The sequence below is a fragment of the Stutzerimonas sp. KH-1 genome (assembly GCF_054483855.1).
Genome location: NZ_CM137011.1, coordinates 612,988 through 1,062,076 on the forward strand (window position 1 = coordinate 612,988; position 449,089 = coordinate 1,062,076).

General features: G+C 62.6%; 423 protein-coding genes, 9 tRNA genes, 3 rRNA genes, 1 other RNA gene and 1 pseudogene (2 of these 437 running past the window's edge). 284 read left to right on the plus strand and 153 right to left on the minus strand.

Annotated elements, in window-relative coordinates:
- Positions 1–390, plus strand: the final stretch of a protein-coding gene (locus ACX1DW_RS03030) for a lipoprotein-releasing ABC transporter permease subunit (RefSeq protein ID WP_458993439.1). It extends 855 nt beyond the left edge of the window; the window shows 390 of its 1,245 coding nt (coding positions 856–1,245); its start codon lies off the left edge, out of view; the stop codon is at positions 388–390.
- Between the two features lie 12 nt (positions 391–402).
- Here ACX1DW_RS03030 and ACX1DW_RS03035 read toward each other — a convergent pair whose 3' ends face one another.
- Complete coding sequence (locus ACX1DW_RS03035) at positions 403–918, minus strand: DUF2062 domain-containing protein (protein ID WP_011913748.1); 516 nt, start codon at positions 916–918, stop codon at positions 403–405.
- A gap of 144 nt (positions 919–1,062) precedes the next feature.
- Between ACX1DW_RS03035 and ACX1DW_RS03040 the strand changes: the two genes are divergently transcribed.
- The 8 genes from ACX1DW_RS03040 to murB all read left to right on the plus strand — a co-directional run bounded on the left by ACX1DW_RS03040 (position 1,063) and on the right by murB (position 7,898).
- Complete coding sequence (locus ACX1DW_RS03040) at positions 1,063–3,288, plus strand: DNA internalization-related competence protein ComEC/Rec2 (RefSeq protein WP_458992754.1); 2,226 nt, start codon at positions 1,063–1,065, stop codon at positions 3,286–3,288.
- Between the two features lie 71 nt (positions 3,289–3,359).
- Positions 3,360–3,992: a MotA/TolQ/ExbB proton channel family protein gene (locus ACX1DW_RS03045; protein ID WP_285531598.1), complete on the plus strand. Its 633-nt coding sequence runs from the start codon at positions 3,360–3,362 to the stop codon at positions 3,990–3,992.
- Positions 3,989–4,417: an ExbD/TolR family protein gene (locus ACX1DW_RS03050; protein ID WP_310586284.1), complete on the plus strand. Its 429-nt coding sequence runs from the start codon at positions 3,989–3,991 to the stop codon at positions 4,415–4,417. The genes ACX1DW_RS03045 and ACX1DW_RS03050 overlap by 4 nt, the downstream gene beginning before the upstream one ends.
- Entirely contained in the window at positions 4,417–5,421 is a 1,005-nt protein-coding gene (lpxK, locus tag ACX1DW_RS03055) for a tetraacyldisaccharide 4'-kinase (protein WP_458992755.1), read from the plus strand. The genes ACX1DW_RS03050 and lpxK overlap by 1 nt, the downstream gene beginning before the upstream one ends.
- Positions 5,422–5,466: 45 nt before the next feature.
- A complete protein-coding gene (locus ACX1DW_RS03060) occupies positions 5,467–5,652 on the plus strand; it encodes a Trm112 family protein (protein ID WP_011913743.1) in 186 nt (61 codons plus the stop codon).
- The gene (kdsB, locus tag ACX1DW_RS03065; RefSeq protein ID WP_458992756.1) at positions 5,649–6,413 is read left to right on the plus strand and encodes a 3-deoxy-manno-octulosonate cytidylyltransferase; all 765 of its coding nucleotides are present in this window, start codon (positions 5,649–5,651) and stop codon (positions 6,411–6,413) included. Before ACX1DW_RS03060 ends, kdsB begins: the two co-directional genes overlap by 4 nt.
- Before the next feature lies 1 nt (position 6,414).
- On the plus strand, positions 6,415–6,882 hold the full coding sequence (locus ACX1DW_RS03070) for a low molecular weight protein-tyrosine-phosphatase (RefSeq protein ID WP_458992757.1): 468 nt from the start codon (positions 6,415–6,417) through the stop codon (positions 6,880–6,882).
- Complete coding sequence (gene murB, locus ACX1DW_RS03075; RefSeq protein ID WP_458992758.1) at positions 6,879–7,898, plus strand: UDP-N-acetylmuramate dehydrogenase; 1,020 nt, start codon at positions 6,879–6,881, stop codon at positions 7,896–7,898. Before ACX1DW_RS03070 ends, murB begins: the two co-directional genes overlap by 4 nt.
- Before the next feature lie 205 nt (positions 7,899–8,103).
- Here murB and rne read toward each other — a convergent pair whose 3' ends face one another.
- Positions 8,104–11,238, minus strand: a complete 3,135-nt coding sequence (gene rne, locus ACX1DW_RS03080) for a ribonuclease E (protein ID WP_458992759.1) — start codon at positions 11,236–11,238, stop codon at positions 8,104–8,106.
- 556 nt (positions 11,239–11,794) lie between these two features.
- Between rne and rluC the strand changes: the two genes are divergently transcribed.
- From rluC to sppA, 3 genes are read left to right on the plus strand one after another with little or no spacing between them, the layout of a single operon-like run.
- Entirely contained in the window at positions 11,795–12,748 is a 954-nt protein-coding gene (rluC, locus tag ACX1DW_RS03085) for a 23S rRNA pseudouridine(955/2504/2580) synthase RluC (RefSeq protein ID WP_458992760.1), read from the plus strand.
- A complete protein-coding gene (locus ACX1DW_RS03090) occupies positions 12,741–13,427 on the plus strand; it encodes an HAD-IA family hydrolase (RefSeq protein ID WP_458992761.1) in 687 nt (228 codons plus the stop codon). Before rluC ends, ACX1DW_RS03090 begins: the two co-directional genes overlap by 8 nt.
- Positions 13,417–14,400: a signal peptide peptidase SppA gene (gene sppA, locus ACX1DW_RS03095; protein WP_458992762.1), complete on the plus strand. Its 984-nt coding sequence runs from the start codon at positions 13,417–13,419 to the stop codon at positions 14,398–14,400. Before ACX1DW_RS03090 ends, sppA begins: the two co-directional genes overlap by 11 nt.
- A gap of 2 nt (positions 14,401–14,402) precedes the next feature.
- Here the strand turns inward: sppA and ACX1DW_RS03100 are convergent, their stop codons facing one another.
- Positions 14,403–14,981: a Maf family protein gene (locus ACX1DW_RS03100; protein WP_458992763.1), complete on the minus strand. Its 579-nt coding sequence runs from the start codon at positions 14,979–14,981 to the stop codon at positions 14,403–14,405.
- Positions 14,982–15,084: 103 nt separating this feature from the next.
- Between ACX1DW_RS03100 and ACX1DW_RS03105 the strand changes: the two genes are divergently transcribed.
- The 14 genes from ACX1DW_RS03105 to ACX1DW_RS03170 all read left to right on the plus strand — a co-directional run bounded on the left by ACX1DW_RS03105 (position 15,085) and on the right by ACX1DW_RS03170 (position 26,740).
- Positions 15,085–15,612 carry a YceD family protein gene (locus tag ACX1DW_RS03105; protein WP_063539888.1) on the plus strand — a complete coding sequence of 176 codons (528 nt, stop codon included), beginning with the start codon at positions 15,085–15,087 and terminating at the stop codon, positions 15,610–15,612.
- A gap of 12 nt (positions 15,613–15,624) precedes the next feature.
- Complete coding sequence (gene rpmF / locus ACX1DW_RS03110; protein ID WP_003293518.1) at positions 15,625–15,807, plus strand: 50S ribosomal protein L32; 183 nt, start codon at positions 15,625–15,627, stop codon at positions 15,805–15,807.
- Positions 15,808–15,810: 3 nt separating this feature from the next.
- Positions 15,811–16,881: a phosphate acyltransferase PlsX gene (plsX, locus tag ACX1DW_RS03115; protein ID WP_161611622.1), complete on the plus strand. Its 1,071-nt coding sequence runs from the start codon at positions 15,811–15,813 to the stop codon at positions 16,879–16,881.
- Positions 16,882–16,944: 63 nt separating this feature from the next.
- Complete coding sequence (gene fabD / locus ACX1DW_RS03120) at positions 16,945–17,883, plus strand: ACP S-malonyltransferase (protein ID WP_458992764.1); 939 nt, start codon at positions 16,945–16,947, stop codon at positions 17,881–17,883.
- A gap of 14 nt (positions 17,884–17,897) precedes the next feature.
- Entirely contained in the window at positions 17,898–18,641 is a 744-nt protein-coding gene (gene fabG / locus ACX1DW_RS03125; protein WP_063539885.1) for a 3-oxoacyl-ACP reductase FabG, read from the plus strand.
- 194 nt (positions 18,642–18,835) lie between these two features.
- Positions 18,836–19,072: an acyl carrier protein gene (gene acpP / locus ACX1DW_RS03130; protein WP_003283670.1), complete on the plus strand. Its 237-nt coding sequence runs from the start codon at positions 18,836–18,838 to the stop codon at positions 19,070–19,072.
- Between the two features lie 164 nt (positions 19,073–19,236).
- Positions 19,237–20,481: a beta-ketoacyl-ACP synthase II gene (gene fabF / locus ACX1DW_RS03135; RefSeq protein ID WP_102840170.1), complete on the plus strand. Its 1,245-nt coding sequence runs from the start codon at positions 19,237–19,239 to the stop codon at positions 20,479–20,481.
- A gap of 2 nt (positions 20,482–20,483) precedes the next feature.
- Entirely contained in the window at positions 20,484–21,299 is an 816-nt protein-coding gene (gene pabC, locus ACX1DW_RS03140) for an aminodeoxychorismate lyase (RefSeq protein WP_133456850.1), read from the plus strand.
- Positions 21,296–22,366 (plus strand): endolytic transglycosylase MltG, encoded by a 1,071-nt coding sequence (gene mltG / locus ACX1DW_RS03145; protein ID WP_133456668.1) that lies wholly within the window; start codon positions 21,296–21,298, stop codon positions 22,364–22,366. Before pabC ends, mltG begins: the two co-directional genes overlap by 4 nt.
- Complete coding sequence (gene tmk / locus ACX1DW_RS03150; RefSeq protein WP_079328951.1) at positions 22,363–22,995, plus strand: dTMP kinase; 633 nt, start codon at positions 22,363–22,365, stop codon at positions 22,993–22,995. The genes mltG and tmk overlap by 4 nt, the downstream gene beginning before the upstream one ends.
- A complete protein-coding gene (locus ACX1DW_RS03155) occupies positions 22,988–23,974 on the plus strand; it encodes a DNA polymerase III subunit delta' (RefSeq protein ID WP_253750506.1) in 987 nt (328 codons plus the stop codon). Before tmk ends, ACX1DW_RS03155 begins: the two co-directional genes overlap by 8 nt.
- A 30-nt stretch (positions 23,975–24,004) precedes the next feature.
- Complete coding sequence (locus ACX1DW_RS03160) at positions 24,005–24,361, plus strand: PilZ domain-containing protein (RefSeq protein WP_037043113.1); 357 nt, start codon at positions 24,005–24,007, stop codon at positions 24,359–24,361.
- Between the two features lie 113 nt (positions 24,362–24,474).
- Positions 24,475–25,260, plus strand: coding sequence for a TatD family hydrolase (locus ACX1DW_RS03165; protein WP_458992765.1), 786 nt, complete (start codon positions 24,475–24,477; stop codon positions 25,258–25,260).
- A gap of 85 nt (positions 25,261–25,345) precedes the next feature.
- Complete coding sequence (locus tag ACX1DW_RS03170) at positions 25,346–26,740, plus strand: amino acid permease (protein WP_458992766.1); 1,395 nt, start codon at positions 25,346–25,348, stop codon at positions 26,738–26,740.
- A gap of 220 nt (positions 26,741–26,960) precedes the next feature.
- On the opposite strand, the gene ACX1DW_RS03175 is transcribed toward ACX1DW_RS03170, so the two are convergent.
- Positions 26,961–28,094 carry an aminotransferase class V-fold PLP-dependent enzyme gene (locus ACX1DW_RS03175; RefSeq protein ID WP_458992767.1) on the minus strand — a complete coding sequence of 378 codons (1,134 nt, stop codon included), beginning with the start codon at positions 28,092–28,094 and terminating at the stop codon, positions 26,961–26,963.
- Between the two features lie 76 nt (positions 28,095–28,170).
- Here ACX1DW_RS03175 and ACX1DW_RS03180 point away from each other — a divergent pair, with 76 nt between their 5' ends.
- The 4 genes from ACX1DW_RS03180 to ACX1DW_RS03195 all read left to right on the plus strand — a co-directional run bounded on the left by ACX1DW_RS03180 (position 28,171) and on the right by ACX1DW_RS03195 (position 31,050).
- A complete protein-coding gene (locus ACX1DW_RS03180) occupies positions 28,171–28,791 on the plus strand; it encodes a TetR/AcrR family transcriptional regulator (protein ID WP_003299617.1) in 621 nt (206 codons plus the stop codon).
- A 21-nt stretch (positions 28,792–28,812) separates the two neighbouring features.
- On the plus strand, positions 28,813–29,709 hold the full coding sequence (locus ACX1DW_RS03185; protein ID WP_458992768.1) for a radical SAM protein: 897 nt from the start codon (positions 28,813–28,815) through the stop codon (positions 29,707–29,709).
- A gap of 112 nt (positions 29,710–29,821) precedes the next feature.
- On the plus strand, positions 29,822–30,433 hold the full coding sequence (locus tag ACX1DW_RS03190; protein ID WP_458993440.1) for a DUF4823 domain-containing protein: 612 nt from the start codon (positions 29,822–29,824) through the stop codon (positions 30,431–30,433).
- A 50-nt stretch (positions 30,434–30,483) separates the two neighbouring features.
- Positions 30,484–31,050 (plus strand): DUF1285 domain-containing protein, encoded by a 567-nt coding sequence (locus ACX1DW_RS03195; protein WP_458992769.1) that lies wholly within the window; start codon positions 30,484–30,486, stop codon positions 31,048–31,050.
- A 64-nt stretch (positions 31,051–31,114) separates the two neighbouring features.
- On the opposite strand, the gene ACX1DW_RS03200 is transcribed toward ACX1DW_RS03195, so the two are convergent.
- Positions 31,115–32,770, minus strand: coding sequence for an electron transfer flavoprotein-ubiquinone oxidoreductase (locus ACX1DW_RS03200; RefSeq protein ID WP_125867928.1), 1,656 nt, complete (start codon positions 32,768–32,770; stop codon positions 31,115–31,117).
- Between the two features lie 330 nt (positions 32,771–33,100).
- On the opposite strand from ACX1DW_RS03200, the gene ACX1DW_RS03205 reads away from it, so the two are divergent.
- From ACX1DW_RS03205 to ACX1DW_RS03235, 7 genes are all read left to right on the plus strand, one after another.
- Positions 33,101–33,850: an electron transfer flavoprotein subunit beta/FixA family protein gene (locus ACX1DW_RS03205; protein ID WP_003299612.1), complete on the plus strand. Its 750-nt coding sequence runs from the start codon at positions 33,101–33,103 to the stop codon at positions 33,848–33,850.
- The gene (locus ACX1DW_RS03210; protein WP_102840181.1) at positions 33,851–34,780 is read left to right on the plus strand and encodes an electron transfer flavoprotein subunit alpha/FixB family protein; all 930 of its coding nucleotides are present in this window, start codon (positions 33,851–33,853) and stop codon (positions 34,778–34,780) included.
- Positions 34,781–34,903: 123 nt separating this feature from the next.
- Positions 34,904–35,728, plus strand: coding sequence for a substrate-binding periplasmic protein (locus ACX1DW_RS03215; protein WP_458992770.1), 825 nt, complete (start codon positions 34,904–34,906; stop codon positions 35,726–35,728).
- 8 nt (positions 35,729–35,736) lie between these two features.
- Positions 35,737–36,093, plus strand: coding sequence for a DUF4398 domain-containing protein (locus ACX1DW_RS03220; RefSeq protein ID WP_458992771.1), 357 nt, complete (start codon positions 35,737–35,739; stop codon positions 36,091–36,093).
- A 14-nt stretch (positions 36,094–36,107) separates the two neighbouring features.
- Positions 36,108–36,887, plus strand: a complete 780-nt coding sequence (locus ACX1DW_RS03225) for an OmpA family protein (RefSeq protein ID WP_411912485.1) — start codon at positions 36,108–36,110, stop codon at positions 36,885–36,887.
- 110 nt (positions 36,888–36,997) lie between these two features.
- Complete coding sequence (locus ACX1DW_RS03230; protein ID WP_458992772.1) at positions 36,998–38,428, plus strand: aminotransferase-like domain-containing protein; 1,431 nt, start codon at positions 36,998–37,000, stop codon at positions 38,426–38,428.
- A 36-nt stretch (positions 38,429–38,464) separates the two neighbouring features.
- Complete coding sequence (locus ACX1DW_RS03235; RefSeq protein ID WP_200595436.1) at positions 38,465–38,971, plus strand: hypothetical protein; 507 nt, start codon at positions 38,465–38,467, stop codon at positions 38,969–38,971.
- A 19-nt stretch (positions 38,972–38,990) separates the two neighbouring features.
- On the opposite strand, the gene ACX1DW_RS03240 is transcribed toward ACX1DW_RS03235, so the two are convergent.
- Together ACX1DW_RS03240 and ACX1DW_RS03245 are read right to left on the minus strand one after the other, a co-directional pair.
- Complete coding sequence (locus ACX1DW_RS03240; protein WP_458992773.1) at positions 38,991–41,558, minus strand: bifunctional diguanylate cyclase/phosphodiesterase; 2,568 nt, start codon at positions 41,556–41,558, stop codon at positions 38,991–38,993.
- 118 nt (positions 41,559–41,676) lie between these two features.
- Positions 41,677–41,844: a DUF2897 family protein gene (locus ACX1DW_RS03245; RefSeq protein ID WP_011913707.1), complete on the minus strand. Its 168-nt coding sequence runs from the start codon at positions 41,842–41,844 to the stop codon at positions 41,677–41,679.
- A 167-nt stretch (positions 41,845–42,011) separates the two neighbouring features.
- On the opposite strand from ACX1DW_RS03245, the gene pyrF reads away from it, so the two are divergent.
- Entirely contained in the window at positions 42,012–42,707 is a 696-nt protein-coding gene (gene pyrF, locus ACX1DW_RS03250; protein WP_458992774.1) for an orotidine-5'-phosphate decarboxylase, read from the plus strand.
- A gap of 63 nt (positions 42,708–42,770) precedes the next feature.
- On the opposite strand, the gene ACX1DW_RS03255 is transcribed toward pyrF, so the two are convergent.
- The gene (locus ACX1DW_RS03255) at positions 42,771–43,775 is read right to left on the minus strand and encodes an NADP-dependent oxidoreductase (protein WP_458992775.1); all 1,005 of its coding nucleotides are present in this window, start codon (positions 43,773–43,775) and stop codon (positions 42,771–42,773) included.
- A 219-nt stretch (positions 43,776–43,994) separates the two neighbouring features.
- On the opposite strand from ACX1DW_RS03255, the gene ACX1DW_RS03260 reads away from it, so the two are divergent.
- Complete coding sequence (locus ACX1DW_RS03260) at positions 43,995–44,756, plus strand: SDR family oxidoreductase (protein WP_084904154.1); 762 nt, start codon at positions 43,995–43,997, stop codon at positions 44,754–44,756.
- Between the two features lie 45 nt (positions 44,757–44,801).
- Here the strand turns inward: ACX1DW_RS03260 and ACX1DW_RS03265 are convergent, their stop codons facing one another.
- Positions 44,802–45,989 (minus strand): benzoate/H(+) symporter BenE family transporter, encoded by a 1,188-nt coding sequence (locus tag ACX1DW_RS03265; protein ID WP_458992776.1) that lies wholly within the window; start codon positions 45,987–45,989, stop codon positions 44,802–44,804.
- A gap of 242 nt (positions 45,990–46,231) precedes the next feature.
- Between ACX1DW_RS03265 and fliE the strand changes: the two genes are divergently transcribed.
- The 18 genes from fliE to flhB all read left to right on the plus strand — a co-directional run bounded on the left by fliE (position 46,232) and on the right by flhB (position 61,672).
- A complete protein-coding gene (gene fliE, locus ACX1DW_RS03270; protein WP_063539861.1) occupies positions 46,232–46,561 on the plus strand; it encodes a flagellar hook-basal body complex protein FliE in 330 nt (109 codons plus the stop codon).
- A gap of 13 nt (positions 46,562–46,574) precedes the next feature.
- Entirely contained in the window at positions 46,575–48,359 is a 1,785-nt protein-coding gene (gene fliF, locus ACX1DW_RS03275; RefSeq protein ID WP_125867920.1) for a flagellar basal-body MS-ring/collar protein FliF, read from the plus strand.
- Entirely contained in the window at positions 48,352–49,368 is a 1,017-nt protein-coding gene (fliG, locus tag ACX1DW_RS03280) for a flagellar motor switch protein FliG (protein WP_063539859.1), read from the plus strand. Before fliF ends, fliG begins: the two co-directional genes overlap by 8 nt.
- An 18-nt stretch (positions 49,369–49,386) precedes the next feature.
- Positions 49,387–50,160, plus strand: a complete 774-nt coding sequence (gene fliH / locus ACX1DW_RS03285) for a flagellar assembly protein FliH (RefSeq protein WP_133456682.1) — start codon at positions 49,387–49,389, stop codon at positions 50,158–50,160.
- A complete protein-coding gene (gene fliI / locus ACX1DW_RS03290; protein WP_133456683.1) occupies positions 50,150–51,508 on the plus strand; it encodes a flagellar protein export ATPase FliI in 1,359 nt (452 codons plus the stop codon). Before fliH ends, fliI begins: the two co-directional genes overlap by 11 nt.
- 3 nt (positions 51,509–51,511) lie before the next feature.
- Entirely contained in the window at positions 51,512–51,964 is a 453-nt protein-coding gene (fliJ, locus tag ACX1DW_RS03295; protein WP_063539856.1) for a flagellar export protein FliJ, read from the plus strand.
- 214 nt (positions 51,965–52,178) lie between these two features.
- The gene (locus ACX1DW_RS03300; protein WP_110776515.1) at positions 52,179–52,484 is read left to right on the plus strand and encodes an STAS domain-containing protein; all 306 of its coding nucleotides are present in this window, start codon (positions 52,179–52,181) and stop codon (positions 52,482–52,484) included.
- A gap of 1 nt (position 52,485) precedes the next feature.
- Positions 52,486–54,177 (plus strand): ATP-binding SpoIIE family protein phosphatase, encoded by a 1,692-nt coding sequence (locus ACX1DW_RS03305; protein ID WP_205893252.1) that lies wholly within the window; start codon positions 52,486–52,488, stop codon positions 54,175–54,177.
- Positions 54,178–54,205: 28 nt separating this feature from the next.
- Positions 54,206–54,556, plus strand: coding sequence for an Hpt domain-containing protein (locus ACX1DW_RS03310; RefSeq protein ID WP_063539854.1), 351 nt, complete (start codon positions 54,206–54,208; stop codon positions 54,554–54,556).
- Positions 54,557–54,729: 173 nt separating this feature from the next.
- Entirely contained in the window at positions 54,730–55,965 is a 1,236-nt protein-coding gene (locus ACX1DW_RS03315; RefSeq protein WP_458992777.1) for a flagellar hook-length control protein FliK, read from the plus strand.
- A 233-nt stretch (positions 55,966–56,198) separates the two neighbouring features.
- Positions 56,199–56,732, plus strand: a complete 534-nt coding sequence (fliL, locus tag ACX1DW_RS03320) for a flagellar basal body-associated protein FliL (RefSeq protein ID WP_063539852.1) — start codon at positions 56,199–56,201, stop codon at positions 56,730–56,732.
- 13 nt (positions 56,733–56,745) lie between these two features.
- Positions 56,746–57,717: a flagellar motor switch protein FliM gene (fliM, locus tag ACX1DW_RS03325; RefSeq protein WP_013983226.1), complete on the plus strand. Its 972-nt coding sequence runs from the start codon at positions 56,746–56,748 to the stop codon at positions 57,715–57,717.
- A 40-nt stretch (positions 57,718–57,757) separates the two neighbouring features.
- The gene (gene fliN, locus ACX1DW_RS03330; protein ID WP_063539851.1) at positions 57,758–58,243 is read left to right on the plus strand and encodes a flagellar motor switch protein FliN; all 486 of its coding nucleotides are present in this window, start codon (positions 57,758–57,760) and stop codon (positions 58,241–58,243) included.
- A gap of 1 nt (position 58,244) precedes the next feature.
- Positions 58,245–58,664, plus strand: a complete 420-nt coding sequence (gene fliO / locus ACX1DW_RS03335) for a flagellar biosynthetic protein FliO (protein ID WP_063539850.1) — start codon at positions 58,245–58,247, stop codon at positions 58,662–58,664.
- Positions 58,664–59,440 (plus strand): flagellar type III secretion system pore protein FliP, encoded by a 777-nt coding sequence (gene fliP / locus ACX1DW_RS03340; protein WP_063539849.1) that lies wholly within the window; start codon positions 58,664–58,666, stop codon positions 59,438–59,440. The genes fliO and fliP overlap by 1 nt, the downstream gene beginning before the upstream one ends.
- 11 nt (positions 59,441–59,451) lie before the next feature.
- Positions 59,452–59,721, plus strand: coding sequence for a flagellar biosynthesis protein FliQ (fliQ, locus tag ACX1DW_RS03345; protein ID WP_003296594.1), 270 nt, complete (start codon positions 59,452–59,454; stop codon positions 59,719–59,721).
- A 4-nt stretch (positions 59,722–59,725) separates the two neighbouring features.
- On the plus strand, positions 59,726–60,502 hold the full coding sequence (gene fliR, locus ACX1DW_RS03350) for a flagellar biosynthetic protein FliR (protein ID WP_133456688.1): 777 nt from the start codon (positions 59,726–59,728) through the stop codon (positions 60,500–60,502).
- Between the two features lie 33 nt (positions 60,503–60,535).
- Positions 60,536–61,672 carry a flagellar biosynthesis protein FlhB gene (gene flhB / locus ACX1DW_RS03355; protein ID WP_063539847.1) on the plus strand — a complete coding sequence of 379 codons (1,137 nt, stop codon included), beginning with the start codon at positions 60,536–60,538 and terminating at the stop codon, positions 61,670–61,672.
- A 39-nt stretch (positions 61,673–61,711) separates the two neighbouring features.
- On the opposite strand, the gene sodC is transcribed toward flhB, so the two are convergent.
- Positions 61,712–62,233: a superoxide dismutase family protein gene (gene sodC, locus ACX1DW_RS03360; protein ID WP_063539846.1), complete on the minus strand. Its 522-nt coding sequence runs from the start codon at positions 62,231–62,233 to the stop codon at positions 61,712–61,714.
- Between the two features lie 199 nt (positions 62,234–62,432).
- Between sodC and flhA the strand changes: the two genes are divergently transcribed.
- The 15 genes from flhA (at position 62,433) to ACX1DW_RS03435 (ending at position 77,080) form a co-directional block, all read left to right on the plus strand.
- Positions 62,433–64,553, plus strand: a complete 2,121-nt coding sequence (flhA, locus tag ACX1DW_RS03365) for a flagellar biosynthesis protein FlhA (RefSeq protein WP_063539845.1) — start codon at positions 62,433–62,435, stop codon at positions 64,551–64,553.
- Between the two features lie 15 nt (positions 64,554–64,568).
- Positions 64,569–65,861 carry a flagellar biosynthesis protein FlhF gene (gene flhF, locus ACX1DW_RS03370; protein WP_458992778.1) on the plus strand — a complete coding sequence of 431 codons (1,293 nt, stop codon included), beginning with the start codon at positions 64,569–64,571 and terminating at the stop codon, positions 65,859–65,861.
- A gap of 91 nt (positions 65,862–65,952) precedes the next feature.
- Positions 65,953–66,780: a flagellar synthesis regulator FleN gene (gene fleN, locus ACX1DW_RS03375; protein ID WP_063539843.1), complete on the plus strand. Its 828-nt coding sequence runs from the start codon at positions 65,953–65,955 to the stop codon at positions 66,778–66,780.
- 17 nt (positions 66,781–66,797) lie between these two features.
- Positions 66,798–67,523: an RNA polymerase sigma factor FliA gene (fliA, locus tag ACX1DW_RS03380; RefSeq protein WP_102840202.1), complete on the plus strand. Its 726-nt coding sequence runs from the start codon at positions 66,798–66,800 to the stop codon at positions 67,521–67,523.
- Between the two features lie 74 nt (positions 67,524–67,597).
- On the plus strand, positions 67,598–67,972 hold the full coding sequence (locus tag ACX1DW_RS03385) for a chemotaxis response regulator CheY (protein ID WP_011913679.1): 375 nt from the start codon (positions 67,598–67,600) through the stop codon (positions 67,970–67,972).
- A 23-nt stretch (positions 67,973–67,995) separates the two neighbouring features.
- Positions 67,996–68,790, plus strand: a complete 795-nt coding sequence (locus tag ACX1DW_RS03390; protein WP_063539841.1) for a protein phosphatase CheZ — start codon at positions 67,996–67,998, stop codon at positions 68,788–68,790.
- Positions 68,791–68,801: 11 nt separating this feature from the next.
- On the plus strand, positions 68,802–71,030 hold the full coding sequence (locus tag ACX1DW_RS03395) for a chemotaxis protein CheA (RefSeq protein ID WP_458992779.1): 2,229 nt from the start codon (positions 68,802–68,804) through the stop codon (positions 71,028–71,030).
- A gap of 53 nt (positions 71,031–71,083) precedes the next feature.
- Positions 71,084–72,190 carry a protein-glutamate methylesterase/protein-glutamine glutaminase gene (locus ACX1DW_RS03400; RefSeq protein ID WP_102840205.1) on the plus strand — a complete coding sequence of 369 codons (1,107 nt, stop codon included), beginning with the start codon at positions 71,084–71,086 and terminating at the stop codon, positions 72,188–72,190.
- Between the two features lie 16 nt (positions 72,191–72,206).
- A complete protein-coding gene (locus ACX1DW_RS03405; RefSeq protein ID WP_063539838.1) occupies positions 72,207–72,947 on the plus strand; it encodes a flagellar motor protein in 741 nt (246 codons plus the stop codon).
- A 5-nt stretch (positions 72,948–72,952) separates the two neighbouring features.
- Positions 72,953–73,792: a flagellar motor protein MotD gene (gene motD, locus ACX1DW_RS03410; RefSeq protein WP_133456693.1), complete on the plus strand. Its 840-nt coding sequence runs from the start codon at positions 72,953–72,955 to the stop codon at positions 73,790–73,792.
- A gap of 84 nt (positions 73,793–73,876) precedes the next feature.
- Positions 73,877–74,665 carry a ParA family protein gene (locus ACX1DW_RS03415; RefSeq protein ID WP_063539836.1) on the plus strand — a complete coding sequence of 263 codons (789 nt, stop codon included), beginning with the start codon at positions 73,877–73,879 and terminating at the stop codon, positions 74,663–74,665.
- Positions 74,666–74,754: 89 nt separating this feature from the next.
- On the plus strand, positions 74,755–75,528 hold the full coding sequence (locus tag ACX1DW_RS03420) for a CheW domain-containing protein (protein ID WP_458992780.1): 774 nt from the start codon (positions 74,755–74,757) through the stop codon (positions 75,526–75,528).
- An 81-nt stretch (positions 75,529–75,609) separates the two neighbouring features.
- The gene (locus ACX1DW_RS03425; protein WP_063539834.1) at positions 75,610–76,089 is read left to right on the plus strand and encodes a chemotaxis protein CheW; all 480 of its coding nucleotides are present in this window, start codon (positions 75,610–75,612) and stop codon (positions 76,087–76,089) included.
- 3 nt (positions 76,090–76,092) lie between these two features.
- Positions 76,093–76,506, plus strand: coding sequence for a DUF2802 domain-containing protein (locus ACX1DW_RS03430; protein WP_063539833.1), 414 nt, complete (start codon positions 76,093–76,095; stop codon positions 76,504–76,506).
- A 130-nt stretch (positions 76,507–76,636) separates the two neighbouring features.
- Positions 76,637–77,080 (plus strand): rhodanese-like domain-containing protein, encoded by a 444-nt coding sequence (locus ACX1DW_RS03435; protein WP_110776525.1) that lies wholly within the window; start codon positions 76,637–76,639, stop codon positions 77,078–77,080.
- On the opposite strand, the gene ACX1DW_RS03440 is transcribed toward ACX1DW_RS03435, so the two are convergent.
- Together ACX1DW_RS03440 and fliK are read right to left on the minus strand one after the other, a co-directional pair.
- Positions 77,061–77,393: an EscU/YscU/HrcU family type III secretion system export apparatus switch protein gene (locus ACX1DW_RS03440; protein ID WP_200629760.1), complete on the minus strand. Its 333-nt coding sequence runs from the start codon at positions 77,391–77,393 to the stop codon at positions 77,061–77,063. The two genes, ACX1DW_RS03435 and ACX1DW_RS03440, sit on opposite strands and share 20 nt — an antisense overlap.
- Entirely contained in the window at positions 77,390–78,919 is a 1,530-nt protein-coding gene (fliK, locus tag ACX1DW_RS03445; protein ID WP_458992781.1) for a flagellar hook-length control protein FliK, read from the minus strand. Before fliK ends, ACX1DW_RS03440 begins: the two co-directional genes overlap by 4 nt.
- 135 nt (positions 78,920–79,054) lie before the next feature.
- Between fliK and ccmA the strand changes: the two genes are divergently transcribed.
- The 15 genes from ccmA (at position 79,055) to ACX1DW_RS03520 (ending at position 92,198) form a co-directional block, all read left to right on the plus strand.
- Positions 79,055–79,690, plus strand: coding sequence for a cytochrome c biogenesis heme-transporting ATPase CcmA (ccmA, locus tag ACX1DW_RS03450; RefSeq protein ID WP_063539829.1), 636 nt, complete (start codon positions 79,055–79,057; stop codon positions 79,688–79,690).
- Positions 79,687–80,358, plus strand: coding sequence for a heme exporter protein CcmB (gene ccmB, locus ACX1DW_RS03455; RefSeq protein WP_063539828.1), 672 nt, complete (start codon positions 79,687–79,689; stop codon positions 80,356–80,358). Before ccmA ends, ccmB begins: the two co-directional genes overlap by 4 nt.
- Positions 80,359–80,448: 90 nt before the next feature.
- Positions 80,449–81,204: a heme ABC transporter permease gene (locus tag ACX1DW_RS03460; RefSeq protein ID WP_063539827.1), complete on the plus strand. Its 756-nt coding sequence runs from the start codon at positions 80,449–80,451 to the stop codon at positions 81,202–81,204.
- Entirely contained in the window at positions 81,201–81,377 is a 177-nt protein-coding gene (gene ccmD, locus ACX1DW_RS03465; RefSeq protein WP_063539826.1) for a heme exporter protein CcmD, read from the plus strand. Before ACX1DW_RS03460 ends, ccmD begins: the two co-directional genes overlap by 4 nt.
- On the plus strand, positions 81,374–81,841 hold the full coding sequence (gene ccmE, locus ACX1DW_RS03470) for a cytochrome c maturation protein CcmE (protein ID WP_458992782.1): 468 nt from the start codon (positions 81,374–81,376) through the stop codon (positions 81,839–81,841). Before ccmD ends, ccmE begins: the two co-directional genes overlap by 4 nt.
- Positions 81,838–83,811, plus strand: a complete 1,974-nt coding sequence (locus ACX1DW_RS03475; protein ID WP_133456701.1) for a heme lyase CcmF/NrfE family subunit — start codon at positions 81,838–81,840, stop codon at positions 83,809–83,811. The genes ccmE and ACX1DW_RS03475 overlap by 4 nt, the downstream gene beginning before the upstream one ends.
- Position 83,812: 1 nt before the next feature.
- The gene (locus ACX1DW_RS03480) at positions 83,813–84,343 is read left to right on the plus strand and encodes a DsbE family thiol:disulfide interchange protein (protein ID WP_063539823.1); all 531 of its coding nucleotides are present in this window, start codon (positions 83,813–83,815) and stop codon (positions 84,341–84,343) included.
- Positions 84,340–84,813, plus strand: a complete 474-nt coding sequence (locus ACX1DW_RS03485) for a cytochrome c-type biogenesis protein (RefSeq protein WP_063539822.1) — start codon at positions 84,340–84,342, stop codon at positions 84,811–84,813. Before ACX1DW_RS03480 ends, ACX1DW_RS03485 begins: the two co-directional genes overlap by 4 nt.
- Complete coding sequence (gene ccmI, locus ACX1DW_RS03490; protein WP_458992783.1) at positions 84,810–86,012, plus strand: c-type cytochrome biogenesis protein CcmI; 1,203 nt, start codon at positions 84,810–84,812, stop codon at positions 86,010–86,012. The genes ACX1DW_RS03485 and ccmI overlap by 4 nt, the downstream gene beginning before the upstream one ends.
- Positions 86,013–86,028: 16 nt before the next feature.
- Positions 86,029–86,469 carry a hypothetical protein gene (locus ACX1DW_RS03495; protein ID WP_073865888.1) on the plus strand — a complete coding sequence of 147 codons (441 nt, stop codon included), beginning with the start codon at positions 86,029–86,031 and terminating at the stop codon, positions 86,467–86,469.
- A gap of 152 nt (positions 86,470–86,621) precedes the next feature.
- Positions 86,622–86,918 (plus strand): flagellar protein FliT, encoded by a 297-nt coding sequence (gene fliT / locus ACX1DW_RS03500; RefSeq protein WP_110776534.1) that lies wholly within the window; start codon positions 86,622–86,624, stop codon positions 86,916–86,918.
- A 385-nt stretch (positions 86,919–87,303) separates the two neighbouring features.
- A complete protein-coding gene (locus ACX1DW_RS03505; RefSeq protein WP_133456703.1) occupies positions 87,304–88,770 on the plus strand; it encodes a sigma-54 dependent transcriptional regulator in 1,467 nt (488 codons plus the stop codon).
- A 193-nt stretch (positions 88,771–88,963) separates the two neighbouring features.
- Entirely contained in the window at positions 88,964–90,091 is a 1,128-nt protein-coding gene (locus tag ACX1DW_RS03510; protein ID WP_458993441.1) for a sensor histidine kinase, read from the plus strand.
- A 2-nt stretch (positions 90,092–90,093) separates the two neighbouring features.
- Positions 90,094–91,488 (plus strand): sigma-54-dependent transcriptional regulator, encoded by a 1,395-nt coding sequence (locus tag ACX1DW_RS03515; protein WP_458992784.1) that lies wholly within the window; start codon positions 90,094–90,096, stop codon positions 91,486–91,488.
- Between the two features lie 53 nt (positions 91,489–91,541).
- Complete coding sequence (locus ACX1DW_RS03520) at positions 91,542–92,198, plus strand: thiopurine S-methyltransferase (RefSeq protein WP_458992785.1); 657 nt, start codon at positions 91,542–91,544, stop codon at positions 92,196–92,198.
- Between the two features lie 18 nt (positions 92,199–92,216).
- Here the strand turns inward: ACX1DW_RS03520 and ACX1DW_RS03525 are convergent, their stop codons facing one another.
- From ACX1DW_RS03525 to ACX1DW_RS03540, 4 genes are all read right to left on the minus strand, one after another.
- Entirely contained in the window at positions 92,217–92,861 is a 645-nt protein-coding gene (locus ACX1DW_RS03525) for a DUF2959 domain-containing protein (protein WP_458992786.1), read from the minus strand.
- 84 nt (positions 92,862–92,945) lie between these two features.
- A complete protein-coding gene (gene htpX / locus ACX1DW_RS03530; protein ID WP_063539814.1) occupies positions 92,946–93,818 on the minus strand; it encodes a protease HtpX in 873 nt (290 codons plus the stop codon).
- 97 nt (positions 93,819–93,915) lie between these two features.
- Complete coding sequence (locus tag ACX1DW_RS03535; RefSeq protein ID WP_253750603.1) at positions 93,916–94,377, minus strand: hypothetical protein; 462 nt, start codon at positions 94,375–94,377, stop codon at positions 93,916–93,918.
- Positions 94,378–94,380: 3 nt separating this feature from the next.
- Positions 94,381–95,592 (minus strand): pyridoxal phosphate-dependent aminotransferase, encoded by a 1,212-nt coding sequence (locus ACX1DW_RS03540; RefSeq protein WP_063539812.1) that lies wholly within the window; start codon positions 95,590–95,592, stop codon positions 94,381–94,383.
- Positions 95,593–95,862: 270 nt separating this feature from the next.
- On the opposite strand from ACX1DW_RS03540, the gene msrB reads away from it, so the two are divergent.
- The 3 genes from msrB to ACX1DW_RS03555 all read left to right on the plus strand — a co-directional run bounded on the left by msrB (position 95,863) and on the right by ACX1DW_RS03555 (position 97,737).
- Positions 95,863–96,261 (plus strand): peptide-methionine (R)-S-oxide reductase MsrB, encoded by a 399-nt coding sequence (gene msrB / locus ACX1DW_RS03545; RefSeq protein ID WP_458992787.1) that lies wholly within the window; start codon positions 95,863–95,865, stop codon positions 96,259–96,261.
- A gap of 16 nt (positions 96,262–96,277) precedes the next feature.
- A complete protein-coding gene (locus ACX1DW_RS03550; protein WP_011913647.1) occupies positions 96,278–96,760 on the plus strand; it encodes a glutathione peroxidase in 483 nt (160 codons plus the stop codon).
- 86 nt (positions 96,761–96,846) lie between these two features.
- Positions 96,847–97,737: an ATP-binding protein gene (locus ACX1DW_RS03555; RefSeq protein ID WP_458992788.1), complete on the plus strand. Its 891-nt coding sequence runs from the start codon at positions 96,847–96,849 to the stop codon at positions 97,735–97,737.
- Positions 97,738–97,807: 70 nt separating this feature from the next.
- Here the strand turns inward: ACX1DW_RS03555 and ACX1DW_RS03560 are convergent, their stop codons facing one another.
- Together ACX1DW_RS03560 and ACX1DW_RS03565 are read right to left on the minus strand one after the other, a co-directional pair.
- A complete protein-coding gene (locus ACX1DW_RS03560; protein WP_133456712.1) occupies positions 97,808–98,488 on the minus strand; it encodes a glutathione S-transferase family protein in 681 nt (226 codons plus the stop codon).
- Positions 98,489–98,548: 60 nt separating this feature from the next.
- Complete coding sequence (locus ACX1DW_RS03565; RefSeq protein WP_458992789.1) at positions 98,549–99,316, minus strand: hypothetical protein; 768 nt, start codon at positions 99,314–99,316, stop codon at positions 98,549–98,551.
- Between the two features lie 218 nt (positions 99,317–99,534).
- Between ACX1DW_RS03565 and ACX1DW_RS03570 the strand changes: the two genes are divergently transcribed.
- Positions 99,535–99,610, plus strand: a tRNA-Glu gene (locus ACX1DW_RS03570).
- Between the two features lie 17 nt (positions 99,611–99,627).
- Positions 99,628–99,703, plus strand: a tRNA-Gly gene (locus tag ACX1DW_RS03575).
- 175 nt (positions 99,704–99,878) lie between these two features.
- On the opposite strand, the gene ACX1DW_RS03580 is transcribed toward ACX1DW_RS03575, so the two are convergent.
- Positions 99,879–100,169 (minus strand): metal-sensing transcriptional repressor, encoded by a 291-nt coding sequence (locus ACX1DW_RS03580; protein WP_063539807.1) that lies wholly within the window; start codon positions 100,167–100,169, stop codon positions 99,879–99,881.
- Positions 100,170–100,355: 186 nt separating this feature from the next.
- Between ACX1DW_RS03580 and ACX1DW_RS03585 the strand changes: the two genes are divergently transcribed.
- The 4 genes from ACX1DW_RS03585 to ACX1DW_RS03600 are packed head-to-tail and all read left to right on the plus strand — an operon-like array spanning position 100,356 to position 101,737.
- Positions 100,356–100,673 (plus strand): ArsR/SmtB family transcription factor, encoded by a 318-nt coding sequence (locus tag ACX1DW_RS03585; protein WP_063539806.1) that lies wholly within the window; start codon positions 100,356–100,358, stop codon positions 100,671–100,673.
- Entirely contained in the window at positions 100,670–101,104 is a 435-nt protein-coding gene (locus ACX1DW_RS03590) for a YeeE/YedE family protein (protein ID WP_133456713.1), read from the plus strand. The genes ACX1DW_RS03585 and ACX1DW_RS03590 overlap by 4 nt, the downstream gene beginning before the upstream one ends.
- Positions 101,105–101,106: 2 nt before the next feature.
- The gene (locus ACX1DW_RS03595) at positions 101,107–101,526 is read left to right on the plus strand and encodes a YeeE/YedE family protein (RefSeq protein WP_161611644.1); all 420 of its coding nucleotides are present in this window, start codon (positions 101,107–101,109) and stop codon (positions 101,524–101,526) included.
- 13 nt (positions 101,527–101,539) lie between these two features.
- Positions 101,540–101,737, plus strand: coding sequence for a YgaP family membrane protein (locus ACX1DW_RS03600; RefSeq protein ID WP_063539803.1), 198 nt, complete (start codon positions 101,540–101,542; stop codon positions 101,735–101,737).
- A 73-nt stretch (positions 101,738–101,810) separates the two neighbouring features.
- Here the strand turns inward: ACX1DW_RS03600 and ACX1DW_RS03605 are convergent, their stop codons facing one another.
- The 7 genes from ACX1DW_RS03605 to ACX1DW_RS03635 form a co-directional block, all read right to left on the minus strand.
- The gene (locus ACX1DW_RS03605; RefSeq protein WP_063539802.1) at positions 101,811–102,191 is read right to left on the minus strand and encodes a rhodanese-like domain-containing protein; all 381 of its coding nucleotides are present in this window, start codon (positions 102,189–102,191) and stop codon (positions 101,811–101,813) included.
- The gene (locus ACX1DW_RS03610) at positions 102,188–103,963 is read right to left on the minus strand and encodes a SulP family inorganic anion transporter (protein WP_458992790.1); all 1,776 of its coding nucleotides are present in this window, start codon (positions 103,961–103,963) and stop codon (positions 102,188–102,190) included. The genes ACX1DW_RS03605 and ACX1DW_RS03610 overlap by 4 nt, the downstream gene beginning before the upstream one ends.
- Entirely contained in the window at positions 103,960–105,708 is a 1,749-nt protein-coding gene (locus ACX1DW_RS03615) for a bifunctional protein tyrosine phosphatase family protein/NAD(P)/FAD-dependent oxidoreductase (protein WP_458992791.1), read from the minus strand. Before ACX1DW_RS03615 ends, ACX1DW_RS03610 begins: the two co-directional genes overlap by 4 nt.
- Positions 105,709–105,729: 21 nt before the next feature.
- On the minus strand, positions 105,730–106,593 hold the full coding sequence (locus ACX1DW_RS03620; protein ID WP_458992792.1) for an MBL fold metallo-hydrolase: 864 nt from the start codon (positions 106,591–106,593) through the stop codon (positions 105,730–105,732).
- Positions 106,594–106,754: 161 nt separating this feature from the next.
- Positions 106,755–107,486 (minus strand): ABC transporter ATP-binding protein, encoded by a 732-nt coding sequence (locus ACX1DW_RS03625; protein WP_458992793.1) that lies wholly within the window; start codon positions 107,484–107,486, stop codon positions 106,755–106,757.
- On the minus strand, positions 107,479–108,699 hold the full coding sequence (locus ACX1DW_RS03630) for an ABC transporter permease (RefSeq protein ID WP_110776549.1): 1,221 nt from the start codon (positions 108,697–108,699) through the stop codon (positions 107,479–107,481). Before ACX1DW_RS03630 ends, ACX1DW_RS03625 begins: the two co-directional genes overlap by 8 nt.
- Before the next feature lie 5 nt (positions 108,700–108,704).
- A complete protein-coding gene (locus ACX1DW_RS03635) occupies positions 108,705–109,889 on the minus strand; it encodes an efflux RND transporter periplasmic adaptor subunit (protein WP_458992794.1) in 1,185 nt (394 codons plus the stop codon).
- Between the two features lie 212 nt (positions 109,890–110,101).
- Here ACX1DW_RS03635 and ACX1DW_RS03640 point away from each other — a divergent pair, with 212 nt between their 5' ends.
- Complete coding sequence (locus ACX1DW_RS03640; protein ID WP_458992795.1) at positions 110,102–111,034, plus strand: ZIP family metal transporter; 933 nt, start codon at positions 110,102–110,104, stop codon at positions 111,032–111,034.
- A gap of 4 nt (positions 111,035–111,038) precedes the next feature.
- Here ACX1DW_RS03640 and ACX1DW_RS03645 read toward each other — a convergent pair whose 3' ends face one another.
- From ACX1DW_RS03645 to ACX1DW_RS03655, 3 genes are all read right to left on the minus strand, one after another.
- Positions 111,039–111,782, minus strand: a complete 744-nt coding sequence (locus tag ACX1DW_RS03645) for an OmpA/MotB family protein (protein WP_110778971.1) — start codon at positions 111,780–111,782, stop codon at positions 111,039–111,041.
- A gap of 2 nt (positions 111,783–111,784) precedes the next feature.
- Positions 111,785–112,594 carry a motility protein A gene (locus tag ACX1DW_RS03650; RefSeq protein WP_063539795.1) on the minus strand — a complete coding sequence of 270 codons (810 nt, stop codon included), beginning with the start codon at positions 112,592–112,594 and terminating at the stop codon, positions 111,785–111,787.
- Positions 112,595–112,704: 110 nt separating this feature from the next.
- Entirely contained in the window at positions 112,705–113,691 is a 987-nt protein-coding gene (locus tag ACX1DW_RS03655; RefSeq protein WP_063539794.1) for an NAD(P)/FAD-dependent oxidoreductase, read from the minus strand.
- 297 nt (positions 113,692–113,988) lie between these two features.
- On the opposite strand from ACX1DW_RS03655, the gene ffs reads away from it, so the two are divergent.
- From ffs to efp, 3 genes are all read left to right on the plus strand, one after another.
- An RNA gene (gene ffs, locus ACX1DW_RS03660) (signal recognition particle sRNA small type) lies at positions 113,989–114,085 on the plus strand.
- A 200-nt stretch (positions 114,086–114,285) separates the two neighbouring features.
- On the plus strand, positions 114,286–115,440 hold the full coding sequence (earP, locus tag ACX1DW_RS03665; protein ID WP_458992796.1) for an elongation factor P maturation arginine rhamnosyltransferase EarP: 1,155 nt from the start codon (positions 114,286–114,288) through the stop codon (positions 115,438–115,440).
- A gap of 97 nt (positions 115,441–115,537) precedes the next feature.
- On the plus strand, positions 115,538–116,104 hold the full coding sequence (gene efp, locus ACX1DW_RS03670; RefSeq protein ID WP_011913626.1) for an elongation factor P: 567 nt from the start codon (positions 115,538–115,540) through the stop codon (positions 116,102–116,104).
- Positions 116,105–116,171: 67 nt separating this feature from the next.
- Here the strand turns inward: efp and ACX1DW_RS03675 are convergent, their stop codons facing one another.
- Together ACX1DW_RS03675 and ACX1DW_RS03680 are read right to left on the minus strand one after the other, a co-directional pair.
- Positions 116,172–117,620: an SLC13 family permease gene (locus ACX1DW_RS03675; RefSeq protein ID WP_156243838.1), complete on the minus strand. Its 1,449-nt coding sequence runs from the start codon at positions 117,618–117,620 to the stop codon at positions 116,172–116,174.
- A gap of 274 nt (positions 117,621–117,894) precedes the next feature.
- Positions 117,895–119,244 carry a class II 3-deoxy-7-phosphoheptulonate synthase gene (locus tag ACX1DW_RS03680; RefSeq protein WP_152481427.1) on the minus strand — a complete coding sequence of 450 codons (1,350 nt, stop codon included), beginning with the start codon at positions 119,242–119,244 and terminating at the stop codon, positions 117,895–117,897.
- 134 nt (positions 119,245–119,378) lie between these two features.
- Here ACX1DW_RS03680 and ACX1DW_RS03685 point away from each other — a divergent pair, with 134 nt between their 5' ends.
- From ACX1DW_RS03685 to ACX1DW_RS03790, 22 genes are all read left to right on the plus strand, one after another.
- On the plus strand, positions 119,379–120,128 hold the full coding sequence (locus tag ACX1DW_RS03685; protein WP_125867883.1) for a spermidine synthase: 750 nt from the start codon (positions 119,379–119,381) through the stop codon (positions 120,126–120,128).
- A gap of 344 nt (positions 120,129–120,472) precedes the next feature.
- Positions 120,473–122,635 (plus strand): methyl-accepting chemotaxis protein, encoded by a 2,163-nt coding sequence (locus ACX1DW_RS03690; protein WP_458992797.1) that lies wholly within the window; start codon positions 120,473–120,475, stop codon positions 122,633–122,635.
- A 331-nt stretch (positions 122,636–122,966) separates the two neighbouring features.
- Entirely contained in the window at positions 122,967–124,628 is a 1,662-nt protein-coding gene (locus tag ACX1DW_RS03695; protein WP_200595370.1) for a DEAD/DEAH box helicase, read from the plus strand.
- A gap of 258 nt (positions 124,629–124,886) precedes the next feature.
- Positions 124,887–125,171, plus strand: coding sequence for an integration host factor subunit beta (ihfB, locus tag ACX1DW_RS03700; RefSeq protein ID WP_192476310.1), 285 nt, complete (start codon positions 124,887–124,889; stop codon positions 125,169–125,171).
- Between the two features lie 95 nt (positions 125,172–125,266).
- Positions 125,267–126,559: a Wzz/FepE/Etk N-terminal domain-containing protein gene (locus ACX1DW_RS03705; RefSeq protein ID WP_458992798.1), complete on the plus strand. Its 1,293-nt coding sequence runs from the start codon at positions 125,267–125,269 to the stop codon at positions 126,557–126,559.
- Between the two features lie 83 nt (positions 126,560–126,642).
- Positions 126,643–127,362, plus strand: a complete 720-nt coding sequence (locus ACX1DW_RS03710) for a Wzz/FepE/Etk N-terminal domain-containing protein (protein WP_458992799.1) — start codon at positions 126,643–126,645, stop codon at positions 127,360–127,362.
- Positions 127,363–127,560: 198 nt separating this feature from the next.
- On the plus strand, positions 127,561–129,024 hold the full coding sequence (locus tag ACX1DW_RS03715; RefSeq protein ID WP_458992800.1) for an MBL fold metallo-hydrolase: 1,464 nt from the start codon (positions 127,561–127,563) through the stop codon (positions 129,022–129,024).
- A gap of 94 nt (positions 129,025–129,118) precedes the next feature.
- Positions 129,119–130,396: a lipopolysaccharide biosynthesis protein gene (locus tag ACX1DW_RS03720; protein WP_458992801.1), complete on the plus strand. Its 1,278-nt coding sequence runs from the start codon at positions 129,119–129,121 to the stop codon at positions 130,394–130,396.
- A 17-nt stretch (positions 130,397–130,413) separates the two neighbouring features.
- A complete protein-coding gene (gene pseB / locus ACX1DW_RS03725) occupies positions 130,414–131,412 on the plus strand; it encodes a UDP-N-acetylglucosamine 4,6-dehydratase (inverting) (protein ID WP_458992802.1) in 999 nt (332 codons plus the stop codon).
- Between the two features lie 2 nt (positions 131,413–131,414).
- Positions 131,415–132,575 carry a UDP-4-amino-4,6-dideoxy-N-acetyl-beta-L-altrosamine transaminase gene (gene pseC, locus ACX1DW_RS03730; RefSeq protein WP_458992803.1) on the plus strand — a complete coding sequence of 387 codons (1,161 nt, stop codon included), beginning with the start codon at positions 131,415–131,417 and terminating at the stop codon, positions 132,573–132,575.
- Positions 132,572–133,264, plus strand: coding sequence for a pseudaminic acid cytidylyltransferase (gene pseF / locus ACX1DW_RS03735; protein ID WP_458992804.1), 693 nt, complete (start codon positions 132,572–132,574; stop codon positions 133,262–133,264). Before pseC ends, pseF begins: the two co-directional genes overlap by 4 nt.
- A 7-nt stretch (positions 133,265–133,271) precedes the next feature.
- Positions 133,272–134,393, plus strand: a complete 1,122-nt coding sequence (gene pseG / locus ACX1DW_RS03740; protein ID WP_458992805.1) for a UDP-2,4-diacetamido-2,4,6-trideoxy-beta-L-altropyranose hydrolase — start codon at positions 133,272–133,274, stop codon at positions 134,391–134,393.
- A gap of 29 nt (positions 134,394–134,422) precedes the next feature.
- Positions 134,423–134,905 carry a UDP-4-amino-4,6-dideoxy-N-acetyl-beta-L-altrosamine N-acetyltransferase gene (gene pseH / locus ACX1DW_RS03745; RefSeq protein ID WP_458992806.1) on the plus strand — a complete coding sequence of 161 codons (483 nt, stop codon included), beginning with the start codon at positions 134,423–134,425 and terminating at the stop codon, positions 134,903–134,905.
- A gap of 11 nt (positions 134,906–134,916) precedes the next feature.
- Positions 134,917–135,981, plus strand: a complete 1,065-nt coding sequence (pseI, locus tag ACX1DW_RS03750) for a pseudaminic acid synthase (RefSeq protein WP_458992807.1) — start codon at positions 134,917–134,919, stop codon at positions 135,979–135,981.
- 5 nt (positions 135,982–135,986) lie between these two features.
- Entirely contained in the window at positions 135,987–137,279 is a 1,293-nt protein-coding gene (locus ACX1DW_RS03755; protein WP_458992808.1) for a hypothetical protein, read from the plus strand.
- Complete coding sequence (locus tag ACX1DW_RS03760) at positions 137,276–138,832, plus strand: capsule biosynthesis protein (RefSeq protein WP_458992809.1); 1,557 nt, start codon at positions 137,276–137,278, stop codon at positions 138,830–138,832. Before ACX1DW_RS03755 ends, ACX1DW_RS03760 begins: the two co-directional genes overlap by 4 nt.
- Positions 138,829–139,623: a glycosyltransferase family 2 protein gene (locus ACX1DW_RS03765; RefSeq protein WP_172974171.1), complete on the plus strand. Its 795-nt coding sequence runs from the start codon at positions 138,829–138,831 to the stop codon at positions 139,621–139,623. Before ACX1DW_RS03760 ends, ACX1DW_RS03765 begins: the two co-directional genes overlap by 4 nt.
- Positions 139,620–140,570, plus strand: a complete 951-nt coding sequence (locus ACX1DW_RS03770; RefSeq protein ID WP_458992810.1) for a UDP-glucuronic acid decarboxylase family protein — start codon at positions 139,620–139,622, stop codon at positions 140,568–140,570. Before ACX1DW_RS03765 ends, ACX1DW_RS03770 begins: the two co-directional genes overlap by 4 nt.
- Before the next feature lie 8 nt (positions 140,571–140,578).
- Entirely contained in the window at positions 140,579–141,910 is a 1,332-nt protein-coding gene (locus tag ACX1DW_RS03775) for a UDP-glucose dehydrogenase family protein (RefSeq protein ID WP_458993379.1), read from the plus strand.
- On the plus strand, positions 141,910–142,842 hold the full coding sequence (locus ACX1DW_RS03780) for a UDP-glucose 4-epimerase family protein (protein ID WP_458992811.1): 933 nt from the start codon (positions 141,910–141,912) through the stop codon (positions 142,840–142,842). The genes ACX1DW_RS03775 and ACX1DW_RS03780 overlap by 1 nt, the downstream gene beginning before the upstream one ends.
- Before the next feature lie 18 nt (positions 142,843–142,860).
- A complete protein-coding gene (locus tag ACX1DW_RS03785) occupies positions 142,861–143,412 on the plus strand; it encodes a sugar transferase (RefSeq protein ID WP_152481413.1) in 552 nt (183 codons plus the stop codon).
- Positions 143,413–143,603: 191 nt separating this feature from the next.
- The gene (locus tag ACX1DW_RS03790; protein WP_458992812.1) at positions 143,604–145,583 is read left to right on the plus strand and encodes a polysaccharide biosynthesis protein; all 1,980 of its coding nucleotides are present in this window, start codon (positions 143,604–143,606) and stop codon (positions 145,581–145,583) included.
- Between the two features lie 197 nt (positions 145,584–145,780).
- Here ACX1DW_RS03790 and ACX1DW_RS03795 read toward each other — a convergent pair whose 3' ends face one another.
- Together ACX1DW_RS03795 and ACX1DW_RS03800 are read right to left on the minus strand one after the other, a co-directional pair.
- A complete protein-coding gene (locus tag ACX1DW_RS03795; RefSeq protein ID WP_049325802.1) occupies positions 145,781–146,188 on the minus strand; it encodes a PA2817 family protein in 408 nt (135 codons plus the stop codon).
- Between the two features lie 163 nt (positions 146,189–146,351).
- Positions 146,352–147,080 carry a 4'-phosphopantetheinyl transferase family protein gene (locus ACX1DW_RS03800; protein ID WP_458992813.1) on the minus strand — a complete coding sequence of 243 codons (729 nt, stop codon included), beginning with the start codon at positions 147,078–147,080 and terminating at the stop codon, positions 146,352–146,354.
- A 165-nt stretch (positions 147,081–147,245) separates the two neighbouring features.
- On the opposite strand from ACX1DW_RS03800, the gene pap reads away from it, so the two are divergent.
- On the plus strand, positions 147,246–148,745 hold the full coding sequence (pap, locus tag ACX1DW_RS03805) for a polyphosphate:AMP phosphotransferase (RefSeq protein ID WP_125867867.1): 1,500 nt from the start codon (positions 147,246–147,248) through the stop codon (positions 148,743–148,745).
- 414 nt (positions 148,746–149,159) lie between these two features.
- A complete protein-coding gene (locus ACX1DW_RS03810; protein WP_063540500.1) occupies positions 149,160–150,344 on the plus strand; it encodes a thiolase family protein in 1,185 nt (394 codons plus the stop codon).
- Positions 150,345–150,627: 283 nt separating this feature from the next.
- Here ACX1DW_RS03810 and ACX1DW_RS03815 read toward each other — a convergent pair whose 3' ends face one another.
- Together ACX1DW_RS03815 and ACX1DW_RS03820 are read right to left on the minus strand one after the other, a co-directional pair.
- On the minus strand, positions 150,628–151,728 hold the full coding sequence (locus ACX1DW_RS03815; RefSeq protein ID WP_133456739.1) for a polysaccharide biosynthesis/export family protein: 1,101 nt from the start codon (positions 151,726–151,728) through the stop codon (positions 150,628–150,630).
- Between the two features lie 449 nt (positions 151,729–152,177).
- Positions 152,178–152,915 carry a WecB/TagA/CpsF family glycosyltransferase gene (locus tag ACX1DW_RS03820; protein WP_458992814.1) on the minus strand — a complete coding sequence of 246 codons (738 nt, stop codon included), beginning with the start codon at positions 152,913–152,915 and terminating at the stop codon, positions 152,178–152,180.
- A gap of 92 nt (positions 152,916–153,007) precedes the next feature.
- On the opposite strand from ACX1DW_RS03820, the gene ACX1DW_RS03825 reads away from it, so the two are divergent.
- Positions 153,008–153,988, plus strand: a complete 981-nt coding sequence (locus ACX1DW_RS03825) for an IS5-like element ISAch1 family transposase (protein WP_014819624.1) — start codon at positions 153,008–153,010, stop codon at positions 153,986–153,988.
- A gap of 145 nt (positions 153,989–154,133) precedes the next feature.
- Here ACX1DW_RS03825 and ACX1DW_RS03830 read toward each other — a convergent pair whose 3' ends face one another.
- From ACX1DW_RS03830 to ACX1DW_RS03870, 9 genes are all read right to left on the minus strand, one after another.
- Positions 154,134–155,009 (minus strand): glycosyltransferase family 2 protein, encoded by an 876-nt coding sequence (locus ACX1DW_RS03830; RefSeq protein ID WP_458992815.1) that lies wholly within the window; start codon positions 155,007–155,009, stop codon positions 154,134–154,136.
- A complete protein-coding gene (locus tag ACX1DW_RS03835) occupies positions 154,969–156,222 on the minus strand; it encodes a hypothetical protein (protein WP_312965107.1) in 1,254 nt (417 codons plus the stop codon). Before ACX1DW_RS03835 ends, ACX1DW_RS03830 begins: the two co-directional genes overlap by 41 nt.
- Positions 156,223–156,266: 44 nt before the next feature.
- On the minus strand, positions 156,267–157,517 hold the full coding sequence (locus ACX1DW_RS03840; protein ID WP_458992816.1) for a Coenzyme F420 hydrogenase/dehydrogenase, beta subunit C-terminal domain: 1,251 nt from the start codon (positions 157,515–157,517) through the stop codon (positions 156,267–156,269).
- Positions 157,518–157,581: 64 nt separating this feature from the next.
- Positions 157,582–158,814, minus strand: a complete 1,233-nt coding sequence (locus ACX1DW_RS03845) for an oligosaccharide flippase family protein (protein ID WP_458992817.1) — start codon at positions 158,812–158,814, stop codon at positions 157,582–157,584.
- Between the two features lie 2 nt (positions 158,815–158,816).
- Entirely contained in the window at positions 158,817–160,004 is a 1,188-nt protein-coding gene (locus ACX1DW_RS03850; protein WP_458992818.1) for a polysaccharide pyruvyl transferase family protein, read from the minus strand.
- Positions 160,005–160,022: 18 nt separating this feature from the next.
- Entirely contained in the window at positions 160,023–161,102 is a 1,080-nt protein-coding gene (locus ACX1DW_RS03855; protein WP_458992819.1) for a glycoside hydrolase family 5 protein, read from the minus strand.
- 130 nt (positions 161,103–161,232) lie between these two features.
- A complete protein-coding gene (locus ACX1DW_RS03860; RefSeq protein ID WP_458992820.1) occupies positions 161,233–163,446 on the minus strand; it encodes a polysaccharide biosynthesis tyrosine autokinase in 2,214 nt (737 codons plus the stop codon).
- A gap of 13 nt (positions 163,447–163,459) precedes the next feature.
- Positions 163,460–163,897, minus strand: coding sequence for a low molecular weight protein-tyrosine-phosphatase (locus tag ACX1DW_RS03865; RefSeq protein WP_458992821.1), 438 nt, complete (start codon positions 163,895–163,897; stop codon positions 163,460–163,462).
- Between the two features lie 157 nt (positions 163,898–164,054).
- A complete protein-coding gene (locus tag ACX1DW_RS03870; protein WP_458992822.1) occupies positions 164,055–165,482 on the minus strand; it encodes an undecaprenyl-phosphate glucose phosphotransferase in 1,428 nt (475 codons plus the stop codon).
- Between the two features lie 376 nt (positions 165,483–165,858).
- Here ACX1DW_RS03870 and yegS point away from each other — a divergent pair, with 376 nt between their 5' ends.
- From yegS to ACX1DW_RS03885, 3 genes are all read left to right on the plus strand, one after another.
- A complete protein-coding gene (gene yegS, locus ACX1DW_RS03875; protein WP_458992823.1) occupies positions 165,859–166,773 on the plus strand; it encodes a lipid kinase YegS in 915 nt (304 codons plus the stop codon).
- Positions 166,774–166,872: 99 nt separating this feature from the next.
- Positions 166,873–167,805: a chemotaxis protein CheV gene (locus ACX1DW_RS03880; protein ID WP_102840270.1), complete on the plus strand. Its 933-nt coding sequence runs from the start codon at positions 166,873–166,875 to the stop codon at positions 167,803–167,805.
- 78 nt (positions 167,806–167,883) lie between these two features.
- The gene (locus ACX1DW_RS03885) at positions 167,884–168,684 is read left to right on the plus strand and encodes an MOSC domain-containing protein (protein WP_267930646.1); all 801 of its coding nucleotides are present in this window, start codon (positions 167,884–167,886) and stop codon (positions 168,682–168,684) included.
- A 36-nt stretch (positions 168,685–168,720) separates the two neighbouring features.
- On the opposite strand, the gene ACX1DW_RS03890 is transcribed toward ACX1DW_RS03885, so the two are convergent.
- On the minus strand, positions 168,721–170,643 hold the full coding sequence (locus ACX1DW_RS03890; protein ID WP_458992824.1) for a transglycosylase SLT domain-containing protein: 1,923 nt from the start codon (positions 170,641–170,643) through the stop codon (positions 168,721–168,723).
- 291 nt (positions 170,644–170,934) lie between these two features.
- On the opposite strand from ACX1DW_RS03890, the gene ACX1DW_RS03895 reads away from it, so the two are divergent.
- The gene (locus ACX1DW_RS03895; RefSeq protein WP_063540484.1) at positions 170,935–172,845 is read left to right on the plus strand and encodes an ATP-binding cassette domain-containing protein; all 1,911 of its coding nucleotides are present in this window, start codon (positions 170,935–170,937) and stop codon (positions 172,843–172,845) included.
- A 132-nt stretch (positions 172,846–172,977) separates the two neighbouring features.
- Positions 172,978–173,670, plus strand: a complete 693-nt coding sequence (locus ACX1DW_RS03900; RefSeq protein WP_102840274.1) for a DUF6901 family protein — start codon at positions 172,978–172,980, stop codon at positions 173,668–173,670.
- Positions 173,671–173,715: 45 nt separating this feature from the next.
- On the opposite strand, the gene ACX1DW_RS03905 is transcribed toward ACX1DW_RS03900, so the two are convergent.
- Positions 173,716–174,156 carry a universal stress protein gene (locus tag ACX1DW_RS03905; RefSeq protein ID WP_063540482.1) on the minus strand — a complete coding sequence of 147 codons (441 nt, stop codon included), beginning with the start codon at positions 174,154–174,156 and terminating at the stop codon, positions 173,716–173,718.
- 272 nt (positions 174,157–174,428) lie between these two features.
- Here ACX1DW_RS03905 and ACX1DW_RS03910 point away from each other — a divergent pair, with 272 nt between their 5' ends.
- The 3 genes from ACX1DW_RS03910 to ACX1DW_RS03920 are packed head-to-tail and all read left to right on the plus strand — an operon-like array spanning position 174,429 to position 176,235.
- Complete coding sequence (locus tag ACX1DW_RS03910) at positions 174,429–174,905, plus strand: MFS transporter (protein ID WP_110776584.1); 477 nt, start codon at positions 174,429–174,431, stop codon at positions 174,903–174,905.
- A gap of 38 nt (positions 174,906–174,943) precedes the next feature.
- Entirely contained in the window at positions 174,944–175,720 is a 777-nt protein-coding gene (locus ACX1DW_RS03915; protein ID WP_161611997.1) for a class II glutamine amidotransferase, read from the plus strand.
- Positions 175,720–176,235: a DUF2937 family protein gene (locus ACX1DW_RS03920; protein ID WP_200595309.1), complete on the plus strand. Its 516-nt coding sequence runs from the start codon at positions 175,720–175,722 to the stop codon at positions 176,233–176,235. The genes ACX1DW_RS03915 and ACX1DW_RS03920 overlap by 1 nt, the downstream gene beginning before the upstream one ends.
- A gap of 60 nt (positions 176,236–176,295) precedes the next feature.
- Here ACX1DW_RS03920 and ACX1DW_RS03925 read toward each other — a convergent pair whose 3' ends face one another.
- From ACX1DW_RS03925 to ACX1DW_RS03940, 4 genes are all read right to left on the minus strand, one after another.
- Positions 176,296–177,474 carry a vWA domain-containing protein gene (locus ACX1DW_RS03925; protein WP_011913593.1) on the minus strand — a complete coding sequence of 393 codons (1,179 nt, stop codon included), beginning with the start codon at positions 177,472–177,474 and terminating at the stop codon, positions 176,296–176,298.
- Between the two features lie 42 nt (positions 177,475–177,516).
- Positions 177,517–177,921: a GFA family protein gene (locus ACX1DW_RS03930; protein WP_063540478.1), complete on the minus strand. Its 405-nt coding sequence runs from the start codon at positions 177,919–177,921 to the stop codon at positions 177,517–177,519.
- A gap of 53 nt (positions 177,922–177,974) precedes the next feature.
- On the minus strand, positions 177,975–178,823 hold the full coding sequence (locus ACX1DW_RS03935) for an AAA family ATPase (protein ID WP_063540477.1): 849 nt from the start codon (positions 178,821–178,823) through the stop codon (positions 177,975–177,977).
- A gap of 144 nt (positions 178,824–178,967) precedes the next feature.
- Positions 178,968–180,038 carry a DUF748 domain-containing protein gene (locus ACX1DW_RS03940; protein WP_458992825.1) on the minus strand — a complete coding sequence of 357 codons (1,071 nt, stop codon included), beginning with the start codon at positions 180,036–180,038 and terminating at the stop codon, positions 178,968–178,970.
- A gap of 124 nt (positions 180,039–180,162) precedes the next feature.
- On the opposite strand from ACX1DW_RS03940, the gene cysK reads away from it, so the two are divergent.
- Positions 180,163–181,137: a cysteine synthase A gene (cysK, locus tag ACX1DW_RS03945; RefSeq protein ID WP_110776587.1), complete on the plus strand. Its 975-nt coding sequence runs from the start codon at positions 180,163–180,165 to the stop codon at positions 181,135–181,137.
- 24 nt (positions 181,138–181,161) lie between these two features.
- Here the strand turns inward: cysK and ACX1DW_RS03950 are convergent, their stop codons facing one another.
- Positions 181,162–182,079: a DMT family transporter gene (locus ACX1DW_RS03950; RefSeq protein WP_267934618.1), complete on the minus strand. Its 918-nt coding sequence runs from the start codon at positions 182,077–182,079 to the stop codon at positions 181,162–181,164.
- Positions 182,080–182,203: 124 nt separating this feature from the next.
- Here ACX1DW_RS03950 and aceK point away from each other — a divergent pair, with 124 nt between their 5' ends.
- The gene (gene aceK / locus ACX1DW_RS03955) at positions 182,204–183,925 is read left to right on the plus strand and encodes a bifunctional isocitrate dehydrogenase kinase/phosphatase (RefSeq protein ID WP_063540473.1); all 1,722 of its coding nucleotides are present in this window, start codon (positions 182,204–182,206) and stop codon (positions 183,923–183,925) included.
- Positions 183,926–184,133: 208 nt separating this feature from the next.
- Entirely contained in the window at positions 184,134–184,259 is a 126-nt protein-coding gene (locus ACX1DW_RS03960; protein WP_256070032.1) for a PA1414 family protein, read from the plus strand.
- A gap of 9 nt (positions 184,260–184,268) precedes the next feature.
- Here the strand turns inward: ACX1DW_RS03960 and ACX1DW_RS03965 are convergent, their stop codons facing one another.
- Positions 184,269–184,937 carry a glutathione S-transferase gene (locus tag ACX1DW_RS03965; RefSeq protein WP_458992826.1) on the minus strand — a complete coding sequence of 223 codons (669 nt, stop codon included), beginning with the start codon at positions 184,935–184,937 and terminating at the stop codon, positions 184,269–184,271.
- 86 nt (positions 184,938–185,023) lie between these two features.
- Here ACX1DW_RS03965 and ACX1DW_RS03970 point away from each other — a divergent pair, with 86 nt between their 5' ends.
- On the plus strand, positions 185,024–185,608 hold the full coding sequence (locus ACX1DW_RS03970; RefSeq protein WP_200595300.1) for a tRNA-uridine aminocarboxypropyltransferase: 585 nt from the start codon (positions 185,024–185,026) through the stop codon (positions 185,606–185,608).
- A 38-nt stretch (positions 185,609–185,646) separates the two neighbouring features.
- Here the strand turns inward: ACX1DW_RS03970 and ACX1DW_RS03975 are convergent, their stop codons facing one another.
- Entirely contained in the window at positions 185,647–186,066 is a 420-nt protein-coding gene (locus tag ACX1DW_RS03975) for a YbaN family protein (protein ID WP_133456756.1), read from the minus strand.
- 215 nt (positions 186,067–186,281) lie between these two features.
- Entirely contained in the window at positions 186,282–186,869 is a 588-nt protein-coding gene (locus tag ACX1DW_RS03980; protein WP_063540469.1) for a UPF0149 family protein, read from the minus strand.
- Between the two features lie 174 nt (positions 186,870–187,043).
- Between ACX1DW_RS03980 and recQ the strand changes: the two genes are divergently transcribed.
- Together recQ and ACX1DW_RS03990 are read left to right on the plus strand one after the other, a co-directional pair.
- Positions 187,044–189,167 carry a DNA helicase RecQ gene (recQ, locus tag ACX1DW_RS03985; protein WP_458992827.1) on the plus strand — a complete coding sequence of 708 codons (2,124 nt, stop codon included), beginning with the start codon at positions 187,044–187,046 and terminating at the stop codon, positions 189,165–189,167.
- Between the two features lie 181 nt (positions 189,168–189,348).
- Positions 189,349–189,780 (plus strand): MarR family transcriptional regulator, encoded by a 432-nt coding sequence (locus ACX1DW_RS03990; RefSeq protein WP_013983076.1) that lies wholly within the window; start codon positions 189,349–189,351, stop codon positions 189,778–189,780.
- On the opposite strand, the gene ACX1DW_RS03995 is transcribed toward ACX1DW_RS03990, so the two are convergent.
- On the minus strand, positions 189,777–191,963 hold the full coding sequence (locus ACX1DW_RS03995; RefSeq protein WP_125867846.1) for a patatin-like phospholipase family protein: 2,187 nt from the start codon (positions 191,961–191,963) through the stop codon (positions 189,777–189,779). The two genes, ACX1DW_RS03990 and ACX1DW_RS03995, sit on opposite strands and share 4 nt — an antisense overlap.
- Before the next feature lie 70 nt (positions 191,964–192,033).
- Between ACX1DW_RS03995 and ACX1DW_RS04000 the strand changes: the two genes are divergently transcribed.
- The gene (locus tag ACX1DW_RS04000) at positions 192,034–192,315 is read left to right on the plus strand and encodes an Rdx family protein (protein ID WP_063540466.1); all 282 of its coding nucleotides are present in this window, start codon (positions 192,034–192,036) and stop codon (positions 192,313–192,315) included.
- A gap of 2 nt (positions 192,316–192,317) precedes the next feature.
- Here ACX1DW_RS04000 and ACX1DW_RS04005 read toward each other — a convergent pair whose 3' ends face one another.
- The 4 genes from ACX1DW_RS04005 to ACX1DW_RS04020 form a co-directional block, all read right to left on the minus strand.
- Positions 192,318–193,196 carry a DMT family transporter gene (locus ACX1DW_RS04005; protein WP_458992828.1) on the minus strand — a complete coding sequence of 293 codons (879 nt, stop codon included), beginning with the start codon at positions 193,194–193,196 and terminating at the stop codon, positions 192,318–192,320.
- Positions 193,197–193,338: 142 nt separating this feature from the next.
- A complete protein-coding gene (locus ACX1DW_RS04010) occupies positions 193,339–194,094 on the minus strand; it encodes a helix-turn-helix domain-containing protein (RefSeq protein ID WP_458992829.1) in 756 nt (251 codons plus the stop codon).
- A 76-nt stretch (positions 194,095–194,170) separates the two neighbouring features.
- Positions 194,171–195,559 carry an adenylate/guanylate cyclase domain-containing protein gene (locus ACX1DW_RS04015; RefSeq protein WP_133456760.1) on the minus strand — a complete coding sequence of 463 codons (1,389 nt, stop codon included), beginning with the start codon at positions 195,557–195,559 and terminating at the stop codon, positions 194,171–194,173.
- Positions 195,560–195,811: 252 nt separating this feature from the next.
- Positions 195,812–196,129 carry an Mpo1-like protein gene (locus ACX1DW_RS04020; protein ID WP_102840290.1) on the minus strand — a complete coding sequence of 106 codons (318 nt, stop codon included), beginning with the start codon at positions 196,127–196,129 and terminating at the stop codon, positions 195,812–195,814.
- A 125-nt stretch (positions 196,130–196,254) separates the two neighbouring features.
- Here ACX1DW_RS04020 and ACX1DW_RS04025 point away from each other — a divergent pair, with 125 nt between their 5' ends.
- Positions 196,255–197,268, plus strand: a complete 1,014-nt coding sequence (locus ACX1DW_RS04025) for an AraC family transcriptional regulator (protein WP_110776598.1) — start codon at positions 196,255–196,257, stop codon at positions 197,266–197,268.
- 80 nt (positions 197,269–197,348) lie between these two features.
- Positions 197,349–198,272, plus strand: a complete 924-nt coding sequence (locus tag ACX1DW_RS04030) for a DUF808 domain-containing protein (RefSeq protein WP_458992830.1) — start codon at positions 197,349–197,351, stop codon at positions 198,270–198,272.
- Here the strand turns inward: ACX1DW_RS04030 and ACX1DW_RS04035 are convergent, their stop codons facing one another.
- Complete coding sequence (locus ACX1DW_RS04035; RefSeq protein ID WP_063540460.1) at positions 198,273–199,724, minus strand: TrkH family potassium uptake protein; 1,452 nt, start codon at positions 199,722–199,724, stop codon at positions 198,273–198,275.
- Between the two features lie 188 nt (positions 199,725–199,912).
- Here ACX1DW_RS04035 and ACX1DW_RS04040 point away from each other — a divergent pair, with 188 nt between their 5' ends.
- Together ACX1DW_RS04040 and ACX1DW_RS04045 are read left to right on the plus strand one after the other, a co-directional pair.
- Positions 199,913–200,284 (plus strand): YkgJ family cysteine cluster protein, encoded by a 372-nt coding sequence (locus ACX1DW_RS04040; RefSeq protein WP_063540459.1) that lies wholly within the window; start codon positions 199,913–199,915, stop codon positions 200,282–200,284.
- 91 nt (positions 200,285–200,375) lie between these two features.
- Positions 200,376–200,939: an NAD(P)H nitroreductase gene (locus tag ACX1DW_RS04045; RefSeq protein ID WP_110776600.1), complete on the plus strand. Its 564-nt coding sequence runs from the start codon at positions 200,376–200,378 to the stop codon at positions 200,937–200,939.
- Here the strand turns inward: ACX1DW_RS04045 and ACX1DW_RS04050 are convergent.
- From ACX1DW_RS04050 to ACX1DW_RS04070, 5 genes are all read right to left on the minus strand, one after another.
- Positions 200,933–202,291 carry a sensor histidine kinase gene (locus ACX1DW_RS04050; protein ID WP_133456763.1) on the minus strand — a complete coding sequence of 453 codons (1,359 nt, stop codon included), beginning with the start codon at positions 202,289–202,291 and terminating at the stop codon, positions 200,933–200,935. The two genes, ACX1DW_RS04045 and ACX1DW_RS04050, sit on opposite strands and share 7 nt — an antisense overlap.
- 93 nt (positions 202,292–202,384) lie before the next feature.
- Complete coding sequence (locus ACX1DW_RS04055; RefSeq protein ID WP_133456764.1) at positions 202,385–202,798, minus strand: Spy/CpxP family protein refolding chaperone; 414 nt, start codon at positions 202,796–202,798, stop codon at positions 202,385–202,387.
- Between the two features lie 154 nt (positions 202,799–202,952).
- The gene (locus ACX1DW_RS04060) at positions 202,953–203,630 is read right to left on the minus strand and encodes a response regulator transcription factor (protein WP_133456765.1); all 678 of its coding nucleotides are present in this window, start codon (positions 203,628–203,630) and stop codon (positions 202,953–202,955) included.
- A gap of 12 nt (positions 203,631–203,642) precedes the next feature.
- Positions 203,643–204,029, minus strand: coding sequence for a hypothetical protein (locus ACX1DW_RS04065; RefSeq protein ID WP_063540454.1), 387 nt, complete (start codon positions 204,027–204,029; stop codon positions 203,643–203,645).
- 73 nt (positions 204,030–204,102) lie between these two features.
- Positions 204,103–204,402, minus strand: a complete 300-nt coding sequence (locus ACX1DW_RS04070; protein ID WP_133456766.1) for a YciI family protein — start codon at positions 204,400–204,402, stop codon at positions 204,103–204,105.
- Between the two features lie 342 nt (positions 204,403–204,744).
- On the opposite strand from ACX1DW_RS04070, the gene ACX1DW_RS04075 reads away from it, so the two are divergent.
- From ACX1DW_RS04075 to ACX1DW_RS04140, 14 genes are all read left to right on the plus strand, one after another.
- On the plus strand, positions 204,745–205,611 hold the full coding sequence (locus tag ACX1DW_RS04075) for a PHP domain-containing protein (protein ID WP_063540453.1): 867 nt from the start codon (positions 204,745–204,747) through the stop codon (positions 205,609–205,611).
- Between the two features lie 13 nt (positions 205,612–205,624).
- A complete protein-coding gene (locus ACX1DW_RS04080; protein WP_063540513.1) occupies positions 205,625–206,248 on the plus strand; it encodes an L-threonylcarbamoyladenylate synthase in 624 nt (207 codons plus the stop codon).
- 162 nt (positions 206,249–206,410) lie between these two features.
- The gene (locus ACX1DW_RS04085) at positions 206,411–207,586 is read left to right on the plus strand and encodes a tryptophan--tRNA ligase (protein WP_232244554.1); all 1,176 of its coding nucleotides are present in this window, start codon (positions 206,411–206,413) and stop codon (positions 207,584–207,586) included.
- A gap of 27 nt (positions 207,587–207,613) precedes the next feature.
- Complete coding sequence (locus ACX1DW_RS04090; RefSeq protein WP_020307887.1) at positions 207,614–208,432, plus strand: segregation and condensation protein A; 819 nt, start codon at positions 207,614–207,616, stop codon at positions 208,430–208,432.
- Positions 208,410–209,222 (plus strand): SMC-Scp complex subunit ScpB, encoded by an 813-nt coding sequence (gene scpB, locus ACX1DW_RS04095; RefSeq protein WP_458992831.1) that lies wholly within the window; start codon positions 208,410–208,412, stop codon positions 209,220–209,222. The genes ACX1DW_RS04090 and scpB overlap by 23 nt, the downstream gene beginning before the upstream one ends.
- A gap of 172 nt (positions 209,223–209,394) precedes the next feature.
- Positions 209,395–211,224, plus strand: a complete 1,830-nt coding sequence (edd, locus tag ACX1DW_RS04100; protein ID WP_458992832.1) for a phosphogluconate dehydratase — start codon at positions 209,395–209,397, stop codon at positions 211,222–211,224.
- Positions 211,221–212,183: a glucokinase gene (locus ACX1DW_RS04105; RefSeq protein WP_458992833.1), complete on the plus strand. Its 963-nt coding sequence runs from the start codon at positions 211,221–211,223 to the stop codon at positions 212,181–212,183. Before edd ends, ACX1DW_RS04105 begins: the two co-directional genes overlap by 4 nt.
- 57 nt (positions 212,184–212,240) lie before the next feature.
- On the plus strand, positions 212,241–212,975 hold the full coding sequence (locus ACX1DW_RS04110; RefSeq protein ID WP_063540451.1) for a response regulator: 735 nt from the start codon (positions 212,241–212,243) through the stop codon (positions 212,973–212,975).
- Entirely contained in the window at positions 212,959–214,410 is a 1,452-nt protein-coding gene (locus ACX1DW_RS04115; protein ID WP_011913556.1) for an ATP-binding protein, read from the plus strand. Before ACX1DW_RS04110 ends, ACX1DW_RS04115 begins: the two co-directional genes overlap by 17 nt.
- Before the next feature lie 158 nt (positions 214,411–214,568).
- Positions 214,569–215,816, plus strand: a complete 1,248-nt coding sequence (locus ACX1DW_RS04120; protein WP_458992834.1) for an ABC transporter substrate-binding protein — start codon at positions 214,569–214,571, stop codon at positions 215,814–215,816.
- Between the two features lie 109 nt (positions 215,817–215,925).
- Positions 215,926–216,843, plus strand: a complete 918-nt coding sequence (locus tag ACX1DW_RS04125) for a carbohydrate ABC transporter permease (protein ID WP_458992835.1) — start codon at positions 215,926–215,928, stop codon at positions 216,841–216,843.
- On the plus strand, positions 216,836–217,678 hold the full coding sequence (locus ACX1DW_RS04130; protein WP_013983051.1) for a carbohydrate ABC transporter permease: 843 nt from the start codon (positions 216,836–216,838) through the stop codon (positions 217,676–217,678). Before ACX1DW_RS04125 ends, ACX1DW_RS04130 begins: the two co-directional genes overlap by 8 nt.
- An 11-nt stretch (positions 217,679–217,689) precedes the next feature.
- Positions 217,690–218,862, plus strand: a complete 1,173-nt coding sequence (locus ACX1DW_RS04135) for an ABC transporter ATP-binding protein (protein WP_458992836.1) — start codon at positions 217,690–217,692, stop codon at positions 218,860–218,862.
- A gap of 110 nt (positions 218,863–218,972) precedes the next feature.
- Positions 218,973–220,196 (plus strand): carbohydrate porin, encoded by a 1,224-nt coding sequence (locus ACX1DW_RS04140; RefSeq protein WP_458992837.1) that lies wholly within the window; start codon positions 218,973–218,975, stop codon positions 220,194–220,196.
- Between the two features lie 4 nt (positions 220,197–220,200).
- Here the strand turns inward: ACX1DW_RS04140 and ACX1DW_RS04145 are convergent, their stop codons facing one another.
- Both ACX1DW_RS04145 and ACX1DW_RS04150 read right to left on the minus strand, forming a co-directional pair.
- Positions 220,201–220,980 carry a hypothetical protein gene (locus tag ACX1DW_RS04145; protein WP_156243930.1) on the minus strand — a complete coding sequence of 260 codons (780 nt, stop codon included), beginning with the start codon at positions 220,978–220,980 and terminating at the stop codon, positions 220,201–220,203.
- An 81-nt stretch (positions 220,981–221,061) separates the two neighbouring features.
- Complete coding sequence (locus ACX1DW_RS04150; RefSeq protein WP_458992838.1) at positions 221,062–222,024, minus strand: alpha/beta hydrolase; 963 nt, start codon at positions 222,022–222,024, stop codon at positions 221,062–221,064.
- A 145-nt stretch (positions 222,025–222,169) separates the two neighbouring features.
- On the opposite strand from ACX1DW_RS04150, the gene aroC reads away from it, so the two are divergent.
- The 6 genes from aroC (at position 222,170) to ACX1DW_RS04180 (ending at position 226,268) form a co-directional block, all read left to right on the plus strand.
- Positions 222,170–223,261 carry a chorismate synthase gene (gene aroC / locus ACX1DW_RS04155; RefSeq protein ID WP_208216205.1) on the plus strand — a complete coding sequence of 364 codons (1,092 nt, stop codon included), beginning with the start codon at positions 222,170–222,172 and terminating at the stop codon, positions 223,259–223,261.
- A 65-nt stretch (positions 223,262–223,326) separates the two neighbouring features.
- Positions 223,327–224,478, plus strand: a complete 1,152-nt coding sequence (locus tag ACX1DW_RS04160) for an MFS transporter (protein ID WP_458992839.1) — start codon at positions 223,327–223,329, stop codon at positions 224,476–224,478.
- Positions 224,479–224,587: 109 nt separating this feature from the next.
- Positions 224,588–225,133, plus strand: a complete 546-nt coding sequence (locus tag ACX1DW_RS04165; protein WP_458992840.1) for a 1,2-dihydroxy-3-keto-5-methylthiopentene dioxygenase — start codon at positions 224,588–224,590, stop codon at positions 225,131–225,133.
- 163 nt (positions 225,134–225,296) lie between these two features.
- The gene (locus ACX1DW_RS04170) at positions 225,297–225,506 is read left to right on the plus strand and encodes a PLD nuclease N-terminal domain-containing protein (protein WP_063540440.1); all 210 of its coding nucleotides are present in this window, start codon (positions 225,297–225,299) and stop codon (positions 225,504–225,506) included.
- A 6-nt stretch (positions 225,507–225,512) separates the two neighbouring features.
- Positions 225,513–225,704 (plus strand): PLD nuclease N-terminal domain-containing protein, encoded by a 192-nt coding sequence (locus tag ACX1DW_RS04175; protein ID WP_063540439.1) that lies wholly within the window; start codon positions 225,513–225,515, stop codon positions 225,702–225,704.
- Between the two features lie 3 nt (positions 225,705–225,707).
- Positions 225,708–226,268, plus strand: coding sequence for a histidine phosphatase family protein (locus tag ACX1DW_RS04180; protein ID WP_458992841.1), 561 nt, complete (start codon positions 225,708–225,710; stop codon positions 226,266–226,268).
- Between the two features lie 8 nt (positions 226,269–226,276).
- Here the strand turns inward: ACX1DW_RS04180 and ACX1DW_RS04185 are convergent, their stop codons facing one another.
- Positions 226,277–227,152, minus strand: coding sequence for a DNA-3-methyladenine glycosylase family protein (locus tag ACX1DW_RS04185; protein WP_458992842.1), 876 nt, complete (start codon positions 227,150–227,152; stop codon positions 226,277–226,279).
- A 183-nt stretch (positions 227,153–227,335) separates the two neighbouring features.
- Between ACX1DW_RS04185 and speE the strand changes: the two genes are divergently transcribed.
- Both speE and ACX1DW_RS04195 read left to right on the plus strand, forming a co-directional pair.
- Positions 227,336–228,196, plus strand: a complete 861-nt coding sequence (gene speE, locus ACX1DW_RS04190) for a polyamine aminopropyltransferase (protein ID WP_458992843.1) — start codon at positions 227,336–227,338, stop codon at positions 228,194–228,196.
- 312 nt (positions 228,197–228,508) lie between these two features.
- The gene (locus ACX1DW_RS04195) at positions 228,509–228,850 is read left to right on the plus strand and encodes a ribonuclease E inhibitor RraB (protein ID WP_063540435.1); all 342 of its coding nucleotides are present in this window, start codon (positions 228,509–228,511) and stop codon (positions 228,848–228,850) included.
- A 3-nt stretch (positions 228,851–228,853) separates the two neighbouring features.
- Here ACX1DW_RS04195 and ACX1DW_RS04200 read toward each other — a convergent pair whose 3' ends face one another.
- A complete protein-coding gene (locus tag ACX1DW_RS04200; RefSeq protein ID WP_063540434.1) occupies positions 228,854–229,810 on the minus strand; it encodes a LysR family transcriptional regulator in 957 nt (318 codons plus the stop codon).
- Between the two features lie 110 nt (positions 229,811–229,920).
- Between ACX1DW_RS04200 and ACX1DW_RS04205 the strand changes: the two genes are divergently transcribed.
- Positions 229,921–230,673: a sulfite exporter TauE/SafE family protein gene (locus tag ACX1DW_RS04205; protein ID WP_133456783.1), complete on the plus strand. Its 753-nt coding sequence runs from the start codon at positions 229,921–229,923 to the stop codon at positions 230,671–230,673.
- Between the two features lie 6 nt (positions 230,674–230,679).
- On the opposite strand, the gene chrA is transcribed toward ACX1DW_RS04205, so the two are convergent.
- Both chrA and ACX1DW_RS04215 read right to left on the minus strand, forming a co-directional pair.
- Positions 230,680–231,897 (minus strand): chromate efflux transporter, encoded by a 1,218-nt coding sequence (gene chrA, locus ACX1DW_RS04210; protein WP_458992844.1) that lies wholly within the window; start codon positions 231,895–231,897, stop codon positions 230,680–230,682.
- Positions 231,898–231,956: 59 nt separating this feature from the next.
- Positions 231,957–232,919: a DUF1853 family protein gene (locus ACX1DW_RS04215; RefSeq protein ID WP_458992845.1), complete on the minus strand. Its 963-nt coding sequence runs from the start codon at positions 232,917–232,919 to the stop codon at positions 231,957–231,959.
- Between the two features lie 225 nt (positions 232,920–233,144).
- Between ACX1DW_RS04215 and ACX1DW_RS04220 the strand changes: the two genes are divergently transcribed.
- From ACX1DW_RS04220 to ACX1DW_RS04255, 8 genes are all read left to right on the plus strand, one after another.
- A complete protein-coding gene (locus ACX1DW_RS04220) occupies positions 233,145–234,032 on the plus strand; it encodes an NAD(+) kinase (RefSeq protein ID WP_063541006.1) in 888 nt (295 codons plus the stop codon).
- The gene (locus ACX1DW_RS04225) at positions 234,032–235,003 is read left to right on the plus strand and encodes a metallophosphoesterase (protein ID WP_253751260.1); all 972 of its coding nucleotides are present in this window, start codon (positions 234,032–234,034) and stop codon (positions 235,001–235,003) included. The genes ACX1DW_RS04220 and ACX1DW_RS04225 overlap by 1 nt, the downstream gene beginning before the upstream one ends.
- A complete protein-coding gene (locus tag ACX1DW_RS04230; RefSeq protein ID WP_125867817.1) occupies positions 235,000–235,860 on the plus strand; it encodes a rhomboid family intramembrane serine protease in 861 nt (286 codons plus the stop codon). The genes ACX1DW_RS04225 and ACX1DW_RS04230 overlap by 4 nt, the downstream gene beginning before the upstream one ends.
- A 71-nt stretch (positions 235,861–235,931) precedes the next feature.
- Positions 235,932–236,210 carry a YeaC family protein gene (locus ACX1DW_RS04235; RefSeq protein WP_102840323.1) on the plus strand — a complete coding sequence of 93 codons (279 nt, stop codon included), beginning with the start codon at positions 235,932–235,934 and terminating at the stop codon, positions 236,208–236,210.
- Positions 236,210–237,049 (plus strand): DUF2797 domain-containing protein, encoded by an 840-nt coding sequence (locus ACX1DW_RS04240; RefSeq protein WP_458992846.1) that lies wholly within the window; start codon positions 236,210–236,212, stop codon positions 237,047–237,049. Before ACX1DW_RS04235 ends, ACX1DW_RS04240 begins: the two co-directional genes overlap by 1 nt.
- Positions 237,050–237,323: 274 nt before the next feature.
- Complete coding sequence (gene pepN / locus ACX1DW_RS04245) at positions 237,324–239,984, plus strand: aminopeptidase N (RefSeq protein WP_458992847.1); 2,661 nt, start codon at positions 237,324–237,326, stop codon at positions 239,982–239,984.
- A gap of 409 nt (positions 239,985–240,393) precedes the next feature.
- Positions 240,394–241,392: a WD40/YVTN/BNR-like repeat-containing protein gene (locus ACX1DW_RS04250; RefSeq protein WP_125867815.1), complete on the plus strand. Its 999-nt coding sequence runs from the start codon at positions 240,394–240,396 to the stop codon at positions 241,390–241,392.
- A gap of 16 nt (positions 241,393–241,408) precedes the next feature.
- A complete protein-coding gene (locus tag ACX1DW_RS04255) occupies positions 241,409–243,763 on the plus strand; it encodes an efflux RND transporter permease subunit (RefSeq protein ID WP_458992848.1) in 2,355 nt (784 codons plus the stop codon).
- A 75-nt stretch (positions 243,764–243,838) separates the two neighbouring features.
- Here ACX1DW_RS04255 and cobA read toward each other — a convergent pair whose 3' ends face one another.
- Genes cobA through nirB form a run of 4 tightly spaced genes read right to left on the minus strand, consistent with a single transcriptional unit; the run spans position 243,839 to position 250,298 of the window.
- Entirely contained in the window at positions 243,839–244,576 is a 738-nt protein-coding gene (gene cobA / locus ACX1DW_RS04260) for a uroporphyrinogen-III C-methyltransferase (RefSeq protein ID WP_458992849.1), read from the minus strand.
- Between the two features lie 25 nt (positions 244,577–244,601).
- Positions 244,602–247,451: a nitrate reductase gene (locus tag ACX1DW_RS04265; RefSeq protein WP_458992850.1), complete on the minus strand. Its 2,850-nt coding sequence runs from the start codon at positions 247,449–247,451 to the stop codon at positions 244,602–244,604.
- A gap of 43 nt (positions 247,452–247,494) precedes the next feature.
- Entirely contained in the window at positions 247,495–247,824 is a 330-nt protein-coding gene (gene nirD, locus ACX1DW_RS04270) for a nitrite reductase small subunit NirD (RefSeq protein WP_011913525.1), read from the minus strand.
- Positions 247,825–247,847: 23 nt separating this feature from the next.
- A complete protein-coding gene (gene nirB / locus ACX1DW_RS04275) occupies positions 247,848–250,298 on the minus strand; it encodes a nitrite reductase large subunit NirB (protein ID WP_458992851.1) in 2,451 nt (816 codons plus the stop codon).
- A 489-nt stretch (positions 250,299–250,787) separates the two neighbouring features.
- Here nirB and ACX1DW_RS04280 point away from each other — a divergent pair, with 489 nt between their 5' ends.
- Positions 250,788–251,096: a hypothetical protein gene (locus tag ACX1DW_RS04280; protein ID WP_013983028.1), complete on the plus strand. Its 309-nt coding sequence runs from the start codon at positions 250,788–250,790 to the stop codon at positions 251,094–251,096.
- A 1-nt stretch (position 251,097) separates the two neighbouring features.
- Here ACX1DW_RS04280 and ACX1DW_RS04285 read toward each other — a convergent pair whose 3' ends face one another.
- Both ACX1DW_RS04285 and ACX1DW_RS04290 read right to left on the minus strand, forming a co-directional pair.
- Positions 251,098–252,771 (minus strand): protein kinase domain-containing protein, encoded by a 1,674-nt coding sequence (locus tag ACX1DW_RS04285; RefSeq protein ID WP_458992852.1) that lies wholly within the window; start codon positions 252,769–252,771, stop codon positions 251,098–251,100.
- A 61-nt stretch (positions 252,772–252,832) separates the two neighbouring features.
- Complete coding sequence (locus ACX1DW_RS04290) at positions 252,833–254,044, minus strand: nitrate/nitrite transporter (RefSeq protein WP_458992853.1); 1,212 nt, start codon at positions 254,042–254,044, stop codon at positions 252,833–252,835.
- A gap of 349 nt (positions 254,045–254,393) precedes the next feature.
- Between ACX1DW_RS04290 and ACX1DW_RS04295 the strand changes: the two genes are divergently transcribed.
- A complete protein-coding gene (locus ACX1DW_RS04295; protein ID WP_270066586.1) occupies positions 254,394–255,329 on the plus strand; it encodes a 1-phosphofructokinase family hexose kinase in 936 nt (311 codons plus the stop codon).
- Here the strand turns inward: ACX1DW_RS04295 and ACX1DW_RS04300 are convergent.
- From ACX1DW_RS04300 to ACX1DW_RS04345, 10 genes are all read right to left on the minus strand, one after another.
- Entirely contained in the window at positions 255,326–255,769 is a 444-nt protein-coding gene (locus tag ACX1DW_RS04300) for a thioesterase family protein (RefSeq protein ID WP_011913518.1), read from the minus strand. The genes ACX1DW_RS04295 and ACX1DW_RS04300 overlap by 4 nt on opposite strands.
- 195 nt (positions 255,770–255,964) lie before the next feature.
- Entirely contained in the window at positions 255,965–256,663 is a 699-nt protein-coding gene (locus tag ACX1DW_RS04305) for a hypothetical protein (protein WP_458992854.1), read from the minus strand.
- A 290-nt stretch (positions 256,664–256,953) separates the two neighbouring features.
- Positions 256,954–257,532, minus strand: coding sequence for an ANTAR domain-containing response regulator (locus ACX1DW_RS04310; protein WP_125841501.1), 579 nt, complete (start codon positions 257,530–257,532; stop codon positions 256,954–256,956).
- Between the two features lie 13 nt (positions 257,533–257,545).
- Positions 257,546–258,763, minus strand: coding sequence for a CmpA/NrtA family ABC transporter substrate-binding protein (locus ACX1DW_RS04315; RefSeq protein WP_458992855.1), 1,218 nt, complete (start codon positions 258,761–258,763; stop codon positions 257,546–257,548).
- 138 nt (positions 258,764–258,901) lie between these two features.
- Entirely contained in the window at positions 258,902–260,530 is a 1,629-nt protein-coding gene (locus tag ACX1DW_RS04320) for a BatD family protein (RefSeq protein ID WP_458993380.1), read from the minus strand.
- Positions 260,530–262,236: a VWA domain-containing protein gene (locus ACX1DW_RS04325; RefSeq protein WP_458992856.1), complete on the minus strand. Its 1,707-nt coding sequence runs from the start codon at positions 262,234–262,236 to the stop codon at positions 260,530–260,532. The genes ACX1DW_RS04320 and ACX1DW_RS04325 overlap by 1 nt, the downstream gene beginning before the upstream one ends.
- The gene (locus ACX1DW_RS04330; RefSeq protein WP_014596948.1) at positions 262,233–263,252 is read right to left on the minus strand and encodes a vWA domain-containing protein; all 1,020 of its coding nucleotides are present in this window, start codon (positions 263,250–263,252) and stop codon (positions 262,233–262,235) included. Before ACX1DW_RS04330 ends, ACX1DW_RS04325 begins: the two co-directional genes overlap by 4 nt.
- On the minus strand, positions 263,245–263,739 hold the full coding sequence (locus ACX1DW_RS04335; protein WP_394374604.1) for a DUF4381 domain-containing protein: 495 nt from the start codon (positions 263,737–263,739) through the stop codon (positions 263,245–263,247). Before ACX1DW_RS04335 ends, ACX1DW_RS04330 begins: the two co-directional genes overlap by 8 nt.
- Positions 263,736–264,698 (minus strand): DUF58 domain-containing protein, encoded by a 963-nt coding sequence (locus ACX1DW_RS04340; protein ID WP_458992857.1) that lies wholly within the window; start codon positions 264,696–264,698, stop codon positions 263,736–263,738. Before ACX1DW_RS04340 ends, ACX1DW_RS04335 begins: the two co-directional genes overlap by 4 nt.
- A complete protein-coding gene (locus ACX1DW_RS04345; RefSeq protein ID WP_063541027.1) occupies positions 264,698–265,657 on the minus strand; it encodes an AAA family ATPase in 960 nt (319 codons plus the stop codon). Before ACX1DW_RS04345 ends, ACX1DW_RS04340 begins: the two co-directional genes overlap by 1 nt.
- 196 nt (positions 265,658–265,853) lie before the next feature.
- On the opposite strand from ACX1DW_RS04345, the gene ACX1DW_RS04350 reads away from it, so the two are divergent.
- Positions 265,854–270,704: an NAD-glutamate dehydrogenase gene (locus ACX1DW_RS04350; protein ID WP_458992858.1), complete on the plus strand. Its 4,851-nt coding sequence runs from the start codon at positions 265,854–265,856 to the stop codon at positions 270,702–270,704.
- 139 nt (positions 270,705–270,843) lie between these two features.
- Here ACX1DW_RS04350 and ACX1DW_RS04355 read toward each other — a convergent pair whose 3' ends face one another.
- Positions 270,844–271,758, minus strand: coding sequence for a DUF6685 family protein (locus ACX1DW_RS04355; RefSeq protein WP_110776638.1), 915 nt, complete (start codon positions 271,756–271,758; stop codon positions 270,844–270,846).
- 158 nt (positions 271,759–271,916) lie between these two features.
- Here ACX1DW_RS04355 and ACX1DW_RS04360 point away from each other — a divergent pair, with 158 nt between their 5' ends.
- Positions 271,917–272,138 carry a DUF2835 domain-containing protein gene (locus ACX1DW_RS04360; protein WP_063541030.1) on the plus strand — a complete coding sequence of 74 codons (222 nt, stop codon included), beginning with the start codon at positions 271,917–271,919 and terminating at the stop codon, positions 272,136–272,138.
- Positions 272,139–272,247: 109 nt separating this feature from the next.
- On the plus strand, positions 272,248–273,279 hold the full coding sequence (locus ACX1DW_RS04365; protein WP_063541031.1) for a quinone-dependent dihydroorotate dehydrogenase: 1,032 nt from the start codon (positions 272,248–272,250) through the stop codon (positions 273,277–273,279).
- Between the two features lie 91 nt (positions 273,280–273,370).
- On the opposite strand, the gene rmf is transcribed toward ACX1DW_RS04365, so the two are convergent.
- Positions 273,371–273,586 (minus strand): ribosome modulation factor, encoded by a 216-nt coding sequence (rmf, locus tag ACX1DW_RS04370; RefSeq protein WP_011913504.1) that lies wholly within the window; start codon positions 273,584–273,586, stop codon positions 273,371–273,373.
- 357 nt (positions 273,587–273,943) lie between these two features.
- Between rmf and rlmKL the strand changes: the two genes are divergently transcribed.
- A complete protein-coding gene (gene rlmKL / locus ACX1DW_RS04375; protein ID WP_458992859.1) occupies positions 273,944–276,121 on the plus strand; it encodes a bifunctional 23S rRNA (guanine(2069)-N(7))-methyltransferase RlmK/23S rRNA (guanine(2445)-N(2))-methyltransferase RlmL in 2,178 nt (725 codons plus the stop codon).
- Between the two features lie 22 nt (positions 276,122–276,143).
- Here the strand turns inward: rlmKL and dacB are convergent, their stop codons facing one another.
- Positions 276,144–277,601 carry a D-alanyl-D-alanine carboxypeptidase/D-alanyl-D-alanine endopeptidase gene (gene dacB, locus ACX1DW_RS04380; protein WP_161612029.1) on the minus strand — a complete coding sequence of 486 codons (1,458 nt, stop codon included), beginning with the start codon at positions 277,599–277,601 and terminating at the stop codon, positions 276,144–276,146.
- A 265-nt stretch (positions 277,602–277,866) separates the two neighbouring features.
- On the opposite strand from dacB, the gene ACX1DW_RS04385 reads away from it, so the two are divergent.
- Positions 277,867–278,211, plus strand: a complete 345-nt coding sequence (locus ACX1DW_RS04385; protein ID WP_063541034.1) for a YggL 50S ribosome-binding family protein — start codon at positions 277,867–277,869, stop codon at positions 278,209–278,211.
- Here the strand turns inward: ACX1DW_RS04385 and ACX1DW_RS04390 are convergent.
- From ACX1DW_RS04390 to ACX1DW_RS04415, 6 genes are all read right to left on the minus strand, one after another.
- Positions 278,195–279,184: an FUSC family protein gene (locus ACX1DW_RS04390; protein WP_394798122.1), complete on the minus strand. Its 990-nt coding sequence runs from the start codon at positions 279,182–279,184 to the stop codon at positions 278,195–278,197. The two genes, ACX1DW_RS04385 and ACX1DW_RS04390, sit on opposite strands and share 17 nt — an antisense overlap.
- A gap of 110 nt (positions 279,185–279,294) precedes the next feature.
- Positions 279,295–280,626 carry a deoxyguanosinetriphosphate triphosphohydrolase gene (locus ACX1DW_RS04395; RefSeq protein WP_458992860.1) on the minus strand — a complete coding sequence of 444 codons (1,332 nt, stop codon included), beginning with the start codon at positions 280,624–280,626 and terminating at the stop codon, positions 279,295–279,297.
- Between the two features lie 170 nt (positions 280,627–280,796).
- Positions 280,797–281,117, minus strand: coding sequence for a hypothetical protein (locus ACX1DW_RS04400; RefSeq protein WP_125867796.1), 321 nt, complete (start codon positions 281,115–281,117; stop codon positions 280,797–280,799).
- Entirely contained in the window at positions 281,114–281,494 is a 381-nt protein-coding gene (locus ACX1DW_RS04405; RefSeq protein WP_102840349.1) for a phage holin family protein, read from the minus strand. The genes ACX1DW_RS04400 and ACX1DW_RS04405 overlap by 4 nt, the downstream gene beginning before the upstream one ends.
- A 14-nt stretch (positions 281,495–281,508) precedes the next feature.
- The gene (locus ACX1DW_RS04410; RefSeq protein ID WP_102840350.1) at positions 281,509–281,910 is read right to left on the minus strand and encodes an ElaB/YgaM/YqjD family protein; all 402 of its coding nucleotides are present in this window, start codon (positions 281,908–281,910) and stop codon (positions 281,509–281,511) included.
- A gap of 205 nt (positions 281,911–282,115) precedes the next feature.
- A complete protein-coding gene (locus ACX1DW_RS04415) occupies positions 282,116–283,387 on the minus strand; it encodes an OprD family porin (RefSeq protein WP_133456811.1) in 1,272 nt (423 codons plus the stop codon).
- 421 nt (positions 283,388–283,808) lie between these two features.
- On the opposite strand from ACX1DW_RS04415, the gene ACX1DW_RS04420 reads away from it, so the two are divergent.
- Positions 283,809–284,060 carry a glutaredoxin family protein gene (locus ACX1DW_RS04420; protein ID WP_102840352.1) on the plus strand — a complete coding sequence of 84 codons (252 nt, stop codon included), beginning with the start codon at positions 283,809–283,811 and terminating at the stop codon, positions 284,058–284,060.
- A gap of 71 nt (positions 284,061–284,131) precedes the next feature.
- On the opposite strand, the gene ACX1DW_RS04425 is transcribed toward ACX1DW_RS04420, so the two are convergent.
- From ACX1DW_RS04425 to mobA, 3 genes are all read right to left on the minus strand, one after another.
- A tRNA-Pro gene (locus ACX1DW_RS04425) sits at positions 284,132–284,208 on the minus strand.
- Positions 284,209–284,343: 135 nt separating this feature from the next.
- Positions 284,344–284,565, minus strand: a complete 222-nt coding sequence (locus tag ACX1DW_RS04430) for a YgdI/YgdR family lipoprotein (protein ID WP_458992861.1) — start codon at positions 284,563–284,565, stop codon at positions 284,344–284,346.
- 4 nt (positions 284,566–284,569) lie between these two features.
- Positions 284,570–285,220 carry a molybdenum cofactor guanylyltransferase MobA gene (gene mobA, locus ACX1DW_RS04435; protein WP_200593511.1) on the minus strand — a complete coding sequence of 217 codons (651 nt, stop codon included), beginning with the start codon at positions 285,218–285,220 and terminating at the stop codon, positions 284,570–284,572.
- 228 nt (positions 285,221–285,448) lie between these two features.
- Between mobA and ACX1DW_RS04440 the strand changes: the two genes are divergently transcribed.
- Positions 285,449–286,477: an acyltransferase family protein gene (locus ACX1DW_RS04440; protein ID WP_125868181.1), complete on the plus strand. Its 1,029-nt coding sequence runs from the start codon at positions 285,449–285,451 to the stop codon at positions 286,475–286,477.
- A gap of 57 nt (positions 286,478–286,534) precedes the next feature.
- Here ACX1DW_RS04440 and ACX1DW_RS04445 read toward each other — a convergent pair whose 3' ends face one another.
- Positions 286,535–286,849 (minus strand): I78 family peptidase inhibitor, encoded by a 315-nt coding sequence (locus tag ACX1DW_RS04445; protein ID WP_458992862.1) that lies wholly within the window; start codon positions 286,847–286,849, stop codon positions 286,535–286,537.
- Between the two features lie 186 nt (positions 286,850–287,035).
- On the opposite strand from ACX1DW_RS04445, the gene ACX1DW_RS04450 reads away from it, so the two are divergent.
- A complete protein-coding gene (locus ACX1DW_RS04450; protein WP_458992863.1) occupies positions 287,036–287,437 on the plus strand; it encodes a PA2779 family protein in 402 nt (133 codons plus the stop codon).
- The gene (locus ACX1DW_RS04455) at positions 287,434–288,384 is read left to right on the plus strand and encodes a PA2778 family cysteine peptidase (RefSeq protein WP_133456854.1); all 951 of its coding nucleotides are present in this window, start codon (positions 287,434–287,436) and stop codon (positions 288,382–288,384) included. The genes ACX1DW_RS04450 and ACX1DW_RS04455 overlap by 4 nt, the downstream gene beginning before the upstream one ends.
- A 6-nt stretch (positions 288,385–288,390) precedes the next feature.
- Here ACX1DW_RS04455 and ACX1DW_RS04460 read toward each other — a convergent pair whose 3' ends face one another.
- Positions 288,391–289,674: an NAD(P)/FAD-dependent oxidoreductase gene (locus ACX1DW_RS04460; protein ID WP_458992864.1), complete on the minus strand. Its 1,284-nt coding sequence runs from the start codon at positions 289,672–289,674 to the stop codon at positions 288,391–288,393.
- A gap of 168 nt (positions 289,675–289,842) precedes the next feature.
- On the opposite strand from ACX1DW_RS04460, the gene ACX1DW_RS04465 reads away from it, so the two are divergent.
- The 10 genes from ACX1DW_RS04465 to ACX1DW_RS04510 all read left to right on the plus strand — a co-directional run bounded on the left by ACX1DW_RS04465 (position 289,843) and on the right by ACX1DW_RS04510 (position 297,670).
- Positions 289,843–289,919 (plus strand) — tRNA-Val (locus ACX1DW_RS04465).
- A 228-nt stretch (positions 289,920–290,147) separates the two neighbouring features.
- Positions 290,148–292,070 (plus strand): threonine--tRNA ligase, encoded by a 1,923-nt coding sequence (gene thrS / locus ACX1DW_RS04470; protein ID WP_458992865.1) that lies wholly within the window; start codon positions 290,148–290,150, stop codon positions 292,068–292,070.
- Entirely contained in the window at positions 292,070–292,621 is a 552-nt protein-coding gene (gene infC, locus ACX1DW_RS04475; RefSeq protein WP_172974169.1) for a translation initiation factor IF-3, read from the plus strand. The genes thrS and infC overlap by 1 nt, the downstream gene beginning before the upstream one ends.
- A gap of 62 nt (positions 292,622–292,683) precedes the next feature.
- Entirely contained in the window at positions 292,684–292,878 is a 195-nt protein-coding gene (gene rpmI / locus ACX1DW_RS04480; RefSeq protein WP_003298367.1) for a 50S ribosomal protein L35, read from the plus strand.
- 27 nt (positions 292,879–292,905) lie between these two features.
- Complete coding sequence (gene rplT / locus ACX1DW_RS04485) at positions 292,906–293,262, plus strand: 50S ribosomal protein L20 (protein WP_003282569.1); 357 nt, start codon at positions 292,906–292,908, stop codon at positions 293,260–293,262.
- 173 nt (positions 293,263–293,435) lie between these two features.
- Positions 293,436–294,452, plus strand: coding sequence for a phenylalanine--tRNA ligase subunit alpha (gene pheS / locus ACX1DW_RS04490; protein ID WP_063541073.1), 1,017 nt, complete (start codon positions 293,436–293,438; stop codon positions 294,450–294,452).
- Between the two features lie 36 nt (positions 294,453–294,488).
- Entirely contained in the window at positions 294,489–296,867 is a 2,379-nt protein-coding gene (pheT, locus tag ACX1DW_RS04495) for a phenylalanine--tRNA ligase subunit beta (RefSeq protein ID WP_458992866.1), read from the plus strand.
- Positions 296,868–296,870: 3 nt separating this feature from the next.
- The gene (ihfA, locus tag ACX1DW_RS04500) at positions 296,871–297,173 is read left to right on the plus strand and encodes an integration host factor subunit alpha (RefSeq protein ID WP_003282572.1); all 303 of its coding nucleotides are present in this window, start codon (positions 296,871–296,873) and stop codon (positions 297,171–297,173) included.
- Positions 297,154–297,510 carry a MerR family transcriptional regulator gene (locus ACX1DW_RS04505; RefSeq protein ID WP_063541047.1) on the plus strand — a complete coding sequence of 119 codons (357 nt, stop codon included), beginning with the start codon at positions 297,154–297,156 and terminating at the stop codon, positions 297,508–297,510. The genes ihfA and ACX1DW_RS04505 overlap by 20 nt, the downstream gene beginning before the upstream one ends.
- 83 nt (positions 297,511–297,593) lie before the next feature.
- A tRNA-Pro gene (locus ACX1DW_RS04510) sits at positions 297,594–297,670 on the plus strand.
- Positions 297,671–297,741: 71 nt separating this feature from the next.
- On the opposite strand, the pseudogene ACX1DW_RS04515 reads toward ACX1DW_RS04510, so the two are convergent.
- The 4 genes and pseudogenes from ACX1DW_RS04515 to imuA form a co-directional block, all read right to left on the minus strand.
- Positions 297,742–298,077: pseudogene (locus ACX1DW_RS04515) on the minus strand (tyrosine-type recombinase/integrase); the annotation flags it as partial.
- Between the two features lie 111 nt (positions 298,078–298,188).
- A complete protein-coding gene (locus ACX1DW_RS04520; protein ID WP_458992867.1) occupies positions 298,189–301,269 on the minus strand; it encodes an error-prone DNA polymerase in 3,081 nt (1,026 codons plus the stop codon).
- A complete protein-coding gene (locus ACX1DW_RS04525; protein WP_458992868.1) occupies positions 301,266–302,678 on the minus strand; it encodes a Y-family DNA polymerase in 1,413 nt (470 codons plus the stop codon). Before ACX1DW_RS04525 ends, ACX1DW_RS04520 begins: the two co-directional genes overlap by 4 nt.
- Before the next feature lie 8 nt (positions 302,679–302,686).
- Positions 302,687–303,304 carry a translesion DNA synthesis-associated protein ImuA gene (imuA, locus tag ACX1DW_RS04530; RefSeq protein ID WP_458992869.1) on the minus strand — a complete coding sequence of 206 codons (618 nt, stop codon included), beginning with the start codon at positions 303,302–303,304 and terminating at the stop codon, positions 302,687–302,689.
- Between the two features lie 327 nt (positions 303,305–303,631).
- Here imuA and mtnA point away from each other — a divergent pair, with 327 nt between their 5' ends.
- The 8 genes from mtnA to rpsA all read left to right on the plus strand — a co-directional run bounded on the left by mtnA (position 303,632) and on the right by rpsA (position 315,947).
- Positions 303,632–304,708, plus strand: coding sequence for an S-methyl-5-thioribose-1-phosphate isomerase (gene mtnA / locus ACX1DW_RS04535; protein ID WP_458992870.1), 1,077 nt, complete (start codon positions 303,632–303,634; stop codon positions 304,706–304,708).
- Between the two features lie 136 nt (positions 304,709–304,844).
- Complete coding sequence (gyrA, locus tag ACX1DW_RS04540) at positions 304,845–307,652, plus strand: DNA gyrase subunit A (RefSeq protein ID WP_125870444.1); 2,808 nt, start codon at positions 304,845–304,847, stop codon at positions 307,650–307,652.
- Between the two features lie 119 nt (positions 307,653–307,771).
- A complete protein-coding gene (gene serC, locus ACX1DW_RS04545) occupies positions 307,772–308,857 on the plus strand; it encodes a 3-phosphoserine/phosphohydroxythreonine transaminase (RefSeq protein WP_084903527.1) in 1,086 nt (361 codons plus the stop codon).
- Positions 308,857–309,954, plus strand: a complete 1,098-nt coding sequence (gene pheA, locus ACX1DW_RS04550) for a prephenate dehydratase (RefSeq protein WP_011913461.1) — start codon at positions 308,857–308,859, stop codon at positions 309,952–309,954. The genes serC and pheA overlap by 1 nt, the downstream gene beginning before the upstream one ends.
- 81 nt (positions 309,955–310,035) lie before the next feature.
- On the plus strand, positions 310,036–311,145 hold the full coding sequence (gene hisC / locus ACX1DW_RS04555) for a histidinol-phosphate transaminase (protein WP_458992871.1): 1,110 nt from the start codon (positions 310,036–310,038) through the stop codon (positions 311,143–311,145).
- 11 nt (positions 311,146–311,156) lie between these two features.
- Positions 311,157–313,385, plus strand: a complete 2,229-nt coding sequence (locus ACX1DW_RS04560; protein ID WP_458993381.1) for a bifunctional prephenate dehydrogenase/3-phosphoshikimate 1-carboxyvinyltransferase — start codon at positions 311,157–311,159, stop codon at positions 313,383–313,385.
- Positions 313,382–314,071, plus strand: a complete 690-nt coding sequence (gene cmk, locus ACX1DW_RS04565) for a (d)CMP kinase (protein ID WP_458992872.1) — start codon at positions 313,382–313,384, stop codon at positions 314,069–314,071. Before ACX1DW_RS04560 ends, cmk begins: the two co-directional genes overlap by 4 nt.
- A 193-nt stretch (positions 314,072–314,264) precedes the next feature.
- Complete coding sequence (rpsA, locus tag ACX1DW_RS04570) at positions 314,265–315,947, plus strand: 30S ribosomal protein S1 (RefSeq protein WP_063541056.1); 1,683 nt, start codon at positions 314,265–314,267, stop codon at positions 315,945–315,947.
- A 92-nt stretch (positions 315,948–316,039) separates the two neighbouring features.
- Here the strand turns inward: rpsA and ACX1DW_RS04575 are convergent, their stop codons facing one another.
- Positions 316,040–316,483, minus strand: a complete 444-nt coding sequence (locus tag ACX1DW_RS04575) for a MarR family winged helix-turn-helix transcriptional regulator (RefSeq protein ID WP_063541057.1) — start codon at positions 316,481–316,483, stop codon at positions 316,040–316,042.
- A gap of 80 nt (positions 316,484–316,563) precedes the next feature.
- Between ACX1DW_RS04575 and ACX1DW_RS04580 the strand changes: the two genes are divergently transcribed.
- Both ACX1DW_RS04580 and ACX1DW_RS04585 read left to right on the plus strand, forming a co-directional pair.
- Positions 316,564–317,730: an aminotransferase-like domain-containing protein gene (locus tag ACX1DW_RS04580; protein WP_458992873.1), complete on the plus strand. Its 1,167-nt coding sequence runs from the start codon at positions 316,564–316,566 to the stop codon at positions 317,728–317,730.
- 46 nt (positions 317,731–317,776) lie between these two features.
- Positions 317,777–318,379, plus strand: coding sequence for a glutathione S-transferase family protein (locus ACX1DW_RS04585; protein WP_063541058.1), 603 nt, complete (start codon positions 317,777–317,779; stop codon positions 318,377–318,379).
- A 44-nt stretch (positions 318,380–318,423) separates the two neighbouring features.
- Here ACX1DW_RS04585 and folE read toward each other — a convergent pair whose 3' ends face one another.
- The 3 genes from folE to ACX1DW_RS04600 all read right to left on the minus strand — a co-directional run bounded on the left by folE (position 318,424) and on the right by ACX1DW_RS04600 (position 320,246).
- On the minus strand, positions 318,424–318,969 hold the full coding sequence (folE, locus tag ACX1DW_RS04590) for a GTP cyclohydrolase I FolE (protein WP_063541059.1): 546 nt from the start codon (positions 318,967–318,969) through the stop codon (positions 318,424–318,426).
- A gap of 96 nt (positions 318,970–319,065) precedes the next feature.
- The gene (locus tag ACX1DW_RS04595) at positions 319,066–319,623 is read right to left on the minus strand and encodes a Smr/MutS family protein (protein WP_458992874.1); all 558 of its coding nucleotides are present in this window, start codon (positions 319,621–319,623) and stop codon (positions 319,066–319,068) included.
- Positions 319,624–319,649: 26 nt separating this feature from the next.
- Positions 319,650–320,246 (minus strand): cysteine hydrolase family protein, encoded by a 597-nt coding sequence (locus ACX1DW_RS04600; RefSeq protein ID WP_063541061.1) that lies wholly within the window; start codon positions 320,244–320,246, stop codon positions 319,650–319,652.
- Between the two features lie 303 nt (positions 320,247–320,549).
- On the opposite strand from ACX1DW_RS04600, the gene prmB reads away from it, so the two are divergent.
- From prmB to rluB, 5 genes are all read left to right on the plus strand, one after another.
- Positions 320,550–321,473 (plus strand): 50S ribosomal protein L3 N(5)-glutamine methyltransferase, encoded by a 924-nt coding sequence (prmB, locus tag ACX1DW_RS04605; RefSeq protein ID WP_063541062.1) that lies wholly within the window; start codon positions 320,550–320,552, stop codon positions 321,471–321,473.
- 203 nt (positions 321,474–321,676) lie between these two features.
- Positions 321,677–323,146, plus strand: coding sequence for a glucose-6-phosphate dehydrogenase (gene zwf / locus ACX1DW_RS04610; protein ID WP_102840372.1), 1,470 nt, complete (start codon positions 321,677–321,679; stop codon positions 323,144–323,146).
- Positions 323,133–323,846: a 6-phosphogluconolactonase gene (gene pgl / locus ACX1DW_RS04615; RefSeq protein WP_458992875.1), complete on the plus strand. Its 714-nt coding sequence runs from the start codon at positions 323,133–323,135 to the stop codon at positions 323,844–323,846. Before zwf ends, pgl begins: the two co-directional genes overlap by 14 nt.
- A gap of 17 nt (positions 323,847–323,863) precedes the next feature.
- Positions 323,864–324,508 (plus strand): bifunctional 4-hydroxy-2-oxoglutarate aldolase/2-dehydro-3-deoxy-phosphogluconate aldolase, encoded by a 645-nt coding sequence (locus tag ACX1DW_RS04620; RefSeq protein WP_458992876.1) that lies wholly within the window; start codon positions 323,864–323,866, stop codon positions 324,506–324,508.
- A gap of 104 nt (positions 324,509–324,612) precedes the next feature.
- The gene (gene rluB, locus ACX1DW_RS04625; protein WP_102840375.1) at positions 324,613–325,740 is read left to right on the plus strand and encodes a 23S rRNA pseudouridine(2605) synthase RluB; all 1,128 of its coding nucleotides are present in this window, start codon (positions 324,613–324,615) and stop codon (positions 325,738–325,740) included.
- Between the two features lie 46 nt (positions 325,741–325,786).
- Here rluB and ACX1DW_RS04630 read toward each other — a convergent pair whose 3' ends face one another.
- From ACX1DW_RS04630 to ACX1DW_RS04650, 5 genes are all read right to left on the minus strand, one after another.
- Positions 325,787–326,527: a YciK family oxidoreductase gene (locus ACX1DW_RS04630; protein WP_102840376.1), complete on the minus strand. Its 741-nt coding sequence runs from the start codon at positions 326,525–326,527 to the stop codon at positions 325,787–325,789.
- Positions 326,528–326,610: 83 nt separating this feature from the next.
- Complete coding sequence (gene mupP, locus ACX1DW_RS04635) at positions 326,611–327,282, minus strand: N-acetylmuramic acid 6-phosphate phosphatase MupP (protein ID WP_102840377.1); 672 nt, start codon at positions 327,280–327,282, stop codon at positions 326,611–326,613.
- Positions 327,282–327,980 (minus strand): bifunctional 2-polyprenyl-6-hydroxyphenol methylase/3-demethylubiquinol 3-O-methyltransferase UbiG, encoded by a 699-nt coding sequence (gene ubiG / locus ACX1DW_RS04640; protein ID WP_102840378.1) that lies wholly within the window; start codon positions 327,978–327,980, stop codon positions 327,282–327,284. The genes mupP and ubiG overlap by 1 nt, the downstream gene beginning before the upstream one ends.
- A gap of 145 nt (positions 327,981–328,125) precedes the next feature.
- Positions 328,126–329,463, minus strand: coding sequence for a TRZ/ATZ family hydrolase (locus tag ACX1DW_RS04645; protein WP_102840379.1), 1,338 nt, complete (start codon positions 329,461–329,463; stop codon positions 328,126–328,128).
- Positions 329,464–329,695: 232 nt separating this feature from the next.
- Positions 329,696–330,010 carry a hypothetical protein gene (locus tag ACX1DW_RS04650; protein ID WP_458992877.1) on the minus strand — a complete coding sequence of 105 codons (315 nt, stop codon included), beginning with the start codon at positions 330,008–330,010 and terminating at the stop codon, positions 329,696–329,698.
- Positions 330,011–330,165: 155 nt separating this feature from the next.
- On the opposite strand from ACX1DW_RS04650, the gene ACX1DW_RS04655 reads away from it, so the two are divergent.
- From ACX1DW_RS04655 to rrf, 5 genes are all read left to right on the plus strand, one after another.
- A 16S ribosomal RNA gene (locus tag ACX1DW_RS04655) occupies positions 330,166–331,702 on the plus strand.
- Between the two features lie 91 nt (positions 331,703–331,793).
- Positions 331,794–331,870: transfer RNA gene (locus ACX1DW_RS04660), tRNA-Ile, on the plus strand.
- 6 nt (positions 331,871–331,876) lie between these two features.
- Positions 331,877–331,952: transfer RNA gene (locus tag ACX1DW_RS04665), tRNA-Ala, on the plus strand.
- A 256-nt stretch (positions 331,953–332,208) separates the two neighbouring features.
- Positions 332,209–335,099, plus strand: a 23S ribosomal RNA gene (locus ACX1DW_RS04670).
- A gap of 135 nt (positions 335,100–335,234) precedes the next feature.
- A 5S ribosomal RNA gene (gene rrf / locus ACX1DW_RS04675) occupies positions 335,235–335,350 on the plus strand.
- Together the 16S, 23S and 5S rRNA genes with 2 tRNA genes alongside form the textbook arrangement of a ribosomal RNA operon.
- Positions 335,351–335,727: 377 nt before the next feature.
- Here rrf and ACX1DW_RS04680 read toward each other — a convergent pair.
- Positions 335,728–337,122, minus strand: a complete 1,395-nt coding sequence (locus ACX1DW_RS04680; protein ID WP_267937611.1) for a class II fumarate hydratase — start codon at positions 337,120–337,122, stop codon at positions 335,728–335,730.
- 147 nt (positions 337,123–337,269) lie between these two features.
- Here ACX1DW_RS04680 and ACX1DW_RS04685 point away from each other — a divergent pair, with 147 nt between their 5' ends.
- The 6 genes from ACX1DW_RS04685 (at position 337,270) to ACX1DW_RS04710 (ending at position 343,785) form a co-directional block, all read left to right on the plus strand.
- Positions 337,270–337,776: a DUF2059 domain-containing protein gene (locus ACX1DW_RS04685; protein ID WP_019406656.1), complete on the plus strand. Its 507-nt coding sequence runs from the start codon at positions 337,270–337,272 to the stop codon at positions 337,774–337,776.
- Positions 337,777–337,787: 11 nt separating this feature from the next.
- Entirely contained in the window at positions 337,788–338,084 is a 297-nt protein-coding gene (locus ACX1DW_RS04690) for a BolA family protein (RefSeq protein ID WP_013982451.1), read from the plus strand.
- Positions 338,085–338,210: 126 nt separating this feature from the next.
- A complete protein-coding gene (gene trhO, locus ACX1DW_RS04695) occupies positions 338,211–339,146 on the plus strand; it encodes an oxygen-dependent tRNA uridine(34) hydroxylase TrhO (protein WP_458992878.1) in 936 nt (311 codons plus the stop codon).
- Positions 339,147–339,224: 78 nt separating this feature from the next.
- Positions 339,225–339,824 carry a DsbA family protein gene (locus ACX1DW_RS04700; RefSeq protein WP_125865810.1) on the plus strand — a complete coding sequence of 200 codons (600 nt, stop codon included), beginning with the start codon at positions 339,225–339,227 and terminating at the stop codon, positions 339,822–339,824.
- On the plus strand, positions 339,817–341,595 hold the full coding sequence (locus ACX1DW_RS04705; protein ID WP_133456859.1) for an ABC transporter ATP-binding protein: 1,779 nt from the start codon (positions 339,817–339,819) through the stop codon (positions 341,593–341,595). The genes ACX1DW_RS04700 and ACX1DW_RS04705 overlap by 8 nt, the downstream gene beginning before the upstream one ends.
- 237 nt (positions 341,596–341,832) lie before the next feature.
- Complete coding sequence (locus tag ACX1DW_RS04710) at positions 341,833–343,785, plus strand: methyl-accepting chemotaxis protein (protein WP_458992879.1); 1,953 nt, start codon at positions 341,833–341,835, stop codon at positions 343,783–343,785.
- Positions 343,786–343,821: 36 nt separating this feature from the next.
- Here the strand turns inward: ACX1DW_RS04710 and ACX1DW_RS04715 are convergent, their stop codons facing one another.
- A complete protein-coding gene (locus ACX1DW_RS04715; protein ID WP_458992880.1) occupies positions 343,822–344,871 on the minus strand; it encodes a metal-dependent hydrolase in 1,050 nt (349 codons plus the stop codon).
- Between the two features lie 134 nt (positions 344,872–345,005).
- Here ACX1DW_RS04715 and arfB point away from each other — a divergent pair, with 134 nt between their 5' ends.
- Positions 345,006–345,419, plus strand: a complete 414-nt coding sequence (arfB, locus tag ACX1DW_RS04720) for an alternative ribosome rescue aminoacyl-tRNA hydrolase ArfB (protein ID WP_063541835.1) — start codon at positions 345,006–345,008, stop codon at positions 345,417–345,419.
- A gap of 4 nt (positions 345,420–345,423) precedes the next feature.
- Here the strand turns inward: arfB and ACX1DW_RS04725 are convergent, their stop codons facing one another.
- The 3 genes from ACX1DW_RS04725 to ACX1DW_RS04735 all read right to left on the minus strand — a co-directional run bounded on the left by ACX1DW_RS04725 (position 345,424) and on the right by ACX1DW_RS04735 (position 349,153).
- Entirely contained in the window at positions 345,424–346,731 is a 1,308-nt protein-coding gene (locus tag ACX1DW_RS04725) for an MFS transporter (protein ID WP_458992881.1), read from the minus strand.
- A 128-nt stretch (positions 346,732–346,859) separates the two neighbouring features.
- The gene (locus ACX1DW_RS04730) at positions 346,860–348,191 is read right to left on the minus strand and encodes a DUF2254 domain-containing protein (protein WP_133456863.1); all 1,332 of its coding nucleotides are present in this window, start codon (positions 348,189–348,191) and stop codon (positions 346,860–346,862) included.
- Positions 348,192–348,262: 71 nt separating this feature from the next.
- Positions 348,263–349,153, minus strand: a complete 891-nt coding sequence (locus ACX1DW_RS04735) for a LysR family transcriptional regulator (protein ID WP_133456864.1) — start codon at positions 349,151–349,153, stop codon at positions 348,263–348,265.
- Between the two features lie 123 nt (positions 349,154–349,276).
- Here ACX1DW_RS04735 and ACX1DW_RS04740 point away from each other — a divergent pair, with 123 nt between their 5' ends.
- The 11 genes from ACX1DW_RS04740 to ACX1DW_RS04790 all read left to right on the plus strand — a co-directional run bounded on the left by ACX1DW_RS04740 (position 349,277) and on the right by ACX1DW_RS04790 (position 359,264).
- A complete protein-coding gene (locus tag ACX1DW_RS04740; protein WP_017245632.1) occupies positions 349,277–350,098 on the plus strand; it encodes an HTD2 family dehydratase in 822 nt (273 codons plus the stop codon).
- Between the two features lie 70 nt (positions 350,099–350,168).
- Complete coding sequence (locus tag ACX1DW_RS04745) at positions 350,169–351,332, plus strand: acyl-CoA dehydrogenase family protein (protein ID WP_458992882.1); 1,164 nt, start codon at positions 350,169–350,171, stop codon at positions 351,330–351,332.
- A 115-nt stretch (positions 351,333–351,447) separates the two neighbouring features.
- A complete protein-coding gene (locus ACX1DW_RS04750) occupies positions 351,448–351,852 on the plus strand; it encodes a VOC family protein (RefSeq protein WP_458992883.1) in 405 nt (134 codons plus the stop codon).
- On the plus strand, positions 351,849–353,201 hold the full coding sequence (locus ACX1DW_RS04755) for an MmgE/PrpD family protein (protein WP_458992884.1): 1,353 nt from the start codon (positions 351,849–351,851) through the stop codon (positions 353,199–353,201). Before ACX1DW_RS04750 ends, ACX1DW_RS04755 begins: the two co-directional genes overlap by 4 nt.
- A 130-nt stretch (positions 353,202–353,331) precedes the next feature.
- Positions 353,332–354,537, plus strand: coding sequence for a CaiB/BaiF CoA transferase family protein (locus ACX1DW_RS04760; RefSeq protein ID WP_458992885.1), 1,206 nt, complete (start codon positions 353,332–353,334; stop codon positions 354,535–354,537).
- Between the two features lie 20 nt (positions 354,538–354,557).
- Positions 354,558–355,385: an HpcH/HpaI aldolase/citrate lyase family protein gene (locus tag ACX1DW_RS04765; RefSeq protein ID WP_045632134.1), complete on the plus strand. Its 828-nt coding sequence runs from the start codon at positions 354,558–354,560 to the stop codon at positions 355,383–355,385.
- A 54-nt stretch (positions 355,386–355,439) separates the two neighbouring features.
- A complete protein-coding gene (locus ACX1DW_RS04770; RefSeq protein ID WP_133456869.1) occupies positions 355,440–356,429 on the plus strand; it encodes a TRAP transporter substrate-binding protein in 990 nt (329 codons plus the stop codon).
- A gap of 119 nt (positions 356,430–356,548) precedes the next feature.
- Positions 356,549–357,439: an alpha/beta fold hydrolase gene (locus tag ACX1DW_RS04775; RefSeq protein ID WP_458992886.1), complete on the plus strand. Its 891-nt coding sequence runs from the start codon at positions 356,549–356,551 to the stop codon at positions 357,437–357,439.
- A 598-nt stretch (positions 357,440–358,037) separates the two neighbouring features.
- Positions 358,038–358,382 carry a hypothetical protein gene (locus ACX1DW_RS04780; RefSeq protein ID WP_458992887.1) on the plus strand — a complete coding sequence of 115 codons (345 nt, stop codon included), beginning with the start codon at positions 358,038–358,040 and terminating at the stop codon, positions 358,380–358,382.
- A 93-nt stretch (positions 358,383–358,475) separates the two neighbouring features.
- Entirely contained in the window at positions 358,476–358,742 is a 267-nt protein-coding gene (locus ACX1DW_RS04785) for a hypothetical protein (protein WP_458992888.1), read from the plus strand.
- 81 nt (positions 358,743–358,823) lie between these two features.
- Entirely contained in the window at positions 358,824–359,264 is a 441-nt protein-coding gene (locus tag ACX1DW_RS04790) for a hypothetical protein (RefSeq protein ID WP_458992889.1), read from the plus strand.
- Between the two features lie 339 nt (positions 359,265–359,603).
- On the opposite strand, the gene ACX1DW_RS04795 is transcribed toward ACX1DW_RS04790, so the two are convergent.
- Positions 359,604–360,539, minus strand: coding sequence for a hydroxymethylglutaryl-CoA lyase (locus tag ACX1DW_RS04795; protein ID WP_458992890.1), 936 nt, complete (start codon positions 360,537–360,539; stop codon positions 359,604–359,606).
- Positions 360,540–360,639: 100 nt separating this feature from the next.
- Positions 360,640–361,842 carry a CaiB/BaiF CoA transferase family protein gene (locus tag ACX1DW_RS04800; protein ID WP_003285587.1) on the minus strand — a complete coding sequence of 401 codons (1,203 nt, stop codon included), beginning with the start codon at positions 361,840–361,842 and terminating at the stop codon, positions 360,640–360,642.
- Between the two features lie 176 nt (positions 361,843–362,018).
- Between ACX1DW_RS04800 and ACX1DW_RS04805 the strand changes: the two genes are divergently transcribed.
- The gene (locus ACX1DW_RS04805) at positions 362,019–362,918 is read left to right on the plus strand and encodes a LysR family transcriptional regulator (RefSeq protein ID WP_267932600.1); all 900 of its coding nucleotides are present in this window, start codon (positions 362,019–362,021) and stop codon (positions 362,916–362,918) included.
- 145 nt (positions 362,919–363,063) lie between these two features.
- Positions 363,064–364,062 (plus strand): TRAP transporter substrate-binding protein, encoded by a 999-nt coding sequence (locus tag ACX1DW_RS04810; protein ID WP_458992891.1) that lies wholly within the window; start codon positions 363,064–363,066, stop codon positions 364,060–364,062.
- A gap of 152 nt (positions 364,063–364,214) precedes the next feature.
- On the opposite strand, the gene ACX1DW_RS04815 is transcribed toward ACX1DW_RS04810, so the two are convergent.
- Complete coding sequence (locus tag ACX1DW_RS04815) at positions 364,215–365,540, minus strand: DUF2254 domain-containing protein (RefSeq protein ID WP_458992892.1); 1,326 nt, start codon at positions 365,538–365,540, stop codon at positions 364,215–364,217.
- Between the two features lie 250 nt (positions 365,541–365,790).
- Between ACX1DW_RS04815 and acs the strand changes: the two genes are divergently transcribed.
- Positions 365,791–367,746 (plus strand): acetate--CoA ligase, encoded by a 1,956-nt coding sequence (acs, locus tag ACX1DW_RS04820; RefSeq protein WP_458992893.1) that lies wholly within the window; start codon positions 365,791–365,793, stop codon positions 367,744–367,746.
- Positions 367,747–367,823: 77 nt separating this feature from the next.
- Here the strand turns inward: acs and ACX1DW_RS04825 are convergent, their stop codons facing one another.
- Together ACX1DW_RS04825 and ACX1DW_RS04830 are read right to left on the minus strand one after the other, a co-directional pair.
- On the minus strand, positions 367,824–368,183 hold the full coding sequence (locus tag ACX1DW_RS04825) for a YgaP-like transmembrane domain (protein ID WP_013982476.1): 360 nt from the start codon (positions 368,181–368,183) through the stop codon (positions 367,824–367,826).
- 268 nt (positions 368,184–368,451) lie between these two features.
- Positions 368,452–370,485 (minus strand): S9 family peptidase, encoded by a 2,034-nt coding sequence (locus ACX1DW_RS04830; protein ID WP_458992894.1) that lies wholly within the window; start codon positions 370,483–370,485, stop codon positions 368,452–368,454.
- 435 nt (positions 370,486–370,920) lie between these two features.
- On the opposite strand from ACX1DW_RS04830, the gene fadB reads away from it, so the two are divergent.
- The 5 genes from fadB to ACX1DW_RS04855 all read left to right on the plus strand — a co-directional run bounded on the left by fadB (position 370,921) and on the right by ACX1DW_RS04855 (position 378,174).
- On the plus strand, positions 370,921–373,068 hold the full coding sequence (gene fadB, locus ACX1DW_RS04835) for a fatty acid oxidation complex subunit alpha FadB (protein WP_152481130.1): 2,148 nt from the start codon (positions 370,921–370,923) through the stop codon (positions 373,066–373,068).
- Between the two features lie 18 nt (positions 373,069–373,086).
- Positions 373,087–374,262 carry an acetyl-CoA C-acyltransferase FadA gene (fadA, locus tag ACX1DW_RS04840; RefSeq protein WP_102841408.1) on the plus strand — a complete coding sequence of 392 codons (1,176 nt, stop codon included), beginning with the start codon at positions 373,087–373,089 and terminating at the stop codon, positions 374,260–374,262.
- Positions 374,263–374,394: 132 nt separating this feature from the next.
- Positions 374,395–374,628, plus strand: a complete 234-nt coding sequence (locus ACX1DW_RS04845) for a DUF1653 domain-containing protein (protein WP_152481131.1) — start codon at positions 374,395–374,397, stop codon at positions 374,626–374,628.
- 288 nt (positions 374,629–374,916) lie between these two features.
- The gene (gene topA / locus ACX1DW_RS04850) at positions 374,917–377,520 is read left to right on the plus strand and encodes a type I DNA topoisomerase (protein WP_458992895.1); all 2,604 of its coding nucleotides are present in this window, start codon (positions 374,917–374,919) and stop codon (positions 377,518–377,520) included.
- Between the two features lie 135 nt (positions 377,521–377,655).
- Positions 377,656–378,174, plus strand: coding sequence for a DUF6586 family protein (locus ACX1DW_RS04855; protein WP_152481133.1), 519 nt, complete (start codon positions 377,656–377,658; stop codon positions 378,172–378,174).
- A gap of 15 nt (positions 378,175–378,189) precedes the next feature.
- On the opposite strand, the gene ACX1DW_RS04860 is transcribed toward ACX1DW_RS04855, so the two are convergent.
- Positions 378,190–379,029: a DMT family transporter gene (locus ACX1DW_RS04860; RefSeq protein ID WP_458992896.1), complete on the minus strand. Its 840-nt coding sequence runs from the start codon at positions 379,027–379,029 to the stop codon at positions 378,190–378,192.
- A gap of 207 nt (positions 379,030–379,236) precedes the next feature.
- Here ACX1DW_RS04860 and ACX1DW_RS04865 point away from each other — a divergent pair, with 207 nt between their 5' ends.
- Entirely contained in the window at positions 379,237–379,473 is a 237-nt protein-coding gene (locus tag ACX1DW_RS04865; RefSeq protein WP_458992897.1) for a hypothetical protein, read from the plus strand.
- 69 nt (positions 379,474–379,542) lie between these two features.
- Here ACX1DW_RS04865 and sulA read toward each other — a convergent pair whose 3' ends face one another.
- Positions 379,543–380,022 carry an SOS-induced cell division inhibitor SulA gene (gene sulA / locus ACX1DW_RS04870; RefSeq protein WP_063543637.1) on the minus strand — a complete coding sequence of 160 codons (480 nt, stop codon included), beginning with the start codon at positions 380,020–380,022 and terminating at the stop codon, positions 379,543–379,545.
- Between the two features lie 10 nt (positions 380,023–380,032).
- Positions 380,033–380,641, minus strand: coding sequence for a transcriptional repressor LexA (gene lexA, locus ACX1DW_RS04875; protein ID WP_110777466.1), 609 nt, complete (start codon positions 380,639–380,641; stop codon positions 380,033–380,035).
- Between the two features lie 200 nt (positions 380,642–380,841).
- Between lexA and ACX1DW_RS04880 the strand changes: the two genes are divergently transcribed.
- The 8 genes from ACX1DW_RS04880 (at position 380,842) to ACX1DW_RS04915 (ending at position 387,806) form a co-directional block, all read left to right on the plus strand.
- On the plus strand, positions 380,842–381,549 hold the full coding sequence (locus ACX1DW_RS04880; protein WP_063543634.1) for a TetR/AcrR family transcriptional regulator: 708 nt from the start codon (positions 380,842–380,844) through the stop codon (positions 381,547–381,549).
- 39 nt (positions 381,550–381,588) lie between these two features.
- Positions 381,589–382,113, plus strand: coding sequence for a L,D-transpeptidase family protein (locus ACX1DW_RS04885; protein WP_458992898.1), 525 nt, complete (start codon positions 381,589–381,591; stop codon positions 382,111–382,113).
- A gap of 14 nt (positions 382,114–382,127) precedes the next feature.
- A complete protein-coding gene (gene nagZ, locus ACX1DW_RS04890; RefSeq protein WP_458992899.1) occupies positions 382,128–383,126 on the plus strand; it encodes a beta-N-acetylhexosaminidase in 999 nt (332 codons plus the stop codon).
- A gap of 24 nt (positions 383,127–383,150) precedes the next feature.
- Complete coding sequence (locus tag ACX1DW_RS04895; RefSeq protein ID WP_458992900.1) at positions 383,151–383,888, plus strand: S-methyl-5'-thioinosine phosphorylase; 738 nt, start codon at positions 383,151–383,153, stop codon at positions 383,886–383,888.
- Between the two features lie 147 nt (positions 383,889–384,035).
- A complete protein-coding gene (locus ACX1DW_RS04900) occupies positions 384,036–384,533 on the plus strand; it encodes an LEA type 2 family protein (protein ID WP_166082551.1) in 498 nt (165 codons plus the stop codon).
- A 7-nt stretch (positions 384,534–384,540) separates the two neighbouring features.
- A complete protein-coding gene (locus tag ACX1DW_RS04905; protein ID WP_458992901.1) occupies positions 384,541–384,723 on the plus strand; it encodes an SEC-C metal-binding domain-containing protein in 183 nt (60 codons plus the stop codon).
- 7 nt (positions 384,724–384,730) lie between these two features.
- Complete coding sequence (locus ACX1DW_RS04910) at positions 384,731–385,192, plus strand: DUF2489 domain-containing protein (RefSeq protein WP_063543623.1); 462 nt, start codon at positions 384,731–384,733, stop codon at positions 385,190–385,192.
- Between the two features lie 76 nt (positions 385,193–385,268).
- Positions 385,269–387,806, plus strand: coding sequence for a penicillin acylase family protein (locus tag ACX1DW_RS04915; protein ID WP_458992902.1), 2,538 nt, complete (start codon positions 385,269–385,271; stop codon positions 387,804–387,806).
- Between the two features lie 19 nt (positions 387,807–387,825).
- On the opposite strand, the gene tsaA is transcribed toward ACX1DW_RS04915, so the two are convergent.
- Together tsaA and trpB are read right to left on the minus strand one after the other, a co-directional pair.
- Complete coding sequence (gene tsaA, locus ACX1DW_RS04920; RefSeq protein ID WP_458992903.1) at positions 387,826–388,533, minus strand: tRNA (N6-threonylcarbamoyladenosine(37)-N6)-methyltransferase TrmO; 708 nt, start codon at positions 388,531–388,533, stop codon at positions 387,826–387,828.
- A gap of 109 nt (positions 388,534–388,642) precedes the next feature.
- Positions 388,643–389,851, minus strand: a complete 1,209-nt coding sequence (gene trpB, locus ACX1DW_RS04925) for a tryptophan synthase subunit beta (protein ID WP_046620556.1) — start codon at positions 389,849–389,851, stop codon at positions 388,643–388,645.
- 432 nt (positions 389,852–390,283) lie between these two features.
- Here trpB and ACX1DW_RS04930 point away from each other — a divergent pair, with 432 nt between their 5' ends.
- The 3 genes from ACX1DW_RS04930 (at position 390,284) to betA (ending at position 395,602) form a co-directional block, all read left to right on the plus strand.
- Positions 390,284–392,350 (plus strand): choline transporter, encoded by a 2,067-nt coding sequence (locus tag ACX1DW_RS04930; protein WP_458992904.1) that lies wholly within the window; start codon positions 390,284–390,286, stop codon positions 392,348–392,350.
- A 93-nt stretch (positions 392,351–392,443) separates the two neighbouring features.
- The gene (betB, locus tag ACX1DW_RS04935; RefSeq protein ID WP_458992905.1) at positions 392,444–393,916 is read left to right on the plus strand and encodes a betaine-aldehyde dehydrogenase; all 1,473 of its coding nucleotides are present in this window, start codon (positions 392,444–392,446) and stop codon (positions 393,914–393,916) included.
- Positions 393,917–393,928: 12 nt separating this feature from the next.
- On the plus strand, positions 393,929–395,602 hold the full coding sequence (gene betA / locus ACX1DW_RS04940) for a choline dehydrogenase (RefSeq protein WP_458992906.1): 1,674 nt from the start codon (positions 393,929–393,931) through the stop codon (positions 395,600–395,602).
- Between the two features lie 119 nt (positions 395,603–395,721).
- Here the strand turns inward: betA and rimO are convergent, their stop codons facing one another.
- Positions 395,722–397,044 carry a 30S ribosomal protein S12 methylthiotransferase RimO gene (gene rimO, locus ACX1DW_RS04945; protein ID WP_458992907.1) on the minus strand — a complete coding sequence of 441 codons (1,323 nt, stop codon included), beginning with the start codon at positions 397,042–397,044 and terminating at the stop codon, positions 395,722–395,724.
- A 148-nt stretch (positions 397,045–397,192) separates the two neighbouring features.
- Positions 397,193–398,068 carry a helix-turn-helix domain-containing protein gene (locus tag ACX1DW_RS04950; RefSeq protein WP_458992908.1) on the minus strand — a complete coding sequence of 292 codons (876 nt, stop codon included), beginning with the start codon at positions 398,066–398,068 and terminating at the stop codon, positions 397,193–397,195.
- Positions 398,069–398,406: 338 nt separating this feature from the next.
- On the opposite strand from ACX1DW_RS04950, the gene ACX1DW_RS04955 reads away from it, so the two are divergent.
- The 14 genes from ACX1DW_RS04955 to ACX1DW_RS05020 are packed head-to-tail and all read left to right on the plus strand — an operon-like array spanning position 398,407 to position 411,085.
- Positions 398,407–398,601 carry a Flp family type IVb pilin gene (locus ACX1DW_RS04955; RefSeq protein WP_110779002.1) on the plus strand — a complete coding sequence of 65 codons (195 nt, stop codon included), beginning with the start codon at positions 398,407–398,409 and terminating at the stop codon, positions 398,599–398,601.
- Positions 398,602–398,614: 13 nt separating this feature from the next.
- Positions 398,615–399,130 carry an A24 family peptidase gene (locus ACX1DW_RS04960; protein ID WP_458992909.1) on the plus strand — a complete coding sequence of 172 codons (516 nt, stop codon included), beginning with the start codon at positions 398,615–398,617 and terminating at the stop codon, positions 399,128–399,130.
- Between the two features lie 14 nt (positions 399,131–399,144).
- On the plus strand, positions 399,145–400,467 hold the full coding sequence (locus ACX1DW_RS04965) for a hypothetical protein (RefSeq protein ID WP_063543603.1): 1,323 nt from the start codon (positions 399,145–399,147) through the stop codon (positions 400,465–400,467).
- 12 nt (positions 400,468–400,479) lie between these two features.
- A complete protein-coding gene (cpaB, locus tag ACX1DW_RS04970) occupies positions 400,480–401,271 on the plus strand; it encodes a Flp pilus assembly protein CpaB (protein ID WP_458992910.1) in 792 nt (263 codons plus the stop codon).
- Positions 401,272–401,327: 56 nt separating this feature from the next.
- Positions 401,328–402,830, plus strand: coding sequence for a type II and III secretion system protein family protein (locus ACX1DW_RS04975; RefSeq protein ID WP_156246076.1), 1,503 nt, complete (start codon positions 401,328–401,330; stop codon positions 402,828–402,830).
- A gap of 14 nt (positions 402,831–402,844) precedes the next feature.
- A complete protein-coding gene (locus ACX1DW_RS04980; protein WP_458992911.1) occupies positions 402,845–403,114 on the plus strand; it encodes a hypothetical protein in 270 nt (89 codons plus the stop codon).
- Between the two features lie 10 nt (positions 403,115–403,124).
- Positions 403,125–404,453: a TadE/TadG family type IV pilus assembly protein gene (locus ACX1DW_RS04985; protein ID WP_458992912.1), complete on the plus strand. Its 1,329-nt coding sequence runs from the start codon at positions 403,125–403,127 to the stop codon at positions 404,451–404,453.
- 9 nt (positions 404,454–404,462) lie between these two features.
- Positions 404,463–404,933, plus strand: coding sequence for a TadE/TadG family type IV pilus assembly protein (locus tag ACX1DW_RS04990; RefSeq protein ID WP_394375743.1), 471 nt, complete (start codon positions 404,463–404,465; stop codon positions 404,931–404,933).
- On the plus strand, positions 404,933–405,433 hold the full coding sequence (locus tag ACX1DW_RS04995; RefSeq protein ID WP_458992913.1) for a TadE/TadG family type IV pilus assembly protein: 501 nt from the start codon (positions 404,933–404,935) through the stop codon (positions 405,431–405,433). Before ACX1DW_RS04990 ends, ACX1DW_RS04995 begins: the two co-directional genes overlap by 1 nt.
- A complete protein-coding gene (locus ACX1DW_RS05000) occupies positions 405,427–406,644 on the plus strand; it encodes an AAA family ATPase (protein ID WP_458992914.1) in 1,218 nt (405 codons plus the stop codon). The genes ACX1DW_RS04995 and ACX1DW_RS05000 overlap by 7 nt, the downstream gene beginning before the upstream one ends.
- A 2-nt stretch (positions 406,645–406,646) precedes the next feature.
- A complete protein-coding gene (locus ACX1DW_RS05005) occupies positions 406,647–408,080 on the plus strand; it encodes a CpaF family protein (RefSeq protein ID WP_133456901.1) in 1,434 nt (477 codons plus the stop codon).
- Positions 408,077–409,063, plus strand: coding sequence for a type II secretion system F family protein (locus tag ACX1DW_RS05010; protein WP_063543588.1), 987 nt, complete (start codon positions 408,077–408,079; stop codon positions 409,061–409,063). Before ACX1DW_RS05005 ends, ACX1DW_RS05010 begins: the two co-directional genes overlap by 4 nt.
- Positions 409,064–409,077: 14 nt before the next feature.
- The gene (locus tag ACX1DW_RS05015; RefSeq protein ID WP_063543586.1) at positions 409,078–410,049 is read left to right on the plus strand and encodes a type II secretion system F family protein; all 972 of its coding nucleotides are present in this window, start codon (positions 409,078–409,080) and stop codon (positions 410,047–410,049) included.
- 1 nt (position 410,050) lies between these two features.
- Entirely contained in the window at positions 410,051–411,085 is a 1,035-nt protein-coding gene (locus ACX1DW_RS05020) for a tetratricopeptide repeat protein (RefSeq protein WP_458992915.1), read from the plus strand.
- Here the strand turns inward: ACX1DW_RS05020 and ACX1DW_RS05025 are convergent.
- The 17 genes from ACX1DW_RS05025 to ACX1DW_RS05105 all read right to left on the minus strand — a co-directional run bounded on the left by ACX1DW_RS05025 (position 411,063) and on the right by ACX1DW_RS05105 (position 429,503).
- Entirely contained in the window at positions 411,063–412,160 is a 1,098-nt protein-coding gene (locus tag ACX1DW_RS05025) for an acyltransferase family protein (protein ID WP_458992916.1), read from the minus strand. The two genes, ACX1DW_RS05020 and ACX1DW_RS05025, sit on opposite strands and share 23 nt — an antisense overlap.
- Before the next feature lie 20 nt (positions 412,161–412,180).
- Positions 412,181–413,248, minus strand: a complete 1,068-nt coding sequence (locus tag ACX1DW_RS05030; protein ID WP_458992917.1) for a glycosyltransferase — start codon at positions 413,246–413,248, stop codon at positions 412,181–412,183.
- A gap of 12 nt (positions 413,249–413,260) precedes the next feature.
- Positions 413,261–413,470 (minus strand): hypothetical protein, encoded by a 210-nt coding sequence (locus tag ACX1DW_RS05035; protein WP_133456905.1) that lies wholly within the window; start codon positions 413,468–413,470, stop codon positions 413,261–413,263.
- Positions 413,471–413,507: 37 nt separating this feature from the next.
- Positions 413,508–413,849, minus strand: coding sequence for a hypothetical protein (locus tag ACX1DW_RS05040; protein ID WP_458992918.1), 342 nt, complete (start codon positions 413,847–413,849; stop codon positions 413,508–413,510).
- 37 nt (positions 413,850–413,886) lie between these two features.
- Entirely contained in the window at positions 413,887–415,092 is a 1,206-nt protein-coding gene (locus ACX1DW_RS05045; protein ID WP_230724869.1) for a glycosyltransferase family 4 protein, read from the minus strand.
- A 65-nt stretch (positions 415,093–415,157) separates the two neighbouring features.
- Positions 415,158–416,192 carry an acyltransferase gene (locus ACX1DW_RS05050; protein ID WP_458992919.1) on the minus strand — a complete coding sequence of 345 codons (1,035 nt, stop codon included), beginning with the start codon at positions 416,190–416,192 and terminating at the stop codon, positions 415,158–415,160.
- A 45-nt stretch (positions 416,193–416,237) separates the two neighbouring features.
- Complete coding sequence (locus ACX1DW_RS05055; RefSeq protein ID WP_285361894.1) at positions 416,238–417,350, minus strand: glycosyltransferase family 4 protein; 1,113 nt, start codon at positions 417,348–417,350, stop codon at positions 416,238–416,240.
- Between the two features lie 137 nt (positions 417,351–417,487).
- On the minus strand, positions 417,488–418,810 hold the full coding sequence (locus ACX1DW_RS05060; RefSeq protein WP_458992920.1) for a hypothetical protein: 1,323 nt from the start codon (positions 418,808–418,810) through the stop codon (positions 417,488–417,490).
- Between the two features lie 25 nt (positions 418,811–418,835).
- Entirely contained in the window at positions 418,836–420,134 is a 1,299-nt protein-coding gene (locus ACX1DW_RS05065) for a hypothetical protein (RefSeq protein WP_110777422.1), read from the minus strand.
- Positions 420,028–421,338, minus strand: coding sequence for a glycosyltransferase family 4 protein (locus tag ACX1DW_RS05070; RefSeq protein ID WP_458992921.1), 1,311 nt, complete (start codon positions 421,336–421,338; stop codon positions 420,028–420,030). Before ACX1DW_RS05070 ends, ACX1DW_RS05065 begins: the two co-directional genes overlap by 107 nt.
- Before the next feature lie 60 nt (positions 421,339–421,398).
- Positions 421,399–421,908, minus strand: a complete 510-nt coding sequence (gene rfaH, locus ACX1DW_RS05075) for a transcription/translation regulatory transformer protein RfaH (RefSeq protein WP_458992922.1) — start codon at positions 421,906–421,908, stop codon at positions 421,399–421,401.
- A 51-nt stretch (positions 421,909–421,959) separates the two neighbouring features.
- A complete protein-coding gene (locus ACX1DW_RS05080; RefSeq protein WP_458992923.1) occupies positions 421,960–422,706 on the minus strand; it encodes a WbqC family protein in 747 nt (248 codons plus the stop codon).
- Between the two features lie 21 nt (positions 422,707–422,727).
- Positions 422,728–424,941, minus strand: a complete 2,214-nt coding sequence (locus ACX1DW_RS05085; protein ID WP_152481155.1) for a polysaccharide biosynthesis tyrosine autokinase — start codon at positions 424,939–424,941, stop codon at positions 422,728–422,730.
- Between the two features lie 50 nt (positions 424,942–424,991).
- A complete protein-coding gene (locus ACX1DW_RS05090) occupies positions 424,992–425,924 on the minus strand; it encodes a glycosyltransferase family 2 protein (protein ID WP_230724877.1) in 933 nt (310 codons plus the stop codon).
- On the minus strand, positions 425,893–427,455 hold the full coding sequence (locus ACX1DW_RS05095) for a lipopolysaccharide biosynthesis protein (RefSeq protein WP_458992924.1): 1,563 nt from the start codon (positions 427,453–427,455) through the stop codon (positions 425,893–425,895). The genes ACX1DW_RS05090 and ACX1DW_RS05095 overlap by 32 nt, the downstream gene beginning before the upstream one ends.
- Positions 427,456–427,477: 22 nt before the next feature.
- The gene (locus ACX1DW_RS05100; RefSeq protein WP_458992925.1) at positions 427,478–428,656 is read right to left on the minus strand and encodes a DegT/DnrJ/EryC1/StrS family aminotransferase; all 1,179 of its coding nucleotides are present in this window, start codon (positions 428,654–428,656) and stop codon (positions 427,478–427,480) included.
- Between the two features lie 73 nt (positions 428,657–428,729).
- Entirely contained in the window at positions 428,730–429,503 is a 774-nt protein-coding gene (locus ACX1DW_RS05105) for a hypothetical protein (RefSeq protein ID WP_458992926.1), read from the minus strand.
- 429 nt (positions 429,504–429,932) lie between these two features.
- Here ACX1DW_RS05105 and ACX1DW_RS05110 point away from each other — a divergent pair, with 429 nt between their 5' ends.
- Positions 429,933–430,928, plus strand: coding sequence for an IS5-like element ISPsp6 family transposase (locus tag ACX1DW_RS05110; protein ID WP_003282265.1), 996 nt, complete (start codon positions 429,933–429,935; stop codon positions 430,926–430,928).
- A gap of 642 nt (positions 430,929–431,570) precedes the next feature.
- Here the strand turns inward: ACX1DW_RS05110 and ACX1DW_RS05115 are convergent.
- From ACX1DW_RS05115 to ACX1DW_RS05125, 3 genes are all read right to left on the minus strand, one after another.
- Positions 431,571–431,647 (minus strand) — tRNA-Met (locus ACX1DW_RS05115).
- A gap of 170 nt (positions 431,648–431,817) precedes the next feature.
- Positions 431,818–431,894 (minus strand) — tRNA-Met (locus ACX1DW_RS05120).
- A 65-nt stretch (positions 431,895–431,959) separates the two neighbouring features.
- Entirely contained in the window at positions 431,960–432,136 is a 177-nt protein-coding gene (locus tag ACX1DW_RS05125) for a hypothetical protein (RefSeq protein ID WP_156246059.1), read from the minus strand.
- Between the two features lie 145 nt (positions 432,137–432,281).
- On the opposite strand from ACX1DW_RS05125, the gene ACX1DW_RS05130 reads away from it, so the two are divergent.
- The 3 genes from ACX1DW_RS05130 (at position 432,282) to ACX1DW_RS05140 (ending at position 433,986) form a co-directional block, all read left to right on the plus strand.
- A complete protein-coding gene (locus tag ACX1DW_RS05130) occupies positions 432,282–432,602 on the plus strand; it encodes a hypothetical protein (RefSeq protein ID WP_458992927.1) in 321 nt (106 codons plus the stop codon).
- Between the two features lie 29 nt (positions 432,603–432,631).
- On the plus strand, positions 432,632–432,922 hold the full coding sequence (locus tag ACX1DW_RS05135) for a hypothetical protein (protein ID WP_458992928.1): 291 nt from the start codon (positions 432,632–432,634) through the stop codon (positions 432,920–432,922).
- Between the two features lie 89 nt (positions 432,923–433,011).
- On the plus strand, positions 433,012–433,986 hold the full coding sequence (locus ACX1DW_RS05140) for a tRNA dihydrouridine synthase (RefSeq protein ID WP_458992929.1): 975 nt from the start codon (positions 433,012–433,014) through the stop codon (positions 433,984–433,986).
- Positions 433,987–433,992: 6 nt separating this feature from the next.
- On the opposite strand, the gene ACX1DW_RS05145 is transcribed toward ACX1DW_RS05140, so the two are convergent.
- On the minus strand, positions 433,993–434,739 hold the full coding sequence (locus ACX1DW_RS05145) for an SDR family oxidoreductase (RefSeq protein WP_458992930.1): 747 nt from the start codon (positions 434,737–434,739) through the stop codon (positions 433,993–433,995).
- Between the two features lie 129 nt (positions 434,740–434,868).
- Here ACX1DW_RS05145 and ACX1DW_RS05150 point away from each other — a divergent pair, with 129 nt between their 5' ends.
- Positions 434,869–435,315, plus strand: a complete 447-nt coding sequence (locus ACX1DW_RS05150) for an Hsp20 family protein (protein WP_458992931.1) — start codon at positions 434,869–434,871, stop codon at positions 435,313–435,315.
- A 52-nt stretch (positions 435,316–435,367) separates the two neighbouring features.
- On the opposite strand, the gene ACX1DW_RS05155 is transcribed toward ACX1DW_RS05150, so the two are convergent.
- Positions 435,368–436,240 (minus strand): LysR family transcriptional regulator, encoded by an 873-nt coding sequence (locus ACX1DW_RS05155; RefSeq protein WP_110777405.1) that lies wholly within the window; start codon positions 436,238–436,240, stop codon positions 435,368–435,370.
- Positions 436,241–436,387: 147 nt separating this feature from the next.
- On the opposite strand from ACX1DW_RS05155, the gene leuC reads away from it, so the two are divergent.
- The 11 genes from leuC to ACX1DW_RS05210 all read left to right on the plus strand — a co-directional run.
- Complete coding sequence (gene leuC / locus ACX1DW_RS05160; protein WP_110777404.1) at positions 436,388–437,815, plus strand: 3-isopropylmalate dehydratase large subunit; 1,428 nt, start codon at positions 436,388–436,390, stop codon at positions 437,813–437,815.
- A gap of 11 nt (positions 437,816–437,826) precedes the next feature.
- On the plus strand, positions 437,827–438,474 hold the full coding sequence (leuD, locus tag ACX1DW_RS05165) for a 3-isopropylmalate dehydratase small subunit (protein ID WP_458992932.1): 648 nt from the start codon (positions 437,827–437,829) through the stop codon (positions 438,472–438,474).
- Positions 438,475–438,548: 74 nt separating this feature from the next.
- Positions 438,549–439,631, plus strand: coding sequence for a 3-isopropylmalate dehydrogenase (gene leuB, locus ACX1DW_RS05170; protein ID WP_044315763.1), 1,083 nt, complete (start codon positions 438,549–438,551; stop codon positions 439,629–439,631).
- Between the two features lie 54 nt (positions 439,632–439,685).
- Positions 439,686–440,798 (plus strand): aspartate-semialdehyde dehydrogenase, encoded by a 1,113-nt coding sequence (gene asd, locus ACX1DW_RS05175; RefSeq protein WP_044315764.1) that lies wholly within the window; start codon positions 439,686–439,688, stop codon positions 440,796–440,798.
- Positions 440,799–440,933: 135 nt separating this feature from the next.
- Positions 440,934–441,944, plus strand: a complete 1,011-nt coding sequence (locus ACX1DW_RS05180) for an aspartate-semialdehyde dehydrogenase (protein ID WP_110777402.1) — start codon at positions 440,934–440,936, stop codon at positions 441,942–441,944.
- A gap of 144 nt (positions 441,945–442,088) precedes the next feature.
- Positions 442,089–444,854, plus strand: a complete 2,766-nt coding sequence (locus tag ACX1DW_RS05185; RefSeq protein ID WP_458992933.1) for a FimV/HubP family polar landmark protein — start codon at positions 442,089–442,091, stop codon at positions 444,852–444,854.
- A 4-nt stretch (positions 444,855–444,858) separates the two neighbouring features.
- The gene (gene truA, locus ACX1DW_RS05190) at positions 444,859–445,719 is read left to right on the plus strand and encodes a tRNA pseudouridine(38-40) synthase TruA (protein ID WP_133457293.1); all 861 of its coding nucleotides are present in this window, start codon (positions 444,859–444,861) and stop codon (positions 445,717–445,719) included.
- 79 nt (positions 445,720–445,798) lie between these two features.
- Complete coding sequence (locus tag ACX1DW_RS05195; RefSeq protein ID WP_063543530.1) at positions 445,799–446,422, plus strand: phosphoribosylanthranilate isomerase; 624 nt, start codon at positions 445,799–445,801, stop codon at positions 446,420–446,422.
- Positions 446,423–446,637: 215 nt separating this feature from the next.
- The gene (gene accD / locus ACX1DW_RS05200) at positions 446,638–447,531 is read left to right on the plus strand and encodes an acetyl-CoA carboxylase, carboxyltransferase subunit beta (protein ID WP_063543687.1); all 894 of its coding nucleotides are present in this window, start codon (positions 446,638–446,640) and stop codon (positions 447,529–447,531) included.
- Entirely contained in the window at positions 447,528–448,832 is a 1,305-nt protein-coding gene (folC, locus tag ACX1DW_RS05205) for a bifunctional tetrahydrofolate synthase/dihydrofolate synthase (protein WP_458992934.1), read from the plus strand. The genes accD and folC overlap by 4 nt, the downstream gene beginning before the upstream one ends.
- A protein-coding gene (locus ACX1DW_RS05210) for an SPOR domain-containing protein (RefSeq protein WP_458993382.1) crosses the window boundary here: on the plus strand, positions 448,816–449,089 show its start. Its footprint extends 341 nt past the window's final position; only the first 274 of its 615 coding nucleotides appear in the window; its start codon is at positions 448,816–448,818; its stop codon lies off the right edge, out of view. The genes folC and ACX1DW_RS05210 overlap by 17 nt, the downstream gene beginning before the upstream one ends.

Here is a 449,089-nt window from a genome sequence, read left to right on the forward strand (position 1 = left end):
AATATCATCGCCACCCTGATCATGGTGGTCGCCGACAAGCGTGCCGACATCGCCATTCTGCGGACGCTGGGGGCGACGCCGCGGCAGATCATGGCGATCTTCATGGTCCAGGGCAGCATCATCGGCTTCAGCGGCACCGTGATTGGCGTGATCCTGGGTGTGCTCGGCGCGCTGAACGTCAGCGACCTGGTGACCTGGCTGGAACGGCTCTCCGGACAGCACATCTTCAGCTCCGACGTCTATTTCATCAGTACGCTGCCTTCGGAACTGCGTCTGGATGACGTGGTGCTGGTATCGCTGGCGGCGCTTACCCTGAGCTTTCTCGCCACGATCTACCCGGCCTGGCGCGCCGCGCAGACCCAGCCTGCCGAGGCCCTGCGCTACGAATGACCGGCTCGGCCGTCAACGACGGCCGTTCTGCCGCCGCCGCCAGCTGCGGCCAACCCACCAGCGCCAGTAGGCTTGGGTGAATACATAACCGAGCACCGCCAGCACCAGCCCGCTGACCAGGGAGCCCAGGTACAGCGGCTGCCAGTTGTGCTGCAGCATGTAGCGTACCCAGGCCAGGCTCAGTTCTGCCGGCATGCTGGAGGCCGGGGTGTCCAGCAGCCAGGTCCCGATCTTGTAGTTGCAATAGAAGACCGGCGGCATGGTCAGCGGGTTGGTCAGCCAGACCAGCCCCACCGCGATCGGCAGATTGGCTCTGGAGGGCAGGGCGCAGACGGCCGCTGCAAGCATCTGCATCGGCATCGGGATCATGGCCCAGAACAAGCCGATCGCCATCGCGCGGGATACCGAATGTCGATTGAGATGCCAGAGATTGGGATCGTGAATCAGCGCGCCGAGAAAACGCAGGGACTTGTTAGTCTTGATGCGATCGGGGTGCGGCATGTAGCGTTTGAAAAAACGACGCGGCATGAAGGTTCTCTGAAGGCAGCAGCCGGGCGATTATGCCTTGAATCGCGGTGCGACGCTGACAGTAGTTTTGTGACATTACGTCTACGCCTGCGACAGATTGCCCCGCTTCGATAACGGTCCGGAAAGGATTTCTGGAGACTGAAAATGCGCACATGGATGCTTGCGCTCGCCGCGGGTCTGGTCCTGCCACGCTTCCTTCCTGCCTTGCCCGCGCAGTGGTTCTGTGCGGCGCTGGCGGCTGTCGGACTGCTGCTCCTGCTGCGTCACCGCTGGGTGGCGCCGGGCTTGTTTCTGCTGGGCTTGAGCTGGGCCTGCTACCAGAGCCAGAGCGCCATCGACGACCGCTTACCGGCGTCCATGGACGGTCGTACGTTCTGGATCGAGGGACGGGTAGTGGGGTTGCCCAGCCGTATCGGCAATGTGGTGCGCTTCGAGCTCGACGACATCCAATCGCGCCATGCCGGGTTGCCATCGAAGGTGCGGCTGTCCTGGTATGACGGTCCGCTGCTGCAAGCCGGCGAGCGTTGGCGCCTGGCGGCGCGACTGAAGCGACCGCATGGCATGGTCAATCCCCACGCCTTCGATTACGAAGCCTGGTTGCTGGCGCGACGCATCGGCGCCACGGGCACGATAAAGGCAGGCGAGCGCCTGACGGCGTCGACGTCAAGCGACGGATGGCGCGATCAGCTTCGGGCGCGGCTCATGGCCATTCCGGCATCCGATCGGCAGGGCGCCATCGCGGCACTGGTGGTGGGTGACGATTCCGGTTTGAGCCGCGGCGACTGGCAGGTGTTGCAGGACACCGGCACCGTCCACCTGATGGTCATCTCCGGACAGCACATCGGCATGCTGGCGGGGCTGCTCTATGGTCTGGTCGCATTGCTGGCTCGCCTGGGTGCGTGGCCGCGGCGGTTGCCCTGGTTGCCCTGGGCGTGCGGGCTGGCGTTAAGCGGTGCGCTGGCCTATGGCTGGCTGGCCGGCTTCGAGGTGCCGGTGCGTCGTGCCTGCCTGATGGTGACGGTGGTGCTTGTCTGGCGATTGCGCTTTCGCCACCTGGGTGTCTGGTTGCCGCTGCTGCTGGCGCTCGATGGCGTCCTGCTGATCGATCCTCTGGTGACATTGCAGCCCGGCTTCTGGCTGTCATTTGGAGCGGTGGCGGTTCTGGCATTGGCGTTCTCGGGGCGGCTCGGCTCATGGCGCTGGTGGATGGCGCTGACCCGGGCGCAGTGGGCGGCCGCCCTTGGTCTGCTTCCGCTGTTGCTGGCCCTCGGACTGCCGGTAAGTGCGAGCGGGCCGCTGGCCAATCTGCTTGCCGCACCCTGGGTGAGTCTGACCGTGCCCTTTGCGTTGCTCGGTACGCTCCTGCTGCCCGTGGCCGGGGTTGGCGAAGCGCTGCTGTCGGTGGTGGGCTATTCGCTGGCATTGCTGTTCGACGTCCTGGCGGCGATAGCCAATTGGCAACCCGCCTGGATTGCAGTCGGCCTGCCCGTCTGGGCGCTGGCGTTAATCGGGCTGGGCGTCCTGTTGCTGTTGCTGCCCGCGGGTATTCCGCTGCGTTCGCTGGGTTTGCTGCTGCTATTGCCGCTGCTATTCCCGCCTCGTGTGGAGGTGCCAGACGGCCGGGCGCAGGTCTGGGTATTGGATGTAGGGCAGGGCCTGGCGGTGCTTGTACGCACTCGCGAGCATGCACTGCTCTACGATGCCGGGCCGAAGCAGGGCGACTTCGATACGGGCGAGCGGGTGGTCGTCCCTTCGCTCCGGACCCTTGGCGTGACTCGGTTGGACCTGCTGTTGCTGAGTCATGCCGATAATGATCATTCGGGCGGTGCGGACGCGGTTCAGCGGTTGCTGAGGGTTGATCGGGTGGTCAGTGGCGAGCCGTCGCGCCTTGCGCCTGATCTGGGCGCCGAACGTTGCGAAAGCGGCAGCACTTGGCAATGGAACGATGTGCGCTTCAGTCTGTGGCAATGGCAGGCGGCGCAGGACAGCAACCAGCGGTCCTGCGTGCTGCAGATCGAGGCCAACGGTGAGCGAATCCTGCTCACCGGTGACATCGACCAGCCCGCCGAGCAGGCTTGGCTGGCAAGTGAGCAGCAGATGTCATCGCACTGGCTGCTGCTGCCCCATCACGGCAGCCGCAGCTCCTCGTCGGAGCCGTTTCTGCATGGCGTGGCCGCGCAAGCCGCGCTGATCTCGCGAAGTCTGCACAATCCGTTCGGCCACCCGCACCCGAGCGTGACCGCGCGGCTCGAGGCGTTCGATATCAAGGCCTACGACACGGCGTTGCATGGCGCCATCCGGATCGATCTGGGCAGTTTTTCGCCGCCGGAGCTGCAACGCTCGCAGCGACGATTCTGGCGGGAAAAATGAGAACGGCGGCCGTCGGCGACCCAGCGACCCTATGCTAGAGTGGCGCCACTTTTTCGAGGGGGATTCATCTCGTGTGGGAGCTGGTCAAAGCAGGCGGCTGGATTATGCTGCCAATCATTCTATGTTCCATCGCGGCCGCCGGTATCGTTGCCGAGCGACTCTGGACGCTGCGTCCCAGCCGTGTCACGCCTCCGCATTTGCTGGGCCAGGTATGGAAGTGGATCAAGGAGAAGAAGCTCAGCAACCAGAAACTCAAGGAGCTGCGTGCCGACTCCCCGCTGGGTGAGATCCTCGCCGCCGGCCTGAGCAATTCTAAGCGTGGCCGCGAGATCATGAAGGAATGCATCGAGGAGGCCGCCGCCCGCGTCGTCCACGATCTGGAGCGCTATCTCAACGCCCTGGGCACCATCGCCGGCATTGCACCCTTGCTCGGTCTGCTCGGGACCGTGCTGGGCATGATCGAGATCTTCAGCGCCTTCATGGGCTCGGGCATGGCCAACGCACCGCTTCTCGCAGGAGGCATCGCCAAGGCGCTGATCACCACCGCTGCGGGCTTGATGGTCGGTATCCCCGCGCTGTTCTTCCATCGTTTCCTGCAGCGTCGCGTCGACGAACTCGTCGTCGGCATGGAGCAGGAGGCGATCAAGCTGGTGGAAGTGGTGCAGGGCGACCGCGATGTCGATCTCGGTGAGGAGAAGGCGTGAAATTCCGTCGCAAACCCCGGGAGAACGTGGAGATCGGACTCGCACCGCTGATCGACGTGGTGTTCATCCTGCTCCTGTTCTTCGTGGTCACCACCACCTTCACCCGTGAAACGCAGCTCAAGGTCGACCTGCCAGAAGCGGCCAGCGGCACACCACCGCAGGATGCTGAGGTCCGCCAGCTGGAAGTGCTGATCGATGTGGCTGGCAATTATTCGCTCAACGGCAAGGCGCTGCTCAAGAGCGATCTGAACTCGCTGATGGCGGCGCTGAGCAAGGAGTCCGGCGGCGACAACCGGTTACCGATAATCATCAGCGCCGACGGCAAGACGCCGCATCAGGCGGTCATCACCGCTATGGATGCCGCGGGCAAGCTTGGCTTCGCCCAGCTGCGGATAACCACGGTCGAGGCGCAGGCGTCGCCCTGATGTCCTTTGCCGAGCGCCTGCAACGTGCCTGGTATCAGGGGCATCCGGCATTGCGTCTGCTGGCGCCCCTGGAGCTGCTGTACCGGCGCGTGGTCGGAGCCAGGCGGCGGCGTTTCCTCGAAGATCCAAACACCGCCTATCGCGCTCCTGTTCCGGTTGTCGTCGTAGGCAACATCACCGTCGGCGGAACCGGCAAGACGCCGCTGATCCTCTGGTTGATCGAACACTGTCAACGTCGCGGGCTGCGTGTCGGGGTCGTCAGCCGTGGCTATGCTGCCGAGCCCCCGACGCTGCCGTGGCGGGTTCGCGCCGAGCACCCGGCACAGCACTGCGGCGATGAGCCTCTGCTGATCGTTCAGCGTACGGGGGTTCCGTTGATGATCGATCCTGATCGCGCGCGCGCCGTTCGTGCTCTGCTCGAGCAGGAGCCGCTCGATCTGATCGTCTCCGACGACGGCCTGCAGCACTACCGTCTGGCGCGTGATCTCGAACTGGTGCTGATCGATGCCGCGCGTGGGCTGGGTAACGGGCGCTGTCTACCGGCCGGCCCCCTGCGTGAGCCGCCTGTGCGGTTGAACGAGGTGGATGCCGTACTGTTCAACGGCGCTGCCGCCGATACCGTTGAAGGGTATGCGTTCAGCCTTCAGCCGGTTGGTCTGGTCGAGCTGAGTACCGGCCGACGGTGGCCGCTGGATCACTATGCGGCCGGCCAGCAGTTGCATGCTGTGGCCGGTATCGGCAACCCGCAGCGTTTCTTCGCCACGCTCGAGGCGCTACACTGGCGACCGATTCCGCACGCCTTCGCCGACCACGCCGCTTACAGTCCGGAGCAGCTGAAGTTCAGCCCCGAGCTGCCACTGGTGATGACCGAGAAGGACGCGGTGAAATGCCGGGCGTTCGCACCCCCGGGTTGGTCGTATCTGCAGGTGCAGGCCGTGCCCTCCACGGCGTTCGTAACCTGGTTCGACGATCAGCTGGCGCGATTGCTGCCCGATCTCTCTTAAGCCGCTCGACCTGCCGCCGCGGTCGATCGCTTCCAAGGACTGCGCATGGATACCAAACTGCTCGACATTCTGGCCTGCCCACTATGCAAGGGGCCGTTGAAGCTCGCCGAGGACAAGTCGGAACTGATCTGCAAGGCCGATGGCCTGGCCTTTCCCGTGCGTGACGGCATCCCGGTAATGCTCGAGAGCGAAGCGCGTACTCTGGATGTGGATGAGCGTCTGGACAAATGAGCACCGCCTATACCGTCGTCATTCCGGCCCGCTACGCATCGACCCGATTGCCCGGCAAGCCGCTGCAGGACATCGCCGGCAAGCCGATGATCCGACACGTCTGGGAGCAGGCGCGCAAGAGCGCGGCCCAGCGTGTAGTGATTGCCACCGATGATCAGCGCATCGTCGATGCCTGCACAGCGTTTGGCGCAGAGGTCGTGCTGACCCGCGCCGAGCATAACTCCGGCACCGATCGTTTGGCCGAGGTGGCCGAGCAGCTCGGGTTGCCTGGCGATGCCATCGTGGTCAACGTGCAGGGCGACGAGCCGATGATTCCGCCAGCGGTGATCGACCAGGTCGCCGCCAACCTTGCAGGGCATCCGGAGGCGGCCATCGCTACGCTGGCCGAACCGCTGGCAGATGCGCAGGCGCTGTTCAATCCCAACGTGGTCAAGGTGCTCTCCGATATCAACGGTCTGGCGCTAACCTTCAGTCGAGCGCCGCTGCCCTGGGCGCGTGACAGCTTTGCCGTGGACCGCAGCCAGCTACCGCCCGAAGTCCCTTACCGGCGGCACATCGGCATTTATGCCTACCGTGCTGGCTTCCTGGCCGACTTCGTGTCCTGGGGCCCGTGCTGGCTGGAGGATACGGAGTGTCTGGAGCAGCTGCGTGCGCTCTGGCATGGGCGGCGCATCCATGTCGCCGATGCCGTCGAAGCTCCCCCCGCCGGGGTCGACACCGCTGAGGACCTGGACCGGGTTCGCCGTTTGCTGGGTGACTGACATGAAGGTGCTGTTCGTCTGCATGGGCAATATCTGCCGTTCGCCCACGGCCGAGGGTGTGTTCCGCCAGCGGATCGAGCAGGCCGGCCTTGGCGCGCGAGTCGAGATCGATTCGGCCGGAACCGGCGACTGGCATGTCGGCAAGGCGCCAGACCAGCGTGCATGCGAGGCGGCAAGACGGCGTGGTTACACGCTCGACGCCTTGCGCGCCCGGCAGGTTTCCATTGCGGACTTCCAGCGCTTCGATCTCATCCTGGCAATGGATCACGACAATCTGGCACGGCTGCAGGCTCTGCGCCCGAAGCACGCAGCCAAGGCGGAAGTCGACCTGCTGCTGCGTCGCTACGGGCTTGGCTGCGATGTAGTGCCCGATCCTTACTACGGCGAAGCAGACGGCTTCGACACCGTGCTGGATCTCATCGAAGAAGCCAGTGATGCGCTGCTCGCCGAGATAAAGGGGCGACTGTGAGCCTCACCATAGAAGCAAACCGCTCCCTCAAGCCGTTCAACACCTTCGCCGTCGACCAGCGCGCCCGGTACTTCGCCGAGGCCCACAGTGATGCCGATGTGCATGAGGCGATTGCCCGTGCGCGCCAGTTCGAGGTGCCACTGCTGCCGCTCGGTGGTGGAAGCAACCTACTGCTGACGCGTGATGTGCCGGCCCTGGTGCTGCACATGGCCAGCCGAGGCAAGCGGATCATCGACGAGTCGACCGGTCAGGTGATCGTCGAGGTGGAGGCCGGGGAGCCCTGGCATCCCTTCGTGCTCTGGAGTCTGGAGCAGGGCCTGATCGGGCTGGAAAACCTGAGCCTGATTCCCGGGACCGTGGGTGCTTCGCCGATTCAGAACATCGGCGCCTATGGCGTCGAGATCAAGGATGTCTTCTCCGGTCTCACGGCACTGGATATCGAAACCGGGGCTCTTTGCGAATTCGCTCTGGACGATTGCGCATTCGCCTATCGCGACAGCGTTTTCAAACGGCGTCCGGGGCGCTATCTGATCCTGCGGGTGCGCTTCGCTCTGTGCCGCCAGGCCTCCTTGCATCTCGAGTACGGCCCGATCCGCCAGCGGCTGGCGGAGCAGGGGATCGTCGAGCCCACGGCAATGGATGTGAGTCGTGCGGTCTGCGCCATTCGCAGTGAAAAGCTGCCGGACCCACGAGAGCTGGGCAATGCCGGAAGCTTCTTCAAGAATCCGCTGGTGTCCGCCGAGACGGCGCAGGCACTTCGCGAGGCGTATCCCGATCTGGTGGCTTATCCACAGGATGACGGCCTGGTGAAGCTGGCGGCCGGCTGGCTGATCGAAAGGGCGGGCTGGAAGGGGTTTCGTGATGGCGACGCCGGTGTGCATCGGCTGCAGGCGCTGGTGCTGGTGAACTATGGACAGGCCACCGGCGAGCAGCTGCTGCAGCTGGCGCAACGAATTCAGGCCGACCTGCTCGAGCGCTTCGGTGTCCCCCTGGAGATCGAGCCGAACGTGCTCTGATGGTCGTTCGATGGCCTGGGCGGCAGCCTGGTTCCAATGACCTCCCCCGTACCTGACGCCCGATGCGATGCATTGGGCGTTTTCGTATGTGCTGTTCCGTTCGCCCGCTCCGCTGTGCTCGAGCGAGGTGTAGACCTTGTTTAGGACGGGACAACAGAAATAAAAAAGGGATGCCGAAGCATCCCCTTTCAACAGCAGTGTCGTTTTAGCCTTGCGGCTTCTCACGACTGTCCGGCTCGGTTCCTTGAGCAGGCTGCTCCGATTCATCGGTAGCAGGCTGAGGCGTCTCGCCCGTCAGCGATGCCAGCGGATCACGCTCGCTTGCATCGGCGGCTGGTGCCTGCTCGGAGGTCGGTTCGATCGGCTTCTCTTCAGCCGCAGGCTGTTCCTCGGCAAGCACCGGCTCTACTGTCTGCTCGGGCTGGACGTCGGCTACCTGCTGAGCGGCTGGCTGTTCCGGCTGGGCTTCGACGACAGGTTCACTGGCGACGATTTCCGGGCTAGCGAGCGGTTGTTCCGCAGCGGCCTTGGCTTCGGCTTCAGCCGCTTCCTTGGCCAGGCGCTCGGCTTCACGCTGACGGCGACGGACCTCACGCGGATCGTTGGGCGCGCGACCACTCGGCGTCAACGCCGGGGTGGCAACCGGTGCCGCTTCGGTCTTCTCGACCACCGGCTCGGGCGCAGGCTGCGGAGCCGCTGCCTGCTGAGCGGGCTGCGCTACCTCTTTCGGCGCTTCTTCAGCCGGTTGTACCGGAGCCTCGACCGCGGTCGGCTCCTCGAGAACCTTGCGCTCGTCCATTTCCTGGGTAACAGGGGGCTCGGTGGCCGGTACGTGCTCGACGATCGTCGCAACGCCTTCGCTGCTGGTCTGGATCACTGCGTCTTCGGCCAGCGTAGCCTGCGGCGCAGCCTCGGTATCGGCGGTGTTGGCGGCCAGAGCGGCAGCAGTTGCAGCGATGGCGATTTCTTCGGTTTTCACCGGGGCATTGCGCTCATCGACTTCCTCGATCTCATTGCCGTTGGCATCGCGCTGGCGCTCACGGCGGTTGCTGCGACGGCGCTGGCCACGGGAGCGACGACGTGGGCGCTCGCTCTCATTGCCTTCGGTGCCGTCATTGGCTTCCTGAGCGTCTTCGGTTTCGCCCGCTTCGACGGCCTGCTGCAGCAGCTCGTCCGCAGCGGCGGCCGGCTGTTCGGCACGCGGTTTGCGCTCTTCACGCGGGGGGCGGGGCTGGCGCTCGGCCTGCTCTTCCTGCGTCACTGCCGGTGCCTCGTCGATCGGTGCGCGCAGCTCACGCTTGCGCTCTTCACGGGGCTTGCGCTCTTCACGCGGGGCACGTTCGCGACGTGGCTGAGCTTCTCCGGCCTCTGCCTGCTCGCGGGGCTTGCGCTCCTCGCGAGGTGGGCGCGGCTGGCGCTCTTGCCGGTCTTCACGAGGCTGGCGTTCCTCGCGGGATTGGCGCTCTTCGCGCGGCTGGCGTTCTTCACGCGATTTGCGCTCGTCATCACGTCCGCCACGCGAGTCGCGCCGGCGGTTCTGCTGGCGACCGCTACGGCGCTCGTCGTTACGCTGCGGACGGGCGGATGCCGGCTTCTTCTCCACTTGCGCAGCGGCCTGTGGCTCCTCGGCCTTGCCTGCGAACAGGCCGACCAGCGATTTGATCAGGCCCTTGAACAGGCTCGGTTCTTGTGCAGGCGTGGCCACGGGTGCTTCGGCAGGGGCCTGAGCGGCATTGGCGGGTGCACTGCGCTGCGGTGCGGTCTTGACCGCGGCTTCCTGGCGAACCAGGGTGCGCGTCGAGCTGACCGGCTGGACTTCTTCGGCTTCGCTCTGGCTCATCTCGTAGCTGGCCTGACCGGCAACGATCTCGGGGCTGTCGTCACGCAGGCGCTGCACTTCGAAATGCGGCGTCTCCAGATGGTCGTCCGGCAGGATGAAAATACGTGCGCGGGTGCGCAGTTCGATCTTGGTGATCGCGTTGCGCTTTTCATTGAGCAGGAAGGCTGCGACCTGGAAGGGCACGAGGGCGCGAACCTCGGCGGTGCGGTCCTTGAGGGCTTCTTCTTCGATCAGGCGCAGGATTGCCAGCGACAGCGATTCGACGTCACGAATGATGCCCTGGCCGTTGCAGCGTGGGCAGACGATGCCGCTGGTTTCGCCCAGGGATGGGCGCAGGCGCTGGCGTGACATCTCCAGCAGGCCGAAACGCGAGATGCGGCCGACCTGGATGCGTGCGCGGTCGGCTTCCAGGGCTTCGCGCATCTTTTCTTCGACGGCGCGCTGGTTCTTGGCCGGCGTCATGTCGATGAAGTCGATCACGATCAGGCCGCCGATGTCGCGCAGGCGCAGCTGGCGTGCGATTTCCTCGGCCGCTTCCAGATTGGTCTGCAGCGCGGTTTCTTCGATGTCGCCACCCTTGGTGGCTCGCGCCGAGTTGATGTCGATGGACACCAAGGCTTCGGTCGGGTCGATAACGATGGAGCCGCCGGAAGGCAGCTTCACTTCACGCTGGAAGGCCGTTTCGATCTGGCTTTCGATCTGGAAACGGTTGAACAGTGGAACGGAGTCTTCGTAGAGCTTGATCTTGCTGGCGTACTGCGGCATCACCTGTTGGATGAAGCTCAGTGCTTCGTCCTGTGCCTCGACGCTGTCGATCAACACTTCGCCGATATCCTGGCGCAGATAGTCGCGGATGGCGCGAATGATGACGTTGGATTCCTGATAGATCAGGAACGGGGCAGCGCGGTCTTGGGACGCCTCCTTGACCGCGGTCCAGAGTTGCAGCAGGTAGTCCAGATCCGATTGCAGCTCTTCGCTGGAACGACCCAGGCCGGCGGTGCGTACGATGAGGCCCATATCGGCAGGGACATTGAGGCCATTCAGCGCTTCGCGCAGCTCGTTGCGCTCTTCGCCCTCGATGCGGCGCGAAATGCCGCCCGCACGGGGGTTGTTCGGCATCAGCACCAGGTAGCGGCCGGCAAGGCTGATGAAGGTGGTAAGGGCGGCGCCCTTGTTGCCGCGTTCCTCTTTCTCGACCTGAACAATGACCTCCTGGCCTTCGCGCAGGACGTCCTTGATGTTCACACGGCCTTCAGGTGCCTTGCTGAAGTACTCGCGGGAGATTTCTTTGAGAGGAAGAAAACCGTGGCGCTCTGCACCAAAGTCCACGAAAGCGGCTTCGAGGCTGGGCTCGACGCGGGTGATCTTGCCCTTGTAGATGTTGGCTTTTTTCTGTTCGCGGGCACCGGATTCGATGTCCAGATCGAACAGGCGTTGGCCGTCGACCAGTGCGACACGCAACTCTTCAGGTTGAGTTGCGTTAATTAGCATTCTTTTCATGTAGTACCGTCGGTTTCCGTGGCATCCGGAAACGGCGTTCGGCACACACGACTCTCGCGGTCGGTGTCAGGTGAGTCAGGAATGGTTGTAAGGCACTCCAGTGTCCAGCGATGTGCGGCCAAATGGGCCGGCGTCGCGACGACATCTCCTGCTTGCTGTCGGAACAGAAGCAATGGTTCGGGAGGAGGAATCAGGCATCGGTAGCGGACGGAATGAAACGTCTGTGAAAGCCTTTGCTACGCAATCCGATGCTGTGCATCTCCACCCAACACGCATACTTTGAAAATCGGGTGCCGCTCGCAGAATCCGGGGAGCGGGTTGTCGATTATCGCGATTCCCCTAAGGGGCACGCATCATGTCTTCAAGGCTTGTTTCGCAACTTCACCGCTACTTGAGGGAAGCTCCGTCGGACGGCCTCACGTCCTCGAACATTGTTTGCCGGTCAGGGATGGCGATATCGCTGGCATCCTGTGACCTGACCGCTTTTGGCGGCGTTCGCGACTATAACAGCAATGTTTAAGTGCTTCAATTCCATGAAAATTGGTATCATGCCGCGATGACCAATACCCCCTCCCAGACCTCCGGTGTGCAAATACTCGAGGTCGCGCCGGAACTTGCCGGCCAGCGCATCGACAACTTCCTTCGAACCCAGCTCAGAGGCGTCCCCAAAACGCTGATCTACCGCATTCTGCGTAAAGGCGAGGTGCGGGTGAATAAGGGGCGGATCAAGCCTGAGTACAAGCTCCAGGCGGGCGATCTCGTGCGCGTTCCGCCGTTGCGGCTGGCGGAGCGCGATGAGCCGGAGCCGCTCGCGCAGGGACTGCTGGAGCGGCTGGAAAACGCCATCGTCTATGAGGACAAGTCGCTTATCGTGCTGAACAAGCCCGCCGGTATCGCCGTGCATGGTGGCAGTGGGTTGAGCTATGGAGTGATCGAGGCCTTGCGTCAGCTCCGTCCTGACGCCAAGGAGCTCGAACTGGTCCATCGTCTGGATCGGGATACGTCCGGCCTGCTTATGGTGGCCAAGAAACGCAGCATGCTTCGCCATCTGCATCAGGCCCTGCGAGGGGATGGTGTCGACAAGCGCTACATGGCGCTGGTGCGCGGGCGTTGGGAGACATCGAAGAAGCAGGTCAGTGCGCCGCTGTTGAAGAACACCCTGCGCTCCGGCGAGCGGATGGTCGAAGTGACCGACGACGGCAAGGAGGCGCTGACGCTGTTTCGCGTACTTCGTCGCTTCGGCGAATTTGCCACTCTGGTCGAGGCCAAGCCGGTGACGGGGCGTACCCATCAGATACGAGTCCATGCGCGTCACGCAGGCCACAGCATTGCCGGTGACAGCAAGTACGGCGAGGAAGAGTTCACTCGTGAGATCCGCGATCTGGGCGGCAAACGGCTGTTTCTGCACGCCTATGCCTTGAAGGTGCCGCTCCCTGATGGTGGCGAGCTGTCGCTGGAGGCCCCGGTGGATGAAATGTGGGCGAGGACGCTGGAGCGACTTGGTGAGTAACTACCAGCTGCTGATATTCGACTGGGATGGCACGCTGGTCGACTCGATCGGGCGTATCGTCGAATCGATCCATGTTGCTGCTCGGATCTGTGGTCTGCCGCAGGTCGACGATGCGGCGGTCAAGGGCATCATTGGGCTGGCGCTCCCTGAAGCTATCGAGATGCTGTACCCGAATCAGGTCGATACGGCGCTGGTCGAGGCGTTTCGTCAGCACTACGCCGACCATTACTTGGGATTGGAAGCTCAGCCTTCGATGCCATACCCCGGTGTCACCGAGGCGCTTTCGGAGTTTCGCGAGGCTGGCTATTTGCTCGCGGTTGCGACCGGCAAGGGGCGCCGTGGGCTTGACCGTGTGCTGGCGGGGCAGGGGTGGGAGGATCTGTTCGACATCACGCGTTGCGCGGATGAAACGGCTAGCAAGCCTGATCCACTGATGATTCAAGAGATCCTCGCGCACTGCGGTGTTCGGCCGGAGCGGGCGCTGATGATCGGGGATTCGGTGTTCGATCTGCAGATGGCTAATCGCGCTGGGGTGGACAGTGTTGCGGTTGGCTACGGCGCGCAGCCGCTGCAGGTCCTGCAGCAGTTCGAGCCGCGCCTGGTGATCGATTGTTTTTCGGGGCTCGGCAGTTGGCTGCGCTCCATGGCTGGTTCCGAGGTGAATACGTATGTCGGATGAATGGAAAGCTCCGGTGGGTGAGTCCAAGGACGATCGCAACAGTTGGAAGTTGCTGGAGAAGACCCTGCTTGCGGGTGTGCAGGAGCAGCGGCGTGCACGGCGTTGGGGCATATTCTTCAAGCTGTTGACCTTCATCTATTTGTTCGGGGCGCTGGCGCTGTTTTCGCCTGCACTGCAGTTCGGAAAAGACAAGGCTGTGCGGGAGAGTCACACCGCGGTCATCAATGTGCGAGGCATGATTGCCGACGAGGAGTCGGCTAGTGCCGACAATGTCGTCGGGGCCTTGCAGGCAGCGTTTGAAGATGCGAATACAAAAGGCGTGATCCTGCGCATCAACAGCCCCGGCGGTAGTCCGGTGCAGTCGGGATACATCTATGACGAAATTCGCCGTTTGCGCGGCGAGTACCCGGCCATCAAGGTCTATGCCGTGATCACCGATCTGGGTGCCTCGGGTGCCTATTACATCGCCAGTGCGGCAGATGAGATCTATGCCGACAAGTCCAGTCTGGTGGGGTCGATCGGCGTTACGGCAGCCACTTTCGGCTTTGTCGATACCATGCAGAAGCTGGGTGTCGAGCGTCGGGTCTACACGGCAGGCGAGCACAAGGCATTCCTGGATCCGTTTCAGCCGGAAAATCCCGAGGAGACCGAGTTCTGGCGTGAGGTGCTGGCCACTACTCACCAGCAGTTCATTGATAGCGTCAAGCGCGGTCGGGGTGAGCGGCTTCAGGATGCCGAGCACCCCGAACTGTTCTCAGGGCTCATCTGGTCGGGCGAGCAGGCCCTCGAGCTGGGGCTTGTTGATGGCCTGGGAAGTACCGCTCACGTCGCGCGCGAAGTGATTGGTGAGCCGGAAATGGTCGACTATACGGTCAAGGAGTCGCCGCTCGATCGGTTTACCAAGAAGCTCGGGGCGGGCGTCGCCGAGCGTCTGGCAATGCTGGTCGGTGTGCAGGGGCCAATGCTGAGGTAGTGTCAGGGGATTTCGATCCCCTCGTTCAGCAGCATGTCCGTCAGGCGAATCAGTGGTAGTCCAATCAGGCTGGTCGCGTCTGCTCCTTCCGTTGCCCTAAACAGCCTGATGCCCAGCCCTTCTGCTTTGAAGCTGCCGGCGCAGTCGAAGGGTTGGTCAATGCTGATGTAGCGTTCGATCAGTGCCTCGTCCAGCGTTCGAAAGTGCACGGTGAATGGTACGCAGTCCACCTGGATTCGGCCGGTTGCGCTATCGAGCACGGCCAGGCCGGTCAGGAATCGAACGCTTTTGCCGCTGGCAGCCTGCAATTGCTCCTTTGCGCGCTCTGGCGAGCCGGGCTTGCCGAGAATCTGTTGATCCAGCACGGCCACTTGGTCGGATCCGATGATCAGGTGGTTCGGGTGGCTGGTTGCCAGGGCTCGGGCTTTATGTTCGGCCAGTCGGCGCACCAGTTGCTCCGCAGCTTCTCCTGGCATGGGGGTTTCGTCGATATCTGGAGAGCAGCTGTCGAATGGAACCTGCAGGCGCGAAAGCAATTGCTGACGGTAGCGGGAGCTGGAGGCAAGCAGCAGATGGCGCATGAGTCCTTCCTTTATATGCATGGGTCGGCAATTGTAAGTGGGCGGCGCGTATGGGCGGAATTCCTTTGACAGCCGAAAGGCTCCTCCCTAGAATGCCGCGCTTATGTTGAAAGGACCGATACCTCCGCACGTTGATCCGCGCAAGCTCGCTGACCGAGCGGCCACTCTTGAGGGTGAGCTGCAGCTGTCGCAGCTCAAGCGGCTCGCCGATCCTCTCGAAGATGATCAGGGTGTGGTGCGCGCCAGTTTTGCCTTTGGGCGCGACGAGCAGCGTACTGTGGTGATCCACAGTCAGCTCGACGTTGAGGTCAAGATGATCTGCCAGCGCTGTCTGGAGCCGGTTGTTCTGCCAATTCATAGCGAGTGCGATTATGCCGTTGTGAATGAAGGGGCGAGCAGTCAGCACCTGCCCAAGGGCTACGACGTGCTGGAAGTGGGAGAGGATCCTCTGGATCTGCTGGCGCTGGTCGAAGACGAGTTGTTGCTCGCTCTGCCCATTGTTCCACTCCATGACCCTGAAATTTGCCAGCCGCCGGTTGGGCCAGATGAGCCTGAGCCGAGTGAGGACGAGGTAACGCGGTCCAACCCGTTCAGCGTACTGGCGCAGTTAAAGCGTGACCCAAACGTTTAGGAGTTGATCCAAATGGCTGTTCAGCAGAACAAAAAATCCCGTTCCGCCCGTGACATGCGTCGTTCTCACGACGCGCTCGAGCCGAACGCTCTGTCCGTGGAAAAGAGCACCGGTGAAGTTCACCTGCGTCACCACGTTTCCCCGGACGGTTTCTACCGTGGTCGCAAGGTGATCGACAAGGGCGCTGACGAGTAATCCTTGTCCGCTCCGGTCATCGCGATCGATGCAATGGGTGGGGACTTCGGTCCCCACTGCATTGTTCCGGCCAGTCTTTCCTGTCTGGCTGAAAACTCCTCGCTGCATCTGGTCCTCGTCGGCCAATCCTCCCTTCTTGAACAGCTGGTTGCCAAGCAATCCGGCGTCGATCACTCGCGCCTGAAAATCGTCGATGCGCCTGAGATGGTCGCGATGGACGAGCGTCCCGCTCAAGCGTTACGCGGCAAGCCTCGTTCGTCGATGCGTTTGGCGCTCGAGCAGGTGCGTGACGGTAATGCGCAAGCCTGTGTGAGCGCCGGTAATACCGGTGCGCTGATGGCGCTGGCGCGTCAGGTGCTGAAAACCCTTCCCGGTATCGATCGGCCGGCTATGGTAACCGCGCTTCCGACGCAAGGCGCGCCTTGCCTGCTACTGGATCTCGGCGCCAACGTCGATTGCCCGGCCGCGCAGCTCTACCAGTTCGCGATAATGGGTGCTGTGGCCGCGGAGTCCCTCGGGACAAAGCAGCCGCGCGTTGCGCTGTTAAACGTCGGCACGGAAGAGATAAAGGGCAATCAGCAGGTCAAGCTGGCCGCTGCGCTGCTGCAGCAGGCTTCGGGTCTCAATTACCGTGGCTTCATCGAGGGTGATGGGTTATATCGCGGCGAAGCGGATGTCGTGGTGTGCGATGGCTTCGTAGGTAACGTGTTGCTCAAATCCAGTGAGGGACTGGCCGGGATGCTGGTCGCCAAGGTTGAGGCGCTGTTCCGCCGCTCGGTCGCGGCGCGCATCGTCGGCGCAGCTGCGCTGCCGCTGTTGCGTAGATTGCGTGCGGAACTCAACCCGGCGCAATACAACGGTGCTAGTTTTCTTGGGTTGCAGGGGATTGTGGTCAAGAGTCACGGTAGCGCCGGTGCGGATGGATTCAAAGCGGCCATTCGTCGTGCGACGCAGGATGTCGAGCATGATCTTCCGGAGCAGCTGCGCAGTCGTCTGGGGCAATTTCTCTCTGGCGACAGGCTATCCAGTGGGGCGGATGATGTGACCGCTGGAGATGGCTGGCCATCCAACTGAAATTCGGTACGCCTGCACGGGCGTGTTCTTCAGACGAACAGAACCTATAAGAGAGTCGTTTTCATGTCTGCATCACTCGCTTTCGTCTTTCCTGGCCAAGGATCGCAATCGCTCGGCATGCTGGCCGAGCTTGGTGCTCAGCAGAGCGTGATCATCGATACCTTTGCCGAGGCTTCCGCTGCGTTGGGTTACGACCTGTGGGCACTGACTCAGCAGGGCCCGGAAGAGCAATTGAATCAGACTGACAAGACCCAGCCGGCCATTCTCGCTGCTTCTGTTGCGCTCTGGCGCCTGTGGCAAGCGGAGGGTGGTGCGCGGCCTGCTTTCTTTGCCGGACATAGCCTCGGCGAGTATTCCGCACTCGTTGCCGCTGGTAGCCTGCCGTTCGCCGATGCAGTCAAGCTGGTCGAGCTGCGTGGTCAGCTGATGCAACAGGCGGTGCCGGCCGGCCAGGGTGGCATGGCGGCTATCCTCGGTCTCGAAGATGCCGATGTGTTGGCTGCCTGCGCCGAGGCCGCTCAGGGTGAGGTGGTCAGTGCGGTCAATTTCAATGCACCGGGTCAGGTAGTCATCGCCGGTGGTGCTGCGGCCGTGGAGCGCGCCATCGAGGCCTGCAAGGCCAAAGGCGCGAAGCGCGCGATGGCGCTGCCGGTCAGCGTACCATCGCACTGTGATCTGATGCGCCCCGCAGCCGAGCGCTTCGCCGCATCGGTCGAGGCGATCGCCTGGCAGGCGCCGCAGATCCCGCTGGTGCAGAACGTCAGTGCCGCGGTGGTGGCCGATCTGGGTACGCTCAAGCGCGATCTGCTGGCTCAGCTGTACAGCCCGGTGCGCTGGGTCGAATCCATGGTGGCCCTGGGTGATCGCGGCGTGACTTCGCTGGTCGAGTGCGGCCCCGGCAAGGTGCTGTCCGGTCTCAACAAGCGCTGCGTCAAGGGCGTCAGCACCTACAATCTCGACACCCCCGAAGCCTTTGCCGCGACCCGTGGTGCATTGGCATGAACAAGGAGAACGCTATGAATCTGCAAGGTAAGGTGGCACTGGTAACCGGTGCGAGCCGCGGCATCGGCCAGGCCATTGCCCTTGAGCTGGGCCGTCAGGGTGCCATCGTGATCGGGACGGCGACCACGTCTTCAGGCGCCGAGCGCATCGCCGAAACGCTGAAGGAAAACGGTATCGAAGGTGCAGGTCTGGTGCTCGATGTCGGTAATGACGAATCGGTCAGCAGCACGCTGGAGCACATTCAGCAGCACCTCGGGCAGCCGGCGATTCTGGTCAACAACGCCGGGATCACCCGCGATAACCTGATGCTGCGCATGAAGGATGACGAATGGTATGACGTCATCAATACCAATCTGAACAGTCTGTATCGCCTTTCCAAGGCCGTGCTGCGTGGCATGACCAAGGCGCGTTGGGGGCGGATCATCAATATCGGTTCGGTGGTTGGTGCCATGGGTAACGCCGGGCAGGTAAACTACGCCGCAGCCAAGGCCGGACTGGAGGGTTTCAGCCGTGCATTGGCGCGGGAAGTCGGTTCGCGTGGCATTACGGTGAACTCCGTGGCGCCTGGTTTCATCGACACCGACATGACTCGCGAGTTGCCGGAAGCCCAGCGTGATGCGCTCTTGGGGCAGATTCCCCTGGGGCGTCTCGGTCAGGCCGAAGAGATTGCCAAGGTCGTTGCTTTCCTTGCTTCTGACGGCGCTGCCTATGTTACCGGTGCCACGGTGCCGGTGAATGGCGGCATGTACATGAGCTGAGTGTGACGCCAAACGCAGGAGGACAGTCATAACGGCTGTCTTTAAATTAGCTATAAAACTGCAGCTGATTTATAGATAGATGGTTGAAGGCGGCGTCATGCTTGCCTGCTTCCAGCTTGAAATGCGGAAAACGCTTTCTATACACTACCGCGCAAACCAGCTGCCTGATTTTTCCATAGGAGTGAAAACAAGGTATGAGCACCATCGAAGAACGCGTCAAGAAAATCGTTGCCGAGCAACTTGGCGTTAAAGAAGAGGAAGTAACCAACAGCGCTTCCTTCGTCGAAGACCTGGGTGCCGACTCTCTTGACACCGTTGAGCTGGTGATGGCTCTGGAAGAGGAATTCGAGACCGAGATCCCGGACGAGCAGGCTGAGAAGATCACCACCGTTCAGGAAGCCATCGATTACATCAACGCGCACGCGCAGTAAGTTGTAATCCGCTCGGAATCAAGAAAGCCGCACTGCCTTGATCGGGTAGTGCGGCTTTTCTTTGAGAGGGGTTTTATCGAGGCTGCGGGCGCTTGCCTTGCGCTCGAACCGTTCCTGTCGCGGCAGGAGTGAGCCAAGTACGTTTAGGTATAGGAGTAATCGCTGTGTCGCGTAGACGCGTCGTAGTCACCGGGATGGGCATGCTTTCGCCTCTGGGTAACGATGTGCCAAGCAGCTGGCAGGGTATTCTTGCTGGTCGCAGTGGTATCGGCCTGATCGAGCACATGGATCTTTCGGCCTACTCCACTCGTTTTGGCGGGTCGATCAAAGGCTTCGATGTCGAGCAGTACCTGCCAGCGAAAGAAGCTCGCAAGCTCGACCTTTTCATTCAGTATGGCCTCGCTGCGAGTTTTCAGGCTGTGCGTGACTCGGGTCTGGAGATCACCGATGCCAATCGCGAGCGAATCGGCGTGGCAATGGGCTCGGGTATCGGTGGCCTGACCAACATCGAGAACAGCTGCAAGGCACTGATGGAGCAGGGGCCGCGGCGTATTTCGCCGTTCTTCGTGCCTGGCTCGATCATCAACATGGTGTCCGGTTTCCTGTCGATTCACCTTGGCCTGCAAGGCCCCAACTATGCGATCGCCACAGCGTGCACCACAGGCACCCATTGCATCGGCATGGCCGCGCGCAACATTGCCTACGGCGAAGCCGACGTGATGGTTGCCGGCGGTTCCGAGATGGCGGCCTGCGGGCTCGGCATTGGCGGCTTCGCCGCGGCGCGCGCGCTTTCCACGCGCAACGATGACCCGGCAGGGGCGAGCCGGCCGTGGGACAAGGGGCGCGATGGCTTCGTGCTCTCCGACGGAGCCGGGGCGCTGGTGCTCGAAGAGCTCGAACATGCGAAGGCACGCGGTGCGCATATCTATGCCGAACTGATCGGCTTCGGCATGAGCGCAGACGCCTTCCACATGACCTCCCCACCCGACGACGGAGCCGGTGCGGCGCGCTGCATCCGCAATGCGCTGAACGACGCCCAGCTGAACGTCGAGCAGGTGCAGTACATCAACGCTCACGGAACCTCGACGCCGGCTGGCGACAAGGCCGAGGCTGCGGCCATTCGCAGCGTATTCGGTGACCACGCCTACGAGCTGTCGGTGAGTTCGACCAAGTCCATGGTCGGTCACCTGCTCGGTGCGGCCGGTGCCGTGGAGGCGATCTTCAGCGTTCTGGCCATCCGGGATCAGGTGGCGCCGCCGACGATCAACCTGGAGGAGCCGGACGAGGGCTGTGACCTCGACTTTGTGCCGAATCAGGCCAAGCCGCGGCCGATCGACGTCGTCGTGTCCAACTCTTTCGGGTTCGGTGGAACCAACGGCTCGCTGGTGTTCCGCCGGTTCGCCGAGTGACGTTGAGCTGGTTGAACGGGCGGCCCGCAGAAGGGTTGCCCGTTCACGATCGCGGACTGGCCTATGGCGATGGGTTGTTCGAAACGATCCGCGTGACGGGCGGCCGGGCGCATCTGCTGGACCGGCATCTCCAGCGTCTGGGTGAAGGCACGCGACGCCTCGCCATTCCCGTCGACATCGATGAGTTGCGCAATGAGCTACTGCAGTTCTGCCAGGCGCTCGGCCAGGGTGTCGCCAAGCTGATCGTCACACGCGGCACCGGTCAGCGCGGCTATGCACTTCCACAGCCCTGTCAACCGCGGCGCCTGCTGCTGGGATCGCCGCTTCCCGCGTACCCAGCGCAGCATGCCGAAGACGGTGTTCGGCTCTTTCCTTGTGACACGCGCCTGGCGGAGCAGCCGAGGCTCGCGGGGATCAAGCATCTGAATCGACTCGAACAGGTGCTGGCGCGTGCCGAGTGGCAGGATCCGGCTTTTGCTGAAGGGCTGATGCGGGATCTGTCCGGCCGGGTGATCGAGGGCGTGTTCAGCAATCTCTTCCTGGTTGCCGATGGCCAGCTGCGGACACCTTCGCTTTCCCGGTGTGGCGTTGCCGGCGTGATGCGCGCTGAAATCATGGCTCGCGCCGCCGGACTGGCGCTGCCGCTCAGCGAGTGCGACGTCAGCTATGCCGAACTGATGCAGGCCGACGAGGTTTTTCTCTGCAACAGCCTCTACGGCATCTGGCCGGTCACAGGTTTGGCCGAGTGCGTCTGGCCGGTCGGTCCGCTGACCCGTAAACTGCAGACCGTTGTTGCCGACCTGTTGAGTGATTCGTGATCCGTAAACTTCTTGTCTTGCTGCTGACGCTGTTCGTGTTGGCAGCAATTGCGCTCGGGCTGTTCGCCTGGAAGCAACATGCTGCGCTGGAGCAGCCCTTGGCTGTGACTGACGAGCCTTTGCTGCTCGATGTGCGGCCAGGCGATACGCCCAGCGGCGTATTTCAACGGCTGGAGGCCGACGGCGTGCTGGAAGATGCGTTCTGGCTGCGTCTGTACTGGCGCCTGAACCTGTCCGGGCAGAGCCTTCACAGCGGTGAGTATCGCCTCGCGCCAGGCATGACTGCGCGGGACATGATCGGACTCTGGCAGCGGGGCGAGGTTGTGCAGTACAGCCTGACCCTGGTGGAGGGCTGGAATTTCCGTCAACTGCGTACTGCGTTGCAGAACCAGCCAAAGCTGGAGCAAACCCTGGATGGGCTATCCGATGCGGACATCATGGCGAAACTTGACGCGCCGGATCTGCACCCGGAAGGGCGTTTCTTCCCGGATACCTATCGTTTCACTCGCGGAACGTCCGACCTGGACCTGTTGCGCCGTGCCTTCACGCGCCTCGAACAGGTGCTTGAGGAGGAATGGCAGCAGCGTGCGCAGGGGTTGCCATACAAGGATGCCTATCAGGCATTGATCATGGCCTCGATCATTGAAAAGGAAACCGGTGTGCCGGAAGAGCGGGGCGAGATATCCGGCGTCTTCGTGCGCCGACTGGCGCGCGGCATGCTTCTGCAGACAGACCCGACGGTGATCTACGGCATGGGCGAAGCCTACCGGGGGCGCATCACTCGCAACGATCTGCGGACGCCGACGCCATACAACACCTACACCAACACTGGCCTGCCGCCGACGCCGATCGCCATGGTCGGACGTGAGGCGATCCGGGCCGCACTGCATCCGGTCGACGGCTCCAGTCTTTATTTCGTCGCCCGCGGCGATGGTAGCCACGTCTTCAGCGACACCCTTGAGCAGCACAACCGTGCGGTGCGTGAGTATCAGCTCAAGCGTCGCGCCGATTACCGTTCCAGTCCGCCGCCCCGGCAGGCGCCGGCCAATAGCGAGAACGCTCAATGAAAGGACTCTTCGTCACCCTCGAAGGCCCCGAAGGCGCGGGCAAGAGTACCAATCGAGAGTACCTGGCAGATCGCCTTCGAGCCCGGGGGCTGGATGTCGTATTGACCCGCGAGCCCGGTGGTACGCCACTGGCCGAGCGCATTCGTGACCTGCTGCTGACACCTGCGGACGAACCGATGGCGATCGATACCGAGCTGTTGCTGGTGTTCGCCGCGCGCGCGCAACACTTGGCGCAGGTTATCCGTCCTGCGCTGGCGCGAGGGGCGGTGGTGTTATGTGATCGCTTCACCGATGCCACCTACGCCTACCAGGGTGGCGGCCGTGGCCTGCCCCTTGAGCGGATCGCGCAGCTGGAGACCTTTGTGCAGGGCGATTTGCGCCCTGACCTGACGCTGATCTTCGATCTGCCAGTGGAAGTGGGGCTGGCACGAGCGGCCGCACGGGGACGCCTCGATCGTTTCGAGCAGGAGGGCATGCGCTTCTTCGAAGCGGTGCGCTGTGCCTATCTGCAGCGCGCGGAAGCAGCGCCTTCGCGCTATCGCGTCCTCGATGCTGGACAACCGCTCAGCGCGGTCCAACGTGATGTCGAGGCGCTGATTCCCGAGTTGCTGGTGCGCTTCGATGGCTGACGTGCTTCCCTGGCAGCTTGATCTTTGGCGGCAGCTGGCGGGGCGTGCTCAGCATGCGCACGCCTATCTGCTGCATGGCCCGGCAGGTATCGGCAAACGCCTGCTGGCCGAGCAGCTGATGGCGCTGTTGCTCTGCCAACGGCCGGTCGATGCCCGCGCATGTGGTGAATGCAAGTCCTGCCAGTTGCTTGCCGCGCAGACCCACCCGGATCATTACATCCTCGAGCCCGAGGAGGTCGACAAGGCTATCCGGGTCGATCAGGTCCGTGATCTGGTCGGCTTCGTCACCCAGACGGCGCAGCTGGGTGGGCGCAAGGTGATCCTGCTGGAACCCGCCGAGGCCATGAACCTGAATGCTGCCAATGCGCTGCTCAAGAGCCTCGAGGAGCCATCGGGCGATACGGTGCTACTGCTGATCAGCCATCAGCCCAGCCGCCTGTTGCCGACGATCAAGAGCCGCTGCGTGCAGCAGGCCTGCCCATTGCCGGGGCGACAGCAGTGCCTCGACTGGCTCGCCGCGCGGCTGCCTGAGCTTGCTTCCGAGCTTCGTGAGCAGTTGCTGACCCTTGCCGCTGGGTCGCCGCTGGCGGCACTCAAACTGCACGAGCAGAAGGTTCTGGAGCTGCGTGCGCAGGTGGTCGACGGTGTGAAGAAGCTGCTCAAGCAACAGCAATCGGCCAGCCAACTCGCCGAAGGTTGGAACGCGCTGCCACTGATCCTGCTTTTCGACTGGTTCTGCGAATGGGCGCATCTGATCCTGCGTTACCAGATGGCCGGCGATGAAGCGGAGCTCGGCGCGGCCGATATGCAGAAGGTGCTGCAGTATCTTGCACAGAAATCCTCGCAGCAAAAAGTGATCGCGCTGCAGGACTGGTTGCTCGAGCATCGACAAAAAGTGCTGGGCAAAGCCAACCTCAACCGTGTGTTGCTTCTCGAAGCGCTGCTGGTGCAGTGGGCAACGCTGCCAGGCGCGGGCTAGAATCGACCGACTTTTCGTTAGGAACACCGCATGAGCCTGCCAGCAAACCTTGGTCCGCGTAACGGCATCCTGTCTCTGACCATCAAGGACAAATCGGTGCTCTATGCCGCGTTCATGCCATTCATCAAGCATGGCGGGCTGTTCATCCCGACCAACAAGAGCTACAAACTCGGCGACGAAGTGTTCATGCTGCTGAACCTGATGGACGAGCCGGAGAAGATCCCGGTTGCCGGCAAGGTCGTCTGGATCACCCCCAAGGGCGCCCAGGGCAGCCGGGCTGCAGGCATCGGCGTGCAGTTCAACGAGGGCGACAACACCGCGCGCAACAAGATCGAAACCTATCTGGCCGGCGCGCTGAAATCCGATCGGCCGACCCATACCATGTGATCGGCGGCGTCCCGGTGCCGTACGTCAGGCGCCATTGTGCCGCCTGCCTTTTCTGCTTCCCCGCCATTTGCTCTACAATCGCCTCTTTTCCGCGATAGCAAGTTGCGCCCTCCATGCTGGTAGATTCCCACTGTCACCTTGACCGACTCGACCTGACCGCCCATGACGGCTCGCTCGATGCAGCGCTCGATGCAGCCCGCGCGCGCGGAGTCGGGCACTTCCTATGCATCGGGGTCAGCGCCGACAACGCGTCGGCGGTCAAAGCGCTGGCCGAGCGTTATGCCGATGTCGACTGTTCGATTGGCGTTCATCCGCTCGACCTGGAGCCGACCAGTCAGCCGGCATTGGACTGGCTGCTGAGTGAGCTGCAGCATCCGCATGCCGTTGCCATCGGCGAGACGGGGCTGGACTATCACTACGAGCCCGAAGCGGCCGAGCTACAACAACAGTCGTTCCGCCTGCATCTGGAAGCTGCTCGGGTCACTGGCAAGCCGGTCATCGTGCACACCCGCGAGGCACGCGCAGACACCTTGGCCCTGTTGCGTGAAGCCAGCTTGCCCCAGGCTGGTGTGCTGCATTGCTTCACCGAGGATTGGGAGATGGCCAAGGCCGCGCTGGACCTCGGTTTCTACATCTCGCTTTCGGGCATCGTCACCTTCCGTAATGCCGATGCCTTGCGCGAGGTCGCTCGGCAAGTCCCTGCCGATCGGCTGCTGGTGGAGACCGACGCCCCATATCTCGCGCCGATTCCGTACCGTGGCAAGCCCAACCTGCCCCAGTACGTGCGCGAGGTGGCGGAGTTCCTTGCGCAGTTGCGTGGTGTTTCCTTCGAACATCTCGCGGAGCAGACCACCGCCAACTTCAGATCCCTGTTTCCGCTGGCGCGGGTTCGCGGCTGACGACGACCGCTATTTCCGTGCTGTGCACCCTGCCTGATCTGCTGCGCGCACTGCGCACTCCGTACTTTATCCGCAAGGTGGCGTAATGACCGCTGAGACGCTGCACACCGGCCCGTTGCAACGTGGCCTGAAAAACCGCCATATCCAGCTGATTGCCCTGGGCGGGGCGATCGGCACCGGCTTGTTCCTGGGCTCCGCCGGGGTGCTGAAGAGCGCCGGTCCGTCCATGATCCTGGGCTACGCCATCGGCGGCTTCATCGCCTTTCTGATCATGCGTCAGCTCGGGGAAATGATCGTCGAAGAACCGGTAGCCGGTTCCTTCAGCCACTTCGCGCACAAGTACTGGGGAGGCTATGCGGGCTTTCTGTCCGGCTGGAACTACTGGGTGCTTTACGTGCTGGTGGGCATGGCAGAGCTGACCGCGGTGGGCAAGTACGTGCAGTTCTGGTGGCCGGAGGTGCCGACCTGGGCAACCGCTGCCGCCTTCTTCGTGCTGATCAATCTGATCAACCTGAGCAACGTGAAGGCCTTCGGCGAAACCGAGTTCTGGTTCGCCATCATCAAGGTCGCCGCCATCATCGGCATGATCCTGCTCGGATTGTTCCTGCTGGTGAGCGGGCAGGGCGGCGAGCAGGCGAGCATCAGCAATCTCTGGAGCCATGGCGGCTTCTTCCCCAATGGTTTCAGCGGCATGGTGCTGGCGCTGGCGATCATCATGTTCTCCTTCGGCGGCCTGGAGCTGGTCGGCATCACAGCGGCAGAGGCGTCCGATCCGAAGACGGTGATTCCCAGGGCGATCAATCAGGTCGTCTACCGCATCCTGATCTTCTATATCGGCGCACTGACCGTGCTGCTTGCGCTCTATCCGTGGGATGGGCTGCTGCAGACATTGGGGGCAGCGGGCGATCCCTACAGTGGTAGCCCCTTCGTGCAGATCTTCTCGCTGATCGGCAGTGAAACCGCAGCTCACCTGCTCAATTTCGTCGTGCTCACCGCCGCTCTGTCGGTCTACAACAGCGGTGTGTACTGCAACAGCCGCATGCTTTACGGCCTGGCCGAACAGGGGGATGCGCCGCGCAGCCTGATGAAGGTCAATGCTCGCGGTGTGCCGGTGCTCGCCATTGCGGTCTCGGCGCTGGTGACGCTGCTCTGTGTGCTGGTGAACTATCTGCTGCCACGGGGCGCACTGGAGCTGTTGATGTCACTGGTGGTGGCCGCGCTGGTGATCAACTGGGCGATGATTAGCCTGGCCCACCTGAAGTTCCGGCGGGCAATGCAGCGCCAGGGCGTGGTGCCGAGCTTCAAGGCGTTCTGGTTCCCATTTAGCAATTACCTGTGCCTGGCTTTTGTCAGCGGCATTCTGGTGATCATGTTGTGGATTCCCGGTATTCGCTTGTCTGTATTCGCCATCCCGTTCTGGATCGGCTTCCTCTGGCTGTGTTTCGGATTGCGAGCGCATATACGCGATGCGTCGGCGTGATGAGGTCTTTCAGGGGCGCAAAAAAAAAACCCGGATTCCTGAGAAGCCGGGCCAAGACCATTAGGAGTATGAAATCGCAATCCAGGCGATCTCATCTGGCCAGGCAGTGGGGGATTGCCTAGCCAGTGACTCAAGTATTAACGCTGCATTAGTTGTCTGCTGGCGGATTTCCGCGCTTTTTAAACGCTTTTGGAATACATGTCTCGCTGACTGATCGCCGTCAGTGCCTTGCCAGCTCCTGCAGGAGTGCCACGGTTTCATCGATGACGCGCTGCGGTGTGTAGAAGTGCGGCGAGAAGCGAATGCCGCCGCCGCGTAGGGCGCAGACGACCTGCTCTGCCTTCAGCCGCTCGAATAGCGCCGCGTTGTCCCAGCCTTGCAGGCGGAACGTGAGGATACCGGCCCGGCGGTCGCGCGTTGTCGGCGACAGGATGTCGACGCCGTCCAGATCGCCCAGCCCCTGACACAGCCACTCGATTCGCTCATCGAGCTCGGCTGCGACCCGCTCCATACCAACCTCCTCCAGCAAGGACAGGCTTGCCTCGAGGGCCATCGCGCCGAGCAGATTGGGGCTGCCGCATTCGAAGCGCCGCGCACTGCGCGCCGGCTCCCAGTCCGTGCGATCGTAATCGCCGGCATGCTCCAGCATGTGCCAACCGTACTCGTGCAGTTTCAGCTGGTCACGCAGATCGCTGCGGCAATAGAAGACACCCAGTCCTTCCGGGCCGAGCATCCATTTATGACCGTCGGCCATGGCGAAGGCGCAGCGATTGTGCTGAACGTCGAAGGGCAGGGCGCCGAGCTGCTGGATCGCATCGATGCACAGCAATACGTCACGTTGCTCGCAGCCTTCGCCCAAGCGCGCAAGATCCAGGCGCAGACCACTGGCGTACTGCACGGCGCTGATTGCCATGAGCCGCACCCGTGGTCCGCAGGCCGCCAACAGGTCGCCTTCCGGATCGTCGCCCTTCAGGCTGACCTGGACGACTTCCACACCGAGTGGGCGCAGCGCCTCCCAGACGACACGGTTGGACGGGAACTCCTCATCGCTGATGACGATGCGATCGCCGCGTTTCCAGTCCAGGCCGAAGGCGACGAACGACAGCGCTTCGGAAGTGTTCTTGACCAGTGCTACGTCGCCACTGCTCGGCGCGTTGAGCAGACGCTTCAGGCGCTGACGCAGGCTGCGCTCCACCGTAAGCCATTGCGGATAGTCCCGTGCACCGAGAGTGGCGTTCTGCTCGGCGAAGGCGCTGACGGCTCGGGCCGCTCGACGGGGCCACGGCGCGACGGCAGCATGGTTCAGATATCTCAAATCGACTATTTGTGGAAATTCGTCATTTATGTGAATCATCGCTGGAAGCCCCGTGCATTTGATGACCGGTTAGGCATAATGGCTGCCTCGTTTTTCACCTCAAAGCAGCCTTCCTATGCAGAATGAACCTCGTAAGGTCCGCGAATTTCGTCGCCGCGAACAGGAAATCCTCGATACCGCGTTGCAGCTTTTTCTCGATCAGGGAGAGGACAGCGTTACGGTCGAGATGATTGCCGATGCGGTCGGTATCGGCAAAGGCACGATCTACAAGCATTTCAAGTCCAAGGCCGAAATCTACCTGCGCCTGATGCTCGACTACGAGCGCGACCTGAACCAGATCCTCCACTCTCCTGACCTGGACCGCGACAAGGAAGCGCTGTCGCGCGCCTATTTCGAGTTCCGCATGCGCGACCCGCAGCGTTACCGTCTGTTCGACCGCCTCGAGGAGAAAGTGGTCAAGGGCAACCAGGTGCCAGAGATGGTCGAGCAGTTGCACAGCATCCGCGCGTCCAACTTCGAACACCTGACCCAGCTGATCAAGGGCCGCATCGCCGAGGGCAAGCTGGAAGACGTCCCGCCGTACTTCCACTATTGCGCCGCCTGGGCCTTGGTGCACGGAGCCGTGGCGCTGTATCACTCGCCGTTCTGGAGCAATGTGCTGGAAGATCAGGATGGCTTCTTCCAGTTCCTGATGGATATCGGTGTGCGCATGGGCAACAAGCGCAAGCGCGATTGATTGGGCGACGGGCAAGAACCGATGAGCATGCGCAATTTCCCCATCCGCTACATCGAGCCGGTTTTCCGGCCACCCAGCGAGGCGCACTCGCTGATCCTGCCGGTGACCAATGGCTGCTCCTGGAACGCCTGCACGTTCTGCGAGATGTACACCGCGCCGCAGAAGAAATTTCGCGCCCGCGATGAAGCCGAGGTGCTCGAGGAGATCCGCCGCTGCGGTGAGCAGCTGATCGTTCAGCGGGTGTTTCTGGCCGACGGCGATGCACTGGTGCTGCCGACCCGAAGGCTGCTGACGATCCTCGAGCAGATTCGTCAGTGCCTGCCGGAGGTGCAGCGGGTCTCCAGCTACTGCCTGCCGAGAAACCTGCGCAAAAAGTCGGTCGAGGAGTTGCGCGAGCTGGCGGACGCCGGGCTTGGCATGGCCTACGTCGGCGCCGAATCCGGCGACGACGAGGTGCTGGCGCGGGTCAACAAGGGCGAAACCTACGACTCGACCCTGAGTGCGCTGGACAAGCTCGGCCAGGCGGGAATTGCCCGTTCGGTGATGATTCTCAACGGTCTCGGTGGAAGGGCGCTGAGCCGGCAGCATGCACGGAATTCCGCACGTCTGATGAATGCGGCGCAGCCCGAATTCCTTTCTACCCTGGTGGTCAGCTTCCCGCAGGGCGATGTGCGTTTTCGCGAGGGATACGAAAACTTCGAGCCGCTGACGCTGACTGACCTGCTCGTCGAGCTGGAGTGGCTACTGGGCGATCTCGAATTGCGCGACACGGTTTTCCGCAGCGATCACGCGTCTAATTACCTGGTGCTCAAGGGCTCCCTGGGTGCCGACAAGCTGCGGCTGATGAGCCAGCTACGCGAGGCGATCGACGACCCCCGCAACGCGCCTTTGCGCCAGGAGTGGCAGCGCGGATTATGACCGCAGATGTGCATGGTCTGCCGTGAACTGCCGAAGAGGCAATATGGCGTGGATGCTGCATTGCCGGTGCGATTGCCGGTTTTCCGTCGCCGGCCTCCTGGAGGATGAGTCCATGCGTTTCCTGTTAGGCGTGCCAGGTTTGCTGGCGCTGCTTGTCCTGGCTGGCTGCATGAAGGTCAGTGATATGGCCGAGGGTACCCGCTATCACCTTCGTGACGCTGGCGTTCTTGACCACAGCGACACGCGTCGCTCCAGCTCATGGCGTCTGCAACCGGATTCCTTCATCTATATCGCGCAGGGCCATTTCGTCCCGTCGGGTGATGTCTATCCGCGGCCGAATGTGGTGGCGGAGGAAGCCTTCAACGGTTTCGTCGAATACTTTCCGCTGGTGCGTCGTGCTCGCGAGCCAGCCGGATTGGAGGAGGCCATGGCACAGGCTTCGGCGATCGGCGCTCATTACCTTCTGTATCTGCGCTATGCGGCCGCAGATGATCGTATCGGTAGCTTCGACGAACTGAATAAGCAGCGCGCGCTGGATCGACTCGGCGTGGACTCCGGCGTGGTGCAACTGATGCTGATCGAGACGGGGACCCGCTATTTGGTCGACACCGCGCGTATTCGCAGCCGCGGAGGACTGCTAGGGATCTATGACGCCCGGCCCGAGCATCTTCTGCGGCCGCCGCTTGAGGACTATGCTCGTCGGTTGCTGGGTCTGTCACGCTGAGCGATGTGGCAGTATCGAAGCGGACATAGCTGCGAAGCGAGGAGATCTGGATGAACAATACAGGCAAGGCGGGCGACTTGCTGGCTCAGCTCTCGGCCAACGAGAAGAAGGGGCTGCCGCCGGTGCATTTGTGGAATCCACCGTTCTGCGGCGATCTCGACATGCGTATCGCGCGTGACGGTACCTGGTTTTACCAGGGCACGCCGATCGGGCGGCCGGCGATGGTTCGTCTGTTCTCCACGGTTATTCGACGCGACGGCAACGATTACTTCTTGGTCACGCCGGTGGAAAAGGTCGGCATCCAGGTCGAGGATGCACCTTTCGTCGCGGTGCGGCTGGACGTGAGTGGGGAGGGCGAAGCGCAGCTGCTCCGTTTCGTCACCAACGTCGACGATGTGGTGGAGGCCGGCCAGGAGCACCCGCTGCGCGTCAGCCTCGATCCGCAAACCCAAGAGCCGTCGCCGTACATTCACGTGCGCGCCAATCTCGAGGCGCTGATTCATCGCAACGTCTTCTATCAGTTGGTGGACCTGGCTGTGCCCGGTGATGTGGAGGGCGAGAGCTGGCTCGGCGTATGGAGCGGCGGCGTGTTCTTTCCCATCGGCCGTGCCGAATAGTGATCGCTGCATTTCGGTGTCAGCACCGATAAAAAAAGGCTCCCGAGGGAGCCTTTTTCGTTGCTTACATGTTAGGGTAGTTCGGCCCGCCGGTACCTTCCGGCGCCACCCAGGTGATGTTCTGCGCCGGGTCCTTGATGTCGCAGGTCTTGCAGTGCACGCAGTTCTGCGCATTGATCTGGAAGCGCTTGCTGCCATCGTCGTTGCTGACCACTTCGTAGACGCCGGCCGGGCAGTAACGCTGTGCCGGCTCGTCGTACAGCGGCAGGTTCTTCTCGATCGGAATGCTCGGATCGGCCAGCTTCAGGTGAACCGGCTGCTCTTCCTCGTGGTTGGTATTGGAGAGGAATACCGAGGAGAGCTTGTCGAAGCTCAGCTTGCCGTCCGGCTTGGGATAGTCGATCTTCTTCGACTCTGCGGCCGTCTTGAGGCAGGCGTAGTCCGGCTTGGTGTCGTGCAAGGTGAAGGGGATCTTGCCACCGAAGATGTTCTGATCGATGAAGTTGAACGCGCCGCCCTTGATTGCGCCCCACTTGTGAATGGCCGCACCGAAGTTGCGGCTCTTGTACAGCTCGTCATACAGCCAGCTGGACTTGAAGCCTTCTTCATAAGCGCTCAGTTCGTCGCCGCCTTCACGGCCAGCCAGCAGCGCGTCCGCCGCAGCTTCGGCAGCCAGCATGCCGGACTTCATCGCCGTGTGGCTGCCCTTGATCTTCGCGAAATTCAGGGTGCCTGCGTCGCAACCGATCAGCGCGCCGCCGTTGAAGACCATCTTCGGTAGGCAATTCAGGCCGCCCTTGGCGATGGCGCGGGCGCCATAGGAAACGCGCTTGCCGCCATCCAGGTACTGCTTGATCACCGGATGGTGCTTGTAGCGCTGGAATTCGTCGAACGGCGACAGATACGGGTTGCTGTACGACAGATCGACGATCAGGCCGACGACCACCTGGTTGTTTTCCAGGTGATAAAGGAAGGAGCCGCCGGTGTTTTCGTCGTTCAGCGGCCAGCCCGCGGTGTGCACGACCAGACCCTGCTCATGCTTGGCGGGGTCGATGTCCCAGAGTTCCTTTATGCCGATGGCGTAGTGCTGCGGGTCGACGTTGGCGTTGAGCTGGAAGCGGTTGATCAGCTGCTTGCCGATATGTCCGCGGCAGCCTTCGGCGAACAGCGTGTACTTGGCGCGCAGTTCCATGCCGGGCGTGTACATGCCTTCCTTGGGATTGCCTTCGCGGTCGACGCCGAGGTCACCGGTGACGATACCGCGAACGATGCCGTTCTCGTCGATCAGCGCTTCCTGAGCGGCGAAGCCCGGGTAGATCTCGACACCCAGGTTCTCGGCCTGCTGGGCCAGCCAGCGGCACAGGTTGCCGAGGGAAATGATGTAGTTGCCTTCGTTGTGCATGGTCTTGGGGACCAGTGCATTGGGCAGCTTGCTGGCCGCTTCGGCGGTCTTCAGCAGGTAGATGTCGTCACGCTTGACCGGCGTGTTGAGCGGGGCGCCGAGTTCTTTCCAGTCGGGGAACAGTTCGTTCAATGCGCGCGGCTCGAAGACTGCGCCGGATAGAATGTGGGCGCCTACTTCGGAGCCTTTCTCGACGACGCATACACTGATTTCCTGACCAGCGTCGGCGGCTTTTTGCTTCAGGCGGCAGGCTGCGGATAGGCCTGCAGGGCCGGCGCCGACGATGACAACGTCGAATTCCATGTATTCGCGTTCCATTAGGCTTTCTCCTACTCAGGGCTTGGTTGTTATATAAGTGGTGGAGGGCTGTGATCGGCCCCTGACCGAGCCGGGCCGGCGCATTATATATAGACGCTCGAATCGGTCCAATACAAACGTTTGTTTGAATTTTCTGGAAGCCTGTTAGAATCGCCCGAACCGCGTCGTTATGACGGGTCATATGCGTTGTTGACCCCGTCCGCGGCCTGCGGTCAAGATACGGACGGTTTGCACTCGCCGAACAGGGCAGCGGCTATCAAAACCCAAGCCACGAGCAAGGCTCGGTTCGCCTCGGCGGAATTCTATTCACCGGAGAGTAACGAGGAATCCATGAAGGTTCTTGTAGCTGTCAAACGAGTGGTCGATTACAACGTCAAGGTTCGCGTCAAGGCGGACAATTCCGGCGTTGACCTGGCCAACGTCAAGATGTCGATGAACCCCTTCTGCGAAATTGCCGTGGAAGAGGCAGTACGCCTGAAAGAGAAAGGCGTGGCGAGCGAAATCGTTGTCGTCTCCATCGGTCCGACCGCTGCCCAGGAGCAGCTGCGCACCGCGCTGGCGCTGGGCGCCGACCGCGCCGTGCTGGTCGAGTCCAACGACGAACTGAACTCCCTGGCGGTTGCCAAGCTGCTCAAGGCCGTGGTCGACAAGGAGCAGCCGCAGCTGGTCATCCTCGGCAAGCAGGCGATCGACAGCGACAACAACCAGACCGGCCAGATGCTCGGCGCGCTGACCGGCTATGCCCAGGGCACTTTCGCCTCCAAGGTGGAAGTGGCTGGCGACAAGGTCAACGTCACCCGCGAGATCGACGGCGGCCTGCAGACCGTCGCGCTGAACCTGCCGGCGATCGTCACCACCGACCTGCGTCTGAACGAGCCGCGCTACGCGTCGCTGCCGAACATCATGAAGGCCAAGAAGAAGCCGCTGGAAACGCTGACCCCGGATGCACTGGGTGTCACCACCACTTCCACCGTGAAGACCCTGAAAGTCGAAGCGCCGGCAGCCCGCAGCGCCGGTATCAAGGTCAAGTCCGTGGCTGAACTGGTCGAGAAACTGAAGAACGAGGCGAAGGTAATCTAAATGACTATCCTGGTTATCGCTGAACACAATAATGCCGTCCTCGCGGCCGCTACCCTGAACACCGTTGCCGCCGCCAAGGCCATTGGTGGTGACATCCACGTACTGGTTGCCGGCAGCGGCTGCGGTGCAATCGGCGAAGCAGCCGCGCAGATCGAAGGCGTGGCCAAGGTCCTGGTCGCTGATGACGCAGCTTACGCCAATCAGCTGCCGGAAAACGTCGCGCCGCTGATCGCCGACCTGGCGAAGAACTACAGCCACGTGCTGGCTGCAGCGACCACCAACGGCAAGAACTTCCTGCCGCGCGTTGCCGCTCAACTGGATGTCGATCAGATCTCCGAGATCATCGCGGTTGAAAGCGCCGATACCTTCAAGCGTCCGATCTATGCCGGTAACGCCATCGCTACCGTGCAGTCCAGCGCTGCCATCAAGGTCATCACCGTACGTGCCACCGGCTTCGATGCGGTGAATGCCACCGGCGGCTCGGCTGCAGTCGAGCAAGTCTCCGGTACTGGCGATGCCGGCAAGTCCGCTTTCGTTGGTGAAGAGCTGGCCAAGTCGGATCGTCCCGAGCTGACCGCTGCCAAGATCGTCGTTTCCGGCGGTCGCGGCATGCAGAACGGCGAGAACTTCAAGCACCTGTACTCGCTGGCCGACAAGCTCGGCGCGGCAGTTGGTGCCTCGCGTGCCGCGGTCGACGCCGGCTTCGTGCCGAACGACATGCAGGTCGGCCAGACCGGCAAGATCGTTGCACCGCAGCTGTATATCGCCGTCGGTATCTCCGGTGCCATCCAGCACCTGGCCGGCATGAAGGACTCCAAGGTGATCGTCGCGATCAACAAGGACGAGGAAGCGCCGATCTTCCAGGTTGCCGACTACGGCCTGGTGGGCGATCTGTTCGAGATCGTGCCGGAGCTGGAAAAGCTGGTCTGAAGCTGATCGCTGTTGAAGAAACCCGCTCATGTAGCGGGTTTTTTCATGGGCGATCAGTGGGCTCGTCGGTGTACCATCGGCGCAACCGTTTCGCACCAGCTTTACCGCACTAAGAGGATATTCATGCGTTTCGCCTTTGCGTTGAAATCTGCGTTGATCGCGCTGGCCCTGGCGGCGCCGTTCACGGCAACGGCAGCGGGAAAATGTGATCGCCTGGTGGCAACCGGTGCGGCAGACAACCCGCCGTTTCTCTGGCGCGATCCGCAGAACCCCAAGCGCCTGGTGGGTGCCAACGCCGATCTGCTGGGGCAGATCGCCGAGTCACTCGGCTTGAAGCTGGAGCTGCTCTACACCGGCGATCGCGCCAAGGCGCTCGATGAGGTACGCAGTGGACGCGTGGATGTTCTTGCCGATGCGACGCTGACCATCCAGCGACTGGAAGAACTGGACTTCATACATCCGGCCATCGTCCAGCTGCAAACCGTCGCATGGGGGCGTAATGAACCCGGTTTCTTCTACTCCAGCCGCGAAGACTTGCGAGGTCATCCTGGCGTGGTTGTCGCTGGCAGCCGTTATGGCAGCGAGTTCGACGCCTTCGCCAAGGCAAATCTGCAATTGCAGCAGGCGCCCGGGCTCGAGCAGGGGCTGCGGCAGTTGATCGAGGGTGATCGCCAGTACCTGTTGCATGAGCGTTACGGCACGATTGCCGCGGCTGACGCGCTGGGATTGCTGGACAAGGTGCAACGCCTGGATCCTCCGGTTGTTGGCCGTGACATGCATTTGGCGATTTCCCATGATTCGGCGTGCAACGATCCCTGGTTGCGCGGACAACTGGCGCGGAAAATGACAGAATTGCGCGCCGCCGGCGTGCCAGAGCAGTTGCTGGTGCACAACCTGACGGTGTGGAAGAACCAGCAGACCGGCCGTGGCAGCGCTTCGAAAAAATAGGATTCACCGTGAGACGACTACTTCCCTGTGCCCTTTCGTTGCCGCTGCTGGTTCTGCTGGGGTGTGCAAGTGACCCTGCTCCCGTGGCGCAGTTGCGCCTGACGGAAGAGGCTGTTGCCCAGGCCCGCTCGATCGAAACCGCTCTGGTCTACGAGGAACTGGTGCAGGCCGAGGCCAAGTTGGCTGCTGCCCGCTCGGCGCTTGAGGTCGGCGAGAACCGTGAGGCGCGCCTGTTGGCCGAGCAGGCCGAACTGGACGCCCGGCTGGCGGAGCTGCGCGTGCTCAGTGATCAGCGTGAGGCGCAGGTCGGCGATCTCAATCGGCGCATTCAGCGTCTACGGCAGCAGTTAGGAGACGTACGGTGACAGGGCGATTCGCAATGCTGCTGGCCGGGCTGGCGCTGGTCGGCTGCGCAAGCCAGGAAACCGAGAGGGAGATCGGCGCGGCCTCTGCCGCATTGCAGCGGATTGAGACCGATCCTGCTGTCCATCGCAGTGCGCCAAAGGATTTGCAGCGCGCGGTTGAAACCCTGCAGCGATCCGAGCGCTTCAAAGAGTATTGGGGCGGTGCCGAGGATGCTCGCCATTACGCCTATCTCAGTCGACGCTACAGCGAGATCGCCGGGCTGCAGGGCAAGCTGCTGCAACAGCAGGAGCGGGTGGCGCGGTTGGAAATGGAGCGGGACCGACTGCGGCGGATGTTGCAGGACGCCAGGCTGATGACCGATGAACAGCAGGGGCGCTGGCTCGAAGACCAGCTGATGAGCCTGGCGGCGAGCGAGACCGACCGTGGCCAGGTCATGACGCTCGGTGACGTGCTTTTCAATCCGGACAGTGCGGAGCTGAGCCATACGGCGAACCGAACCCTGCTCAAGCTCGTCCAGTTCCTGCAGCGCAACCCGCAGCGCAAGGTACGTATCGAGGGTTATAGCGACAGCCGTGGCGACCCGCAGGCGAATCTGGAACTGTCGCGCGCGCGGGCGCAGATGGTGGCTGATCTGTTGGTGAGCCTGGGAATCAGCGCCGAGCGTATCGAAGTTCGCGGTTACGGTGAGCAGTTTCCGCTGGCGGAAAACGCTTCGGCACGTGGCCGTGCGCAGAATCGCCGGGTCGAGATCCTGTTTTCCGACGGGGAAGGTAATCTCGCGCCCGATCGCTGAAATCGTGGGCTAGAGGCTGGACTGTTTCGCCCACATGCTGCGCAACTGTATTGGTCTGCTGGTGTTTCGCTGAGCTACTGTTACGGTTCAGTTGGCGGGAGACCGGTGAGATGACCAATCTGTTGCTCTATCAGCGCATTGCCCAGCAGCTCGCCGAGGATATCCGGCGCGGGGTGTATCGACCCGGCGAACGTGTGCCTTCGGTACGCAAGATGAGCCGGCAGCTGAGCGTCAGCCATGCGACAGTGCTCCAGGCCTACGCCAATCTCGAAGATCAGGGCATGATCCGGGCGCGTCCGCAGTCCGGCTTCTATGTCCACCAGACGCCGGTCCTCACCGCGCCGACACCCGATATCGCTCGGGTCGAGCGACCCACGCTGGTCACGCGCAGCAGCATCATCAACCAGGTGCTCAGCGAGTCCCGTCGCGAAGGGCTGATTCCGCTGGGCGCCGCCGTGCCGCATGTGGATTATCTGCCGGTCAGGGCTTTGCACCAGCAACTTGCCAAGGTCACGCGCTTCCAGAGCCCACGGGCGTTCAGCTACATGTTCAGTCCCGGCTACGAGCCGTTGCGTCGTCAGGTGGCGATCCGCATGCGCGACGCCGGCGTGGTGGTTGATCCCGGCGAGATTGTCATTACCCATGGTTGCGTCGATGCACTGCAAATGTCGCTGCGGGTGTTGACCCGGCCCGGTGATCTGATCGCCGCCGAATCGCCAACCTATTACGGCCTGCTGCAACTGGCGGACCTGCTGGGACTCAAGGTCATCGAAATTCCCAGCGATCCGGATACCGGCATGAGCCTCGAGGCGCTGCAGCTGGCAGCCGGGCAATGGCCGATCAAGGCGCTGGTGCTCACGGCGCGGCTGAGCAATCCGCTGGGCGTGAGCATGCCCGACCATCGACAGAAACAGCTGCTGAGCCTGGCAGCACGGTTCGACATCCAGATCGTCGAGGACGATATCTACGGCGAGTTGATGTTCGAGCAGGACCAGTACAAGGCGCTCAAGTCCAATGACCGGGAGGGGCGGGTCATCTACTGCTCGAGCTTTTCCAAGACGCTGTCGCCGGGCGTGCGTATCGGTTGGGTCATCGCTGGTCGCCATCAACCGGAGATCGAGCGCCTGCAGACGTTCAGTACACACTCGGCCTGCAGCGTGACGCAGATGGCCGTGGCGGCGTACCTGGAGAATGGCGGCTATGACCGGCACCTGCGGGCGATCCGCCAGGAGTATCGCAAGAACCTCAGCGCCTTCCAGCTGGCGGTGCAGCGCTATTTCCCGGAAGGCACGCAGATGACGCGGCCCAAGGGCAACTTCATCCTCTGGGTCAGTCTGCCGGTGCGGGTCAATACCCAGGAGCTGCACGTGCGGGCGCTGGCGCAGGGCATCAGCATTGCGCCGGGGCTGATCTTCAGCAACACCGAGCAGTTCAATCACTGCATACGGCTCAACTGCGGTTTGCCCTGGAACCACGAGACCGAGCGCGCCTTGCGCACGCTCGGGCAACTGGCGTCGGAGCTGTGCCGGGACGCACAATAGGCGCTCCTGAGTCCGTCGCTGCGAGGAATGATGCCGATGTCGAGGCCGCTGTTTTTGTTGCTGTTGTTGGCCTTGAGTGGATGCGAGCGCGAGGAGCAAGCTCGGGAAGCCGAACGAGCAGCGCAAACGCCGCAGCAGCCGATATCGGAGCCCGTTGACGCGACAGAGGCGCCACCTGATCTGGAGATCGAGGTGGCGCCTGTGAATCAGGCGGCGGAAGCTGAGCCGCCGCCTGTACAGATCGACATTCCTGAGCCTGAAGCTCAGCCTGCCGCGCGATCGCGCCCTGCGCCGCCAAAGCAGCCGGAGAAGCCGGCCGAGGTCGAGCTTGTCGAGCCGGTGCTTGATCTGCGCTTGCCGGAAGAACTGGCCGAAGAGCTGAAACCGGCGCCTAGCAGCGAATCCATCCGCCTTCTGCCACCGCTTTTCGATACGGGGGAACCGTCGCGATCGATGCAGATCGGCGGCCGCCTGATATCGGGCGAAGCCGAAGACGAATCGCTGATCGAAGGTGCTGAAATCCAGTTCGAACTCAAGCGCTGAAGCTACCCGGGCGCCGCGACTAGCGCTGGCGCTCTGCTGTGTACAGCATCCTGTGCAGCTCTTCGGCGGGCAATGGATGGCTCATGTGGAAGCCTTGCACCTCCGTGCAGCCGTCGTCTGTCAGCAGGCGCAGCTGTTCTTCGGTTTCCACGCCCTCGGCTGTCACCCGCATCCGCAGGCCACGGCCCAGCTCGATCAGGGCGCGGACGATGGAATGATCTTCGATGGACTGGCCGATGCCGGCGACGAAGCTGTTGTCGATCTTGATCACGTCGAAGGGGTAGTGACGCAAGGTGGTCAGCGACGAATAGCCGGTGCCGAAGTCGTCCACCGCGAGGCGAACACCCAGCGTCTTGATGCGCTTGAGCAGCTCCAGGGTGTTCTGGGTTTCTCGCAGCAGTGCGCTTTCGGTCACTTCCAGTTCCAGTCGATCGCCGGCAAGGCCATTGTCAGCCAGAGCCTGGGTGATTTCCTCCAGCAGACGATCGTCGTGCAGCTGCAGCGGAGAGAGATTGACCGACACCACCGTGTTGCTCGGCCAGCGCGCCGCCTGCTGGCAGGCCTGGCGCAGCACCCAGCGCCCGAGTTGGATGATCAACCCGGTTTCCTCGGCCAGCGGGATGAACTGCTCGGGCAGCAGCATGCCGCGCTGTGGGTGTTCCCAGCGCACCAGTGCCTCAGCGCCGATGATGTGCAGATCGTGGCTCTGGTAGCGCGGCTGATAATGCACCTCAAGCTGCTGTTCGGCGATCGCTACGCGCAGTTCCTCTTCGCGGCGCAGCCGTTCATGCAGGCGCTGATCCATCTCCTGGCCGTAGGCGCGCCATGTGCCTCTGCCGGCGTCCTTGGCCTGGTAGAGAGCGATGTCGGCACAGCGCAACAGTTCGTTGGCCTGGCTGGCGTCGCTCGGTGCCAGAGCCACGCCAATGCTGGCGCCGATGCTGATTTGCTGATCCTCGTAGGTGAATGGAGCGCTCAGCGCATCGATGATGCGGTTGCACAGCCGATCGATATCGTCGTCCTCGCCCATGCGATGGAGCACGACGACGAACTCGTCGCCACCCAGGCGCGCCACCAGGTCGCCGTCGCGGGTGCGCTCGCGCAGACGTGACGCGACGCCGATCAGCACCTCGTCGCCCGCCGCATGGCCAAGGGTGTCGTTCACCGGTTTGAAGCGGTCGAGGTCGATATACAGCAGCGTCAGGGTCGAGCCGCTGCGCAGCGACGCGAGGTTCTGTTCGAGGTAATCGCGCAACCGGGCGCGGTTGGGCAGCCCGGTCAGCGCGTCATGCTGCGACAGGTATTGAACCCGCGCCTGTGCCCGGGTCTCCTCGGTGACGTCGCTGGCGGTCCCGCGGTAGCCGAGCAGCTTGCCATCGTGCCGGATGGTCCGTGCAGCCAGCCGGCAATAGCGCTCGCAGCCATCAGCGGCGCGATAGCTGCTGCGCAGCGGTGCGCTGTGGGGCGCCTCGAGCCAGCTCTGCAGCGCGGCGCTGTCGGTGATCAGCAGCTCCAGCAGGGGTCGGCCCAGCCACTGCTTCGGTTGGTAGCCGGTGATCTGCTGGAAGCGGTTTGAGAGAAAGGTCAGGCGGGCCTGTTCGTCGGTTTCCCAGATCCAGTCGGAGGCCGCTTCGGCCACATCGCGGAAGCGTTCCTCGCTCTCGGCCAGCGCACTGCGGCTGGAGGCGACCCGTGCATAGCTGACGTCGAGCAGGTGCACGACACGCAGCGCATGGCGTACCAGCAGCCAGGCGAGCAGCCCAAGACCGAGCGCCACGGCGGTGAGAACGGGCAGGGTGACCAGAAGCACCAGGCGCCCCGGCTTTGCCGCCGTCCAGGTGAGGTGAACGGGCGTTCCATCCTCCAGCGCCTGGCTGATAATCGGTCCAGCCTGGGCCGATGGGTCGGCAAGCAGCTGCAGTTTGTGCACGGCGTACTGCTCGCCGATTGCCTCCAGTCGTGCGGCGTCGAGCAGATCGACGAAGACCAGAGTGGAAGGCGGTCCTTCGTGTTCTTCGATATTCGTGCCGCCAGTGGTCAGCGTGGCAGCGGCAACTAGAGCAGGCTGCCCTTCAGCCCAGAGCAGGGTCGAGGCGCCTGCGTCGTCTTCGGCTGCCTCACGGGCCCGTGCCAGCAGTTCGGGCAAGCCGTGTTGCAGATACTGGAAAGCATCCACCGGCTGCAGCTTGCCCCGGATCACCGCATACGAGGTAGTGCCCGCCGGGGTGATCACCAGCACTGCGTCGTAGCCGAAGTCCTTGTACAGCGAGGGGCCGAGATTGGCCTGGGCATAAGCCCAATCAACATCGACCTGCTTGCTCAGGTGTACGTAGGCGTCGCCCCAGAAGGCGTAGTCGACGATGGAGCGAGTCATCCAGTCGTGCTGTGCCTGTAGCGCCTTGCCAGTCAGGAAACGACTCTGCTGCAGGGCATCCTGGTCGATATCGCGGGCGATATGGATAACGGCAAAGGCCGCCGCGACGATCGCTGCCACCAATAGCGCGACCATGCCGGGGAGAATGCGGCGGGCAAAGATCGCCTTGGCCTTCGGTTTGGTCGGGCCGTCAACGGAGAGGGGGGATTGCATGAGAGGAGTCCTGCCAGAACTGCATGATCGCGGCAAATGGGCATAGTGCCACTATTGAGGCCGGCGGGCATCTGCAAACGTCAGCCGGTAGCCAACCGGCAGCTGCGTTCAGCATCGGTCAGCGATCGCGCGACTCCTGCGCATCGGCTTCGGCATTGCGCTGAGCAATACGCTTCTTCTGCTCGTCGGTCAGCGGAATTTTCCGGGCAGTGGAACGCAGCATCAACAGGCTGCCGACGATCGAGCCTAGTGCGACGACCAGAATCAGCCAGAAATACCAGGGCATGAGTTCCCTCCAGGTGGTTGTTCGATAACTTGTAGGCAATTGGCCTGCACTTTACGTCGGAGCGCCGAGACCTGAAAAGCCGACATCTACTTGGACCGTAAGGCTTGGCTTTCGTCGCGCAATGCGTTTTCTGCCACAATGCGCGCCGACTTTTCCGAGGACGTGTCATGACCTGCCAGACTCCGATTATCGTAGCGCTCGATTTCCCATCCCGCGATGCCGCACTGGCATTGGCCAGGCAGCTCGATCCGCGGCTGTGTCGGGTGAAGGTCGGCAAGGAGCTGTTCACCCGTTGCGGGCCTGCGATCGTCGAGTCGTTGCAGACGATGGGTTTCGAAGTGTTCCTCGATCTCAAGTTTCACGACATCCCTAACACCACGGCCATGGCGGTAAAAGCTGCCGCCGAGCTCGGCGTGTGGATGGTCAACGTGCATTGTTCTGGTGGCCTGCGGATGATGGCAGCCTGTCGCGAAACCCTGGCTGGCACGGCCGGGCCCGCGCCGCTGCTGATCGGCGTCACGGTGCTGACCAGCATGGAACAGGCCGATCTCGCCGGCATCGGCCTGGATATCGCCCCGCAGGAGCAGGTGCTGCGTCTGGCCGGTCTGGCCTCGCAGGCAGGCCTGGATGGCTTGGTCTGTTCGGCGCAGGAGGCTGTGCCGCTGAAAGCGCAGTTCCCGGAGCTGCAACTGGTCACCCCGGGCATCCGGCCGGCCGGCAGTGCCCAGAACGATCAGCGCCGCATCCTGACTCCGGCTCAGGCCATGGCGGCGGGCTCCGATTATCTGGTGATCGGTCGCCCCATCAGCCAGGCCGCGGACCCGGCGAGCGCGCTGGCCAATGTGGTCGCCGAGCTGGGTTAAGCGCAAACGAAAAAAGGCTGAGCCCCATGCAGGCTCGGCCTTTTTAACCTCCGGGGTCTATGTTTAGCTGACCTTGAGTACAAGCTTGCCGAAGTTGCCGCCGGTGAACAGCTTCATCAGCGTTTCCGGGAAAGTCTGCAGACCCTCGATCACGTCTTCCTTGCTCTTCAGTTGGCCGCTGGCGAGCCACTCGGCCATATCGCGCATCGCTTCCGGGTAGCGCGACACATAATCGGTCACCACCATGCCTTCCATCCGTGCGCGATTGACCAGCAGCGACAGGTAGTTGGACGGGCCCTTGACCGCCTCCTTGTTGTTGTACTGGCTGATGGCGCCGCAGATCACCACCCGTGCGCCGACGCTGATGCGTTGCAGCACGGTGTCGAGGATGTCGCCGCCGACGTTGTCGAAATACACGTCCACGCCTTTCGGGCATTCGCGCTTCAAGCCCGCCGCCAGGTCTTCATTCTTGTAATCGATGGCGCCATCGAAGCCGAGCTTTTCCGTGAGGAAGCGGCACTTGTCCGCACCGCCGGCGATACCGACCACGCGGCAGCCTTTGATCTTCGCGACCTGCCCGGCAATGCTGCCGACCGCGCCCGCAGCCCCGGAGATCACCACGGTCTCGCCGGCTTTGGGCTGGCCGACCGAGAGCAGTGCGAAGTAGGCGGTCATGCCGGTCATGCCCAGCGCTGACAGATAGCGCGGCAGCGGTGCCTGCTGCGGGTCGACCTTGTAGAAGCCCTTCGGCTCGCCGAGGTAGTACGCCTGCACGCCTAGGGCGCCGTTGACGTAATCGCCCTCCTTGTAATCCGGGTGCTGCGAGGCGATCACCTTGCCGACGCCCAGCGCGCGCATGACTTCGCCGATGCCCACCGGCGGAATGTAGGACTTGGCGTCGTTCATCCAGCCACGCATGGCCGGGTCGATGGAGAGGTACTCGACCTGGACCAGAATCTGATTCGGCCCGGGTTCGCCCACCGGTTTCTCGACGAACTCGAAGGTATCCCGGGTCGGTGCGCCGACGGGTCGCTGAGCGAGCAGAAATTGCTGGTTGAGCAGGGTCATGAACGTTTGCCTCGTGTATGCGAAAGGTTTGGTGTAGCTCGCCCGGCGCACAGCTGCAAGGAACGTCGGAGCGCTGGAATGCACTGGCATCCAGTTCGGTGATATGACCGCGGCGGCGATGAAATACGCGGGCGCATGAGGGTATAAGTCTGACCGGGACGCCTTCAGTGGTCATTTCAAAGGCACGAGGCGAGTCGAAAATCTTCGGGAAGAACAATCATGAGCATGACATTCTCCGGCCAGGTCGCCCTGGTGACGGGCGCGGCGGCCGGCATCGGTCGCGCCACCGCGCTGGCTTTCGCCCAGCAGGGCCTCAAGGTGGTGCTGGCGGACATCGACGAAGCGGGTATCCGCGACGGTGCCGAAACCATCCGCGCCGCCGGTGGCGAGGCGATCGCCGTTCGTTGTGATGTGACCCGCGACGAGCAGGTCAAGGAGCTGATCGAGCAGACGCTGGCTCAGTTCGGCCGGCTCGATTACGCGTTCAACAACGCCGGCATCGAGATCGAGCAGGGCCGTCTGGCCGAAGGCAGCGAGGCGGAGTTCGACGCGATCATGGGCGTCAACGTCAAGGGCGTCTGGCTGTGCATGAAGCATCAGCTGCCGGTGATGCTGGCCCAGGGCGGCGGCGCGATCGTCAATACCGCATCGGTCGCCGGGCTCGGCGCTGCGCCGAAGATGAGCATCTACGCCGCGTCCAAGCATGCGGTGATCGGCCTGACCAAGTCGGCGGCGATCGAGTACGCCAAGAAGCAGATTCGCGTGAACGCCGTCTGCCCGGCCGTGATCGATACCGACATGTTCCGCCGCGCCTACGAGGCGGACCCGCGCAAGGCGGAGTTCGCGGCCGCCATGCACCCGGTCGGGCGCATCGGCAAGGAGGAGGAGATCGCCGCGGCTGTGCTCTATCTGTGCAGCGACGGCGCCGCGTTCACCACGGGCCACGCCCTGGCAGTGGATGGTGGGGCGACGGCGATCTGAGGGCGCGCCCGGTGTCTCGCCAAGGCACCCTTTATTCTGCGCCGCTCAGCTGCGGCGGCGTAGAATCAGCAGGGCGATTACCCCTGCAATCAACCCCCACAACGCAGCTCCGATGCCAAACAGCGTCAGTCCCGAAGCCGTGACCATAAAGGTGATCAGCGCCGCCTCCCGCTCGTCGGGCTGCTGCATCGCCTGGGTCAGCCCTGAGCCGATCGAGCCGAGCAGGGCAAGCGCCGCGATGGACAACACCAGCGCCGCCGGAAACGCCGCGAACAATGCCGCCAGCGTCGCGCCGAAGATGCCGGCAATGCCGTAGAACACGCCGCACCAGGCCGCGGCGGTGTAGCGTTTTTGTGGATCGGGATGTGCTTCGGGGCCGGCACAGATGGCCATGGTGATTGCTGCCAGGTGGATGCCATGGGAGCCGAACGGGGCCAGTAATACCGAGGCGATGCCGGTCGTGGAGATCAGCGGGGAGGCCGGCACCTGATAGCCTTCGGCGCGCAGCACGGCCAGCCCCGGCATGTTCTGCGAGGCCATGGCGATGACGAACAGCGGAATGCCGATGCTGAAGATGGCGGCGAAGGAAAACGCCGGCGTGGTCCACACCGGCACGGCTACCTGCAGGCTGAAGCGCTGGAAATCCAGCAGGCCAGAGACGCCGGCGATCAGGCAGCCGACTACCAGGGCGGCCAGTACGGCGAAGCGCGGCTGCATCCGCTTGGCCAGCAGGTAAGTGAAGAACATCCCGAGCACGAGCACCGGTTGAACGCCAACGGCGCGGAATATTTCGCTGCCGATATTGAACAGCACCCCAGCCAGCAGAGCGGCGGCCAGGGAAGCCGGCACTCGACGCATCAGGCGATCGAAGCTGCCAGTCAGGCCGCTCAATGCGATCAGCACCGAGGCGAAAATGAACGCGCCAATGGCTTCGGCATAGGGAACCCCAGGCAGGCTGGTAATCAGCAGCGCCGCGCCCGGCGTCGACCAGGCGACCACCACTGGCGTTCGATAGCGCAGCGACAGGCCGATGCTGCAGATGGCCATGCCGATCGACAGTGCCCAGATCCATGACGAGATCTGCGCCTCGCTCAGCCCGGCCGCCTGGCCTGCCTGGAACATCAGCACCAGCGAGCTGGTATAGCCGGTGAGCATGGCGACGAAGCCGGCAACGACGGTGGAGGGCGAGCTGTCGCTCAGAGGGCGCAGGGCGATGCGGCTGGTTTCATTCATTCTTGCTCTTCTATTTATCGAGATTGCGAAGGGGTGCTGCCATCCGGCTCGTCGCTAGCCTATTGGGCTGTGCTGGCGGGCGTCCCGATACAGCCACGGGCGCATTGGGCGTAACAGTCATCGCCCGTGTCCATGCAACCCATCGCCACGCGGAATGGCGCATGGGGTTCTGGCACCCTTGTTGCTATCTAGTCAGTGCTCGCCGCGATGCGTCAAAAAAACCGCGGCTGTTGGAGGATTAGATGAGTCAGGGTGTCCAATTCAATCGCTTGATGCTGGAAATGCGGGCCATGCAGACCGATGCCATGGCGCGCACCAAGCCGGAGGTGCAGACCCAGGAGGTCGGCGCGCCGAGCTTTTCCGACATGCTCGGCCAGGCGGTGAACAAGGTACACGAAACCCAGCAGGCTTCGAGCCAGCTCGCGTCAGCCTTCGAGATGGGGCAGGGCGGCGTTGACCTGACCGAAGTGATGATCGCCTCGCAAAAGGCCAGCGTTTCCTTTCAGGCCATGACCCAGGTACGTAACAAACTGGTTCAGGCCTACCAAGACATCATGCAGATGCCGGTGTGAGGCGGATTGAATCATGGCTGAAGCGGTGAGCAACGTTCCGGTACCAGCTACTCCCGAAGCTGGCAAGAAGCCTTTGCTGGGACTGTCGTTCCTGGAGAATCTCTCGGAAATGTCCATGCTGCGGCAGGTCGGCCTATTGGTCGGACTGGCGGCCAGCGTGGCCATCGGTTTTGCCGTGGTGCTCTGGTCGCAGCAGCCCGATTACCGCCCATTGCTCGGCAGCCTGGCCGGGATGGACGCGAATCAGGTGATGGAGACGCTTGCCGCGGCGGACATCGCCTATACCGTCGAACCCAATTCCGGCGCGTTGCTGGTCAAGGCCAATGACCTGGCGCGCGCGCGCCTGAAACTTGCTGGCGCCGGCATCGCCCCGGCCGATAGCAACATCGGCTTCGAAATCCTCGACAAGGACCAGGGGCTGGGTACCAGCCAGTTCATGGAGGCGACCCGCTACCGGCGCGGTCTCGAGGGCGAACTGGGGCGCACCATTTCCAGCCTGAACAACGTCAAGGGTGCTCGCGTGCACCTGGCCATCCCGAAGAGCTCGGTATTCGTGCGCGACGAGCGCAAGCCCAGCGCCTCGGTACTGGTGGAACTCTATCCGGGGCGTGCGCTGGAGCCGAGCCAGGTGATGGCGATCATCAACCTGGTCGCCACTAGCGTGCCGGAGCTCAGCAAGTCGCAGATCACTGTGGTGGATCAGAAGGGCAACCTGCTCTCCGACCAGCAGGAGCTGTCCGAGCTGACCATGGCGGGCAAGCAGTTCGACTATAGCCGCCGCATGGAGAGTCTCTATACCCAGCGCGTGCACAACATTCTGCAGCCGGTGCTCGGTAGCGGTCGCTACAAGGCCGAGGTTTCGGCAGACGTGGATTTCAGCGCTGTCGAGTCCACTTCGGAAACCTTCAATCCGGACCAGCCGGCGCTGCGCAGCGAGCAAAGCGTCAACGAACAACGCCAGAGCAGCCTGCCGCCGCAGGGCGTACCCGGTGCCCTGAGCAACCAGCCACCGGGTCCGGCGGCAGCACCGGAGCAGGCCAACCAGGCCGCTGCCGCCGCTGGTGCCGTCGCCCCTGGCCAGCCGCTGCTCGACGCCAATGGCCAACAGATCATGGATCCGGTAACCGGGCAGCCGATGCTGGCGCCGTTCCCGGCCGACAAACGCGAGCAGGCCACCCGCAACTACGAGCTCGATCGCTCCATCAGCTACACCAAGCAGCAGCAGGGCCGCCTGCGCCGGCTGTCGGTCGCCGTCGTGGTCGATGACCAGATGACGCTCAATGCGGCCGGCGAGATGGTTCGCGTGCCTTGGAACGCCGATGATCTGGCGCGCTTCACACGTCTGGTGCAGGACGCGGTGGGCTTCGATGCCAGCCGCGGCGACAGCGTCAGCGTGATCAACACCGCGTTCGTCGCCGACAGCGCCGGAGAGACCTTCGAAGAGATACCGTTCTACTCGCAGCCCTGGTTCTGGGATGTGGTCAAACAGGTGCTCGGCGTGCTGTTCATCCTGGTGTTGGTGTTCGGCGTACTGCGCCCGGTGCTCAAGAGCCTGACCAACCCCTCGGCTGGCAAGGAACTGCAGGTCGCCAGCGGTCCGGGCGAACTGGGTGACGATGATGGACTCGATTCCGGCCTGGCCAGCGACCGGGTCAGCCTGAGCGGCCCGCAGAACATTCTGCTGCCGAGCCCCAGCGAGGGATATGAAGCCCAGCTGAACGCGATCAAGAACCTTGTGGCCGATGACCCGGGACGGGTAGCCCAGGTGGTGAAAGAGTGGATCAACGCCGATGAATGACAATCGAGTTCAAGCCAAGCTCAACAAGGTCGACAAGGCCGCCATCCTCCTGCTCTCGCTGGGTGAGACCGACGCGGCCCAGGTGCTGCGCCACCTCGGGCCGAAAGAAGTGCAGCGCGTCGGTACGGCCATGGCGCAGATGCGCAACGTGCAGAAGGCGCAGATCGAACAGGTGATGAGCGAGTTCGTCGAAATCGTCGGCGACCAGACCAGTCTCGGCGTCGGCTCCGATGGCTATATCCGCAAGATGCTCACTCAGGCGCTGGGCGAGGACAAGGCCGGCGGGCTGATCGACCGCATCCTGCTGGGCGGCAATACCAGTGGCCTGGACAGCCTGAAGTGGATGGAGCCTCGCGCCGTGGCCGATGTGATCCGCTACGAGCATCCGCAGATCCAGGCCATCGTGGTGGCCTATCTCGACCCGGACCAGGCCGGCGAGGTGCTCTCGCACTTCGATCACAAGGTGCGGCTGGACATCGTCCTGCGCGTGTCGTCGCTGAACACCGTTCAGCCCGCCGCATTGAAAGAGCTGAACCTGATCCTGGAGAAACAGTTCTCCGGCAACACCAACACCAGCCGCGCCAGCCTGGGCGGCGTGAAGCGTGCGGCCGATATCATGAACTACCTGGACAGCTCCATCGAAGGCCAGCTGATGGATGCGATTCGCGATGTGGACGAGGACCTGTCCAGCCAGATCGAGGACCTGATGTTCGTCTTCGACAACCTGGCCGACGTCGACGACCGTGGCATCCAGGTGCTGCTGCGTGAGGTATCCTCCGACGTGCTGGTGATGGCGCTCAAGGGCGCCGACGACGGCATCAAGGAAAAGGTCTTCAAGAACATGTCCAAGCGCGCTGGTGAACTGCTGCGCGACGATCTCGAAGCCAAGGGGCCGGTGCGCGTCAGCGACGTGGAAAACGCCCAGAAGGAAATTCTCACCATTGCTCGTCGCATGGCCGAAGCCGGGGAGATCGTTCTCGGCTCCAAGGGCGGCGAAGAGATGATCTGACAGGACAACACTGCATAGATGGCGAAGGACAACCCCAGCGACCTCATTCGCGCGAAAGACGTCAGTCTGTTCGATCGCTGGTCATTGCCCAGCTTCGACCCGCAGGGTGAAGAGGAACCGCCTGCGGAGCCGAACGTCGACGAGCCAGTCGAAGAGTTGGCGCGCAGTGAGGATGTGCCGGTCGAGGAAGTCAAACCGCTGACGCTCGATGAGCTCGAGGCGATTCGCCAGCAGGCTTATAACGAAGGCTTTGCCACCGGTGAAAAGGATGGTTTCCACGCGGGCCAGCTCAAGGCTCGTCAGGAAGCCGAGGCCGCTTTGGCGCCACGCCTGGAAAGCCTTGAGCGGTTGATGACACAGTTGCTCGATCCGATCGCCGATCAGGATCGCAATCTCGAGCACGCCATGGCGACCCTGGTCAGCCACATGGCCCGGGAAGTGATCCAGCGTGATCTGCTGATCGATTCCAGCCAGATTCGTCAGGTGCTGCGCGAGGCGCTGAAGTTGCTGCCCATGGGGGCCAGCAACGTGCGTATCCATGTCAACCCGCAGGACTTCGAACTGATCAAGGCGTTGCGCGAACGCCACGAGGAAAGCTGGCGGATTCTCGAGGACAGCAGTCTGTTACCGGGCGGCTGCCACATCGAAACCGAGCACAGCCGCATCGATGCCAGTATCGAAACGCGTCTGACCCAGGCCATCAAGCAGCTCTTCGAACAGCAGCGGGAAAATGCGACCCATCCGCCAGCAGCCGACCTGACTATCGACCTGGATGTGTCCGATGCGCCTTGAGCGAACCAGCTTCGCCAAACGTCTCGAAGCCTACGGTGACGCGATCAAGCTGGCCAGCCAGCCGCTGCTGGAGGGCCGCCTGCTGCGCATGGTCGGCCTGACCCTCGAGGCCGAGGGGCTGCGTGCGGCGGTCGGCAGCCGCTGCCTGGTGATCAACGACGACAGCTATCACCCCACCGAGGTCGAGGCGGAGGTGATGGGCTTTTCCAGTGGCAAGCTGTATCTGATGCCGGTCGGCAGCCTGGCCGGTATCGCCCCTGGCGCGCGTGTGGTGCCGCTGGTCAACACCGGACGTCTGCCCATGGGTATGTCCATGCTCGGCCGGGTGCTGGACGGTGCAGGGCGTGCCCTGGACGGCAAGGGCGGCATGAAAGCCGAGGACTGGGTACCGATGGACGGCCCGGTGATCAATCCGCTCAAGCGTCACCCGATCAGCGAGCCGCTGGATGTCGGCATCCGCAGTATCAACGGGCTGCTCACGGTGGGGCGCGGCCAGCGTCTCGGTCTGTTCGCCGGTACCGGTGTCGGCAAGTCGGTATTGCTGGGCATGATGACCCGATTCACCGAAGCCGACATCATCGTGGTCGGGCTGATCGGCGAACGCGGTCGCGAGGTCAAGGAGTTCATCGAGAATATCCTCGGTGAAGAGAGCATCAAACGTTCGGTAGTGGTCGCCTCGCCGGCCGACGAAGCGCCGCTGATGCGCCTGCGTGCCGCGCAGTACTGCACGCGTATCGCAGAGTATTTCCGCGACAAGGGCAAGAACGTACTGCTGCTGATGGATTCGCTGACCCGCTATGCCCAGGCCCAGCGTGAAATCGCCCTCGCCATCGGCGAGCCGCCGGCTACCAAGGGCTACCCACCATCGGTGTTCGCCAAGCTGCCCAGCCTGGTTGAGCGCGCGGGCAATGCCGAGCAGGGTGGCGGCTCGATCACGGCGTTCTACACGGTGCTGTCCGAAGGCGATGACCAACAGGATCCGATCGCTGATGCTGCTCGCGGTGTGCTCGATGGGCACATCGTGTTGTCGCGCCGCCTGGCCGAGGAAGGCCACTATCCGGCTATCGACATCGAGGCTTCCATCAGCCGCGTAATGCCACAGGTGGTGGGCGCCGAGCACGTTCGCGCCTCGCAACGCTTCAAGCAGCTCTGGTCTCGTTATCAGCAGAGTCGCGACCTGATTAGTGTCGGCGCCTATGTGCCGGGCGGCGATCCAGAAACGGATATGGCTATCGCGCGGCAGGCCGAGATGGTCAGCTACCTGCGCCAGGGACTTGACGAAAGCGAGGACCTGGCGCGCAGCTCGGCACATCTTGCAGCGGTCTTCGCCGCGCGGCAAGGCGGCTAATCGATGGCGGCCAGCCGAGCGGCACGCCTGGCGCCGGTGATCGAGATGGCCGAGAAGGCCGAGCAGGATGCCGCGCGCCTGCTCGGGCAGGGCCAGACGCAACTGAATCAGGCCGAAGCCAAGTTGGGAGAGCTGGAGCAGTACTTCAGGGACTACCAGGAGCAATGGATGCAGCAGGGCAGCCAGGGCGTTTCCGGCCAGTGGCTGATGAACTACCAGCGCTTTCTGTCCCAGCTCGAATCGGCCATCGCTCAGCAACAGCGTAGCGTCAACTGGTACCGCGACAATCTGCGCAAGCTGCGTGAGCAGTGGCAGCAGCGCCATGCGCGTGTCGAGGGGCTGAGCAAGCTGGTCGAGAGCTATCAGCGCGAGGCCCGTATCGCTGCCGACAAGCGTGAGCAGAAGTTGCTCGACGAGTTTGCCCAGCGGCTGGCCGGAAGAGGGCGTGAGCATTGACCCGAACCGGCCGGATTCACGCTTGCCGTACCGCGGCGTGAATGTTAAATCTTGGCGGTGTTTCAGCGCGGCGACCCCGGTCGGGCCTGCGGCCTTGCCAGGCGAGGTCCTGATGGTGGTTCGTCGTTTTCAGCCGGTACACGGCTGTTTCATTTCGCCTTAGCGGCTACCGCTCGCAAGCGAGCTTCACGACGTACCGGATCAGGAGTGCCACATGACCATCACTTCGCAGCCTTCGGCGGATGGCCAGGAGCTGACCATTTCCATCAGTGGACGCTTCGACTTCAATGCGCATCAGGCCTTCCGCGATGCTTATCAGCGTCAGGACGTCCATCCGCAGCGCTACGTGGTGAACCTACAGGGCACGACCTACATGGACAGTTCGGCGCTAGGCATGCTGCTGCTGCTGCGTGACCATGCCGGGGGCGACGAAGCCGACATTCGCCTGCTCAACTGCAGCCCCGACGTTCGCAAGATCCTTTCGGTATCCAACTTCGAACAGCTGTTCGTGATTGCCTGACATGCCCATGGGGCTGTCGATCCTGATCGCCGAGGACAGCCCGGTCGATCGGATGCTGCTTTCGACCATCGTCGCCAAGCAGGGGCATCGCGTGCTCACCGCCGCCGATGGTCTTGAAGCGGTACAGCTGTTCGAGCGGGAGAAACCGCAGCTGGTGCTCATGGACGCGCTGATGCCGGTGATGGATGGCTTCGAGGCGGCCCGGCGCATCAAGCAGTTGGCCGGCGATGAGCTGGTGCCGATCATCTTCCTGACTTCGCTGACCGAGCATCAGGCGCTGGTCAGTTGCCTTGAGGCAGGGGGTGACGACTTTATCGCCAAGCCCTACAACCCGATCATTCTCGAAGCGAAGATCCAGGCCATGCATCGCCTGCGCCGTCTGCAGGCGACAGTGCTTGAGCAGCGCGATCTGATCGTCCGGCGCAACCAGCAGCTGCTCGACGAGCATCGCGCGGCCAAGGCAATCTTCGACAAGGTTGCCCATGCTGGCTGTCTCAGCGCGCCTAACATCCGTTACCGACAATCACCCCAGGCGCTGTTCAACGGCGATCTGCTGCTGGCCGCGCAGGCGCCGGCAGGCCAGATGTTCGTTCTGCTCGGTGATTTCACCGGCCATGGACTGCCAGCGGCGATCGGCGCCATGCCGCTGGCGGAAACCTTCTATGGCATGACCGCCAAGGGCCATTCGAGCAACGACATCCTTCGCGAGATGAATGCCAAGCTCAAACAGATCCTGCCGGTGGAGATGTTCTGCTGCGCAACGCTGCTGGACATCGACCCCAAGCAGGGGCGTTTACGCGTGTGGAACGGCGGTCTTCCTGATGGCTACCTGATTTCGGCGGATGGTCGGCAGACCCCGCTGGTGTCACGGCATCTACCGCTGGGCGTCGTCTCGGCTGCGAAGCTGGATGACAAGTTCGAACACTATCCTGTGGCGCCGGGCGATCGGCTTCTGCTGCTTTCCGATGGGGTCGTGGAGAGCCGCAATGCCGACGACGAGCTGTTCGGTGAGCAGCGTCTGCTGGCCGCCCTGGCTGCCAACCGCGATCCGTCGCGGTTGTTCGACGAGATCGAGCAGGCGCTGCTCGACTTTCATGGCCAGCCCCACGACGATTTGAGCCTGGTCGAGGTCGTGGTCAGCGACGAGGCGGTGCCGATGCCGCTGGCGGCGCCGGTTTCGGCAAGTCGTGTACGTCCAATGGACTGGTCGTTTCGGATCGAACTGCGCGCCGACAGCCTGCGTGGCGGCAATCCGCTGCCCTCCGTGCTGCAGGTTCTCTTGCAGGTCAACCAGCTGCGTCCGCGAGCCGGTCAGATCTATACAGTGCTTGGCGAACTCTATTCCAATGCGCTGGAGCACGGCGTGCTGGGGCTCGATTCGACCCTCAAGTGCGATGGGGACGGCTTCAAGCGCTACTACGAGTTGCGTCAGCAGCGTTTGCAGACGCTTGCCGAGGGCCATGTGCACCTCGAGCTGAGCATCAAGACCGGGCCGCAGGGCGGACGATTGCGGGTCGCTATCAGCGACAGCGGCAGCGGGTTCGATGTGGCCCGGGCATTGCGGCTCGGGCTCGGCCGAGACCAGTTCAGTGGGCGCGGCTTGCACCTGGTGCGCGAGCTGAGCGATGGGTTCGAGTGGCGGCCGGACGGGCGAGGTCTGAGCGTAGAGTTCAGCTGGCCGCCTGAGGCATAATCCGGCCCTTTGAATCAGGAGTGTCCCGGTGACCAACACTCATCTCGATAGTGCCGTGCTCGCCACGCTGCAGGACGTGATGGAGGGTGAGTACCCGGCGCTGCTGGATACCTTCCTGACCGATTCCGAGGAGCGCGTCCGGCTGCTTCGCCAGGCGCTGCATTCGGATCAGAGCGAGTCACTGCGGCGTGCCGCGCATAGCTTCAAGGGCAGCTGCAGCAACATGGGCGCGACTTTGCTCGCCGAGCTTTGCCAGCAATTGGAGAGTGCCGCCCGCAATGAGCGGCTGGAGGATGCGCCGGCGCTGCTAGCGTCCATCGAGCGCGAGTTCGCCATCATCGGCATCCTGTTCCGCGCTGAGCGACAGCGTTACGGCTGAGCAGACGACTTTCTGGCGCTGTTCGGTCAAGTGGCGGTCGGAGGACTCTCAGTCCGCGCGGTAGCGTAAGTCGCGCTGCCGGTGGACCCTGGTCGCGCTCTGGGCGCCTCCCTCACGTCCTGGCCCAGAAATTGCTCTGTCACGCTCACGATCATTCGTGGCGGACTCATTCCATGGCTGTTACCCCCGACCTGCTGCTCAAGACCCCCACCGTCGATGTGCGTCCCAAGGCTTCGGCAAAAGCGCCGGACACGCCGCGCGAGAGCCGCGACGGCGGCGCAGCGAGCTTTTCCGACGTCTACGCACGGGAGCGCCAGACCCGGCCGACCGAGCGCGCCGAACGTGGCGATTCGTCTCGCGACAAACCTGTCGATGAAAAAGGCGAGGCAAAAGCGGCAGAGGCGAGCGGTGACGAAAAGCCGGCGGTTGCCGAAAGCGGCAATGCCTTGCCTGCCGCAAGCGAATCGGACGAGGTGCCGGAGGCCGAACTGGATCCGCTGCTGATGCTGGGCCTTGGCGGCCAGTCCGTCGCGCCGAGCGAGATTCAGCCAATCGGCGAAGTTCAGCCAGAGACCCTGCTCTCCGGATTGCCGGCCGTGCAGGGGCTGGTCAGTGATGACGGCGAGCTCGCCGAGCCGTCCATGACCAGCACGGGCTTGGTGAGCGATGAGCCGGTGGGGATGCAGAAAGCGGCCGCGCAACTGCACGATCCGCTGGCCCAGGCACAGCTCAAGGCCGACAACGATGATGGCTTCGCCAATGCGTTGCTGGCTGGCAGCGAGTCGCTCGAAGATGCGGAGACAGAGCTGAAACTGACAGCCGAGGAGCTGCTGGAAACGATTGATGCGCCCAAGGAGAGTCGGGCCTCGAGCCTTGGCGAGTCTGCCGCCGCCCGGGTCAATCCGTTGAGCCAGGCGATCGCGCAGCAGATTCAGCAGGCCCAGCGACCGGCGCTGGTGCCGGGACAGCCGGTCCAGGTGCAGCAATCCGGCTGGAGCGAGGCCGTGGTGGATCGGGTGATGTGGATGTCCAGCCAGAACCTGAAATCGGCTGAGATTCAGCTCGACCCCGCGGAACTTGGACGCATGGAAGTGCGTATCGAAATGACCAAGGACCAGGCGCAGGTCACTTTCCTCAGTCCTCACGCTGGCGTACGTGACGCGCTTGAAGGACAGATGCAGCGTTTGCGCGAAATGTTCAACCAGCAGGGTATGAGCCTGATGGACGTCAATGTCTCCGATCAGTCGCTGGCGCGCGGCTGGCAGGGCGGGGCGGACGGCGGTTCGTCGAGGGGCGGCTCCTCCGGTGCGTCCGATATGGCTATCGAGGACGATCAGCAGAGCGGTATCAGCGAGATTTCGAGTACCCGCACCGGTGGCGATCGCGGCCTGGTCGACTACTACGCCTGAGTCTTGTTGCCTCCACTCCGGCGCGTCCAGCATCGGGGTGCGCCGGTTTTCCGCCGTCTGTCTGGATAGCCGTCGCGGCCCGTTGCGGTCGCCGTGACTGCAGCCTTTTCCTGATACCTTTTCGCTAATGGCGAACGACATACCCTAGCGCGCTGGCGTCGGCACGTTGGCACAGCTGTTGCTCCTAACTTCGCACAATCGGGTCGAAACGCTGTTGATGACGGATATTTGGCATGGCTAAGAAACAGGCTCCACCGGTAGTGCCGCCAACCGGGCCGGAAGCGCCTCAGGCAAGCAAAGGGAAGCTGAAACTCATTCTGGTGATCGTGGTCGCCATGTTGGTGGCTGTGGGGCTTTCGATCGGCGGTACGCTTTACTTCATGAGCAAGGGTGATGGCCTGGACAGTGACAAGGCGGAAGAAGCCCCAGCCACCGCTTCGGGTAAGCAGCCGGCGATCTATGAGGTGCTGATGCCGGCCTTCGTGGTCAACTACAGCCACAAGGGGCGGCAGCGGTATATGCAGGTGAGCATCGCGCTGATGTCGCGGGACCAGGCCGCTCTGGATGCGCTGAAGGTGCATATGCCGTTGCTGCGTAACCGGCTGGTGATGCTGTTCTCCAGTCAGGATTTCGAGGCGCTGAAAACGCCGGTAGGCAAGGAAATGCTGCGTCAGCAGGCCACTGCCAGCGTGCAGGAACTGGCGCAGAAGGAAATCGGCAAACTTGCCGTCGAGCAAGTGCTGTTCACCAACTTCGTATTGCAATAGAAGGCTGCCGCAGATGGCTGTTCAAGACCTGCTCTCGCAAGACGAGATCGATGCGCTCCTGCATGGGGTCGACGACGGTCTGGTGGATACCGAAAGCGATTCCGAGCCGGGGTCCATCAAGAGCTACGACCTGACCAGTCAGGATCGCATCGTGCGCGGGCGCATGCCCACGCTGGAAATGATCAACGAACGTTTCGCCCGTTATACCCGCATCAGCATGTTCAACCTGCTGCGGCGTTCGGCCGATGTCTCGGTCGGTGGCGTCCAGGTGATGAAGTTCGGCGAGTACGTGCACTCGCTGTACGTGCCGACCAGCCTCAACCTGGTGAAGATGAAGCCGTTGCGTGGCACGGCGCTGTTCATTCTCGACGCCAAGCTGGTGTTCAAGCTGGTGGACAACTTCTTCGGTGGCGACGGCCGCCACGCCAAGATCGAGGGCCGCGAATTTACCCCGACCGAGCTGCGCGTGGTGCGCATGGTGCTGGATCAGGCCTTCGCCGATCTGAAAGAAGCCTGGCACGCGGTGCTGGACGTCAACTTCGAGTACGTCAACTCGGAAGTGAACCCGGCGCTGGCCAACATCGTCAGCCCCAGCGAGGTGGTGGTGGTTTCCACCTTCCATATCGAGCTGGACAGTGGCGGCGGCGATCTGCACGTGACCATGCCTTATTCGATGATCGAGCCTATTCGCGAGATGCTCGATGCCGGCTTCCAGTCGGATGTCAGCGACCAGGACGAGCGCTGGGTCAAGGCGCTGCGCGAGGACATTCTCGACGTCAACGTGCCGCTGGGGGCCACCGTCGTGCGCCGCCAGCTCAAGTTGCGCGACATCCTCAACATGCAGCCAGGGGACGTCATTCCCGTGGAAATGCCGGAAGACATGATCATGCGTGCCAATGGCATGCCGGCCTTCAAGGTCAAGCTGGGTGCCCACAAGGGCAACCTGGCACTGCAGGTGCTGGAGCCCGTGGTTCGCCCACGCTGACTCCGCCCTTTACTCAATTCGAGCCGTTCGAGGACTAGCGATGGCAGACGAACACGACAATACATCCCCAGAGGAGCAGGCGCTGGCCGACGAGTGGGCCGCGGCCCTGGCCGAAGCCGGCGATGCCAGCCAGGACGATATCGATGCGCTGCTGAACCAGGGGCCGGCAGCGGCGGCGCCTGCCGCACCGACTGCGCCGCGCGCACCGCTGGAGGATTTCGCCAGTGCGCCGAAGTCCTCCGGAGGTGTTCAGCTGGGGCTTGAGGGGCCGAACCTGGATGTCATTCTGGATATTCCGGTTTCCATTTCGATGGAAGTGGGCAGCACGGAAATCAGCATCCGTAACCTGCTGCAGCTCAATCAGGGCTCGGTGGTCGAGCTCGACCGCCTGGCCGGCGAGCCGCTGGATGTGCTGGTCAACGGTACGCTCATCGCTCATGGCGAGGTGGTAGTGGTCAACGAGAAGTTCGGGATCCGGTTGACCGATGTGATCAGCCCCACCGAACGCATCAAGAAGTTGCGTTGACATGCGCGGCCTGGCATTGCTGGCGGCGCTCTTGGCGTTCCCGGTGTGGGCGGCGGAGCCGACTGCGAGCATGAACAGCAGCGCCATGGGCGCACAGCTGAGCAAGCTGCTGCTCGGCCTGTTGCTGGTGATCGGGTTGATATTCCTGCTCGCCTGGCTGCTGCGTCGCGTGCAGCAGCTGAACCCACGTGGCACCCAGGTGATCAAGCTGATCTCTAGCCAGGCGCTGGGTCCGCGCGAGCGGCTGGTGCTGGTGCAGGTCGGCGGCGAACAGATCCTCATCGGCCTGAGCGGCGGCCGCATCACGCCGCTGCACGTGATGAAGGAGCCGGTGCATTTGCCGGATGCCGAGCCGGCCAATCCCGAATTCGCCCAGCGTCTGATGGAGCTGCTCGGCAAGGACCACAAGGACAAGCCTTGATGTTGCGCATTCTGCTGCTGGCCGCGCTTATGCTGGTCGGCCCTCTCGCTGTCGCGCAGGAGTCGTCCGGCATCCTGGCGCAGGGCGACAATCCGCTGTCGATCCCTGCGATCACCCTGACTACCGATGCCGAGGGGCAGCAGGAGTATTCGGTCAGCCTGCAGATCCTGCTGATCATGACGGCGCTGAGCTTCATCCCGGCGTTCGTCATGCTGATGACCAGCTTCACCCGGATCATCATCGTGTTTTCCATCCTGCGTCAGGCCCTGGGCCTGCAGCAGACGCCGTCGAATCAGATCCTCGTCGGCCTGACGCTGTTTCTCACGCTGTTCATCATGGCCCCGGTGTTCGACCGGATTAACCAGGAGGCGCTGCAGCCTTACCTGAGCGAGCAGATTCCGGCACAGGAAGCGATCAGCCGCGCCGAGGTGCCGCTGAAGAACTTCATGCTGGCGCAGACCCGCGAGAGCGATCTGGAGCTGTTCGTGCGCTTGTCACGGCGCACCGACATCACCTCGCCCGAGGCGGCACCGATGACCATCCTGGTGCCGGCGTTCGTCACCTCCGAGCTGAAAACGGCGTTTCAGATCGGCTTCATGATCTTCATCCCGTTTCTGATCATCGATATGGTGGTGGCCAGCGTACTGATGGCGATGGGCATGATGATGCTCTCGCCGCTGATCATCTCGCTGCCGTTCAAGATCATGCTGTTCGTGCTGGTCGATGGCTGGGGGCTGATCATCGGCACCCTGGCCGGCAGCTTCGGCACCCTGTAGGAGGGACGCGAATGACACCGGAAGTGGCGGTGGACCTGTTTCGCGAAGGGCTGTGGATGACCGCGATGATCGTCGGCGTGCTGGTGGTGCCGAGCCTGCTGGTCGGTCTGGTGGTGGCGATGTTTCAGGCCGCAACGCAGATCAACGAGCAGACCCTGAGCTTCTTGCCGCGTCTGCTGGTAATGCTGCTGACGCTGATCTGGGCCGGCCCCTGGCTGGTGCGCGAGCTGATGGAGTACACGCAGAACCTCGTGCAGAACATCCCGTTGCTGATCGGTTAGCCCGATGCTGGAGCTGAGCAATACGCAGATCGGCGGCTGGGTGGCGCAGTTTCTGCTGCCGCTGTTTCGCATCGCCGCATTGCTCATGAGCATGCCGCTCATCGGTACCCAGCTGGTGCCGATGCGTATACGCCTGTATCTGGCTCTGGCGATCGCACTGGTCCTGGTGCCGACGCTGCCGCCGATGCCTGCGGTCGATTCGCTCAGCCTGGGGTCTTTGCTGCTGATTGCCGAGCAACTGGTGATTGGTGTGATGCTCGGCTTCGTCCTGCAGCTGTTCTTTCACGTATTCATCGTCTCGGGCCAGCTGCTGGCGATGCAGATGGGCCTCGGTTTCGCCTCGATGGTCGACCCGGCCAATGGCATCTCGGTGCCCGTGCTCGGCCAGTTCTTCAACATGCTGGTGATCCTGCTGTTCCTCTCGGTCAACGGCCATCTGGTGGTGCTGGAAATCCTCGCCGAGAGCTTCGTCACCCTGCCGGTGGGGGCTGGCCTGTCGACCAATCACTTCTGGGAAGTGGCCGGCAAGTTGGGCTGGGTACTGGGTGCCGGCTTGCTGCTGGTGCTGCCGGCGATCACCGCACTGCTGGTGGTCAACCTCGCGTTCGGCCTGATGACCCGCGCGGCGCCGCAGTTGAACATCTTCTCTATCGGCTTTCCGCTGACCCTGGTGCTCGGCCTGATCATCGTCTGGATCGGTATGGCCGATATCTTCGCCCAATACCAGATATTCGTCAGCGAGGCACTGATGATGCTGCGCGAGCTGGCGGGGGCACGCTGATGAACCGGGCCCTGTACCTGACGGAGGTCGCGCATGGCTGAGAGCGAAAGCGGCGCCGACAAAAGCGAGGAACCCACAGAGAAACGCCTGCGCGAATCACGCGAGAAAGGGCAGCTGGCACGTTCCCGCGAACTCAGCACGGTGGCGGTAACGCTGGGTGGTATCGGCGGGTTGCTGGCGTCCGGCGGGGGCCTGGCGCAAGCCCTGATGGCCATGATGCAGGGCACGTTCGAGCTCAGCCGCGAAACGCTGCTGGACGAGGGCTCCATGGCGAGTCTGTTGATGGGCAGCGGTCTGATGGCGCTGGAGGCGATCATGCCCCTGCTGATCGCATTGCTGATCGCATCGATTGTCGGCCCGGTGGCACTGGGCGGCTGGCTGTTCTCGGCCAAGGCGATGGCGCCCAAGGTCAGCAGGATGAATCCAGCGGCCGGCCTTAAACGCATGTTTTCCACTCAAGCGTTGGTCGAGCTGCTGAAGGCGCTGGGCAAGTTCCTCGTCGTGCTCAGCGTTGCGCTGCTGGTGTTGTCGGCGTATCAGGACGACCTGCTGTCCATCGCCAAGCAGCCGCTGGACCTCGCCATCATGCACAGCGTCGAGATCGTCGGCTGGTGCGCCCTGTGGATGGCCTGTGGGCTGATCATCATTGCCGCGGTGGACGTGCCGTTTCAGCTCTGGAGCAACAAGCAGAAGCTGATGATGACCAAGCAGGAGGTCAAGGACGAATACAAGGATTCCGAGGGCAAGCCGGAGGTCAAGTCGCGCATCCGCCAGCTGCAGCGTGAGGCCGCGCAGCGGCGGATGATGCAGGCGGTGCCGGAAGCCGATGTGGTCATCACCAACCCGACGCACTTCGCCGTTGCGCTGAAGTACGACGGCGACAAGGGCGGCGCGCCAAGGCTGGTTGCCAAGGGCGGTGACTTCGTGGCGTTGAAGATTCGTGAGATCGCCCAGGAGCACAAGGTGACGGTGCTGGAGTCGCCGGCACTGGCGCGGGCGGTGTACTACTCCACCGAGCTGGATCATGAGATCCCGGCTGGCCTTTATCTGGCCGTGGCACAGGTGCTGGCCTACGTCTATCAGTTGCGTCAGTACCGCGCGGGCAAGGGGCGCCGACCCGAGCCGTTGAACAATCTGCCGATTCCGCCGGACTTGCGGCGCGACGAGTGATCCGGCCGGGTGACGGGTTGCGTCGCCCGGCCGCAGCGCTTATTCGATTACGCCGCAGGCGACACGTGCGCCGCCACCGCCCAGTGGCTGCGGATGGTCGGAATGGTTATCGCCACCCTGATGGACCATCAGCGCCAGGCCCTTGATGTCGCCCAGGCTCTTCAAGCGTGGTGCCAGTACCGGCTGGTTGGCCTTGCCTTCGCTGTCGACGTAGAGCGCGGGCAGGTCGCCCATATGCCCGTCGCCCCAGGGTTCGCCGTGCTTGCCGCTGTTCTTCGGGTCCCAGTGTCCGGTCGCAGCCGCCGCCGCGGTTGGCTTGCCATCGACTTCGGCCGGCTCGCAGCTGCCTTTGGCATGAATATGAAAGCCATGGATGCCGGGCTGCAGGTCGGCAAGCTCGGGACGGAACACCAGGCCGTACTCATTGCTTTCGATCTTCACGCTGCCCACGGATTCTCCGATGCCCTGGGCGGTGACGGCGTTGATCTCGACGTTCAGCGTTTCCGCCTGGGCGGCGAAGGCGGTGCAGCCGGCTAGGGCGGCGATGATCCACTGTTTCATCTGAAAGCTCCTTTTGCGCAGACGGCGACGGAGTGCCGCCGGTAGCAACTGTGACTGCCGACGCTGCGCGGCGTTCGCACCGCCCCGCGGTATAGAGCGCGCTGGTAGCCAATGCGGCAGAGAGTTGGACCCCTTCTTGCTATAGCCCCGGCAGGGCGCATTTCGCGTCAAGAATTCGTTCTGTATTTCCGGGGTTTCTGTGGATCGCACGCAACTCGTCAATATTCGCAACGGCCTGGCAGGCGCGGGGCGCGGCAATCTCGGCGTACCGCTGCTGTTGCTCGTGATGATGGGCATGATGATGCTGTCGGTGCCGCCGCTCCTCCTGGATCTGCTGTTCACCTTCAACATCGCGCTGTCGATTGTCGTCCTGCTGGTCAGCGTCTATGCGCTGCGGCCGCTGGACTTCGCCGTTTTCCCGACCATCCTGCTGGTCGCGACCCTGATGCGTCTGGCACTTAACGTTGCCTCGACCCGGGTGGTGCTGATCAACGGCCATGAAGGCGGCTCGGCCGCAGGCCATGTGATCGAGGCCTTCGGCAACGTAGTGATCGGCGGCAATTACGTCGTGGGTATCGTCGTCTTCGCGATTCTGATGATCATCAACTTCGTCGTGGTCACCAAGGGCGCCGGGCGCATCTCGGAAGTCAGCGCACGCTTCACCCTCGACGCTATGCCCGGCAAGCAGATGGCGATCGACGCCGACCTCAACGCCGGCCTGATCGACCAGGAAGAAGCCAAGAAGCGCCGCAGCGAGGTTTCCTCGGAGGCCGACTTCTACGGTTCTATGGACGGTGCTTCGAAATTCGTGCGCGGTGATGCCATTGCCGGCCTGCTGATTCTCTTCATCAACCTGATCGGCGGCGTTGGCATAGGCATGGCGCAGCACGGCATGAGCTTCAGTGAGGCAGGCCAGGTCTATGCGTTGCTGACCATTGGTGACGGTCTGGTTGCACAGATTCCTTCCCTTCTGCTGTCCACCGCAGCAGCCATCATGGTGACCCGCGTCACCAGTTCGGAGGATATGGGGCAGCAGGTGCAGCGGCAGATGTTCGCCTCGCCCAAGGCGCTGGCGGTGTCGGCAGCGATCATGATTGCCATGGGGCTGGTTCCGGGCATGCCGCATATGTCCTTCCTCGGCCTTGGTGCCGCGGCTGCAGCGGGTGCCTACTGGATCTGGCACCGCCAGAAGCAGTCCGTCAAGAAGACCGAGCAGGAGGTGCAGAAGCAGCAGGAGATGCTGCCCGCGCAACGAGCCGCCGAAACCAAGGAGCTGGGCTGGGACGACGTGACTCCGGTCGATATGGTCGGCCTGGAGGTCGGTTATCGTCTGATCCCGCTGGTCGATCGTAATCAGGGGGGGCAGCTGCTGGCGCGAATCAAGGGTGTGCGCAAGAAGCTCTCGCAGGACCTGGGTTTTCTCATGCCTTCGGTCCATATCCGCGACAACCTCGACCTGTTGCCCAACGCCTATCGCTTGACGCTGATGGGCGTGAGCCTGGCCGAGGCGGAGGTCTATCCGGATCGCGAGCTGGCGATCAATCCGGGCCAGGTGTTCGGCCCACTCAACGGCATTGCCGCCAAGGATCCGGCATTCGGGCTGGAGGCGGTATGGATCGAGACCAGCCAGCGCGATCAGGCACAGTCGCTGGGTTATACGGTGGTGGATGCCAGCACTGTCGTCGCCACGCACCTCAACCAGGTGTTGTACAAGCATGCGCACGAGCTGCTGGGGCACGAGGAAGTGCAGCAGCTACTGCAGCTGCTGGCCAAGAGCTCGCCCAAGCTCGCCGAGGAGCTGGTGCCTGGCATGGTATCGCTCTCCACGCTGCTCAAGGTCTTGCAGGCGCTGTTGCAGGAGCAGGTTCCCGTGCGCGACATCCGCACCATCGCCGAGGCTATCGCCAATGTGGCCGCCAAGAGTCAAGATCCCGCCGCGATGGTGGCTGCGGTGCGCGTTGCGCTATCCCGCGCAATCGTGCAAAACGTTGTGGGACTAGAGCCGGAGCTGCCTGTGATCACCCTCGAGCCTCGATTGGAACAGATCTTGCTCAATAGCCTGCAGAAGGCTGGGCAGGGCTCCGATGACGGCATCCTGCTGGAGCCGGGAATGGCCGAAAAGTTGCAACGGTCTCTGGTAGAAGCGGCACAGCGTCAAGAAATGCTCGGCAAACCGGCGGTTCTGCTGGTCGCCGGCCCGGTCAGGGCGATGCTGTCGCGGTTCGCAAGGCTGGCAGTGCCGAACATCCATGTTCTGGCCTATCAGGAAATACCGGACAACAAGCAGGTCACCATCGTCTCGACGGTGGGTCAGAATTAACCGAGGGTACAGGCCATGCAGGTCAAACGTTTCTTCGCCGCCGATATGCGCATCGCCATGAAGATGGTGCGTGACGAGCTGGGCGCCGATGCCGTGATCATCGGCAATCGCCGGGTGGCCGGTGGCGTCGAGCTGACGGCCGTACTCGACTACCCGATGCAGTCCGCGCCGGCAGCGACCAAGCCCAATCCTGCGCTGGAAGCTGAGCTGCGCAAGACGCAATCGCGCCTGGCCAGTGCCCATGCCGAACTGAGCGCCACGCCGCGGGCGAAGATGCAGGATCGTCAACTGCTTGACGAGAAGCCGGCCGCCGTGGCGCCGAGCGCTCAGCCCGAGCCGGCTGCCGCGCCATCTGCTGCCGTCGATCCGCGCGCGATCGAGGCGATGTACTCGGAGCTGCACGGTCTGCGTGAGCTGATCGAGGTGCAGCTCGGCTCGATCGCCTGGGGGCAGGAGCAGAGCCGCCGTCCACAGCAGGCCAGCCTCTGGCGCCGGCTCCAGCGCCTCGGCCTGCCGGCCGAACTGTCGCGCAGCCTGCTGGAAAAGGTCGCGACCATCAACGATCCGCGTCAGGCCTGGCGCATGGTGCTGGCCTATATGGCGCAGGCGATCAAGGTCAGCAAGCAGGAGCCGCTGGAAGAGGGTGGAGTGATTGCGCTGGTCGGCCCGGCCGGTGTTGGCAAGACCACCACCCTGGCCAAGCTCGCGGCCCGTTACGTACTCAAGTACGGCGCACAGAACATCGCCGTGGCGAGCATGGACAACTACCGGATCGGCGCGCAGGAGCAGCTCAAGACGCTTGGGCGTATCCTCGACGTACCGGTGCTGCAGATCGACCCGAGCCAGCCATTGAGCAAGACGCTCGCGCCGCTGGCCCGCAAGCGGGTGATCCTGATCGACACCGCCGGCCTGCCGGCCAGCGATCCGACCTTGCGCAAGCAGCTCGAAGCTCTGTCGGATCGCGGTGTGAAATCCAAGAACTATCTGGTGTTGGCGGCGACCAGCCAGAGTCAGGTACTCAAGGCGGCATGGCACAACTATCGTCGCTGCGGCCTGGCGGGTTGTATCCTGACCAAGCTGGACGAGGCAGGCAGCCTCGGCGATGTGCTCGGCCTCACGATCAGCCAGCATTTGCCGATAGCCTACCTCGCCGATGGCCCGCGGATTCCGGATGACCTGCATCTGCCCCGTAGCCACCAGCTGGTCAGCCGTGCGGTAAGCCTGCAATCAGGCGAGGAGCCGAGCGAAGAGGCCATGGCCGACATGTTCGCCGGGTTGTACAACGGCTCGTCACGGCGGGCCGGATGATCAAGCGAGTGCGGTACCAGAATGAACCAGATGCGTGCCATGCGGGCGCATCGCCGGCCGTATGGCCCCAGCAAGATATAGGCGTGTGAACATGGGTATGCATCCCGTACAGGTGATTGCGGTGACCGGCGGCAAGGGTGGCGTCGGCAAGACCAACGTGTCGGTCAATCTGGCGCTGGCGCTGGCCGATCTCGGCCGGCGTGTGGTGTTGCTCGACGCCGATCTGGGTCTGGCCAACGTCGACGTCCTGCTTGGCCTGACCAGCAAGCGAACCCTGGCCGATGTGATCGCCGGTGAGTGCGATCTGCGCGATGTGCTGATTCAGGGCCCCGGCGGCATCCGTATCGTGCCCGCGGCATCCGGGACGCAGAGCATGGTGCAGCTGTCGTCCCTGCAGCATGCCGGTCTGATCCAGGCATTCAGTGAACTGGGCGATGAACTGGACGTGCTGATCATCGATACCGCGGCCGGTATTGGTGATTCGGTGGTCAGCTTCGTGCGTGCCGCGCAGGAAGTGCTGCTGGTCGTGACAGATGAACCCACGTCCATCACCGATGCCTATGCTCTGATCAAGTTGCTCAACCGTGACTACGGCATCAGTCGTTTCCGGGTGTTGGCCAACATGGCGCATGCGCCCCAGGAAGGTCGCAACCTGTTCGCCAAACTGACCAAGGTCACCGAGCGTTTTCTCGATGTGGCGCTGCAGTATGTCGGCGCCGTGCCCTACGACGAGGCCGTACGCAAAGCGGTACAAAAGCAGCGTGCCGTCTATGAAGCCTATCCGCGCTCCAAATGCGCGCTGGCCTTCAAGGCCATTGCGCAGAAGATCGATACCTGGCCGTTGCCCGCTACCCCGCGCGGCCATCTCGAGTTCTTCGTCGAGCGCCTCATCAGTCCCGCTTCAGAAAGCCACGAATGACAGGTGCCGGATCCGCTATGTATTACAGCAAGGCTCAGGCAAAGGATGCTCAATATCGCCTGATCGATCAGTACGCGCCGTTGGTCAAGCGTATCGCTTACCACCTTCTGGCGCGTCTGCCTGCGAGCGTGCAGGTGGACGACCTGATCCAGGCTGGAATGATCGGACTGCTGGAAGCAGCGAAGAAATACGACGCCGGCAAGGGCGCCAGTTTCGAAACCTACGCCGGCATCCGCATCCGCGGCACCATGCTCGACGAGGTGCGCAAGGGCGACTGGGCGCCACGCTCGGTGCATCGCAACTCGCGCATGGTCAGCGAGGCGATCCGCGCCATTGAAGCGAAAACCGGTCGTGACGCTAAAGATCATGAAGTTGCGGCCGAACTTAAGCTTAGTCTCGATGAGTATTACAGCATCCTCGGCGATACCCTCGGCAGCCGACTGTTCAGCTTCGACGACCTGCTGCAGGAAGGCGAGCATGGCGAGCTGCAGGAGGATGCCGGCAGCACGCACCCCGAGCCTTTCCGCGATCTGGAGGACGAACGTTTCCAGTTGGCGCTGGCAGAAGCCATCGCCAACCTGCCGGAGCGCGAGAAGCTGGTGCTGTCGTTGTATTACGACGAAGAGCTGAACTTGAAGGAAATCGGTCAGGTGCTGGGAGTCAGCGAGTCGCGTGTGAGCCAGTTGCATAGCCAGTGTGCGGCGCGCCTGCGTGCGCGCCTCGGTGAATGGCGCGCCAATTGACGATTGTTTGCGGTATGACGTGCTCGGTTTGCTGAGGCATTTTGGGACTTACGGAGGTCGACTTGGACAAGAACATGAAAATCCTCATCGTCGATGACTTCTCGACGATGAGACGAATCATCAAGAACCTCTTGCGTGACCTGGGGTTCACCAACACCGCCGAAGCGGACGATGGCACCACCGCGCTGCCGATGCTCAAGAGCGGCAGCTTCGACTTTCTCGTCACCGACTGGAACATGCCGGGCATGAGCGGTATCGATCTGCTGCGCACCGTGCGTGCCGACGAGCGCCTCAAGCACCTTCCGGTGCTGATGGTCACTGCCGAAGCCAAGCGCGACCAGATCATCGAGGCGGCACAGGCCGGCGTAAACGGCTATGTGGTCAAGCCTTTCACTGCCCAGGTGCTCAAGGAGAAGATCGAGAAGATCTTCGAGCGCGTCAACGGCTGAAGCAGCAACGCCGCGAGGGCACTATGACGCAAGCAGATCAGAGCCTGGCAGAGTTCGAAGCGACTCTGAAGGCCAACGCCCCAAAGTTGATTGAAAGCCTGCAGCAGGGCCGCTTCGATGAAGCGACGCAGATGTTCAATGAACTCAGCCAGGCGCGTAATCACAGCCTCTATCAGGAAGTCGGCAAGCTCACCCGCGAGCTGCACAACGCCATCGTCAAACTCGAGATGGATACCTGTGCCACCGGCGGCGATCCGTCACCGATCACCGACGCGACCGATCGCCTGTCCTATGTGGTGGAGATGACCGAGAAGGCCGCCAACCGCACCATGGATCTGGTGGAGGAATCGGCGCCGCTGGTCAACTACGTTAGCTACGAGGCCCAGAGCCTGACGGCTGACTGGCAGCGATTCATGCGCCGCGAAATGGATGCTGAACAGTTCCGTGGGCTGGTCAAGCGCATCGACCAGTACCTCAAGCGCAGCATGAACGATGGCAGCCAGCTTTCGCAGAACCTCAGCGAAATCATGCTGGCCCAAGATTTCCAGGACCTGACCGGCCAGGTCATCAAGCGTGTCACCCGACTGATCACCGAGCTTGAAAGCAATCTGCTCAATCTCGTCCTGATGGCGGGGCAGGTCGACCGCGTGGCTGGCATCCAGCACGACCGCGATGCCATGCGCGCCGAGCAAGAGAAGAAAAAACAAGAAAAATCGCCTTCCAATGGTGAAGGTCCGCAGATGCATGCCGATATGCGTGAAGACGTCGTTTCCGGCCAGGACGATGTCGATGATCTGCTTTCAAGCCTGGGCTTTTAGGGGAAGTGAATATGAGCTTCGACGCCGATGAAGAAATTCTCCAGGACTTCCTGGTAGAGGCCGGCGAGATTCTCGAATTATTGTCCGAGCAACTCGTGGAGCTGGAAAGCAGCCCCGATGACATGGCGTTGCTCAATGCGATTTTTCGCGGGTTCCATACGGTCAAGGGCGGTGCGGGCTTTCTCCAGCTTCATGAGTTGGTGGAATGCTGCCACATTGCCGAAAACGTCTTCGACATCCTGCGCAAGGGTGAGCGTCGAGTCGATTCCGAACTGATGGACGTCGTTCTGCAGGCGCTCGACGCCGTGAACGCGATGTTCAGCCAGGTCCGTGAACGCGTCGAACCTACTCCTGCCTCGCCGGAACTGCTGGCCGCATTGGCCCGTCTGGCCGAGCCTGCATCCGACGACGAAGCACCTGCCGCCGCAGCGCCCCAGGCGATCGCCGAGCCTGTGAGCGAAGGCGCCGACAGCGATTTCGAGCAGCTACTGGACGCGATCGAACCGCCCGTTGTCGAGCCGCTGGCATCCGCCGATACAGGCACCGTGGCTGACGAAATCACCGATGATGAGTTCGAGTCATTGCTCGATCAGCTGCATGGCAAGGGCAAGTTCGAGCCGGGAACCACCGCAGCGACCACGCCGGCGGCTGCCGCAACAGCCAGTAGTGGGGCAGGCGCAAGCGACGAGATCACCGATGACGAGTTCGAAGCACTGCTCGATCAGCTGCACGGCAAGGGCAAGTTCGAGCCGGCAACCACCGCAGCGACCACGCCGGCGGCTGCCGAGCCTGCAACGGCCAGTAGTGGGGCAGGCGCAAGCGACGAGATCACCGATGACGAGTTCGAAGCGTTGCTCGATCAGCTGCATGGCAAAGGCAAGTTCGAACCCCCAGTCGTCAGCGCCAGCCCGGCCGGTGTCAGCGAATCCGCCGCTGCTGCATCGGTAGAAAAGGCGCCGACCAAACCGACTCCCGCGAAGGCTGAGCCGGCTCGTCCGGCTGCTGCCAAACCAGCGGCTGCCGCAGCGAGCAAGCCCGCCGCGCCAGCCGCGGCCGAGAAGGCTCCGGCTGAGGCCGAGACCACGGTGCGCGTCGATACCGCGCGGCTGGACGAGATCATGAACATGGTCGGCGAGCTGGTGCTGGTGCGTAACCGTCTGGTGCGCCTGGGCTCCAATAGCGGCGACGAGGCAATGGCCAAGGCCGTTTCCAACCTCGATGTGGTCACCGCCGACCTGCAGAGCGCGGTGATGAAGACCCGCATGCAGCCGATCAAGAAGGTGTTCGGCCGTTTCCCGCGGCTTGTACGCGATCTGGCGCGCAGCCTGAAGAAAGAGATCAACCTGGAACTGGTGGGCGAAGAAACCGACCTCGACAAGAACCTCGTCGAAGCCCTGGCCGACCCGCTGGTGCACCTGGTGCGCAATGCCGTCGACCATGGCATCGAGATGCCCGAGGAGCGCGAGGCGGCCGGCAAACCGCGTACCGGCCGTGTGGTGCTGTCGGCCGAGCAGGAAGGCGACCACATCCTGCTGATCATCAGCGATGACGGCAAGGGCATGGACGCCAACGTCCTGCGCGCCAAGGCCGTCGAGAAAGGCATGCTGGAGAAGGATGCCGCCGATCGCCTGAGCGATCTGGAGTGCTACAACCTGATCTTCGCGCCGGGCTTCTCGACCAAGACCGAGATTTCCGACGTGTCCGGTCGTGGCGTCGGCATGGATGTGGTCAAGACCAAGATTTCCCAGCTCAACGGTACGGTGAACGTGTTCTCCACCAAGGGACAGGGCTCGAAGGTGGTGATCAAGGTGCCGCTGACTCTGGCGATCATGCCGACCCTGATGGTCATGCTCGGCAGCCAGGCTTTCGCCTTCCCGCTGGTCAACGTCAACGAAATCTTCCACCTGGACCTGTCGCGGACCAATGTCGTCGATGGCCAGGAAGTGGTGATCGTGCGCGACAAGGCGCTGCCGCTGTTCTACCTCAAGCGTTGGCTGGTTCACGATGCTGCTCAGGAAGAGCAGCGCGAAGGTCATGTGGTGATTCTCAGCGTCGGCAACCAGAGCATCGGCTTCGTCGTCGATCAACTGGTTGGGCAGGAGGAGGTGGTCATCAAGCCGCTGGGCAAGATGCTGCAGGGTACGCCCGGCATGTCCGGCGCGACCATCACCGGTGATGGTCGCATCGCTCTGATTCTCGACGTTCCCAGCATGCTCAAGCGCTACGCACGCAGGATTTGATTCGGTCAGGCAGCGCCGTTCCGGGAGGGGCGCGCTGCCGCTAGGAGTGATGTATGGCAGTCAAGGTCCTGGTCGTCGACGATTCCGGTTTCTTTCGCCGGCGTGTCTCGGAAATCCTTTCCTCTGATCCCAATATTCAAGTCGTCGGCACCGCTACCAACGGGCGCGAGGCGATCGACCAGGTGCTGGCGCTGAAACCGGACGTCATCACCATGGATTACGAGATGCCGATGATGGACGGCATCACTGCGGTGCGGCAGATCATGCAGCGCTGTCCGACGCCGGTGTTGATGTTCTCCTCGCTGACGCACGAAGGTGCGCGGGTCACTCTCGATGCGCTCGACGCCGGTGCCGTCGACTACCTGCCGAAGAATTTCGAGGACATCTCGCGCAACCCGGACAAGGTCAAGCAGCTGCTGTGCGAGAAGGTGCACACCGTTTCGCGCAGCAACCGACGCTACAGCACTTTCTGCAGTTCCAGCGTCAGCGCCCCGGCACCCTCTGTCCGCGGAACACCCGCCGCATTGGCCACTGCCCGTAGCACCGGTGCTGGCGCGACCCCGGCAGCACCCGCGCGTGCGCCGGCGCCCAAGCGCAAGGCCTACAAGCTGGTGGCCATCGGTACCTCGACCGGCGGCCCGGTGGCGCTGCAGCGGGTGCTGACTCAACTGCCTGCCAATTTCCCGGCACCCATCGTGCTTATTCAGCACATGCCTGCGGCGTTCACCAAGGCATTCGCCGACCGCCTGGACAAGCTCTGCCGCATTCGCGTCAAGGAGGCGGAGGATGGTGATGTGCTGCGACCCGGCCTGGCGCTGCTCGCGCCCGGCGGCAAGCAGATGATGATCGACGGGCGCGGCGCGGTGCGCATTCTGCCCGGCGACGATCGCCTCAACTACAAGCCCTGTGTCGATGTCACCTTCGGTTCGGCGGCCAAGTCGTTTCACGACAAGGTGCTTGCAGTGGTGCTCACCGGTATGGGTGCCGATGGCCGCGAGGGCGCGCGGCTGCTCAAGCAGAGCGGCAGTCAGGTATGGGCTCAGGACGAGGCCAGTTGCGTGATCTACGGAATGCCGATGGCGGTGGTCAAAGCCAATCTCAGTGACGCTGTTTATGGGTTGGACGACATCGGGCGCAATCTGGCCGAGGCCTGCATCTGATGAAGGCTGGCCGCTGATGGATGTTCTCAGCCTCATCGGGTTGCTGCTGGCGTTCGTCGCCATCGTCGGCGGCAACTTTCTCGAGGGTGGCCACATATCGGCGCTGCTCAACGGACCTGCCGCGTTGATCGTGCTGGGCGGCACGCTCGGTGCGGTACTGCTGCAAACACCCATCGCGGTGTTCATGCGTGCCATGAGCATCGGTCGCTGGATCTTCTTTCCGCCGCGCATCGATCTGGCTCGCGGTATCGCCATGGTCACCGCCTGGAGCAATACGGCACGCAAGGAAGGCCTGCTCGGCCTCGAGCCGGTTGCCGAGACTGAACCCGATCCCTACGCACGCAAGGGGCTGCAGCTGCTGGTCGATGGCGCCGAGCCGGAAGTCATCCGCAGCATTCTCGAAGTTGACCTCTACACCCAGGAAGGCCGCGATCTTCGGGCCGCCAAGGTCTACGAGAGCATGGGTGGCTACTCTCCGACCATTGGCATCATCGGTGCGGTGATGGGGCTGATCCACGTAATGGGCAATCTGGCCGATCCTAGCCAGCTCGGCAGCGGCATCGCCGTGGCCTTCGTCGCGACGATCTATGGGGTCGCCTTCGCCAACCTGCTGGTCCTGCCAGTGGGCAACAAGCTGAAGAGTGTCGTTCAGCGCCAGACGGCCTATCGCGAGATGCTGCTCGAAGGTGTGCTATCCATCGCCGAAGGCGAAAATCCACGCTCCATCGAGATGAAGCTGCAAGGCTTCATGGACTGATCGCCATGGCCAGACGCAGAGCGCCGGAAGAGCACGAGAATCACGAGCGTTGGCTGGTTTCGTACGCCGATTTCATCACGCTGCTGTTCGCCTTCTTCGTGGTGATGTACTCGATTTCCTCGATTAACGAGGGCAAGTACAAGATTCTCTCCGACTCGCTGGTCGGCGTGTTCAACCAGGTCGATCGGGCCGTGAAACCAATCCCGATTGGTGACGAGCGGCCGCGGACCACCGAGTCGGATGTTTCGCAGGTGCAGGACCTTTCCGGCCCGTCTTCGACATCCGGAGCGCCGACGTTCGATCCGCTGGAGCGTATCGCGCAAAGCATGCGCGAGACCTTCGGTGAACTGATTGCCAACGAGCAGCTGACCATTCGCGGCAATGAGCTGTGGATCGAGATCGAGCTCAACTCCAGTCTGCTGTTTCCCAGCGGTGACGCGTTGCCCAATGATCAGGCGTTCCAGTTGATCGACAAGGTCGCGGCCATCCTGGCGCCTTACGACAATCCCATCCATGTCGAAGGCTTTACCGACAATCTGCCCATCAGCACGAGCCAGTTCCCGACCAACTGGGAGCTGTCCGCAGCGCGAGCCGGCAGCGTCGTACGCATGCTCGCCGCGCAAGGAGTCGCCCCGTCCCGGCTTGCGGCCGTAGGCTACGGCGAGTTTCAGCCGGTGGCTGACAATTCGACGGCCGAGGGGCGCGCGCGTAACCGACGGGTGATCCTCGTGGTATCGCGCAATCTGGATGTGCGCCGCAGCGTTTCCGGCGTCGGTAGCGGAAACGCCAGGCCCGAGGCACTGCGTCGGGCTGGCACACAATCTGCACCTGCAGCAGCCATGTGAGCGCCTGAGGGTGCAATCGTCAAAACACCGTCGCCCCGCCGTTTCAGGTGGGAACTGCCGGTCAGCTTCGCCGGGTGGGGAACCATGAGAGTCTGGGCTGTTGCCAATCAAAAGGGTGGGGTGGGCAAAACCACCACGTCGATCGCGCTGGCGGGCTTGCTGGCCGACTCCGGTAAGCGTGTCGTGGTGCTGGACCTGGATCCGCACGGGTCGATGACCAGCTATTTTGGTCACGATCCGGACAACCTGGAGCACAGCGTCTTCGACCTGTTCCAGCACCAGGGTACCGTGCCAGAAGGTCTGCCCTGGCAGCTTCTACTCTCCACCAGTCATGAGCGAATCTCGTTGATGCCGTCGAGCACGGTGCTCGCGACGCTGGAGCGTCAGTCGCCAGGGCAGAACGGTCTGGGTCTGGTGATCGCCAAGAGTCTGTCGCAGCTCTGGCAGGACTTCGATTATGCGGTCATCGACAGCCCGCCGCTGCTCGGCGTGCTGATGGTCAATGCGCTTGCTGCCAGCCAGCAACTGGTGATCCCGGTACAAACCGAGTTCCTCGCGATGAAGGGCCTCGAGCGCATGGTCAGCACGCTGTCGATGATCAACCGCTCGCGCAAGCAGGCGCTGCCGTACACCATCGTGCCGACGCTGTTCGACCGTCGTACCCAGGCCTCGATGAACACGCTCAAGGTCTTGCGTGCCGGCTACGCCGACCATCTCTGGCCGGCTTTCATTCCAATCGATACGCGGCTGCGCGACGCCAGTCGTGCCGGTCTGACACCTTCGCAGTTCGATCCCGCCAGCCGCGCCGTTCTTGCCTATCGTGCCTTGCTGAAGCACCTGCTGGCGCTGCAACCGTCGCCGCAGGTGGCTTGACAAAAGGGACAACCGCTCGGCGCTTGGCGCCTCAAGTTTGTTGCGTCGGCAGCCGATAGCCTGTTCAGCTTCTCCTTACGAGTCTTTCCATGAGTCGCACCGTCCTTACCGAAACCCGATCCCAGCAAGCGCTGCAGTCTTATCTCGACGGGCTGCTGCAGGATGCGGCCATCGAACTGGCGGACTCGGTCAGTCAGGACGAATTCCAGGCTGCCGTGCTCGAGGAACAGCTGCGCGATGCGCGAATCAGCCAGCCGCCGCGCCTGGAGATCGTACAGCCCACGCCGCCCGCGCCAGTGCATGCCGCAGCGCCAATCATTGCCTTGGCGGCCGCTTCGCAGCCTGTCGATGAACCGACAGCTATCGTTGCTGATCGGCATCCGGGCTGGGGCGACGAGCCCTTCGAGTGTCTGCTGTTCGATGTCGCCGGGCTGACGCTGGCGGTGCCACTGGTCTGCCTGGGGTCCATCTACCCGCTGGCGGGACAGGAGCTTACGCCGCTGTTCGGCCAGCCCGACTGGTTTCTTGGCATACTGCGGAGCCAGGCGGGCAATCTGAAGGTGCTGGACACCGCGCGCTGGGTGATGCCTGATCGCTATCGCGACGATTTTCGCCAAGGCCTGCAGTACGTGATTTCGGTGCAGGGTTATGAATGGGGGCTGGCGGTACATCAGGTCAGCCGGTCGATCCGTCTCGACCCCAGCGAAGTGAAGTGGCGTACACAGCGCAGCCAGCGCCCTTGGTTGGCCGGTACGGTTATCGAACACATGTGTGCGCTGGTCGATGTCACGGCTCTGGCCGAGCTGATCGCCAGTGGCGCGGTCAAGCAGATGCAGGACACGGCAAAGCCGCACAAGCGCTGAAGAATGAATGACGGTCGCACGCGGTGTGCGGCCTGGCGATAGAATCGACCGCCGCGAGCGGTAATTGAAGAAGGTGGGATTATGAAGATGACGTCTGCGCAGGGCTCCGAAGATCCTGTTCTGCAATGGGTAACCTTCCGTCTGGATAACGAGACGTACGGCATCAACGTGATGCAGGTTCAGGAAGTGTTGCGCTACACCGAGATTGCGCCGGTACCCGGGGCGCCGAGCTACGTGCTGGGCATCATCAACCTGCGAGGCAACGTGGTCACGGTAATCGATACGCGCCAGCGATTCGGTCTGGCCCCGGCCCCGGTTTCGGACAACACCCGTATCGTGATCATCGAAGCGGATCGGCAGGTGATCGGCATCATGGTCGACAGCGTCGCCGAGGTGGTTTACCTGCGTCAGTCGGAAATCGAAACCGCCCCCAACGTCGGCAACGATGAATCGGCCAAGTTCATTCAGGGCGTGTGCAACAAGAACGGCGAGCTGCTGATTCTGGTCGAACTCGACAAGATGATGAGCGAAGAAGAGTGGGCCGAGCTTGAGAGCATCTGATACATGCTGATCGCGTCGCTGGTCGCATCGCTGATCGCGCTGGCATTCTGCTGTCTGGGCCTGCTGGGGTTCTGCCTTTGGCTGCTCAAGCGACAGCGGTTGCTGGCTGAGCAGCAGCGCCAGCGTGACGCGGCGCGGGACAAGCGCATCAAGGAACTGAGCAATCGTCTGGATGCCTATCTCGAAGGCAACATGCGTATTGGCGACGAGCTGCGTGAGCTGGCGCGCGTCGTTGCGCCGTTGCCGGACAAGCTCAACCAGCTGGAACTGCGTGATCCCAACAATTTTTCCTTCTCTCAGGCCGCCAAGCTGGTCGGCATGGGGGCAAGCATCGATGATCTCACCCAATCCTGCGGTCTCTCCCAGTCCGAGGCCGAGCTGATGAGTAAGCTGCATCAGGCGCGTCAAAAACCCTGAGCCGGCGCACATCGCCCATCGGTTCCTCCCAGGTGATCGGAACCTCCTCCAGCCACTGCATTCCAACTCGTATCGGCCTGGTCCGACCAGGCAGGGTACGGTTCCGTTTTTCGGAACGAGGAGGGCGGTGATGCGCTGCGTGCTCGTTTTTCTATTGTTGATGGCCTCCCTGGGCACGGTTCACGCCGTTGAAGCACCGGACGAGGTGGATGGCGCCATGACCATCAATGTCTTCCAGGCCAAGCGCTTGCACGAACTGGGTGCGGTGTTCATCGACGTGCGCTCGGACCGCGAGTGGCTATGGGGACATGTGGAGGGGGCGGTGCACTTCGATCTGGCCAGCGATTTCGTTAGCCTGGCAGGCGCCGAATGGCCGCGGGAGCTGCCACTGGTCATCTACTGCGACAGTGAGATCTGCCCCCGCAGTGCGGAAGCCGCACGCATGGCCGTCGCCTGGGGCTATCAGCGTGTGTTCTATTTTCGAGCCGGCTACTTTGCCTGGCAGCTGCACGACCTGCCTCAGGTGACCGGCGAGGACCGAGCAGCCGTTGTGCTCAACGCCCAGGCCCACTGAGCAGTGGCGGCGTCTGGGTCGTGTCATTGAAAGGTTCGCGGAAACCAGGTGGGCACTTGCCCTTCAGGTACCAGGCGAAGGCGATGATCTCGGCGATGGTGCGATAGAGCGCCTCGGGGATTTCGTCGCCCAGTTCCAGTTTCGCAAGCAGGCGCACCAGATCGGCGTTTTCGTAGATCGGTACCTCATGTTCGCGCGCGATGGCCAGAATGGCCTCGGCCAGTTCATCGTCGCCCTTGGCCGTAAGGCTCGGGGCGTTGATGCCATCGTAGCTGAGCGCTATGGCCTGGCGCGGCGGTTGCTTGTCGGTCATGCGGTTTCATCCACGAAGCGTTGTTCGAGTGTGGTGCTTGGCCCTTGCGGCGGCACGCCCTGACGGCAGGTCAGCTCGCCCACGCTCAATCCCGCGGCTTGCAAGCGTTCACGCAAGTGCGTGAGTTCGGTAGCGATCAGCTGTGCGGTGGCGCTGCGTTCGGCCCAGAGCTGGCTCGCCAGGGTGCCGCGCATCAGCTGTGCCTGGACCTGCAGCGGGCCCAGCGGCGCGATATCGAATGCCAGTTCGATCTTCCAAACTGCCTCGCCGCGTTCTTTCTCCTGCCGTCTTGGCGGGTCTTCACGCTGCAGCTTGATTTGCAACGGCACGAAGTCCCGACCGTCCCGCATCGGCAGTTCCAGTTGCCACGTCGTGAGCAGGGCACCGTCTGGTCCGACCTGTGTTTGCGCCAGGCTGGAAAGCTGGTGCGTTTGCAGTCTCGAGACTGCTGCCGCGGCAAGCTTGAGCAGCAGTTCCAGGTCGGCTTCCTCTTCCATGCCCGGTGGAAGCTTGCTGGGTAGGGGGAAGCCGATCGCGAGCTGGCGGGTGCTGCCTTGGGTCAATGCGCCCAGGGCCTGGCGTGCGAACGCCGGCAGCACATGTCCCATGGCGGCGCCGGCTTGGGCTCCAGTCAGCGGTGTGCTGCCAGGGAGGCTCGGCATCTGCGCAAGCAGACGCAGCAGGGCAGCTTTGAGATCTCCCTGCAGGCCCTCGGTTTGTCCCGCCAGCAGTCGCGCCTCGAGAAAGACGCCACTCTTGGCCAGTGCCGCAGCCAGCGCCTTGGCATCGGTCAGCTGCTGCATGTCGGGAACCTGGCCAAGCAAGGCTTCGGCCGCGCCCTTCAGGCCGCCGGGCAGCGTGCCCGAGGCGCCTTGCAGCGCCTTGAACAAACCTTCGAGCGAAGCCTGGCGCTGCTGCTGCGCGCTGAGCTGCTCGCCTAGATGCAGCTGATCGAGCCGGCCACTCAACGGCAAGAAGCTCAACGCCTGACTCCCCTTTACCTGAGCTGTCAGAAGGCTGCCTAGCGCCAGCGGGGTGCTCGATTCGATGTTCAGCTTCTGGCCGCTGAGTGGTGAGTTGAGCAAGCTGATCACCACCTTGGACAGCTTCTGTCCGTCGTCCAGCCGATGTTCGCTGCTGGCGACGACACGGCCCTGGATCACACTGCCGACCGGCAACTGCTCGAGATCGAGCGCGGAGGCGGGTTGCCGTCCGGCTGCCTGTTGCGACGCCAGCAGGCGTGTGTCGGAGAGCGCGGTGATGACATAGGCCGCGCCGAGAGCTGGCGCCTTGTTGCTACTGACCTCGACAGTGGCCTGGCGTCCCCCGGTCATGGTCAGACGCAGCACCAGGCGAAAGGCCTGCGCTGCCTCCCTGATGCCGACCACCTCTGCCTCGGCCTGCTCGCCGGCTGCCAGCAGACCCTGCATCGGTTGCAGAAGCTTCAGTGCGAGCTCGCTGGAGGCTGCGCTCTGGCGTGGCATGCCGGCCTGGGGCAGAGCGGTGGTACTCTTGATCTCGGTCATCTTTCCTCAAATGCTCTTACAACCTTTCGTGCTTGCGGCCTTTGGCACTCAAGGTTGCCATGTATAATTCCGCCCGCCTGGCCTACCCGCCTGAGTATAGCGGCCAGGCCTTTTTCATCTTGAGGTGTCGCCAGCGTGTCAACTCCCTTCCTCGAAGCTGTGGCGCTCGCCTGCGAGCGGGACTGGCGGCTGTTGTTCGACAAGCTCGATCTGCGCCTCGAGAACGGCGAAATGCTGCAGATTTCCGGCCCCAACGGTAGCGGCAAGACCAGCCTGCTGCGCCTGCTGTCCGGCCTCATGCAGCCCACCGCCGGCGAGGTCAGACTCAAGGGGCTGCCACTCGACGCGCAACGTGGCGAGCTGGCCCGCAACCTGTTGTGGATCGGGCACGCTGCCGGCATCAAGGGCCTACTTACCGCAGAAGAAAACCTGACCTGGCTGTGTGCGCTGCATCAACCGGCAAGTCGCGAAGCGATCTGGCAGGCGCTTGCTGCCGTAGGACTGCGCGGTTTCGAAGACGTGCCCTGCCACACCCTTTCGGCGGGGCAGCAGCGTCGTGTCGGGCTTGCGCGACTCTACCTTTCCCCGCCGCCGCTGTGGATTCTCGACGAGCCGTTCACGGCGCTCGACAAGCATGGTGTGGCGCAACTGGAGCGACACCTGGCGGCCCATTGCGAGCAGGGCGGACTGGTCGTGCTGACCACTCACCACAGTCTCACCGAGATGCCTGCCGGCTACCGTGAACTGGATCTGGGGCAGCGAGCCGCATGAGCAGCGTCTTCACGCTTCTGCTGGCTCGCGAGGCGCGCCTGCTGTTTCGTCGTCCGGCCGAACTGGCCAATCCTCTGGTGTTCTTCGCAATCGTCATCGCGCTGTTTCCGCTGGCGGTCGGGCCCGAGACGCAACTGTTGCAAACGATTTCTCCGGGGCTGGTCTGGGTCGCCGCGCTTCTGGCCGTGCTGCTCTCGCTGGACGGCCTTTTTCGCAGTGACTTCGAGGATGGCTCGCTCGAGCAGTGGGTCGTTTCGCCGCACCCGCTTGCGCTTCTGGTGCTCGCCAAGGTGCTGGCACACTGGGCGTTTTCCGGTCTGGCGCTGGTCCTGCTGGCACCCTTGCTGGGGCTGATGCTGGGATTGCCGCTCGACACCATGCCGGTACTGTTGATCTCGCTGCTACTGGGTACGCCCATTCTCAGCCTGCTCGGCGCGGTCGGTGCGGCCCTGACGGTGGGGCTCAAAAGAGGCGGGTTGCTGCTTGCTCTGCTCATTCTGCCGCTCTACATCCCTGTGCTGATTCTGGGCAGCGGTGCGTTGCAGGCCGCTTTGCAGGGGCTTCCGGCGGTCGGGCACCTGCTGTGGCTGGCCAGTCTGACCGCGTTGGCGGTTACTCTTACACCCTTTGCGATAGCCGCCGGGCTGAAGATCAGCGTTGGCGAGTAGCGGTACACCTGATGGCCGGCGCCTGTGCCCGGTCGACATAGCGAATGTCGAGGCCTGAGTTCAGGCACTCGCGCAACGACGAGTCATCCGATGAACTGGACATGGTTTCACAAGCTGGGTTCACCCAAGTGGTTCTACGAGATCAGCGGGCGCTGGCTGCCCTGGCTGGGGTGGGCTGCGGTATTGCTGATCGGCGTCGGCACGGTCTGGGGGCTGGCGTTCGCACCGGAGGATTATCAGCAGGGCAATAGCTTCAGGATCATCTACATTCATGTTCCCGCAGCATTTCTGGCCCAGTCCATCTACGTGATGCTCGCCGTCGCCGGCGTGGTCGGGTTGGTCTGGAAGATGAAGCTCGCCGACGTTGCGCTGCAGCAGGCGGCCCCCATTGGCGCCTGGATGACCTTTATCGCACTGCTGACCGGTGCGGTCTGGGGCAAGCCGACCTGGGGCGCCTGGTGGGTCTGGGATGCACGCCTCACCTCGATGCTGATTCTGCTGTTCCTGTATTTCGGTGTCATCGCGTTGGGCCAGGCAATCAGCAACCGCGACAGTGCTGCCAAGGCCTGCGCCGTGCTGGCGATCGTCGGCGTGGTGAACATTCCGATCATCAAGTACTCGGTCGAGTGGTGGAACACGCTTCATCAGCCGGCCACATTCAAGGTCACCGAGAAGCCTGCGATGCCGGTAGAGATGTGGCTGCCGTTGCTGATCATGGTGATCGGCTTCTACTGCTTCTTTACCGCGGTGTTGCTCATGCGCATGCGCCTGGAAGTCCTTCGCCGTGAATCGCGTGCCAGCTGGGTGAAGACCGAGGTCAAGGCTCTGGTGGGAAACAACTCGTGAACTTTTCTTCCTTCGCCGAATTCATCGCCATGGGCAATCATGGCGTGTATGTCTGGACTTCCTACGGCATAAGCCTGGCGGTCCTGATTCTCAATGTCGTGCTGCCGGCCCTCTCGCGCCGGCGCTATCTGCAAGATGAGGCGCGTCGTTTGCGCCGGGAGGAGTCGAAGTGAATCCGGTGCGCAAGAAGCGTCTTTTCATCGTCCTGGCGATTCTCGCCGGTGTCGGTATTGCCGTGGCGCTGGCGTTGTCCGCTCTGCAGCAGAACATCAACCTGTTCTACACACCGACCCAGATCGCGGCGGGAGAGGCGCCGGAAGGCACGCGTATCCGCGCCGGCGGGCTGGTCGAGGAAGGCTCGGTACGGCGCACCAACGATTCACTCAGCGTATCGTTCCGAGTGACCGACGGAGTGGAGACGGTGACCATCAGCTATCAGGGCATCCTCCCCGATCTGTTCCGCGAAGGGCAGGGCATCGTCGCATTGGGTCGGGTCAATGCCGATGGTGTCCTGGTCGCCGATGAGGTGCTGGCCAAGCACGACGAGAATTACATGCCGCCCGAAGTGACCCAGGCGCTGGAGCAGAGCGGCATGATGAAACACTACGAAGGCGGCAAGAAGGAGTACGCGAAATGATTCCCGAGCTCGGCCACCTGGCGATGATTCTTGCGTTGTGCCTGGCGGTCGTGCAGGCGACGCTGCCACTGATCGGCGCCTGGCGGGGTGACCGGCAGTGGATGGGGCTGGCGCAGCCGGCGGCCTGGGGGCAGTTCGCGTTTCTCGCATTCGCCTTCATCTGCCTGACCTATGCCTTCATGGTCGATGATTTCTCGGTCGCCTATGTCGCTCAGAATTCGAATAGTGCGCTGCCGTGGTACTACAAGTTCAGCGCGGTCTGGGGTGCCCACGAGGGTTCACTGCTGCTCTGGGCATTCATCCTCGCCGGCTGGACCTTCGCCGTGTCGATCTTCTCCCGCCAGCTGCCGGAAGACATGCTCGCCCGGGTACTTGGTGTGATGGGGCTGATCAGCATCGGCTTTCTGTTGTTTCTGATCGTCACTTCCAACCCGTTTGAGCGGCTGCTGCCGCAATCGCCGATGGACGGTCGGGATCTCAACCCGCTGCTGCAGGACTTCGGTCTGATCGTTCATCCGCCGATGCTGTACATGGGCTACGTCGGCTTTTCCGTGGCATTCGCATTCGCCATCGCCGCGCTGCTGGGCGGGCGGCTCGACGCCGCCTGGGCTCGCTGGTCGCGTCCCTGGACCCTGGTGGCCTGGGCCTTCCTCGGGCTGGGTATCGCGCTGGGGTCCTGGTGGGCGTACTACGAGCTGGGCTGGGGTGGCTGGTGGTTCTGGGATCCGGTGGAAAACGCCTCCTTCATGCCGTGGCTGGTCGGCACCGCGCTGATCCATTCGCTGGCAGTCACCGAGAAGCGCGGCGTATTCAAGAGCTGGACGGTGCTGCTGGCCATTGCCGCGTTCTCCCTGAGTCTGCTCGGCACCTTCCTGGTCCGCTCCGGCGTGCTGACATCGGTACACGCATTCGCTACCGATCCGGAGCGCGGCGTATTCATTCTGGTTTTCCTGCTGATGGTGGTGGGGGGCTCCCTGACCCTGTTCGCCCTGCGCGCCCCGGTGGTCAAGAGTCAGGTCGGTTTCGGCCTTTGGTCCCGTGAAACGCTGCTGCTGGTGAACAACCTGCTGCTGGTCGTTGCGACTGCCATGATTCTCCTGGGCACGCTGTATCCGCTGCTGCTCGACGCGCTGTCCGGCGCCAAGCTTTCGGTCGGCCCGCCGTACTTCAACGCGATGTTCGTTCCGTTGGTAGCGGCGCTGATGTTGGCCCTGGCCGTAGGCATCCTTGTCCGTTGGAAAGACACCCCATTCAAGTGGCTGCTCGGCATGCTCACGCCGGTGTTGATCGCCAGCGTGATCCTCGGCGGCCTGGGTTCGCTGTTGTTCGGCGATTTCAACTGGGCGGTACTGGCGGTGTGTCTGCTTGGGGCCTGGGTGGTGCTGGCCAGTGCTCGCGATCTGCTCGACAAGACCCGTCACAAGGGGCTGGTCAAGGGTATGCGCAGTCTGTCGCCGAGCTATTGGGGCATGCACTTGGCGCATATTGGCCTGGTCGTCTGTGCCATCGGTGTCGTGTTGACCAGCCACCAGAGCGCTGAGCGCGATCTGCGGCTGGCGCCCGGCGAATCGCTGGAGCTGGGTGGCTATCGGTTCGTCTTCGAAGGCGCCGTGCACCATGAGGGGCCGAATTTCACTTCGGACAAGGCGACTATCCGCGTGCTCGATGGCGACAAGCAGGTTGCCACGCTGCATCCCGAGAAACGCCTCTATACCGTGCAGCAGATGCCGATGACCGAGGCGGGCATCGATGCCGGCTTCACCCGTGACCTCTATGTGGCGCTGGGTGAGCCATTGGATGGCGGCGCCTGGGCGGTACGAGTGCATATCAAGCCGTTCGTGCGCTGGATCTGGCTCGGCGGTCTGATGATGGCGTTCGGCGGTGTGCTGGCGGCCAGCGACCGCCGCTATCGAGTGAAGGTCAAGACCCGGGTGCGCGAAGCTCTCGGCATGGCGGCACAAGGAGCCTGATGTGAAAAGACTGTTGATGCTGCTGCCACTGGTGGTCTTTCTGATCATCGCGGTGTTTCTCTATCGCGGCTTGTTCCTTGATCCGTCGGAGCTGCCCTCGGCGTTGATCGGCAAGCCGGTACCGTCGTTCTCGCTTCCTTCGGTGGAGGATGAGCAGCGTCTGATCAGCCAGGACGACCTCAAGGGCAAGCCGGCGTTGCTCAACGTGTGGGCGACCTGGTGCGTCGCATGCAAGGTCGAGCACCCTGTGCTCAACCGTCTCGCAGCGCAGGGTGTGGTGATCCATGGCGTCAACTACAAGGACGACAACGCGGCGGCGCAGAAGTGGCTGAACGAGTTCCACGACCCCTATCAACTGAACATTCGCGACGAGCAGGGCAGCCTGGGGCTGGACCTGGGCGTCTACGGCGCGCCGGAGACTTTCCTGATCGACAAGCAGGGTGTCATTCGCCACAAGTTCGTAGGGGTGATAGACGATCAGGTCTGGCGTGAGCAGCTGGCGGCGCTCTATCAGGAGCTGGTGGACGAATGAAACGACTGATCCACGCCGTACTTCTCGGGCTTGCGCTGGTGACCAGCGCGCAGGGCGCAATCGATACCTATGAGTTTCGTGACGAGGCCGAGCGTGAGCGTTATCGCACCCTGACCGAAGAGCTGCGCTGCCCGAAGTGCCAGAACCAGAACATCGCTGACTCGAACGCACCGATTGCCATGGACCTGCGCCAAGAAATCTTCCGCATGCTCGAAGAGGGGCAGAGCAACGAGCAGATCGTGGATTACCTGGTCGAGCGCTATGGCGATTTCGTTCGATACAAGCCGCCGATGAATGCCAAGACCATGCTGCTCTGGTATGGGCCCGTCGCGCTGCTGGTGCTGGGTTTTGGCGTACTGGCGGTCATTCTGGTTCGTCGTCGCCGGTTCGAGAAAGCCCCCGCATCGCACACTCTCTCCGAGACAGAACGCGAACGTCTCGCCAAGCTGTTGGATAAAAAAGAACCATGATCGATTTCTGGATTGCCGCCGCCGGCTTGCTGCTGGTGGCGCTGGCCTTTCTCCTGCTCCCGATTCTGCGCGGCCGCCGTGCCCAGGCAGAAGAAGACCGCACCGCGCTCAATGTGGCGTTGTATGAGGAGCGCATGGCAGAGCTCACCGCCCAGCACGAGGCCGGCACGTTGAGTGCCGAGCAGCTTGAGGCGGGGCGAGCGGATGCCGCTCGTGAGTTGCTTGAGGATACCGAAGAGAGCGGTGCACCGCGCACGGCCAGGCTTGGTCGCAGCGTCCCGCTGGTCGCGGCGCTTCTGGTGCCGCTGATGGGCTATGGCCTATACCTGCATTGGGGCGCCAGCGACAAGGTGCAGCTGGCGCGACAGTTCAGCGAGCAGCCGCGCACCGTCGAGGAAATGACCGCACGCCTCGAACAGGCAGTGAAGGCGCAGCCGGACTCGGCCGAGGCCTGGTACTTCCTTGGCCGCACCTACATGAACCAGGAGCGTCCAGCGGATGCGGCGAAGGCTTTCGCCCAGGTTGTCGAGCTTGCCGGGCGTCAGCCGGAGCTGCTCGGTCAGTGGGCGCAGGCGTTGTACTTCGCGCGGAATCGGCAATGGACTCCTGACCTGCAGGCGCTGACCGACGAAGCGCTGCGGGGAGATCCTCAGGAGGTAACCAGCCTTGGGCTGCTCGGAATTGCGGCGTTCGAAGAGGCGCGTTATGCCGATGCGGTACGCTTCTGGGAGCAGCTGGTCGCTGCGCTTCCGGAGAACGATCCGTCGCGGGAGGCGATTCGGGGAGGAATCAACCGCGCTCGTGAGCAGCTCGGTGAGCCTGCCGAAACGGCGTCACAGCCTGAGGTAGCGGGCATCACGCTGCAGGTCGAGGTCCAGCTCGATCCTGAGGTGGCCAAGGCTGTTTCGCCGCAGGACAGCGTATTCGTTTTCGCACGTGCCGTCGCCGGACCGCCTGCTCCGCTCGCGGCCAAGCGCCTGACGGTCGCCGATCTACCGGCGTCGATCAGCCTGAGCGATGCCGATGCGATGATCCCGTCCCTGAAGATATCCAGTGTCGAGCAGGTAGTGCTGATGGCCAGGATTTCCAGCACAGGTGATGCAACCAAAGGCGAGTGGATGGGTCGAAGCGAGGCGCTCGACACCAAGGGTGAAGAGCGGACCGTACGACTCGTCATCGATCGTGCCGAAACTCCCTGACGCCCAAGAGAGACAAATGACTGCGAAGCCAACCCTTGGACGCCGCGCGTTCCGGACTACCTGGCAACACGCCGTGCTGGTAGGGTTGAGCGTGTTGCTCGGCGCTTGCGCGGGGACCCCCTACGAGTCGAGCCCTCAGCCGCCCGCGGCGAAGCCGGTACCGCGCGCCCCCGAACCGAGTGCTCCGGTCATTTCGCCGCCACCGATCAAGGCGCCGCCTGCACCGCGCGCGCCTGCGACCCAGAAAAGCCATCCTCGTTATGCGCCGCCGCCGCATGTTGCGGCGCACTGGGATAACCGGCTCGGGGTGTACGTCGTCGAAGGACGCGAGCTGTACTATCGGGAGCGTCTTTACTATCGCTGGGATGGGGATTGGTTCTGTGCCGGTCAGCCTGATGGCCCCTGGGAGCCAGTGGCGCCGCCAAGCGTCCCGCCGGGCTTGCGCAACCGCCACTGAATCTCTCGGTCGCGGTAGCGTCAGTGTAGTTTTTGGTGACGCGGTCTAAAGGCCGTCGGGAGGTGGCCGATATAGCTGGAGCACCGTTGGTGAATACCTCTCAGCTGGTTCGGCATAAGCCGTCGTATCGGGCACAGCCCCCGGAGTCGAGCATGAACGCTTCCGTCAAACGCCTTGAAGAAACTGGTTCTGCTTTGCGCGACGCGCTCAGCCAGCAGGATTGGGCGGCGATCAGTATGCTCGACCGGGAATGCCGCAATGCCGTCGACGACGTGATGAAGGACTCGGAGCGCGACAACGTTGTGCTTCGCCAGCGCCTCCAGGAGCTACTTGAGCTCTACCGCGAAATGGTCAGCACTTGTCAGGTCGAGCAGCGGCGGATTGCCGGCGAGCTGCGGCAGCTGAACCAATCGCAGCAAGGGGCGAAGGTGTATCAGCTGTTCGGCTGAACCGCGGCATGTGCTCTGCTGGGGTGCATGCCTGCTGGCGGCGCGTCCAGGTGTCTGGGATGCCAATAGCGGCCTCATCAAAGCATTACAAAGTGTGTGGCATTATGTCGCCACGCCTTTTTCGAATAGCTCAAGTCTGTCGGCTACTGTCGCGTAGTTGACGTCTAATCACGCTAACGTGTGTCTAATATTCCCTCCCTGCTGTAACTCGTCGCACAAAGCGCTGATTTTCCGCTTGTTCTTTGGTCGTTATTTCACGCCATAAATTTGACTCAGTTCATTTTTTCATTAATCTAGCTTCCATCTGCCATAAATGTGATCGCCTTTATTTCCATGGATGCGAGCGCAGGCTTTCTTTTCAGCCTCTTAGAGCCCTATAAACAAGATGTGGCGTGAAACCAAAATTTTGTTGATAGACGATGATCGAGACCGCCGCCGAGACCTGGCGGTCATCCTGAACTTCCTCAGCGAAGATCATCTGGCTTGTTCCAGTAGCGAGTGGCAGGAGGCGGTTGCTGGCCTGGAGTCCAGTCGTGCTGTCATCGGTGTCTTGCTCGGCGATGTCAGTGCTCGTGGGGGGGCGGTCGAGCTGATCAAACAGATGGGCAAGTGGGACGAGAATGTTCCCTTGATGCTCATTGGCGAGCCAGCACCGGCTGACTGGCCGGAAGAGATACGCCGTCGGGTGCTGACCAGCCTGGAGATGCCACCCAGCTATAACAAGCTGCTCGATTCCCTGCATCGCGCACAGATCTATCGGGAGATGTACGATCAGGCCAAATCCCGAGGCCGGCAGCGTGAGCCGAATCTGTTTCGTAGCCTGGTCGGCACCAGTCGTGCGGTACAGCATGTCCGGCAAATGATGCAGCAGGTCGCCGACACTGAGGCAAGCGTGCTCATCCTCGGTGAGTCCGGAACCGGCAAGGAAGTCGTCGCGCGCAATCTGCATTACCACTCCAAGCGCCGGCAGGGCCCGTTCGTCCCCGTCAACTGTGGTGCGATTCCCGCAGAGCTTCTCGAGAGCGAACTGTTCGGTCACGAAAAAGGCGCCTTTACCGGAGCCATTACGGCTCGTTCAGGGCGTTTCGAGCTGGCCGAGGGCGGAACCCTGTTCCTCGATGAGATCGGTGACATGCCGCTGCCGATGCAGGTCAAGCTGCTGCGCGTTCTGCAAGAGCGCACCTTCGAGCGGGTGGGCAGCAACCGTACTCAGAGCGCGGATGTGCGCATCATCGCAGCCACCCACAAGAACCTGGAAAAAATGATCGAGGAGGGGACCTTTCGCGAGGATCTCTACTATCGACTCAACGTTTTCCCGATCGAGATGGCGCCTCTGCGCGAGCGTGTCGAAGATATCCCCCTGTTGATGAACGAGCTGATCTCGCGCATGGAGCATGAGAAGCGCGGTTCCATCCGCTTCAATTCGGCTGCGATCATGTCGTTGTGCCGACATGACTGGCCGGGCAATGTTCGTGAGCTGGCCAACCTCGTCGAGCGCATGGCAATCATGCATCCCTATGGCGTTATCGGTGTGATGGAACTGCCGAAGAAATTTCGCCATGTCGACGATGATGACGAGCAATACGCCACCAGCCTCAACGAGGAAATGGAGGAGCGCGCGGCCATCAGCGCACCAATGGTCGTCCCGGAAGCTCAGGCGATGCTGCCGGTGGAGGGACTGGATCTCAAGGAATACCTCGGCAATCTCGAGCAGGGTTTGATCCATCAGGCGTTGGAAGACGCTGGCGGCGTTGTGGCGCGTGCTGCCGAGCGCCTGCGTATTCGGCGAACCACGCTGGTGGAAAAGATGCGCAAGTACGGCATGAATCGTCGGGATGACGAGGCGGAATAGCACCTGCCAAGCCAGTCAAGGCCGCCTGATCGGGCGGCCTTTTTCATTGCAGCGTTAGCTGTCCGCTGATCTCTGATGGGCACGAAGATTGCTCGCCTCCACTCACTGACCATCTTTTGACAGGCGTGAGTGAATCTTGAAAGCTGTCACCGAGCCTTCCATCGGGCCGTGCGAGCGCAACGACGAGCGTACCCTGGCGCAGTCTTTGAGGCTGTTCGATCGGATCTCTGGCCAACTGAGCGAATCCGAGGACCTGTTGCATACGCGGGTCGCCGAGCTTCAGGGGCGGCTGGCCGAAGCTGGCGAGCTGCGACGCCAGGAATTCGAAGAGAAGGAACGACTGGCGCAGCGGCTACGGAACGTGCTCGACCTGCTGCCGGGCGGTGTAGTCGTGATCGACGGCCAAGGCGTGGTATGCGATGCCAATCCGGTGGCGTTGGAGTTGCTTGGGGAGCCGCTAACGGGCGCCTTGTGGCGTGAGGTGATCGCGCGCAGCTTCGCACCGCGTCGCGACGACGGCCACGAGATTTCCTTGCGCAGCGGGCGCCGGCTTTCCATCGCCACGCGCTCGCTTAGTGGCGAGCCGGGACAGCTGGTGCTGCTGACCGATCTCACTGAAACTCGTCGTCTGCAGGATCAGTTGGCTCGCCATGAGCGGTTGTCTGCGCTCGGGCGGATGGTTGCGTCGCTTGCGCATCAGGTACGCACGCCGCTGTCCAGTGCGCTGCTGTATGCCAGTCACCTGGAGCAGGGCGGACTCAGCGCGGAGCTGCAGCAGCGCTTCGCCGGAAATATCAAGGCGCGGTTGCACGAGCTTGAGCATCAGGTCCGAGACATGCTGGTGTTCGCGCGAGGGGACCTTCCGCTGAATGATCGGCTGAGCCCGTTCGCGTTGATGGCTGCCCTGCGCTCGGCGGCCGATAGCCAGGTTCAGGGTGCCGCGGTGCGTTGGCAGTGCGAAGTACGTGACGGTGAGCTGCTCTGCAATCGTGACACGCTGGTTGGCGCGCTGCTGAATCTGATCGAGAACGCGCGACAGGCCAGCAACGGCGACCTTCGCCTGAAAGTCCACTTCTATCGCCGCGCCTCGACGTTGCGCATCTGTATCAGCGACAACGGCTGCGGAATAGCCGCCGATGTCCTGGCGCGCCTCGGCGAACCCTTTTTCACTACTCGCGCGACCGGAACCGGCCTGGGGCTGGCAGTGGCACAGGCGGTTGCCCGAGCGCATCGGGGTGGGCTGCAGCTCCGATCACGCCCGGGGCGGGGCACCTGTGCCTTGCTGACGCTGCCTTTGCTCCCACGAGTCGGACCGGAGTGATCATGACTGCCAAGATTCTGCTGGTCGAGGATGATCACGCGCTGCGCGAAGCGCTGGGCGATACGCTTCAGCTGGCTGGCCATCCATATCGCGCGGTCGATTGTGCCGAGGCTGCGTTAGCTGCCCTGCAGCAGGAACCATTCGGCCTGGTGATCAGTGACGTGAATATGCCGGGTATGGATGGCCACGAGTTGCTGGCCTTGATTCGGCAGTATCACCCGCAGGTTCCGGTGCTGTTGATGACCGCCTTCGGGGCTGTTGCGCGGGCCGTCGATGCCATGCGGCAGGGGGCGGCGGACTATCTGGTCAAGCCGTTCGAGCCGCAGATTCTGCTTGAGTTGGTCGATCGGCACGTCGCCGGTGTGTGCGGGTCCGGGCAGGCTGACGGGCCGGTGGCATGCGAGCCAGCCAGCCAGCAGTTGCTGGGCCTTGCTTCGCGGGTTGCGCAAAGCGATTCGACGGTACTGATCTCCGGTGAATCAGGGACCGGCAAGGAGGTGCTGGCGCGCTACATCCACCAGCATTCGCCACGTGCCGGCAAACCTTTTGTCGCGATCAACTGTGCGGCGATCCCTGACAACATGCTGGAGGCGACCTTGTTCGGGCATGAGAAAGGCGCATTCACCGGCGCCATCGCCAGCCAGCCGGGGAAGTTCGAGCAGGCTGATGGCGGCACGCTGCTGCTTGACGAGATTTCCGAGATGCCCCTGGCACTGCAGGCCAAGCTGCTGCGTGTGTTGCAGGAGCGCGAGGTTGAGCGGGTCGGTGCACGCAAGGCCATCGCCCTGGATATTCGCGTACTGGCGACTACCAACCGCGACCTGGCCGGCGAGGTGGCAGCGGGTCGCTTCCGTGAAGATCTGTTCTATCGACTGTCGGTGTTCCCGCTGGCCTGGCCGCCGCTGCGTCAGCGGCCGGCGGACATCCTGCCGCTGGCGGAGCGCTTGCTGGCCAATCATGCGCGCAAGATGCGCCAGCCGCCGGCGAGGCTGTCCTCGGCTGCGCAGCGTTGCCTGATCGAGTACGCCTGGCCGGGCAATGTGCGCGAGCTGGACAACGCCGTCCAGCGCGCGCTGATACTTCAGCAGGGTGGCCTGATCCAGCCTCAGGACCTGTGCCTCTCGGTGCCAGGCATGCTGTCAGGCGGCGTCGCGGCTCCAGTCTCACTGCCGGCATGCGCGGAGTCCGTCCCGCCGATCGCCGAAGTCGCCTCGGCTCTGGGCGATGACCTGCGCCGCCGGGAGTTTCAGCTGATCATCGATACCTTGCGTGCCGAACGTGGGCGCCGCAAGGAAACCGCCGATCGGCTAGGCATCAGCGCCCGCACCCTGCGCTACAAGCTCGCGCAGATGCGCGATGCCGGGGTCGACGTCGAGGCAGAGCTCTACACCAGCTGAGCCTCCGGCATCGCTCTGGTAAGCTGCCGCCATCACGCAATGGAGAATGGCAGGTGCACGAACAATTCTGGCAGGAGCGTTGGGCTCGCAACGAGATCGGTTTCCACCTCGACGATGTGCATCCAGGTCTGCGGCGCCACTGGCCTGCGCTCGCGCTTCCGGCGGGGGCGACAGTCCTGGTGCCGCTGTGCGGCAAGAGTCTGGACCTCGCCTGGCTGGCCGGTCAGGGGCATCGGGTTCTGGGCGTGGAGCTGAGCGAGAAGGCTGTCCAGGCATTCTTCAGCGAGCAGCGGTTGGAGCCCAGCGTATCCTGCGAGGGAGCCTTTAAGGTCTATCGCTGCGGCGCACTCGAGATCCGCTGCGGAGACTTTTTCGCGCTTGCGCCTGACGACGTTGCGGGGTGTCGAGCTGTCTATGATCGCGCCGCACTGATTGCGCTGCCGCCTGCCATGCGACAGCGCTATGCCGAGCAGTTGACCGCTATCCTGCCGGCAGGCTGCCAACAACTGCTGGTCACGTTGGATTATGAACAATCCGAGATGGATGGCCCGCCGTTCGCGGTCGATCATCGTGAAGTGAATGCGCTCTATGCTTCGGCGTGGGAGATCGAGCAACTGGAAGCCAAGGAAGTGCTGCAGAACAATCCGCGCATGCGCGAGCGGGGTCTGCAGCGCCTCGAAGAGCAGTTCTATCGGTTGCAGCGGAAATGACCGTCCGCTGCGGGCCGATCAGCTTTCGGCCTGCAGGCGGCGGATGAAGCTGTCGGCTTCGTCGATCGCGCGCTGCATGTCATTCATGAGCTGATCGACATTGCCCTGCAGCGTTCGGTACTCGCCGTGCAATGAGCTGATGGCGCGCGCGTTGAGGTTGTGCTTGAGGAACAGCACCTGATCGCGCAATACGCTCAAGACCGGCTCGATACGCTGCTCAGCTGCCTTCATGCGCTGTATCAGGCTTCGGTACTCGGCTCGGGTCCGGCTGAGCTCCTTGGCACTGGCAGCCTTCAGGCTGGCATTGCTGTACTGCTTGAGCTCGCTTTCCCATTCCTTGAACAGCGCTTCGGCGACGTCCTCGATGTCTTCGATGCGCGTGCGCACGTCTCGGGCGCTCGCCACGCTAGCCTCGTACTCGCGATTCAGCGCGTCGTAACGTTTCTCCAGGTCGCCGCCTTTGACCTCGACAACGCTGCGGTAGCGCGCCAGCGCGTCCTTGAATTGCTCCTTGGCCTGTTGTTGCGAGTCTCTTGCATCCTCGACCCGGTCGACCAGGATGTCGCGCTTGTGGATGCCCGCCTTTTCCATTGCCGAGTAGTAGGCGCTCTGGCAGCCGGCAAGCGCGAGCAGGGCACAACAAATGAACATCAGACGGCGCATGGCGATTCCTTGTATGCGGTGACGGGTCTGCATGGGACCAACGAAAAGGGCGACTTACGTCGCCCTTGCTGTATCGATGCGCTGTCAGCCGCGCTGACGCAAGGCCTCGATACGGTCTTCCAGCGGCGGGTGCGTCATGAACAGACCGGCCAGGCCATGCTTTAGCGAACCGTTGATGCCGAACGCTTTGAGTGTATCGGGCATATGCACCGGCAGGCCCTGCTCGGCGCGCAGGCGCTGCAGGGCGCCTATCATCGCAGTCGTGCCGGCCAGCTGAGCCCCTGCCTCATCGGCGCGATACTCGCGTTTGCGTGAGAACCACATGACGATGATGCTGGCGAGCAGGCCGAGTACCAGTTCGGCGAAAATCGTCGCGACGAAGTAGCCGATACCATGGCCGTCTTCGTTCTTCAGGATCGCCTTGTCGACGAAGTTGCCGAAGATGCGTGCGAAGAACATCACGAAGGTGTTTACCACGCCTTGGATCAGCGCCAGGGTGACCATGTCGCCATTGGCAACGTGGCCGATTTCATGGGCCAGCACCGCCTTAACTTCGTCAGGAGAGAACCGCTCGAGCAGGCCCTGACTCACGGCGACCAGCGCATCGTTCCGGTTCCAGCCGGTGGCGAACGCGTTGGCCTCATAGGCTGGGAAAATACCGACTTCGGGCATCTTGATGCCGGCATCGCGGGAAAGCTGCTCGACAGTCTGCAGTAGCCACTGCTCATGACGGGTGCGCGGCTGGCTGATGATCTCGGTGCCGGTGCTCATCTTGGCCATCCACTTCGAGATGAACAGCGATATGAGCGATCCGGCGAAGCCGAACACCGCACAGAAAACCAGCAGGCTGCCGTAGTTCTGCCCCGTATAGCGATCGACCCCGAGCAACTTCAGGGTGATGCTGGCAATGACCAGGACCGCAAGGTTGGTGGCCAGGAACAAGAAAATGCGCATCATGTTGCGGCAGACTCCAGGGTAGGAATGGAAGAACGATAGGCTATATAAGGCGCGCCCTTGAGCTATTCAACCGAACGACTATTTCAAGCTATGTCGCTTACGTGCCAAGGCTGGAGTGCTGCGGCGAGCCGGGATCGTTCTCGAACAACAAGCGGGCTAGATGGGCGATGCGTTCGCTGTGTCCGCTTTTCAGCGCGTCGCGAAGCTGGTGGGCGAGGCTGGCCTGGATGCGCAATACGCTGGGAGGCAGGGTGCGGTCGTCCGGTGACTGCCTGGGAACGGCGCGCGTGAGCCGGATGAAGCCCTTCTCGGTAAGCACGGCCTGGTCCAGGGCTTGGAACTGGATGGTACTTTCGAAGCGCAGATAACCTTCGTCGGCGAGCCAGAGCAGGGCGCCCAGACAGCTCTGATGGCGTTTGGAGGGAAGGCCGAATTCATCCGGCTCTTCCCGCCCGATCAGGTCTTCCACGTAGAGCGCGATCTTGCGCGGAAACGCCTGGTACAGCGCGAGCAGGCTGCCCGCGGCGTCCCTGTAGAAGTCGTCGATCTGCAGATCCATCGGTTACTGCTGGTACGTCTTGAGGAAGTTGCCGATGCGCCCGATGGCCTGCTCCAGATCATCGACTCGGGGCAAGGTGACCACGCGGAAGTGGTCAGGCCACGGCCAGTTGAACGCCGTCCCCTGAACGATCAGCAGCTTCTCGGCGAGCAACAGGTCGAGCACGAACTTCTCGTCGTTATGGATCGGACAGATCTTCGGGTCGATACGCGGGAACGCGTACAGCGCGCCCATGGGCTTGACGCAGCTGATCCCCGGGATGTCGTTGAGCAGCTCCCAGGTACGGTTGCGCTGTTCGAGCAGGCGACCCGGCGGCAGTACCAGATCATTGATGCTCTGGTAACCGCCGAGTGCCGTCTGGATGGCGTGCTGCGACGGCACATTGGCGCACAGGCGCATGTTGGCGAGGATGTCTAGGCCTTCGATATAGCTCTGTGCCTTGTGTTTGGGACCGGAAATCGCCACCCAGCCCGAGCGGAAGCCGGCAACGCGATAGGATTTGGACAGGCCGTTGAAGGTCAGGCAGAGCACGTCCGGCGCGAGCGAGGCGGTGGAAATATGCACCGCGTCGTCGTAGAGAATCTTGTCGTAGATCTCGTCAGAGAACAGCACCAGCTTGTGCTGGCGTGCCAGTTCCACCATGCCTTCCAGCACTTCCTTCGGATAGACCGCGCCGGTCGGGTTGTTCGGGTTGATCAGCACCAGGGCCTTGGTGTTCGGCGTGATCTTGGCCTTGATATCGGCCAGGTCTGGCCACCAGTTGGCCTGCTCGTCGCAGAGATAGTGCACCGGTTTGCCGCCGGCCAGGCTCACGGCAGCAGTCCACAGAGGATAGTCCGGTGCCGGGATCAGCACTTCGTCGCCGTTGTTGAGCAGCGCCTGCATGGACATCACGATCAGCTCGGACACGCCGTTGCCGAGGTAAATGTCCTCGATGCCGACACCTTCCACCTGCTTCTGCTGGTAGTACTGCATGATCGCCTTGCGGGCGCTGAACAGGCCTTTCGAGTCGCTGTAGCCTTGGGCCGTGGGCAGGTTGCGGATCACGTCCTGGAGGATTTCCTCCGGTGCTTCGAAACCGAACGGCGCCGGGTTGCCGATGTTCAGCTTGAGGATGCGATGGCCTTCCTCTTCCAGGCGTTTTGCGTGCTTGAGCACTGGCCCACGGATGTCGTAACAGACATTGGCGAGCTTGTTCGATTTGCTGACCTGCATGATCCTGAGTGTCCCGAAGTGAAAACGTGCCAGTTCCGGAAATGGCTGGTCACGTTTGGCATGAACCCGGGCGCCTTGGCAGTCGGAAACCCCGCTGCCAGACTAGGCGTCGAAGAGGGAGGCATGATACGTGCGGCCCGACCACCGGAAAAGGTACAGATCGGCCTTTTTTATATAGCGTGCTGTTGCGCTTCGTGTGCGTTCCAAACAACCGGTGCGCCAGGTCGTGGCCATGGGACGAAACGCGAACAGACCCCGAGGAGGCTACCGATGGACAAGCTGGAAAAACCGCTCGACGCCTGGCGTGAGGAGCTGTCCGATGAGCAGTTCCAGATCTGCCGGCTCGGCGCCACCGAGCGCCCCTTCACCGGCAAGTACAACGATACCCGGACGCCGGGCGTCTACCATTGCGTCTGCTGTGATGCGCCACTGTTCGATGCCGATGCCAAGTTCGACTCCGGCTGTGGCTGGCCCAGCTATTTCCAGCCGGTAAGCGATACGGCCATTGCCAGCCTGGATGACTTCAGTCATGGCATGCATCGGATCGAGGTCAGGTGCGCTCGCTGCGACGCCCACCTGGGGCATGTGTTCCCCGATGGCCCTAAACCGACCGGTCTGCGCTATTGCATTAATTCGGGCTCGCTCGACTTGAAGCCCCGCGAAGCCTGAGCCGCAAGGAACCAGCATGCGCGATCCTCTGTTAGATATTCCCTGCGTCACCATCGACGGCGAGCACAAGACGCTCGCCGATTTCGATGCCAAGGTGCTGCTCGTGGTGAACACCGCCAGCCAATGTGGTTTCACGCCCCAGTACAAGGGATTGGAGGAGCTCTGGCAGCGCTACGGCGAGCGCGGCCTGGTCGTGCTCGGTTTTCCGTGCAACCAGTTCGGCGGACAGGAGCCGGATAGCGAGGCGCAGATCGCCACCTTCTGCGAGCGCCGGTTCGGCGTGTCCTTCCCCTTGTTCGCCAAGGTCGAGGTCAATGGCGGCGACGCCCATCCGCTGTTCATCGAGCTGAAGAAGCGCGCGCCCGGCCTGCTGGGCAGCAAGGCGATCAAGTGGAATTTCACCAAGTTCCTCATCGCCGATCAGGGCCGCACGGTGCGGCGCTATTCCTCGCGTACCGCGCCGCAGGCGCTGGCGGCGGATATCGAGGCGCTGCTCTGAAACACGAGCGGCGCGGGATCGATAGCTTTTGCAGGCGTTGATGTCTGGTCCGGCTTCGGCCGGACTTTTTCTGTTTGGAGTCAATCATGGATGTCGAGTTGAAAGCCTTCCTGCAGCGTGCCGAAGGCCTGTTGGCGCGTATCGAGCCGTTGCTGCCCGCGCAGCCGCCCATTATCGATTGGGAGCATACGCTGGCGGCGCGCTGGCAGCGTGACGGCCGAAGCGGCTATCTGGCGCCGCTCGAGGTCAATCTCGATCTGCGTCTGGACGACCTGATCGGCATCGACCGACAGCGTGATCTGCTGGCTGCCAATACCCAGCAGTTCGTCGATGGCCTGCCCGCCAATCACGTCTTGCTCTGGGGCGCCCGTGGTACTGGAAAATCGTCGCTGATTCGCGCTCTGTTGGCCGAGTATGCCGGCCGCGGGCTGCGCCTGATCGAGATCGAGCGCGACCACCTGGCGGATCTGCCTCGCGTGGTGGAGCTGCTTTCAGGGCAGCGCCAGGCCTTCGTGCTGTTCTGCGACGACCTGTCCTTCGAGGCGGGCGAGGGTGACTACCGGGTGCTCAAGAGCGTGCTCGACGGTTCCCTGGAGCGTGCGCCGGAGAACGTGCTGCTGTATGCCACGTCGAACCGCCGTCACCTGGTGCCGGAGCGCCAGAGCGACAATGAGAACTGGCAGATGGTGGACGGCGAGCTGCACCCGAACGAGGCGGTGGAGGACAAGGTCGCGTTGTCCGATCGTTTCGGCCTCTGGTTGTCGTTCTATCCGTTCAGCCAGCAGCACTACCTCAGTGTGGTGCGCCACTGGATCGATTCGCTGGCGGGCAGGGCGTGCTTGCAGTGGGATTGGGACGAAGCGCTGGAAAAGGACGCGATTCGCTGGGCCACCGGGCGCGGCAATCGCAACGGGCGCTGCGCCTATCAGTATGCTCGGCAATGGGTCGGCAGCAAGCTGCTGGAAAGGCGGGACTGAACAGGCGATTGTCTGAACGCTCTGCGGTGCCTGCCGCGTCCGCTGCAGGCACCGGTCGTGGCGTGGCGACTCAGGTCGCAGCGGCCTTGCCCATCTCCTTGAGCTTGTTGTTCATGCGCTGCTCGTCCGGCAACAGGCTACTGACCGACTGCCGCTCGAGCATGCGTGCATGGTGTGCAGTCAGGCCCGGCCAGCGTTGGCCATCAAGGTACTCGCCGCCATGTGCCATGTTGATCAACTGACAGGTTATGGCGATGTCCGCCATCGATAGCTCGTCGCCAACGAAGAAACCCCGCTGACCCAGCTGCTGCTCGAGATAGTCGAAATGCGGCGGCAATTTCTGCTGCAATGCCGCCTGCACCGCTTCTTCATTACAGGCTTGGCCTGACATCGGTTTAAGGATGCGGTTACGGAACACGGTGAACGTGGTCAGTGGTGCCAGTTCGTAGTCCGCGTATTTCTCGAGCCAGCGTATCTGACCACGTTGCTGGGCGTCATCGCCATACAGGGACGGCGTATTGGAATAGGCCTCCTCCAGGTACTGGCAGATGACGCTGGAGTCGGCAAGTGTGCAGTCGTCGCCGTCCTTGAGTGCTGGAATACGGCCCAGGGGATTGAGTTCGTAGTACCACTGGGGTGGCGTGAAAGGCATCACCGTTTCGAGCCGGTAATCGAGGCCTTTCTCGTTCAGGCAAACGCGCACTTTGCGAACGAATGGGGAGAGGGGGGCGCCAAACACGGTCAAGGACATCATTGCACTCCGCTGTGGTTGTTTGCATGCGATCTGGCCGGCTGGGCTGCACAGACGCAATCAGTAGACATTGTTCTTCTTCCACAGGTCTTCATCGTCGAAGGCTTTCATGCCTTCGGCCAGCTCACTGGATTCGTCTGCTTTGGGTACTTCGTTCTTCAGCACCAGCGCATTGGCGTGCTCGAGCAGCGCCTCCAACTGTTTCAGTTGGGCCTGATAGGGAGCCGGTACTGCCTGACGGCGGATATGCTGAATCCCTCGTTCGAATGCCAGGCGTGCACGTTGGGGCTGGTTCTGTTGTAGCGCAAGCTTGCCCAGTCCGGTGAAGAACTCGATGTGCAGAATGGCCAACATGCGCTGTATATCCTGCACCCAGCGCTTGGCTTCTGCCTGCTCAAGCAGCCCTTCCTTGGTCGCGTGAACGATCTGGGCATGCAGATCCTCAAGCATGAAACGGCTTTCCTTGGCCTGCGTTTCGGTGAGTATCTGTCTTGGCGGGTTGCGGACCTCGAGCGCATCACCCTTGGCCACGTCGGCGCGCAGGGCCTGGATACGCGCAGCCAGTTTGTCGTTGCCCTTGTCCAGCGGTAGCAGGCGCTCGCTAAGGCTCAGCTCCATCCGAGTCAGCAGCAGCTTCAACGCGGGGGTAACCATCTGGCCAGGCAGACCTTCGGACAGGTTGGCGCAGCGGCGACAACGGTCAGTGAGGTCTGCGCGTTTCCGGGCTTTTTCCAGATTGTTCTTCTCGACGATCTGGATGGAGTAGACGATGAAGACTAGAACGAGCAGACCGGCCAGGACCAACCCTGTGATCATTAATGGAGACACTTGACTGTACCTCTCGAGCCGCTGGCTTTTTGCCTGAGTGTAGTGGCTTGACGGTGTGGCCGATAGCTCTGGTTGTTGGTCGAGGATGAGATGAAATTTTTTTTGAAAACAATGCTTGACGGCTATTCGAGGCCTCCATAGAATGCGCGCCACTTGCAGCGTGAAGCGCCAAACGCAACACGCTGAAAGCCGGAGTAAAGCAGTAGCTTCCGGGCAGCGTCCCCTTCGTCTAGTGGCCTAGGACACCGCCCTTTCACGGCGGTAACAGGGGTTCGAGTCCCCTAGGGGACGCCACTTTTGATGCAAGTAATGCGGGAATAGCTCAGTTGGTAGAGCACGACCTTGCCAAGGTCGGGGTCGCGAGTTCGAGTCTCGTTTCCCGCTCCAAATTCGCCATGAGGTTCCATACGGAATTTCTGGTTTGAAAAAAGCGACCCTAGGGTCGCTTTTTTCGTTCTGCGGCGGCAAAACCAGCCCCGCCGTCGCTGCGGTGACTGGCATGGGCGCGGAATGCGCGTCCGCTCCGGCCGTTAGTGGCTCGGCGGCGGCTGGCCGGGGCCAGTCAGGTGTACTTGGTGAAAATGCCGCGTACCCGCTCCAGCGTTTCAGACGTATCCTGCGCCTGGTCGTGAAGGGCTTCCTCAATCAGGCAGGTCAGCATCAACCGATACGCCTTGTCCAACGCGCTGCGCGCAGCTGAAAACTGCTGAGCAATCGCCTCGCAATCCTCGCCACGCCGAATCATTGCCTGAATGCCCCGGACCTGGCCTTCGACTCGCGCCAGTCGTTTCAGCATGGCCTGCTGCTGATCCTGCAGGTCTGCCGATACGACGGCAGTCGTCTGGTCGTTCATGAGATACCTCGAAAGTCTCAAAAGGGGTAACTGCAGCGGGGCAGCTGAAGCGGAGCGCACCGACTCGCATACGGGTAGGGGCATGCTAGCGGCCCGCAACCACATGGCCAACTTCTTTTCGTACAGTGCTTGCGTAACGATATATAAAAAAATATATTGTTTTTGTCTTAACTAATCGCTCTGGCCATGACTCCCGACCTGGATATAGACAGCCTGAAAGCCAACGCGGCTTCCGCAAGCGCTTTGCTGAAAGCGTTGGCCAACCCGGATCGCCTGTTACTGCTGTGCCAGCTTTCCCAGGGCGAGCGTAGCGTGAGCGAGCTCGAGCAGCTCCTGGGTATCCAGCAGCCAACGCTGTCACAGCAGCTGGGCGTGCTGCGTCGCGAAGGGCTGGTGGCGACAAGACGCGAGGGTAAGTTGATCCATTACCGGATCAGCAGTCCGGAGGCGCTGGCGGTAATCGCCACGCTCTACCAATTATTTTGCGAGAGGGGGCAGCAATGACTGTCGATTGGGCGAACTTCACGCCGTGGACGGCGCTTGCAGGCGGTGTGCTGATTGGTGCCGCTGCCAGCCTGTTCGTATTGCTCAATGGCCGTATCGCCGGTATCAGCGGCCTGCTGGCAAGTCTTCTGGAACCGGGTGCTGAAGGTCGAGGCGAAAAGCTGTTGTTTCTGCTCGGTCTTCTGCTGGCGCCGCTCCTGTGGGTGCTGTTCGGTAGGTTGCCGGTGCTGGAATTCCAATCCGGCTGGTTCGGATTGTTGATTGCCGGCTTGCTGGTAGGCGTAGGAACCCGATACGGCTCAGGCTGCACCAGCGGCCATGGGGTGTGTGGGATTTCGCGGCTATCGGCACGCTCCATCGTCGCGACTTTGGCGTTCATGGCGGCCGGCTTCGGCACCGTTTATGTCCTGCGTCATCTGCTGGGAGGCTGAATATGCGCAAACTGACTTCGTTTGCCGCTGGTTTACTGTTCGGGCTGGGGCTGCTGCTTTCCGGGATGGCCAACCCGGCCAAGGTCATTGGCTTTCTCGATGTTGCGGGCGCGTGGGACCCCTCGCTGGCGCTGGTGATGGTTGGTGCCATAGCCACGGCCCTGGTCCCCTTCACCTGGGCGAAGCGGCGAGAGCGCTCCTTGCTCGACGCGCCGATGCAGCTACCGAGCAAGCGCGATCTCGACGGACGACTGATTGGCGGCAGCCTGGTGTTCGGGATTGGTTGGGGGGTAGCCGGCATCTGTCCGGGGCCGGCGATCGCCGTACTGCTCAGCGGGCACTGGCAGGTCGTGCTGTTCGTACTCGCCATGCTGGGCGGAATGCTTTTGTTCTCTGCGCTGGAACGCCGGCGCACTTGCTGACCGGGAGGTCATTATGAAAGCCAACGTTGGAACCATTGATCGGACCCTGCGCATCATCGTCGGCCTTGTGCTTATCGGCCTGACCTTGGCAGGCGTAATCGGTGTTTGGGGTTGGATCGGCCTGCTGCCGCTGGCTACGGGCGTCTTCCGTTTCTGCCCAGCGTACACGCTGCTTGGCATCAAAACGTGCAAGAGCTGCAACAAGGCCTGAAATCGCACCAAACGACGCTGCAACGCAAGAAGGCCGACATTGATGTCGGCCTTCTTGCATCTGCCCGGTTCGCTTACTCGAAACTGGGCAGGCTCGGCTTCACGACGGGTTTGTTGGCGGCGGTCCAGGCATCGAAACCGCCGGCGATCGATCTGACGTTCAGATAGCCCATGTCTTGCAGCGATGCCGCGGCTAGCGCAGCCCGGCCGCTCGTCTTGCAGTACAACACCAGGTTCAGGTCGCGCGGCCCTAGCTCCGGTGTGCCGCTGAGCTTGAATTCCAGCAGCCCGCGGGGAATGTTGAGGGCGCCATTGATATGGCCTTCGTGAAACTCGTCCGCCTCGCGTACGTCGATCAGCACATCCGCGGCCTGGATCGCCGCGTCGGCGTCGGCAATGGACACCTCCTGAATTCGGGTTCTGGCCTGTTCGACGAGGTCGTGTGCGTTCTTCATCCCGCTTTCTCCTTGCTGCATAAATGATCACGCTGCCGTTCAAGCGCGTGGTGAGTGGTTTGCGGATCCAGGGCACGTAGGGCTTCGTACTGGCTGATGAAAACCTGCCCGCCGAAGTGCTCCAGGAAGTCGCTGCGTCGTAGTCGATCCATCACCGGGCCCTTCACTTCCGACAGGTGCAGCTGAATACCCGCCGTATGCAGCCGGGCGCTGATCGCCTCGAGGCTCTCCAGCGCGCTGGCGTCGATCAGGTTCACGCCAGGGCACATCAGCACCAGGTGCTCGGCCTGTGGATAGCGGCCGATCAGCTCGGCAATCCGATCTTCCAGGTAGCGTGCATTGGGAAAGTAAAGGCTCTCGTCGACGCGCACCGAAAGCACCTTGGGGCTCTGTACTACGGCGAAGCGTTCGATGTTGCGAAAGTGCTCGCTGCCCGGCAGCTGGCCGACCACCGCGACATGCGGTTGGCTGGTACGCCAGAGAAACAACAGCAACGAGAGGCCGACGCCCAGCATGATCCCGCTTTCCACGCCGACCAGCAGAACGCCGAGCATGGTGGCCGCCATGGCAGCGGCGTCCTGGCGCGAATAGCGCCAGGTCCGCTTGAGTGCAGCCAGATCCACCAGGCTGAGCACGGCGACAATAATGGTCGCCGCCAGCACCGCGTGCGGAAGGTTGTGGAAGAGCGGGGTGAACAGCAGCACGGTGATGCCGATTCCCGCTGCGGTCAGGGCTCCAGCCAATGGGGTCTGGGCACCGGCATCGAAATTGACCACGGAGCGGGCGAAGCCTCCCGTTACCGGAAAACCACCGCTCATGGCGGCAGCGATGTTGGCGCCACCGAGCGCGACCAGTTCCTGATTCGGCTCGATCTGTTCACGGCGCTTGGCCGCCAGGGTTTGCGCCACCGAGACCGATTCGACGAAGCCGACCAGGCTGATGAGCACGGCGGCCGGGAGCAGGGCCATCGCCAGCTCCAGGTCCAGCGTCGGCAGGCTCAGCGACGGCAAGCCACGCGGCACTGCGCCAACGACCCTGACGCCGGCGTCGGCCAGCCCGAGCCCGCCGACCGCTGCTATTGCCAAAAGGAGCGCCACGACCGGCCCGATCTTGGTGAGCGTGCCGGCGATATGTACGCTCATGCCCAGTTTCTGCAGCCAGCCGCCGAGTCGGCTGCGCACCAGAAAGAGAAACAGCAGGCTCAGGGTGCCAATGATGAACGTCGGCAGATGCGTGCTTGGCAGGCCCAGGATCAGTCCATGGGCAAGCTCCAGGGCATTCTCGCCGGTTACCGGGATGCCAAGGATGTGCTTGAGCTGCCCCAGGGCGATGAGAATGCCCGAGGCGCTGATGAATCCGGAGATGACCGGGTGGCTCAGGAAATTGGCGAGAAAACCCAGCCGCAGCACCGCCATTGCCAACAGTACGGCACCGGAAAGCATGGCCAGCAGCATTGCAGCCTCAGCGTATTCGGCGCTACCGACGGCGAACAGCGGCCCCAGTGCCGCCGCCGTCATCAGCGATACCACCGCTACCGGCCCCACCGCGAGCGTGCGACTGGTACCGAAAAGTGTATAGGCAATCAGCGGCAGCATGCTGGCGTACAGACCTGTCACCGGCGGCAGCCCCGCCAGCATGGCGTAGGCCAGGCTCTGCGGGATCAGCATCAGCGTCACGATCAGCGCTGCGAGGCCATCCTTGGCTGCCGCCGTCCGGTCGTAGTGCTTAGCCCACGTCAGGAACGGCAGGTAGCTGGCCAGCCGCTGTTTCATCCTTTCTTCTCCTGGCCGAAATCGCAGGCGTTGGGGGCTTCGGCGGGGCGCGGCTCGAAGTCCAGGTGTTTCGGTTCGGCCAGCCACTCATGGCCCTTGAGCATCATGTCGAAATAGATCGACGGCATCCATCTGGTCTTCAGTTTCCAGGCCAGCCGGCGCGGGACCTTCGGATCGAGCGGAAAGGTGGGCAGCAGTTTTCCGCCATAGCCGAACTCGGCAAGGATCACCTTGCCCCGCTCGACGGTCAGCGGACAGGAGCCGTAACCATCGTAGATCGCCCGAAGCCCGGCGCCGCTGAGCACGCTCAGCACATTCTCGGCCACGACCGGTGCCTGCTTGCGCACCGCTGCGGCCGTCTTGGCGTTCGGCGCGGAGCAGACGTCGCCAAGGCTGAAAATGTTGCCGAAGCGTGGATGGCGCAGGGTCTCGTGTTCGGCTTCGAACCAGCCGTCTGCTGTGCTCAGGGCACTCTGGCGGATGAATTCCGGCGCGTGCTGGGGTGGAACCAGGTGCAGCATGTCGAACTCGCGCACGACGCGCCGACTCTGGCCATTGCTGTCGACGACGTCGAACCAGGCCTTGCGAGCCGGGCCATCGACAGCGGTCAGCCGGTTGTTGAAGTTGAGCTCGGCGCCGTAGCGTTCGACATAGGCCATGAGGCCGGGCACGAAATCCGCCACGCCGAACAGCACGCCGCCGGCCGAGCAGAAGTCGACCTGGATGTCCTTCAGCACGCCCTGTCTGAGCCAGTGATCGCAGGACAGGTACATGGCCTTCTGCGGTGCGCCGGCACATTTGATCGGCATGGGCGGCTGGGTAAAGAGCGCCCGGCCATGGCGTAACTGCTGCACCAGCTGCCAGGTGTAGGGGGCGAGTTCGAAGGCGTAGTTGGAGGTCACGCCGTATTTGCCGAGACTGTCACGTGCGCCTTCGATGGCGTCCCAGTCGAGCGCCAGACCCGGACACACCACCAGCGCGCGATAGCCGATGCGACTGCCATCCTCCAGCACCACTTGCTGGTGTTCCGGTTCGAAGGCCTCAGCAGCGGCATGAATCCACTGTGCCTTGGACGGAATGCAGCGGCTCATGGCGCGTTCGGTATTGGCCCGGTCGAACACGCCAGCGCCGACCAGCGTCCAGCCGGGCTGGTAGTAGTGCTGCTCGCGCGGCTCGATGACCGCGATGCGCAGGTTCGGGTCGCGCTTGAGCAGGCTTGCGGTCACCGCGCAACCGGCGGCGCCGCCGCCGATGACCAGGACATCGTAGCGGGGCGTTGCCGCGAGCCGTGACGAGGTGTTCAGCGGTTCATCCGCGGTGGATTGCCAGTACTGCTCCAGGCGCGGCAATAGCCCGCTCAGGTCGTAGTCCGCCTGCCGTGCGGTCTGCAGCAGCACCTGGGGATCCAGATGATGCGCTTCGGCCAGCGCCCAGAGCGACGCGGAGCGTGTGCCGGTCCGGCAGAATGCCAGTGCCGGCCCCTTGATCCGCCCGAGCAGCGCGCGAAAGGCGGCGACATCGGCGTCGGCGATCTGCCCGGATATCACCGGCAGATGGTGGTACTCCAGGCCAGAGGCCTCGGCGGCCTGCCGTATCGCTTCGCTACTGGGCTGGCCTTCGCCCTCGTTGTCCGGACGGTTGTTGATCACGCAGCGAAAGCCGCTGCCGGCCAGCAACGCCATGTCCGTCGGTTGCAACTGGGCGGCGACGGAGAGAAAAGGGGTCAGTCGCTTTATGGTTTGCATGTCGACGTCCTCCGCTTGGGGTCACAGCACGTCCAGGGGGATCTTCAGATAGCGTGTACCGTTGCTTTCGGGCGCCGGCAGCTCTCCGCCACGCATGTTGATCTGCACCGAGGGCAGAATCAGCGTGGGCATCGTCAGGGTCGCGTCGCGCGCGGTGCGCATGTCGACGAACTGCTGTTCGCTGATGCCGCTGTGAACGTGCACGTTGTGCTCACGCTCGGCAGCGATGGTGGTTTCGTAGAGAAACTCGTCGCGCCCGGGTGCCTTGTAGTCGTGACACATGAATACCCGTGTCTCGCCCGGGAGGGCGAACAGCTTCTGGATCGAGCGGTACAGCGTCCGCGCATCGCCACCCGGAAAATCGCACCGGGCCGTACCGTAGTCGGGCATGAACAGCGTGTCGCCGACGAATGCGGCATCGCCGATGACGTAGGTCATGCAGGCGGGCGTGTGGCCCGGAGTGTGAATGGCGCGGGCTGGCACGTTGCCGACCTGAAAGGTTTCCTCATCCTGAAACAGGTGGTCGAACTGGCGACCGTCGGTGGCGAACTCGGTACCGGCATTGAACAGCTTTCCGAAGGTGTTCTGTACCACGGTGATCCGGTCACCGATCGCCATACAACCGCCCAGCTGCTGTTTCAGATAAGGCGCGGCGCTGAGGTGATCGGCATGCACATGGGTTTCCAGCAGCCACTGCACCTTGAGATCCTGTTCCCGCACATAGTCGACCAGGCGCTGAGCCGTCGCATGGGAGGTGCGCCCGGATGCCGGGTCGTAATCCAGTACCGAATCGATCACGGCACACTGCCGGGTCTCGGGGTCACTGACCACGTAGCTGTAGGTGAAAGTGGCGGGATCGAAGAAGGGTTCGACGTGGGCATTCATGGTGCTTCTCCTCTCTGTGCTCGATACCGGTAGGGGTATGTTCTCTGGGCTGATCTTAGTCCTGCATTAAGTTATATGCATAGAATTAATTGTTATTAGAGGGGCGGGCGCCATCCGTGGTGTGTATAGCTGAAGCGGCGCAGGTCGCCTGATCGACAGGCTCAGCTCGTCGCCGGGTTGGCCTGATCGCTGACGATGCGTCCATCGACCAGCTGAATCGTCCGCGCGCAGTCCGCGGCCAGCCGTGGATCATGCGTCACCACCAGCACCGCGCAGCCGAATTGGGCGTTGATGCGATGGAACAGCTCGAACACGCTTTGCGCGGTTCGCGTATCGAGGTTGCCGGTCGGCTCATCGGCCAGCAGCAGCGGCGGGCGTGTCACCAGCGCCCGGGCGATAGCGACCCGCTGCTGCTGGCCGCCGGATATCTGCGTAGGTTTCTTGTCGGCGAACGCTCCCAGCCCAACTTCGTCGAGTAAGTTCCGGGCGAGGTCGATGTCCGCGCTCGATGGCTTGCCGTGGCGGATCATCAGAGGCATCAGCACGTTTTCCAGCACGCTGAACGCCGAAATCAGGTGATGGAACTGGAAGACGAAGCCAATCGCCTGGTTGCGCAGGTGGGTGCGTGCCTCGTCGTCGCTATCCCGTGTCGCCTGGCCGAGCAGGTACAGCTCGCCTGAGCTGGGCGCGTCGAGCAGGCCGATCAGGTTCAGCAGCGTGCTCTTGCCCGATCCCGACGGTCCGATCAGGGCGGTCAGCTCACCCCGACACAATCGCAGATCGATGCCATGCAGCACCTCGGTTTCCAGCGCGGTGCCCACATTGAATGCCTTGCGTACCTGCTCCAGGCGCAGGACCTCGGCGGCATGGCTCTTCAGCAGCGCTTCAGACATAGCGGATCGCCACGGCGGGGTCGTAACGTGCCGCGCGCCGGGCCGGCATCGCCGCGGCCAGCACACCGGTGATAGTGGCGACAAGCATGGCCAGCGGCACCAGCGTAGGGTCGACGGGAATCTCGAACAGGCGCGGGCCGGCGATGTTGAATACCTGCACCAGCCCCCAGCCGACTGCCCCGCCACAGGCCGAGCCAAACAGGCCGAGCACGCCGCCCTGAAGCAGGAAGACCCGCAGGATCTGTCCGCGCGGGCTGCCCATCGCCCGCAGGATGCCGATTTCGCGGGTACGCTGGACCACGCTGACCGCCAGCACGCTGGCGATGCCGAATGCCACCGAGATACCGACGAACACGCGGATCATCTCGGTGGTCATGCTCTGCGAGCTGAGCGCATTGAGCAGTTGCCCGTTGGTTTCCATCCAGCTTTCGGCACGCAGCCCGGTGAGACGCGCCAGACGCTCGGCCACCCGATCGGCCTGGAAAATGTCGGCGACCGTCGTATCGATGACCGTGATGCCGCCGGGCAGGTCGAGCAGTGTCTGCGCCTGCTTGAGGTCCAGGTAAACGTAGCGCGAATCCAGCTCGCGCACGCCAAGTTCGAAGATGCCAGCGATATCGACAACTGCCTCGCGGCCTTCACCGGCGTCCAGCCGCAGCTTGTCGCCGATACCGAGGCCGAGGTCCTTGGCCAGCTCCTTGCCGATCACCGCATTGCCTGCGCCAACCATGAATCGTCCGGCAATCAGATCGTCGGCCAGGGGGATGATGCGCTGATAGCGCGGCGGATCGATGCCGAGCAGCGCCACCGAAGCGCGCGCCACGCCGCGCCGGGCGATGGCCGGGCCGCTGATGACCGGTGACACTGCCAGCACCTGCGCGTCCTGGTCGAGCACGTCGCGAATGTCCTGCCAGTTGATGATCGAGCGCAGACGCTGCGCCCGCGGACTTTCCAGTACCAGCGACCAGCTGTCGGGAGTGACCGGCAGGGTCCGGTTGGCCTCGTCCGGCGGGAGGATACGAATATGTGCCTGAGTGCCGAGGGTGCGCTCGATCACATTGGCTTGCAGGCCGGTGATCAGCGCCGTGATGAACACGATCACCGCAGACCCGACGGCGATGCCGAAGACGATCAGTAGCGTCTGCATCCGGTTGTCGAGGAGGAAGCGCAGGGCGATCTTCCATTCGATCCATAGCGACTCGCTCAGGCGCACGGTCGTCAGTCCCGGATGCCGCTGGGAATCGGCCGTTCAGTCACCCGCACGCGCTTTCCCTCTTCGGCATCGTCGAGTAGAACCAGGTCGCCGGTGGTGAGCCCCTCGACGACCTCGCTGAGGGCAGTACCCAGCAGGCCAAGACGAACGTCGACCCGCTCGACCACACCGTCCCGAACCCGCAGCACCTGGGCGCGCGGGCCGCTGCGGGCGCGCAGGGCATCGTTGGGCAGTACCAGGGCCTGATCGCGGCGACCGGTTTCGATATTGACCGATACGGTCATGCCCTGGCGCAGGAAATCGGCGGGTTCCAACAGGTCGAGATGAACATCGATGGTGCCGCGTGCCGTATCGACCGCAGGGGCGATGAAGCTGACCCGCGCCGGCAGCACACGCTCCGGGTAGGCGTCGGCAATGATGCTCGCGGCCTGGCCGAGCCGCACAGGAGCCAGGTTCTTTTCATCCAGCGGCAGCAGAATCTCGCTGCTGCCCGAGCGGGCGATACTGAGCAGCGTACGTCCAGGCTGGACCAGATCACCCGGTTCCACATCGCGGGTCTGCACGATCCCCGTTACCTGTGCGTGGATGCGTGTCTTGGCAAGTGTCGCGCGCGCGGCCTCAAGGCGTTGCCGGAGGACTTGTTCCTCGCTGCCGCCTTCGGCGAGTGCCGCGGCGGCAAAACGCGCGCGGTCTCGAATCACGCGGGCCGTGAGTTCCGCGCGGCGTGCCTGCTCCAGCGGTTCGGAGGCGAGCAGCTTGCGCTCGAATAATGTTTCGCGTCGCTTCAGCTCGCGGCTGGCCTGTTCCAGATTGTGCTGTGCTTCGCGCAGGGTGGCCTGTGCCTGCGGGCGGGTGGAATCGATCAGTTGCTGCAGGCCCGCTTCCGCCTCGCGCAGGCGGGCACGCTGTTCATCGTCGCGCAGCTCCAGCAGCAGGTCGCCGGCCTCTACTTCATCGCCTTCGCGCACATGGCGAGCGGCAACCACACCGGTAATCTCGCTCCCCACCTGAGCCAGCGACTGACTGTCCACTTCGCCACTGGCTACCACTCGTTGCACCAGCGGTCGCGTTTCCAGCCGATAGGCCGGCACTTGCGGCCCTTGCAGCTGGCTGCGGATCAACCAGCCGCCAGCCAGCGCGAGCACGACGAGCAGTGGCCAAGCGCGGCGGAAGTTTTTGGCGACAGGCAAGACGGACCTCTCCCTGATACGGCCCAAGACGGCCATCGAAACGCCACAAGCTTACGGCCAAACGACTTGCATGAATACTGCCCGGAGTGTCGCGTTCGTGCTGCCAGGCGAGGTCCGGTACGGGCGAAGCCGATGGCCGCGGCTATCGAGGCCATAGCCTCGCTGCGGCGATGGACGGCGTACAATGGCGGCCCGCTCCCAGGATCCGCGATATGGCCACTACCGTTCAAAACCCCGCCGCCACGCTGCGCGCCGCCTGGCTCGCACAGGCCCAGGCCAACCCCTGGATAACCTTTGGCCTCGCCGCGACCGCAGCCGCGGTTCTGCTCCTGTTGGTTGCTGGCGCCGTCAATGCGTTGCAGAGCGGCGAGGCGATCAATGTGCGCTACGCCCTGCTTGGCGGCAGCGCGGGCTTCGTCGCAACGGCGGTCGGTGCGTTTCTGGCGATCGGTCTGCGCGACATCTCGACCCGAACGCAGGACAGCATGCTCGGCTTCGCAGCGGGGATGATGCTTGCCGCCAGTGCGTTCTCGTTGATCCTTCCGGGACTGGAGGCCGGTCGTGAGCTGTTCGGCAGCGGGCCGGCGGCTGCGCTGACCGTGGTGGTGGGCCTTGGGGTCGGCGTGTTGCTGATGCTCGGGCTGGATTACTTCACCCCGCACGAGCACGAGAGCACCGGGCCTTGCGGCCCCGAGTGCGAGCGTCTGAATCGAGTCTGGCTGTTCGTACTCGCCATTGCCCTGCACAACATCCCCGAAGGCATGGCCATCGGCGTGAGTTTCGCCAATGGCGACATGAGCGTCGGTCTGCCGCTGACCACGGCGATATCCATTCAGGACATTCCCGAAGGCCTGGCGGTGGCGCTGGCGCTGCGCACCACCGGCCTGTCGGCACTGGGCTCGGTGCTGGTGGCCGCGGCATCCGGGTTGATGGAGCCGATCGGCGCGCTGGTGGGCATCGGCATGTCCAGCGGCTTTGCGATCGCCTATCCGATCAGTCTCGGCCTTGCCGCAGGGGCGATGATTTTCGTGGTGTCCCATGAGGTGATTCCCGAGACCCACCGCAACGGCCACCAGACGCCCGCCACGCTGGGGCTGATGGTCGGGTTCGCGGTGATGATGTTTCTCGACACCGCCCTGGGCTGACGCGTCAGGGCTTATCCGGCTCGGTCTGCATCACCAGCTCGACACGCCGGTTGCTGGCGCGGCCATGCTCGCTACCGTTGTCGGCAATCGGCCGGGTGTCGGCATAGCCGGTTGCGCTCAGGCGGGTCGCCTCGATGCCCGCCAGCTGCAGATAGCGCACCACGCTGCTGGCACGGCTGGCGGAAAGCTCCCAGTTTGAGGGGAAGCGCTCGGTCTGGATCGGCAGATTGTCGGTGTGGCCCTCGACGATGATCCGGTGCGGGCTCGCGGCCAGCGTCGGAATCAGCCGATCGATGACGTCCAGTCCGGTATTTTCGAGCTCCGCCTGGCCTGAGCCGAACAGAATTTCGCTGCTGATGCGGAAGCTGATGCTGCCGTCGTTGACGATCACTTCAATGTCCTCGCCAAGCGCCAGCGCCTCTGCAGTATCGCCGCTTTGCGCATCGGATACGGGGGCGTCGATCGCCGGCTCCGGCAGCGGAGCAATGGCCGGAATCGGTGCGCTGGTCGGCTGCGCCTCGATGGCCAGCGGCTCGGGTGTCGCCATTGCGGTGGGTGTCGCGATGGCGGCCCGGCTGTCGCCTTCGCCGTCAGCCTTGCCGGCCATGCTCAGCATGATCACCAGCATGACCAGCAACAGCGTCAGCATGTCCAGGTAGGTGATCAGCCAGGCTTCCTGCTCTTCTTCCCGCTGCGGCTCGATATGCCAGCGGGAGAAGCGGCTGCCCTGGGATGCTTGCCCGTTCACCGTCATTCTTCCTGCGGTCTGACGTGCGGCGCCGTAGGCGTACCGTCGCGGATTTCATCGTCGTGATGGGCGATGAACGACTTCAGCGTCTCGCGCATGTACGCCGGGCTGCGGCGGTTGCACATCATCGAGATGCCCTGCATGACCAGATTCATCAGGGCGACCCGCTGCTCGGTGCGCCGCTCGAGCTTGACCGCGACCGGCTTGAGCACCAGGTTGGCCAGCAGCACGCCATAAAAGGTGGTCATCAGTGCCACGGCGAGACTGCGGCCGATCTGTTCCATGTCACCGCTGCCGAGCATGAACATCAGGTTGATCAACCCGACCAAGGTGCCGATCATGCCGAATGCCGGGGCGTAGCTGGACATGGCACGAAACAGCTGTGCTTCCGCGTTCTCGCGTGCGCGCAGGCGGGCGATGCGCCATTGCAGCACCTCCAGGATGTCTTCCTCGGGGGTGTTGTCGATCACCAGCTGCACGCCGGTGCGCAGGAACGGGTTGCTGACCTGTTCTACGGCCTTTTCCACCGCCGGCAGGTCGCCGCTGATCCACAGCCGCGAGATCTGCACCAGTTCCTCGAGGTCCTGGCGGGTGTACAGCCGCTCGTTGCGCATGACCGTCCACAGCAGCCCGAACACCCGTGTCACCTCGCGCAGCGGATAGCTGATGAAGGTGGCGGCCAGCGTGCCGACCAGAACGATGCCGAGACTGGGAAAATCGATGAACAGCGCAGGTTCTTTCGCGGCGAACAGCACAACCACGGCCAGCAGGCCGATGCTCGCGACAATGCCGATCAGAGTGGAGGGATTCATCGGGACTCCGCTGAAGGGGCGTTCAGAAAGCGCGCGATGATAGCAGCTGGCCCGCGCGCTCGGCTGACCTGGATCAGAGCCCGGTCAGCCACTCATGCGGGCAAGGAGGATCAGAGGTTTTCCAGTAGCCTGCGCGCGGCTTCCTGACCGCTGAGCCAGGCGCCTTCCACCCGACCGGAGAGGCACCAGTCGCCACAGGCGTATAGGCCCAGCCCGGCATCGGCCAGTGCGGCCCATTCGTGTGCCTGTGCCGGGCGGGCGTAGAGCCAGCGATGCGCCACGGTCAATTCCGGCGCCGGGACCACGCAGTCGATCAGCTCGGCGAAGGCGCCGTGCAGGCATTCGATGACCGCCTCCTTGGGCAGGTCCAGATGCTGGCGGCTCCAGTTGCTGGTGGCATGCAGCACCCAGGTATCGAGCGCGCCGTCCCGGCCTGGCTTGCTGCGGTTGCGTGCCACCCAATCCAGCGCATCGTCCTGGACGAAACAGCCTTCCAGCGCGGTATCCAGCGGATTGGCGAAACCCAGGGCCACCGCCCAGGTCGGCTCCATCGCTACACTCGCGGCCACGGCAGCCAGTTTTGGCGCACCGGACAGCAATGCGGCGGCCTGCGGAGCAGGGGCGGCGATGATCACATGACTGAACGGGCCATGGCTGGCGCCCGTAGCGTCGACCAGCGTCCAGAAGCGTTCGCCGCGGAATACTTCGGTGATGCGGCAGCTGAAGGTCACCGGCAGTTCACCCAGCAGGCCTCGGGTAATCGCGCTCATGGTCGGTGTGCCGACCCAGCGCAGCTGCTCGTCGGCCGAAGGCTTCAACTGGCCTTCGCGGGACTGGAACAGGGTAGGGGCCCATTGCTCTACCCAGCCGCTTTCCTGCCACTGGCGCACGATCTCGCTGAAGCGGCGATCACGCGCCGTGAAGTATTGCGCGCCGAGGTCTAGCGTGCCGGCATCGCTGCGTTTGCTCGCCATGCGGCCGCCGCTGCCGCGGCTCTTGTCGAACAGGTGTACGGCTTGCCCGGCTTCGTGAAGCGCGCGAGCGGCCGACAGTCCCGCTATTCCTGTTCCGATGATGGCGATTGGAGCCTTGCTCATGATTACCTCGTGTGCTGGTGCCATCGGCCACGCAGTGGAAGTGCTGCGTAGCATGTTTTCATGACAAGCGTTCGATACCGCTTGAGCCTCCCCATCCTCGGACAGAGATCGTCCTTTGGCTAGAGGGTTTCGACGCAATGCGGCAAACGAGCACGCGCTTTCGTGGCTTGCTGACCGGCGGTACCGGGCTGTCCCGGCCGTAGCAAAAGCGCTTGCCGCAGTCTTTGGTTGTAAGTTGCTGATAAGTGGGTACAATGGCGCCGCTCGCCGCCAGGCGGGTTTCGTTATGGTGGGCCCTGCCGGTCCCCTCGCAACGATCAGCCGTGAACCCGGTCAGGCCCGGAAGGGAGCAGCCGCAGCGGTGACATTGTGTGCCGGGGTGTGGCTGGTAGGGTTCACCTCCATAACGTTCTCTTTTCCCTCCAGATTTTCAGTTCCGAGCGCTCATGCGTCGGGGCTATTTCGCATGTCTACTCTACTTTCACTCGGCTGCCTCGTAGTCGGCGAGTCCGTTTGGCCGTGGCTGCGGCTCATGTATCCTGCGCGGCTATTTCAGTGGCACGAAAACGCCGTATCGGTTCGAGGAGCATGGGTTTGTCGGTCAAGGCGAGTTGGGACATCTTCTGTGCGGTCGTGGACAACTTCGGCGACATTGGCGTTACCTGGCGCCTGGCGCGACAGCTGGCGGCCGAGCATGGCCAGCGCGTCAGGCTGTGGGTCGACGATCTGGAAACCTTTGCGCGGCTCTGTCCGGCCGCCAGTGCCGATGCCGACCAGCAGCTCCATGAGGGCGTGGATGTCAGGCGCTGGTCCAGCCAGTGGCCGGGAGTCGAGCCGGCCGATGTGGTCATCGAGGCGTTCGCCTGCAACCTGCCGCAGCAATATATAAATGCCATGGCCGGCAGCGGGCGGCGGATTCTCTGGCTGAATCTGGAGTACCTGAGCGCCGAGGACTGGATCGTCGGCTGTCATGCGCTGCCGTCGCTGCAGCCCAACGGTGTGCAAAAGTACTTCTTCTTTCCAGGATTCGAGGCTGCCACTGGCGGCCTGATTCGCGAAGCCGATCTGATGCTGCGTCGGGCCAGCTTCCAGCGGGATCGGCAGCAGCAGGCCGGCTTTCTCGCCACGCTTGGCGTGGTGCGGCAAGCGGATGCGCGTTTGCTGTCGTTGTTCGCCTACGAAAACCCGGCAGTTGCGGGCTGGCTGGACGCGCTGGCGGCTGACGTGCGGACCAATCAGCTGCTGGTGCCGGAAGGGCGGGTGCTGGGTGATGTCGCGGCCTGGCTCGGCGTGTCCGGGCTGAAAGCGGGGGAGCGTCATCAGCGCGGCAGCCTGCAGATCTGCATCGTGCCGTTCATGACGCAGGACGAGTACGACCTGCTGTTGTGGAGCTGTGATTTCAATGCCGTGCGTGGCGAGGAGTCCTTCATTCGTGCGCAGTGGGCCGGGCGCCCGCTGGTGTGGCACATCTACCCGCAGGAAGACGACGCGCACTGGGACAAGCTCAACGCGTTTCTCGACCTCTATGCGAACGGCCTTGCGCCGGCGGCTGGCAAGGCGTTGCGCGCGTTCTGGCACGCCTGGAACGCCGGGGAGGGCGCCGCGCAAGCCTGGGCTGATCTGCTGCGGGAGTACCCGACGCTGCTCGAGCATGCCGAGGCCTGGACGCATGCACAGGTCGCCAACGGCGATCTGGCCGGCAAGCTGATGTTCTTCTTCACCGACTGGCTGGAGGCTGTTCACGGTTGACGCAGGGCCGCGCGCCGTCACGCGGCTTGCGACGATATGGGAACAGACCCTATGATACGCGGCCTGTTTTTTGTCTCTAATTCCTTCGGATATTTCTATGAAAACCGCACAAGAGTTCCGTGCCGGCCAGGTGGCCATCATCAACGGCGCACCCTGGGTCATCCAGAAAGCCGAGTTCAACAAGTCCGGTCGTAACAGTGCCGTGGTCAAGATGAAGCTGAAGAACCTGCTCAACGGTTCGGCTACCGAGACCGTGTACAAGGCTGACGACAAGCTGGAGCCGGTCATCCTCGAGCGCAAGGAAGTGACCTACTCCTACTTCGCCGACCCGCTGTACGTCTTCATGGACAACGAGTTCAACCAGTACGAAATCGAAAAAGACGACCTGGAAGGCGTGATGACCTTCATCGAAGACGGCATGACCGACGTCTGCGAAGCCGTTTTCTACAACGACAAGGTGATCTCCGTCGAACTGCCGACCACCATCGTTCGTGAAATCGCCTACACCGAGCCGTCCGTACGTGGCGACACCTCCGGCAAGGTCATGAAGACCGCCCGCCTGAAGAACGGTGCCGAGCTGCAGGTTTCCGCCTTCTGCGAAATCGGTGACTCGATCGAGATCGACACCCGCACCGGCGAGTACAAGTCGCGCGTCAAGGCCTGATCCTCGGCCTGCGGCGGACAGAAAAAAGCCCAGCTCGATGCTGGGCTTTTTCGTTTCTGTGCGTGTGTCAGCTTGCCCAGATCCAGCCGACCAGGCCGTAGCAGAGCAGGGTGACCAGCATCACGCCGAACAGGTTGATGGCAAAGCCGGCCTTGATCATCGACTGGATGTGCATCTGCCCCGTACCGAACACGATGGCATTGGGTGGCGTGGCTACCGGCATCATGAAGGCGCAACTGGCGGCGATCGCGGCCGGAATTGCCAGCATCTCTGGCGGCAGCCCCTGAGCCACCGCCAGGGCGCCCAGCAGCGGCAGGAAGGCAGCGGCCGTGGCGGTGTTGGAAGTGATCTCGGTCAGAAAGGTGATGACCAGCGCCACCAGGCCGATCATCAGAATCAGCGGCAGGGTGCCGAAGCCGCCGAGGCTCTGCGCAATCCATTGCGCCAGCCCGGACGCACCGATCACTCCGGCCAGCGACAGGCCGCCACCGAACAGCAGCAGCACGCCCCAGGGCGCCTTGTTGGCCTGCTCCCAGTCCATCAGGAATACGCGCTGGTGCAGATTCACAGGAATCAGGAACAGCGAAAGCGCGGCGGCCATGGCGATGCTGGTGTCGTTCACGCCATCGACGTACTCGGCCAGCAGCGGCTGGAAGATCCAGGCCAGTGCCGCCAGGGTGAACACCACGGCGACCAGCTTCTCGGCCCTGCTCATCGGTCCCAGTGCAGCCATCTCCTGTTCCAGCATGGCGCGGCTGTCGCCACCGGACAGCTTGAAGCCGCCGCGGGTCAGCCACCACCAGATGAACAGCAGCATGCCGAGGCTCACCGGCAGCCCCAGTAGCATCCACTGGCCGAAACCGATGTGCACGTCATAGTTCTCGCGCAGAAAGGCGGCGAGCAAGGCATTGGGCGGCGTGCCGATCAGCGTGGCGATGCCGCCGACACTGGCGGCATAGGCGATGCCGAGTAGCAAGGCCACGGCGAAGCGCTCGCCATCGCGCTTGTCGCTGCCGGCAACCAGCAAACCGATCACCGACAGGCCGATCGGCAGCATCATGATGCTGGTGGCCGTGTTGCTGACCCACATGCTGATGAACGCTGTGGCGATCATGAAGCCCGCGATCTGCCGACTCGGCGCGTTGCCGACCGCCAGCAGAGTGGCCAGCGCGATGCGCTTGTGCAGGTTCCAGCGCTGCATCGCCAGACCCAGCAGGAAGCCGCCCAGGAACAGGAAGATGGTGGGGTTGGCGTAAGGCGCAGTGGCCTTGGCCAGTGTGTCGATGTCCAGCACCGGAATCAGCAGGATCGGCAGCAGCGAGGTGGCGGGAATCGGGATGGCTTCAGTGGACCACCACACCGCCATCAGCGCCGCCATGCCGACGGTGAGCCAGGCGGTTTCCGAAAGGCCGGCCGGTGGCTCGGTGAGAATGCACAGCAGCAAGAGCAGAGGCCCGAGGAACAGGCCGATGGAGGCCGCGATAACGGCCCCCTTGTTCTGGGATGAATCGGTCATGCAGTTTTCCTTCAATCAGCTGACCCGGCTGCCAGGGCGCCGGCCTGGGTCAAAACGTCGCGGATTCTAGCAGCCAATAGTTAGCTGCCGAATAAACGGTGTTGCTAATTATTAGTGTGCTATTAACTGCATGAGGCATACGTATCCGGATGCCGAGCCAGTCTGGGCCGTTCGAGACCAACGGCCACCCTGCGACGGTCGATAGCTCGTCATGTTTTGCCAACCTGTTCGACTACGGCGACGGCGGGCCGCCGTATCGCAGCTAGATTGGACCTCAGCTTGGGCGCAGTTGCTTCAGCGTCTCGGCGATCATGAAAGCCATTTCCAATGACTGGTCGGCGTTCAGGCGCGGGTCGCAATGGGTGTGGTAGCGATCGCAGAGGCCGGCCTCGGTGATCGGGCGCGAGCCGCCGATGCATTCGGTGACGTTCTGCCCGGTCATCTCGATATGGATGCCGCCCGGGTAGCTGCCTTCGGCGCGGTGCACGTCGAAGAACTGGCGGACCTCCGCGAGTACGCGCTCGAAGTCGCGCGTCTTGTAGCCGCTGGATGCTTTCATGGTATTGCCGTGCATCGGGTCGGAGCTCCACAGCACCTGGCGACCCTCGTTTTGCACCGCGCGAACCAGACGTGGCAGGCCGGCTTCGACCTTGTCGGCGCCCATGCGCACGATCAGGTTCAGGCGGCCGGGGTCGTTCTGCGGATTGAGGATGTCGATCAGCCGGATCAGCTCATCCGTGTCCATGCTGGGGCCGACCTTCACCCCGATGGGGTTGCCGACGCCGCGCAGAAACTCCACGTGCGCGCCGTCCAGCTGACGGGTACGGTCGCCGATCCACAGCATATGTGCGGAACAGTCGTACCAGCCGCCGCTGAGGCTGTCCTGGCGCACGAAGGCCTGCTCGTAGTTGAGCAACAGCGCCTCATGGGCGGTGAAGAAGCTGGTCTCGCGCAACTGCGGCGCGCCGTCCAGGCCGCAGGCCCGCATGAATTTCAGTGTTTCATCGATGCGCGCGCCGAGCTGGTGGTATTTCTCGGCCAGCAGCGAGTTGGCGATGAAATCCAGGTTCCACTGATGCACCTGATGCAGGTCGGCGAAACCGCCCTGGGCGAAGGCGCGTAGCAGGTTCAGGCTGGCGGTGGACTGATGGTAGGCCTGCAGCAGGCGCTCCGGATCAGGGACGCGGCTCTTGGCGTTGAAGTCGATGCCATTGACGATGTCGCCGCGGTAGGCCGGCAGCGTCACGCCGTCGATGGTTTCGTCGCCTGCCGAGCGCGGCTTGGCGAACTGACCGGCCATGCGTCCGACCTTCACCACCGGGCAACCGGCGGCAAAGGTCATGACGATGGCCATCTGCAGCAGCACCTTGAATGTGTCGCGAATCTTGGTCGCCGAGAATTCGGCGAAGCTTTCGGCACAATCGCCACCCTGCAGCAGGAACGCCCGGCCCTGGGTCACCTCCGCGAACTGTCGACGCAACTCGCGTGCTTCGCCGGCGAAGACCAGCGGCGGCAACCCGGCGAGCGTCGTTTCCACCTGCTTGAGGTGCTCGGCGTCCGGATACACCGGCTGTTGCTGTATCGGCTTGTCTCTCCAGCTCGAAGGGCTCCAGGCTTGGCTCATGATCGTTCCAGTTATCGCAGAAAGTCCGCCGATGTTACCCGAAGCGCTTCGCCGCTGGAGATAGCGATGGCCTATCGGGCTGCGTAATATGCGCCGATTGCCAGCCGGCGGGCCGGACCTTGCGGAGTGCAGCGATGGAAAAAGAGGAGCGTTTGCTCGCAGAGGTGCGTGACGCGTTCGGCCTCATTCGGGTGCTCGAGGTGGGCGATTACCGCTTTCTTGAATTCGGCGCCGCAGTCGAGCAGAGCTGCGTGTTCACTGCCGATCCGGCCTGGCTGGAGTACGACTACACCCGCGCCATGCTGCTCGGGGCGCTCTGTCATCCGCAGCCGGAGACCGCGCTGTTTCTTGGGCTGGGTGCAGGCAATCTCACCCAGGCGTGCCTCAAGTTCCTGCCGCTGGAGGATGTCGAAGTCATCGAGCTGCGCCCGGCGGTGCCCGAACTGGCCATGCGTTACCTCGGACTGCAGGACGACCCGCGCTTGTATATCCGCATCGGGGATGCAACCGAGCTGCTGGAAACCGCCGAAACGGCCGATCTGATCTTTGTCGACCTCTACAACGATGCCGGCCCGGATGCCGCGCACCTGGCCTGGACGTTCCTCAAGCGCTGTCAGGAAAAGCTCAATCCGGGAGGCTGGCTAGTGATCAACCAGTGGGGCACCGATGATGATCGTCCGCTCGGTGCGGCGCTGTTTCGCGGGCTGTACCACCGGCATTACTGGGAGTGTCCGGTGAAGGAGGGCAATGTGGTCGTGCTGGTGCCGGCCGACCTCGAGCAAATGCTGGACGTTGCCGATCTGCGCCAGCGCGCCGAGGCACTCGCACCGCGTCTAGGCTATTCGTTGGATTCGCTGATCGAGGCACTGCGCCCAGCCAGCTGAGCAGTGCGACAAAGCGGTGCGCGGCGGTGCACCGTGATGGTTTGCGGGACCCGAATTGGTGCGCTTGCAGCGCACTCGCCCCGGTATATCAGCCCGCGGCGTTTCGCCACACCCCCTGCGCAGAGCGCTGCGCTGTCCCAAGCGTTACTTGCATTGGCTTCCGAGGCGAGCATGAGCGTTCCTGGTGCGTAAGCAGCCCGCAGGGGTGGGCTTCAGACCACTGGTAGCCGAGCATCAGTGGTGGCCTAAAGCCCAAGTCTGCGCGACGGTACCGTCGTGCAGCTGCATGCTGGTCTGCTAATTGCAGTTTGCCAGTATGTCTTCTCGGCAATAAGGAACACCCGGTGCCCCAGCTTCAAAGCCTGCAGATGCAACTTTCCCCTAGCGAACGTCACTGGCTGCCCTGGTTGGGGCGCACTGGCAAGCTGTCGATGCGCTGGTCCTGCTGGTTGAACCGCGGCGTCTACGCGGCCATAGAGCAGGTGTTCGAGGGTGTAGCGCAATCGAGGGTGCGCATTCTGCAGAATTGGGTGAACACCCACTGGGAGCATCTGGCTGACCTGGCCGCGAGCCTGGGCGAGGATCTGGCGCATGTCGATGTCCAGACTCTGGAGAAGAAGCGCGCTCAGTTGCCGGATCTGTCCGAGCTGTTCGTCATCGGCCCGCAGGGGCGGGTGCTGACCTCGACCTGTGCCGCGCATGTCGGTCAGCAGGATCTCGATGCCCGTGCCGTGGCGCAGGGGCTGAGCGAGCCGTTCCTGCATGGGCCTTACCGTGATCCGCTGACCGAGCGCCTGGGGGCGACCACCTCGCGTTTTCATGATGCGGTGACGCTGATGTTCTACCAACCAGTGCAGGTGGGAGGTAAACGCCTCGGCTGCCTCTGTGCGCGTGTGCCGAACGATGTGCTGGGGGATCTGATCCAACGCGAAGCCGGGCACGTCTATCCGGAATCCGGCGACAACTACCTGTTCATGGTCGACTCGCGCTTCGACAGTCGCATTCAGCCCGGCACGGCCTTGTCGCGCTCACGCTTCGAGGACGGCACCTTCAGCCACGGCGAAAACCTCAAGAGCGGGGTGCACACCCGCTGGGGTACGGTACGTGTGCAGCGGCATACCGAGTTGGAGCTGCGCTTTACCGATCCGGCCACCGGCCAGCTTCACCCCGGCGTGCGGGAAACCATCGCCAGGGGCTCCAACCTGTTCGTCACCTATCCCGGCTATTCCGATTACCGCCACATTCCGGTGATCGGCAAAGGCGTGACCTTCCAGTTGCGCGGTTCGCCGGATCGCTGGGGCATGATGTGCGAGGCTGACCTGGAGGAGGTCTATCGCCGGCGCTCGCTGAGCGTCGGGCTGATGAAGACCTATCTGCTCACCGTGACCACCTTGTTCGCTACCGGCAGCCTGTTGCAGGCGTTCAGTGGGCTGTCCGAGGCGGCGCTCTACCTGCTGAACGGCGTGTTGCTCGTGCTCGGTGCCTGGGCATTCGCCACCTTCGGCCCGCGTCGGCTGGCAGCGCGCATGCAGGAGATGACCGAAGTGATACGCACCCTCGCCGAGGGTGAGGGAAACCTTCGTCAGCGGCTCGACAGCAGCACCATGCAGCGCGACGAGAGCGGCGACATGGCGCGCTGGATCAACAGCTTCATCGACAGCCTGGATGGCGTGGTCGGCCAGGTGATCCAGGTATCCAAGCATGTGCGCCAGGACAATGAGCTGATGCTTGCTCGCAGCAGCGAAGCCGGGCAGACCACCAGCGGCGTCGCCGAATCCATACATCAGCTGCTGTTGCTGGTGGAAGAGCAGCTGGGCGAGATCCAGCAGGCCTCGATGACCGCCGAGGAGATGAAGGCGGCGATGGACGAGGTGATGAGTCGTGCCCGCGCGCGCTTCGCGACCGTACGTGAGGGTACCGAGTCCATCCGCGACGTGGTGCAGCGCTCGGCGCAGAGCGTGCAGCTACTCGACAGTCGCATGGGCGAGATCGACGAGATCGTCCGCCTGATCAGCGATATCACCAACCAGACCAACCTGCTCGCGCTCAATGCCGCGATCGAAGCCGCTCGCGCCGGTGATCACGGACGCGGTTTTGCGGTGGTGGCAGGGGAGGTACGTTCGCTCGCGCTGCGCACGGCCAAGGCGGCGGAGGATATTCGCGGCAAGGTGGAAAGCCTGCAGTCCGAGACGCGCCAGGCGGTGTCGTTCATGCAGGGCGGCGTGCAGGATGTCGACAGCAGCCTGCGACTGACCGAGGAGGCGACATCGGAAAACGTCCATCTGCACGAAACCGTGGAGCGCATGTTCGAGATCATCAAGGGGCTGAACGAGCGCAGTCTGCATTACGGTCAGACCATTCGTGGCGTCGACCAGGCCTCCAGTGAAATGGGGCAGACGTTGGGCGTGCTGCAGGACAGCGCCGAGCGCGTGCGCCACACCGCCGGCAAACTGCATCAGCTGGTCGGTCGTTTCCGTGTCAGCGCCGCCAACAGCGAAGCGGCCTGACTCCAAGCAGTGCCTCCCACCAGCTCCGGTGGGAGGCGCAGGCGCGGGTAGTCCCGAGGCATCGCGCTATCCGCTGCGCCGTAAAATATCCGCACAGCTTCACGTTAATCCGGTATAGTACGCGCCGGCTGAAACCCAGCCTGCGTTCAGGTACTGCAACACACGAAGCGCCGCTTCGGCTGCTGTCCGCTTCGAGCGGACTATCTTGACGATTCATCATCCATACGTTTTCGCAACCCCGCCGACCAGGCTGCCAGGGTGACCTTCGGGTTTTGCACGGCATGCGCAGCTTCGGAACAATGGGTCTTGCGGAGCATCAGAGACAAGACCCATGACCCAGGAAATCGGCGGCTTTGCCGCACTCGGTATTCACTCCGCTGTTCTGGCTGCCATCAGCGCAGTCGGCTACGAAGAACCATCCCCCATCCAGGCCCAGGCGATCCCGGTGATCCTCGGTGGTCACGACATGATCGGCCAGGCCCAGACCGGTACCGGCAAGACCGCCGCCTTCGCGCTGCCGATCCTGTCCAAGATCGATCCGGCCAAGCGTGAGCCGCAGGCGCTGATCCTCGCGCCGACCCGCGAACTGGCGCTGCAGGTCGCCACCGCGTTCGAGACCTATTCCAAGCAGATGCCGGGTGTCAGCGTCGTCGCCATCTATGGTGGTGCCCCGATGGGCCCGCAGCTCAAGGCCATCCGTCAGGGCGCGCAGGTTATCGTCGCCACTCCGGGCCGCCTGGTTGACCACCTGAGCCGTAACGGCGAGCTGCTGTCGACCATCCGCTTCCTGGTCCTCGACGAAGCCGACGAGATGCTCAAGCTCGGCTTCATGGACGACTTGGAAGTGATCTTCGAAGCCATGCCGGAAAGCCGCCAGAGCGTGCTGTTCTCCGCCACGCTGCCGCACTCCATCCGTGCTATCGCCGAGAAGCACCTGCGCGAGCCGCAGCACATCAAGATCGCTGCCAAGACCCAGACCGTCGCGCGGATCGAGCAGGCGCACCTCATGGTCCATGCCGATCAGAAGATCCAAGCCGTGCTGCGCTTGCTCGAAGTCGAGGATTTCGACGCACTGATCGCCTTCGTGCGCACCAAACAGGCCACCCTCGACCTGGCCGCCGCGCTGGAAGCCAAGGGCTACAAGGCCGCTGCGCTGAACGGCGACATCGCCCAGAACCAGCGTGAGCGCGTCATCGAATCGCTCAAGGATGGCCGTCTGGACATTGTCGTCGCCACCGACGTCGCCGCCCGTGGTATCGACGTACCGCGCATCACCCACGTGTTCAACGTGGACATGCCGTACGATCCAGAGTCCTACGTGCACCGCATCGGCCGTACCGGCCGCGCCGGTCGCGAAGGCCGCGCGCTGCTGCTGGTCACTCCGCGTGAGCGTCGCATGCTGCAGGTCATCGAGCGCGTGACCAACCAGAAGGTCGCCGAAGCCCGTCTGCCCAATGCCCAGCAAGTGCTGGATGCCCGTATCAAGAAGCTGACCAGCAGCCTCGCGCCGCTGGTCGCCGATGCCGAAGCCACTCATGGCGAGTTGCTCGACAAGCTGGTTGCCGACATCGGCTGCAGCCCGCGTGCCCTGGCCGCTGCGTTGCTGCGCAAGGCCACCAATGGTCAGGCGCTGACCCTGGCCGAAGTAGAGAAAGAGCAGCCGCTGGTCCCCACCAGTGGTCCGCGCGAGCGTTCCGATCGTCCGGAGCGCAGTGGCGATCGTGAGCGTCGCGCACCCGTGCCCCTGGCCGAAGGCCGCGCCCGCTGCCGCACGCCGCTGGGCGCACGCGACGGTATCGCTGCCCGCAACCTGCTCGGTGCCATCCTCAACGAGGGCGGCCTTGCGCGCGAAGCCATCGGTCGCATCCAGGTGCGTGACAGCTTCAGCCTGGTCGAACTGCCGGAAGATGGCCTCGACCGCCTGCTCGGCAAGCTCAAGGACACCCGCGTCGGCGGCAAGCAGCTCAAGCTGCGCCGTTATCGCGAAGACTGATTTGCAGTAGGCAGAACGAAAGGCGGGCTCTAGAGCCCGCCTTTTTTATTCCCTTAAAAAAGGTCTGGCAACAATCCTGCCTTCGACCGGCGCCGCCCATGAGCGGGCGGGCGAGCCAAATTTCCGATCTGTGTCACGGTTTCCTAAACCAAGCACTCATTCGTCGTCAATCCCGTTCGGGCTGTTCAAACTCTGAACAACATGCTACAAACGAACGCAACCCGAATGATCTAGCCGCTTGAAAACGAAGGGAAAACCATGACCAAGTCGGAGTTGATCGAGCGAATCGTCACCCAGCAGGGGCTGCTTTCATCCAAGGATGTCGAGCTGGCCATCAAGACCATGCTCGAGCAAATGGCTCAGGCCCTGGCCACCGGCGAGAGGATCGAGATCCGCGGCTTCGGCAGTTTCTCCCTGCACTACCGCGCCCCGCGCATCGGCCGTAATCCCAAAACCGGCCAGTCCGTCAGCCTCGACGGCAAATTCGTTCCGCACTTCAAGCCTGGAAAGGAACTGCGGGATCGGGTGAACGAGGAAGAATGATGCGCTCCCAGCAATGCCAGTGAACCTTTGAGCAAAGCTCCTGTCGGACCTCCGATGCCTGTTTTCAGGATGTTCAATCGGAGAGGGACCCCACCGTGGGCATTGCTATGCAGCCGACAAGCGTATCGAACGATGAAATCGATTTAGTAGAGCTTTTCCAAGCGCTTTGGCGTCAAAAGCTGCTTATCGTGGGCGTCATGGCGGTTTGCACGATCATCGCGGCAGGCTATGCACTACTTGCTACGCCTTATTACAAGACGGTCAGCTTCCTGCGGCCTATCGATCATAGCAGTCTGGATCAGCTCAACGAGACAGGCATCTACAAGCTGAGCCCTGAAGAGGCGCTTGGGCGGGTCGCCGCCGGGTTATCCTCGTACGGGCTGCGCCGCGATTTTTTTGAGCAGAACCCAGAGTATCTTGAGCCAATCAAGCGTGAGGGCGGGTCTGTTACGGCGGCATTCAATCGGTTGAACGAAAAAGCGTTTGAAGTACTACGGCCCGATCCGAAGCGTGCGGAAGATCGCAACGCTTATGTCGGGCTTGCCCTGACCTATCCGCAGCAGCTGAAAGGTGTGGATATAGTTAATGGCTTCGTCGCGTTTGTGCTGGAGCACGAGCGAGAAGCCATCAATCAAGAGGTCGCCCATCTTGCCGCCAATAGGCTCGATGGACTGGAAGCCAAAATTCAGGCCGGCCGGGCGGCCTACGAGTCCACAAAAGCCTCCGAAATTGCAGAGCTTCTAGAAGCTGATGCGATTGAGAAGGCTAGATTGAAAGCTGAGCGCGATGCACTGCGCGCGCAGCTCAAAACCATGCGGGAGAATCGTATCAAGCAGCTGGAGGAGGCGATCGGTATTGCTGAGTCGTTAGGCATACGTAAGCCAACTCCATTATTGGGCATAGCCACGGCGTCTCTGGATCGTGGTGCGGTAGTTGCCAACAGTTCCGGCAACGTGGAGGCGCCGCTGTATTTTCTCGGCACCGAGGCGCTTGAAGCCGAGCGAGAGGCTTTGCTTGAAAGAGCGAGCGACGATTTTGCCGAACCTCGTATTGCAGAAATCGAAAAAGAACTTCTGATCCTCGAGCGCAACCCTCGAGTTGATCTGATGCGACAGCGCGATTCCGACGACCTTTTCTTGGCCGATATGGCGAAGTGGCGAGAAGAGGCAGCGCGTCTGCGGGGGATCGATCTAAATATGAGCACGCTGCGCTTGGTGCGACTCGATCAGCCGGCAATGGAACCGTTGAGACCGGTCAAGCCAAAGCGATTGTTGATCGTCATGCTAGGGTTGGTACTTGGCGGCATGCTTGGGGTTTTCGCCGCACTGGTTCGGACCCTTTTGGGTAACCACAGACCAAAGCCGCCAATTGCTGCGTCGACTAATTAGTCAGCTAATGGTCTAGTTCGTCTTCTTGCTTCCTGAGCGATATGGCAAAATGCCCGCCGCTTTTATGTGGGCAAGGAGCTGTGATGCAACAGGGGTACGCTGTACGGGGCGATGAAGAGATTGATTTGATCGAGCTTTTTCGCCAGTTGTGGAAAGGGCGGCTCGTAATCATGCTGGTCACAGCATGCTTTGCCGCTGTTGCGACGACTTACGCTTTGCTGGCTACACCGTCTTACACTGCGCGAGCATCTATCTCGCCTGGGAGTCTGGCAAACTTCGGGGTGCTAGCCCAAGGACTGCAAGCCCGATCGAAAGAGCCCGTCGCTGCGGCAATCGAAGAGGGAATGCGGCTGGCGAGTGATTCGTTCAATGTGCTTTTGCTTACGTTGGAGTCGCGCTCGCTACGCAACGAGTTCAACGCTTCGGATTCCGCTTTTGGTGCTATTGCGTTCGCGGTCAAGCGCAGCCGGGGCGGGACTGATCCGGTCACGCTAATGGCTACAGCCGCTAGCCCTGAGCAGGCCAGAGAATTTCTCGAGGCATATCTTCCCTTCGCTGCCCAACAGGCCTCAGCTGAGCTCAATAATTACCTTGCTGGGCTTGGACTTGCGCAAAGGCTTGAACCCGGTGCCCTGTATCGGTTGGATGAGCCGGTCCAGGCAAACCCGAAGCCCGCACGTCCAAAACGGATGTTGCTGATTGTCCTGGGAATTGTTCTTGGACTAATGACGGGCATGCTTGCCGTTATTTTCAAGGGTATGGCCCAACGCCTGCATGGCGCAAATATAACGTCGAACCGGTGAACTGTTTCTTGTGGATGGATTGCTGTGGACCAATGAACTTGGCTTCCACAGTGGTAGCCTGCCATGTTTTTTATACCAGCTCCTCGACACACTAAGGGGCGGGCAACTGCGTCGACGCTGTCAGCATACGATTTCGGGTTACTGGCGTTCCCGATTCGTTGGAGCGCTATGCTGCGTTCGCGTTAAAGGATCTAACCAATGCGGTCTCCAACTATCGAACACCACGGCGCCCACGACGGTGTTACCGGTTCCTGCCATCAGCTGCATATGGATGCCGAGAGCAGCCTGCTGATCGATTGCGGCCTGTTTCAAGGCAACGAAGCCTCTGCGAGCGGGCGCGCCGGGGCAGGGCAACCGGCTATCGAGTTCTCCCTCGCCACCATCCAGGCGCTCGTCATCACGCATGTGCATATCGACCATGTGGGGCGGATTCCCTACCTCCTCGCTGCCGGCTTCAAGGGCCCGATTTACTGCAGCGAGCCTTCGGCCAAATTGCTGCCTATCGTCCTTGAAGATGCTTTCAAGCTGGGCTTCAGCCGTGACCAGAACGATATTGAGCGTTACCTCAAGCTGGTCGGACAGCGTTTGCGTCCTTTGCCTTACCAGCAATGGCTCACATTGCAAGAGACCAGCCAGCTCGTGGCGCGTATACGGTTACAGCGCGCAGGCCATGTGCTCGGCTCCGCCTATGTCGAAATAGACCTTACCTATCCCGCCACCGGTGAGAACATACGCGTCGTTTTCTCCGGTGACCTCGGCGCGCCACATGCGCCACTGCTCATGCCTCCCAAGTCGCCCGAACGGGCAGACATCCTGGTGCTGGAAAGCACCTACGGCGACCGCCTGCATGAAGACCGCGCCAGCCGCCGGCAACGCCTGGAAGCCGTTATCGAACACGCTCTCAAGGATCAGGGCACCGTTTTGATCCCAGCGTTCAGCATCGGCCGCACTCAGGAGCTGCTTTACGAACTGGAAGAAATCATTCATCACCATGGGGAGATTTCTGACGTAAAGGCCTCGGCAGCTAACGGAGACCGCGCTGGCGGCACGCTAGTACCTACCGACTGGCCCAAGCTTCCGATCATCCTGGATTCGCCCCTGGCTACCCGCTTTACTGAGGCTTACCGCAGCCTGAAGCCCTTCTGGAATCACGAGGCACGCGAACGCGTCGAGGCCGGTCGCAATCCGTTGGCATTCGATAACCTGATCAAGATCGACAGCCACACCGACCACATAGCCGTGCTCAACCACCTGACCCAAACTGCACGCCCGGTAATCGTCATTGCGGGCAACGGCATGTGCTCCGGCGGGCGCATCGTCAATTACCTCAAGGCCATGCTGCACGATCCCAGGCACGACGTGCTGTTCGTCGGCTACCAGGCGCAGGGAACTCCCGGGTACGCCATTCAGCAGCACGGCCCCAAAGGAGGCTATGTCTATTTGGACGGCGAGCGTTTCGAAATCCGGGCGAAAGTGACCAGCATTGGGGGGTACTCGGCGCATGCTGATCAGAAGGGATTGGTGGAGTTCGTGACGGGGATGCGGGAGTGGCCGGAGGAGGTACGGGTGGTGCATGGGGAGGACAGGGCTAGGCAGGCGCTGATGGAGGCTCTACAGCGGCACTATGACACTGCTAGTAACGCGCTCGTGGTGAAGCCATGACAATGATGTGCCCGCAGGCAATACAGAACGCGCAACAGTGTCTGTGCATCGCTTCAGAGTTTTTCGTATGCAAGAGTATGACGCCGGGATTTAAATGCTGATGCCTACGCACAATCTTCAGCGTTTGTTGAATATAGCGCTGCGTGGCATCACTCTGGCCAGCAAGTTTCTGCTGATTTTCTTCCTGGCGCGTTTTCTCGAGCCGGCGGAGCTGGGGCTTTATGGGCTAATCGCTGCGACCGTCGGCTATGCGCTCTACCTGCTGGGGTTCGATTTTTACGCTTTCACAACCCGCGAGCTGATCAAGCGCGAGCGCAGCCAATGGGGGGGGCTGTTGAAGGGGCAGGGTGCGCTTACGGCAGTGCTTTATTGTGTCTTTCTACCGTTGTTTTGCCTGATCTTTGTTCGGCAGCTACTGCCTTGGAGCCTGGCTGGCTGGTTCTTCGCCCTGTTGATGCTCGAGCACCTAACCCAAGAATTGAGCCGCCTACTTATCGCCATTTCCGAGCAACTAATGGCGAGCTTGGTGCTATTTCTGCGTTCAGGCGTCTGGGCGGTTGCCGTGGCAGGTCTGATGTTCATCGAGCCGGAGTCACGGACACTTGATTTCGTTCTAGGAGCTTGGACGCTTGGGGGGTTGTCGGCACTGCTACTTGGTATCTACAAGGTTACCCAGTTGAAAATGGGGGGGTGGCACACAAGCGTGGACTGGCGATGGATTCGCAAAGGACTGAAGATTGCGATTCCTCTGCTCATCGCTACCTTGGCGATACGTGGGGTTTTCACGCTTGATCGTTACTGGTTCGAAGCGCTGGCTGGGTTGGAAATATTGGGCGCTTATGTTTTGTTCATGGGGGTTAGTAACGCACTGATGTCTTTTCTGGATGCCGGAGTATTTGCCTTCAGTTACCCGGGGCTCATCGCCGCGCACAGCAAGCAGGATGCTTCTGCCTTCCGCCAAGGCTTGCGGAGGCTGCTAGGGCAAACCTTGCTGCTCACTGCTGCTTTTGCCGTGATCGCACTCCTGCTGATCGGGCCCTTGCTGCAATGGCTAGACAGGCCGCTTTATATGGCCCAAAAAAATCTGTTCCCATGGATACTTCTAACTACTGTTCTTTATGCCATTAGCATGGTTCCGCATTATGCGTTGTACGCTCAGGGTCATGACCGCCCGATCATACAAAGTCACGTTGCAAGCTTTTTGGCCTTCATTCCGGCGACCTGGCTGTTTTCATTCTATTCATCGCTGCTAGCCGTACCGCTCGGCCTGTCTGCAGCGTTTACTCTGGTGCTGCTCTGGAAGTCCTGGTTCTTTTTCCAGCTGACGCCGGCGCACTATCGTTCCACTCGCGTCAATCAGGCCACGGTCTGAAGAAAAGGAATGCATTAATGTTTAGCGACAAGACCATCCTCGTTACCGGCGGTACCGGCTCCTTCGGCAATACCTTCGTGCCGATGACACTGGCCAAATACAACCCGAAGAAGATCATCATTTTCTCCCGCGACGAAATGAAACAGTGGGATATGGCCAAGAAGTTCGAGGGCGACAAGCGCGTTCGCTTCTTCATCGGCGATGTGCGCGATAAGGATCGCCTGTACCGCGCGCTGGATGGCGTCGATTACGTGGTGCATGCCGCTGCCACCAAGATCGTCCCGACCGCTGAATACAACCCCTTCGAATGCGTTAAGACGAACGTCGACGGAGCCATGAACCTGATCGATGCCTGCATCGACAAGGGAGTGAAAGGCGTGGTTGCCTTGTCCACCGACAAAGCCAGCAGCCCAATCAATTTGTACGGCGCCACCAAGCTTGCTTCCGACAAGCTGTTCGTCGCCGGCAACTCATACTCCGGTGAACACGGCACCCGTTTCTCCGTGGTGCGCTACGGCAACGTGATGGGCTCGCGCGGCTCGGTGATCCCGTTTTTCATGTCCATCAAGGACAAAGGCGTGCTGCCGATTACTGACGAGCGCATGACGCGCTTCATGATCTCGTTGGAAGAAGGCGTCGAGCTGGTCTGGCATGCCTTTGAGGACATGGAAGGCGGTGAAATCTACGTGAAAAAGATTCCGTCAATGAAGGTTACCGATCTGGCTCGCATCGTCGCTCCCGAAGCTCGCCAGGAAATCATCGGCATTCGCCCTGGTGAAAAGCTGCACGAGCAGATGATTAGTGCCGAGGACGCTTACTACACCTACGAATATCCCGAGCATTTCAAGATCCTGCCGACCATTCACAGCTGGTCCACATGCCCGAAGCGCATCAAGGACGGCAAAAAAGTCCCAGAAGGCTTTGTTTACGCCAGTGATAACAACAGCGAGTGGATGAGCGATAGCCAACTCCAGGCATGGATTGACACGAACCGCGAAAAGATCGGGAGCATCTGACGATGATTCCCTACGGTCGCCAGGACATTACCCAGGCTGATATCGACGCTGTCGTGAGTGTGTTGCAATCCGACTTCCTGACGCAGGGGCCGATGGTGCCGCGCTTCGAGCAGTCCGTGGCGCAGCATGTCGGCGCCAGCCACGCTCTGGCAATGAATAGTGCTACCTCGGCGCTGCATGTTGCCTGTCTGGCGCTGGGGCTTGGTAATGGCGACTGGCTATGGACAACGCCTATCACGTTCGTTGCTTCGGCCAACTGCGGTTTGTATTGTGGCGCGCAGGTCGATTTCGTCGACATCGATCCCCAAACCTACAACCTCTGCCCGCAGGTGCTGGCGCGCAAGTTGGAGCAGGCCGAGCGGGACGGAAAGCTGCCTAAGGTCCTGGTGACAGTGCACCTTTGCGGCCAGCCCTGCGACATGCGCGCTATCCATGCCCTCGCTCAGCGCTACGGCTTCAAGATTATCGAAGATGCCTCCCACGCCATCGGGGGAAAATACCAGGGCGAATTTATCGGCAACTGCCGCTACAGCGACATTACGGTATTCAGCTTCCACCCCGTGAAGATCATCACGACGGGTGAGGGAGGCATGGCGCTGACCAATGATGCCGAGTTGGCCGCCAGGATGGAACTGCTGCGCAGCCACGGCATCACCCGTGATCCGGCGCAGATGACTCATGAAAGTGATGGCCCCTGGTATTACCAGCAGATCGATCTCGGCTTCAACTACCGCATGACCGAACTGCAAGCTGCGCTGGGCGTTACCCAGATGGAGCGTCTGGACCAGTACGTCGCGCGGCGCCACCAACTGGCGCGGCGCTATGACGATCTGCTTGCCGGCTTGCCGGTCACCACGCCTTGGCAGCATCCCGACAACTACTCTGGCCTGCACCTGTACGTGATCCGCCTGCAATTGGACAAGATAGGCAACACCCACCGCCAAGTATTCGAGGCCCTGCGCGAGCTGGGTATCGGCGTGAACCTGCACTACATCCCGATACATATCCAGCCCCACTACCAGCGAATGGGCTTCGGATCAGGCGATTTCCCCGAGGCAGAGCGCTATTACGCCGAAGCAATCAGCCTGCCGATGTTCCAGACCATGACGCAGGCCCAGCAGGACGAAGTCATCGCTGCGCTACGCAAGGCGCTCTCGGCATGAGGCTGGCGGTCATTCCCGCTCGTGGCGGCAGCAAGCGCATACCGCGCAAGAACATCAAGCTGTTCTGTGGCAAGCCGATGATCGCCTGGTCCATCGAGGCCGCGCTGCAGAGCGGATGCTTCGATCAGGTCGTTGTCTCCACCGACGATGCGGAGATTGCCGAGGTGGCCCGTCAGCATGGTGCTGATGTGCCGTTCACGCGGCCGGCCGAGCTGTCCGATGACTATACAGGCACCGTTCCGGTGATCCGTCACGCCATTGAATGGTTCACTCAACAAGGGCGCACGGTCGAGCAGGTTTGTTGCCTGTATGCCACGGCGCCTTTTGTTACTGCCCAGGATCTGAATCGGGGCATGCAAGTATTGCAAGGCGACGACTGCGACTATGCCTTCTCGATGACGAGCTACGCCTTTCCCATCCAGCGCGCCATTCGTATCAATGGCCAAGGCCGTGTGGAAATGTTCAACCCCGAACACTTCAACACTCGCTCACAGGATCTGGAAGAGGCCTTCCACGATGCCGGGCAGTTCTATTGGGGGCGTGCCGATGCCTGGCTGCAGGGCAAGCAGATCTTCAGCCCCGACGCATTGCCCGTACTGCTGCCCCGTCATCGTGTGCAGGACATCGATACCCCAGAAGACTGGGCGCGTGCCGAATGGCTGTTCAAAGCCATGACGCGGGAGGGCTGAGGTACTGATGAAAGTCGTCTTTCGCGCGGATGCTTCCCTGCAGATGGGTACGGGCCATGTGATGCGTTGCCTGACGCTGGCTGATGCGCTCACGGCGGGCGGGGCCAGCTGTGGGTTCATCTGCCGGACGCATCCCGGCAACCTGCTCGGTCTGATTCGCAGCAAGGGCTACACCGTCCATGAGCTGGCTGTCAGCCCGGATCTGCCGAGTGCAGGCATATTCAGGTGCGACACGGAGAGTAGCGAGCAGTCTCCCGCGCATGGCCATTGGCTCGGTGCCAGCCAGTCCGAAGACGCCGCAGCTTGCACGCCGATCCTTGCCAAGCTGCAACCCGATTGGTTGATTGTCGATCATTACGCGCTAGACGCTCGCTGGGAGCAGGCCCTCAAGCCGTACTATCGCAGGCTGATGGTCGTCGATGACCTGGCCGATCGGCCGCATGCGTGCGACCTGCTTCTTGACCAGACGTTCGGTCGCCAGAGCGAGGACTACCGTGTGTGGGTGCCTGGCGACTGTCAGGTGCTGTGCGGCTCGGGATATGCCCTTTTGCGTCCGGAGTTCGCTGCCCTGCGTTCTTACAGCCTGCAGCGCCGCGTGAAGCCGCAGTTGCGTCAGCTATTGATCACCATGGGTGGCATCGATAAGGACAACGCTACCGGCCGGGTGCTGGATGCGCTTCGCGAGAGTCCGCTGCCAGACGATTGCCGAATCACCGTGGTCATGGGCTCGAAGGCTCCTTGGCTGAACGAAGTCAAGCACCAGGCACTCAGCATGCCCTGGCCTACCGAAGTTCTGGTTGGAGTCAGCGATATGGCACGCCTAATGGCTGATAGCGACCTGGCGATCGGCGCGGCAGGCGCGACTTCGTGGGAGCGTTGTTGCCTGGGGCTGCCAACAATCCTGCTAGTGCTAGCCGACAATCAACGGCAGGTCGCGCAAGGTCTAGAACAGAGTCAGGCGGCCCGGATTATCGAGAAGTTGCAAGATATCGGCTCGTGCCTTCCCAAATTACTACGGCACGTTACCGAGCACCCGGCGGCCCTGCAGCTGATGAGCCAATCGGCTACACGAATTGTCGACGGAAAGGGCGTAACCACTGTTGTCCATCTAATGGAGTCACTGCCGTGACGTTGACTTTGCAACCACGGGTACGGCCGATGGCTGCTACCGATCTCGCGACCATCCTTGCTTGGCGCAACCACCCAGATGTGCGCTGTTATATGTACACCCAGCATGAAATTTCGCTTGACGAACATAGGCGCTGGTTCGAGCACGCTTCGCTGGACCCAAGCCGCCACCTGTTGATATTTGAAAACGAAGCCACCCCAAAGGGCTTCATCAATCTTCACCAAATAGCTGCAGGCGGAATAGCAGACTGGGGTTTCTACGCGGCGCCAGATGCCCCAAAGGGGACCGGGAAACAGCTGGGGCAGGCTGCCCTGCAGTACGCGTTCTCGGTGGTGGGCGTACACAAGCTCTGCGCCCAGGCCCTCCACTTTAACGAACGCTCCGTCAGCTTCCACCTGAATCTGGGCTTCCAGCAGGAAGGCATCCTCCGTGACCAACATTTTGATGGCCAGAATTACCACGATGTAGTGTGCTTTGGCCTGCTTGCTAGCGAATGGCAAGCGAACCTATGAGAGAACCGATCATGTCGAATGTTCCTAGCATTAGCATCGCCGGACGCCGTATCGCGGCTGACGAACCGCCTTACATCATTGCCGAACTTTCCGCCAACCATAACGGTAGGCTGGAAACTGCGCTGAGGATCATCGAAGAAGCCAAAAAGGCCGGCGCCGATGCGATCAAACTGCAGACCTACACCGCCGATACCATCACCTTGAACTGCGACTCAGAAGAGTTCCAGATCCATGGCGGCCTGTGGGACGGTAGAACCCTGTATCAGCTCTATCAAGAAGCCCACATGCCCTGGGACTGGCATAAGCCGTTGTTCGAGCATGCCCGCACGCACGACATCACCATCTTCAGCTCGCCATTTGACAACACGGCCGTCGACCTGCTGGAGGATCTAAACGCTCCGGCCTACAAGATTGCCTCTTTCGAAGCTGTAGACCTGCCGCTGATCAAGTACGTTGCCAGCACCGGCAAGCCGATGATCATCTCAACCGGCATGGCTGATGCCGAAGAAATACAAGAAGCGATCGACGCGGCCCGCGAAGGCGGCTGCAAGGAACTTGCCATCCTCCACTGTGTTAGCGGCTACCCGGCCCCGGCAGAGGATTACAACTTGCGCACCATCCCCGACATGATGCGGCGTTTCGGCCTGGTTACAGGCCTGTCCGACCATACACTGGATAACACTACGGCTATTGCCAGCGTGGTGCTCGGTGCCTCCGTCATCGAAAAGCACTTTACCCTCGACCGCAATGGTGGTGGCCCAGACGATAGCTTCTCGCTGGAGCCGGCAGAACTCGCGGCCCTGTGTCGTGATAGTAAGACGGCTTGGTCGTCGTTAGGAAAGGTTGACTACGGCCGCAAGTCAAGTGAGCAAGGAAATGTGAAATTTCGACGGTCGCTATATTTCGTCAAATCCTTAAAGGCTGGAGATATTGTCACCTGTGATGCGGTTCGAAGTGTAAGGCCTGGCTTTGGCGTTGCGCCGAGGTTCTTGAATGATATCGTTGGTAAGCGTGTGAGTTTTGATGTTGAGGTGAACACACCTGTCACTGTGCTTAGTTGGTCCGCGAAGGCGTAATTGTGATGCTTAGTGCTTCTGTGAATGGCCGCTTTATGTCGCCCTTATCCGCGTTGCTTTTAATTTATTCCCTGTTTGTTTTTTTTGGTGCGCTTTATGTTGGTTGTTTCTTAGGGATGCAGTTGTTTGGCGCTGTTTTTCTATATTGCATTGGGTTCGTTTCTTTAGTCGTTGGCTATTTTTCATTGCTGGTGCTCTACGCCCCTTTTCAAGCCACTTTTGTGCAGATCAAAGCGCCTGTTCTTCATGATTCGATGTTTCTGGCTATTGCTTTTCTAGGTGTATTTTTTTTGTTCTATGATCGTTATTTTATGAGGGGAATAGATTATTTTTCGCTAGGGATGGCAGAGGCTCGAGCTCTAATTAATGAAGGCGAGCGCAGTGGCACGATATTTAGTTTATTGGGTAATTTGCTACCCTATTTTCTTTTTTTTCCGCTAATCAATGTGTTGTTTGATTGGGATGAGCGTGCGCGAGATCGTTGGGTTACTTTAGTGGTTTCTTCTGTTTTAGCGCTTATGTTGAGTTATTTGATGGGGGGGAGGACGGTAGTTTTGATGGTCCTTGCGGTTGTTATCTCTTGTCTGGTTGGGAGGAGAGTTCTAGGGCTGAGGGCGATACCCAGATCTATTAGTGCTTGGAAAGTGTGCTTGTTGATTTTTGGTGTTATTTATTTCTTTGCGTTCGTTTTTTATCTTCGCGCTGAGGCTTTTCTAGACGGTGACTCTGGTCGGTACGTGGAAAATCTTTGTCATCATCTGACTAGTTTCATGGTTGCATCTGGGGGTTATTCGTGGAGTTGTGACATAGCTTTCGCTAGTGAGGGGGTTGGTAGTCTGTTGAACTATTTGTCTGCGGTGCTTCTGTATGGCTTTCATGTTCTATGGGTGGGTGATTTTGCTTATTATTCAGAATCATCTTCATCCATACTGTTGGCTGGGTTCTCACATTTGTTTTTGAGCAGATTCGGTGTGGAGATACCGAGCCACGAGTATGCAGGATTCTTTGTTCCAGCAGTGGCGGCTGTTTATCATGACTTAGGTGTTTTGGGGGTAATGCTTATCTTCTTTACTACCGGTTGTTTCTTGGTTATGTCTGTATTTTTTTTACGATCTGGCCGGTTGTTTTTGGGGCGATATTCTTTTGTGGTGTTTTTTACTGTTTGTGTGCTTTCCCTTTTGATTAGTCCAGCTAACATTCCAGGTTTTTTAATTTTCTTTATTTGTATTTATTTGGTTTTTATTCTTTATTTGGTCCTTTTTGTTTGGCGGAATTCTATAAGGTATTTGTGCGTATGAATGTTGGGTTCGTAAATGTCTTTTCATTTCGGCCGCATGTCGAGCAGCTCTACTATTTGGCCTCGGTGCTGAGAGAAGCAGGGCATCACGTTTGTTTTTTAACTTGTGATGCGGCCGTAGATAACTGTTATCCTCGCGCGCTCAAAGGAAGTGGCAAGGCAAAAGAGTGTGCGAAATGTATATTAGGGGGGGTGCGTAGTTACACTAATGAGGCAGTAACGACTATCCGTAATAGAGAGAATCTCGATTTGCCGGATGACGTTCTCGATAACCTTGCGCTGTCCAGTTCCTGTACTCTGACACGGACAGAATCCGAGGAGGAGTGGCTGGAGCCGGAGGTTGTTCAGGTTCGTAAGTCCTTGTATGTGCCTATCTCAAGCACCTATTCCAGTGCCAAACGATGGATAGAGGAAAATGCCCTCGACGGCGTCATCTGTTTCAACGGGCGCATGGACTTAACCCGCGCAGTAACCTACGCATGCGAGCAGCTTGGAGTTCCTTTTATCACCCATGAGCGGCCTTGGTTTAGTCAAGGTTTGCATTTGACGCCCAATGCCAACTGTCTCTCGCTCAAGGCCGTGGGTGACATGGTTGCTGAGTTCGATGATCGGCCGTTGACACTGAAGCAGGCTAGAATCGCAGGTAAGCATATCGGTGAGCGTTTCTTGCAGCGGAACTCTCTGGAGTGGCGTCTCTACAATAAGAATCCAGAGCCGGCACCATGGCCGCTTAAAACCGAGGGTGTTCGTGTATTGGTGCTGCCGAGCAGTAAGAACGAGTTTGCTGGCCACGCTGAGTGGAAGTCACCTTGGGTTGATAATACGCATGCGCTCGATGATTTCTTCGCAGCCTTCTCCATCGCGCCTGAGCAGGTCGTGGTGCGATGCCACCCAAATTGGGCCGAAAAGATCGGTAAGGTAGGCGGTGATCGCTCATTGAGGCTTTATAAAAAATGGGCAAATAAACGCTCTATTTACTGTATCTCTAGCGAGCAGAAAGCTAATACTTATGATCTGATCCAACAGGCTGATATCGTTGTGCTCAATGGTGGTAGTTCAGCTGTAGAAGCGGGTGCCTGTGGAAAACAAGTAATTTGTTTGGGGCCTTCGACTTACGCGCGAGCTGGCTTCGTGAGAGCATTTTCTGATAAGGCCAGTATGTATGCGCTTGGCGCCCGCACGGATCTAGATCCAGAATTGGTGCGGCGCAAGACACTGCGTTTTCTGTATGTGCGCTCTCATCGTCATCCCCAGTTCGTTGATTACGTTCGACCGATCGAAACCACTCGTTATCGCTATTTTTCGGGCGCGGATGCTGGGCGGATAGTGGATATATTTCGTACGGGTGTACTGACGGCCGATGACCCCAATTGGGCCGTTGGTGATAGTGAGGAAGTTATTGTCTTGCAACTGCTGATAGATAAAAACTGGGCGGAACTTGCGAATTATGAGATTCAGGATGCCGTGCTGCCGGCGATGGATGTAAAGCGGCGTCCAGCTTTGCGTTGGGTCGACCATGTGAGGGCAAAGCTACCCAGAGGAGACAGGGGTTGAATGAGTTCGAAATGCCAACGGTAACGGTGGTGACCCCATCATATAATGCTGAGAAGCTGATCGGTCGCACTATACAGTCTGTTCTCGATCAGACGTGGCAAAACTGGGAGTTGCTGATAGTTGACGATTGCTCCAAGGATGCAACGCGCGAAATCGTTGCTGCATATGCCGCGAAAGATACTAGAATTCGCCTGATTGCGCTAGAGAAGAACTGCGGTGCTCCTGCTGCACCCCGCAATATAGCAGTAAGGGAGGCCAAGGCGCGGTGGGTTGCTTTTTTGGATGCCGACGACATCTGGCATCCGGAAAAGCTGTCGCTTCAGCTGCGCGCAGCGGAAGCGAATTCCGGGTGTTTCCTCAGTTCACAGATGAAGGATTTCAGGGATGATTCATCGCTGAGCTTTCCTCCGGTTTCAGAGGCGCCAGTAGGCATGGTCACTTTTTCGCAGCAGCGCCTGAAAGGACGAATTCCTACATCCGGGGTTTTGGTTACTCGTGAGTTGATGTTGAAGTTTCCTTTCAATGAAGATATTCGCTACAGGGCGGTAGAGGATTATGACTGTTGGTTGCGTATTCTGCGCAGTGGTATCGTCCATTGGAAGGTTAAATATCCACTGCTTAATTATCGGCGCATAGACGGCCAAATTTCCGGTTCCAAGCTGTATATGCTGGGGCGTATGCGTATGTTGCATAATGAGTTTCCTGGCACCAATGCGCTGCAGGCGATTTTTTTTACCTTAACTCATGTACTGGGTGCTTTTTATTATCGTATCTTAAGGAAGGGGCTATGAAACGGATCATGGTGACAGGTGGGGCTGGCTTTCTCGGCTCCCACCTTTGTGAACGTTTGTTACGAGAAGGTAACGAAGTACTATGTGTCGACAATTTTTTTACAGGGAGTAAGCGCAATATTGCGCACTTAATGGCGAACCCTTACTTCGAGCTTATTCGCCATGATGTAACGTTTCCTTTATATGTCGAGGCGGATGAGATCTATAATCTCGCTTGTCCCGCGTCTCCCGTTCACTACCAGTTCGATCCAGTGCAGACGCTCAAGACTAGCGTGCATGGCGCCATCAATATGCTTGGACTAGCCAAGCGTACCAAGGCGAAAATTTTCCAAGCTTCCACGAGTGAAGTTTATGGCGATCCTGAGGTCCACCCTCAAACTGAGAGTTATTGGGGAAAGGTAAATCCTATAGGTATTCGCTCCTGCTATGACGAGGGTAAGCGTTGCGCCGAAACGCTGTTCACTGATTATCACAGACAGCACGGCGTTCAGATCAAGATTGCTCGTATCTTCAATACCTATGGTCCACGGATGCATCCCAATGACGGGCGCGTCGTGAGCAACTTTATCGTTCAGGCCTTACGCGGCGAAGACATCACTATCTACGGTGAAGGTCAACAAACCCGCAGTTTCTGCTATGTCGATGACCTGATCGAAGGTTTCGTACGACTCATGGGGTCGCCTGACGAGGTGAAAGGGCCGATCAATCTTGGCAATCCTGGAGAGTTCACGATGCTGCAACTGGCAGAACGTGTATTGGCTCTTACTGGTTCTTCATCCAAATTGGTGTTCCGCCCCCTTCCTCAAGACGATCCCCAGCAGCGGCAACCCGATATTTCTCAAGCGAAAGCTGTTCTGAATTGGCAGCCCACTGTTGCGCTTGATCAGGGCCTGGAGAAAACAATCAGCTATTTCGATGCCTTGCTCAAAGAGGAGCCGCAGGCTTGAGTTCAGTCATGAAAATTACGGTTTTTGGCAGTGGGTATGTGGGATTGGTGACCGGTGCTTGCTTGGCGGATGTAGGCCATTCTGTCATGTGCATTGATGTCGACCGGCAGAAGATCGATGGTTTGAACCGGGGCGTGATTCCGATTTACGAACCGGGCCTAGAAGAGCTGATTCTCAAGAATTGCAAAGCTGGACGTCTGAGCTTTTCGACAGATGCTGCGGCCGGGGTTGAGCACGGCTATCTGCAATTCATCGCTGTCGGTACGCCGCCCGATGAAGACGGCAAGGCCGATCTCAGATACGTGCTGGAGGTGGCGGCCACTATCGGCCGTTATATGGCCGATAACAAAGTGGTTATCGATAAGTCAACCGTACCTGTCGGAACGGCAGATAAGGTGCGCGAGCGCATCGAGTCGATATTGGCTGAGCGCGATATTACGGTCGACTTTGAGGTGTGTTCGAATCCGGAGTTCTTGAAAGAGGGGGCGGCCATCGAGGACTTTACTAAGGGAGCACGCATTGTCGTTGGGACGGGTTCGGCTGAGGTACGTGATGCCATGCGTCACTGCTATGCACCGTATAACCGTAATCACGACAAATTGATGTTCATGGACATACGTTCGGCGGAGTTGACTAAGTACGCAGCCAACGCAATGTTGGCGACGAAGATCAGCTTCATGAACGAGATGGCGGCATTGGCGGAGCGTTTGGGCGCCGACATCGAGCAGGTACGCTTAGGCATAGGTTCAGACCCTCGTATTGGCTATCACTTTATCTATCCCGGTTGTGGCTATGGCGGCTCATGTTTTCCCAAAGACGTTCAGGCATTAGCGCGTACAGCGTTTGAGGTCGGCGTCGAGCCGGACCTGTTGATGGCTGTGGAGCGCGTGAATCAGCGTCAGAAGTTGGTGCTGTTCGACAAGTTGAGCGGCGTTTTCGGTGGCCAACTGGCTGGCAAAACCGTGGCGCTCTGGGGGCTGGCATTCAAGCCAAACACCGACGACATGCGGGATGCACCGAGCCGAGTATTGATGGAGGCTCTCTGGGACGCCGGCGCTCACGTTCAGGCATTCGACCCCGAGGCGATGCGAGAGTGTGACCGTATTTACGGTCAACGTTCTGACTTAGCGCTCTGTGCTTCTCGTGAAGAGGCTTTGCAGGGGGCTGATGCGCTGGTGATCTGCACAGAATGGAAGGTGTTTCGTACGGTCGACCCATCGTTGCTCAAAGCGCACCTCCGTTATCCCGTCGTAGTAGATGGCCGCAATCTGTTTGATCCAGCTGAAATGGCGGCTGCAGGTTTGCTGTATCACGCTATTGGCCGGGGGGTTGTTCGCTGATGCCAGCCATTCTGTTGACGGGCGCTTCAGGGTTCGTCGGTGGTGCTTTGGCCGAAAAGTTACTGCAGCAAGGGCGAACTGTGCGCGCTATAGGCCGCAGGGCTCCTAAAGAGCCAATACCGTTCTTCGAAGGCGCGATTGATGATCCAGTTGTATTACAAGAAGCGCTCGAAGCGGTCGACTGCGTTGTACATCTTGCCGGGCGTGCTCATCAGTTGCGTGACACGAGCCGTGATCCATTACGGAGTTTCATGGCGGCCAACTGTGACGTGTCTGCAGCCTTGGCTCGCCAGGCGGCGGCAGCGGGTGTGCGACGTTTCATCTTCATTAGTTCGATTGGAGTCAATGGCGCGGTCACTTGTGGTACGCCTTTCACTGAGGGTAGCGTTCCAGCGCCTCATTCAGACTATGCTCGTTCTAAGTATGAGGCCGAGATCGCCTTGAGAACGGTAGCCACGGAAAGTGGACTAGAGCTAGTCATCATTCGTCCACCCTTGGTCTATGGCCCTGATGCTCCAGGCAACTTCGGTACCCTGCTACGTTGGATTGATAAGGGTATCCCGCTTCCACTTGGCGCTATTCATAACAAGCGCTCTCTCGTTGGCATTGATAATTTAGTCGATCTGATTGCCTGTTGTATCGACCATCCTGCCGCTACTAACCAAGTATTTCTCGCGGGTGATGGCGAAGATTTGTCCACTACTGAACTGCTGCGTGGTGTCGCCAAGGCGATGGGCAAGCGTGCCAAGTTAATCCCGGTTCCCGCTGGGGTGCTTCGGGTTGGCGCTACTTTGGTGGGCAAGAAGGACATGGCTCAGCGGTTGCTAGGCTCGCTTCAAGTAGACATCAGCAAGACGTGCGAAGTGTTGGATTGGAAGCCGCCCTACACAGTAGAAGAGGGTCTGCGTCGTTGCGTCGAGCCCTCCAATTGACCTTCAACAGGTGACCTCGTGATTCGTGTTTTCGATTTTGTTTTTTCGTTTCTGGGTTTGCTTTTTGGCTTTCCCTTATTGGTAGTGTTGGCAATCATTGGGCTGTTCGATACGGGCTCACCGATCTTTCGCCAGGTGCGGGTCGGGCGTAATCAGAAGCCTTTTACGTTGGTCAAATTTCGGACGATGAAGGTTGATACCGCATCCGTTGCCACTCATCTGGCTAGCAGTGCGTCTGTTACGCAGTTCGGTAGTTTTCTTCGTAGGACCAAGCTCGATGAACTACCTCAGCTCTGGAATGTGCTCAAGGGCGAGATGAGCTTGGTGGGGCCGCGCCCAGGGTTGTTCAATCAGGAGGAGCTGACGGCGGAACGGGCGAAGCGTGGTGTCTACGATGTGCGACCTGGTATCACAGGATTGGCGCAAGTTAGTGAGATAGATATGTCGACGCCGACGCTGTTGGCGGAAACGGATCAGCAAATGATCCAAAGCCTCACACTAAAGAATTATTTCAAGTACATCTTTATGACTGTGACAGGAAAGGGTTCTGGAGATCGGGTCGTTCGATAGAGGTGCCACTGCGTTTCTCGGAAAGGATGTACCGCAGGTCGGATTTCCGAGTCGGTCGATCCGTATCGTTTGAGCTTTTGCTTTGCTTTATCGCCGTTGCTCTAACCTGGCTTTCACCTGGTGAGATTCTTTTGTGGTTTGTGCTAAGGAAGGGGCTTGATTTGTTGAGGTTAGCTGAAAGATTGAGGTCGATGCTGGTTCGTTTGCCTCGGCAGCAAAAACGCCTGATTCAGGTCGCCACAGACGTATTGCTGGTCTGGCTGGCGCTGTGGTTGTCCTTTTACATCCGGCTTGGCAACGCAAGCTTCGTAGACCCGCTGGGTGGCCACGCCTGGCTATTCGCAATTGCCCCAGTAATAGCTATTCCGTTCTTCATCCGCCTCGGCATGTATCGCGCCGTGATGCGCTACTTTGGCAACGATGCGCTTATGGCCATTGCCAAGGCGGTTACGCTTTCGGCCCTTTTGCTTTCATTGGCCGTGTATTGGTACACCGATGCACCCAAGCTGATCCCGCGCTCGATGGTATTCAACTATTGGTGGTTGAGCTTGGTATTGATAGGCGGTTTGCGGTTGGTGATGCGCCAATACTTCATGGGGGATTGGTTCTCTCCGAACACACTTACCAAGTTCAAAGGCAAGGAAGCGGGTTTGCCGAAAGTTGCCGTATATGGCGCTGGCGCTGCGGGCAATCAGCTGGTGGCAGCGTTGCGCATGGGGCGTGCCATGCGGCCGGTGGCTTTCATTGACGACGACCCGAACCTGCATAACCGAGTCATTGCCGGGCTGCGTGTGTATTCGGCAAAGCATATTGCGCAGCTGGTCGAGGATACGGGGGCGGGTGAGATCCTGCTGGCGATTCCTTCCGCTTCGCGCGGCCGTCGGCGCGAAATTCTAGAAATGCTCGAGCGTTTTCCGCTGCATGTACGCAGTGTGCCGGGCTTTATGGATTTGGCGAGCGGCAAGGTGCAGGTCGAAGATATCCAGGAAGTGGACATCGCCGACCTGTTAGGGCGCGATGCTGTGCCGCCGCAGCAGGCACTGTTCGAGAAGTGTATCCGCGGCAAGGTGGTGATGGTGACCGGTGCGGGTGGCTCCATCGGTTCGGAGTTGTGTCGGCAGATACTGTCGAGCAAGCCCAAGGCGCTCCTGCTGTTCGAGCACAGTGAATTCAATCTGTACAGCATCCACCTTGAGCTTGAGCGATTGATCGAACGGTCATCCCTGTCGACGAGGCTTGTGCCCATTCTGGGATCGATCCGTAACGAAGACCGTTTGCTGGATGTAATGCGGACTTGGGAAGTAGAAACCATCTACCACGCTGCGGCTTACAAGCATGTGCCGATGGTTGAGCACAACGTGGCCGAAGGCGTGCTGAACAATGTGATTGGCACGCTGAACACGGCGCAGGCTGCGGTGCAGGCCGGCGTCGACAGCTTCGTACTTATCTCTACCGATAAGGCAGTTCGCCCGACCAATGTGATGGGCAGTACCAAGCGTGTGGCTGAGCTGATTTTGCAGGCGCTCAGCCGTGAACCTGCACCGGGCTTGTTTGGCACCGCTGGCGGTGTTCATCACGTCAACAAGACCCGCTTCACCATGGTGCGATTCGGCAATGTGCTCGGCTCGTCAGGCTCGGTGATACCGCGCTTCTATGCGCAGATTCGTGCGGGCGGGCCGGTGACGGTGACGCATCCGAAGATAACCCGTTACTTCATGACCATTCCCGAAGCGGCTCAGCTGGTGATCCAGGCGGGCTCGATGGGGCAGGGTGGTGACGTGTTCGTGCTGGATATGGGCCAGCCGGTGAAGATCGCTGAGTTGGCCGAGAAGTTGATTCATCTATCCGGTCTCAGTGTGCGTTCCGAGAAGTGTCCGCACGGGGACATCGCCATCGAGTACACCGGCCTGCGACCCGGTGAAAAGCTTTACGAGGAGCTGCTGATTGGTGACAACGTCAGTGCCACCGAGCACCCGATGATCATGCGCGCCAATGAGGAGCATCTCGATTGGGATGTACTCAAGGACCGGCTGGCAAAGCTGCTGAAAGCGGTAGATAACGACGACTATCCCCAGGTGCGGCAGCTGCTTCGCGAAGTGGTGAGTGGTTATGTGCCGGAGGGGGAGATCGTCGACTGGATCTATCAGCAGCGGCGAGTGGAGCTGGAATAACGCGCCTGCCGCCGGATAGCGCTCTGCTGGTCGTCCAGTCGGGTAACTCCGGAGAGGGCCAACGCCTGATCGGAGCGCTGTTTTTGCGGTGACCGGCCCGCCATCGAGACCTTAGGCGGGCTTGGGCTCACTGTCTCCGGAAACGTCGACGCTCGGTTTGCTGAGCGCTTACAGATTTACCGCCAACGCCCGACTCGTCAGTGCCGCGCGCCCTCGTCCGGCATGCTCAGCAGCTGCTTTTCCAGATTCCAGTCGAAGGGCTCGTCGTTCTGCTCGGCTTCATAGCGGCGTTCCTCGAGTTGCTGGAAGACGGCGATTTCCTCGTCGGGCATGAAGTGCAGGCAGTCGCCGCCGAAGAACCAGAGTAGGTCGCGCGGAACCAGGTGGGCGATCTGTGGGTAGCGGTGGAAGACCTGGCAGATCAGGTCCTGACCCATGTGGCGCTCTTCCGGTACGTTCTGCAGGTTCATGATCAGCTCGTCGAAGCGCTCGAGGAACAGCGCGTGGCTTTCCTCCGAGACCTGTTCGGCTTCGCCCATGGCAAGCAGGATGCCGCGCAGATGGGCCAGCAGAGCCAGGTTGTGATCGTGGTATGGATTGGCCATGGTGCACCTGTGTCGATTTCTGAGGGCGCGATTATAGGCGTGCGCGCCGGTGAATTGGGCTGTCTGGTTGACCGGCTGTGGCGCCGAGGGTTCGGTCGCAAGGCTCTGGCACCAGCACTACCAGGGCGGGCCGGCGCTCGCCAGGTATGTGTGGCAAGGACAATCAGCCGGCCGGGCGCTCTGCCGGGATGGCGATCAGGCTGAGCAGGTAGTCATCGAAGATCGCGAACTGGCCGTCGAGTTCTGCGCCGTTGCGCCAGCCTTCTGATAGATCAGTTAACAGGCGCAGGCGAGCGATACCGTCTGCGTTAACGTCCAGCACTTCGGCATCCTGAAAATAGAAGCGCTGTTTGACTAGCGGGTACAGCGCTTTAAACAGGCTCTCCTTGAGCGAGAAGGTGCGGGTGACCAATAGTGCGCGCTCGTTGTCGTTCAGGCACGCGTAGAGCTCCAGCTCGCCGCCGGTGAGAATCTCACCGGCCAGGCGGTCGGCCCGTTCGCATGTGAGCAGGCGCTCGACATCCAGGCCCAAGCCGCACCATTGTTCCTGGCGCGCCACCACTACGCCGGCCCAGCCTGCACCGTGGGTGATGGAGCCGATGGTACCGGCCGGCCATTGCGGCGCCCGGTCCTCTCCGACCGTGGGCACGTACGCCGAGCCAGTCAGGCGATGCAGTGCTTCGCGGGCGCACAGGCGGCCGGCGAGAAACTCGGTCTGCCGTTTGCTCACGCCTTTGGGTTCGGGAATGTTCCAGCGCAGGAAATCGTCGCGTTCGAGCAATGTCGGGTCGAAACGCGTACTCAGCAGCTGTACGCCGGGCAACGGCCGGGGCAGCGGCCAGTGGTCGAGTGGTGGCGTGCAGCAGCGCGGGATCGGGGGGAGGTCGTTCATGGTCATGGTCGCCATTGTGCCGTAATCCCTTGTGAAAACGCTCGTGGGCGTGAGGCGACGAGCGCCGACCTGGATCAATGGAGATCGATCTAGCTCTGCTTCTGGCTCGCTATCTTCGCGGTCTGCCTGCTAGGGTTGAGTGCATCACCCGGGACGGAGCCAGTAATGTTCGAATCAGCCGAAATCGGTCACGCCATCGACAAGGAAACCTACGACGCCGCGGTGCCAGAGCTGCGTGAGGCGTTGCTGCAAGCGCAGTATCGGCTCAAGGCGCAGGCGCGTTTTCCGGTGCTCATCCTGATCAACGGCATCGAGGGGGCGGGCAAGGGCGAGACCATCAAGCTGCTGAACGAATGGATGGACCCGAGGCTGATTCGGGTCGACAGTTTCGATGTGCCGAGCGACGAAGAACTGGCCCGTCCGCTGGCCTGGCGTTTCTGGCGGCGGCTGCCGCCGAAGGGGCATACCGGCATCTTCTTCGGCAACTGGTACAGCAAGATGCTCGAGGACCGGGTGCATGGCCGTATCGACAGCGCCGAGCTCAAACTCGCCGTCGCACGGGCGCAACGTCTGGAGCGGATGCTGTGCGACGAAGGCACGCTGATCTTCAAGTTCTGGCTGCACCTGTCCAAGGACCGGATGAACGCCAGACTCGATTCGTTGAAGAACGACCCCTTGCACAGCTGGCGCATCAGCCCGCTGGACTGGCAGCAGTCCAAGACCTACGACAAGTTCGTGCGCCACGGGGAGAAGATCCTGCGGTTGAGCAGCCGGGATTTCGCCCCCTGGTACGTGGTCGAGGGAGCCGATGAGCGTTATCGCAGCCTGACCGTTGGACGGGTGATTCTTGAGGGTTTGCAGGCGGCACTGGAGGTCGCGGAGCAACCTACCGCACCGATGTCCCAGCCGCATTCGGCGCCGCTTCAGGTCGATCTGGATCATCTGAGCCTGCTCGACAGCCTCGACCTGTCACAGAAGCTGAGCAAGGACGATTACCAGCAGCAGCTGGTGACGGAGCAGGCGCGCCTGTCGCAGCTGCTGCGCGACCGCCGCTTGCGCAAACGCGGGGTGCTCGCACTGTTCGAAGGACACGATGCGGCGGGCAAGGGCAGTGCGATCCGGCGAGTCACCGGGGCGCTGGATCCACGGCTTTACCGCACCGTGCAGATCGCCGCGCCCACCGACGAGGAACTGGCACAGCCCTGGCTCTGGCGCTTCTGGCGCAACGTCCCGGAGCGCGGCAAGTTCACCATTTTCGACCGCTCCTGGTACGGGCGTGTGCTGGTCGAGCGGGTCGAAGGCTTCTGCACGCCGGACGAGTGGTTGCGTGCCTATTCGGAAATCAATGATTTCGAGGAGCAGCTGGTGGATGGGGATGTGGTGCTGGTGAAGTTCTGGTTGAGCATCGACAAGAAGACCCAGCTCAAGCGCTTCAAGGAGCGGGAAGAGACCGCCTTCAAGCGCTTCAAGATCACCGATGAAGACTGGCGCAACCGCGAGCGCTGGGATGAGTACGGCCACGCTGTGGCGGACATGGTCGACCGCACCAGTACCGAGATCGCGCCCTGGACGCTGGTGGAGGCGAACGACAAGCGCTTCGCCAGGGTGAAGGTACTGCGAACGCTGAACGAGGCGCTGGAGGCGGCGATCGAGAAGGGGCGTTGACCGCGACCCTGTGACCGCGGAGCTGCCGGATGGGTCGCGGTCCGCTCCCACACCTGGCCTGTGCCTGTCGTTCGTGTCGTTTCTGTGGGCAAGGGTGATTCCGGTGCCCTGTTAAGCGTTAGGAACGATCCCTGATCCGGCGCACCACGCCTCTGTGGAAGCGGACTTGCCCGCGAATCAGCGAGGCCGCTGGTCAGGCGCTTTGCGCTTACCTAGGGGTTGCCGGCAAGCCTGCCCAAAAGGGTTGCCGGCCAGCGAGGCGATGGCCGTGCATATGCTTGCTGAATGGTCGTCGCCATGCTCGCGACGCCGGAACTATGCTCGGATCACCGTCCACCCAGCGGTCGTGGAACAATCCGTGCGCCCGGCGCCGTCATAACATCCCCGCGACCGCCTCGATAACTGAGGTATCCCATGCGTGAAGTAGTGATCGTCGATAGCGTGCGGACCGGCCTGGCCAAGTCCTTTCGCGGCAAGTTCAACATGACCCGTCCCGACGACATGGCGGCGCATTGCGTCGATGCGCTGCTGTCGCGCAACGACCTCGATCCGGCGCTGGTCGAGGATTGCATCGTCGGTGCCGGCTCCAATGAAGGTGCGCAGGGCTACAACATCGGCCGCAATGTCGCCGTGCTGTCACGCCTGGGTATCGCCTGCTCGGGGATGACGCTGAACCGTTACTGCTCGTCAGGCCTGCAGGCCATCGCGGTCGCGGCCAACCAGATCGCCTCGGGCTGCAGCGACATCATCGTCGCCGGCGGGGTCGAGTCCATCACCCTGACGCTGAAGAGCCGCAACACCGATCACCTGTTCAACCCGATCATCCAGGAGCGTGTGCCAGGCATCTACCACACCATGGGGCAGACGGCCGAGCTGGTGGCACGGCGCTACAACGTCACCCGCGAGCAGCAGGACCTCTATGCCCTGCAGAGCCAGCAGCGCACCGCGCGCGCTCAGGCCGATGGGCTGTTCGGCGACGAGATCGTGCCGATGAACGTGCAGTACTTCACCGAGGACAAGAACACCGGCGAACGTACGCTGCACCAGGGCGTGGTCGACCGTGACGACTGCAACCGTCCGGACACCACGCTGGAAAGCCTGGCCGGGCTCAAGCCGGCCTTCGCGGAGGATGGCTCGGTCACCGCCGGTAACGCGTCGCAACTCTCGGACGGCGCCTCGATGACGCTGGTGATGAGCCTGGACAAGGCCATCGAGCTTGGCCTCAAACCGCGTGCGTTCTTCCGTGGCTTCACCGTGGCCGGTTGCGAACCGGAAGAGATGGGCATAGGCCCTGTGTACGCCGTGCCGCGTCTGCTCAAGGCCAAGGGGCTGCAGATCGCTGACATCGACCTGTGGGAGCTCAACGAGGCCTTTGCCTCGCAGTGCCTGTACTGCCGCGACGCGCTGGGCATCGACAACGAGAAGTACAACGTCAACGGCGGCTCGATCTCCATCGGTCATCCGTTCGGCATGACCGGCTCGCGTACGGCGGGACACATCGTGCGCGAACTGCAGCGGCGCAATCTGCGTTACGGCGTAGTGACCATGTGCGTGGGCGGTGGCATGGGCGCTGCCGGGTTGTTCGAGGCGGTGCGTTAACGCCATCGAAACCGTTAGCGAAACGGGCCTGCTACCGAGCTGTAGCAGGCCCGTTTTTCGTTCGGGGTGAGTCCAGTGTGCTTGCTCAACCGCTGCTGACTGGCGGGTGGTGGCGCGAGTGCCGCCGCCGATGGCCGCTTTGCATCCGGTTGTCATTGGATGCATCGCCTTGCAGGCAGCTTGTTGAGATGGCTACCGCTGACATACGAAGAAGCCGCAGAGCATCGGTGATGACTCTGCGGCTTCTTTGTTACCTGATCGTCAGGCGATCAAGCGATGCAGCTTAGCGGCCCAGGTTGTAGTCCGCCGCGGCACCGATACCGATGACGTTGGCCGACGGCAGCAGCTGGCTGATGAAACGGTTCCAGCGGGTGATGTTGGCCGGCCCGACGAACACGACGTCCTGCGGCTGCAGCGGGAAGTGCTTGGCCAGGGCAAAGGCGGTCGGCGACTTGGCGTTCAGCTGAAAGACCTTGGCCGGCTCGGTCATCATGTCTTCCGCGCCACGAATCACGTACAGCGCCTCACCATCGGCGGTCTCCTGACGAATGCCGCCAGCGGTGCCCACTGCATCCATCAGGTTCATGGTGGTGGCCTTGAAGGACAGAGCCTGCGGCAGGTTTACCTCGCCCAACACGTAGATCTTGCGCTGGTCGTTGTACGGCAGGTGCAACTGGTCGCCGTCCTTCAGGTAGACCTGGTGCAGCCAGGAGTCCGGACGGTTCAGCGAGTCGACGTCGAGCATGTACTCGCGGCCGTCACGCTTGAGGGTCAGGCCAGTGAGATCGGCCGTTTCGGTGTCCACGCCGGCCTGGCCGATGGCCTGGGTGATGGTCATCGGCGCGGTGGTGATCGGTACTTCACCAGCGGTATCGAACGCACCGGAGACCACCACACGCTGGCTGCCAAAGCGCAGGATCGAGACGTCGACCTGCGGGCTGTCGATGTAGTTGGTCAGGCGACGCGCGATGGTGGCGCGCAGTTCTTCGATGGTCTTGCCAGCGGCCTCGACGTTGCCGATGTACGGATAGAAGAGGGTGCCGTCAGGGCGCACCAGACGACCGTTGGCGTCCAGCTGCTGCTGTGGGCCGGAGGGTGCAGTCAGTTCCGGGTGATCCCATACAGTGATGTAGAGCAGGTCATTGGCGCCGATGCGATAGGCGCTGGGCTTGTAGTTCAGCAGTTCCTGCTTGCTGGAGGTACCCATGTCGGAGGCCAGGTCGCCCTTGAGCATCTCCGGCGTGATGCGGATCAGCTGGACCGTGCCGTGCTCGGCTTCGGCGCCATCCTTGAATTCATCGGGATCGAGATACTGGCCAGGGGCGAAGGCGCAACCCTGCAGCGCCAGTGCGGAAGTAAAAGCAAGAGCAATAAATGGTTTCATGGGTTGTTCATCCTTGACGGAGTGGTTGTTGTTCAAAGAGTGAGACGGCTGGATTCACTGTTCTGCCTGAGGCATTCGAGTTGTTGTTTCGCCTTTCCAAGAGGATCGGAGTCATTACTCCACACTCCTCAGCGACCAAATCGGATCGGTAGCCAAAGTTTCTCTCCTTCCTGAATGTTCATCTCCTGCAGCTTTTTTATTTCAGCTACGCGGAAGCGTTATTGCTTTTCCTCCTGGCAGTAAGACTGCGGTTTAATTCGGCAGGGTTTAATCCTTTATTCGGTTGAGAGTAAGCCCCGCTGCCTTCTGCCTGGGATGCGCGACGCGCGTGGTTAGTTCGATGTTGAATTGCCATCGCGTCGCACTTTTCACAGTAGGGATAGACCGTCCCGGTCTGGCGGGGTTCATCGTGTTTCAGTGCAATTGCAGCCATTTTTTCGATGAATGACTCAACTGTCCTGCTTGGCCGGTTTGGCCTTGTCCATCCGGTAGCTCTTCTCCCGCATGAATGCCGGAACTATGAACAGCGCATCATGGGCGTAACGTTTTACCAATCGCTTGGGCTCGGAAAGCATCCTGTGCAGCCACTCGAGTTTGCAGTTCTGCATCCATACAGGCGCACGCTTAATACTGCCGGTGGCAAACGAGATGGATGCGCCGATACAGAAGCCCATGCCGGTTCGTTCGTGACCTTCGATGGAACTGGCGAGTATTTCCTGCCGCGGTGCGCCGACCGCATAGAACACCAGTTCGGATGGGTGTTCGCGAACGAACTGCAGGGCTCGCTGCACTTCTTCCGGTTTGTTGATGAAACCCATGGGCGGGTTATGGTGGTACACCGTGATGCCAGGATAGAGCGCGCGCAATTTGCTGCATTCCTGTTCGGTGGCGCCGATCAGTACGATGCGCAGATGCTCGCGGTTGGCCCAGTCGAGCAGGTCCATGGTCAGGTCGCTGCCGGGAATGACTTCCTCGATCTGCACGCCGAGCCGCTGTAGCAAAGGCTGCAGGATCCGGCTGTCGCACAGGCGCAGGCGAGCCTTGGCGTAGGCCTCGCGCAGGGCAGGGTTGTCCTGCAGCTGAGCCAGGTGATCGACGTTGGGTGTCACCACGAACGAGTAGGGCTGCCTGACCCCTTCGCGAATGCAGTCCAGTAGGGCTGCCTTGCTGCCGGTATAGAAGTTCACACCGAACGCGTGGTTAGTCTGGTTAGGGAAACTCTGAAGAAGACTTCCTGATTTGGCAAAATGCCCAGACTCTCCACCCGCCCGAGTTTCCGATGAAGCAGATGACCTTCGCCGACGCCGAGTACGCCGGTAAGCGCAAGCAGACCCGCAAGGAATTGTTCCTGATCGAGATGGATCGGGTTGTGCCATGGAAGGGTTTGATTGCCTTGATCGAGCCGTATTACCCCAAGGGCGAAGGCGGCCGACCCGCCTATCCGCTGATGGCGATGCTGCGCGTACATCTGATGCAAAACTGGTTCGGCTACAGCGATCCGGCGATGGAGGAAGCGCTGTACGAGACCACCATCCTGCGTCAGTTCGCCGGGTTGAGACTGGAGCGCATTCCGGACGAGACCACCATCCTCAATTTCCGCCGGCTGCTGGAGAAGCGTGAGTTGGCGGCCGGTATCCTTGGCGTGATCAATGGCTACCTGGGAGATCGCGGCCTGTCGCTGCGCCAAGGCACCATCGTCGATGCCACGCTGATCAATGCGCCGAGTTCGACCAAGAACAAGGACGGCAAACGCGACCCGGAGATGCACCAGACCAAGAAGGGTAACCAATATTACTTCGGCATGAAGGCCCACATCGGAGTGGATGATGAGTCGGGTCTGGTACACAGCGTAGTCGGTACGCCAGCCAACGTGGCGGATGTCACTCAGGTCGACAAGTTACTGCACGGCGACGAAAACGTCGTTTGCGCCGATGCCGGCTACACGGGCGTCGAAAAGCGCTCCGAACATGAAGGCCGGGCGGTGATCTGGCAGGTCGCGGCACGCCGCAGCACTTACAAGAAGCTTGGCAAGAGCAGCCCGCTCTACAAAGCCAAGCGCAAGGTCGAGAAGGCCAAGGCGCAGGTGCGGGCGAAGGTCGAGCACCCGTTTCGGGTGATCAAGCGCCAGTTTGGTTACACCAAAGTTCGCTTTCGAGGGCTGGTGAAGAACACGGCGCAGTTAGTGACGCTGTTCGCCCTGTCGAACCTGTGGATGGCGCGCCGACATTTACTGGCGAATACAGGAGAGGTGCGCCTGTAATGTGGGAAATGGCCGGCGCGAGGTGCTCGCGGCGGCTAAAAATCCAGAAAAAATGGATGATTCGATCGTTTTTTAGACGAATCGCCGCTTTTAAAATTGGCAGGGCTGAAGTCAGCCAGAAATACGTGACTACTTCAGACCATCCTTAGACACTCATCGTTACTCCCTTGAATGCGCCCTTGATGCCGGACCAGGCGAGGCTGGGGTGGTTGTACTCCTTGATGACGGTGATCGCCGACAGGAAACAGGCCGACGCCAGTGCGAAACCCTGGCCGTAAAAGCGCTTGTTGAAACGGGTCGCCGCGCGATTGCGGTAGTAGTGATAGAAGGCCGAACGGCCGCCCGAGCTGAGCGAGCCGTAATGGAACAGGCGACTCTCGGGCACGACGCGGATCGACACGCCTTTCTTCTTCGCCTGGAATTGCCAGTCGACTTCCTCGGAGTACATGAAGTACGCCTCGTCCATCAGGCCGATGCGCTCGATCAGCTTGGCAGAGAACGCCAGGCTGCAGCCCATCAGGTAGTCGGGCTGCTCACTGTTGTTTGCCATGGCTTCGAGGGTCTGGTCCTTGCCCAGCAGCTTGGCCTTGCCCAGCAGCGGATAGAGCTTGCCGCCGCCGTAGCACTCCAGGCGGCCGCTATCGGCGCTGAGGATGACCGAGCCGACGAACTGGCGATCGTTCTCCGCCAAGGCTGCCAGCAGCGGGGAGAGCGCGTCGCTGTCGACGTAGGTGTCGTTGTTTACGATCCAGAAGTTGGCCACCGGCAAGTTGTCCAGCGCCCAGCGCAGCCCGTAGTTGTTGCCACCGGCGTAGCCGTTGTTCTCCGGGTTGGCGAGCACGGTGACGTTGTGTCGTGGCTGTGCCTCCAGCCACTGGTTGAACGTCACGACGGAGCCGTCCTGGGAGTCGTTGTCGATGACCACCACATGGTCGAGAGCCGGGCAATGAGCGAGCAGGCTCTCAACACAACTGATGGTTTCAGTGGCTGCCTTGTAGTTGAGGATAAGCGCGACGTTCATGGATAGGTTCCTGGCTGCGGAGGTAACGGGCCCGAAGGGCATGAATGACGAACAACATGGCGATGACCGACTGGCCGTATTCGAAGAAGCCGTTAAGCGGCCAGATGACGAAGAACGCCAGCATCGTCGCGTAGATGAAGGTCATGTCGCTGGCGATGTTCTTGGCGATACGGTGATAGACGAACAGCGTCATCGGAACGATGAGGAAAGTCAGGAAGCCGAAGCGGAACAATGTGCCGATGATTCCGACATCGGACAGGAAGAAGTGCTCGCCGAAGTAGGGAATGAAGCCGTCTTGCCACATCAGCGACAGTGAGCCGCTGGGCAGCCAGTTGACCTGCTTCAGATGATCGAAGATCAGGGCGATGGTGACCGAACGCGCGCCGTCTTCCACGCCTTCCAACGTGCTGTCGTAGAACTCGACATTGAGTCCGAGAATTTCCAGCAGGCTCGGATAGAAATAGAACGGCGATAGCAGAATCGACAGCGAAGCCGCCCAGATGATGGCCTTGGCACGCAGGCAGAACAGGGTGAAGGCCAGGCACAGGACGATCAGCTGGCGCGTCTGGGTGGCGAACACCAGGGTCAGCAGCAGCAGCGCGGCGATCACCAGATAGAAGGTCTTGCTGCGCGCGGCGCCGCTGATTGGCGAGGCGCCCTTCGACCAGATCTGGATGCAGTAGAAGTAGGCCAGGCAGATCAGGAACGGGCCGATCGAGGAGCGGTCCGGGCGGTCGTCAGAGCGCACCTCCGGGCGCATGTCCGGAATCACACCGAACTTGAAGCACCAGGAGAAGAACGCTGCGATCAGTGCGGCATAGAGAAACGCGCGCTCGAACTGCAGGGTGCTGACGCGCTTGCCGAGGAACAACAGGGGAGCGAAGCCTAGGCAGAACAGTACCCGTCGTTCTTCGATGAGTCCGAAGACGATTGGTTGGCCATAGGTGTAGTGCGCGAATACCGCCGGCATCAGCAGGAAAACCACTGTGCTGTACAGGCAGTAGTACATCAGAATGCGAAATTCACGCGGAGCTTCTTCCGCCGAGGCCAGCAACAGCAGGATGGCGAATATGACGCAGACCGCGAGATACGCCTCGTTCAACCCCTTGATGCCGTAGGGGTTGTGCGGGCTGTCACCGAACACGGAAAAATGCAGCACGATCGCCAGGATCAGCAGCGGAAAAAAGAAGAAGCGTGAGGTGAAATTCGTCATCAACCTGAGTCCTTAGGTATTGGTTCCCTGAGCGCTACGGCCTTTCATGCCGTCTCCAGCGCTCGCTTCTTGATCTTCTTGCGCCGCACCAGCAGGCCGGTGAACGCCTTGAAGCTCTGGTAGAAGCCGATCTCCTTGGCCCCTTTGCCCAGCTCGAAGCCTTTGTACGAAGGGGTTTTGAGCATCAGCAGTTTCATGGCCAGCAGCCGCGGCAGGATCGTGGTGCGGCGGTAATACTGAAACGGCTGGATGGCAAAGATGCTGCCCGTATCGAAAGCCTCGGCTTTGACAACGCCAGCTGCCTCGGCGTTGCGAAAAAGTTCGCGGCCTTTTGCAGTGCGTACCAGAATCAGTGAGTTGCCCTCGCGCTCCTCGAACGACGGGTAGCCCTTCTCGTCGCCTTCCCAGCCATCGGCGCAGACGATGTCGGCGAACTCGCCGATGCCGTCCGGGCAGATCTTGCAGCGGGTCTGCAGATGCCGATTGAGCACCTTTCCCCAGGAGTCGTTGTAGGTCATGGTGCGCTCGTCGCCGTTCTTCAGCGTGGCCTTGGTCAGCCCCGGCCAGCCGTCGCCGCGGTAACGGAAGGCGGTGACGTCCTCGCGCTCGACTTCCAGTTTGTCCAGCACCTGCTCGGTGCCTTGCAGGCTTGGCGTACCGGCGCACATGAAGGAGACGATGTAAGGGATGTTTTCCTTCAGCCGCGGGTTGTGCTGCTGCATCTGGCGCACTGCGGCGACGTCGCAGGGCTTGCCGATGAACAGGTACTTCTCGGTGGACATGGCCACCCACTTCAGTGCCTCGCCAGGGCTGGCCGGCGCGTAGCGCGAGCCTGAAGAGGCGATGACGTTCTGCCGCGAGCGGCTGATGGTGGCGACGTTCTCCAGCGGATCGGTCTGCGAGGCCTGGATCTGGATGACGCCGTCGACCAGCTTGTGTTCCAGACAGTACTGCGCCAGGGCAGAGATCACGCCGCCGGACGAGCCGGCCTGGCGGATCTCGTCATCAGCGGCGTAGCCCTTGAGCGTGTCGAGAATCTCACCCCAGATAGGGTGGTAGTTCGCCGACTTGTACGGGCGGATGTCCAGGTTCAGTGCCGGGCAGGACTTGGCGAACGCCGCGCTGGTCTGCTCGCTGGCCACCGGCTTGTCCTGGTACTGGCTGTTGAGCACCGGGCGGTGATAGCCATCACCGGTCAGGCGAATCTTGATGGCATCGTCCTCGGCGACCGAGCTGCACATGCCGCAGCCACTGCACAGGTCGTTGTTCAGCACGCGGTTCAATAGAGCTTTCATAGCTGCCTTCCCTTGAGCGGTCGGTCGGACACATGGCGCGACCGGCAATATTTGACGAGTCCGGTCATGCGGGCTGGTGCCGCTTGCGGTAGATGGCGAGCACCGCATAACCGTAGATAGCTGTCAGGACGACCATGCCCAGAGTGGACACCCAGGGGGCCGCCTGTATTCCGTGCGTCGGAATGAAAATCCAGTAACAGAGCACCGTGATCACGCCCGAGGCGATGATCCCGAAGGTGCGCAAGAAGCCCGTGCCCATGGCCATCAGCTGCACACCCAGGCCGGCGGCGATGAAGCGCGCCGCGGTGAAGCAGGCGAAGGCCAGCCAGAGGGTGTTCAGCTCGGCGTACTCGGCGCCGAGGAAGTAGTCGGTGAACAGCGGGCCGATGAAGAAGAACGCCAGCGCGAACACCAGTCCCATGCCCGCATACTCGCCGAGGATGCGCAGGCCATAGCGGGCCAGCCCGGCGGTCTTGTTGTGCAGCTGGTAGGCGAAACGCGGGATATGCACGCTGGCCAGCAGCACGCTGAACGGCACCGCGCCCTGGATCAGCCGCGAGCCGGCGAAATAGATGCCCGCCGCTTCGCGCCCGGCGAGGTGGTTGACCAGAATGACGTCCAACTGGGCAAAGATGTTGGTGGCGCCGCTGTCCACCGCGAAGCTGGTGGAAGACTTGAAGCGCTCGGCCAGCACCTTCCAGGAGTTGCGCAGGATGCCGCCCAGTTCGAGCATCTTCGACAGCGCGCGCAGAGCGAAGGTGGCGTAGATCAAACGTGACGCCAGGAAGGCGACGCCGATGGCCAGCACATCGTTGCGCAGCAGGATCGCCGCGCCGATCAGGACGAAATGCACCAGTGCCGTCGCCGCCACGATCTTCGTTTCGCGATGGAACTGGCCAATGCTGCGAAACACCGTCAGGCCGAGGTCGCCGTAGGACGAGGCCAGGGTGCCGAGCAGGAACAGCACCGCGGCAAAGCGCTCGGTAGTATGCAGATCGAGGACGAACAGGATGATCGGCAGCAGCACGATGCAGGCCGGCAGTACCAGTACGGACTTCGCCGCCAGGCTGGCAGACATGATCTCGCCCGCGCGATGACGCTCGGCGCCGATGTCGCGCAAGGCGCGCATGCCGAAGCCGTAGTCGGTCACCAGGGCGACGATGGTCGACCAGGTGATCACGATCGAAATGAAACCGAAATCGCTCGGCCCCAGCGTTCGCGCGAGGATCAGCAATGTCCCGAGCTGCACGGCGGTGCGAGCCGCCGTGGTAACCCCCATCAGGGCGTGATCGCGCATGATTATCTCTGATACGCGGCCTGGGGCTGGTGCAGGGTGGCGAGGATCTGTTCCAGCGCCACGCTGTAGGCGTCCAGCTTGCGGCGGATGATCGCACCGCTGGCGGCGACTTCAGTCTTGAGCTGTTCGCGGTTGTCCAGGTGCGACAGAACCAGTTCCAGTGCGCTCTCGGTGTCCTCGGTCTTGAGGTCCACCACGCGGTGGTAGTCGAGCGACTGATAGAGCCCGGCGAACTTGCGGCTGTAGGCAAGCGGCACGACCGGTACGCCGGCGGAGAACGCGCCGATGGTCGCGTGCATGCGTGCGCCGACGAAGAAGTCCATGCCGCTGATGTAGGACTTGGCCTCAATTGGTCCCTTGAAGCGTGGCGCCAGCTTCAGCTCGGGATGCTGCTGCTGCAGTTGCTGGGACACGGTGTAGTCGTCCTCGGCCGGGAAGCCGATCGGGATCACGTGGGGTACCAGATGTACTTCATGGCCGCGCTCGAGCAGCGTGCGGATCAGCCGGTCGGTCAGCGCCTTGTAGTCGGCACGCAGGCCGAACTGGTTGGCCGTGCCTTCATAGCCGCCGTGATGCAGCAGCGCCGAGACGCTGAGGCCGACAGCCAGCTTGCTCGGATCGCGCTGTTCGCTCTGGCGCTCGAAGGGGAGGGCGAAGGCGACGTCGATGACTTCGTCGCGATTGGGGATGTTCAGCTGCTTGAGCACGTCGAACGACTGGTGGTCGCGGGCGAAGACCATGGTGCTCTTCTTCATTGCCCAGGCCGAAGCCTTGGTGCCCCAGTCCGACTTGAACGGGCCGATGGTCTGCGGCGAGAGGATCAGCGGAACGCGACCGCCCAGGGCCATGCCTTTGCTGACCAGCAGCTTGATCAGGCGCTTGGCACCGTAGATGTCGGAGAAGCTGTCGCCTTCGCCGATATCGAACACCGCGTCACAGGAGCTGATTGCCTGGTACAGGCCGTGGGGATTCTTCAGCAGGGCCTTCTCGTTGAACTCGATGAATTCGTATTTGAAACGCTCGGTGGACGGCGGGTAGTCGCAGGGGCCGGACGAACCGATGATCAGGAACTCCGGGGTGATCCCGCATTTGCGCGCGGCCTCGTCGATCAGCAGCATGTTGGAAATGCTCAGGGCGCCAACCCCGAGGTTGCCGGAAGAGAACGAGTGCCATAGCAGTCCGAATTTCATGTTCGAGTCACTCCAGAATCAGTCAGCGGTGTGCGCAGGGGTAGGGCCAATGGCAGTGCAGTCGTTCGCCAGGTGTTTGCGCATGAGCTCCATCTGAGGACGGTCCTCGCCCTTGCGCGGCTCGATTGCAAGCTTGTAGGTGCCCCAGCCGGGGCCACCGGCCCAGTAGGCGCTGGGTACGCAGTTGTCATTGAGGTAGGCGAGCAGGTTGTCCATGGCGACCGCCGCTTCGGGCAGGTCGTCGGGAATGCCGTATTCGCCGAGGAAGCCTTGCTGGCCGTGTTTCTTCAGCCACTCGATAAAGGGGCGAGCGCGCTCGACGCCGATCATCGGGTCGATGTCGCGGCTGGTCTGCGCCATGTATTTGCCGGAGAAGTCCTGGTCGAAATACAGGTGCGCTTCGTAGACGATGCGGTCGGCCGGGTCGTTGATCAGGAAGTTGGCGTTCACCAGCGGCCAGTGATAGGCACTCGACCAGCGCTCGCCCTCGACGAAGATCAGCGTCTGATCATCGACTTCGCGAATCGCATCGACCGCCGCCTGCGCCGCGCCTGGCCAGAGCCCGACGGTGCCGTGCGGCTCGTTCATGATGTCGTAGCCGAGCAGGCCGCGATGGCCTTTGAAGCGTTCGGCCAGCTGTCGCCAGACCGAGGCATAGGCTTCGTAGGGCACCTTGCTCGAGCCGATCAGCTCGCCGTGGTAACGACCGTAGTTGTGCATATCGAGAATGACCTTCTGGCCATTCATCGCGGCCAGATCCAGGGTCTTCTTCAACAACCGGATCTGGTCGAAGTTCAATCCATCGTCCAGGGAATGTTGAACCCGCTCCCAGATGAAGGGGAAACGGATCAGTTTGATCCCCTGATCGGCGTAGTACTTGAAGTGCTTCTTTTCCGGATAGAAGTAATGGGTACCGTTCTTTCCGGGGGTGATATGGGGCGCGAAGCCGGCACCGGACAGATTGACCCCCAATAACGCGAGGCCGTCATCGCCCTTCGGCCAATCGGCGGCGCAGACGCCCATGGCCGACAGCGCGGCCATCAATGCCAGGGCCAGTCGCGTCGAGCGTCTGGCGGGCCGGTTGGGGTGGCTGGTCATTAGCTAACACCTATCTTCAGGCAAAAAAACGTCTACTGACGCGCTTGGTCAGTTGCAAAGGCAGCAGGAAGAATGTGAACCGGTGGGTTCGGCAAGGCGACGGGATAACCGTCGCCATGCGGCTCACCTGTTATTTGGTGCTGGCGTATTCGTACTGGTAGTAGCCGTACTCGCCATAGGTGGAGGCCTTGCGTACCACAGCGTTGAATATCACGCCCTTGACCAGCAGGCCGTTCTGCTCGAGACGACGCTTGGCCGCTTCGATTTCCTTCAGACCGTTGAGGCCATAGCGGGTGACCATCAGCGTGGTGCCGGCCTGGCTACCGACCAGAGCGGCGTCGGTGACGGCCAGGATCGGCGGGGTATCGAAGATCACCAGGTCGTACATGTGGCTGATCTCCTTGACGAAGCGCGAGAAGTTCTCGTGCATCAGCAGTTCCGACGGGTTCGGCGGCAGCTGGCCATGGGTGATCACATGCAGGTTGTTGAGCTGGGTCTTCTGGATGGCATCGAACAGGGTGATGCGGCCGGAGAGGATGTCCGACAGACCCTTGTCTCCATCGCAACGCATGACCTTGTGCAGGTAGCCCTTGCGCATGTCGGCGTCGATCAGCAGCACGCGCTTGCCGGACTGCGCGACCACGGCTGCCAGGTTGGTGGTTACGAACGACTTGCCCACCGCCGGGCTCGGGCCGGTGATCATCAGCACGTTGTTCTTGGCCTCGATCATGGCGAAGTGCAGGCTGGTACGCAGGCTGCGCATCGCTTCGGTGGCCAGGTCGGCGGGCTCGTTGATGGTCAGCAGGTAGGAGGCGGTGCTCTTGTCCCGCTTGAAGTTGGCAAGGCGTTTTTCCAGCGCGGCCTGCTTGTCGGTGAATGGAATCGAGGCATACACCGGAGTGCCGGTACGCTCGATGTCTTCCGGATTCTCCACGCCGCGCTTCAGGGCTTCACGCACGTAGACGAAGGCCGTGGCGAGCAGGGCGCCGAGCAGGGTCGCAACGATTACCACCAGCGGCTTGTTCGGCTTGACCGGGTTCTCCAGGTCGGCCGCTGCATGGTCGATGATGCGCACATTGCCCACGGTGCCGGCGCGGATGATGTCCAGCTCCTGGGTCTTGTTCAGCAGCATGGAGTAGGTTTCCGAGGAGACCTCCACATCACGGTTCAGGCGCAGCAGTTCCTGCTGGGTCGAGGGCAGGGTGCCGATCTGCTTCTCCAGCTCTTCCTTCTGCATCTGCAGCTGGTTGATCTGATTCATCAACGCCTGGAAGTTCGGGTGCTGGCGGGTGAAGCGACGCTCCATCTCGGTGCGCTTGAGGTTCTGCTCGGAGATCTGCTTTTCCAGATCGACGATGCGGTCGAGCACCGACTGGGTCTCGGCGGTGATGTCCACCGAGCGCGAGCCGGTCTGGTACTTGTTCAGTGCGGTCTGTGCGGCTTCCAGCTTCCTGCGTACCGCCGGAACCTGCTCGTTGAGGAATTCCAGGCTCTGCGTGGCTTCGGCAGCATTGCGTGCAACGTTCTGGTCGACATAGAGGTTGGCGACTTCCTCCAGCACACGAATGGCATGGGCAGGGTCCTGATCCTCGAGCGTCACGTTGACGATGCCCGACTGCTTGCCGCGCTCGGCGGCGGACAGGCGCTGCTGGTAGCTCTCGGTAGTGTTGTAGGTGCGGTTCTTGATCACGGTAAAGGTGGTGCCGGGACGTGCGTTCAGCTCGGCCACGGTAGCCCGATAGTCTTCGTTCTCGACCGGCTCGCCAACGATGCCCTGGATGAGCACTTCGTCATCCTCATCACGCAGGATGAATCCGTTGTTCTCGGCCGCTTCCAGCGTCAGTTCCTTGCCGTGCATCTTGTCAGGCACTTCCAGCTGAGTGACCTTCAGTGTCTCGCCACCCCAGGCGTAACCGCCTAGTCCGGCCGGATACCAGCCCAGCTCGCCTTCCTCGCTCGGCTCGAATCGGCGCGCCATGAAACCGCCGATGATCGGGAAATGATGCGGCTTGATGATGATGTCGAGGTTCAGGTTGCTCACCGCACCACCCACCACCGAGCGCGACTTGAGCAGCGCGATTTCCGTCTGTGCAGGCGAAACCGGTGGGTTGGTGTTGACCACGTCGGTCAGGCTCGGCAGTCCGTTCTTGGGCTCGATCTGGATCATCGCGCTGGCCAGGTAGACCGGCGTCGCGAGCAGCGCATAGGCAATCCCGAGCGCGGCGAAGAAGCCGGTGATCCCCAGGATGAGCACGCGGTTGTTGATGAAGGTGTCAAAGAGGTGGGCCAGATCGATGTCCTTGTCCTCTTTGGTTTCATAGATTGGGCGGGGCATGGTTGTCATCGAAGTTCCTTCTTCATTTCAGGTAAGGAAGCCAGCTCTCGACGGATTGCGTCAGGAGATTGTGGACATGTTCAAAAGCGGGTTTGGATTGACGGTAGGGGTCCGGAATTTCCAGATCGTCTTGCCATTTGCCGATGAGAAACGTTTTGCCATGCACCTCGGGTGCTATCTGGCGAAGGTGCTGTACATGGCTATGCTCCATTGCCAGGATCAGGTCCGCCTGGTGCAGCATGTGGCTGTCGACCTGGCGCGCGCAGTGGGTCGGAAAATCCAGTCCGTGGTCCTGCAATACTTCATGAGCGGTCTTGTCCATGGGGTTACCTACTAGTGCACCAATGCCTGCCGAGCTGATCGTCAGGCCCTGGTCGCCGAGTCTGTGCAGGAACAACGCCTCGGCCGTGGGGCTTCGGCAGATGTTTCCGACACAGACGATCAAGATGTTCTTGAACATGGTGTTCACCCTCGCGGCCGCGTATTCGCAGCCTTCGGGAAAACCCCCGGGGTGAACGAAAATGAGATTTTTGGGAGCATTATTAGTTCCGTCCTGTCACGCGCCTTGAACGTGACTTGTTCCAGTCTTTTCAGCGCTGCGCGGGTGCGCTCGCCGATCAGTACACGTCCTTGTTGAGCAGCAGGGCTGGCGGGGTGCGCACGAGGATGTAGAGGTCGAACCAGACCGACCAGCGCTCGATATAGTCGAGGTCGAACTCGACCCGCTTCTCGATTTTCTCCAGGGTGTCGGTTTCGCCGCGATAGCCGTTGATCTGGGCCCAGCCAGTGATGCCCGGCTTGACCCGGTGGCGTGCCGAGTATTCGGCCACGGCGTCCTCGAACAGCACGCCGGCGGCCTTGGTCGCGGTCGCATGGGGGCGTGGGCCGACCATGGACATGCTGCCGAGAAAGACGTTCAGCAGTTGCGGCAGTTCGTCCAGGCTGGTCTTGCGGATGAAGCGGCCGACGCGGGTGATGCGGTCGTCGCCGCGCGTGGTCTGGCGGTCGGCGTTGGCATCGGATTTTTCGTGGTACATCGAGCGGAACTTGAAAACCTCGATGAGGCGGTTGTTGTAGCCGTAGCGTTTCTGCTTGAACAGCACCGGACCGGGCGAATCGAGCTTGATGGCCAGAGCGATCAGCAGCATGACCGGGGCTGCGGCGAGCAGCGCAATGCTGGAGATGACGATGTCTTCCAGACGCTTGAAGAACGGCGACCAGCCACGCAGCGGCAGATCGGAGGCGATCAGCGTCGGCAGGCCGCCGACCTCGGTGATGCGCTTGTCGGCGTGACGGAAGGCGACCATGTCCGGCACCAGCAGGACGTTGACCGGCAGCTTGCGAAGCTCGGCGATCAGCTGGCCGATGCGGCTGTCGGCAAACCAGGGAAGGGCGACCAGCACCTGAGTGACCTTCTCTTCACGAATCATTTGTTCGAGGTCGCGGGTGTTGCCCAGCAGTGGCAGATTGGCGAGCTGGTTCGGCAGGCGCTCCAGGCGATCATCGATGAAACCGAGCACACCGGTGCGGATGTCGCGGTTGTGCTGCAGGTATTCCGCAACGCGCATGCCGTTCTCCGTACCGCCGAGGATCACCGCGTTCTGCAGGAACATGCCGCGGGCCATCAGCCGGCGGAACAGCGCGAGCATGGCCAGGCGCTCGGCGCCGAACAGGACGGCGCTGGTGAAGAACCAGAACGCCAGGTGCTGGGCGTTCAGGTAGCTGAACAGTCCCATGCCCTGGTGCATGAAGATGAGGAAGCTGAAGGCCGCCGACCAGGCGACGAACATCACGCGGAAGCGCAGCAGTGTGCTGAACACCTCTTCGCTATAGATGCCTACCGTCTGGAAGATGATGATGCTGAGTACCGCGAAGAACCCGAGAAAGGCACTGAACGGACCGGTCGCGGGAAGCTCCAGAAACGCCAGCAGCAACAGGCCGGGCAGAATGGCTGTCAGGCCATGGATCAGGCGGACACTGGCCAGGAAGTAATCGACGAAACTCGGGTGAGCATATTCAAGGGTTCCAACAGACTGTACGCGCATACAAGGCTCCATCCTCAGCTCAAAGCTGGCTCAAATCTCGAATTAATCGCCGCGGTACGCGGGGGGTTGATAGCAGGCCGCCATCGCAACCGTGATCGGGACTCCTGCTCCGACCGTGCCTCTCAGAATGAGTTCAGTACTAGCCGGCCGGCTGCCAGAAAAAGGACGCTTTTCACTCGAGCGGCGCAAACAGCTGTTTTGCAAAGGTTTTATCGAAGGCGGGAGGCGGGCCAGGGCTGGCGTGGCGATGCTGGGCCGCTGACCGGCGGCACGATTGATCGAACATTTGGATTAATACCGCTGCGCTTGGCACATACAACTTCGGCCCGTGTGCCGTGTCTGAAGCAGCGGTGTATCTGCGAAGGGAACTACTGTCATGAGCGACGCCAAGGCGCTGCTGATATTGCATGGGAAACAGGCGCTCAATGATGAAGTGCGTGAGGCTGTACGGCAGCAGCGTGAGCTCGGCTGGGAGCTGGCGGTACGCGTGACATGGGAGGCGGGCGATGCACAGCGGCTGGTCCGTGAGGCGCTAGCCGCCGGATACCCGATCGTGATCGCGGGAGGCGGTGACGGCACGTTGCGCGAGGTCACCGAGGCGATGCTCGAGGCGAACACCGATGCCAGCCTGGCGCTGATGCCGCTCGGCAGTGCCAACGACTTCGCCAGGGCTGCAGGCATTTCCCTCGATCCGTTCGAGGCGCTGGCATTGCTGGATGAGCCGCCGCAGGCGGTCGATGTTGGCGAGATGGATGGCCACCCATTCGTCAACATGGCCACCGGCGGCTTCGGTTCGCAGGTCACGGCCAGCACGTCCGAGGAGCTCAAGCGCTTCCTCGGTGGCGGCGCCTATCTGCTGACCGGCCTCACCCGCTTTTCGGAAATCCATTCGGCGCGAGGTCGCTTCAGCGGTCCGGGTTTCGACTGGGAAGGCGATTTCCTCGCCCTTGGTATCGGCAATGGTCGGCAGGCTGGCGGCGGTCAGCTGCTCTGTCCGCAGGCGACCATCAATGACGGTCTGCTCGATCTGTGCATCGTGCCTGCCCCGGCGGATACCGTCGGCACCCTGGGGACCCTGCTCAGCGGGGGACTGCTGGGCGTCGATGCGGTGTCGGTCAGTGCGCGCGTCCCTTGGCTGAACGTCGAGGCGCCGAAGGCAATCGACATCAACCTCGACGGCGAACCGTTTTCCGGCGCCACTCTGCGTTTCGGCGTGCGCGCCGGTGCGTTGCGCATGCACCTGCCGGCAGATTCGCCGCTGCTGGTGCGCCCCGATGCCGGCCCGGCATGAGGGCTCCGGTTGGCTGGCTGAATTATTGTGCTCGGCGCTTAAAGCCAGGCCGGATGCGGCCGATATGTGTTTTACGATGTTTTCCCAAGGAGCCTGGATATGGCCGGCATACTCGATTCAGTCGATCAGCGCACCCGACTGGTGGGGCAGAATCGCCTGGAAATTCTCATGTTCCGGCTCGGTGGGCGGCAGAAGTTCGCCATCAATGTGTTCAAGGTGCAGGAAGTAGTCCAGCTACCGAAGATGACTCTCATGCCGCATCGACACGGCTCGGTCTGTGGCGTGGTCAATCTGCGCGGCCAGACGCTGCCGGTCATCGACCTGTCCCGTGCCATAGGCCTGCGACCGCTGGTGCCTGATGAGCGCAGTACCATCATCGTCACCGAATACAACCGCACCGTGCAGGCATTCCTGGTCGGCGGTGTGGACCGCATCGTCAACCTGAACTGGGATGAGGTGATGCCGCCGCCGAGCACCGCCGGCCGCCAGCATTACCTGACCTCCATCACCAAGGTCGACGACGAGCTGGTGGAAGTGATCGATGTGGAGAAGGTGCTGGCCGAGATCGTGCCGTACGACACCAGTATCTCCGCCGAGCGCCTGGCCGACCCTATTCTCGAACGAGCCCGCGGCCGCGAAGTGCTCTGTGTGGACGACTCTACCGTCGCCCTGGCGCAGTTGCGCGAGACCCTGAGCCAGCTCGGCCTGAAGGTTCACACCGCCAGTGACGGTCTGAAGGGCCTGAACATGCTCAAGGCTTGGGCCGACGCCGGTGAGGTGCTGACCGACAAGCTGCTGATGGTCTTCACCGATGCCGAGATGCCGGAGATGGACGGCTACCGGCTGACCACCGAGATCCGCCACGATCCGCGCCTGCGCGATCTCTACGTAGTGCTGCATACCTCGCTGTCCGGCAGCTTCAACCTGGCGATGGTGCAGAAGGTTGGTTGTGACAACTTCCTTTCCAAGTTCCAGCCGGAAAAGCTCGTCGACGTCATTCAGGATCGCTTGCAGCAGGGCAAAGACGCCTGACCGATCGACACCGGCCCGGCGGCTGAAATCCGCCGGGCTGCGCTGTATGCTGCTGTGCTTTGGCCCAGGAGGCGCAGCATGCATCTCTCCTCGCTTTATCGCTTTCCTCTGAAGTCTGCCGCTGGCGAAGCGTTGCAGCAGTGCCCGAGCGATGCTCTGGGTCTGCTCGGTGATCGCCGCTGGATGGTCGTCGCGGCCGGGACTGGTCGGTTCCTGACGCAGCGCGCGGTGCCACGCATGGCACTGCTGCAAGCGCACTGGCAGGACGAAATGACCCTGCGTCTGGGCGCGCCGGGGATGCCGGAGTTGCTCGTGCCGGTGCCGGATGATACGACGCTGCGCTGTGTACAGATCTGGAACTCCAACCCGGTGGTCCCCGATGCCGGCGAGGCCGCCGCGGCCTGGTTGTCAGAAGCGCTTGGCCAGGCCTGTCGGCTGGTGCATCTGCCTATCGACGATGGCATTCAGGTCGATCTGGATTACGCCCGGCTGGGCGAGCGCACGGCGTTCAGTGATGGTTTTCCGTTTTTGCTGATCGGACAGGCGTCACTCGACGATCTGAGCCGCCGCGTCGGCCGATCGCTGGAAATGCTGCGTTTTCGGCCGAACCTGGTGGTCAGCGGTGCCGAGCCCTATGCCGAGGACCGCTGGAAGCGCATTCGCATCGGTGCTCTCACGTTTCGCGTGGTCAAGCCCTGCTCGCGATGCGTCATTCCCACCCTCGACCCGCTGACCGCCGAGCGGGCGGCCGATCGGGAACCGCTGACCACGCTGTTGAGCTATCGCAAGGGGCCGGGTGGCGTCTTCTTCGGGCAGAACCTGATCGCCGAGGGCTGTGGCGAGCTGGCGGTCGGCATGCCACTGGAGGTGCTGGAGTAGCACGCCTGACCTGCGTTGCAGCGCAGGCCTGCGCGCTCATTGCGACTCGAAGAAGCGTTCGTGCCATTCCACCAGTGGCTGTGGTGAGTTCAGCTTCTGTCCGTAGATCACCGAGTAGGTCAGCACGTTCTGCACGTATTGGCGGGTTTCGTCGAACGGGATGTTTTCCACCCAGACATCGAACGACAGATGTTCGGCGTTACGCAGCCATTGCCGGACACGCCCTGGCCCGGCGTTGTATGCCGCCGACGCCAGGACGCGGTTGCCGTTGAACTGGCCGTAGATCTGACTCAGGTAGGCGGTGCCCAGCTGGATGTTGGTGTGCGGATTGAGCACCTGCTTCGTTGAGGCCAGCGGGATGCCGAAACGCCTGGCGGTCTCCTTGGCTGTGGCGGGCATCAGTTGCATCAGGCCGGTGGCGCCGACGTGCGAGCGCGCATCGGACATGAATGCGCTTTCCTGGCGGGTGATGGCGAACGCCCAGCTCGGATGAATCTGACGGGTCCGGGCGGCCTGCACCAGCGCGCTGCGATGAGCCATGGGGAAGCGGATGTCCAGGTCGTCCCAGTACTGGGCCTGGCTGATGGTGCGGATGGCCGGGAAATACCATTCCTTTTCATAGGCAAGCCGCGCCTGGGCCACCAGTTCGTCGCGACTGAACAATCGGCTGACGTGATACCACTCGCGACGGCCATCGACGATCTGGCCGCGATCGTGAAACTCCAGCGCGCGGCGGATGCCTGCGGTGTTGCGTACCTTCTGCACGACTTTAGCGTCGAGTGCCAGCGGCTGGTGGTTGAGTTTGTAAGGCGCCTGGATGCGATCGGCCGAGAGAAAACCGTAGAAGTCGCGCTCCTGTGCCACTGGTTTGTAGAGCAGGGCAGTCTGCTTGCTCTCCGGCTTGGCGAGTTGCAGGCTACGCGCCTGCCAGTAACGCCAGCGATTGGTGTTGGCCAGTTCGTCGGGGAAGCGTTGAGTCAGCCGGTAGGCTTCGTCCCACTGGCCCAGGCGCAGGAGCAGGCGTGCACGCCATTCGCTGACGGTATTGTCGCGAAGCTCGGGATCGTACTCGGCCATGACCTTCAGGGCGCGGCTATCGAAGCGCTTGGCGAGCGTCAGCCCGACCTGCCGGGCGATCACGACCTTCTCGTCGCTCGAGAAGGCGAAGCGACGTGCATAGCTGTCGAGCAGGGTCAGCGCCTGTTCCGGGTCCTGTCGCGCCAGCCGACGCAGTCCGATCGAGACGACATCGGCCATGGCCGCGCTGGTCGAGGCGAAACGTTCCGGCTGGCGAAGCATTTGCGGTTTCTGCGCGACATCGATCATCAGCTGGCCTTGCGCCTGCAACGTCGGCAGCCGCTTGACCAGATAGCTGGCGACGCCGTAGTTGCCACTCTCGACCGCGAGCTTGGTGCGCTTCCAGCGCCGTTCCTCGGTCAGCAATCCCTTGGCCTGCCAGAGCTCGAACACCGGGTCGCAGGAATTGTGCTGGGACTTGCCGACCAGCCAGAGACGCTCCACGGCAGCGTCAGCGCCCGGCAGGTCGTTGCGCAGCTGGTATCCGGCGAACAGGCAGTCCAGTTCCGTGAAGTTCATCTTTGGGTCGTAGTGGCGGACGTAGGTCTGCCAGTCGCCGCGGGCGGCCAGCAGCCGCAGCCAGCGCAGCTTCATCCAGCTGATCTGCGGCAGGTCGCCGTGCTCGGCAAGGAATTTCTCGACTTCCTGATTGCTGGCGCTTTTGAGGCGGTTGGTCAGCTCGTCGTAAGCGAGGTACGGCGTCAGGGGATAGTCGCGCAGGGCATTGAGATGGCGGCGATAGGGTCCACTGTCGCCTTTGGCAAGGGCCTGCTTGGCCTCATCGTAATACTGGCGCTGCTGGCTGAGGGTGGCGGCGGACGCGTCCAGGCCAAGAGTTGCAACGAACAGGCAGAAACACAAACTGGAGAGTCGGCCGCGCATGGTACATCCGTAAAACGGGGGCTTTGGATAACAGGCGGCGTGCTGTGCCGGGGGGGCTCAGGAACGGCCTGCTGCAGCAACTAGCTTAGCGTGCCGGATCGGCCAGTTAAACGCGGTTTAAGCTCTGGAAACAAACAATGGCGGACTTCCGACGAGCGTAGCCTCCAAGCATCGAAATCGCCGTTTCGCTGAAGGGCGCACACGCGTCGTCGAAGGGGGGAGCAGCCAATGTGATCGGGGCCCAGCGAGCGGCATCTGCTAGAATGCGCGCCCTGTTTTCCGGAGGTAGTCATGACCCTGCTCAAGTTCACCGATGTATCTCTCGCGTACGGCACCACGCCGCTGCTCGATGGCGTGTCCTGGCAGATCGCGCGGGGCGAGCGGGTCTGCATCATCGGCCGCAACGGGACGGGCAAATCCAGCATGCTGCGTCTGGTCAAGGGCGACCGCTCGGCAGATGACGGCGAGATCTGGCGTGCGCCGGGGCTGAAGATCGGCGAGCTACCGCAGGAACTCCCGCGCGCCGACGACCGCACGGTTTTCGACGTGGTCGCCGAGGGGCTGGCGGGCGTGGGTGAGCTGCTCGCCGAGTACCATCATCTGAGCATGAACATTCAGGATCAGGACGACCTGGACAAGCTCATGCATGTGCAGCAGGCACTGGAAGCCAAGGACGGCTGGCGCCTGCAGCAGCTGGTGGAAAGCACGCTGAGCCGCCTGCAGCTGCCGGCCGACCGGACTCTGGCCGAGCTGTCCGGTGGCTGGCGCCGCCGCGTGCTGCTGGCACAGGCGCTGGTGTCCGAGCCCGACCTGTTGCTGCTCGACGAGCCCACCAACCATCTGGACATCGGTGCCATCGCCTGGTTGGAAGAGGCGCTGACCGGCTTCAACGGTGCCGTGCTGTTCATCACCCACGATCGTGCTTTCCTGCAGAACCTCGCCACCCGCATTCTGGAGCTGGACCGCGGCCACCTGATCGACTGGAACGGCGATTACGCCAGCTTCCTGGTGCACAAGGAACAGCAGCTCGCCGCCGAGGAAACCGCCAACGCGCTGTTCGACAAGAAGCTCGCTCAGGAAGAGGTCTGGATTCGCCAGGGCATCAAGGCTCGACGCACCCGTAACGAAGGCCGGGTGCGTGCGCTCAAGGCGCTGCGTGCCGAGCGCGGCGAGCGGCGTGATCGGCAGGGCAAGGCGAGCTTCCAAGTGGAAGTCGCGGAAAAATCGGGCAAGCAGGTGGTTGTCGCCGAGCACATCAGCTTCGCCCATCCAGGTGGCGAGCCGCTGATTCGCGACTTCTCCATCGTTATTCAGCGCGGCGACCGCATCGGGCTGCTCGGTGCCAACGGCACCGGCAAGACCACCCTGCTCAAGCTGCTGCTGGGCGAGCTGCAACCCAGCAGCGGCGTGATCGAGTTCGGCACCAAGCTGGAAGTGGCGTATTTCGACCAATTGCGTCACCAGCTGGAGCTGGAGAAGACCGTGGTGGACAACCTCGCCGAAGGGCGCGAGTTCATCAGCATCGATGGCCAGAATCGCCATGTGCTGAGCTATCTCGGCGACTTCCTGTTCAGCCCGCAACGGGCGCGCACGCCAGTCAAGGCGCTGTCTGGTGGGGAGCGGGCACGGCTCTTGCTCGCCAAGCTGTTCAGTAAGCCGGCCAACCTGCTGGTGCTGGACGAACCGACCAACGATCTCGATGTGGAGACCCTCGAGCTGCTCGAGGAAGTGCTGCTCGGCTTCCAGGGCACGGTGCTGATGGTCAGCCACGATCGTGCCTTCCTCGATAACGTGGTCACCAGCACCCTGGTGTTTCAGGGCGGGGGTGAGGTGCGCGAGTACGTCGGTGGCTATCAGGACTGGTTGCGCCAGGGGGGATCGCCGCGCCTGCTCGGCGTTGCCGAATCCGGCGGCGAGACGAAAGAGGCAAGCAAGCCTCAGCCGGCTCCGGTCGCACCGGTCGCGACCGAGGCCGCGCCAGCGAAGAAGAAGCTCAGCTACAAGCTGCAGCGCGAGCTGGAAGCGCTGCCAGGGCAGATCGATGAGCTGGAAAAGCGGATCGAGGTACTGCAGGCCGAAGTGTCCGAGCCGGCCTTCTACCAGCAGCCGGCTGACGTGACTGCCGCCGCGCTGGCTCGTCTCGAAGCGCTGCAACAGGAGCTGGACGGGTTGCTGGAGCGCTGGGCCGAGCTGGAGGAGTAAGGCGGTACGTTCGCAGGCGATTCGAGCGAGCAGGGCAGGCTGCGGTCACGGCTTATGAGATGGATCAATGCCATGCGCGCTGACGCGTAGTTAAGTAGTCGCATTGGATCATGCAGTCATGATGGAGCGTCAATGGCAATCGAATACCGCATCACCCTGGATGATGAACACGATTTCAGTTACCGGATCGAACTGGATCGTGACTATGACCGGGAGGTCGCCGCACAGGCGCCGAAATGGACTCGCCTAGAACATCAACGTTGCTCGAATTGCCCGCTCAGCAAGGATCAGTTCAGCCATTGCCCGGCCGCGGTGGATCTGCATCGGGTGATCGAGGACTTTCAGGGTCTGCCGGCGGTGAAGAAGGCCCTCGTCTGGGTGCGTACGCCGGAACGCGAGTACACCAAGCTGGTGGGACTGGACGAAGGTCTGCGTGCGTTGCTCGGGGTGATCATGGCGACCAGTGCCTGTCCGGTGCTCGGCCGGCTCAAGCCCATGGCCCAGCAACATCTGCCGTTCGCCAGCAATCATGAGTTCGTTCTGCGCGCGGTGTCGCTCTACCTGGCGCGGCAGTACTTCAACTTGCGCGAAGGTCGCCATGCCGACTGGGAGCTGCGCGGGCTGGTGCGTTCCTTCCAGCAGCTGCAGCTGGTCAATCAGGCGTTCTGGCAGCGCATCCACGATACCTGTCACGCCGACTCCAACCTCAAGGCCTTCCTGACCTTCTTTTCGATGGCGTCGAGCCTCACTTACTCGCTGGAGACCCAGCTGCAGAAGATCCGGCCGCTGGTCATGTGTGCCGGCGAAGGGGTCGAAGCCGTCTGAGCGACGGCTTGCGCGGCCGGCATCCGCGCAAGCCTGCCGCTGTCCTTACTCGGCTTTCTTGAGGCGTACGGCCAGCACGTCGCACGGGGCACCGTGCAGGATGTCGTTGGCCGTTGAGCCCAGCAACAATGCCAGGCCATGACGGCCGTGGCTGCCGACCACGATGAGATCGCAGTGTTGTTCCTTGGCCAGGCGGTGCACTTCCTGGCGCGGCTGACCGTAGGCGAGGTGGCGCTGTTCGGGCGCTAGGCTCGGGTAGCTGTCGGCGAAACCGTTCATGCGCTCGCGCGCCTGGTCGAACTGTTGCTGCTGCAGCATGGACAGGTCCATCGGAACGTCGCCGCCGAAGGCCATGGCCATGGGTTCGATGATGTGCACCAGGCTGAGCTTGGCGCCGCTGGTGCTGGCCAGTGCCTGGGCACGCGCGACGACCGGGTGGCACTCTTCCGTCAGATCGACGGCGACCAGAATGTGCTGATAGGGCATGGCTTTTTCTCCTTGCGTACCGGTCGGCTGTGGCTGGCTTTCCGGCTTCATATGGGTAAGTACCCTTTTGTTTAACGGGTTTATACGACCTTGCTTCGAGCTGTGCCAGTGGCTTGTTGTCACTAGCGATGACGTCGACAGGGTACGGGCTGTTATGATGGCGGCCCTTGCGCCGCGTCACTGTCCCGGCTCGTCGAGCCGTTGCACGATCATGTGACGCCGGACCTGTTGCCGCGCGGCTTCCGTGAACGGCTTGTGATCGAGAAAACACCATGCTGATGTTCGACTCCGACTATTCGCTCGCCTGGGCCCTGTACGGCATCGCTGCGCTGGGCTGCCTGCTGTTCTGGTTCCGCGTGACACGTTGGATGTGGCGCTGGCTGCGCGAATCGCTGCGTCTGGCTGCCGCTGTGCTGTTGTTCACGCCGACGATCGTCGATCCTGCCAAGGAACTGTTTGCCCCGGCTGTGGCCATTACAGCCATGGATATCTTGTTCCAGGTCGGCAACAACGCCTGGCGGGCGGTGGCCGATCTAGCCCTGTACGGCTTGATCGCCTTTGCGCTCTATCTGGTGCTCGTGGCGATCCGCTGGCCGCTCGAACGGCGTTTTGGCCGCCGTGGCGAGGCGGCGGATGACGTCGAGGATCCGCGCACGCTGCGTGAGCGCCTCGAGCAGGATGACGACGACCACTACGAGCCGGACTATGCGCCAGCGCGCGGGCGTGTCCGTACCGAGCCCCGTATCTAGGGCCTCGAAGCTTCAAGTCAATCATCGGGAGATGACGCATGTGCGAGCTGCTTGGCATGAGCGCCAACGTGCCCACCGATATCGTGTTCAGCTTTACCGGGCTCATGCAGCGGGGTGGCAAGACCGGACCGCACAAGGACGGCTGGGGCATTGCCTTCTACGAGGGGCGAGGCCTGCGCCTGTTCCAGGACCCGGTCGCCAGCTGTGAATCCGAAGTGGCGAAGATGGTGCAGCGCTACCTGATCAAGAGCGAGGTGGTGATCGGCCATATCCGCCACGCCAATGTCGGCAAGGTCGCCCTGGTCAATACTCACCCCTTCGTTCGCGAGCTGTGGGGCCAGCACTGGTGCTTTGCGCACAACGGCCAGCTGTCCGATTTCGAGCCGCCTCGGGGTATCTATCGCCCGGTCGGTGATACCGACAGCGAGCGCGCATTCTGCGACCTGTTGAACCGCATTCGTCTGGACTTCCCAGATCGTTGCGCCGCCGAGGATCTGCTGCCGGTTCTGCTGGGCGCCTGCCAGGAGTACCGTCGCAAGGGCGTATTCAATTGCTTGCTGAGCAACGGTGAATGGCTGTTCAGCTTCTGCAGCACCAAGCTGGCCGAGATCACCCGGCGCGCCCCGTTCGGTCCGGCCCAGCTCAAGGACGCCGAGTTGATGGTGAACTTCCACGCCGAGACCACGCCGGACGACGTGGTCACCGTACTGGCGACCGAGCCCTTGACCGACAACGAGCAGTGGACGCTGCACGAACCCGGGCAATGGAGCCTGTGGCGACTGGGCGAGTGTATGGCGACGGGCAGGATGGCTTGATGCTGAGAAGTTACCTGCGGCTCACGCTGTTCACCTTCGGTCTGCTGGTCGGCATCCAGGTACCGGGCTTCATCGAAGCTTATGCGCAGCATGTCGAGGCCCGACGGCTGGAGGCGGAGCAGGGCTTGCGGGGCTTTCAGGAGACCGCGCGACGCTTCTTCGATGGCGATCTGGATGCGCTCGTGCGGCACTACCGCGATAGCACCGACCCGGTTTTCCAGAGCGATGCGCAGAGCGTCGAACAGCTGGTGAGCCGTGCCCGTATGCTGGAACGTGAGTGGCAAGCCATGCAGCGGCCCTGGTATGCGCGCGCCGTGCACGTCCTGTTCGGAGCGGAGCGCAGCCTGCGGCAGCAGGTCTGGGACAGCTACCGCTTCCAGGTACTGCTGGCGCCCGAAGCCATCGCCTGGGGGCTGAGCTGCGCGGTTCTGCTGGCCTGGCTGGTGGAAAGCCTGCTGCTGGCGGCGAGCTTTCCCTTTCGTTCCCGCGTACGGCGCTACCGCTCGTCTCGCTGAGTACCGCAGCGGTATTGGTGTTCGCGGACCTGGTGTCGGCGCGTCCCTGTGCCGGTCCGATCACTTGGCGAGAAACTTCATCCCTTCTTCGAGCCCGCTGAGCGTCAACGGATACATGCGATCCTCCACCAGTTCGCGAACGATGCCGGTGGAGGTGGTATAGCCCCAGGTGTCCTTGGGGTAGGGGTTGATCCAGATGAGCTTCTTGTACTTCTCCATGAAGCGCTGCATCCACACGTAGCCGGCTTCCTCGTTCCAGTGCTCGACGCTGCCGCCCGGCTGGGTGATCTCGTAGGGCGCCATCGCGGCATCGCCGACGAACACCACCTTGTAGTCCGCGCCGTACTTGTGCAGCACGTCGAGGGTGGAGGTGCGCTCCGAGGTGCGGCGGAAGTTGTTTTTCCACACCGACTCGTAGATGAAGTTGTGGAAGTAGAAGTACTCGAGGTGCTTGAACTCGGTCTTGCAGGCAGAGAACAGCTCCTCGCAGACCTTAACGTGGGCGTCCATCGAGCCGCCGATATCGAACAGGATCAGCAGCTTCACCGCGTTGCGCCGCTCCGGTCGCATCTGGATGTTGAGCAGGCCGGCATCCCGCGCGGTATGGTCGATGGTGCCGTCGATATCCAGTTCGTCCGCCGCGCCCTGACGGGCGAACTTGCGCAGGCGGCGCAGGGCGATCTTGATGTTGCGCGTACCGAGTTCGACCTGGTCGTCGAGATTCTTGTACTCGCGCTGGTCCCAGACCTTCACCGCCTTGCCCTGACGCTTGCCGGCATCGCCGATGCGGATGCCCTCGGGGTTGTAACCGCCCGAGCCGAAGGGGCTGGTGCCGCCGGTGCCGATCCACTTGTTGCCGCCGGCATGGCGTTCCTTCTGCTCCTCGAGGCGCTTCTTGAATTCCTCGATCAGCTTGTCGAGCCCGCCGAGAGATTGGATCTGTGCGCGCTCCTCATCGGTGAGGCTGCGTTCGAACTCCTTGCGCAGCCAGTCTTCGGGGATCAGAGCCTCGAGATGCTGGTCGAGGTTTTCCAGGCCTTTGAAGTAGGCGCCGAAGGCCCGGTCGAACTTGTCGAAGTGGCGCTCGTCCTTGACCATCACCGTACGGGCAAGGAAATAGAACTCGTCCATGTCGGCGAACACGACACGATGTTTGAGCGCGTCGATCAGATCCAGCAGTTCGCGCACCGAAACCGGAACCTTGGCGGCGCGCATCTCGTTGAACAGGCCAAGCAGCATGGCAAAACCTCTGGCGCCGGAGTGGCGCGCTGTACGTGGCGCTCAGCGGGGGCTGTCGCCGTTGTGTTGGGGCAGTCCGTCGCGGATCTCGTACCAGTCAGCCTTGGATCCGACGTAGATATGCGATTGCGGTGGCACCGGCAGCAGCGAATCCAGGGTGCCGGCGGCAACGCCGACCTCGTGCTCGCGATTGTCGACGAACAGCAGATTGGCGCCGCAGCGGATGCAGAACGTGCGGGTCACGTGCTCAGAGGAGTGGTAGACGCCGAGCTGATCCTTGCCGGACATGAAGTGGAAGGCATCCAGCGGCACGCTCGCGTAAGTGGCGAATGCGGCGCCGTGAGCCTTGCGGCACATCTTGCAGTGGCAATGGGTCAGCGCATCGATTGGGGCGTCGATGCGATAGCGCACGACGCCGCACAGGCAACTACCGGTATGCGTTTGCATGTTTCGTTCCTCCAGTGAGTGCACGGCCGGCTCCACCGGGAACCCGGTGCCGATCAGCGGCTGTTGGCGCGCCGACTCATGAAGGCTAGACGCTCGAGCAGCATCACGTCCTGCTCGTTCTTCACCAGCGCGCCGGCCAGCGGCGGGATGGCACGAGTCGGGTCGCGCTCGCGCAGCACGGCTTCGCCGATGTTGTCGGCCATCAGCAGCTTCAGCCAGTCGACCAGCTCGGAGGTCGAGGGTTTCTTCTTCAGACCCGGCACCTTGCGCACGTCGAAGAAGACGTCCAGCGCCTCGCTGACCAGCGACTGCTTGATACCGGGGTAGTGCACATCGACGATCTTCTGCAGCGTCTCGCGATCCGGGAAGGCGATGTAGTGGAAGAAGCAGCGACGCAGGAAGGCGTCCGGCAGTTCCTTCTCGTTGTTCGAGGTGATGATGATGATCGGCCGCTGCGTTGCCTTGATGGTTTCGTTGGTCTCGTAGACGTAGAACTCCATCTTGTCGAGTTCCTGCAGCAGGTCGTTGGGGAACTCGATGTCGGCCTTGTCGATCTCGTCGATCAGCAGGATGACCCGCTGCTCGCTCTCGAAGGCCTCCCACAGCTTGCCTTTCTTGATGTAGTTCTTCACATCGTGGACCTTGTCCACGCCCAGCTGCGAATCACGCAGGCGGCTCACTGCGTCGTATTCGTAGAGGCCCTGGTGCGCCTTGGTGGTGGACTTGATATGCCAGGTGATGAGCTTGGCGCCGAAGGATTCGGCCAGCTGCTCGGCCAGCATGGTCTTGCCGGTGCCCGGTTCGCCCTTCACCAGCAGCGGACGCTGCAGGGTGATGGCGGCATTGACCGCGAGTTTCAGGTCGTCGGTGGCGACGTAGGACTGGGTGCCTTCGAATTTCATTGCGGATTCCTTCGGCGGGGCCTGGCACGCAGGCGCTCGTTGTAGTCAGGGGGTCGACTATAAGGGAAGGTCAGGCGACTGTGAACGCGAGCGCATCATTCAGTCACTGAATGGCTGGCTTGGAGTTTCTGGTGACGCTGCCATTCACTCATCGTCGCCCATGGCGCGTTCGAAGCGGGCCGTGAAGGCCTCGACGAATCCGTTGCGCAATATGGCGATGAACGCCTGGAACGGGCTGACTTCGGTGTCCTTGGTGGTACCCGACAGCTCGACGCGGGTAGCGAATTGGTCCTTACGCTGATTCTGCAGCACTTCCTGGCTGCCGCCGACGACAGCCTCCCACAGTCCGCGCAGGAAGCCCTTGTCATCATTTTCGACATCCTGTTCGTAATCGAAGACGTCGACGTCGCGCAGCAGCGGCTTGATGTAGCCGTCGAGCTGGCTGTCTTTGGCTGCCACTTCGAGCACCAGGTCGCCGGTGCCGCCGGCGAAATCGAAGTTGCCATAGGCACGGCTGAAGTCGTTCAGCTGCTTGAGTGGAACGTCCGTCACCCGAAGATCGACCTCGAAATCTTCCCACTCGGTGAAAGGATCGAAGCGGGCGCTGGCTTCGATCGGTGCCTGATCGAACAGCTTGCCGGTGCCTTCGAAGGTCGCGGTACGGGTGCCGTCGGCATCGTCGGTGTTGGTCAGGTTGTACAGGGTCGCCTGGATATCGCTCGCATAGACATGCACTTGCGGGTCGGAGGAAAAGTTGCGGAACGACAGTTGGCCATCGACGACGCGGATTTCGTTCAGCGTGATCGGTATCAGGGCCTCGAGCTGATCGCGCCAATCGACGCCTTCGCCGCTCTGCGAGTCGCCACTGTCGCCACCGTCGACGAAGTTCAGGTGCGGTTGCTCGAAGGCCACTTCGCCGACGATCTCCTGGTGGTCCAGGATGGCGTTCCAGCTGATGGCGATATCGATACCCGGTGCCTTGAACAGCGGTGCCTGCACGCGCTTGTCCTTCTTCTCGATCAGCAGCCCTTCGATACGATAGGCCCCGCGCCACCAGGCCAGATCGACATCTTCGACATGGCCCTGGTAATCCCCCATGTCAGCGATCTTGTCGTTCAGGTAGTTGCGTACCAGATGCGGCAGGGCAAGGTGCAGCAAGAGCAGCAGCAGGCCAAGCGCGAGCAGGATCCACAGAGGAAGCAGGCGACGAGTCATGGCATTCCGGAGGATGGCTGAATGTTGACGATGGACCTCGCGCGGCGCCCTTGAGTTCGGCTGGACTGTCGCCTGGACTGCGCATAGTCTGATCGGTCTGGTACACCTCGGACAGGGCATTCCCATGAGTCGCATATACGCAGACAACGCACGCTCCATCGGCAACACCCCGTTGGTCATGATCAACCGCCTCGGCCCGAAGGGCGTCAGCATCATGGCCAAGATCGAAGGGCGCAATCCGGCGTATTCGGTGAAGTGCCGGATCGGCGCCGGCATGATCTGGGACGCCGAAGACAGCGGCCGGATCAAGCCCGGCATGACGCTGGTCGAGCCCACCTCCGGAAACACCGGGATCGGCCTGGCGTTCGTCGCCGCGGCACGCGGTTACAAGCTGATGCTGACCATGCCGGCCTCGATGAGCCTGGAACGGCGCAAGGTGCTCAAGGCGCTCGGCGCCGAGCTGGTGCTCACCGAGCCTGCCAAGGGCATGAAGGGCGCTATCGAGAAAGCCACCGAGATCGCCGCCTCGAACCCGGAGCAGTACTACATGCCGCAGCAGTTCGAGAATCCGTCCAACCCGGCAATTCACGAAAAGACCACCGGGCCGGAAATCTGGAATGACACCGATGGCGGCATCGACGTGCTGGTCGCCGGTGTCGGTACCGGTGGCACCATTACCGGGGTGTCGCGCTACATCAAGAACACCAAGGGCAAGCAGATCCTCAGCGTTGCCGTGGAACCGAGCAGTTCCCCGGTGATCAGCCAGACCCTGGCCGGCGACGAGGTCAAGCCCAGTCCGCACAAGATCCAGGGCATCGGCGCCGGCTTTGTGCCGAAGAACCTCGACCTGTCGATGGTCGATCGCGTTGAACTGGTCGATGACGAAGAGGCCAAGCAGATGGCGCTTCGCCTGATGCGCGAGGAGGGCATCCTCTGCGGTATTTCCTGTGGTGCGGCGATGGCCGCGGCGGTGCGGCTGGCCGAGCGTCCGGAAATGCAAGGCAAGAACATCGTGGTGATCCTGCCCGACTCGGGCGAACGCTACCTGTCCAGCATGCTGTTCAGTGACATGTTCAGCGAACAGGAGCTGGTGCAGTAACGCGTTTGCGTCGCGGCTGCCGGATCAGCCGCGGCGCAGATCGGTTCGTGGCTGGAGCGGCGTTCCCGGACGCAGAATCAGCCACAAGGCCAGCGCGATCAGCGCACCGCCCTGGACATAGGCCCAGGACAGCGGCTCATCGAGCAACAGCACGCCCCACAGCACGCCGAATGGCGGGATCAGGAAGGTCACGGTCAGGGTTCTCACCGGGCCGATGTCCGCCAGCAGGCGGAAATACAGGATGTAGGCGAAGGCCGTGCAGACCAGCCCGAGCCCCAGCAGGCTGAGCCATACGGTCTGATCGCCCCAGCTGCGCGGCGATGCCTGCAGCAGCGAGAGGCCGAACAGGGGCAGCAGACACAGCATGGCGCCGGCCTGGCTGGCAAAGGCCACCATCTCGCTGTTCAATCCATCGCCCTGCTGATTGATCCAGCGGCGGGTAAGAAATCCACCCAGGCCATAACAGGCCGTAGCACCCAGGCAGGCCAGCGCGCCGAGCAGCAGATCGGCATCCAGTGGCACCGGACCAATGCGCATCAACAGCGCGACGCCGCCGAGCCCGCTGAGCACTCCGACGATCTTCGCCAGAGTCAGCTCCTCGGCGAAGAACAGCGCGCCGATCAGGACCCCCATCATCGGCGTCGTCGCATTGAAGATGGCCGAATAGCCCGCCGGCACCAGTTGCGCCGCTACCGAATACAGGGCGAACGGCAGTCCCGAGTTGATCATGCCAAGCACCAGGCATAGGCCGAACTTACCTCGGAAGTCCCAGCGGGTGCGCATCAACACAAGAATCACCAGCAGGCCGGCGGTGCCCAGCAACACACGGAAAAACGCCGTGGGAAAGGTGCCAAGCACCGGCGCGATGATGCGCAGGAAGAGGAAGCTCGCGCCCCAGATGGCAGCAAGGGCGAGCAGTCGAAGCAGATCGAGCGGGCGCATGACGGGGCTCCATCGATGGAGCGGCAAGTGTTGTCGTCCTTGGCGCAACTGGCAATCCGAAACCGACTTTCAAACCGCGGGCTGCTAAGCTCGGCGGACTTCCAGACCCTGCAGCGAGGGCAGCATGGTGCAGCATGAACTGGCCGTGGATATAGCGCGGCAGATCCTTCTCGGCTTCGACGACTACCGTGAGCAGTTCCGTCTGATTACCGAGGGTGCGCGGGCACGCTTCGAGCAGGCTCAGTGGCAGGAGGCGCAGCGCGCTTCGGCGGCGCGGATCAATCTCTACGAAGAAAAGGTCGGCGAAACCCGGCGCCGCTTGCTGGACAGTTTCGATCATGCCGATTTGCTAGAGGTCGAGGCCTGGCCGCAGATCAAGAGCGCCTACATCGATCTGATCAATCCGCGCTTCGACGATGAGCTGTCGGAGACCTGGTACAACTCGATCTTCTGCGGCTTGTTCAGCCACGACTGCATCAGCGACCGCACCATGTTCATCCAGACCACCCGGCCGGCGGTGCGTGCCCATGAGCGCATGGCACAAACCCGCACCTACCAACCCAATGGTGATCTGGCGGGCATGCTGGAGCAGATCCTGCGCGATTATGCCTTTTCGGTACCTTACTGCGATCTGTCGGGCGATCTGCGGCGGCTGCAGACGCAGTTGCAGGAAACCCTTCCCGACTGGGTGTGCAAGGATCCCGAGTTGATGGTCGAGCTGTTCGTCTCGGTCCTCTATCGCAACAAGGGCGCATACCTGCTCGGACGGATCTTCACGCGCGACGAACAATGGCCGCTGGTGATACCGCTGCTGCACCGCGAGGACGATGGAATCGTCGCCGACGCCCTGATAACCGACGAGGCGGAGGTGTCGATCATCTTCTCCTTCACTCGCTCCTATTTCATGGTCGAAGTGCCGATTCCCGCCGAGTTCGTTGGTTTTCTCAAACGCATCCTGCCGGGCAAGCACATCGCCGAACTCTATACCTCGATCGGCTTCTACAAGCACGGCAAGTCCGAGTTCTACCGCGCGCTGATCGACCATCTGGCCAACACCGATGACCGCTTCGTCATGGCGCCCGGTGTGCGTGGCATGGTGATGACGGTGTTCACCCTGCCGGGCTTCAACACGGTGTTCAAGTTGATCAAGGATCGCTTCTCACCGGTCAAGAGCGTCAATCGAGCCAACGTCATCGAGAAGTATCGCCTGGTCAAGAGCGTCGATCGGGTAGGGCGCATGGCCGATACCCAGGAGTTCGCCGACTTCCGCTTTCCCAAGTCGAAGTTCGAGCCCGAATGCCTGGCCGAACTACTGGAGGTCGCGCCGTCGACGGTCGAGGTGCAGGGCGATACGGTGCTGGTGCGCCATTGCTGGACCGAGCGGCGCATGACGCCCTTGAACATCTATCTGGAGCACGCCAGCGAGCAGCAGGTGCGCGAGGTGCTGGAAGATTACGGCCTGGCCATCAAGCAACTGGCGGCGGCCAATATCTTTCCCGGGGACATGCTGCTGAAGAACTTCGGCGTCACGCGCCATGGCCGGGTGGTGTTCTACGACTACGATGAGATCAGCTTTCTTACTGAGGTGAATTTCCGCCACATCCCGCCGCCGCGTTACCCCGAAGACGAGATGGCGTCCGAGCCCTGGTACTCGGTAGGGCCGAACGATGTCTTCCCGGAGGAGTTTCCGCGCTTTTTGTTCGCCGATCATGGGCAGCGACGGCTCTTCGCCAGCCTGCACGGTGAACTCTACGACGCGGATTACTGGAAAGGTCTGCAGGATGCGATCCGTGATGGGAAGGTCATCGACGTGTTTCCCTATCGGCGCAAGGCGGACCGCAACTGATCGGCTGCGCGGCCGTCCCGACCGTCGGCGAATCCTGAACGCCTCCTGCCGGGTTGGGTCGCAGTTGTAAAGCGCCGTAACAAAGCGCTGACGGCTCCGGGGCTGCCGCTGGCGACATGCACGAGCGCTTGTGCGGAAGTTGAATTATGCTGGTGACGAAGCCTGCATGGCTCCGATGTAACCCGTTATCTCGCAGGAGGGTGTGACCATGAAAGCAAGGCTCTATGAAACGTTCTGGAAGTTGGCGGTCACGCTTGGGCTGATCCAGCCGCCGCGCATGCAGCCTATTCCGGTACGCGCCCGTCGCGAGCAGGAGCGTCGCCAGTCTCGTTGAGGCCGGGCTCTAGGCGTTCGGCAGCGCGGGACCTCCGCGCTCCACGGCTCGTTGATAAGCGGGCCGCTGCTTTATGCGATGCAGGAAGTCCATCAGGCGTGGGCGGCTATCGTCCAGGCCGCCTCTGGCGCGCGCGGCCTCGATCGGAAAGCTCATCTGAATATCCGCTGCGCTGAAGCTCTCGCCAGCGAACCAGGCCGAGCGGGCGAGTTCCGACTCCATGTAATCGAGATGAGTCTTCAGCTGCGGCCCGATGAAGGCGCGCTGGGCGCCCTTGGCAATGGCCCGCGCTACCGGCCTGATGAAGAAAGGCATAGGGCCGTCGGCGACCCGGTCGAAAACCAGTTTCAGCAACAAAGGCGGCATCGCCGAACCTTCCGCGTAATGCATCCAGTAGCGAAACCGACGATGGTCTGCAGCGTCGTGCGGCCTCAGATGTCCGTTGCCGTAGCGCTCCAGCAGATACTCCAGGATGGCCCCCGACTCGGCCAGCGTTAGGTCGTCATCGGTGATGACCGGGGATTTTCCAAGCGGATGAATCGCTCTCAGTTCAGCAGGCGCGAGCATCGTCTTCGGGTCACGTGGGTAGCGCTTGAGTTCGTAGAGCAGTTCCAGTTCTTCCAGCAGCCAGAGCACGCGATGCGAGCGTGAGTGGTTCAAGTGATGGACGGTGATCATGCCGGCTCCTCTTGGTGGCTCGGCCCAAGCATAGCCGCTCTGCAGGGCGCTGCTCGGTATGGCAGACTCCGCGGCCGAGGTGAATCATGTCCCGTCCATGTTGTTCGCGCTGTCAGCGCCCGTTAGCCCATTGCCTGTGCGAATTGATCCCGGCATTGGACAGCCGCACCCGGTTGCTCATCCTGCAGCACCCCAGCGAGGCGGGGCATGCGCTGAATACTGCGCGGCTGGCGGCGCTCGGGCTTCGCAATGCGCAACTGAAGATCGCCGAGCGCTTCGAAGAGGATGTCGATGCCGATCGGCCGAGTTACCTGCTGTTTCCCGGGGAGGGCGCCTTGCCGGTGAGCAGCCTCGCCGATGCAGGGAGCTCGCTACGGCTGATCGTGCCGGATGGCACCTGGCGAAAGGCGCGCAAGCTGCTGCACGTCAATCCGTGGCTCGCGGCGCTGCCGCGGGTTGAGCTACCAGCTGGGCTGACGTCGCGCTATCGATTGCGCAAAGCGCCGATGCCCGGCGCGTTGTCGACCATCGAGGCGATCGTAGCGGCGCTCGATATTCTCGAAAGCCCGCGACGTTACGACGAGCTGTTGCGCCCGTTCGAGGCATTGATCGAAGGTCAGATCAGCGCGATGGGCCCGGAGGTCTTCCAGCGCAACCACGGCAGTCGATAGCGACCTGGTCCTATTCGACCAAGCTGCGGAAGCTGGTGCTATCTGGCTTCAGGTTGCTTGGCGATCGACAGGGTCTTCTGCCGGAGGATGTAGAGGGTCACCAGGGTGGCGCTGAGCAACATGCCCACGCGGGCCCAGAACAACGGGACCAGCCAGCAGGACACGCCAATGCTGAACCACATGGTCGCTATGGTGTAGACCTTGCCTTTGAGCGGTATGCCGTGTCCTTCCAGGTAGTCGCGAAACCATGGGCCCAGGCGCGGGTGACCAACCAGCCAGTTGTAGAAACGTTGCGAGCTGCGCACGAAGCAGGCAGCGGCCAGCAACAGGAACGGGGTGGTGGGAAGCACCGGCAGGAAGATGCCGATGACCCCAAGGGCGACGGCGAGCCAGCCCGCCGCCAGCAGAAGCGAGCGGACCAGGGGGTTGCGATGCTGGCGAACGTCGCGGTGGCTCATGCCGGGCTACCTCTCGCCGTTTGCCGGTCCGCTGTGAAGTCTCTGGATATGGCAGCCGTTGCTCGATCGGTTTCTGCCATGCCGTGGCGGGCAATCAGAATGCACGGACATGCTGAACGAGCCTCCTCTGGTGAGCCCGCTGCCGCGGGCCGGTGCCGAGCGCGGTGGCACCGCGCCGGCTGAACTCGATCTGCGCTTTGTTGAGGTCGTCGGGGTCAGTGGCGACGCGGCTTGAGCAGGGCCGGTTTTTCCTCAGGCGCATGGCAGATGAGGTACAGCGCCGTCAGCAGTTCCGGAATCTGCGCGACCATTTCGTCGACCAGATCGGGGTTGTCGGCGATATCGGCGAACTCCGGCTGTTCATCGAACAGGCCCGAACCCACCATGATCGGTAGCAGCAGCTCGCTGACTTCTTCTTCGGCGTCTTCGAACCAGACCGCCTCGCGCATGAATACGCCTTCCATGAAGCCGATGCACCAGCCTCGCAAGTCGGATTCGTCGGGCTCCTCACCCAGGTCAAGCTCGCAGGGCAGTTCCATGTCCTCGTCGCTGGCCAGCTGACGAGCGATATGGGCCTTGAGCTGGACAAGCGTGGCTTCGATGGCCTCGCGCTCGGTGTCATCCTTGTACCTCGGGGGCTCGGAGAACAGCGCATCGATCCATTCGCGCTCGGGCACCTGTTCGGAACAGATGCACAGAGCCGTCAGGTAGCCATGGGCGGCGATGTAATCCAGTGCTTCCTCGTGCAGGTCATCTGCATCCAGGAAGACTTGCAGGCGGGCGAGTTGCTCGGCGAATGACATCGGGAACTACCTTGGGGTGGGAAGACAACCCGGATTCTAGACGAGGCGCGGGGCGCAGGCTACTCAAGCCTGCGGAGCACCGCCTGGGCAAGGGCGACTCGTCCGTTAGCGGGCCGCGGTCCTGAACTCGCGGTCCCGCTGGCGTATACTGCGCGCCTTGTTTCGGAGACCGGCATGCTCGACCAGGCACAGCGCATCCTCAAAGACGTATTCGGCTATGACGCCTTTCGTGGCAACCAGGGCGCGATCATCGAGCGGGTCGGCGGTGGCGGCGATGCGCTGGTGCTGATGCCGACCGGCGGCGGCAAGTCGCTGTGCTATCAGGTCCCGGCGCTGTTGCGCGAAGGCCTGGCAGTGGTGGTGTCGCCATTGATCGCCTTGATGGATGATCAGGTCGCCACGCTTGAGGAATTGGGTGTCGCGGCTGTTGCGCTCAACTCCACGCTTGGCGCCGAGGAGCAGCGCGACATCGCCGAGCGCATCCGGCGCGGCGAGATCAAGATGCTCTACCTCGCGCCCGAGCGGCTGGTCCAGCCGCGCATGCTGGCGTTTCTGCAGCGGCTGGACATTGCGCTATTCGCCATCGACGAGGCCCACTGCGTCTCCCAGTGGGGGCACGACTTCCGTCCCGAATACATGCAGCTCGGGCAGCTTGCCGAGTTGTTTCCCGAGGTGCCGCGCATTGCCCTGACCGCCACGGCAGACAAGCGTACCCGGGAAGAGATCGTTCAGCGCCTGCACCTGGAGAACGCCGAGCGCTTTCTCTCCAGCTTCGACCGCCCGAACATCTTCTATCGCATCGTGCCGAAGGAGCAGCCACGCAAGCAGCTGCTCGCTTTTCTCGCCGAGCGCCGTGGCGATGCCGGCATCGTCTACTGCATGTCGCGCAAGAAGGTCGATGATCTCGCCGCATTCCTGACCGAGCAGGGCTTTCCGGCGCTGCCTTACCATGCCGGGTTGTCGAGCGATCTGCGCGCCTATCACCAGAAGCGCTTCCTCAACGAGGAAGGCCTGATAATGGTCGCGACCATTGCCTTCGGCATGGGCATCGACAAGCCCAACGTACGCTTCGTCGCCCACCTCGACCTGCCCAAGTCGCTGGAGGCCTACTATCAGGAAACCGGTCGGGCAGGGCGTGACGGGCTACCGGCCGACGCCTGGATGGCCTATGGCCTGCAAGATGTAATCTTCCTCAAGCAGATGCTCAACAATTCCGAGGGTGATGAGCGGCACAAGCGGGTCGAGCAGCACAAGCTCGATGCAATGCTGGCGCTCTGCGAGGAAACCCGTTGCCGACGCCAGGCGTTGCTGGCGTACTTCGACGAAGAGCTGCCCAGGCCTTGCGGCCATTGCGACAACTGCGTCGACGGGGTGCAGACCTGGGACGCCACCGAGCCCGCTCGCCAAGCGCTTTCAGCCATCTATCGCAGTGGTCAGCGCTATGGCGTCGGGCATCTGGTGGATGTCTTGCTAGGACGCGACAACGACAAGGTGCGCGGCCTCGGCCATCAGCATCTGTCAGTGTTCGGCGTCGGCAAGGCGTTGTCCGAGGGTGAATGGCGCTCCCTGTTCCGCCAGCTGGTCGCCCGCGGTTTGGCCGATGTCGATCTCGAAGGCTTCGGCGGCCTGCGGTTGAGCGATAGCTGCCGCCCGCTGCTGCGTGGTGAAGTCACCCTCGAGCTGCGCCGGGATCTATCCAGCAAGGCGCCGAAACCGGCTGCCAGTGCTGCCAGCCAGTTGGTGCGCGGCGAAGAGCGGGAGACCTGGGAGGCGCTGCGCGCACTGCGCCGCAAGCTGGCCGAAGAGCACAGCGTGCCACCCTACGTGATCTTTCCGGACGCCACCCTGCTGGAGATGCTGCGCAGCCAGCCGGCATCGCTGGCGGACATGTCGCGTATCAGTGGTGTCGGTGCTCGCAAGCTGGAGCGCTACGGCCAGGCGTTCCTCGAAGTGCTGCAAGGAACTGCGCAGGCGGCGAGGTCGCCAGCCGACCTGCGGCATGAGTTGATCAGCCTGGCGCGGGCCGGCATGACGCCCATGCAAATCGCGCGTCAGCTGGACTGCAGCGAGAAGAACGTCTACGCCATGCTGGCCGAGGCGATCGGGCAGCAGCAGTTGAGTCTTGAGCAGGCACTCGACCTGCCCGAAGAACTACTCGGCGAGATCCAGGAAGCCTTCCTTGATGGCGAGGGCGAGCTGCCGCCGGTCAGCGCCGTGGCCGCCCAGTTCGCCGATCGTGTGCCGGAGCAGGTGCTCTACTGCGTGCGCGCCGCACTGCAGGTCGAGTTCGAATTGTAACCGGGTGCATCGCATTCGACGCCGCAAGGCGCAGCGCTGAGGGCATTGCACGGCTACATCTGGGCGCGTAGTGCCATCATTTCGACTTCTGTCGGGCTATCAACGGCCAAAGGTCGTCTTGCCTGCATTTCAGAGCTGTGATTAGCTCACTAATAATTAGTTTTTGCAGGAAAAGTCGTACATGTACGCCGAGCAACATCGCTTCGCCATGCAACTGGCACAACTCTCGCGTGGCTGGCGCGCAGAACTGGACCGCCGCCTGGCTGATCTGGGGCTGTCACAGGCACGTTGGCTGGTGCTGCTGCACCTTGCTCGTTTCGATCACGAACCTACTCAGCGCGAGCTGGCGCAGAGCGTGGCGGTGGAAGGCCCCACGCTGGCGCGTCTGCTCGATAGCCTCGAAGCGCAGGGGCTCGTGCACCGCAAGGCTTCGGCGGAAGATCGGCGTGCCAAACGAATATCGCTGGGCGCACCGGCACTGCCGTTGATCGAGAAAATCGAGGCGATTTCCACCCAGGTTCGCCAGGAGGCCTTTGCCGGCATCGACGAGGAGGATCTGCGCAAGTGCCAGCAGGTGCATGCGCGAATTCTCGCCAACCTGGACAAGCGCTAGAAGCTGCGTCCCAGGTTCATGTAGAGCGCCTGCTCGTCCTCGTCATTGACGCCGTAGCCGAAATTCAACGGGCCCAGCGGCGTGTCGTAGCCAAGGAATACGCTGGCGGCGTTGATGTAGCCACTGTCGAAGTCGTTGCCGTTGTTCCAGGCACGCCCGCGCTCCAGTGATGCTCCCAGATACACCGGGAAGTCCAGCGGCAGAAAGCTGCGTTGCGTCATGCGACGGTAGTAAACCACCCGCCCCAGGCTGATGTTCTGCCCGGCCAGCGCGTCCTGACGGAAGCCTGATAACTGCCGCGCTCCGCCGAGGAGAAAACTCGACGTCACGACTTCGGCATCGTCCAGTGTGCGACCGTAGCGCCCGCCGAGCACCCAGGTATTGGCATCCTGGCTAAGCGCCTTGTCCAGCTTGAGCTGCCATTGCCGGTAGCGCTGATCCGAGCTCAGGCTGGGGTCGTACTGGCGAAGGGTCAGGCGAATGTCTTCGCCTTCGCGCGGAAAATCGACATCGTCCAGCGTGTCGAACGAGTACTGCAGCTCGTAGTAGCCTTCGGTGAAGCTGAAGTCCGGCAGGTCGCGCTCACCGATCCGAACGTCTGCCTCGCCCCAGGCCTGGCCGATACCGAAGCGGATCTCGCCATTGTTGGCAATCTGGCGACCCAGATTCATACCGTAGCCGTAGCGCTGCAGGCGATATTCGGCGATCGGATCGTTGTCGAGAATGGCCTCGATGTTCTGCGCTTCGATGAACAGATTCGGCGCGACGAACCAGCGTGAGCCTGCGTCCAACGGCTGGTAGAACTCGCTGTAGAGCTCCTGACGGTCGCCCAGCTGCAAGCGCGTGAGCCATTCGGCACCCAGTTGGTTGATGCCGTTCTTCCGGTAGCTGGCGCCCAGGTTGAATACGCTGTCGCCCTGGAAGTCATCGGACAGGCTGAGTCCCAGGCGCAAGTAATCGGTGCCGCTGCGCTTCTCGCGCGCACTGATGACCAGCGTATTGCCCAGCTTGCCGCGCTGGACGCGGTATTCGACCCGCTCGAAGTAATCCAGTCCGTAGAGCGTGCCCATATCCTTCTGCAGGTCTTCCAGATCGAGCGGCTCGCCCAGCCGCTGGCGGATGTGCCGGCGAATAACTGCGTCGCCCACCTTGGAATCGTTGTCCACCCGGATCGCGGTGATCACGGGTGTGCGCGGGTCGCTTGAGCGTGCCAGGCTGAGCGCGGGGTTGCCGCCGGTTGTAGTACGCAGCTCGGCCAGGCGCCCCTCGAGGGCGAGCGTGGCGCGGTAACCGGCATCGACCAGCTGCTCGGCGCGGTCGAAGTCGGTCGAGCCATAAGCCGCCAGCGGGGGTTGGATCAGCAGGTCCTGAGGCTGCAGCGTCGCCAGCTGTGCCTCGGAGTTGCGCCGCGTCATCATCGTCGTGGTCTGGTTCAGTACATCGACCACGGTCAGCAGTTCCTTGCGCGGCTTGAGCGGCGTACCGATGTCGACCACGATGAGCCGATCGACGCCCATGTCGCGCGCCACGTCCATTGGGATGTTGTCTACCATGCCGCCGTCGACCAGCAGTCGGTCTTCGATTTCCACCGGTGCGAACACCGCCGGGATCGACATGCTGGCGCGAATGACCTGCGGCAGGTGGCCGCTGCGGAAGACCACCTTCTCATCGTTGGCAATGTCGGTGGCCACGGCGCGGAACGGGATCGGCAGCTGGTCGAAGTTGCGGGTATCGCTGGCATGAACCAGCAGGCGCTCGAGCAGCAGGGCGAGATTCTGGCCCTGGATCACGCCCAGCGGCAGGCCGAGGCTACCGTCGTCGCGAAAGCTGAGTTTCTGTTTGATCAGGAAGTCCCGATCATCCTGCTTGCGGCGGTAAGGGATGTCCTGGCGTGGCGGATCGTCGGACAGCACCTGTTGCCAGTCGAGGGTCAGGGCCAGGCGCTCCAGCTCGGCCACGCTGTAGCCGGCCGCATACAGCCCACCGACTACAGCGCCCATGCTGGTGCCGGCGATCGCATCGACGCGCACGCCTTGCTCCTCCAGCGCCTTGAGTACGCCGACATGGGCGAGGCCGCGCGCCGCGCCGCCGGACAGGACCAGGCCGACCTTCGGCTGGACCGGCTCGGCTGCGGCAAGTGGCAGGGCGACGAGCAATAGCAGGGCAGAGAGCAGGCGGAACATGGCTTGGGACCGGGGCGAGCTTGGCGGGGCGGCTATTATAGGCCGCCATACACCGATCGGAGACGCCACCATGACCCATGCCAAGCCCGAGATCGCCATTACCTACTGCACGCAATGCCAATGGTTGCTGCGCGCGGCCTGGCTGGCCCAGGAGCTGCTTTCGACCTTCGCCGACGATCTCGGTCGTGTGTGCCTGGTCCCGGCTACCGGCGGCACCTTTCACATCACCTGCGACGGCGAGCAGATCTGGGAGCGCAAGCGCGATGGTGGCTTTCCCGAGGCCAAGGAACTGAAGCAGCGGGTACGTGACCGCATCGACCCGCAGCGCTCGTTAGGCCACAACGATCGCTGAGGTCAGCTCGCCAGCTTCGCTACGGCGCCAGGCGGGCTCTTCAGCCGGCTGGTGATGATGCTGGCGACGATGATCATCGCTCCGCCCAGCAGCATGCGCAGAGTCGGCTGCTCGTTGAACAGCCACCAGGCAAAGGCGATACCGTAGACCGGCTCCAGAGCAAAGATCACCGACGTGGTGCGTGCCTTCAGGACGCGCAAGCTGGCGACGAACAGGCTATGGGCCAGTCCCGTGCAGAGTATCCCGAGCAGAGCCAGCCAGAGCCAGTCCGGTGCTGGCACGGCGGGAAGGCCTCGCCAGCTCCACGGCAGCAGGCAGGCGAAGACCGCGAGATTCTGCCAGAGCGCCGAGTGCACCGGATCCAGACCGAGGGTGACCGCTCGGTTGAGCAGCGACAGCAGCGCGAACAGCAGTCCCGAGAGCACGCCGTAGAGGAGGCCCGCAGTCGGGGCGCTGTCGAGGTCGAACGTAGGTGCTACCAGTAGCAGGCCCGCGCATACAAGGCCGACCATGGTGAATTCGACGGCACGGGTGCGTTCGCGAAACAGAACGCCTTCGAGCAGCACGGTGAAGGCTGGGAAGCTGGCGAAACCGAGCGTGGCGATGCCGACCCCGGCGATCTTTACCGCGATGAAGAACGTCAGCCAGTGTGCGCCGAGCAGCAGGCCACCGAGCGCCAGTCTGCCGCGCTGTCGCCAATCCGGCAGCGCACCGTTGGGCTTGAGTAATTGGGCGACGAGCAGCAGGGCCAGTACGGCGAACAGCGCGCGGCCGAAGGTGATGATCAGCGCCGGACTGTCGGCCAGTTTTCCGAGCACGCCGGAGAGGCCGAACATCAGTGCGCCGAGATGGATCGCCAGCAGGGCGTTGCGTGGTGTCATGACCGGCACGAGCGTCCGGGCGCTGCGCACCGGCCAGATTGTGGATGGATCGAACGCGAAATGTTCATGGGGTTGTCGTTGCCTGCAATTGCAGTTGAAGGCCCCATGCTAGACCGCGACGGTGTGCCAGTCTGTCGCGTTACTACCGGTTTTTATCGCGAAACTCGCGTCGCAACGCTCGTGGTGTACACCCCCGTTCTCGGACCAGCGCGGCGGTGAAGGCGCTTTGCGAGCTATAGCCCACCCGCGCGGCGATCTCGCCGATCGGCAGGTGGGTCTCGTGCAACAGCTTCTCGGCGTGGTGCAGGCGGCGTTGACGTACGTAGTCGATCGGTGTGCGCCCGGTTTCCTCGAGCAGCCGTGCATGCAGGCGTGCAGCCGAAAGGCCAGCGACCCGCGCAAGGTCAGTGACTTGCAGCGGATGCGCCAGATGTCGGTCGATAAAGGCATCGATCGCCGCCAGCCCGAGCGTTCGGCCACCACGTGGCTGCACTGGCTCCCCGGCCAGACTGGCCAGCAAGAGGACGCCACCCTGTTCGGCCACCAGTGGATCGTTGATCGGGCCGTTGGCCAGCCAGGTAATGAGGTTGCACTGAGCGGGTGTCAACTGCAGGGTGTTCGGTCGGTCCAGCAGGCGCAGGCTGTGCTCGGTGTGGCGGCCCAGGTGTTCACTCACCCAGCGCTCGGATGGAACGTCCAGCACCAGGCAGCGACTGCCCTTGGAGCTCGAGCAGGCGTGATGCACTGCTGAGGGGATCACCGCCAGGCGCTGTTCGCCGACGCAGCTACCGCGCCCGGCAATCTCGAATTCCAGCAAGCCATCCAGGCCGAACACCAGTTGCGGATGGTCATGGGAATGCGCGATGAGATCATGGCGATAGTTGCGCAGCGAAAGCATGAAGCTGGTTCTCGTGGGGGCAGGCACCGCAGAATGCGGAGCCTGCGGAAAACGGCCAGAAGCTTGTCTTAGGTAATCAGAGGATGACCTTGTCGCGAAGTTTCTCGGCAGCCTGCTGCAGGGCCTGGATGACTCGCTCCTTGTCGAAGTTCTGCACGCCATTGGTGTCGAGATACATGGAAAAGCCCGGCAGTTCGTGTTCGACGAAACTGCAGGTGGCGCCCAGATCGCGGCGGAAGTCGACCACCTGATAGATCTGTACCGGGCGGGAGAAGCCCTTGACCGCGATCTGGCCCTTGTCGCGGCACATGATCACGTCCTTGATCAGCGAATAGGTCTCGTGCGAGACCAGAATCTCGCTGGCCTCGGCAGCGCTTTCCAGACGGCTGGCGAGGTTCACTTCGCGGCCAATGATGGTGTAGTCCATGCGCGTATCGGCGCCGAAGTTGCCCACCGTGCAGTAACCGGTATTGATGCCCATGCGGATCTCCATCGGGCGGGTGATGCCCTGCGCGCGCCATTGCTGACGCAGCACCTTCATGTGCTTGCGCATGGCGATGGCCATGGATACCGCGGCCACTGCATCCTTCTTCGCGCCCTGGCTGGTTGGGTCGCCGAAGAAAACCATGACGCAGTCACCGACGAATTTGTCGATGGTGCCGCCGTACTTGAGGGCGATCTTCGACATCTCGTTGAGGTAGTTGTTGAGCAGGTCGGTGAGGGCTTCGGCTTCCAGCTCTTCGGACAGTTCGGTGAAGCCCTTGATGTCGGAGAAGAACACGGTGAGGCGTTTGCGTTGGGTCTCGAGGCGCACGCTGCGCTTGCCGGTAAAAATCGATTCCCATACCTGCGGCGAGAGGTACTTGGCGAGGTTGCGGGCGAGGCGGGCGGCCTTGGCCTGTTCCGTCTCGATCTCCTTGCGTGCCTGGGCCAGGCGTTGGCCCTGTTGATGAACGAAGTAGGCCGTGGCGCAGACGTAGAAGGTGGTGAAGAGGATGCTGACCAGCGAGACCAGTGGCGGTGTGGTGCCCTGGTAGGTCAAGGGCAGCAGCAGGAAACCGGCCCCGAGTCCGATCACGACGCACACCAGTGCCAGCGTCAGGTTGCGCAGGCTGCCGATGACCAGCGCGCTGAAGCTGAGGGTGAGCAGGAACATCAGACTGGGTACGATCGAGAAACCGAGCAGGTAAATGCCGGCGCCGGCGTTCAGCGCATCCAGGCAAAGCAATGCCTGCGAGGTCCGCTCGGGATGGTCGCGCTTGAAGCGGTAGCTCAGGTGATAGGCCAGGTGTGGGTAGAGCAGTGCGTACGGCACCATCCACAGCAGGTCTATCGAGAAGTATTGGGTGTAGGTTCCGGCAGCAAGCGTGGCGGCGCAGGCCAGGTAGGCGAGCACACGAGAGTAGTACTCGCGTAACGGGCGAGTAGCGAGGCCATTGCGGCGCTCAACCGTGCTGGAAGTCATGTGTGCTTACGATCCCTGGTAATGATTCGACGCCTTTTTCTATGCGCCTTGCAGGCTGAGGCGGGGGTCGTCGCACGCACGATCTGCTGTGAGACGGTTTGTCGAGCTGCGCTCAGCCTTGCCATTGCGCAGCCCGCTCGGCGGTCAGCGGCTGCGCGATAGCCGGGTGATCATAACCAAGCGGCGCTGCATCGCCAAACCAGAGGTTGAAAAGAATGGTGGCATCGGTCGGATATGCTGCCACCGTCGCACTCAGAAGCGGATTCGGCCGGTCAGCATGTCCCTGAACATGACCCAGTCGCCGAGAAAACTGTACAGCGGGTACTGGAAGGTGGCCGGGCGGTTCTTCTCGAATATGAAGTGGCCGACCCAGGCGAAGCCATAGCCGGCCAGCGGCATCGCCAGCAGCCATGCCCATTGTCCGGTGAATAGGGCGTAGCCGAGGATCGTCAGTACCAGCAGGCTGCCGACGAAGTGCAGCCGGCGGCAGGTCGGGTTGCTGTGCTCGGCCAGGTAGAACGGGTAGAAATCGGCAAAGCGGGTGAAGCGTTCGGCGGTTTGCGTTTTCATGGCGTACCTCCTGTTATTGTCGTCGGCCAGCTTAGCCTTGCCTTGTCCGGCCGGTCAGTGACAATCAGGGCCAGTTTAGTAGCCTTGGGCTTCGTAGCCCGATCATTCGAAGAACAAGAAGCCTCATGAGCGAACGCACCACTTCATCCAGTTGGGCGCAGGGCATCGTCCAGGCGCTGGAGTCGGCAGGCGTAGACTGCCGGCAGCTGTTCACAGAGCTAGGCCTGGACTACGCGGCCCTCAACGATGCCGACGCCCGTTTCGCCCAGGACGACATGACTCGCCTGTGGCAGCGCGCCGTGGAGGTTTCCGGCAACCCGGCGATCGGCCTGGACATGGCCCGCCAGGCCCGCCCGGCTGCGTTGAACGTGGTGGGCTACGCCCTGATGTCCAGTCGCAATCTGCAGGACGGCTTCGCCCGTCTGGTGCGCTATCAGCGAATCATCGCCGAGGGGGCTGATCTGGACTTCCAGCCCTGCGCCCAGGGCTACCGCCTCAGTCTGACCATCCACGGCGATCGCCTGCCGCCTGCCCGGCAAAGCGCCGAGGGCTCGCTGGCCGGCTGCCTGACGTTTTGCCGCTGGTTGACCGGTACGGCTTTGCGGCCGCTGGAAGTCAGCTTCCAGGGCCCGGCACCGGATGATCTGGAGCCCTATCGGCAGCTGTTCCAGGCCCCGCTTCGTTTCGGCGCGGCACGCTACGCGTTGCTGTTTCGCCAGGCGGATGTCGAAGCCCCGCTGCCGACGGCCAACGAAGCCTTGGCGCAACTGCATGACCGCTTTGCCGGCGAATACCTCTCGCGTTTCGTCGATACGAGGGTGATGCACCAGGCTCGGCAGATGCTGTGCCGGATGCTGCCGCAAGGAGAACCCCGGCGCGAGACAGTGGCGCAGGCGCTGTGCCTGTCCGAGAGGACCCTGCAGCGCCGCTTGCAGGAGGAAGGCAGCAGCTTCCAGAAGTTGCTCGACGATACGCGCCGCGATCTGGCGGTACAGTACCTTTGCCAACCGGATCTGGCGCCTCTGGCGATCGCCTATCTGCTCGGCTTCGCCGATCCGAGCAACTTCTATCGGGCCTTCAAGCGCTGGTTCGGGGTGACGCCTGGGGAATACCGTCAGGCCCTGCGAGGGCATGCCTAGGAACCTGTTCTGGCGTACATAGCCTTATCTATGGCGGGCCGCTACGGCTGCGAAACATTTCAACCGATGGAGACATACAATTGGCCAGCAGCCTGCTCGCACTGATCGACGATATCGCGACCGTGCTCGACGATGTGTCGGTAATGACCAAGGTCGCGGCGAAAAAAACCGCGGGGGTACTGGGCGATGACCTTGCGCTCAACGCCCAGCAAGTCACTGGCGTCAAGGCCGATCGCGAGTTGCCGGTGGTCTGGGCAGTGGCCAAGGGTTCGTTTCGCAACAAGGCGATTCTGGTGCCTGCGGCGCTACTGATCAGCGCGTTCATCCCCTGGGCGATCACGCCACTGTTGATGCTGGGCGGCGCGTTCCTCTGCTATGAGGGCTTCGAGAAGCTTGCGCATCGTTTCCTGCATCACGATGACGCCAGCGAGCATGCCGAAACGGTAAAGGCTCTTGCGGACCCCTCGGTGGATATCGTCGCGTTCGAAAAACGCAAGATCAGTGGCGCTGTGCGTACTGATTTCATCCTCTCGGCCGAGATCATTGCGATCACCCTCGGAACGGTCGCGGCTGCGACTTTCACGCAGCAGGTGCTGGTGCTGGTGGGCATCGCCATCGTCATGACCGTAGGGGTTTACGGATTAGTGGCCGCGATCGTCAAGCTGGACGATCTCGGGCTCGCACTGAGCAGGAAATCCAGCGGCGCGGCGAGCGCCTTCGGGCGCGGCATCCTCGTCGTCGCGCCCTGGTTGATGAAGGCCTTGTCAGTGGTTGGCACGGCCGCGATGTTCATGGTCGGCGGGGGCATTCTCACCCACGGCATCGGCGCTGTTCATCATTTCATCGAAAGCAGCGCCCATGATGCGCTCGGGCTGCCCTATGTCGGCGTGGTGCTCGGCGGACTGCTGCCGACGCTGCTCGATGCGGCGTTCGGCATTCTGGCCGGCGGTGTGGTGCTTGCGCTGGTAAGCCTCGGCGGGCGGCTGTTCAGGCGCAGCAGCTGATCAGTGCCGCCAGAACGCGGGCGTCAGCAGCACCAGGACGGTGATGATTTCCAGCCGTCCGAGCAGCATGCCAATCGACAGTAGCCATTTCGCGGTGTCCGGCAGCGTCGAGAAGTTGCCGGCCGGGCCGATGATCTCGCCCAGGCCCGGACCGACGTTGCAGACGGCGGTTGCTGCGCCGGTCAGCGCCGTGATGGGGTCGAGCCCGAGCAGCGCCAGGCACAGCGCCAGCACGCCAATGGTCATGGTGATGAAAAAGGAGAATGTGAGGATCGAGCGAACGATTTCCTCGTCCAGGTTGTGCCCGTTGTATTGCTGACGGATGACCGCGCGGGGGTGGATCAGTTGCTTGAAGTTGGCGCGGAGCAGCGAGTAGGCCACCTGGAAGCGGAACATCTTCAAGCCGCCCGAGGTCGAGCCCGAGCAGCCGCCGATAAAGGTCAGGTAGAAGAACGCCATCACCGCGAAACCGCCCCACTGGGTGTAGTCATCCACGGCGAAGCCGGTGGTGGTGACCACCGATACCACGCTGAAGGTGACGATGCGCAGTGCATCCAGTGCCGGCACATCGTTGTTCAGCCAGTACCAGCCGCTGAACAGCAGGCTCGTGATGGCCAGCATGAGCACGAACCCGCGCACCTGTTGGTCCTTGAGCAGCGCAGTGCGATGGCCGCGCAAGGTCATGACGTACAGCGTGAACGGCAGGCTGCCGAGGATCATGAAGAAGACCGCGACCCAGTGGGCGGAGGGGCCGAACTTGCCCATCGAGGCGTCCGAGGTGGAGAAACCGCCGGTGGCCACAGTGGACATCGCATGGTTGATGGCATCGAAGGCGCTCATCCCGGTCAGCAGGAAGGCGATGAAAGCCGCAAGCGTGAAGGCCACGTAGATCATCAGCAGGTACTGGCCAGCAATATGCGAACGCGGCATGACCTTTTCCGACCAGTCGGAGGATTCGGTCTGAAACAGCCTCATGCCACCAACCCGCAGCAACGGCAGGATCGCGATGGCCATACCGATGAAGCCGATGCCGCCCAACCAGTGCAGCAGCGACCGCCACATGAGCAGGCCGGGCGAAGCGTTGTCCAGCCCGGAAATGACCGTGGCACCGGTGGTGGTGATGCCGGACATGGTTTCGAAGAACGCGTCGGAGTAGCTGACATGCTGGATCAGCATCAGCGGTAGTGCGGCGAAGCAGCACACCACCACCCAGCTGATGGTGGTCAGGAAGTACATGTCGCGCGGTCGCAGCTGGGTATTGGCCGGCCTGCCCGGGGCGACCAGCGCGAAACCACAGGAAAAGGTGATCAGGCTACCCCAGATGAACGCCTGCAGATCATCGGTGCGTTCGAATACGAGCAAGGTCAGCATGGGAATGATCATGCTCACGGCCAGCGTGATCAGGAAAATGCCGAGTATGAAACCGATGATGCGCAGGGTCGGCAAAGCCATGTAGGGGTGCTCGGCACGGTGGGGAAGGGGGCGGACATTCTACCCGCGTCGTTGCCGCAGTAAACCGCTCGGCGGTTGCGCGAAAAATGTTTTCGCGGCGCGCTCGAGGGCTCTTCCCAAGCGCATTGGCATGAATAGAATAGCCGCCCGGGCGCCGGCCCATTCCGGTCTCTGGGTGTTCACCTCTCATGTCCATCGACAATCCCTGCCTCACGTGCGGCGCCTGCTGCGCGTACTTTCGTGTGTCCTTCTATTTTGGTGAATGCGTGTCGGCGGGCGGCGCGGTGCCCGACCATCTGACCGTCCAGGTATCGCCGTTCCATGCCGCCATGCTCGGCACCGACAGCAAACCCGCGCGCTGCGTCGGCCTGCTCGGTGACGTCGGTTGTGGGGTCCGTTGCAGCATGTACGAGCAGCGTTCGAGTACATGTCGCGAGTTCGAGGCCTCCTGGGAGAACGGCGAGCACAATCCGCACTGCGATGCCGCCCGTGCTGCCCATGGCCTGCCACCGCTGGTGCCGCCGCTGCAGCCGCATCTGTCGCCGGATCGGGTGGCCTGAATCGGGACATCGGCTGAACTGTCGGCCAGCCATCACTCGCGGCAAGGCGGCAACTGCCTCTAGAATGTCCGACCGCCTTAGGAGGTAATGGATGGACGCTCTGGATCTGCTGCTCAACCGCGTTTCGGTCACCCGCCTGTGCGAACCGGCCCCCACCGCCGATCAGCTCGACCTGATGTTCCGTGCCGGACTGCGCGCTCCGGACCATGGTCAACTACACCCGTGGCGCTTCCTGATCATCGAAGGTGATGCCCGCCACAAGCTCGGCGAGCTGTTCGCCGAGGCCCTGCGTGTGCGCAATGCCGATGCTGCCGAGGAGGCGCTGCAGAAAGCGCGCAACATGCCGTTGCGAGCACCGATGCTGGTGCTGGTGATCGCCAGCGTGAAGCCGCATCCAAAGGTGCCTGAAGGCGAGCAGGTACTCGCTGCCGGCTGCGCGGCGCATGGTCTGCTGCTCGCCGCGCATGCCCAGGGCATCGGAGCGGTGTGGCGCACCGGGGAGTTTTCCTACGATCCGCGGGTGCTCGAGGGGCTCGGGTTGACCGAGCAGGAGCGCCTGCTGGGCTTCCTCTATCTGGGTACACCGGAGGGGCGCGTGCGCAGCGCGCCGGTTCTCGCACCCGAAGAGTTCGTCCAGCGTTGGACCGGTCAGTGAGACGCCAGATCGTCTGAAGTCCTGCTCGCCACGCCAGTCAGCGGTAGATGCAGGCTGGCGACGAAGCCGCCGTCGGGGTGATTGGCCAGTTGCAGGCGGCCGCCGTGGCGCTCGGCAGCGCGCCTGGCGATGGCCAGTCCAAGGCCATGCCCGGCTGCGGTCTGCCCCGGAGCGCGAAAGAAGGGTTCGCTGAGCTGAGACAGATGCTCGTTGGCGACGCCGGCGCCATGGTCGCGAATGCTGATCACCAGATTCATACCGTCGCGCTGCGCGCAAAGCTCTACCGGTTCGCCCTCGGGATTGAAGCGCAGGGCATTGCGCAGCAGATTGTCCAGCGCACGCTCGAGCATATCCGGCCAGCCGGTGTACGAGACGTCGGGCTCGACACGACTGTCGATGCGTTGCGCCGGGGCAATGATTCGGGCGTTGTCCTTCAATTGCTCGAACATTTCGGACAGGTCGATGGTGTTTGCTGCACCCGGCTCGGCATCCAGGCGTGAGAGTTCGAGAATTTCGCTGATCAATGCTTCCAGCCGGTCACATTCCTTGGCCAGACGTGGCCAGATCACCTCGCGTTCGCTGGGGGTGGCGCGTTCGGCCAGGCCCAGGGCAATGCGCAGCCGCGCCAGTGGCGAGCGAAGCTCGTGGGACACGTCGCGCAGCAGCTGGCGCTGGCTGCCGATCAGCGCCTGCAGGCGCGCACCCATGCGGTTGAAATCGCTGGCCAGCACGCCGAGTTCGTCGCGGCGTTTGGCCAGTCGAGCCAGGGATTGCTGCTGATAGGTTGTCTGGCCAAGGTCGTGTACTGCCCGGCGCAGGCGATCCAGCGGACGGGTGATGGAGAGCGTCAGCAGCAGACTGAAACCTGTCAGTACCACCAGTGCGATGCCCAGTGCGCTGAGCGGCCAGGCCAGGCTGCCACGATGCCAGGCCTGCAATTCCGGATGCGGGATGCGGTAGATGAACAGGTAGGTTTCGCCGCTGGTTGGGCTCGTATAGTCGGCCGTCAGGCGCCGCCAGGGCAGTTGTCGGTCACGGTTCTGATGACGGGCTTCGAAGGCCGCAGCTCGGGCCGGAAAGGTGCCACGGATGATCGGCTGGCCATTCTCCGCCAACACCTGCACATCGACCCGCGCGCGATGGCGGTGCTGCTCGAGCAGCCGCTGTGCGGCCTGCGGGCCCTGTCGTTCGTAGACTTCGGTCCAGGTCTCGGCCAGGCCCTGCAAGCCCGGGTGGCGGCTCAGAATCCAGGCATCCTGGTTCAACGCGTGGCCGAGCAGCATCGCCAGGCCGGCGACCAGGGCAATGGCCAGCCAGAAGGTTGCGAATATGCGCCAGAACAGTGATCGCACCGGGTCTCTCCACGGCGAAAGCCCGGCAGTTTCAGCCCATCACATTTGATTTGATGGGCAGAAACTGCCGGGCGGGCTTCAATGGACCGCGGATCAGTTCTTCTGATCGCGCTCGGCCTTCCATTTGAGGAACTCGGCGCGTTCGGCGCGCTTGTCTTCCATTTTCTTCAGGCCTTCATCGAAGGCTTTCTGCTGTTCCGGTTTGAGCAGCGCGCGCATGCTCTGGTGGGTCTTTTCGCGGCTGGCGTCCAGATCCTTCTGCATGGCCTGACGCTCGGCTTCCGGCAACTTGTCGAGGTAGCGCTGGGTGATCGCCTGGCGCTGCTTCATCTGTTCGCCCATCAGCTTGCGCATTTCGCGCTGCTGTTCCCTGGTCAGGTCCAGGTCCTGAAACATGTGCGGGGCTCTTTTGCCGCCATGGGGGTCGTCGTGCATACCGCCGGGCATGGCGAAGGCGAGGGCGGGCAGGGCGGTAGCAATGAACAGGGCTATGAGTGACTTGCGCATGAAGAAGCTCTCCTATGTATGGAAACCGGTCGTGCCGCAGCATTGAAGAGGCTGGTGGCTGTTCGGTGACCGGATGAGTTCAGTCTACGTAGCGCAAGGTCAAGGGCGGTCAGCCCTGGGTAAAGCCTCGGTAAAGACGATCAGCCGATGCCGATCAGGCCGAGTAAAGATAGCCACGGCTGCGCAGGGCAACGATCCGCGGGCGACCGTCGGCGTGTGGGCCCAGCTTGCGCCGCAGGTTGCTGACATGCATGTCCAGGCTGCGATCGTAGAGTGTGAGCTTGCGACCCAGTGCATGCTGGGCAAGGGCCTGCTTGTCGATCGGCTCGCCGGCCTGGGCCAGCAGCGCCTCAAGGATGCGGCCTTCGGACAGTGTCAGACTGATCTCATGCCCTCCGACATTGGCAACGCCGCGGGCTGGGCTGTAGCTGAGGTCGCCAAGCTCGAGCTGGCTGGGCTGCGCCGCCGGTTGGCTGCGGCGCAGCACGGCGCGCAGGCGCGCGGTCAGTTCACGCGGGTCGCAGGGCTTGGCCAGATAGTCGTCGGCACCGAGCTCGAGTCCGAGGATGCGGTCCAGCGGTTCGCCCCGGCCCGACAGCATCAGCACAGGCAGTTCCGGATGTTCGCTACGCAGCTGCTTGAGCAATTCGAGACCGCTGCCATCCGGCAGCATCACGTCCAGCACCACCGCGGCGGGCTGGTGCTGCGCCAACGCCTGCTTCGCGCTCTGCCCGTCATGGCAGGCACGGGCGACGAAGCCCTCCTGTGCGAGCCAGCTGATCAGCAGCTCGCACAGTTCCTGGTCATCATCGATAAGCAGTAATTCGCTCATGTTTGCCTGTACTCAGTTGAGCCACTGGCGCCGACGTCGGCTGCGCGTCACCAGCAGACCCAGAACGAAACTGCTGACACCGACGGCTCCACCTACCGCGAACCATTGCTGCTGCTCGTTCAGCAGCGCCGGCAGAACCTTCGACTGCTCGGCCTGCAGCTGCATGCGCAGTCGGCGGTTTTCCTCGCGCAGGCGCAGCAGCAGTGCCTCGGTGGTATCGCTGGCCAGGCGTGCCGCCTGGGGGGCGGGGTCGGTTTGCTGCGCCTCGGCCGGCGCGGATTCTTCGGGTTCGGTGGTTTCCAAAGCCGGAAGGGCCGGCTCGGTTGGCACTTCTTCAGCCTGCAGCGCTGGCGCCAGCAGGATCAGGGCAAGCAGCAGGGAAAGCGGTCGTTGACGCATCGGAACTCCTATTTCCTTACGAGGCCGTGGAAGCCCAACGGCCGGGCGGATTCGCTATCCCCGCTGTGTCGGCTCAGGGCAGCACTTTCTTGAAGGGCTTGACCACCACATTCACGTAAACGCCGGCGGCCTTGTATGGATCGGCGTCCGCCCACTGCTGCGCGGCTTCCAGCGAATCGAACTCGGCGACCACCAGGCTGCCGCTGAAACCGGCTTCGCCCGGGTCGTTGCTGTCGATCGCAGGGTGCGGGCCGGCGAGCACCAGGCGGCCCTCGTTCTTCAGCTGTTCCAGACGCGCCAAGTGGGCCGGGCGGGTGGCAAGGCGCTCCTGCAGGGAGTTCGGTGCGTCGGTGGCGATAACGGCGTACAGCATGGTCGTTCCTCGTTCGCGTGGGTTGCGGCGGTAAAGGGAAATTTGCATCCACGCCGGGCAGCGCGGGCGTGTGCCGGGCCCGGCGTTGACGTCCGCAGGCCGGCAGCGCGGCATCATAGCAAACGGCGCCTGGCGGGAAACTGCCGAGACCGACGACGCATCGCACGGCAAGCGCCATCGGCTGTCGAAGCAGAAGGTTTGCCGCGGCGGGCACCGTTGGCGCGAGCCAAAGCCCCGGCGCGGCGTTAGACTAGCCAGCCGTTCGCCCGCTCTGTCTTGCTCGAGCTGGGTTTTCGGACAGTTTTTTCGAGGTGCCAGCACCTCACTGGAGTGCGTTACCTGATGATCGTCGATCTGCATTGCCACAGCACCGCCTCCGATGGCGTGCTGGCGCCCGCCAAGCTGGTGGAGCGCGCCCACGGGCGCGGTGTCCAGCTGCTGGCGCTTACCGACCACGACACCGTCGACGGCCTCGCCGAGGCGCGGACTGCCGCGCAGGCGCTGGGTATGCAGCTGGTCAATGGCATCGAGCTCTCGTGCCTGTGGAACGGGGCTACCATTCATGTATTGGGCTATGGGTTTACCACCGATGCGCCGGCACTGCAGCAGGCGATCGCGCAGCTGCACGAAGGGCGCTGGCGCCGGGCTGAGCAGATTGCCCAACGGCTCGAAGCGAAGGGCATGCCAGGCGCTTTGGAAGGCGCTCGGGCGATCCAGCAGGAGCTGGGTGACAGCGGCAACGCGCCGGCCCGCCCACATTTTGCGGAGTTCCTGGTGCGTGCCGGCCATGTGCGCGACCGTGCCGAAGCGTTTCGCAAGTGGCTCGGCTCGGGCAAGCTCGGCGACGTCAAGCAGCATTGGCCGAGCCTCGAGCAGACGGTTCGGACCTTGCGCGAGGCGGGCGCCTGGATCAGCCTGGCGCACCCGTGGCAATACGACTTCACCCGCAGCAAGCGGCGTCGGTTGGTGATCGATTTCGCCCAGGCCGGCGGTCATGCGCTGGAGGTGGTCAATGGCATGCAGCCGCTGGAGCAGGTTGGCGGTCTGTCGATCCTGGCGCGCGAGTTCGGCCTGATGGCCACCGTGGGCAGCGACTTCCACGCGCCGGGCGACTGGTCCGAGTTGGGGCTGTACCGCAACCTGCCGGAGGATCTGTCACCACTCTGGAGACATTTCGACCATGAGCGCCGCCTACCTGCTGCCAGCTGAACAGGGAGTTCCCATGAGCCAGTTCTTTCAGATCCATCCGGACAACCCGCAGCCACGCCTGATCAAGCAGGCCGTGGAGATCATTCGCAAGGGCGGGGTGGTGGTGTATCCCACCGATTCCAGTTACGCCATCGGTTGTTCGATGGGCAACAAGGCCGGCATCGAGCGCATCCGCCGGCTGCGCCAGCTCGACGACAAGCACAACTTCACCCTGGCTTGCCGCGACCTGTCGCAGCTGGGCCTGTTCGCCAAGGTCGATACCGCTGCCTTCCGCCTGCTCAAGGCGCATCTGCCTGGGCCCTACACGATCATCCTGTCGGCCACCCGCGAAGTGCCGCGCATGTTGCTGCATCCCAAGCGCCGCACCATCGGCCTGCGTGTGCCCGCGCAGCCGATCGCCCAGGCGCTGCTGGAGGAACTCGGTGAGCCGCTGATGAGCGTTAGCCTGATCCTGCCGGGCGAAGAGCTGCCAATGAGCGATCCGTACGAGATGCGCGACGCGCTGGAGCACCAGGTAGACCTGATCATCGATGGCGGGTACGGTGGTCTGGAGGCCTCGACCGTAATCAGCCTGGTCGATGACCAGCCCGAGGTGGTGCGGGTCGGCTGCGGCGATCCCGAACCCTTCATGGCCTGAGCCTGGATGGCGAGTGAGCCCGTACAACATCCGGCCTGTGCGGTGAGAGGGTTGAGCCAAGTTCGGATGCCAACGTTGACCAACTGAACTTACCAAGCAAGCCAATTAACCAAGGACACCCTTTTGAGCTCCATGGATTCACAGCGGCGCGTGGTTTCCGGCATGCGTCCCACGGGCCGACTTCACCTCGGTCACTACCACGGTGTATTGAAGAACTGGGTCAGGCTGCAGCACGAGTACGAGTGCTTCTTCTGTATCGTTGACTGGCACGCGCTGACCACCGACTACGAATGCTCCGGCGAAATCTCGCAGAACGTGATGGACATGGCGGTGGATTGGTTGGCGGCCGGGGTCAGTCCGAGTTCGGCGACGCTGTTCATCCAGTCCCAGGTTCCCGAGCACGCCGAGCTGCATCTCTTGCTGTCGATGATCTGCCCGCTGGGTTGGCTGGAGCGGGTGCCGTCCTACAAGGAGCTGCAACAGAGCCTGCAGGACAAGAACCTCGACACCTATGGCTTTCTCGGCTACCCGCTGCTGCAGGCGGCCGACATCCTGCTCTACCGTGCCGGGCTGGTGCCGGTGGGAGCGGACCAGCTGCCGCATATCGAGTTCGCCCGCGACGTGGCGCGGCGCTTCAATCACCTCTATGGCCGCGAAGCGGATTTCGAGGACAAGGCCGAAGCGGCAATCCGCAAGCTCGGCAAGAAGACCTCCAAGCTCTACGTCAGCCTGCGCAAGAGCTATCAGGAGCAGGGCGACGTCGAGGCACTGAACACTGCCCGTGCGCTGATCAAGGAGCAACAGACCATCACCATCGGCGACCAGGAGCGGTTGTTCGGCTACCTGGAAGGCTGCGGCAAGCTGCTGTTGCCGGAGCCGCAGGCACTGCTTGGCGAGTCACCGAAGCTGTCCGGGCTCGACGGCGGCAAGATGGCCAAATCCAACAGCAATGCGATCTATCTGCGCGACACGCCGAACGAGATCGAGGAGAAAATCCGCCGCATGCCCACCGACCCGGCGCGCGTACACCGTAGCGACCCCGGCGAGCCGACGCGCTGCCCGGTGTGGCAGATGCATCAGGCGCATTCCGAGGAGGCGGTGTGCCAGTGGGCCGAGCAGGGCTGTCGCAGCGCCGGCATCGGCTGCCTGGAATGCAAGGCGCCGCTGATCGATTCGATCAAGGCGGACCTGGCGCCGCTGCAGGAACGCGCGTTGGATTACGAGCAGAATCCGGATCTGGTGCGCAGCATCCTCGCCGAGGGGGCGGAGCACGCACGCGACGAAGCCCGCGAGACGCTGATCGACGTGCGTCAGGCGATGGGCCTGAATTACCGCTGACGCGCCCGCGCAGCTTCGAGGAAGACCATGCAGACCGAACTCCAGAGCCCCGAATCGACTCAGCCCGGCGAGCAGCTGCGCCTGGCGCTGGTCTATGGCGAGGCGGTGACCGAGCTGCCGCTGGACCTGTACATACCGCCGGATGCGCTGGAAGTCTTTCTCGAAGCGTTCGAAGGCCCACTTGACCTGCTGCTCTATCTGATCCGCAAGCAGAACATCGACATCCTCGACATCCCGGTGGCGGAAATCACCCGCCAGTACATGGGCTACGTCGAGCTGATGAAGTCGGTGCGTCTGGAACTGGCCGCCGAGTACCTGGTGATGGCCGCCATGCTCGCCGAGATCAAGTCGCGCATGCTGTTGCCGCGCTCGGCCGAAGCCGCCGAAGAGGAAGACGACCCGCGCGCCGAGCTGATCCGCCGGCTGCAGGAGTACGAGCGCTTCAAGGCCGCCGCCGAGGATCTGGACGAGCTGCCGCGGGTCGGTCGCGACCTGCAGGTGCCACGCCTCGACGCCCCGGATGCCAGGGCGCGCAAGCTGCTGCCGGATGTCAGCCTGGAGGAACTGCTGGTATCCATGGCCGAGGTGCTGCGCCGTGCCGACATGTTCGAGAGCCACCAGGTGACCCGCGAGGCGCTGTCGACCCGCGAGCGGATGAGCGAGGTGCTCGAGCGTCTGAAGGGGGGCGGTTTCGTCCCGTTCGTGGCGCTGTTCCATGTGGAAGAAGGGCGCCTTGGCGTGGTGGTGACCTTCATGGCCGTACTCGAGCTGATCAAGGAATCGCTGGTCGAGCTGGTGCAGAACGAGCCCTTCGCGCCTATCCATGTGCGCAGTCGAACCGAATAGATATTTGCAGGAGTCAACCGTGGACCTGTCCGATCCCAAGGATCTCGCTTCGCTGCTCGAAGCCTTTCTGCTCGCGTCCGGCAAGCCGCTCTCCCTGGAGCGCCTCGGCGAGCTGTTCGAGGAGCATGAACGACCCTCGTCGGCGCAGCTGAAGAAGGCCCTCGAAGTCCTGGACAAGTCCTGCAAGGGGCACGCCTTCGAACTCAAGGAGGTGGCCAGTGGTTATCGTCTGCAGGTGCGCCAGCGTTTCTCGTCATGGGTCGGCCGGCTTTGGGAAGAGCGGCCGCAGCGCTACTCCCGTGCATTGCTGGAAACCCTGGCGCTGATCGCCTACCGCCAGCCCATCACCCGCGGCGAGATCGAGGACATTCGCGGCGTTGCGGTCAACAGCCAGATCGTCAAGACGTTGCTGGAGCGCGAGTGGATTCGCGTGGTCGGTCATCGTGACGTGCCGGGTCGGCCGGCAATGTTCGCCACCACCCGCCAGTTTCTCGACCACTTCAACCTGAAGAACCTCGATGAACTTCCGCCACTCGCCGTATTGCGCGAGATGGAACCGGAGCTGCGTCCGGTGCTGGACGACGAGGATGCCGCGGTGCCAGTCGCGCTGCAGGCCCGCGCCGACGAGGCCCTGGACGAGCCGCAGGCGCCTGTGCGCGAGCAGACCAGCTTCCGCAGCCTGCTGGCGGAACTCGATGGCATGGAGCAGGGGCTCAAGACCGACTTCGATGACTTGCTCGAAGCGCAAGCGGCGGATATCGACTCCGACGAGGAGCAATCGACCCCCTGAGCCCAGGCCTGTCGCCGGGGCGCCGGCGGCCTCGCTGCAGCCGGCCGCTGGGGGCATAGCTCTGCAGCTGCATGTCGTGCGCAACCATTGGCCTTGCGTCCTGTCCGAACGCCAACCGACTCCGGATGGTTTATGGTTGTCGAAGAACAAAATTTCGCAGCAGGAGAGAGGCATGCACCCGCGAGTTCTGGAAGTCACCGAGCGCCTGGTCGAGCGCAGCCGCAAGACGCGTGAGCGTTACCTGGCGATGATGGCCGCCGCCGCCAGCGAGGGGCCGCAGCGGGGCAAGCTGCAGTGCGCCAACTTCGCCCACGGCGTCGCCGGCTGTAATTCCGGCGAGGACAAGCAGAGCCTGCGCCTGATGAACGCGGCGAACGTGGCTATCGTCTCGGCGTACAACGACATGCTCTCGGCGCATCAGCCCTACGAGCACTTCCCGGAAATGATTCGCCAGGCGCTGCGCGAGATCGGCTCGGTCGGCCAGCACGCCGGCGGCGTGCCGGCAATGTGCGACGGCGTGACCCAGGGCGAGGCGGGCATGGAGATGAGCCTGGCCAGTCGCGAAGTGATCGCCATGAGCACGGCGGTCGCGCTGTCGCACAACATGTTCGACGCCGCGCTGATGCTCGGCATCTGCGACAAGATCGTCCCGGGCCTGATGATCGGCGCGCTGCGCTTCGGTCATCTGCCGACGATCTTCGTACCGGGTGGGCCCATGCCATCGGGCATCCCCAACAAGGAAAAGGCCGCGGTGCGCCAGCGCTACGCCGAAGGCAAGGCGAGCCGCGAGGAGCTGCTGGAATCGGAAATGAAGTCCTACCACAGCCCGGGCACCTGCACCTTCTACGGCACCGCCAACACCAATCAGGTGGTGATGGAGATCATGGGCCTGCACCTGCCGGGCTCCTCGTTCGTAAACCCTTACACGCCGCTGCGCGATGCGCTGACCCGCGAAGCCGCGCAGCAGGTCACGCGCCTGACCCATCAGGCTGGCAATTACACGCCGCTGTGCCAGGTGGTCGACGAGAAATCCATCGTCAACTCGGTGGTCGCGCTCAACGCCACCGGCGGTTCGACCAACCACACCCTGCATATTCCGGCATTCGCTCGTGCCGCTGGCATCCAGCTGACCTGGCAAGACATGGCCGATCTTTCCGAGGTGGTGCCGACGCTGGCCAAGGTCTATCCCAACGGCCAGGCCGACGTGAACCATTTCCATGCCTGCGGCGGCGTGCCCTTCATGGTGCGCACGCTGCTCGACGCCGGCTTGCTGCATGAGGATGTGCACACGGTGGTCGGCAAGGGCTTGCGCCGCTATATCCAGGAGCCGTTCCTCGACGGTGACAAGCTGGTCTGGCGCGATGGGCCCGCTCAGAGCCTGGACGAAACCATCCTGCGTCCGGCAGAGCGGCCCTTCTCCCCGGAGGGCGGCCTGCGCGTGCTGGAAGGCAACCTGGGGCGCGGCGTGACCAAGATCTCGGCCGTGGCGCCGGAGCATCGTGTGGTCGAGGCGCCGGCACGGGTGTTCATCGACCAGAGCGAGCTGGCAGCCGCTTTCAAGGCCGGCGAGCTGGAGCGCGATTTCATCGCCGTGGTGCGTTTCCAGGGGCCGAAGGCCAATGGCATGCCGGAGTTGCACAAGCTCACGCCCTTCCTTGGCGTGCTGCAGGACCGCGGCTACAAGGTGGCGCTGGTTACCGACGGGCGCATGTCCGGCGCCTCCGGCAAGGTGCCGGCGGCCATCCACGTCTGCCCGGAGGCGCTGGACGGTGGGCCGCTGGCGCTGGTCCGTGACGGCGACATCATCCGCGTCGATGGCGTGACCGGCGAGCTGCGGGCGCTGGTCGATCCGGACGAGTGGGACGCGCGGGAACCGGCGATTCGCCCTGAAGACATGGGCATCGGCTGTGGTCGCGAGTTGTTCGCCTTCATGCGCGCCTCGTTCAGCACGGCGGAGCAGGGCGCCAGCGCATTCACCGAGAGTCTGGAGGCGCTCAAGTGAAGACAGCGCTGGTTGGCGACATCGGTGGTACCAATGCACGCTTCGCGCTGTGGCGCGATCAGCGGATCGAGCAGATTCGCGTGCTGCCCACGGCAGACCATGCGCGTCCGGAGCTGGCAATCCGCGCCTACCTCGACGAAGTGGGCCAGCCGCTGGATGCGCTGGAAGCAGTATGCCTGGCCTGTGCCGGGCCGGTGAGCGGCGATCACTTCCGCTTCACCAACAACCACTGGCAGCTGAGCCGACAGGCGTTCTGCCGCGAACTGGGTCTGAAGGATCTGCTGCTGATCAACGACTTCACCGCCATGGCCCTCGGTATGACCCGGCTGCGCGATGACGAGCGCGTCACGGTCCGCGAGGGCGAGCCTGAACCGGGCCGGCCGCGTCTGGTCATAGGCCCCGGCACCGGGTTGGGGGTTGCCGGGCTGCTGCCGCTGGTGGGCGGCGGCTGGCGCGCCTTGCCGGGCGAGGGTGGGCATATCTGTCTGCCGATCGGCAGCGAGCGCGAGGCGGCGATCTGGGCGCAGCTGCACCGCGCACAGGGCCACGTGAATGCCGAAGCCGTGCTCAGCGGGCCGGGATTGCTGACGCTCTATCGTGCCTGTTGCGCGCTGGATGGCCGAGCGGCCGAACACGACTCTCCGGCCGAGATCACCAAGGCTGCGCTGGCTGGCGAACCGTACGCCGTGGCCGTGCTGGAGCAGTTCTGCCGCTGGCTTGGACGCATCGTCGGCGACAACGTGCTGACGCTCGGTGCACGCGGCGGGGTATATATCGTCGGCGGCGTGGTACCGCGCTTCGCCGAGTTCTTCATGCACAGCGGCTTTTGCGATGCCCTGTGCGAGAAGGGCCAAATGAGTGGCTATTTCGATCGCCTGCCGGTATGGCTGGTGACCGCGCCTTATCCGGGCCTGGAGGGCGCCGGCGTGGCGTTGCAATCGCTGCTGGAGGGCGTCTAGGCGGCTGGCAGGGAAGGGCGACGGGCGATCGGATAACAACAAGAAAAGGGACGTGACGTGAGCCAAGCAGGTAAGAACATCCTTCTGGTCGACGACGATCAGGAAATCCGCGAACTGCTGCAGACCTATCTCAGCCGCTCGGGCTTTCAGGTCCGCGGCGTGCCGGACGGCGCGCAGTTTCGCAGCGCGCTGTGCGCCGAACCGGCCGATCTGGTGATACTCGACGTGATGCTGCCCGACGAGGACGGCTTCAGTCTGTGCCGCTGGATTCGCCAGCACGAGCGGCTGGCCTCGATGCCAATCATCATGCTCACCGCCAGTTCCGACGAGGCCGACCGGGTGGTCGGTCTAGAGCTGGGCGCCGACGATTACCTCGGCAAGCCGTTCAGCCCACGCGAGCTGCTGGCGCGGATCAAAGCCCTGCTGCGACGGGTCAGCTTCGCCCAGGAGCGCGGCAGCGATGTGCTGGCCTTCGATGAATGGCGGCTGGACATGATCAGCCACCGGCTGTTCCACGCCGATGGCGAGGAAGTCTTTCTGTCCGGTGCCGATTTTGCGTTGCTCAAGCTGTTTCTCGATCATCCGCAGCAAATCCTCGACCGCGACACCATTGCCAACGCCACCCGCGGGCGCGAGGTGATGCCGCTGGAGCGCATCGTCGACATGGCGGTCAGTCGCCTGCGCCAGCGCCTGCGCGACACCGGCAAGTCGCCGCGGCTGATCCGCACGGTACGTGGCAGCGGTTACTTGTTGGCTACCCAGGTGACGCCGCACCATGAATCTGCGCACTGAGCGGCGGCGCCTGCGGCTGGTGCCGCGCTCGCTGCTCGGACGCATGCTGTTGCTGACCCTGCTCGCGGTGCTGCTGGCGCAAGGGCTGTCGAGCCTGATCTGGCTATCGCAGCTGCGCGCCAGCCAGATGGAGGGGCTGCTGGCCAGCGCTCGCAGCCTGGCGCAGTCGATGGGGGCGAGCGTCAGCTACTTCCGATCGCTGCCGCTCGGCTACCGCCCGCTGGTGCTCGACCAGCTGCGCAGCATGGGCGGCACGCGCTTCTTCGTCTCGCTCAACGACAAGCCGCTGGAGATGAAGATCCTGCCGGAGACGCCACGCAAGCGTGCGGTGCTGCACGAGGTGGAGCAGGTGCTGCGCCAGCGTCTGGGTGGCGCGGTGGACCTGACCATCGAGTTCGTCAGCCCGGACGATCTGCGCATCTTCAACAGCGGCATCAAGCTCGAGGAGCTGCCGCGCTCCTGGGCCCACTACGCGCTGGGCTTCGAACCGCTGGCGCCACCGGTGCTGGTGACGCAGATACAGATCGCGCCGCAGGAGTGGCTCTATCTCGCCTCGCTGATGCCGGCACCCTACGTCAGCCTGGAAGACGAGGGGCTGCCGGTGCAGCAGCTGTGGTTCATCGTGCTGACCAGCGCCTTCCTGCTGCTGTTCATCGGCCTGCTGGTGCGCTGGCAGAGCCGGCCATTGAAGCGCCTGGCCAAGGCGGCGCGAGAGCTGTCGGTGGGAGGCGAAGTGCGTCCGCTGGCCGAGATCGGTGCCAGCGAGATCGTCGAGGTCAGCCGCGCCTTCAACAACATGCGCGAGCGCATCAGCCGCTATCTGACCGAGCGCGGCCAGTTGTTCAGCGCGATTTCCCATGACCTGCGCACGCCCATCACGCGGCTGCGGCTGCGGGTCGAACTGCTGGAGGACGAGGCCCAGCAAGTCAAGTTCAACCGCGATCTCGACGAACTGGAGCTGCTGGTCAAGGGCGCCCTGCAGTGCGTGAAGGACACCGATATCCACGAGAACATCGAGGCCGTAGACCTCAATCTGTTGCTCGAACACATCGTCGAGCCGTACCAGGCCTGCGACCAGACCCGCGTGACCCTGGATGGACGCGCGCTGGCGACTTACCCCGGCAAACCGCTGGCACTCAAGCGCTGCATCGGCAACCTGCTGGACAACGCCCTGAAGTACGGCGAGCGCGCCCACCTGCACGTCGAGGATGGCAAGGAAGCGCTGGTGCTGCACGTCGACGACGAGGGGCCGGGTGTTCCGGAGCAGCGCCTGGAGCACGTTTTCGAACCCCATGTACGGCTCTCCGGCCAGCAGCAGGGCTACGGCCTGGGGCTGGGTATCGCGCGCAACATCGCTCACGCTCACGGCGGCGAGCTGAGCATGCGCAACCTGCAGCAGGGAGGGCTGAGGGTGACCCTCACACTACCGCGCTGAAGCCCGCCGGGCGTGCCTGTTACCTGTGGCGTGCCTTTGTAACCGGTTGGTGACCATCGGCCATCCCTTCGTTACCCAGTGTCCATTTTTCTGCGCATAGACTCGATCCATCGCAAGCGACCATGACTTGCCGGATAAAAACAAGAAGGTGCCCCTCCATGAATGCGATCCATCGTCTCGCTCTTTCCGTTTCCCTTGCCCTGCCATTGCTCGCCCACGCCGGCGAGGTCGAAGTCCTGCACTGGTGGACCTCCGGCGGCGAGAAGCGCGCCGCCGACACCCTGCAGAAGATGGTCGAGCAGAAAGGCCATACCTGGAAGGATTTCGCCGTCGCCGGTGGCGGTGGCGAGGCCGCCATGACCGTACTGAAAACCCGCGCCGTTTCCGGCAATCCGCCATCTGCCGCGCAGATCAAGGGCCCCGACATCCAGGAGTGGGGTGAACTCGGTCTGCTCGCCAACCTCGACGACACCGCCAAGGCCGAGCGCTGGGACGAGCTGCTGCCCAAGCAGGTCAGCAAGATCATGCAGTACGACGGTTCCTATGTGGCCGTGCCGGTCAACGTGCACCGGGTCAACTGGCTGTGGATCAACCCCGAGGTGTTCGAGAAGGCCGGCGCCACGACGCCGAAGACCCTCGACGAGTTCTTCGCCGCTGCCGAGAAGCTCAAGGCCGCCGGTTTCGTGCCGGTCGCCCACGGCGGCCAGCCGTGGCAGGACGGCACCGTGTTCGAGGGCTTCGTGCTCAGCATTCTCGGACCGGAGGATTACCACAAGGCATTCGTCGAGCTGGACGAGGACACCCTGACCGGCGACAAGATGGTCCAGGCGTTCACGGCGCTGAAGAAACTGCGTGACTACATAGACGCCGATGCCGCCGGTCGCGAGTGGAACCGCGCCACCGGCATGGTCATCGACGGCAAGGCCGGCATGCAGATCATGGGCGACTGGGCCAAGAGCGAGTTTACCGCCGCCAACAAGGTCGCGGGCAAGGACTACCAGTGCCTGCCGTTTCCCGGCACCCAGGGCAGCTTCACCTACAACATCGACTCCTTGGCGATGTTCAAGCTGAGCGACGATGACAACCGCAAGGCCCAGGAAGACCTGGCGCGCGCCGTGCTGCAGCCGGAGTTCCAGACCTTCTTCAACCAGAACAAGGGCTCCATCCCGGTTCGTCAGGACCAGGACATGAGCGAGTTCGACGCCTGCGCCCAGCAGTCGATGAAGGATTTCAAGGCGGCGGCCCAGGGCAGCGGCCTGCAACCCAGCCTGACCCACGGCATGGCCGCTTCGAGCTACGTGCAGGGCGCGGTGTTCGATGTCGTGACCAACTTCTTCAACGACCCCAAGGCCGACCCGCAAAAGGCGGCCAAGCAACTGGCGGCGGCAATCCAGGCCGTGCAGTAACGCCACGGGCGGACCACGTCCGCCCGGTTCCCGAAACGTGCGTCCCGGTACCTGCTTCGGCATGTGCCGCGGGCGACGACATCCCGGATTTCCATGAGGGATCACACCCATGAGCTCCATCGCGCTTCAAGCCAGGCCCGCCAAGGTCTCGCCGCTCGACGCCCTGCAGCGCTGGCTGCCGAAGCTGGTGCTGGCGCCGAGCATGCTGATCGTGCTGGTCGGCTTCTATGCCTACATCGGCTGGACCTTCCTGCTCTCGTTCACCAACTCACGCTTCATGCCCAGCTACAAATGGGCCGGTCTGCAACAGTACGAGCGCCTGTGGGACAACGATCGCTGGTGGGTCGCGAGCCAGAACCTGCTGGTATTCGGCGGCCTGTTCATCGCCATCAGCCTGTTCATTGGCGTGGTGCTCGCCGTACTGCTGGACCAGCGCATCCGCCGCGAAGGGCTGATTCGCACCATCTACCTGTACCCCATGGCGCTGTCGATGATCGTCACTGGCACCGCCTGGCAGTGGCTGCTCAACCCTGGCCTGGGGCTGGACAAGCTGCTGCGCGATTGGGGCTGGGAGGGCTTTCGCTTCGACTGGCTGGTGGACCCGGATCGGGTCATCTATTGCCTGGTGATCGCCGCCGTTTGGCAGGCTTCGGGCTTTGTCATGGCGCTGTTCCTCGCGGGTCTGCGCAGCGTCGATCAGTCGATCATCCGCGCCGCTCAGGTGGACGGTGCGAGCCTGCCGACCATCTACCTGCGCATCGTGCTGCCGAGCCTGCGTCCGGTGTTCTTCAGTGCGTTGATGATCCTGGCCCATATCGCCATCAAGAGCTTCGACCTGGTGGCGGCGATGACCGCCGGTGGCCCGGGTTATTCCAGCGATCTGCCGGCGATGTTCATGTACGCCCACACCTTCACCCGCGGCCAGATGGGCCTGGGTGCGGCGAGCGCCATGCTGATGCTCGGCGCGGTGATGGCGATCATCGTGCCCTACCTGTACTCCGAGCTGAGGAGCAAGCGCCATGTCTGATTTCGCGCAACCGCGCCTGACGCTCGGGCGCCTGACCATCCACGCTACGCTGCTGCTGGCTTGCGCCGTCTACCTGGTGCCGCTGATCGTGATGTTGCTGACCAGCTTCAAGACACCGGAAGACATCCGTACCGGCAACCTGCTGAGCTGGCCGGAGGCGTTCACGGCCATGGGCTGGCTGACCGCCTGGGATGCCGTCGGTGGCTACTTCTGGAACTCGGTGAAGATCGTCATCCCGGCGGTGCTGATCTCCACCGCGCTGGGCGCCATCAACGGCTACGTGCTGTCGATGTGGCGCTTCCGCGGCTCGCAGCTGTTTTTCGGTCTGCTGCTGTTCGGCTGCTTCCTGCCGTTCCAGGTGATCCTGCTGCCGGCGTCCTTCACGCTCGGCAAGCTGGGCCTGGCCAATACCACCACCGGTCTGGTGCTGGTGCACGTGGTATACGGCCTGGCGTTCACCACACTGTTCTTCCGCAACTTCTACGTCAGCGTGCCGGAAGCGCTGGTGCGGGCGGCACGGCTGGATGGCGCCGGTTTCTTTACCATCTTCGGGCGCATCCTGCTGCCGATGTCGGTACCGATCATCATGGTCTGCCTGATCTGGCAGTTCACCCAGATCTGGAACGACTTCCTCTTCGGCGTGGTGTTCGCCAGCGGCGATACCCAGCCGGTCACCGTGGCGCTGAACAACCTGGTGAACACCAGCACCGGCGCCAAGCAATACAACGTAGACATGGCCGCCGCGATGATCGCCGGCCTGCCCACGCTGGTGGTCTACGTGATCGCCGGCAAGTACTTCCTGCGCGGGCTGACTGCCGGCGCCGTCAAGGGTTGAGGAGAACAACGATGGCTTCCCTGGAACTGCGCAACGTTCAAAAGAGTTATGGCAACAGCCAGATCGCAACGCTCAAGGACATCGCGCTGAAGATCGACGCCGGTGAGTTCCTGATTCTCGTCGGCCCCTCCGGCTGCGGCAAATCCACCCTGATGAACTGCATCGCCGGGCTGGAGAACATCACCGGCGGCGAGATCCTCGTCGATGGCGAGGACATCAGCCAGGCCAGCCCGAAGGATCGCGACATCGCCATGGTGTTCCAGTCCTACGCGCTCTATCCGACCATGAGCGTGCGCGACAACATCGCCTTCGGCCTGAAGATGCGCAAGGTGCCGGCGGCGAAGATCGAGGAGGAGGTGGCGCGGGTCGCCAAGCTGCTGCAGATCGAGCCGCTGCTGGAACGCAAGCCGTCGCAACTGTCCGGCGGCCAGCAGCAGCGCGTGGCCATGGGCCGGGCGCTGGCACGGCGGCCGAAGATCTATCTGTTCGACGAGCCGTTGTCGAACCTCGACGCCAAGCTGCGGGTGGAGATGCGCACAGAGATCAAGCTGATGCACCAGCGGCTGAAAACCACCACGGTGTATGTCACCCATGACCAGATCGAGGCAATGACCCTCGGCGACAAGGTCGCGGTGATGAAGGACGGTGTGATCCAGCAGTTCGGTACCCCCCACGAGATCTACAACAACCCGGCCAACCTGTTCGTCGCGAGCTTCATCGGCTCGCCGCCGATGAACTTCGTGCCGCTGCGCATTCGTCAGCGTGACGGCCGCTGGGTGGGCGTGCTCAACAGCGAGCAGGGCAGTTGCGAGCTGCCGCTGCCGATCACCAGTGACGAAGGTCTGCGTGATCGCGAACTCATCCTCGGCATTCGCCCTGAACAGATCGGCCTCGCCGGAGTCGGAACAGCTGATTTTTCGCTGGCGGTCGACATCGAAGTGGTCGAACCCACCGGGCCAGACACCCTGGTGGTGTTCACGCTGAATCAGGTCAAGGCCTGTTGCCGGTTGATGCCGGACCAGGCTCCGCGAGTGGGGGAGACGCTCAATCTGCAGTTCGATCCGCGCAAGGCGCTGCTCTTCGATGCCCAGACCGGCGAGCGGCTTGGCGTTGTGCAGCCGGAGCCGGTGCGCGAGAGCAAGGTCACCCGGCTGGTTTCCAACGGAGCGGGCACAGCGCAGTGAACTTCCGCCTGCCTTGCCAGCAGGCGGTCGATGAAAGTGGACGGTTACAGGAATGAACAGAGCCGACTGGCTCGATCCAGCGATCAATAACAACAAAAGCGGAGTGGATGATGAAAAAAACACTGACAGCCCTGGGCGTTGCCAGCGCCATTGCGGGTCTGAGCCTGCCTCTCGGCGCCCATGCTCTGGAGTTCACCGGTTACATGCGCAGCGGGGTCGGCGAATCGGTCAACAGCGATTCGCAGTCCTGCTTCCAGTTGCCCGGTGCGCCGAGCAAGTACCGCCTGGGTAATGAGTGCGAGCAATACGCCGAGCTCGATCTGCGCCAGGACCTCTACACCTTCGCCGACGGCTCGGTGCTGAGCCTGGAAGGCATGGCAGCGCTCTACAACCAGTACAACCACACCCCGGAGTTCACCGGCGACCACGGCTGGGCACGGATGGTCCAGGCCTACGCCGAGTGGAGCAAGGTGCCGGCGTTGTACAACGGCTCGCTATGGGCGGGCCGTCGTTTCTACAAGCGTAACGACATCCACATCTCCGACTTCTACTACTGGAACCAGAGCGCCACCGGTGCCGGTGTCGAGGACATGGAAATCGGCGGACTGAAGTACAGCTATGCCTTCTCGCGCAAGGACAGCGTGTTCCAGAAGGAGTACGTCTCTCGCCACGATTTCAACGTCGGCGGCTTCGACAGCAACCCCGGCGGCGAGCTGGAGTTCGGCCTGAGCTACCTCGACAAGCCCAGCCGTGATGATGCCAACAGCGGTTGGGCGGTGACGGTGCAGCACGTGCAGGCCGACTTTCTCGGTGGCAAGAACACCCTGGCGCTGCAGTACGGCGAGGGCCCGGGCACCGGCCTCGGCTACACCGGCGACGTCACCCTGGACGACAGCGCCAAGAGCTGGCGGGTGGTTGAGTACTTCGACTGGCAGGTGACGCCGCGATTCGGCGGCCAATTTCAGGTGGTCTATCAGAAGGACAAGCGCGATGACGGTGGTGACCAGGACTGGTGGTCGGTGGGCGCACGTCCGGTCTATGCCTTCAGCGAGCAGTTCAAGCTCGTTGCCGAGGTTGGCCATGACCAGATCGACGCCACCGACGGCACGCGCAAGCTGAGCAAGTTCACCATTGCGCCGACCTGGTCACCCGCCGGTCCTGGCTTCTGGGCACGGCCGGAGTTCCGCCTGTACTACACCTACGCCAGCTGGAACGACGCGGCACAACGGGCGGCCAGCGTGATGGCTGAAGGCTCGGCGCTGTCGGATACCGGTGCGTTCGGCAACGCTCGCCACGGTTCGAACTTCGGCGTGCAAGTGGAGCACTGGTGGTAACTGGTTAGCGGGTCGCCATCCAGATCAGCAGGCCGGCCTGGAACAGCGCCAGCGCAATCAGGCAAACGATAGTGAATCGCAGCGCACCGTCCTCACGACGGAAGCGGGCGATTCGCTCCTGCAGATCGCGGATCTGGTTTTCCTGCGCCTGCAGGTTGCGGTCGGCCTGCTCCAGCATGGCGGCTGCCTCCTGCAGCTCGACGACCTGGACCTTCTCGCCGTTCCAGTCTGCTCGCAGGCTGCTGACCCGCGGCGCGCCGTAGCTCGCCTTGCCCGCCTGATCCTTCGGGTAGTCGACATCGAAGCCCTGGGTGCGCAGGCAGTGGTCGCGGCGCAGCCGCTGATCATCGCTCGTCACATCCTTGGGCAGCGAGCCGCCCTCGACCAGGTAGTGACCCCAGCGCTTCTGCGCCCAGGCCGCGCCCTGGGCCAGCAGGAAACGGCCGAGGCCACGATTCACCGGCTCCAGTTGCAACCCGCTGTCCGGACCGAAGCGCAGTTCCTTGCTGCGGTGATCGGCCCATACCTCCAGCACGTTGCTTTTGCGCGAGCGCACCTGCCCCGGAATGTTGATGAACATCCGCAGCAGGCTCTGCTCGGGCGTGTGGCGTTCCAGCTGCGCCAGCTCGACGAAGCGCAGCGGGCGTGCGCCGCCGTCGCGTTCGGTGGGCAGTGGCGCCAGGCGTAGCAGGCGGAAGCGGTCGGGCTTGAGCTCCGCCCACGGATGCTTCGGCGCTGCCGGCTGGTCTTTTTCAGTGCTCTGGATGGTTTCGCTGTCGGTCATCTGCGCGTTCCTGGGCCTGCGCGGCGGCTCGTTCAGGAGCCAATCGGGCCCTCGTCATGCGGGCTATCGGCAGCGCGGCGCCTAACTGGAGGCTGGCAGGATGCCATTGGCCTGGAGGAAGCGCCGGATACGTTCCTGCAAGCCCCAGGCGAGCGGCAGATCGGGGGCGTCATAGGAGGCCAGCTGTTGCGCATCCGCCGGCACGATGCGCAGCACATGGTTCATGCCATCGACCAGCGCCAGTTCGGCGTCGGGCTTGGCACGCTGCAGGGCTTCGGCGTCCTCGATGCCGACCTGGATGTCGTGGCGGCCCTGGATGATCAGCGCGGGTGTCTCGACGGCCGCGAAGACCTCGGCCGGGTCGTAGGCGAACAGCGAAATCAGGTACGGCTGCACGCTGGGACGGAACAGCACCTGCAACGGCTCCGGCACTTCGGCGTGGGTTCGGCCGGCCTTGAGCTCGTCGATCAGGAAATGACTGGTGGCGAGCAGTGCTGGTGGTAGGCGGCCCTGCAGTTGCTCGCGCAGCACCTCGTCAATCGGCCGGCCGCTGCCGGCGATGCTGATCAGCGCCGCGGCGCCCGACTTCGGCGCGGCGAGACTGGCGATCAGCGCGCCTTCGCTGTGACCAACGAGGATCAGCTGGCCGAAACGGGGATCGCCCTTGAGCTTCGCGCTCCAGGCCAGCGCATCGCTGACATAGCCCTCCACACTGAGGTGGCGCTCGTCCGGTGCGGCCGCCAGGCTGGCGCCGACGCCGCGCTTGTCGTAGCGCAGGCTGGCCACGCCCAGTTTGGCCAGGCCCTGGGCCAGGCGTTTGAGGCTGTCGTTGCGCCCGGCCGGGTTGTTGCCGTCGCGGTCGGTCGGACCGGAGCCTGCGATCAGCAGCGCTACCGGTACTGGCTGGTCGCTCTTGGGCAGCAACAGACTGCCCTGCAGCACGCCGCTGCCGGTATCCAGGTTCAGGGTCTGGTTGAGCAGGGTCTGCGCCTGCAGGAAAGAAGGGGACATGGTCAGTAGCAGCAGTATCAGCAGGGCACGCATGGAAGGATTTCGTTGGCCACAGAGCAGGTTGGACGCGGCAATCGACGCGAAGGTCAGTATGCGCCGGCAACAGGAGCGATGACACCTTAGCAGCCTCAGGTATACTTCCGGCCCCTGTTTTTCGGTCGATCGCGGAGCGTCCTGCATGTCCGGCAATACCTACGGCAAGCTGTTCACCGTCACCACTGCCGGCGAAAGCCATGGTCCTGCGCTGGTGGCCATCGTCGACGGTTGCCCGCCCGGGCTGGAGCTGTCGCTGGACGATCTGCAGCGCGACCTCGACCGCCGCAAGCCGGGTACCAGCCGGCACACCACGCAGCGCCAGGAGGCCGACGAGGTGGAAATCCTTTCCGGTGTGTTCGAAGGCAGGACCACGGGTTGCCCGATCGGCCTGCTGATCCGCAACACCGACCAGAAGTCCAAGGACTACTCGGCGATCAAGGACCAGTTCCGCCCGGCCCATGCCGATTACACCTATCACCACAAGTACGGCCTGCGCGACTACCGCGGCGGTGGCCGCTCCTCGGCGCGCGAGACCGCCATGCGTGTCGCCGCCGGTGCCATCGCCAAGAAGTACCTGGCGACGCTGGGCATTCAGGTGCGTGGCTACATGAGCCAGCTCGGGCCGATCGAAATCCCGTTCAAGACCTGGGACAGCGTCGAGCAGAACGCCTTCTTCAGCCCCGACCCGGACAAGGTGCCGGAGCTGGAGGCCTACATGGACCAGCTGCGTCGCGATCAGGATTCGGTGGGCGCGAAGATCACCGTGGTCGCCGAGGGCGTGCCGCCGGGCCTCGGCGAGCCGATCTTCGACCGCCTGGATGCGGAACTAGCCCACGCGCTGATGAGCATCAACGCGGTCAAGGGCGTGGAAATCGGCGCCGGTTTCGCCTCGGTGGCCCAGCGTGGCACCGAGCATCGCGACGAGCTGACCCCGCAGGGCTTTCTGTCCAACAATGCCGGCGGCATCCTCGGGGGCATTTCCTCGGGTCAGCCGATCGTCGCCCATCTGGCGCTCAAGCCGACGTCCAGCATCACCACGCCCGGTCGCTCCATCGACGTGAACGGCGAGGCGGTGGACGTGATCACCAAGGGTCGCCACGACCCCTGCGTCGGCATCCGTGCCACGCCGATCGCCGAGGCCATGATGGCCATCGTGCTGCTGGATCACCTGCTGCGCCACCGCGCACAGAATGCCGATGTGCAGGTGACGACGCCGGTGCTGGGTCAGCTTTGAGCGGCCATTCGGAGCGCGGCGCGCCGGCGTTGACGCCGCGCGCTGCAAACTGAACGCCTGTTGCCATGACCGCTTCGCTCCCTTACTGGCGCCTCTCCGGGTTCTATTTCTCCTACTTCGCGCTGCTCGGTTCGACGGCGCCGTTTCTCGGCCTGTATTTCGCCCATCTGGGCTTCTCGCCGGAGCGCATCGGCGAGCTGATCGCCATTCCCATGCTGATGCGCTGCGTGGCGCCGAACCTCTGGGGCTGGTTGGGCGACGTCAGCGGCCGCCGGCTGGAGATCGTCCGCCTTGGCGCACTGTGCACGCTGCTGTCCTTCGGCCTGATCTTCTTCGACAAGAGCTTCGCCTGGCTGGCGCTGGTGATGGCCCTGCACGCCTTCTTCTGGCATGCCGTGCTGCCGCAATTCGAGGTCATCACCCTGGCGCATCTGCACGAGCAGCCCGAGCGCTACAGCCAGGTACGGTTGTGGGGCAGCATCGGCTTCATCCTGGCGGTGGTGGGGCTTGGGCTGCTGTTCCAGCGGTTGAGTCTGGACCTGTATCCGACCGCTGTCGCTGCGGTGATGCTGGGCATCGTGCTGAGCAGTGTCTGGGTCCCGAACGCGCAACCGCGCCAGCGCGCCGAGTCGGACGGGCAGGGCGGGTTTCTCGCTCAACTGCGCCGTCCCGGGGTACTGGCCTTCTACGGCTGCGTGGCGTTGATGCAGCTGGCCCATGGGCCGTACTACACCTTTTTCAGCATCCACCTGGAAGCACTGGGCTACAGCCGCAGCTTTATCGGCCTGATGTGGGCGCTGGGCGTGGTCGCGGAAATCCTGCTGTTCCTGGTCATGGCGCGTCTGCTCGAGCGCTTCTCGCTGCGCCAGGTGCTGCTGGCCAGCTTCCTGATCGCCGCCCTGCGCTGGGTATTGCTCGGGCAGTTCGCCGAGCACCTGGCCGTGCTGCTGATCGCGCAGCTGATGCACGCGGCGACCTTCGGCAGTTTCCACGCCGCCGCCATTCACTTCGTCCAGCGCAGTTTCGGTCATCGCCAGCAGGGCCAGGGTCAGGCGCTGTATGCCAGCCTGTCCGGCATCGGTGGAGCGCTGGGTGCGCTCTACGCAGGCTACGCCTGGTCTGGCCTCGGGCCGGGCTGGTCGTTCGCCATCGCCAGCCTGGCGGCGCTGGCCGCAGCCGTTATCATTGCTTGGCGTTTGCAGGAGGACCGGGCATGACTGTCGCATTCGAATTTTTCGACTGCCAACTGAAAATGCGCGCTCTGCACAACAGATGAATTCCAGCTGTCCGGGTAACCGGTCAGACGACCCTTTCGGAGAGCCGAACATGAGTGTCCTCAGCGTCTATCACGAGTCCCGCCCCGACCAGCCGCTCAAGGTGCTGACCCACCTCGAAGACATCGCCCCGACGCTGGCCCAGATTGGCGTACAGCTGGAGCGCTGGGAAGCCGGCGCGCCGGTTGCTGCTGGCGCCAGCCAGGAAGAGGTGATCGCCGCCTACCGGCCCCAGATCGACCGGCTGATGTCCGAACGCGGCTACCTCACAGTCGATGTCATCAGCGTGACCCGCGACCATCCGCAGAAGGAAGAACTGCGCGCGAAGTTCCTCGATGAGCATCGCCATGCCGAGGACGAGGTGCGCTTCTTCGTCGCCGGGCGCGCACTGTTCAGTCTGCATATCGACGACATGGTCTACGCCGTGCTGTGCGAGAAGAACGACCTGATCACCGTACCCGGCGGCACGCGTCACTGGTTCGACATGGGCGAAGAGCCGCACTTCGTCGCCATTCGCCTGTTCGGCAATCCGGACGGCTGGGTTGCCGAGTTCACTGGCGAACGCATCGCCGACCAGTTCCCTCGACTGGATGACTGATACGTCGACCATGGCCATCGACACCGGTGCAGGCGCAGACATGACCGTCAGCAGCTTTGCCCGGTCGATCCGACGCGCTGCTGAGGCGCTCTGGCACGCTAACTGAACCCTGCCGCCGCGCTGGCATCCTAAATTAGGTACCCACCCAAACAGGAGCGTACCCATGGGAGATGCATTCGGCGGTATTTTCGGCCTGCTCATCCTGATACTGGATATCTGGGCAATCATCAGCATCGTTCGCAGCGACAGCACCACTGGCAAGAAAGTGCTCTGGGTTCTGCTGATCATCATCCTGCCGGTGCTCGGCCTGATCATCTGGGGAATCATGGGCCCGCGCGGCAATCGCCCCGATGCACGCGGACCATATCGGTAAGCGCTAATGGAAAGCCTGAGCGCTCCGCTGGCCATCGCGGTGCTGGTGCTGGATGTGCTCGCCATCGCGCATGTCTGGCGCAGCCCCATCGAGACTGGCCGCAAGGTCATATGGTCGCTGGTCATCGTATTGCTGCCGGTGGTCGGCCTGATCATGTGGGCGGTGGCGGCCGGGCCGTTCGGCAAAGCGCGGCTGTGAAGCATGCGTGGCAGTGGCTTGCTGTTCGCTGTGCTGCTGCTCGTCTCTGTCCCGGGAGAGGCGGACGATGACGAAGCCTGGCAGGCATTACGCGAAGGCCGTGCGCTGTTGATACTGCGCCACGCCAATGCGCCAGGGCTGGGCGATCCGCCCGGCTTCAGACTCTCCGACTGCAGCACCCAGCGTAATCTCGATGAGCGCGGCCGAGCCCAGGCCCAACGCTGGGGCGCGCTGTTGCGCGATAGAGGCCTGGCCGAGGTACGGCTTTTGAGCAGCCGCTGGTGCCGCGCCCTGGAGACGGCCGAGCAGATGGCGCTCGGCCCGGTCGAGCCGCTGCCTGCGCTGGATTCCTTCTTCGCCTCGCCGGCCAGCGAGGGACGGCAGACCGTTGAGCTGCGCGAAGTCTTGGCCGGGCTGGAGGCCGGTGAGGTGGCGATATTGGTCAGCCATCAGGTCAACATCACTGCGCTGACCGGCATCTTTCCGCAGTCGGGCGAGGGGCTGATCCTGGCTCTGCCGCTGGCCGTACCTCCGCAGATCCTGGCGCGCGTCCCGCCGCCTTAGCCTTACCGTCAGCCGCCCTTGGCGTAGTTGTCCCAGATGTGGATCGCCGCGTAGGCACGCCATGGGCGCCAGGCTTCGGCGCGTGCGGCCAGTGCCTTGGCGGTCAGCCCATCCGCTCCCCAGAGCGGCGCCTTGAGCAAACCGAGATCGGCACTGGGAAAGGCATCCGCCACGCCGAAGCCGCGCAGCGCGATGTATTCGGCGGTCCAGGGGCCAATGCCCGGCAGCTCGCACAGGCGCCGGACCAGCGTGTCGGCGCCATCCCCTACGTGCAGGTGCAACGCGCCCTCGGCCACGGCGGCGGCCAGCCGGCGCAGCGCCTGGGCGCGCTTGGCGGGCATGCCAATGGCCTCCAGCGGGTCGTCGGCGATCGCCTGCGCGGTGGGAAATAGCATCTCCAGTCCGGCTGGCGCCTGTGGCAACGGCTCGCCGAGGCGCTCGACGATACGGCGCGTAATGGTCACGGCCGCCTTGACGGTGACCTGCTGACCGACGATCGCGCGCACGGCCTGCTCGAATGGATCGTAGGCCGCTGGCAGGCGCAGGCCGGGTTGAGCTGCGACCAGTGGGCCGAGCGCCGGGTCGCTGGCGAAATGCGTGGCGATCGCCTGCGGGTCGGCGTCCAGGTCGAACATCTTGCGCACCTGGGCTACCAGTGGCTGGGTGGCGTGCAGCAGCGAGTCGCTGAGGGTGAGTTCGAGCACGGGGCGGTCGTCGGCAGCATTGACGCTGAGCCAGCCGCAGGCCTCACCGAGGCGCAGCGTACGGGCATAGCCGCGTGGCTCCAGGCGCTCCACACCTGGCAGAAGACGCAGGGCGAAGTGGCGGTGGAATTGTTGCCAGTCCCAGGGCTCGAGGTAGGGCAGGTGAATGGTTTCGCTCATTTCCAGACCCTAGCGTCTGCGCGTCGCTTTGTCGTCCCTAAGTGTGCTTTCGAACCCCCATGGTTCCTCCTGTCATCTAGGCCACCGTAGAATGCGCCTCTTTTCGGTGGGCGATTCATCGCCCGTCCCCAGCCAGCTTGCAGACGTCGCGGCGTTGCGCGATGCCTGCCAAGGGAGACAGCCATGAGCGACTTTCAGGAAACTCTCTACGAGGGATACGGGCAGCGATTCCATATCGACAAGCTGCTGCACGAGGTGCACACCGAGCACCAGCATCTGGTGATCTTCGAGAACCCGCGCATGGGCCGCGTCATGGCTCTCGATGGGGTGATCCAGACCACCGAGGCCGACGAATTCGTCTACCACGAGATGCTCGCCCATGTGCCGATCCTGGCCCACGGCCTGGCGCGCCGGGTGCTGATCATCGGTGGTGGCGACGGCGGCATCCTGCGCGAAGTGGCGCGCCATCGCGACATCGAGAGCATCACCCTGGTCGAGGTAGACGGCGCAGTGGTGGAGATATGCAGGGAATTCCTGCCGAACCATTCGGCCGGGACCTTCGATGATCCGCGGCTGAAGCTGGTGATCGATGACGGCATGCACTTCCTGGCGGAAACCGAGGAGAAGTTCGACGTCATCATTTGCGATGCCACCGATCCCGTCGGCCCGGGTGAGGCGCTATTCTCCGAGAACTTCTACCAGGCGTGCCGGCGCTGCCTGAACGAGGGCGGTATCCTGGTCGCCCAGAACGGCACGCCGTTCCTGCAACTGGGCGCGGTGCAGACCACCGCCAAGCGCATGCAAGGTCTGTTCGCCGACTGGCATTTCTATCAGGCTGCGGTGCCGACCTACATTGGCGGTGCGATGACCTTCGCCTGGGGCGCCAGCAATGCCGAGAGCCGCAAGCTGCCGCTGGAAACCCTGATGCAGCGCTATAGCGGCAGCGGCATCGTGACCCGTTATTACAACCCGCACGTGCACATCGCCGCCTTCGCGCTGCCGCAGTACGTGCTACATGCGATCGCCAAGCCCAGCAACGACTGATCGCGCACGGCGCATCGCCCCTCGAGCGGCCCGCCCGGCAACGGTGCGGGCCGTTTTGTGTTCCGCGGTCCGGTTGAACTGCCACATGTCTCGCGGGTTCTACTGATGAAGCCCGCGACCCTGGCGCGCGGTGGCGTCGAGCCATCGAGCCCGTGCAGTCAGGTCCCTGGCCTGCTAGCTTGTCACTGTGGACATCGTCCACGTCTCTTCGACTAGCTGTTGCGACTCCCGTTTGCCCGATGTCTCGACGACGGAGCCGATCTCCCGCTGAGCTCGTGGCAACTTCATCCAGGTATGAGAGGAGGTTGAATCATGAGCACCACCTTCCATGAGGATGTCAGCAGCACCGTTCTGCGCCGGATGAAAGAGGGCGGTTTCGATTTCGCCCGTGTGCATCCCATCGAGTTCTACGCGGTATTCCCGGAACGGGACCGTGCCCAGATCGCCGCCGAGAACTTCCGTGGTGAAACCATCAACACCCAGGTCTTTCCGCGCGAGGACGGAAGCTGGAATCTGCAGGTCAGCAAGGTGATGTACGCGACGTTCGACGGCATCGGCGACTTCGAGCAGGATCTGGAGGATCTGGTCGAACCCCTCGGTGGGGTGCTCGATGGCTGGGGCGTCACCCAGGAAATCGAAAGCCAGAGCCTCTGATCGTCACTCCCTTTTCAAATCGCTATTGAGCGCCTGGTCCCATGGCGGGACCGGGCCGAAGCGGGATTTGAGAAACTCCAGCAGCAGTCGGGTCCGCGAGTCGGCCTCGCGTGTCAGGCGCAGGGCATAGATGCCGCTGGCTTCCGGTTGCGGCAGTCCGCTTTCGCAGAACAGCGGAAGCAGTTCGCCGCGCAGCAACTGATCGCTGATCAGCCAGGTCGGCAGGTGAGCGATGCCGAGCCCGGCCAGCGCTCCGGCCAGTAGCGCCTCGGCATTGTTCGCCACCATCCGCAAGCGTCCGGGACGCAGCAGGCGCGGCTTGCCGTCGCGCTCGAAGCGCCAGGCATGCGGCGGAGCCAGCGCGTCCCAGTCGAGCCCGTCATGCTCGGGAAGCTCCTCCGGCTGCAACGGCAGGCCACGACGTTCCAGGTAGGCCGGGCTGGCGCAGACGATCCGCACCATCGGTGCCAGCGGCGTGGCGACCAGCCGCGTGTCGGCCAGCGGACCGATGCGCAACACCAGATCCACTTCCCCCAGATGTTCACCTTGCAGATCGACGAAGCTGTCGATCAGCCGCAGCTGGATATCTACACCTGGATAGGCCTGCAGGAACTCAGCCAGCGCCGGCGCCAGGTGCCGACGCCCGAATGGCGCAGGGGCGTCGATGCGGATCCGACCTTCCGGTGCGCTGTCCAACGACGTCGCTTCGGCACGCGCCAGATGCAGTTCCTGCACGATGCGCCGGGCGCGCTCGGCAAAGGCCAGTGCCGCAGGCATCGCCCGCACGGCATGGGTGCTGCGGCTGAACAGCTGACCGCCGAGGGCCTGCTCCAGTGCATCGATACGCCGTGCCACGGCAGAGGGCGTGAGGCCATGCCGGCGCGCAGCAGCGGAGAAGCTGCCGCATTCCAGCACGTCGAGGAAGAGTTCGAGTTGAGCGGAAAGGGCGTCTGGCAGCATTGGCGACTCTGCTTGTGCGTAAAGTGCAAAGCCATTGTGCGCGGCTGTGCGTATCGACGCCAGCCGTAGCGGCGTAGCATTCGCGTTCTCTCTGACAATGGAACGCGCATATGCTGCTGGACATCGGGCTGAACATTCTGCTGGGACTGGCGTTGGGCACGCTTGGCGGACTGTTCGGCATTGGCGGCGGGCTGATCGCGATTCCGGTGCTGGGCGTGCTCTTCGGATTGGATCAGCAACTGGCCCAGGGTACGGCGCTGGTGATGGTGGTGCCCAACGTGCTGCTCGCCATCTGGCGCTACCATCAGCGCAACCGCATCGACTGGCGCCACGCCGCAGCGCTGGCCGGAGCCAGTTTTGTCTTCGCCATTCTCGGCGCGGGCGTGGCGGTCTCGCTGGACGCCGGCCGCATGCGCCTGGCGTTCGTTGGCTTTCTCTTGGCCCTGGCGGCCTACAACCTGCTGCGTGTGTTTCTGCGGCCAGCGCCCGGTAACGGTCAGCTGCGTCATTCCTGGCCATGGCTCAGCGTCCTCGGCGCAGGGGCGGGGGCGGCGGGCGGGCTGTTCGGCGTGGGCGGTGCGGTGATCGCCACACCGATTCTGACCAGCGTATTCGGCACTTCGCAGGTGGTTGCCCAGGGGCTGTCACTGGCACTGGCGGCGCCGAGCACCGGCGTTACCCTGGTGACCTACGCACTGCATCACCAGGTCAACTGGCTGCTGGGCTTGCCGCTAGCCGTTGGCGGCCTGCTCAGCATCAGCCTGGGCGTGCGCCTCGCCCATGCGCTGCCGGAGCATCTGCTGCGCCTGCTGTTCAGCGGTTTCCTGGTGACCAGTGCGGTGCTGCTGGCGCTGGAAAGCTGAGCAGTTTCAGCCCGTCAGGCCGAGTAGGGCGCCGCCGAGCGCACCGGTGATTACCACCAGCCACGGCGGCAGCTTCCAGTAGCTCAGTGCGGCGAAGGCCAGCACGGCAAGGATGAAGTGTTCCGCGGCCTTGATCGCGCTGGTCCAGACCGGGTCGTACAGCGCCGCCAGCAGCAGCCCGACCACGGCGGCATTGATGCCCGCCAGCGCCGCCTGGCTGCGGCGGTTGCCGCGCAGCCGTTCCCAGAATGGCAAGGCGCCGAATACCAGCAGGAAGGAGGGTGCGAACACGGCGACCAGGCAGATGGCTGCGCCGAGCCAGCCGCTGGGGCCGGTGTTCATCGACGCGCCGAGAAACGCGGCGAAGGTGAACAGCGGACCGGGTACGGCCTGAGCCGCGCCATAACCGGCGAGGAAGGCGTCGTTGTCGACCCAGCCGGACGGCACCACTTCGGCCTGCAGCAGCGGCAGCACCACGTGGCCGCCACCGAACACCAGCGCACCGGTGCGATAGAACGCATCGATCTGCGCCAGCGCCTGGCTGCCGCTGACGCCGGCCAGCACGGGCAGCAGCACCAGCAGCGCAAAGAACGCAAACAGGGCAGATAGCGCGGTGCGCGTTTTGATGCGCACGGGCAAATTGGGGGTTGCCTCGCCTGGCGTCGGGCGGAACGCCAGCAATCCGATCAGCCCCGCGACGATGATGATTGCCACCTGGCTCCAGACGAAGGGCAGCAGCAACACGGCGCTTGCTGCGCCGAGCATGATCGCAACACGCGGCCCGTCGCTGCACAGCGAGCGTGCCATGCCCCACACGGCCTGCGCGACGACCGCCACCGCCACGACCTTCAGGCCCTGGATGAACCCGCCGGGCAGGGCGTCGCCCCAGCGGGCGATGCCCAGAGCGAACAGCGTCAGCGCGACGGCCGAGGGCAGCGTGAAGCCGGCCCAGGCCGCCAGCGAGCCACGATAACCGCCGCGCAGCAGGCCGATCGCCAGGCCGACCTGGCTGCTGGCAGGGCCGGGAAGGAACTGGCAGAGCGCAACCAGATCGGCATAGCCGCGCTCGTCCAACCAGCGGCGGCGCGCGACGAATTCGTCGCGAAAGTAGCCCAGATGCGCCACCGGGCCGCCAAAGGAGGTCAGCCCCAGACGCAGGAAGATCAGGAAGATGGTCCAGGTTTTCAGGGGATCGGCGGCGGGGCGTTGGGCGTCGAAGGACATGTGGGGATGGGCTGATCTGCAAGGGTTGAGTCGGGCGAAAATTCTAGCCGGCGATTGTGTCAGGCCGATGACGCGCGTGTCGCTTCGCCATTGTGTGGCCAGTCGTCCGCCACGAGGAACAGCCGTTCCTGCTCCAGCCAGTCGCCGGATGCGTCAGGTTCGAGACGCACCATCAGCTGCGCCCGCGTTCGGGCCGGATGGCCCGCCAGCCATTCGGCAAGGCGGCTGACGCTCCACAGCTCGCTGTGCGCGATGCGTGCTGCGGCCAGCCAGGCCGCGCGGGGCAGCGGTTGCCAGACGGTGTCGGGCATCGCAGCCTGATAGCCAGGCCAGTCGGACTGACGCAGCCAGCGACCGCGCAGATGTCGAGGATTGGCTCCATGAGGCAGGGCGTAACCCTGTGGCCAGGGCTGGAACAGGTAACCGCTGAGCCAGAAGCTGCTCTGTACCTCGCGCCCGGTGAGTTCGGCGAGCACGGCCTGTGTCGCCGGCTGGTTGCACAGGGGCAGCTGGTGCTGGCACAGATGGGCGAGCTTGAGATCCAGGCGGTCATGATTGCCCGGACCGAGCCAGTGGGCGTGCTGGCTGCCGTCGCCGGGGCCGAAGCCCAGATAGAGCTTTATCGCCAGCTCCAGATGGTGCACGCCCTGATCATCGCAGAACAGCAGGTCCAGCTCGCCGAGGGTGCTGCCGTTCTGGCGGATCGGCAGGTTGGCCGCAAGCAGCTGGATATCGGGTGCCTGGCAAAGCGCGTACTGCCAGAGACGCTCGTAGTACAGACCCAGGCGGCGATTGCTGCGCTGCGACAGCCAGGCCTCGAGCATCGATGGTTCGGCATCCTGGCTCAGCAGCCAGGCGGCCAGCAGCTCGGGTTCGCGATGCCAGCGGCTCGCAGTTAGAGGATGGCGCTGGCGCAGCGGCGCTTCGCTCAGCAATGCTGGCGACAGCAGCGTCCAGGCGAGATCGCGCACCTGTGGATGGCGAAGCAGGCTGGACAGCTCGGCAAGACTGATCGGGTTCATGTCAGCAGCATAGCCGTCGGTTTGCCGCCGGTTCGACGTTTCGCCGATAATCCGCTGCCGCTGAACACAGGCGCCGCTCCACAGCTCTAACGGCTGTCAGCGAACCTTCGAGCGCATCTGCTGGCACGTCACGCCCAGGCCGGCTGCCTCGCCGGCGCGTCGCATGTTAACTTTCGGGCGTTGCGACACCCGCAACCATCCGCCCAGCCACACCAGGGAGCGTCAATGGAGCAATTCCGCAATATCGGCATCATCGGCCGCCTGGGTAGCTCCCAGGTGCTGGATACCATCCGCCGGCTGAAGCGATTTCTCGTCGAGCGCCATCTGCATGTGATCCTGGAGGAGAACATCGCCGAGGTCCTGCCTGGGCATGGCATGCAGACCTCGTCACGGCAGCGGCTGGGTGAATCCTGTGATCTGGTGATCGTGGTCGGCGGTGACGGCAGCCTGCTCGGCGCTGCGCGGGCAATGGCCAAGCATCGGGTGCCGGTGCTGGGTATCAACCGCGGCAGCCTCGGCTTTCTCACCGACATCCGCCCGGACGAGCTGGAAGAGAAGGTCGCCGAGGTGCTCAACGGCCAGTACACCCTGGAAAACCGCTTTTTGCTGGAAGCCCAGGCGCGCCGCTTCGATGAGCCGATCGGCGAGGGCGACGCGCTCAACGACGTGGTGCTGCATCCGGGAAAATCCACGCGCATGATCGAGTTCGAGCTGTACATCGACGGCCAGTTCGTCTGCAGCCAGAAGGCCGACGGCCTGATCGTGGCGACCCCGACGGGCTCCACCGCCTATTCGCTTTCCGCCGGCGGGCCGATCATGCACCCGCGCCTGGACGCCATCGTCATCGTGCCGATGTACCCGCACACGCTGTCCAGCCGGCCGATCGTGGTCGACGGCAACAGCGAGCTGAAGATCGTGGTGTCGCCGAACATGCAGATCTATCCGCAGGTGTCCTGCGACGGCCAGAACCATTTCACCTGTGCGCCCGGTGACACCGTGACCGTACGCAAGAAGCCGCAGAAGCTGCACCTGATCCATCCGCTGGATCACAACTACTACGAAGTGTGCCGGACCAAGCTGGGCTGGGGCAGTCGCCTCGGCGGAGGCGATTGATGCAGCTTGATCCCGAGCGTGGCTACGACCTGATCGGCGACATCCACGGCTGTGGCCATGCACTGGCGCGGCTGCTGGATCAGCTGGGCTACCGTCAGCAGGGCGGAGTCTGGCGACATTCACGCCGGCAGGTGATCTTCCTCGGCGACATCATCGACCGCGGTCCGCATATTCGCGAGGCGCTGCATCTGGTTCATGGGATGGTCGAGCACGGCCAGGCGCACTGCATCATGGGCAACCACGAGTTCAACGCGCTGGGCTGGTACATGCCCGCGCCGCCGGGAAGTGGCCGGGAATTCGTGCGTGCGCACTCGCCGCGTTTCGCACGCCTGCTGCAGGAGACGTTCGAGCAGTTCGAACACTATCCGGACGAGTGGCAGGCCTTCCGCGACTGGTTCTACGAGTTGCCGCTGTTCCTGGAAACCGAACGTTTCCGAGTGGTGCATGCCTGCTGGGACAGCAGCGTGATCGCGCGCCTGCGCCCGCTGCTCGACGATGGCCGGATCAACCCGGCGCTCCTGCGCGAGGCCGGGCTGCCGGGTACCTTCATCTGCCAGGCGCTGGATCGGCTGCTGCGCGGCACCGACATGCCGCTGCCCGAGGGCATGACGCTGACCAGTGAGGAAGGCTTCGTGCGCACCTTCTTCCGCACCAAGTTCTGGGAAGAGAACCCGCAGACCTACGGTGACGTGGTATTCCAGCCCGATGGCCTGCCGGAGCATGCGGCGCGCCTGCCGCTGTCGCCGCAACAGAAGAATCGGCTGTTCCTTTACGGGCCGGACGAGCCGCTGCTGTTCGTCGGCCATTACTGGCGCCGCGGCCAGCCGGGGCCGCTGCGCGGCAACCTGGCCTGCCTGGACTACAGTGCGGTGAAGAACGGCAAGCTGGTGGCCTATCGGCTGGACCAGGAAACGCGCCTGGACCCGGCGAAGTTCGCCTGGGTCGAGGTCTGCGCGGTGTTCCGTCCATGAGTGTCGCGGTGAGCGAAGCGCTGCGCCTGCCGCTGTCGGAAGACCTCAGCGGGTTCATCGCGCTGCTGCGCCGCCTGCGCGTGCCTTGCCGGGTTTCGGAAGAGGGCGATCAGCAGGTGCTGCGGGTACCGAGCGAGGTGGTCGAGCAGGTGCGCGACCTGTATTCGCGATACCCGCATGGAGACGACAGCGTGGTGGCCGAGCAGCCCCGGCGGCGCGGCGGTTTCGTCGCCGCCTTGCGCGCCAGCCCGCTTACCGCGGCGATGCTGCTGATCACTCTCGTGGTTGCCGGGATCACCCTGCTCGGCGAGAACTTTGCCACGATCCGCTGGTTGAACTTCGTCGACTTTCGCATCGACGGCGAGTATGCCTACTTCGCCACGCTGGAGCAGAGTCTCGCGGCCGGCCAGTGGTGGCGACTGATCACGCCGATCTTCGTGCACTTCGGCATTCTTCATCTGGCCATGAACAGCATGTGGTACTGGGAGCTGGGGCGGCGTATCGAAGCACGTCAGCGTGCTTGGATGCTGCTGGCACTGACCGTGCTGTTCGGTCTGGTATCCAACTTCGCCCAGTATCTGTTCGGTGGGCCGGGCATCTTCGGTGGTCTGTCCGGTGTGCTCTACGGTCTGCTCGGTCATTGCTGGCTGTATCAGAAGCTCGCACCGAACGAGGCCTACCGGCTGCCGCCCGGCGTCGTGGTGCTGATGTTGGTATGGCTGGTGATCTGCCTGACCGGCGTCATCGAGGTGCTCAGCTTCGGCGCGCTGGCGATCGCCAACGCGGCGCACGTCGGCGGGCTGGTCGCCGGCTGCCTGACCGGTGTGATTGGCGGCACGCTGGCGCGGCGCCGATAGCGGGCTGTCGCGCTTTTCCCTAAAGCGCGACAGCCCGGTAGAATGGCCGCTCGTTTCCCCCGGAGCTGGCCATGTCGACCTTTATCCAAACTGCCGAAAACATCACCCCCGAAATCTACGCGAGCCTCAAGCAGGCCCTCGAACTGGGCAAATGGGCTGACGGCCGCAAGCTGACCCCCGAGCAGAAGGAAACCTGCATGCAGGCGGTGATCGCCTGGGAGATGAAGAATCTTCCCGAGGAAGAGCGCACCGGCTACATGGGTGGCCAGGAATGCGGCTCCAAGAGCAAGAAGGCCGAGGCCTCCATCGACACCAGCCTGTTCGCACCGGCTTCCGGAACCCGCCACTGATGCTGGAGCTCGGACGTGGCGCGCTGGAGAAGATGTCGGTTCAGCTCGAATCGGGCGTGCCTGTGCAGTACGCCTTTCGCCTCGGCGAAGGGCTGGTGCCGGTCAACCCGCTGATCGGTCGGCAGGTTCGGCTGGAATACCTGGGTGCCATCCACTGCATCCACTGCGGGCGCAAGACCAACAAGAGCTTCAGCCAGGGCTACTGCTATCCCTGCTTCAAGAAGCTGCCGCAATGCGACGTCTGCATCATGAGCCCGGAAAAATGCCACCACGACTTCGGCACCTGCCGTGATCCGCAATGGGGCATGGACTTCTGCATGACCGACCATGTGGTCTACCTGGCCAACTCGTCGGGCATCAAGGTCGGCATCACCCGCGCCACCCAGCTGCCGACCCGCTGGCTCGACCAGGGTGCGAGCCAGGCGCTGCCGATCATGCGGGTCGCCACCCGTCAGCAATCGGGCATGGTCGAAGACCTGCTACGCAGCCAGGTCGCCGATCGCACCAACTGGCGCGCGCTGCTCAAGGGCGACGCCGAGCCCATCGACCTGATCGAGATGCGCGAGCGGATCTTCGATGCCTGCGCCGCCGGGCTGCAGGGTCTGCAGCAGCGCTACGGCCTGCAGGCGATCCAGCCGGTCGCCGATGCCGAGGTGGTGGAGATCCGTTATCCCGTGAAGGCCTACCCGACCAAGGTCGTCAGTCTCGATCTGGACAAGACGCCGGTGGTCGAGGGCACGCTGCTGGGCATCAAGGGTCAATACCTGATCCTCGATACCGGCGTGATCAACATCCGCAAGTTCACCGCCTATCAGGTCGCCGCCAGCGCCGCTGCGTAGGGTGGACAACGGCGCAGCCTTGTCCACCGCAGGGCAGGACACAGTGAGTGCATACGGTGGATGTAAGAAGCGACACCACTCTACGGAGCTAAGGGTTGCCGGCTCAAGGATGAGCCGCCGGGGCAATCGCGTGGAAAAGGCTGCGCCGTTTTCCACCCTACAAGTCCGCAGCGACAGGCGCTAAGCTCGAACTCATCCGCAGCCCGTAGGGGCTGCAATCCATCGCACATTTCGCTTGAAGCTAGTTGCTTGAAGCTCAGCCGACGAGGTTTCCATGCGTACAGAACAACCGAAAGTCATTCATCTGAAGGATTACCAGGCCCCCGAGTACCTGATCGATGAAACCCACCTGACCTTCGAGCTGTACGAGGATCGCACCCTGGTGCACGCCCAGCTGGTGATGCGCCGCAATCCCGAGCGTCCGGCCGGCAAGCTGCCGCCGCTGGAGCTGCACGGCCAGGAGCTCGAGCTGCTGTCCATTGCGCTGAACGACCGCGAGCTTGGCCTGGGCGACTACCAGATCAGCGAAGACTGCCTGACCCTGCAGCCGGACAGCGACAGCTTCGTCATCGACAGCTCGGTGGTGATCCATCCGGAAAGCAACACCGCGCTGGAAGGGCTGTACAAGTCCGGCAGCATGTTCTGCACCCAGTGCGAGGCCGAGGGCTTCCGCAAGATCACCTACTACCTCGACCGCCCGGACGTGATGAGCAAATTCACCACAACCGTCAGTGCCGAGCAGAAGGCCTACCCGGTGCTGCTCTCCAACGGCAACCCGATCGCCAGCGGCAGCGAGGAAAACGGCCGCCACTGGGCGACCTGGGAAGACCCGTTCAAGAAGCCGGCCTATCTGTTCGCCCTGGTGGCCGGTGACCTCTGGTGCGTCGAAGACAGCTTCACCACCATGAGCGGGCGCAACGTGGCGCTGCGCATCTACGTCGAGCCGGAAAATATCGACAAGTGCCAGCACGCCATGGACAGCCTGAAGAAGTCGATGAAGTGGGACGAAGAGGCCTATGGTCGCGAGTACGACCTGGACATCTTCATGATCGTCGCGGTCAACGATTTCAACATGGGCGCCATGGAGAACAAGGGCCTCAATATCTTCAACTCCAGCGCCGTGCTGGCCCGCGCCGAAACCGCGACCGATGCCGCACACCAGCGCGTCGAGGCCATCGTCGCCCACGAATACTTCCACAACTGGTCGGGCAATCGCGTGACCTGTCGCGACTGGTTCCAGCTGTCGCTCAAGGAAGGCTTCACCGTCTTCCGCGATTCGCAGTTCAGCGCCGACATGAACTCGGCGACGGTCAAGCGCATCGAGGATGTCGCCTACCTGCGGACTCACCAGTTCGCCGAGGATGCCGGCCCCATGGCGCACTCGGTGCGCCCGGAATCCTTTATCGAGATTTCCAACTTCTACACTCTGACCGTCTACGAGAAGGGTGCCGAAGTGGTACGAATGATCCAGACGCTGCTGGGTGAAGAAGGCTTCCGCAAGGGCAGCGACCTCTATTTCGAACGCCATGACGGCCAGGCGGTGACGGTCGACGATTTCGTCAAAGCCATGGAAGACGCCAACGGTGCCAATCTGACCCAGTTCAAGCGCTGGTACAGCCAGTCCGGCACGCCGCGCCTGGCCGTCAGCGAGCAATACGACGAGGCGGCGAAGACCTACCGCCTGACCTTCCGCCAGAGTTGTCCGCCGACACCGGGCCAGCCGACCAAGGAGCCGTTCGTGATCCCGGTGGCGCTGGGCCTGCTTGCCGCCGATGGTTCGGACATGCCGCTGCGTCTGGACGGTGAAGTCACCGCCGTTGGGACCAGCCGCGTGCTGGCGGTGACCGAAGCCGAGCAGACCTTCACCTTCGTCAACGTCGCCGAGCGTCCGCAGCCATCGCTGCTGCGTGGCTTCTCCGCACCGGTGAAGCTGGACTATCCGTACAACCGTGACCAGCTGATGTTCCTCATGCAGCACGACTCCGACGGCTTCAATCGCTGGGAAGCGGGTCAGCAGTTGTCGGTGCAGGTGCTGCAGGAGCTGATCGGTCAGCATCAGCGCGGTGAAGCGCTGAAGATGGACGAGCGTCTGATTTCCGCGCTGCGTACCGTGCTGCAGAACGATGAGCTGGATGCGGCGATGGTTGCCGAGATGCTCTCGCTGCCGGGCGAAGCCTACCTCACCGAGATCAGCGAAGTGGCGGACGTGGACGCCATCCATGCCGCCCGTGAGTTCGCCCGCAAGCGCATCGCCGACGCGCTGTTCGAGCCGCTGTGGCAGCGCTACCAGGCCAACCGCGAGACCTCCCGCAACACGGCCTATGTCGCCTCCGCCGAACATTTCGCGCGCCGCGCCCTGCAGAACATCGCGCTGTCCTACCTGATGCTGAGCGAGAAGACCGAGGTGCTCGAAGCCTGCCTGGAGCAGTTCGAGCATGCTGACAACATGACCGAGCGGCTGACCGCACTGGCCGTGCTGGTCAACTCGCCGTTCGAGGCCGAGCGCGACAAGGCGCTGCAGACGTTCGCCGAGCACTTCAAGGACAACCCGCTGGTCATGGATCAGTGGTTCAGCGTGCAGGCCGGCAACCCGATGCCCGGTGGGCTGGAGCGGGTGCAGCAGCTGATGCAGCACCCGGCGTTCACCCTGAAGAACCCGAACAAGGTGCGTGCATTGATCGGCGCCTTCGCCAACCAGAACCTGGTCAATTTCCACCGCGCCGATGGCGCCGGCTACCGCTTCCTCGCCGACCAGGTCATCACCCTCAACGCGCTGAACCCGCAGATCGCCTCGCGCCTGCTGGCACCGCTGACCCGCTGGCGCAAATACGACAGCGCCCGCCAGGCGCTGATGAAGGGCGAGCTGGAGCGCATCCTTGCATCCGGAGAGCTGTCCAGCGATGTCTACGAAGTGGTGAGCAAGAGCCTCGCCTGATTCGACAAGGCCGATCGTGCAATGCGATCGGCCTTTCTTTCACGAGAGCCTGTTCCAGGCGCTATCCAGAAGAACAAGCCTTCCTGCGTATCGTGACCATCCACTGGCGCCTTGCGTCGGATCGTCACTGCACGTGCGAACGAGGCGGCTGGTCATACTGGCCACTGGCCCAATCAGCCTGGCTGATCATGCGTCAATCATTGCGTGAGAGTTAACAATTCATAACGTCCGGCCAATTGTGCCTGCCCGCGGAAGCTGGCTAGGATGGCTGCGCCTGTATCTCAGGCCTTACCTAATAAGAATAAAGGGGGTATGTATGAGTGAGCCCGTTCAGCGGCGCACACTATCCGGCCGCGCCGAGGTTCCAAGCCAGGCGAGGGCGTCGCGTCTTCACTCATCGGTTGCCGGCATGCTTTCACTGTGCGGCGCCGTTTCGCTCCTGTTGCTGGCAGCAGCGGCACCAGTCCAGGCCGCTACCGATGGCCAGACCCGCTACTCCATCGAGTCGGCGAAAGCCGTATCCAATCTTCTGCTCGACATCGCCCAGGCTGGTGAACGCCTCGTTGCCGCGGGCGATCGGGGCCACATTCTCTATTCCGATGACGACGGCGCCAGCTGGACGCAGGCCAAGGTGCCGACGCGTCAGCTGTTGACCGCTATCGACTTCGTCGACGACAAGCACGGCTGGGCGGTGGGCCACGACGCGCTGATCCTGGCTACCGCCGACGGCGGTGAGAGCTGGACGGTGCAGTACGAGGATCGCGAACGCGAAGCCCCCTTGCTGGACGTCTGGTTCGAAGACACCCAGCACGGCATCGCGGTAGGCGCCTACGGCGCGCTGCTCGAAACCATCGATGGCGGGCAGAGCTGGGAGGACATCAGCGAGCGCCTCGACAACGAGGACGGTTACCACCTGAACGCCATCGCCCATATCCAGGGCTCGGGCCTGTTCGTGGTTGGCGAACTGGGCGGCATGTTCCGTTCCTCCGATCTCGGCGAAACCTGGGAGCGCGTCGAATCGCCGTATCAGGGTTCGTTCTTCGGGGTGGTCAGTGGTTCGGAGCCGGGGGTTGTGGTTGCCTTCGGTCTGCGCGGCCACCTGTTCCGTTCCGTCGATTTCGGTGACAACTGGGAAGGCATCGAGCTCAGCAACGGTAATGGCAATGTGCTGGAGTCCGGGCTGGCCGACGGCAATCTGCTGCGCGACGGGCGCATCGTGGTGGTCGGCCATGGCGGCGCCGTGCTCACCAGCGACGATCAGGGCCGTAGCTTCAAACTGTTCAATCGTCCCGACCGCCGTTCGCTGTCGGGCGTCACCTCCGATTCCCAAGGCAACCTGATCCTGGTAGGGCAGGGTGGTGTTCGCATCGCCTCGCCATCGGGCGCGGATCTGGCCCCAAAACAATAAAGCCGGGAGAGTCTGCATGACCAAGCACCAACAGAAGCCGGCGTCGTTTCTCGAACGCCTGATATTCAATAACCGGCCGGCAGTCGTCGTACTCTGCCTGCTGATCAGCGCGTTCCTGTTTTATCAGGCGGCCCAGGTTCGGCCGCAGACCAGCTTCGAGAAGATGATTCCGCTGGGGCATCCGTACATCCAGAAGATGCTCGAGCACCAGAACGACCTGGCCAACCTCGGCAACACCGTGCGGATTTCGGTGGAAGCGGTGGAGGGCGACATCTTCTCCAAGGAGTACATGGAGACGCTGCGGCAGATCCATGACGAGGTGTTCTACATCCACGGCGTCGACCGCTCGAACATGAAGTCGTTGTGGAGCCCGAGCGTGCGCTGGACCGAGGTTACCGAGGAGGGCTTCGCTGGCGGCGAAGTGATCCCGCAGACCTACGACGGCTCGCCCGAAAGCCTGGATGACCTTCGCGACAACATCCTCAAGTCCGGCCAAATCGGCCGTCTGGTGGCGAACAACTTCAAGTCGAGCATCATCGATGTGCCGCTGCTGGAGTCCTACCCGGACCCGGAAGACCAGAGCCGGCAGATCAAGCTGGATTACCAGAAGTTCTCCCACGAGCTGGAAGAAAAGATTCGCGAGAAGTACCAGGCGCAGAATCCGAACGTGAAGGTGCACATCATCGGCTTCGCCAAGAAGGTCGGTGACCTGATTGACGGGCTGGTCGGTGTGGCGCTGTTCTTCATCGTCGCCATCGGTATCACCTTCGTGCTGCTGCTGTGGTTCACCCGTTGCCTGAAGAGCACCATCGCGGTGCTGATCACGACGCTGATCGCGGTGGTCTGGCAGCTCGGCCTGCTGCATACCCTCGGCTTCGGGCTAGACCCCTATTCGATGCTGGTGCCGTTCCTGGTATTCGCCATCGGTATTTCCCACGGCGTGCAGAAGATCAACGGGATAGCCATGGCTTCGGGCTATACCGAAGATCCGGTGACGGCAGCACGCATGGCGTTCCGCCAGCTTTTCATTCCGGGAATGGTGGCGTTGCTGTCCGATGCGGTGGGTTTCGTCACCCTTCTGCTGATCGACATCGGTGTGATCCGCGAGCTGGCCATCGGCGCTTCGCTGGGTGTGGCGGTGATCATCCTGACCAACCTGATCCTGCTGCCAGTGGCGATCTCCTACATGGGGATCAGCCAGAAGGCGATCAAGCAGGCCCGCGAAGAGGCCTCGCGCGATCATCCTTTCTGGCGCGCGCTGTCGAACTTCGCCAGCCCGAAAGTGGCGCCGATTTCCATCACCATTGCCGTGGTCGCCCTGGTTGGTGGTCTCTGGTACGGACAGAACCTGAAGATCGGCGACCTCGATCAGGGCGCACCGGAGCTGCATCCGGACTCGCGCTACAACCTGGACAACGACTTCGTCATCCGCAACTACTCGACCAGCTCCGACGTGTTGGTGGTGATGGTCAAGACCGCGCCAGAAGGCTGCTCCCACTACGACACGCTCGCCGCCATGGACGAGCTGATGTGGAAGATGCAGAACACCGAGGGCGTGCAGTCGGCGGTGTCGATGGTGTCGGTGGCGCGCCAGGGCATCAAGGGCATGAACGAGGGCAGCCTGAAATGGGAAACGCTGTCGCGTAACCAGCACGTGCTGAACAACTCCATCGCCCGCGCCGAAGGCATGTACAACAGCGACTGCTCGCTGGCGCCGGTACTGGTGTTCCTCAACGACCACAAGGCCGAGACGCTGGAACATGTGGTCGCCGCGGCCAAGGATTTTGCCGAGGAAAACAACCGCGAGGGCCTGGAGTTCGTGCTTGCAGCGGGCAACGCCGGTATCGAGGCGGCTACCAACGAGGTCATCGCCGCGTCGGAAACCACCATGCTGATTGCCGTCTACCTTGCGGTGAGCATCATGTGCCTGCTGACCTTCCGCTCGCTGGCGGCCACGCTTTGCGTGATCCTGCCGCTGGTGTTGACTTCGATCCTCGGCAACGCGCTGATGGCCTTCATGGGCATCGGGGTGAAGGTCGCCACGCTACCGGTGATCGCGCTGGGTGTGGGCATCGGTGTGGACTACGGGATCTACATCTACAGCCGCCTGGAGACCTTCCTGCGTCAGGGGATGACCCTGCAGGAAGCCTACTACCAGACGCTGAAATCCACCGGCAAGGCGGTGATCTTCACCGGCATCTGCCTGGCGATCGGTGTGGTGACCTGGGTGTTCTCGGCGATCAAGTTCCAAGCCGACATGGGCCTTATGCTGACCTTCATGTTCCTCTGGAACATGGTCGGCGCGATCTGGCTGCTGCCGGCTCTGGCTCGCTTCCTGATCAAACCGGAGAAGCTGCGTCAGAAGGCGTGATGATCACGCCGTAACGAAAACCGCGGCCCTGGGGCCGCGGTTTTTTTATGGGTTTCTTACGCATGACAGCTACGCTCAGGCGCTCTGGCTTATCGCCTGGAACGCAGCCTGCGCGGCGACTTCGCCAATCACCAGGATCGCCGGGCTCTTCAGCTTGAAGGTCAGGGCATCTCGGCACATGTCCGCGAGGCTCGAATGGCATTCGCGTTGCTGCGGCAGCGAAGCGTTCTCGATCATCGCCACTGGCGTTGAAGCGGCAAGGCCGCCTTCCAGCAGCCCGACCTGTACCTGCTCCAGCTTGCTGACCCCCATGTACACCACCAGCGTGGTGCCGCTTTTGGCCAACGCCTGCCATTCCGGGCTGCTGTCGTCGAGCGTGTGCGCCGTGACCAGGGTGACGCCGCGGGCCACGCCGCGCTGGGTCAGCGAGATGCCGCATTGCGTGGCGCCGGCCAGGCCGGCGGTGATGCCGTTGACCAGTTCGACCTCGATGCCGCGTGCCGACAGCCATTCGGCCTCTTCGCCACCGCGACCGAAGATGCACGGATCGCCACCCTTGAGGCGCACCACGCACTTGCCCTGGCGGGCGTAGCGCAGCATCAGCCGGTGGATGAAGGCCTGCGGCGTGGAACGGCAGCCGCCGCGCTTGCCCACGGGGATGATGCGAGCGTTCGGGCAGTGTTCGAGCACGGCGGGATTGACCAGGTCATCGATCATCACCACCTGTGCCTCGCCCAGCGCGCGCACGGCCTTGAGGGTCAGCAGTTCCGGGTCGCCGGGGCCGGCGCCTACCAGCCAGACTTTTGCGCTCATAGGGAAATCCTCGTCTTGGGTGGTATCAGAGAAGTGCGCGTTCCGGCTGGCTGGCCAGCAGACGCTTGATTTCGGGAACGCAGGAGCCACAGCTGGTGCCGCAACCGAGTTCCTGCTTGAGGCCAGTCAGATCGAGACCGCGCTCGATGCCTGCACGGACCCTGCTCTGGCTGACGTTCATGCAATTGCACAGGGTGCGGTCGGTATTGATCGTCGCGCCGCCAGGCGGCGCACTGAGCGGCGCCAGCAGCCAGCGGCGCAGTTCGGCGTCCGCACTGCCGCTTTCCCAGAGCCCGCGCAGCCACTGCCGGGCGGCGGTTTCGCCGGCCAGGCGCAGGGCGACGATACGGCCGTCCTCGATGCGTACGCGCTTGCCGACAGCACGGCGGGGATCGTCATAGGCCAGCACCGGACCTTCATCGAGGCCGAGCAGGTGGTCGATGGCATCCAGCTCGACGGCCGTTGGCGCCGCATCTCGGGCGCCGCGGATCAGCAGCGCCGAACGCTCGCGACCGCCGAGGCTGAAGCTGGCGTAGTCGAACGTTTCGAACAATGGCCGCAGCGCCTCGAAGCGTCGCTGCACATCACCTTCGACTAGCGCGAAGAACTGCCACGGCAGTTCGACCTGTTCGACTTCGATGCCAGCGTGCTTGAGTTCCGGCTGCTTCGACAAAGGGTCGACACTGGCCAGGGTCAGAACGTTGCTGCCCAGCCCCTTGAGAAAGCGATCGCCCCAGTGCATCGGCAGGAACGCCTGGCCGGCGCGCAGGCTGTCATCCTTCTGCACCGGCAGGATCAGGCTGCCGCGCCGGCTCTTCACCTTCACCAGCTGGCCGTCCAGCAGTCGCCGGCGACGCATGTCCTCGGCGTTCATGCCAAGCAGTGCTTCCTCGACATGGCCGAACAGCCGCGCCGCAGTGCCGGTGCGGCTCATGCCGTGCCACTGGTCTCGCAGCCGGCCGGTATTGAGCGTCAGCGGGTAGCGCGCCTCGCGCTTTTCCTTTGGCGCCTGGTAGTGCTCGGCGATAAAGCGCGCACGATCATTGGCAGTGGGAAACACACCGTCGCCATATAGCCGCGCGGTGCCCTGTTGGCTGCCCGGTGGAAATGGCCACTGCTGCGGACCGAGGGTGTCGATCAGCTCATAGCTCAGGCCGCTGTAGTCCAGATCGCGGGCGGCGGTGAGCGGCTTGTACTCCTCGAACAGCGCCTCGGCATTCTCGAACGCGAACAGGCTCGGCGCGCCGGGGCGCAGGTGACGTTCCAGCCGTCGGGCGAAATCGCAGGTGATCGCCCAGTCCGCGCGGGCTTCGCCGGGCGCCGGCACGGCGCGACGTACATGGCTGATGCGGCGCTCGGAGTTGGTCACCGTGCCTTCCTTCTCGCCCCAGCTCGCGGCCGGCAGCAGAAGGTCGGCGTGGCGGCAGGTCTCGGTGGTGAAGAAGGCTTCCTGCACCACGACGAAGGGGCAGGTGGCCAGGGCCTCATGGACGTTCTGTTGGTCCGGCAGCGACTGCGCCGGGTTGGTACAGGCGATCCACAGCGCCTTGATCTTGCCTGCACGCACCGCCTCTAACAGCCCAATGGCGGGCAATCCAGGCTGTTCGGGCAGCTGCTCGACACCCCAGTAGGCCGCCACTTCTGCACGGTGTTCGGCATTGGCCGCGTCGCGGTGGCCGGGCAACAGGTTGGACAGGCTGCCGGTTTCGCGGCCGCCCATGGCGTTCGGTTGACCGGTGAGCGAGAAGGGCCCGGCGCCCGGCTTGCCGATTTGTCCGGTGGCCAGGTGCAGGTTGATCAGCGCGCTGTTCTTCGCGCTGCCGGCGGTAGACTGATTCAGACCCATGCACCACAGGCTTAGAAAGCTCGGCGCCCCATGACGCGCAGGAGCTGCTGCACTCGGTGCAGCCGCGTTAAAAACCGGCTCGGGATGCTCATTTACTGCATGTAAACTCCGCTCCCTCGCCGTTTTTTGCCTTGCCGCCCCTTCGCTCGCGACGCTCCTGCGCGCCCTGGGTTTTCCAATCAGCCGTGCGCAGCTCTGCAGGTCGTCGACGCTGATGCCGCAGAGGTCGGCGACCATCGCCGGGGTGTAATCGCGCACCAGGCTTTTCAGCGCATCGAAGCCTTCGGTATGGGCGTCAATGAAGCGGCGGTCGATCCAGCCTTCCCACATGAGGATATGCAGCAGCCCGTGGAACAGTGCGACATCGGTGCCGGGCAGGATCGGTAGGTGCAGATCGGCCAGTTCGCTGGTGTCGGTGCGCCGCGGGTCGACGACGATGATGGTCATCTCCGGCCGCTTCGCCTTGGCTTCCTCCAGCCGGCGGAACAGCACCGGATGCGCGTAGGCCATGTTGCTGCCGGCGATCAGCAGGCAGTCGGCCTGCTCGATATCTTCGTAGGAGCAGGGTGGGGCGTCTGCGCCCAGGCTGCGCTTGTAGCCGACCACCGCCGAGGACATGCACAGCCGCGAGTTGGAATCCAGGTTGTTGGTACCGACCAGGGCGCGGGCCAGTTTGTTGAAGGCGTAGTAGTCCTCGGTCAGCAGCTGGCCGGAGACATAGAAGGCGACGCTGTCCGGCCCGTGTTCGCGGATGGTCTCGGCGAAAACGTTGGCCGCGTGCTCCAGCGCGCTGTCCCAGTCGGTGCGGCTGCGGGCCAGGCCCTTGCCCAGACGCAGCTCAGGGTAGAGCGCGCGGGCCCCCAGGTCGCCGGTCAGGTGCAGGGTCGAGCCCTTGCTGCACAGCTTGCCAAGGTTGGCCGGATGGCTGGGGTCGCCAGCCACGTCGAGGATGCGCTCGCCGTCGTGCTCGATCAGCACGCCACAGCCGACTCCGCAATAGCAGCAGGTCGAGGCGGTTGTCATACGCATGGCGTCGTCTCCTGGAAAAAGGTGCTGGTCAATTGCGGTGTGTTCAGGCCGCGCATTCCTTGCGCGGGTTCAGCGAAAGCTGCACGCGCCCGTTCTCGACGCGCGCCGCGTGACGATGGGCGCAGCCGACGTCCGGGGCCAAGGCCTCGCCGCTGGCCAGATCGATCTGCCAGTTGTGCAGCGGGCAGGCGACCTGCTTGCCGTAGACGATCCCCTGCGACAGCGGCCCGCCCTTGTGCGGGCAGCGATCGTCGAGGGCGAAGACCTGATCGTCCGCGGTGCGGAATATCGCAATGTCACCCTTGGGGCTGGCGACGATGCGCGAGCCGAGCGGGTTGATCTCATCCAGTGCGCAGATATCGAGCCAGTTCATGCGGTGTCCCTCCAGGTCGGTACTCAGGCGTTTTCCAGCTGCTTGACGGCGATGCGGTCGAATTCCTTCTTCAGCTGCGGCTTGGAAAGCTGCTCCTGCCAAGGGTCCTGCTCGAAGGAAAGCGAGAACAGCAGCCGCTGGTGCAGCGCCTCGCGCCGCTCAGCATCGTTCAGCACGGCCTGTTTGATGTGATCCATGCCGACGCGCTGCAGGTAGTGCACGGTGCGTTCGAGGTAGAAGGCTTCCTCGCGGTAGAGCTGGAGGAACGCCAGGCTGTATTCCATGACCTCCTCGGCGCTCTTCACCTTGACGAAGAACTCGCCGGCCTCGGTCTTGATGCCGCCGTTGCCGCCGATGTACAGCTCCCAGCCGGAGTCCACACCGATGATGCCGACGTCCTTGATGCCGGATTCGGCGCAATTGCGCGGGCAGCCGGAGACGGCCAGCTTGACCTTGTGCGGCGACCACATGTTGAACAGCGCGTGTTCCAGGTCGATGCCCATCTGCGTCGAGTTCTGCGTGCCGAAGCGGCAGAACTCGCTGCCGACGCAGGTCTTCACGGTGCGGATGGATTTGCCGTAGGCGTGGCCGGAAGGCATGTCCAGGTCTTTCCAGACGCCCGGCAGGTCTTCCTTGCGGATACCCAGCAGGTCGATGCGCTGGCCGCCGGTGACCTTGACCATCGGCACCTGGTACTTGTCCGCCACGTCGGCGATGCGTCGCAGCTCGGCGGCATTGGTGACGCCACCCCACATCCGCGGCACCACGGAGTAGGTGCCGTCCTTCTGGATGTTGGCGTGGGCGCGCTCGTTGATGAAACGTGACTGCGGATCGTCCTTGGCCTCGCCCGGCCAGGTGGAGATCAGGTAGTAGTTCAGCGCCGGACGGCAGGTGGCGCAGCCGTTCGGCGTGCGCCATTCCATGAAGGCCATGGCCGCCGGGATGCTGACCAGGTGGTGCTCGCGAATGGCCTTGCGCACCTGGCCATGGTTGAGGTCGCTGCAGCCGCAGATGGCCTTCTCGCTCTTCGGCTTGACGTCGGCCGCGCCGCCCACGGTGTTGATCAGAATCTGTTCGACCAGCCCGGTGCAGGAACCACAGGAACTGGCGGCCTTGGTGTGCTTTTTCACCTCGTCCACCGAGAACAGCCCGTGCTCCTGGATCGCCTTGACGATGGTGCCCTTGCACACCCCGTTGCAGCCGCAGACTTCCATGTCGTCCGGCATGGACATGGCCTTGCTCTGGCCCTGATGGCCGGCATCGCCGATGGCGCCCTCGCCAAACATCAGGTGGTCGCGGATCTGCGCGACGTTCTGGCCCTCGCGCACCTGGCGGAAGTACCAGCCGCCGTCGGCGGTGTCGCCGTAGAGGCAGGCACCGACCAGCACGTCATCCTTGATCACCAGTTTCTTGTATACGCCGCCGATGGGGTCGGAGAGGGTGATGGTCTCTGTGCCTTCGCCGCCGATGAAATCGCCGGCCGAGAACAGATCGATGCCGGTAACCTTGAGCTTGGTCGAAGTCACCGAGCCGAGATAGCGGGAAAAGCCGAGCATGGCCAGGTGGTTGGCGCAGACCTTGGCCTGTTCGAACAGCGGGGCGACCAGGCCATAGGCGGTGCCGCGATGATTGGCACATTCGCCGACGGCGTAGATGCGCGGATCGTAGGTCTGCAGGGTGTCGTTGACCAGGATGCCGCGGTTGCAAGGCAGGCCTGCCTGCTCGGCCAGCTCGCTGTTGGGGCGGATGCCGGCGGCCATCACCACCAGGTCAGCGGGAATCACCTCGCCATCGGCGAAGCGTACGGCCTTGACGCGGCCTTCGTCGTTGCCGATCAGCTCGGCTGTCTGCTTTGGCAGCAGGAACTTCAGGCCGCGGCTCTCCAGGGCGCTCTGCAGCAGGGTGCCAGCGGTCTTGTCCAGCTGGCGCTCCATCAGCCAGTCACCGATGTGCACCACGGTCACATCCATCCCGCGCAGCTTGAGGCCATTGGCCGCCTCCAGGCCGAGCAGGCCGCCGCCGATGACCACCGCGTGCCTGTGGGTCTTGGCGGTTTCCATCATCACCTGGGTATCGGCGATGTCGCGGTAACCAATCACTCCCTGAAGGTCGTTACCGGGAATGGGCAGGATGAACGGATTGGAGCCGGTGGCGATAAGGAGGCGGTCATATTCGGCCTCGCTGCCGTCGTCGGCGATGACCCGGCGACGGGCGCGATCGATCTTCACCACCTTGCGCTTGAGCATCAGGCGAATGCCGTTCTCGGCGTACCAGTCCAGGTCGTTGAGCACGATCTCTTCGAACTGCTGCTCGCCGGCCAGCACGGGGGAGAGCAGGATGCGGTTGTAGTTGGGATGCGGCTCGGCGCCGAACACCGTGATGTCGTAGAGCTCGTCGGTCAGCTTGAGCAGCTCTTCGAGGGTTCGCACGCCGGCCATGCCGTTGCCGATCATCACCAGTTTGAGTTTCTTCATGCCCGTTCTCCGTGCCATCCGGTTCGCCGTCTGGCCTGCTCGAATTCTTTTCAGCAACAAAAAAGGCGTCCCACCGGTTCTCCGGTGAGGACGCCTTTGTCCGTGTCCCGCTCAGTCGGGAAACCTGCCGCTCCACGTTGAGGGTCAGGTCGTATGTCATCTTCGACGTTTGCTTTGCAGAGCCTGTGCCAATTCTGAAATACGCCGCTTTTCAACGCTTTGCGCGAACTGATGGCTCCCCTCGGCGGGCGAATGCTGCACCGATATGCGGCAGCTTGCGCTGTCATGGTGCGGGAAGCCCTGGCTCGTTCCGAGGACGGAGCGTTGACAGGGGGTGGCCGGCTTTTCTAAAGTCTTGCCCATGCGCCGATTTAGTCAGCTACTTGCGGGGCGCCTGGAGCCGATGGCTTCGAAATACCGCTAAAGCGCTGGTTCCGGTGTCGCCTCCCACCGCTGCCCAGCGGAATCCTCGAGGCGGAAGTCGAATCAATGAATGCAAAGCACGCTCAGCTGCGCCTGGCCCCCATCACCAGCGGCCTCACTCCCAGCAATCCCAAGATCCTCCTGGGCGGTTCTCACCAGCCCTCCTTGTTGCGCTACCTGGAAGGCTGGCCGCGACGCCATCGCAAATCCCGCGCCCTGCTTATCCAGTTCGCCTCGGCCGACGAGTCGCTGGCGCGTTTTGCCACCGACAGCTTCGACCTGGCCGTGATCCAGGCGCCGACAGCAGAGCGCCTGGAAGAATGCGTGCGTGAGCTGACCCGCGTCGCGCGGCAGGGCCTGATCACCCGGCGCTGAATCAGGCGCTCTTCATCAGCAGTACGACCAGCAACAGGTTGAGCAGCAGCGACAGCAGCGCCATGCCGCGCCAGACCTTCAGCGGCTCGCGTTCGAGCAGCGGGCGGGGTTGCAGACTGGCGCTGCGCTGTTCGCCCTGTTCCAGTTCCAGCAACCACTGCTCGGCGGTTTCGAAGCGCTGGCGTGGATCGACCGCCACCGCGCGGCTCAGGCTTTCCTCCAGCCAGCTCGGCAGGTCGGGGCGATAGCGGCTGGCTGCCGTCGGCTGGCCGAATCGTGGACGCTGAAACGCCTCGATCTCGCCGTAGGGGTAGTGCCCGGTCAGCAGGTAATAGAGCGTCACGCCAGTCGCATAGAGGTCTTGCGCGGGGCTTGGCTCGGCACCGGCGAAAGCCTCCGGGGCTATGAAGCTGGGCGTGCCCGGCAGGTGGTTGGGCAGGTCGCGGGATAATCCGGGACAGAACGCCAGGCCGAAATCCAGCAGACGCAGTTCCCCGTCTTCGCCCAGCAGCAGGTTTTCCGGCTTGATGTCGCGGTGCAGGATGTTGCGTCGATGCAGCATACCCACCGCGCGGATCAGCCGTGGGGCGATCTGCAATAGATCGGCAAGTGGCAACGGACCTTCTTCTGCGAAGCGTTGCGCCAGGGTGCAACCGGGGTACTCGCGCTGCACGTAATAGAGATGCTGGCGCTGTGGCAGGGGATGCAGCTCGGCGAAGTGCCGCCCGGCGACGCGGCGCATGAACCACTCTTCCTGCAGCAGGGCGGGGCCGGCGTCCAACTCGTCCTGCCGGCTGGGCGGCAGCGTCTTCAACAGCCACGGTTGACCCTGACCATCCAGTACGCGGTAGATCAGCGATTGCCGCGACTCATGCAGCAGCGCGGTTACCTGCCAGCCCTCGAAGGTCTGCCCGGCGCGCAGCTTCGGTGGCAGCGGCCAGTGATCGAGCTGCGCCAGGGTATCGGCGAGCACCGCCTCGGGCAGCGCGTCCACCCGTAGCAGCAGGGCGCTTGCGTTGTCCTGGCTGCCGCTCTGGTGCGCCAGGTTGACCAGCGCCCGGGCGGCGGCACCGAGGTCGGGTTGATCGTGCAGGATATGCGCGATGTCGCGCTCGGGGACGCACGACCAGACCCCGTCGCTCAGCAGCAGGTAGCTTTCGCCTTCCTGCAGCTCGCCGTCGAGGTAGTCCATCACCAGGTGTTGATCCAGCCCCAGGGCACGCTTGAGGACATGCTGCATGCCCGACTGTTCCCAGACGTGGTCTTCGCTGAGTCGCTCCAGTTCGGCGCCGTTCCAGCGATAGGCGCGGCAGTCGCCAACATGCGCCAGGGTGAAGCGTCGGCCGCGCAGTACCAGCGCCGTGAGCGTGGTCAGCAGCGGCTGGTTGCCGCCGTTGGCCTGCAGCCAGCGGTTGTGCGCCACCAGCACACGGTCCAGCGACTGTGCGACGGCCCAGGTTTCCGGCGTCGCGTAGTAGTCGAAGGCCAGCGCCTGGAGCGTCGCACGCGCGGCGAGGCCGCCATCGGCGCACTGGCTGACGCCATCGGCCAGCGCGAACAGATAGCCCTTGCCGGTGGTCAGCGCCGGGGCCGGCGTGACGACGCGCAGCGCATCCTGGTTTTCCGGCCGCGGGCCGGCGGCGCTGGCCTCGCCGTAACTCAATCGCAGGGGCATGATCGTTCTCGAAAGGCTCGGTACGGCGGCGCAGCAATAATCGCGCCCTGCGGCATCGGCATCAGACCCGCGCGGCGGTGACGGTGGCCGAACCCCAGGTGGTGCGCCAGCGACGCTTGACGCCATGCAGGCCGAACCAGGCGAGCACACCGAGGCTGGCGAACAGCCAGAGGCCGAGCTGGTAATCGCCGGTGGACTGCTTGACCGCGCCCAGCCCGGCGGTGAGCAGGAAGCCACCGATACCGCCAGCCATGCCGACCAACCCGGTCATCACGCCGATTTCCTTGTTGAAACGCTGCGGCACCAGCTGGAACACCGCTCCATTGCCGGCACCGAGGCTGAGCATGGCGACCACGAACAGCGCCAGGGCGGCCGTGGAACTGGGCAGGTTGAAGCCGACCGCGGCGATACAGATGGCCGCGACCGTGTACATCACCAGCAGCGCGCGAATGCCGCCGATGCGGTCGGCCAGGGCACCGCCGAGTGGGCGCAGCAGGCTGCCAGCGAACACGCAGGCGGCGGTGTAATAGCCGGCCTTGACCGGGTCGAAGGCGTACTGGTCGTGGAAATAGCCGGGCAGGGTGCTGGCCAGGCCGAGGAAGCCGCCAAAGGTCACGCTGTAGAAGAACATGAACCACCAGCTGTCGCGGTCGCCGAGTGCCTTCATGTAGTCCGCCAACGACTTGGGCGCCGGGCGGTTGGGCGCGTTCTTCGCCACGCTGGCGAAGATGATGAGGGTGAGTACCAGCGGGATCAGGGCCAGGCCGAACACATTGTTCCAGCCGAAGATCGCCGCCAGTACCGGGGCGAACAGCGCCGCCAGCACGGTGCCGGAGTTGCCCGCGCCGGCGATGCCCATGGCCTTGCCCTGATGTTCCGCCGGATACCACTGCGAGGCCAGCGGCAGCGCCACGGCGAAGGAGGCGCCAGCCATGCCGAGGAACAGGCCGAGCAGCAGCGCCTGCTCATAGCTGTTGATGCCGTGCAACCAGGCCACCAGCAGGGCAACGATGACCACGCTCTGGCCGAACAGCCCGGCGGTCTTCGGTGAGGTGCGGTCGGCGAGGACGCCCAGCACCAGGCGCAACACTGCACCGGCGAGGATCGGTGTGGCGACCATGAAGGCGCGTTGCTGGGTGGTCAGGCCCAGGTCGGCAGCGATCTGCACGCCGAGCGGGCCGAGCACGTACCAGACCATGAAGCTCAGGTCGAAATAGAGAAAGGAGGCAAACAGGGTCGGCGCGTGGCCGGCTTTCCAGAAACTTGTGCTCATTGGATCGACTCCAGGGCGTACGTGGCGCGGCGTTGGCCGCCAGGGCTGCTCGATCCGCCCCATCGACGAGGCGGAAAACAAAAAGGCGCCGCAGCACGCCTGCCGGAGCAGGAATGTTGCGACGCCTTTGTCGTATGGGCAGACCGCCGTTGGCCTGCGTGTCCAGAACAAAGCATCTAGCGTGCCAGCATCGCGAAGGCCCGTCGCGCGTGGGCTCCCGGCGGATAAGTCGCAAGTGGCGGTGCGGTAGCTGCACAACGAGCGCGCAGTGGTGGGCCAAATCGGGGCAGGGCGGTGCAGTCGCCGCGGTTGCTGGTAGGCTTGGGCAGCACTTGCCAAGGAGCGAGCGATGCCCCTGATTGCGACCCTGACCCTCAACCCGGCGATGGACCTTTCGGTCAGCACCGCCCGGGTCACCGATACCCAGAAGCTGCGCTGTTCGGCGCCTCGCCATGACCCTGGCGGTGGCGGCATCAACGTGGCGCGGGTGGTGAAGACCCTCGGTGGCAAGGCGGTCGCCGTCTACCCGGCCGGGGGGCCGTTCGGCGATCTGCTGCGGCGCTCGCTCGACGAACTCGGACTGGTGCATCGTCCCGTGCCCATCGCCGGCGATACGCGGGAGAGTTTCACCGTCGATGAGCTGCAATCGGGCCTGCAGTACCGCTTCGTGCTACCTGGTCCGGTGCTGTCGGCGCAGGAGCTGGAGCGCTGCCTGCAGACGCTGGCGGCGCTGCGTCCGGCGCCAGCGTACGTCGTGCTGAGCGGCAGCTTTCCGCCCGGCACGGACCTGGCCTTCTTCGATGACCTGCGCGCCCTGACCCTGCGGCTCGGTGTCCGGCTGGTGGTCGACCTCTCCGGTGAGCCGCTATGCCATGCGGCCCGGCATGGCGGTGTGTACCTGATGAAGCCCAGTCTCGAGGAGCTTTCCACCCTGATGGGCGGCGCCCTGACCAGCGAGGCCGAGCAGCAAGAGGCCCTGCGCAGCCTGATCGCCCGGGGCTGCGCCGAGATCGTCGTACTGTCTCTGGGGGCCGAGGGTGCGCTGTATGCCTATGGCGAACGGCTGGAGCGCCTGCGCTCGCCGCAGGTTCCGGTGGTCAGCGCAGTGGGGGCGGGCGACAGCATGTTGGGTGCCATCGTGCAGGCACTGGCCGATGGGCGTTCGGTAGACGCGGCGGTGCGCCAGGGCATCGCGGCCGGTGCCGCGACGGTGATGCGGCCGGGCACCGAGCTGTGCCATCGCGAGGATGTGCAGCGCTTGCTCGAGGCGCTGGAGCGCGCCTAGTCGATCCGGTTGACCCGTGGAAACTTGGCGGCGAATGCCTCGGGCATCGCTACCACCCGCGCCTGCCCATAGTCGTAGAACACGAAGCCGGACTTGGCCATGGCGATCAGCACGCCGTCGGCCGGCCGGGTGATGCGGAAAATGATGTCCCCGCCGTACTTGTTGAAATCCATCACGCCGACCTCGAACAGCAGCGCATCGCGGGCGTGGGCTTCGGCCTTGTAGGTGGTGGCAAGGTCGGTGACGATGATGCCGCTGCCGTCCTGGCGCGTCTCCGGCACCCCGTAGGCGAACAGAAAGCGCGCCCGCGCTTCGGAGATCATCGAAATCATCGAGTCGTTGGCCAGATGGTTGGCTGCGTTGATATCGGTGATCCGCACCGTGAGTTGGGTGGAAAAGCAGTACTGGTCTTCCGGAAACTGAAGGTTGAGGCGCGCCATGAGGTGCTCGGTCGTCGAATGAAGGCGGGCATTCTAGCGCTGTGTCACTTGCCCGGGGCAGGCGCGGGAACGGTATTGACTGCGAATGGACCAGCTAAAGGCGGTACTTCATGGACAAGGCCGTTTTACAGAAGACCACCGCTCATGGCCTGGGCCGGTTCCACGGCCACCGCCACGAGCGTGGTCATGATTCGATCACCCCTGCTTATGCGCGGCTGGCAGCCCCTTCAGGCTGTCATGCTGCAGACCTTGCTGGATCGAGCGCAGGCGCGCGTCGATCAACGGCGTGATCAGCGCGAAGCACTGCGGCGGGCTGAGCCTCGGCTGTTGGGCGTGGATCACGCCGCGCTCCAGTTTGCCGATCAGGCGTTTCAGCTCCACGTCCGGGTCACTGCCGAGGCGTCGGCACAGAGACATGAGGCGGGCTTGCAGGCCCGGTGTGCAACCGCCCTGGTTCGAGGCAAGCACGCACAACCCTCGCAGCCGAGCCACATCCTCCAGCGTACGGCAGGCCTGACCCAGCGGCTCACGCTCGTCGATGGCGGCGATCAGGCTATCGATCAGGCGGCTATGGCCGTCGAAATCGGCCGGCGTGTCGCGCAGTTGCGCCCAGTCACTGGCGACCGCGTGTGGATCGGGCATAGCGCTGCGCTGTTGCAGCCGCTGGGTCAGACTGGCGGCCACGGCATCGCGCAGTGCAACGGCGGCGGACTCGTGCTGCGCGCCGAGGCCGCGGTGTTGTTGCAGCAGGCGCAGAATTTCAAGGTCTTCCAGCAGTGCCCGTACGCGCAGATCGCGCACGCGCTGGGCGTGGCTGGCAGTGGCCATGCGGTTCAGGTAACGGCCGAGCAGCAGCAGCGCGCAGGCGATCGCCACGGTCGCGGTTATGGTCATCTTGAAACTCCCCAGCCTTGGGCGCGAAGCGCGCAACAAAAAAGGCGTCCGAACCGCATGCGCACATGCAGTCGAGGACGCCTTTGTCTGTGCCGACACCTTCGTTGGTTCGGCCTATCCAGCCAAGCAAGCGGCTTGCCAGTTCCGCGCTTGACGCTCGCCGGCCAGGGCGATGCCAGTAGGTTGGGGCGCAGCGGCGTTTCTCGGCAGCGGTGCCGCACGATGATTCGCTGTAACGCCTGCCCGCCGCTGGTGCAGTAGCCTGCCTGGCGCACCGTGACCGGGCGCGGTCATTCGCCGAGCAACTCGTTCATCGCGATGATCTGCTCTGCGACCTGGATCAGCTTCTGCTGCCGGCTCATCGCCTGGCGGCGCATCAGGGTGTAGGCCTCTTCTTCCTTGCAGTTTCGCATCTTCATCAGCATGCCCTTGGCCAGCTCGATGCGCTTGCGTTCGACCAGCTGCTGCTCCCGGGCCTGCAGTTGCGCACGTATTGCCTGGTCGCTTTCGAAGCGGGCCATTGCCACGTCGAGGATCGGCTTGAGGCGCTGGGCCTGGATGCCTTCGACGATATAGGCACTGACCCCGGCGCGAATGGCCTGACGCATGGCGTCCGGGTCGCTGTCGTCGGTGAACATGACGATGGGGCGTGGCTGATCGCGGCTGACCAGCACCACCTGCTCGAGCACATCGCGGCCGGGTGAGTCGGTGTCGATCAGCACCACGTCGGGACGGATCGCCTCGACCCGCTCGGGCAGGTCGATGGTCAGGCCGGATTCGTCGATGACCTCGAAGCCGGCCTCGATCAGCGCACTCTTCAGACGGCCGATCTTCCGCGGGGTGTCGTCGATCAGGAGGATACGCAGCATGCCGGAGTCCTTCTCAAAGCGCAGCCATGGCAGGGCTTGCCATGGCATGCAGCGCGAAACTGCGGGCATAGGTGGCCGGATCGCTGCCGTCCCAGTGTTTGCCGTCCATCAGCGTGGCGCTGCGCATGGCTGAGTCAGGCAGGGCGATGCCCAGCGCGCCGGCGGCCTGGCGATACAGTTCGATCTGCTGCACCTGGTTGGCCACCTGCAGGTAGTCCGGGTCTTCGCGCAGCAGGCCCCAGCGGCGTAGCTGGGTCATGAACCAGAGGCCGTCGGAGAGATAGGGCAGATTCGCCGCCCCCTCGCCGAAGAAGCGCAGCGGATGCTCGTCCTGCCAGGCATTGCCGAGGCCATCCTGGTAGAGGCCGAGAAAGCGTGACTCGATGGCCGCCAGCGGTGCATCGACGTAGTCGCACCCGGCGATCAGCTGTGCGGTGCTGCGGCGATTCTCCTGGCTCTGGTCGATGAAGCGGCTCGCCTCCAGCACGGCCATGACCAGTGCTCGGGCGGTGTTGGGGTACTCCTCGACGAACGCGAGGGTGCAGCCGAGCACCTTTTCCGGGTGGTCAGGCCAGATCGACTGGCTGGTCGCCAGGGTGAAGCCGACGCCTTCGGTAATGGCCTGTGCTCCCCAGGGTTCGCCGGCGCAGAAGCCATCGATGCGACCGGCGCGCAGGTGCGCCACCATCTGCGAAGGCGGCAGCACGAGCGTCTTCACGTCCCGCAGCGGATCGATGCCATGGGCGGCCAGCCAGTAATAGAGCCAGAGCGCGTGGGTGCCGGTGGGGAAGGTGTGCGCCAGGGTCAGGCGTGCACCGCTTTGGCGCACGCTGGCGCGCAGTGCCTCGGCATCGGTCACGCCTGCGACCTTCAGCGGGGCGGAGAGGTTGATGCTCTGGCCGTTCTGCGCCAGGCCCATGAGCACGGCCATGTCCACCGCCGGGCTGCCGCCGATGCCCAGATGCACCGCATAGATCAGGCCGTACAGACCGTGGGCCGCGTCCAGCTCGCCGCCGATCAGCTTGTCGCGCAGAGCCGACCAGGAGTTTTGCCGCTGCAGGTTGAGCGTCAGCCCGAATGGCTGGGCGAAGCCCTGGGTGGCGGCGACGATCAACGAGGCGGCATCGGTGAGCGGCAGAAAGCCCAGGTTGACCGAGCTCTTTTCCGGTGCATCGCTGCCGGCGACCCAGGCCAGTGCGTCGTGTCGGTGCGGCGAGAGGGGGTCCGTCATGCTTGATGGCCTTTTTCCGATGGCGCGGTGCGCAAGATTGGTTATGCCAACCCTGAAGCAAGCCATATGCCAGCGAGAAATTGGTGCATGCCGCCGCGAGCAGCCCCAAGGTTCACCAGGGCCGCCAACAGACGGCCGTCAGCGCGGATAGAGCGGCGGCAATGCGCCCTGTTCCTGATCGAGATTCGGACTGCTGGCCGGCGGTAGGGTCTGGATCGCCTGCCACAGCGCATCGCCCTGCCAGCGTTGGCCGGCTTCGCTGTACAGCGCTCCATTCAGGCCATCCAGCGCGTCGGACAGCGGCACGAAACGCGCCGCCATGTCCGCCAGCGTTTCCGGTTGCTGCCGCGCCCAGGCGTCCAGTGCCTGGCGGGTGGCCTGCGAGTCGTTGGCCTGGCAGGCGCGGCGCAGATCGTCGAGCAGGCTGCGTGGGGTAGGGCCGGGTTGCAACGCACGCTGCACCGCAGGCTGCCTGCGCGCATGCAGCCACAGCCCGAAACCGATCAGCGTCGTGAGCGCCAGCAGAGCTGTGCTCAGCTGCCAAGGCCAGACAACGGCCTGCTCCGCCGTCGATACCGACGGCACCGTCGGCTCGGTCGCTGGCGGGGCGAGATTCGGATTGTCCGCGACATCCAGCGTGCGTGCCTCAAGCGTGGTGCGCTCCAGGCGATCTTCGATCGTGTTCCACCAGACGACTTCGAGCGAGGGCAGCTGCAATGGCCCGCTGCGGGTGGGGATCAAGGCTTCGCGCTGTTCCCGACTGCCGACCAGGCCGGCTGCGCTGACCTCGTTGGCCAGGCTGGGCTGATCGGGATAACGGCGCAGTTCGGCGTTTTGCGGGGAGCCGATCGCCGGCAGCTGCGTGCTGGTCAGCCCCTCGGCCTTGAGCAGCAGGCTGCGGGTCAGCGATTCGCCGACCTGGGCCTGCTGTGGCTCCGGGCTCCAGGCTTCGACCAGCGTCAGGCTGCGAGCCGGTAGCCAGGGCGCGCCGGCTGGATAGTCGGCCGGTTTGGCCTTGACCGTCAGCGGGATGCTCGGCGAGCGAACCTGGGTGGAACGACCGCCGCGCGAGCCGAACACCGAGTTGCTGCCATTGGTGACGGTGGTGGCGCTGAACAGCTGGGCGGGTATGGTCAGTTCACCGGATTTCTGCGGGAACAGCGCATAGCGCACCTCGATGACGCCATGGCGGATACCGTTGATGGTCTTCTCGTACATGCGCGGCTCGCCGAGGCGCTCCACCAGCGCCTCGGGCATCTGCAGCGGGGAGAGGGTACTGTCGTCGTATAGCGAGACCGAATGGTAGATGCGCAGCGTGAGGATCACCTGCGCCTGTACGTAGACGCTTTCCTGGTCGACGCTGGCGTCGATGAAGATAGGCGCCAGCTGATCGATTTCGGTGTCCTTCAACGACTCCTGCACCAGCACCGTGATCGGCTCGCTGCGCCAGTCCGCCACCTGCAACGGTGGAATCACCAAGTAACCGGTCTGGCGCGGGCGCAGGGTGATCAGCCAGCGGGTGCTCGCCATGGCTTCGCCGTTGCTGCTGGACAGGCGGTTGACCTGGCGCGTATCGAAGATCTCGAACAGCTGCTCCAGAGGCTCCAGATCGGGTTTGCCGAAGGCAGCACCGCCCTGGGTCTCCAGCGTCAGTTCGAGGGTTTCATCGATGCTCAGCTGAGTTCGATCCACCCGCGCAAACAACCCAGCGGCGCTGGCCTGAACGGCCAAAAGGCCGAGCAGAAGAATAGCCATCAGGCGCATCATCATCGGTTCACTTCCTGACGCTTGCGTTGTTCGTAAAGGAATTTGCGCCGCAGCAACTCGCCGGGCTCGTCGGGAACCTGGCGTAGCCACTGTTCCATCGCCTGCTCCCTTTCCAGATCGGGCAGGCCATCGTGCTGTGCCTTGGCCTGGAGTGGGTCGGTTTCGCTGGTCTTCTCGTTTGCCGAGGCCTGCGCTGCACCGCTGGCTTCGCTGGCCTGTTGGCCCTGGGCGTCATCCGGTGTCGGAGCACTGGCCGAGCCGGATTCCGGCGGTCGCTGCTGCGGCTGCGATTGTTCCGGCTCAGCCTGCTCCTGTTGCTCAGCCTGCTCGGGCTCAGGTTGTTGCTCGCGGCGGCGCAGCAGTTCCTCGACCAGCGTCCGATTGCGAAGTGCTGCCTGCAGGTCGGGTTGCCGTTCGAGCGCCTGGTCATAGGCTTCGATGGCCGCCTCGAAGGCTTCGCTGCGGGCCAGCGCGTTGCCGCGGTTGAAGTGATCGGCGGCACTGTCGCCCTCGGCAAACAGCTCGGCCGCGCCAGCGTAGTCGCCGGCACGATAGCGGGCCACGGCCTGCCAGCGGCGGTCGGTAAAACGCTCGGCCGCCTCGGCCGGCTGTTGCGCTTCCAGCAGACGCTGGCCCTGCTGGTCGCGGCGCAGCCACAGGTCCTCGAATTCCATGGCGCTGGCTGGTGGTGCTTGCAGCAACAATAGCGGCAGGCAGAACAGCCAGCCGCGGCGACCAGCCAGCGCGGTGAGCAGGAGCAGTGGAATCAGCAGCCAGTGGCCCTGATCCAGCCAGGCTTCCAGCCGCGTCATCTCGTTCTCCTCTTGCAGTGCACCGCTGGCGTCGAGCAGGCCGAGCGCAGTCAGGTCGCTGTCGCCGATGCGTGCCTGCTGGTAGCGACCGCCGAGCGAGCCGGCGAAGCGCTGCAGGCCGGCGCTGTCCAGTCGCGGAATCAGGATGGCGCCTTGTGCGTCCTTGAGGAAGCTGCCGTTTTCAGCGGCGATCGGTGCGCCCTGTTCGGTGCCGATCCCGAGGATCAGCAGCCGCCCGTCCTGGTCGCTCAGCAAGGCGCGGATGGCGTCGCGTTCCTGCTCGTCCAGGCTGCTGCCGATCAGCAACAGGCGGCCGCGACCGAGGCCAGCCTGTTCGATGAGGGCGAGTCCCTTCTCGACGGCAAGGTCGGCACGCTGTCCCGGCTCGGGCATCAATGCCGGGTGGAGAACGTCGAGCAGATTGCGCGTGGTGGCCAGATCATCCGAAAGCGGTACCAGGGTGTGGGCGCTGCCGGCATAGACCACGACGGCCGTTTGTACGTCCTGGCGGCGCTCCAGCAGGTCGAGCAGCTCGCGCTTGGCCTGGGCCAGGCGAGTCGGTGCCGCGTCGCTGGCGAGCATCGAAGGCGTCAGCTCCAGCAAAACCACCAGCGGATCGCTGCGCTTGATGCTGGGCTGCTCGTAGCGCTGCCAACTCGGGCCGAGCAGGGCACCGACTGCCAGCAGCCAGGCCAGCCCGAGCACGATCCAGGGCAGACGGCTTTGGCGCAACCGCCCACGGGTCAGCAATGCCGCGTGGAAGGTTTCCGGCAGCAGGCGCTGCCAGCGTCCGACCTGCAACTGCCGATGCCACAATCGCCAGAGCAACCAGATCAGCAGCGGCAGAATCAGCAGCCAGTAGGGCCGCAGCAGCTGTGGCAGCCATTCGCTCATCGACGCTGCTCCCGCCGCCACGCCAGGCGCTGCAGCTGTGCGCTCCACAGGCTGGCGGCGACCATCATCAGGCTGATCAGCAATGCGGCGCACAGCGGCCAGACATACAGGGCCTCGGCTACGCGTGCCTGGGTCGGCTGCTGGACTGCCGGCTCGAGACGGTCGAGGGCTTCGCCGATGGCTTGCAGCTGTTCGCTGGAGGCCGCGCGAAAATACTCGCCGCCGGTTTGCTCGGCGATGGCGCGCAAGGTGGGTTCGTCCAGATCCAATCCTGGGTTGAAGCCGAAGCGGCTGAGCACGCCCCCTTCCTCTGGTACCGCGCCGATGCCGATGGTGTGAATGCGCACGTTTTCTTCCGCGGCGAGCGTGGCCGCCAGCAACGGTTCGATCTCACCGCCATTGTTGGCGCCGTCGGTGACGAGCACCAGCACCCGGCTGTTCGCCGGGCGTTCGCGCAGACGCTTGAGCGCGAGACCAATGGCATCGCCAATGGCGGTATTGCTGCCGGCGATGCCCACGCTCGCTTCGTCCAGCCAGACGCGCACGGTCCGCCGATCGAAGGTCAGTGGCGACTGCAGATAGGCCTTGCTGCCGAACAGGATCAGGCCGACGCGGTCGCCGTGGCGCTGCTCGATGAAATCACCGAGCAGCACCTTGACCAGCTCGAGGCGCGTCAGCTCCTCGCCCTGCCATTGCATGTCCGGGTAGTCCATAGAGCCGGACACATCCACCGCCAGCAGCAAGTCGCGGCCGCTGGTCGGCAGGGGCAGTGGCTCGCCCAGCCATTGCGGGCGCGCTGCCGCGAACAGCAACAGCAGCCAGATGGTCAGGTAGGGCAGCTGCTGCCGCCACGAGGGCAAGGATACCCGGGCGCGGCGTCCGGAAAGGTGCTGCAGCTCATCGAGAAAGCTGACCTTCAATGCGGCCTCACCACTGTCGGCCGCCGGCAGCAGCGCCCGCAACAGCCAGGGCAGCGGGGTCAGCAGGAATATCCACGGCCAGGCCAGTTCAAACATGCTTGCGAATCCAGATTTCCACGGCCTGTTCGAGCCCGTCGATGGCCTTGTCGTCCAGGCGGCACTCGGCGCGATAGGCGCCCTCGACCAGGACCATCCAGCGCGTCAGTCCGGCGGCTGGGCAGCGACTGTCGAGAAATGCCAGCCAGGCGCGCCCGCTGAGGGTATGCGGATGGTTGGCCGGATAGCGGATCCGGCAGAGTCGCTTGAGCAGTGCGTTGAGCTGTTGCAGCCACTGGCTGGCCGGCTGTCCGCCGTAGGGTTTGTGCAGGCGCGCCAACTCGGCCAGCGCCTCCTGGCGCTGGGGATCCAGTTCCGGCTCGGGCCGTACGCGGGGTTTGCGCCTGGTCAGTCGATGGCGAAGTCGCCAGAACAAGCCAAGGCTGGCCAGCAGCAACAGCCCGAGCAGCCACCAGCCTGGTGCCGGTGGCCACCAGGCGATCGGCTCCGGGGTGATCAGCGGCTCGAGTTGATCGAGGGGATTCATGGTTGGTTGCCCGGTCGCTGGACGCTCAGATGCTCGCGCAGCTGATCGACCAGGTCGCGCTGGGTATCGAGTGGCATCAACGGTACCCGCAAGCGATCGGCCAGACGTCGCCAACGCATGGCGCGGGCCTCGCCGAGCTCACGATAGCGCTGACGCAGCCCGACGTCGTGGGTGTCCAGTTCCAGGCCCGCATTGCCCTGGCTGAAACGCAGCAGCCCGGCCGCCGGTAACGCGTGGTCGAGCGGGTCGTGTATCGGCAGCAGCAACAGATCGACATGCCGCGCCAGCAGGCCGAGCTGCTGCTCGGCAGCGTCGGTCAGGGTCCGTTCGTCGCAGAGAACCACCGACAGGCTACCGGGCCGCAGCACTTCACGTACACGCCGCAGCGCCAGGCTGAACGCCTCGGGATCGAGCGCGCTGTCCGGTTGCAACTGGCGATTGGCACGGGTCAGACGGTCGAGCAGCTGCAATAGACTCTGCTTGCTGCGCCGTGGCTTGATCTCCTGCTGCTCGGCTCCGAACACCAGCCCGCCGACCCGGTCGTTGTGGCTAAGTGCGGCCCAGCCAATCAGGCTGGCAGCCTGTGCCGCCAATACCGACTTGAACAATTGGCCGCTGCCGAAGAACAGGCGCGGGCTCTGCTCGACGACGATGTAGATTGGCCGTTCGCGCTCCTCATGAAAGAGTTTGGTGTGCGGCTCCTGGGTGCGCGCGGTAACGCGCCAGTCGATGGTGCGCACATCGTCTCCGGCCTGGTAGATGCGCACCTGATCGAAATCCACGCCGCGGCCGCGCAGCTTGGAGTGGTGCAGGCCCACCAGCGGGCTGCGCCGGTTGGGCGTCGAGAACAACGGCACTTCCCGCACGCGATGACGGATGTCGATGAGTTCGGCCAGGGTCACGCGTGTGCCGTGGTCCGGCTCGCTCGGCCGTCCGCCCTCGGAAGCCTGCGGTTGCATCAGGCCACCGCCACCACGTCGAGAATGCGTTGGATGACGCGGTCCTGGTCGATGCCGGCGGCTTCTGCTTCGAAGGAGAGAATGATGCGATGGCGCAGCACGTCGAAGAGCATCGCCTGGATGTCCTCGGGGCTGACGAAGTCGCGCCCGGCCAGCCAGGCGTGGGCGCGTGCGCAGCGATCCAGGGCGATCGAGCCGCGGGGGCTGGAGCCGTAGGCGATCCATTCCGCCAGCTCGGTATCGAACTTGCCGGGCGTGCGGGTGGCCATGACCAGCTGCACCAGGTATTCCTCCACCGCATCGGCCATGTACAGGCCGAGAATTTCCTTGCGTGCGGCGAAGATCGCCTGCTGGCTGACCCTGTGCTCGGGTACCGCCTCGCCATTGATAGCCTCGCCTCGGGCCTGCTGCAGGATGCGGCGTTCCACCGAGGCATCGGGAAAGCCGATCTTCACGTGCAGCAGGAAACGATCCAGCTGCGCCTCGGGCAGCGGGTAGGTGCCTTCCTGCTCGATGGGATTCTGCGTGGCCATGACCAGAAAGAGGGGCGGCAGGTCGTAGGTGCTGCGACCGACACTGACCTGGCGCTCGGCCATGGCTTCGAGCAGCGCCGATTGCACTTTGGCCGGCGCGCGGTTGATCTCGTCCGCCAGCACCAGATTGTGGAAGATCGGTCCTTGCTGGAAGACGAAGCTGCCGGTCTCCGGGCGATAGATCTCTGTGCCGGTAATGTCGGCGGGCAGCAGGTCGGGGGTGAACTGGATACGGTGGAACTCGGCCTCCAGGCCTTCGGCGAGTTCCTTGATCGCGCGCGTCTTGGCCAGCCCCGGCGCGCCTTCGACGAGCATGTGGCCGTCGGCGAGCAGGGCGATCAACAGTCGTTCGATCAAGCGCTCCTGGCCCAGGATCTGGGTGGAAAGGAACTGTCGCAACGCGATTATCGATTCACGGTGATCCATCGTCTCGATTCTTCCAGGTGGGGCAGTTTCGGTCGGCCCGGCTGGCAGGGCCACCGGCTGCAACAGTCTGTCGCAGGAGGCGGCAGGGGCGTGCCACTTTACTGCATTACGCCTCGACTAGACTAACCTTGAACCTTCGACCTGTGGCGTCAGTCACTAGCGACACGTCTTCCCAGCAAGCCAATCGGAGCCGTACATGGCGTTCTTTTCAGCGGCCAGCAAGGCCGACTTTCAGCAGCAACTGCAGACCGCACTGGCACAACACGTAGATCCCCAAATCCTGCCGCAGCTGAGCGTCTTCGCCGAGCAGTTCTTCGGTATCGTCGCGCTGACCGAGCTCACCGAGCGGCGCATGGGCGACCTGGTCGGTTCGACGCTGGCCAGCTGGCGGCTGCTGGAGCGCTTCGATCCAGCCATGCCGGAAGTGCAGGTGTTCAACCCTGACTACGAGAAACATGGCTGGCAGTCGACCCATAGCGTGGTCGAGGTACTGCATCCGGACATGCCATTCCTGGTCGACTCGGTGCGCATGGAACTCACCCGCCGCGGTTACAGCATTCATACGCTGCAGACCAGCGTGCTGCAGGTAAGACGTTCCGCCGATGGTGCCCTGCTGGAATTGCTGCCCAAGGATCAGCGGGCGCCGGACAGTCACGCCGAGTCGCTGATTTTCGTCGAGATCGACCGCTGCGCCAGTGCAGCCGCGTTGCGTGAGCTGGAGCAGTCGCTGCTTGGCGTGCTGGCCGATGTGCGCCAGGTGGTCGGTGATTTCGCTGCCATGAAAGGCAAGGTCGGCGACCTGCAGGCGCGGCTGGATCAGGTCAACCTGCGCATCGACGCCGACGAGCTGGATGAGATCCGTGATTTCATGCGTTGGCTGGCCGATGACCATTTCACCTTCCTCGGCTACGAGGAATTTTCCGTAGTGGAGCAGGGCGACGGCGGACGCATCGCCTATGACGAAGGCTCGCTGCTGGGCCTATCGCGCAGCATGCGCACCGGGCTGTCGGACGAGGAACAGTCGCTTACCAGCCAGTCGGTCAGCTACCTGCGCGAGCCGCTTCTTCTCTCGTTCGCCAAGGCAGCGATGCCCAGCCGCGTGCATCGGCCGGCCTACCCGGATTTCGTCTCGTTGCGCGAGTTCGACGAGCAGGGCCGCGTCGTGCGCGAATGCCGTTTTCTCGGGCTGTTCACCTCGTCGGTATACACCCAGAGCGTACGTCGCATCCCGTTCATCCGCCGCAAGGTGGAAACCGTCGTGCAGCGTGCCAACTTCGGCAGCTCGGCGCACCTGGCGAAGGAGCTGGTGCAGGTGCTTGAAGTGCTGCCGCGAGACGAACTGTTTCAGGCGCCCATCGACGAGTTGTTCGAAAACGCCATCGCTATCGTGCAGATCCAGGAGCGCAACCGCTTGCGTCTGTTCCTGCGCTTCGACCCGTACCGGCGCTTCTGCTACTGCCTGGTCTATGTGCCGCGCGACAGTTATTCGACCGAGACGCGATTGAAGATTCAGCAGGTCCTGCAGGAGCGACTCGAGGCCAGCGATTGCGAATTCTCCACCTATTTCTCCGAGTCGGTGCTGACGCGTGTGCAGTTCATCCTGCGCCTCGATCCGAACAAGCCGGTGCAGGTCGACCCGGCGCGCCTCGAACAGGAGGTGCTGCAGGCCTGCCGCACCTGGCAGGATGACTATCAGGGGCTGGTCGTCGAACGCTTCGGTGAAGCGAAGGGTACGCGTCTGCTCAGCGAGTTTCCCAAGGGCTTTCCGGCCGGCTACCGCGAGCGCTTCTCGGCTCAATCGGCCACGGTCGACATGCAGCATCTGCTCGACCTGAATGATGAACGCCCGCTGGTGATGAGCTTCTACCAGCCGATCACGGCGGGCGAGAACCGTCTGCATTGCAAGCTCTACCACATGGACACGCCGCTGCCGCTGTCGGACATTCTGCCGATCATGGAGAACCTCGGTCTGCGGGTGCTCGGCGAATTCCCGTTTCGCCTGCGCGACAGAAACGGCCGTGACTACTGGATCCATGATTTCGCCTTCACCTACGCCGATGGGCTGGAAATCGATCTGCTTGAGATCAACGAGACCCTGCAGGACGCCTTCATACACATCTATGGTGGTCTGGCCGAGAACGACGCGTTCAACCGGCTGGTGTTGACCGCTGGGCTGACCTGGCGCGAGGTCGCGCTGCTGCGCGCGTATGCGCGCTACCTCAAACAGATTCGCATGGGCTTCGACCTGGGTTACATCGCCAGCGCGCTGCTCAATCACACCGACATTGCCCGCGAGTTGGTGCGGCTGTTCAAGATGCGCTTCTATCTGGCGCGCAAGCTCGGCGACGACGACCTGGCGGACAAACAGCAACGCCTGGAGCAGGCGATCCTCAGCGCCCTGGATGACGTGGCGGTGCTCAACGAGGACCGCATCCTGCGGCGCTACCTGGCGCTGATCCAGGCCACTTTGCGCACCAACTTCTACCAGCCCGACGCCAGCGGCAAACCCAAGCCGTATTTCAGCTTCAAGCTCGATCCGCGTGCCATCCCGGAGATGCCACGGCCGGCACCGATGTACGAGATCTTCGTCTATTCGCCGCGGGTCGAGGGCGTACACCTGCGCGGTGGCAAGGTGGCCCGTGGCGGGTTGCGCTGGTCGGATCGCGAAGAGGACTACCGCACCGAGGTGCTCGGCCTGGTCAAGGCGCAACAGGTGAAGAACGCCGTGATCGTGCCTGGCGGCGCCAAGGGTGGCTTCGTCCCACGCCGCCTGCCGAGCAGCGGGACACGCGACGATATCCAGGCCGAAGCCATCGCCTGCTATCGCATCTTCATCAGCGGTCTGCTGGATATCACCGACAACCTGCGCGAAGGCCAGGTGGTACCGCCGGCCAACGTGCTGCGCTACGACGGCGATGATCCCTATCTAGTGGTGGCGGCCGACAAGGGCACGGCGAGTTTTTCCGACATTGCCAACGGCATTGCCACCGAGTACGACTTCTGGCTCGGCGATGCCTTCGCTTCGGGCGGCTCGGCCGGCTACGACCACAAGAAGATGGGCATTACCGCGCGCGGCGCCTGGGTGTCGGTGCAGCGCCATTTCCGTGAACGCGGCATCAACGTGCAGACCGACGTCATCAGCGTGATCGGCATCGGCGACATGGCCGGTGACGTGTTCGGCAACGGCCTGCTGATGTCCGAAACCCTGCAGCTGGTGGCGGCCTTCAACCACCTGCATGTCTTCATCGATCCGAACCCCGACCCTGCGCGCAGCTTTGCCGAGCGCAAGCGCCTGTTCGCGCTGCCGCGCTCGGCCTGGACGGATTACGACGCCTCGCTGATATCCGAAGGCGGTGGTGTGTTCCCCCGCTCGGCGAAGCGGGTGACGATCACTGCGCAGATGAAGGAGCGCTTCGCCATCGAGGCGGATCAGCTGACTCCGGCCGAACTGATCAACGCGCTGCTCAAGGCACCGGTCGACCTGCTCTGGAACGGCGGAATCGGAACCTATGTGAAAAGCAGCAGCGAGAGCCACGCCGAGGTAGGGGACAAGGCCAACGATGCGGTGCGGGTCAACGGCAACGAGTTGCAGGCCAAGGTGGTGGGTGAGGGCGGCAACCTCGGCATGACGCAGTTGGGGCGGGTCGAGTACGCGCTACATGGTGGCGCGAGCAATACGGACTTCATCGACAACGCTGGGGGGGTCGACTGCTCCGACCACGAGGTCAATATCAAGATTCTGTTGAACGAAGTGGTCAGCGCCGGCGACATGACGGCCAAGCAACGCAACCAGCTGCTGTTCGAGATGACTGACGCGGTGGCCGAATTGGTGCTGCAGAACAATTACAAGCAGACCCAGGCGTTATCCCAGGCACAGCATCGTTCGCGTGAACGAGCCGGTGAGTATGTCCGGCTGATCAGCGCGCTGGAGACGACGGGGCAGCTCGATCGATCGCTGGAGTTCCTGCCGTCCGATGACGCGCTGACTGAGCGTGCAAACCTCGGCAAGGGGCTGACCCGGCCAGAGCTGTCCGTGCTTATCTCCTACAGCAAGATCGAACTCAAGAAAGCGCTGCTGGATTCACGGGTGCCCGACGACGATTACCTTGCGCGGGAAATGGACACTGCCTTTCCACAGCAGTTGGCTGAACGTTTTCGCGCCGCGATGCTGCAGCACCGCCTCAAGCGCGAAATCGTCGCGACGCAGATCGCCAACGATCTGGTCAACAACATGGGCATCACCTTCGTCCAGCGGTTGAACGAGGCGACCGGTATGAGTGCGGCGAACGTCGCAGGCGCTTATGTCATCGTGCGCGACATCTTCCATCTGCCGCACTGGTTCCGGCAGATCGAGGCGCTGGATTACAAGGTGCCCGCGGACCTGCAGCTGAAGCTGATGGACGAGTTGATGCGGCTTGGCCGACGTGCGACGCGCTGGTTCCTGCGCAACCGTCGCAGCGAGCTCGATGCCGCGCGGGATGTCGCGCACTTCGGACCTCGGGTCGCAGCCCTCGGGCTGAAGCTGGACGAGCTGCTGCAAGGCTCGACCCGCGACCATTGGCAGGAGCGTTATCGGCGCTACACCGAAGCGGGCGTGCCCGAGCTGCTGGCGCGGATGGTCGCCGGCACCAGTCATCTGTACACCTTGCTGCCGATCCTCGAGGCGGCCGACGAAACAGGACAGGTGCCGGCGCAGGTTGCCGCTGCCTACTTCGCCGTCGGCGGAGCGCTGGAGCTGCCGTGGTATCTGCACCAGCTGACCAATATGCCGGTGGCCAATAACTGGCAAGCGCTGGCCCGCGAAGGCTTCCGCGACGACCTCGACTCGCAGCAGCGCGGTATCACGGTGTCCGTGCTGCAGATGGAGAATGGTCCGGAACCGATCAGTGAACGGGTCGATGCGTGGCTGGCACAAAGGCCGGTGCAACTGGAACGCTGGCGTTCGATGTTGGCCGAGCTACGAGGCGCCAGCGGCAATGACTATGCGATATACGCGGTGGCCAGCCGGGAGTTGCAGGCGCTAGCCCAGTCGGTTGCGCATGGTTGAAGGCCTGCTGGCCGTCTGCGGGTGTCAGCCCGCAGACGGCCAGCCAGGCTTGAGCGCATACGGCGCACCGGCCGACCGCGACGCTGTGCCGTATTTTGCGGTTGGTTCGGTATGAGGGTCGCCGGTGCTGGCGCGGCGTTCAGTTCTGGGCGGGCAAACCGACCTTGAAGCGGGTGATTTGCGGCAGGTCTCGCAGGTAGCGAATCAGGTCCGGTGCTCCGGCCAGCTTGAGCCCTTCACCGATGGCGTTGGCCGTGGGGTCACGCTTCTCCAGCAGAAGCAGTTCCGAATTGCTGGTATCGCGTAGCAGAGTCAGACGCGCATAGGGCACCTGGCTGTCGAGAAGCAGGGCCATGAACTCGCGATCGCTCCAGGCCTGGGCGGGCATGGTCACGGCGTGGTAGTCCGCATCCAGCGCGTGAACGCCTGAGCGGTCCAGGCGATAGTCGGTGACGTCCGCCGGCAGCATCACTTCCAGGCCGCGCAGGCGCGCATAGGCCACGGCGCAGGCGAAGGCTTCCAGGTGGTGCTCGCCAGCCCAGTACAGCCGTTCGCCCAGCCAGCTGGCCTGGCGCACTTCGATTGGGGCACCGGTGTCGAAACCGGGCAGCGCTGCCCCCAGGGTGCGAACGAAGTCCTTGTAGCTGATGATTCGAATCTGTCGGCAGGCAGGTGTAGCGGCGAAGGCTTCGAATGTCGCGTAGCTAGCACCGCCGCTCTGCGGGCCGCCAAAGCCGTCGATCTGACGGAGATCGAGCTGCAGCCGGATACAGTCCTTGCTGATCAGACGGGTCAGTGCCGCATGGGCGCGGGCTTTGTCTTCCTGCACCGGACCGGAGAGCGCGCCGCGCGGCAGTTCCAGCAGACGTTGCAGGCAAGGGCCGTCAGTCCAGAAAATGCTGGGCTCGGGTTCCGGGAGGCGGCTGAACGGCAGCTGCAGGTTGCTGGCGCGCTGCAATACCGAATGCGCAGCCTTGGAGCGCAGCCCGAGGCGTTGCGCAAGTCGTGCAATTTGAGTTGTCAGTGAAGGCATTGGCTCGGGCAGGCTCATCATGATGCTTGAGCTCTCAGGGCTACGGCCGAAGTGTGGCAGACCTGTGCGATTTGCGCACGGGCTTTGCTCGATCCGCGGCGGTGGAGCTGCATACGGACCTGACCAAAGAGGGAAGGGCGTTGTGGCACTATCGCTGAATTGAACATCAAGGAGCCTCCATGCCGAACCTGGTGCTGGATATCGCGCTGTCCGCCGAGCGAATGAAGGCGGTGTATCAGGGCCATGCGAATCGAGTCCTGATTCGAAGCCGCGACGGCACGCGAGTCAGCTTGCCTGCGCATCACCTGCGCCCGTTTCTGACCCATGAAGGCGTATTTGGTTCATTCGAGCTGGAGTTCGCCGAACAAGGGCAGCTGCTCGGCCTGAGGCGTCTGAAATAGCTCGCAGGTCTCGGTTTGCTGCGGCGCATCCGGATGCTATCGGCAGCGGCTGGACGGTCCTCGTGCTGCTATACTCCGCCACCACATTTCCCGAGACCTTAGGCTGCGTATGTATAACCTGGCCCGCCGGCTGTTGTTCAAGTTATCCCCGGAAACGTCCCATGAGCTTTCTCTCGAGCTGATCGGCGCTGGTGGGCGTCTGGGGCTCAACGCAATGCTGAGTAAAGCGCCGGCGAATCTGCCGGTACGAGTCATGGGGCTGGATTTTCCGAATCCTGTGGGGCTGGCGGCCGGACTGGACAAGAACGGCGAAGCGATTCGTGGTTTGTCGCAGTTGGGGTTCGGTTTCATCGAAGTCGGGACCGTGACGCCGCGCCCGCAGCCTGGCAACCCGAAACCGCGGATTTTCCGCTTGCCGGAAGCCGAAGCGATCATCAACCGTATGGGATTCAACAACCACGGGGTCGATGCCTTGCTGGCACGAGTCGAGGCAGCCAGGTTCAAGGGCGTTCTGGGAATCAACATCGGCAAGAATTTCGATACCCCGGTCGAGCGTGCCGAGGACGATTACCTGCTGTGCCTGGAGAAGGTCTATCACCACGCCAGCTACGTCACGGTCAATGTCAGCTCGCCCAATACACCGGGCCTTCGCAGCCTGCAGTTCGGTGATTCGCTCAAGCAGTTGCTCGAAGCGCTGCGTCTGCGCCGCGAAGACCTTGAGCTCATGCATGGCAAGCGCGTACCGCTGGCGATCAAGATCGCCCCTGACATGACCGACGAGGAAATCGCGCTGGTAGGTGAGGCGGTGTTCCAGGCCGGTATGGATGCGATCATCGCAACCAACACAACGCTGGGGCGGGAGGGGGTTGCCGGTTTGGCTCATGCGGACGAGGCCGGTGGGCTGTCCGGTGCGCCGGTGCGTGACAAGAGCACGCATACCGTCCGGGTTCTGGCGCAGACGCTCGGCGGGCGCTTGCCGATCATCGCCGTGGGTGGCATCACCGAGGGCAGGCATGCGGCGGAGAAGATCGAGGCGGGTGCCAGTCTGGTCCAGCTCTACTCGGGGTTCATCTACAAGGGACCGGCGCTGATCGGCGAGGCGGTGGATGCCATTGCGGCCCTGCGCTCGCAGGCACGTTGATTTGCCGGGAAGGGGCTCCTGTCGGAGCCCCTGGGCTTCTAGCCCGCCGCCCGGGTAGGGCGTGCCGTATCAAGTCGGGTGGATCGGTGAATCAGCCGACCGCGTGAAGTTCGTTGAGTCTATGCAGACCGGCCGTGCCGGTCAGACCATCCCAGTTGTCGCCGCGACCCTCCCGCCAGCCGTTGATCCAGGCTTGGCGAACTTGGGGATGGGAGAAAGGACAGAGGTCGCGAGATTTGCCATGTATGCCATGTTGATAACCGCGCAGAAATGCTCGTTCCATCGGATCACGCTTGAGTCTTCTCATTGGGTATTGCCCTCAGTGGTTGACTGGTGTTCCTGTGGCCTCATGGCGAGACCGGGCAGATAGACTGCCAATTGAAGCGCGCTGCCGGCGTGGCGCGCCTCGCCGGCATCGTTGCGATGTCGGCCTAGGACGAGTTCTAACCCAATGCTTGGTACGCTGGAACGATCGTTTTGTCATAAGTAGGTAACGAATCTGTGGATCTACCCATAAGCCGGCCGACCGTTGTGCGTAACCTGCAGTACTGAGCGCGGTCGCAATGCGCACCGGCAATTTTTCGAATCATCTGTAATTCATTCCTGCTGGGCTTGTTCCGACGAAAGGGTCGTGGCGGTCCGAAGCACTTTTTCTGGAACCACCATGACCGATCGCCATGAACTGATACTGACCTGCCCGAAGGGGCTCGAAGGCCTGCTACTTGAGGAAGCCACCCTGCTCGGCCTGGAAGAACCCCGCGAGCAGACGGCAGCGGTCCGCGGCTACGGAGCGCTGGACGTGGCGTACCGCCTATGCCTGTGGTCGCGTCTGGCAAACCGTGTGCTGCTGGTACTGAGCCGCTTCTCGACGACGGATGCCGAAACGCTCTACCAGGGGGTGCATGCAGTCGATTGGGCGGAGCACATGTTGCCGTCCGGCAGCCTCGCAGTGGAGTTCAGTGGGCGTGGCTCGGGCATCGACAACACGCATTTCGGTGCGCTGAAGGTCAAGGACGCGATCGTCGATCGGCTGCGTACTGCCTCGGGCGAGCGCCCAAGGATCGATAAGCTCGATCCGGACCTGCGGGTACACCTGCGGCTCGACAAGGGGCAGGCGGTCCTGTCGCTGGATCTATCAGGGCACAGCCTGCATCAGCGTGGCTACAGGTTGCAGCAGGGCGCGGCCCCGCTGAAGGAAAACCTGGCAGCGGCGATCCTCATCCGTGCCGGCTGGCCGCGTATCGCCGCTGCGGGTGGTGCGCTGACCGATCCCATGTGCGGCGTGGGTACCTTTCTCGTCGAGGGCGCGATGATGGCGGCCGATATCGCGCCGAACCTCAAGCGCGAGCGCTGGGGATTCAGCGCCTGGCTTGGCCATGTGCCGGCGCTATGGAACCGCTTGCATGATGAGGCGCGCTCGCGTGCACAATCCGGTCTGGCCAGAACGCCGCTGTGGATTCGTGGCTACGAAGCCGATCCACGCCTGATCCAGCCTGGGCGCAACAATATCGAGCGCGCCGGGCTGTCGAACTGGATCCGCATCTACCAGGGCGACGTCGGGACTTTCGAGCCGCGCCCGGACCAGAACCAGAAGGGGCTTGTCATCTGCAACCCGCCCTACGGCGAGCGTCTGGGTGACGAGGCGAGCCTTCTTTATCTCTATCAGAACCTCGGCGAGCGCTTGCGCCAGGCTTGCCTCGGCTGGGAGGCCGCGGTGTTCACTGCCGCCCCGGACCTTGGCAAGCGCATGGGCATCCGCAGCCACAAGCAGTACGCTTTCTGGAACGGCGCGCTGCCGTGCAAGCTGCTGCTGATCAAGGTCGAGCTGGACCAGTTCGTTACCGGTCAACGCGCTGCCTCCACCGAGTCACAGCCTCAGCAGGCTCCGGTGGAGCAGGCGCGACTGAGCGAAGGCGGGCAGATGTTTGCCAACCGCTTGCAGAAGAACCTGCGTCAGCTCGGCAAATGGGCGCGTCGCGAGGGCATCGAATGTTATCGGCTGTACGATGCCGATATGCCGGAATACGCTCTCGCGGTCGACCTGTACCGCGATTGGGTGCATGTGCAGGAATATGCACCGCCGCGCTCCATCGATCCGGACAAGGCCCAAGCTCGCCTGCTGGATGCTCTGGCGGCCATTCCGTCGGCGCTGGGCATTGCGCGTGAGAAGGTCGTGGTCAAACGTCGTGAGCGGCAGACCGGCACGCGTCAGTACGAGCGCCAGGCCGCTCAGGGTCAATTCCTCGAGGTCAGCGAGGGTGGCGTCAAGCTGCTGGTCAACCTGACCGACTACCTGGATACCGGCCTGTTCCTCGATCATCGCCCGCTGCGCCTGCGCATCCAACGCGAAGCGGCCGGCAAGCGCTTTCTCAACCTGTTCTGCTACACCGCTACGGCGACCGTGCACGCGGCCAAGGGCGGAGCGCGCAGCACTACCAGTGTCGACCTGTCCAGGACCTATCTGGACTGGGCGCGGCGCAACCTTTCGCTCAACGGCTTCTCGGACCGCCAGCGGCTGGAGCAGGGAGACGTGATGGCCTGGCTGGAAGCGGATCGCGGCGAATATGACCTGATCTTCATCGACCCCCCAACCTTCTCGAACTCCAAACGCATGGAAGGTGTGTTCGACGTGCAGCGTGACCACGTCGCCTTGCTCGACCTGGCCATGGCGCGGCTGGCTACCGGCGGGACGCTGTATTTCTCCAACAACTTCCGCAAGTTCGTGCTGGACGCGAGCCTGATGGATCGTTACGCAGTAGAAGAAATCACGGCTTCAACGCTGGATGAGGACTTCCGCCGTAATCCGCGAATCCACCGTGCCTGGAAACTCCAGGCACGGTGATGATCAGGACTGCCTGGCGCGATCAGCGCTGAGCGGTGCTTTCGCCGCGCTGGTTGTACAGGCTGACCAGTACCTGATCGAGGATCGATGAGGCACCCCATGGACGCGGGTGGTTGAGGATTGCCACTACCGCCCAGACATTGCCGTTGCCGTCTCGGCTGTAGCCCGCGATCGCGCGCACCGTGTTCAGTGTGCCCGTCTTCACATGTGCCTTGCCGGCGACCGGTGTGTTGCGCAAGCGCTTGCGCATGGTGCCGTCGACTGCTGCCAGGGGCATCGATGAGATGAACTCGGCCGAGTAGGGGCTGCGCCAGGCAGCCTGCAGCAGGCTCGCCAGCTCGCGCGCGCTGACCCGCTCGGCACGGGAAAGGCCGGAGCCGTTCTCGATCACCAGATGCGGGGAGATCAGTCCCTTCTTTGCCAGCCACTGGCGGATTACTCGCTGGGCCGCCTTCGCATCATCGGCATCCGCTTCGTTGCGGAATGCCGCACCAAGGCTCAGGAACAGCTGTTTGGCCATGGTGTTGTTGCTGTACTTGTTGACGTCACGAATAATCTCGGTGAGGTCCGGCGAGTAGGCCCTGGCCAGCAGGCGGGCACTGCTTGGTACCTGAGCGACACGGTCAGTGCCGAGGATGCTGCCGCCCAGTTCGCCCCAGATGGCGCGTACCGCGCCAGCGGCATAGCGTTCGTGATCCAACAGGGACAGATAGGTCTGCGCGCTGCAGCCAGCGGCGAGTTTGCCGGTGACCACCACGGTGACGCCGTCGCCGTTGGTGACCGGGTTGTACAGCACGTCCGGCCAGCCTGGACACTTGGCTGCCGGCAGCGCCTTAACGCGGTTGTCGACGCGTACGCTGGCGATGGGCGGCTCGACCGCCACGTTCACCTTGCCGCCATCGTTGCGGACGATGAAGCGCAGGGCCTTGAGGTTGACCAGCAATGAATCCGGCCCGACCAGAAACGGCTTGTTCTGGTCACCGCCGTCATCGTCGAATACCGGCAGGTCAGGTTGGACGAAGTGGCTGCGATCCAGCACCAGATCGCCAGTGACTTTGCTCACGCCGTTGGCGCGCAGATCGCGCAGCAGCAGCCAGAGCTTCTCCATGTTCAGCTTTGGGTCGCCGCCACCTTTCAGATAAAGATTGCCGTTAAGCACGCCGTCCACTAGCGGACCATCGGAATAGAACTCGGTTTTCCATTGGTGGTTGGGGCCGAGCAGTTCGAGCGCAGCATAGGTCGTGACCAGCTTCATGGTCGAAGCCGGATTGACCGAGACGTCCGCATTGACGTACGTCGGCGCGGCGTCGCCGGTGAGCGGCAGCATGACCACGGACAGCGCATCGCTGTTGATCTTGTTGGCCTTCAATGCCTGCTCTACACGGGCAGGCAGCGTCTGGTTCACGCCGGCCGCATGAATCGGTAGCGCAATGGGCAAGGCCAGAACGGCCAAGGAGATACCACGAAGGATTCTGTTCATTTGCGAGCGCCTCTGAGCGCACACAGGGGGCTGCTGGTGATTCGATTCGGCATGCGATTTCCCACTGCACCAAGGGAACGATTGCGAGCCATTATGCCCGGCCCGTAGAGGCGCTGTGCCTCTATCCGATAAGCGTAGCTGCGTCACACGGATAACTGCAAAACAAGATGGCGAGCCGTTGCGAAGCCGGTTCTCGGTCATCGCCTTGGCATCGGGTTGCTGTTAGAGTGCGCGCCGTCATCACGTAGAAAAAAGGATCGATCCAATGGCTACCAATCGTTCGCGTCGCCTGCGCAAGAAACTCTGTGTCGATGAGTTCCAGGAGCTGGGCTTCGAGATCAATCTCACCTATCGCGAAGGTATCGAAAGCAAGGCCGTGGATGACTTCCTGGAAGCGTTCATCAGCGAGGCGATGGAAGCCAACGACCTTGGCTATATCGGTGGTGAAGACTACGGTTTCGTCTGCCTGGCGCGCCGTGGCTCGGTTACCGAGGAGCAGCGCGCCAAGGTGGATGCCTGGCTGAAAGGCCGCAGCGAGCTTGCTGAGTACAGCGTCAGCCCGCTGATGGATGTGTGGTATCCGGAAAACCCGATCAGGACCGAGAAGTAGTCTGCTCGTCGGTTCGTTGCGCTGCTGCCAGCCGGGCTTTCCTTCGTGAGCGCCTGGCCAGCAGCAGATGCAACAGATGCATAAGCGCTGCGATGAACAATGCTACGCCTACGCCGATGCTGGCATTGACCAGGCGTATCTGCGGCAGATTCCAGTCCTGCGCTAGAGTTTCCGCCAGCAGCAGGAAGAGCAGGGTGGTCTGCAGTACGAACAGCCCGTAGTGATTCGCCTGGAAGGCCCTGCCGAGTACCACCAGCGGCAGCAGGATCATCACCATCAGCGGTGGGTCGGCCAGGCCATGACCGATGTAGATGAGGATGGCTGCGGCGGCCAGGATTCCGAGGCTGGCCTGCAGGGCACGGATCAGGCTGCGTTCCAGGTCCATCTGCAACGTGGTGAACACCGCCAGCGTCAGCCAGTAGCCTCTCGGCAGCTGCGCCATATTCACAATCACACCGCCCAGCGCGCCGGCCAGCATGTAGGTCAGTGCGTGCACTCGCCACTGCCGGATCGGCGTCCGCCGAGCGTGCCGGCGCAGCACCCGCAGAATGCTCAGCAGTCGCGGCATGTACGGCCACATGCGCAGACCATGCATGCCGCGCAAGCCGAATGCCAGCAGTGTCACCCAGAGCCCTCCAAGCGCGAACAGAAAGGCAATTGCGTAGGGGTTGTTGAAGTCGGCGATGCCATGCTGTCCCTGGCCAAGGCACAGACAGATCGCCAGGCCTATTCCCAGCTTGCCCGCCTCGCTGCCGAAGCGCTGAAGCCAGGCCAGGAGCAGCCCGTAGAAGGCGAACAGTCCAAGGCTTATCAGCGGGTGGGTGGCGGACCAGTAGCCCAGGCCGGCGCTACCGGCCCCCAGCGCGATGAGCAGGAGCATGCGCAGCATGCCGAAGCGGTGCAGGGGGTTCGCCTTGGCCGCCTGGAAAGCCCCGACTGTCGCCCAGAGGAATCCGGGGTGGCCGCTGAACAAGCCTAGTAGCAGCGGTAAGGCGCAACCGAAACCGGCCACCATCGCAGCGCCCCAGGCAGGGCGCCCGGGGTGCCAACGGATGCTCTGTCGCAGCAGGCGTTTCATGGAGGTCAGACCGGGCTGGAGCGGCCGGTCATTTCGCCGGCCATTTCGGTGGCGTAACTATCGGTCATCCCGGCGATGAAATCGATCATGCGCAGGAATGACTGATACAGCGGTAGGCCGGGCGCGGGTGCGCTGCGTCCAAGCAGATCGAGAATGCGCTGATTCTTGAAAGAGGGATTGCCTCCGCGGTGCTGTTCCAGTGCTGCACCGCAGAAGGCGTTGAGGAGGATTTCCAGCGTTGTGTAGGCGCCGATCTCGTGCAACGTCTTGCGCTTGTCCTGGAATATCTTCTGACGGGCCATTGCTTTTGCCTGCACGACGCAGGCCTTGGCCGGGCCGTGCATGTGCTCGACCAGATCACCATGAAGCTCGCCTCGCAGCAGGTTGTGCTGCTGCTCGACGAACGCGGTGGCGGCGGCGTTGGTGAGGTGCTCGATCGCCTTGCCGCGCAGAATCGCCAACTTGCGCCGTCGCGAATCGCGTGGCCCCAGCTGGCGATAGGTTTCCGGAATGTCATCGCCCACCAGCCCAAGCAGCAGCGCTTCCACCTCGGCATAGTCGAGCAGCTCCATCTCCAGGCCGTCTTCCAGGTCGATCAGCCCATAACAGATGTCGTCGGCTGCCTCCATTAGATAAACAAGGGGATGGCGAGCCCAGCGTTGATCGGCAACCTTGGGCAGGTCTAGCTTCTGCGCGATCTGTTCCAGCAGTGACAACTCGTTCTGATAGCAACCGAACTTGTGCTTCTTGTAGCCGAGCGCCTCGGCGTGACGTGATGTCCATGGGTACTTCAGGTAGGTGCCCAGGGTGGCGTAAGTCAGGCGGGTGCCACCGTCGAACTGGTGATATTCCAACTGGGTGAGTACGCGAAAGCCCTGTGCGTTGCCCTCGAAATTGAGGAAGTCGGCTCGCTGCGAATCCGTCATCTCGTCAAGCCAGCCGCGTCCGGCAGCCTGCTGGAACCAGCAGCGAATGGCGTCTTCACCGGAGTGACCGAACGGTGGGTTGCCTATGTCGTGGGCCAGGCAGGCGGATTGAACGATCATCCCGAGATCGGCGGGGCTGCACCATTCTGGCAGCTCATCGCGCAACACCTCGCCGACACGCATGCCGAGAGACCGCCCGACGCAGCTTACCTCCAGCGAGTGGGTCAGGCGTGTATGGATATGGTCGTTGCTTGAAACGGGGTGTACCTGGGTCTTGCGCCCGAGGCGGCGGAACGCCCCCGAGAAAATGATGCGGTCGTGATCCTTGTGAAACGGGCTGCGTCCCAGCTCGTCGCCGCTATGGGCGGACTTGCCGAGTCGTTCACGGGTAAGCAGTGTGTGCCAGTCCAAGGACTATCTCCATATTGCCATCAGCGGGCTGGTGCAAAACTACCATAACCGTCCATTGACCGATCGCTACTATCGCATGAAAGGTGCCGCAGGAGCGCAGGCTGGCCGGCCCTGGGTAAGGCTACAGAGTAGCGATTGTGGGAGTTCTGCATTGAGCGGGCGAAAGCCGCTCAATGCAGTTTCTGGCGCAGTTTCTGCTGGCCCTTGATCAACGGGTAGAGGGTCAGTGCGATACGAGCCAGTTTTCCGACCTTTCCGAGACGGCGGCCGAATAACGCGAGTGCAACCGTAGCCGCAATCATCACCGGCCCCTTGCCAGATGACGTCTCGGCATCGGAGTGGCGAGACGTCATGAAGCTTCTCACCTGCTGCAGAGGGTGGGACAGGGGTTGTGCATGATAAAGCAGCTGCTGGCGATGCATCTCCATGCGCAGGCGTACCAGATCCTTGCGCATGCTCAGATCGTTAGAAGTGCTCAGTGGCTGGCTCATGGCAGTAAACGCTCCCGATTGCGTTCCAGCTCTTCAAGTGTCGCCTGGAACGGCGCTGCACATTGCTTAGCGAGCGAAACCGCGCGGCTGATACAGATAATCATCGCCAGTGCATAAACCGCACACAGCGTGAGAATCGCTGCCATTCGATGGGTTTCCCAGAACGCGATTACGATTGCCGCGGAGAGCCCGACAAGAATCAGAAGGCCGAAAATCAGACTGATTCCCGCGAGAAGAAACAACCGGAACGTGCGAGCTTTCTCCTCCTGGACCTCGATGCCGATCAGCTCCAGATGACCTTGCAACAGGCCGACAAACGCGCCGCCCAGCTTCTTGAGCGATGGCTTGGGAGCTTCGGTGCCAGGCTTCGCATCCATTGGCGGCACTCCCATCAGCGACGTGTGATCAGACCGAGCAGAAATCCGACGCCCGCAGCGATGCCGATCGATTGCCAGGGATGGGTGTGAACATATTCCTCGGTGCACTGGATTGCAGCCTGGCCCTGCTCGCGCATGGAGCCCTCGCGCTCTTTGAGCATCTCACGCGCCTTGGCGATGTTTGCGTTGATCTTGTTGCGCAGCTCTTCGGTCTGCCCGCCTGCAGATTCCTGCGTGTGTTTAAGGAGGCGTTCGGTATCACCGATGAGTGTATGAAATTCCTCGATTAGCGCATTCTGGGCGGCCTGCAGGTTACGACGATGGGCGGATGTATCGATGAGGGGGCGGGTGCTCCCAGCGGGACCTTCAGGAATCGGGGTGTTATCGCTGGTGCCGAAAGTGGACTCGGTAGACATGCGCAGCTCCTCTTGAATCTAGGGGCGGAAGGCCCCGTTGCCTCAAGTTTCGAGCGTTGCGTCTTGGCAAAGGTTCCCCGCTTCGTTGTGTCGCGTGGAGGTAGAGGGCAATTGCGGTTGGTTCTGCCTGTTTCGGCGATGCATAAAAAAGAAACCCGCCGAAGCGGGTTTCTTTGTCTACAGCAACGAGTGCCGTAGCCGCTTCTTACATCAGCGGAATGGTGTAGCTGACGATTAGACGGTTTTCGTCAAGATCGTTAGTGCGGGCAAGATTGCCGCGCGAGGTTGCGTTGCGCCACTTGACGTTCAGATTCTTCAGCGTCCCTTCTTGGAAGGTGTAGCCGATATCCATGTCGCGCTCCCAGATCTTTCCTTCCGACAGGCCCGCGCCGCGATCGACGTTGTCGCCTGTGACGTAGCGAGTCATGAAGGTCAAGCCGGGAATGCCAACAGCAGCAAAGTTGAAGTCGTAGCGTGCCTGCCAGGACTTCATGTCAGCCATTGCGAAGTCGTTGATCTGTACATAGTTGACCAAGAACGGATCGGTGAACTCGCCGACATATGCAAACCCAGTATCACCGCTCATTTTCTGGTAGCCGAGTCCGAAGCTGTGACCGCTCAGCGAATAGGTAACCATCGCCCCTAGCGCGCGGTTATCTACATTGGACGAGCCGTCTTCAGAAGAACGGGAGTAGCGCAGGTCGGTCTTGAGGGACTGTTTGTCACCCAAAGGGAGAACATGAACCAGGTTGGTCGAATGCTGCTTATAGACCTCTTCCAAATTGCTGTAGTAGTAAGCAGCAGTCAGGTCGTTGGTGAGCTTATAGCTACCACCAGCAAAGACAAAATCGTCTACGTCAGTAGCGTCGATGGCTGCTTCGCCTGCAGCTGCGGCTTTACCACCGTAAGCGAGAGGTTCGTTGTTGGTCGAGTTGCGATGATTGGCTCGATTGAGATAACCGGCATCCAATGTGAGGCCATCGATCTCATTAGAAACGATTTGTGCGCCTTGGAACGTTTGCGGCAAGAGGCGGGAGTCGCTCGAGGAAATGGCCATGTTCTTCGGTTGGAGCGTGCCAACTTTCAGAATGGACTTGGACACTTTGGCTTTTGCAGTCAGGCCCAAGGAGGACCAATCATCGGGAGCCTCATTGTTGTACGCGCTAGGCATCAAGCCAGTACCAGCGGTATCTTCGCTGGAGTAGAGCTTCACGCCCTGTAGCCCCAATGCGTCAACACCGAAACCAACGGTCCCTTCGGTGTAGCCTGATTCCACGCGGAGCAGGAAGCCTTGGCCCCACTCTTCCAATTTGCTCTGGCCCGAATCTTCTCGAATGTCACGATTGAAATAGAAGTTACGCAGTTCCAGGCCAGCCTTGGTGTCTTCGATGAAGGCGGCTTGGGCCATGGTTGGGATAGCCAGTGTTGCTCCCAGAGTGGCGAGGGCCACGCCCCGGGCGATGGGGGTCTTGAGCATTTCTTATTTCTCCTCGTTGGATGATGCTCTGAAGTCGCTCTTTACGGCGCCATGCAATAAAACATTACAGAGGGTTTTCAACCTTTAGACTTTAGTCGTCAAGTCTCGCGAGTCAACGTGCTAGAGCGTCGCACTCGTGCCATCAGCTTGCTGGCAATTCGAATGTCGGCCGATTTCGCGCATTGCATGAGCCTGGCGGTTAAAGACTAACGGGGTGTCGCCGGGCAATCTGCGTTGCCTCGGGTCGCCGCATCCTAGCGTTTTACTCGGGCTGAGTCGAACAGCTCGCTCAAGATCGCCTGATCGGTGGGGGCGATTTCACAGTTTTTGAATGATCGCTACGTACCCGCGGGGCGGACAGTCATGGCGGGCTGCGGAACAATTGCTAGAATTTGCGCTGCGAACAGATCGAGACCAACAGATGCTGCCTGAATGTCAACTTTTCGGAACGCTGGGCTGCCATCTGTGCGAGCAGGCGGAAGAGGTGCTTATGCCTCTTGTCGAGCACGGGTTGCTGGTCGAGTTGATGGATATCGCGGACAGCCCGGAGTGGGTCGATTATTACGGGCTGCGCATCCCGGTGTTGCGGCGTGTGGATACAGGCGCCGAGCTCGATTGGCCGTTCGAGGCCAATCAGGTTGTAAGTTTTCTCGGTGCACCACAACGGGAGTGAATGGCGAGCATAAAAAAACCGGCGCTTAGGCCGGTTTTTTTATGTGTTCAACTAGTGCTGAACGCGGGATTTGGTCGGAGCGACTGGATTCGAACCAGCGACCTTCTCGTCCCGAACGAGACGCGCTACCAAGCTGCGCTACGCTCCGAAGATGGCGCGCATTCTACAGAAAAAGTTTTGCTGCACAAGACGTTATGCAGGATTTTTTTGATCGGGGAGCCTGTCCTGGACGAATGTCATGAGTCCCTGGGCCGCCTCGTTAGAGGTGGCTCAGGGAGTGAAGTCATAACTCTCGTACGGTGCGCACTTGGTCCTTGTTTACTTTTCCAGGCTTGCCGTCGAGCTGTTCATACTCGTAGAAGCCGGACTCATCGTCGAAGTCGGGCCGATCGACGGTCTGTATTTCTCGGCCGTCGTTTAGCGTGATCACGCTTGGGTTGGCGCAGCCGGCGAGCATGCCGAAGCCCAGCGCAAGAACCAGAGTCACGAAGTAGCGTTGGCGCATGAGGCTATTCCTTCTGAAGTATGGTTAACACATCGGACGGAACGCTCCCATATGAAGTTCCCAGCGCAAGCTCGGCGGCCGCAAGCAGTTCTGGGGTGTTTAGATTGGCAAGGCGAATGTCGTCTTCGGCGACCCGAACGGCATGCGCTCCGAGCTTCAGTAGAAGCCGCTGCGGGCTGCGCTCGCCGGCCAGCCAATGAGCTTCGACCTCTGGTGTCAACGAGGTCGGGATGATGCTGAATAACGGCTCCCACTGTTGTCCGCGGCGCAGCATGACCGGTTTGCCTGGTGCTGCGATTGCGGCGGAGCAAAGTGATCGAAGCAACTGTTGGTCGATCAACGGCGTATCGCAGGGTAGCAGCAGCAGCCATTGGCCGCGCGCAGCTGCTAGACCGGCTCGTATACCTGCAAGGGGGCCGGGGTAATCTTCGCTGGCGTCATGCACCAGTCGATCCGCGTAGATCGCATAACGCGATCGGTTGCGGTTGCAGGAAACAAGCAGGTCTTCCGTCAGGGGGCGTACCAGATCGTGTAGCCAGGCGATCAGCGGACGCCCGCGCCATTCGATCAGGCCTTTGTCCCGTCCACCCATGCGCTGCCCGCGACCGCCGGCGAGCAGCAGAATCGAACAGGATGGCAGTCTCAAGTCGGGCACGCTTCGGATCCGAGTAGGTTGAGGGCTGATCCGGCATGACAAGCCGCTCGCCGAGTGAGCTGCGCCGGCTGTAGGGGCATCTGGGGCGAGTTGAGCATGCTCGATAACAGTCCGCAAGCCCGGGCGCTAAACCAACCGAAAAAACTGTTGTCTATTTCCACCATCCGCTTGTTCCTGAGTAGCGGATGCCGCCTGCTTATTTGGCTGACATACAAGGAGAACAACACCATGCAGGAGAGAAACGTTTGGGTTGACTATGCCAAGGCGATAGGGATCATCCTCGTTGTGTACGGGCATGTCGCGCGAGGGGTATTCAACGCGGGGCTGCCGATGGATGAGGCAGAGTTCGTGCTGGTGGATAGCATCATCTACAGCTTCCACATGCCGCTGTTCTTCTTTCTGTCCGGGTTGTTCTTCTTTGACTCGCTGCAGAAGCGGGGCAGGGGCGGGTTGATCATCAACAAGATCGATACGATCGCGTATCCGTTTATCGTCTGGTCCCTGCTGCAGGGTTTGTTCGAAGTCGCGCTCTCGAACTACACCAATGGCCAGGTGACTTTGGTCGAGGTTTTCTCGCTGCTGTGGATGCCTCGGGCGCAGTTCTGGTTTTTGTATGCGCTGTTCCTGGTGTTCGTGGTTTGCACCTTTCTTTATGCGAAGGCAGATCGCCGGTTCTTCCTGCCGTTTGTAGTGCTGTTTGGTGTGTTGTTCGTTTTCCAGCAGGACCTGACCATCAACAACATGACGCGCTTCATCCTGGGCAATACAGTGTTTTTTGCATTGGGTGTCTGGTTCAACGAAGTCAAGGCTTTCTTTCTGGCGCGATATTCTTCGCTCACGCTAGTCTTCGGAGCCATGTTCATAGCTGGGCAGTATCTGTTTCACGTGACGTTTGGCATGAATTACACCGATGGTGGTTTGCCGGTCTTGGCCTTGGCCACTGTCTCCATTTTCTTCATGGTCGCGCTGTCGATGTGGCTTGGGCAGTACCGGGTCGACTGGTTGCTGTTCATCGGCGCTTCGTCGATGACCATCTACCTGATGCATATCCTGGCGGGCAGTGGTGTACGCGTGATACTCAGTAAGTTCATGGGGATCGATTCGATTACGGTCCATTTGTTGATCGGTACGCTGATCGGTACCGCCGCCCCGTTGGTGGCGCAGCTGATCATTAATCGGTACCGACTGCACTTCCTGCTTGCTCCGCCGAAGCGAATTTCGGCATCGCACTTCCGTATGCGCAAAGCCCTTGCGTAATAGAACTCCGGGCCGCTCGGCATCATCGCCGAGCGGTCCATGGCAGTCTTGGCTTAGTCAACCGCAGCTGACGCGTTCGATCTTCATGTTTGCGTCGGTATTGATGTTGAGCCTTCGTGGATCGTATTCCAGGGTAACGATATCGTCGGGGCGCAGGATCCGTGCTCTTTCCGCATTGGAAAGTTGCCTCGCTTGCTCAAGGGCTTCAGGGGTCGCCGTTCTACCCACAAAGTGCTGTGCCGCATCGGAATTGCAGTGCCCCTGCCTCTGAGTCGGCGTATCAACGCCCGATGGTTGCGTGACGCTCTTGCACGCGGCCAATAGCAGCACAGCGGTGGCGATGATCAGCGCATTGCGATTGGGTCGGAACATGACATCTCCTTTCACTTCTGGGGTTTGGGAACGCGACTATTATGAATAGTGCCGATACGGACGTGACCTGAAGTATGCGGGCCTGCGGGTGTTCTGCCGGTACGGCCAGACGGGAACCGAAGCGCTGTTATTGCGTCTGATGGCGTTGTGCAATCCAGCAGTCAACGAAAACAAGGAGTGACCACGATGTTCAATTCCCCACTGCTCAAGCGTATCGCGGCGATGCTCGCTGCCCTGCATCTGCTATTAGTGGCTCAGATCCCATTGGCGCAAGCGGCCATGATCGGTACGCCGGAAGTCGTTACGGAACAACAGCAGCAGGTGGATCGGCAGCAACTGCTGACCATGCTGGACGATCAAGAAGTGCAGAAAAAGCTCGAATCGATGGGCGTTGAGCGTGACCAGGTCGAGAAGCGCATCAGTAGCCTGACTGCGGCCGAACTGGCGCAATTCAATCAGCAGCTTGATCAGGCGCCTGCTGGTGCCGGCGTCGTCGGCGTGATCGTTCTGTTCCTAGTCATCTTCATCATCACTGACATGCTCTGCGCGACCAACATCTTCAATTTCGTCAATTGCATCAACCGTTGAGTCGGCTGCTGCTGATACTGCTGTTGGCCGGACTGGTTGGAGGCTGTGCATCGTCGAGAATATCCCTCGACGATGCAGGTCTTCCGTCTGCGGCTGAGCTGACCGAAGTGCCGTTCTACCCGCAGGAAGCCTATCAGTGCGGGCCGGCTGCGCTTGCTACCATGCTGGCGCAGCGGGGCGTTCCTGCTGATCCGGATGTGCTCGTGGATCAGGTGTACATCCCGGGGCGAAGGGGCAGCCTTCAGGTGGAAATGGTCGCCGCAGCGCGGGCGGCGGGGCTTCTGGTCTATCCGCTGCGCTCGCGCCTGGAGGACGTGCTGGCGGAAGTGGCGGCCGGCAATCCAGTTCTGGTTCTGCAGAATCTGGCGTTCGATCATTGGCCGCAATGGCATTTCGCCGTTGTGGTGGGTTACGACCTTGTCGAACAACGGCTCGTGTTGCGCTCTGGTACCACCGAGCGTTGGATCGCCTCCTTTCGCGACTTCGAACGCACCTGGTCCAAGGCCGAGCGGTGGTCGGTCGTGACGCTTAACCCGGATCAGCTTCCGGCGACGGCACGAGAAACCGTCTGGTTGCGTAGTGCAAGTGATCTCGAGGAGGTTGGGCAAGTACGCCCGGCGAGAGTCGCCTATGAGGCGGCGGTTGCTCGTTGGAAATCTTCGCTCGGGTTATTTGCGCTGGCCAACAGTCAGTACGCGGCCGGGCAGAAGGAGATGGCGGAACGGTCGTTGCGGGATAGCATCGCTACGGACCCAGGCTTCGCCATTGGCTGGTTCAATCTTTCGCATGTGCTGGCCGAGCGCGGATGCCATGTCGGTGCGCAGCAGGCGCGGTCCTGCGCTAAGCGTCTGGCGCCAGACGACCCTCGTTTCGATGCGCCGCTGCCGGCAGTCACGCGGGAGTCGGCAGCATCGTGCCAGCCTGCGCCGCCGTGCGGTGCTCGCTAGGTATCATCAGAAGCCCAGTCTGTCGCGCAGGCTGTAATAAAGGGCTCCAAGTGCGCTGAGTGGGGCCTGGAAGCGTTGCCCGCCAGGAAATGGATAGTGGGGGAGGCTGGCGAATGCATCGAATCGTTCGGCCTGGCCGCTCAATGCTTCGGCGATGACCTTCCCGGCAACATGGGTGTAAGTGACACCATGCCCGCTGCAACCCTGCGAATAATAGATATTGTTGCCCAGGCGGCCCACCTGAGGCAGTCGGGAGAGCGTGAGCAGGAAGTTGCCGGTCCACGCATAGTCGATTCTCACCTTGGCCAGCTGCGGGAACGTCTTGAGCATTTTGGGGTGGATAATCGATTCGATGTCAGCAGGGTCTCGAGCTCCGTAGACGACCCCCCCGCCATAGATTAGGCGCTTGTCGGCCGAGAGGCGGTAGTAATCGAGCAGGTAGTTGCAGTCTTCCACGCAGTAGTCCTGAGGGAGGAGGCTGCGCGCCAGTTCCTCATCGAGTGGCTCAGTGGCAATCACCTGGGTTCCGCAGGGCATGGACTTGGCGGCTAGCTCCGGTATCAGATCGCCCAGATAAGCGTTGCCGGCGACCACCACGAATTTTGCACGGACATCGCCTGTGGGGGTATGTATCAAAGGCTGTTCGCCTCGCTCAATTCGTACGGCGGGGGAGTTTTCGTATACGACGCCGCCTAACGATTCGACGGCAGCGGCTTCGCCAAGCGCCAGATTAAGCGGATGGATATGGCCGCCTTGCTTGTCGAGCATACCGCCGATGTACCGATCACTGGCTACGACCCGCTTGATGCCCTGCTCATCGAGCAGCTCCAGCTGGTGGTAGCCATATCGTTCCCACAGTGCCTTCTGTGCTTCGAGGTGATGCATCTGTTTCTGACTTAACGCCGCAAACACGCCGCCGTCCTTCAGATCGCACTGGATGTTGTAGCGTGCGACCCGCTCGCGGATGATCCTGCCGCCCTCGAAGGCCATTTGACCGATCAATTTGGCGGCCGAGCTATCGACGCTTCGTTCGATGCTGTCGAGGTCGCGGCTGTAGCTGTTGACGATTTGCCCTCCGTTGCGGCCAGAGGCGCCAAAACCGACCTTCGCCGCTTCCAACACAGTTACGCTGAAGCCCTTTTCGAGCAGGAAGAGCGCGGTAGAAAGCCCGGTATACCCGGCGCCGATGACACATACATCCGTTTGCTTCGCTTCTTGCAGTGTCGGGCGTTCCTTGGTCATGTTTGCGGTGGCGGCGTAATAGGAGGCCGGGTAGGGAGTGTTCGGCATATTGGAATCTCTGTTCTGAATCTTTTACGCATGCTAGCGCTTAGCCGCACGACTCGCCAGTGACTGAGCGCTGATAGGGGCTTTTTCAAATTTTCCAAATATCAGTGAGTTAGCTGAAAAAAACCGCTTGACCTTTTTTTTCGAGTCTTTAGAATGCGCCCCCATCGAAGGCACATAGCTCAGTTGGTTAGAGCACCACCTTGACATGGTGGGGGTCGTTGGTTCGAATCCAATTGTGCCTACCAATTCGAATAAAAGGGTCGCGCAAGCGACCCTTTTTTTTGGCTCGCTTGTCAGGATCTCGGCATTCTGAAAGTATCGCCAGTCGTGTTTTCCCAGTGACTTCGGTCCGGTCGAGAGTAAGCCTTCAGGCTCCTGCCACTGTGCGGTGGGAATGCTCGCCGGGTCGCTTTCCTGGCTCATCCCAACCCATGTGGCCTTTGGTACGGGTCACCACTAGGAGAGGAGGCGCCATGCCCACCATTACTCTTCCCGATGGCAGTCAGCGTTCGTTCGATCACCCGGTTACCGTGGCTGAGGTGGCTCAGTCCATTGGCGCTGGCCTGGCCAAGGCGACGCTCGCCGGTAAGGTCGACGGTAGATTGGTCGATGCCTGTGATCTGATCGATGCGGATGCTTCGTTGCAGATCATTACGCCGAAGGATGAGGAGGGGCTGGATATCATTCGCCACTCCTGCGCGCACCTGATCGGTCATGCAGTGAAACAGCTGTATCCGACTGCGCGCATGGTTATTGGGCCGGTCATCGAAGAAGGCTTTTATTACGATATCGCCTATGAGCGGCCCTTTACGCCTGATGATGTCGCGGCCATCGAGCAGCGGATGCGTGAGCTGATCGAGCGTGATTACGACGTCGTCAAGAAGATGACTCCGCGCGCCGAAGTCGTCGAGGTCTTCAAGTCCCGAGGCGAGGATTACAAGCTGCGTCTGATCGAGGATATGCCCGACGAGCAGGCGATGGGTTTGTACTACCACGAAGAATATGTCGACATGTGCCGAGGCCCGCATGTGCCGAATACCCGTTTCCTCAAGGCGTTCAAGCTGACCCGCATTTCCGGGGCCTACTGGCGTGGTGACTCAAAGAACGAACAGCTGCAGCGCATCTATGGCACCGCCTGGGCCGACAAAAAGCAGCTGGCCGCTTACGTCCAGCGCATAGAGGAGGCCGAGAAGCGCGATCATCGTCGCATCGGCAAGCAGCTCGACCTCTTTCATACTCAAGAGGAAGCGCCGGGTATGGTCTTCTGGCATCCGGCCGGCTGGACCCTGTATCAGAACCTCGAGCAGTACATGCGTCAGGTGCAGCGCGAGAACGGCTATCAGGAGGTGCGGACGCCGCAGGTGGTCGATCGTATCCTGTGGGAAAAGTCTGGGCATTGGTCCAACTACGCCGAGAACATGTTCACCACCTCGTCGGAGAATCGCGATTATGCGGTGAAGCCGATGAACTGCCCGTGTCATGTGCAGATCTTCAACCAAGGCCTGAAGTCCTATCGTGACTTACCGCTGCGCATGGCTGAGTTCGGCGCCTGCCACCGTAACGAGCCTTCCGGCGCGCTGCACGGCATCATGCGTGTGCGCGGCTTCACTCAGGATGATGCGCACATTTTTTGCACCGAAGAGCAGGTGAAGAAGGAGGCTGCCGACTTCATCAAGTTGACGCTCAAGGTCTATGCCGATTTCGGTTTCAGCGACATCGCCATGAAGCTCTCCACTCGTCCAGCCAAGCGTGTCGGCTCCGATGAGTTGTGGGATCGTGCCGAGGGTGCGCTGGCCGAGGCGCTCAACGAGTCCGGGCTGGCATGGGAATATCAGCCGGGCGAAGGAGCATTCTACGGACCGAAGATCGAGTTCACCTTGCGTGATTGCCTGGGGCGTAATTGGCAATGCGGCACCCTGCAGTACGATCCGAACCTGCCTGAGCGCCTGGATGCCAGCTTCGTCGCTGAAGATAATAGCCGCCAGCGGCCGGTGATGCTGCACCGTGCCATTCTCGGTTCGTTCGAGCGTTTCATCGGTATGCTCATCGAGCACTACGCTGGCGCATTCCCTGCTTGGCTCGCTCCGACTCAGGCGGTGATCATGAATATCACCGACAAGCAGGCTGCATTTGCCATGGAAGTCGAGAAAAGCCTTGTCCAAAGCGGATTCCGTGCCAAGTGTGACTTGAGAAACGAAAAGATCGGCTTTAAAATCCGCGAGCATACTTTGCTCAAGACTCCTTATCTCTTGGTTATCGGGGATCGGGAGGTTGAGACTCGATCCGTTGCTGTGCGCACCCGTGAAGGCGTCGATTTGGGCTCCATGCCCCTCGATCAATTCGCGCAGCTGTTGGCACAGGCGGTTTCCCGGCGTGGTCGCCAAGAATTGGAGTAATGACTATTAAGCGTGAAATGAGACAGGATAAACGAACTGCACCCAAGGCCCCGATCAACGAGAATATCTCGGCTCGTGAGGTCCGTTTGATTGGCGCTGATGGCGAGCAGATTGGCATCGTCTCGATTGATGAAGCGCTGCAGGTTGCAGAAGAGGCCAAACTGGATCTGGTTGAGATCTCTGCCGATGCGAATCCTCCGGTGTGCCGGATCATGGATTACGGCAAGCACCTTTTCGAGAAGAAGAAGCAGGTCGCTGCGGCGAAGAAGAACCAGAAGCAGGTTCAGGTCAAAGAAGTAAAGTTTCGTCCAGGGACGGAGGAGGGGGACTACCAGGTCAAGCTACGTAACCTGGTGCGTTTCCTGAGTGACGGGGACAGGGCCAAGGTATCCTTGCGATTCCGCGGTCGTGAGATGGCTCATCAGGAGCTGGGGATGGAACTGTTGAAGCGGGTCGAGACAGATCTCGCTGAATACGGTTCGGTCGAGCAGCATCCGAAGATGGAAGGACGCCAGCTGATCATGGTCATCGCTCCCAAGAAGAAAAAGTAACCTCCAGGGCACTGGCAGGCCTTGCGGTTATTTGTAATCACCCACAATGTGGAGTACCGAACATGCCAAAGATGAAAACCAAAAGTGGTGCTGCGAAGCGCTTCAAGAAGACTGCTAACGGCTTCAAGCACAAGCACGCTTTCAAGAGCCACATCCTGACCAAGATGACCACCAAGCGTAAGCGTCAGCTGCGCGGTTGCTCGCAAGTGCATCCGTCTGACGTCGCAAAAGTGGAGCGCATGCTGCGCGTTCGTTGATCCGGTCAAGACTCAGAGGAATAACTCATGGCTCGTGTTAAGCGTGGCGTCGTTGCCCGTCGCCGTCACAAGAAAATTCTGAAACTCGCCAAAGGCTACTACGGTGCGCGTTCTCGCGTATTCCGCGTTGCCAAGCAGGCGGTAATCAAGGCAGGCCAGTACGCCTACCGTGACCGCCGTCAGCGCAAGCGTCAGTTCCGCGCTCTGTGGATCGCCCGTATCAACGCCGGTGCTCGTGTCAACGGTCTGTCCTACAGCCGTCTGATCGCCGGTCTGAAGAAGGCGGCCATCGAGATCGATCGCAAGGTTCTGGCCGATCTGGCAGTGAACGAAAAAGCAGCCTTTGCTGCGATTGTCGAGAAAGCCAAAGCTTCTCTGGCTTAAGCCCCGGCAATCACGGATCTTCGGATTCGTTGTAAGTCATCGATAGGGGAAGAGCCTTGTGCTCTTCCCCTATTTCGTATCTGGAAGGGGCTTTTGCAAAAGTGCGCTTGGCGACAGCCTGCATGAGGCGTCTAGCCAGTGCGGTTCTGCAAGAACCTCTGGAGGTTATGTACATGGAAAATCTGGATGCACTGGTCTCGCAAGCGCTAGAGGCCGTGCAACGAAGCGAAGACATCGGTGCCCTTGAGCAGGTCCGTGTTCAGTACCTTGGCAAGAAGGGCGAGCTGACTCAGCTGATGCAAACGCTGGGTAAGCTGTCTGCCGAAGAGCGTCCGCAGGCCGGCGCGTTGATCAACGCTGCCAAGAATCAGGTGCAGGATGTGCTCAATGCTCGCAAGGCCGATCTGGAACAGGCTGAGCTAGAAGCCAAGCTGGCTGCTGAGCGAATCGATGTAACCTTGCCGGGCCGCGGTGAGGCGTCCGGCGGGCTGCATCCGGTGACCCGTACGCTGGAGCGGGTCGAACAGTTCTTCAGTCATATCGGCTACAGCGTTGCGGAGGGCCCAGAGGTTGAAGACGACTATCACAACTTCGAAGCGCTGAATATTCCGGGGCATCATCCCGCGCGGGCGATGCACGACACATTCTACTTCAATGCCAACATGTTGCTGCGCACACACACTTCGCCCGTGCAGGTGCGCACCATGGAATCTCGCCAGCCACCAATTCGAATCGTATGCCCAGGCCGCGTCTATCGCTGCGACTCGGATATCACCCACTCGCCGATGTTTCATCAGGTCGAAGGTCTGCTGGTCGACGAAGGTGTCAGCTTCGCGGACCTCAAGGGAACTATTGAGGAGTTCCTCCGCGTGTTCTTTGAGAAGCCACTTGGCGTGCGCTTCCGTCCATCGTTCTTCCCTTTTACCGAGCCGTCTGCGGAAGTCGACATGCAGTGCGTGATGTGTAGCGGCAAGGGTTGTCGTGTCTGCAAGCAGACCGGCTGGCTCGAGGTCATGGGTTGCGGCATGGTGCATCCAAACGTATTGCGGATGTCGGGAATCGATCCGGAGCGCTATTCCGGTTTCGCCTTTGGCATGGGCGTCGAGCGCCTCGCCATGCTGCGTTACGGCGTCAATGATTTGCGCCTGTTCTTCGACAATGACCTGCGGTTCCTTGCGCAATTTCGCTAGTGCCGCCGCCCGTCAACGCATATTTAGGAGAACAGGATGAAATTCAGTGAACAGTGGCTGCGGAGCTGGGTCAATCCGCAGGTTTCGCGTGAAGAGTTGGTTGCCCGCCTGTCCATGGTTGGGCTTGAAGTCGATGCCGTGACGCCGGTTGCCGGCAGCTTCAGTGGCGTGGTCGTCGGCGAGGTGCTGGAAACAGCGCAGCACCCTGATGCCGACAAGCTCAGAGTTTGCCAGGTCAGCAACGGCAAGGAGACTTTCCAGGTGGTGTGCGGTGCGCCAAACGTGCGCCCTGGACTGAAGATTCCTTTCGCCATGATCGGGGCCCAGTTGCCGGGTGACTTCAAGATCAAAAAGGCCAAGCTGCGTGGCGTTGAATCCAACGGCATGCTGTGTTCTGAAACCGAGCTGCAGATAGGCAGCGACGACAGCGGTCTGATGGAGCTGGCAGCTGGTGCGCCGGTTGGCGCCGATCTGCGCGAATACCTTGATCTAGACGATGTAAGCATCGAAATTGGTCTGACGCCGAACCGCGGCGATTGCCTGTCGCTCGCCGGTTTGGCTCGAGAGGTCGGAGCGATCTACGGAGCTGAAGTGCGTTCTGTGGATTTTGCTGCGGCTAAGGTTGTGCACCAAGACGTACGTCCGGTCGAGGTTCTAGCCCCGAAGGCATGCCCACGCTATCTCGGACGGGTAATCCGCAATGTCGACCTGTCGCGCCCGGCGCCCCTCTGGATGGTAGAGCGCCTGCGTCGCTCCGATATTCGCAGCATCGATGCGGTTGTCGATGTCACTAACTACGTGATGCTTGAGCTGGGTCAGCCGTTGCACGCATTCGATCTCGATGAGATCAAGGGCGGCATTCGGGTCCGTATGGCAGACGAAGGCGAAAAGCTGGTTCTGCTGGACGGCCAGGAGATCGTCTTGCGCAGCGATACGTTGGTTATTGCCGACCATGAGCGACCGCTTGCTATCGCCGGGGTAATGGGGGGGGAACACAGCGGTGTGAGCGCCTCCACTCGCAGCATCTTTCTCGAAAGTGCGTTCTTCGACACCATCGCGTTGGCCGGCAAGGCGCGCTCATACGGCCTGCATACGGATGCCTCGCATCGCTTCGAGCGTGGCGTCGACTCGCAGCTTCCACGTCGTGCAATGGAGCGGGCAACCAATTTGCTCCTCGAAATCGTTGGTGGAGAGGCGGGCCCGATCGTCGAGGCGGTCAGCGAAGGTGATCTGCCAAACATTGCCCCAGTAACCCTACGTGCCGAGCGCATCAACCAGATGTTGGGGTTGGAGCTGGACCATGGCGAAGTAGTGCGCTTGCTGACCTCGCTGGGACTCACCGTTGCACGCGAGGCTGAGGGGCGTTGGCAGGTTTCCGTTCCGAGTCATCGATTCGACATCAGCCTGGAGATCGATCTGATCGAGGAGCTGGGACGCCTGTACGGCTATGACCGTCTACCCGTACGTTACCCGCAGGCCCGTCTCGCGCCCGTTGCGAAGCCCGAAGCGCGTGCGGAACTGCCATTGCTGCGACGTTTGTTGGTGGCGCGTGGTTATCAAGAAGCGATCACCTACAGCTTCATCGATCCCAAGCTGTTCGAGCTGTTCAGCCCTGGCGTGAAACCATTGGAGCTGGCCAATCCGATTTCGGCAGATATGGCTGCAATGCGCGCATCGCTCTGGCCAGGGTTGGTCAAGGCATTGCAATACAACCTCAATCGACAGCAGTCGCGCGTTCGCCTGTTCGAGGCGGGGCTGCGATTTGTTGGTCAGCTGCCCGGGCTCGAGCAGGACGCCATGTTGGCAGGTGTGGTGACGGGCAGTCGTGAGCCCGAGGGATGGGCGAATACCAGCGAAACGGTGGACTTTTTCGACGTCAAGGCAGATGTCGAAGCATTGCTCGCGTTTGCCGGCAACGCTGGCGTCTATCGTTTCGTGCCAGGTGAGCATCCAGCATTGCACCCAGGGCAAACCGCTCGGGTCGAGCGTGATGGGCAGTTGGTCGGATTCGTTGGCAGTTTGCACCCGGAACTGGCGAGCGCGTTGGGTATCGATCAGCCTGTCTATCTATTTGAGCTCAAGCTTGCCGAGATAGCCGAGGGGCGCATGCCATCCTTCGCCGAGCTTTCGCGCTTCCCGGAAGTCCGTCGGGACCTTGCGGTTCTGGTCGGGCGCGAGGTGATGGCTCAGGACATGCTGGACTGCATTCGCGTCGTCGCGGGCGCGAATCTGACCGACCTCAAGCTATTTGACGTCTATCAGGGAAAAGGTATTGATCCTCTTAGCAAAAGTGTGGCAGTCGGCTTGACCTGGCAGCACCCTTCGCGCACTCTAAACGACGATGAGGTGAACGAAACGATGCAGAAGATCCTCACCTCCTTGGAAGAAAGGTTCAATGCCACGTTAAGGAAATAGCGTATGGGGGCTCTGACGAAAGCTGAAATGGCGGAACGTCTATATGAAGAGCTGGGCTTGAATAAGCGCGAGGCCAAGGAACTGGTCGAGCTGTTTTTCGAGGAGATTCGTCAGGCGCTCGAGCACAATGAACAGGTCAAGCTATCCGGTTTCGGCAATTTCGACCTGCGCGACAAGCGGCAGCGCCCAGGACGTAATCCTAAAACTGGAGAGGAAATTCCTATCACGGCACGTCGTGTTGTAACGTTCCGTCCAGGGCAGAAGCTCAAAGCCAGGGTCGAAGCATATGCTGGAACCAAGTCATAACGACGAACTCCCGACGATACCGGGCAAACGTTACTTCACTATCGGAGAGGTCAGCGAGCTCTGCGCGGTGAAGCCTCACGTTTTGCGTTATTGGGAGCAGGAATTCCCCCAGCTCAACCCAGTGAAGCGCCGTGGTAACCGACGTTACTACCAGCGTCAGGACGTCCTGATGATTCGTCAGATTCGTTCGCTTCTCTACGAGCAGGGATTCACGATCGGAGGAGCCCGCCAGCGTATGTCAGGCGAGGAAGCCCGGGAAGACACGACGCAGTACAAGCAACTGATCCGTCAGATGATCTCGGAGTTGGAAGAAGTCCTTCAGGTACTCCGAAAGTAGCAAGGGGCATCGAAAAAACTTTCACATTTTCAGATGCTTAATGTATAGTTCTTCCCGCTTTCAGCAGTGCTGATAGCATTAGTCGGGGCGTAGCGCAGCCTGGTAGCGCACTTGCATGGGGTGCAAGGGGTCGAGTGTTCGAATCACTCCGTCCCGACCAAATAGATCAACGACTTAGGCCGGTTGCGAAAGCACCGGCCTTTTTCGTTGCGGGACTTTTGCGGGACTTTTTCATCCTGCCTTCCTCCTCAGTATCGTCAGCGCCGGTCCCCTCGAATCGGTCGCCGATATCTTGTTGGCCTCATCGATCAGCTTGCCCAGTTCGGCCGCCGAGTAATGGCTGGTGATGCTCCCGTTCTTGTGACCCAACAGGACCTTCCTGTCTTCCTCCGTCACGCCGGCGGCGCGAAGCCTGCGACCGAACGTGTGCTTCAGGTCATGCACGCGGATCGACGCAAAACCCGCCGGTGCCGTTCGCTTGAAGCGCTGCTCGTACATCGCGGCCGCCCGTTTCCTTGCCTTGCGCCACGCCGAGTCGTTCATGCGCTGCATCGGAGTGGCGTTGCCATCCTTTTGGTTGCGCATGTTGGCTGGCCAGTACGGGGCCGCCGTAGCAATGTGCGTGATTAGCTCTGGATACAGCAGGCTGGTGCCACGGACTTCAGGGCGAAGACAGGACTATTGAAAATCCCGGCTGCGCACATCGAGCCCGGTGAGCAGGGGCGTGAGGTCGCTCAAGCGGCCGGCGATGAGATGTTGTACGCCGCTGGCTGACTCCAGATGGCCATCCACGCGAAGCAGTTGCGACTGGATCAAGGGCCGCCTCTGGCGCTCGGCCAGGTCGCGCCAGACCACCACGTTGACCATGCCGAACTCGTCCTCCAGGGTGACGAAGATGACACCGCTGGCGGTCTGTGGGCGTTGTCGGCCGATCACCAGGCCGGCAACGCTGACCGGGCGGCCATGCTCGATCGTGCCCAGTTCCCGTGAACTGCGGCAGCGCCGGGCCTTGAGCTCATCTCGTAGCAGGAGCAAAGGATGTGGCCCCAGCGTCGTGCCAAGGGTCGCGTAGTCGTTGAAAAGGTCTTCACCCACCGAAGGCAATGGCAGGTTGATGGAAGTTTCCTCCGGTGCGGGCAGGCTGGCGAACAGCGGTAGCTGTGGTTCGATTCCGGCGACGGCCCAGCGCGCTCGATGGCGATGGCCGGCCAGGCCGCGGAGGGCGCCGGCATCGGCGAGCTGCTCGCGCGTACGCGGTTCGAGCTCGGCGCGAAGGCACAGGTCATGGATATCTGTGAATGGCTGGCGTTGGCGTGCGGCTTCGATGCGCTGGGCATCGGCTTCCCGAAAGCCGCGCACCATCCGTAGCCCCAGGCGGATGGCCGGTTGCTCCTGGCGACTCGGCTCGAGGCTGCAATCCCAGCCGCTGTGGCGAGCGTCCACCGGGCGTATTTCCAGCCGGTGGCGACGGGCGTCCTGGAGAATCTGGTCAGGATTGTAGAAACCCATCGGCCAGCTGTTGATCAGGGCGCAGGCAAATGCAGCCGGTTCGTGGCGTTTCAGCCAGCAGCTGGCATAGGTGAGCTGGGCAAAACTCGCCGCGTGTGATTCGGGAAAACCGTAGCTGCCGAACCCTTTGATCTGCTCGAAGATCCGCGCAATGAAGTCGGGCTGGTAGCCTTTGGCGAGCATTCGCTCGGTCAGTCGCACGCGGTGAGGCTCCAGGCTGCCGTGACGCTTCCAGGCGGCCATGGCACGGCGCAGCTTGTCGGCCTCGTCTGGAGTGTATTCGGCCGCCACGATCGCCAGTTCCATCACCTGTTCCTGAAAAAGGGGCACGCCAAGGGTGCGCTCGAACACCGGTTTCAGTTCTTCGGACGGGTAATCCACCTCTTCTTCCTTATTACGTCGACGCAGGTAGGGATGCACCATGTCGCCCTGGATCGGTCCGGGGCGGACGATGGCGACCTGTATGACCAGGTCGTAGAAGGTCTTCGGGCGCAGGCGTGGCAGCATGGCCATCTGTGCGCGTGATTCGATCTGGAACACGCCGATCGTATCGGCCCGACTGATCATCTCGTAGGTGGGCTTGTCCTCCGCGGGCAGCGTGGCGAGGGTCCAGCGCGTGCCGCGATAGTGTTCGATCAGGTCGAAACAGCGACGTATCGCGCTGAGCATGCCCAGTGCCAGCACGTCGACCTTGAGCAGACCGACCGCATCGAGGTCGTCCTTGTCCCACTGGATCACCGTGCGGTCGGCCATGCTGGCATTCTCGATCGGCACCAGGGTGTCGAGCGGCTGTTCGGAGATCACGAAGCCGCCAGGGTGCTGGGACAGGTGACGGGGAAAGCCGATAAGCGCATTGGTCAGCACCAGGACGCGGCGCAGAACCGGATTGTCCGGATCGAAGCCGGCCTCGCGCAGTCGCAAGTCGTCGGGTATGTGCTCACTCCAGCGTCCACAGCAGCCGGCCAGGGCGTTGATCTGGTCCGGCGGCAGGCCCAGCGCCTTGGCGACATCCCGCAGGGCGCCGGTGGCGCGGTAGCTGCTGGCGACGGCGGTGAGGGCGGCGCGATTACGCCCGTAGCGTTGAAAGACGTACTGGATGACCTCCTCGCGGCGGTCGTGCTCGAAATCCACGTCGATATCGGGTGGCTCGTTGCGCTCGCGGGAGAGGAAACGCTCGAACAACAGTTTGCTGCGTACCGGGTCGAGTTCGGTGATGCCCAGTACGAAGCAGACGCTCGAATTGGCCGCCGAGCCGCGACCCTGGCAGAGAATGCCCCGCTCGCGGGCGAAGCGAACGATGTCATGCACGGTCAGGAAATAGCTTTCGTAATGCAGGTCGGCGATCAGCTCCAGTTCATGTTCGAGCTGCGCGCGGGCCTTTTCCGGGATGCCGTCCGGCCAGCGCCAGCGTGCGCCATCCTCGACCAGCTTGCGCAACCATGAGGTGGTGTCATGTCCAGGCGGGACCAGTTCGTGGGGGTAGTGATATTTCAGCTGGTCGAGCTGGAAATGGCAGCGCTGGCTGATGCGAAGGGTTTCGGCAAGCAGTTCGGCTGGATAGAGCTGGGTCAGCTCCTCGCGCGACCGCAGGTGGCGTTCGCCATTGGGAAAGAGGTGGCATCCGGCCTCGGCGACCGGCAGATGGTGGCGGATGGCGGTCATGCAGTCCTGCAATGCCCGTCGACCGCGGGCATGCATGTGCACGTCGCCACAGGCCACGGCGGGTATGCCCAGGCGTGAAGCCTGGGTCAGGGATTGCCGCAGCTGCAGCGCGTCGTCCGGTCCACGATGCAGTTCGATGCCGAGCCACAGCCGCTCGCGAAAACGCTCGAGCAGCCAACGACCTTCGGTGTCGGCGCCAGCGTGACCGGGCAGCCAGATCGCCAGCAGTCCATCTAGCGGCCACTCGCTCAGGTCTTCGCGCAGCGCCTGGTAGCGACCTTTTTCGGCCCGCCGGCGGGCACGGGTGATCAACTGGCAGAGGGCCTGGTATCCGGTCAGGTTTTCCACCAGCAAGACCAGTTTGGGCCCGCCCTCGATCTGCACCTCGCTGCCAATGATCAGCGGCAGACCGGTGTCCTTCGAGGCCTGCCAGGCGCGCACGATACCGGCCAGGCTGCATTCGTCGGTGATCGCCAGAGCGTCATAGCCCTGGCGCTTGGCGCGCTCGAAGAGTTCGCGCGCGCTGGATGCTCCCCGCTGGAAGCTGAAGTTGGACAGGCAGTGCAGCTCGGCATATTCGGCGTTCATGCGAACCAGCCGTGCAGCAGCAGCGGCCCTCCGGTAAGGGCGCGAAACGCCCAACCCTGTTGGCCGGAAGTGGTTTGCACCCGATAGTAGTCGCGTCGCGCGTCAGCACCATCCCACCAGCCGGACTCGATGCGCTCGGGACCAGCCAGGGTGAGCAGACCCTCTTCGCGCAAGGGCTGCGGGGTGTTCAGCAGCCAGCCGGGGCGCAAACCTACTTGGGGCAAGGGTTCGGTGTGGGCGAGGCTGCTTTCCCGCCAGGCGCATTCCGGGCGGTGGTCCGCTCGTGCGCTCAGCGAGACTACAGCGTCGTCACCCAGTCGGGCGCGGAGGCGTTCGCGCAGTTGCTCCCAGGGCACATTCTGCTGCGGGCGCTCGTCGAACAAGGCCTGATGAGCCGGCGTGAAGGCTGGCAGATCACGAGCCAGCAGACGCACGGCCAGGACGGGGGCAGGCAGTTGCAGATGCTCGAGGCGGCCACGGGTCAGTTCGAACAGCATGGCGGGCTCGCGTTCGGTACTGAGCAGGCCGACCGGCACCTCGCTGTCGGGCAGGGTGCGATGTTCCAGGTACAGACTGAAATGCTGGACGCCGCTGTCCCGCCCGGCGAGAAAGGCGGCCAGGTCGGCGGTCAGCCTGCGCAATGGAAACAGCAGGGCCTGGTGGGACTCCACCTCGAAATTCAGTTCGATGCGGGTGTCGAAGACATCCGGCGGGCGGTAGAACTCCAGAGGTAGCGGCCGATGCCCGAGCAGGGTGTCGAGCTGGGCCAGCACTTCGGCCGGAAAGCGTCTGGCCAGGCTGTCGCGCGGCAGGGCGAGCAGTTGATGAAGATGGCGCAGGCCCATGCGTACCAGTGATGTGCTGACTTCGCGGGGCAGGCCGAGGCGCTCGATCGGCAGTACCCCGAGCGCCTGATGCAGCGCGGCCGTATCGGTCACGGCCAGCCCGTCATGGGCATTGGCGAGGATGCGCGCGGCCGCCGGGTTGGGTGCCAGGGTGATGCGGTGGCGGAATCCCAGGGCCGTGAGTTCCTCGCGCAGACGCTTCTCGAATCGTGGCCAGGGGCCGAACAGGCCGAGGCTGGAATGCACCTCCAGCAGCAGACAGCGCGGGTAGTGCAAGCTGACCTGGGCGCTGTAGCCGTAACCCCAGGCCGCCAGAAACTGCTGCCAGCGTTCGATCATCAGCGGGTCGTAATCGGCAGTGGCGAAGTCGTGGGTCAATGCCTGGGCTGCGACCAGCGATTGCCCTGGCTTGAGGCCGAGCTTGCGGGCGGCGGTGTTGACAGCCTGCAGCACGCGGCGCTGTGGCGGGCCGGCGAGTAGAACCAGTGGTGCGGCGGCATCGTCGCGGTGGCGCAGGATGCCGTCCATGGCCAGTTGCGGCAGTAGAATGCAGGCCCAGAGCATCGTCGCACCTATTGCCAGGCGCTGGCTGGTAGCGCCCGGGCTGGAGCCAGGCCGCCGCGGCACTTGATGACCCGCAGTTGCACCGGCTGTGCTTCGAGGGTCAGGCGCAATGCCGCAGGCGACGGATTTTCCGCTTCGCGCAGCGGACGATAGGCAAAGGCCAGGGTCTGGCCGGTTTCGGCGGCTATCTGCAGACGTCGCAGGGCGCGGTCGTCGGCCTGTCGCGGCCAGCACAGCACGGCGGCGCAACTGCCGGAACGCAGGCACTGTTCGGCGCTCCACAAGGCATCGCGGTCCTTGGCCTGGACGATGACCAGATGGCGCAGATCCACTCCAGCCGCAAGCCAGGCCTGGGGGCAGGGACGATGGGGCGGGGCGACCAGCACGACACGTTCGCCTGCGCTGGTCAGCCTGGCGAGCGTCGGCCACAGCAGGCGTAGCTCGCCGATCCCCGGGGCTGCGAAAAGGATTTCGCTGAGTGCCGAATCCGGCCAGCCGCCAGCGGGCAAGAGCGCATCCAGCATGGCATGTCCGGTCGGTTGGGCCGCCGTAGGAGATGCAACGGCCTGGCCACGCCAGATGCGGCGAGCATCCAGCAGGCGGTCAAGGGCGACCACGGAAGACATGAGTACGGCATCCAGATAACTGTATATAGATACAGTATTAGGCGGCTCGTGCCTGGTCAAGTTGGCTCGGATGGACGCGCGTATCCGGTGGGTCTGCTGACAGGTCGAGCGGCGCTGCCTGGGGAAAACAGCCAGAACCAGGCATCAATAGCCGTCGCTTGTACTTGGAAAATCAGTGCATTAGCATTCGCGCCCGGGATGCGAGGCCTCACTGTTCCCGGCCATATCGAGATAGAAAGCCCGGTTCGGTCGCGAGCCGGGCTTTTTCTTTGCTGTGCGGGGCGCATCATGGGTCCTGCTTCGACGAAGCTGAACGAGGGAAATGCCATGCGCGAGCGCCTGCTGGCCGCGGAAAAGGTGAAATCGATCGAGTGGCATGGCGATCGCCTGAGCCTGCTCGATCAGCGCAAGCTGCCGACCGAAGAGGTCTGGCACAGCTGCGATTCTGCCGCTGCGGTCGCTGACGCCATTCGCAACATGGTCGTGCGCGGCGCGCCTGCCATCGGCATCAGTGCGGCCTATGCGCTTGTCCTGGCTGCCCGTACGCGCATGGCGGCCAGTGGTGATTGGCGGCAGGCGCTGGAGGAAGATGTCGCGCTCCTTGCCGCATCGCGTCCCACGGCGGTCAATCTGTTCTGGGCGCTGAAGCAGATGCGCGAACGCCTCGAACGCCTCAAGCCAGGCGAGGATCCTTGCGCGGCGCTGGAGGCCCAGGCCATCTCGATACATGAGAGCGATCGGGAGGCTAATCTGGCCATGGCGCAGTTCGGTGTCGACCTCATTCGTCGCCATCAGGGCAATCCGCAGAACCTGCTTACTCACTGCAACACCGGTGCCCTGGCGACCGGTGGTTTCGGTACCGCGCTCGGTGTCATCCGCGCGGCGCATCTCGATGGGTTGGTGGAGCGCGTCTACGTGGACGAAACCCGCCCCTGGCTGCAGGGTTCTCGCCTGACCGCCTGGGAGCTGCTGGGCGATGGCGTGCCGGCCACGCTGAACGTCGATTCGGCGGCCGCTCATCTGATGAAGTCGCGCGGTATTTCCTGGGTGATCGTCGGGGCGGATCGCATCGCCGCCAATGGCGATGTGGCGAACAAGATCGGTACCTACCAGCTCGCGGTTCTAGCGATGCACCACGGCGTGCGTTTCATGGTGGTGGCGCCGAGCTCATCTATCGACATGACGCTGGAAAGCGGCGATGAGATTCCCCTCGAAGAGCGTGCCGGCAGCGAGCTGCTCGAGGTCAATGGCCAGCGTTTCGCAGCTGATGTCGAGGCATTCAATCCAGTGTTCGATGTAACACCGGCTGATCTCATTGATGTCATCGTCACCGAGAAAGGGGTGGTCGAGCGCCCGACCGCGGCGAAGATGGCCGATTTGATGAGCCGCAAACGCTTGCATTGAACCTGAATCGATCGGCCCGCGAGCGGGCCATGCAGACAAGCCGCAGCCGTGCGCAAGGCTCAGCTTATAGCCGCCGTCTGTGTTACCATCCCGCGCTTATCGCAGGACCCTGCTGACTATAAGGAACCAGGCTTCCATGGGCGAACTGGCCAAAGAAATCCTCCCGGTCAATATCGAAGACGAGCTCAAGCAGTCCTACCTTGATTACGCCATGAGCGTGATCATCGGCCGTGCGCTGCCGGACGCGCGCGATGGCCTGAAACCGGTGCACCGTCGCGTGCTCTACGCCATGAGCGAGCTGGGCAACGACTGGAACAAGCCGTACAAGAAATCCGCCCGTGTGGTCGGTGACGTGATCGGTAAATACCACCCGCACGGCGACTCCGCGGTGTACGACACCATCGTGCGTATGGCGCAGCCGTTCTCGCTGCGCTACATGCTGGTCGACGGTCAGGGCAACTTCGGTTCGGTCGATGGCGACAGTGCTGCGGCAATGCGTTACACCGAAGTGCGCATGGCCAAGCTGGCGCACGAGCTGCTGGCCGACCTGGACAAGGAAACCGTCGACTGGGTGCCCAACTATGATGGCACCGAGCAGATTCCGGCAGTCATGCCGACCAAGATCCCCAACCTGCTGGTCAACGGTTCCAGCGGTATCGCGGTCGGCATGGCCACCAACATTCCGCCGCACAACCTGGGCGAAGTCATCGACGGCTGCCTAGCGCTGATCGACAACGCCGATATCACCATCGATGAGCTGATGCAGTTCATTCCCGGCCCCGATTTCCCCACCGCGGGCATCATCAACGGTCGCGCCGGCATCATCGAGGCCTATCGCACCGGTCGCGGCCGCATTTATATCCGTGCGCGGGCCGATATCGAGGACATCGACAAGGTCGGCGGCCGCCAGCAGATCGTCATCACCGAGCTGCCGTATCAGCTGAACAAGGCGCGGCTGATCGAGAAGATCGCCGAACTGGTGAAAGAGAAGAAGATCGAAGGCATCACCGAGCTGCGTGACGAGTCCGACAAGGACGGCATGCGTGTAGTCATCGAGCTGCGTCGTGGCGAGGTGCCGGAGGTGATCCTCAACAACCTCTATGCCCAGACCCAGCTGCAGAGCGTGTTCGGCATCAACGTGGTGGCGCTGGTCGATGGCCAGCCGCGCACGCTGAACCTCAAGGAACTGCTGGAAGCCTTCGTCCGTCACCGCCGCGAAGTCGTCACCCGGCGTACCGTGTACGAACTGCGCAAAGCGCGCGAGCGCGGGCACATCCTTGAAGGCCAGGCAGTTGCGCTGTCCAACATCGATCCGGTGATTGCCCTGATCAAGGCCTCGCCGACGCCGGCCGAAGCCAAGGATGCGCTGATCTCCACTGCCTGGGAGTCGAGCGCGGTCGAGGCGATGGTCGAGCGCGCCGGGGCAGACGCCTGCCGCCCGGAGAATCTGGACCCGCAGTATGGTCTGCGCGACGGCAAGTATTTCCTCTCGCCAGAGCAGGCCCAGGCGATCCTCGACCTGCGTCTGCACCGCCTGACCGGTCTCGAGCACGAGAAGCTGCTCGCCGAGTACCAGGAAATCCTCACCCAGATCGGTGAGCTGATCCGTATCCTGACCAATCCGGTGCGGCTGATGGAAGTCATCCGCGAGGAGCTCGAGGGCGTGAAGCGCGACTTCGGCGATGCGCGGCGCACCGAGATCCTCGAGTCCCGTCTGGATCTGACCCTGGCCGACCTGATCACCGAAGAAGAGCGCGTCGTCACCATCTCCCATGGTGGCTACGCCAAGTCCCAGCCGTTGGCCGCCTATCAGGCGCAGCGCCGCGGTGGCCGTGGCAAGGCCGCGACCGGGGTGAAAGAAGAGGACTACGTCGAGCATCTGCTGGTTGCCAACAGTCATACCACGCTGCTGCTGTTCTCCAGCAAGGGCAAGGTCTACTGGTTGAAGACCTACGAGATTCCCGAGGCCTCGCGCACCTCGCGTGGGCGTCCGCTGGTCAACCTGTTGCCGCTGGACGAGGGCGAGCGCATCACCGCCATGCTGCAGGTCGATCTCGAGGCCTTGCGCAAGCAGGCTGCCGAGAGTGACGAGGAACTGGACGACGCCGAAGGTCTGGTGATCGAGCATGACGACGTCGACGATGTCGAGGGCGACGACGACAGCGATGAGAAGGACGAACCCACCGGTGCCTACATCTTCATGGCGACGGCCAAGGGGACGGTCAAGAAGACACCGCTGGTGCAGTTCAGTCGGCCTCGTACTTCCGGTCTCATCGCACTGAAGCTGGAGGAGGGCGACACCCTGATCGCCGCTGCCGTGACCGATGGTGCCCAGGAAGTGATGATGTTCTCCGATGGAGGCAAGGTCATCCGCTTCAAGGAAAGCAAGGTTCGCATCATGGGCCGCAATGCCCGCGGTGTGCGTGGCATGCGTCTGCCGGAAGGGCAGCGGATCATCTCGATGCTGATTCCGGAGCCCGACGCGCAGATCCTCACCGCCTCGGTGCGCGGTTATGGCAAGCGCACGGCGATGGAAGAGTTCCCGCGCCGCGGTCGTGGTGGCCAGGGCGTCATCGCCATGGTGACCAACGAGCGCAACGGTCCGCTGGTCGGTGCCGTACAGGTGCTCGAGGGCGAGGAGATCATGCTGATCTCCGACCAGGGCACGCTCGTGCGGACCCGCGTCGACGAAGTCTCCTCGCTGGGTCGCAACACCCAGGGCGTCACGCTGATCAAGCTGAGCAAAGGCGAACACCTGGTCGGTCTGGAGCGGGTGCAGGAGCCGTCCGAGGAAGAGGTGCTGGAAGACATCGAGGCGCTGCTCGATGACGATGCCCTCGAGAAGGAAATGCCGGTCATCAGTACCGAGCCGAGCGAAGACGAATTGCTTGGCGGTGGCGGCGATGTGTCGCCGGACGTGGTGCCGACCGACGACGAAGACTGATTGGCGATAACGCCATCCGATAGAAAGCAGCACACCGGGCAGACGGTAGCGAGGCGGTCGGTAAAGAAACCGGCCGCCGAGCCCGGGATTCAATATCGAGCAAGAGCGAGAGAACAGCAGTGAGCAAACGCGCCTTTAACTTCTGTGCCGGTCCGGCTGCGCTTCCCGAAGCCGTCCTTCAGCGCGCCCAGGCGGAGCTTCTCGACTGGCATGGCAAGGGCCTGTCGGTCATGGAAATGAGCCATCGCAGCGACGATTACACTGCCATCGCCGAAAAGGCGGAGCAGGATCTGCGCGATCTGCTGGCGATTCCGTCGAACTACAAGGTGCTGTTCCTGCAGGGCGGGGCCAGCCAGCAGTTCGCCGAGATTCCGCTGAACCTGCTGCCCGAGGGTGGCGTGGCCGACTATGTCGATACCGGCATCTGGTCGCGCAAGGCGATCGAGGAGGCCCGTCGTTTCGGGCACGTGAACATCGCGGCGACTGCCAAGCCTTACGACTACTTCGCGATTCCCGGACAGAACGACTGGCAGCTGAGCGATGGCGCGGCCTATTTGCACTACGCCAGCAACGAGACCATCGGCGGCCTGCAGTTCGATTGGGTGCCGGAGCTGGGCGATACCCCACTGGTCGTTGACATGTCGTCGGACATCCTTTCGCGGCCGATCGACGTGTCGAAGTTCGGCCTGATCTATGCCGGGGCGCAGAAGAACATCGGCCCGTCCGGGCTGGTGGTGGTCATCGTCCGTGAGGACCTGCTCGGCCACGCACGTTCCGTCTGCCCGACCATGCTCGATTACAAGATCGCCGCCGACAATGGCTCGATGTACAACACCCCGGCGACCTTCTCCTGGTATCTCTCGGGGCTGGTTTTCGAGTGGCTGAAGGAGCAGGGCGGCGTCGAGGCGATGGAAAAGCGCAATCGCGCGAAGAAGGACATGCTCTACGGCGCAATCGATGCCAGCGATTTCTACACCAACCCGATCGCCGTCAACGCGCGCTCGTGGATGAACGTGCCGTTCCGCCTGGCCGATGAGCGCCTGGACAAGGCCTTCCTGGCTGGTGCCGACGCGCGTGGCCTGCTGAACCTGAAAGGTCATCGATCCGTGGGCGGCATGCGCGCCTCGATCTACAACGCTGTCGGCCTGGATGCGGTCGAGGCGCTGGTGGCCTACATGGCCGAGTTCGAGAAGGAGCACGGCTGATGAGCGACGCCGATCAGCTGAAGGCGCTGCGGGTTCGAATCGACAGTCTCGACGAGCGTATTCTCGAGCTGATCAGCGAGCGCGCCCGCTGTGCCCAGGAAGTGGCTCGGGTCAAGACCGCTGCGCTGGCCGAGGGCGAGTCGGCGGTGTTCTACCGCCCGGAACGCGAAGCCTGGGTGCTCAAACACATCATGGAACTCAATCGTGGGCCGCTCGACAATGAAGAGATGGCCCGCCTGTTCCGCGAGATCATGTCCTCCTGCCTGGCGCTCGAGCAGCCGCTGCGTGTGGCCTATCTGGGGCCGGAAGGGACGTTCTCTCAGGCCGCCGCGCTCAAGCATTTCGGCCATGCGGTGATCAGCACCCCGATGGCGGCGATCGATGAGGTGTTCCGCGAAGTGGTCGCCGGTGCGGTGAACTTCGGCGTGGTGCCGGTGGAGAACTCCACCGAAGGCGCGGTCAACCACACGCTGGACAGCTTCCTCGAGCACGACATCGTTATCTGTGGCGAGGTGGAGCTGCGCATCCACCATCATCTGCTGGTGGGCGAAACCACCAAGACCGATCGCATTACGCGCATCTATTCCCATGCCCAATCGCTGGCGCAGTGTCGCAAGTGGCTCGATGCGCATTATCCGAACGTCGAGCGGGTGGCGGTTTCCAGCAATGCGGATGCGGCCAAGCGGGTCAAGAGCGAGTGGAACTCGGCCGCCATTGCCGGCGACATGGCGGCCCAGCTGTACGGCCTGACCAAGCTGGCGGAGAAGATCGAAGACCGCCCGGACAACTCCACCCGCTTCCTCATCATCGGTAACCAGGAAGTGCCGCCGACCGGCGATGACAAGACGTCGATCATTGTCTCGATGCGCAACAAGCCGGGTGCGCTGCACGAGCTGCTGGTGCCGTTCCACACCAATGGCATCGACCTTACCCGGATCGAGACGCGGCCGTCGCGCAGCGGCAAGTGGACCTATGTGTTCTTCATCGACTTCCTCGGCCACCACCAGGATCCGCTGATCAAGGACGTGCTGGAGAAGATTGGCCAGGAAGCCGTGGCGCTGAAGGTGCTGGGTTCCTACCCCAAGGCAGTACTTTAATTGCGGCTCCGGGCTTCAGGAGCAGGTGGCAGGCGACAGGCTTGTGCCTGCCGCCTGAGCCTGCAGCCTGAGGCCTAACCAATGAGTTGTGATTTCCTTGCCCTGGCGCAGCCGGGCGTGCAGAAGCTGTCGCCTTACGTACCAGGCAAGCCGGTCGATGAGCTGGCGCGCGAGTTGAAGCTGGACCCCGCCGGAATCGTCAAGCTGGCCAGCAATGAGAACCCTCTGGGGCCCAGCCCGAAGGCGCTGGCAGCGATCCAGGCCGAGCTTTCCGAGTTGACCCGCTACCCCGACGGTAACGGCTTCGTGCTCAAGCAGCGCCTTGCCCAGCGTTATTCGGTGGGTGTCCACCAGGTCACGCTAGGCAATGGTTCCAACGACATCCTCGAGCTGGTCGCCCGTGCCTATCTGGCACCGGGGCTCAACGCCGTCTTCAGCGAACACGCCTTCGCCGTCTATCCGATCGCGACCCAGGCCGTCGGCGCCGAGGGGCGTGCTGTCGCGGCGAAGAACTGGGGGCACGATCTCGACGCGATGGCCGTTGCCATCGACGAGAACACCCGGGTCGTCTTTGTCGCCAACCCGAACAACCCCACCGGGACCTGGTTCGATGCCGCTGCGTTGGGTACTTTCCTCGCGCGCGTGCCAGCCCATGTACTGGTGGTGCTGGACGAGGCCTATATCGAGTACGCCGAAGGTCAGGAGCTGCCTGATGGGCTGGCCTACCTCGCCGACTATCCCAATCTGCTGGTTTCGCGCACCTTCTCCAAGGCCTATGGCCTGGCGGCCCTGCGCGTCGGCTACGCCATCAGCTCGCCGGTGATCGCCGACGTGTTGAACCGCGTTCGCCAGCCCTTCAATGTGAACAGCCTGGCGCTGGCCGCCGCCTGCGCGGCGCTGGATGACGTCGATTATCTGGCAGCCAGCCGCCGGGTGAACGACGCCGGGATGGCTCAGCTGGAGCGCGGCTTCCGCCAGTTGGGGTTGGAGTGGATTCCCTCGCGGGGCAATTTCATTGCGGTGGATTTTGCCCGCGATGCTGCACCGATCAATCAGGCACTCTTGCGCGAGGGTGTGATCGTGCGGCCGGTAGCCGGTTACGGAATGCCGACATTCCTGCGGGTTTCCATTGGTACCGAGCGTGAGAATGCACGCTTTCTGGACGTGCTGGCGCAGGTACTGCAGCAGTGAGCCCAGCCGCCGTGGAACAACGAGCCGCACCTGTCATCGATCGCCTGGTAGTGATCGGGCTCGGGTTGATTGGCGGTTCGTTTGCCAAGGGGCTGCGTGAGTCCGGCCTTAGCCGCGAGGTGGTCGGCTTCGATCTGGACGCCCGCTCGCGTGAACTGGCGGTCGAGCTGGGCGTGGTGGATCGCTGTGCCGACACGCTGGCCGAAGCCTGCCGTGACGCCGACGTTATTCAGCTCGCCACACCCATCCTCGCCCTGGAACGACTGCTCGGCGAGCTGGCGAAGCTCGACCTGGGCTCCGCCGTGATCACCGATGTCGGCAGCGCCAAGGGCAATGTGGTGCGCTGCGCGCGTAACGTGTTCGGCGAGATGCCGTCGCGTTTCGTTCCCGGCCATCCCATCGCCGGATCGGAGCTCAGTGGTGTCACGGCGGCCAAGAGCACGCTGTTCCGCCGCCACAAGGTCATACTGACGCCGCTGAAGAACACCGATCCGCAGGCGCTTGCGCTGGTGACCCGGCTTTGGGTAGCGCTCGGTGCCGATGTCGAGCACATGGACGTGGCGCACCACGACGAGGTGCTGGCCGCCACTAGTCACCTGCCGCACCTGTTGGCCTTCGGTCTGGTTGATTCGCTCGCCAAGCGCCATGAGAATCTCGAGATCTTCCGTTACGCGGCGGGTGGGTTTCGTGATTTCACCCGTATTGCCGGTAGCGACCCGGTGATGTGGCACGACATCTTCCTCGCCAATCGCGAGGCGGTGCTGCATACCCTGGATGATTTTCGTGCCGACCTCGACGCCCTGCGCGCCGCGGTCGATGAAGGAGACGGGCACAGGTTGTTGGGCGTGTTCACGCGCGCCCGGGCTGCCCGGGAACATTTCAGCAAAATACTGGCTCGCCGAGCCTATGTGGACGTTATGCATTCCAATGACCTCGTTTTCCTCGCCAACCCTGGCGGCAGCCTGACCGGCCATCTGCGTGTTCCAGGCGACAAATCCATTTCGCATCGTTCCATCATGCTGGGTTCCCTGGCGGAAGGGACCACTGAAGTTGAGGGTTTTCTCGAAGGTGAAGACGCCCTCGCCACGATTCAGGCGTTCCGTGACATGGGTGTGGTCATCGAAGGCCCGCAGCAGGGGCGGGTGACCGTCCATGGCGTTGGCCTGCACGGTCTGAAGCCGCCGCCTGGCCCGATCTATCTGGGTAACTCCGGCACCTCCATGCGCCTGTTGTCCGGCTTGCTTGCGGCGCAGCCGTTCGATACCACCCTTACCGGCGATGCCTCGCTGTCCAAGCGCCCGATGAATCGCGTCGCCAAGCCGCTGCGCGAGATGGGCGCGGTCATCGAGACGGCTGCCGAAGGTCGTCCGCCGCTGACCATTCGTGGCGGCCAGCGCCTGTCCGGTATGCACTACGACATGCCGATGGCCAGCGCACAGGTCAAATCCTGTCTGCTGCTGGCCGGCCTGTATGCCGCCGACCAGACCTCCGTCACCGAGCCTGCCCCGACTCGTGATCACACCGAGCGGATGCTGCGCGGTTTCGGCTACCCGGTAACGGTCGAAGGGCGCACCGCGATCGTCGAGCCGGGGCACAAGCTGCGTGGCACCCATATCGAGGTGCCGGCGGATATCTCCTCGGCGGCCTTCTTCATGGTCGCGGCTAGCATTGCACCGGGCTCGGAGATCGTGCTCGAGCATGTAGGGGTCAACCCGACCCGTACCGGTGTGATCGACATCCTCAAGCTGATGGGCGGCGATATCACTCTGGAGAACCTTCGCGAGGTGGGCGGCGAGCCTGTCGCCGATATCCGCGTGCGCGGTGCGCAGCTCAAGGGTATCGACATCCCCGAAGACCTGGTGCCGCTGGCCATCGACGAGTTTCCCGTGCTCTTCGTTGCCGCGGCATGCGCCCAGGGCCGCACCACCTTGCGCGGTGCTGAGGAGCTGCGCGTCAAGGAGTCGGATCGTATCCAGGTCATGGCCGACGGCCTGCAGACGCTGGGTATCAAGGCGGAACCGACACCTGATGGCATCGTTATCGAAGGTGGCATGATCGGTTCCGGTGAAGTCTGGGCGCACGGTGATCATCGTATCGCCATGTCGTTCAGCGTCGCTGCGCTGCGCGCCAGCGGCCCGGTCCGCATCCACGATTGCGCGAACGTGGCAACCTCGTTCCCCAATTTCCTGGATCTGGCTCAGCGGGCCGGGATGCAGGTTCAGGCGGAGGGCGCCTCATGATCAAGCCTGTACCAGTCATCACCATCGACGGGCCCAGCGGCTCGGGCAAGGGAACCGTCGCCGCGTTGCTCGCCGGCAAGCTCGGCTGGAATTTCCTCGATTCCGGCGCCCTGTACCGTTTGCTGGCCTTCGCTGCGCGCAATCATGGTGTCGACCTGACCAACGAGGAAGCCCTGAAGGTGCTTGCCGAGCATCTGGATGTGCAGTTCGGCGCTGCCCGCGATGGGCACGGCATGATGATCATCCTCGAGGGCGAGGAAGTCACCGAGGCCATTCGCAACGAGAGCGTCGGTGCAGGCGCTTCGCAGGTCGCGGCATTGCCGGTGGTTCGGACCGCGCTGTTGCAGCGACAGAAAGCCTTTCGCGAGGCACCCGGCCTGGTCGCTGACGGACGCGACATGGGAACCGTCGTGTTCCCCGATGCGCCACTGAAGATATTCCTTACCGCCAGCGCTGAAGAGCGTGCCCGCAGACGCTACTTGCAGTTGAAGGCGCGCGGTGATGATGTTAATCTCGCGAGTCTTCTTGAGGAGATCCGGGAGCGCGACGAGCGCGATACCCAGCGAGCGGTAGCGCCACTGAAGCCGGCAGACGATGCCATTCAGTTGGATTCCACTACACTCTCTATCGAAGAAGTGCTGCAAAGGATTCTGAGCGAAGTCGCCGATCGCGACTTGGCTGGATGATCGGAACGCCGAAAGGCGGCCAAACGGACTTCGATGTCAGCGCAGCCAGTAGGTTGCGCACCTCGAGCCGTTAACAAGGAGGCATGTGGGAGACCAGATCCAGTCCCGCAGGCCTTTTTTTATATGAATGAACCCACATTGTCTGGAATGTGGAGATTGGGCGGATCCTCGCCCGAAAACAGCAGGAATCAACATGAGCGAAAGCTTCGCAGAACTTTTTGAAGAAAGCCTTAAATCCCTCGACATGCAGCCGGGTGCCATCATCACCGGCATCGTGGTCGACATCGACGGTGACTGGGTCACCGTGCATGCTGGCCTCAAGTCCGAGGGCGTCATCCCGGTCGAGCAGTTCTACAACGAGCAGGGCGAGCTGACCATCAAGGTGGGTGACGAGGTCCACGTTGCTCTGGACGCGGTTGAAGATGGCTTTGGCGAAACCAAGCTGTCCCGTGAAAAGGCCAAGCGCGCGGAATCCTGGATTGTTCTGGAAGCGGCTTTCGCTGCAGAAGAAGTGGTCAAGGGCGTCATCAACGGCAAGGTCAAAGGTGGCTTCACCGTCGACGTCAACGGCATCCGCGCGTTCCTGCCGGGTTCGCTTGTCGATGTCCGCCCTGTGCGCGACACCACTCACCTGGAAGGCAAAGAGCTCGAGTTCAAGGTCATCAAGCTCGATCAGAAGCGCAACAACGTTGTCGTTTCCCGTCGCAGCGTGCTGGAAGCCGAGAACAGCGCCGAGCGCGAAGCTCTGCTGGAATCCCTGCAGGAAGGCCAGCAGGTCAAGGGTATCGTCAAGAACCTCACCGACTACGGTGCGTTCGTTGACCTGGGCGGCGTCGATGGTCTGCTGCACATCACCGACATGGCCTGGAAGCGCATCAAGCATCCGTCCGAGATTGTCAACGTTGGCGACGAGATCGATGTCAAGGTGCTGAAGTTCGACCGCGAGCGCAACCGCGTATCGCTGGGCCTGAAGCAACTGGGCGAAGACCCATGGGTTGCCATCAAGGCTCGTTACCCGGAAGGCACCCGCGTTCAGGCTCGCGTCACCAACCTCACCGACTACGGCTGCTTCGCCGAGCTGGAAGAAGGTGTCGAAGGTCTGGTGCACGTATCCGAAATGGACTGGACCAACAAGAACATCCACCCGTCGAAGGTCGTTCAGGTCGGCGACGAAGTGGAAGTCATGGTTCTGGACATCGACGAAGAGCGTCGTCGTATCTCCCTGGGCATCAAGCAGTGCAAATCCAACCCGTGGGAAGATTTCTCCAGCCAGTTCAACAAGGGCGACCGTATCTCCGGCACCATCAAGTCGATCACCGATTTCGGTATCTTCATCGGTCTGGATGGCGGCATCGACGGTCTGGTTCACCTGTCCGACATCTCTTGGAACGAGCCGGGTGAAGAAGCCGTTCGCCGCTTCAAGAAGGGCGACGAGCTGGACACCGTCATCCTGTCGGTCGATCCGGAGCGTGAGCGTATCTCCCTGGGCATCAAGCAGCTGGAAGACGATCCGTTCTCCAACTACGCCGCCGTCAATGACAAGGGCAGCATCGTTCGCGGTACCGTGAAAGAAGTTGACGCCAAGGGCGCTATCATCGATCTGGGCAACGATATCGAAGCGACCCTGAAGGCGTCCGAAATCAGCCGTGACCGTGTTGAAGATGCGCGCAACGTGCTGAAGGAAGGCGACGAAGTCGAAGCCAAGATCATCAGCATCGACCGCAAGTCCCGCGTGATCAGCCTGTCCATCAAGTCCAAAGACGTCGAAGACGAGAAGGACGCGATGAAAGAGCTGCGCACCAAGCAGGAAGTTGAAAGCACCGGCCCGACCACCATTGGTGATCTGATCCGTGCTCAGATGGAAAACCAGAACTAAGTTCGGGTTCTTCATGAAAAAGGGCGACTTCGGTCGCCCTTTTTTGTGCCCGTGGTCCTGGCGTAGTGAAGCCTCCGGCACTGCGAGGGCTGTCAGCCCCTGGCCTTTTCCACAGCGAGCGCCTGGTTGACCGCGAGCCAGCCGTCCACCGCTTGTTCCCCTGCATCATCGAAGGCGCGTTGCAGCAGTCTGACCTGTTCCCGGCGCAGCGCCTGCTCGAGCTTCGCTCCCTCGGCGGTGAAGCGCAGCATGCGTTTGCGCTTGTCGTCCTCCGCCGTGAGGCTTTCCACCAGATGCATTTCGATCAGTTGGCGCAATGGTGTGTTCAGCGCCTGCTTGGTAACGCCCAGGTAGCTCAGCAGTTCCTTGACGCTCAGGTCGGGATAGCTGGCGATAAAGAACAGGATGCGGTGGTGCACGCGGGACAGGCCGCGACGGGCCAGCATCTCGTCAGGCTTTGCCGTGAAAGCCTGATAGCCGAGAAAGAAGCTTTCCATTATCTGGCGCTGCACGGCGCTTTTTTTTAGGTCAGGCATATTGACGTATTTATTATGAGAGGCGTAATTTCGGTCAAGAAGTTTGACTTATTTTGCAACGCCTCGCACCTGGTATGGAAATGGCCTTCTCCGAACGCATTACTCGCCTGAAAAGCTCCCTGATTCGTGAAATTCTCGCTGCAGCCCAGCGTCCTGAAGTGATGTCCTTCGCTGGTGGGTTGCCGGCTGAGGCGATGTTGCCTGCAGTGGATTGGACCGAACTACCTGCAAGCATGGGGCAGTACGGGATGAGCGAAGGCGAGCCTGCACTTCGCGAAGCGATCGCCGCCCAGGCCCGGGCCTTGGGCGTGCCTTGCGAGGCCAGCCAGGTGCTGATCGTCAGCGGGTCGCAGCAGACGCTGGATCTCGCCTCGAAGCTGTTCATAGACGCGGGCACCGAGGTTCTGGTCGAGGCGCCGACCTACCTTGCCGCGCTGCAGTCGTTCCAGCTGTTCGGCGCTCAGTGCCTGGCCGTTCCACAAGAGGCTGATGGACCGGACCTCGCGGCACTGCGTGCCACCCTGGAGCAGCGCGCGCCAGCTTTCGCTTACCTGATTCCGACTTTCCAGAATCCTTCGGCGGTGCGTTACAGCGAAGCCAAACGTGAGGCGGTTGCCGGTTTGCTGGACGAGTTCGGTGTGACCTTGCTGGAGGACGAGCCGTACCGTGAGCTGGTGTTCGATCAGGGTAGCGCCAGGCCCATCGTGTCGCGCCTCAAGCGGGCCAGCTGGATATACACCGGCACGGTTTCCAAGACACTGCTGCCCGGCCTGCGGGTTGGTTACCTGATCGCATCTGCGGACCTGTTTCCTTATCTGCTGCGCCTGAAGCAGTCAGCCGACCTGCATAGCAATCGGGTCGGGCAGTGGCAGGCCCTGCAATGGCTGGGCAGCGATCGTTACCTGGCGCATCTCGAACAGTTGCGCGAGTTCTACCGAGTCCGTCGCGATGCCATGCAGGCGGCACTGGACGAGCACTTCCGTGATCTGGCGACCTGGGAGCTGCCGCAGGGCGGTCTGTTCTTCTGGTTGATCCTCAAGAAGCCGCTGGACACGCGGACGCTGCTCAATCAGGCGCTGGCCGAAGACGTCGTGTTCATGCCCGGCGAGCCCTTCTTCGTCGACCCGGATGTGAATCCCGGTTACCTGCGGCTGAACTTCAGTCATGTCGCGGCCGAGCGCATGGGCGAGGGGCTGCGCAGGTTGGCGCAGGTCATTCGCGACGCCGGTGCGCTGGAAGCTGCGTGAGGAGTCATTGCTGACCCGCGCCGCGGGTCGATCGGGAGGGGAGACCATGTTGAAAGTCTATGGCGATTACCGGTCAGGTAATTGCTACAAGATCAAGCTGATGCTGCATCTGCTGAGCCAGCCGTACGAGTGGGTTCCGATTAACATCCTTCGCGGCGAGACGCGCTCGGAGGATTTCCTCAAGAAGAATCCGAACGGCAAGATCCCAGTGCTGGAGCTTGAGGATGGCTCCTGTCTATGGGAATCCAACGCTATCCTGAATTACCTGGCCGAGGGGAGCGAGTTCCTGCCGACCGATCCGCGCCTGCGCACCCAGGTGCTGCAGTGGCAGTTCTTCGAGCAGTACAGCCACGAGCCGTTCATCGCCGTGGCGCGGTACATCAAGGTCTATCTGGGTATGCCGGAGGAGCGACGCGAGGAATACGAGGCCAAGCAACTCGACGGCTATCACGCACTCAACGTGATGGAGCAGCAGCTGCTGCGCACGCCTTACCTGGTGGGAGACCACTATTCGATCGCCGACGTTGCGCTCTACGCGTACACCCATGTCGCAGAAGAAGGCGGCTTTGATCTGGGCGGATATCCTGCGATTCGCCAGTGGCTGCAGCGCGTTGCGAGCCATCCACGGCATGTCGGCATGTACGATTGACTGAAGACAGAGCAGGGCCGTGAAGGCCCTGTCTCTTTACTGCGTTACTTCACCAGCCCGAGAAACTCGCTGCGAGTAGCGGCATTGTCGCGGAACTGGCCCAGCATCACCGAGGTGACCATGGACGAGTTCTGCTTCTCGACGCCGCGCATCATCATGCACATGTGCTGGGCCTCGATGACCACGGCAACGCCGGAGGCTCCGGTGACCTGCTGCATCGCTTCGGCGATTTCGCGGGTCAGATTTTCCTGAATCTGCAGCCTGCGAGCGTACATCTCGACAATCCGCGCGACCTTCGACAGGCCGAGCACTTTGCCATTGGGCAGATACGCGACATGCGCCTTGCCGATGAACGGCAGCATGTGATGTTCGCAAAGTGAATACAACTCGATGTTCTTGACCAGCACCATCTCGCTGTTATCGGAGCTGAACAGTGCGCCGTTGGTCACTTCCTCCAGCGTCTGCTGGTAGCCCTTGCACAGGTACTGCATGGCTTTGGCGGCGCGCTTGGGCGTGTCGAGCAGGCCTTCGCGGTTAACGTCCTCGCCAAGCTGGCCAAGGATCGCGGTGTAGTGTTGTTCCAGGGACATTGAGCTACCTGTCGGGTACATAGCGAAGGCGAAGGGTAGGGTGCGCCCGCCCCGCTGGCAAGTGTGCCGCGTAGTCGGGTGACTGATCTGCACGCTTTATTCGTCGCGGCCTTCGAGCATGGTGCGCTTGAGCATCACGTAAAGTGCTCCAGTCCCACCGTGGCGCGGCAGGCAGGACGTGAAGCCCAGCACTTGTGGGTGCTGCCGAAGCCAGGTGTTGACGTGACTCTTGAGCAGGGGACGTTTGCCGTCGAGTCTGGCCGCCTTGCCATGCGTCACGCGCACGCAACGAACCTCGAGCTTCGTGGCTTCGGCTATGAAATCCCAGAGCTGTTCGCGGGCTTTCTCCACGCTCATGCCATGCAGGTCCAGGCTGCCTTCGAACGGGATCTGGCCCGCCTTCAGTTTGCGCAACTGGTTGTCCTGAACGCCATCTCGAGCCCAGTACAGCTTATCCTCTGCGCCAACGTCTATGACGAACTGGTCGGAAAGGCCGTCGACTCGATTCGTTTCATTGTTGGCCGTGGCATTGCTGCGACGAGTCGCAATTTGCTCGCGATTGCTGCGCGCTTTACCTGTTTCGGCACGGTCGTGCTTGATCGGCCTGACTCCGCGGATCGCCGATTGGAAAAGAGAGAAGTCGTCGTCTTGCATGGAGCCTCCGAACCGAGCGATGCAAGTCAGCGCTTCAGCGCGTCGACATTCGGAACGCAAACGGCGAAATTGTCCGCAAGGATCGTCATTTCGATGCGGTGGACCTGGTCGGCATCGATGCTGCCATCGCCCATCGGTAGATCACGCGTGGCGCAGGCACTGTCAACCAAGGTGCAGCGATAGCCATAGTCCTTTGCCGCCCGTACCGTGGTACTCACGCTTGAGTGAGTCATGAATCCACACACGATCAGATCGAGCCGGCCGAGCTTCTGCAGCAGTTCGTGCAGCTCGGTGCCGGAGAACGCATTGGGCAGTCGTTTGGCCACGATGGACTCGCCGGGCTGGGGCGCGGCTTCCGGCATGATCTGCCCACGAAAGCCCTGCGGATCGAACAGGCCGCCGCTAATGCCCAGGTGATGTACATGGACGATCGGTGCGCCGGCCTCCCTTGCGGCCGCCAGCAGACGAGTAATCTCCGGCAATGCCCGGTTCAGGGCTGGCAGGGCGAGCACGCCGCTGCGGTACTCCTCCTGTACGTCGATGACCAGCACGGTGGCGTTTGTCAGCGCCGCCGGATTATAGCTGCGGCCACTGAGCTGGAGCATGGTCTGTGGCTTGGTCATTGTCGACTCCTTGTACTGTGAGGGGGGTGATTGTGGCGCCAGAATCGCCGGTTGTGAACCGCCTGCGCCGTGTTTCGCTGGCCTCGCGCCGAACGAGACGATACATGCGCGTCGATTGCCGAGGCGCGGTACATCTTCACGTGGGGAGGCAGAGTAATGCGCACCGGCATCGCGCGCGCATGAAACGAATCGCGCATTTACAAATGTGCAGGTTTGGGTATCGCCACTCCGCAGGCGGTCGCACACGTGGTTGGCATTTCCGGTTGCCTGTTAAACTCGCGTCCTTTTACAGGAGATTCGCTCTTGACCGCTTCGCTTTCCCGCTTGCGCACCCTGCGCGACTACATCCGCTGGGCTGTCAGTCGATTCCAGGCGGAGCAACTGTTCTTCGGTCACGGCACTGACAACGCCTGGGACGACGCGCGCCAGCTTGTCCTGGGAGCGCTTCACCTGCCATGGGAAATGTCTGACAGCTATCTGGATTGCCGCCTTGAGGAAGACGAGTGCCTGTACTTGCACGCGTTGCTGCAGCGCCGGATCGATGAGCGCGTGCCGACTGCCTATCTGTTGCAACAGGCCTGGTTTTGTGGACTGCCGTTCTTCGTGGATGAGCGCGTGCTGATTCCACGATCCCCCATTGGCGAACTCATCGAGCATCGCTTTGAGCCATGGTTGCCCAAGACGCCTGCGCGGATACTCGACCTGTGTACAGGATCGGGGTGCATCGGCATCGCCTGCGCCTATGAATTTCTCGAGGCAGAGGTGGTTCTGGCCGATCTGTCATTTGATGCGCTGGAAGTGGCGAACCGCAACATTGAGCAGCATGGCCTCGAAGATAGGGTTTATACCGTTCAGAGCGACGGGTTCGACGGTCTGCCCAAGCAGCGCTTCGATCTGATTGTCTCGAATCCTCCCTATGTCGATGCCGAAGACTTCGCCGACATGCCAGCTGAGTTCCAGCATGAACCTGCGCTCGGCTTGGCTTGTGGGGAGGATGGTTTGGATTTAGTGCGCCGTATGCTCGCTGAGGCCGCCGACCACCTGACCGATGACGGCGTGCTTATCGTGGAGGTCGGCAACAGCCAGGTTCATGTCCAGGCGCTGTATCCCGAAGTGGATTTCACCTGGCTGGAATTCGCTCGTGGCGGGCATGGCGTGTTTCTGCTGGCAGCCCAGCAATGCCGCGAGCATCAGGCGCTGTTTCGAGCACGATTGAATCGCAGCTGATTGTCCGTAGGAGCGGAGCCCGCAGAGCAGTACGTCCGATAAGACGGTGAAAACACGTCTCGCGCTGAGCATTTGCTTGTGTCAGTGGTCTGCTCAGTATGGCGTCTGATTCTGGCGCGGTCTGCGTTTATCATGCGCGCCCGCCAGCTCAACGCAGTGCGCAATCCGCGCTCACCGGACACCTGCATTCAAGCGAGCGGATCATGCCTGGCATCACCGTCGAGCCCATCACATTCGCTTTGTTCGGCGCCCTGGGAGATCTGGCGCTACGCAAGTTGTTTCCGGCGCTGTATCAGCTGGATCGTGCCGGTCTGTTGCACGCCGATACGCAAATAGTGGCGCTATCGCGCGAGAGCGCCGACCCGTCGGCGCACAAATCGCGTATAGAGCAGGCGCTGCGGGCGCGCATTCCAGCCAATGAAGTCGATGAGCGAGCATTCGAACGCTTCGGGCAGCGCTTGCGCTACCTGGGTATGGACTTTCGCCAGGGCGAGGGCTACAGGGTGCTAGCTGAGAGCGTACCGGCCGGCCAGCCGCTCATTGCCTATTTCGCAACGCCGGCTGCCGTTTATGGCGATATCTGCCGCTTCCTTGCCTCGGCCGGACTTGCCGAGCAGACGCGGGTCGTGTTGGAAAAGCCCATCGGGCATGACCTCGAGTCCTCCCGCACCGTCAACGACGCGGTGGCCGAGCACTTTCCCGAAAGCCGGATCTATCGAATCGACCATTATCTTGGCAAGGAGACCGTACAGAACCTGATCGCATTGCGATTTGCCAACAGTCTGTTCGAAACGCAGTGGGACCAACACCATATTTCCCATGTGGAGATCACTGTCGCCGAAACTGTTGGCATTGAGGGCCGCTGGGGATACTTCGATCAGGCCGGTCAGCTGCGCGACATGGTGCAGAATCATCTGCTGCAGTTGCTATGTCTGATTGCCATGGACCCGCCGAGCAATCTCACCGCTGACAGTATCCGTGACGAGAAAGTGAAGGTGCTCAAGGCGCTCGCGCCCATCACCGCCGAAGCGATTCATCAGCGAGTGGTGCGCGGACAGTACGCAGCCGGTAACGTTGGCGGCGAGCGGGTGCCGGGTTATCTGGACGAGGAGAATTCCAATGCCCAGAGCAGCACGGAAACCTTCGTCGCGTTGCGAGCAGACATCTGCAACTGGCGATGGTCTGGCGTGCCGTTCTACCTACGTACCGGCAAGCGAATGGCGCAGAAACTTTCGCAGATCGTCATCCACTTCAAGGAGCCGCCTTTCTATATCTTTGCGCCCGAACAGCGCTCGTTGATCAGCAATCGCCTGATCATTCGCCTGCAGCCAGACGAGGGTATATCTCTGCAGGTGATGACCAAGGAGCAGGGGCTCGACAAGGGAATGCACTTGCGCAGTGGCCCGCTGCAGTTGAATTTCTCTGAAACTTATAAGAGCGCGCGCATTCCCGACGCCTATGAGCGCTTGTTGCTCGAAGTCATGCAGGGCAACCAGAATCTGTTTGTGCGCAGGGACGAAATCGAATATGCCTGGCAATGGTGCGATCAGCTCATCGAAGGCTGGAGTCGGCTCGGTGCAGAGCTCAAGCTCTATCCAGCCGGCTCCTGGGGGCCGGTCGCTTCGATAGCGCTCATTACACGTGATGGGAGGGCGTGGTATGGCGATCTCTGAGCTCGATTTACCCACCGGAGTGGTCGCTCATAGCTCGGCCGACGCGCAGCGGCAGGCCGAGCTGATGGCCGACAGCGTTGCCAAGGCGCTGCGCTATGCGGTACAGACACACGGCGTCGCAAGTCTGGTGGTATCCGGTGGGCGGAGCCCGGTTGCGTTCTTCGAGTCCCTGTCCCGGCGAGAGCTAGACTGGGCGAAGATCCAGATCAGCCTGGCCGACGAGCGCTGGGTCTCGCCAACCGATCCGGCGAGCAACGAAGGCTTGCTGCGGCGCCACCTTTTGCAGAATGCCGCGAGTGCCGCCCGGTTGATCGGGCTCTACCAGCCAGCCGACTCGCTCGAGCAGGCTGCGGGCTTCGCCAATGCGGCGCTCGACCAATTGCATCAGCCGATCGATGTGCTCGTGCTCGGCATGGGCGACGACGGGCACACCGCTTCGCTGTTCCCTGGCAGCGCCAATTTGGCGCATGCCTTGCGGGAGGATTGTCCCGAGCGCTGTGTGGCTACGCAGGCACCGGTCGCCCCCGAGGCCCGCCTGACGATGACCTATCCTCTACTGGCCTGCGCCAAGATGCAGTGTCTGGCCATTCAAGGCAGCGAAAAGCTTGAAACCCTACGTGTAGCGCTGAGTGCCGACCCGTTGCAGATGCCCATCCGGGCATTCCTGCACGCTCCGCTCGAAATCTACTGGTGCCCGTGAGGCCCGAGGACTCCTGCATGACCATGGACCAGAAGAATGCCCTGATCGAACGGATCTGCGTCGCGGCGCGGATTCTGCCGGTCATCACCATTGACAGCGAAGAGCAGATCCTGCCGCTCGCCGATGCCTTGTCGGCGGGTGGCCTGCGTACTCTGGAGATTACCTTGCGCTCGCGTCATGGTCTGACCGCTATTCAGCGGTTGCGCCAGGAACGACCGGACCTCTGCATCGGCGCCGGAACCGTCCTGGACCGGCGCATGATGGACGAAGTGGAGGCGGCCGGCGCCCAGTTCATCGTCACGCCGGGCTCTACCCGCGACATCCTCGAAGCCGGGGTGAGCTGCTCGGTACCCTTGCTACCGGGCACGAGCAGTGCGTCCGACGTCATGGAAGGGTACGCGCTGGGTTATCGCCGCTTCAAACTGTTCCCGGCCGAGGTGTGTGGCGGCATCGCCGCGCTCAAGGCCCTCGGCGGACCGTTCGGGGACGTTCGGTTCTGCCCGACTGGCGGGGTGAGCGCTGCCAATGCCGCTCAGTACCTGGCGCTGACGAACGTCATGTGCGTCGGCGGCACCTGGATGATCGACAGCGCAACGCTGGAGCGCGGGGACTGGGCGGGCATCCAGCAGCGTACCGCGCAGGCGCTAGCCGCTCTGACCTAGTGCTAATTGGCGCCTCCGTCCAGCCGCCGCGAGGTGCGCAGCCGGCGCGATCCGCGTATGATTCGCGCCCTTTCAATCGGATTGCCACACCGGGAGGTGCCCAGATGACCGAGCACGAAGAAACCACGATCCACGCCACGCACGGCGAGAAGTTGCAGAAAGTCCTTGCCCGTCTGGGCATCGCGTCGCGTCGCGACGTCGAAAAGTGGATCGTCGAGGGCCGCGTCAAGGTCAATGGCGCGGTTGCCACACTCGGCCAGCGTGTCGATTCCCACGACGCCATCGCGGTCGATGGCCGTCTGCTCAAGCGGGACGAAGCAAGCCAGGTGGTGCGGCGTGTGTTGATCTACAACAAGCCCGACGGCGAGATTTGCACCCGCAACGACCCCGAAGGCCGCCCTACGGTGTTCGATCGCCTGCCACGTCCCAAAGAGGGTCGTTGGATCAATATCGGCCGGCTCGACATCAACACGACGGGGCTGCTGCTGTTCACTACTGACGGTGAGCTTGCCAATCGTCTGATGCACCCCTCGTACGAAATGGACCGCGAGTATGCAGTGCGTGTGCGTGGCGAGGTCGACGACGAGATGATCGAACGCTTGAAAACCGGTGTGATGCTGGAGGATGGCCCGGCGCGCTTCACCGATATCCAGGAAGCGCCTGGTGGCGAGGGCTTCAACCATTGGTATCACTGCGTGGTCATGGAAGGCCGCAACCGTGAGGTTCGTCGGCTTTGGGAGTCTCAGGGGCTGGTCGTCAGTCGGCTGAAGCGTGTTCGTTTCGGGCCAGTTTTCATGACGTCAGACCTGCCCATGGGGCGCTGGCGCGAGATGTCGCAAGCCGAGGTGGACATTCTCAGCGAGGAGGTCGGCCTCAAGCCGGTCGCGCTGCCGAGCATGAAGGCCAAGGCCAAGGAGAAAATCGACCGTATGCAGCGCAAGGTAGCCAAGCCAATGGGGCGGGGCGAGCGGCGGCCACGCGTCCTTCGTCCGGCCCATGAGGCCGACGCGCCTGTAGCGGAAAAAACGCGGGTGGCTCGAGACGACAAGAGCGAGCGCAAGCCGCGGAGCAGCGACAAGCCTCGTGGAACGCCGGTCGCCGAGCGTCCGGGGGATAACCGCAAGGGTGGCAAGCGCCGCGAAGGAAGCGGGCCCTCATCTGGCCCGGCGAGGAAGCCGGCCGGAGAGGGTCAGCGGCCCGGGTTCGGCCGCGAGCGTAGCAAGCGTCCCTGATCGGCCCGCCTGCAGCGCAGCGGATGACCGGCTGCGCTGCACGGCTTCACTGCGCGTCCAGCGCCTGGCCGTTGATACCGGCGCTATCCGGGCCCATCAGGTACAGATAGACCGGCATAATTTCTTCGGGCAACGGATTGACCAGTGGGTTCTCGCCTGGATAAGCCTTGGCGCGCATATCGGTACGGGTAGCGCCCGGATTGACGCTGTTGGCACGCACCGGTGCGGTGTTATCCAGTTCGTCGGCCAAGACCTGCATCAGTCCTTCCGTGGCGAACTTCGATACGGCGTAGGCACCCCAATAGGCGCGTCCTTTACGTCCGACGCTGCTGGAGGTGAAGATCACTGAGGCGTCCTTGGAGAGCTTGAGCAGCGGCAGCAGGGTACTGGTCAGCATGAACATCGCGTTCACATTGACCTGCATGACTCGCATGAAGTTGTCGCCGGACAACTGCTCGATCGGCGTGCGAGGGCCAACGATCGCAGCGTTGTGCAGCAGCCCGTCGAGGTGTCCGAACTCCCCTTCGATCATGGCTGCCAGCTCGTCGTACTGATGCGGCAGGGCTGTCTCCAGATTGAAGGGGATGACAGCGGGGCGCGGATGGCCGGCTGCTTCGATTTCGTCGTACACCCGATTCAGATTGTCTTCATTCTTGCCCAACAGCAGCACGGTTGCTCCGTGGGCCGCGTAGGCCTTGGCAGCAGCTTCGCCGATGCCACGGCCAGCGCCGGTGACCAGAATGATGCGCCCTGCGAGGAGGTCGGGGCGGGCGGAGTACTCGAACATCGTTTGCCTCGTAGATCGAAATTGATGGGTGCTCGGCAGCCGTTGCCGAGCGATAACTCTATGTTGGTGGCGCTATCGCTGCTTCAGCAGCTGCACAGGGCGCTGTCCAGGACCTGGCGCAGATCCAGCGGGTGATCCACCACTACGTCCGCGCCCCAGTTGCTCGGGTTGTCTTGTGGATGGATATAGCCATAGCGCACCGCGGCGGTCCTGCTGCCGGCCGCGCGGCCCGATTCGATATCGCGCAGGTCATCGCCGACGAACAGCACCGTAGACGGGTCAAGGTCGAGCTGCTTGCACGCGAGGAGCATCGGCTCGGGGTCGGGCTTGCTGTTGGCGACGTGGTCAGGACAGATCAGCACGGCGGAACGGGACGCGAGGCCCAGCTGCTGCATGATCGGTTCGGCGAAACGCAGCGGCTTGTTGGTTACCACACCCCAGCGCAGGTTGGACCGCTCGATTTCGTCCAGTAGTTCCGCCATGCCGTCGTAGAGGCGGCTATGCACGGCGCAATGCTCCTGGTAGCGCGCAAGAAACTCCAGGCGCAATCCTTCGAACTCGTCCGACATGGGGTCCACATCGAAGGCGCCGAGCACCATGGCTCTGGCACCACCGGACACCACGTCACGAATCTGGTGATCCGGCACGGGCTCGAGACCGCGTGCAATCCGCATGGCCTGGGCCACGGCGATGAAATCGGGAGCGGTATCGAGCAGGGTACCGTCCATGTCGAACAGAACAGCGCGCAGGCGCATCAGGACTCCTTGACGGTCTGGACCATGTAGTTTACGTCGACGTCCGCTGACAGCTTGTAGTGCTTGGTCAGCGGGTTGTAGGTAAGGCCGATGATGTCCTTCACGGCCAAGCCGGCATCACGGCTCCAGGCGCCGAGCTCGGAAGGGCGGATGAATTTCTTGAAATCATGTGTGCCGCGCGGAAGCAGCTGCAGCACATACTCCGCGCCGATGATGGCGAACGCGTAGGCTTTCGGGTTGCGGTTGATGGTGGAGAAGAACACCTGGCCGCCCGGTTTGACCAGTGTGGCGCAGGCCCGGATGACTGAGGCCGGGTCCGGTACGTGTTCGAGCATCTCGAGACAGGTGACCACGTCGAATTGCTCCGGCGCCTCTGCGGCCATGGCTTCGGCGGTGATCTGCCGATAATCGATCTCGAGTCCGGACTCAAGAAGATGCAAACGGGCAACGGACAGAGGGGCTTCGCCCATGTCGATACCCGTGACTTCGGCCCCACGGTGCGCCATGGCCTCGCTGAGGATGCCGCCTCCGCATCCGATGTCGATGACCTTTTTACCTGCCAGCGAGATATGTTCGTCGATCCAATTCACGCGAAGCGGATTGATCTCGTGCAATGGTTTGAACTCGCTTTCACGATCCCACCAGCGATGGGCAAGGGCTTCGAATTTGGCGATTTCAGCGTGGTCGACATTGCTCATGGTCCGGTCCGTTAGAAGGCTTGTGGAAAAGTTCGAACTGCAAATGCGCATGTTGCCAGCTTCGGCTGGAAAGGTGGTGCAATTGCCGCCTGGATTCTTATGTCAGGTTGTCGCGTAGGTTGGCCTCTGGGGCCGTCCGAGGGCTTTAGCCATTGTTCGTACTTGCGATGCGTTCTCCCCAGCGACACGCCTCGGTGATTATCCGTTGTTCATCCATTCGGAGCAGTTGTCCTTTCTCGAGCAGCTGCTTGCCTCCGACCCATACGTGTTGGACCGTGTCTCTGCCGGTGGAATAGATAAGCTGGGATACTGGATCATATATCGGTTGCTGGCTCAGACCGGAAAGATCAAATGCAACGAGGTCTGCGAACTTACCGATCTCCAAAGAGCCGGTCTGGTCGTCTATACCCAGGGCTCGGGCGCCATTGAGGGTAGCCATGCGTAGCGCGCGATGGGCATCCAGAGCTGTCGCGGAGCCCGCGACAGCCTTCGCCAGCAAGGCCGCGGTGCGGGTTTCCCCGAGAAGGTCCAGGTCATTGTTGCTCGCAGCGCCATCGGTCCCCACTGCTACGTTGATTCCCGCCTCCCATAACCGCTCGATCGGGCAGAAACCGCTAGCGAGCTTGAGGTTGGATTCCGGGCAGTGGATGACACTGCAGTTGTGCTCGGTGAGCAGTGCAATATCGGACTCATCAACCTGAGTCATGTGCACGGCCTGAAAGCGAGGGCCGAGCAGCTGCAGCCTCGCGAGACGCGCCAGCGGGCGCTCGCCATGCTTGCGCAACGCTTCCTGAACTTCTTGCGCCGTTTCATGAATGTGCATGTGGATACCGGCGTCCATTTCCGCTACCAGGATCCGGATCGCCTCAAGCTTGTCGTCCGTAATCGAATAAGGGGCATGTGGCCCGAAGGCGATCGAAATGCGCGGGTGATGCTTGAGATCGTCGAATAGAGCTACACCGGTGCGCAGTGCTTGGTCTGCATCGCGTGCGCCCGGAACAGGGAAATCCAGTACGGGAATGGTTATCTGCGCGCGTACCCCATGCCGGTGTACAAGCTCGCTGATGACCTTGGGGTAAAAGTACATATCCGAAAAGCACGTGACCCCGCTTTTCAGCTGCTCGGCGATCGCAAGTTCGGTGCCGCATCGCACGAAGTCTTCATCGACCCAGCGTGACTCAGCCGGCCAAATATGCTCCCGCAGCCAGCGCTGCAGCGATAGATCATCGGCCAGCCCTCGAAACAAGGTCATGGCAGCGTGACCATGTGCATTGATGAGGCCGGGGGCGAGCAGCATACCTTGGAGATGTCGGATCTCATTCGCCCCGTATTTGAGTGCTTCGGCTTGGGGAGCGATAAGTACTATGCGCCCATCTCGAATGCCGAGCCCGTGCTCCCTAAGCACGACCCCTGCAGGTTCTACCGGAACGAGCCACGTTGGTAATAGAAGCAGGTCGAACGGGGTGTCACTTGGATGGGGCATGGGAGGCCGTAGCTAGGGATGGATAAGATCGATAGTGTAATGGCAGGCCGGACTGGTTTGAAGAAAGCCACACGTATGAAGGATGGCTTGCTCGTCGGGCCATAGAATGTATGGCCGGTACTCCCTTGACGAACGAGAACCAAAATAAACGGTTGACGCCCGTTTTCAGGTGCCTATAATGCGCACCACTTCCGGCGCAGTCCTCAAGCAAAACCTCTTGTAAATCAAAAGGTTAGCTAAATAAAAGGGTTGCGCTGGTGGCGGATTCGAGTAGAATACGCCGCGCTGACAGGGTGGTGGTTGAGTCCTGTTGGTGGCTTCGGTCGGATTGATCGAAGGCGGTTGAAAGAGGTGGTTGACAGCGGTTCTGATCGCTGTATGATTCGCCTCCCGCTGACGAGAGATGCAGATTGATCGAGGCGGCAAGCGGTTGAGTAGAAAAGAAATTTTCGAAAAACAGCTTGACAGCAAGAAAGGCTGCTGTAGAATGCGCGGCCTCGGTTGAGACGAAAGGCTTGATCGAAACGCTCTTTAACAACTGAATCAAGCAATTCGTGTGGGTGCTTGTGAATGTAAGACTGGTAGTCGCAAGATTATCAGCATCACAAAGCAACACTCGTTAATTCGAGAGTTACTCTTTCTAGTAAGAGATTTGCGATTGCTGAGCCAAGTTTAGGGTTTTCTCAAAACCCAAGCAGTATTGAACTGAAGAGTTTGATCATGGCTCAGATTGAACGCTGGCGGCAGGCCTAACACATGCAAGTCGAGCGGATGAGTGGAGCTTGCTCCATGATTCAGCGGCGGACGGGTGAGTAATGCCTAGGAATCTGCCTGGTAGTGGGGGACAACGTTTCGAAAGGAACGCTAATACCGCATACGTCCTACGGGAGAAAGTGGGGGATCTTCGGACCTCACGCTATCAGATGAGCCTAGGTCGGATTAGCTAGTTGGTGAGGTAAAGGCTCACCAAGGCGACGATCCGTAACTGGTCTGAGAGGATGATCAGTCACACTGGAACTGAGACACGGTCCAGACTCCTACGGGAGGCAGCAGTGGGGAATATTGGACAATGGGCGAAAGCCTGATCCAGCCATGCCGCGTGTGTGAAGAAGGTCTTCGGATTGTAAAGCACTTTAAGTTGGGAGGAAGGGCAGTAAGCTAATACCTTGCTGTTTTGACGTTACCGACAGAATAAGCACCGGCTAACTTCGTGCCAGCAGCCGCGGTAATACGAAGGGTGCAAGCGTTAATCGGAATTACTGGGCGTAAAGCGCGCGTAGGTGGTTCGTTAAGTTGGATGTGAAAGCCCCGGGCTCAACCTGGGAACTGCATCCAAAACTGGCGAGCTAGAGTATGGCAGAGGGTGGTGGAATTTCCTGTGTAGCGGTGAAATGCGTAGATATAGGAAGGAACACCAGTGGCGAAGGCGACCACCTGGGCTAATACTGACACTGAGGTGCGAAAGCGTGGGGAGCAAACAGGATTAGATACCCTGGTAGTCCACGCCGTAAACGATGTCGACTAGCCGTTGGGATCCTTGAGATCTTAGTGGCGCAGCTAACGCATTAAGTCGACCGCCTGGGGAGTACGGCCGCAAGGTTAAAACTCAAATGAATTGACGGGGGCCCGCACAAGCGGTGGAGCATGTGGTTTAATTCGAAGCAACGCGAAGAACCTTACCAGGCCTTGACATGCAGAGAACTTTCCAGAGATGGATTGGTGCCTTCGGGAACTCTGACACAGGTGCTGCATGGCTGTCGTCAGCTCGTGTCGTGAGATGTTGGGTTAAGTCCCGTAACGAGCGCAACCCTTGTCCTTAGTTACCAGCACGTTAAGGTGGGCACTCTAAGGAGACTGCCGGTGACAAACCGGAGGAAGGTGGGGATGACGTCAAGTCATCATGGCCCTTACGGCCTGGGCTACACACGTGCTACAATGGTCGGTACAAAGGGTTGCCAAGCCGCGAGGTGGAGCTAATCCCATAAAACCGATCGTAGTCCGGATCGCAGTCTGCAACTCGACTGCGTGAAGTCGGAATCGCTAGTAATCGTGAATCAGAATGTCACGGTGAATACGTTCCCGGGCCTTGTACACACCGCCCGTCACACCATGGGAGTGGGTTGCTCCAGAAGTAGCTAGTCTAACCTTCGGGGGGACGGTTACCACGGAGTGATTCATGACTGGGGTGAAGTCGTAACAAGGTAGCCGTAGGGGAACCTGCGGCTGGATCACCTCCTTAATCGAAGACACCGGCTTCGTCATAAGCTCCCACACGAATTGCTTGATTCACTTGCGAAAGGCGATTGGGTTTAGACCCGAGAGTAACGATTGGGTCTGTAGCTCAGTTGGTTAGAGCGCACCCCTGATAAGGGTGAGGTCGGCAGTTCGAATCTGCCCAGACCCACCAATCGAAGGGGCCATAGCTCAGCTGGGAGAGCGCCTGCTTTGCACGCAGGAGGTCAGCGGTTCGATCCCGCTTGGCTCCACCATTAACTCTAGTCGCCGAAAGCTCAGAAATGAGTGTTTTACCAGGATGATGATTGATCGCCTGGGATGAACATTGATTTCTGGACTTTGCGCCAGAACTGTTCTTTAAAAATTTGGGTATGTGATAGAAGTAGACCGATGTGTTGCTTTCACTGGCAGCATGTCGCGTCAAGGTAAAATTTGCGTGTTCTCTATGCAAATTTTCGGCGAATGTCGTCTTCACGTTATAGACAGTAACCAGATTGCTTGGGGTTATATGGTCAAGTGAAGAAGCGCATACGGTGGATGCCTTGGCAGTCAGAGGCGATGAAAGACGTGGTAGCCTGCGAAAAGCTTCGGGGAGTCGGCAAACAGACTTTGATCCGGAGATCTCTGAATGGGGGAACCCAGCCATCATAAGATGGTTATCACACACTGAATACATAGGTGTGTGAGGCGAACCAGGGGAACTGAAACATCTAAGTACCCTGAGGAAAAGAAATCAACCGAGATTCCCTTAGTAGTGGCGAGCGAACGGGGACTAGCCCTTAAGCTTCTTTGATTTTAGCGGAACGCTCTGGAAAGTGCGGCCATAGTGGGTGATAGCCCTGTACGCGAAAGGATCTTAGAAGTGAAATCGAGTAGGACGGAGCACGAGAAACTTTGTCTGAACATGGGGGGACCATCCTCCAAGGCTAAATACTACTGACTGACCGATAGTGAACCAGTACCGTGAGGGAAAGGCGAAAAGAACCCCGGAGAGGGGAGTGAAATAGAACCTGAAACCGTATGCGTACAAGCAGTGGGAGCCTACTTTGTTAGGTGACTGCGTACCTTTTGTATAATGGGTCAGCGACTTATTTTCAGTGGCGAGCTTAACCGAATAGGGGAGGCGTAGCGAAAGCGAGTCTTAATAGGGCGTCTAGTCGCTGGGAATAGACCCGAAACCGGGCGATCTATCCATGGGCAGGTTGAAGGTTAGGTAACACTGACTGGAGGACCGAACCGACTACCGTTGAAAAGTTAGCGGATGACCTGTGGATCGGAGTGAAAGGCTAATCAAGCTCGGAGATAGCTGGTTCTCCTCGAAAGCTATTTAGGTAGCGCCTCGTGTATCACTGCTGGGGGTAGAGCACTGTTTCGGCTAGGGGGTCATCCCGACTTACCAAACCGATGCAAACTCCGAATACCAGCAAGTGTCAGCACGGGAGACACACGGCGGGTGCTAACGTCCGTCGTGAAAAGGGAAACAACCCAGACCGTCAGCTAAGGTCCCAAAATCCTGGTTAAGTGGGAAACGATGTGGGAAGGCTTAGACAGCTAGGAGGTTGGCTTAGAAGCAGCCATCCTTTAAAGAAAGCGTAATAGCTCACTAGTCGAGTCGGCCTGCGCGGAAGATGTAACGGGGCTCAAACCAGGTACCGAAGCTACGGGTTCATCGCAAGATGAGCGGTAGAGGAGCGTTCTGTAAGCCTGTGAAGGTGAGTTGAGAAGCTCGCTGGAGGTATCAGAAGTGCGAATGCTGACATGAGTAACGACAATGCGAGTGAAAAACTCGCACGCCGAAAGACCAAGGGTTCCTGCGCAACGTTAATCGACGCAGGGTGAGTCGGTCCCTAAGGCGAGGCTGAAGAGCGTAGTCGATGGGAAACGGGTTAATATTCCCGTACTTCTAGTTACTGCGATGGGGGGACGGAGAAGGCTAGGCCAGCAAGGCGTTGGTTGTCCTTGTTTAAGGTGGTAGGCAGAGATCTTAGGTAAATCCGGGATCTTAATGCCGAGAACTGATGACGAGCTTTCTTTTAGAAAGCGAAGTGGTTGATGCCATGCTTCCAGGAAAAGCCTCTAAGCTTCAGGTAACTAGGAACCGTACCCCAAACCGACACAGGTGGTTGGGTAGAGAATACCAAGGCGCTTGAGAGAACTCGGGTGAAGGAACTAGGCAAAATGGCACCGTAACTTCGGGAGAAGGTGCGCCGGTGAGGGTGAATGACTTGCTCAGTAAGCTCATGCCGGTCGAAGATACCAGGCCGCTGCGACTGTTTATTAAAAACACAGCACTCTGCAAACACGAAAGTGGACGTATAGGGTGTGACGCCTGCCCGGTGCCGGAAGGTTAATTGATGGGGTTAGCGCAAGCGAAGCTCTTGATCGAAGCCCCGGTAAACGGCGGCCGTAACTATAACGGTCCTAAGGTAGCGAAATTCCTTGTCGGGTAAGTTCCGACCTGCACGAATGGCGTAACGATGGCGGCGCTGTCTCCACCCGAGACTCAGTGAAATTGAAATCGCTGTGAAGATGCAGTGTATCCGCGGCTAGACGGAAAGACCCCGTGAACCTTTACTATAGCTTTGCACTGGACTTTGAGCTTGCTTGTGTAGGATAGGTGGGAGGCTTTGAAGCGTGGACGCCAGTTCGCGTGGAGCCATCCTTGAAATACCACCCTGGCAACCTTGAGGTTCTAACTCTGGTCCGTTATCCGGATCGAGGACAGTGTATGGTGGGTAGTTTGACTGGGGCGGTCTCCTCCTAAAGAGTAACGGAGGAGTACGAAGGTGCGCTCAGACCGGTCGGAAATCGGTCGCAGAGTATAAAGGCAAAAGCGCGCTTGACTGCGAGACAGACACGTCGAGCAGGTACGAAAGTAGGTCTTAGTGATCCGGTGGTTCTGTATGGAAGGGCCATCGCTCAACGGATAAAAGGTACTCCGGGGATAACAGGCTGATACCGCCCAAGAGTTCATATCGACGGCGGTGTTTGGCACCTCGATGTCGGCTCATCACATCCTGGGGCTGAAGCCGGTCCCAAGGGTATGGCTGTTCGCCATTTAAAGTGGTACGCGAGCTGGGTTTAGAACGTCGTGAGACAGTTCGGTCCCTATCTGCCGTGGACGTTTGAGATTTGAGAGGGGCTGCTCCTAGTACGAGAGGACCGGAGTGGACGAACCTCTGGTGTTCCGGTTGTCACGCCAGTGGCATTGCCGGGTAGCTATGTTCGGAAGAGATAACCGCTGAAAGCATCTAAGCGGGAAACTTGCCTCAAGATGAGATCTCACTGGAGCCTTGAGCTCCCTGAAGGGCCGTCGAAGACTACGACGTTGATAGGTTGGGTGTGTAAGCGCTGTGAGGCGTTGAGCTAACCAATACTAATTGCCCGTGAGGCTTGACCATATAACACCCAAACAATTTGGCTGTTAGACGGTAAGTCGACAATACAGACCGAAAATCTGCACGAACACGCAATACCGATTCGATCACATACCCAATTCGCTGCAGCGGCTCAACCCCGAGGCAGCAACCGAATTGCTTGACGACTATAGAGCGTTGGAACCACCTGATCCCATCCCGAACTCAGAAGTGAAACGACGCATCGCCGATGGTAGTGTGGGGTCTCCCCATGTGAGAGTAGGTCATCGTCAAGCGCCTATCCCAAACCCCCGACCCGCATATGCGGGCCGGGGGTTTGCTTTTGCGCCCGGGAAATGGGCGGAATCAGAGCGTTCTAGCTAACCGTAGCAAACGCCTTGGTGATGGAAGCACTGCCAAGCATCGATAACGGCGCATGAATCACGCGGGCAAAGCGCGTAAAATTGCGCGCTTCGTCGCGATTCACGAAATTGCACGCTTCGCCATGATCAGATTGCGAGTGCATGACCTGGACTGCTTCGGTCAATGCCTAGTTCATAGCAGGGCGGATAGGGCCTTATAGCTGTTATCGCAGCAGCTGGCAGGAACGTGCCAGCGGACTGACCGAGACCTCACTGCTCAAACCTCGACTCCAAGCCGCCCGCCGTTTGCTTTAATCGCTGTTGCCCGAACCCAGCATGGTCTCCGGACGTACCCAATCGTCGAACTCTTCACTAGTCAAATAGCCAAGCTCCAGCGCAGCCTCTCTCAAAGTGGCGCCTTCGGCATAAGCCTTCTTCGCGATCTCGGCCGCTCGGTCATAGCCGATATGCGGATTCAGCGCAGTGACCAGCATGAGACCGCGCTCAAGATGTTCTGCCATGCGTGCCGGGTCGGGTTCGAGGCCGGTGATGCAGTGGGTATTGAAGTTGCGACAGCCGTCGGACAGAAGCCGAATCGACTGGAGCAGGTTGTGGATGATCACCGGCTTGAACACGTTGAGCTGCAGATGACCCTGGCTCGCTGCGAAGCTGATGGTCATGTCGTTGCCCATCACCTGGCAGGCGAGCATTGAGAGCGCTTCGCACTGGGTCGGGTTGACCTTGCCTGGCATGATCGAGCTGCCAGGCTCGTTGGCCGGCAATCGCACTTCGGCGAAGCCTCCGCGAGGTCCTGAGCCGAGCAGACGAAGATCATTGGCCAGTTTCATCAAGGCGACCGCCAGCGTCTTCAGCGCGCCGGACAGCGCGACCAGTGGCTCGTGGCCGGCCAAGGCGGCGAACTTGTTCGGTGCCGAGACGAACGGCAGCCCGGAAAGGGCGGCCAGCTCGGCTGCGATCGCTTCGGCGAAGCCATGTGGCGAGTTCAAACCGGTACCTACTGCGGTGCCGCCTTGCGCCAGTTCATAAACAGCCGGAAGGCACTGGCGAATCGTCCGCTCGGCGATGTCGAGCTGAGCGACGAATGCCGACATTTCCTGGCCGAAGGTGATCGGCGTGGCGTCCATCATATGGGTGCGCCCGGTCTTGATCAGCTTGTTGTGCCGCGCGGCCAGTTCGGCCAGCCCGCCGGACAGCTCGGCCAAAGCCGGAAGCAGCTCACCGTGGACCGCCTTGGCAGCGGCGATGTGCATCGCTGTGGGGAAGCAGTCGTTGGAGCTTTGCGCGCGATTGACGTGGTCGTTGGGATGCACGGGAGACTTGCCGCCACGCTTGCCACCGGCCAGCTCGTTGGCGCGACCGGCGATGACCTCGTTGACGTTCATGTTGCTCTGCGTGCCGCTACCGGTCTGCCAGACCACCAGCGGAAACTGGTCGTCGTGCTGGGCATGCAGGATCTCGTCGGCGGCCTGTTCAATCAGTCGCGCGACGTCGGGCGGCAGGTCGCCGATGCGGTTGTTGACCCTGGCTGCCGCCTTCTTGATCAGCGCCAGCGCATGCAGCACCTCGATCGGCATGCGCTCGGCACCGATTGCGAAATTGCTCAGCGAACGTTGCGTCTGGGCACCCCAGTAAGCCTGCTCCGGTACTTCGACCTGCCCCAGGCTGTCGGTTTCTATACGCGTCATGCCATGCTCCTGCTCGATATTGCTGGTTTAGGCCGCCTTGCGGTGCCGGCGGTTCCATAGCCCGCCGGTCGTCGCTTGAGGCATTGGAACTCTCGGCGCAGAATGTGTCCATTGAGGGCTATCTATTGCCTTCCCAAGGGATTTCCAATGCCAACCTTACGTACCCAGGCGTTGCGCTGTGCAATGTTGTTTTTCTGCATCAGTTCTTCGGCATTGGCCGACACCGCCAGCCACGCCAGCAGCGCGGAACGTTTCCTCAAGCTGGCGAACGCCGATCGGCTTGCAGTGCCTGTCTATGCACAAGTACAGCAGATGTTCGCGCAGCGTTTCGCCGAGGCTCAGGCGCCCGAGAGCAAGAAGGCGATGCTCGAGCGCTATCAGGCCCAGGCCAACACTGCGCTAGACAAGGCCATAGGCTGGGACAAGCTGAAGCCCGATCTGGTGTCCCTGTATACCAGTCAGTTTTCCGAAACCGAGTTGAATCAGCTGATCGATTTCTATCAGTCGCCACTGGGCAAGAAGATGCTCGCCAAGTTGCCGGAGCTCAACGCACGGTCTGCCCAGCTAACCCAGGCCAAACTCGAAAGTGCGGTGCCGGAAGTGAACAAGCTGTTGGCCGACATGACGGCCGAACTCGAAAAACAGAAGCCTTGAGAGAGCAGGCAATGCGCAAACTCGATCTGATCCAAAACGCCCTGCAGGTTCTGCAGCCCGAGCACCTGGAAGTGCTCGATGAAAGCCACACTCACAGCCGCGGCCTGGAGACGCACTACAAGGCGGTCATCGTCAGCGAGCAGTTCGCGGGTCTGAACTCGGTCAAGCGGCACCAGAAAGCCTACGCCGCCATGGGCCCGCTGATGCAGCAGATCCATGCACTCGCCCTGCACACCTACACGCCGGAAGAATGGGCCCAGCAGCGTGTGGCTCCGGCATCACCGGTTTGCGCCGGTGGGCATAAATAGAGGCGACAACGGACGGGAAACATCCCGGATGTTCTTTGCTAGAATCGCGCTCGCGCCGGCCCACGCCGGCGCTTTCGTTTGTATCCGGTCCACCCTTTACGCGGGTGACCACTGGTGGAAGTACCCATGACACGAAAAATCGTTGTGGCAGCGCTGTACAAGTTCGTATCGCTGCCGGACTACGTCGCCTTGCGTGACCCTCTTTTCACGACGCTTACCGAAAACGGCATCAAGGGCACCCTGCTGCTGGCGGAGGAGGGCATCAACGGCACGGTATCCGGCACCCGCGAGGCGATCGATGCGCTGCTCGACTGGTTTCGCCGAGACCCTCGCCTGGCTGACATCGACCACAAGGAATCCTACTGCGACGAACAGCCGTTCTATCGCACCAAGGTGAAGCTGAAGAAGGAGATCGTCACGCTGGGCGTACCCGGTGTCGATCCCAATCAGCGGGTCGGTACCTACGTCGAGCCGCGAGATTGGAACGCGCTGATCGACGATCCCGAGGTTCTGCTGATCGACACCCGCAACGACTACGAAGTGGCGATCGGTACCTTCGAGGGCGCGATCGATCCGCAGACCAAGTCGTTCCGCGAATTCCCCGATTACATCAAGGCGCATTACGACCCGGCGAAGCACAAGAAGGTCGCGATGTTCTGCACCGGTGGCATTCGCTGTGAAAAGGCCTCGAGCTACATGCTCGGCGAAGGCTTCGAAGAGGTCTATCACCTCAAGGGCGGTATTCTCAAATACCTGGAAGAGGTACCCGAAACCCAGTCGCGCTGGAAGGGCGACTGCTTCGTGTTCGACAACCGGGTCACCGTTCGCCACGACCTCAGTGCCGGTGAGTTCGACTTGTGCCATGCCTGCCGCGCCCCGCTGTCCGTGGAAGACCGGCAATCGGAGCACTACGCTGCGGGTATCAGCTGTCCGCATTGCTGGAGCACGCTGAGCGAAAAGACGCGCGCCGGTGCCCGCGAGCGGCAGAAACAGATCGAGCTGGCGCGTCAGCGCAACCAGCCGCATCCCATCGGCCGCGACCCCAGAGAACTGGATCGCTGAAGCCAACTGGCCGTGCGTCGGCCCACCAGGTAGTTGTGGAGTCTCGAAGTGGCCCGACTGATCTATGTGATGGACCCCATGTGCTCATGGTGCTGGGGATTCGCGCCGGTAATGACGGCGTTGGCCGAGCAAGCCGCGGCTCAGGGCGTATCGCTCGGTCTGAGGGTGGGCGGGCTGCGTCGCGAGCAGGGCGTGATGGACCAGGCAGGGCGGCAGCGCACGCTGTCCTACTGGCAGGCCGTGCACTCGACGACAGGTCAGTCGTTCAATCTGGATAAGGGCTTGCCTGAAGCGTTGATCTACAACACGGAGCCCGCCTGCCGTGCGCTTGTAGCTGCTCGCAGCCTCGATGAATCTCGCGTCTGGTCGCTGTCATTGGCGATTCAACAGGCGTTCTACCAGCACGGGTGCGATGTGACCCTGCCAGCGGTGCTGGTGGACCTGGCCGAGACCGCTGGTCTTTCGCGCAGTCAGTTCGCCGAGCGTTATGACGACCCGGCCACCAAGGCAGCCACCGCGGCTGACTTCGCCTGGGTCGAGAACCTCGGTATTGCCGGCTTCCCCACACTGCTGGCCGAGCACGAAGGGCAACTGGCGCTGGTCACCAATGGCTATCAGCCGCTATCTGCACTAAGCCCGCTATTGGAACGTTGGCTGGAGCGCAACGCCCATGGCTGACCAACTCAGCTGGGCAGAGATACGCCGGCTCGCACTGCACCATCGCAAGGCGCTGATCCTGGCGAATCTGGTTGCCGTGCTGGCGACGCTCTGTAGCGTGCCGATTCCGTTACTGCTGCCGCTGTTGGTCGACGAGGTGCTGCTCGGGGCGGGCGATTCGGCGCTGCAGATCATGGATCGCTTTCTGCCTGCCAGCTGGGAAACCGCAGTTGGCTATATCGGGCTCATGCTCGGTGTGACCCTGGTATTGCGATCTTCTGCGCTGGTGTTCAACGTGTTGCAGGCGCGCCTGTTCGCGAGGCTGTCGAAGGACATCGTGTACCGCATTCGCGTGCGCCTGATCGAGCGGCTCAAACGCATTGCCCTGGCGGAATACGAAAGCCTCGGCGGCGGCACGGTGGCGGCGCACCTGGTCACCGATCTGGAGACCATCGACAAGTTCATCGGCGATACGCTCAGCCGTCTGCTGGTGGCCGTGCTGTCGATTTTCGGCACAGCGGCCATTCTGGTATGGATGCACTGGCAGCTGGCGTTGTTGATCCTTCTGTTCAATCCGCTGGTGATCTACGCCACGGTTCAGCTGGGCAAGCGCGTGAAGCACCTGAAGAAGCTGGAGAACGACAGCACGTCGCGTTTCACCCAGGCGCTCACGGAAACCCTCGACGCTATCCAGGAAGTGCGCGCTGGCAACCGGCAGGGATTCTTCCTCGGTCGCCTGGGTTTGCGCGCGCGGGAGGTACGCGACTACGCGGTTGCATCGCAGTGGAAAACCGACGCGTCCAACCGTGCCAGCGGCCTGCTATTCCAGTTCGGCATCGATGTATTTCGCGCCGCGGCAATGCTCACGGTGCTGTTTTCCGATCTGTCGATTGGCCAGATGCTGGCGGTGTTCAGCTACCTCTGGTTCATGATTGGTCCGGTGGAGCAACTGCTGAGCCTGCAGTACGCCTTCTACGCAGCTGGCGGTGCGCTGGGCCGCATCAATCAGCTGCTGGCGAGGGCGGACGAGCCGCAGTACGCCGGCGGGCGCGATCCTTTCGCCGGCCAGACGACGGTGGCCATCGATGTGCGAGGTCTGCGCTTCGCTTATCAGGATGAACCGGTTCTGGAAGGGCTTGACCTCAGCATAGCGCCGGGAGAGAAGGTCGCAATCGTTGGAGCCAGCGGCGGCGGCAAGAGCACCCTGGTGCAGCTGCTGCTGGGCCTCTATCAGCCGCAGGCCGGGCAAATCCAGTTCGGCGGCGTGCCGCTTGAAGAGATCGGGCTGGGGACTGTGCGCGACAACGTTGCAGTGGTGCTGCAGCACCCCGCGCTGTTCAACGACAGCGTGCGAGCCAACCTGATGATGGGCCGCGAGCGAGATGACGACGCCTGCTGGCGGGCGCTGGAGATCGCTCAGCTGGCCGATACCATTCGCCAGCTGCCGAACGGTCTGGACAGCATTGTCGGCCGTTCCGGCGTGCGTCTGTCCGGCGGGCAGCGGCAGCGCCTGGCCGTCGCGCGGATGATCCTGGCCGAGCCGAAGGTGGTGATCCTCGACGAGGCCACATCCGCCTTGGATGCGGCGACGGAGTATGCCCTGCATCAAGGCCTCAATCGTTTCCTTCAGGGGCGTACGACCCTGATCATTGCCCATCGCCTGTCGGCGGTGAAACAGGCGGATCGCGTACTGGTCTTCGACGCTGGCCGCATCGCCGAAGACGGCGGCCACCAGCAGCTCATCGCCGAGGGTGGGCTTTACGCTCGGCTCTATGGGCACCTGCAGCACTAGCTGTCGTAAGCACGTCATTCATCCGCAGCTGATTCCACCGCGTTCGCCACTAGGCTTGGCTGAAAGCGCAGCTGATCCGCGTCCGCAGAAGGACGAGCTGACGCCGGCCGGGCCTAGGGGGAAGGCCGTTCGCACGTACCGCCAGTCTTAAGGCGCCAAAAATATCCAGCTACAACGCTCAACTATTAGTAATCTCTGCCGACTTCCCGTTCGTGCCTCTTTTGTGGAACTTCTCTGATGGAACCAGTGCTGAATTCACTCACTAACCTCTCGGTCGGCAAAAAGCTCGTCGGGGGTTTCGGTCTGGTACTGCTGCTCACGCTTGGAGTGGCCGCTACCGGGTTCGTTGCCGTCGATGAGATTCTCGGTCGGGCTCAGCAGATCGAGCAGCTTTCCAGCGTCAACGCCTCCATTCTGGCGGCGCGTGGTGCCGAGCGTGACTACGCGCTGACTCGCCAGGCGTCCTCTGCGGAGGCCTTGCGTGGCTCGTTACAGCAGCTGAATCAGAAGCTGACGAGCCTAACGACCAGCTCCGATGCTGCCGAGCGGGCCCATCTGACGCGGATTAGCCAGGCAGCGGACGAATACGCGCAGAAGTTCGACCGCTACATGCAGTTGATCGAGCGCGGCGTGGCGCTGCGCACGCGGATGCAGGAGGCAGCCCAGGTCAGTCGTGAAGAGTTCGAGTTCATCGAGCTGGACATGTACGACGCGGTACGGGTTCTGCGGCTGGAGGGGGATCGGCTCAAGGGTAGCGATCCGCTGACGGTAGCCGAGGCGACATCGGGGCTGACCAAGCAGATTCTGGACATGCGTACCCTGGAGAATGTCTACGTTGCCAGCAGCTCAGATGAAGCGGCCACCGGTTGGAGCGACTTGCACGGGAACGTGACCACCATCGGTAGCAATCTCAATATCTGGCTGAACGATGACCAGAAGGCTTCCATGGACAAGGCCCTGGCCGAGCTGGACCAGTACAAACTGGCGTTCGACGAGTTTCGTCAGAATCGTAGCGAACGCCTCGCGCTCGAACAGTCGATGGCTCAGCAGTCCGAAGTGGTGATCGCAGCTGCCGACGAGGCCTTGGCCAATGCCAGCAGCGTCATGCAGCAACAGAAAAGCAGCAGCTACATGCTGCTCGGCGTGATTGGCGCGCTGGCCATTCTCGTCGGCCTGGTGGCCGCCACGGTGATTTCGCGAATGATCGTCGGTCCGCTTCGCAGCACCGTCCAGCAAGCTCAGCGCGTTGCTGCTGGCGACCTGACCCATTCTCAGGCGAGCGCGCGTCGCGATGAGGTCGGCCAGCTGCAGAACGCCATGCACGACATGACCACCAGCCTGCGTAACCTGATCGGGCGCATCGGTGGCGGCGTCAGCCAGATCGCCGCGGCGGCTGACCAGCTCTCGGCAGTGACCGCGCAAACCAGCACTGGTGTGCAGACCCAGCGTGTCGAGACCGAGCAGGTGGCGACTGCGATGCACGAGATGGCGGCGACGGTGCAGGAGGTTGCGCGCAATGCTGAACAGGCTTCGACCGCGGCGCGGCAGGCTGACCAGCAGGCTCGCCAGGGTGATCGGGTGGTGCGCGATGCAGTCGGGCAGATCGGTAGTCTGGCCGGCGAGGTGGACCAGTCGGCCCACGCCATCGAAGCGCTGCACGCCGAAAGCGGGCGGATCGGCAGCGTGCTCGAAGTAATTCGTGCGGTCGCCGAGCAGACCAATCTATTGGCACTGAACGCGGCCATCGAGGCGGCTCGCGCTGGCGAGCAGGGCCGCGGCTTCGCTGTTGTTGCGGACGAAGTGCGCGCCCTGGCGCGGCGCACCCACGACTCCACCGAAGAGATCGAAGGCCTGATCGGCAATCTGCAGCGCGTTGCGCAGCAAGCGGTGGAACAGATGCAGAGCAGCCGTAGCCTCACCCAGCGCACCGTCGAGTTGGCTAACGAAGCGGGTGTTGCGTTGGGGCGGATCACCGAGTCAGTGTCCACCATCGAGCAGATGAACCAGCAGATCGCCGCGGCAGCCGAGCAGCAGAGCGCGGTAGCCGAGAACATTTCCGAAAGCGTGACGCGCGTGCGTGATATCGGCGATCAGAGCGCCAGTGCCACAGAACAGACCGCCGGTGCCAGCGCCGAGCTGGCTCGCCTGGGCGTGGAGCTGCAGGAGCTGGTCCGCCAGTTCCGTACCTGACGGCGCGCGGCAGACGCGGCTCGCGCTCGAGCCGCGTTATCTGATCGCCTTGCCGTTCAGCTCGGCCGCCCAGGCGGCCAGGGGCAGCGCGGGTTCCTGCCGCCAGACGCGCTGCCAGATGCTCTCCAGGCGGCGCATATCGCCCCGATTGGCCGGCAGGCGTTCGGGGCGTTCCACCAGCTGCCAGCCCTCGGCGCTGCGTTCGGCCAGAGGGAAGCGAAACGGATGGAACCCGGTCATGCCCAGCCGCAGATCGGTGACCAGTAACTGATCGCCATCCTTGTCGTAGCGCAGCATATCGCCGGTAAACCATCGCAGGCGTTGGTGCTGCGGCGATTCCTGCAGTGCGTCGGCAAGGTGCGCGTTGCGCGGGAGACGCACCAGGCTCGGCGGCGCAACGTCCAGCCAGCTGACCAGCGTTTCGTAGTAGTGCTCGCCGTCCACCAGAATCACCCGCCAGAGCAGGCTGTTGAACGGCGTCGGTGTGCTGAACATCCGCTCGACCTCGATGCCCTGGCGGGTGATGCTCGCTTGCACGCGCTGCTCGGCCATCTGTTTGCCGGCAAGGGTGAAGCCCAGGTAGCAAGTGGTCAGCACCAGCGCGTAAGCGGGCCATCGGGCCGTGCGGCCATGCAGGCCGAACAGCGCGCCGGCCAGCACCGCGATCAGCAGCGGCACGCTGTAGAGCGGGTCGATGATGAAGATGCTGGACCAGGCGATCGGCGGTGTGGTCAACGGCCATAGCAGCTGTGTGCCATAGCTGGTGAAGGCGTCAAGCAGCACGTGAGTGATCAGCACCAGCCAGATGGTGAGGAACAGTCGGGTGCCGGAGTATCGCTCGTCGGGGCGGAATCGCCGGATCAGCCAGGTCAGCAATACGGCGAGCAGGCTGAGGACGAACAGCGAATGGCTGAAGCCGCGGTGATAGGTCATGTTGGCGACCGCATCCCCGTAGTCGATGACCACGTCGAGGTCGGGCAGGGTGCCGAGTATGGCGCCGTAGGCGAGCGCCTTGCGACCTTGCCAGCGTCCGAGCATCGCGCCCTGCACGCTGGCGCCGAGTACGGCCTGGGTGATCGAGTCCATATGCAGGTCCCTTGGGGCGGGTAGTTACCTTAGCCGAAGCGCTGGCGGCACCCGATCGGCAAATTTCGAAAAAGTATGTCGTGGCTGGGCATGGCATAGGACAATCGCGGCTCAATCGTCCATGGCGCCCACCTATGCTGGAAATCTCCAACACCGTGCAGCTGCCGGATGCCGAGATCGAATTGACCGCAATACGCGCCCAGGGTGCCGGCGGGCAGAACGTCAACAAGGTGTCCAGCGCCTTGCACCTGCGCTTCGATATCCAGGCATCCTCGCTACCGGCATTCTACAAGGAGCGTCTACTGGCGCTGCGCGACAGTCGCATCACCGCGGAGGGCGTGGTCATCATCAAGGCGCAGCGCTATCGCACCCAGGAGCAGAACCGTCTCGACGCGCTCGAGCGGCTGGCGGAGCTGATTCGCAGCGTCGGCAAAGTGGAGAAGGCCCGCCGCCCGACCAAGCCGACCCTGGGCTCGAAGAAGCGCCGCCTGGAGGGCAAGAGCAAACGCGGTGCGATCAAGGCCGGGCGCGGGCGGGTGGACTACTAAGCCTTCAGGTGCCGGTGCGCACCTCGTCTGTTGCCTCGGCGGGAGGCATGTCGTCCAGCTCGCTTTCGTTGGCCGGTTCGTGGCTGGCAGCGTCTTCCGGCGTGTCGGGCATCAACTCCATGACCGTGGGGCTGGTGCGCAGGATCGGCGTGAAGTGTCCGTGCGGTTCGGTGACCAAGTCGAACACCTTGCGCGGCCGGTAGAACGCATAGAAAGCCAGCACGCCGAGGCCTACCGCGAAGAACAGCGGCAGGGCGATGGGGCCGGCCAGATGCATCAGGCCGCCGGCCGCCACCGGGCCCAGTGCGGCGCCGAAGCCGTTGGCCAATAGCAGGCCGCTGGAGCCGGACAGGATCTCGTCGGGATTGAGTTGATCGACCATCTGCGCGACGGCGATGGAGTAGATGGAAAAGGCCAGCCCGCCCCAGACGAACATCAGCCCCAGCAGCAACGGGCTGGCCATCAGCGGTGCCACGGCGAGCGCGAGAACGGCAGCCAGCGCTACCACCCAGAGCAGCACGGTGCGCCGCTCATGTTTGTCGGAAAACAGCCCGATCGGCCACTGCAGCACGGCGCCGCCGAGGATGGTGATGCTCATCAGCAGGCCCACGCCGGCCGCATCGAAGCCGATCTCGCTGGCGTACACCGGCGCCAGGCCCCAGAACCCGCCGAGGACGAAGCCGGATATCCCGGCCGCCATCAGCGGCAGCGGGGCGATGCGCGCCAGTTGCAGCAGATCGGTCGGGGGAATGTCGGGCAGGGTCGGCTGCGGCTGGCGGGTCAGCGTAATGGGCATCATCGCGCCGCCGATGAGGATGGTCGCCAGGGCGAACAGGGTGAATTCCATCGGGCTGTCGAGCCCCAGCAATTGCTGCGCCGCCGCCAGGGCACCCAGATTGACCGCCATGTATACGGCAAATACCTGGCCGCGCTTCTCGCCGCTGACCTGGGCGTTGAGCCAGCTCTCAATGACCATGTACAGCGTGACCAGCGCGATGCCATAGACCACCCGCAGCACCAGCCATACCCATGGATTGACGATCATCACGTGCAGCAGCACGGCGGTGGCGGCCACCGAGGCGTAGAAGGAGAACGTACGGATATGGCCGATACGGCGGATCAGCGAGGGCGCCAGCCAGGTGCCGATCAGGAAGCCGGCAAAATAGCCGGACATCAGCAGGCCGATCACGCCAGTCGAGTAACCTTCGGCAACGCCGCGCAGGGTCAGGAGTGTGTTGAGCAGCCCGTGGCCGAGCAGCAGCAAAGCTACTCCGCCCAGCAACGAACTGATGGGGGCAATCAAGGACTTCATGTCGAACAACCCTAGGCAACTAATACGGTGATGGCAACCTGCTTGTCCGCGGGCCACCGTGAAACGGTATGTGCGGACGATATGCTCCGCTGGGCTCTGCCGTCGGTTGCTTGGGCAGTTTTTCCCGTTCAGGATTCCGCGCGCATCGGACTTTCCAGCGCAGCGTTGTGGCTGATGGCCTCGTTGAGCTGCTGCACGGCAGCGTCTATTGCCTCGCGGTCCGGCCGCAGGGCGATGCTTTCCTGCGCCTTGTCGAGCACTGCCTGCGCATGCCCCAGCAGAACGGCTTCGGTTTCGGGCCCAGGATCGCAGAACAAGAGGTTCTTGAAGCACTGCAAGAGGCTGAGCACGACCTGGGTATCGCCGCCGCCATAGTGCCGTGGCGGCCCCAGTACGGCCAGGAGCATCTGTTGCAGCTCCAGCTCGCGAATGTACAGCCGCGGCGGTTCGTCGGGCTTGCTGGCAACGTCGAAATCCGGCAGCTTCAGGCGCTCGGCGAAAAGCACGCCAAGCATGTCGATTGCCTTGATCGCCGTGCCCGGGTCATTGATGCCTGGGCTTAGTGCCTTGCTGGCGATCTCGGATATCTGCTTGAAACCAAAGAAATAATGCTGGTTCGCGTACTCCTCGACATAGAAGTCGAAGGCATCGAGTAGCGTCTCGGTCACTTCCTCATCGGCCTGGCGGCTAAGCCTGAACAGTGGGTGGCCAGGCATCACGAAAAAGCCGTTGTGCACCTCAATGGTCATGCGCAGGTCGTGCTTCTTCAGCAGCGCCTTGGCCGCCTCACTGTTGAAGGCCTTGAAATAGCCGGCACGGGTCGAGCGTGTAACCGGCCAGCTCTGATCATCCGGCCACTGTTGGCGTTCGCTGAACTGTTCGAACTTGCCTTGCTGCACCTGCAGTTCCTTCAGGGTCTTCTTGAACAGGCTATTGAGGATGTAATCGACCTGAATCGATTGCGAGATACCGCGTATGAAAGTGATGAACAGGCACAGGCTGACGATCCCCAGCCCTAGTGCGAGAAAGATGCCGAGGCTCGGGATGTTGATGTCGTCGCCTTCCTGAATGGTCAGGATCAGCAGCAGCGAGTCGATGATGGTGCCCAGATAGATTCCGAGGATGAACTGGTGGTTGCGGCTGCTGATCAGGCTCGGGATGACGCGCGGTGAGAGTGTCGAGGATGCCGCATTGAGCACCACCATCACCATGCTGAAACTGAACACCATCAGCGAGACGATGCCGCCGACCAGGGTGCCGAGGATTAGGCGGGCATTTTCGGCGTTGTTGACCAGGCCAAGTTTGATGTCCTCCTTGTAGACCTGCAGGTAGGTCATCTCCAGCCAGATGCTGACGATGCACAGCAGCACCAGGCCGAGTGTGATCAGCGCGGGGTAGAAGGCGATGCTGCTGACGATGCGCTGGTAGAGGCGAAACAGCCGGTTGCTCGACGTGTCCATGCAGGATTCCGGATTGCGGTGCGTACCGGTTTCGGCAGTGCTGACGGGCAAATGTTCGGTGGGCGGGGATTTCAGAATTGCGTGGAGACCAGGGTCGCGATCAGCGCGCGCACGCTGCCGGGCAGGGCGTCCAGCTCACGGACCAGAATGCTGCGTTCGCGCACTGCCCAGGGTTCGTCCAGTGTCACCAGCGCGAGCTGCATGGTGCGGCTGTGTCGGCGCGCTGCCGACTCGGGGATGATGCCGATGCCCACACCGGCCTCAATCATCCGGCACACCGCCTCGAAGCTGGAGACCTGGATGCGCAGGGAGAGCTGGCCGCCGAGTTTTTCCACCTGATCGCGCAGGAATGTCAGCAGGGTGCTGCCCTCGTGCAGGCCGATGTGCTGATAGGCCAGGGTCTGGCGCAGCGTGACCTGTGCTTCCCCGGCCAGCGGATGGCCGACCGGCACCGCCAGCAGCAGGCGGTCGGTGCTGAAGTGCAATACCTGCAGCCCTTCGGCCTGCACCGGGCCCGCGATGATGCCCATGTCGGTGCTGCCGTCCAGCACGCCACGCACGATGTCGCGGCTCAGGCGCTCCTGCAGGTCCACCGTGACGCCGGGGCGCTCGGCGAGAAATCCGGCCAGCACCTCCGGGAGGAATTCGGTTACGGCCGTGGTGTTGGCGAAGATGCGGATGTGACCGGCTGAGTCGGTGCCGTATTCGGCGAACTCGCTTTTCAGATAGTCCACCTGGCGCATGATCAGCCGCGCATGCTGCAGCAGCTTGTGGCCGGCCGGCGTCAGCTCCACCCCGCGGCTGTCGCGGTAGAGCAGGCGGCTGTCGAACTGGGCTTCCAGCGCCTTGATGCGTGCACTGGCGGCTGCCGGTGAGAGGTGCGCGCGGCGCGCGCCCTGGGTCAGGCTGGGGGACTCGGCGATATGGATGAACAGACGCAGATCGGCCAGATCGAAATGCATGAGGCGCCTCGGCTTGAGTCGGGCGTTCAGCTTAGCCGAACGCCGGTGTCGGTAAATACAAATTCTCGGAACGCTGGCTTCGTAGCATCCTGCGGCAAAACAAGACAACAGCGGAACCCGACGATGACCGATACCTCTGCCTGGATTGGCCGCAGCGAAGAAGTCCACGACCAGCTCAGCCGCAACCTGCTGATGCGCATTGCCGCGACCTTCGGTGAAAGCACTCCCGCCCATGGCGAAGCGCTGCCGCCTTTGTGGCAATGGTGCTTCTTCCAGGACCCGATTGCCGAAAACGGGCTGGGCGAGGACGGCCACCCGGCGCGCGGTGGCTTCCTCCCGCCGGCGGACAACCGCAACCGCATGTGGGCCGGTGGCCGCGTCGAATTCTTCCGCCCGCTGGAAGCGGGTGGCGAGGCCCGGCGGGTATCGACCATCAAGCACATCGAGGAGAAGCATGGCCGCACCGGTGCGTTGCTGTTCGTCACCGTGCAACACGACTACCTGCAGGACGGCCGCCTGGCCATCCGCGAGGAGCAGGACATCGTGTACCGCGAGCCGAGCCCGCCGAAGACCAGCAGTGGCGAACCCATGGTCGCCGGTGGCTGGCGCGAGGCGGTCACACCGACGCCGACGTTGCTGTTCCGTTATTCGGCGGTCACCTTCAACGGCCATCGCATCCATTACGACTGGCCCTACGTCACCGAGACCGAAGGCTATGCCGGCCTGGTCGTTCACGGCCCGCTGATCGCCACGCTCAACCTGCGCGCCTTCTGCCGCGCCAATCCCGACGCCCGCCTGCGCCGCTTCGCCTACCGCGGCCTGCGCCCGCTGATCGCGCCGCAGCCGTTCGAGGTCGGCGGCCGCATCGTCGCGCCGGGCAAGGCCGAACTCTGGGCCGGCGACCACAACGGCCTGGCGCAGAAAGCCGAAGTGGAATTCGACTGAATCGTAGGGTGGATAACGGCGCAGCCTTATCCACCGTTGAGGCCGCGTGCCGCACAAGCGAGAAACCGAGATGACCCCGAACAAGACCGAAGAACTGAGCTTCATCCGCGAAGGCGTGCGCGCCCTCTGTGCCGGATTTCCCGCCGAATACTGGCGCAGGATCGATGAGGAAAAGGGCTTTCCGGAAGCCTTCGTCACGGCCATGACCGAAGCCGGCTGGCTGTCGGCGATGATCCCGGAAGAATACGGCGGCTCGGGCCTGGGCCTGGCCGAGGCTTCGGTGATCCTCGAGGAGGTCAACCGTTGCGGCGGCAATTCCGGCACCGTCCACGGGCAGATGTACAACATGTTCACCCTGCTCAGAAACGGCAGCGAGGAGCAGAAGCGCCACTACCTGCCGAAGCTGGCCAGCGGCGAGTTGCGCCTGCAGTCCATGGGTGTCACCGAGCCGACCACCGGCACCGACACCACCAAGATCAAGACCACCGCCGTGCGCCGGGGCGACAAGTACGTCATCAACGGGCAGAAGGTATGGATCTCGCGCATCCAGCATTCTGACCTGATGATCCTGCTGGCACGCACCACGCCGCTGGCCGAGGTGCAGCGCAAGTCCGAGGGCATGTCGATCTTCCTCGTCGACCTGCGCGAGGCCATCGGCAACGGCCTGACCGTGCAGCCGATCGCCAACATGGTCAACCACGAGACCAACGAGCTGTTCTTCGACAACCTGGAGATTCCCGCCAATAGCCTGATTGGCGAGGAGGGCAAGGGCTTTCGCTACATCCTTGACGGCCTGAATGCCGAGCGCACGCTGATCGCCGCCGAGTGCATCGGCGATGGCCGCTGGTTCGTCGAGAAGTCCGCGCAGTACGCCCGCGATCGCGTGGTATTCGGCCGGCCCATCGGCCAGAACCAGGGCGTGCAGTTTCCGATCGCCGAAGCGCATATCGAGATCGAAGCCGCGGACCTGATGCGCTGGCGCGCCTGCGAGGAATACGACGCCGGTCGCAATGCCGGACCGGCGGCCAACATGGCCAAGTACCTGGCAGCGAAGGCCAGCTGGGAGGCCGCCAACGCCTGCCTGCAGACCCACGGCGGCTTCGGCTTCGCCAACGAATACGACGTCGAGCGCAAGTTCCGCGAGACGCGGTTGTACCAGGTGGCGCCGATCTCCACCAACCTGATCCTGTCATACGTGGCCGAGCACTTGCTCGAGCTGCCGCGTTCGTTCTAACGGAGCCAGACGTAGGGTGGAAAACGGCGAAGCCTTTTCCACGCGTATCGAACAGGCGACACGGGTGGTGGAAATGGTCCGCGATTTCCACCCCTACGAAAAAGGGAAGTGCGTCATGAATATCAGCCATCTCGACCACTTGGTTCTCACCGTTGCCGATCTCGAGGCAACGATCGACTTCTACACCCGCGTGCTCGGCATGCAGGCGGTGACCTTCGGCGACGGGCGCAAGGCTCTGGCCTTCGGCAACCAGAAGATCAACCTGCACCAGGTCGGACGCGAATTCGAGCCCAAGGCCGAGCGGCCGACGCCGGGTTCGGCGGACCTCTGCTTCATCGTTGCCACACCGCTGGCCAAGGTGATCGCACATCTCCAGGCGCAGCAGGTCGCCATCGTCGAAGGTCCGGTGCAACGCACCGGCGCGACCGGACCGATCCGCTCGGTGTACCTGCGCGACCCCGACCAGAACCTCATCGAACTGTCCAATCCGTTAGAGAATCCGCTGGAGCCCAACGCATGAGCCAGCACACCCGTGCCCTGACCGAATTCCTCGCCGGGCTTGCCTACGAGCAGATCCCCGAACCGGTGCTCGACCGCACCGAAGACCTCTTTCTCGATTGGCTCGGCTCGGCCCTGGCCAGCGCCGGCTCGCATCCGATTCCGCTGTTCGAGCGTTACGCGCAGAAGATGGGTCCGGCCGAAGGACCGGCGCGCATTCTGGTCAACGGCCAGAGCAGCTCGGCCTATTTCGCTGCGCTGGTGAATGCTGCCAGCTCGCATCTGGTGGAGCAGGACGACCTGCACAACAGCTCCGTGTTGCACCCGGCCACCGTGGTGTTTCCCGCTGCGCTGGCGGCGGCGCAGGATCTCGGCAAGTCCGGCCGCGAGCTGCTGGTGGCCTCGGTGGCCGGCTACGAGGCGGGCATCCGCATCGGCGAGTTCCTCGGCCGCTCGCATTACCGCATCTTCCACACCACCGCGACGGTCGGCACCCTGGCCGCGGCGGTGGCCGTTGGCAAGCTGATGGATTTCGACCAGCAGCAGTTCACCCATCTGCTCGGCAGCGCCGGTACGCAAGCGGCGGGGCTGTGGGAGTTTCTCCGTGACGCGGCGGACTCCAAGCAGCTGCACACCGCCAAGGCGGCTGCCGATGGCCTGCTCGCCGCCTACCTGACCGCCGATGGCCTGACCGGCGCGCAGAACATCCTCGAAGGCGAGCAGGGCATGGCGGCGGGCATGTCCCGCGATGCCGAGCCGAGCAAGCTGTCCGACCGGCTCGGCACGCGCTGGGCGCTGGCGGAAACCTCGTTCAAGTTCCACGCCTCCTGCCGGCATACCCACCCGGCGGCCGATGCGCTGCTGGCGCTGATGCAGCGCGAAGGGCTCGGGGCCGATGACATCGCCTCGGTCACCACCCGCGTGCACCAGGGCGCGATCGACGTGCTCGGCCGCGTGACGGTGCCGCAGACGGTGCATCAAGCCAAATTCTCCATGGGCACCGTGCTGGGGCTGATCGCCCTGTACGGCAAGGCCGGCCTGACCGAATTCCACAGCCATGCGCTCAGCGACCCACGCGTCGGCGAGTTCCGCGAGAAGGTCTCGATGACGCTCGATCCCGAGGTGGACGGCGCCTACCCGGCACGCTGGCTCGGTCGCGTCGAAGTGACCACCGCTGATGGCCGCACGCTGCACGGCGCCATCGACGAGCCGAAGGGCGACCCGGGCAACACGCTGAGCCGCGCCGAGCTGGAAGACAAGTTCCGCCGCCTGGTGCAGTTCTCCGCGGCGCGCAGCGATGACGAGGCGGGCGCGCTGATCGATACGGTCTGGCGCCTGCGCGAGCTGCAGCGGCTGGACGCGCTGGCCTGAACTGAATCGTAGGGTGGATGACGGCGAAGGCTCATCCACCAAGTGGCGCCAGGGTCCCCAGGGGCTTGAACAAACGCGTGGAAATGGCTTCGCCGATTTCCACCCTACGCCGAATTTGCAGGAACCGAACATGAACGACACCCAAGTCAAACCCCGCCCACTCGATGGCATCACCGTGGTCAGCCTCGAGCACGCCATCGCCGCGCCGTTCTGCACGCGCCAGCTGGCCGACCTCGGCGCACGGGTGATCAAGATCGAGCGGCCCGGTGCCGGCGACTTCGCCCGCGGCTACGACGAGCGGGTCGACGGCCTGGCCTCGCATTTCGTCTGGACCAACCGCTCGAAGGAAAGCCTGAGCCTGGACGTGAAACAGGACGCCGCTGCCCAGGTGCTCGACCAGCTCTTGGCCAAGGCTGACGTGCTGGTGCAGAACCTGGCTCCGGGCGCGGCCGCGCGCATGGGGCTCTCCTTCGTGACGCTGCACGAGCGCTTTCCGCGACTGATCGTCTGCGACATCTCCGGCTACGGCGAGGGTGGCCCCTATGAACAGAAAAAGGCCTACGACCTGCTGATCCAGAGCGAAGGTGGCTTTCTCTCCGTCACCGGCGGGCCGGGCGAAACCGAGATGGCCAAGGCCGGCTGCTCCATCGCCGATATCGCCGCCGGCATGTACGCCTACACCGGCGTGCTTTCGGCGCTGATGCTGCGCGACAAGACGGGCGAGGGCAGCCGCGTCGACGTTTCCATGCTCGAAAGCCTGGTGGAGTGGATGGGCTACCCGTTGTACTACGCCTACAAGGGCGCGACGCCGCCGCCGCGTGCGGGCGCCGCCCACGCCACCATCTACCCCTACGGCCCGTTCCCCACCGGCGACGGCGGCACGGTGATGCTCGGCCTGCAGAACGAGCGTGAGTGGCTGGCGTTCTGCGACAAGGTGCTGCTGCAGCCGGAACTGGCGCAGGACGAGCGCTTCTCGAGCAACGCCCGGCGTTCGGAGCATCGCACTGAATTGCGTGCGCTCATCGTCGAGGCGTTCAGCCACCTGAGCGCCGAAGAGGTGATCGCCCGGCTGGATGCCGCGCCCATCGCCAACGCGCATGTCAACGACATGGCCGGTGTCTGGGCGCATCCGCAGCTGGAGGCCCGCCAGCGCTGGAGCGAGGTGGACAGCCCGGCCGGTCGCTTGCCTGCGCTGCTGCCGCCGGGACGCAACAGCGCCTTCGCCCCGCGCATGGACCCGATCCCCGCCTTGGGCCAGCACACCGACAGCCTGCTGGCCGAGCTGGGTTACGCCCCCGGCGACATTCAGCGCTTGCACGAGCAGGGCGCGGTATGAGCGTGCCCAGGAGCCAGCCCATGAACTCATCGATCATCCGTAGCGCGCTGTTCGTCCCGGCGACCCGCCCGGAGCGCATTCCCAAGGCGCTGGCGAGCGGCGCCGACGCGGTCATCGTCGACCTCGAGGATGCGGTCGCGGAGAACCTTAAGGCAGAGGCGAGGGGCAACCTCGATGCCTTCCTGGCTGCCAACCCGGCGGCGCGCCTGCTGGTGCGCATCAACGCGCCAACCCATGCCGAGCAGGCCGCGGACCTGGCGCTCTGTGCCCGTCATGCCGGTGTCACCGGCGTGCTGCTGCCGAAGGTCGAAAGCGCGGTGCAGGTTGCGCTGGCGGCCAGCTGCGGCAAGCCGGTCTGGCCAATCGTCGAAAGTGCCCGCGGGCTGGCCAATCTGGCGGAAATTGCCCACGCCCAGGGTGTCGAGCGGCTGTCCTTCGGCGCGCTGGACCTGGGCCTCGATCTCGGCCTGGCCAATGGCACCGCCGGCGCCGAGCGCATGCTTGACCAGGCACGCTATGCGCTGCTGCTGCAGTCGCGATTGGCCGGGCTGGCAGCACCGCTGGACAGCGTCTTTCCCGACATCAAGAACCTCGATGGCCTCACCCGTGCCGCTGCCGACGCGCGTGACATGGGCTTTGGCGGCCTGCTGTGCATCCACCCGAGCCAGGTGGCCGTGGTGCACGAAACCCTGATGCCCAGTGCCGCGGAGCTGGACTGGGCGCAACGCATCCTCGCCGCCGGAGCTTCCGGCGATGGGGTTTTCGTGGTGGACGGACAGATGGTCGACGCCCCCGTCATCGGCCGTGCCCGTCGCCTGCTGCAACGTGCCGGGCAAGCGGTGCCCTGACCGCAACGCTTGCCCGCGAAACGTACCAACCGACAAAAACAAGAGGGTACTTCCATGCTGAGTAACAAGCTCAAGGCACTCGCCTGCGCGCTTTCTTTCACCGTCGCCGGGCTGGTGCATGCCGATCCCGTGACCATAAAGTTCGCCCATGTGGTGGCGGACAACACACCAAAGGGGCAGGGCGCCCTGCTGTTCAAGAAACTCGCCGAGGAACGCCTGCCGGGCAAGGTGAAGGTCGAGGTGTATCCGAACTCCTCGCTGTTCGGCGACGGCAAGGAAATGGAGGCCCTGCTGCTCGGTGACGTGCACATGCTGGCGCCGTCGCTGGCCAAGTTCGAGCATTACGCCAAGGCCATTCAGATCTATGACCTGCCGTTCCTGTTCGACGACCTGGCGGCAGCCGATCGTTTCCAGAGCGGCCCGCAGGGCAAGGCACTGCTGCGCGCGATGGAGGACAAGAACATCACCGGCCTGGCCTACTGGCACAACGGAATGAAGCAGCTTTCGGCGAACAAGCCGCTGCGCGAGCCGAAGGATGCCCGCGGGCTGAAGTTCCGCGTACAGGCCTCGGCAGTGCTCGACGAGCAGTTCAAGGCGGTGCGCGCCAACCCCCGCAAGATGAGCTTCGCCGAGGTCTACCAGGGCTTGCAGACCGGCGTGGTCAATGGCACCGAGAACACCTGGTCGAACTATGAAAGCCAGAAGGTGCACGAGGTCCAGCCTTACATGACCGCCTCCGACCACGGTCTGATCGACTACATGGTCATCACCAACACCAAGTTCTGGAGCGGCCTGCCGGAAGACGTGCGCGGCGAACTGGAAACAATCATGGAAGAGGTCACCGCCGAGGTGAACCGTCAGGCCGACGACCTCAACCAGCAGGCGCGCCAGGCCATCGCCGCCTCCGGCAAGACCGAGATCATCGAGCTGACCCCCGAGCAACGCGCCCAGTGGCGCGAGGCGATGAAACCGGTGTGGGAGAAGTTCGAGAGCGACATCGGCGCCGAGCTGATCGAAGCGGCGCAGGCGGCCAACCGCTCCTGAGCCTCCAGAGGCAGCAAGCGGCGGAGAACGAACGGGTCTGTCCGATGTGACCGGCCCGTTTTTTTATGCCTGAAACCAGGCTTATGCTGACCGACCAAAGCGCGCAAGGAGACGCCGGCATGAGTCGTTACGCCACCGTCAGCACACCCGTGCTGGATATCGCTTATCTCGAATGGAACCCTCGCGGCCAGCAGGTGGCCGTGCTCGTCCACGGCTGGCCGGACTGCCCCGAAGGCTGGGAGCCCGTGGCCGAGCGCCTGGCCGCAGCGGGCTACCGCGTGCTCTGCCCGACGCTGCGCGGCTTCGGCCAGACACGCTTTCGCGACGCGCTGACCCCACGCAGCGGTCAGCTCGCCGCGCTGGGCCGTGACCTGCTGGATTTCATCGACGCATTGCGCCTCGACCAGCCGGTGCTGGTCGGCCATGACTGGGGCGCGCGGGCGGTGGCCAATGCCTGCGGGCTGCGCCATCACGCCGCAGCACGGCTGGTAATGCTCGCGGTGGGCTACGGCACCAATGACCCGAACCAGCACATCTCGCTCAGTCAGGCGCGCAACTACTGGTACCACTGGTACATGGCCACCCCGCGCGGCGAGCAGACGGTAATCGAGGATCGCGCGGCCTTCACGCGGCTGCTGTGGGATACCTGGTCACCGGCCGGCTGGTACGCCGAGGCGGATTTCATCCAGGCGCTGGAGGCGTTCGACAACCCGGACTGGGCTGCCGTGGTACTGCACTCCTACCGCCACCGCTGGGGCTTCGTCGACGGCGATCCTGCCTATGCATTGGACGAGGCGCTGCTGCAACCGGCCCCGGTGCTCGCCGTGCCGACGCTGGTGCTGCACGGCGAGGCCGATACCTGCAACGCGCCGGAAACCTCGGCCGGGCGTGAGGCCTTGTTCAGCGGCCCATACCACCGTCAGTTGCTGCCAGGCGTCGGCCACTTCCCCCAGCGCGAGGCACCGCAGGCAGTAGCCGAGGCGATCCTACAGTTCTGTCAGGGGGATTGAGCCGTTGCTACATGTTGCAGGCGGCGAGACCTAACCGTTTCTCTGGCCTGCAGTGGTTGGTTTTTCTAGGGGCCTGCCGCTTGTGCTTGCCAGTTTTTGTTGCGGCTCTACACCGCATGGAATCTCGACGCCTTATCGACACGGCAATGGATGAGCGTGTGCGGGAGGTCGCAGGCGAGGCAAGGTTTGATCACATCAATTACATGCTTCCCAGAGCTGGTGTATAAACACCCGGCGTCGCTGAGAAGCTCGAGCTAGAGGCTCGCAGAGAGAGGCGAGCGGAATGTTATACACCAAGCCCGTTCTGCTTTTGGCAGAACTCTATAACTCCCCCAAGATTTCACCAGAAAAATCGAACACTATTGTTCATGAGCTTATTGCGTTGCGAGAGGAGGTTCTTGGCACAGAGCTAAGCTATTTAACAAGAACCTTTGACAGAGTCATGCCTTTCTTCAGCAAAGCATACATACTCAAAGCTGAGATAAAGTGCGTAAGCGATTGAGGCTCGTGCCATGCATCTAACAAGTGGTTCAAATCGCTCGCTCCGCTCGCTGGGACGGGCTAAAGCCCGCCCCTTAACCAAACGTTAGGTGCCAACATGGCTCTGTTCACTGTTTATTCAAATGACACAGTGGTTGGCAACTCCGAGCTTGAAAATGGCGATGCCCCAATGGGTGTTGCATTTGGTACTTTCAAACCCTTAGATGGGTACGACAACATTCGCCATGAATGCCTAACAAACCACGCTGATCAATCTGCATTGAAGCTCTCTGTACGTACCGATACTGGCTTAACAGTTCCGTGCGCAGGGGTGAGTATTTTGGATTACTCAGTAGAAACGAACTCAGAGCTTATCGAAGTCAATGTTCTTGGCATTCCCGAGTCGATCTACAGTAAATTATTTCCTGAACACGTCGCTTCATATGACCAGAAATTTAAATAATTGCTGCAACAAGCACCTAACTAATGGTTCAAACCGTTCGCTTCGCTCACTGGGACGGGCTAAAGCCCGCCCCTTAACCAAACGTTAGGTGCCATGGAAAGTTCTCAGAAAGCCCCGACCAAGAATATGGCAGTTCTGTGCAGTCTAGCTGAGCTGCCTGATGGTTCATTGCGCGTGACACTAGATGATGTCGCTAAAGGTAAACAGCTGTGCACCTGGCAGCACCAAAGTCTGTTTACCTTCAAGGACTACCCGCCGGAAACTCTTGCTGAGCTAAATTCATTACCTGAGGCAGAGCTAGCAAGCTTTGGCTGCTACATCCTTGCACGCCTCATGGCAAGCAATGGGTATGGTACCTAACAATGCGCTCAAAGCGCTCACTCCGTTCGCTGGGACCGGCGAAGCCGGCCCCTTAGCTTAATCGTTAGGTGCATATTCAAAATGCGGGATTGCCAAAAAAAGTGGATATGGTCAGAGACACTGCTGAATAGATTTGGCCCATCCAACCCGCAAGAAATTAAAAAATTTATCTCCTATTGCAAGAAAGCTCCTGAGCGCAATGTGTTTTTCGCACTATTTTCTTTCTTTTACGATCCATCCTTGCAGGAAAACAAATTTCAAAGGCAACAAGTTGCAGGAACATTGCTATTTGAACTGGCGCCCGCATCAGCACTTGAGTTGGAGGGTTCAATTTATGCGGCAGCAAAATTTTGGGATTACAGTATTGAAGAGCTGCCATGGTACTGGTGCAAAGCGTTTGGAACAAACATTGTAGTTAATTTTCCAAGCGACGTACTGCCAGGCATCGAAGATAAAGAAACTATAAAAAGCATTCAAACGATGTTGTTTTGGTGTCGTGGTTTTGAGCAGCAATGCACCTAACAACTGTATATGGACTCTCCCCACAAGCAGTGAGGAATAGCTTTTTTGATCCTGTCGTCAGCGCGGTTGCATTCGTATATCCGGCCTACTCTGGGCATTGCCCTAGCCAATCTGTAGTTCGCGCAGCGGGGGCCAAGCGTTCAAGCGATCGCGAAGATCATGATTGTTATCGGCTTTGTTCCGCTGCAGGACTCGCCTGTTCCGACAGTCTCGTTTCTCACCACAACCTCTAGAAACTCACCTCATTATTCACCCCGCCGTCAGGCGGGCTTTGCGTTGTGCCTGTCGCCGCTGAACCGCCGCTCACGGCGCCACCATCCCGTAGAGCTCCGCACGCAGTCAAAGGCCGGCTTCTTCCATCCACTTCGGTCTCGGATAACGACGATCGGCCTTGCCGGCCTTGAGTACCGCGCCCGGCACGTCGTGGCCGACCAGCTGGGGTAGGTCGGCGGCGCATTGCAGTAGGCGGTCGAGATCGACGGCGGTGTCTAGGCCCATGCGCTGGAACATATGCACCAAGTCCTCGGTGCAGATATTGCCGCTGGCCCCGGGTGCGTAGGGGCAGCCGCCGAGTCCGCCGAGCGAGGCGTCGAAGCGGTCGATGCCGGCGTTCAGCGCTGCCAGCGCGTTGGCCAGGCCCATGCCGCGGGTGTTGTGGAAGTGTGCGGTGAATACTGCCTGTGGCCAGCTGTTCAGCACTTCGCGGCAGATACGCTCTACCTGCGCCGGGTCGGCCATGCCGGTGGTGTCGCAGAGGGTGATGCCCTGCACGCCGATCTCCAGCAGGCGTTGCACCAGCTCATAGATGCGCCGCTCGGGCAAGTCGCCCTCGAAGGGGCAGCCGAAGGTGGTCGATAGCGAGGCGTTGATGAACACGCCACTGCCGCGAGTGACTTCGATGATTTCGCGGAACTGCACCAGCGACTGTTCGGGCGTCATGCGCAGGTTGGCCAGGCCGTGGGTATCGCTGGCCGACATCACCAGGTTGATCTCGTCCACCTCGCAGGCCAGGGCGCGCTCGCAGCCCTTCACGTTGGGCACCAGCACGGTGTACTCGACGCCCTCCGCACGGCGGATGCCGCGCATCACGTCCTCGGCGTCGCGCAGGTTGGGGATGGCCTTGGGCGAGGTGAAGGAGGTGACCTCGATCTTCGCCAGCCCGGTTTGCGAGAGGCGGTCGATCAGAGCGATCTTGGCTTCGGTCGGCACGAAGTCCGCTTCGATCTGGAAGCCGTCGCGGGTGGCGACTTCCTGGATATACAGGCGTTTGCTCATGGGGAGTCCTAGGGTTTTCGTAGGGTGGACGCTCTACCCATCCACCGTTGTGGCTTGCTGGCTGGTGGACAAGCTTCGCCTTGTCCACCCTGCGTGGCGTTCAGATGATCCCGCGTTCGCGCAGGCCCTGGCGTTGTTCGTCGGTGAGGCCGAGGCCAGCCAGCACATCGTCGGTGTGCTCGCCCAGTTGCGGGCCGCCTTCGCCGATGCGCCCTGGCGTGCGCGACAGCTTGGGCAGCACGCCCGGTACCTTGAGCGGGCCGGCGAAGGTCTGCACCTGCTCGATCATCTGCCGCGCCAGGTAGTGCGGGTCCTTGACGATATCGGCAGCGGTGTAGGGATAGCCGGCCGGCACGCGGGCGCCCTTGAGTGCTTCGATCACCTCGTCGCGGCTGTGCTGGATGGTCCATTCGCCAATGGCGGCATCGATCAGCTCGGCGTGCTGGGCGCGGCCGTCGTTGTGGGCGAAGCGCGGATCATCGGCAAGGTCCTGGCGGCCCATCAGGGTCATCAGGCGCTTGTAGATGCTGTCGCCATTGCCGGCGATCAGCACGTAGGCGCCGTCGTTGCACAAATAGGAATTGGACGGCGTAATGCCGGGCAGGGCACTGCCAGCCGGCTCGCGTACGTAGCCGAAGGCGTCGTATTCGGGCACGAGGCTTTCCATCATGGCGAACACCGACTCGTATAGCGCCACGTCGATCTCCTGGCCCTGGCCGCTACGGTTGCGCTCCTGCAGGGCGAGCAATACACCGATCACGCCATACAGCGAGGACAGCGAATCGCCAATGCTGACGCCAACCCGCACCGGCGGCTGGCCGGGATAGCCGGAGAGGTGACGCAGGCCGCCCATGGCTTCGCCGATCACGCCGAAGCCCGGCAGGTCACGATAGGGGCCGGTCTGTCCGTAACCGGAAATGCGCAGCATGATCAGCCGCGGGTTCAGCTTCGACAGCTCATCCCAGCCCAGGCCCCATTCTTCCAACGTGCCGGGGCGAAAGTTCTCCACCAGGATGTCGGCTTCGGCCACCAGCTGGCGGACGATTTGCTGGCCTTCCGCGGCTTTGAGATCGAGCGTCACCGAGCGCTTGTTGCGCGACTGCACATGCCACCAGAGCGAGGTGCCGTCCTTGAGCTTGCGCCACTTGCGCAACGGGTCGCCGACCTTGGGCGGCTCGATCTTGATCACATCGGCGCCGAATTCACCGAGCAGCTTGCTGGCGAAAGGGCCGGCGATCAGTTGGCCCATCTCGATCACCTTGAGTCCCTGCAGCGGCAGGTTCTTGTCTGTCTGTTCGCTCATCACGACACCTGTGCCGGTTGATTCATGGTGCCGAGCATGACCGACCCATCGGCAGCGGACAATTGGTCGTTGGCCAAGCATGGCTTCGCGCTCCACGAAGCCATGAGACGTGGGGCCGTGGAATAGCGGCAGGAATAGGTGCATGCTTCGTCACCCGCGAATACGGAAGCTTGCCCATGCGCCGCATCGATTTCGTCACCCTTCGGCTGTTCGTCGCCATCGCCGAAACCCGTAGCCTGACCCGCGCCGCCGAGCGCGAGCATCTGGCGCTGGCTGCGGTGAGCAAGCGCGTCAGCGATCTGGAAGGGCAGCTCGACGTCAGCCTGCTCTATCGCCAGCCCAAGGGCGTCGAGCTGACGCCGGCCGGCCACGCGCTGCTGCACCACGCGCGCAACCTGCTGGACAACCTGCAGCAGCTGGACGCTGACCTCAGCGAGTTCAGCCAGGGCGTGAAGGGCCATGTGCGCATCCACGCCAACACCTCGGCGGTGATCGAGTTCCTGCCCGAAGACCTGAGCGCCTTTGCCCGCCAGCATCCGGAAGTGAAGATCGACCTGGAGGAGCGCGTCAGCAGTGACACCCTGCGCGCCCTGCGCGAGGGGCTGACCGATATCGGCATCTTCGCCGGGCACATGCCGGCCGAGGACCTGCAGGTGTTTCCCTACCGCGAGGATCGCCTGGTGCTGGTCACGCCACGCGAGCATCCGCTGGCCGGCCGCGGATGCATTGCACTGCGCGAGGCGGCAGGCTTCGACTTCATTGGCCTGCAGCAGGACGCCTCACTGCATGCCCTGCTGCAGCAGTCCGCACAGCAGATGGGCACGCCGCTGCGCCTGCGCATCCAGGTGCGCAGCTTCGAGGCGATCTGCCGGATGATCCACACCGGCATGGGCATCGGCGTGCTGCCCGAGCAGGTGGTGCGCAACTACCTGCCGGCGCTGGACGTGGCCATGGTGCCGCTGACCGATGTCTGGGCGCGGCGCGAACTCAAGCTCGGCGTGCGCAATCTGGAAAGCCTGTCGGTGACTGCCCGGCAGATGCTCGAGCACCTCACGCTTCGCGAAGGCCAGGCCTGAACGAAGCCGTTCGGCGGCGCGATCGCGTCACGGCCTTCGCCAAACGCGAAGTCGCGCTTGGCCAATTAGCAATTCAGCCCGAAGGGGCAGCGGGGTAGAGTCGGACCAGCTGCATGGCTCACACAACTACAAAACGGAGCTCTCCATGGCACGACTCACCCGTGGCATCACCCGTCTGCTCGCCGCTTCCGCGCTGTTTAGCGTCCTCGGCGTCCAGGCCGATCCGATCCTGATCAAGTTCTCCCATATCACCGCCGACAGCACGCCGAAGGGCCAGGGCGCGCTGATGTTCAAGAAGCTCGTGGAAGAGCGCCTGCCCGGCCAGGTGGAGGTGCAGGTGTTCGCCAACTCCTCGCTGTACGGCGACGGCAAGGAGATGGAGGCACTGCTGATGAACGAGGTGCAGCTGCTGGCGCCGGCACCGTCGAAGCTCGAGCAGTACACCAAGCAGCTGCAGCTGTTCGACCTGATGTTCCTGTTCGACGACATGGCCGCGGCGCAGCGCTTCCAGCAGTCGGACAAGGGGCGCGCCATGCTCAAATCCATGGAGGACAAGGGTATCACCGGCCTGGCCTACTGGCTCAACGGCATGCGCCACTTCACTGCCAACAAGCCGCTGCGCGAGCCGGCCGACGCCCGCGGGCTGAAATTCCGCGTACAGCCCTCGGACCTGCAGGCCGCCCAGTACACCGCCCTGCGGGCGGTGCCGCGCAAGATGGCCTTCGCCGAGATCTACCAGGGCCTGCAGACCGGCGTGGTCAATGCCCAGGACAATCCCTGGTCGAACATCTACAGCCAGAAGTACCACGAGGTGCAGAAGTACATCACCGAGTCCGGCCACGGCATCGGCAACTACCTGCTGATCACCAACACCAGGTTCTGGAACGGCTTGCCGGCAGAGGTGCGCGGCGAGCTGGAAGCGATCATCGACGAGGTCACCGTGGAGGTGAACCGCCAGGCCGAGGCGCTGAACGAGAAGGCCAAGCAGGGCGTGATCGACTCGGGCAAGAGCGAGATCCTGGTGCTGACCGACGAGCAGCGTGCCCGCTGGCGCGAGGCGGTACAACCGGCCTGGAAGAAGTTCGAGGGCGAGATCGGCAAGGAGCTCATCGAGGCGGCCCAGGCAGCCAACTCTGCGCCCTGAGGCAAGCCCGCCAATGGTCTGTTAGACCAATGTGCAGTTTCGGCCACGGCGCTGGCTGCACAGAATGGCGGCGTCTATCTGCGTGATCGGACAAGTGTGTATTCCAACCGGATGGTTGACCGAGCGGCCCCTGAGGCCGCTTTTTTTTGCCTTCAGCTTTTCGCCGGAATTGGCAGTAATGCCAGCGGCGCCAGTTCGTCATGCAGGCGGTTGATGCGCTCCAGCAGATCGTTGACCGCACGGCGGTCACGGTCGTTCTGCAGGTCCGTATCCGCGGCGTCGCGCAGTGCCGCCAATTCATCCACGTAGGCCTCCAGCTGGTCGCTGGAGGGCTGCCCGTACAAGGCAGTCTTCAGGCACTGCATCAGCGCCATGACGATCGCCGGGTCATTGCTGCCATAGGTACGAATCGGGTCGAGGATAAGCGTCAGCCGTCGTTGCGGGCTCAGCTGTGGATAGAACAGCCTGGGCTTGCCATTGTCGATGCAGCCCACGTCCAGCGGCGGAACGCCACCCAGGCGACCGAGCAACACACCGTGCAGATTGAGCACGCGTATTGCCGTGCCCGGGTCGTTGATCGACGGGCTGATGGCCTTTACCGCGATTTCGGTCATCTGCCGCATGCCATAGAAAACGTTGGCGCCGGCGAACTCTTCATCGTGGAAATCGAAGCAGTCGAGTACCTGTCGGGTTCGCCGGGCATCCAGTTCGGCGCTGACCTTGAGCAACGGATGTCCTTCGACCAGAAAGAAGCCGGGCTCCACCTGTAGCACCGCCTGCAGATCGTCCGGCCCCAAGAGCTCCCGCAGGCGTTGCTCGTTGACCTCGCGCAGATAGCCGGGCGTGACCGCTTCGATGCAGTACCAGTCGCGGTCATCCGGCGCCGCGGTGATCGACCCCAGGCGCTCGCAACGCTGCGCCAGGTTATGGCAGGCGCTGCGGTAGAGCTGGCCGACGATCCAGTCCACCTGGATGGACTGCGAGATGGAACGGATGAATACGACGAACAGGGCCATACAGCCCAGGCCCATCAGTACGGCGATCAGCACGCCGAACGCAGGCAGGCTATCGGGTTCGTTCTTGTTGATGAAGGCGATCATCAGCAGGAAGAACAGGATGCAGCCCAGGTAGTTGCCGAGGATCAGCTGGTTGCGCTGATCGCTGATCAGCCCGGGCAGCACGCGCGGGGAGAGTCGCGAGGCGGCCCCGTTGAGCACGACCATGACCATGGAAAAGCTGAACACGGTCAGCGAAATGATGCTGGTGATGAGCGTGCCGAGGATTTCCCGGGCGTTATCCGCCTCTGCCAGGCCGGACGGCAGCATGTTTCGCCAGGCGTGAGCCAGGTCAGTCGTTTCGAAGAGCAGGACGAGACCGCCCAACACGAAGTAGCCGGCCGGAATCACGGTGGGGTAGAAGACGATGCTCTGGGGGATCCGCTGCAGCTGACGAAACAGGGCATTGCTTGGTGCTGACATGGTGGCTCCCGTCGATGGCTGTTACGAATTGAGACAGCAGCCCTCGGCAAATGGCCGCGAAACAGTGTCTATGCTTGGAGAGTGGCCGCTAGTCGCGGCCGCTGCGGTATTCGGCATCGGCTGAAGCAGACGTCTGACAGGCGCGTGGTTGGCGATCCGCACGGGAAGCGTGGATCGATCGGGTGGTGAGGGTTCGCCTGCGAGACAAGGCTGCGACCGGAAAATAACCAGATAACCCGAGGTGACTGCCATGTGTGCTGCGTCCGTGTATCCCGTGTCCCCTGAGGCTGCAAAGCACTCCCTGACCGACGAGGCCGCTTATCGGGCCATGTATCAGCAGTCGGTGATCAACCCTGAAGGATTCTGGCGTGAGCAGGCGGCACGGCTGGACTGGATTCGGCCCTTCAGCGAGGTCAAGCGCACTTCCTTCGACGACCATCACGTCGATATCAAGTGGTTTGCCGACGGCACGCTGAACGTGTCAGCCAATTGCCTGGACCGGCACCTGGCCGAGCGCGGCGATCAGGTGGCGATCATCTGGGAGGGGGACGACCCCTCGGAGCACCGCGAGATCACCTACCGCGAGCTCTACCAGGAGGTCTGCAAGTTCGCCAACGCCCTGCGTGGCCAGGATGTGCACCGCGGTGACGTGGTGACCATCTACATGCCGATGATTCCCGAGGCCGCGGTGGCAATGCTGGCCTGCGCGCGCATCGGTGCGATCCACTCGGTGGTGTTCGGCGGCTTCTCGCCGGAGGCATTGGCCGGGCGCATCATCGATGGCAGCTCGAAGGTGGTGATCACTGCCGATCAGGGCATACGTGGCGGCAAGACCATCGCCCTGAAGGAGAACGTCGACGAGGCGCTGACGAACCCGCAGACCCGTTGCGTGCAGAAGATCATCGTGGTGCGCCGCACCGGAGCGAACATCCGCTGGCACCCGCACCGGGATGTCTGCTACGACGACCTGATGCGGGTGGCCGGCGAGGTCTGCGCTCCGAAGGAAATGGGCGCCGAGGAGCCGCTGTTCATTCTCTACACCTCGGGCTCCACCGGGAAACCCAAGGGCGTGCTGCACACCTGCGGCGGCTACCTGCTGTACGCCGCGCTGACCCACGAGCGGGTCTTCGACTACCGCCCCGGCGATATCTACTGGTGCACCGCCGACATCGGCTGGATTACCGGTCATAGCTATCTGATCTACGGCCCACTGGCCAACGGTGCGACGACCCTGATGTACGAAGGCGTGCCGAACTATCCGGACGTCACCCGCATCGCCAGGATCATCGACAAGCACCGGGTCAACATCCTCTACACCGCGCCGACGGCAATCCGCGCGATGATGGCCGAGGGGCCGGCGGCGATGGAGGGTGCCGACGGTTCGAGCCTGCGCCTGCTCGGCACGGTGGGCGAACCGATCAATCCGGAAGCCTGGCACTGGTACTACGAGACGGTCGGTCGGTCGCGCTGCCCGATCGTCGATACCTGGTGGCAGACCGAGACCGGCGGCATCCTCATCAGCCCGTTACCCGGTGCCACGGCGCTCAAGCCCGGCTCGGCGACGCGGCCGCTGTTCGGCGTAGTGCCAGGGCTGGTGGACAATCTCGGCAACCTGCTGGAAGGCCCGGCAGAGGGCAATCTGGTGATTCTCGACTCCTGGCCAGGGCAGATGCGCACCATCTACGGTGACCACGACCGTTTCGTCGATACCTACTTCAAGACCTTCCGCGGCATGTACTTCACCGGCGACGGCGCCCGCCGCGACGAGGACGGTTACTACTGGATCACCGGGCGCGTCGACGATGTGCTCAACGTCTCCGGACACCGCATGGGCACCGCCGAAATCGAGAGCGCCCTGGTGGCGCATGCCAAGGTGGCCGAAGCCGCGGCCGTTGGCGTGCCGCATCCGCTCAAGGGCCAGGCCATCTATGTTTACGTGACTCTGGTTGCTGGTACCGAGCCCAGCGACACGCTGCGCCAGGAGCTGCAGCAGTGGGTCCGGCACGAGATCGGTCCGATCGCGGTGCCGGATACCATCCAATGGGCGCCGGGGCTGCCGAAGACGCGGTCTGGCAAGATCATGCGCCGCCTGCTGCGCAAGATCGCCACGGACGACTACGACACCCTGGGCGATACCTCGACGCTGGCCGACCCTGGCGTCGTCGACCAGTTGATCGCTGCCCATGAGGCGGTGAAGCGGCGCTGAAATCCAGAGCGCCCGGCTCGCCTGCTGCAGCTTCGCTCGCGGACAAGTCCGCTAGCCACAGGCCCGCAGGGCGATGTTCAGACGCCGGCGGGCGGGCTTTTCAGATCGTCGTTGCCGGTGACCGTGGTGCCGTTGGTAGCAGCTGCCGCGTTGGCCTGCAGTTGCTCCTTGTTCGAGTCATAACGCTCGAACGGCATATGGTGCGAGCGCCCTTCGGCCATGCCCGCCTGTTCGCTGACTTCATTGAACACGCGCTTGGCCTCGCAGTGGCCGGTCACGCCCCGGGCCACGGCCATCCCGCCGATGCCCAGCTGCAGCAGACCACCGAGGCCACCGCGGCGCAGACCCTTGGCGAGGAAGTACAGGCCGCCGGCCAGGGACATGGCGCGCTCCCAGCCGTGGACGTTCTGTTCGAGGTGCTTGGAAGAGTTGTTCATGGGGGGCTCCGACGAGGACATTCTCAATGAATGACTCTTGCCGGAGCCGCCTGTTCGCCACCGCAGGTCGGCCATTTGCCGCGAGGCTCCGCAAACCGCTCAAGGCCCGACCAGACGGAGAGACGCCAACAAGTGAGGCGTAGGATCGCTCGTGCTCGCCGTGGCCCCAAGTGCGTGTGGGCGCGTTTTGACCGCCAACGCGGCGCTGTTCAAGGTCCGCCAAGGGCCGGCGTGGCGCGTGCGCCCCGACGACCCTTGATCGGCCGTATCAGTCGGCCATGCCGAGCACCTTGAGCACAAAGGCGTACTCCAGCGCCACATCCTTGAGCGCCTGGTAGCGACCGCTCATGCCACCGTGACCTGCGCCGAACTCGGTCTTGAGCAGCAGCAGGTTGTCGTCGGTGCGGGTGGCGCGCAGCTTGGCAACCCACTTGGCCGCCTCCCAGTACTGCACACGGCTGTCGTTATAGCCGGCGACGGCAAGCAGCGGCGGATAGGCCTGGGCCCGGACATTTTCATAGGGCGCATAGGCCTTGATGCGCTCGTGCACCTCGGGCTGATTCGGGTCGCCCCATTCGTCGTACTCGGTCACGGTCAGCGGCAGGTCGGCATTGAGCATGGTGTTGAGCACGTCGACGAAGGGCACCTCGGCGATCGCCGCACCGAACAGCTCCGGACGCAGGTTGAGCACGGCACCGATCAGCAGGCCGCCGGCACTGCCGCCGCTGATGGCCAGGCGTGGCGATGTGGTGTAACCGTCGGCCAACAGCTGTTCGGCACAGGCGATGAAATCGTTGAAGGTATTCGGCTTGTGCTCCAGCTTGCCGGCGCGGTACCAGGCCTCACCCAGATCACCGCCGCCACGCACATGGGCGATGGCGAAGATGAAGCCGCGGTCGAGCAGCGACAGCCGCGCGTGGGAGAACCAGGGGTCGAGGCTATGGCCGTAGGCGCCGTAACCGTAGAGGTAGAGCGGTGCGGGCTTGTCAAAGCTGTCGCGGCGGCCGACCAGGCTGATGGGAATCTGCGTGCCGTCCTGGGTGGTGGCCCAGATGCGCCGACTTTCATAGGCGTTCGCATCGAAGGGGCCTTCCACCGGGGTCTCCTTGAGCACTTCCTGCATGCCGTCGGCCAGGGTCAGCTGGCGGATCTGCGCCGGGCGATTCAGCGCCTCGTAGCGCAGGCGGATCACCGTGCTGGTGAATTCCAGCGAGTTCTGCACGTGCAGGCTGTAGGCCGCATCGGGCAACTGCAGGCGATAGGGCTGGACGCCCTGTGGCCGCACCTCGATCACCGGCAGGCCGCTTTCGCGCAGGGTCAGGGTGATCGCCTCGGCGTTCAGGCTGACGTCCTCGAGCATCACCGCGTCGTCATGCGGGACCAGCTCTTGCCAGTGCTCGCGGCCCGGCTCGGTCTCGCTGGCATGATAGAGGGCGAAGTTGATGCCCGCCTGGTTGCTGCGGATCAGCCAGCGCCACTGTCCTTCGTACAGGCCATGATCGGGGAAGTACTCGTGATCCTCCTGGCGCGGTGCCAGACAGGTCCAGCTACCCTCCGGCTGGTCCGCCGACAACACCCAGGCTTCGCTGGTGGTCTTGCTGTGGGACAGGATGACCAGCTGGCGGTCGGAGCTGGCGCGGTAGCAATGCACGAAGAAGCGCCCGTCCGGGTCGTGGAATACCGCGTGGCTGCCGGTTTCGCCCAGGCGATGGCGGTAGATCCTGTGTGGTCGGTGGGTCTCGTCCAGCTCGCCATAGAACAGCGTCCGGCTGTCGTTGGCCCAGGTCATGCTGCCGTCGCAGTTGTCGAAGGGCAGCTCGGTGACCACGCCGCTGGCCAGGTCCTTGACGTACAGCCGGTAGATCTCGTCGCCTTCGCGGTCGAGGCTGTAGGCGAGCTTGCTGTGGTCCTGGCTGACGCTGAAGGCACCCAGCGAAAGAAAGCCGCCACCGGCCAGCTCGTTGGGGTCGAGCAGCAGCTGTTCGGCGTTTTCATCGACGGTCAGCGAACCATCCAGCGGGCGCGGGCAGCGGTAGTGCCGCGGATACTCGTCGCCCGCGGTGGTGCGCTGGTAGTACAGCCATGGCCCCCAGGGGGCGGGCAGCGATAGATCGGTTTCGCGGATGCGCCCTTTGATCTCCTGAAACAGGGCTTCACGCAGTTCGGCCTGATCGGCGAGCTGCTCCTCAAGATAGGCATTCTCCGCCTTAAGATAAGCGAGCACATCCTCGGCGTCACGGTTCTCCAGCCAGCGGTAGGGGTCGATGCCGGTGTCGGCGCGGGCGATGGGGGCTTGGGACATGCAGTACTCCGGATTCGGTGGTGCGTTGACCGTACATGGCGTGCAACGAATTGCGGCAGTGTACCTGCTCGACTACGTCTAGGATTGACCCGGTTGGTGCGGCCCGGTTTCAGCTTTTGAAACGAATGGGTGACGCGTTCATCGCTGTGGTGAATGCAGGCAGATCGGCGTTGTCGATGATGACCGGGCGGTCGCGAAATGTCCGCTTGCGGGTGCCTTTCGGTTAGGCAAAGCAGCCGATTGACAATGCTGCGCTTTTCCCCGAAGGTGTGCCGACCCAAATCAAACGGGCGTATGAATCGAGCGTTTGCCAGAGCAGATGCCGATCACCCGGATTATCGTGTCGGTGGGTGTCGTTCGCCGCGAGGCGCGGTCGAGTCAGGGCCGAAGACGTGAGACACGTAACGTTCAGCTTCCATACCTGGAGATCAGTTGATGATTTACGAAGGTAAAGCCATCACGGTTAAGGCTCTTGAGAGCGGCATCGTCGAATTGAATTTCGACCTCAAGGGTGAGTCCGTCAATAAATTCAATCGCCTCACTCTCAACGATCTGCGCCAGGCTGTCGACGCCATCAAGGCCGACGCTTCGGTCAAGGGCGTGATCGTCACCAGCGGCAAGGACGTGTTCATCGTCGGCGCCGATATCACCGAGTTCGTCGACAACTTCAAGTTGCCCGATGAAGAGCTGGTTGCCGGCAACCTCGAAGCGAACAAGATCTTCAGTGACTTCGAAGACCTGGGCGTGCCCACCGTGGTCGCCATCAACGGCATCGCCCTGGGTGGCGGTTTCGAAATGTGCATGGCTGCCGACTATCGCGTCATGTCCACAGCCGCCAAGGTCGGTCTGCCGGAAGTCAAGCTGGGCATCTACCCGGGCTTCGGCGGAACCGTGCGTCTGCCGCGCCTGATCGGTGTGGACAACGCCGTCGAGTGGATTGCCTCCGGCAAGGAAAACCGTGCCGAAGACGCCCTCAAGGTGCACGCGGTCGACGCCGTCGTCGCTCCGGAGAAGCTCCAGGAAGCTGCACTGGACCTGGTCAAGCGCGCCATCTCCGGCGAGCTGGACTACAAGGCCAAACGCCAGCCGAAGCTGGACAAGCTCAAGCTCAATGCGATCGAGCAGATGATGGCCTTCGAGACCACCAAGGCGTTCGTCGCAGGGCAGGCCGGTCCGAACTATCCGGCCCCGGTCGAAGCCATCAAGACCATTCAGAAAGCCGCCAACTTCGGCCGCGACAAAGCCATCGAAGTCGAGGCTGCTGGCTTCGTCAAGCTGGCCAAGACCTCGGTTGCGCAGAGCCTGGTCGGCCTGTTCCTCAGCGACCAGGAGCTGAAGAAGAAGGCCAAGGCCTACGACAAGCAGGCGCGCGACGTGAAGCTCGCTGCCGTACTCGGCGCCGGCATCATGGGCGGCGGCATCGCCTACCAGTCGGCTGTCAAAGGTACGCCGATCCTGATGAAGGATATCCGCGAAGAGGGTATCCAGATGGGCCTGGACGAGGCCTCCAAGCTGCTCGGCAAGCGTGTCGAGAAAGGCCGTCTGACCGCTGACAAGATGGCTCAGGCGCTCAATGCGATCCGCCCGACCATGTCCTATGGCGATTTCGGCAACGTCGACATCGTCGTCGAGGCCGTGGTCGAGAACCCGAAGGTCAAGCACGCCGTGCTGGCCGAGGTGGAAGGCCACGTTCGCGAAGACGCGATCATCGCTTCCAACACCTCCACCATCTCCATCAGCTACCTGGCCCAGGCGCTCAAGCGTCCGGAAAACTTCTGCGGCATGCACTTCTTCAACCCGGTGCACATGATGCCGCTGGTTGAGGTGATCCGCGGCGAGAAGACCAGCGAAACCGCTATCGCCACCACCGTCGCCTACGCCAAGAAAATGGGCAAGAGCCCGGTCGTGGTCAACGATTGCCCGGGCTTCCTGGTCAACCGCGTGCTGTTCCCGTACTTCGGCGGCTTCGCCCGCGCCATCGCCCACGGTGTCGATTTCGCCCGCGCCGACAAGGTGATGGAGAAGTTCGGCTGGCCCATGGGCCCGGCCTACCTGATGGACGTGGTCGGCATGGACACCGGCCACCACGGCCGCGACGTGATGGCCGAAGGCTTCCCGGATCGCATGAAGGACGACACCCGTACCGCCGTCGATGTCATGTACGACGCCAATCGCCTCGGCCAGAAGAATGGCAAGGGCTTCTACGCCTACGAGATGGACAAGAAGGGCAAGCCGAAGAAGGTGGTCGACCCTGAGGCCTACGAGCTGCTCAAGCCGGTCGTTGCCGAGACGCGCGAGCTGTCCGATGAGGACATCATCAACTACATGATGATCCCGCTGTGCCTGGAAACCGTGCGTTGCCTGGAAGACGGCATCGTCGAGACCGCTGCCGAAGCCGACATGGGCCTCATCTACGGCATTGGCTTCCCACCCTTCCGCGGTGGTGCGCTGCGCTACATCGATTCGATTGGCGTCGCCGAGTTCGTCGCGATGGCCGACAAGTACGCCGACCTGGGCCCGCTGTACCACCCGACCGCGAAGCTGCGTGAGATGGCCGCCAACGGCCAGCGCTTCTACGGTTAATCGAGGGAGAGAGAATTCATGAGCCTGAATCCAAGAGATGCAGTCATCGTCGACTTCGGTCGCACCCCGATGGGGCGCTCCAAGGGCGGCATGCACCGTAACACCCGCGCCGAGACCATGTCCGCACTGCTGATCGACGGCCTGCTGGCGCGCAATCCGAAGATCGACCCGGCCGAGGTCGAGGACGTGATCTGGGGCTGCGTCAACCAGACCCTCGAGCAGGGCTGGAACATTGCCCGCATGGCCTCGCTGCTGACCCGCATTCCGCACACCAGCGCCGGCCAGACCGTGAGCCGCCTGTGCGGTTCGTCCATGAGCGCCCTGCATACTGCCGTGCAGGCCATCCAGACCAACAACGGCGACGTGTTCGTCATCGGTGGTGTGGAGCACATGGGCCACGTCAGCATGATGCACGGCGTCGACCCGAACCCGCAGCTGTCGCTGCATGCGGCCAAGGCCTCGGGCATGATGGGCCTGACCGCCGAGATGCTCGGCAAGATGCACGGCATCAGCCGTGAAGCCCAGGATCAGTTCGGTGAGCGCTCGCACCGCCTGGCGCACAAGGCTACCGTCGAGGGCAAGTTCAAGGACGAGATCATCCCGATGGAAGGTCACGACGAGAACGGCTTCCTCAAGGTCTTCGACTACGACGAGACCATCCGTCCGGATACCACCCTGGAAAGCCTGGCCGCGCTGAAGCCAGCGTTCAACCCGAAGGGCGGCACCGTGACCGCCGGTACGTCCTCGCAGATCACCGACGGTGCGTCCTGCATGATCGTCATGTCCGCCCAGCGCGCCAAGGACCTCGGCATCCAGCCGATGGCGGTGGTTCGCGCCATGGCGCTGGCTGGCGTTGACCCGGCGATCATGGGCTACGGCCCGGTGCCGTCCACCCAGAAGGTGCTCAAGCGCGCCGGTCTGACCATGGACGACATCAGCCACGTCGAACTGAACGAAGCCTTCGCTGCACAGGCGCTGCCGGTGCTCAAGGACCTCAAGCTGCTCGACAAGATGGAAGAGAAGGTCAACCTGCACGGCGGCGCGATCGCCCTGGGTCACCCGTTCGGCTGCTCCGGTGCGCGTATCTCCGGCACCCTGCTGAACGTGATGAAGCAGAACAACGGTACGCTGGGTATCGCTACCATGTGTATCGGTCTGGGCCAGGGGATCAGCACGGTCTTCGAACGCGTCTAACAGACAGATGCAAATGACTGCGCTAGGCTGACAGCCATTCTCGCGACTGGGCGGGAGGAATTGTCAGCCGGTGCATGGAAGCCGGGGCCTGGTGCCCCGGTTTTTCTTTTTTGTATTTGTGTGGAGGTAGGCATGCAGTTGCAGCCGGGGCGTTATCGCCATTACAAGGGGCCGGAATATCGCGTATTCGCTGTTGCGCGGCACTCCGAGACGGAGGAGCCGGTGGTGTTCTATCAGGCACTTTATGGGGAGCGCGGACTCTGGGTACGCCCGCTGTCAATGTTCACCGAGAGCGTCGAAGTGAACGGCGAAACGGTCCCGCGTTTCGCATTGATCGAAGCCGAAACGAGTGTTTTCGGCGGTTGAGCTGGCCACCGGCCACCAGGTCCACGCTTGACCTCACCTCCATCGCCACTATATATAGCGGTGCTTTTCAGGCAGAGCGAAAACCTTGCTGTCCGCTTGATGGCATCGAACCGCCGCTCTGATTCGCTCCAGAAGGAGCCGGGCAGGGCGATTGTTCTGTCAGGTCGCCCCGTTCGCAAAACGCGCACGAATGTTCGCTGATGCCTTGCCGTCTACCGCCGGCACGGGTATTCAAACTGCCGGAGGCATTGCCTCTGTTCACCTCTAGATTCAGGAACTCTCCTCTCCATGGGTAAATCGCTGGTCATCGTGGAATCACCGGCCAAGGCCAAGACAATCAACAAGTATTTGGGCAACCAGTACGTGGTGAAGTCGAGTATCGGCCACATCCGCGACCTCCCTACCAGCGGCTCGGCCAACAAGGAGCCGGTCAAGCGCGGCAAGGCTGCGGCGGCCGAGGCGCCAGCGCTGTCGCCCAAGGAGAAGGCCAAGCGTCAGCTCATCACCCGCATGGGGGTCGACCCTGAGCATGGCTGGAAGGCCAAGTACGAGATCCTGCCCGGCAAGGAAAAGGTCATCGAGGAACTTCGTCGCCTGGCCAAGGAAGCTGACACCATCTATCTCGCGACCGACTTGGATAGAGAGGGGGAGGCCATCGCCTGGCACCTGCGTGAGTCGATTGGCGGCGACGACAGCCGCTACAAGCGCGTGGTGTTCAACGAGATCACCAAGAAGGCGATTCAGGAGGCCTTTTCCCAACCGGGCGAGCTCGATCTGAATCGCGTCAACGCGCAGCAGGCGCGCCGCTTTCTCGATCGCGTGGTCGGCTACATGGTTTCGCCGCTGCTCTGGGCGAAGATCGCCCGCGGCCTCTCTGCCGGTCGCGTGCAGTCGGTGGCAGTGAAGCTGGTGGTCGAGCGCGAGCGCGAAATCCGCGCGTTCGTTCCGGAAGAATACTGGGAAGTGCATGCCGACCTGGCGACTGCCCAGCAGGCCAAGGTGCGCTTCGAGGTCGCCCGCGAGAAGGGCGAGGCGTTCAAGCCGCTGAACGAGGCGCAGGCCAATGCTGCGCTGGAGAAGCTCAAGGGCGCCAGCTACAGCGTAGCCAAGCGCGAGGACAAGCCGACCAGCAGCAAGCCTTCGGCGCCTTTCATTACCTCGACCCTGCAGCAGGCAGCGAGCAATCGCCTCGGCTTCGGCGTTAAGAAGACCATGATGATGGCTCAGCGCTTGTACGAAGCCGGTTACATCACCTACATGCGTACCGACTCGACCAATCTATCGGCTGATGCCATCAGCATGGTGCGCGGTTTCATCGAAGGCGAGTTCGGCGACAAGTACCTGCCCGAGAAGCCGAATCTGTATTCGAGCAAGGAAGGCGCGCAGGAAGCGCACGAGGCGATTCGCCCGTCCGATGTCAACCTGCGGCCGAACCAGCTGTCCGGCATGGAGCGCGATGCCGAGCGTCTGTACGAGCTGATCTGGCGCCAGTTCGTGGCCTGCCAGATGCCGCCGGCGCAGTACCTGTCCACCAGCGTTACGGTGGCTGCCGGTGATTTCGAGCTGCGCGCCAAGGGCCGCATTCTGAAGTTCGACGGCTACACCAAGGTCATGCCGCAGCAGAGCAAGGCTGGCGAGGACGATGTGCTGCCGGAAATGAACAAGGGCGACGCCATGAAGCTGCTCAAGCTCGACCCGAGCCAGCACTTCACCAAGCCGCCGGCGCGATATTCCGAAGCCAGCCTGGTCAAGGAGATGGAGAAGCGCGGCATCGGCCGGCCGTCCACCTATGCGGCGATCATTTCCACCATCCAGGACCGCGGCTACGTCTCGCTGCACAATCGCCGTTTCTACTCGGAGAAGATGGGCGACATCGTCACCGAGCGCCTCTCCGAGAGCTTCAACAACCTGATGGACTACGGCTTCACCGCCGGCATGGAAGAGCATCTGGACGACGTCGCCCAGGGCGAGCGTGACTGGAAGCATGTACTGGACGAGTTCTACGGTGATTTCCGCAAGAAGCTCGAGGTTGCCGAGTCCAGCGAGAATGGCATGCGTGCCAACCAGCCGACCCTCACGGACATCCCGTGCAAGGTCTGCGGCCGGCCGATGATGATCCGCACCGCGTCCACCGGGGTGTTCCTCGGTTGTTCCGGCTACAGCCTGCCGCCGAAGGAGCGCTGCAAGTCCACGGTGAACCTCATTCCGGGTGACGAGATCGCCGCCGATGACGAGGGCGAGTCCGAATCCCGCGTGCTGCTGGGCAAGCATCGCTGCCCGATCTGCAGCACCGCGATGGATGCCTACCTGCTCGACGAGACGCACAAGCTGCATATCTGCGGCAACAACCCGGACTGCTCCGGCTACGAGATCGAGGAAGGTCAGTACCGTATCAAGGGGTACGAGGGGCCGAGCCTGGAATGCGACAAGTGCGGCAGCGAGATGCAGCTCAAGACCGGTCGTTTCGGCAAGTTCTTCGGCTGCACCAACGCCGAATGCAAGAACACCCGCAAGCTGCTGAAGAACGGCGAGCCGGCGCCGCCGAAGATGGATGCGGTGAAGATGCCGGAACTCAAGTGCGAGAAGGTGGATGACACCTACGTGCTGCGAGACGGTGCTTCCGGGTTGTTCCTGGCCGCCAGCCAGTTCCCGAAGAACCGCGAGACCCGCGCGCCGCTGGTGCGTGAGCTGATCCCGCACAAGGACGAGATCGATCCCAAGTATCACTTCCTGCTCCAGGCGCCCCAGCAGGATCCGGAAGGCCGTCCGGCGGTTATCCGCTTCAGCCGCAAGACCAAGGAGCAGTACGTGCAGAGCGAAGTCGACGGCAAGCCTACCGGCTGGAAGGCGTTCTACGACGGCGGCAAGTGGCAGGTCGAAGACAAGCGCTGATTCCGGCTCGACCGACTCGCCAGGCGAGTCGGTCGGATTGATTGCCTCCCGGCCACGCCGTCTGTTCGTCGTTCGCGCTGGTGCAGCGTTCGTCGAAGGTCCATTCTCTGCACATTCTCTTCCGGAGAGCATGCCATGGCTCACGAGCTCTACACCCGTACCAACCAGAAGATCTTCTTTGCCGGCCTCTCGCTGGAAAGCTGGCGCAAGGCCGAAGAAACTGCCTCGATGAACTCCCAGGGGCTGATTCAGGCCGAGCGCGAGGCGTGCCTGTTTCACCTGTACGGTGCGCTGCTCGGCCTGTGCCATGAGATCGCCGGTTACTATCGCTCGCCGGGCGCCGATGCGCCGGTGGTGGAGGCGTTTCTGACGCGCAGCGTTCTAGAGGCGGCGCCGAGTCCGGAGCTCGCCGAGCTGCTGGAACTGTCGGAGCAGCCGAGTACCTGGCTTGGGCAGTTGCTGGTCGCCTACCGTCAGCTATCCCAGCCGCCACGGGCCCCGGCCAAGGTCAAGACCGACCCACGTCAGCCGCTGATCGAGGCGGTTACTGTCGAGGATGAGACTCCGCCGCTGAGCCGGGCCGAGCTGGAAGCCTGGCGGCAGAACCTCAAGGGGCTGGCGCTGCGCTTTCGCGAGTCGCTGACCGAGTGGTGATCAGGTAACGCCGTGCTAGCGGCGATGCCTGATGCTTAGCACCAGGGCGATGCCACCCAGAATCGCGGTGCCGGCCAGCAGTAGCGTTGTGGTCACCGCTTCACCCAGCAGCACGGCACCGGCAATGGCCGCCAGTAGCGGAACGCTGAGCTGCACGCTGGCCGCCTGGATTGCTGCGAGGCCGGGCAGGGCGGCGTACCAGATGGCGTAACCGACCCCGGACGTCAGTGCCCCGGACAGCAGCGCGTAGACCACGCCGGGCCAGTCCCATGTCTGCTGGCCCAGCAAGAGCAGGCAGAGCAGGGCCGCCAACGGGACCGTCCGTAGAAAATTGCCCGCCGTGGCTGCAAGCGGTGTGGAGGTCCCTCGCCCGCGAAGCGAATAGACGCCCCAGGCGACGCCGGACAGGAGCATCAGTAGTGCGCCATTCAGGGGCGGGGTGCTGCTCCCCGGGAGCAGCAGGATCACCAATCCACTGACCGCCAGCAGCAGGCCGACAAGCTGCCCGGCGCTGAAGCGCTCGCCTCTCAGCAAGCCCCAGGCAAGCATGCTCAGTTGCACGGCACCGAACAGCAGCAGAGCGCCGGCGCCGGCGTCCAGGTCGATATAGGCAAAGGAAAAACAGGCCGCGTAGATGAACAGCGCCGCGGCGCTGATCCAGTCACCACCTAGTGGTTGGTCGGTCCTGTCGAAGCGCAACAGCAGCCAGAGGGTGAGCGCCCCGGCGGCGATCCGCAGGCCGGTGAAGCTGGCCGGATCGATGGCGGTGTCCCGCAGCGCTATCCGGCAGAGGATCGAGTTGCCGGCGAACGCCAGCATGGCCAGAGCGGTGAGTAGCAAGGTGCGGGTGGTCATGCACGATTCCTTGTCCCGGCGCAGAGATGCGCGCGCTTTTTTCAGCGCATGCTACGTTGCCGATCCACCCGGGGCACGTCATTTTCTTAGACGGATTGCTCGATACATGTGTCCCGCAGCGCTCCCTCATAGGGGCTCTGGAAAGCCAAAGGCTGCCCCGATCCCGGTCGGCTGTTACAATGGCCGCCTTTCACGCGGAGCTGATCCATGCCTACATCTTTTCTTGAAATCGTCGAGCTACCGGACGGGCGCATCGTGCTTCGTCGTGCCGAGGACGAAGAGGTGTTGGTCACTCTGGACTTTTCTGACGATGCCAAGCTGTTCCTGCAGGGGCAGCACGTGGAGATCGCCAAGGCGATGTTCAATGTGGGTGTTCAGATGGCGGGTCGGATGACGGAAGGCGATTTCGATCACGATGAAGACGAGCCACGCGTTCTGCACTGAGCGCAGCTGCGTCGCCGCGGCGGTTCCACCATCGCTTCATGCCAGGCAGCACGTCCCTGTGCTTGCCACTCAACAACCCAGACGAATATTCAGGCTCTGCGCTTCGCCCAGACTGGCGGCGTTGCGCAGCTTGCTGCGTGTCGCGTCGTCGAGGTGGCCGAGCCAGCTGATGACGGTATGGCTGCAGCCGGACGCCAGTGCTTTGCACGCCAGTTCCAGCGCACCTTCTGCATTGCGCGGTTGCAGGAGGATGATGCGCTCGCGATTCAGGCCGCACTTGCGCAGGAAGTTCTGTGAAAGGAAGGCGGGCGGCGCGATCAGTGTCAGCCAGCGGCTGTCCGTCGCATCGCCAAGTTCGCGCAGGATCGGCGTGAGCAGCAGATGGCAGTGCTGGCTGCTGCCGCTGAGGCTCAACTCGCTCAGGTGATCCTTTTTCTCCTGCTCGGGTTTGCTGCGCGGTGCGAGGCTGCCGAAGGGGGCCAGGCTTTGCGCGATGACACCGTCGAACAGCGATAGCTGGGGCCGGGAAGTGCTGGTCTGGTACTGCATAACCTTCTCCTCAGCGGCGTATGACGCCGACACTCAAGCCTTCGATAACCAGTTCCTGATGTTCAAGGTCGACTTCGATGGGGGCGAACTCCGGGTTCTCGGCTAGCAGCCAGACCTTCTTGCCGTCGCGCTTGAAACGCTTGACGGTCACCTCATCGCCGACCCGCGCCACCACTATCTGGCCGTTGCGGGCCTCACGGGTGGTGTGCACGGCCAGCAGGTCGCCGTCGTAGATGCCGATGTCCTTCATGCTCATGCCGTGCACACGCAGCAGATAATCGGCGCGCGGATGGAAAAAGGCGGGGCTGATCTGGCAGGATTCCTCGACATGTTGCTGAGCCAGTATCGGGGCGCCGGCGGCGACGCGGCCGATGATCGGCAAGCCGGCTTCGGCAGGCGTGGGTTCGAAGTCGGGAATACGTATCCCGCGTGATGCGCCAGGCGTCATCTCGATAGCGCCTTTGCGGGCAAGCGCCTTGAGATGCTCCTCAGCGGCATTGGGCGACTTGAAGCCGAGCTCCTGAGCGATCTCCGCGCGAGTGGGCGGATAACCGTTGTCTTCCAGGCAGCGCTTGATGAAGGCGAGGATTTCCGTCTGGCGAGGCGTCAGCTTGATCATGTCGGTCTCTGTTCTTTTATACAGTGACTGGGATTATATACAGTGCTTCGGCCTTGGCAATGAATGTTTCTCGGTGGCGTAGCCGGTGTGCGGCGTAGCGCGTCTGCGACAATGACGCTAGTGCCGCAAGGCGTTTCGTGGTTGACTTGCCGGTCGGTGAAACGTAAGTTTCAAACAGTTGTTTGTCTTTCGGAGGGGGCATGGCGCAGTCGGAAACAGTTGAGCGCATTCTTGATGCAGCGGAACAGCTGTTCGCGGAAAAAGGCTTCGCCGAAACCTCGCTTCGTCTGATCACCAGCAAGGCTGGGGTCAACCTGGCGGCGGTGAACTACCACTTCGGTTCGAAGAAGGCACTCATCCAGGCAGTGTTCTCGCGCTTCCTCGGGCCGTTCTGTGCCAGCCTGGAACGTGAGCTGGATCGCCGCGAGGCGCTCACCGACAAGAAGGACACGCTGGAGGAGCTGCTGGAAATCCTCGTCGAGCAGGCTCTGGCGGTCAAGCCGCGCAGCGGCGACGACCTGTCGATATTCATGCGGCTGCTTGGCTTGTCCTTCAGTCAGAGCCAGGGGCACCTGCGGCGCTACCTTGAAGACATGTACGGCAAGGTGTTTCGCCGCTACATGCTCAAGGTTCATGACGCCGCGCCGGCCATTCCGCCGATCGAGCTGTTCTGGCGTGTGCATTTCATGCTGGGGGCCGCGGCATTCAGCATGTCCGGTATCAAGGCGCTGCGTGCGATCTCCGAGAACGACTTCGGCGTCCGCACTTCGATCGAACAGGTGATGCGCATGATGGTGCCATTCCTGGCCGCCGGCATGCGGGCCGACAGCGGCATCGATGACAGTACCCTGGCGGCGGCGCAACCCGTCGCGCGGCGCAACGCAGCGGCCATTCCGGCCAAGGCTTGAGCTACAAGGCTACCGGGGGATCGGCTAAGCTAGCCGCCCATGGCCTTTCTCGATCTTCTGCATATTTCCATCGCTGACCAGCAGCTCTACGGCTTTGCCGATGGGCAGCTGCGTCTGCGCTTTCCCGTGTCTACCGCGCGTAACGGCGTCGGCGAACAGAATGGTTCCGGCTGTACGCCGCGCGGCGTGCATCAGGTGCGTGCGCGCATCGGCGACGGCCTACCCGAGGGGGCAGTGCTGCGCGGGCGGCGCTGGACCGGCGAAATCTGGTCGCAGGAGTTGCACGCAAGTTTCCCCGGGCGCGACTGGATACTCACTCGCATCCTCTGGCTCAGCGGTTGCGAGCCGGGCGTCAACCGGATGGGGAAGGTCGATACCTTCCGCCGTTACATCTACATTCACGGTACGCCCGATTGCGAACCGATGGGTGTGCCGCTTTCCCACGGTTGCGTGCGTATGCGCAATGCCGATCTGCTGCAACTTTTTCCCAGGGTGCCGCCGCACTGTCCGGTGCGCATCACCGAGGCACCTTGCCCAGGCTGGGCTGCCGCTGAACTCGAATAAGGATCTGCGTCTGTATGCACGGTTCATTGATGCTGGATATCGCCGGCACCTGGCTGACTGCCGAGGATCGGCAGCTGCTGCGCCAACCCGAGGTGGGCGGGCTCATCCTGTTCGCTCGCAACATCGAATGCCCGCGCCAGGTGGACGAGCTGTGCCGCGCGATTCGCGCCGTGCGCCCCGACCTGCTTCTGGCGGTGGATCAGGAGGGCGGCCGCGTGCAGCGGCTGCGCCAGGGTTTCGTGCGGCTTCCGGCGATGCGCGAGTTGGCACGTTGCGCCGACGCTCCCAGGCTGGCCGAAGCCTGCGGCTGGGTCATGGCCAGCGAGGTGCTCGCCGTGGGCCTGGATTTCAGCTTCGCGCCGGTGCTCGATCTGGATCATCAGCGAAGCGCGGTGGTAGGCGCGCGCGCCTTCGAGGGTGACCCGCAGATCGCGGTGACGCTGATCGATGCCTTCATTCGCGGCATGCACGCCGCCGGCATGGCCGCCACCGGCAAGCATTTCCCGGGGCATGGCTGGGCCGAAGCCGATTCCCATGTTGCGATCCCGGTCGATGAGCGCAGCCTCGACGAGTTGCGCCGATGTGATCTGATTCCCTTCCAGGCATTGAGCGGCACGCTCGATGCGATCATGCCGGCGCATGTCATCTATCCGCAGATCGACGAGCAGCCTGCGGGTTTTTCCCGGCGCTGGCTGCAGGACATCCTGCGTGGCGAGCTGGGCTTCAAGGGCGTGATCTTCAGCGACGATCTTTCGATGGCCGGAGCGCACGTCGCCGGCGACGCGGCAGGCCGGATCGAAGCCGCCCTCGGCGCTGGCTGCGACATGGGACTGGTCTGCAACGACCGTGCGGCGGCCGAACTGGCGCTGGCCGCGCTGCAGCGCTTGAAGGTCACGCCGTCGGCTGCACTGTCGGGCATGCGTAGCCGGGCTGGTAATGCGACGGACTACAAGCAGACCCCTCGTTGGCTGGATGCAATTGGCGCGCTGAAAGCTGCCGATCTGATCGACTGATCGCTCACATCTCAAGGAATAGCCATGACTGTTCATGCCATCATCGGCGGTACCGGTCTGACCCAGTTGACCGGCTTCAAGCTGCATCGTGCGCAGCTGATCGATACGCCCCATGGGCGGCCCTCCGCCGAAGTCCTGCGGGGTGAGTATGGCGGTCGCGAGGTGCTGTTCCTGGCCCGGCACGGCCATCCGCATCGTGTTCCGCCGCACCAGGTGAACTATCGCGCCAATCTCTGGGCACTGAAGCAGGCCGGCGCCGAAACGGTGGTCGCGGTCAACGCGGTGGGCGGCATTCACTCGGCGATGGGGGCCGGTCATTTCTGCGTACCGAATCAGATCATCGATTACACCTATGGCCGGGAACAGACGTTCTTCGAAGGCGAGATCGACCACGTGACCCACATCGATTTCAGCTACCCCTACGACGAAGCATTGCGCGAACGCCTGATCGGGGCGCTGGCCGCCGAGGGTTTCGCCTTCAGTGGTCATGGTGTGTACGGCTGCACTCAAGGGCCGCGTCTTGAAACGGCTGCGGAGATCGTCCGTATGGAGCGCGACGGTTGCGACATCGTCGGCATGACCGGCATGCCCGAGGCGGCCCTGGCCCGTGAGCTGGAACTGCCGTACGCCTGCCTCGCATTGGTGGTCAATCCAGCAGCTGGCAAGGCGGATGGGGTGATCACCATGGCGCAGATCGAGGCGGCGCTCGCCGCTGGTATCGGCAAGGCGCGACTGGTCCTGGCTCGCCTGCTGGCCGGTTGATCGTGCATTGGCCGGTGGCCTGAATGCCGCTGTGCATGCCTGCAACGACAGTGTCATATTGCGGCCTGAGACTGGTAATTTTGCGGCGCCACCCCATTGCGGTGAACATGCCGCTTGCTACACTTGGCCGTCCTTTGGAGTACCGGAATGTCTTGCCAGGCACACACAATAAGAATTCTAAGAACGGTCGTGTTGCTGACGCTGCTTGGCGGTATGGCCGGTTGTTCGACCTGGTTCTCGGGTAATTTCAAGGACCCGAAAGTCGAACTCACCAAGGTCGATATCATCAAGGCGCGGCTGCTGGAACAGCAGTTCATGCTGCGCTTCCGCATCGATAACCCCAACGATCACAGCCTGCCGGTGCGAGGCCTCATCTACACGGTCCATCTCAACGACGTGGAACTGGCCAGCGGCGAGTCCAGTGGCTGGCTGACCGTTCCTGCCAACAGCTTCGAGTACTACGAGGTGCCGGTGCACACCAATCTGTGGCGGCACATGAAGTACATCGTGCGGCTCTTGGAAAAACCGGATCGCCCGATCAACTACCGACTGGCCGGCGAACTCAAGACGGGGCTGATGGCTGGGCGACGCGTGCACATTTCCAACAATGGCGAGATAATCCCGGGCAACTTTATTCCGGAGTAGTACCCAGATGAGTCACGAACCCCATGTGCATGGTCCCGACTGCAACCACGACCACGACCATCACCACGTCCACGGGCCGCACTGCAATCATGGACACGAGCCGGTGCGCAATCCGCTGAAGGATGTCGGTCGCAACGATCCGTGCCCCTGCGGTAGTCAGAAGAAATACAAGAAGTGCCACGGGGCCTGATGCTTCCATGAGTCTTTTCCTCGGTCTGCTCGTCATCGCCGTGCTGCTGGTTGCAGCACTGGCCGGCTATGCGCTGTATTTGTGGCGTCGCGTATGGCGCAACGAGCGTTTGCAGGCCGAGGCGCGCGCGCAACAGCAGACGGCGTTGGCCGAGGATCTGCGAATCCTTGCCAGCTGTCTGTTGGACGAGCAGCTGCCGCTGATCGAGGGCGCCATCCGCATCAAGGTGCTGCTCGACAACTACGACGTCACCCTCGGGCAGCATCCCCGTTGCCAAGTGTTCCAGCAGCTCTTCGACGCCACAGAGCAGGTGCCGACCCATGCAGCCTGGAAGGCGCTGGACAAGAGCGAACGTCGGCGCCACGAGGCGCAGTTCAGCGCTCTGGAGTTGCAACACAAGGCCGAAGCGCGCCGTTCGGCCCGTTGGCTGCTCGACGAAGCTCTGCCAAAATCCCGCGACGCGGCCTGATCGACCGATCTTCTTCGCCGTACGCCCTCTAATCTATTAGCACCCATCCCTCGCCAAGCCCGCACAGGAGTCTTCGATGTCTCTGCGTCTGCCGTTCGCCCTGGTTCGTCTGACGTTGGGGGCCGCGCTCGGCCTGGCCGGCCTCGGCGGTTGTCAGGCCTATCTCGATAACCGCTACAGTGCCAGTCTGCCGCCAGCGCAGGGCATCCAGCCGCTGACCGGCCTGGCAGGCAGTGCGAGCATCCGGCGCAATTCGCTGGGCATGCCGCTGATCGAGACCTCGTCATTTCACGATGCGCTGTTCGCCATGGGTTACGTGCACGCCACCGACCGGCTGAGCCAGATGGTCAGCCTGCGGCTGATGGCCCAGGGGCGCTTGGCTGAGATGGTCGGCCCCGGGGTGCTGGAGACCGACCGCTTCATGCGTGCGGTCAATCTGCGCCAGAGCGCCGAGCTGCTCTATCGCGAATCCTCGCCGAGGATGAAAAAGTTCTTCGAGGTGTACGCCCGTGGCGTGAACGCCTACCTCTATCGCCATCAGGACAGGCTGCCGATGGACCTCGCCGAGTCCGGCTACAAGCCTGAGTACTGGAAGCCGGAGGACTCGGTACTGGTGTTCTGCCTGCTCAATTTCGGCCTGTCGCAGAACTTGCAGGAAGAGGTCGCCGCGTTGTTGATGGCGCAGAAGGTGGGTAGCGACAAGCTGGCCTGGCTCCTGCCCATCTATCCGGACGAGGCGTTGCCGTTCGACGAGGCGGACAAGCTCAAGGGGCTGAAGCTGGGTGGCAGCGTGCCCGGGCTGGCTGCCATCGAGCAGGCCGTTCAGCACTTGGCAGCGTTGACCCCGACCGGCATGGCGGCGTCGAACAACTGGGCCATTGCCGGCAGCAACACCCGCAGCGGCAAGCCGATCCTGGCCAACGACACGCACTTGCCGCTGTCGATGCCTTCGTACTGGAATTTCATGCAGGTTCGCGCACCGAAGTTCCAGGCGGCGGGTGTCACCATCGCCGGCGTCCCCGCCGTGGTGGCGGGCTTCAACGGCAAGCTCGGCTGGGGCATGACCATGGTCATGGGCGACAACCAGGACCTCTATCTCGAGCAGGTGCGTCGCGAAGGCTCGCGGCTGATGTACCTGGCCGACGGCAAATGGCTGCCGGCCCGCGAGCGGCACGAGACCTACTTCGTCAAAGGCGAGCGACCGATTCGCGAGACCATTTACGAAACCCGCAACGGCCCGCTGCTGAACACGGCGCTGGGCGAGCGCAAGCATCCCTTGCAGCCGCTGCAGCTCGCCAGCGGCTACGGTCTGGCACTGAAGACCACGCAACTGGAGGCCGATCGCACGCTGGACGCCTTCTTCGACCTGTCCCGCGCGCAGTCGGTGGACCAGGCCTTCGAGGCGACCCGCGAAATTCGTGCAACCGCCCTGAATCTGGTCTTTGCTGACCAGCAGGGCATCGGCTGGCAGGTCACCGGACGTTTTCCCAACCGTCGCGAGGGGCTGGGGCTGGTGCCGTCGCCCGGTTGGGACAATCGATATGAGTGGGATGGTTTCACCGATCCGATGCTGCATCCCTACGATCAGGATCCGATCCAGGGCTGGCTCGGCACCGCCAACCAGCGCAGCGTGCCGCGCGGTTACGGAATGCAGCTTTCCAGCTCCTGGTATGGCCCGGAGCGTTACGAGCGATTGGCGGAGCTGGCCGGCCGTGGCAAGCATGACACCCGCAGCACCATCGCCATGCAGTACGACCAGGTGACGCCTTTCGCCGCCAAGCTCAGGACCATGTTCGAGGCGCCGGGCATGGCCGAGCCGTTGCGCCAGGCAATCGATGCACTGCCGGCCACCGAACGCAACAAGGCGCGCGAAGCGCTGGATCGGCTGATGGCGTTCGACGGCAAGCTCACTGCGGATTCGGCGGATGCTGCACTGTATGGCGCTTTCCTGCACGAAAGCGCGCGGCACATCTTCCTCGACGAACTGGGGCCTGAGGATTCGCCGGCCTGGCGTGCGCTGGTACAGACGGCCAACACCTCCTATTCGGCCCAGGCCGACCATCTGCTCGGCCGCGAAGACAGCCCGTTCTGGAACGACCAGCGCACCGCGCAAAGCGAAGACAAACCGGCGATCCTGGCGCGCAGCCTGGCCGCTGCGGTGACCTTGCTCGAAAGCCGCCTGGGCAACGAGCGCAGCGCCTGGCAATGGGGCAAGCTGCATACGGCTCGCTGGACCTCCGGCGCGACGCAGCTGGCGCCGCATATGCCGGCGGGCCAGCGGAGCAAGATCAACGCCATCGGCGGCTACCTTGACCGCGGTCCCTATGCCATGGGCGGCGACCACAGCACGCTGAACGCCTCGGCCTATCACCTGGGTTCGGATTTCGATACCTGGCTGATTCCGGCGATGCGCATCATCGTCGACTTTGGCCGTGACGAGCCGATGATCGGCCTCAACAGTTCAGGCCAGTCGGGCAATCCGGCCAGCCCGCATTACGCCGATGGCATCGACGCATGGATGAAGGCGAACTACGTGAGTTTCCCGTTCAAGACGGAGAATCTCGACAAGGTCTATGGCAACCAACGCCTGTTGCTGACGCCAGCCGGCAAGTGAGGAGAGCGCCGCGCCGGCATCAGGCCGGTTGCGGCGCTGCTGGCGCGACTTCGAGAACGCGGATCACGTCTGGCGTCGGATAGTGCCAGCGCACGTCCACATCCCAGAACTGCGCGCCGTAGCGCCGCTCCGGTTCGGGTTTCTGATAGGCCGGGCGCGGGTCCTGCGCCAGGCACTGCTCGATGAGCTCCACCAGCGGTTCGCCGAGGCGTAGTGCTTCGCGGCGGGCCTGCGATAGTCCAGTTTCTGACCACTGCACCTCGATCAACTCTGGCGTGTCGGCGGCCATGTCGTTGCGCGCGTCCGGCAGCGCATCGGCGTAGGGCACGTAGGGTTTGATGTCCAGCACCGGGGTGCCGTCCAGCAGGTCGATGCCGGAGATGAACAGCCGATCCGCTTCGACCCGATCCAGCCTGACCACCGATTGACCGATACCGTTGGGCCTGTGGGTCGCGCGGGTGGCGAACACGCCGACCATGCGATTGCCGCCGAGGCGAGGCGGGCGGACCTTGAGGCGGGGTTTGCTTTCCAGTGCCTGGTGGAAAAGAAACAGCAGCCATACATGGCTGACCTGCTCGAGCCCGGCTACCGCCTCCCCGCTGTCGAACGGCGGCAGTAGTTCCACCACTCCGCGTGCGGCCGGCGCCAGGCTGGGCTGGCGGGGGATGGCGAACTTCTCCTTGAAGCAGGAGCGGACGTAGCCGATAGGCGAGACGCTGTGTTGCATGGGGCTGGCCTGGATACGGGCGGGCGGCTGCGCATCTTACCCGCTATGGCGCCGCGTTGCGCGACGTCGGGCCGCGCGCTCGTCGAAGCGGCGGCCCGATGCCAAGATCTTACAGACCGAGCAGATTGGCGACGTAGTCGGCATCTTTGTCGCCGCGGCCGGAGAGGTTGACCAGGATGTGGCTGTCCTTGCCCAGCGTTGGCGCGGTGCGAATCGCCCAAGCCACGGCGTGAGCGCTTTCCAGGGCGGGGATGATGCCTTCGACACGCGACAGGGTCATAAAGGCGTCCAGGCATTCCTGGTCGGTCGCGGTCTGGTAGTTCACCCGGCCGATGTCCTTGAGATAACTGTGCTGCGGACCGACACCGGGGTAATCCAGGCCGGAGGCGATGGAGTGCACCGCGGACGGATTGCCCTCGGCATCTTCCAACACATAGCAGGCCATGCCATGCAACTCGCCGGGCTTGCCCTTGGACAGCGTGGCCGAGTGACGGCCGGGCTTGTCCAGGCTTTCGCCCGCCGGCTCGATACCGACTAGTTCGACCGCGGCATCCTCCAGAAAGGCGGTGAACATGCCCATGGCATTGGAGCCGCCGCCGACGCAGGCGACCACATGATCCGGCAGACGACCGTGTCTGGAGAGAAACTGCTCGCGGGCCTCGTTACCGATGATCGACTGGAAATCGCGGACCATCTTCGGAAACGGGTGCGGGCCGACCACCGATCCGATGGCGTAGATGTAGTTGTGCGGGTCCTTCAGGTATTCCTCGAAGGCGCTGTCCACTGCTTCCTTGAGCGTCGCCGCGCCGCGGGTGACGGCTACCAGCTTGCAGCCGAGGATCTTCATCTTGGTGACGTTGGGGTGTTCCTTCTCGATGTCCACCTGGCCCATGTGGATCTCGCAGGGGATGCCGACCAGCGCGCAGGCGGTGGCCAGAGCGACACCATGCTGACCGGCGCCGGTCTCGGCGATCACCTTCGTCTTGCCCATGAACTTGGCCAGCAGCGCCTCGCCCAGGCAGTGATTGATCTTGTGCGCGCCGGTGTGGTTCAGGTCTTCGCGCTTCAAATGGATCTGCGCGCCGCCGAGCTGTTCGGAGAGGCGCCGGGCGTGGAAGATCGGGCTCGGCCGGCCCACGTAGTCGGCGAACAGTGCGGCCAGTTCCTGCTGGAAATCCTCGCGCTGGCGGATTTCCTCGTAGGCCAGGTTGATGTCGTCCATGGCCTGCTTGAGGTGCGGCGGGACCAACTGGCCGCCGTAGGGGCCGAAGTATCCGTTGGCGTCGGGCATGGCAGTGAAACGAGGATCGGACGACATGGGTTCATCTCTGCTGGTGAAAAGGGGGGCCTGTTTACGCGGGGGCGATCATAAGCCAGCGTCTGGGCCGCTGAAAACGTAGCGGCAACCGCACAGTTCTTCCTCGTTTCTTCGTGGCGTTGCGGCGCTCCGAATCGGCTCGGCGAAGGGCTGGTGGAGGTCAGTCATGCCGAAGGGTGCCGGTCTCGGTTCGCAGGATTTTGATTTATCGTGTAGGATGCGCCGCTTATTTTGTCTTATCGGAGCAAATCACCGCTTTTGTTTGGTCGGCATGTCCGCGTGCCGATGGGTATGGCTGTCATCAGCACAGCACGTCTTGCATACCCGCCCCGCCATCAGGCCGCGCAACCCTTGGCAAATTTGCACGCCGCCTGCCGCAATACGTCGCACTGCGATGTCGTAAAGCCAGAACAAGTTCAGGAGATCGAACTGATGAACGAGGCTGAGCTCTCGCCCAATGATTCCGAAGCGCCGGCTGACCGGATCAATCCCGTAGTGTTCTACGGTTCCGCAATCGCCATCGTGGCGTTTGCCATATGGACGATGTTCTTCACTGATCGCTCCCAAGCGGTCATCAATACGGTGCTTGGCTGGATATCCGACAGCTTCGGCTGGTTCTACTTTCTCGCCGTGCTGGTGTACCTGCTCTTCGTGGTGATCGTCGCCACCAGCCGCTACGGCAAGATCCGCCTCGGGCCGGATCATTCCAAGCCTGAATTCAATGTGGTCACCTGGGCGGCAATGCTGTTTTCCGCCGGGATCGGCATCGACCTGCTGTTCTTCTGTATCGCCGAACCCATCACCCAGTTCCTCGAGCCGCCGGTAGGCGAGGGCGGCACCACCCAGGCCGCACGCCACGCCATGGAGCTGACCTTTCTGCACTGGGGCCTTTCGGGCTGGGGTGTCTATACCCTGGTCGGCATGTCGCTGGCGTATTTCAGCTTCCGCCAGGGCCTGCCGCTGTCGATCCGCTCGGCGCTGTATCCGATCTTCGGCAAGCGCATCTACGGCCCCATCGGGCATACCGTCGATACCGCCGCGGTGCTCGGCACGGTGTTCGGCATAGCCACCAGCCTCGGCATCGGCATCATCCAGCTGAACTTCGGCCTCAACTACATCTTCGGCGTACCGGAAGGCACCTTCACCCAGGCCGTGCTGGTGGTGCTGATCGTGGTGTTCTCGGCGATCTCGGCGGCGACCGGGGTCGAGCGCGGGATTCGCCGGCTTTCCGAGTTCAACATGCTGCTGGCGGTACTGCTGCTGCTGTTCGTGCTGGTGGTCGGCGATACGGTGTTCCTGCTCAATGCGCTGGTGATGAACGTCGGCGACTACTTCTCCAACTTCATCAGCCTGTCGCTGGACACCTACGCCTACCGCCGGCCGACCGACTGGTTGAACGCCTGGACGGTGTTCTTCTGGGCCTGGTGGATTGCCTGGGGGCCGTTCGTGGGTCTGTTCCTGGCACGCATTTCCCGTGGTCGCACCATCCGCGAGTTCGTCATCGGCACGCTGCTGTTGCCGCTGGCCTTCATGATGGCCTGGATGTCGATCATGGGTAACAGCGCCATCGAGATGGTCATGGGCGGTGCCCTCGAATTCGGCCAGCAGGCGGTGAGCAACCCCGGATCGTCGATCTATCTGTTCCTGCAGAGCCTGCCCTGGGCTGGCCTCACGACTATCGTGGTAACCATCCTCGCCATCGTGTTCTTCGTTACCTCCGGCGACTCCGGCTCGCTGGTGCTGTCGAACTTCACGTCCATTCTCAAGGATGTGAACAGCGATGCACCGGTGTGGATGCGCATCCTCTGGGCCGCCATCATCGGGATTCTCACCCTGGCGCTGTTGATCGCCGGTGGCCTGACCGCGCTGCAGGGCACCGTGGTGATCATGGGGCTACCGTTCTCCATCGTGCTGCTGTTCATGATGTACGGGTTGTTCAAGGCACTGCACGTCGAAGGCGTCATGGCCGACAGCTACCAGAAGAGCCTCGCCGGCTACCTGTCCGGGCGCGCCACGCTGGAACACACGCAGATGAACTGGAGCCAGCGCCTGTCGCGGGCGATGAGTTTCCCCAGCCGTTCGCAGATCCGTCGCTACCTGAAGGAGGTCTGCAAACCGGCGATGGAGGAGATCCAGAAGGCGCTTGGCGAGAAAGGCGTGCCGGTGGAGATCGTCGAAGGCGAACCGGGCAACGAGCACTTGGCGCTGCACGTCAACCTGGGCAGCGAGCAGGACTTCACCTACCAGATCTGGCCGGTGCGCGGCACCATGCCGTCCTTCGCCCTGCGCACCCAGAGCAGCAAGGCCGATTACTACCGGCTCGAAGTGCACCTGCGCCAGGGCAGCCTGGGTTATGACCTGATGGGCTATTCCCGGCGCCAGCTGATCGAGGACATCCTCGACCACTACGAGCACCACATGCACTTCCTGCATCTGCAGCGCGAAAACGGCGGTGGTGAAAGCGGCATGCCCAATCCGGGCGCGGCGCCGACACCCTGACCCTGCACGCCTCGGGCGATCCCCGAGGCGTTCCATCCATGTCGCGGCAGCGTCGATCCGCTGCCGCCACAGACAGTACGAACGAGGTAGAACATGGCCCGTTTCCCACGGCAGCAACTCTATATCCATGGCGGTTATGTCGACGCCAGCAGCAACCAGACCTTCGAGAGCATCAACCCGGCCAACGGCGAAGTCCTGGCCGAAGTGCCCGAGGCTGGCGCGGCCGATCTGGAACGCGCGGTTGAAAGCGCCGAGCAGGGCCAGCGCATCTGGGCGGCGCTGACCGGTATCGAGCGGGCGCGAATCATGCGGCGCGCGGTCGATCTCTTGCGCGAGCGCAACGACGAGCTGGCGCTGCTGGAAACCCTGGACACCGGCAAGCCGCTGAGCGAGACCCGCAGCGTTGACATCGTCACCGGTGCCGACGTGCTGGAGTACTACGCGGGCCTGGCTCCGGCCATCGAGGGCGAGCAGATTCCGCTGCGCGACAGCAGCTTCGTCTACACCCGGCGCGAACCGCTGGGCGTGGTGGCCGGCATCGGTGCCTGGAACTATCCGATCCAGATCGCCCTGTGGAAGGCCGCTCCGGCGCTGGCCGCGGGCAACGCGATGATCTTCAAGCCCAGTGAGGTCACGCCCCTGAGCGCGCTCAAGCTGGCGGAAATCTTCAGCGAGGCCGGGCTGCCCGATGGCGTGTTCAACGTGCTGACCGGCAGCGGCGCCGGCGTCGGTGCGCTGATCACCGAGCACCCGCGCATCGCCAAGGTGTCCTTCACCGGCGGCGTGGCCACCGGCAAGAAGGTCATGGCCAGCGCGGCAGGCTCTTCGCTGAAGGACGTGACCATGGAACTGGGCGGCAAGTCGCCGCTGATCGTCTGTGAGGACGCCGATCTGGATCGCGCGGCCGATATCGCGGTCATGGCCAACTTCTTCAGCTCCGGCCAGGTGTGCACCAATGGCACCCGGGTGTTCGTCCCCGCGGGCCTGAAAGCGGCCTTCGAGGCCAAGCTGCTGGAGCGCGTGCAGCGCATTCGCCTGGGTGATCCGCAGCAGGATGAGACCAACTTCGGTCCCCTGGTCAGCTTCGCGCACATGAACAAGGTGCTCGACTACATCGCCCAGGGCAAGGCCGCTGGCGCACGGCTGCTCTGTGGCGGTGAGCGGGTGACCGAGGGCGAGTGCGCCAGGGGCGCCTTCGTCGCACCCACCGTCTTCAGCGACTGCAGCGACGACATGAGCATCGTGCGCGAAGAGATCTTCGGCCCGGTGCTGAGCCTGCTCGAATATCAGGATGAGGACGAAGTCATCCGCCGCGCCAACGACACCGAATATGGCCTCGCCGCCGGCGTGGTCACCACCGATCTGGCGCGGGCGCACCGCATCATCCATCGCCTCGAGGCCGGCATCTGCTGGATCAACACCTGGGGCGAATCGCCGGCGCAGATGCCGGTCGGTGGCTACAAGCAGTCCGGTATCGGTCGCGAAAACGGCATCGCCTCGCTGGCGCACTACACGCGGGTCAAATCGGTACAGGTAGAGCTGGGCGAGTTCGCCTCGGTGTTCTGAGGGAGGTAGATCATGGAATACGACTACATCATCATCGGCGCCGGCTCGGCGGGTAACGTGCTCGCCGCACGCCTGACCGAGGACACCGACGTCAGCGTGCTGCTGCTGGAAGCCGGCGGCCCGGACTACCGGTTGGATTTCCGCACCCAGATGCCCGCCGCGCTGGCCTATCCGCTGCAGGGCACGCGCTACAACTGGGCCTACAAGACCGATCCCGAGCCGCACATGAACAACCGTCGCATGGATTGCGGTCGCGGCAAGGGCCTGGGCGGCTCGTCGCTGATCAACGGCATGTGCTACATCCGTGGCAACGCCCTGGACTACGACAATTGGGCCAAGGCACCGGGGCTGGAAGACTGGACCTACCTCGACTGCCTGCCGTATTTCCGCAAGGCCGAGTCGCGTGACATCGGCCCCAACGATTACCACGGCGGTGTCGGCCCGGTCAGCGTGACCACGCCGAAGGCCGACAACAACGAGCTGTTCCACGCCATGGTCGAAGCCGGTGTGCAGGCCGGCTATCCGCGTACCGACGACCTCAACGGCTATCAACAGGAAGGCTTCGGCCCGATGGACCGTACCGTGACGCCCCAGGGCCGGCGCGCCAGCACGGCGCGCGGCTATCTGGATCAGGCCAGGGAGCGGCCGAACCTGACCATCGAAACGCACGCGGTGACCGATCGCGTCCTGTTTGAAGGCAAGCGCGCAGTGGGCGTGCGCTACCTGCGCGATCGCAAGGACCCGTACATCGTGCGTGCGCGTCGCGAGGTGCTGCTGTGCGGCGGGGCGATCGCCTCGCCGCAGATCCTGCAGCGCTCGGGCGTCGGGCCGGGCGAGCTGCTGCGCCGGGTCGGTGTGAAACTTGTCCACGAGCTGCCCGGCGTTGGCCAGAACCTGCAGGACCATCTGGAGATGTACCTGCAGTTCGAGTGCCTGAAGCCGGTTTCGCTGTATCCGGCGCTGAAATGGTGGAACCAGCCGGCCATCGGCGCCGAATGGCTGTTCCTCGGCAGCGGCATCGGTGCCAGCAACCAGTTCGAGGCGGGCGGCTTCATCCGCAGCAGTAACGAGTTCGAATGGCCGAACATCCAGTTCCACTTCCTGCCGGTGGCAGTCAGTTATAACGGCAGCAACGCCCATGACGGTCACAGTTTTCAGGCCCACGTCGGTTCGATGCGCTCGCCCAGCCGCGGGCGTATCGAGATCCGCTCGACCGACCCGGCCGAGGACCCGAGCATCCTGTTCAACTACATGGCCCACGAGCAGGACTGGCGCGAATTCCGCGATGCCATCCGCATCACCCGCGAGATCATCGCCCAGCCGGCGCTCGACCCTTACCGCGGTCGCGAGCTGAGCCCGGGTATCGATGCGCAGAGCGATGCCGAGCTGGACGCCTTCGTCCGCGAGCACGCCGAGACGGCCTATCACCCGTCCTGCTCGTGCAAGATGGGCAGCGACGACATGGCCGTGGTCGACGGCCAGGGCCGGGTGCATGGGCTGGAAGGGTTGCGCGTGGTGGATGCCTCGATCATGCCGCAGATCATCACCGGCAACCTCAACGCGACCACTATCATGATCGCCGAGAAGATCGCCGATCGGATTCGTGGTCATGAGCCGCTGCCGCGCAGCACGGCGAAGTACTACGTGGCCGGCAATACGCCGGTGCGTCAACCACCGCGGCGTTGACGAGCCCGCAGCCCGGCGGTGGAAAAGGCTGCGCCGTTTTCCACCCTACGCGGCCCAGGGCTCGTAGCGCAGAAATGAAAACGCCCCGCAGAAGCGGGGCGTTTGTTTAACCGATCAGCTCAGATCACTTCGGCCCAGAGGTCGTACTCGTCGGCGTTGGTGACGCGCACGCGCACCTTGTCGCCCGGCTGCAGCGGCTGTTCGCTGTCGACGTAGACCATGCCGTCGATCTCCGGGGCGTCGGCCCAGGAGCGGCCGATGGCACCGTCTTCGTCCACTTCGTCGATCAACACGTCCAGTTCCTTGCCGACCTTCAGCTGCAGGCGCGCGGCGCTGATGGCCTGCTGGTGCGCCATGAAGCGGTCCCAGCGGTCCTGCTTGATCTCGTCCGGTACCGGCTCCAGGTCCATGGCCTCGGCCGGTGCGCCGTCCACCGGCGAGTACTGGAAGCAGCCGACACGGTCGAGCTGGGCTTCGGTGAGCCAGTCGAGCAGGTACTGGAAGTCTTCCTCGGTCTCGCCGGGGAAGCCGACAATAAAGGTCGAGCGGATGGTCAGCTCGGGGCAGATCTCGCGCCACTGCTTGATGCGCGCCAGGGTCTTGTCCTCGAAGGCCGGACGCTTCATCGCCTTGAGCACCTTCGGGCTGGCGTGCTGGAAGGGGATGTCCAGGTACGGCAGGATCTTGCCGGCGGCCATCAGCGGGATCACGTCGTCGACGTTAGGGTAGGGGTAGACGTAGTGCAGGCGCACCCAGACGCCCATCTTGCCCAGCTCCTCGCACAGCTCGAGCATGCGCGTCTTGACCGGCTGGCCGTTCCAGAAATCCAGCTTGTACTTGAGGTCCACGCCATACGCGCTGGTGTCCTGGCTGATCACCAGAACTTCCTTCACGCCGGCCTTGACCAGGCGCTCGGCCTCGCTGAGCACATCGCCCACCGGGCGGCTGACCAGTTTGCCGCGCATGGAGGGGATGATGCAGAAGCTGCAGGTATGGTTGCAGCCTTCGGAAATCTTCAGATAGGCATAGTGGCGCGGGGTGAGCTTGATGCCCTGCGGCGGTACCAGGTCGACGAAGGGATCGTGCTCGATGCTCGGCGGCACCACTTCGTGCACCGCATTGACCACCTGCTCGTACTGCTGCGGGCCGGTAACCGCCAGCACGCTGGGGTGCACGCCGCGGATGTTGTTCTCGTCCACGCCCATGCAGCCGGTGACGATCACCTTGCCGTTCTCGGCGATCGCCTCGCCGATGGCGTCCAGCGATTCGGCCTTCGCACTGTCGATGAAGCCGCAGGTATTGACTACCACCACGTCGGCGTCCTCATAGGACGGCACGATCTGGTAACCCTCCATGCGCAGCTGGGTGAGGATGCGTTCAGAGTCGACCGTGGCCTTGGGGCAACCCAGGCTGACGAACCCGACTGTTGGCGTTTTGCTCATCGACTTTGAACCTCGAAAACCGCGCATTAAAAAGGCGCGCGAGTATACCGATGTGGATGTTTTTTAGCCAGATTGCGACAGGGGCCGTATGTCCGTCCGTTGACGAACATCGCTGGCAGAAGCGCGACGCCAGGTCCGGGATGATCGGTCAGGCGCCGATGTCCAGGCCCAGCAAGTCGCTACTGGGCCGAGTCGCATCCTGCAGGTTCTGCTCGGCCAGCATCGATGCGGAGGAAGGGGCGCCGTTACGGTACTCGCTCGGCGTACAGCCAACGAACTGCTTGAACGCTCGCGCGAAATAGGACGGATCGCGAAAGCCGGCTTCATAGCCGATGGTGGTGATCGGCATCTGCGTGTTGCCCAGTCGGTCCTTGGCGAACTCCAGACGCTTGCCCAGCGTGTACTCCAGATAGCAGACGCCATGCAGCTCCTTGAACAGGCGGCTGAAGCGCGAGGGCGTCAGGCCGCACAGCCGCGCCAGTTCCTTTTGGTCGAGGTTCTCGCGAAAGTGCAGGTCGATGTAGTAAAGCGCGGGCGCCAGCAGCTGGTGTCTCTGATGATCGGCCGTGAGGCGGATGCTCGGCGGCAGGTCCGGATAATGCTCGCCGAGCACGCGCTGCCGTGTGGCATGGGCATTCTGGCGCAGCTTCAGCAGCTGATCCAGGGCCAGACGGTAGCGGCGTAGCTCGGCTGCGGTCAGCGGCAGCGTGACGTATTCCCATACCCCGGAGCGCATCGCCCATATCGCCAGATCTTCGCAATGCTGGACGGTGAACATGGTGATGGGAATGGACGGCGCGGCACGTTTGACCTGATGCAGCTGGTTCAGGCCCAGGGCATCGGGGCGGTCGTAGTGCATGCAGATCATGTCGACGCGCCGGCTCTGGCCGCTGTCGGCCAAGCTGTGGGCCTGCACCAGACGGCATTCGCTGAAGGCCGTGAACTGGCGCATCAACGCTTCGGTGCTGCGGTCGTGGGTCAGGTCCACCCAGAGGAGTAATGGTCCCTGCGGAGAGTTAGACATCTTTACTAGCTCTGCCCTTTTACTTTCCCTTACAAACAGTATTGGCAAACGGCCATTATGGATAAGAACAGTTTCTGCTAAGGCGCACCTCTGATAGCACATTGCCGTTATTAGGATTAATACGGAGCTGATGCGGTGAGGTTTGTTGCCAATGCGAGGAGCCTCAAGTCGTTGTAACCGCGTATTGCAGAGCTTTGCTGACCACGGCAATTGAGTGCTAGCAACGCGCAAAAGAGTCCTAACGCCCACTGCGTTTGCCTGACTAGTGTTCACCTCAGCAGCGGTGCATGGAGCGCTGCCAACCGATGGATGAACCACTCCTCAGTGAGGTGAGCGAAATGACCATTCAAACGATCAAGACCGCGGTGCTGAAGTTCGCGAAGGACGAAGACGGGCTGACCATCGTCGAGTATGCGGTGGCTGGGGGGCTGATTACCGCAGCCGTCGCGCTGGCCTTCACCAATCTGGGCGCGGCAGTTCTCGCCAAGATCAACCAGATCATCACAGCGCTCGGCGGGACGCCCGCAGCGTAAGCGCCGTGTTCCTATGGACATTCAAGGCTGGGCCAGCGGGCTGTTGCTGCTCTCGCTGCTGGGATACGCGGTGGTCAGCGATGTACGCCACCACCGCATCCCCAACCTCCTGGTCCTGACCGGGCTGGCACTGGGATTGGCCGGGCAGGCCTTCGCGGGCGGTCTGAGCGGGCTGGGGCAGGGGATGTTGGGGGCGCTGATCGGCTTTGGCCTGTTCCTGATGCTGTATGCGGCAGGTGGTATGGCCGCCGGTGACGTGAAGTTGATGGCCATGGTTGGCGTCTTTCTCACACCGCAGCAGGCGCTGGCTGCCGCGGCGGCCAGCCTGATGGTCGGCGGTCTCTGCGGGCTGGCCTTGATGATCTGGCACGGCCAGCTGCGGCAGACGCTCGGACGCTATGCGCTGATGCTGCGCAGCCAGAGCTACCTCGCACCGGCAGCCGGGGAGGTCGCCGGCAGGCCGTTCCCCTACGCCATCGCGATCCTGTTGGGCACGTTCGCCAGCAGCTTGTGGTTTCACTTCGACTAGCGCGGGAGGCCGCCATGTACGCAGTCAGCGATAGCGATGGCTACCCGAGCGAGCGCGAAGCGGTGCAGCGCCTGGCGCCGCAGCCGCGCACCATCGCCGAGACCGGGCTGAGCGATCAGCTGCTCGCCGATCTGCTGTGCAAGCATCTGCATGAAGGCGGTGCGCTGGACATGGCGCGTCTGGTCGAGCGGCTGGCATTGCCCGGCGCCGTGCTGGAAGAGGTGCTCGCCCTGCTGCGCAAGGATGGCCGCATCGAGGTGCTCGGCCAGCACAACGGCCAGGCCCTGCGCTATGGGCTGACCGAGCGGGGGCGCAACGCCGCGCGCGATGCGCTGGAGCGCAGCGGTTATATCGGTGCGGCGCCGTTTCCGGTGAGCACCTACCGTTCATTGGTCAAGGTACAGACGATCCACCATGCACGGGTGAATGCCGAGAAGATGCGTGCGGTATTCAGCGGTGTGGTGCTCGCCGATGATCTGCTCGATCAGCTTGGCGTGGCGATGAATTCCGGCCGCGCGATCATGATCTACGGGCCAGCCGGCACCGGTAAGACCTACATCAGCGGACGTCTGATCCGCCTGTTCGGCGAAGCGATCTGGGTGCCTTACGCCATCGCCATCAACGATGCGGTGGTGGAGGTCTACGATCCGCAGATCCATCAGCGCCTGGACGATCGCGACCAGTACAACAGCCTGCTGCTGAGCGAAGGCATCGACCGTCGCCTGCTGTGCTGCATGCGCCCGCTGGTGGTGTCGGGCGGCGAGCTGAGCATGGAACAGCTCGACGTCCGCTACGACCCGTTCAACCGCCGTTACCTGGCGCCGCTGCAGCTCAAGGCCAGCAACGGCCTGTACATCATCGACGATCTCGGTCGGCAGCGCATGCCGCCGGCCGAGCTGTTCAACCGCTGGATCGTGCCGATGGAGGAAAAGCGCGACTTCCTCAATCTCGGCGGCGGGCAGCAGTGCGTGCTGCCGTTCGACATGGTCCTGGTCTTCGCCACCAACCTGAATCCGCTGGAGTTGGCCGACGAAGCCTTCCTCCGTCGGATTGGCTACAAGCTGCGCTTCAACTACCTCAAACCGCAGGAATACGAACGCATCTGGCGACAGGAAGGCGAGCGCCTGGGCATCGCCTTCGATCCGCAATTGCTGCGCTATGTGCTGCGCGAACTCTACGAAGCGGAAGGCATGCCGCTGGTGCCGTGCCATCCGCGAGATCTGCTGGGCATGGCGCTGGACCGCCAGCGCTACACCGAACGCAGCGGTCCGTTGACGCCCGATGACCTGCAATGGGCCTGGCGCAATTACTTCGTCCAGCTCGAGTTCCTTGGATAAGGAGATACCGACATGAGCTCACGTACCTTCACGTTGATCGCGCTGTCCCTGCTGCTGGGGCTGGGAGCGGCCTGGATGGCCAACAGCTGGCTTAGCGCGCGGCTCGATGCCAGGCCGGACGACAAGTCGCAGAACGTGGTGGTCGCCACCACGGAGATCCCCTTCGGGCAGATGGTCGAGGCGCAGCATGTGACCTTGGTGCGCATGCCCAAGGGCACGGTGCCGGACGATTCGTTCGCCAGCACCGAAGAGGTGATCGGCAAGATCGCCACCTTCGGCATGCTGCGTGGCGACGTGCTGCGCGGCGCGCGGCTGGCCGAGCACCTGGGTGGCAGCACGCTGGCGTCGCTGATCGCCACCGACAAGCGCGCGGTGTCGGTGCGGGTCGACGATGTGGTGGGCGTGGGCGGCTTCCTGCTGCCGGGCAACCGGGTCGACGTACTGGCCACCCGGCGCAAGGGCAATGGTGAGGAAGCCGAGGCCAAGACCATTCTCGAAGACCTGCGCGTGCTGGCCGTCGACCAGACCGCCAGTACCGACAAGACCCAGCCGGTAGTGGTGCGCGCCGTGACCCTGGAAATGAGTTCCGAGGAAGCCGAGGAGCTGGTCAAGGCCATGACCGAAGGGCGTCTGCAACTGGCGCTGCGTAATCCCCTGGATAACCAGAAAAAGCCCGTGGCAGCGCCGCCGCCGGTGGCTCCGGTAGTCGCTGCGCCGAAGCCGGTGGTGCGCCGCGCACCGGCCAATCCCGGGGTGACGATCATTCGCGGCACCCAGGTGAACGTGACCAATGTCGGCCTGTAAGGCGATGACCAGCTGACGGCGCGTGGCCACGACGGCTGACACGCAAGGAGATCGATATGAACAACATGCACAGAGTGGGGGCCCTGGTGCTGGCGCTGGGCACGATGCTGTCCGGGCTGGTGATGGCAGCCGAGACGAAACCTGTGGTCCTTGCCACCCCGGCGGCGAACGTCAGTGACGTCCAGGTACCGATCTACAAGTCGCGCGTGCTCACCACGCGAACCGCGGTCAAACGCATCTCGGTGGGCAATCCCGAGATTGCCGACATTCTGATCACCAGCCCGACCCAGCTCTACCTGCTCGGCCGTTCGCTGGGCAGCACCAACGTGCTGCTCTGGGATGGCAGCAATCGCCTGATCGACAGCCTCGATCTGGAAGTGGTGCACGATCTCAGCGGCCTCAAGAGCAAGCTGCACCAGGTCATGCCCAATGAACCGATCGAGGTCTTCAGCGCCCAGGGCGCCCTGGTGCTGCGCGGGCAGGTCAGCAGCGCCGCGGCGATGGACAACGCCGTCAAGCTGGCGCGCAGTTACGCCGAGCAGGCCGCCGGCGATGCCAAGCGCCAGGGTGCCGGTGCCGCTGCACAGCCGCAGGAGCCATTGCAGCTGATCAACCTGCTCAGCGTTGGTGGCAGCCAGCAGGTGATGCTCGAGGTGAAGGTCGCCGAGATGCAGCGCAACCTGTTCAAGAACCTCAACGTGCGCTTCAACGCGCTGGACTTCGGTTCGTCCGGACGCTGGTCGGGTGGCGGGTTCAACAATGGCCAGGGGCTAGGCTTCGACGAGGACGGATTCGTTAACCCGACCACGCTGTTCGGCGATGGCAAAGGCATCTTCGGCCAGTTCCTCTCCGACAACTTCCTCTTCAACGTGGTGCTGGAAGCGGCCAAGGACAACGGCTCGGCCAAGGTGCTCGCCGAGCCGACGCTGACCACCCTGACCGGGCAGCAGGCGGAGTTCATCTCCGGTGGCGAGTTTCCGGTACCGATCACCGAGGACGATGGCATCACCATCGAATTCAAGGAATTCGGCGTCGGGGTCAAGTTCCTGCCGGTAGTGCTCGATTCCGGCCGCATCAACCTGAACCTCAATGTCTCGGTCAGTGAGCTCTCCAATGCCAACTCGCTGGTGCTGGACACCGGCCTGGAAAGCATCCTCGGCAACGGCGTCAACCAGGTCATCCCGTCGCTGACCAAGCGCAGCGCGCAGTCCACCGTCGAGCTCGGCAACGGCCAGACGATCGCCATCGCCGGCCTGATCAGCGAGAACACCCGCGACTTCGTCAGCCGCTTCCCCGGTCTGGGTGACGTGCCGGTGCTGGGCCAGCTGTTCCGTAGCCAGCAGTTCATCCACGGCGAGACCGAACTGGTGATCCTGGTGACGCCTTACCTGGCACAACCGGTGGATGCCAGGACGGTGCGCCTGCCGACCGAGAATTTCGTCGAGCCCAGCGACGCGGAGTTCTACCTGCTGGGCAAGACCAAGGGCAGTGCGCCCGGCCGGGCAGTGCCGGCCAGCCTCGGCATTAGCGAAGGCCGCTTCGGCCACGACCTCAAGTAAGCGGAGTCGCCATCATGAAAATTCTGCCCTACGCCTGCCTGTTCACCCTGCTGGCCGGCTGCGTTCCCTACCAGGAAGGTCGTGTCGGCTCGCTGGGCAGCACGGTCAACGCGACCCTGTATCAGCAGATCGCCGACAAGAACGTCGCCGCCAACCCGGGCACGGCGCTGTCGCCGGCCGGCACCGATGGCCCGTTGACCGAACAGGTCATGGAGAGCTACCGGGGTGCCACCGGCGATGCCCAGCAGGTCGCGCAGCCGATCCAGATCAACGTGGGCAACTGAGGTTCGCGTCATGAACGCCTCCTGCATGGTTCGTCCGTTCCCGCAACGTCAGCGTGGCTCGGCCATGGTGCTGGTCGTAGTGGCGCTGGCGGCGATGATGCTCATGGCTACCCTTGCGCTGGACGGCGGCCACATGCTGCTCAACAAGACACGCCTGCAGAACGCCGTGGATGCCGCGGCGCTCAGCGGTGCCAAGACCCTGCAACAGGTGCGGGGTTCGGGCAACGCCGGCAGCCTGACGCAGGACGCTGCGCGCGCGACATTCCAGCTCAACGGCCAGGCGCCCGGCAACGACGAGCTGGCCGCTGCGCTGGGGGACAACCCGGGCGCCATCGTGCAGGTCGATCTGGCGGCCAGTGTTTACGGACCGTTCTCCTTTCCGGGGCCGATAGATGCCCGATACGTGCGCGTGACCGTTGCCGAGCTGCCGTTGCAGGGTTTCTTCTGGGGCATGCTGCAGGCCCTGGGCAACGACGCGGAGAAGGAAATCGCGGCAATCGCCACGGCTGGTCCGAGCCCAACCAGCCCGTGCGACATCGCTCCGCTGATGGTCTGCGGCGATCCCAACCAGCATGATCCAGCCAACGGGCTGGTCTGGGGTTATCGCTTCGGCGATCTGGAAGTGCTCAAGGGCGCAGCCGGAAACGACCCGGTCATCGGCCCTGGCAACTTCCAGCTGATTCGCCTCGGCGACAGCAGTGGCGCCGCGGATGTACGTCAGGCGCTGGCCGGCGGCACCGAGCAATGCAACAGCGTCGGCGAGTCGGTGGAGACCGAGCCGGGCAACACCATCGGCCCGGTGTCGCAGGGCTTCAATACCCGCTTCGGCCAGTACAGCGGTGCGCTGTCCGGCAGCGCGGACCAGTATCCGCCGGATTTTGTCACCGACTACAGCTCGCCGCGCATGAGCTACAACGACAGCACCGGTCAGGCCGAATATCAGGGCGAGGTGGTCAGCGCCAGTGGCGGCGATCTCTCGACTGCCAGCACCGCGCTGCTCGACTACAACGACTGGCGCCAGCGCGTGGCCAACTGCCCCAACGGCTGCCGCGCTGACGGCGTCTCCGAGCGACGCATCCTGCGCATCGTGCTGGGTAACTGCACCGGCAGTTCCGGCGGCCAGACCTCGGTGCCGGTGCTGGGCTTCGGCTGCTTCTTTCTGGTCCAGCCACTGCCGACCGGCTCGGGCAACAAGGCGCAGGTCTTCGGCCAGTTCGTCAGCGAATGCGAGGGCGACAACGTGCCCGACAGCAACCCGGTGAATGACAGCGGCCCGCAGATCATCCAGCTGTACAAGACCTACATCGACAACAACCGCACGCCGAGCAACGACTCGTAGGAGGCGGCCATGAGCAGCCAGGCAATATCGGCAAGGGCAAGACAGCGCGGGCTCGCGATGGTGGAACTGGCCATCGCCTTGCCGCTGCTGCTGTTGCTGCTGCTGGCGCTGGGCGAGATCGGCCGGATGCTGTTTCAGTACAACAGCCTGCTGCAGGCCAGCCGCGATGCCAGCCGCTTCGTCGCCGGGCAGGCGTGGAATCGCACCCTTGGTCAGATCGAGCTGAGCGCCGAAATGATCGATCAGGCGCGCACCCTGGCGGTGTACGGCGCCCCTGTTCTGCAGGCGGGCAGCGAGCCGCTGGTCAGCGGGCTGAGCACGTCTCAGGTAAGCGTCAGCGCCTTGGGCAGCAACCACGTGCAGGTCAGCATCAGCTATACGTTTCAGCCACTGATCGGCAGCGGCCTGCCGAACTTCGGTTCGGGCGGGGCCACGCTCGGGTTTCCGCTGGTCGCCACCACCGTGATGAGGGCGCTGTGATGAACGCCAGACGCATGCGCGGCGTGTACGTGGTGGAGTTCGCCATCGTCGGGTTGCTGCTGTTCATCTTGCTGTTCGGTGTGCTGGAGATGGGGCGGCTGTTCTTCACCGTCAACGCGCTCAACGAAACGGTGCGTCGGGGCGCGCGCCTGGCCGCGGTATGCGAGATCCACGAGCCGCGCATCCTGCGCCGGGCGATCTTCAACGCCGCCGAGGACAGCGGTGCCAGCAGTCTGATCGCCAACCTCGAGACCGCAGACCTGACCCTGGTTTACCTGGACGAGAGCGGTGCGGCGATCGCCAACCCGGCGCAAGCCAGCGCCACCGGCTTCAATGCGATCCGCTACGTCCAGCTGCGCGTGGAGAACTTCACCTTCGACCTGCTGATTCCCGGGCTGAGCGGTGTGATCACCCTGCCGCCGTTCTCCTCGACCTTGCCGCGCGAAAGCCTTGGGCGTCATGCCGAGCCCGATGCCGTTCCGGAGATCACCCCATGCTGAATACCCTTGAAAAACCCAGTAGCGTCACGGTGGGAGGCCCGGGCCTGCGGTTGCTCGTCAGCAGCCGCGATGCAGGTGCCCTGACCCGGCTGAAGACGCTGGCGCAGCAACTGCCCGGCCTGCAGGTCAGCACGCGGCTGGTGAGCAATGGACACACCGACCCGCTGTACGGGCTGGAGCAGATGCCCGATCTGCTCCTGCTACACGTCAGCCACCTGTGGCGCGAGGAACTCGCTGCGCTGCAGCAGCACCCGCTCCAGCAGCGGCCGCCGCTGCTGGTCTGCGGCCCTCAGGACGACCGTGACTGCATGCGTATGGCGATGCAGGCCAGTGCCCGCGACTTCCTGCCGGAGCCGCTGGTGGAGCAGGAGCTGTTGGCCGCCATCAGTCGGATCGCGCTGGAAACTCGTGACGGGCACGGGAGCGGTGGCAAGGTCATCGCGATCATGAATGCCAAGGGCGGTTCGGGCGCAACCATGCTGGCCTGCAACCTGGCCCACAGCCTCAGCGCCTATGGCCGCCGCACCCTGCTGCTTGACCTCGACCTGCAGTTCGGCACGGTCGCCCATTGCCTGGATGTGCGTCCGAGCCACAGCCACATGGAAGTGCTGCAGCGGATCGATGAGCTGGACAGCGTTGCGCTGCACGGCTTCTGCAGTCATTTCAGCCCGACGCTCGACGTGCTCGGCGGCCGCGCCAGTGAACTGTGCCTGACCCAGGACATCCAGCTGGAGCAGGTCGAGGCGCTGCTGCGGCTGGCGCGCTCGAGCTATGAGTGGGTGGTGGTCGATCTGCCGCGGCAGATCGACCACCTCACCGGCATCACGCTGGAGCAGGCCGATCAGGTCTACGTGGTGCTGCAACAGTCGCTCAGTCACCTCAAGGATGCCGTTCGCCTGGTACGCATCATGCGCGAGGACCTCGGCATTCGGGGCGACCGCCTGCAGCTGGTGGTCAACCGCTACGACAAGACCGCGCCGGTCAGCCTCAAGGACATCGCCGAAGCGCTGCATTGCGGCGTGCCGCAGCGGCTGCCGAACGACTACGCGGTGATCAACGAAAGTCAGAACACCGGCGTACCGCTGGGCCTGCACGCGCCGCGGGCGCCGCTGACCCAGGGCATCCGGCAGATGGCCCAGGACCTGCTCGGTAACGACACCGCCGAGCAGGGCCTGCTCAAGCGCACCTTTGGACGCCTATTCGGGGGATGACCATGCTCAGCGAACTGCGTACCCGCCTGCAGGCAGGCAAGCGAGCCCCGGCCAAGCAGCCGGTTCCAAACCCCGGCCCGGAACGGCTGGAAACCGGCATGGCGTGGGAAACGCCGGTAGTCGAGAGCCTCTACGAGACCCGCAGCCAGCTCAGCGCGACCGACGCCGAATGGCGGGAAAAGATCTACCAGCAGCTGCTCAAGGTCATGGACCTGTCGCTGCTCGATTCGCTGGAGCCGGCGGATGCGGTGTGGCAGATCCGCGAGATCTGCCAGCGCCTGCTCGACGAGCACGCCGCACCGGTCAGCGCGGCGGCGCGCCAGCAGATCATCAAGCAGATCACCGACGAGGTGCTCGGCCTGGGTCCGCTGGAACCCCTGCTGGCCGACGGCACGGTGTCGGACATCCTGGTCAACGGCCACGCCTCGGTCTATGTCGAGCGTCACGGCAAGCTGCAGCGCACCGATGTGCGCTTTCGCGACGATCGGCATCTGCTGAACATCATCGACCGCATCGTCTCGAGCCTTGGCCGACGCATCGACGAATCCTCGCCGCTGGTGGACGCGCGGCTGAAGGATGGCTCGCGGGTCAACGCGATCATCCCGCCGCTGGCCATCGACGGGCCGAGCCTGTCGATCCGCCGCTTCGCGGTCGATTTGCTGAACGCCGAGAGCCTGATCCAGATGGGCACGCTGACGCCGGCCATCGCCCTGGTGCTCAAGGCCATCGTGCGGGGCCGGATGAACGTGCTGGTGTCCGGCGGCACCGGCACCGGCAAGACCACCATGCTCAACGTGCTGTCGAGCTTCATTCCGCACGACGAGCGCATCGTCACCATCGAGGATTCTGCCGAACTGCAGCTGCAGCAGCCGCATGTGGTACGTCTGGAAACCCGGCCGGCGAACATCGAGGGGCGTGGCGAGGTGAACCAGCGCGAGCTGGTGCGCAACAGCCTGCGCATGCGCCCGGACCGCATCGTCATCGGCGAGGTGCGCGGACCGGAGGCGCTGGACATGCTGGCAGCCATGAATACCGGGCACGACGGCTCGATCACCACCATCCACGCCAATAGCCCGCGCGACGCCCTGAGCCGCATCGAGAACATGGTGTCGATGAGCGGTGCGACCTTCCCGATCAAGGCCCTGCGCCAGCAGATCGCCTCGGCCATCGACGTGGTCATCCAGCTCGAACGGCAGGAAGACGGCAAGCGTCGGCTGGTCAGCGTGCAGGAGATCAACGGCATGGAAGGCGAGATCATCACCATGACCGAGATCTTCGCCTTCGAGCGTCGTGGCATCGGCGAGCATGGCGAGGTGCTCGGCGATTACCGGGCCACCGGGATGGTGCCGAGCTTCCGTGATGTGCTGGCCAAGCGCGGCATCGAGCTGCCGCTGGAGCTGTTCCGGCCGGACTGGATGGAGGGCACGCAGCCATGAGCCAGCTTCCCACCGAGTTCATCCTGATCTTCCTCGGCATGGTCTTCGTCGCGGTGTTCCTGCTCAGCCAGGGGCTGACGGTGCCGGTGTTCGGCGAGGCCGGACGGGTGCGCAAGCGCATCCGCATGCGCTTGCACCTGCTGGAGCAGGCCAACGACCTGCCGAACATGCAGACCCTGTTGCGCCAGAAGTATCTGACCCGGCTGTCACCGCTGGAGGCTGCGCTGGAACAGTTGCCGCTGATGGACCGGCTGGCGCAGATGATCGAGCAGAGCGGTCATGACTACCGCGCCTACCGGGTTGTCCTGCTGGGTGCGGTGCTGGCCGTGCTGGTGGCGGTCGCCACCTGGATGCTGCTGCGCCTATGGTGGCTGGCGCCGCTACTGGGCTTTCTGGCGTTCTGGCTGCCGATCCTGAAGATCAGCGGTGACCGTAGCAAGCGGTTCGCCGAGTTCGAAGAGGGGCTGGCCGATGCGCTGGATTCCATGTGCCGCGCGCTGCGCGCCGGGCATCCGTTCGGGGAGACGCTGCGGTTGGTGGCCGAAGAGCAGAAGGGCGCGGTGGCGCACGAGTTCGGCCTGACCTTCGCCGATCTGAACTACGGCAACGACGTCCGTCGGGCCATGCTCGGCCTGCTCGAGCGCGTGCCCAGCATGACCGTGATGATGCTGGTGACCAGCATCCTCATCCACCGTGAAACCGGCGGCAATCTGACCGAGGTGCTGGAGCGGCTGAGCCGGTTGATTCGCGGTCGCTTCCGCTTCCAGCGCAAGGTCAAGACGCTCTCGGCCGAGGGGCGCATGTCTGCCTGGGTCCTGATCTCCGTGCCGTTCGTTCTGGCCGCGGTGATCATGCTGACCACGCCGGAGTACCTGCCGCTGCTGATCAACGAACCGATCGGACAGAAGCTCAGCCTGGCAGCGTTCGGCGCCATGCTGGTGGGTATCTTCTGGATCCGCCGGATCATCCGTATCCAGGTCTGAGCGAGGACGCAGTCATGGACTATCTGTACGGTCTGGTTCGAAGCGTGGTCGCCGACGAGATGCTGGTGCGCCTGATCTTTCTGGCGGCGGTCGTGCTGAGCGTGATGCTCGCGGTGGGCACCACCGCAGTGTTGCTGATGGGCCTGCAAGACCCGATGCGCCGGCGCCTGGCGCTGATCAAGCGCGGCGGCCAGCGCGAGCACGGCTTCAACGAGCCACCACTTGGTGGCGTGCAGTTGCTGCTGCAGCAGGTCGGTGAGCGCTTCGTCAGCAAGGACGGCGCGCACCTGTCAGGCACCCGGGCACTGCTGCAGCACGCCGGCTATCGCTCGGCATCGGCGCTGCAGATGTACTGGGCGATCCGCCTTCTGTTGCCATTGCTGTTGCTGGTCGCGACCGTACTGGCGCTGCCGCTGGTGACGTTGCCGTCGCTGACGACCGGCCTGATGGCCGCCGGGATCGCGGTCGGCCTGGGTTGGCTGGCGCCGGCGATGTTCGTGGAACGACGCAGGAACGCCCGGCAGCTCCGTTTGCGTACCGCGTTTCCCGATGCGCTGGACCTGATGGTGGTCTGTGTCGAGTCGGGCCTGGCGTTGCCCCAGGCGATCGAGCGGGTCGCCGAGGAGCTGGCGGTCAGTCACGGCGAGCTCGCCGAGGAACTGGCGATGGTCAACGCCGAGATTCGCGCCGGCATATCCAGTTCGGCCGCGCTGGCGCATCTGGCGGAACGGACCGGCCTGGAGGATATCCGCGGGCTGGTCAGCCTGCTGGCGCAAAGCATCCGCTTCGGCACCAGTGTCGCCGACACCCTGCGCATCTATGCCGACGAATTCCGTGACCGGCGTACCCAGGCGGCCGAGGAACAGGCTGCCAAGATCGGTACCAAGCTGGTGTTTCCGCTGATTTTCTGCCTGTGGCCGAGCTTTTTCCTGGTCGCCATCGGTCCCGCCATGATCGGCGTACTCAAAGCCTTCGGGAGACTCTGAGATGAGAAGAATCGCATTGCTGCTGGCGCTGCCGGTCGTACTCGCCGGATGTCAGACCATGGGGCCCGAGCCGGGCGAAGGGCGCTCCATCTACTCGGGCCAGCACTCGGTACTGTACCGGGCGCGGCAACAGGCCGGCTCGCTGGAGCAGGCGCTGCAACTGGCCGACATGGCCTATCAGGCGGGCGATCTGGACCAGGCGCTGTTCCAGTACCTGCGCGCGCTGGAGCTGCAGCCCACGCAGTACTCAGCGCTGGTATGGGTAGGGCGGATCCATCGTGAGCGCGGCAACATCCAGCTGGCCGAGCTGGCCTTCGACGAGGTACTGCGCAAGGCGCCGGACAATCTCGATGCGCTGGCCGAGATGGGCATGCTGCAGCTGGCCAAGCGCGATCAGGAGCGCGCAAGGGAACTGCTCGACCGCGCCGTGTCGCTGGACCAGCAGCGTCAGGCGGGCGGTGATGCCGCTGCGGCGGCAGATGCGCTCAAGGTCGATCGTCAGTCGCCGGTACGGCTGTACAACGCACTGGGGGTGCTCGCCGACCTGAACAACGACTTTGCCCAGGCCGAGCGCTATTACCGGTTGGCCTTGCAGATCGAGCCGCGTTCGGTGCTGGTGCAGAACAGCCTCGGCTATTCCTACTACATGGCCGGGCACTGGCAGGAAGCCGAGCGCGTGTTCCGCCGCGCGCTGGATCGCAACACCGCCTATGCGCCGCTGTGGCGCAACTACGGACTGCTGATGGCGCGCACGGAACGTTACGAGGAGGCGCTGTCGGCGTTCGAGCAGATCGGCTCGCGCGCGCAGGCGAGCAACGATGTGGGCTACATCTGCCTGGTGGAGGGAAAGTTGGATGAGGCCGAGCAGTTCTTCCGCAGCGCTATGGAGCAGTCGCCGTCGCACTACGCCACCGCCTGGGACAACCTGGAGCGCGTTCGCCAGCTGCGCAAGGTGCGCCAGCTCGGTCTCGGCCAGGTGCAACCCGATGCGGTCGCCTCGACTGCCGCCGACGTCAGGGTATTCGCCGTACCCTGACTGGCGGGACGATGGCCGCCGCAGCGGCGGCCTGGTCGCTGCGCGCGGCGCGCGGCAGGTAGCGCTTGAGGCGCAGGGCCGGCGCCTCGATCAGATGCCAGGACAGCACGGCCAGCAGGAGGCTGCCGGCGAAGCTCAGCAGCATGAAGGGAACCAGGGATAGCTGCCCATCGGTCCAGTGCATCAGCAGTTGCTGAAGTGGAAAACTGAAGATGTACAGGCCGTAGGAGAAGTCGCCGGCCTTGCCGAAACCGGACAGGCGCGGCACGCGCAGGTGTGCCAGATAGAGCGTCAGGTAGGGCAGGGTGAGCAGGTGCACCAGTTCCCAGTGCTCGCCGCGGGCGCTGACGAGATTGGCCGCGAGCAGTAGCAAGGCGAGCGTCCAGTGCCAGTGAATGCGCAAGCGGTACAGGTACAGCACCACGCCGGCATAGAAGAACATCCCCAGCCGCGAGGCCTTGCGTAGCAGGTCGCTCTGCAGCTCGAGCAGCGGCATCAGATGAAAGTGCACGCCCACCAGCAGCATCAGGCCGATCAGCGCGCTGTTGCGACCGAAGCACTTGAGCAACCCCAGGGTGAGCACTGAGGCGTACATCAGTACCTCGTAGGGCAGCGTCCACAGCGAGCCGTTGACCGTATGTGGAAACGGATTGGTGGCAAAGGTCCCGGGCAGGCGGAACTCGGTGATCAGCGCGGCATTGCTCAGGTAGGCGAGTGTGCCGGGTGCGGCGAAATAGTCGCCCAGCGGCAGCGCCGTCGCCAGCGGGCCGACCAGCAGGACCGCCAACAGCACCGATACGAGCAACGCCGGAAGGATGCGCAAGGCCCGCTTGGCGGCGAAATCCAGCACGCTGCGACTGTTCAGCCATGAGCCAGCGATGAGAAAGCCGCTCATGACGAAGAAGATGTGCACGGCGATGTCCGCCGAGTCGTAGCTGCCGCTGAACAGGCGCAGGGGCTCCCGGTCAGCCTGCCCGGACAACCCGTAGCTATGGCCGAACACCACCATCGAGGCGGCGAAGAACCGCAAAAAATCGAAGTTGTTGTCTCTTGGCGCGGTGGTTGGCGCGTGCATCGGTTCCCCCTTGGGTGTGATCAGCGCAGCGGAAAGGTCTGGTTCATTCCCAGCGTGCGGCTCTCGCCATCACGGATGGCCTGCTCGATCAATCGCAGCCGCTGCGGAGTCTGATGCCGCCGGGCGATGTAGCGCAGCAGCGCGAGGAAGATCCGCCGGTTCAGGCGGTACAGCCAGGGCGAGGCCGCCCAGATGTGGGTGTCGAACCAAGCCTGGTTGCGTGCGGTGTAGTAGGCGCGGAAGTCGGAGTCGCCGAGCAGGAAGGCTTCATAGATGTTGCGGCTGCGTGCCTTGATGTTCCACGACAGCTCCAGCTCGTCGATCACGGCGTCGGTGACCAGGCGCAGCCGGCCGCCACCGGCAGTGATGCGGCGGGTGTACTCGGTGTCGTCGGCGTAGAGCACCAGGTCGCGCAGTGGCACTCCGATGGTCTGGTACAGGCTGCGGTGGGCGAGCATGCCGCCATAGGGCGCGAACGGCAGATCCAGCGTACGCGGCGGGATGCCTTGCGGGCGCCCCCAGGGCAGGCGGCGCCAGATCTTGTAGGGCAGCTGCGCGACGTGAAATCCGAAGTAGCTGGAGCGCGGCTGGATGGCGAAGCGGCCCGGTACGCCGCGGGCGATGTCCTCCTGCTGGCTGGCGCGAAAGCCCAGTACCGCGGCGCGATCCAGGCCGACCTCGTGACCGAGGCGGGCCAGCTCCTCGTGCAGCAGGCGTACGGCGGCCGCGGTGGGTGCATTGTCGTCATCCATCATCCAGATGTAATGCGCGCCCTCGGCGAGCGCCGCCTGCAGCCCGACCGCGTAACCGTTGGCCGAGCCGGTGTTGTGTTCCAGCGAAATGATGCGTACCTGGCCGGGCCAGCGGCTGCAGAGCTGCTCCAGCGGCGCGCGTGACGCATTGCTGACCACCAGCACGCGTGTGATCTGCTCGAAGCGGAAGGCCTGCTCGATCAGGCGCTGGAGGAATGGCAGGCGCTCGCCATAGGTCACCGTGACGATGGTGGTTTGCTTAAGGGCCGCCTCGTCGGGCAGCTCGGCGGCTTTCACGTACGGACGCAGGGCTTCGGGGCATGCAAGGTTCGACATGGCGGGCATTCCTCAGCCTTGTTCGGAGGTGGCGACTGGGATATCGCCGGTGGGCGCCGCGGGGGCTAGCCGGTCATCGTCGTCGGGGCTGAAAAAGGCGTGGAATACCCGAATGAAGGTTTCCCCCGGGGCGCCGCTGGCGCCCGGAGCGGGAATGAGTTCGGTATAGGAGTAGCCGTCCGCCAGAACCAGCGAGGTCCTGGATGGTGCGTCTGTGCTCATGCTGTAGCTCCTGAAGAAGCGGGGCTGCGGGCCCTGATCAGAATGAATAACGTCTGTTGTCCACCGGCCGGGTAGGAAGCGAGTCCGAGGCGGGTTCAGCGAAACGATGCTGTCGAGCGCCCGGCAGCGGGCTGGCGTTCTGGCCACCGCCGGATGCGCCGCAGTGCGGTGCGACAGTGGCCGGGGCGGGTCGGTAGGCGATGACGCTGGGGCCGTTGGCGGGATCGCATGCGTGGTCGTCGATGGCGCCGGGTGTCGGCTGTGCCGGGGCGGTCGAAAGCGGTTCGCTCATGCTCATGGCACCGCTCGATCCGCTCATCAGCACAAGGGCAAAGCCGAGCGCGCGGGTCGCCCGCAGCCATTGCTTTACTGTGTTCATCCTTGAAGCCTCGTAAATGTGATGGGGAAGGGTGTGGTCAGGCGTGCTTTATCGGAACGACCGCGGCCGGATAGAGCGGCGTGCTCGGTTGAGAACTGGGCGCCAGGGCCAGGCCGTCGCCGAGCCTGGCTTCGCGCAGTCGCGCCTCGACGAAGGCGCGGATCTCGAGCTCGAATCGCTCACCCGAGAAACGTTCGGCGTTGCGCCGGCAGCTTGCCGCGCTGATACGCGCGCGCTGGTGTTCGAACTCGTCGATGGCCGCGATGATCGAAGCGGTTGTCTGCTCGGGGTAGAACACCCCGGTGGGCTCGGCATGCTCGAGCCCCCGCACGGTTTCCAGCACACCGCCGCGACCGTAGGCGATTACCGGGGTGCCGCAGGCCTGGGCCTCGATCGGCGCGATGCCGAAATCCTCTTCTGCGGCGAAGACGAACGCCCTGGCGCGCTGCATGTGGCGCAGCAGCACCTCGAAGCTCTGGTAACCGAGCAGGGACACATTGGGCCCGGCGACTTCGCGGGCCTTGTCCATCTCCGGGCCGCTGCCGATCACGATCAGGCGCTTGTCCGGCATCGCCGCGAAGGCCTCGACGATCAGCGGAATCTTCTTGTACGGCACCATGCGAGATGCGGTCAGGTAGAAGTCTTCCTTGGCCTCGTGCAGGGTGAACTGGCGGGTATCCACCGGGGGGTAGATCACCGTGGACTGGCGCCGGTAGCTCTTGTTGATGCGCCGGCCGATGAAATGCGAATTGGCGATGAACTCGTCGACGCCACTGGCGGTGCGCTGATCCCACATGCGCATGTAGTGCAGCAGCATGCGCGCCAGCTTGGCCTTGACGCCGCGCTCCAGGCTGGCTTCGTGCAGGTACTGGTGCTGCAGGTCCCAAGCGTAGCGAATGGGCGAATGCACGTAGCTGATGTGCAGCTGGTTGGGGCCGGTCAGCACGCCCTTGGCCACCGCATGGCTGCTGGAAATGACCAGGTCGTAGGCCGACATGTCCAGCTGCTCGATGGCCAGCGGCATCAACGGCAGATACTTCTGATAGTGCGTGCGGGCCTTGGGCAGCTGCTGGATAAAGGTCGTGGTGGCGCGCTTGCCGCCGAGGTGGGCGCGGTCTTCATCGGAGAGGAAATCGATGACGGCGAACAGGTCGGCGTCCGGCCACACGGCGCACAGCCCGGCGAGCACGCGCTCGGCGCCGGCGTAGGTCACCAGCCAGTCGTGAACGATGGCAACTTTCATGGATTGACTTCCTTGGTCTAGAGGATCGGCGGCAGGGCCGCCTTGCAGGCATGAAACGGGGATGGTCAGCGCGTGTGCAGGCGTGCCAGTGGCAGCAGGCCGCTTTGCCCGGTGAGGCGCTTGCCGGCGTGCGCCAGCGGTTGCTCTAGCAGCCAGCGACAGAGCATGGCGCTGCCCAGTGCCAGCAGCAGACCCAGCAGTGCGGTGCCCATTACCGCGCCCGGCCCGCTGATTGCGAGGTTTTGCATCAACAGCGCGGCCAGTCGCTGCATCGCTGGCAACAGCAGATAGAGCCCATAACCGAGCTGGCCCAGCCAGACCAGCAGCGGCGTGCCTATCGTCAGGCGACCGGTGAGCAGCACGAAGCCGGCCAGCGCCACGGCGTAGGTCAGCAGCTGCCGTGCCCAGGCCGCGTCGCCCTGCGACCAGCCGGCGAGAAAGATGACCGGCAGCACCAGCACGTAGGCTCGTCGCGTGTAGCGTGCGTATTCCCGGGCGCGGCGGCGGGCGTAGCTACTGTCGGCATGCTGCGCCTCGTGCCGCAGGGAGGCGAACAGCATCAGCGAAACCAGCAACGGCAGCGTGACCGGCAATGCGCCATCCAGCAGCTGCCGGGCCAGCGCCAGCAGGAGCGAGCAGGCCAACAGCAGCAGAGCGGCACCGGCGCGCAGACTGACGCTGTGCAGCAGGCCGAGCTGATGCATCAACAGGCACAGCAGATAGAACAACAGGATCGGCGGCATCGCGCCGTAGGCGCTGGCGACCTCGAACGGGATGGCTTGCTTGGCTGCTGCCACCCCGGGCAGCCAGGCCGACGCCTCCGGCAGCAGCAGCGCCGTCAGCAGCGCGGCCAGCAGGTAAAGCGGCACCAGGCGCAGCAGACGGCGCACCACGAAGCCGCGTCCGCCGTCGCTGCTGGCATGCAGACTGGCCGGCACCACGAAGCCGCAGCCGAGCAAGAACCAGAGCGTCGCCAGTAGCCAGAGGTCTACGCCCAGGCCCGCCGTAGCGCCGTCAGCCGTTGCTAGCGGCAGCGCGTGCATGAGCAGCAGGAGTGCTGCGCCGCCGCGCAGCGCATCGACATGTGCCAACCGTTCCATGGTCTGCCTCGCTTGATGATTGAACGAACGAACCGGGGAGGGCGCTCAGGGCAGGCGCCGCTCGGATGACCAGGCAACCATCGGAGGCGGGCTGCGCTTGCCGGTCAGGGTCTGGTCGATGAGTTGCGAGACGATCTGTGCCGAGCGCTTCCAGGAGTAGCGCAGCACATTGCCTTCGCCCAGGGTGCGCAGGTCGTCGCGCAGCTGCGCATCGCGCAGCACATGGCCCATGCAGCGGGCGATGTCCTCGATGTCGAGCGGGTCGAAGTACAGCACGCTTTCGCCCAGCACCTCGGGTATCGATGCCGCCCGCGCCGCGATCACCGGACAGCCGCAGGCCTGAGCCTCCAGCGGTGGGATGCCGAAGCCTTCGTACAGCGACGGGAAGACGAAAGCCCTGGCACCCTGGTACTCACGCACCAGCTGCGCATCGTCGATGCGCCCGAGCAGGCGCACCCGGCGGTCATCGCTTACGCTGCCATCGGTGCCGGAGAACACCGAATGCGAATCGCCGACGATGTGCAGCTCGACGTCGTCGAAGCCCTCCAGGCTGAGGAATGCCGCGACCATGCGGGCGAAGTTCTTGTGCGCATTGGGCGAGGAAACCGCCAGCAGGTAAGGCTTGTCCCGCTCATTGGGTGCCTGCGGATCGGGCGGGCGGAACGTCGACGCGACTGCGTTGGGCACCACGCAGATCTTCTCGCTCGGATAACCGTAATAGCCGGCGATTTCCCGGCGGGAAAAGTCGCTGACGGTGATCAGCGCCTTGATGCGTCTGAGCAGCAATGGCGTCAGCCCCTTGTAGAAACCGCGGAAGGCGCGTGAGTAGCTCTCCGGGTGGCGAACATAGGTAATGTCGTGATGGGTGGCGACCTGGTTGCGGTAGATCAGCGGCGCGGTGTTGCACAGCGAGACGAGCGGCGGCGAGCCGTTGCGCGCCAGCCACAGCGGCAAATCCAACTGTTCCCATAGATGGCCGCTGTGGCGACCGATGCAGCGCACCTGCAGACGCTTGGCGCTGTCGTGCATGCGAATGTCGTGCGGTGCGACGAAGGTCAGGTCCTTGCGCGTCGCGCCCAGCTCCAGGCAGACCTGTTCGGCGAAGCGTTGTACGCCGCGGGTCTCCTGGGTGAGGAATCGTGCGTTGATGACGATCATCCGGGTTCTCCTTGCGGGGGTACCAGGTATTCGGTTGGAAAGGTCAACCAGCGCGGGCGATGGGCATCCCTGCGACCGGCGATGTCACCGGCAGGTTGTTCGCACGGGCGCCTCGATCCGCGGGCTGTCGCGTGTGCTCAGCCCTCGGTGGCGACGGCGCGCAGGCTGATGATCTTGGGAAAGCCGTCGAGCTTCACCGTGGTGCTGCAGGCGTCGTCACTGGCCGGGCAGCGCCATTCGTTGCCAGTGGTCACCCGTCCGTGGCGGGGCTGCGCGGTATCGATCATCGCCACGCGCCCGGTGATGCCTTCGTTGTTCTCGTTGCCGCGCAGCTCGACGGTCCTTGGCTTGCCGGTGCTCCAGGCCACCAGCAGTTCGTCCTCGCCCCGGGCGAAGCGCAGCATCACCACATCATTTGCAGTGTTTTCCAGGCGGCCGAGGTAGGCGTATTGGCTGACGATCTCGCTGATCGCGGCGAGCACCGGGTAGGCCGGTTTGGGCGTGAAATCCTGACGCACCAGGCCGAAGTTGTGCTCGCGCTCGGTCTTGTCGGTGCCGTCGTTGCGGAAGTCGTACCACCACATGCCCTTGATGTTCGGCAGCGTTCGGGCGAGGAAGAATGCCCGCGCCAGGTAGGCGGCCTGCAGGGTTTCGTCGATGCCGCACGCGCCCTGATGCGAGGGCCAGGCCATCTCGGTCAGGTAGAGCGGCACCGGACGCCCGGCGGCGCGGGTCAGTTCCTTGTCCACCTCGGTCATCCAGTCGATCCAGGCTTCCGGTGTATTGCGCCGCCAACCGCGGCAATGCACGTAGGGGTGCAGCGAGAGGCCGTCCACCGACTGCATCAGGCCGTTCTCCAACAGGCGCAGAGCGAAACCAGACTCGATGCCCTGGCTGGTCACGGCGCCGGCCAGCACGGTGGCAGCCGGGTCACGCTGGCGGATGATCCCTGCCGCGTCGGCGATGAGCCGGGCGTAGTCCTGGGTGAACGCCGGGTCGCGGGGGTCTTCCACGTCCCACTCGTTCCAGATCTCGTAATAGGCCACCTGGCCCTTGAGGTTCTCGGTAACGAAGTCGACGTAGCGGTTGTACGCGGCCCGCACCGGCTCGCTTCTGGGCTTCTCGCCATCCCCGTGATGCTGGTTGCCATAACCGAGAATGAACTGGGTGCTGAGGCCATGGCGAGCGGTTTCCTTCAGATAGCGCTGCCAGGACGGTTCGATCTTCAGCTGGTTCGGCTGGCGCTCGACATAGGCCCAGTGGGCATCGGTGCGCACCGAGGTGATGCCGGCATCGCGCATCATGGTGTAGGCGCGACCGCTGGGGTCGCCCTTGTGCAGCTCATGGGCACAGACACCGACGACGAAGGGTTCGTCAACGGTTTGCGCCGTAATCTGGAACGAACAGCCGAGCAGACCGCCGTACAGTACGGCGTTGAGCAGGGTAGAGCGCATCGTCATGTGGATCATCCGTGAGGGTTGAGGCTCAGATCAGGCGTTGCAGTTCGGGTAGCCGCTGGGCAGCGAGGCCGTCGGCCGGCGACCGGGCCGGGGTCAGCACATGGGAGATCGCCAGGCCGAGGAACAGCGTGGCCGTGGTCACCTCCAGCACATCGGTGGCCCAGGCCACCAGACACAGGCAGAACACGATCGGTAGCAGCGCGTTGCGCCACCGCGATCCGCGCTCGTGCAGGCGCAGCATGAGCGGGAAGGTCAGCAGGTAGAGCAGCACGCCGAAGATCCCGAGCATCCCCCACAGATACAGCGCGGTGTTGTCAGCGATGCTCAGCAGCTCCAGCCCCGGTAGCGGATAGACCTGGCCGGCGCTGCCCACCGCGCCGAAGCCGGCGCCCCACCAGCCCCAGCCTTCACGGGTGATGACGCCGATGAAGTTCGGCCAGCTGTTGATCAGCCGGTCGGCGAACGAGGCGAGCAAGGTGCCATTGTTGGCCGCATTGGGGTCCAGGCTCAGCACCAGGCTGGCCATCGGCAGCATCAGGCCGACCAGCACTGCAACGAGAAAAGCCGTGGCGCTGGCAAAACGATATGCGGTGACGATCAGCATCAGCAGGGTCAGCACATAGGCCGCCGCGGTGGACTTGTTGGTGGTCAGCACGATGCCGATCAGCGCGGCGACATACAGCATCAGCCGCAGCAGCCGCGAGCGGGTGAACGCGGCGATGAACAGGCTGTAGATCGCGATCATCACCGACAGCGCCGTGGACATGCGGGCGAAACCGCCGATGCGGTCGATGTCGTCGAACGCCCAGGAGCGGTTGGCGCTCAGTTCCACCTCGCCGACCATGTAGCTGTAGCCCTTCCACGGCACGCTGGTGAGCAGGTCCAGGGCGATACCGACGAACGAGGCGATCAGGCAGAAGCCGATGATTCGCCGCAGCAGCCCGAGCCGCAGCTCCAGGTGCCGGCCGCAGATCAGGCCGAACAGCAGCGGGATGTAGATGAACAGGCTGAAGCCGATGTTGTGCAGCTCCGCCCCATGCATCAGCGCCAGCTGGCTGGACGTCACCAGGCCGAGCAGCACCAGCCAGAACAGTGGCCAGCCGCGATAGCGCAGCAGCTCCAGGCTCAGCGCCGCCAGACAGGCAATCTTGGGCAGGTACAGCAGCCAGGAGATCCCGGCCATGTCGAAGTAGTAGCGCAGGGCGCCGGAGAAGGTTTCAGTCAGCAGCAGCGAGGCGACGACCAGCGTCAACAGGGTCGGCTTGTCGAAGGCCAACGGATTCGAGTCGCGTGGTCGCGGGGTGATCAGCAGGCTCTGGTTCATGGTGGATTCTCGTTCCCTGAAGCGTCTCGTGCAGGATCGACTGATAGCGGTCCAGCATGCGTTCCATATCCAGCAGTGGCAGCACGCTGGCGCGGGCCTGGCTGGCAAGGCGGTGGCGTAGGGTGCCGTCGATGTACAGCCAGAGCATGGCGATGCCGAGCGAATCCGGATCGTCGGGCGAGCAGAGCAGACCGTTGTGTCCGTCGCGGATGATCTCGGGCAGCCCGCCCATGTCGCTGGCGATCACCGGCAGCTGATTGGCGCAGCCCTCGACGGCCACCAGGCCGAATGGCTCGGCCCACAGCGAGGGCACCACCAGCACGTCGATGCTCTGCATGAACTCGTCGCGGTCGCAGTAGCCGAGAAAGCTCACCTTGGCCGGGTCGGCCATGGCCTTGAGGCGGGCCTCGTAGTCCAGCTTGCCGCGCCCGGCGATATCCAGCCGTGCATCGATCCCCAGGCGCTGGAACTGCGTGATCAGCCAGCCGACACCCTTGTTCTCCGAAAGCGTGCCGATGTAGCCGAAGCGCAGCGGATGACCGCTGCGTGGTTTGAGTCGGCTGCCCATGCCGGTCTCGGCCGGTGTGCAGTTGTGCACTACATGCTGGCGAGCGTGGCTGAAGTATCCCTGGGCGGTGATGCGTTCGAGAATGAAGCGGCTGACACCGATCACGGTCGAGACCTGCGTCGAAGCGCGGGCGTGGCCGAGGCGGAACGTCGAGCACAGGCCACACTGGCGCTGGCAGCTCCTGCCGTGGTTGAACATGGTGTCCTTGGGGCAGAGCAGATACAGGTCGTGCAGCACCTGGACGATGGGCAGGCCCGCGGCGCTGATCTCGTCCCAGGCGGAAATCGACCAACCGGTGAGGTTGTTGCTGACGACGATGTCCGGCTGCTCGCGCTCGATCACATCGCGCACGTGGCGGCGCATCTCGCCGTTGTAGCGGTCGCGGTAGTGCCAGCCGAGTCGGGCCAGGCGGCTCGGGCGTTGCTGGGTGTAGTGCCAGTAGAAATTGGCCAGCCCGGCACGATAGACGCGCACCTGGTTCTGGGTTTGCGAATGCAGGCCGGCATCCGGGCCGGTCGCCAGTACGACCACCTCACAGCCACGCCGCTGCAAGCCTTCGGCGAGGTGGCGCAGCATGACTTCAGCGCCACCGCCTACATGCGGCGGGTAGAACGCGTTGAGCAATAGGATCTTCATGGTTTGGCTCGCTGTCTGGGCCTGTCAGGCCGTGCGGGTTCAGCGAGAACCCGCCTGATCTCAGGCATGGCACTGGAGGTAGCGGTTGGGCACCCGTACCTTCTGTTCTCGCTGCAGCAGGTTGAGCAGGATGATCGAGCGCTCCTCGCCATCGCTGGCGACGAAGATGGCTTCGATATCGGCGAAGCTGCCACCGCAGACCTGGACCCGCTCGCCCGGCTTGAAGGTCAGGTTCGTCGGGCGTTCGTCCCGGGCCAGGCGTTGTCGCAACTGCTCGATCAGCTCGTCGCGTACCGGCGTCGGCTGGCCGCCGAAGGTCACCACGCGGCTCACGCCACGCGTCGAGCGGATCGGGTACCAGTTGTCATGTGTGCAATCGAGGCGGATGAACAGGTAACCCGGAAACAGCGCCTCGCCGGTTCGGCCGGGCGTCGAGCCACGGCTGGTCGAGAGCGCCTTGAGCGGCCGATAGCACTCGAAGTGCTGGCGCAGCAGGTGTTCCTCGGCGCGAGCCTCCTGTCGCGGCTTGGTCTGGATCAGGTACCAGCGTGCGGTTGTGTCGGTGGTCATGAAGGTGTCCTTCCCTTGTCGACGGTTCCGTATTCCTACGGCCAATGGCGGTCATGCCGGCATCAGCGTTGCTCGTTTCTCATGGCCTTCCACCACGCTGAAACGCAGCAGCAGGCCCTTCAGTTGTTCGCGGCTGTTGAACATCATCACGTCGATGATCGACAGCGACGGCACGAATGCATGCTTGAGCTGGGGGTAGACGACGTCATCGTCCATGCGCAGGAAGCGCAGCAGCAGCCCCTCGGCGCGGAAGCGGGCGGGGCAGTACAGCTCCATGCCGCCGATGGGGTTGAGGTAGAGCTCGCCATCCATGCGATGGGTGATCTGGATGACGCGCTCCTGCATGTCCATCTTCGCCGGCAGATCGAGGCTGGAGCCGCGGTAGATCGGCGTGCGGATGTCCAGATAGGCGCACAGCCGGCGCAGCGAATGCTCGGCAAAGGTCGCCAGGTTGCGCTCGGGGCATTCGAGGATGCTCTGGATCAGCGGCAGCACCGTGTCGCGCTGCGGCGCCCTGGCATAGCTGCGCTCGAGCGTCTTCATCAGGGCCGCGGCTTCCTTGTCGAAGTCATCGCACAGCCAGCGTTGGTTGATGCGCTCGGTCTGATGGCCCTTGCGTAGCGGGAAGGTGATCAGCTTGGGCTGACCGTTGACCAGTATCCGGTTGCGGTTCATCCATGAGCCCTTCACGTATTGCAGGTCGTCACCCAGCACGAATACGTCGCTGAGGGCGATCAACTGAAAATAGCCCAGATAGGGAAAAAGGTAGGGCTGCATCATCGAGACGGTTCTGAGCATGGCGCACCTCCGTGTCTGCATTCAGGCTTTCTGGGTGGTGTAGGTGTAATAGCCATAGGCGCCGCTGTCGTACGGCGAAGTGGAGGCCTTGCGTTTCACCGCGTTGAGGATCACGCCCTTGAGCAGCACGCCGTTCTGCGCCAGACGGCGCTTGGAGGCATCGATCTGCGAGCCGGTGCTGAGACCGAAGCGGGCCACCAGCAGGTTGGTGCCTGCCTGCTGCGCCACCAGTACCGCATCGGTGACGGCCAGCACCGGCGGCGTGTCGATGATGATGAAGTCGTAGAGCTTTTCCGCCTCCTTGAGCAGCCGCGAGAAGTTCTCGTGCATGAGCAGTTCGGAGGGGTTCGGCGCGGAGAATCCGGCAGAGATGAAATGCAGGTTCTTCAGCTCGGTACGGTTGATGATCGCCGCCAGGTCGAGGCCGCCTGCCAATGCATCCGACAGACCGTTGCGCGGCGTCATGCCGAACAGCGTGTGCAGATAGCCACGGCGCATGTCGCCATCGATCAGCAGCACGCGCTGGCCGGTCTGGGCGATGACCGCGGCGAGGTTGCTGGAGACGAACGACTTGCCCACCGAGGGCGTCGGGCTGGTGATCATCAGCACCTTGTTGCGTGCCTCGAGCATGGCGAACTTGAGGCTGGTGCGCAGGCTGCGCAGCGATTCGACGGCCAGGTCGGTCGGCTCGCTGATGCTGAGCAGGCGGGTCTTGCCATCGCGTGTCTTGCGCCGCCGGTTCAGCTGTTCCTGCGAGGCGCTGTAGGGCAGGCCGGCGTACACCGGTACGCCGAGCTTCTCGATCACGTCCGGGCTCTCCACGCCACGGTAGAACGCCTGGCGCAGCAGGATCACTGCCGCCGAGACCAGCAGGCCGACGAAGAGGGCGAGCGCCACCACCAGCGGGCGAACCGGCTTGGACGGCTTCTCGATCATCGAGTAGGCGTTGTCGATGATACGTACGTTACCGATGGTTCCGGCGCGGAGAATGTCCTGCTCCTGCGCCTGGTTCATCAGCAGCGTATAGGTCTGGGTCGTGACTTCCATGTCACGTTTGAGGCGCAGCAACTCCTGCTGCGTCATGGGCAAGGCGTCGACCTTCTTCAGCAGCTGCGCCTTCTGCGCCTGCAGCTCGTTCATCTGGGTCATCAGCGTGCGATAGGTCGGGTGCTCGCGGGTGTAGAGGCGGTCGTACTCCACGCGCTTGAGCGACAGTTCCGACAGCTGGGTCTCCAGCTGCACGATCTGGTCCAGCACACCCTTGGTCTCGATGCTGATGTCCACCGACTTGGAGCTGGTCTGATAGTCGTGTAACGCGGCTTCGGCCTTTTCCAGCTCCTTGCGCACCTGGGGCAGCTGCGAGCGCAGGAAGTCCAGTCGCTGGGCTGCCTCGGCGGAGCTGCGCTGGATGTTCTGGTTGACGTACAGGCGGCTGATCTCGTCCAGCACCCGGCTGGCCAGCTGCGGGTCCGGATCTTCCAGCGACATGTAGATGATGCCGGAGTCCTTGCCGGCCTCACCGACCTTCAGGCGGTCCTGGTATTCCAGAGCCGTGGTCTGCGGGCGATTCCTGAGCAGGACGAACTCGGTGCCCGGGTGGGCCTGCAGTTCGGCGATCTGCACCTTGAAACCCTGGCCTTCGATGGCCTGGTTGACCTGGCCACGCAGGATCAGCTGGTGCTCGTCGTCATACAGGCCGAAGTTGCCAGCGGTCCCGGCCACCAGTGTCAGCTCCATGCCCAGGTAATCTTCCGGGACGTCGAGCTGAAATACGTCGAGCTTCTCGCCACCCCAGGCATAGCCGGTCAGGCCGAACAGCGGTGCGGCCAGTGCGCCATCGGTTGCCGGGTCATGCCGGCGCGCCATGAAGGCGCCAATCAGCGGGAAATGGCGGGGCCTGGCGACGATGTACAGCTTCAGTTCCTCGACCGCTCTGCCCAGCACGGCGCGAGATTTGAGCAACGAGATCTCGGTGACCGCCTGGGAAACCGAGTCGGGGCGCGGCACGACCTCCGGTACGCCGGTGATGGCGGCCTTCTTCGGCTCGATCTGGATCATCGCGGTGGCCTGGTAGATCGGCGTGGCGATGAGGGCGTAGACGATACCCAGGGCGGTGAACAGCCCGGTGATGGCGATGATCAGCGCCTTGTGGTCGTAGGCGGTGCGCATGATGCCGGCCAGGTCGATGCGGTTGTCGGCATCGTATTCCAGCGAAGATCGGGTCAAGGCAGTCATTGGGAATCCTTCCTCATGGTGCGTTGTTTCGAGAGTTTCGGGGCTGGGGATCAGCTTCTGGCCAGGCGGGGGCTCAATCGGCGCAGCAGATTGAGGCCGATGTTCTGTGCGATGGTCGAGAGCGCCTGGAGCTTGCTGAACGGCGAGACCAGCGCTAGACATTCACCGAACACCTGGATCAGGAAGTACTCGTACAGCTCGCGATTACCGATGCGGTTGTAGTAGCGCGCCAGGGAGTAGTGCGCATGCATGGCCATCTGGATGCGCTGCTTGCTTGGCCGCATGGAGAAGATTCCGCCCTCGTGCACGCGATAGGCAGCGGGGCTGATGCCGTCCATGAACTTGCCCTTGCCGTAGGCGCCGAGCAGCGACCACCAGCAGATATCCAGCACCTCTACGCCGAGCAGCTCCGGCGGCAGTTCCTGAATCAGGTTGCGAAAGCACACCGTCAACGTCGAGAGCGGGCGGCCCCGCATCAACTCGAGGGCACTGGCGTCCCGGCGCAGCTTTCCGGTGAGCTGCGGGCTCTGGATGATGCCCTTGCTGTTGAACATGAACGCATCGTGAAAGGTGATGACGTAGTCGCGGTGCTGCTCGAGAAAATCCACCTGCTGTTGCAGCTTGCTCGGGTCGGTCCAGTAGTCGTCGCCTTCGCAGTAAGCGATGTACTTGCCGGCTGCGCGAGCGAACAGACGGGTGCTGAACGGCACGCCCAGACTGAACTGGTTCTGGGTCTGGTAGATCGGCTTGATGATGGCCGGATAGCGCGCCACGTAGTCGGCAATGATCGCGGCCGTGGTGTCGGTCGAGGCGTCGTCATGGACGATCACCTCGAAAGGGAAGTCCGTTTCCTGCTGGAGGAAGCTTTCCAGCGTCTTCCTGATAAAGGATGCGTGGTTGTACGCCAGGCAGACGATGCTCAGCAGCGGCTCGGTCCGGCCGCCCCAGCGTTCAATCAAGGCTTGCTCGCTCTTCAATTCCATTTTTGGATGCTCGCTTGGTGATGAGTAGATGAAGCTTGAGTAGCAGGGACTTCGAGCTGACGAGGACCAGCAACAGGCAGACTGCCCCGCTTGTGGCCAGTGCCAGCAGAATGTCGAAGCGGTTGTCGCTGACGAGCGCTGCGAACAGGGGCTCGCCCAGGGCCAGACCGAGTGCGGTCATGGCGCTGATGCGCAGCATCTCGCCCATCCAGATGCCGTGCAGCCTGGGTGCGAAGCGTCGATGCACAACCGGCGGCCAGATCAAGAAGGTCGCCAGCCGCAGAAAGAACCACGCCAGCGCCGCGCCATAGGCGCCGTGCATCAGGGCTGCGTAGACCACGATCGGCATGCTGATGGCTGTCGAAATGACGCTGTACCAGATGTGCAGCCGTAGCTGGCCATAGGCGTACTGCAGGTAGAACTGGAACGCGCCCACCGCCATCAGCGCGCTGCCCGGCACATACCAGAACAGCATGCGCTCGCTCCACTGGGCCGCAGCCTGGTCGCCGGTCCAGGCGAATATCAGCGCCTGCCCGTGCCAGGCGATCACCGCGGCCAGCGGAAACAGCACGCTGCAGACGAAGCGACTTGCGTTCAGGTAGAGCCGCTCCATGTCGGCGATCCGTCCCTCGGCCGCGAGCATGGTCATGCGCGGCAGCAGGGTCTGCACCAGCGGGTTGGTCAGCGTCATGATGCCGGTGGTAATCAGCGCCACCAGCGAGAAATAGCCGTACTCCTTGAGCAGCAGCACCTTGGACAGCAGCACTTTGTCCAGCTGGGTCAGAGCGATCCAGAGCAGCGAGGTGAAGAACATGCCGCCGGCGAACGGCAGCACCGGCCGGACGACCTGCCAATCGATGCCCGTCAGCAGCCGCGGAGCAGTCAGCTGAACGTAGGCCTTGCTGGCGAAGGCGAGCGTCTCCACCAGCGCAACGGCAGCCTGAAACAAGAAGAAGTCCAGCGGATCCTGCGAGACGAAGGCAACCAGAACCAGCCCGCCGAAGTAGCGCAGCGTGGCGATCAGCATGTTCGCCGCATTCAGCCAGCCATGCAGCTCGACCCCTTGCAGGCCGCTCTTGTACAGCGTTGCATACAGACGCAAGCCGACCATCAGCCCCATCAGGCTGATGCAGTTTCCGATGGTCCCGGTGCCAAGTTCGCGTGGCTGCAACCAGGTATCGGCGATCCAGCCGCTGCTCAGATAGATCGCCACGCAGGTCGCCACTGCAATCGGTAGCAGCATCAGCTCGAACGAGCGCAGCAGGCGCCCGGCCGGCCCGGGACCCGCGGACAGATCACCCTGGCCGCGATAGTGCGCCACCTGCCGCACCAGTGCCGGCGACATCCCCGCATCGAGCAGCTGCAGCCAGGCCTGCAGCACCGCGAAGAAGCCGATCAGCCCGTACGCCTCCGCGCCCAGGTGGCCCAGGTAGAACGGCAGGATCAGGATGCCGATCAGCAGGGCGTAAGCCTGGCCGAGGTAATTCAGGCCGGTGTTGCGGATAACCGATAGCCGCTTGGGATCTGACATGAGTCGTGGTCGCCCTCATCACTCAGGAGATGTGCTTGTAATCGGGCGCAGGCATGCGTTCGGTGCCGAGCATCCCGAAGGCATCCACGAATGGCTGGAATAGCGTCCGGCTCGACTCAGAGCTATGGATCGACTCCTGGATCAGCGTCTGTATGACCTTGTCCTGCACCTTGCGCGGCAAGCCGGGATAGATCGGCAGGCACAGCACCCGGCGGCTCAGCGAGCGGGAATTCGGCTGCGGCTCCTGGGGCTGCAAGTGCTCGAGCGTGTCCAGCGAGGGATAGAAGTAGCGACGCGGATTGATGCCGTTTTCGTTCAACTGAGTCCGGCAGCTCAGCAGTTGGCCTTCGTTGGCCAGCGCAACGGGAAAGTAGCTGTAGTTGCATTGGGAGTCGGCCTGCGCCTTCTGCAGGTCGAAGTGGCCGCCAAGGCGTCGCTCGTAGCGATGGCCGATCTCCGCGCGGCACTCGAGAATCAGCTCGATATCGTCGAGTACGCACATGCCCATCGCCGCTGAAAATTCGTTCAGCTTGGCGTTGATGCCGATACCGTCGATCTGGTCGGTATCGACGATGCCGAAGTTGCAGAGCAGGCGGATGCGCTCGGCCAGGTCGTCATCGTTGGTGACGATGGCGCCACCCTCGATGGTATGGAACAGCTTGGTTGCGTGGAAACTCAGGGTGCTGATGTCGCCCCATTCGTAAACCGAGCGACCCTGGTGCCGGACGCCGAAGGCATGGGCGCCATCGTAGATCACCTTGAGGCCGTGCCTGCGCGCGATCTGCTCGATACGTTCGACATCGCAGGGGTTGCCGAAGACATGGGTAGCGACGATGGCCGACGTATCGGCTTGGATATGCCGTTCGATCTGCGCCGGGTCGAGATTCCAGGTCGCCGGATCGATATCGGCGAAGATCGGCCGTATACCTTCCCATTGCAGCGAACTGGTGGTGGCGACGAAGCTGAACGGCGTTGTGATTGCGCTGCCGGTGATGCCGAGCGCGCGGTAGGCGATCTGTAGGGCGATGGTGCCGTTGTTGGTCAGGATGATGTTCCGGACGCCGAGATAGTCCTTGAGCCGCTGCTCGAGCGCTGTCACCAACGGTCCGTGGTTGGTGAGCCAGCCGGTGTTGTAGATCCTGTCCACATACGCCTTGAACTTGTTCTTGCTGCCCAGGTAGGACTTGGTCACGTTGATCATGATGATTTCCTTATCGAGTGGTTCGCTTGCCGGGACCGCAGGCGGCGGACGGCAAGCGGACGGATGGGCTGGCTCAGGCGGCCTGGTGTTCGCCGATCACGCTGGCACGTGCGGCCCGGCGCTGGGTTCGCTTGAGGATCATGCGGGTCAGCAGGCTCCCCGCATGCGGGTCGCCGTAGTGGAAGATGGCGGTAGCACGCAGCTTCGCCGGGTCGCAGGGTTCGTTGGCGTGCAGGGATCGGTAGCCCCAGAACAGATACAGGTTGCCCGGCACCAGCTGCAGGCGCTGGGGCTTGAGCAGGCCGATGGCGATCGCCCGGGTGATGAGCCGGCGACTCAAGCGGTTCTGCAGCAGTGCTTTCTCCACCACGTTGAACAGCGTCGACCGGCGGATCGCCCGGAGATTGGGAAACAGCAGCAGATCACCACGTTCTTCGCCGTCCTGCGGAATCTCCACGGGCAACAGTGCGGTCACCAGCGAGGCATCGAAGTGAAAGCAGTTCGACTCCTTGCGCCCGGTCCGTCCCTGCACGCAGCGCATCACCATGTAGATGCGATCGCTGTAGGCGGCCTGACCGGCACCGGCGCGGTAGGTATCGGCGAGCAACTTCTGGAACTCCGGCGCGTTGCCCAGTTCTGCGACCAGCGAGTCCGCGACAGGCTCGCTATCGTGGTGAGCGAAGTATTCACCATGATGACGGCGGGCCTGCTCATACACCTGCTCGCGCAGTTGATGCAGCTGGAGCATGTCCAGAAAGTTGTGCAGACAGGCAAATCCGTTCTGGTTTATCTGCGAAACAATGTGAGCCTGATCCTGATCTTCAAAGTTATAGAGAATGGATGACACGGTCGTTCTCCCTGCGCGATTTGGCTAGGTGAGGCGGTGCTGGAAAGGCTGGTGAAATGCAGATGCGGCACCGGTTCGAGTACTGGGCAGTTACTGCAAAGATGCTGTAGCGGAACGACGTACTTACGAATAACAGACTTGATTTAAATCACTTTCAAATAATCGAAAGACAAAGCTACCGCCATCGACATGAATAGCCGCGTTCAGCGATTTAATTATTTATCGACTGCCTGTGGCAGGGCTGGCCGCGACCTGGATGGGGCGGTACTCGGCGCTATCGGGCAAAGCTACCGCACACCGGAACACTTCCCAGTGACTACAACAAATTCGAAAGGCCAGAAAAAACCCTCGCACTTCTAAGGAGACACTGCATAAATAGCCAGCCGCCCCCACCCTTGGCACACTGAGCCCCCTCAACCAGCCCCCTCCATGAGCTTTGTTACGCGCGTGCAGAAGACCTTCTCCGAACTCGAATATACCGGCAAGAAAAAGCAGACTCGCCGAGATCGCTTCCTGGCTGACCTTGAACAGCTGGTGCCCTGGGCACAAGTGGAGGCGCAAGTGGCGCCGTTCTATAGCGACACCACAGGCAAGCGTGGACGCCCTGCGATTGGGTTGTCGCGCATGCTGCGCATGTATGTCGTGCAGCAGTGTTTCGGTCTCTCCGATGAAGGTACCGAAGATGCCGTCTACGACAGCCAGGCCATTCGTGGTTTCATCGGCATCGACCTGGGCCGTGAGTCGGCACCGGATGCCACTACCTTGTTGCGATTTCGCCGCTTGCTGGAAACCCATCAGCTAACGCGGGTGCTGTTTGAAACGATTAACCAGCATCTGGCCAGCCGGGGTCTGCTGCTCAAGGAAGGCACTATCGTCGACGCTACCCTGATCGCCGCGCCGCCCTCGGTCAAGAACCGAGAAGGTAAGCGTGATCCTGAGATGCATCAGGCCAAGAAAGGCAATCAATGGCACTTCGGGATGAAGGCCCACGTTGGTGTCGACGCCACATCGGGACTCGTGCACAGCGTGGTAGGGACTGCCGCCAACGTGGCGGATGTCACCCAGGTCGATCAGTTGCTGCACGGCGCCGAAACCTATGTTTCGGGTGACGCTGGATACACTGGTGCGGCCAAGCGACCGGAGCATGCTGAACGGGACGTTGTCTGGTCGATTGCAGCACGGCCAAGCAGTTACAAACATCACGGCAAAGACAGCGTGCTGTACCGAGTCAAGCGCAAAGTCGAATACGCCAAGGCGCAGCTGCGTGCCAAGGTCGAGCATCCCTTCCAGGTGATCAAGGTGCGCTTCAATCATCGTAAGGTTCGCTACCGTGGACTGGAAAAGAATACGGCGCAGTTGTTCAGTCTGTTTGGGTTGGCCAATCTGGTACTGGCCAAGCGGTATTTGCAACGGACGGCGGGATAAGTCCGTCCGAAAGGCGGGGCTGGCCCGCTAATCAGCAAAATCAGGGTAGAAATCGGCCCAAGAAACGCAGAATAAGGCCGGTAGGTTGAAAAAACCGGGTTGAAAAAGGGGGACGGTGAGAATTGGCTAATTGTTCAGCGTCTCCCTAAAGAATAGAAGCGCTACTAAACAGGCAGGGGGTTTAAATCTTTTGTCGCAAAAGTTGACCTGTCCGGTTGGTCTTTAACTGCTGTGCGGCGTGTTACTCCCTGTCGCGAATAGATATCCGTCATTATGTGATCGAAGTCAAGTTAGGGAGCCAAAAAAATGGTCTGGATGGACGGCGCTTCATAGCAGCGTAGCTAACTAATTGATTTACCAGCAAAGGCGGTTTAGCTCGCTGGCTTCCAGTGCCATCATGCGTGGCTATAAATCCGCCGCTAATTATCCCTTACCTGAATAAGTCGATAGGCAGGATTACTGACTGTGCGCTTTCGCGCTTATAGAGTCTCGATTTATTACTGGGCGTGATATTTGAGGGAAAAGAATTAAATCCTTAAGGGATTAGTTCTTCTGCAGGCGCGGGGAGTAGCAAGCGGCGGGACGAAATGAAAAGGAGCGCAAACGAAAAAAGGCCACTCATTCGAGTGGCCTTTCTTAAGGTGGTTGCGGGAGCCGGATTTGAACCGACGACCTTCGGGTTATGAGCCCGACGAGCTACCAGACTGCTCCATCCCGCGTCTGTGGGGGCGCATTCTACAGCCCAAGCGCGGGATGTCAACGCCTTCCCGGAAAAAACACATGGCGATTCAATTGTTTAGCCAAGAACCGCGGTCTGCGTATGGCCCTTCCTGTGCTATCTGACGACGAGGCAAACAAAAAAGGCCACTCATTGAGTGGCCTTTCGAATTGGTTGCGGGAGCCGGATTTGAACCGACGACCTTCGGGTTATGAGCCCGACGAGCTACCAGACTGCTCCATCCCGCGACGCGCATTCTACAGCTTTTGCTGGTGCTGTCACGGATTAAATTCGGTTCCGCCAATTATTTCCGTCAGGCACGGCATGAGGCAGGTGACTCGATGGGCTCGACGACCTGACGCTGATGGCACCGGGTGTCAGGTTGCCTGGACTGGTATCTGCGTGCGATGCGCAGCATACCCCACAGCATGGCGAGCGCGGCCGAGGCCCAACTGCAGATCATGGTCGCCAGTATCAGCGCAACTTCCATCGGGTGCTCCTCCTGTGCGATGCAATTCCTTCCGTTGTGGTTGTGACCCATTTGGCTGCAAGCGGTTCCGGTTGGCCGTCGGTCGCCGGCTGCGCACTCCTTGGACAGCTCACTGCCTATAGATCAACAAGCGGAGGATTCGGACATGCGTATTCAGTCAGTCGTAATGCTGGTGGCGCTCGTTTCGGCAGCGGGCGCCCAGGGCGTGGATCTACCGGCGGCGGAGCGGCAGCTGGCCCAGAACACGGCTGCGCCAGATCGTGGCGCGGCCGGCAACGGCTCGATGGGTATTGGCGAGGACATCCAATATCTCGACGAGCAGGACCGGCAAGAGCAGCCGGTAACCAACGAGGCGCAAGATGCGCGGTCCGGGCGCGTCGAACGTGACGCCGAGCCCGGCCATGGCGGCAACGAAACCGACATGGAGCACCGCCGTCGTCCGATGCTGGACAGGCGTGAAAACTGACGTGGTGTTCAAGTGTTGAGGAGGTGGCCATGAGGCGGTTGATTGCATCGGTTATGGGGCTGGCCTTGGTGAGTTCGATCGGGGCCTTCGCTGGAGCAGCGGACGAGGCGCGCGACGATGCCCGGCGGGCGGAGGTCGTGGGTGAACGGCAGCCGAACGTTCCCACGGACAAAAACCAGCGTCCAACCGACCGGCGGGAAGATCGCTCGCAGGAGGGCGGTGCCGCCCTGGGCACCATGGGCACGGGCAACTCCGGCACTACCGGCGGAATGGGTGCGACCACCGGCACCGACACGATAGGCGGGACTATCGAAGAGTGAGCGGATAGGCCGGCCTGGCAACGGCGCATGATTCATAAAGGCCACGCGCATCCGTACAATGCCGGCCTTTTCATCATGTAGTGGCCGGTATGCAGATTGCTTTGGCGCCCATGGAGGGGTTGGTCGACGAAATCCTTCGTGACGTGCTCACCCGGGTGGGTGGTGTCGACTGGTGCGTGACCGAGTTCATTCGGGTGTCCGATCGCCTGTTGCCGCAAAGCAGCTTTGACAAGCTTGCCGCGGAACTGAAGGCCGGCGCGCTCACTCGTGCCGGGACGCCGGTGCGCGTTCAACTGTTGGGCTCCGATCCGATCTGCCTGGCAGACAACGCGGCCTTCGCCTGCACACTCGGCGCCCCGGCCATCGACCTCAATTTTGGCTGCCCGGCCAAGACGGTCAACAAATCCCGCGGCGGTGCTGTGCTACTGAAGGAGCCGGAGCTGCTGCATTCGATTCTCTACGAGGTCCGCCGAGCCGTGCCGGCGCACATCCCGGTAACCGCCAAGATGCGCCTCGGCTTCGACAGCCCGGACGGCGCGCTCGATTGCGCCCGTGCGCTGGTGGCCGGTGGGGCAGAGCAGCTGGTGGTGCACGCCCGAACAAAGGTCGAGGGCTACAAGCCGCCGGCGCATTGGGAGTGGGTCGCGCGGGTGCAGGAGGTGGTCGCGGTGCCGGTTTATGCCAATGGCGACATCTGGTCGCTGGAGGATTGGCGTCGATGCCGTGAGGTGAGCGGTGCAGAAAACATCATGCTGGGGCGCGGGCTGGTTTCACGACCGGACCTGGCCCGGCAGATCGCTGCGGCTAAAGCCGGCCAGCAGATCGCGCCGATGAGCTGGGAGGAATTCCGACCCGTGCTGCTGGATTTCTGGCAGCAAGCGCGGGGAAAGATCGCACCGCGTTATGCGCCGGGTCGGCTCAAGCAGTGGCTGGCCCTGCTGACGCGCAATTATCCGGAGGCGGTGGCGCTGTTCGCCGAACTGCGCCGGGAAAACGACTGCGCGCGGATCGATGCGATGCTCGGCGTCGATACGCGCGAATTGCGTGCCGCCGCATTGGCCTGAGCTGAATCAGCGCCCGCCGGCTACATCCAGTAGCGCTCCGCTGGTATAGCTGGCCTTTTCGCTGGCGAGCCAAAGGATGGCTTCGGCGATTTCCTCGGCTTGCCCGCCGCGCCCCATCGGCACACTGGCCTTGACCCGCTCGACACGATCCGGCTCGCCCCCGGCGGCGTGGATATCGGTATGAATCACGCCCGGGCGCACGGCGTTGACCCTGATGCCTTCGCTGGCGACCTCTTTGGCCAGGCCCAGGGTCATGCTGTCGATGGCGCCCTTGGCGGCGGCGTAGTCGATGTACTCACCCGGTGCGCCGAGGCGGGCGGCCACCGATGAAAGATTCACGATCGCGCCGCCCTTGCCGCCGTGGCGCGTCGACATCCGCTTGATTGCCTCGCGTGCGCACAGGAAGCTGCCGATCACGTTGGCGCCCAGCACGCGGCTCCAACGCGCCGCATCCATCTGTTCCAAACGCATCTGCTGCTCGAGCATGCCAGCGTTGTTGACCAACACGTCCAGGCGGCCGAACTCCCGGTCGATGACGTCGAACATGTGCAGTATCTGGGCCTCATCAGCGACGTCGGCCTTTACGGCAATCGCCGTTACACCCAGGCCACGGACCTGTTCGAGTACCGCGTTCGCGGCATCCGCGCGCTGGTGATAATTCAGGCACAAGGCATAGCCCTGTTGCGCCGCCAGTCGTGCAGTGGCGGCGCCGATGCCGCGGCTGGCGCCTGTGATCAGCATGACTCTGGACATGTGCTACCTCTCGTCGCCTGGCTCGTTTACAGCCTCTTGAAATCCGTTGTGCGGTTCCTATGTAGGGCTCAGCGGGATGCCGAAGTCGGGTCCCGCCCGTTTCAACTCGCTGATTTCAGGAGGTTTATCATGAGTTCATTCCCCATGGCCCCTCTGTTCCGGCAATCCGTGGGCTTCGACCGCTTCAACGACCTGTTCGAGTCGGCCCTGCGTAACGACGCCGGCAGCTCGTACCCGCCCTACAACATCGAGAAGCACGGCGATGATCACTATCGCATCGTGGTCGCAGCCGCCGGTTTCCAGGAGTCTGACCTCGATCTGCAGGTAGAGCGTAGCGTACTGACCATCACTGGCGGCCGCCGCGAGAACGAGGCGGAGAACGTCACCTACCTGCACCAGGGCATCGCCCAGCGGGCGTTCAAGCTGTCGTTCCGTCTGGCCGATCACATCGAAGTGAAGGGCGCAGCGCTTAACAGCGGCCTGCTCCACATCGATCTGGTCCGTGTCGTGCCGGAAGAAGCCAAGCCCAAGCGCATCCCGATCAATGCCGACCAGCGACCCGCGCTGGAGGGCTGATACGCAGACACGAGAAGGGCGCCGCATGGCGCCCTTTTTTCATTCTAGCCAGTCAGTCGCGTTCGGCATCGAGCAGCGCGATGAAGGCCCTCGCCGCATTGGACAGGGTGCGTTCCCGATGCAGGATGTAGCCGAGCTGGCGTGTCAGCTGGATGCCCGGCAACGGCAGGCTGACCACCTGATCATCCAGCATGCGGCGTGGCAGCACGCTCCAGGCGATGCCGATCGAGACCATCATCTTGATCGTTTCCATATAGTTGGTGCTCATGGTGATGTTGGGCGTCAGCCCCTCGCGCTCGAACAGACGCTGGGCGATATGGTGGGTGAAGGTATTGCCGCCGGGGAATACCGCTGGATGGCCGGCGATATCCGCGAGGGTGATATCCGCCTTGGCGGCCAGCGGATGTTCCGGTGCGACGACGAAATCCAGTGGATCGTCCCAGACCTTTACCGCCAGCACCGGCTCGGCGGTCTGTGGCGCCAGGGTGATTACTGCCAGCTCGGCACGGCCGTGCAGTACCTCGTCATAGGCCACTTCCGAGTCGAGAAAGCGGATATCCAGGCTGACCTGCGGATGGGCGCGGGTAAAGGCGCGCAACAGCGGTGGTAGACGATGCAGGCCGATGTGATGACTGGTCGCCAGGCTCAGCCGTCCGCCGATATCGCCGTTGAGGTTGGTCAAGGCGCGGCGGGTGTCGTCCAGTACATTCAGAATCTGATAAGCGCGGGGCAGCAGGGCGCGGCCGGCCTCGGTGAGGCTGATCTCGCGGCCCAGTCGATCGAACAACCGCACGTCCAGCTGCGCTTCCAGCGCGGCGATGCGCTTGCTTACCGCGGGTTGGGTCAGGTGCAGCCGTTCGGCAGCCAGCGAGAAGCTATGGGTTTCCGCGACAGCGATAAAGGCGTTGAGGTTGGCGAGGTCCATGAGAGTCTTCCGGTGGCGGTGAATTCCAGACAGGAATGCATTGGATGAAAAATATGAATTTGAGTAATTCAACGCAAGCCCCTAGCATCGTCCCCATAAGCGCAAGGGCTATTCGCCCCGCATAGAAAGCAGATGAGGAAAAGTCCGATGGCCGGCAAGACGCTCTACGACAAGCTCTGGGAAATGCACGAGGTGAAACGTCGCGACGATGGTTCGTCGCTGATCTACATCGATCGTCACATCCTCCACGAAGTGACCTCGCCGCAGGCCTTCGAAGGGCTGCGCCTGGCCAATCGCAAGCCGTGGCGCATCGATGCCAATATCGCCACACCGGACCACAACGTGCCGACCACCAAGGGCGAGCGTCAGGGCGGTCTGGAAGCCATCGCCGACGAGGTTTCGCGCATTCAGGTGCAGACGCTGGACGAGAACTGCGATGACTTCGGCATTCTCGAGTTCAAGATGAACGATGTGCGTCAGGGCATCGTCCACGTCATCGGCCCGGAGCAGGGCGCCACCCTGCCGGGCATGACGGTGGTCTGCGGTGACTCGCATACTTCCACCCACGGCGCCTTCGGTGCGCTGGCCCACGGCATCGGTACCTCCGAAGTCGAGCACGTGCTCGCCACCCAGTGCCTGGTGGCCAAGAAGATGAAGAACATGCAGGTGCGCGTCGAAGGCAAGCTGCCGTTCGGCGTCACCGCCAAGGACATCGTGCTGGCGGTGATCGGCAAGATCGGCACCGCTGGTGGTAATGGCCATGCCCTGGAATTCGCCGGCAGCGCGATTCGCGATCTGTCGATGGAAGGGCGCATGACCATCTGCAACATGTCCATCGAAGCCGGTGCCCGCGTGGGCATGGTCGCTGTGGACGAGAAGACCATCGCCTATGTCGAAGGGCGCCCATACGCACCGAAGGGCGGTGACTGGGACAAGGCGGTTGAGCTCTGGAAAGGTCTGGTCTCCGATGAAGATGCGGTTTTCGACACCATCGTCGAGCTGAAGGCCGAAGACATCAAGCCGCAGGTCAGCTGGGGCACCTCGCCGGAGATGGTGCTGGCTGTCGACCAGAGCGTGCCGGACCCGGCCGTCGAGGCCGATCCGGTCAAGCGCGATTCCATCGTGCGCGCGCTGAAATACATGGGCCTGAACGCCAACCAGCCGATCACCGAAATCAAGCTGGATCGCGTGTTTATCGGTTCCTGCACCAACTCGCGGATCGAAGATCTGCGCGCTGCCGCCGAGGTCGCCAAGGGGCGCAAGGTTGCCGCCAACGTCAAGCAAGCGCTGGTGGTGCCGGGTTCCGGCCTGGTCAAGCAGCAGGCCGAGGCAGAAGGACTGGACAAGATCTTCATCGAGGCCGGCTTCGAATGGCGTGAGCCGGGGTGCTCCATGTGCCTGGCGATGAACCCGGACAAGCTGGGCAGCGGCGAGCATTGCGCTTCGACCTCCAACCGCAACTTCGAAGGCCGCCAGGGCGCCGGTGGTCGTACTCACCTGGTTAGCCCGGCGATGGCCGCCGCTGCTGCGGTGACCGGTCACTTCATCGATGTACGCGAACTGATCCAGGCCTGAGGAGAGAACTGATGAAAGCCTTTACCCAACACACCGGCCTGGTCTGCCCACTCGATCGTGCCAACGTCGACACCGACCAGATCATTCCCAAGCAGTTTCTCAAGTCGATCAAGCGCACCGGCTTCGGCCCCAACCTGTTCGATGAGTGGCGCTATCTGGACGTCGGTCAGCCGAACCAGGATTGTTCGCAGCGTCCAGTGAACAAGGACTTCGTGCTGAACTTTCCGCGCTATCAAGGAGCCAGCGTGCTGCTGGCTCGCGAGAACTTCGGCTGTGGTTCGTCCCGCGAGCATGCACCGTGGGCACTGGACGAATACGGCTTCCGTACCATCATTGCACCGAGCTTCGCTGACATCTTCTACAACAACAGCTTCAAGAACGGCCTGCTGCCGATCGTGCTGAAAGAAGAGGAGGTTGACGAACTGTTCCAGCAGGCCGGGACGACCGAAGGCTACCAACTGACCGTCGACCTGGCAGCGCAGACCGTGACCCGCCCGGACGGCAAGCAGTACGGCTTTGAGGTCGATGCGTTCCGCAAGCACTGCCTGCTCAACGGCCTGGACGACATCGGACTGACCCTGCAGGACGCTGAAGCCATTAAGGCCTTCGAAGCTCGTCACCAGCAAAGCCAGCCCTGGTTGTTCGGCGCGATCAAGTAACGCGCGAGCTGAACCTATATATAGGAGTGGGCTGCATCCCCACCCTGCGGCGTATCAATTCACAGGAACGAAAAATGTCCAAACAGATTCTGGTTCTCCCTGGCGATGGTATTGGCCCGGAAATCATGGCCGAGGCGGTCAAGGTGCTGCAGCTGGCCAATGACAAGTTTCAGCTGGGCTTCGAGCTGAGCTACGACGAGCTCGGTGGTGCGGCTGTCGACAAGTACGGCGTGCCGCTGGCCGATGAGACCCTGGAGCGTGCTCGTGCCGCTGACGCGATCCTGCTGGGCGCCGTCGGCGGGCCTAAGTGGGACACCATCGATCCGGCCATCCGTCCCGAGCGCGGCCTGCTGAAGATCCGCTCCCAGCTGGGCCTGTTCGGCAACCTGCGCCCAGCGCTGCTCTATCCGCAATTGGCCGATGCCTCGTCGCTCAAGCCGGAAATCGTTGCCGGTCTGGATATCCTGATCGTTCGCGAGCTGACCGGTGGCATCTACTTCGGCCAGCCGCGCGAGAGCAAGGTGCTGGAAAACGGTGAGCGCATGGCGTACGACACGCTGCCGTACAGCGAGAGCGAGATCCGCCGCATCGCCAAGGTCGGCTTCGACATGGCCATGGTGCGCAACAAGAAGCTCTGCTCGGTGGACAAGGCGAACGTGCTGGCGTCCAGTCAGCTGTGGCGGGCGGTGGTCGAGGAAGTCGCCAAGGACTACCCGGAAGTCGAACTCAGCCATATGTATGTCGATAACGCTGCCATGCAGCTGGTGCGCGCGCCGAAGCAGTTCGACGTGATCGTCACCGACAACATGTTCGGCGACATTCTGTCGGACGAGGCCTCCATGCTCACCGGCTCGATCGGCATGCTGCCGTCGGCGTCGCTGGACGCCGGTAACAAGGGCATGTACGAGCCGTGCCACGGGTCGGCGCCGGACATCGCCGGCAAAGGTATCGCCAACCCGCTGGCGACCATTCTCTCGGTTTCGATGATGCTGCGTTACAGCTTCAATCAGGTAGCTGCAGCCGATGCCATCGAGCAAGCGGTCAGCGATGTGCTCGACCAGGGCCTGCGCACCGGCGACATCTGGTCCGAAGGTTGTAGCAAAGTTGGTACTCAGGCGATGGGCGATGCAGTAGTCGCGGCCCTCGCGAAGTTGTAATCTTTTGGCCCGCGCTGAATGGTGCGGGCCACTTTTTCTATAGGTGTAGTTGCGATGAAACGTGTAGGTCTGATCGGTTGGCGCGGTATGGTCGGTTCCGTGCTCATGCAGCGGATGCTGGAAGAGCGGGACTTCGACCTGATCGAGCCTGTGTTCTTCACCACTTCCAATGTCGGCGGCCAAGGGCCCGATATTGGCAAGGAAACCGCTGCGCTGAAGGACGCCTACAGCATCGACGAGCTGAAAGGCCTCGATGTGATCCTGACCTGTCAGGGTGGCGACTACACCAATGAGGTCTTCCCGAAGCTGCGCGAAGCCGGCTGGCAGGGCTATTGGATCGATGCCGCCTCGTCGCTGCGCATGCAGGACGATGCGGTGATCGTGCTCGATCCAGTGAACCGTCGCGTGATCGACCAGCAGCTCGATGCCGGCACCAAGAACTACATCGGTGGCAACTGCACCGTCAGCCTGGCGCTGATGGGCCTTGGCGGTCTGTTCGAAGCCGGTCTGGTCGAGTGGATGAGCGCCATGACTTATCAGGCCGCATCCGGCGCCGGCGCGCAGAACATGCGCGAGCTGATCAAGCAGATGGGTGCCATCAATGCGGCTGTGGCTGACGATCTGCTCAATCCCGCCAGCGCTATTCTGGACATTGACCGCAAGGTGGCCGAAACCCAGCGTAGCGAAGCTTTCCCGGTGGACAATTTCGGCGTGCCGTTGGCCGGCAGCCTGATCCCGTACATCGACAAGGAACTGCCGAACGGGCAGAGCCGTGAAGAATGGAAGGCGCAGGCCGAGACCAACAAGATCCTCGGTCGCTTCAAGAGCCCGATCCCGGTTGACGGCATCTGTGTACGCGTCGGTGCCATGCGTTGCCATAGCCAGGCGCTGACCATCAAGCTGAACAAGGATGTGCCGATTTCCGATATCGAAGGACTGATCAGCCAGCACAATCCCTGGGTCAAGCTGGTGCCGAATCATCGCGATGCCAGCATGCAGGAGCTGAGCCCGGCGGCTGTGACCGGGACGCTGAGCGTACCGGTCGGACGTCTGCGCAAGCTGAACATGGGCTCGCATTACCTGGGTGCGTTCACTGTCGGTGATCAGCTGCTGTGGGGGGCCGCCGAGCCACTGCGGCGCATGCTGCGTATCCTGCTGGAGCGCTGATAGGCGCTCGATGACGTGCCAGACGCCGCGACTTGCTCGCGGCGTTTTCGTTTGTGCGATGTGCCGCTCGGCAGTGTCGCTTGCAGTGGTCTGCCATTTCGCTACAGTGCCGATCCTTAATGCGTGGAGGTGACGATGCCCACAGGTGTCGGTGTTGCGGTCGTAGGTGCGGTTAGCTTGGTAGGCGAAGCGCTGGTCGAGGTGCTCGAGGAAAGGGCTTTTCCGGTTGCCGAGCTGCATCTGTTGGATGGCACCGAGAGTGTCGGGCATACGGTGCCATTCAAAGGCCGAAATCTGCGTGTAGGCGAGGTGGATCGCTTCGAATTCAATCGAGCGCAACTGGTGTTTTTGGTTGGTACCTCTGCATTGCTGAGCGAGTGCCGCGTCAAGGCATTAGCGGCCGGCTGCCGAGTCGTCGATCTGTCAGCCTCGATTCCCGTCGAGCAGCAGCTATGCGTGGTGCCAGAGGTCAACGGCGTGCTGCTCGACGTGTTGCCGGAACGGTGCGCCATTGCAAGTCCACTGCCTGAATCGGTCGCCCTGGCCATCGTATTGAAACCGATCCAGCAACAGCTGGAGTTGCATCGCGTGACTGTTACGGCCTGTCTACCCGTATCCAGCCATGGATCGGCAGGCGTGAGGGAGCTTGCCCGACAGACCTCCGAATTGCTCAATGCACGACCTTTGGAGCCGCGGATATTCGGTCGGCAGGTGGCTTTCAATATGCTCGCACAAGCGGAGGCGGTCGACGCGCAAGGATATGGATTGCAGGAGCGGCGTCTGGTTGAGGAGCTTCGTCAGCTCCTGGATATGCCGGAACTCGCTGTCTCTGTTACGTTCGTTCAGGCTCCGGTGTTCTTCGGAGAGAGCCACGTCGTCTCGTTGCAGGGGCGGGTCGAGGCCGATATGCAGGCGCTGTCCGCAGCTCTTGAAGCGGCGCAGGGGGTTGAGCTGGTGGAGTCGGACGATTATCCGACAGCGGTTGGTGACGCGGTCGGGCAGGATGTGATCTATGTCGGAAGAGTTCGTCGAGGCATCTGTGATCCACGGGAAGTCAATTTGTGGATTGTGTCTGATAACGTGCGAAAAGGCGCAGCGCTGAATGCTGTGCAGTCTGGTGAGTTGTTGATAAAAGACTATCTGTAAAAGATACTTACTGGTAATTCAAAGATTAATTCTAGCCGGTGCGCTGAACGGCTTATCGCTGATGGGGAGCCACCGCCAGGTGGCGCGGGCAGTGACATAAGACCCTCTCGTAGTACGAGAAAAAGATAAACAAGGGATTAAATAATGGTTCGGGTTCGCAATCTGGTGCTGGCAATCGCGGCTGCTACCGCGCTGACTACAGAAATGGCCCATGCGCTTGGGCTGGGAGAGGTCACGCTTCAGTCGTCATTGAATCAACCGCTGATCGCAGAGATCGAACTGCTCGATGCCAAGAACCTGGCTCCCGGCGAAGTCATACCAGTGCTTGCGTCCCTGGAGGATTTCAATCGAGCGGGTATTGATCGTCAGTACTTTCTGACGGACCTGAAATTCACCCCGGTACTGAGGCCAAACGGAAAGAGCGTCATTCAGGTTTCCTCCAGCAAGCCGGTGCGTGAGCCTTACCTGAATTTTCTCGTAGAAGTGTTGTGGCCAAACGGGCGCCTGCTTCGCGAGTACACCCTGCTTCTCGATCCGCCACTCTACTCGCCGGAAACGGCCGCAGCCGCGGCTCCCCAGCTGCCCATTTCCTCCGCCCCGGCCCGGGCCGCCGAGCCGCTGCGCGCGGCCCCGATTCGTCAGGCGGCTGCGCCTTCCGCGCCGGTATCCGTCGCGAATGCTGCGCAATCGGGTAATGAATATCGCACCTCTGCACGCGATACGCTTTGGGATATCGCCGAGCGTAGCCGGGGTGAGGGCACGGTCCATCAGACGATGCTGGCCATTCAGGACCTGAACCCGAATGCCTTTATCGACGGCAACATCAATCGAATGAAAAGCGGGCAGGTGCTGCGCCTTCCTGACGCGGGGCAGATATCCAGCCGCTCGCAGGCGGAGGCGATCAGCCAGGTTGCCGAGCAGAACGCCGCTTGGCGTCAGGGTCGAAGCGGCGCAGTGGCAGCTGCGCGCCAGCTGGATGCAACGCGTCGTACCGAGGCCGGCGCCACGCCGTCGCGTAGCGATTCTGGAGATAGCCTGCGCCTCGTCGCAGCCGATGCCGGCAAGTCGACCGAAGGGTCCGATACCGGGGCTGGCGATGGTGGCAAAGCATTGCGCGACAAGCTCGCGGTAACTCAGGAAAGCCTGGATTCCAGTCGCCGTGAAAACGATGAGCTGAAAGATCGCCTGAACGATCTGCAGGGGCAGTTGGAGAAGTTGCAGCGTCTGATGCAGCTGAAGGATGACCAGTTGGCCAAGCTCCAGGCGCAGTTGGGCGCAGAGGGGCAGGCCGCTGAGACGAGCGAGGCGGCTCCGACAGGCGCTGCGACCCCGTCGGCAGCGGTCGATGGCGGCACAGCACCCCTTGAGCAGAACGCTGCAAACGCCCCGCAAGATGACGCGCAGGCTGATGCCGGTGCGAGCGCTGCAGAGTCGACTCCGGCTGTGGCTCCATCTCCAGTTAAGCCCCAGGCCGCCAAGCCTGCCCCGCAGCCTGCCAAGCTCGCTGCACCTGCAGTCGAGCCGGAGCAGCGGGGGCTGATCGATGATCTGATGTCAAACACTCTGCTGCTCGGTGTGTTGGGCGGAAGCGCGCTGCTGTTGCTGCTGGTCGGCCTGATGGCTCTTTCGCGTCGAAATGCCATGCGGGAAGCCGAGTTGCAGGAAAGCCTTCTGGCGGAGAGCGCGGTAGATGATCTGCAGCTTGGCACGCCCGGGTTCGTCGACGTTGGTCAGGAGCGACCCCAGGAAACGGTCTTTCAACCCGTCAACACGCCGGCGCCTGCTGGCAACGAACTGACCCCCGCAACTGGTGATGCGCTAGCGGAGGCGGACATCTACATCGCCTATGGTCGCTTCAACCAGGCTGCAGAGCTTCTGCAGAATGCACTCAACGATGAGCCTCATCGCAGCGATCTCCGCCTGAAACTCATGGAAGTCTATGCGGAGCTGGGGAATCGCGAGGGTTTCGCCCGTGAAGAGGCCGAGTTGCGTGAGATCGGTGGCGCCAATGCGGAAGTCGAGCAGCTGAAGCACAAGTATCCGTCGATGGCCGCAGCCGTGGGCGGTGCTGCAGCGGGCATGGCCGCAGCGCAGGTGGACATGAACAGCCTCGATCTGAACGATTTCCAGCTTGATGAGCCGGCAGTTCCCGCTGCCAGCAAGAACCTGAATGATGAGTTCGATCTTAGCCTGGATGATCTGGATATCGATCTGAATGACGAGCGTCCGGCCTCCTTGCCTGCGGATGATTCGTTGAATTTTGACGATCTGATGTTGGACGAAGAGTTGGAGGTTAAGTCCACGGAGCAGCCTGCAATCAACGACTTCAGCCTGGGGCTGGAAGAGGACGAGCAGCCTTCGAAGACCGAGCAGGAGGAACTGACCGACTTCTCCTTCGGCACTGAAAGCGCTGCGGACAACTCGGTTGAAGAAGATGGTTTTTCGCTGAGTCTCGAAGACGAAACACCCGCCGGTACGCCGGTTGAATTCGATAGCGATGAGCTTGATTTCGAGCTGACTGAAGAAGCTGCTGCCGAGACCGAGACGCTGCCAGAAGGCTTCGATATTTCCCTGGAGGAGCCAGAGCAGGAGCAAGGCGCTCGATCGGACAACTTTGCAGCGCAGCTGGATGAAGTTGAGGCGGACATCGAAGATCTATCGAAGGATCTAGACGAGCCGACGCCGGTACCAGTAGCCGAGCAGGGCGATGTCCACCCCACCGCGGAGCTGGACGAGGATTTCGACTTCTTCTCCGATACCGACGAGACCACCACCAAGCTGGATCTTGCCAGGGCCTACATTGACATGGGGGATGCTGAAGGTGCCCGCGATATCCTCGATGAGGTGATGTCCGAGGGTAGCGATGTTCAGCAGCAGGAGGCGCGCGACATGCTCGCCAAACTCGCCTGATCCTATGAACCAAGCAGTACCCGAAGCGGCAGCCGAAATGGCTGCCGTCGGCGTTTCCAGAATCGCTCTCGGCGTTGAATACAAGGGGGCCCGATATCGCGGCTTCCAGCGCCAGCGTGCCGGTGTGCCGTCCATTCAAGAGTCACTCGAGACAGCGCTGACCAAGGTCGCGGGTGGCCACCGCGTCACGCTCAGCTGCGCGGGGCGTACGGATGCGCTGGTCCACGCCAGCGGTCAGGTAGTGCATTTCGATACACCCGTTTCGCGCACCATGCATGCATGGGTCATGGGCGCGAACATGAACCTGCCTCCGGACATAAGCGTTACCTGGGCAAAGGAGATGCCGCTGCATTTCGATGCGCGCTTCAGTGCCATGGCGCGTCGATACCGCTACGTGATCTACAACGATCAGATCCGTCCAGCGCATCTGGCAGAAGAAGTTACTTGGAATCACCGTCCGCTGGACATCGAGCGGATGCGTGCAGCTGCCGTTGCCCTGGTGGGGACGCACGACTTCAGTGCATTCCGCGCGAGGCAGTGCCAGGCCAAGTCGCCGATCAAGACAATTCATCATCTGGAGCTGCTCGAATACGGCCGGCTGATCGTCATCGATGTCAGGGCCAATGCATTTCTCCATCACATGGTGCGCAATTTTGCCGGTGTGCTCATGACCATCGGTGCCGGTGAGCGTCCGGTGGAGTGGGCGTCGCAAGTGCTTGAGTCGCGAGTTCGCCGCACCGGTGGGGTAACGGCACATCCATATGGTCTCTATCTGGTCGAAGTGGACTACCCGGACGAGTTCGAGCTACCGAAGCGCTATCTCGGGCCCCATTTTCTTTCCGGCCTGCCAGACGTTCGATGCTGACGAATGCCCGTGGCGATTCGCTTGCAGCTGACATGGCTTTTGTTACCATCCTTTTTTCCCGTTGACAGGTAGAGTTCCGTTGCCAATCGTTCGCAGCAAGATATGTGGCATCACCCGTATCGAGGACGCCCTGGCCGCTGCGGCGGCGGGCGCTGATGCCATCGGCCTGGTCTTTTATCCCAAGAGTCCACGGGCGGTCAGCCTGCAACGGGCGCGCGAGATCATCGCAGCCTTGCCTCCTTTTGTTACGACGGTCGGGCTGTTCGTCAATGCCAGTCGCTGCGAGATCAACGAGACGCTCGATGCGGTTCCACTGGATATGCTGCAGTTCCATGGGGACGAATCACCGGGCGCATGCGAAGGCTTTCACCGCCCGTGGTTCAAGGCGCTGCGAGTCGGTAACGGCGAGGATGTCGCTGCTCAGATTGCTCGCTACGGCAATGCTAGCGGCATCCTTCTGGATACCTTCGTGGCTGGCGTGCCGGGCGGAACGGGCGAGCGCTTCGACTGGTCACTTATCCCCCCTTCATTGCCCAAGCCGTTGATTCTTGCTGGAGGGCTGACCGTAGAGAATGTCCAGCAGGCAATAGCCCAGGTCCGGCCATATGCGGTGGACGTCAGTGGCGGTGTGGAGCAGGGCAAGGGCATCAAGGATGCGGCCAAGGTTGCAGCCTTTATCGAGCGTGTGCGGTCGACTATGTGACGCCTGGATGGTCGTGACCGTCCAGTAACGAGTCGCTGGTGAGCCCAGCGCACCGATTGGTGGTGATCTCTTCCGGCAGGAAGAGATCGAATATGGCGGTTGCGCTCATGCGCATCGCTTACGCGTCTGGCGAGCGTTTGCATGCTCCGGTCGCAACGATGAATCTACCTGTGGCGCGGGTGCGCGGCAGGAATGAAGCTTTGGAGAACAAGAGCATGAGCAACTGGCTGGTAGACAAGCTGATCCCTTCGATCATGCGCTCGGAGTCGCAGAAGAGTTCGGTGCCCGAAGGCCTCTGGCACAAATGCCCATCCTGCGAGGCGGTTCTGTATCGTCCCGAACTGGAAAAGACGCTTGATGTATGCCCCAAGTGCCAGCATCACATGCGCATTGATGCCCGTACTCGTCTGGACATCTTCCTCGATACCGAGGGGCGTGAAGAGATTGCCGCCGATCTCGAACCGGTCGACCGTCTCAAGTTTCGTGACAGCAAGAAGTACAAGGATCGCCTGACCGCCGCTCAGAAGCAGACTGGTGAAAAGGACGCCCTGGTCGCCATGAGTGGCAAAGTGGTCAATGTCCCTGTGGTTGCCTGCGCCTTCGAGTTCTCTTTCATGGGCGGCTCGATGGGTGCGATCGTCGGCGAGCGTTTCGTTCGTGCCGCCAACGTGGCGCTGGAAAAACGCTGCCCGCTGATCTGCTTCTCCGCATCCGGCGGCGCCCGGATGCAGGAGGCGCTGATCTCGCTGATGCAGATGGCCAAGACCTCTGCAGTCCTGGCTCGTATGCGCGAGGAAGGCCTGCCTTTCATCTCCGTCCTGACTGATCCGGTCTACGGCGGCGTTTCTGCCAGTCTGGCCATGCTGGGTGATGTGATCGTCGCAGAGCCGAAGGCCCTGATCGGCTTCGCTGGCCCGCGGGTAATCGAACAGACCGTGCGCGAAAAGCTGCCGGAAGGCTTCCAGCGTAGCGAGTTCCTGCTGGATCACGGCGCTATCGATCTGATCATTCCGCGTTCCGAGTTGCGTGCTCGTCTGTCGCGCCTGTTGGCGCAGATGCAAAAACTGCCGTCACCGAGCGAACCTGCCCAGGTAGCGGCTACTGCATGATCACCCGGAGCCTGGCCGACTGGCTCGCCTATCTTGAGCAACTGCATCCCACTGCCATCGACATGGGCCTCGACAGGGTTCGTGCGGTGGCAGCGCGGCTTGGTCTGACGCGGCCGGCTCCGCTGGTAATTACCGTTACCGGCACCAATGGCAAGGGCTCCACTTGTGCCTTCCTCGCGTCGCTGCTTCGCAGCGAGGGTCTCGAAGTCGGCGTTTACAGCTCACCGCATCTGCTGCGCTACAACGAGCGCGTACAGCTCGGAGGCGTGAATGCGAGCGATGAGCAGCTCTGCGAAGCCTTTGCCGCTGTGGATGGCGCCCGTGGCGACATATCGCTGACCTACTTCGAAGTCGGGACTCTGGCGGCATTCTGGCTCTTCGGGCGGGCAGGGCTGGACGCGGTGGTATTGGAAGTCGGCCTTGGTGGCCGACTGGACGCGGTCAACATCATCGATGCCGACCTGGCGGTGATTACCAATATTGGTCTCGATCATGCCGACTGGCTGGGCGATAGCCGTGAAAGCGTGGCGTACGAGAAAGCCGGGATTCTGCGCGAAGGTAAACCAGCGCTGTGTGGCGATCTTGAGGTTCCAACACCATTGCTTGAGCGCGCCAAAGCGCTGATGGCGCCGTTGTTCTTGCGCGGGCGTGATTTCGATCTGGCGATCGATGCTCGGACCTGGCATTGGCGCGGCGTGGATGCAGCGGGCAAGCCGCTAGAGTTACACGGGTTGCCGCAGCTGTCGTTACCCATGGAGAACGCGGCGCTTGCGCTACAGGCGTTTGCCTTGCTGGGGCTGTCCTGGGATGCCGAGCGCATTGCTGGTGCGCTGCAACGGACGCATGTGACCGGGCGCTTGGACCGGCGGTACGTCATGCAGAACAGCCAACGCATCTCGCTATTGCTGGACGTAGGACACAACCCACACGCTGCCGGCTTTCTCGCTCAGCGGCTCGGGCAGCGACCGATCACGGGGCAGCGGTTGGCTGTGTTCGGCCTTCTTGCAGACAAGGATCTGGCTGGCGTGCTCGATGCCCTGAGTCCGCAGATCGCACAATGGGCGGTCGCGCCGCTGCCTACCACCCGTTCGCGGCCAGCGGCACAGCTGGCTGCGGCACTGGTTGAGCGTGGTGCTTCGGTCAGTCAGTATGAGAGCATCGAACAGGCTCTCGTCGCGCAGTGCTGTAAGGCTGATTCTGCCGACGAAGTGCTGGTCTTCGGATCGTTCTTCTGTGTCGCTGCGGCGCTCGAATGGCTGGAACAACAGGCAGGGGAAAGTGGGCATGGCATTGCTGGATAAGGGATTGCTGCAACGCATGGTTGGCGCGTTGGTGCTGATCGCCATAGCGGTCATTTTCGTGCCGATGCTGTTCAATCGGCAGGACGACCTTCGCCATGTCACGGTCGATGCGCCCAGCATTCCTGCCGCACCGGTTGTCGCCGATATCGAAATGCAGCCGGTCGAGGTGCCAGAGGCGAAATCGGCCCCCGAGGGCTTTGAAATCATCGAGGAGGGGGGCGACGCGACTGCCGCCACGGCTGAAGACCTGGTGCCAG

Coding starts and splice junctions, on each gene's coding strand:
- ACX1DW_RS04290 (WP_458992853.1), bottom strand. CDS start 254,044: ATGAGCACAAGTTTCTGGAAAGCCGGCCACGCGCCGACCCTGTTTGCC.
- ACX1DW_RS05055 (WP_285361894.1), bottom strand. CDS start 417,350: ATGATCGTCATCAACGCACGATTCCTCACCCAGGAGACCCGCGGCGTA.
- tsaA (WP_458992903.1), bottom strand. CDS start 388,533: ATGCAACACAGCGTCTCGCCTATCGGCTACGTCCGCTCCTGCTTCAAG.
- ACX1DW_RS03640 (WP_458992795.1), top strand. CDS start 110,102: ATGGCCACTACCGTTCAAAACCCCGCCGCCACGCTGCGCGCCGCCTGG.
- fliL (WP_063539852.1), top strand. CDS start 56,199: ATGGCTAAGAAACAGGCTCCACCGGTAGTGCCGCCAACCGGGCCGGAA.
- ACX1DW_RS03505 (WP_133456703.1), top strand. CDS start 87,304: ATGTGGCGTGAAACCAAAATTTTGTTGATAGACGATGATCGAGACCGC.
- ACX1DW_RS03175 (WP_458992767.1), bottom strand. CDS start 28,094: ATGATTCACATAAATGACGAATTTCCACAAATAGTCGATTTGAGATAT.
- rpsA (WP_063541056.1), top strand. CDS start 314,265: ATGAGCGAAAGCTTCGCAGAACTTTTTGAAGAAAGCCTTAAATCCCTC.
- ACX1DW_RS05030 (WP_458992917.1), bottom strand. CDS start 413,248: ATGTCGAACCTTGCATGCCCCGAAGCCCTGCGTCCGTACGTGAAAGCC.
- ACX1DW_RS04205 (WP_133456783.1), top strand. CDS start 229,921: ATGCTGCTGGACATCGGGCTGAACATTCTGCTGGGACTGGCGTTGGGC.
- ACX1DW_RS03915 (WP_161611997.1), top strand. CDS start 174,944: ATGTGCGAGCTGCTTGGCATGAGCGCCAACGTGCCCACCGATATCGTG.
- fliE (WP_063539861.1), top strand. CDS start 46,232: ATGAGTCAGGGTGTCCAATTCAATCGCTTGATGCTGGAAATGCGGGCC.
- ACX1DW_RS04300 (WP_011913518.1), bottom strand. CDS start 255,769: ATGGCGCGCCTCAACCTTCAGTTTCCGGAAGACCAGTACTGCTTTTCC.
- kdsB (WP_458992756.1), top strand. CDS start 5,649: ATGAGCACCGCCTATACCGTCGTCATTCCGGCCCGCTACGCATCGACC.
- ACX1DW_RS03695 (WP_200595370.1), top strand. CDS start 122,967: ATGACCCAGGAAATCGGCGGCTTTGCCGCACTCGGTATTCACTCCGCT.
- rimO (WP_458992907.1), bottom strand. CDS start 397,044: ATGAGCAAAACGCCAACAGTCGGGTTCGTCAGCCTGGGTTGCCCCAAG.
- ACX1DW_RS04280 (WP_013983028.1), top strand. CDS start 250,788: ATGAATGCAAAGCACGCTCAGCTGCGCCTGGCCCCCATCACCAGCGGC.
- ACX1DW_RS04730 (WP_133456863.1), bottom strand. CDS start 348,191: ATGGACACGTCGAGCAACCGGCTGTTTCGCCTCTACCAGCGCATCGTC.
- ACX1DW_RS04355 (WP_110776638.1), bottom strand. CDS start 271,758: ATGATGAGCCTGCCCGAGCCAATGCCTTCACTGACAACTCAAATTGCA.
- ACX1DW_RS03525 (WP_458992786.1), bottom strand. CDS start 92,861: ATGCGCCGTCTGATGTTCATTTGTTGTGCCCTGCTCGCGCTTGCCGGC.
- mtnA (WP_458992870.1), top strand. CDS start 303,632: ATGCGCGAGCGCCTGCTGGCCGCGGAAAAGGTGAAATCGATCGAGTGG.
- trpB (WP_046620556.1), bottom strand. CDS start 389,851: ATGTCGTCCGATCCTCGTTTCACTGCCATGCCCGACGCCAACGGATAC.
- ACX1DW_RS04185 (WP_458992842.1), bottom strand. CDS start 227,152: ATGAGCGAAACCATTCACCTGCCCTACCTCGAGCCCTGGGACTGGCAA.
- ACX1DW_RS03425 (WP_063539834.1), top strand. CDS start 75,610: ATGAAGATGACGTCTGCGCAGGGCTCCGAAGATCCTGTTCTGCAATGG.
- ACX1DW_RS05125 (WP_156246059.1), bottom strand. CDS start 432,136: ATGGAAGTTGCGCTGATACTGGCGACCATGATCTGCAGTTGGGCCTCG.
- ACX1DW_RS03995 (WP_125867846.1), bottom strand. CDS start 191,963: ATGTTCCGCCTGCTCTCTGCCCTGCTATTGCTCGTCGCCCTGCCACTT.
- ACX1DW_RS04910 (WP_063543623.1), top strand. CDS start 384,731: ATGAGTCTTTTCCTCGGTCTGCTCGTCATCGCCGTGCTGCTGGTTGCA.
- ACX1DW_RS04645 (WP_102840379.1), bottom strand. CDS start 329,463: ATGCCCCATCCAAGTGACACCCCGTTCGACCTGCTTCTATTACCAACG.
- ACX1DW_RS04360 (WP_063541030.1), top strand. CDS start 271,917: ATGCCGAACCTGGTGCTGGATATCGCGCTGTCCGCCGAGCGAATGAAG.
- ACX1DW_RS04785 (WP_458992888.1), top strand. CDS start 358,476: ATGGAAAGTTCTCAGAAAGCCCCGACCAAGAATATGGCAGTTCTGTGC.
- imuA (WP_458992869.1), bottom strand. CDS start 303,304: ATGTCTTCCGTGGTCGCCCTTGACCGCCTGCTGGATGCTCGCCGCATC.
- flhF (WP_458992778.1), top strand. CDS start 64,569: ATGCAGGTCAAACGTTTCTTCGCCGCCGATATGCGCATCGCCATGAAG.
- folE (WP_063541059.1), bottom strand. CDS start 318,969: ATGTCCCTGGAACAACACTACACCGCGATCCTTGGCCAGCTTGGCGAG.
- ACX1DW_RS04805 (WP_267932600.1), top strand. CDS start 362,019: ATGCGCCGCATCGATTTCGTCACCCTTCGGCTGTTCGTCGCCATCGCC.
- ACX1DW_RS04915 (WP_458992902.1), top strand. CDS start 385,269: ATGTCTCTGCGTCTGCCGTTCGCCCTGGTTCGTCTGACGTTGGGGGCC.
- ACX1DW_RS04775 (WP_458992886.1), top strand. CDS start 356,549: ATGAGTCGTTACGCCACCGTCAGCACACCCGTGCTGGATATCGCTTAT.
- ACX1DW_RS03560 (WP_133456712.1), bottom strand. CDS start 98,488: ATGTCCTTGACCGTGTTTGGCGCCCCCCTCTCCCCATTCGTTCGCAAA.
- ACX1DW_RS04765 (WP_045632134.1), top strand. CDS start 354,558: ATGAACTCATCGATCATCCGTAGCGCGCTGTTCGTCCCGGCGACCCGC.
- ACX1DW_RS04585 (WP_063541058.1), top strand. CDS start 317,777: ATGTTGAAAGTCTATGGCGATTACCGGTCAGGTAATTGCTACAAGATC.
- ACX1DW_RS04845 (WP_152481131.1), top strand. CDS start 374,395: ATGCAGTTGCAGCCGGGGCGTTATCGCCATTACAAGGGGCCGGAATAT.
- ACX1DW_RS03395 (WP_458992779.1), top strand. CDS start 68,802: ATGAGCTTCGACGCCGATGAAGAAATTCTCCAGGACTTCCTGGTAGAG.
- ACX1DW_RS03980 (WP_063540469.1), bottom strand. CDS start 186,869: ATGTCATTCGCCGAGCAACTCGCCCGCCTGCAAGTCTTCCTGGATGCA.
- ACX1DW_RS03305 (WP_205893252.1), top strand. CDS start 52,486: ATGCCCATGGGGCTGTCGATCCTGATCGCCGAGGACAGCCCGGTCGAT.
- mupP (WP_102840377.1), bottom strand. CDS start 327,282: ATGCGCCTGCGCGCTGTTCTGTTCGACATGGACGGTACCCTGCTCGAT.
- nagZ (WP_458992899.1), top strand. CDS start 382,128: ATGCACGGTTCATTGATGCTGGATATCGCCGGCACCTGGCTGACTGCC.
- ACX1DW_RS03720 (WP_458992801.1), top strand. CDS start 129,119: ATGCTGATGCCTACGCACAATCTTCAGCGTTTGTTGAATATAGCGCTG.
- ACX1DW_RS03415 (WP_063539836.1), top strand. CDS start 73,877: ATGAGAGTCTGGGCTGTTGCCAATCAAAAGGGTGGGGTGGGCAAAACC.
- ACX1DW_RS04790 (WP_458992889.1), top strand. CDS start 358,824: ATGCGGGATTGCCAAAAAAAGTGGATATGGTCAGAGACACTGCTGAAT.
- ACX1DW_RS03540 (WP_063539812.1), bottom strand. CDS start 95,592: ATGCAGGTCAGCAAATCGAACAAGCTCGCCAATGTCTGTTACGACATC.
- ACX1DW_RS03675 (WP_156243838.1), bottom strand. CDS start 117,620: ATGACCGATTCATCCCAGAACAAGGGGGCCGTTATCGCGGCCTCCATC.
- lexA (WP_110777466.1), bottom strand. CDS start 380,641: ATGATCAAGCTGACGCCTCGCCAGACGGAAATCCTCGCCTTCATCAAG.
- speE (WP_458992843.1), top strand. CDS start 227,336: ATGAGCGACTTTCAGGAAACTCTCTACGAGGGATACGGGCAGCGATTC.
- ACX1DW_RS03495 (WP_073865888.1), top strand. CDS start 86,029: ATGACTGCGAAGCCAACCCTTGGACGCCGCGCGTTCCGGACTACCTGG.
- cobA (WP_458992849.1), bottom strand. CDS start 244,576: ATGAGCGCAAAAGTCTGGCTGGTAGGCGCCGGCCCCGGCGACCCGGAA.
- ubiG (WP_102840378.1), bottom strand. CDS start 327,980: ATGAGCAATGTCGACCACGCTGAAATCGCCAAATTCGAAGCCCTTGCC.
- motD (WP_133456693.1), top strand. CDS start 72,953: ATGGCCAGACGCAGAGCGCCGGAAGAGCACGAGAATCACGAGCGTTGG.
- ACX1DW_RS03990 (WP_013983076.1), top strand. CDS start 189,349: ATGTACGCCGAGCAACATCGCTTCGCCATGCAACTGGCACAACTCTCG.
- ACX1DW_RS03830 (WP_458992815.1), bottom strand. CDS start 155,009: ATGAACGTCGCGCTTATCCTCAACTACAAGGCAGCCACTGAAACCATC.
- ACX1DW_RS04405 (WP_102840349.1), bottom strand. CDS start 281,494: ATGGATGCGAAGCCTGGCACCGAAGCTCCCAAGCCATCGCTCAAGAAG.
- arfB (WP_063541835.1), top strand. CDS start 345,006: ATGCTGGAAATCTCCAACACCGTGCAGCTGCCGGATGCCGAGATCGAA.
- ACX1DW_RS03970 (WP_200595300.1), top strand. CDS start 185,024: ATGTCCCGTCCATGTTGTTCGCGCTGTCAGCGCCCGTTAGCCCATTGC.
- ACX1DW_RS03770 (WP_458992810.1), top strand. CDS start 139,620: ATGAAACGGATCATGGTGACAGGTGGGGCTGGCTTTCTCGGCTCCCAC.
- ACX1DW_RS03230 (WP_458992772.1), top strand. CDS start 36,998: ATGACCAATCTGTTGCTCTATCAGCGCATTGCCCAGCAGCTCGCCGAG.
- ACX1DW_RS03925 (WP_011913593.1), bottom strand. CDS start 177,474: ATGCTGCTTGGCCTGTTCAACGAGATGCGCGCCGCCAAGGTTCCGGTT.
- ACX1DW_RS03605 (WP_063539802.1), bottom strand. CDS start 102,191: ATGAAGAACGCACACGACCTCGTCGAACAGGCCAGAACCCGAATTCAG.
- thrS (WP_458992865.1), top strand. CDS start 290,148: ATGCCCACCATTACTCTTCCCGATGGCAGTCAGCGTTCGTTCGATCAC.
- ACX1DW_RS03855 (WP_458992819.1), bottom strand. CDS start 161,102: ATGACCAGCCACCCCAACCGGCCCGCCAGACGCTCGACGCGACTGGCC.
- ACX1DW_RS03895 (WP_063540484.1), top strand. CDS start 170,935: ATGACCCTGCTCAAGTTCACCGATGTATCTCTCGCGTACGGCACCACG.
- fliI (WP_133456683.1), top strand. CDS start 50,150: ATGCGCCTTGAGCGAACCAGCTTCGCCAAACGTCTCGAAGCCTACGGT.
- pseG (WP_458992805.1), top strand. CDS start 133,272: ATGAAAGTCGTCTTTCGCGCGGATGCTTCCCTGCAGATGGGTACGGGC.
- ACX1DW_RS04450 (WP_458992863.1), top strand. CDS start 287,036: ATGTTCAATTCCCCACTGCTCAAGCGTATCGCGGCGATGCTCGCTGCC.
- ACX1DW_RS04075 (WP_063540453.1), top strand. CDS start 204,745: ATGATCGTCGATCTGCATTGCCACAGCACCGCCTCCGATGGCGTGCTG.
- ihfA (WP_003282572.1), top strand. CDS start 296,871: ATGGGGGCTCTGACGAAAGCTGAAATGGCGGAACGTCTATATGAAGAG.
- ACX1DW_RS05045 (WP_230724869.1), bottom strand. CDS start 415,092: ATGAAAGTTGCCATCGTTCACGACTGGCTGGTGACCTACGCCGGCGCC.
- ACX1DW_RS04690 (WP_013982451.1), top strand. CDS start 337,788: ATGCGCAAACTCGATCTGATCCAAAACGCCCTGCAGGTTCTGCAGCCC.
- ACX1DW_RS04225 (WP_253751260.1), top strand. CDS start 234,032: ATGCAGCTTGATCCCGAGCGTGGCTACGACCTGATCGGCGACATCCAC.
- ACX1DW_RS04620 (WP_458992876.1), top strand. CDS start 323,864: ATGACCATGGACCAGAAGAATGCCCTGATCGAACGGATCTGCGTCGCG.
- ACX1DW_RS04825 (WP_013982476.1), bottom strand. CDS start 368,183: ATGAACAACTCTTCCAAGCACCTCGAACAGAACGTCCACGGCTGGGAG.
- ACX1DW_RS03315 (WP_458992777.1), top strand. CDS start 54,730: ATGGCTGTTACCCCCGACCTGCTGCTCAAGACCCCCACCGTCGATGTG.
- pseF (WP_458992804.1), top strand. CDS start 132,572: ATGAGGCTGGCGGTCATTCCCGCTCGTGGCGGCAGCAAGCGCATACCG.
- ACX1DW_RS04745 (WP_458992882.1), top strand. CDS start 350,169: ATGACCCCGAACAAGACCGAAGAACTGAGCTTCATCCGCGAAGGCGTG.
- infC (WP_172974169.1), top strand. CDS start 292,070: ATGACTATTAAGCGTGAAATGAGACAGGATAAACGAACTGCACCCAAG.
- ACX1DW_RS03845 (WP_458992817.1), bottom strand. CDS start 158,814: ATGCGCGATCACGCCCTGATGGGGGTTACCACGGCGGCTCGCACCGCC.
- ACX1DW_RS04315 (WP_458992855.1), bottom strand. CDS start 258,763: ATGACGGACCCCCTCTCGCCGCACCGACACGACGCACTGGCCTGGGTC.
- ACX1DW_RS04055 (WP_133456764.1), bottom strand. CDS start 202,798: ATGCGCAAGTCACTCATAGCCCTGTTCATTGCTACCGCCCTGCCCGCC.
- ACX1DW_RS05100 (WP_458992925.1), bottom strand. CDS start 428,656: ATGATCAACGTGACCAAGTCCTACCTGGGCAGCAAGAACAAGTTCAAG.
- ACX1DW_RS05020 (WP_458992915.1), top strand. CDS start 410,051: ATGAGAAGAATCGCATTGCTGCTGGCGCTGCCGGTCGTACTCGCCGGA.
- ACX1DW_RS04815 (WP_458992892.1), bottom strand. CDS start 365,540: ATGTCAGCACCAAGCAATGCCCTGTTTCGTCAGCTGCAGCGGATCCCC.
- ACX1DW_RS05145 (WP_458992930.1), bottom strand. CDS start 434,739: ATGTCCAGAGTCATGCTGATCACAGGCGCCAGCCGCGGCATCGGCGCC.
- pseI (WP_458992807.1), top strand. CDS start 134,917: ATGTCGAATGTTCCTAGCATTAGCATCGCCGGACGCCGTATCGCGGCT.
- pseH (WP_458992806.1), top strand. CDS start 134,423: ATGGCTGCTACCGATCTCGCGACCATCCTTGCTTGGCGCAACCACCCA.
- ACX1DW_RS03260 (WP_084904154.1), top strand. CDS start 43,995: ATGAGCATGACATTCTCCGGCCAGGTCGCCCTGGTGACGGGCGCGGCG.
- recQ (WP_458992827.1), top strand. CDS start 187,044: ATGCTCGACCAGGCACAGCGCATCCTCAAAGACGTATTCGGCTATGAC.
- ACX1DW_RS04445 (WP_458992862.1), bottom strand. CDS start 286,849: ATGTTCCGACCCAATCGCAATGCGCTGATCATCGCCACCGCTGTGCTG.
- ACX1DW_RS05140 (WP_458992929.1), top strand. CDS start 433,012: ATGCAGATTGCTTTGGCGCCCATGGAGGGGTTGGTCGACGAAATCCTT.
- msrB (WP_458992787.1), top strand. CDS start 95,863: ATGGACAAGCTGGAAAAACCGCTCGACGCCTGGCGTGAGGAGCTGTCC.
- ACX1DW_RS04750 (WP_458992883.1), top strand. CDS start 351,448: ATGAATATCAGCCATCTCGACCACTTGGTTCTCACCGTTGCCGATCTC.
- ACX1DW_RS03755 (WP_458992808.1), top strand. CDS start 135,987: ATGCTTAGTGCTTCTGTGAATGGCCGCTTTATGTCGCCCTTATCCGCG.
- ACX1DW_RS03815 (WP_133456739.1), bottom strand. CDS start 151,728: ATGAAACCATTTATTGCTCTTGCTTTTACTTCCGCACTGGCGCTGCAG.
- pseC (WP_458992803.1), top strand. CDS start 131,415: ATGATTCCCTACGGTCGCCAGGACATTACCCAGGCTGATATCGACGCT.
- ACX1DW_RS04170 (WP_063540440.1), top strand. CDS start 225,297: ATGGGAGATGCATTCGGCGGTATTTTCGGCCTGCTCATCCTGATACTG.
- ACX1DW_RS03210 (WP_102840181.1), top strand. CDS start 33,851: ATGACTATCCTGGTTATCGCTGAACACAATAATGCCGTCCTCGCGGCC.
- ACX1DW_RS04520 (WP_458992867.1), bottom strand. CDS start 301,269: ATGAACGCCGAATATGCCGAGCTGCACTGCCTGTCCAACTTCAGCTTC.
- nirB (WP_458992851.1), bottom strand. CDS start 250,298: ATGAAGAAACTCAAACTGGTGATGATCGGCAACGGCATGGCCGGCGTG.
- ACX1DW_RS04410 (WP_102840350.1), bottom strand. CDS start 281,910: ATGTCTACCGAGTCCACTTTCGGCACCAGCGATAACACCCCGATTCCT.
- ACX1DW_RS05085 (WP_152481155.1), bottom strand. CDS start 424,941: ATGACTGCCTTGACCCGATCTTCGCTGGAATACGATGCCGACAACCGC.
- flhB (WP_063539847.1), top strand. CDS start 60,536: ATGGCTGAGAGCGAAAGCGGCGCCGACAAAAGCGAGGAACCCACAGAG.
- cysK (WP_110776587.1), top strand. CDS start 180,163: ATGAGTCGCATATACGCAGACAACGCACGCTCCATCGGCAACACCCCG.
- ACX1DW_RS03860 (WP_458992820.1), bottom strand. CDS start 163,446: ATGACAACCATGCCCCGCCCAATCTATGAAACCAAAGAGGACAAGGAC.
- ACX1DW_RS03585 (WP_063539806.1), top strand. CDS start 100,356: ATGACTCCCGACCTGGATATAGACAGCCTGAAAGCCAACGCGGCTTCC.
- ACX1DW_RS04220 (WP_063541006.1), top strand. CDS start 233,145: ATGGAGCAATTCCGCAATATCGGCATCATCGGCCGCCTGGGTAGCTCC.
- cmk (WP_458992872.1), top strand. CDS start 313,382: ATGATCAAGCCTGTACCAGTCATCACCATCGACGGGCCCAGCGGCTCG.
- ACX1DW_RS03535 (WP_253750603.1), bottom strand. CDS start 94,377: ATGGATCTGCAGATCGACGACTTCTACAGGGACGCCGCGGGCAGCCTG.
- ACX1DW_RS04150 (WP_458992838.1), bottom strand. CDS start 222,024: ATGCGTGCCCTGCTGATACTGCTGCTACTGACCATGTCCCCTTCTTTC.
- ACX1DW_RS03225 (WP_411912485.1), top strand. CDS start 36,108: ATGCTGCTGGCCGGGCTGGCGCTGGTCGGCTGCGCAAGCCAGGAAACC.
- ACX1DW_RS03300 (WP_110776515.1), top strand. CDS start 52,179: ATGACCATCACTTCGCAGCCTTCGGCGGATGGCCAGGAGCTGACCATT.
- ACX1DW_RS03385 (WP_011913679.1), top strand. CDS start 67,598: ATGAAAATCCTCATCGTCGATGACTTCTCGACGATGAGACGAATCATC.
- acs (WP_458992893.1), top strand. CDS start 365,791: ATGTGTGCTGCGTCCGTGTATCCCGTGTCCCCTGAGGCTGCAAAGCAC.
- ACX1DW_RS03840 (WP_458992816.1), bottom strand. CDS start 157,517: ATGAAAGCTCTATTGAACCGCGTGCTGAACAACGACCTGTGCAGTGGC.
- pap (WP_125867867.1), top strand. CDS start 147,246: ATGTTCGAATCAGCCGAAATCGGTCACGCCATCGACAAGGAAACCTAC.
- ACX1DW_RS03160 (WP_037043113.1), top strand. CDS start 24,005: ATGAGCCTGCCAGCAAACCTTGGTCCGCGTAACGGCATCCTGTCTCTG.
- ACX1DW_RS03600 (WP_063539803.1), top strand. CDS start 101,540: ATGAAAGCCAACGTTGGAACCATTGATCGGACCCTGCGCATCATCGTC.
- ACX1DW_RS04705 (WP_133456859.1), top strand. CDS start 339,817: ATGGCTGACCAACTCAGCTGGGCAGAGATACGCCGGCTCGCACTGCAC.
- ACX1DW_RS03850 (WP_458992818.1), bottom strand. CDS start 160,004: ATGAAATTCGGACTGCTATGGCACTCGTTCTCTTCCGGCAACCTCGGG.
- leuD (WP_458992932.1), top strand. CDS start 437,827: ATGAAAGCCTTTACCCAACACACCGGCCTGGTCTGCCCACTCGATCGT.
- ACX1DW_RS04460 (WP_458992864.1), bottom strand. CDS start 289,674: ATGCCGAACACTCCCTACCCGGCCTCCTATTACGCCGCCACCGCAAAC.
- ACX1DW_RS04580 (WP_458992873.1), top strand. CDS start 316,564: ATGGCCTTCTCCGAACGCATTACTCGCCTGAAAAGCTCCCTGATTCGT.
- ACX1DW_RS05050 (WP_458992919.1), bottom strand. CDS start 416,192: ATGGAACGGTTGGCACATGTCGATGCGCTGCGCGGCGGCGCAGCACTC.
- ACX1DW_RS04310 (WP_125841501.1), bottom strand. CDS start 257,532: ATGCTGCGTATCCTCCTGATCGACGACACCCCGCGGAAGATCGGCCGT.
- ACX1DW_RS04115 (WP_011913556.1), top strand. CDS start 212,959: ATGAATCTGCGCACTGAGCGGCGGCGCCTGCGGCTGGTGCCGCGCTCG.
- ACX1DW_RS05060 (WP_458992920.1), bottom strand. CDS start 418,810: ATGACGATGCGCTCTACCCTGCTCAACGCCGTACTGTACGGCGGTCTG.
- ACX1DW_RS04415 (WP_133456811.1), bottom strand. CDS start 283,387: ATGCTCAAGACCCCCATCGCCCGGGGCGTGGCCCTCGCCACTCTGGGA.
- ACX1DW_RS04135 (WP_458992836.1), top strand. CDS start 217,690: ATGGCTTCCCTGGAACTGCGCAACGTTCAAAAGAGTTATGGCAACAGC.
- ACX1DW_RS04340 (WP_458992857.1), bottom strand. CDS start 264,698: ATGCAACCGCAGGCTTCCGAGGGCGGACGGCCGAGCGAGCCGGACCAC.
- fliQ (WP_003296594.1), top strand. CDS start 59,452: ATGACACCGGAAGTGGCGGTGGACCTGTTTCGCGAAGGGCTGTGGATG.
- ACX1DW_RS04685 (WP_019406656.1), top strand. CDS start 337,270: ATGCCAACCTTACGTACCCAGGCGTTGCGCTGTGCAATGTTGTTTTTC.
- ACX1DW_RS03070 (WP_458992757.1), top strand. CDS start 6,415: ATGAAGGTGCTGTTCGTCTGCATGGGCAATATCTGCCGTTCGCCCACG.
- ACX1DW_RS04865 (WP_458992897.1), top strand. CDS start 379,237: ATGCCTACATCTTTTCTTGAAATCGTCGAGCTACCGGACGGGCGCATC.
- rmf (WP_011913504.1), bottom strand. CDS start 273,586: ATGAGAAGACTCAAGCGTGATCCGATGGAACGAGCATTTCTGCGCGGT.
- gyrA (WP_125870444.1), top strand. CDS start 304,845: ATGGGCGAACTGGCCAAAGAAATCCTCCCGGTCAATATCGAAGACGAG.
- betA (WP_458992906.1), top strand. CDS start 393,929: ATGGAATACGACTACATCATCATCGGCGCCGGCTCGGCGGGTAACGTG.
- fliO (WP_063539850.1), top strand. CDS start 58,245: ATGCGCGGCCTGGCATTGCTGGCGGCGCTCTTGGCGTTCCCGGTGTGG.
- ACX1DW_RS05130 (WP_458992927.1), top strand. CDS start 432,282: ATGCGTATTCAGTCAGTCGTAATGCTGGTGGCGCTCGTTTCGGCAGCG.
- leuC (WP_110777404.1), top strand. CDS start 436,388: ATGGCCGGCAAGACGCTCTACGACAAGCTCTGGGAAATGCACGAGGTG.
- ACX1DW_RS04010 (WP_458992829.1), bottom strand. CDS start 194,094: ATGCTTTCGCTGCGCAACTATCGCCATGATCTCATCGCGCATTCCCAT.
- ACX1DW_RS03920 (WP_200595309.1), top strand. CDS start 175,720: ATGCTGAGAAGTTACCTGCGGCTCACGCTGTTCACCTTCGGTCTGCTG.
- ACX1DW_RS03790 (WP_458992812.1), top strand. CDS start 143,604: ATGCTGGTTCGTTTGCCTCGGCAGCAAAAACGCCTGATTCAGGTCGCC.
- ACX1DW_RS05150 (WP_458992931.1), top strand. CDS start 434,869: ATGAGTTCATTCCCCATGGCCCCTCTGTTCCGGCAATCCGTGGGCTTC.
- ACX1DW_RS04175 (WP_063540439.1), top strand. CDS start 225,513: ATGGAAAGCCTGAGCGCTCCGCTGGCCATCGCGGTGCTGGTGCTGGAT.
- ACX1DW_RS03440 (WP_200629760.1), bottom strand. CDS start 77,393: ATGACCGACAAGCAACCGCCGCGCCAGGCCATAGCGCTCAGCTACGAT.
- pheS (WP_063541073.1), top strand. CDS start 293,436: ATGGAAAATCTGGATGCACTGGTCTCGCAAGCGCTAGAGGCCGTGCAA.
- ACX1DW_RS03435 (WP_110776525.1), top strand. CDS start 76,637: ATGCGCTGCGTGCTCGTTTTTCTATTGTTGATGGCCTCCCTGGGCACG.
- fliN (WP_063539851.1), top strand. CDS start 57,758: ATGGCAGACGAACACGACAATACATCCCCAGAGGAGCAGGCGCTGGCC.
- ACX1DW_RS05040 (WP_458992918.1), bottom strand. CDS start 413,849: ATGAACACAGTAAAGCAATGGCTGCGGGCGACCCGCGCGCTCGGCTTT.
- ACX1DW_RS04600 (WP_063541061.1), bottom strand. CDS start 320,246: ATGACCAAGCCACAGACCATGCTCCAGCTCAGTGGCCGCAGCTATAAT.
- accD (WP_063543687.1), top strand. CDS start 446,638: ATGAGCAACTGGCTGGTAGACAAGCTGATCCCTTCGATCATGCGCTCG.
- ACX1DW_RS03195 (WP_458992769.1), top strand. CDS start 30,484: ATGAACAATACAGGCAAGGCGGGCGACTTGCTGGCTCAGCTCTCGGCC.
- ACX1DW_RS04895 (WP_458992900.1), top strand. CDS start 383,151: ATGACTGTTCATGCCATCATCGGCGGTACCGGTCTGACCCAGTTGACC.
- aceK (WP_063540473.1), top strand. CDS start 182,204: ATGGTGCAGCATGAACTGGCCGTGGATATAGCGCGGCAGATCCTTCTC.
- ACX1DW_RS03105 (WP_063539888.1), top strand. CDS start 15,085: ATGTTGAAAGGACCGATACCTCCGCACGTTGATCCGCGCAAGCTCGCT.
- ACX1DW_RS03610 (WP_458992790.1), bottom strand. CDS start 103,963: ATGAAACAGCGGCTGGCCAGCTACCTGCCGTTCCTGACGTGGGCTAAG.
- ACX1DW_RS03460 (WP_063539827.1), top strand. CDS start 80,449: ATGAACTGGACATGGTTTCACAAGCTGGGTTCACCCAAGTGGTTCTAC.
- ACX1DW_RS04125 (WP_458992835.1), top strand. CDS start 215,926: ATGAGCTCCATCGCGCTTCAAGCCAGGCCCGCCAAGGTCTCGCCGCTC.
- ACX1DW_RS04905 (WP_458992901.1), top strand. CDS start 384,541: ATGAGTCACGAACCCCATGTGCATGGTCCCGACTGCAACCACGACCAC.
- ACX1DW_RS04040 (WP_063540459.1), top strand. CDS start 199,913: ATGTCCATCGACAATCCCTGCCTCACGTGCGGCGCCTGCTGCGCGTAC.
- ACX1DW_RS03975 (WP_133456756.1), bottom strand. CDS start 186,066: ATGAGCCACCGCGACGTTCGCCAGCATCGCAACCCCCTGGTCCGCTCG.
- ACX1DW_RS03865 (WP_458992821.1), bottom strand. CDS start 163,897: ATGTTCAAGAACATCTTGATCGTCTGTGTCGGAAACATCTGCCGAAGC.
- ACX1DW_RS04045 (WP_110776600.1), top strand. CDS start 200,376: ATGGACGCTCTGGATCTGCTGCTCAACCGCGTTTCGGTCACCCGCCTG.
- ACX1DW_RS04420 (WP_102840352.1), top strand. CDS start 283,809: ATGCTGCCTGAATGTCAACTTTTCGGAACGCTGGGCTGCCATCTGTGC.
- ACX1DW_RS03910 (WP_110776584.1), top strand. CDS start 174,429: ATGCTGATGTTCGACTCCGACTATTCGCTCGCCTGGGCCCTGTACGGC.
- fliF (WP_125867920.1), top strand. CDS start 46,575: ATGGCTGAAGCGGTGAGCAACGTTCCGGTACCAGCTACTCCCGAAGCT.
- ACX1DW_RS05090 (WP_230724877.1), bottom strand. CDS start 425,924: ATGGAATTGAAGAGCGAGCAAGCCTTGATTGAACGCTGGGGCGGCCGG.
- ACX1DW_RS04950 (WP_458992908.1), bottom strand. CDS start 398,068: ATGTCTAACTCTCCGCAGGGACCATTACTCCTCTGGGTGGACCTGACC.
- ACX1DW_RS04025 (WP_110776598.1), top strand. CDS start 196,255: ATGAGCGAACGCACCACTTCATCCAGTTGGGCGCAGGGCATCGTCCAG.
- ACX1DW_RS04060 (WP_133456765.1), bottom strand. CDS start 203,630: ATGAGCGAATTACTGCTTATCGATGATGACCAGGAACTGTGCGAGCTG.
- ACX1DW_RS03420 (WP_458992780.1), top strand. CDS start 74,755: ATGAGTCGCACCGTCCTTACCGAAACCCGATCCCAGCAAGCGCTGCAG.
- ACX1DW_RS03780 (WP_458992811.1), top strand. CDS start 141,910: ATGCCAGCCATTCTGTTGACGGGCGCTTCAGGGTTCGTCGGTGGTGCT.
- ACX1DW_RS05080 (WP_458992923.1), bottom strand. CDS start 422,706: ATGCTCAGAACCGTCTCGATGATGCAGCCCTACCTTTTTCCCTATCTG.
- ACX1DW_RS04440 (WP_125868181.1), top strand. CDS start 285,449: ATGCAGGAGAGAAACGTTTGGGTTGACTATGCCAAGGCGATAGGGATC.
- ACX1DW_RS04740 (WP_017245632.1), top strand. CDS start 349,277: ATGACCGATACCTCTGCCTGGATTGGCCGCAGCGAAGAAGTCCACGAC.
- ACX1DW_RS03430 (WP_063539833.1), top strand. CDS start 76,093: ATGCTGATCGCGTCGCTGGTCGCATCGCTGATCGCGCTGGCATTCTGC.
- rplT (WP_003282569.1), top strand. CDS start 292,906: ATGGCTCGTGTTAAGCGTGGCGTCGTTGCCCGTCGCCGTCACAAGAAA.
- ACX1DW_RS04120 (WP_458992834.1), top strand. CDS start 214,569: ATGAATGCGATCCATCGTCTCGCTCTTTCCGTTTCCCTTGCCCTGCCA.
- ACX1DW_RS03060 (WP_011913743.1), top strand. CDS start 5,467: ATGGATACCAAACTGCTCGACATTCTGGCCTGCCCACTATGCAAGGGG.
- ACX1DW_RS04630 (WP_102840376.1), bottom strand. CDS start 326,527: ATGTTCGAGTACTCCGCCCGCCCCGACCTCCTCGCAGGGCGCATCATT.
- fadB (WP_152481130.1), top strand. CDS start 370,921: ATGATTTACGAAGGTAAAGCCATCACGGTTAAGGCTCTTGAGAGCGGC.
- ACX1DW_RS05095 (WP_458992924.1), bottom strand. CDS start 427,455: ATGTCAGATCCCAAGCGGCTATCGGTTATCCGCAACACCGGCCTGAAT.
- rfaH (WP_458992922.1), bottom strand. CDS start 421,908: ATGACCACCGACACAACCGCACGCTGGTACCTGATCCAGACCAAGCCG.
- ACX1DW_RS04005 (WP_458992828.1), bottom strand. CDS start 193,196: ATGACACCACGCAACGCCCTGCTGGCGATCCATCTCGGCGCACTGATG.
- ACX1DW_RS04795 (WP_458992890.1), bottom strand. CDS start 360,539: ATGAGCAAACGCCTGTATATCCAGGAAGTCGCCACCCGCGACGGCTTC.
- ACX1DW_RS04325 (WP_458992856.1), bottom strand. CDS start 262,236: ATGAGCGAATGGCTGCCACAGCTGCTGCGGCCCTACTGGCTGCTGATT.
- ACX1DW_RS04830 (WP_458992894.1), bottom strand. CDS start 370,485: ATGTCCCAAGCCCCCATCGCCCGCGCCGACACCGGCATCGACCCCTAC.
- fliH (WP_133456682.1), top strand. CDS start 49,387: ATGGCGAAGGACAACCCCAGCGACCTCATTCGCGCGAAAGACGTCAGT.
- fabG (WP_063539885.1), top strand. CDS start 17,898: ATGAATCTGCAAGGTAAGGTGGCACTGGTAACCGGTGCGAGCCGCGGC.
- ACX1DW_RS04200 (WP_063540434.1), bottom strand. CDS start 229,810: ATGCTGCCAGACGCCCTTTCCGCTCAACTCGAACTCTTCCTCGACGTG.
- ACX1DW_RS04015 (WP_133456760.1), bottom strand. CDS start 195,559: ATGACTTCCAGCACGGTTGAGCGCCGCAATGGCCTCGCTACTCGCCCG.
- pheT (WP_458992866.1), top strand. CDS start 294,489: ATGAAATTCAGTGAACAGTGGCTGCGGAGCTGGGTCAATCCGCAGGTT.
- ACX1DW_RS04990 (WP_394375743.1), top strand. CDS start 404,463: ATGAGCAGCCAGGCAATATCGGCAAGGGCAAGACAGCGCGGGCTCGCG.
- ACX1DW_RS04985 (WP_458992912.1), top strand. CDS start 403,125: ATGAACGCCTCCTGCATGGTTCGTCCGTTCCCGCAACGTCAGCGTGGC.
- htpX (WP_063539814.1), bottom strand. CDS start 93,818: ATGATGCGCATTTTCTTGTTCCTGGCCACCAACCTTGCGGTCCTGGTC.
- ACX1DW_RS03155 (WP_253750506.1), top strand. CDS start 22,988: ATGGCTGACGTGCTTCCCTGGCAGCTTGATCTTTGGCGGCAGCTGGCG.
- ACX1DW_RS04855 (WP_152481133.1), top strand. CDS start 377,656: ATGGCTCACGAGCTCTACACCCGTACCAACCAGAAGATCTTCTTTGCC.
- ACX1DW_RS04180 (WP_458992841.1), top strand. CDS start 225,708: ATGCGTGGCAGTGGCTTGCTGTTCGCTGTGCTGCTGCTCGTCTCTGTC.
- ACX1DW_RS05010 (WP_063543588.1), top strand. CDS start 408,077: ATGAGCCAGCTTCCCACCGAGTTCATCCTGATCTTCCTCGGCATGGTC.
- efp (WP_011913626.1), top strand. CDS start 115,538: ATGAAAACCGCACAAGAGTTCCGTGCCGGCCAGGTGGCCATCATCAAC.
- ACX1DW_RS04320 (WP_458993380.1), bottom strand. CDS start 260,530: ATGATGCGCCTGATGGCTATTCTTCTGCTCGGCCTTTTGGCCGTTCAG.
- ACX1DW_RS03715 (WP_458992800.1), top strand. CDS start 127,561: ATGCGGTCTCCAACTATCGAACACCACGGCGCCCACGACGGTGTTACC.
- lpxK (WP_458992755.1), top strand. CDS start 4,417: ATGTCCTTTGCCGAGCGCCTGCAACGTGCCTGGTATCAGGGGCATCCG.
- ACX1DW_RS03165 (WP_458992765.1), top strand. CDS start 24,475: ATGCTGGTAGATTCCCACTGTCACCTTGACCGACTCGACCTGACCGCC.
- ACX1DW_RS04330 (WP_014596948.1), bottom strand. CDS start 263,252: ATGTTTGAACTGGCCTGGCCGTGGATATTCCTGCTGACCCCGCTGCCC.
- ACX1DW_RS05135 (WP_458992928.1), top strand. CDS start 432,632: ATGAGGCGGTTGATTGCATCGGTTATGGGGCTGGCCTTGGTGAGTTCG.
- ACX1DW_RS04085 (WP_232244554.1), top strand. CDS start 206,411: ATGCGTCCCACGGGCCGACTTCACCTCGGTCACTACCACGGTGTATTG.
- hisC (WP_458992871.1), top strand. CDS start 310,036: ATGAGTTGTGATTTCCTTGCCCTGGCGCAGCCGGGCGTGCAGAAGCTG.
- ACX1DW_RS03835 (WP_312965107.1), bottom strand. CDS start 156,222: ATGACGAATTTCACCTCACGCTTCTTCTTTTTTCCGCTGCTGATCCTG.
- ACX1DW_RS04955 (WP_110779002.1), top strand. CDS start 398,407: ATGACCATTCAAACGATCAAGACCGCGGTGCTGAAGTTCGCGAAGGAC.
- pgl (WP_458992875.1), top strand. CDS start 323,133: ATGGCGATCTCTGAGCTCGATTTACCCACCGGAGTGGTCGCTCATAGC.
- ACX1DW_RS04255 (WP_458992848.1), top strand. CDS start 241,409: ATGACCAAGCACCAACAGAAGCCGGCGTCGTTTCTCGAACGCCTGATA.
- ACX1DW_RS04020 (WP_102840290.1), bottom strand. CDS start 196,129: ATGAAAACGCAAACCGCCGAACGCTTCACCCGCTTTGCCGATTTCTAC.
- ACX1DW_RS04885 (WP_458992898.1), top strand. CDS start 381,589: ATGGCCTTTCTCGATCTTCTGCATATTTCCATCGCTGACCAGCAGCTC.
- scpB (WP_458992831.1), top strand. CDS start 208,410: ATGTGCGCAGTCGAACCGAATAGATATTTGCAGGAGTCAACCGTGGAC.
- ACX1DW_RS04960 (WP_458992909.1), top strand. CDS start 398,615: ATGGACATTCAAGGCTGGGCCAGCGGGCTGTTGCTGCTCTCGCTGCTG.
- ACX1DW_RS03960 (WP_256070032.1), top strand. CDS start 184,134: ATGAAAGCAAGGCTCTATGAAACGTTCTGGAAGTTGGCGGTCACGCTT.
- ACX1DW_RS03265 (WP_458992776.1), bottom strand. CDS start 45,989: ATGAATGAAACCAGCCGCATCGCCCTGCGCCCTCTGAGCGACAGCTCG.
- ACX1DW_RS05185 (WP_458992933.1), top strand. CDS start 442,089: ATGGTTCGGGTTCGCAATCTGGTGCTGGCAATCGCGGCTGCTACCGCG.
- rluC (WP_458992760.1), top strand. CDS start 11,795: ATGACCAATACCCCCTCCCAGACCTCCGGTGTGCAAATACTCGAGGTC.
- ACX1DW_RS03180 (WP_003299617.1), top strand. CDS start 28,171: ATGCAGAATGAACCTCGTAAGGTCCGCGAATTTCGTCGCCGCGAACAG.
- ACX1DW_RS03240 (WP_458992773.1), bottom strand. CDS start 41,558: ATGCAATCCCCCCTCTCCGTTGACGGCCCGACCAAACCGAAGGCCAAG.
- ACX1DW_RS04065 (WP_063540454.1), bottom strand. CDS start 204,029: ATGCGTCAACGACCGCTTTCCCTGCTGCTTGCCCTGATCCTGCTGGCG.
- ACX1DW_RS04250 (WP_125867815.1), top strand. CDS start 240,394: ATGCTTTCACTGTGCGGCGCCGTTTCGCTCCTGTTGCTGGCAGCAGCG.
- ACX1DW_RS05000 (WP_458992914.1), top strand. CDS start 405,427: ATGCTGAATACCCTTGAAAAACCCAGTAGCGTCACGGTGGGAGGCCCG.
- ACX1DW_RS03810 (WP_063540500.1), top strand. CDS start 149,160: ATGCGTGAAGTAGTGATCGTCGATAGCGTGCGGACCGGCCTGGCCAAG.
- ACX1DW_RS04780 (WP_458992887.1), top strand. CDS start 358,038: ATGGCTCTGTTCACTGTTTATTCAAATGACACAGTGGTTGGCAACTCC.
- ACX1DW_RS03040 (WP_458992754.1), top strand. CDS start 1,063: ATGCGCACATGGATGCTTGCGCTCGCCGCGGGTCTGGTCCTGCCACGC.
- ACX1DW_RS03825 (WP_014819624.1), top strand. CDS start 153,008: ATGAAGCAGATGACCTTCGCCGACGCCGAGTACGCCGGTAAGCGCAAG.
- ACX1DW_RS04505 (WP_063541047.1), top strand. CDS start 297,154: ATGCTGGAACCAAGTCATAACGACGAACTCCCGACGATACCGGGCAAA.
- topA (WP_458992895.1), top strand. CDS start 374,917: ATGGGTAAATCGCTGGTCATCGTGGAATCACCGGCCAAGGCCAAGACA.
- ACX1DW_RS05110 (WP_003282265.1), top strand. CDS start 429,933: ATGAGCTTTGTTACGCGCGTGCAGAAGACCTTCTCCGAACTCGAATAT.
- rpmF (WP_003293518.1), top strand. CDS start 15,625: ATGGCTGTTCAGCAGAACAAAAAATCCCGTTCCGCCCGTGACATGCGT.
- ACX1DW_RS03475 (WP_133456701.1), top strand. CDS start 81,838: ATGATTCCCGAGCTCGGCCACCTGGCGATGATTCTTGCGTTGTGCCTG.
- ACX1DW_RS03405 (WP_063539838.1), top strand. CDS start 72,207: ATGGATGTTCTCAGCCTCATCGGGTTGCTGCTGGCGTTCGTCGCCATC.
- ACX1DW_RS03880 (WP_102840270.1), top strand. CDS start 166,873: ATGGCCGGCATACTCGATTCAGTCGATCAGCGCACCCGACTGGTGGGG.
- ACX1DW_RS03685 (WP_125867883.1), top strand. CDS start 119,379: ATGGAAAAAGAGGAGCGTTTGCTCGCAGAGGTGCGTGACGCGTTCGGC.
- pheA (WP_011913461.1), top strand. CDS start 308,857: ATGAGCGACGCCGATCAGCTGAAGGCGCTGCGGGTTCGAATCGACAGT.
- ACX1DW_RS03650 (WP_063539795.1), bottom strand. CDS start 112,594: ATGAATCCCTCCACTCTGATCGGCATTGTCGCGAGCATCGGCCTGCTG.
- ACX1DW_RS03795 (WP_049325802.1), bottom strand. CDS start 146,188: ATGGCCAATCCATACCACGATCACAACCTGGCTCTGCTGGCCCATCTG.
- fleN (WP_063539843.1), top strand. CDS start 65,953: ATGGGTATGCATCCCGTACAGGTGATTGCGGTGACCGGCGGCAAGGGT.
- ACX1DW_RS03550 (WP_011913647.1), top strand. CDS start 96,278: ATGCGCGATCCTCTGTTAGATATTCCCTGCGTCACCATCGACGGCGAG.
- aroC (WP_208216205.1), top strand. CDS start 222,170: ATGTCCGGCAATACCTACGGCAAGCTGTTCACCGTCACCACTGCCGGC.
- nirD (WP_011913525.1), bottom strand. CDS start 247,824: ATGAACTGGCTCGATATCTGCGCACTGGATGAGATCAACCCGCTCGGC.
- yegS (WP_458992823.1), top strand. CDS start 165,859: ATGAGCGACGCCAAGGCGCTGCTGATATTGCATGGGAAACAGGCGCTC.
- ACX1DW_RS03625 (WP_458992793.1), bottom strand. CDS start 107,486: ATGTCTGAAGCGCTGCTGAAGAGCCATGCCGCCGAGGTCCTGCGCCTG.
- rne (WP_458992759.1), bottom strand. CDS start 11,238: ATGAAAAGAATGCTAATTAACGCAACTCAACCTGAAGAGTTGCGTGTC.
- fabD (WP_458992764.1), top strand. CDS start 16,945: ATGTCTGCATCACTCGCTTTCGTCTTTCCTGGCCAAGGATCGCAATCG.
- ccmI (WP_458992783.1), top strand. CDS start 84,810: ATGATCGATTTCTGGATTGCCGCCGCCGGCTTGCTGCTGGTGGCGCTG.
- ACX1DW_RS04235 (WP_102840323.1), top strand. CDS start 235,932: ATGTCGACCTTTATCCAAACTGCCGAAAACATCACCCCCGAAATCTAC.
- pseB (WP_458992802.1), top strand. CDS start 130,414: ATGTTTAGCGACAAGACCATCCTCGTTACCGGCGGTACCGGCTCCTTC.
- ACX1DW_RS03890 (WP_458992824.1), bottom strand. CDS start 170,643: ATGCGCGGCCGACTCTCCAGTTTGTGTTTCTGCCTGTTCGTTGCAACT.
- ACX1DW_RS05025 (WP_458992916.1), bottom strand. CDS start 412,160: ATGCACGCGCCAACCACCGCGCCAAGAGACAACAACTTCGATTTTTTG.
- acpP (WP_003283670.1), top strand. CDS start 18,836: ATGAGCACCATCGAAGAACGCGTCAAGAAAATCGTTGCCGAGCAACTT.
- ACX1DW_RS03235 (WP_200595436.1), top strand. CDS start 38,465: ATGTCGAGGCCGCTGTTTTTGTTGCTGTTGTTGGCCTTGAGTGGATGC.
- fliT (WP_110776534.1), top strand. CDS start 86,622: ATGAACGCTTCCGTCAAACGCCTTGAAGAAACTGGTTCTGCTTTGCGC.
- dacB (WP_161612029.1), bottom strand. CDS start 277,601: ATGAACAGAATCCTTCGTGGTATCTCCTTGGCCGTTCTGGCCTTGCCC.
- ACX1DW_RS04230 (WP_125867817.1), top strand. CDS start 235,000: ATGAGTGTCGCGGTGAGCGAAGCGCTGCGCCTGCCGCTGTCGGAAGAC.
- ACX1DW_RS03615 (WP_458992791.1), bottom strand. CDS start 105,708: ATGCAAACCATAAAGCGACTGACCCCTTTTCTCTCCGTCGCCGCCCAG.
- ACX1DW_RS03390 (WP_063539841.1), top strand. CDS start 67,996: ATGACGCAAGCAGATCAGAGCCTGGCAGAGTTCGAAGCGACTCTGAAG.
- fliM (WP_013983226.1), top strand. CDS start 56,746: ATGGCTGTTCAAGACCTGCTCTCGCAAGACGAGATCGATGCGCTCCTG.
- ACX1DW_RS03680 (WP_152481427.1), bottom strand. CDS start 119,244: ATGAGCCAAGCCTGGAGCCCTTCGAGCTGGAGAGACAAGCCGATACAG.
- ACX1DW_RS04760 (WP_458992885.1), top strand. CDS start 353,332: ATGAACGACACCCAAGTCAAACCCCGCCCACTCGATGGCATCACCGTG.
- trhO (WP_458992878.1), top strand. CDS start 338,211: ATGACACGAAAAATCGTTGTGGCAGCGCTGTACAAGTTCGTATCGCTG.
- ACX1DW_RS04365 (WP_063541031.1), top strand. CDS start 272,248: ATGTATAACCTGGCCCGCCGGCTGTTGTTCAAGTTATCCCCGGAAACG.
- ACX1DW_RS04035 (WP_063540460.1), bottom strand. CDS start 199,724: ATGGCTTTGCCGACCCTGCGCATCATCGGTTTCATACTCGGCATTTTC.
- ihfB (WP_192476310.1), top strand. CDS start 124,887: ATGACCAAGTCGGAGTTGATCGAGCGAATCGTCACCCAGCAGGGGCTG.
- ACX1DW_RS04145 (WP_156243930.1), bottom strand. CDS start 220,980: ATGACCGACAGCGAAACCATCCAGAGCACTGAAAAAGACCAGCCGGCA.
- ACX1DW_RS03760 (WP_458992809.1), top strand. CDS start 137,276: ATGAATGTTGGGTTCGTAAATGTCTTTTCATTTCGGCCGCATGTCGAG.
- asd (WP_044315764.1), top strand. CDS start 439,686: ATGAAACGTGTAGGTCTGATCGGTTGGCGCGGTATGGTCGGTTCCGTG.
- ACX1DW_RS04995 (WP_458992913.1), top strand. CDS start 404,933: ATGAACGCCAGACGCATGCGCGGCGTGTACGTGGTGGAGTTCGCCATC.
- fliJ (WP_063539856.1), top strand. CDS start 51,512: ATGGCGGCCAGCCGAGCGGCACGCCTGGCGCCGGTGATCGAGATGGCC.
- ACX1DW_RS04715 (WP_458992880.1), bottom strand. CDS start 344,871: ATGGACTCGATCACCCAGGCCGTACTCGGCGCCAGCGTGCAGGGCGCG.
- ACX1DW_RS04680 (WP_267937611.1), bottom strand. CDS start 337,122: ATGACGCGTATAGAAACCGACAGCCTGGGGCAGGTCGAAGTACCGGAG.
- ACX1DW_RS04130 (WP_013983051.1), top strand. CDS start 216,836: ATGTCTGATTTCGCGCAACCGCGCCTGACGCTCGGGCGCCTGACCATC.
- sppA (WP_458992762.1), top strand. CDS start 13,417: ATGTCGGATGAATGGAAAGCTCCGGTGGGTGAGTCCAAGGACGATCGC.
- ACX1DW_RS04345 (WP_063541027.1), bottom strand. CDS start 265,657: ATGGATCACCGTGAATCGATAATCGCGTTGCGACAGTTCCTTTCCACC.
- ACX1DW_RS04335 (WP_394374604.1), bottom strand. CDS start 263,739: ATGAATCCCCTCGATCAACTCGAGCCGCTGATCACCCCGGAGCCGATC.
- ACX1DW_RS04285 (WP_458992852.1), bottom strand. CDS start 252,771: ATGCCCCTGCGATTGAGTTACGGCGAGGCCAGCGCCGCCGGCCCGCGG.
- ACX1DW_RS04240 (WP_458992846.1), top strand. CDS start 236,210: ATGCTGGAGCTCGGACGTGGCGCGCTGGAGAAGATGTCGGTTCAGCTC.
- ACX1DW_RS05070 (WP_458992921.1), bottom strand. CDS start 421,338: ATGAAGATCCTATTGCTCAACGCGTTCTACCCGCCGCATGTAGGCGGT.
- ACX1DW_RS05155 (WP_110777405.1), bottom strand. CDS start 436,240: ATGGACCTCGCCAACCTCAACGCCTTTATCGCTGTCGCGGAAACCCAT.
- ACX1DW_RS03400 (WP_102840205.1), top strand. CDS start 71,084: ATGGCAGTCAAGGTCCTGGTCGTCGACGATTCCGGTTTCTTTCGCCGG.
- edd (WP_458992832.1), top strand. CDS start 209,395: ATGCACCCGCGAGTTCTGGAAGTCACCGAGCGCCTGGTCGAGCGCAGC.
- ACX1DW_RS03170 (WP_458992766.1), top strand. CDS start 25,346: ATGACCGCTGAGACGCTGCACACCGGCCCGTTGCAACGTGGCCTGAAA.
- sulA (WP_063543637.1), bottom strand. CDS start 380,022: ATGCAGTACCAGACCAGCACTTCCCGGCCCCAGCTATCGCTGTTCGAC.
- rluB (WP_102840375.1), top strand. CDS start 324,613: ATGACCGAGCACGAAGAAACCACGATCCACGCCACGCACGGCGAGAAG.
- ACX1DW_RS04755 (WP_458992884.1), top strand. CDS start 351,849: ATGAGCCAGCACACCCGTGCCCTGACCGAATTCCTCGCCGGGCTTGCC.
- ACX1DW_RS03885 (WP_267930646.1), top strand. CDS start 167,884: ATGCATCTCTCCTCGCTTTATCGCTTTCCTCTGAAGTCTGCCGCTGGC.
- ACX1DW_RS03185 (WP_458992768.1), top strand. CDS start 28,813: ATGAGCATGCGCAATTTCCCCATCCGCTACATCGAGCCGGTTTTCCGG.
- ACX1DW_RS03870 (WP_458992822.1), bottom strand. CDS start 165,482: ATGCGCGTACAGTCTGTTGGAACCCTTGAATATGCTCACCCGAGTTTC.
- ACX1DW_RS03935 (WP_063540477.1), bottom strand. CDS start 178,823: ATGAAATTCGAAGGCACCCAGTCCTACGTCGCCACCGACGACCTGAAA.
- ACX1DW_RS04975 (WP_156246076.1), top strand. CDS start 401,328: ATGAACAACATGCACAGAGTGGGGGCCCTGGTGCTGGCGCTGGGCACG.
- ACX1DW_RS04800 (WP_003285587.1), bottom strand. CDS start 361,842: ATGAGCGAACAGACAGACAAGAACCTGCCGCTGCAGGGACTCAAGGTG.
- ACX1DW_RS04595 (WP_458992874.1), bottom strand. CDS start 319,623: ATGCAAGACGACGACTTCTCTCTTTTCCAATCGGCGATCCGCGGAGTC.
- ACX1DW_RS05035 (WP_133456905.1), bottom strand. CDS start 413,470: ATGAGCACAGACGCACCATCCAGGACCTCGCTGGTTCTGGCGGACGGC.
- ACX1DW_RS04725 (WP_458992881.1), bottom strand. CDS start 346,731: ATGAAGTCCTTGATTGCCCCCATCAGTTCGTTGCTGGGCGGAGTAGCT.
- ACX1DW_RS04400 (WP_125867796.1), bottom strand. CDS start 281,117: ATGAGCCAGCCACTGAGCACTTCTAACGATCTGAGCATGCGCAAGGAT.
- ACX1DW_RS04735 (WP_133456864.1), bottom strand. CDS start 349,153: ATGCATTTCGATCTGGCCGATCTGCGTCTGTTCATCCATATCGCCGAG.
- pyrF (WP_458992774.1), top strand. CDS start 42,012: ATGACCTGCCAGACTCCGATTATCGTAGCGCTCGATTTCCCATCCCGC.
- ACX1DW_RS04070 (WP_133456766.1), bottom strand. CDS start 204,402: ATGCTGTACGCCGTTATCGCCACCGACGCACCGAACTCCCTGCAGGAG.
- ACX1DW_RS03190 (WP_458993440.1), top strand. CDS start 29,822: ATGCGTTTCCTGTTAGGCGTGCCAGGTTTGCTGGCGCTGCTTGTCCTG.
- ACX1DW_RS04900 (WP_166082551.1), top strand. CDS start 384,036: ATGTCTTGCCAGGCACACACAATAAGAATTCTAAGAACGGTCGTGTTG.
- ACX1DW_RS04090 (WP_020307887.1), top strand. CDS start 207,614: ATGCAGACCGAACTCCAGAGCCCCGAATCGACTCAGCCCGGCGAGCAG.
- rpmI (WP_003298367.1), top strand. CDS start 292,684: ATGCCAAAGATGAAAACCAAAAGTGGTGCTGCGAAGCGCTTCAAGAAG.
- ACX1DW_RS04860 (WP_458992896.1), bottom strand. CDS start 379,029: ATGACCACCCGCACCTTGCTACTCACCGCTCTGGCCATGCTGGCGTTC.
- ACX1DW_RS03555 (WP_458992788.1), top strand. CDS start 96,847: ATGGATGTCGAGTTGAAAGCCTTCCTGCAGCGTGCCGAAGGCCTGTTG.
- ACX1DW_RS04165 (WP_458992840.1), top strand. CDS start 224,588: ATGAGTGTCCTCAGCGTCTATCACGAGTCCCGCCCCGACCAGCCGCTC.
- ACX1DW_RS03200 (WP_125867928.1), bottom strand. CDS start 32,770: ATGGAACGCGAATACATGGAATTCGACGTTGTCATCGTCGGCGCCGGC.
- chrA (WP_458992844.1), bottom strand. CDS start 231,897: ATGTCCTTCGACGCCCAACGCCCCGCCGCCGATCCCCTGAAAACCTGG.
- ACX1DW_RS05065 (WP_110777422.1), bottom strand. CDS start 420,134: ATGAACCAGAGCCTGCTGATCACCCCGCGACCACGCGACTCGAATCCG.
- ACX1DW_RS04430 (WP_458992861.1), bottom strand. CDS start 284,565: ATGCGCCAACGCTACTTCGTGACTCTGGTTCTTGCGCTGGGCTTCGGC.
- fliR (WP_133456688.1), top strand. CDS start 59,726: ATGCTGGAGCTGAGCAATACGCAGATCGGCGGCTGGGTGGCGCAGTTT.
- ACX1DW_RS04980 (WP_458992911.1), top strand. CDS start 402,845: ATGAAAATTCTGCCCTACGCCTGCCTGTTCACCCTGCTGGCCGGCTGC.
- rlmKL (WP_458992859.1), top strand. CDS start 273,944: ATGACCGATCGCCATGAACTGATACTGACCTGCCCGAAGGGGCTCGAA.
- folC (WP_458992934.1), top strand. CDS start 447,528: ATGATCACCCGGAGCCTGGCCGACTGGCTCGCCTATCTTGAGCAACTG.
- ACX1DW_RS04965 (WP_063543603.1), top strand. CDS start 399,145: ATGTACGCAGTCAGCGATAGCGATGGCTACCCGAGCGAGCGCGAAGCG.
- ACX1DW_RS03515 (WP_458992784.1), top strand. CDS start 90,094: ATGACTGCCAAGATTCTGCTGGTCGAGGATGATCACGCGCTGCGCGAA.
- ACX1DW_RS05180 (WP_110777402.1), top strand. CDS start 440,934: ATGCCCACAGGTGTCGGTGTTGCGGTCGTAGGTGCGGTTAGCTTGGTA.
- ACX1DW_RS04295 (WP_270066586.1), top strand. CDS start 254,394: ATGCCCCTGATTGCGACCCTGACCCTCAACCCGGCGATGGACCTTTCG.
- ACX1DW_RS04525 (WP_458992868.1), bottom strand. CDS start 302,678: ATGCTCTGGGCCTGCATTCTACTGCCGCAACTGGCCATGGACGGCATC.
- ACX1DW_RS03595 (WP_161611644.1), top strand. CDS start 101,107: ATGCGCAAACTGACTTCGTTTGCCGCTGGTTTACTGTTCGGGCTGGGG.
- ACX1DW_RS03620 (WP_458992792.1), bottom strand. CDS start 106,593: ATGAATGCCCACGTCGAACCCTTCTTCGATCCCGCCACTTTCACCTAC.
- ACX1DW_RS03965 (WP_458992826.1), bottom strand. CDS start 184,937: ATGATCACCGTCCATCACTTGAACCACTCACGCTCGCATCGCGTGCTC.
- zwf (WP_102840372.1), top strand. CDS start 321,677: ATGCCTGGCATCACCGTCGAGCCCATCACATTCGCTTTGTTCGGCGCC.
- ACX1DW_RS04770 (WP_133456869.1), top strand. CDS start 355,440: ATGCTGAGTAACAAGCTCAAGGCACTCGCCTGCGCGCTTTCTTTCACC.
- ACX1DW_RS04265 (WP_458992850.1), bottom strand. CDS start 247,451: ATGCGTATGACAACCGCCTCGACCTGCTGCTATTGCGGAGTCGGCTGT.
- ACX1DW_RS04160 (WP_458992839.1), top strand. CDS start 223,327: ATGACCGCTTCGCTCCCTTACTGGCGCCTCTCCGGGTTCTATTTCTCC.
- fliA (WP_102840202.1), top strand. CDS start 66,798: ATGTATTACAGCAAGGCTCAGGCAAAGGATGCTCAATATCGCCTGATC.
- ACX1DW_RS04305 (WP_458992854.1), bottom strand. CDS start 256,663: ATGACCATAACCGCGACCGTGGCGATCGCCTGCGCGCTGCTGCTGCTC.
- ACX1DW_RS03905 (WP_063540482.1), bottom strand. CDS start 174,156: ATGCCCTATCAGCACATTCTGGTCGCCGTCGATCTGACGGAAGAGTGC.
- tmk (WP_079328951.1), top strand. CDS start 22,363: ATGAAAGGACTCTTCGTCACCCTCGAAGGCCCCGAAGGCGCGGGCAAG.
- cpaB (WP_458992910.1), top strand. CDS start 400,480: ATGAGCTCACGTACCTTCACGTTGATCGCGCTGTCCCTGCTGCTGGGG.
- ACX1DW_RS04930 (WP_458992904.1), top strand. CDS start 390,284: ATGAACGAGGCTGAGCTCTCGCCCAATGATTCCGAAGCGCCGGCTGAC.
- ACX1DW_RS03710 (WP_458992799.1), top strand. CDS start 126,643: ATGCAACAGGGGTACGCTGTACGGGGCGATGAAGAGATTGATTTGATC.
- ACX1DW_RS03940 (WP_458992825.1), bottom strand. CDS start 180,038: ATGACTCGTCGCCTGCTTCCTCTGTGGATCCTGCTCGCGCTTGGCCTG.
- ACX1DW_RS03485 (WP_063539822.1), top strand. CDS start 84,340: ATGAAACGACTGATCCACGCCGTACTTCTCGGGCTTGCGCTGGTGACC.
- ACX1DW_RS03950 (WP_267934618.1), bottom strand. CDS start 182,079: ATGCGCCCGCTCGATCTGCTTCGACTGCTCGCCCTTGCTGCCATCTGG.
- fadA (WP_102841408.1), top strand. CDS start 373,087: ATGAGCCTGAATCCAAGAGATGCAGTCATCGTCGACTTCGGTCGCACC.
- ACX1DW_RS03655 (WP_063539794.1), bottom strand. CDS start 113,691: ATGAGCAAGGCTCCAATCGCCATCATCGGAACAGGAATAGCGGGACTG.
- ACX1DW_RS05005 (WP_133456901.1), top strand. CDS start 406,647: ATGCTCAGCGAACTGCGTACCCGCCTGCAGGCAGGCAAGCGAGCCCCG.
- ACX1DW_RS03215 (WP_458992770.1), top strand. CDS start 34,904: ATGCGTTTCGCCTTTGCGTTGAAATCTGCGTTGATCGCGCTGGCCCTG.
- ACX1DW_RS04575 (WP_063541057.1), bottom strand. CDS start 316,483: ATGCCTGACCTAAAAAAAAGCGCCGTGCAGCGCCAGATAATGGAAAGC.
- ACX1DW_RS03590 (WP_133456713.1), top strand. CDS start 100,670: ATGACTGTCGATTGGGCGAACTTCACGCCGTGGACGGCGCTTGCAGGC.
- ACX1DW_RS03255 (WP_458992775.1), bottom strand. CDS start 43,775: ATGACCCTGCTCAACCAGCAATTTCTGCTCGCTCAGCGACCCGTCGGC.
- sodC (WP_063539846.1), bottom strand. CDS start 62,233: ATGAAACAGTGGATCATCGCCGCCCTAGCCGGCTGCACCGCCTTCGCC.
- betB (WP_458992905.1), top strand. CDS start 392,444: ATGGCCCGTTTCCCACGGCAGCAACTCTATATCCATGGCGGTTATGTC.
- ACX1DW_RS04215 (WP_458992845.1), bottom strand. CDS start 232,919: ATGAACCCGATCAGTCTTGCCGAGCTGTCCAGCCTGCTTCGCCATCCA.
- fliP (WP_063539849.1), top strand. CDS start 58,664: ATGTTGCGCATTCTGCTGCTGGCCGCGCTTATGCTGGTCGGCCCTCTC.
- ACX1DW_RS04350 (WP_458992858.1), top strand. CDS start 265,854: ATGGCGTTCTTTTCAGCGGCCAGCAAGGCCGACTTTCAGCAGCAACTG.
- ACX1DW_RS04810 (WP_458992891.1), top strand. CDS start 363,064: ATGGCACGACTCACCCGTGGCATCACCCGTCTGCTCGCCGCTTCCGCG.
- ACX1DW_RS05015 (WP_063543586.1), top strand. CDS start 409,078: ATGGACTATCTGTACGGTCTGGTTCGAAGCGTGGTCGCCGACGAGATG.
- ACX1DW_RS03930 (WP_063540478.1), bottom strand. CDS start 177,921: ATGCAAACGCATACCGGTAGTTGCCTGTGCGGCGTCGTGCGCTATCGC.
- pepN (WP_458992847.1), top strand. CDS start 237,324: ATGCGTACAGAACAACCGAAAGTCATTCATCTGAAGGATTACCAGGCC.
- ACX1DW_RS03035 (WP_011913748.1), bottom strand. CDS start 918: ATGCCGCGTCGTTTTTTCAAACGCTACATGCCGCACCCCGATCGCATC.
- ACX1DW_RS04700 (WP_125865810.1), top strand. CDS start 339,225: ATGTGCTCATGGTGCTGGGGATTCGCGCCGGTAATGACGGCGTTGGCC.
- ACX1DW_RS04140 (WP_458992837.1), top strand. CDS start 218,973: ATGAAAAAAACACTGACAGCCCTGGGCGTTGCCAGCGCCATTGCGGGT.
- ACX1DW_RS04385 (WP_063541034.1), top strand. CDS start 277,867: ATGGCTACCAATCGTTCGCGTCGCCTGCGCAAGAAACTCTGTGTCGAT.
- ACX1DW_RS03205 (WP_003299612.1), top strand. CDS start 33,101: ATGAAGGTTCTTGTAGCTGTCAAACGAGTGGTCGATTACAACGTCAAG.
- ACX1DW_RS04080 (WP_063540513.1), top strand. CDS start 205,625: ATGAGCCAGTTCTTTCAGATCCATCCGGACAACCCGCAGCCACGCCTG.
- ACX1DW_RS04880 (WP_063543634.1), top strand. CDS start 380,842: ATGGCGCAGTCGGAAACAGTTGAGCGCATTCTTGATGCAGCGGAACAG.
- ACX1DW_RS04195 (WP_063540435.1), top strand. CDS start 228,509: ATGAGCACCACCTTCCATGAGGATGTCAGCAGCACCGTTCTGCGCCGG.
- ccmB (WP_063539828.1), top strand. CDS start 79,687: ATGAGCAGCGTCTTCACGCTTCTGCTGGCTCGCGAGGCGCGCCTGCTG.
- ACX1DW_RS03580 (WP_063539807.1), bottom strand. CDS start 100,169: ATGAACGACCAGACGACTGCCGTCGTATCGGCAGACCTGCAGGATCAG.
- ACX1DW_RS03800 (WP_458992813.1), bottom strand. CDS start 147,080: ATGAACGACCTCCCCCCGATCCCGCGCTGCTGCACGCCACCACTCGAC.
- ACX1DW_RS03775 (WP_458993379.1), top strand. CDS start 140,579: ATGAAAATTACGGTTTTTGGCAGTGGGTATGTGGGATTGGTGACCGGT.
- ACX1DW_RS03900 (WP_102840274.1), top strand. CDS start 172,978: ATGGCAATCGAATACCGCATCACCCTGGATGATGAACACGATTTCAGT.
- truA (WP_133457293.1), top strand. CDS start 444,859: ATGAACCAAGCAGTACCCGAAGCGGCAGCCGAAATGGCTGCCGTCGGC.
- ACX1DW_RS04710 (WP_458992879.1), top strand. CDS start 341,833: ATGGAACCAGTGCTGAATTCACTCACTAACCTCTCGGTCGGCAAAAAG.
- ACX1DW_RS03100 (WP_458992763.1), bottom strand. CDS start 14,981: ATGCGCCATCTGCTGCTTGCCTCCAGCTCCCGCTACCGTCAGCAATTG.
- leuB (WP_044315763.1), top strand. CDS start 438,549: ATGTCCAAACAGATTCTGGTTCTCCCTGGCGATGGTATTGGCCCGGAA.
- ACX1DW_RS04000 (WP_063540466.1), top strand. CDS start 192,034: ATGACCCATGCCAAGCCCGAGATCGCCATTACCTACTGCACGCAATGC.
- fliK (WP_458992781.1), bottom strand. CDS start 78,919: ATGACCGAGATCAAGAGTACCACCGCTCTGCCCCAGGCCGGCATGCCA.
- fliG (WP_063539859.1), top strand. CDS start 48,352: ATGAATGACAATCGAGTTCAAGCCAAGCTCAACAAGGTCGACAAGGCC.
- ACX1DW_RS03245 (WP_011913707.1), bottom strand. CDS start 41,844: ATGCCCTGGTATTTCTGGCTGATTCTGGTCGTCGCACTAGGCTCGATC.